General features: G+C 66.9%; 396 protein-coding genes, 3 tRNA genes, 2 pseudogenes and 2 riboswitches (2 of these 403 running past the window's edge). Of the genes and pseudogenes, 193 read left to right on the plus strand and 208 right to left on the minus strand.

Annotation, left to right across the window (positions count from 1 at the left end):
* A protein-coding gene (locus ACZK29_RS15530; protein ID WP_111204149.1) for a TonB-dependent receptor crosses the window boundary here: on the plus strand, positions 1-1,015 show its 3' end. It extends 2,045 nt beyond the left edge of the window; only the last 1,015 of its 3,060 coding nucleotides appear in the window; its start codon lies off the left edge, out of view; the stop codon is at positions 1,013-1,015.
* Between the two features lie 72 nt (positions 1,016-1,087).
* On the opposite strand, the gene apbC is transcribed toward ACZK29_RS15530, so the two are convergent.
* Complete coding sequence (gene apbC / locus ACZK29_RS15535; RefSeq protein ID WP_111204148.1) at positions 1,088-1,942, minus strand: iron-sulfur cluster carrier protein ApbC; 855 nt, start codon at positions 1,940-1,942, stop codon at positions 1,088-1,090.
* A gap of 212 nt (positions 1,943-2,154) precedes the next feature.
* On the opposite strand from apbC, the gene ACZK29_RS15540 reads away from it, so the two are divergent.
* The 9 genes from ACZK29_RS15540 to ACZK29_RS15580 all read left to right on the plus strand — a co-directional run bounded on the left by ACZK29_RS15540 (position 2,155) and on the right by ACZK29_RS15580 (position 13,290).
* Complete coding sequence (locus ACZK29_RS15540) at positions 2,155-4,962, plus strand: TonB-dependent receptor plug domain-containing protein (RefSeq protein ID WP_049433599.1); 2,808 nt, start codon at positions 2,155-2,157, stop codon at positions 4,960-4,962.
* Between the two features lie 236 nt (positions 4,963-5,198).
* Positions 5,199-6,404: a tyrosine-type recombinase/integrase gene (locus ACZK29_RS15545; protein ID WP_104656818.1), complete on the plus strand. Its 1,206-nt coding sequence runs from the start codon at positions 5,199-5,201 to the stop codon at positions 6,402-6,404.
* Positions 6,401-7,543, plus strand: a complete 1,143-nt coding sequence (locus tag ACZK29_RS15550) for a PDDEXK nuclease domain-containing protein (RefSeq protein ID WP_104656817.1) — start codon at positions 6,401-6,403, stop codon at positions 7,541-7,543. The genes ACZK29_RS15545 and ACZK29_RS15550 overlap by 4 nt, the downstream gene beginning before the upstream one ends.
* A 325-nt stretch (positions 7,544-7,868) precedes the next feature.
* The gene (radC, locus tag ACZK29_RS15555; RefSeq protein WP_104656816.1) at positions 7,869-8,378 is read left to right on the plus strand and encodes a RadC family protein; all 510 of its coding nucleotides are present in this window, start codon (positions 7,869-7,871) and stop codon (positions 8,376-8,378) included.
* A 282-nt stretch (positions 8,379-8,660) separates the two neighbouring features.
* Positions 8,661-9,011, plus strand: a complete 351-nt coding sequence (locus tag ACZK29_RS15560) for a DUF2958 domain-containing protein (protein WP_104656815.1) — start codon at positions 8,661-8,663, stop codon at positions 9,009-9,011.
* A gap of 65 nt (positions 9,012-9,076) precedes the next feature.
* Positions 9,077-9,355, plus strand: coding sequence for a hypothetical protein (locus ACZK29_RS15565; RefSeq protein ID WP_104656814.1), 279 nt, complete (start codon positions 9,077-9,079; stop codon positions 9,353-9,355).
* 703 nt (positions 9,356-10,058) lie between these two features.
* Positions 10,059-10,886, plus strand: coding sequence for a DUF932 domain-containing protein (locus ACZK29_RS15570; protein WP_478446219.1), 828 nt, complete (start codon positions 10,059-10,061; stop codon positions 10,884-10,886).
* Positions 10,887-10,951: 65 nt separating this feature from the next.
* Positions 10,952-13,018, plus strand: a complete 2,067-nt coding sequence (locus ACZK29_RS15575; RefSeq protein ID WP_104656811.1) for a ParB/RepB/Spo0J family partition protein — start codon at positions 10,952-10,954, stop codon at positions 13,016-13,018.
* Between the two features lie 62 nt (positions 13,019-13,080).
* The gene (locus ACZK29_RS15580) at positions 13,081-13,290 is read left to right on the plus strand and encodes a hypothetical protein (RefSeq protein ID WP_104656810.1); all 210 of its coding nucleotides are present in this window, start codon (positions 13,081-13,083) and stop codon (positions 13,288-13,290) included.
* 201 nt (positions 13,291-13,491) lie between these two features.
* Here ACZK29_RS15580 and ACZK29_RS15585 read toward each other — a convergent pair whose 3' ends face one another.
* Together ACZK29_RS15585 and ACZK29_RS15590 are read right to left on the minus strand one after the other, a co-directional pair.
* The gene (locus tag ACZK29_RS15585; protein WP_104656809.1) at positions 13,492-13,917 is read right to left on the minus strand and encodes a nuclear transport factor 2 family protein; all 426 of its coding nucleotides are present in this window, start codon (positions 13,915-13,917) and stop codon (positions 13,492-13,494) included.
* 35 nt (positions 13,918-13,952) lie between these two features.
* Complete coding sequence (locus tag ACZK29_RS15590; RefSeq protein WP_104656808.1) at positions 13,953-14,795, minus strand: NmrA family NAD(P)-binding protein; 843 nt, start codon at positions 14,793-14,795, stop codon at positions 13,953-13,955.
* Positions 14,796-14,897: 102 nt separating this feature from the next.
* On the opposite strand from ACZK29_RS15590, the gene ACZK29_RS15595 reads away from it, so the two are divergent.
* Positions 14,898-15,821, plus strand: coding sequence for an AraC family transcriptional regulator (locus tag ACZK29_RS15595; RefSeq protein ID WP_104656807.1), 924 nt, complete (start codon positions 14,898-14,900; stop codon positions 15,819-15,821).
* A gap of 708 nt (positions 15,822-16,529) precedes the next feature.
* A complete protein-coding gene (locus ACZK29_RS15600) occupies positions 16,530-16,844 on the plus strand; it encodes a DUF736 domain-containing protein (RefSeq protein WP_104656806.1) in 315 nt (104 codons plus the stop codon).
* Positions 16,845-16,886: 42 nt separating this feature from the next.
* Here ACZK29_RS15600 and ACZK29_RS15605 read toward each other — a convergent pair whose 3' ends face one another.
* Positions 16,887-17,177: a helix-turn-helix domain-containing protein gene (locus ACZK29_RS15605; RefSeq protein ID WP_104656915.1), complete on the minus strand. Its 291-nt coding sequence runs from the start codon at positions 17,175-17,177 to the stop codon at positions 16,887-16,889.
* A 304-nt stretch (positions 17,178-17,481) separates the two neighbouring features.
* Here ACZK29_RS15605 and ACZK29_RS15610 point away from each other — a divergent pair, with 304 nt between their 5' ends.
* From ACZK29_RS15610 to ACZK29_RS15650, 9 genes are all read left to right on the plus strand, one after another.
* A complete protein-coding gene (locus ACZK29_RS15610) occupies positions 17,482-17,787 on the plus strand; it encodes a DUF2958 domain-containing protein (RefSeq protein WP_478446220.1) in 306 nt (101 codons plus the stop codon).
* 333 nt (positions 17,788-18,120) lie between these two features.
* Positions 18,121-18,903: a DUF2285 domain-containing protein gene (locus tag ACZK29_RS15615; protein ID WP_104656804.1), complete on the plus strand. Its 783-nt coding sequence runs from the start codon at positions 18,121-18,123 to the stop codon at positions 18,901-18,903.
* Positions 18,904-18,986: 83 nt separating this feature from the next.
* On the plus strand, positions 18,987-19,277 hold the full coding sequence (locus ACZK29_RS15620; RefSeq protein WP_104656914.1) for a helix-turn-helix transcriptional regulator: 291 nt from the start codon (positions 18,987-18,989) through the stop codon (positions 19,275-19,277).
* A gap of 14 nt (positions 19,278-19,291) precedes the next feature.
* Positions 19,292-20,161, plus strand: coding sequence for a replication initiator protein A (locus ACZK29_RS15625; protein ID WP_425602037.1), 870 nt, complete (start codon positions 19,292-19,294; stop codon positions 20,159-20,161).
* A gap of 253 nt (positions 20,162-20,414) precedes the next feature.
* Positions 20,415-21,053: a ParA family partition ATPase gene (gene parA / locus ACZK29_RS15630; RefSeq protein WP_478446221.1), complete on the plus strand. Its 639-nt coding sequence runs from the start codon at positions 20,415-20,417 to the stop codon at positions 21,051-21,053.
* A complete protein-coding gene (locus ACZK29_RS15635) occupies positions 21,050-21,325 on the plus strand; it encodes a chromosome partitioning protein ParB (RefSeq protein WP_104656801.1) in 276 nt (91 codons plus the stop codon). The genes parA and ACZK29_RS15635 overlap by 4 nt, the downstream gene beginning before the upstream one ends.
* On the plus strand, positions 21,322-21,867 hold the full coding sequence (locus ACZK29_RS15640; protein WP_104656800.1) for a DUF2840 domain-containing protein: 546 nt from the start codon (positions 21,322-21,324) through the stop codon (positions 21,865-21,867). The genes ACZK29_RS15635 and ACZK29_RS15640 overlap by 4 nt, the downstream gene beginning before the upstream one ends.
* A complete protein-coding gene (locus tag ACZK29_RS15645; RefSeq protein WP_104656799.1) occupies positions 21,864-22,475 on the plus strand; it encodes a S26 family signal peptidase in 612 nt (203 codons plus the stop codon). The genes ACZK29_RS15640 and ACZK29_RS15645 overlap by 4 nt, the downstream gene beginning before the upstream one ends.
* Positions 22,476-22,911: 436 nt before the next feature.
* Positions 22,912-24,891 carry a relaxase/mobilization nuclease domain-containing protein gene (locus ACZK29_RS15650; RefSeq protein ID WP_104656797.1) on the plus strand — a complete coding sequence of 660 codons (1,980 nt, stop codon included), beginning with the start codon at positions 22,912-22,914 and terminating at the stop codon, positions 24,889-24,891.
* A 138-nt stretch (positions 24,892-25,029) separates the two neighbouring features.
* On the opposite strand, the gene ACZK29_RS15655 is transcribed toward ACZK29_RS15650, so the two are convergent.
* Complete coding sequence (locus ACZK29_RS15655) at positions 25,030-25,899, minus strand: MBL fold metallo-hydrolase (protein ID WP_104656796.1); 870 nt, start codon at positions 25,897-25,899, stop codon at positions 25,030-25,032.
* An 82-nt stretch (positions 25,900-25,981) separates the two neighbouring features.
* Between ACZK29_RS15655 and ACZK29_RS15660 the strand changes: the two genes are divergently transcribed.
* From ACZK29_RS15660 to ACZK29_RS15680, 5 genes are all read left to right on the plus strand, one after another.
* Positions 25,982-26,293, plus strand: a complete 312-nt coding sequence (locus tag ACZK29_RS15660; protein ID WP_104656795.1) for an ArsR/SmtB family transcription factor — start codon at positions 25,982-25,984, stop codon at positions 26,291-26,293.
* 22 nt (positions 26,294-26,315) lie between these two features.
* Entirely contained in the window at positions 26,316-26,843 is a 528-nt protein-coding gene (locus ACZK29_RS15665) for a rhodanese family protein (protein ID WP_104656794.1), read from the plus strand.
* Positions 26,844-26,906: 63 nt separating this feature from the next.
* On the plus strand, positions 26,907-27,104 hold the full coding sequence (locus ACZK29_RS15670; RefSeq protein WP_104656793.1) for a YgaP family membrane protein: 198 nt from the start codon (positions 26,907-26,909) through the stop codon (positions 27,102-27,104).
* Between the two features lie 210 nt (positions 27,105-27,314).
* Positions 27,315-27,980, plus strand: coding sequence for a response regulator transcription factor (locus ACZK29_RS15675; protein ID WP_104656792.1), 666 nt, complete (start codon positions 27,315-27,317; stop codon positions 27,978-27,980).
* Positions 27,981-27,997: 17 nt separating this feature from the next.
* Complete coding sequence (locus ACZK29_RS15680; RefSeq protein WP_104656912.1) at positions 27,998-29,395, plus strand: sensor histidine kinase; 1,398 nt, start codon at positions 27,998-28,000, stop codon at positions 29,393-29,395.
* 2 nt (positions 29,396-29,397) lie between these two features.
* On the opposite strand, the gene ACZK29_RS15685 is transcribed toward ACZK29_RS15680, so the two are convergent.
* Together ACZK29_RS15685 and ACZK29_RS15690 are read right to left on the minus strand one after the other, a co-directional pair.
* Positions 29,398-30,093, minus strand: coding sequence for a VIT1/CCC1 transporter family protein (locus tag ACZK29_RS15685; RefSeq protein ID WP_104656791.1), 696 nt, complete (start codon positions 30,091-30,093; stop codon positions 29,398-29,400).
* Positions 30,094-30,118: 25 nt separating this feature from the next.
* Positions 30,119-30,616 carry a cytochrome b gene (locus ACZK29_RS15690; protein WP_478446222.1) on the minus strand — a complete coding sequence of 166 codons (498 nt, stop codon included), beginning with the start codon at positions 30,614-30,616 and terminating at the stop codon, positions 30,119-30,121.
* Between the two features lie 280 nt (positions 30,617-30,896).
* Between ACZK29_RS15690 and ACZK29_RS15695 the strand changes: the two genes are divergently transcribed.
* From ACZK29_RS15695 to ACZK29_RS15820, 26 genes and pseudogenes are all read left to right on the plus strand, one after another.
* Positions 30,897-32,108 (plus strand): efflux RND transporter periplasmic adaptor subunit, encoded by a 1,212-nt coding sequence (locus tag ACZK29_RS15695; protein WP_197622091.1) that lies wholly within the window; start codon positions 30,897-30,899, stop codon positions 32,106-32,108.
* 11 nt (positions 32,109-32,119) lie between these two features.
* Positions 32,120-35,233, plus strand: a complete 3,114-nt coding sequence (locus ACZK29_RS15700; RefSeq protein WP_104656788.1) for an efflux RND transporter permease subunit — start codon at positions 32,120-32,122, stop codon at positions 35,231-35,233.
* A complete protein-coding gene (locus tag ACZK29_RS15705) occupies positions 35,230-35,550 on the plus strand; it encodes a DUF3240 family protein (protein ID WP_104656787.1) in 321 nt (106 codons plus the stop codon). Before ACZK29_RS15700 ends, ACZK29_RS15705 begins: the two co-directional genes overlap by 4 nt.
* A 26-nt stretch (positions 35,551-35,576) precedes the next feature.
* Positions 35,577-36,833 (plus strand): TolC family protein, encoded by a 1,257-nt coding sequence (locus tag ACZK29_RS15710; RefSeq protein ID WP_478446223.1) that lies wholly within the window; start codon positions 35,577-35,579, stop codon positions 36,831-36,833.
* Between the two features lie 140 nt (positions 36,834-36,973).
* Positions 36,974-37,027: pseudogene (locus ACZK29_RS15715) on the plus strand (hypothetical protein); the annotation flags it as partial.
* Positions 37,028-37,130: 103 nt separating this feature from the next.
* Positions 37,131-38,045, plus strand: coding sequence for a LysR family transcriptional regulator (locus ACZK29_RS15720; protein WP_104656785.1), 915 nt, complete (start codon positions 37,131-37,133; stop codon positions 38,043-38,045).
* A gap of 25 nt (positions 38,046-38,070) precedes the next feature.
* Entirely contained in the window at positions 38,071-38,298 is a 228-nt protein-coding gene (locus ACZK29_RS15725) for an EexN family lipoprotein (RefSeq protein WP_104656784.1), read from the plus strand.
* A 216-nt stretch (positions 38,299-38,514) separates the two neighbouring features.
* Positions 38,515-40,527: a conjugal transfer protein TraG gene (locus tag ACZK29_RS15730; RefSeq protein WP_104656783.1), complete on the plus strand. Its 2,013-nt coding sequence runs from the start codon at positions 38,515-38,517 to the stop codon at positions 40,525-40,527.
* Positions 40,524-40,988, plus strand: a complete 465-nt coding sequence (locus ACZK29_RS15735) for a ribbon-helix-helix protein, CopG family (RefSeq protein WP_041104112.1) — start codon at positions 40,524-40,526, stop codon at positions 40,986-40,988. Before ACZK29_RS15730 ends, ACZK29_RS15735 begins: the two co-directional genes overlap by 4 nt.
* A gap of 47 nt (positions 40,989-41,035) precedes the next feature.
* The gene (gene trbB / locus ACZK29_RS15740) at positions 41,036-42,034 is read left to right on the plus strand and encodes a P-type conjugative transfer ATPase TrbB (protein ID WP_425602039.1); all 999 of its coding nucleotides are present in this window, start codon (positions 41,036-41,038) and stop codon (positions 42,032-42,034) included.
* Complete coding sequence (locus ACZK29_RS15745; protein ID WP_041104116.1) at positions 42,031-42,417, plus strand: TrbC/VirB2 family type IV secretion system protein; 387 nt, start codon at positions 42,031-42,033, stop codon at positions 42,415-42,417. Before trbB ends, ACZK29_RS15745 begins: the two co-directional genes overlap by 4 nt.
* Positions 42,414-42,686 (plus strand): VirB3 family type IV secretion system protein, encoded by a 273-nt coding sequence (locus ACZK29_RS15750; RefSeq protein WP_104656782.1) that lies wholly within the window; start codon positions 42,414-42,416, stop codon positions 42,684-42,686. Before ACZK29_RS15745 ends, ACZK29_RS15750 begins: the two co-directional genes overlap by 4 nt.
* Positions 42,687-42,700: 14 nt before the next feature.
* A complete protein-coding gene (gene trbE / locus ACZK29_RS15755; RefSeq protein ID WP_104656781.1) occupies positions 42,701-45,160 on the plus strand; it encodes a conjugal transfer protein TrbE in 2,460 nt (819 codons plus the stop codon).
* Entirely contained in the window at positions 45,157-45,912 is a 756-nt protein-coding gene (trbJ, locus tag ACZK29_RS15760) for a P-type conjugative transfer protein TrbJ (protein WP_059400476.1), read from the plus strand. Before trbE ends, trbJ begins: the two co-directional genes overlap by 4 nt.
* A gap of 11 nt (positions 45,913-45,923) precedes the next feature.
* Positions 45,924-46,238 carry a hypothetical protein gene (locus tag ACZK29_RS15765; protein WP_104656780.1) on the plus strand — a complete coding sequence of 105 codons (315 nt, stop codon included), beginning with the start codon at positions 45,924-45,926 and terminating at the stop codon, positions 46,236-46,238.
* On the plus strand, positions 46,235-47,587 hold the full coding sequence (trbL, locus tag ACZK29_RS15770) for a P-type conjugative transfer protein TrbL (RefSeq protein WP_104656779.1): 1,353 nt from the start codon (positions 46,235-46,237) through the stop codon (positions 47,585-47,587). The genes ACZK29_RS15765 and trbL overlap by 4 nt, the downstream gene beginning before the upstream one ends.
* A gap of 18 nt (positions 47,588-47,605) precedes the next feature.
* Entirely contained in the window at positions 47,606-48,310 is a 705-nt protein-coding gene (trbF, locus tag ACZK29_RS15775) for a conjugal transfer protein TrbF (protein WP_104656778.1), read from the plus strand.
* A complete protein-coding gene (trbG, locus tag ACZK29_RS15780; RefSeq protein ID WP_104656777.1) occupies positions 48,307-49,311 on the plus strand; it encodes a P-type conjugative transfer protein TrbG in 1,005 nt (334 codons plus the stop codon). The genes trbF and trbG overlap by 4 nt, the downstream gene beginning before the upstream one ends.
* A 2-nt stretch (positions 49,312-49,313) precedes the next feature.
* Positions 49,314-50,585, plus strand: a complete 1,272-nt coding sequence (locus ACZK29_RS15785; RefSeq protein WP_104656776.1) for a TraB/TrbI/VirB10 family type IV secretion system protein — start codon at positions 49,314-49,316, stop codon at positions 50,583-50,585.
* On the plus strand, positions 50,582-50,827 hold the full coding sequence (locus tag ACZK29_RS15790) for a DUF2274 domain-containing protein (RefSeq protein WP_104656775.1): 246 nt from the start codon (positions 50,582-50,584) through the stop codon (positions 50,825-50,827). Before ACZK29_RS15785 ends, ACZK29_RS15790 begins: the two co-directional genes overlap by 4 nt.
* A 594-nt stretch (positions 50,828-51,421) precedes the next feature.
* A complete protein-coding gene (locus ACZK29_RS15795) occupies positions 51,422-54,244 on the plus strand; it encodes a TonB-dependent receptor domain-containing protein (RefSeq protein WP_005410502.1) in 2,823 nt (940 codons plus the stop codon).
* 864 nt (positions 54,245-55,108) lie between these two features.
* The gene (locus tag ACZK29_RS15800; RefSeq protein WP_111204147.1) at positions 55,109-58,099 is read left to right on the plus strand and encodes a TonB-dependent receptor domain-containing protein; all 2,991 of its coding nucleotides are present in this window, start codon (positions 55,109-55,111) and stop codon (positions 58,097-58,099) included.
* Positions 58,100-58,288: 189 nt separating this feature from the next.
* Positions 58,289-60,391: a M13 family metallopeptidase gene (locus tag ACZK29_RS15805; protein ID WP_478446224.1), complete on the plus strand. Its 2,103-nt coding sequence runs from the start codon at positions 58,289-58,291 to the stop codon at positions 60,389-60,391.
* A 222-nt stretch (positions 60,392-60,613) separates the two neighbouring features.
* On the plus strand, positions 60,614-62,623 hold the full coding sequence (locus ACZK29_RS15810) for a M13 family metallopeptidase (protein ID WP_478446225.1): 2,010 nt from the start codon (positions 60,614-60,616) through the stop codon (positions 62,621-62,623).
* A gap of 127 nt (positions 62,624-62,750) precedes the next feature.
* Positions 62,751-63,245 (plus strand): VOC family protein, encoded by a 495-nt coding sequence (locus ACZK29_RS15815; RefSeq protein ID WP_111204145.1) that lies wholly within the window; start codon positions 62,751-62,753, stop codon positions 63,243-63,245.
* A gap of 73 nt (positions 63,246-63,318) precedes the next feature.
* Positions 63,319-64,902: a phytoene desaturase family protein gene (locus ACZK29_RS15820; RefSeq protein ID WP_478446226.1), complete on the plus strand. Its 1,584-nt coding sequence runs from the start codon at positions 63,319-63,321 to the stop codon at positions 64,900-64,902.
* Positions 64,903-65,046: 144 nt separating this feature from the next.
* Here ACZK29_RS15820 and ACZK29_RS15825 read toward each other — a convergent pair whose 3' ends face one another.
* From ACZK29_RS15825 to ACZK29_RS15855, 7 genes are all read right to left on the minus strand, one after another.
* Positions 65,047-65,721 (minus strand): rhomboid family intramembrane serine protease, encoded by a 675-nt coding sequence (locus ACZK29_RS15825; protein WP_459047175.1) that lies wholly within the window; start codon positions 65,719-65,721, stop codon positions 65,047-65,049.
* A gap of 93 nt (positions 65,722-65,814) precedes the next feature.
* On the minus strand, positions 65,815-66,153 hold the full coding sequence (locus ACZK29_RS15830) for an MGMT family protein (protein WP_224329410.1): 339 nt from the start codon (positions 66,151-66,153) through the stop codon (positions 65,815-65,817).
* Positions 66,150-67,070, minus strand: coding sequence for a DMT family transporter (locus tag ACZK29_RS15835; protein WP_029550870.1), 921 nt, complete (start codon positions 67,068-67,070; stop codon positions 66,150-66,152). The genes ACZK29_RS15830 and ACZK29_RS15835 overlap by 4 nt, the downstream gene beginning before the upstream one ends.
* Positions 67,071-67,229: 159 nt before the next feature.
* Positions 67,230-68,588, minus strand: a complete 1,359-nt coding sequence (gorA, locus tag ACZK29_RS15840) for a glutathione-disulfide reductase (protein WP_478446227.1) — start codon at positions 68,586-68,588, stop codon at positions 67,230-67,232.
* Positions 68,585-69,835: an NAD(P)/FAD-dependent oxidoreductase gene (locus ACZK29_RS15845; protein WP_478446228.1), complete on the minus strand. Its 1,251-nt coding sequence runs from the start codon at positions 69,833-69,835 to the stop codon at positions 68,585-68,587. Before ACZK29_RS15845 ends, gorA begins: the two co-directional genes overlap by 4 nt.
* Positions 69,836-69,838: 3 nt before the next feature.
* A complete protein-coding gene (locus tag ACZK29_RS15850; RefSeq protein WP_111204140.1) occupies positions 69,839-71,083 on the minus strand; it encodes a DUF418 domain-containing protein in 1,245 nt (414 codons plus the stop codon).
* A 99-nt stretch (positions 71,084-71,182) separates the two neighbouring features.
* Positions 71,183-71,665 (minus strand): FKBP-type peptidyl-prolyl cis-trans isomerase, encoded by a 483-nt coding sequence (locus tag ACZK29_RS15855; protein WP_099554997.1) that lies wholly within the window; start codon positions 71,663-71,665, stop codon positions 71,183-71,185.
* Between the two features lie 111 nt (positions 71,666-71,776).
* Between ACZK29_RS15855 and ACZK29_RS15860 the strand changes: the two genes are divergently transcribed.
* A complete protein-coding gene (locus ACZK29_RS15860) occupies positions 71,777-72,316 on the plus strand; it encodes a C40 family peptidase (RefSeq protein ID WP_478446229.1) in 540 nt (179 codons plus the stop codon).
* A 131-nt stretch (positions 72,317-72,447) separates the two neighbouring features.
* Entirely contained in the window at positions 72,448-73,221 is a 774-nt protein-coding gene (locus tag ACZK29_RS15865) for a C40 family peptidase (protein WP_106551133.1), read from the plus strand.
* 253 nt (positions 73,222-73,474) lie between these two features.
* Here the strand turns inward: ACZK29_RS15865 and ACZK29_RS15870 are convergent, their stop codons facing one another.
* On the minus strand, positions 73,475-74,809 hold the full coding sequence (locus tag ACZK29_RS15870; protein ID WP_459047178.1) for a dicarboxylate/amino acid:cation symporter: 1,335 nt from the start codon (positions 74,807-74,809) through the stop codon (positions 73,475-73,477).
* Between the two features lie 153 nt (positions 74,810-74,962).
* On the opposite strand from ACZK29_RS15870, the gene ACZK29_RS15875 reads away from it, so the two are divergent.
* Together ACZK29_RS15875 and ACZK29_RS15880 are read left to right on the plus strand one after the other, a co-directional pair.
* Positions 74,963-76,669 (plus strand): alkaline phosphatase, encoded by a 1,707-nt coding sequence (locus ACZK29_RS15875; RefSeq protein ID WP_111204138.1) that lies wholly within the window; start codon positions 74,963-74,965, stop codon positions 76,667-76,669.
* On the plus strand, positions 76,666-77,214 hold the full coding sequence (locus tag ACZK29_RS15880) for a WG repeat-containing protein (protein ID WP_111113553.1): 549 nt from the start codon (positions 76,666-76,668) through the stop codon (positions 77,212-77,214). The genes ACZK29_RS15875 and ACZK29_RS15880 overlap by 4 nt, the downstream gene beginning before the upstream one ends.
* A gap of 209 nt (positions 77,215-77,423) precedes the next feature.
* Here the strand turns inward: ACZK29_RS15880 and ACZK29_RS15885 are convergent, their stop codons facing one another.
* On the minus strand, positions 77,424-78,284 hold the full coding sequence (locus tag ACZK29_RS15885; protein WP_111202687.1) for an IS3 family transposase: 861 nt from the start codon (positions 78,282-78,284) through the stop codon (positions 77,424-77,426).
* Entirely contained in the window at positions 78,281-78,574 is a 294-nt protein-coding gene (locus ACZK29_RS15890; RefSeq protein ID WP_006388655.1) for a transposase, read from the minus strand. Before ACZK29_RS15890 ends, ACZK29_RS15885 begins: the two co-directional genes overlap by 4 nt.
* 437 nt (positions 78,575-79,011) lie before the next feature.
* Between ACZK29_RS15890 and tilS the strand changes: the two genes are divergently transcribed.
* Genes tilS through ACZK29_RS15905 form a run of 3 tightly spaced genes read left to right on the plus strand, consistent with a single transcriptional unit; the run spans position 79,012 to position 81,463 of the window.
* Positions 79,012-80,298, plus strand: a complete 1,287-nt coding sequence (tilS, locus tag ACZK29_RS15895) for a tRNA lysidine(34) synthetase TilS (protein WP_478446230.1) — start codon at positions 79,012-79,014, stop codon at positions 80,296-80,298.
* Positions 80,299-80,334: 36 nt separating this feature from the next.
* Complete coding sequence (locus ACZK29_RS15900; RefSeq protein WP_111204442.1) at positions 80,335-80,595, plus strand: exodeoxyribonuclease VII small subunit; 261 nt, start codon at positions 80,335-80,337, stop codon at positions 80,593-80,595.
* Positions 80,585-81,463 carry a polyprenyl synthetase family protein gene (locus ACZK29_RS15905; protein WP_111112148.1) on the plus strand — a complete coding sequence of 293 codons (879 nt, stop codon included), beginning with the start codon at positions 80,585-80,587 and terminating at the stop codon, positions 81,461-81,463. Before ACZK29_RS15900 ends, ACZK29_RS15905 begins: the two co-directional genes overlap by 11 nt.
* 81 nt (positions 81,464-81,544) lie before the next feature.
* Here the strand turns inward: ACZK29_RS15905 and ACZK29_RS15910 are convergent, their stop codons facing one another.
* Entirely contained in the window at positions 81,545-81,919 is a 375-nt protein-coding gene (locus ACZK29_RS15910; RefSeq protein ID WP_106550602.1) for a DUF4870 domain-containing protein, read from the minus strand.
* A gap of 87 nt (positions 81,920-82,006) precedes the next feature.
* Complete coding sequence (pmbA, locus tag ACZK29_RS15915; protein ID WP_478446231.1) at positions 82,007-83,374, minus strand: metalloprotease PmbA; 1,368 nt, start codon at positions 83,372-83,374, stop codon at positions 82,007-82,009.
* A gap of 68 nt (positions 83,375-83,442) precedes the next feature.
* Between pmbA and yjgA the strand changes: the two genes are divergently transcribed.
* Positions 83,443-84,030, plus strand: coding sequence for a ribosome biogenesis factor YjgA (gene yjgA / locus ACZK29_RS15920; protein ID WP_106550600.1), 588 nt, complete (start codon positions 83,443-83,445; stop codon positions 84,028-84,030).
* Between the two features lie 41 nt (positions 84,031-84,071).
* Here the strand turns inward: yjgA and tldD are convergent, their stop codons facing one another.
* Genes tldD through ACZK29_RS15940 form a run of 4 tightly spaced genes read right to left on the minus strand, consistent with a single transcriptional unit; the run spans position 84,072 to position 91,550 of the window.
* Positions 84,072-85,517, minus strand: a complete 1,446-nt coding sequence (gene tldD, locus ACZK29_RS15925) for a metalloprotease TldD (RefSeq protein WP_106550599.1) — start codon at positions 85,515-85,517, stop codon at positions 84,072-84,074.
* Positions 85,518-85,576: 59 nt separating this feature from the next.
* Positions 85,577-89,431: a YhdP family protein gene (locus tag ACZK29_RS15930; RefSeq protein ID WP_478446232.1), complete on the minus strand. Its 3,855-nt coding sequence runs from the start codon at positions 89,429-89,431 to the stop codon at positions 85,577-85,579.
* A 30-nt stretch (positions 89,432-89,461) separates the two neighbouring features.
* Positions 89,462-90,949, minus strand: coding sequence for a ribonuclease G (gene rng / locus ACZK29_RS15935; RefSeq protein ID WP_478446233.1), 1,488 nt, complete (start codon positions 90,947-90,949; stop codon positions 89,462-89,464).
* A complete protein-coding gene (locus tag ACZK29_RS15940; RefSeq protein ID WP_111204446.1) occupies positions 90,942-91,550 on the minus strand; it encodes a Maf family nucleotide pyrophosphatase in 609 nt (202 codons plus the stop codon). The genes rng and ACZK29_RS15940 overlap by 8 nt, the downstream gene beginning before the upstream one ends.
* A 130-nt stretch (positions 91,551-91,680) precedes the next feature.
* Between ACZK29_RS15940 and ACZK29_RS15945 the strand changes: the two genes are divergently transcribed.
* From ACZK29_RS15945 to ACZK29_RS15960, 4 genes are all read left to right on the plus strand, one after another.
* Complete coding sequence (locus tag ACZK29_RS15945; RefSeq protein WP_106550596.1) at positions 91,681-92,418, plus strand: SIMPL domain-containing protein; 738 nt, start codon at positions 91,681-91,683, stop codon at positions 92,416-92,418.
* 216 nt (positions 92,419-92,634) lie between these two features.
* A complete protein-coding gene (locus ACZK29_RS15950; RefSeq protein WP_459047182.1) occupies positions 92,635-93,285 on the plus strand; it encodes an energy transducer TonB in 651 nt (216 codons plus the stop codon).
* Positions 93,286-93,482: 197 nt separating this feature from the next.
* Positions 93,483-96,296 carry a TonB-dependent receptor gene (locus ACZK29_RS15955; RefSeq protein WP_106550594.1) on the plus strand — a complete coding sequence of 938 codons (2,814 nt, stop codon included), beginning with the start codon at positions 93,483-93,485 and terminating at the stop codon, positions 96,294-96,296.
* Between the two features lie 129 nt (positions 96,297-96,425).
* The gene (locus ACZK29_RS15960) at positions 96,426-97,847 is read left to right on the plus strand and encodes a basic amino acid/polyamine antiporter (RefSeq protein ID WP_111204461.1); all 1,422 of its coding nucleotides are present in this window, start codon (positions 96,426-96,428) and stop codon (positions 97,845-97,847) included.
* 49 nt (positions 97,848-97,896) lie between these two features.
* Here the strand turns inward: ACZK29_RS15960 and ACZK29_RS15965 are convergent, their stop codons facing one another.
* From ACZK29_RS15965 to ACZK29_RS16005, 9 genes are all read right to left on the minus strand, one after another.
* Positions 97,897-98,850 (minus strand): alpha/beta hydrolase, encoded by a 954-nt coding sequence (locus tag ACZK29_RS15965; RefSeq protein ID WP_428999923.1) that lies wholly within the window; start codon positions 98,848-98,850, stop codon positions 97,897-97,899.
* Positions 98,851-98,999: 149 nt separating this feature from the next.
* Positions 99,000-99,076: transfer RNA gene (locus ACZK29_RS15970), tRNA-Asn, on the minus strand.
* A 22-nt stretch (positions 99,077-99,098) separates the two neighbouring features.
* Positions 99,099-99,569, minus strand: a complete 471-nt coding sequence (gene rlmH, locus ACZK29_RS15975) for a 23S rRNA (pseudouridine(1915)-N(3))-methyltransferase RlmH (protein WP_005418108.1) — start codon at positions 99,567-99,569, stop codon at positions 99,099-99,101.
* A 64-nt stretch (positions 99,570-99,633) separates the two neighbouring features.
* On the minus strand, positions 99,634-100,044 hold the full coding sequence (gene rsfS, locus ACZK29_RS15980; RefSeq protein WP_005410536.1) for a ribosome silencing factor: 411 nt from the start codon (positions 100,042-100,044) through the stop codon (positions 99,634-99,636).
* A gap of 58 nt (positions 100,045-100,102) precedes the next feature.
* Positions 100,103-100,771: a nicotinate-nucleotide adenylyltransferase gene (nadD, locus tag ACZK29_RS15985; RefSeq protein ID WP_478446234.1), complete on the minus strand. Its 669-nt coding sequence runs from the start codon at positions 100,769-100,771 to the stop codon at positions 100,103-100,105.
* The gene (gene holA / locus ACZK29_RS15990) at positions 100,772-101,809 is read right to left on the minus strand and encodes a DNA polymerase III subunit delta (RefSeq protein ID WP_111204449.1); all 1,038 of its coding nucleotides are present in this window, start codon (positions 101,807-101,809) and stop codon (positions 100,772-100,774) included. It abuts the gene before it with no gap.
* A 9-nt stretch (positions 101,810-101,818) separates the two neighbouring features.
* On the minus strand, positions 101,819-102,403 hold the full coding sequence (locus ACZK29_RS15995) for an LPS-assembly lipoprotein LptE (protein ID WP_111204450.1): 585 nt from the start codon (positions 102,401-102,403) through the stop codon (positions 101,819-101,821).
* Between the two features lie 136 nt (positions 102,404-102,539).
* Complete coding sequence (leuS, locus tag ACZK29_RS16000) at positions 102,540-105,182, minus strand: leucine--tRNA ligase (protein ID WP_478446235.1); 2,643 nt, start codon at positions 105,180-105,182, stop codon at positions 102,540-102,542.
* A 105-nt stretch (positions 105,183-105,287) separates the two neighbouring features.
* Complete coding sequence (locus ACZK29_RS16005; protein ID WP_111204451.1) at positions 105,288-105,890, minus strand: DUF998 domain-containing protein; 603 nt, start codon at positions 105,888-105,890, stop codon at positions 105,288-105,290.
* Positions 105,891-106,014: 124 nt separating this feature from the next.
* Between ACZK29_RS16005 and trxA the strand changes: the two genes are divergently transcribed.
* The 5 genes from trxA (at position 106,015) to ACZK29_RS16030 (ending at position 111,592) form a co-directional block, all read left to right on the plus strand.
* Entirely contained in the window at positions 106,015-106,872 is an 858-nt protein-coding gene (gene trxA / locus ACZK29_RS16010) for a thioredoxin (RefSeq protein ID WP_106550588.1), read from the plus strand.
* 153 nt (positions 106,873-107,025) lie between these two features.
* Positions 107,026-108,681, plus strand: coding sequence for a FecR family protein (locus ACZK29_RS16015; protein WP_459047183.1), 1,656 nt, complete (start codon positions 107,026-107,028; stop codon positions 108,679-108,681).
* On the plus strand, positions 108,678-110,303 hold the full coding sequence (locus tag ACZK29_RS16020; protein ID WP_111204453.1) for a CHASE2 domain-containing protein: 1,626 nt from the start codon (positions 108,678-108,680) through the stop codon (positions 110,301-110,303). The genes ACZK29_RS16015 and ACZK29_RS16020 overlap by 4 nt, the downstream gene beginning before the upstream one ends.
* A 72-nt stretch (positions 110,304-110,375) precedes the next feature.
* On the plus strand, positions 110,376-110,828 hold the full coding sequence (locus tag ACZK29_RS16025; protein WP_111204454.1) for a DUF4442 domain-containing protein: 453 nt from the start codon (positions 110,376-110,378) through the stop codon (positions 110,826-110,828).
* 47 nt (positions 110,829-110,875) lie between these two features.
* The gene (locus tag ACZK29_RS16030; RefSeq protein WP_111112137.1) at positions 110,876-111,592 is read left to right on the plus strand and encodes a hypothetical protein; all 717 of its coding nucleotides are present in this window, start codon (positions 110,876-110,878) and stop codon (positions 111,590-111,592) included.
* An 8-nt stretch (positions 111,593-111,600) separates the two neighbouring features.
* Here ACZK29_RS16030 and ACZK29_RS16035 read toward each other — a convergent pair whose 3' ends face one another.
* Positions 111,601-112,917, minus strand: a complete 1,317-nt coding sequence (locus ACZK29_RS16035) for a hypothetical protein (protein ID WP_459047184.1) — start codon at positions 112,915-112,917, stop codon at positions 111,601-111,603.
* Positions 112,918-112,993: 76 nt separating this feature from the next.
* On the opposite strand from ACZK29_RS16035, the gene ACZK29_RS16040 reads away from it, so the two are divergent.
* The 9 genes from ACZK29_RS16040 to rnfB all read left to right on the plus strand — a co-directional run bounded on the left by ACZK29_RS16040 (position 112,994) and on the right by rnfB (position 122,124).
* The gene (locus ACZK29_RS16040) at positions 112,994-113,677 is read left to right on the plus strand and encodes a DUF502 domain-containing protein (RefSeq protein WP_111204456.1); all 684 of its coding nucleotides are present in this window, start codon (positions 112,994-112,996) and stop codon (positions 113,675-113,677) included.
* Positions 113,674-114,459, plus strand: a complete 786-nt coding sequence (locus ACZK29_RS16045) for a queuosine precursor transporter (protein ID WP_111204457.1) — start codon at positions 113,674-113,676, stop codon at positions 114,457-114,459. The genes ACZK29_RS16040 and ACZK29_RS16045 overlap by 4 nt, the downstream gene beginning before the upstream one ends.
* A 95-nt stretch (positions 114,460-114,554) precedes the next feature.
* Complete coding sequence (locus ACZK29_RS16050; RefSeq protein WP_111204458.1) at positions 114,555-116,495, plus strand: DUF885 domain-containing protein; 1,941 nt, start codon at positions 114,555-114,557, stop codon at positions 116,493-116,495.
* Between the two features lie 16 nt (positions 116,496-116,511).
* On the plus strand, positions 116,512-117,582 hold the full coding sequence (locus ACZK29_RS16055; protein ID WP_111204459.1) for a serine hydrolase domain-containing protein: 1,071 nt from the start codon (positions 116,512-116,514) through the stop codon (positions 117,580-117,582).
* Positions 117,579-117,983, plus strand: coding sequence for an SMU1112c/YaeR family gloxylase I-like metalloprotein (gene gloA2 / locus ACZK29_RS16060; RefSeq protein ID WP_111204460.1), 405 nt, complete (start codon positions 117,579-117,581; stop codon positions 117,981-117,983). Before ACZK29_RS16055 ends, gloA2 begins: the two co-directional genes overlap by 4 nt.
* A 408-nt stretch (positions 117,984-118,391) precedes the next feature.
* Positions 118,392-118,835 (plus strand): DUF2147 domain-containing protein, encoded by a 444-nt coding sequence (locus tag ACZK29_RS16065; RefSeq protein WP_049426799.1) that lies wholly within the window; start codon positions 118,392-118,394, stop codon positions 118,833-118,835.
* Positions 118,836-118,937: 102 nt separating this feature from the next.
* Positions 118,938-121,019 carry a methionine--tRNA ligase gene (gene metG, locus ACZK29_RS16070; protein WP_111202550.1) on the plus strand — a complete coding sequence of 694 codons (2,082 nt, stop codon included), beginning with the start codon at positions 118,938-118,940 and terminating at the stop codon, positions 121,017-121,019.
* A 76-nt stretch (positions 121,020-121,095) separates the two neighbouring features.
* Entirely contained in the window at positions 121,096-121,686 is a 591-nt protein-coding gene (locus ACZK29_RS16075; protein WP_049426797.1) for an HAD family hydrolase, read from the plus strand.
* Positions 121,687-121,710: 24 nt separating this feature from the next.
* The gene (gene rnfB / locus ACZK29_RS16080) at positions 121,711-122,124 is read left to right on the plus strand and encodes an Rnf electron transport complex subunit RnfB (RefSeq protein WP_053091925.1); all 414 of its coding nucleotides are present in this window, start codon (positions 121,711-121,713) and stop codon (positions 122,122-122,124) included.
* 149 nt (positions 122,125-122,273) lie between these two features.
* Here rnfB and ACZK29_RS16085 read toward each other — a convergent pair whose 3' ends face one another.
* Positions 122,274-122,621: a RidA family protein gene (locus tag ACZK29_RS16085; protein ID WP_049426796.1), complete on the minus strand. Its 348-nt coding sequence runs from the start codon at positions 122,619-122,621 to the stop codon at positions 122,274-122,276.
* Positions 122,622-122,813: 192 nt separating this feature from the next.
* Between ACZK29_RS16085 and mprF the strand changes: the two genes are divergently transcribed.
* Positions 122,814-125,378, plus strand: a complete 2,565-nt coding sequence (gene mprF, locus ACZK29_RS16090) for a bifunctional lysylphosphatidylglycerol flippase/synthetase MprF (protein ID WP_478446236.1) — start codon at positions 122,814-122,816, stop codon at positions 125,376-125,378.
* A gap of 82 nt (positions 125,379-125,460) precedes the next feature.
* Here the strand turns inward: mprF and ACZK29_RS16095 are convergent, their stop codons facing one another.
* The 4 genes from ACZK29_RS16095 to ACZK29_RS16110 all read right to left on the minus strand — a co-directional run bounded on the left by ACZK29_RS16095 (position 125,461) and on the right by ACZK29_RS16110 (position 128,325).
* On the minus strand, positions 125,461-126,807 hold the full coding sequence (locus tag ACZK29_RS16095) for a virulence factor family protein (RefSeq protein ID WP_204301856.1): 1,347 nt from the start codon (positions 126,805-126,807) through the stop codon (positions 125,461-125,463).
* Between the two features lie 78 nt (positions 126,808-126,885).
* Complete coding sequence (locus tag ACZK29_RS16100) at positions 126,886-127,503, minus strand: DUF998 domain-containing protein (RefSeq protein ID WP_111202547.1); 618 nt, start codon at positions 127,501-127,503, stop codon at positions 126,886-126,888.
* On the minus strand, positions 127,500-127,673 hold the full coding sequence (locus tag ACZK29_RS16105) for an oxidoreductase-like domain-containing protein (RefSeq protein WP_049402330.1): 174 nt from the start codon (positions 127,671-127,673) through the stop codon (positions 127,500-127,502). The genes ACZK29_RS16100 and ACZK29_RS16105 overlap by 4 nt, the downstream gene beginning before the upstream one ends.
* 49 nt (positions 127,674-127,722) lie before the next feature.
* Positions 127,723-128,325, minus strand: coding sequence for an HD domain-containing protein (locus tag ACZK29_RS16110; protein WP_099552096.1), 603 nt, complete (start codon positions 128,323-128,325; stop codon positions 127,723-127,725).
* A gap of 240 nt (positions 128,326-128,565) precedes the next feature.
* Here ACZK29_RS16110 and ACZK29_RS16115 point away from each other — a divergent pair, with 240 nt between their 5' ends.
* Positions 128,566-129,717, plus strand: a complete 1,152-nt coding sequence (locus tag ACZK29_RS16115; protein WP_111202546.1) for a transglutaminase-like domain-containing protein — start codon at positions 128,566-128,568, stop codon at positions 129,715-129,717.
* A 6-nt stretch (positions 129,718-129,723) separates the two neighbouring features.
* On the opposite strand, the gene ACZK29_RS16120 is transcribed toward ACZK29_RS16115, so the two are convergent.
* A complete protein-coding gene (locus ACZK29_RS16120; RefSeq protein ID WP_005414225.1) occupies positions 129,724-130,059 on the minus strand; it encodes a zinc ribbon domain-containing protein YjdM in 336 nt (111 codons plus the stop codon).
* Between the two features lie 182 nt (positions 130,060-130,241).
* Between ACZK29_RS16120 and ACZK29_RS16125 the strand changes: the two genes are divergently transcribed.
* The 3 genes from ACZK29_RS16125 to ACZK29_RS16135 all read left to right on the plus strand — a co-directional run bounded on the left by ACZK29_RS16125 (position 130,242) and on the right by ACZK29_RS16135 (position 132,318).
* Entirely contained in the window at positions 130,242-131,603 is a 1,362-nt protein-coding gene (locus ACZK29_RS16125) for an Hsp70 family protein (protein ID WP_111202545.1), read from the plus strand.
* Positions 131,604-131,872: 269 nt separating this feature from the next.
* Positions 131,873-132,124: a YkgJ family cysteine cluster protein gene (locus ACZK29_RS16130; protein WP_239504056.1), complete on the plus strand. Its 252-nt coding sequence runs from the start codon at positions 131,873-131,875 to the stop codon at positions 132,122-132,124.
* A gap of 11 nt (positions 132,125-132,135) precedes the next feature.
* Complete coding sequence (locus ACZK29_RS16135; protein ID WP_005410566.1) at positions 132,136-132,318, plus strand: hypothetical protein; 183 nt, start codon at positions 132,136-132,138, stop codon at positions 132,316-132,318.
* Positions 132,319-132,367: 49 nt separating this feature from the next.
* Here the strand turns inward: ACZK29_RS16135 and ACZK29_RS16140 are convergent, their stop codons facing one another.
* The 3 genes from ACZK29_RS16140 to ACZK29_RS16150 are packed head-to-tail and all read right to left on the minus strand — an operon-like array spanning position 132,368 to position 134,368.
* Positions 132,368-133,249: a DUF4097 family beta strand repeat-containing protein gene (locus ACZK29_RS16140; RefSeq protein ID WP_005414223.1), complete on the minus strand. Its 882-nt coding sequence runs from the start codon at positions 133,247-133,249 to the stop codon at positions 132,368-132,370.
* A gap of 10 nt (positions 133,250-133,259) precedes the next feature.
* Entirely contained in the window at positions 133,260-133,793 is a 534-nt protein-coding gene (locus tag ACZK29_RS16145) for a hypothetical protein (protein WP_049426786.1), read from the minus strand.
* Positions 133,790-134,368 (minus strand): RNA polymerase sigma factor, encoded by a 579-nt coding sequence (locus ACZK29_RS16150; protein WP_012511790.1) that lies wholly within the window; start codon positions 134,366-134,368, stop codon positions 133,790-133,792. Before ACZK29_RS16150 ends, ACZK29_RS16145 begins: the two co-directional genes overlap by 4 nt.
* 126 nt (positions 134,369-134,494) lie before the next feature.
* On the opposite strand from ACZK29_RS16150, the gene ACZK29_RS16155 reads away from it, so the two are divergent.
* Both ACZK29_RS16155 and ACZK29_RS16160 read left to right on the plus strand, forming a co-directional pair.
* On the plus strand, positions 134,495-134,674 hold the full coding sequence (locus ACZK29_RS16155) for a hypothetical protein (RefSeq protein ID WP_111202543.1): 180 nt from the start codon (positions 134,495-134,497) through the stop codon (positions 134,672-134,674).
* Between the two features lie 36 nt (positions 134,675-134,710).
* Positions 134,711-135,304: a mechanosensitive ion channel family protein gene (locus ACZK29_RS16160; RefSeq protein WP_111202542.1), complete on the plus strand. Its 594-nt coding sequence runs from the start codon at positions 134,711-134,713 to the stop codon at positions 135,302-135,304.
* Positions 135,305-135,823: 519 nt separating this feature from the next.
* Here ACZK29_RS16160 and ACZK29_RS16165 read toward each other — a convergent pair.
* Both ACZK29_RS16165 and ACZK29_RS16170 read right to left on the minus strand, forming a co-directional pair.
* Positions 135,824-136,090: a DksA/TraR family C4-type zinc finger protein gene (locus ACZK29_RS16165; protein ID WP_111205268.1), complete on the minus strand. Its 267-nt coding sequence runs from the start codon at positions 136,088-136,090 to the stop codon at positions 135,824-135,826.
* Positions 136,091-136,259: 169 nt separating this feature from the next.
* Positions 136,260-136,817 (minus strand): DUF2058 domain-containing protein, encoded by a 558-nt coding sequence (locus tag ACZK29_RS16170; protein ID WP_111205255.1) that lies wholly within the window; start codon positions 136,815-136,817, stop codon positions 136,260-136,262.
* A 62-nt stretch (positions 136,818-136,879) separates the two neighbouring features.
* On the opposite strand from ACZK29_RS16170, the gene ACZK29_RS16175 reads away from it, so the two are divergent.
* The 3 genes from ACZK29_RS16175 (at position 136,880) to ACZK29_RS16185 (ending at position 139,790) form a co-directional block, all read left to right on the plus strand.
* Entirely contained in the window at positions 136,880-137,380 is a 501-nt protein-coding gene (locus ACZK29_RS16175; RefSeq protein WP_014038064.1) for a M48 metallopeptidase family protein, read from the plus strand.
* A gap of 47 nt (positions 137,381-137,427) precedes the next feature.
* On the plus strand, positions 137,428-138,126 hold the full coding sequence (locus ACZK29_RS16180; protein ID WP_111205256.1) for an RNA pseudouridine synthase: 699 nt from the start codon (positions 137,428-137,430) through the stop codon (positions 138,124-138,126).
* A gap of 98 nt (positions 138,127-138,224) precedes the next feature.
* Positions 138,225-139,790 carry a phospholipase D family protein gene (locus tag ACZK29_RS16185; RefSeq protein WP_478446237.1) on the plus strand — a complete coding sequence of 522 codons (1,566 nt, stop codon included), beginning with the start codon at positions 138,225-138,227 and terminating at the stop codon, positions 139,788-139,790.
* A gap of 8 nt (positions 139,791-139,798) precedes the next feature.
* Here the strand turns inward: ACZK29_RS16185 and ACZK29_RS16190 are convergent, their stop codons facing one another.
* Complete coding sequence (locus ACZK29_RS16190) at positions 139,799-140,875, minus strand: HDOD domain-containing protein (RefSeq protein ID WP_111205258.1); 1,077 nt, start codon at positions 140,873-140,875, stop codon at positions 139,799-139,801.
* A gap of 278 nt (positions 140,876-141,153) precedes the next feature.
* Between ACZK29_RS16190 and ACZK29_RS16195 the strand changes: the two genes are divergently transcribed.
* Entirely contained in the window at positions 141,154-142,251 is a 1,098-nt protein-coding gene (locus ACZK29_RS16195; protein ID WP_005410578.1) for a Glu/Leu/Phe/Val dehydrogenase dimerization domain-containing protein, read from the plus strand.
* Between the two features lie 45 nt (positions 142,252-142,296).
* Here ACZK29_RS16195 and ACZK29_RS16200 read toward each other — a convergent pair whose 3' ends face one another.
* Positions 142,297-145,143, minus strand: a complete 2,847-nt coding sequence (locus tag ACZK29_RS16200; protein ID WP_478446238.1) for a S8 family serine peptidase — start codon at positions 145,141-145,143, stop codon at positions 142,297-142,299.
* Positions 145,144-145,326: 183 nt separating this feature from the next.
* Here ACZK29_RS16200 and ACZK29_RS16205 point away from each other — a divergent pair, with 183 nt between their 5' ends.
* From ACZK29_RS16205 to ACZK29_RS16215, 3 genes are all read left to right on the plus strand, one after another.
* Positions 145,327-146,502: a thiolase family protein gene (locus tag ACZK29_RS16205; protein ID WP_111205260.1), complete on the plus strand. Its 1,176-nt coding sequence runs from the start codon at positions 145,327-145,329 to the stop codon at positions 146,500-146,502.
* A 124-nt stretch (positions 146,503-146,626) separates the two neighbouring features.
* A complete protein-coding gene (locus ACZK29_RS16210; protein WP_005410581.1) occupies positions 146,627-146,968 on the plus strand; it encodes a hypothetical protein in 342 nt (113 codons plus the stop codon).
* A 157-nt stretch (positions 146,969-147,125) separates the two neighbouring features.
* Complete coding sequence (locus tag ACZK29_RS16215) at positions 147,126-147,536, plus strand: hypothetical protein (RefSeq protein WP_006461120.1); 411 nt, start codon at positions 147,126-147,128, stop codon at positions 147,534-147,536.
* A 311-nt stretch (positions 147,537-147,847) separates the two neighbouring features.
* Here ACZK29_RS16215 and ACZK29_RS16220 read toward each other — a convergent pair whose 3' ends face one another.
* Positions 147,848-149,485: an acyl-CoA dehydrogenase family protein gene (locus tag ACZK29_RS16220; RefSeq protein WP_111205261.1), complete on the minus strand. Its 1,638-nt coding sequence runs from the start codon at positions 149,483-149,485 to the stop codon at positions 147,848-147,850.
* A 113-nt stretch (positions 149,486-149,598) separates the two neighbouring features.
* On the opposite strand from ACZK29_RS16220, the gene ACZK29_RS16225 reads away from it, so the two are divergent.
* Genes ACZK29_RS16225 through pdeM form a run of 4 tightly spaced genes read left to right on the plus strand, consistent with a single transcriptional unit; the run spans position 149,599 to position 155,288 of the window.
* On the plus strand, positions 149,599-150,597 hold the full coding sequence (locus ACZK29_RS16225) for a ligase-associated DNA damage response exonuclease (protein ID WP_478446239.1): 999 nt from the start codon (positions 149,599-149,601) through the stop codon (positions 150,595-150,597).
* Entirely contained in the window at positions 150,594-152,201 is a 1,608-nt protein-coding gene (locus ACZK29_RS16230; protein ID WP_111205263.1) for an ATP-dependent DNA ligase, read from the plus strand. The genes ACZK29_RS16225 and ACZK29_RS16230 overlap by 4 nt, the downstream gene beginning before the upstream one ends.
* On the plus strand, positions 152,198-154,657 hold the full coding sequence (locus ACZK29_RS16235; RefSeq protein ID WP_111205264.1) for a ligase-associated DNA damage response DEXH box helicase: 2,460 nt from the start codon (positions 152,198-152,200) through the stop codon (positions 154,655-154,657). Before ACZK29_RS16230 ends, ACZK29_RS16235 begins: the two co-directional genes overlap by 4 nt.
* Positions 154,647-155,288 (plus strand): ligase-associated DNA damage response endonuclease PdeM, encoded by a 642-nt coding sequence (pdeM, locus tag ACZK29_RS16240; RefSeq protein ID WP_111205265.1) that lies wholly within the window; start codon positions 154,647-154,649, stop codon positions 155,286-155,288. Before ACZK29_RS16235 ends, pdeM begins: the two co-directional genes overlap by 11 nt.
* Before the next feature lies 1 nt (position 155,289).
* Here pdeM and ACZK29_RS16245 read toward each other — a convergent pair whose 3' ends face one another.
* From ACZK29_RS16245 to rlmD, 9 genes are all read right to left on the minus strand, one after another.
* Complete coding sequence (locus ACZK29_RS16245; protein WP_111205269.1) at positions 155,290-155,559, minus strand: hypothetical protein; 270 nt, start codon at positions 155,557-155,559, stop codon at positions 155,290-155,292.
* 180 nt (positions 155,560-155,739) lie between these two features.
* Entirely contained in the window at positions 155,740-157,008 is a 1,269-nt protein-coding gene (locus ACZK29_RS16250; protein WP_459048352.1) for an FAD-dependent oxidoreductase, read from the minus strand.
* A 102-nt stretch (positions 157,009-157,110) separates the two neighbouring features.
* The gene (locus ACZK29_RS16255; protein ID WP_005410590.1) at positions 157,111-157,317 is read right to left on the minus strand and encodes a cold-shock protein; all 207 of its coding nucleotides are present in this window, start codon (positions 157,315-157,317) and stop codon (positions 157,111-157,113) included.
* Between the two features lie 88 nt (positions 157,318-157,405).
* Entirely contained in the window at positions 157,406-158,152 is a 747-nt protein-coding gene (locus ACZK29_RS16260) for an S-methyl-5'-thioinosine phosphorylase (RefSeq protein WP_006461208.1), read from the minus strand.
* Between the two features lie 82 nt (positions 158,153-158,234).
* Positions 158,235-158,789: a hypoxanthine-guanine phosphoribosyltransferase gene (locus tag ACZK29_RS16265; protein ID WP_005410592.1), complete on the minus strand. Its 555-nt coding sequence runs from the start codon at positions 158,787-158,789 to the stop codon at positions 158,235-158,237.
* Positions 158,789-159,796: a beta-N-acetylhexosaminidase gene (gene nagZ, locus ACZK29_RS16270; RefSeq protein WP_111205267.1), complete on the minus strand. Its 1,008-nt coding sequence runs from the start codon at positions 159,794-159,796 to the stop codon at positions 158,789-158,791. Before nagZ ends, ACZK29_RS16265 begins: the two co-directional genes overlap by 1 nt.
* 131 nt (positions 159,797-159,927) lie before the next feature.
* A complete protein-coding gene (locus ACZK29_RS16275) occupies positions 159,928-160,623 on the minus strand; it encodes a DsbA family oxidoreductase (RefSeq protein ID WP_164147329.1) in 696 nt (231 codons plus the stop codon).
* 113 nt (positions 160,624-160,736) lie between these two features.
* Complete coding sequence (locus ACZK29_RS16280; RefSeq protein ID WP_478447095.1) at positions 160,737-161,222, minus strand: CYTH domain-containing protein; 486 nt, start codon at positions 161,220-161,222, stop codon at positions 160,737-160,739.
* 33 nt (positions 161,223-161,255) lie between these two features.
* Positions 161,256-162,590: a 23S rRNA (uracil(1939)-C(5))-methyltransferase RlmD gene (rlmD, locus tag ACZK29_RS16285; RefSeq protein WP_164147330.1), complete on the minus strand. Its 1,335-nt coding sequence runs from the start codon at positions 162,588-162,590 to the stop codon at positions 161,256-161,258.
* A gap of 127 nt (positions 162,591-162,717) precedes the next feature.
* On the opposite strand from rlmD, the gene ACZK29_RS16290 reads away from it, so the two are divergent.
* Entirely contained in the window at positions 162,718-163,446 is a 729-nt protein-coding gene (locus tag ACZK29_RS16290; RefSeq protein WP_164147331.1) for a response regulator, read from the plus strand.
* Positions 163,447-164,040: 594 nt separating this feature from the next.
* Here ACZK29_RS16290 and recO read toward each other — a convergent pair.
* The 9 genes from recO to rpoE all read right to left on the minus strand — a co-directional run bounded on the left by recO (position 164,041) and on the right by rpoE (position 172,709).
* Positions 164,041-164,760 (minus strand): DNA repair protein RecO, encoded by a 720-nt coding sequence (gene recO / locus ACZK29_RS16295; protein ID WP_111205293.1) that lies wholly within the window; start codon positions 164,758-164,760, stop codon positions 164,041-164,043.
* A gap of 18 nt (positions 164,761-164,778) precedes the next feature.
* Positions 164,779-165,675: a GTPase Era gene (era, locus tag ACZK29_RS16300; protein ID WP_478446240.1), complete on the minus strand. Its 897-nt coding sequence runs from the start codon at positions 165,673-165,675 to the stop codon at positions 164,779-164,781.
* The gene (gene rnc, locus ACZK29_RS16305; RefSeq protein WP_111205294.1) at positions 165,672-166,352 is read right to left on the minus strand and encodes a ribonuclease III; all 681 of its coding nucleotides are present in this window, start codon (positions 166,350-166,352) and stop codon (positions 165,672-165,674) included. The genes era and rnc overlap by 4 nt, the downstream gene beginning before the upstream one ends.
* Positions 166,342-166,725: a DUF4845 domain-containing protein gene (locus ACZK29_RS16310; protein WP_005410601.1), complete on the minus strand. Its 384-nt coding sequence runs from the start codon at positions 166,723-166,725 to the stop codon at positions 166,342-166,344. Before ACZK29_RS16310 ends, rnc begins: the two co-directional genes overlap by 11 nt.
* Positions 166,726-166,777: 52 nt before the next feature.
* The gene (lepB, locus tag ACZK29_RS16315; RefSeq protein ID WP_014038087.1) at positions 166,778-167,572 is read right to left on the minus strand and encodes a signal peptidase I; all 795 of its coding nucleotides are present in this window, start codon (positions 167,570-167,572) and stop codon (positions 166,778-166,780) included.
* Positions 167,573-167,626: 54 nt separating this feature from the next.
* The gene (gene lepA, locus ACZK29_RS16320) at positions 167,627-169,420 is read right to left on the minus strand and encodes a translation elongation factor 4 (protein WP_164145992.1); all 1,794 of its coding nucleotides are present in this window, start codon (positions 169,418-169,420) and stop codon (positions 167,627-167,629) included.
* 180 nt (positions 169,421-169,600) lie between these two features.
* Entirely contained in the window at positions 169,601-171,136 is a 1,536-nt protein-coding gene (locus ACZK29_RS16325; RefSeq protein ID WP_478446241.1) for a DegQ family serine endoprotease, read from the minus strand.
* Positions 171,137-171,210: 74 nt separating this feature from the next.
* Positions 171,211-172,092: a sigma-E factor negative regulatory protein gene (locus ACZK29_RS16330; RefSeq protein ID WP_111111342.1), complete on the minus strand. Its 882-nt coding sequence runs from the start codon at positions 172,090-172,092 to the stop codon at positions 171,211-171,213.
* Positions 172,089-172,709 (minus strand): RNA polymerase sigma factor RpoE, encoded by a 621-nt coding sequence (rpoE, locus tag ACZK29_RS16335; protein ID WP_005414197.1) that lies wholly within the window; start codon positions 172,707-172,709, stop codon positions 172,089-172,091. Before rpoE ends, ACZK29_RS16330 begins: the two co-directional genes overlap by 4 nt.
* A gap of 235 nt (positions 172,710-172,944) precedes the next feature.
* Between rpoE and ACZK29_RS16340 the strand changes: the two genes are divergently transcribed.
* From ACZK29_RS16340 to ACZK29_RS16355, 4 genes are all read left to right on the plus strand, one after another.
* Complete coding sequence (locus tag ACZK29_RS16340; RefSeq protein WP_478446242.1) at positions 172,945-175,008, plus strand: 3-hydroxyacyl-CoA dehydrogenase NAD-binding domain-containing protein; 2,064 nt, start codon at positions 172,945-172,947, stop codon at positions 175,006-175,008.
* 637 nt (positions 175,009-175,645) lie between these two features.
* A complete protein-coding gene (locus tag ACZK29_RS16345; protein WP_478446243.1) occupies positions 175,646-176,509 on the plus strand; it encodes a pirin family protein in 864 nt (287 codons plus the stop codon).
* A gap of 120 nt (positions 176,510-176,629) precedes the next feature.
* The gene (aqpZ, locus tag ACZK29_RS16350; protein WP_106551167.1) at positions 176,630-177,349 is read left to right on the plus strand and encodes an aquaporin Z; all 720 of its coding nucleotides are present in this window, start codon (positions 176,630-176,632) and stop codon (positions 177,347-177,349) included.
* Positions 177,350-177,546: 197 nt separating this feature from the next.
* Positions 177,547-178,005 carry a hypothetical protein gene (locus ACZK29_RS16355; protein ID WP_111205297.1) on the plus strand — a complete coding sequence of 153 codons (459 nt, stop codon included), beginning with the start codon at positions 177,547-177,549 and terminating at the stop codon, positions 178,003-178,005.
* Positions 178,006-178,124: 119 nt separating this feature from the next.
* Here ACZK29_RS16355 and ACZK29_RS16360 read toward each other — a convergent pair whose 3' ends face one another.
* Complete coding sequence (locus tag ACZK29_RS16360; RefSeq protein WP_111205298.1) at positions 178,125-178,976, minus strand: pirin family protein; 852 nt, start codon at positions 178,974-178,976, stop codon at positions 178,125-178,127.
* Between the two features lie 215 nt (positions 178,977-179,191).
* Between ACZK29_RS16360 and ACZK29_RS16365 the strand changes: the two genes are divergently transcribed.
* Positions 179,192-181,273, plus strand: a complete 2,082-nt coding sequence (locus ACZK29_RS16365) for a carbon starvation CstA family protein (protein ID WP_049427667.1) — start codon at positions 179,192-179,194, stop codon at positions 181,271-181,273.
* Positions 181,273-181,497 (plus strand): YbdD/YjiX family protein, encoded by a 225-nt coding sequence (locus ACZK29_RS16370; RefSeq protein WP_005410613.1) that lies wholly within the window; start codon positions 181,273-181,275, stop codon positions 181,495-181,497. Before ACZK29_RS16365 ends, ACZK29_RS16370 begins: the two co-directional genes overlap by 1 nt.
* 426 nt (positions 181,498-181,923) lie before the next feature.
* Here ACZK29_RS16370 and ACZK29_RS16375 read toward each other — a convergent pair whose 3' ends face one another.
* On the minus strand, positions 181,924-183,174 hold the full coding sequence (locus ACZK29_RS16375) for a DUF819 family protein (RefSeq protein ID WP_111205300.1): 1,251 nt from the start codon (positions 183,172-183,174) through the stop codon (positions 181,924-181,926).
* A gap of 127 nt (positions 183,175-183,301) precedes the next feature.
* On the opposite strand from ACZK29_RS16375, the gene ACZK29_RS16380 reads away from it, so the two are divergent.
* Entirely contained in the window at positions 183,302-183,691 is a 390-nt protein-coding gene (locus ACZK29_RS16380; RefSeq protein WP_478446244.1) for a VOC family protein, read from the plus strand.
* A 124-nt stretch (positions 183,692-183,815) separates the two neighbouring features.
* Here ACZK29_RS16380 and ACZK29_RS16385 read toward each other — a convergent pair whose 3' ends face one another.
* Entirely contained in the window at positions 183,816-185,102 is a 1,287-nt protein-coding gene (locus ACZK29_RS16385; protein ID WP_111205302.1) for a sensor histidine kinase, read from the minus strand.
* Positions 185,089-185,802, minus strand: a complete 714-nt coding sequence (locus ACZK29_RS16390; protein ID WP_111205303.1) for a response regulator transcription factor — start codon at positions 185,800-185,802, stop codon at positions 185,089-185,091. The genes ACZK29_RS16385 and ACZK29_RS16390 overlap by 14 nt, the downstream gene beginning before the upstream one ends.
* Before the next feature lie 131 nt (positions 185,803-185,933).
* On the opposite strand from ACZK29_RS16390, the gene ACZK29_RS16395 reads away from it, so the two are divergent.
* The 4 genes from ACZK29_RS16395 (at position 185,934) to ACZK29_RS16410 (ending at position 192,800) form a co-directional block, all read left to right on the plus strand.
* Positions 185,934-187,637: an ArnT family glycosyltransferase gene (locus ACZK29_RS16395; protein WP_478446245.1), complete on the plus strand. Its 1,704-nt coding sequence runs from the start codon at positions 185,934-185,936 to the stop codon at positions 187,635-187,637.
* Between the two features lie 111 nt (positions 187,638-187,748).
* A complete protein-coding gene (locus tag ACZK29_RS16400) occupies positions 187,749-188,501 on the plus strand; it encodes a phosphatase PAP2 family protein (RefSeq protein ID WP_049429975.1) in 753 nt (250 codons plus the stop codon).
* On the plus strand, positions 188,498-190,147 hold the full coding sequence (locus ACZK29_RS16405; protein WP_478446246.1) for a phosphoethanolamine transferase: 1,650 nt from the start codon (positions 188,498-188,500) through the stop codon (positions 190,145-190,147). Before ACZK29_RS16400 ends, ACZK29_RS16405 begins: the two co-directional genes overlap by 4 nt.
* 688 nt (positions 190,148-190,835) lie before the next feature.
* Positions 190,836-192,800 (plus strand): M2 family metallopeptidase, encoded by a 1,965-nt coding sequence (locus ACZK29_RS16410; protein ID WP_478446247.1) that lies wholly within the window; start codon positions 190,836-190,838, stop codon positions 192,798-192,800.
* A gap of 119 nt (positions 192,801-192,919) precedes the next feature.
* Here ACZK29_RS16410 and ACZK29_RS16415 read toward each other — a convergent pair whose 3' ends face one another.
* From ACZK29_RS16415 to ACZK29_RS16425, 3 genes are all read right to left on the minus strand, one after another.
* On the minus strand, positions 192,920-193,312 hold the full coding sequence (locus ACZK29_RS16415; protein ID WP_478446248.1) for a hypothetical protein: 393 nt from the start codon (positions 193,310-193,312) through the stop codon (positions 192,920-192,922).
* 69 nt (positions 193,313-193,381) lie between these two features.
* Complete coding sequence (locus tag ACZK29_RS16420; RefSeq protein WP_478446249.1) at positions 193,382-194,278, minus strand: siderophore-interacting protein; 897 nt, start codon at positions 194,276-194,278, stop codon at positions 193,382-193,384.
* A gap of 141 nt (positions 194,279-194,419) precedes the next feature.
* Complete coding sequence (locus ACZK29_RS16425; RefSeq protein ID WP_106550324.1) at positions 194,420-195,646, minus strand: multidrug effflux MFS transporter; 1,227 nt, start codon at positions 195,644-195,646, stop codon at positions 194,420-194,422.
* 300 nt (positions 195,647-195,946) lie between these two features.
* A riboswitch (glycine riboswitch) is annotated at positions 195,947-196,049 on the plus strand.
* A gap of 62 nt (positions 196,050-196,111) precedes the next feature.
* Here ACZK29_RS16425 and gcvP point away from each other — a divergent pair.
* Positions 196,112-198,979, plus strand: a complete 2,868-nt coding sequence (gene gcvP / locus ACZK29_RS16430; RefSeq protein ID WP_049429962.1) for an aminomethyl-transferring glycine dehydrogenase — start codon at positions 196,112-196,114, stop codon at positions 198,977-198,979.
* Positions 198,980-199,071: 92 nt separating this feature from the next.
* Here the strand turns inward: gcvP and ACZK29_RS16435 are convergent, their stop codons facing one another.
* The 3 genes from ACZK29_RS16435 to ACZK29_RS16445 form a co-directional block, all read right to left on the minus strand.
* The gene (locus ACZK29_RS16435) at positions 199,072-199,482 is read right to left on the minus strand and encodes a VOC family protein (RefSeq protein WP_478446250.1); all 411 of its coding nucleotides are present in this window, start codon (positions 199,480-199,482) and stop codon (positions 199,072-199,074) included.
* 103 nt (positions 199,483-199,585) lie between these two features.
* Entirely contained in the window at positions 199,586-200,953 is a 1,368-nt protein-coding gene (locus ACZK29_RS16440) for an amino acid permease (protein WP_005410628.1), read from the minus strand.
* 82 nt (positions 200,954-201,035) lie between these two features.
* The gene (locus ACZK29_RS16445; protein WP_049429965.1) at positions 201,036-201,758 is read right to left on the minus strand and encodes a helix-turn-helix transcriptional regulator; all 723 of its coding nucleotides are present in this window, start codon (positions 201,756-201,758) and stop codon (positions 201,036-201,038) included.
* A gap of 107 nt (positions 201,759-201,865) precedes the next feature.
* On the opposite strand from ACZK29_RS16445, the pseudogene ACZK29_RS16450 reads away from it, so the two are divergent.
* Positions 201,866-202,280, plus strand: a pseudogene (locus ACZK29_RS16450) (hypothetical protein).
* Positions 202,281-202,289: 9 nt separating this feature from the next.
* Here the strand turns inward: ACZK29_RS16450 and ACZK29_RS16455 are convergent.
* Positions 202,290-203,030, minus strand: coding sequence for an alpha/beta fold hydrolase (locus tag ACZK29_RS16455; protein ID WP_478446251.1), 741 nt, complete (start codon positions 203,028-203,030; stop codon positions 202,290-202,292).
* Between the two features lie 86 nt (positions 203,031-203,116).
* Between ACZK29_RS16455 and ACZK29_RS16460 the strand changes: the two genes are divergently transcribed.
* Entirely contained in the window at positions 203,117-203,719 is a 603-nt protein-coding gene (locus ACZK29_RS16460) for a hypothetical protein (RefSeq protein ID WP_478446252.1), read from the plus strand.
* Positions 203,720-203,733: 14 nt separating this feature from the next.
* Positions 203,734-204,024: a hypothetical protein gene (locus tag ACZK29_RS16465; RefSeq protein WP_088026789.1), complete on the plus strand. Its 291-nt coding sequence runs from the start codon at positions 203,734-203,736 to the stop codon at positions 204,022-204,024.
* A gap of 89 nt (positions 204,025-204,113) precedes the next feature.
* On the opposite strand, the gene ACZK29_RS16470 is transcribed toward ACZK29_RS16465, so the two are convergent.
* Entirely contained in the window at positions 204,114-206,240 is a 2,127-nt protein-coding gene (locus tag ACZK29_RS16470) for a methyl-accepting chemotaxis protein (RefSeq protein ID WP_478446253.1), read from the minus strand.
* Between the two features lie 235 nt (positions 206,241-206,475).
* On the opposite strand from ACZK29_RS16470, the gene ACZK29_RS16475 reads away from it, so the two are divergent.
* Both ACZK29_RS16475 and ACZK29_RS16480 read left to right on the plus strand, forming a co-directional pair.
* Positions 206,476-207,435, plus strand: coding sequence for a L,D-transpeptidase family protein (locus tag ACZK29_RS16475; protein ID WP_478446254.1), 960 nt, complete (start codon positions 206,476-206,478; stop codon positions 207,433-207,435).
* Between the two features lie 4 nt (positions 207,436-207,439).
* Positions 207,440-208,096, plus strand: coding sequence for a M23 family metallopeptidase (locus ACZK29_RS16480; protein WP_111203328.1), 657 nt, complete (start codon positions 207,440-207,442; stop codon positions 208,094-208,096).
* On the opposite strand, the gene ACZK29_RS16485 is transcribed toward ACZK29_RS16480, so the two are convergent.
* From ACZK29_RS16485 to hflK, 5 genes are all read right to left on the minus strand, one after another.
* Positions 208,026-208,688, minus strand: a complete 663-nt coding sequence (locus tag ACZK29_RS16485) for a hypothetical protein (RefSeq protein ID WP_478446255.1) — start codon at positions 208,686-208,688, stop codon at positions 208,026-208,028. The two genes, ACZK29_RS16480 and ACZK29_RS16485, sit on opposite strands and share 71 nt — an antisense overlap.
* A gap of 163 nt (positions 208,689-208,851) precedes the next feature.
* Positions 208,852-210,144: an adenylosuccinate synthase gene (locus tag ACZK29_RS16490; protein ID WP_142806544.1), complete on the minus strand. Its 1,293-nt coding sequence runs from the start codon at positions 210,142-210,144 to the stop codon at positions 208,852-208,854.
* Positions 210,145-210,542: 398 nt separating this feature from the next.
* On the minus strand, positions 210,543-210,728 hold the full coding sequence (locus tag ACZK29_RS16495; RefSeq protein WP_005410640.1) for a DUF2065 domain-containing protein: 186 nt from the start codon (positions 210,726-210,728) through the stop codon (positions 210,543-210,545).
* A 69-nt stretch (positions 210,729-210,797) separates the two neighbouring features.
* A complete protein-coding gene (gene hflC, locus ACZK29_RS16500) occupies positions 210,798-211,661 on the minus strand; it encodes a protease modulator HflC (RefSeq protein ID WP_010482785.1) in 864 nt (287 codons plus the stop codon).
* Complete coding sequence (hflK, locus tag ACZK29_RS16505) at positions 211,658-212,791, minus strand: FtsH protease activity modulator HflK (protein WP_005418335.1); 1,134 nt, start codon at positions 212,789-212,791, stop codon at positions 211,658-211,660. The genes hflC and hflK overlap by 4 nt, the downstream gene beginning before the upstream one ends.
* Before the next feature lie 153 nt (positions 212,792-212,944).
* On the opposite strand from hflK, the gene ACZK29_RS16510 reads away from it, so the two are divergent.
* Entirely contained in the window at positions 212,945-213,940 is a 996-nt protein-coding gene (locus ACZK29_RS16510) for a YhdH/YhfP family quinone oxidoreductase (RefSeq protein ID WP_111204796.1), read from the plus strand.
* An 88-nt stretch (positions 213,941-214,028) separates the two neighbouring features.
* A complete protein-coding gene (gene pilH, locus ACZK29_RS16515) occupies positions 214,029-214,400 on the plus strand; it encodes a twitching motility response regulator PilH (protein WP_005410644.1) in 372 nt (123 codons plus the stop codon).
* Between the two features lie 88 nt (positions 214,401-214,488).
* Here the strand turns inward: pilH and ACZK29_RS16520 are convergent, their stop codons facing one another.
* Positions 214,489-215,382, minus strand: coding sequence for a DnaJ C-terminal domain-containing protein (locus ACZK29_RS16520; protein ID WP_111204795.1), 894 nt, complete (start codon positions 215,380-215,382; stop codon positions 214,489-214,491).
* A 261-nt stretch (positions 215,383-215,643) separates the two neighbouring features.
* On the opposite strand from ACZK29_RS16520, the gene ACZK29_RS16525 reads away from it, so the two are divergent.
* Both ACZK29_RS16525 and ACZK29_RS16530 read left to right on the plus strand, forming a co-directional pair.
* On the plus strand, positions 215,644-216,126 hold the full coding sequence (locus tag ACZK29_RS16525; protein ID WP_062607928.1) for a peroxiredoxin: 483 nt from the start codon (positions 215,644-215,646) through the stop codon (positions 216,124-216,126).
* 29 nt (positions 216,127-216,155) lie between these two features.
* On the plus strand, positions 216,156-216,731 hold the full coding sequence (locus ACZK29_RS16530; RefSeq protein WP_062607931.1) for a ferritin-like domain-containing protein: 576 nt from the start codon (positions 216,156-216,158) through the stop codon (positions 216,729-216,731).
* A gap of 160 nt (positions 216,732-216,891) precedes the next feature.
* On the opposite strand, the gene pbpC is transcribed toward ACZK29_RS16530, so the two are convergent.
* The 9 genes from pbpC to prpB form a co-directional block, all read right to left on the minus strand.
* Positions 216,892-219,273: a penicillin-binding protein 1C gene (gene pbpC / locus ACZK29_RS16535; protein WP_459048333.1), complete on the minus strand. Its 2,382-nt coding sequence runs from the start codon at positions 219,271-219,273 to the stop codon at positions 216,892-216,894.
* A 49-nt stretch (positions 219,274-219,322) separates the two neighbouring features.
* Complete coding sequence (locus ACZK29_RS16540; RefSeq protein ID WP_478446256.1) at positions 219,323-224,230, minus strand: alpha-2-macroglobulin family protein; 4,908 nt, start codon at positions 224,228-224,230, stop codon at positions 219,323-219,325.
* Between the two features lie 131 nt (positions 224,231-224,361).
* Entirely contained in the window at positions 224,362-225,822 is a 1,461-nt protein-coding gene (locus tag ACZK29_RS16545) for a bifunctional 2-methylcitrate dehydratase/aconitate hydratase (RefSeq protein WP_478446257.1), read from the minus strand.
* A 71-nt stretch (positions 225,823-225,893) separates the two neighbouring features.
* Positions 225,894-227,072: a 2-methylaconitate cis-trans isomerase PrpF gene (gene prpF, locus ACZK29_RS16550; RefSeq protein ID WP_478446258.1), complete on the minus strand. Its 1,179-nt coding sequence runs from the start codon at positions 227,070-227,072 to the stop codon at positions 225,894-225,896.
* A 3-nt stretch (positions 227,073-227,075) separates the two neighbouring features.
* The gene (locus ACZK29_RS16555; RefSeq protein ID WP_111202729.1) at positions 227,076-227,438 is read right to left on the minus strand and encodes a type II toxin-antitoxin system RelE/ParE family toxin; all 363 of its coding nucleotides are present in this window, start codon (positions 227,436-227,438) and stop codon (positions 227,076-227,078) included.
* Positions 227,435-227,677 (minus strand): type II toxin-antitoxin system ParD family antitoxin, encoded by a 243-nt coding sequence (locus tag ACZK29_RS16560; RefSeq protein WP_111111174.1) that lies wholly within the window; start codon positions 227,675-227,677, stop codon positions 227,435-227,437. Before ACZK29_RS16560 ends, ACZK29_RS16555 begins: the two co-directional genes overlap by 4 nt.
* 100 nt (positions 227,678-227,777) lie before the next feature.
* Positions 227,778-230,396, minus strand: coding sequence for a Fe/S-dependent 2-methylisocitrate dehydratase AcnD (acnD, locus tag ACZK29_RS16565; protein ID WP_111204790.1), 2,619 nt, complete (start codon positions 230,394-230,396; stop codon positions 227,778-227,780).
* A 97-nt stretch (positions 230,397-230,493) separates the two neighbouring features.
* Entirely contained in the window at positions 230,494-231,651 is a 1,158-nt protein-coding gene (gene prpC, locus ACZK29_RS16570) for a bifunctional 2-methylcitrate synthase/citrate synthase (RefSeq protein ID WP_014038133.1), read from the minus strand.
* 36 nt (positions 231,652-231,687) lie between these two features.
* A complete protein-coding gene (prpB, locus tag ACZK29_RS16575) occupies positions 231,688-232,581 on the minus strand; it encodes a methylisocitrate lyase (RefSeq protein ID WP_111204789.1) in 894 nt (297 codons plus the stop codon).
* A 154-nt stretch (positions 232,582-232,735) separates the two neighbouring features.
* Here prpB and prpR point away from each other — a divergent pair, with 154 nt between their 5' ends.
* Positions 232,736-234,319: a propionate catabolism operon regulatory protein PrpR gene (gene prpR, locus ACZK29_RS16580; protein ID WP_478446259.1), complete on the plus strand. Its 1,584-nt coding sequence runs from the start codon at positions 232,736-232,738 to the stop codon at positions 234,317-234,319.
* Between the two features lie 99 nt (positions 234,320-234,418).
* Here the strand turns inward: prpR and ACZK29_RS16585 are convergent, their stop codons facing one another.
* Genes ACZK29_RS16585 through pdxH form a run of 3 tightly spaced genes read right to left on the minus strand, consistent with a single transcriptional unit; the run spans position 234,419 to position 235,820 of the window.
* Positions 234,419-234,766, minus strand: coding sequence for a YqfO family protein (locus ACZK29_RS16585; RefSeq protein WP_111204787.1), 348 nt, complete (start codon positions 234,764-234,766; stop codon positions 234,419-234,421).
* Positions 234,763-235,224: an aminoglycoside N-acetyltransferase AAC(6')-Iz gene (gene aac(6')-Iz, locus ACZK29_RS16590; RefSeq protein WP_459048328.1), complete on the minus strand. Its 462-nt coding sequence runs from the start codon at positions 235,222-235,224 to the stop codon at positions 234,763-234,765. The genes ACZK29_RS16585 and aac(6')-Iz overlap by 4 nt, the downstream gene beginning before the upstream one ends.
* On the minus strand, positions 235,221-235,820 hold the full coding sequence (pdxH, locus tag ACZK29_RS16595; RefSeq protein ID WP_459048327.1) for a pyridoxamine 5'-phosphate oxidase: 600 nt from the start codon (positions 235,818-235,820) through the stop codon (positions 235,221-235,223). Before pdxH ends, aac(6')-Iz begins: the two co-directional genes overlap by 4 nt.
* Before the next feature lie 40 nt (positions 235,821-235,860).
* Here pdxH and ACZK29_RS16600 point away from each other — a divergent pair, with 40 nt between their 5' ends.
* Positions 235,861-236,688: a kinase gene (locus ACZK29_RS16600; RefSeq protein WP_111204784.1), complete on the plus strand. Its 828-nt coding sequence runs from the start codon at positions 235,861-235,863 to the stop codon at positions 236,686-236,688.
* A gap of 6 nt (positions 236,689-236,694) precedes the next feature.
* Here the strand turns inward: ACZK29_RS16600 and ACZK29_RS16605 are convergent, their stop codons facing one another.
* Positions 236,695-236,898, minus strand: a complete 204-nt coding sequence (locus ACZK29_RS16605) for a dodecin family protein (protein WP_005410663.1) — start codon at positions 236,896-236,898, stop codon at positions 236,695-236,697.
* Between the two features lie 97 nt (positions 236,899-236,995).
* On the opposite strand from ACZK29_RS16605, the gene ACZK29_RS16610 reads away from it, so the two are divergent.
* The 5 genes from ACZK29_RS16610 (at position 236,996) to mdtD (ending at position 241,619) form a co-directional block, all read left to right on the plus strand.
* The gene (locus ACZK29_RS16610; RefSeq protein ID WP_111204783.1) at positions 236,996-237,538 is read left to right on the plus strand and encodes a shikimate kinase; all 543 of its coding nucleotides are present in this window, start codon (positions 236,996-236,998) and stop codon (positions 237,536-237,538) included.
* Positions 237,535-238,647, plus strand: a complete 1,113-nt coding sequence (gene aroB / locus ACZK29_RS16615) for a 3-dehydroquinate synthase (protein WP_111204782.1) — start codon at positions 237,535-237,537, stop codon at positions 238,645-238,647. The genes ACZK29_RS16610 and aroB overlap by 4 nt, the downstream gene beginning before the upstream one ends.
* 121 nt (positions 238,648-238,768) lie before the next feature.
* Positions 238,769-239,008 (plus strand): WGR domain-containing protein, encoded by a 240-nt coding sequence (locus ACZK29_RS16620; RefSeq protein ID WP_032127800.1) that lies wholly within the window; start codon positions 238,769-238,771, stop codon positions 239,006-239,008.
* Between the two features lie 26 nt (positions 239,009-239,034).
* A complete protein-coding gene (gene hemE / locus ACZK29_RS16625) occupies positions 239,035-240,117 on the plus strand; it encodes a uroporphyrinogen decarboxylase (protein ID WP_012481016.1) in 1,083 nt (360 codons plus the stop codon).
* Between the two features lie 92 nt (positions 240,118-240,209).
* Positions 240,210-241,619: a multidrug transporter subunit MdtD gene (mdtD, locus tag ACZK29_RS16630; protein WP_010482759.1), complete on the plus strand. Its 1,410-nt coding sequence runs from the start codon at positions 240,210-240,212 to the stop codon at positions 241,617-241,619.
* 515 nt (positions 241,620-242,134) lie between these two features.
* Here the strand turns inward: mdtD and ACZK29_RS16635 are convergent.
* Both ACZK29_RS16635 and ACZK29_RS16640 read right to left on the minus strand, forming a co-directional pair.
* Complete coding sequence (locus tag ACZK29_RS16635) at positions 242,135-245,662, minus strand: hybrid sensor histidine kinase/response regulator (RefSeq protein WP_478446260.1); 3,528 nt, start codon at positions 245,660-245,662, stop codon at positions 242,135-242,137.
* A 95-nt stretch (positions 245,663-245,757) separates the two neighbouring features.
* On the minus strand, positions 245,758-249,303 hold the full coding sequence (locus ACZK29_RS16640; protein WP_478446261.1) for a hybrid sensor histidine kinase/response regulator: 3,546 nt from the start codon (positions 249,301-249,303) through the stop codon (positions 245,758-245,760).
* Between the two features lie 163 nt (positions 249,304-249,466).
* Here ACZK29_RS16640 and ACZK29_RS16645 point away from each other — a divergent pair, with 163 nt between their 5' ends.
* The 3 genes from ACZK29_RS16645 to ACZK29_RS16655 are packed head-to-tail and all read left to right on the plus strand — an operon-like array spanning position 249,467 to position 251,258.
* Positions 249,467-250,099 carry a YceI family protein gene (locus tag ACZK29_RS16645; RefSeq protein WP_459048326.1) on the plus strand — a complete coding sequence of 211 codons (633 nt, stop codon included), beginning with the start codon at positions 249,467-249,469 and terminating at the stop codon, positions 250,097-250,099.
* A 10-nt stretch (positions 250,100-250,109) separates the two neighbouring features.
* Positions 250,110-250,682 carry a cytochrome b gene (locus ACZK29_RS16650; protein WP_005410672.1) on the plus strand — a complete coding sequence of 191 codons (573 nt, stop codon included), beginning with the start codon at positions 250,110-250,112 and terminating at the stop codon, positions 250,680-250,682.
* 3 nt (positions 250,683-250,685) lie between these two features.
* A complete protein-coding gene (locus ACZK29_RS16655) occupies positions 250,686-251,258 on the plus strand; it encodes a YceI family protein (RefSeq protein WP_019336389.1) in 573 nt (190 codons plus the stop codon).
* 118 nt (positions 251,259-251,376) lie between these two features.
* On the opposite strand, the gene ACZK29_RS16660 is transcribed toward ACZK29_RS16655, so the two are convergent.
* On the minus strand, positions 251,377-251,607 hold the full coding sequence (locus ACZK29_RS16660; protein WP_024956919.1) for a glutaredoxin family protein: 231 nt from the start codon (positions 251,605-251,607) through the stop codon (positions 251,377-251,379).
* Positions 251,608-251,707: 100 nt separating this feature from the next.
* Here ACZK29_RS16660 and ACZK29_RS16665 point away from each other — a divergent pair, with 100 nt between their 5' ends.
* Positions 251,708-253,090: an L-serine ammonia-lyase gene (locus ACZK29_RS16665; protein WP_024956918.1), complete on the plus strand. Its 1,383-nt coding sequence runs from the start codon at positions 251,708-251,710 to the stop codon at positions 253,088-253,090.
* Between the two features lie 206 nt (positions 253,091-253,296).
* On the plus strand, positions 253,297-254,292 hold the full coding sequence (locus ACZK29_RS16670; protein ID WP_478446262.1) for an alpha/beta fold hydrolase: 996 nt from the start codon (positions 253,297-253,299) through the stop codon (positions 254,290-254,292).
* 109 nt (positions 254,293-254,401) lie between these two features.
* Here ACZK29_RS16670 and ACZK29_RS16675 read toward each other — a convergent pair whose 3' ends face one another.
* From ACZK29_RS16675 to metX, 3 genes are read right to left on the minus strand one after another with little or no spacing between them, the layout of a single operon-like run.
* On the minus strand, positions 254,402-255,469 hold the full coding sequence (locus ACZK29_RS16675) for a homoserine dehydrogenase family protein (RefSeq protein WP_459048324.1): 1,068 nt from the start codon (positions 255,467-255,469) through the stop codon (positions 254,402-254,404).
* Positions 255,466-256,701: an O-succinylhomoserine (thiol)-lyase gene (locus tag ACZK29_RS16680; protein WP_478446263.1), complete on the minus strand. Its 1,236-nt coding sequence runs from the start codon at positions 256,699-256,701 to the stop codon at positions 255,466-255,468. Before ACZK29_RS16680 ends, ACZK29_RS16675 begins: the two co-directional genes overlap by 4 nt.
* Entirely contained in the window at positions 256,698-257,729 is a 1,032-nt protein-coding gene (metX, locus tag ACZK29_RS16685; protein WP_459048322.1) for a homoserine O-succinyltransferase MetX, read from the minus strand. The genes ACZK29_RS16680 and metX overlap by 4 nt, the downstream gene beginning before the upstream one ends.
* 77 nt (positions 257,730-257,806) lie before the next feature.
* Positions 257,807-257,925: riboswitch (SAM riboswitch) on the minus strand.
* A 148-nt stretch (positions 257,926-258,073) separates the two neighbouring features.
* Between metX and ACZK29_RS16690 the strand changes: the two genes are divergently transcribed.
* The 4 genes from ACZK29_RS16690 (at position 258,074) to ACZK29_RS16705 (ending at position 263,608) form a co-directional block, all read left to right on the plus strand.
* On the plus strand, positions 258,074-258,970 hold the full coding sequence (locus tag ACZK29_RS16690) for a M23 family metallopeptidase (RefSeq protein ID WP_459048321.1): 897 nt from the start codon (positions 258,074-258,076) through the stop codon (positions 258,968-258,970).
* Positions 258,971-259,036: 66 nt separating this feature from the next.
* Entirely contained in the window at positions 259,037-260,641 is a 1,605-nt protein-coding gene (locus ACZK29_RS16695) for a peptide chain release factor 3 (protein WP_459048320.1), read from the plus strand.
* Positions 260,642-260,916: 275 nt separating this feature from the next.
* A complete protein-coding gene (gene trhA / locus ACZK29_RS16700) occupies positions 260,917-261,555 on the plus strand; it encodes a PAQR family membrane homeostasis protein TrhA (RefSeq protein WP_010482744.1) in 639 nt (212 codons plus the stop codon).
* Positions 261,556-261,649: 94 nt separating this feature from the next.
* Complete coding sequence (locus ACZK29_RS16705) at positions 261,650-263,608, plus strand: AsmA family protein (protein ID WP_239504038.1); 1,959 nt, start codon at positions 261,650-261,652, stop codon at positions 263,606-263,608.
* 491 nt (positions 263,609-264,099) lie between these two features.
* Here the strand turns inward: ACZK29_RS16705 and ACZK29_RS16710 are convergent, their stop codons facing one another.
* Genes ACZK29_RS16710 through mtgA form a run of 3 tightly spaced genes read right to left on the minus strand, consistent with a single transcriptional unit; the run spans position 264,100 to position 266,306 of the window.
* Positions 264,100-264,531, minus strand: coding sequence for a CBS domain-containing protein (locus ACZK29_RS16710; protein WP_012511858.1), 432 nt, complete (start codon positions 264,529-264,531; stop codon positions 264,100-264,102).
* Positions 264,491-265,510, minus strand: coding sequence for a glycosyltransferase family 2 protein (locus ACZK29_RS16715; protein WP_099555279.1), 1,020 nt, complete (start codon positions 265,508-265,510; stop codon positions 264,491-264,493). Before ACZK29_RS16715 ends, ACZK29_RS16710 begins: the two co-directional genes overlap by 41 nt.
* A gap of 46 nt (positions 265,511-265,556) precedes the next feature.
* Positions 265,557-266,306 carry a monofunctional biosynthetic peptidoglycan transglycosylase gene (mtgA, locus tag ACZK29_RS16720; RefSeq protein WP_106551269.1) on the minus strand — a complete coding sequence of 250 codons (750 nt, stop codon included), beginning with the start codon at positions 266,304-266,306 and terminating at the stop codon, positions 265,557-265,559.
* Positions 266,307-266,383: 77 nt separating this feature from the next.
* Between mtgA and hslO the strand changes: the two genes are divergently transcribed.
* The gene (gene hslO, locus ACZK29_RS16725) at positions 266,384-267,277 is read left to right on the plus strand and encodes an Hsp33 family molecular chaperone HslO (RefSeq protein WP_099555274.1); all 894 of its coding nucleotides are present in this window, start codon (positions 266,384-266,386) and stop codon (positions 267,275-267,277) included.
* 150 nt (positions 267,278-267,427) lie between these two features.
* On the plus strand, positions 267,428-268,240 hold the full coding sequence (locus ACZK29_RS16730; RefSeq protein ID WP_024956328.1) for an XOO1806 family protein: 813 nt from the start codon (positions 267,428-267,430) through the stop codon (positions 268,238-268,240).
* A gap of 186 nt (positions 268,241-268,426) precedes the next feature.
* On the opposite strand, the gene ACZK29_RS16735 is transcribed toward ACZK29_RS16730, so the two are convergent.
* Complete coding sequence (locus ACZK29_RS16735) at positions 268,427-271,384, minus strand: TonB-dependent receptor domain-containing protein (RefSeq protein WP_111204769.1); 2,958 nt, start codon at positions 271,382-271,384, stop codon at positions 268,427-268,429.
* A gap of 231 nt (positions 271,385-271,615) precedes the next feature.
* A complete protein-coding gene (locus ACZK29_RS16740) occupies positions 271,616-272,215 on the minus strand; it encodes a TetR/AcrR family transcriptional regulator (protein WP_005410690.1) in 600 nt (199 codons plus the stop codon).
* 141 nt (positions 272,216-272,356) lie between these two features.
* On the opposite strand from ACZK29_RS16740, the gene ACZK29_RS16745 reads away from it, so the two are divergent.
* From ACZK29_RS16745 to ACZK29_RS16755, 3 genes are all read left to right on the plus strand, one after another.
* The gene (locus ACZK29_RS16745) at positions 272,357-273,274 is read left to right on the plus strand and encodes an alpha/beta fold hydrolase (RefSeq protein WP_111204768.1); all 918 of its coding nucleotides are present in this window, start codon (positions 272,357-272,359) and stop codon (positions 273,272-273,274) included.
* Complete coding sequence (locus tag ACZK29_RS16750) at positions 273,271-275,748, plus strand: acyl-CoA dehydrogenase (protein WP_478446264.1); 2,478 nt, start codon at positions 273,271-273,273, stop codon at positions 275,746-275,748. The genes ACZK29_RS16745 and ACZK29_RS16750 overlap by 4 nt, the downstream gene beginning before the upstream one ends.
* Positions 275,749-275,824: 76 nt before the next feature.
* Positions 275,825-276,292: a hotdog fold domain-containing protein gene (locus tag ACZK29_RS16755; protein WP_111204766.1), complete on the plus strand. Its 468-nt coding sequence runs from the start codon at positions 275,825-275,827 to the stop codon at positions 276,290-276,292.
* A gap of 504 nt (positions 276,293-276,796) precedes the next feature.
* Here ACZK29_RS16755 and ACZK29_RS16760 read toward each other — a convergent pair.
* Both ACZK29_RS16760 and ACZK29_RS16765 read right to left on the minus strand, forming a co-directional pair.
* Positions 276,797-277,147 (minus strand): DUF1304 domain-containing protein, encoded by a 351-nt coding sequence (locus ACZK29_RS16760; RefSeq protein ID WP_478446265.1) that lies wholly within the window; start codon positions 277,145-277,147, stop codon positions 276,797-276,799.
* A 76-nt stretch (positions 277,148-277,223) separates the two neighbouring features.
* On the minus strand, positions 277,224-278,552 hold the full coding sequence (locus ACZK29_RS16765; RefSeq protein ID WP_478446266.1) for an NTP/NDP exchange transporter: 1,329 nt from the start codon (positions 278,550-278,552) through the stop codon (positions 277,224-277,226).
* A gap of 286 nt (positions 278,553-278,838) precedes the next feature.
* On the opposite strand from ACZK29_RS16765, the gene ACZK29_RS16770 reads away from it, so the two are divergent.
* Positions 278,839-280,239 (plus strand): serine hydrolase domain-containing protein, encoded by a 1,401-nt coding sequence (locus ACZK29_RS16770; RefSeq protein WP_111110837.1) that lies wholly within the window; start codon positions 278,839-278,841, stop codon positions 280,237-280,239.
* 165 nt (positions 280,240-280,404) lie between these two features.
* Here the strand turns inward: ACZK29_RS16770 and ACZK29_RS16775 are convergent, their stop codons facing one another.
* Positions 280,405-281,163, minus strand: coding sequence for an SDR family NAD(P)-dependent oxidoreductase (locus tag ACZK29_RS16775; protein ID WP_478446267.1), 759 nt, complete (start codon positions 281,161-281,163; stop codon positions 280,405-280,407).
* A 114-nt stretch (positions 281,164-281,277) separates the two neighbouring features.
* Between ACZK29_RS16775 and ACZK29_RS16780 the strand changes: the two genes are divergently transcribed.
* On the plus strand, positions 281,278-282,171 hold the full coding sequence (locus ACZK29_RS16780; RefSeq protein WP_459048393.1) for a LysR substrate-binding domain-containing protein: 894 nt from the start codon (positions 281,278-281,280) through the stop codon (positions 282,169-282,171).
* Between the two features lie 120 nt (positions 282,172-282,291).
* On the opposite strand, the gene ACZK29_RS16785 is transcribed toward ACZK29_RS16780, so the two are convergent.
* The 8 genes from ACZK29_RS16785 to ACZK29_RS16820 all read right to left on the minus strand — a co-directional run bounded on the left by ACZK29_RS16785 (position 282,292) and on the right by ACZK29_RS16820 (position 288,816).
* Positions 282,292-282,972 carry a histone gene (locus tag ACZK29_RS16785; protein WP_478446268.1) on the minus strand — a complete coding sequence of 227 codons (681 nt, stop codon included), beginning with the start codon at positions 282,970-282,972 and terminating at the stop codon, positions 282,292-282,294.
* Positions 282,973-283,584: 612 nt separating this feature from the next.
* Entirely contained in the window at positions 283,585-283,980 is a 396-nt protein-coding gene (gcvH, locus tag ACZK29_RS16790) for a glycine cleavage system protein GcvH (protein ID WP_005410701.1), read from the minus strand.
* A 93-nt stretch (positions 283,981-284,073) separates the two neighbouring features.
* Positions 284,074-285,186, minus strand: coding sequence for a glycine cleavage system aminomethyltransferase GcvT (gene gcvT, locus ACZK29_RS16795; RefSeq protein WP_106551335.1), 1,113 nt, complete (start codon positions 285,184-285,186; stop codon positions 284,074-284,076).
* A 583-nt stretch (positions 285,187-285,769) separates the two neighbouring features.
* Complete coding sequence (locus ACZK29_RS16800) at positions 285,770-286,603, minus strand: IS3 family transposase (protein WP_459048440.1); 834 nt, start codon at positions 286,601-286,603, stop codon at positions 285,770-285,772.
* Positions 286,600-286,893: a transposase gene (locus ACZK29_RS16805; RefSeq protein WP_019338990.1), complete on the minus strand. Its 294-nt coding sequence runs from the start codon at positions 286,891-286,893 to the stop codon at positions 286,600-286,602. The genes ACZK29_RS16800 and ACZK29_RS16805 overlap by 4 nt, the downstream gene beginning before the upstream one ends.
* A 157-nt stretch (positions 286,894-287,050) precedes the next feature.
* Positions 287,051-287,485, minus strand: coding sequence for an NfeD family protein (locus ACZK29_RS16810; RefSeq protein ID WP_043399171.1), 435 nt, complete (start codon positions 287,483-287,485; stop codon positions 287,051-287,053).
* 1 nt (position 287,486) lies between these two features.
* A complete protein-coding gene (locus tag ACZK29_RS16815; protein ID WP_106551036.1) occupies positions 287,487-288,446 on the minus strand; it encodes an SPFH domain-containing protein in 960 nt (319 codons plus the stop codon).
* Positions 288,447-288,513: 67 nt separating this feature from the next.
* Positions 288,514-288,816 (minus strand): Mpo1-like protein, encoded by a 303-nt coding sequence (locus ACZK29_RS16820; protein WP_478446269.1) that lies wholly within the window; start codon positions 288,814-288,816, stop codon positions 288,514-288,516.
* A 173-nt stretch (positions 288,817-288,989) separates the two neighbouring features.
* On the opposite strand from ACZK29_RS16820, the gene ACZK29_RS16825 reads away from it, so the two are divergent.
* Positions 288,990-289,934, plus strand: a complete 945-nt coding sequence (locus ACZK29_RS16825) for an IS481-like element ISStma3 family transposase (protein ID WP_478446270.1) — start codon at positions 288,990-288,992, stop codon at positions 289,932-289,934.
* 48 nt (positions 289,935-289,982) lie between these two features.
* Here the strand turns inward: ACZK29_RS16825 and ACZK29_RS16830 are convergent, their stop codons facing one another.
* From ACZK29_RS16830 to nudE, 4 genes are read right to left on the minus strand one after another with little or no spacing between them, the layout of a single operon-like run.
* Positions 289,983-290,312, minus strand: coding sequence for a YnfA family protein (locus ACZK29_RS16830; RefSeq protein WP_010482716.1), 330 nt, complete (start codon positions 290,310-290,312; stop codon positions 289,983-289,985).
* Entirely contained in the window at positions 290,309-291,148 is an 840-nt protein-coding gene (gene mazG, locus ACZK29_RS16835; RefSeq protein WP_111203653.1) for a nucleoside triphosphate pyrophosphohydrolase, read from the minus strand. The genes ACZK29_RS16830 and mazG overlap by 4 nt, the downstream gene beginning before the upstream one ends.
* A gap of 13 nt (positions 291,149-291,161) precedes the next feature.
* Positions 291,162-291,965: a 3'(2'),5'-bisphosphate nucleotidase CysQ gene (gene cysQ / locus ACZK29_RS16840; protein ID WP_099552045.1), complete on the minus strand. Its 804-nt coding sequence runs from the start codon at positions 291,963-291,965 to the stop codon at positions 291,162-291,164.
* Positions 291,962-292,525: an ADP compounds hydrolase NudE gene (gene nudE, locus ACZK29_RS16845; RefSeq protein WP_111203652.1), complete on the minus strand. Its 564-nt coding sequence runs from the start codon at positions 292,523-292,525 to the stop codon at positions 291,962-291,964. Before nudE ends, cysQ begins: the two co-directional genes overlap by 4 nt.
* A 77-nt stretch (positions 292,526-292,602) precedes the next feature.
* On the opposite strand from nudE, the gene bioA reads away from it, so the two are divergent.
* Positions 292,603-293,994, plus strand: coding sequence for an adenosylmethionine--8-amino-7-oxononanoate transaminase (bioA, locus tag ACZK29_RS16850; protein WP_459048394.1), 1,392 nt, complete (start codon positions 292,603-292,605; stop codon positions 293,992-293,994).
* On the plus strand, positions 293,985-294,722 hold the full coding sequence (locus ACZK29_RS16855; RefSeq protein ID WP_111113208.1) for a 16S rRNA (uracil(1498)-N(3))-methyltransferase: 738 nt from the start codon (positions 293,985-293,987) through the stop codon (positions 294,720-294,722). Before bioA ends, ACZK29_RS16855 begins: the two co-directional genes overlap by 10 nt.
* An 88-nt stretch (positions 294,723-294,810) precedes the next feature.
* On the opposite strand, the gene ACZK29_RS16860 is transcribed toward ACZK29_RS16855, so the two are convergent.
* From ACZK29_RS16860 to pilG, 7 genes are all read right to left on the minus strand, one after another.
* Complete coding sequence (locus ACZK29_RS16860) at positions 294,811-295,275, minus strand: chemotaxis protein CheW (protein ID WP_005410712.1); 465 nt, start codon at positions 295,273-295,275, stop codon at positions 294,811-294,813.
* Positions 295,272-296,606, minus strand: a complete 1,335-nt coding sequence (locus ACZK29_RS16865; protein WP_111203649.1) for a chemotaxis protein CheB — start codon at positions 296,604-296,606, stop codon at positions 295,272-295,274. The genes ACZK29_RS16860 and ACZK29_RS16865 overlap by 4 nt, the downstream gene beginning before the upstream one ends.
* A complete protein-coding gene (locus ACZK29_RS16870) occupies positions 296,593-303,189 on the minus strand; it encodes an Hpt domain-containing protein (RefSeq protein WP_111203648.1) in 6,597 nt (2,198 codons plus the stop codon). Before ACZK29_RS16870 ends, ACZK29_RS16865 begins: the two co-directional genes overlap by 14 nt.
* A gap of 100 nt (positions 303,190-303,289) precedes the next feature.
* On the minus strand, positions 303,290-305,326 hold the full coding sequence (locus ACZK29_RS16875) for a methyl-accepting chemotaxis protein (protein WP_111203647.1): 2,037 nt from the start codon (positions 305,324-305,326) through the stop codon (positions 303,290-303,292).
* Positions 305,327-305,367: 41 nt separating this feature from the next.
* A complete protein-coding gene (locus ACZK29_RS16880; protein ID WP_005410716.1) occupies positions 305,368-305,898 on the minus strand; it encodes a chemotaxis protein CheW in 531 nt (176 codons plus the stop codon).
* Positions 305,898-306,260, minus strand: a complete 363-nt coding sequence (locus ACZK29_RS16885) for a response regulator (protein ID WP_478446271.1) — start codon at positions 306,258-306,260, stop codon at positions 305,898-305,900. Before ACZK29_RS16885 ends, ACZK29_RS16880 begins: the two co-directional genes overlap by 1 nt.
* A gap of 18 nt (positions 306,261-306,278) precedes the next feature.
* The gene (gene pilG / locus ACZK29_RS16890) at positions 306,279-306,680 is read right to left on the minus strand and encodes a twitching motility response regulator PilG (RefSeq protein ID WP_005418455.1); all 402 of its coding nucleotides are present in this window, start codon (positions 306,678-306,680) and stop codon (positions 306,279-306,281) included.
* A gap of 240 nt (positions 306,681-306,920) precedes the next feature.
* Between pilG and gshB the strand changes: the two genes are divergently transcribed.
* Entirely contained in the window at positions 306,921-307,868 is a 948-nt protein-coding gene (gene gshB / locus ACZK29_RS16895) for a glutathione synthase (RefSeq protein ID WP_111113212.1), read from the plus strand.
* Complete coding sequence (locus ACZK29_RS16900; protein ID WP_111203644.1) at positions 307,868-308,752, plus strand: energy transducer TonB; 885 nt, start codon at positions 307,868-307,870, stop codon at positions 308,750-308,752. Before gshB ends, ACZK29_RS16900 begins: the two co-directional genes overlap by 1 nt.
* A gap of 497 nt (positions 308,753-309,249) precedes the next feature.
* Here the strand turns inward: ACZK29_RS16900 and tsaB are convergent, their stop codons facing one another.
* The 10 genes from tsaB to ACZK29_RS16950 form a co-directional block, all read right to left on the minus strand.
* Positions 309,250-309,963, minus strand: a complete 714-nt coding sequence (gene tsaB / locus ACZK29_RS16905; RefSeq protein WP_019336376.1) for a tRNA (adenosine(37)-N6)-threonylcarbamoyltransferase complex dimerization subunit type 1 TsaB — start codon at positions 309,961-309,963, stop codon at positions 309,250-309,252.
* Between the two features lie 9 nt (positions 309,964-309,972).
* On the minus strand, positions 309,973-312,021 hold the full coding sequence (locus ACZK29_RS16910; protein WP_478446272.1) for an ATP-dependent DNA helicase: 2,049 nt from the start codon (positions 312,019-312,021) through the stop codon (positions 309,973-309,975).
* A gap of 464 nt (positions 312,022-312,485) precedes the next feature.
* Positions 312,486-313,346, minus strand: coding sequence for an IS3 family transposase (locus tag ACZK29_RS16915; protein WP_111202687.1), 861 nt, complete (start codon positions 313,344-313,346; stop codon positions 312,486-312,488).
* Entirely contained in the window at positions 313,343-313,636 is a 294-nt protein-coding gene (locus ACZK29_RS16920; protein WP_006388655.1) for a transposase, read from the minus strand. Before ACZK29_RS16920 ends, ACZK29_RS16915 begins: the two co-directional genes overlap by 4 nt.
* Positions 313,637-313,842: 206 nt before the next feature.
* A complete protein-coding gene (locus ACZK29_RS16925) occupies positions 313,843-314,379 on the minus strand; it encodes a hypothetical protein (RefSeq protein WP_111205253.1) in 537 nt (178 codons plus the stop codon).
* A complete protein-coding gene (gene mrcB, locus ACZK29_RS16930; RefSeq protein WP_111205254.1) occupies positions 314,376-316,814 on the minus strand; it encodes a penicillin-binding protein 1B in 2,439 nt (812 codons plus the stop codon). Before mrcB ends, ACZK29_RS16925 begins: the two co-directional genes overlap by 4 nt.
* An 84-nt stretch (positions 316,815-316,898) precedes the next feature.
* On the minus strand, positions 316,899-317,951 hold the full coding sequence (locus ACZK29_RS16935) for a glycosyltransferase family 2 protein (protein ID WP_478446273.1): 1,053 nt from the start codon (positions 317,949-317,951) through the stop codon (positions 316,899-316,901).
* A gap of 75 nt (positions 317,952-318,026) precedes the next feature.
* Entirely contained in the window at positions 318,027-318,917 is an 891-nt protein-coding gene (locus tag ACZK29_RS16940; RefSeq protein WP_478446274.1) for an NAD-dependent epimerase/dehydratase family protein, read from the minus strand.
* Positions 318,918-318,977: 60 nt separating this feature from the next.
* Entirely contained in the window at positions 318,978-320,549 is a 1,572-nt protein-coding gene (locus tag ACZK29_RS16945; protein WP_478446275.1) for a tetratricopeptide repeat protein, read from the minus strand.
* 30 nt (positions 320,550-320,579) lie between these two features.
* A complete protein-coding gene (locus ACZK29_RS16950) occupies positions 320,580-322,736 on the minus strand; it encodes a bifunctional (p)ppGpp synthetase/guanosine-3',5'-bis(diphosphate) 3'-pyrophosphohydrolase (RefSeq protein WP_111202613.1) in 2,157 nt (718 codons plus the stop codon).
* Between the two features lie 130 nt (positions 322,737-322,866).
* Here ACZK29_RS16950 and ACZK29_RS16955 point away from each other — a divergent pair, with 130 nt between their 5' ends.
* Positions 322,867-323,403: a hypothetical protein gene (locus ACZK29_RS16955; RefSeq protein WP_111202612.1), complete on the plus strand. Its 537-nt coding sequence runs from the start codon at positions 322,867-322,869 to the stop codon at positions 323,401-323,403.
* A gap of 54 nt (positions 323,404-323,457) precedes the next feature.
* On the opposite strand, the gene hrpA is transcribed toward ACZK29_RS16955, so the two are convergent.
* Positions 323,458-327,540, minus strand: coding sequence for an ATP-dependent RNA helicase HrpA (hrpA, locus tag ACZK29_RS16960; RefSeq protein WP_111202611.1), 4,083 nt, complete (start codon positions 327,538-327,540; stop codon positions 323,458-323,460).
* Between the two features lie 86 nt (positions 327,541-327,626).
* On the opposite strand from hrpA, the gene ACZK29_RS16965 reads away from it, so the two are divergent.
* The 6 genes from ACZK29_RS16965 to ACZK29_RS16990 all read left to right on the plus strand — a co-directional run bounded on the left by ACZK29_RS16965 (position 327,627) and on the right by ACZK29_RS16990 (position 334,638).
* Positions 327,627-328,175, plus strand: coding sequence for a Dps family protein (locus tag ACZK29_RS16965; RefSeq protein WP_005410730.1), 549 nt, complete (start codon positions 327,627-327,629; stop codon positions 328,173-328,175).
* Positions 328,176-328,720: 545 nt separating this feature from the next.
* Complete coding sequence (recQ, locus tag ACZK29_RS16970; RefSeq protein WP_111204464.1) at positions 328,721-330,526, plus strand: DNA helicase RecQ; 1,806 nt, start codon at positions 328,721-328,723, stop codon at positions 330,524-330,526.
* A gap of 204 nt (positions 330,527-330,730) precedes the next feature.
* Positions 330,731-331,114: a CopL family metal-binding regulatory protein gene (locus ACZK29_RS16975; protein ID WP_111112257.1), complete on the plus strand. Its 384-nt coding sequence runs from the start codon at positions 330,731-330,733 to the stop codon at positions 331,112-331,114.
* A gap of 75 nt (positions 331,115-331,189) precedes the next feature.
* Positions 331,190-332,998 carry a copper resistance system multicopper oxidase gene (locus ACZK29_RS16980; RefSeq protein WP_459048222.1) on the plus strand — a complete coding sequence of 603 codons (1,809 nt, stop codon included), beginning with the start codon at positions 331,190-331,192 and terminating at the stop codon, positions 332,996-332,998.
* Positions 332,995-334,044, plus strand: a complete 1,050-nt coding sequence (locus ACZK29_RS16985) for a copper resistance protein B (protein ID WP_164146938.1) — start codon at positions 332,995-332,997, stop codon at positions 334,042-334,044. The genes ACZK29_RS16980 and ACZK29_RS16985 overlap by 4 nt, the downstream gene beginning before the upstream one ends.
* Positions 334,045-334,125: 81 nt before the next feature.
* The gene (locus ACZK29_RS16990; protein WP_111204467.1) at positions 334,126-334,638 is read left to right on the plus strand and encodes a GNAT family N-acetyltransferase; all 513 of its coding nucleotides are present in this window, start codon (positions 334,126-334,128) and stop codon (positions 334,636-334,638) included.
* 68 nt (positions 334,639-334,706) lie between these two features.
* Here ACZK29_RS16990 and ACZK29_RS16995 read toward each other — a convergent pair whose 3' ends face one another.
* Positions 334,707-335,027, minus strand: coding sequence for a TFIIB-type zinc ribbon-containing protein (locus tag ACZK29_RS16995; RefSeq protein ID WP_106551061.1), 321 nt, complete (start codon positions 335,025-335,027; stop codon positions 334,707-334,709).
* A 149-nt stretch (positions 335,028-335,176) separates the two neighbouring features.
* On the opposite strand from ACZK29_RS16995, the gene ACZK29_RS17000 reads away from it, so the two are divergent.
* Positions 335,177-335,944 (plus strand): CPBP family glutamic-type intramembrane protease, encoded by a 768-nt coding sequence (locus ACZK29_RS17000; RefSeq protein WP_459048221.1) that lies wholly within the window; start codon positions 335,177-335,179, stop codon positions 335,942-335,944.
* A 92-nt stretch (positions 335,945-336,036) separates the two neighbouring features.
* Positions 336,037-336,459, plus strand: a complete 423-nt coding sequence (locus tag ACZK29_RS17005) for a response regulator (RefSeq protein WP_111204469.1) — start codon at positions 336,037-336,039, stop codon at positions 336,457-336,459.
* A 76-nt stretch (positions 336,460-336,535) separates the two neighbouring features.
* On the opposite strand, the gene ACZK29_RS17010 is transcribed toward ACZK29_RS17005, so the two are convergent.
* The gene (locus ACZK29_RS17010) at positions 336,536-337,474 is read right to left on the minus strand and encodes an alpha/beta hydrolase (RefSeq protein ID WP_478446276.1); all 939 of its coding nucleotides are present in this window, start codon (positions 337,472-337,474) and stop codon (positions 336,536-336,538) included.
* An 82-nt stretch (positions 337,475-337,556) separates the two neighbouring features.
* Entirely contained in the window at positions 337,557-338,399 is an 843-nt protein-coding gene (locus tag ACZK29_RS17015) for an alpha/beta hydrolase (RefSeq protein WP_111204471.1), read from the minus strand.
* 231 nt (positions 338,400-338,630) lie between these two features.
* On the opposite strand from ACZK29_RS17015, the gene ACZK29_RS17020 reads away from it, so the two are divergent.
* Positions 338,631-338,969 (plus strand): hypothetical protein, encoded by a 339-nt coding sequence (locus ACZK29_RS17020; protein ID WP_106551056.1) that lies wholly within the window; start codon positions 338,631-338,633, stop codon positions 338,967-338,969.
* Between the two features lie 77 nt (positions 338,970-339,046).
* On the opposite strand, the gene ACZK29_RS17025 is transcribed toward ACZK29_RS17020, so the two are convergent.
* A tRNA-Lys gene (locus ACZK29_RS17025) sits at positions 339,047-339,122 on the minus strand.
* Between the two features lie 168 nt (positions 339,123-339,290).
* Between ACZK29_RS17025 and ACZK29_RS17030 the strand changes: the two genes are divergently transcribed.
* The gene (locus tag ACZK29_RS17030; RefSeq protein WP_111204472.1) at positions 339,291-340,247 is read left to right on the plus strand and encodes a DUF2268 domain-containing putative Zn-dependent protease; all 957 of its coding nucleotides are present in this window, start codon (positions 339,291-339,293) and stop codon (positions 340,245-340,247) included.
* Between the two features lie 106 nt (positions 340,248-340,353).
* On the opposite strand, the gene queC is transcribed toward ACZK29_RS17030, so the two are convergent.
* The 18 genes from queC to aspS form a co-directional block, all read right to left on the minus strand.
* The gene (gene queC / locus ACZK29_RS17035) at positions 340,354-341,019 is read right to left on the minus strand and encodes a 7-cyano-7-deazaguanine synthase QueC (RefSeq protein ID WP_043400548.1); all 666 of its coding nucleotides are present in this window, start codon (positions 341,017-341,019) and stop codon (positions 340,354-340,356) included.
* A 78-nt stretch (positions 341,020-341,097) separates the two neighbouring features.
* Entirely contained in the window at positions 341,098-341,799 is a 702-nt protein-coding gene (gene queE, locus ACZK29_RS17040; protein ID WP_478453097.1) for a 7-carboxy-7-deazaguanine synthase QueE, read from the minus strand.
* A gap of 245 nt (positions 341,800-342,044) precedes the next feature.
* Entirely contained in the window at positions 342,045-342,863 is an 819-nt protein-coding gene (gene ybgF / locus ACZK29_RS17045; protein ID WP_478446278.1) for a tol-pal system protein YbgF, read from the minus strand.
* A gap of 3 nt (positions 342,864-342,866) precedes the next feature.
* The gene (pal, locus tag ACZK29_RS17050; RefSeq protein ID WP_005410748.1) at positions 342,867-343,385 is read right to left on the minus strand and encodes a peptidoglycan-associated lipoprotein Pal; all 519 of its coding nucleotides are present in this window, start codon (positions 343,383-343,385) and stop codon (positions 342,867-342,869) included.
* A gap of 64 nt (positions 343,386-343,449) precedes the next feature.
* On the minus strand, positions 343,450-344,769 hold the full coding sequence (gene tolB, locus ACZK29_RS17055) for a Tol-Pal system beta propeller repeat protein TolB (protein WP_032128528.1): 1,320 nt from the start codon (positions 344,767-344,769) through the stop codon (positions 343,450-343,452).
* Positions 344,770-345,054: 285 nt separating this feature from the next.
* Positions 345,055-346,110 (minus strand): cell envelope integrity protein TolA, encoded by a 1,056-nt coding sequence (gene tolA / locus ACZK29_RS17060; RefSeq protein ID WP_049428717.1) that lies wholly within the window; start codon positions 346,108-346,110, stop codon positions 345,055-345,057.
* Complete coding sequence (gene tolR / locus ACZK29_RS17065) at positions 346,100-346,528, minus strand: protein TolR (RefSeq protein WP_005410751.1); 429 nt, start codon at positions 346,526-346,528, stop codon at positions 346,100-346,102. Before tolR ends, tolA begins: the two co-directional genes overlap by 11 nt.
* 24 nt (positions 346,529-346,552) lie before the next feature.
* Positions 346,553-347,332, minus strand: coding sequence for a protein TolQ (tolQ, locus tag ACZK29_RS17070; protein ID WP_005410752.1), 780 nt, complete (start codon positions 347,330-347,332; stop codon positions 346,553-346,555).
* A gap of 10 nt (positions 347,333-347,342) precedes the next feature.
* Entirely contained in the window at positions 347,343-347,774 is a 432-nt protein-coding gene (ybgC, locus tag ACZK29_RS17075; protein ID WP_106551053.1) for a tol-pal system-associated acyl-CoA thioesterase, read from the minus strand.
* Positions 347,764-348,804 carry a Holliday junction branch migration DNA helicase RuvB gene (ruvB, locus tag ACZK29_RS17080; RefSeq protein WP_005410754.1) on the minus strand — a complete coding sequence of 347 codons (1,041 nt, stop codon included), beginning with the start codon at positions 348,802-348,804 and terminating at the stop codon, positions 347,764-347,766. Before ruvB ends, ybgC begins: the two co-directional genes overlap by 11 nt.
* Positions 348,805-349,278: 474 nt before the next feature.
* Positions 349,279-351,129: a potassium transporter Kup gene (locus ACZK29_RS17085; protein WP_180848865.1), complete on the minus strand. Its 1,851-nt coding sequence runs from the start codon at positions 351,127-351,129 to the stop codon at positions 349,279-349,281.
* A 118-nt stretch (positions 351,130-351,247) separates the two neighbouring features.
* Positions 351,248-351,841 carry a Holliday junction branch migration protein RuvA gene (gene ruvA / locus ACZK29_RS17090; protein ID WP_005410756.1) on the minus strand — a complete coding sequence of 198 codons (594 nt, stop codon included), beginning with the start codon at positions 351,839-351,841 and terminating at the stop codon, positions 351,248-351,250.
* Between the two features lie 13 nt (positions 351,842-351,854).
* Positions 351,855-352,376, minus strand: a complete 522-nt coding sequence (gene ruvC / locus ACZK29_RS17095; protein WP_459048218.1) for a crossover junction endodeoxyribonuclease RuvC — start codon at positions 352,374-352,376, stop codon at positions 351,855-351,857.
* Between the two features lie 105 nt (positions 352,377-352,481).
* Complete coding sequence (locus ACZK29_RS17100; protein WP_099484109.1) at positions 352,482-353,213, minus strand: YebC/PmpR family DNA-binding transcriptional regulator; 732 nt, start codon at positions 353,211-353,213, stop codon at positions 352,482-352,484.
* Positions 353,214-353,389: 176 nt separating this feature from the next.
* Entirely contained in the window at positions 353,390-354,022 is a 633-nt protein-coding gene (locus tag ACZK29_RS17105) for an esterase/lipase family protein (protein WP_478446279.1), read from the minus strand.
* Between the two features lie 75 nt (positions 354,023-354,097).
* Complete coding sequence (locus tag ACZK29_RS17110) at positions 354,098-354,619, minus strand: N-acetyltransferase family protein (RefSeq protein ID WP_478446280.1); 522 nt, start codon at positions 354,617-354,619, stop codon at positions 354,098-354,100.
* Between the two features lie 31 nt (positions 354,620-354,650).
* Positions 354,651-354,968: a DNA primase gene (locus tag ACZK29_RS17115; protein ID WP_099552810.1), complete on the minus strand. Its 318-nt coding sequence runs from the start codon at positions 354,966-354,968 to the stop codon at positions 354,651-354,653.
* 16 nt (positions 354,969-354,984) lie between these two features.
* The gene (aspS, locus tag ACZK29_RS17120; protein ID WP_478446281.1) at positions 354,985-356,736 is read right to left on the minus strand and encodes an aspartate--tRNA ligase; all 1,752 of its coding nucleotides are present in this window, start codon (positions 356,734-356,736) and stop codon (positions 354,985-354,987) included.
* A gap of 158 nt (positions 356,737-356,894) precedes the next feature.
* On the opposite strand from aspS, the gene ACZK29_RS17125 reads away from it, so the two are divergent.
* Complete coding sequence (locus tag ACZK29_RS17125; RefSeq protein WP_111205155.1) at positions 356,895-357,638, plus strand: DUF3011 domain-containing protein; 744 nt, start codon at positions 356,895-356,897, stop codon at positions 357,636-357,638.
* Positions 357,639-357,687: 49 nt separating this feature from the next.
* Here ACZK29_RS17125 and ACZK29_RS17130 read toward each other — a convergent pair whose 3' ends face one another.
* The 3 genes from ACZK29_RS17130 to blaL2 form a co-directional block, all read right to left on the minus strand.
* Positions 357,688-358,329: a hypothetical protein gene (locus ACZK29_RS17130; protein ID WP_478446282.1), complete on the minus strand. Its 642-nt coding sequence runs from the start codon at positions 358,327-358,329 to the stop codon at positions 357,688-357,690.
* A 53-nt stretch (positions 358,330-358,382) separates the two neighbouring features.
* Positions 358,383-359,597, minus strand: a complete 1,215-nt coding sequence (locus ACZK29_RS17135; protein WP_478446283.1) for a cation:proton antiporter — start codon at positions 359,595-359,597, stop codon at positions 358,383-358,385.
* Between the two features lie 85 nt (positions 359,598-359,682).
* Positions 359,683-360,594: a L2 family extended-spectrum class A beta-lactamase gene (blaL2, locus tag ACZK29_RS17140; RefSeq protein ID WP_478446284.1), complete on the minus strand. Its 912-nt coding sequence runs from the start codon at positions 360,592-360,594 to the stop codon at positions 359,683-359,685.
* A gap of 175 nt (positions 360,595-360,769) precedes the next feature.
* Between blaL2 and ampR the strand changes: the two genes are divergently transcribed.
* Positions 360,770-361,636, plus strand: a complete 867-nt coding sequence (gene ampR, locus ACZK29_RS17145; protein ID WP_459048212.1) for a LysR family transcriptional regulator AmpR — start codon at positions 360,770-360,772, stop codon at positions 361,634-361,636.
* A 78-nt stretch (positions 361,637-361,714) separates the two neighbouring features.
* Here the strand turns inward: ampR and ACZK29_RS17150 are convergent, their stop codons facing one another.
* Positions 361,715-363,580: an ABC-F family ATP-binding cassette domain-containing protein gene (locus ACZK29_RS17150; protein ID WP_478446285.1), complete on the minus strand. Its 1,866-nt coding sequence runs from the start codon at positions 363,578-363,580 to the stop codon at positions 361,715-361,717.
* A gap of 335 nt (positions 363,581-363,915) precedes the next feature.
* Here ACZK29_RS17150 and ACZK29_RS17155 point away from each other — a divergent pair, with 335 nt between their 5' ends.
* Both ACZK29_RS17155 and ybaL read left to right on the plus strand, forming a co-directional pair.
* Entirely contained in the window at positions 363,916-366,303 is a 2,388-nt protein-coding gene (locus ACZK29_RS17155) for a TonB-dependent receptor plug domain-containing protein (protein ID WP_111205151.1), read from the plus strand.
* Between the two features lie 237 nt (positions 366,304-366,540).
* Positions 366,541-368,238, plus strand: coding sequence for a YbaL family putative K(+) efflux transporter (ybaL, locus tag ACZK29_RS17160; protein ID WP_478446286.1), 1,698 nt, complete (start codon positions 366,541-366,543; stop codon positions 368,236-368,238).
* A 381-nt stretch (positions 368,239-368,619) separates the two neighbouring features.
* Here the strand turns inward: ybaL and ACZK29_RS17165 are convergent, their stop codons facing one another.
* On the minus strand, positions 368,620-369,906 hold the full coding sequence (locus tag ACZK29_RS17165) for an O-acetylhomoserine aminocarboxypropyltransferase/cysteine synthase family protein (RefSeq protein WP_164147566.1): 1,287 nt from the start codon (positions 369,904-369,906) through the stop codon (positions 368,620-368,622).
* A 182-nt stretch (positions 369,907-370,088) separates the two neighbouring features.
* Here ACZK29_RS17165 and ACZK29_RS17170 point away from each other — a divergent pair, with 182 nt between their 5' ends.
* The 3 genes from ACZK29_RS17170 (at position 370,089) to ACZK29_RS17180 (ending at position 373,053) form a co-directional block, all read left to right on the plus strand.
* The gene (locus tag ACZK29_RS17170; protein ID WP_111204374.1) at positions 370,089-370,826 is read left to right on the plus strand and encodes a winged helix-turn-helix domain-containing protein; all 738 of its coding nucleotides are present in this window, start codon (positions 370,089-370,091) and stop codon (positions 370,824-370,826) included.
* Complete coding sequence (locus ACZK29_RS17175; RefSeq protein ID WP_478446287.1) at positions 370,823-372,112, plus strand: ATP-binding protein; 1,290 nt, start codon at positions 370,823-370,825, stop codon at positions 372,110-372,112. The genes ACZK29_RS17170 and ACZK29_RS17175 overlap by 4 nt, the downstream gene beginning before the upstream one ends.
* A 140-nt stretch (positions 372,113-372,252) precedes the next feature.
* The gene (locus tag ACZK29_RS17180) at positions 372,253-373,053 is read left to right on the plus strand and encodes a MipA/OmpV family protein (RefSeq protein WP_459048208.1); all 801 of its coding nucleotides are present in this window, start codon (positions 372,253-372,255) and stop codon (positions 373,051-373,053) included.
* A 71-nt stretch (positions 373,054-373,124) separates the two neighbouring features.
* Here the strand turns inward: ACZK29_RS17180 and clpB are convergent, their stop codons facing one another.
* Both clpB and ACZK29_RS17190 read right to left on the minus strand, forming a co-directional pair.
* Positions 373,125-375,710 carry an ATP-dependent chaperone ClpB gene (gene clpB, locus ACZK29_RS17185; RefSeq protein ID WP_164147572.1) on the minus strand — a complete coding sequence of 862 codons (2,586 nt, stop codon included), beginning with the start codon at positions 375,708-375,710 and terminating at the stop codon, positions 373,125-373,127.
* A gap of 181 nt (positions 375,711-375,891) precedes the next feature.
* The gene (locus ACZK29_RS17190; protein WP_164147574.1) at positions 375,892-376,713 is read right to left on the minus strand and encodes a DUF3014 domain-containing protein; all 822 of its coding nucleotides are present in this window, start codon (positions 376,711-376,713) and stop codon (positions 375,892-375,894) included.
* A gap of 170 nt (positions 376,714-376,883) precedes the next feature.
* Between ACZK29_RS17190 and ACZK29_RS17195 the strand changes: the two genes are divergently transcribed.
* Positions 376,884-377,594: a glutathione S-transferase gene (locus ACZK29_RS17195; protein WP_459048206.1), complete on the plus strand. Its 711-nt coding sequence runs from the start codon at positions 376,884-376,886 to the stop codon at positions 377,592-377,594.
* Positions 377,595-377,673: 79 nt separating this feature from the next.
* On the opposite strand, the gene ACZK29_RS17200 is transcribed toward ACZK29_RS17195, so the two are convergent.
* The 4 genes from ACZK29_RS17200 to ACZK29_RS17215 all read right to left on the minus strand — a co-directional run bounded on the left by ACZK29_RS17200 (position 377,674) and on the right by ACZK29_RS17215 (position 383,162).
* A complete protein-coding gene (locus ACZK29_RS17200) occupies positions 377,674-379,278 on the minus strand; it encodes a SulP family inorganic anion transporter (RefSeq protein ID WP_164147578.1) in 1,605 nt (534 codons plus the stop codon).
* A 679-nt stretch (positions 379,279-379,957) separates the two neighbouring features.
* Complete coding sequence (locus ACZK29_RS17205; protein WP_478446288.1) at positions 379,958-381,676, minus strand: thiamine pyrophosphate-dependent enzyme; 1,719 nt, start codon at positions 381,674-381,676, stop codon at positions 379,958-379,960.
* Positions 381,677-381,785: 109 nt separating this feature from the next.
* Complete coding sequence (locus ACZK29_RS17210) at positions 381,786-382,643, minus strand: SH3 domain-containing protein (RefSeq protein WP_478446289.1); 858 nt, start codon at positions 382,641-382,643, stop codon at positions 381,786-381,788.
* Between the two features lie 36 nt (positions 382,644-382,679).
* Positions 382,680-383,162, minus strand: coding sequence for a DUF3574 domain-containing protein (locus ACZK29_RS17215; protein ID WP_111204588.1), 483 nt, complete (start codon positions 383,160-383,162; stop codon positions 382,680-382,682).
* Between the two features lie 213 nt (positions 383,163-383,375).
* Here ACZK29_RS17215 and ACZK29_RS17220 point away from each other — a divergent pair, with 213 nt between their 5' ends.
* The 4 genes from ACZK29_RS17220 (at position 383,376) to otsA (ending at position 389,872) form a co-directional block, all read left to right on the plus strand.
* Positions 383,376-385,811, plus strand: a complete 2,436-nt coding sequence (locus tag ACZK29_RS17220) for a TonB-dependent receptor plug domain-containing protein (RefSeq protein WP_111204587.1) — start codon at positions 383,376-383,378, stop codon at positions 385,809-385,811.
* A 120-nt stretch (positions 385,812-385,931) separates the two neighbouring features.
* A complete protein-coding gene (gene otsB / locus ACZK29_RS17225; RefSeq protein WP_111204586.1) occupies positions 385,932-386,690 on the plus strand; it encodes a trehalose-phosphatase in 759 nt (252 codons plus the stop codon).
* Between the two features lie 39 nt (positions 386,691-386,729).
* Positions 386,730-388,511, plus strand: coding sequence for a glycoside hydrolase family 15 protein (locus tag ACZK29_RS17230; RefSeq protein WP_164146911.1), 1,782 nt, complete (start codon positions 386,730-386,732; stop codon positions 388,509-388,511).
* Positions 388,508-389,872, plus strand: coding sequence for an alpha,alpha-trehalose-phosphate synthase (UDP-forming) (gene otsA / locus ACZK29_RS17235; protein WP_106549578.1), 1,365 nt, complete (start codon positions 388,508-388,510; stop codon positions 389,870-389,872). Before ACZK29_RS17230 ends, otsA begins: the two co-directional genes overlap by 4 nt.
* A 94-nt stretch (positions 389,873-389,966) precedes the next feature.
* Here the strand turns inward: otsA and ACZK29_RS17240 are convergent, their stop codons facing one another.
* Genes ACZK29_RS17240 through rluD form a run of 4 tightly spaced genes read right to left on the minus strand, consistent with a single transcriptional unit; the run spans position 389,967 to position 392,665 of the window.
* Positions 389,967-390,404: a thiol-disulfide oxidoreductase DCC family protein gene (locus ACZK29_RS17240; RefSeq protein WP_111204585.1), complete on the minus strand. Its 438-nt coding sequence runs from the start codon at positions 390,402-390,404 to the stop codon at positions 389,967-389,969.
* On the minus strand, positions 390,379-390,885 hold the full coding sequence (locus ACZK29_RS17245; protein WP_111204584.1) for a DUF4166 domain-containing protein: 507 nt from the start codon (positions 390,883-390,885) through the stop codon (positions 390,379-390,381). Before ACZK29_RS17245 ends, ACZK29_RS17240 begins: the two co-directional genes overlap by 26 nt.
* Before the next feature lie 20 nt (positions 390,886-390,905).
* Positions 390,906-391,676, minus strand: coding sequence for a peptidoglycan editing factor PgeF (gene pgeF / locus ACZK29_RS17250; RefSeq protein ID WP_111204583.1), 771 nt, complete (start codon positions 391,674-391,676; stop codon positions 390,906-390,908).
* Positions 391,676-392,665 (minus strand): 23S rRNA pseudouridine(1911/1915/1917) synthase RluD, encoded by a 990-nt coding sequence (gene rluD / locus ACZK29_RS17255; protein ID WP_080398596.1) that lies wholly within the window; start codon positions 392,663-392,665, stop codon positions 391,676-391,678. The genes pgeF and rluD overlap by 1 nt, the downstream gene beginning before the upstream one ends.
* Before the next feature lie 113 nt (positions 392,666-392,778).
* Between rluD and ACZK29_RS17260 the strand changes: the two genes are divergently transcribed.
* On the plus strand, positions 392,779-393,666 hold the full coding sequence (locus ACZK29_RS17260) for an outer membrane protein assembly factor BamD (RefSeq protein ID WP_024956778.1): 888 nt from the start codon (positions 392,779-392,781) through the stop codon (positions 393,664-393,666).
* Positions 393,667-393,855: 189 nt separating this feature from the next.
* Positions 393,856-395,058, plus strand: a complete 1,203-nt coding sequence (locus ACZK29_RS17265; protein WP_111204582.1) for an alpha/beta hydrolase family protein — start codon at positions 393,856-393,858, stop codon at positions 395,056-395,058.
* Positions 395,059-395,195: 137 nt separating this feature from the next.
* Here the strand turns inward: ACZK29_RS17265 and ACZK29_RS17270 are convergent, their stop codons facing one another.
* Positions 395,196-396,830 (minus strand): NAD+ synthase, encoded by a 1,635-nt coding sequence (locus tag ACZK29_RS17270; RefSeq protein ID WP_111204581.1) that lies wholly within the window; start codon positions 396,828-396,830, stop codon positions 395,196-395,198.
* 355 nt (positions 396,831-397,185) lie between these two features.
* Here ACZK29_RS17270 and ACZK29_RS17275 point away from each other — a divergent pair, with 355 nt between their 5' ends.
* The 6 genes from ACZK29_RS17275 to ACZK29_RS17300 all read left to right on the plus strand — a co-directional run bounded on the left by ACZK29_RS17275 (position 397,186) and on the right by ACZK29_RS17300 (position 402,509).
* Entirely contained in the window at positions 397,186-397,362 is a 177-nt protein-coding gene (locus ACZK29_RS17275; protein WP_164146912.1) for a hypothetical protein, read from the plus strand.
* Between the two features lie 58 nt (positions 397,363-397,420).
* A complete protein-coding gene (locus ACZK29_RS17280; RefSeq protein WP_111204580.1) occupies positions 397,421-398,095 on the plus strand; it encodes a hypothetical protein in 675 nt (224 codons plus the stop codon).
* Positions 398,089-399,102 carry a lysophospholipid acyltransferase family protein gene (locus tag ACZK29_RS17285; RefSeq protein ID WP_111204579.1) on the plus strand — a complete coding sequence of 338 codons (1,014 nt, stop codon included), beginning with the start codon at positions 398,089-398,091 and terminating at the stop codon, positions 399,100-399,102. The genes ACZK29_RS17280 and ACZK29_RS17285 overlap by 7 nt, the downstream gene beginning before the upstream one ends.
* Positions 399,096-400,112, plus strand: a complete 1,017-nt coding sequence (locus tag ACZK29_RS17290) for a TraB/GumN family protein (protein WP_478446290.1) — start codon at positions 399,096-399,098, stop codon at positions 400,110-400,112. The genes ACZK29_RS17285 and ACZK29_RS17290 overlap by 7 nt, the downstream gene beginning before the upstream one ends.
* A gap of 318 nt (positions 400,113-400,430) precedes the next feature.
* On the plus strand, positions 400,431-400,700 hold the full coding sequence (locus tag ACZK29_RS17295) for a hypothetical protein (RefSeq protein WP_049447475.1): 270 nt from the start codon (positions 400,431-400,433) through the stop codon (positions 400,698-400,700).
* A 51-nt stretch (positions 400,701-400,751) separates the two neighbouring features.
* The gene (locus tag ACZK29_RS17300) at positions 400,752-402,509 is read left to right on the plus strand and encodes an ABC transporter ATP-binding protein (protein ID WP_164146913.1); all 1,758 of its coding nucleotides are present in this window, start codon (positions 400,752-400,754) and stop codon (positions 402,507-402,509) included.
* A gap of 117 nt (positions 402,510-402,626) precedes the next feature.
* On the opposite strand, the gene sucD is transcribed toward ACZK29_RS17300, so the two are convergent.
* Positions 402,627-403,502, minus strand: coding sequence for a succinate--CoA ligase subunit alpha (gene sucD / locus ACZK29_RS17305; RefSeq protein ID WP_005410793.1), 876 nt, complete (start codon positions 403,500-403,502; stop codon positions 402,627-402,629).
* Positions 403,503-403,523: 21 nt separating this feature from the next.
* Positions 403,524-404,693, minus strand: coding sequence for an ADP-forming succinate--CoA ligase subunit beta (gene sucC, locus ACZK29_RS17310; protein WP_004154430.1), 1,170 nt, complete (start codon positions 404,691-404,693; stop codon positions 403,524-403,526).
* Between the two features lie 357 nt (positions 404,694-405,050).
* Between sucC and ACZK29_RS17315 the strand changes: the two genes are divergently transcribed.
* Together ACZK29_RS17315 and ACZK29_RS17320 are read left to right on the plus strand one after the other, a co-directional pair.
* Entirely contained in the window at positions 405,051-406,664 is a 1,614-nt protein-coding gene (locus tag ACZK29_RS17315; protein WP_049427898.1) for a sensor histidine kinase, read from the plus strand.
* Positions 406,665-406,724: 60 nt separating this feature from the next.
* On the plus strand, positions 406,725-408,098 hold the full coding sequence (locus ACZK29_RS17320) for a sigma-54-dependent transcriptional regulator (protein WP_111204576.1): 1,374 nt from the start codon (positions 406,725-406,727) through the stop codon (positions 408,096-408,098).
* Positions 408,099-408,226: 128 nt separating this feature from the next.
* Here the strand turns inward: ACZK29_RS17320 and pilB are convergent, their stop codons facing one another.
* The 3 genes from pilB to ACZK29_RS17335 all read right to left on the minus strand — a co-directional run bounded on the left by pilB (position 408,227) and on the right by ACZK29_RS17335 (position 411,181).
* Positions 408,227-409,960, minus strand: coding sequence for a type IV-A pilus assembly ATPase PilB (gene pilB / locus ACZK29_RS17325; RefSeq protein ID WP_111204575.1), 1,734 nt, complete (start codon positions 409,958-409,960; stop codon positions 408,227-408,229).
* Positions 409,961-410,182: 222 nt separating this feature from the next.
* Positions 410,183-410,590: a pilin gene (locus ACZK29_RS17330; protein ID WP_443028528.1), complete on the minus strand. Its 408-nt coding sequence runs from the start codon at positions 410,588-410,590 to the stop codon at positions 410,183-410,185.
* Between the two features lie 156 nt (positions 410,591-410,746).
* Entirely contained in the window at positions 410,747-411,181 is a 435-nt protein-coding gene (locus ACZK29_RS17335) for a pilin (protein WP_059035220.1), read from the minus strand.
* A 352-nt stretch (positions 411,182-411,533) separates the two neighbouring features.
* Between ACZK29_RS17335 and ACZK29_RS17340 the strand changes: the two genes are divergently transcribed.
* The 3 genes from ACZK29_RS17340 to coaE are packed head-to-tail and all read left to right on the plus strand — an operon-like array spanning position 411,534 to position 414,287.
* A complete protein-coding gene (locus ACZK29_RS17340; RefSeq protein ID WP_059035222.1) occupies positions 411,534-412,793 on the plus strand; it encodes a type II secretion system F family protein in 1,260 nt (419 codons plus the stop codon).
* Positions 412,794-412,800: 7 nt separating this feature from the next.
* Complete coding sequence (locus ACZK29_RS17345; RefSeq protein ID WP_478446291.1) at positions 412,801-413,664, plus strand: prepilin peptidase; 864 nt, start codon at positions 412,801-412,803, stop codon at positions 413,662-413,664.
* Positions 413,665-413,675: 11 nt separating this feature from the next.
* Entirely contained in the window at positions 413,676-414,287 is a 612-nt protein-coding gene (coaE, locus tag ACZK29_RS17350) for a dephospho-CoA kinase (protein ID WP_111204572.1), read from the plus strand.
* A gap of 201 nt (positions 414,288-414,488) precedes the next feature.
* Here coaE and ACZK29_RS17355 read toward each other — a convergent pair whose 3' ends face one another.
* The 5 genes from ACZK29_RS17355 to rimK all read right to left on the minus strand — a co-directional run bounded on the left by ACZK29_RS17355 (position 414,489) and on the right by rimK (position 418,665).
* Positions 414,489-415,856, minus strand: coding sequence for a sensor histidine kinase (locus ACZK29_RS17355; protein WP_111110857.1), 1,368 nt, complete (start codon positions 415,854-415,856; stop codon positions 414,489-414,491).
* On the minus strand, positions 415,819-416,496 hold the full coding sequence (locus ACZK29_RS17360) for a response regulator transcription factor (RefSeq protein ID WP_005410804.1): 678 nt from the start codon (positions 416,494-416,496) through the stop codon (positions 415,819-415,821). Before ACZK29_RS17360 ends, ACZK29_RS17355 begins: the two co-directional genes overlap by 38 nt.
* An 8-nt stretch (positions 416,497-416,504) precedes the next feature.
* Complete coding sequence (locus ACZK29_RS17365) at positions 416,505-416,975, minus strand: hypothetical protein (protein ID WP_005410805.1); 471 nt, start codon at positions 416,973-416,975, stop codon at positions 416,505-416,507.
* Between the two features lie 88 nt (positions 416,976-417,063).
* A complete protein-coding gene (locus tag ACZK29_RS17370) occupies positions 417,064-417,540 on the minus strand; it encodes a hypothetical protein (RefSeq protein ID WP_106549564.1) in 477 nt (158 codons plus the stop codon).
* A gap of 246 nt (positions 417,541-417,786) precedes the next feature.
* On the minus strand, positions 417,787-418,665 hold the full coding sequence (gene rimK / locus ACZK29_RS17375) for a 30S ribosomal protein S6--L-glutamate ligase (RefSeq protein ID WP_005410807.1): 879 nt from the start codon (positions 418,663-418,665) through the stop codon (positions 417,787-417,789).
* 54 nt (positions 418,666-418,719) lie between these two features.
* Between rimK and ACZK29_RS17380 the strand changes: the two genes are divergently transcribed.
* Positions 418,720-419,043, plus strand: a complete 324-nt coding sequence (locus ACZK29_RS17380; protein WP_258392076.1) for an acyl-CoA thioesterase — start codon at positions 418,720-418,722, stop codon at positions 419,041-419,043.
* Here ACZK29_RS17380 and ACZK29_RS17385 read toward each other — a convergent pair whose 3' ends face one another.
* From ACZK29_RS17385 to ACZK29_RS17400, 4 genes are all read right to left on the minus strand, one after another.
* Positions 419,044-420,198: a hypothetical protein gene (locus ACZK29_RS17385; RefSeq protein ID WP_478447096.1), complete on the minus strand. Its 1,155-nt coding sequence runs from the start codon at positions 420,196-420,198 to the stop codon at positions 419,044-419,046.
* A 74-nt stretch (positions 420,199-420,272) separates the two neighbouring features.
* The gene (locus ACZK29_RS17390; protein WP_106549560.1) at positions 420,273-420,677 is read right to left on the minus strand and encodes a DUF805 domain-containing protein; all 405 of its coding nucleotides are present in this window, start codon (positions 420,675-420,677) and stop codon (positions 420,273-420,275) included.
* Between the two features lie 305 nt (positions 420,678-420,982).
* Positions 420,983-421,056 (minus strand) — tRNA-Gly (locus ACZK29_RS17395).
* A 114-nt stretch (positions 421,057-421,170) separates the two neighbouring features.
* A complete protein-coding gene (locus tag ACZK29_RS17400; RefSeq protein WP_111204570.1) occupies positions 421,171-423,024 on the minus strand; it encodes an autotransporter outer membrane beta-barrel domain-containing protein in 1,854 nt (617 codons plus the stop codon).
* A gap of 207 nt (positions 423,025-423,231) precedes the next feature.
* On the opposite strand from ACZK29_RS17400, the gene thiS reads away from it, so the two are divergent.
* From thiS to ACZK29_RS17420, 4 genes are all read left to right on the plus strand, one after another.
* Positions 423,232-423,432 (plus strand): sulfur carrier protein ThiS, encoded by a 201-nt coding sequence (gene thiS, locus ACZK29_RS17405; RefSeq protein ID WP_111204569.1) that lies wholly within the window; start codon positions 423,232-423,234, stop codon positions 423,430-423,432.
* A gap of 129 nt (positions 423,433-423,561) precedes the next feature.
* Positions 423,562-424,356 (plus strand): thiazole synthase, encoded by a 795-nt coding sequence (locus ACZK29_RS17410; protein WP_100443395.1) that lies wholly within the window; start codon positions 423,562-423,564, stop codon positions 424,354-424,356.
* Positions 424,356-425,090 carry a tRNA (guanosine(46)-N7)-methyltransferase TrmB gene (trmB, locus tag ACZK29_RS17415; RefSeq protein WP_099485282.1) on the plus strand — a complete coding sequence of 245 codons (735 nt, stop codon included), beginning with the start codon at positions 424,356-424,358 and terminating at the stop codon, positions 425,088-425,090. The genes ACZK29_RS17410 and trmB overlap by 1 nt, the downstream gene beginning before the upstream one ends.
* Positions 425,091-425,117: 27 nt before the next feature.
* The gene (locus tag ACZK29_RS17420) at positions 425,118-426,965 is read left to right on the plus strand and encodes an SLC13 family permease (RefSeq protein WP_111204568.1); all 1,848 of its coding nucleotides are present in this window, start codon (positions 425,118-425,120) and stop codon (positions 426,963-426,965) included.
* A 366-nt stretch (positions 426,966-427,331) separates the two neighbouring features.
* Here the strand turns inward: ACZK29_RS17420 and ACZK29_RS17425 are convergent, their stop codons facing one another.
* The gene (locus tag ACZK29_RS17425; protein WP_262094677.1) at positions 427,332-427,667 is read right to left on the minus strand and encodes a Rieske (2Fe-2S) protein; all 336 of its coding nucleotides are present in this window, start codon (positions 427,665-427,667) and stop codon (positions 427,332-427,334) included.
* A 178-nt stretch (positions 427,668-427,845) separates the two neighbouring features.
* Here ACZK29_RS17425 and ACZK29_RS17430 point away from each other — a divergent pair, with 178 nt between their 5' ends.
* From ACZK29_RS17430 to ACZK29_RS17445, 4 genes are all read left to right on the plus strand, one after another.
* Positions 427,846-428,127 (plus strand): hypothetical protein, encoded by a 282-nt coding sequence (locus ACZK29_RS17430; RefSeq protein WP_049466016.1) that lies wholly within the window; start codon positions 427,846-427,848, stop codon positions 428,125-428,127.
* A gap of 75 nt (positions 428,128-428,202) precedes the next feature.
* Complete coding sequence (locus ACZK29_RS17435) at positions 428,203-428,919, plus strand: fumarylacetoacetate hydrolase family protein (RefSeq protein WP_111204566.1); 717 nt, start codon at positions 428,203-428,205, stop codon at positions 428,917-428,919.
* Between the two features lie 55 nt (positions 428,920-428,974).
* On the plus strand, positions 428,975-429,379 hold the full coding sequence (gene mscL / locus ACZK29_RS17440; protein WP_111204565.1) for a large-conductance mechanosensitive channel protein MscL: 405 nt from the start codon (positions 428,975-428,977) through the stop codon (positions 429,377-429,379).
* A gap of 241 nt (positions 429,380-429,620) precedes the next feature.
* On the plus strand, positions 429,621-431,042 hold the full coding sequence (locus ACZK29_RS17445; protein WP_111204564.1) for a M28 family peptidase: 1,422 nt from the start codon (positions 429,621-429,623) through the stop codon (positions 431,040-431,042).
* A gap of 581 nt (positions 431,043-431,623) precedes the next feature.
* Here ACZK29_RS17445 and ACZK29_RS17450 read toward each other — a convergent pair.
* The 8 genes from ACZK29_RS17450 to ACZK29_RS17485 all read right to left on the minus strand — a co-directional run bounded on the left by ACZK29_RS17450 (position 431,624) and on the right by ACZK29_RS17485 (position 443,457).
* A complete protein-coding gene (locus tag ACZK29_RS17450) occupies positions 431,624-432,457 on the minus strand; it encodes a TrmH family RNA methyltransferase (protein ID WP_111204757.1) in 834 nt (277 codons plus the stop codon).
* Positions 432,450-433,967 carry an alanine/glycine:cation symporter family protein gene (locus tag ACZK29_RS17455; RefSeq protein WP_111204756.1) on the minus strand — a complete coding sequence of 506 codons (1,518 nt, stop codon included), beginning with the start codon at positions 433,965-433,967 and terminating at the stop codon, positions 432,450-432,452. The genes ACZK29_RS17450 and ACZK29_RS17455 overlap by 8 nt, the downstream gene beginning before the upstream one ends.
* Positions 433,968-434,217: 250 nt before the next feature.
* Positions 434,218-434,757, minus strand: a complete 540-nt coding sequence (locus ACZK29_RS17460; protein ID WP_111204755.1) for a GNAT family N-acetyltransferase — start codon at positions 434,755-434,757, stop codon at positions 434,218-434,220.
* A complete protein-coding gene (locus ACZK29_RS17465) occupies positions 434,750-437,875 on the minus strand; it encodes an efflux RND transporter permease subunit (RefSeq protein ID WP_459048190.1) in 3,126 nt (1,041 codons plus the stop codon). The genes ACZK29_RS17460 and ACZK29_RS17465 overlap by 8 nt, the downstream gene beginning before the upstream one ends.
* On the minus strand, positions 437,872-438,978 hold the full coding sequence (locus ACZK29_RS17470; RefSeq protein WP_478446292.1) for an efflux RND transporter periplasmic adaptor subunit: 1,107 nt from the start codon (positions 438,976-438,978) through the stop codon (positions 437,872-437,874). The genes ACZK29_RS17465 and ACZK29_RS17470 overlap by 4 nt, the downstream gene beginning before the upstream one ends.
* A gap of 313 nt (positions 438,979-439,291) precedes the next feature.
* On the minus strand, positions 439,292-441,355 hold the full coding sequence (locus ACZK29_RS17475; protein ID WP_478446293.1) for a TonB-dependent copper receptor: 2,064 nt from the start codon (positions 441,353-441,355) through the stop codon (positions 439,292-439,294).
* Between the two features lie 71 nt (positions 441,356-441,426).
* Entirely contained in the window at positions 441,427-441,858 is a 432-nt protein-coding gene (locus ACZK29_RS17480) for a DUF2946 domain-containing protein (protein WP_111204751.1), read from the minus strand.
* A gap of 615 nt (positions 441,859-442,473) precedes the next feature.
* On the minus strand, positions 442,474-443,457 hold the full coding sequence (locus ACZK29_RS17485; RefSeq protein WP_478446294.1) for a LysR family transcriptional regulator: 984 nt from the start codon (positions 443,455-443,457) through the stop codon (positions 442,474-442,476).
* 207 nt (positions 443,458-443,664) lie between these two features.
* Between ACZK29_RS17485 and cysK the strand changes: the two genes are divergently transcribed.
* Both cysK and ACZK29_RS17495 read left to right on the plus strand, forming a co-directional pair.
* On the plus strand, positions 443,665-444,624 hold the full coding sequence (gene cysK, locus ACZK29_RS17490) for a cysteine synthase A (protein ID WP_478446295.1): 960 nt from the start codon (positions 443,665-443,667) through the stop codon (positions 444,622-444,624).
* A gap of 237 nt (positions 444,625-444,861) precedes the next feature.
* A complete protein-coding gene (locus ACZK29_RS17495; protein WP_106551327.1) occupies positions 444,862-445,461 on the plus strand; it encodes an O-acetyl-ADP-ribose deacetylase in 600 nt (199 codons plus the stop codon).
* 93 nt (positions 445,462-445,554) lie between these two features.
* Here the strand turns inward: ACZK29_RS17495 and ACZK29_RS17500 are convergent, their stop codons facing one another.
* The 7 genes from ACZK29_RS17500 to ACZK29_RS17530 form a co-directional block, all read right to left on the minus strand.
* Positions 445,555-446,700, minus strand: coding sequence for an ABC transporter substrate-binding protein (locus ACZK29_RS17500; RefSeq protein ID WP_106551326.1), 1,146 nt, complete (start codon positions 446,698-446,700; stop codon positions 445,555-445,557).
* Positions 446,701-446,829: 129 nt separating this feature from the next.
* Positions 446,830-447,834, minus strand: coding sequence for a class I fructose-bisphosphate aldolase (locus tag ACZK29_RS17505; protein WP_478446296.1), 1,005 nt, complete (start codon positions 447,832-447,834; stop codon positions 446,830-446,832).
* A gap of 162 nt (positions 447,835-447,996) precedes the next feature.
* Positions 447,997-449,463 (minus strand): pyruvate kinase, encoded by a 1,467-nt coding sequence (gene pyk, locus ACZK29_RS17510; protein ID WP_049427416.1) that lies wholly within the window; start codon positions 449,461-449,463, stop codon positions 447,997-447,999.
* A gap of 174 nt (positions 449,464-449,637) precedes the next feature.
* A complete protein-coding gene (locus ACZK29_RS17515; RefSeq protein WP_111202516.1) occupies positions 449,638-450,291 on the minus strand; it encodes an HAD hydrolase-like protein in 654 nt (217 codons plus the stop codon).
* Entirely contained in the window at positions 450,288-451,463 is a 1,176-nt protein-coding gene (locus ACZK29_RS17520; RefSeq protein ID WP_111202517.1) for a phosphoglycerate kinase, read from the minus strand. The genes ACZK29_RS17515 and ACZK29_RS17520 overlap by 4 nt, the downstream gene beginning before the upstream one ends.
* Before the next feature lie 660 nt (positions 451,464-452,123).
* Positions 452,124-453,500: a DUF3999 domain-containing protein gene (locus tag ACZK29_RS17525; RefSeq protein WP_106550213.1), complete on the minus strand. Its 1,377-nt coding sequence runs from the start codon at positions 453,498-453,500 to the stop codon at positions 452,124-452,126.
* A protein-coding gene (locus ACZK29_RS17530; protein WP_478446297.1) for a DUF2339 domain-containing protein crosses the window boundary here: on the minus strand, positions 453,497-455,793 show its 3' portion. The gene runs 382 nt beyond the window's last position; 2,297 of the gene's 2,679 nt are visible here — the last part of the coding sequence; the start codon falls outside the window, past its right edge — the gene reads right to left on this strand; it ends in the stop codon at positions 453,497-453,499. Before ACZK29_RS17530 ends, ACZK29_RS17525 begins: the two co-directional genes overlap by 4 nt.

Raw genomic sequence — 455,793 nt, forward strand, 5'->3', positions numbered from 1 at the left:
CGCGTCCAAGGGCCTGAAGCCTTACACCCAGGACGAATTGATCATCGGTTACCAGCAGCAGGTCAGCTCGTCGATCGATTTCTTCAACGACTGGACCGTTGGCATCAAGGCGACCTATCGCCGCGCCAACAAGGTGATCGACGACACCTGCGACTCGCGCTCGCTGTACAACGCCGCAGCTGCCGCAGGCTATGACCTGTCCAACTGGTCCGACCCGTGGACCGTGCCGGAAGGCCTGCCCGGCTGCTGGATCTACAACCCGGGTAGCGACCTGAAGGTCACCCTTGATGTGGATGGCAACGGCACAGCGGAAGAGATCACTGTTCCGGGCGCCAGCCTCGGCCCGAAGGCCAAGCGTACGTACAAGGCCGTCACCCTCAGCGCCGACAAGCAGACCGAACGTTGGTATGCCAGCTTCTCTTACACCTGGTCCAAGCTGGAAGGCAACTATGAAGGCCTGGTCAAGAGCACCAACGGCCAGGATGACACCGGCACCACGTCGGACTTCGACTTCGCCGAGATCATGTATGGCTCGGACGGCTACCTGTTCAACGACCATCGCCACAGCATCAAGCTGTTTGGTGGTTACAAGTTCACCGACGAGTGGTCGGTCGGCGTGAACATCCTGGCGCAGTCCGGTGCACCGAAGAGCTGCCTCGGCGGCGGCTACGGCAGCTTCGGCACCGAGTACGGCTACTCCGGCGTATTCCACAGCTGCGAGCTCAATGGCCGGGTTCCGGCAGACGACATCGCCAAGGTCGGCAGCGCCGGCCGCACGCCATGGCAGTTCACCGTCAGCCCGAACATCACCTATACGCCGAACTGGTTGGAAGGCCTGAGCCTGCAGGTGTCCGTGCTCAACGCCTTCAACAACATCAAGCCGGTGCAGGTGTACGAAACCAAGTACGGTCGCCCCAGCTCCGCTCCGACCATTCGCAACTACTACAACTACAACACGCCCAAGTACTTCAACGATCCGCGTGCCGTCCGCTTCCAGGTCCAGTACGACTGGTAAGCCGTTCCCTCTCCAGGAACGCCTCGGATTGCCGCCGGCCTCGCGCCGGCGGCTTTTTCTTTGCGGCCGTGGTCAGAGCAGCGACGACAGGATCGGGATCGACGCCCGCGGGCGCTTGCCCACTTCCTCGATCAGGCGCTGCGCGGCATGCCGGTAGGCCTGCGCCGGCACCGAATCGGGCTGCGCCACGGTGATCGGGGTACCGCTATCACCCTGCTCGCGGATGCCGATCTGCAGCGGCAACGAACCCAGCAGCGGTACGCCGTACTGGGCCGCCATGCGCTCACCGCCGCCTTCACCGAACAGGTGCTCGACATGCCCGCAGTTGCTGCAGGTATGCACCGCCATGTTCTCGACGATGCCCAGTACCGGCACCTCGACCTTCTCGAACATCTTCAGCGCCTTCTTCGCATCCAACGTGGCGATGTCCTGCGGCGTGGTGACGATCACTGCACCGGCCAGCGGAATCTTCTGGGTCAGGGTCAGCTGGATGTCGCCGGTGCCCGGCGGCAGGTCGATCAGCAGAAAATCCAGGTCATCCCACAGGGTGTCGTTGAACAGCTGGGTCATTGCCGAGGTGGCCATCGGACCGCGCCAGATCATCGGCGTGTCCTCTTCGATCAGGTAGCCGATCGACATCGTGTCCACGCCGAACGCGCGCAGGGGCTCGATGCTCTTGTTGTCGGGGCTTTCCGGCCGCCCGGACAAGCCCAGCATGGCGGGCACGCTGGGGCCGTAGATGTCCGCGTCCAGCACGCCAACACGTGCGCCCAGCTGCTGCAGCGCCACGGCCAGATTGACCGAGGTGGTCGACTTGCCCACGCCGCCCTTGCCGGAGCCGACCGCGATGACATTGCGGATGCGGGCATGTGGCGTCAGTCCCTTCTGGACCTGGCTGGCATGGGGGCGGCGGGGGGAACTGTTCACAACGGGCACCAGCTGTATCAGGGGGAATAACCCAACATCATACAAGCTGGACGTAGCCTGACTGAAATTCAGGATTGCTACAGATTCGTGCACAGATTGTTAAGTTCATGTTACGTTCCTGAAGCACTGTTTTGGGCTGCGAAGCTGGCTCCCAGCGCGCACGATGGCGCATGCGCAGTGCCGTTTTTGTTTTTGCTCTCTATTGGAACTACATGAAATACGTAAGCAACACCGCACGTCGCAACACGCTCGCCGTCGCCCTGATTTCCGCCCTGATGGCCGCCGCCCCGGCAATGGCCCAGGACAAGGCGACCAACCTGGACAAGATCACCGTCACCGGTTCGCTGATCCCGCAGACCCAGGTTGAAACCCAGACCCCGGTGATGTCCATCACCGCCGAAGACATCCAGACCCGCGGCTTCAGCAGCGTTGCTGAAGTGCTGCAGCAGTCGTCGCTGACCACCGGCGGCCTGCAGGGCGGCCAGACCTCGGGTTCGTTCACCCAGGGCGCTGAAGCAGCCGGCATGTTCGGCCTGAACCCGGGTTACACCAAGTACCTGATCAACGGCCGCCCGATGCTCTCGTATCCGGCGCTGTACAACGGTAGCGACACCTTCAACAACATCAGCGGCATTCCGATCGACATCGTCGAGCGCATCGAAGTGCTGCCGGGTGGCCAGTCCTCGCTGTACGGCTCGGACGCGATCGCCGGTGTGGTCAACATCATCCTGAAGGAGCGCATGGACGGCGGTACGATGACCGTCCGTGGCGGCACCTACACCGAAGGCGGCGGCAGCAACATCCGCTTCAGCGCAGCCAAGGGCTTCAACGCGTTCGACGACCGCTTCCACGCGCTGGTCAACGTGCAGATCGAGAACGGCAGCCCGATCTGGGGCTACCAGCGTGACATCACCAAGCAGAACAACCCGGTCGGCTACACCGCGCAGGTGCCGTCGAACGACTTCGCCGTCATCACCAATGCAGACAACAAGCTGCTGATGATGGACCCGAGCCGCTGCGCCAACGTGGCAGGCCTGTACGACGGCACCACCGTCGTCGGCAAGCGCGCGTCGGGCGAGTCCTGCGGTTCGGTGTACAGCGCCGGCTACAAGACCCTGAAGAACGGCAAGAACAGCGGCCAGTTCTACTCGTCGATGACCTTCGACGTGAACGACAACTTCCAGCTGTTCGCCGACGTGCTGTACAGCAAGGAAAAGACCGAGTTCACCTCCGGCTCCAGTGCCCTGTGGTGGGGCACGAAGTCGGTCATGGGCGGCTTCTACGACCAGGGCGCCGGCAAGGTCGTGAACCTGCAGCGCGCCTTCGCGCCGGAGGAGATCGGCGCCGGCGACTACAACAACATCCTGAACTCCGATGAGAGCCGCGCCTACCAGGTCACCCTGGGCGGCAAGGGCATGGTTGGCGACTGGGATTACAGCGCCAGCTTCACCCGTGGCGAGTACCGCCTGGACCAGAACCGCTTCGTGCGCTGGAAGGACAAGATCGAGGACTTCTTCGGCCAGACCGTGCTGGGCCCGCGCCTGGGCACCTACACCGACCCGAAGGACCCGACCGCCACGTTCGGCATCTACAACCCGAACTACGCTGCCTTCTACTCGCCGATCACCCCGGACCAGTTCGCCAGCTTCACCGGCTACGGCACCCACCGCAGCAAGACCTGGCAGAACCTGGGTCGCGTGCAGGTGACCAACGGCTCGCTGTTCAGCCTGCCGGGCGGTGACGCCGGCCTGGCCGTCGTGCTGGAAGGTGGCAGCGAAGGTTGGGACTACTCGCCGGACCAGGCCTTCGTCGACGGCAACGTGTGGGGCACCACCGCCGTCGCCGGCGCCGGCCACCGCAGCAACTACGCGGTCACCAGCGAACTGCGCATGCCGCTGCTGGAGAAGCTGACCGTCAGCGCCTCGGGCCGTTATGACGCGTTCAAGATCGCCGACAAGACCGTCGACAAGGCTACTTACAGCATCGGTCTGGAATTCCGTCCGATCGAGAGCCTGCTGCTGCGCGGCAAGTACGGCACCGCCTTCCGTGCACCGACCCTGTCCGATGCCTTCCAGGGCATGAGCGGCTCGTACTCGTCCGGCCAGAACGACTACTACCGCTGCAGCCAGCTGGGCTACGGCCTGCGTGACGAGGCCTGCTCGTTCTACAAGAACACCTCGGTGTACAGCGAAAAGTCCGGCAATCCGGACCTGAAGCCGATCACCGCCGACGTGTGGAGCGCAGGCGTGGTGTGGGCCCCGGTGAGCAACTTCTCGCTGTCGGCCGACTACTACAACTGGAAGATCAAGAACGAGGTCAAGACCCTGAGCACCGACCAGCTGCTGCTGGCCGAGTACCAGTGCCACAACGGCCTGCCGAACAACACCTCGGCCAGCTGCCAGAACGTCACCGACTGGGTGTCGCGCGATGCCGGCGGCAACCTGACCCGCGTGTACACGCCGAAGCTCAACGTCGCCAGCCAGAACCTGGAAGCGGTGACCGTGGCGGCCAAGTACCAGCAGGATATCGGCCGCTTCGGCTCGCTGATGTTCTCCGGCAACTACACCAACATGCTGAAGCGTGAAGTGCAGCCGATGCCGGGCGCCGCCAAGCTCGACCTGCTGAGCGATCCGTACAACATGTGGTACTACGACAACTTCGCCAAGGTCCGTGGCGATCTGTCGGTGGCCTGGAACATCGCCAAGTTCACCACCACCGTGTACGCCAACTACGTCGGCAGCACTCCGAACTACCTGGCCTACACCGGCCGCAGCTACGGCTACGTCCACTCGTCCGGCGCCAAGGCCGGCAAGTGGGGTTCGTACACCACGTACAACCTGAGCATGAACTACCAGGCACAGGACGATCTGGTCCTGTCGCTGATGGTCAACAACGTGTTCAACAAGCTGCCGGAAGGCCAGCGCTACAACTACCCGGGCAACGAATCGACCCCGTTCAATGACGGCTTCTACAGCGTCTACGGCCGCCAGATCTCGGCCCAGGTCAAGTACAACTTCTGATCCCGTCGTTTTCCGGACTTCGTGTCTGGACCAGGCCCCGCTTCGGCGGGGCCTTTTTTTGTTTCACGATGACTCCAGCCCGACATTTCGCTGGACTGCGCTGTAGCTCGATACAGCAGGTTTATCAATAACTTACGCGCGTCCATCATATGCCGGTGCTTTCCGAAACCTGACCCGGTTTCCCCTCGCGCCGCTCCTATCTGGCTCCTGGAATCGGGTCGTTCCAAGGAGTCATCATGGCAAAGATCAAGCTCACCAAGACCGCCGTAGAGACGGCGCAACCCCAGGCCACGGCCATCGAACTGCGGGATACCGTGGTGCCCGGCTTCCTCTGCAAGATCACCCCGGCGGGCCGTCGGGTGTTCATGCTTCAGTACCGCACGAACGCCGGGGAACGCCGCAAGCCCGCCTTGGGGTTGTTCGGGGAACTGACGGTTGAACAGGCCCGCGTCATGGCGCAGGACTGGCTGGCCGAGGTTCGCCGGGGCGGCGACCCCGGCGGCGCCAAGGCCGAGGCGCGCAAAGCGCCCACGATGGCCGAGTTGTGCACGAAGTTCATGGAGGACTACTCCAAGAAGCGCAACAAGCCCAGCACGCAGGAAGGCTATCAGGGCGTCATCGACCGCTGCATCATCCCGCTGCTGGGCCGCAAGAAGGTGCAGGACGTGAAACGGCCCGATATTGCGGGCCTGATGGAGAAGCTGGCCTACAAGCCGACCGAGGCGAACAAGGCTTTCGGCGTGCTGCGCAAGATGTTCAACCTGGCCGAAGTGTGGGGCTTCCGCCCGGACGGCACGAATCCGTGCCGCCATGTTCCGATGTACCCGCCTGGCAAGGAAACCCGGCTCATCGTGGACGATGAACTGGTGCGCGTCTTCCGCCAGTTGGAGAAGCTGGAAGCGGAGGAACTGGAGAACTACGTCATCCCACTGGCGATACGCCTCCAATTCGAGTTCGCTGCGCGTCGCTCCGAAATCTGCCCACTCGAATGGACTTGGCTGGACTTCGAGAACCGCCGCGTGGTCTGGCCCGACAGCAAGACCGGCGGCATGTCCAAGCCCATGAGCGCGGAAGCCTATCGGCTGCTTTCGACGGCGCCGCGCCGTGAAGGTTGCCCCTACGTCCTGCCGTCGCCCAACGACCCGGACAAGCACCTGACCTTCGGCGAGCACTATGGCGGCTGGTGCCGGGTGCTCAAGGCCGCTGGCGTGCCGCACGTTGGCACGCACGGCATCCGCCACCGCTCGGCGACGGACATTGCCAATTCTGGTGTCCCGATCAAGGTCGGTATGGAGCTGACCCAGCACAAGACCGTCGCGCAGTTCATGCACTACGTCCACACCGAGGACAAGCCGGTGCGCGATGCGGCCGAGCTGGTGGCCAGCCGGCGCCAGGCCATCACGGGGGCGCGGCAGAGTCAGCCACAGGAGGCAACGGCATGAGCAGCAAGCAATCGTCCGCAGTGGCGGCCAAGGCTGCCGCCTTGCCTGCCGGCTACGCCGGCATCCACGGCGGCATCGTGGAACTGCTCGACGCTGCACGCCGCGCCACGGCGCGCAGCGTCAACGCGCTGATGACCGCCAGCTATTGGGAAATCGGCCGCCGCATCGTGGAGGCCGAGCAGCAGGGCAAACGCCGCGCGGGGTACGGCGAGCAGTTGATCGAGCGGCTGTCGGCAGACCTGACCACGCAGTTCGGGCGCGGGTTCAGCCGCCCGAACTTGCAGCAGATGCGGTCATTCTTCCTGACTTGGCCAATTCGCCAGACAGTGTCTAGCGAATCTTCCCTAGCGCTGTCGCAGGGGCGCCCTGGGCGGCTGGACGAACTGGCTCAGGTCTTCCCCTTGCCGTGGTCGGCCTATGTGCGGCTGCTGATGGTCAAGGACGACCATGCGCGCCAGTTCTACGAAGCCGAAGCCCTGCGCGGCGGCTGGAGCGTGCGCCAGCTTGACCGGCAGATCGGCAGCCAGTTCTACGAGCGCACGGCGCTGTCGAAGAACAAGGCGGCGATGCTGGTCAAGGGCGCCGTGCCGAAGCCGGCCGATGCCGTGACGGTCGATGATGCGATCAAAGACCCGCTCGTGCTGGAGTTCCTTGACCTCAAGGACGAGTATTCCGAATCCGACCTCGAACAAGCCTTGATTCGGCGGCTGGAGGATTTCCTGCTGGAGCTGGGCGATGGCTTCACCTTCGTCGGGCGGCAGCGTCGCTTGCGCATCGACCAGACGTGGTATCGCGTCGATCTGCTGTTTTTCCATCGGCGCTTGCGTTGCCTGGTCATCATCGACTTGAAGCTCGGCGCGTTGACGCATGCCGACGTGGGCCAGATGCACTTGTATTGCAACTATGCGAAGGAACACTGGACGTTCCCCGAGGAAAACCCGCCCGTGGGCTTGATTCTCTGCGCCGACAAGGGGTACGCCTTGGCGCGGTACGCGCTGGAAGGCTTGCCCAACAAGGTGATGGCGGCGAATTACAAGATGGTGCTGCCGGATGCCGAAGTGCTGCAACAGGAACTGGAGAACACGCGTCGGCTGATCGAATCTCGCGTGACCGCGCTTCCCAGGAAGCGCAAGCGATAACCGGGCGTCCCGGCGTGCCGCCGTCGGGCTCGCGGGCTGCGCCCCGCGCTTCGTGCCGAATCGCGGCCATCCGGCTTTGATCCCTGACGCCTCCGGCCCTCTCGGGCCTGCGCGCTGCGCTTGCCCAAAGGCGGGTGTGTGCAGTGGGCGGGGTGTGGGCGGTCTTGCTGTTCCCTTCACCGTATCACGGCGTTCTCGCCGTCAAGGGCGGCGCGCGCGAATGCGCGCTTGCGTCCTGGCGGCCGTCTGCGACCCCTGACTGCTTGCGCTGCGCCGTGCTCCCGACGGTTCCGGGCAATTCCGCCCGAGCAACCGGAGCACGATCATGTCGCAACTGTCCTTTTCCTCGTTCGATGTCTCGCTGATGGTGCGTGATGCGCAGGGCCGCTACCTGCTGGCGACGACTGACCAGATTCTGGAGGCCGCGCGCCAGGCCATCGAGCACAAGATGCAGCGCGGTGAAGCGTTCAGTTCGCCGGCGGCGGTCAAGGAGTATCTGTGCGCCAAGCTGGCCGGCTACGAGCACGAAGTCTTTGCAGTGCTGTTCCTCGACACGCAGCATCGCTTGATCGAATACGTCGAGATGTTCCGCGGCACGATCGACAGTGCATCGGTGCATCCGCGCGAGGTGGTCAAGGAGGCACTGCGGCTCAATGCGGCGGCGGTCATCGTTTCGCACAACCACCCGAGCGGCAACCCCAAGCCGAGCGCGGCCGACAAGGCGCTGACCTCACAGCTTCAGCAAGCGCTGACGCTGGTAGACGTTCGCACGCTGGATCACATCATCGTGGCTGGCTGCGCCACCACGTCTTTCGCTGAATGTGGCCTGCTCTGACCGAGGGGGCTTCGGCCCCCTTTTTGCTGCGTCCGGCAGCGCAGCTACGGCCCATGCGGGCCTGCGCGTGCTTCGCACTTGCCGGAAGCCGGGGTGCGTGGAAGTGCGAGGGTGGCGGTCTTGCTGTTCCCCCCCATCGTGCCACGGCGTGCTCGCCGTCAATGACTGCGCGTGCGGGCACGCTTGCGGCCTGGCGGCCGTCTTCGATCTTTGACTGCTTGCGCTGCGCCGTGCCCCGGAAGGGTCGGGCAATTCCGCCCGGCAACCTTTCAGGAGTTCACCATGAACCACGCATTCATCACCGACGAGCAGCGCATCGTGCTGCTGGCCAACGGCCGCGAATCCTTGGAGAACCCGGACTTCGATCCGGCGCCCGTGGTCAAGCTGTTCACGCCGGATGCCGGCGCGACTTGGCTGTTGACCGAGATTGATCCCGATGACCACGACCACGCTTTCGGTCTTTGCGACCTGGGGTTGGGTGAGCCGGAAATCGGCTGGGTCAGCCTGGGCGAGTTGGCGACGGTGCGCGGTGGGCTGGGCCTGCCGATCGAACGCGACCTGTCGTTCCGCGCCGAGAAGCGGCTGAGTGCCTATGCGCGTGATGCGCGGCTGGCCGGGCGTGTCGTTGTCTGACGTGGCCTGTGGAGCGTCGCAAGGCGCTCCTTGCGTTTTTTCAACCACCGAAGGAAATCCATGCCATGAGCAGCCATCACGACTACATCATCGAAATCACGGCGCAGCACGATGCGCTCAAACCGTTCGCGCCGGAGAACGGCCAGCCCTTGCGCTTCAAGGTCGGCGACGCGGTGATCTACACCAAAGAGTACGGCGCACAGTTCCGGTGTCGCGTCACCGGGCTCTATCAGCCCACCGGGCTTTCGGGTCTGTACGCGCGCGGTGCGCGCTATCTGCTGGACTCGTCGGCACCGTGGATGCCGGTGTCGGAATCCAGTCTGCGCCTTGACGACTCGGCGTGATGCCTTCGCGCCCCTGCGGGGCGCTACGCGCTTCGCTTGCCTCCAGGGGAAAGCCCTGCGGGCTATCCCCGCCGCGCAGGCTTGGCGCCCCTGAACACCGCCGACCCGGCTGCGCCGGATCGGCCAGACCACATTCGCAGCAGATCCACGATGCCTTGCGTGTGCAAGTTCTGATCTTGCTGTTTCTTTGGCATTGAAGGCTGGGCGTCCCCGGCCTCCTGGGAGATGGCCGGTCGCGCTGTCGTGCTGCGCATCGAACCCCCTGCGGGGTTTCGCCCCTGTCGGGCTTCCATCGTTCCCTCGCTCCGCTCGGCTGACGCCTTCGGCCCGGCTTCCAGCTTCGGGCCTGCGCGCTTCGCTTGCCGTGCGGTCGGCGTGTTGAGGGGCCGTTGCCTTGTCCAGCCGTCTCCCCTGACTTCATCACCTTGTCCGCGACTGTAGCCCGCGCCCGTGCGCCGTCAAGGCGCGCAGGGCCGTGTCCTCGCTGCGCTGCGGGCCGCACCAACCCTGCGCTTGTTTCCTTGACGGCACCCGTTCGCGCGCTCCTGACCGTCGCGGGCGATGAACTCAGGAAAGACGGTGGCAACAGGGCCAACCGGGTTCCTCGTGCCGACCGCACCGAACAGCCGAAAGGCTGGGCTCCGAATCTAGGAATCCGGTGTGCGGTGTGAACAGCAAACCTCTTTTTGTCAGGAGAAAGACCATGCAACTCGCATCCCGTTTCGCTTCCCGTTCCCCTTCGCTGCGCAGCGATTACCCGCTGTCCGATGACCAGATTCGCAGCGTGGCCTCGTCCATCTTCGCGGACGCCCCGCACGAGAGCCGTTCCGAACGGTACAGCTACATCCCGACCGCTGCCGTCCTGACCGAGCTTCGCAAAGAAGGCTTCCAGCCCTTCATGGTGACGCAGACCCGCGTGCGCGATGAAGGCAAGCGCGAGCACACGAAACACATGCTGCGCCTGCGCCACGCCAGCCAGATCAACGGCGCGGAGGCTAACGAAATCGTGCTGCTGAACTCGCACGACGGCACGAGCAGCTATCAGATGCTGGCCGGAATGTTCCGCTTCGTGTGCAGCAATGGCCTTGTGTGTGGTGACACCGTGGCCGATGTGCGCGTGCCCCACAAGGGCGACGTGGCCGGTTCCGTCATCGAAGGCGCTTTCGAGGTGTTGAGCGGCTTCGAGCGCGTGAAGGAATCGCGCGACCTGATGCGCAGCATCACTTTGGACGATGGCGAATCCGAAGTGTTCGCCCGGGCTGCGCTGGCGTTGAAGTACGACGACCCGGACAAGCCCGCGCCCATCACCGAATCGCAAATCCTGATGCCGCGCCGGTTCGACGACCGCCGCCCCGACCTGTGGAGCGTGTTTAACCGCACGCAGGAGAACTTGACCAAGGGCGGACTGCATGGCCGCAGCAGCAATGGACGCCGCCAGAGCACCCGGCCCGTGCAGGGCATTGATTCCGACATTCGCCTGAACCGCGCCCTGTGGCTGCTGGCCGATGGCATGCGCTCCCTCAAGGCTTGACCGCTCCCCCGCCGGAGGGGCGGTTTCCCCTCCATTCCCTTGTTTCACTCGATTGGAGATACACCATGAACGCCATCACCCAAACCGAAGCCCGCGCCGTCAATACCGCCGCAGTTATCCCGCTGGAAGCTGCCGACCCGACCAAGAACCTGATTTTGGTTCCACTGTCGCGGCTGGTGCTGCGCCCCACGGGCCGCAACGTGCGCAAGACCGTTCCGCGCATGTCTGTACCGGAGCTGGCAGCATCTATCCAGCGCGTGGGCCTGTTGCAAAACCTGATCGTGATTCCCGCCGCCGATGGCGAGCATTACGAAGTGGTGGCCGGTGGCCGTCGCCTTGCCGCGTTGAAGCTGTTGGCGAAGAAACACCGCATCGCCAAGGATTGGGACGTGCCTTGCTTGCAAGTGGCCGATGGCACCGCACGCACAGCCAGTCTCACCGAGAACGTGCAGCGCGAAGCCATGCATCCCGCAGACCAGTTTGAAGCCTTTGCGGCGCTGGTGGCCGAAGGTCGCCCCATCGAAGACATTGCGGCGGATTTCTCCGTCACGCCGCTGGTGGTGCAGCGCCGTTTGAAGTTGGCGAACGTCTCCCCGCGCCTGATGGCGGACTATCGCGCCGATGCTGTGAGCCTTGACCAGTTGATGGCCCTTGCCATCACCGACGACCACGCCGCGCAGGAAGCCGCGTTCTACGATGCGCCGCAGTGGCAGCGCCATCCCTCGCACTTGCGCGAGCGCCTGACCGAGCGGGAAATCGACGCCTACCGGCATCCGCTGGTGCGCTTCGTCGGACTGGACAGCTACGAAGCCGAAGGCGGCGGCATCCGCCGCGACCTGTTCGCGGAGGGCGATGCGGGCGTGTACCTCAACGACGCCGCGCTGCTGGAACGGCTGGCGCAAGACAAGCTGGCAGGCATTGCCGCCACTGTCCGCGCCGAGGGTTGGGCGTGGGTGGATGCCACGCCGGGCGTGACCCATGCCGACCTGCACGTCTTCCAGCGTGCGCCGAGGGAACGGCGCGAGCCAAACAAGCGCGAAGCGCAGCGCATCGAAAAGCTCCAAGAGAAAATGCGGGCCATCGGTGAAGCCGTGGACGCCGCGATGGACGCCGACGACGAGGAAAAGGCCGATGCCTTGCAGGAGGAAGGCGAAACCCTGGGCGAGCAGTTGCAGGCGCTGGAAGATGGCTTGCAGGACTATGGCGCGAACGTGAAGGCCGCAGCCGGTGCCATCGTCAGCATCGACCGCAACGGCGAGGCGGTCATTCATCGCGGTCTGATGCGCGAGGCCGAGGCCAAGGCGCTGCGCACACTGGAACGGCTGCGCCAAGGGTTCACCGGCGAGGATGCCGAGAACGACGACGAAGGCGAGGACGACGAGCAACCCAAGAGCGCCGCCATGTCCGACCGGCTGGCGCAGCGGTTGAGCGCCCACCGCACCGCCGCGCTGCAAATCGAAGTCGCACGGCATCCGCAAGCCGCGCTGGCCGCCGTGGTGCATGGCATGGTGCAGACCGTCTTGCAGGAAAGCCGCTACAGCCTCAACCGTGATTCCTTACTGCTGGGCGTGAGCCTGAAAGTGCAAGATCGGCTGGAAGGCATGGCCCCGGACTGGCCGGAGTCGTCCGCCGCCGTGGCGCTGCGCGAACTGCAACAGGTGGCGGGCGAAGCCTTGCCGGAGGACAGCGCCGAACTGTTCGCCGCGCTGCTGGCGAAGCCGCAAGACGAACTGGTGTGGCTGCTGGCCGTGTGCGTGGCATCCACGGTGGACGTGGTGACACCCCGCGCTACGCCGCACCAGCCCGGCGCGGAACTGGCGCGGGCCGTAGGCCTCGACATGGCCGCATGGTGGAAACCGACCGCAGAAGGCTATTTCAAGCACGTTTCCAAGGCTGTGATTCTGGATGCCGTGGGCGCGTTTGCACCGGAATCCGTCACCCGGCTGGCGAAGCTCAAGAAGGCCGACATTGCCGGCGAGGCCGAGCGGTTGGCCGATGGCACGGGCTGGATGCCCGCCATCTTCAAGGCCGCAGGCCCGCAGGATGCCGCGCAGAAGGAAAGCCCGGAGCAGGACGCCCCGGACGATGCAGAAGAAATGGCGGATGAACCCGCCGAGGCGCTGGCTGCTTGACCCGCGCCGAAGGCAAGCGCTCCGGCCTCGACCGGGGCGCTTCGCCGCAAGGAGAAGCCCCCATGACCCGCACCATCACCAGCCGCCCGCGCATGGCGGCGATCGACGCCCCCGGCACGGTGCGCGCCCGCCGCTGGCACGGCGATGGCGACGTGCGCGGCTACCGTCCGCCCTCGGGCTGGACGGCCCGCGCAGACCTCACCGACATTCATCCCATCACGGGCCGCGCCTTGGCGCGCGCCGTGTGGTGGATCATCGAGACGAAGGAATAACCGTCGTCAACACCGCGCCCAGGCCGTTCCGCCCTGGGCGCGGTGAACTTCAAAAATCCGGGCGCGGCAGTGGCCGCGCCCGGTGTTCAAGGCCAACAGCCGAATCAGAACGCCGCTGCCTTCGCTCTCGCTAAGGCGGCGTCGTAGGCATCGCGCAGCCGCGATGCCTTTGGTTTGGTAAACAAACGATCTGCGCTCGGCCTAGGTCGCGCCTGGCGTCAGTGCCTTCCAGGCCGCATGGGAGTCCATGTAGTCCCTCCAGTGCGCGATCTTCCGGTTCTCGATCTTGATGATCGAGCAGAACCTGTTGTTGTATTTCGTGCCCGTTGCGAGGATGGTTCCATGCACCTCGTATTCGATGACGCAGCCGTCGCCGGTCTTGTGGGCGATCAAGTTGTCGGCCGATTGCAGCGCGATGTTTTCCACGTAGCCCCGGAATGCTGCCATCAGGTCAGTCCGCCCTTGGATGATGCGCGGCCAGCCGAGGTCGTAGAGCACTTCGTAGATGGTGTCATCGGTGACGATGTCGAAGAAGTGCTCACCATCGACAAGGTCGCCCAAGGCGCTCCGCACCAGATCGAAGTAAGGCTTGGCGGGTTGGAAGACTGAATATTTCTGATTTGGCATTTCTGTGCTCCCTAGCTCAATTCGTGGGGCAGGCTTCATTGGCGCCATGCGACGGCAGTCGCTGCGGCGAAGTCCGTAAAGTGGGTGGGTGCCTTGCCAGTGGCGGCCAGCACATCGTTATTCGGCCGGGAGCCTCGGCCGCTGGCGATCGTCTCGGTCAGGATGCGAAGCACCTCGCCATATTCGGCAGGCACGCCGGCCTGGATCATTGCGTTGACCCAGGCGCTGCGATCCACGTCCCGGTACGCAATCTTGCGGCCGGTGACGTTCGAGATATGCGCTGCGGCTTCCTCGAAAGTCAGCGCCTCGGGGCCGGTGGGTGCATAAGCGCGGCCAGCGTGCCGTGCGGGGTCGCTCAGCGTTGCTGCCGCGACGGATGCGATGTCCTCTGCACTGACAAAGGCTTCGGCCCCCGTGCCGCAGGGCACCACGATTTCATCGTTCACGGGTTTGACGAAGGTTTCGCTGAAGTTCTGCATGAACCAGGCGGGACGCACGATGGAATGGGACAGCGAGGCACGCGAAGCCAGATCCAGCTCCACAGCGCGCAGCGCGACTTCGGCAGGCGCGTGCTCCATGCCGTAGGCGCTGAGATAGGTGACATGGCCCACACCAGCGCGCTCCGCCTCGTCGAGAAATCGGGCCACGATGTCGGCGAAGTCCACGCGCATCACGGGCGACACGAGATAGATGCCCGAGACCTTGTTCAGAGCACCGGCGAAGGTTGATGGGTCGCTCCAGTCGAATCGGACGTCCGCGCCGCTACGCGCTGCGGTGCGGACGGGAATGCCCTGGGCGCTGAGCTTCTGGGCGACGCGGGAGCCGGTCTTGCCGGTGGCGCCGAGCACCAGGGTGAGGTGGTCGCTAAGGTTATTCATGTCGGGGTTTCCGGTAGGTGGGTCGATGAAGTGAATTTAGGCGCATCGAATGAGAGCATCAATAATCTATGCACTCAATAATTTGCGTGATACGCTCACAACATGGACATATTGCAAGAGCATCTGGTGCGCGCCCGCGCTGCTGGCGGCGTGTTCGCGCGATCCATCGCCGTCGCACCTTGGGGGCTTCGGCTACCGGGCACGATCCAGTTGGCCGTTCACGCGGTGATTCAGGGTCATGCGTGGCTGTGGCTCGATGGCGGGGGTGAGCCTGTCGAACTCAGGCCGGGAGACCTGGCACTGGTTCGCGGTGGGCCTGACCACTTCATCGCCCACGAACCAGGGGCGCATTGCGTCTTGCCGGAGGATTTCCAGGTTGCGCACGCCTCTGACGAGGCCGAACGCGATCCGCGAGCGTCGGCATTCCTTTGCGGGGCTTATCGCTTTGCCGGGGACATCGGTGTAGGGCTGGTCAATGCGCTTCCGCCGGTGTTCCTGATTCCCTCGCGTATGGACAACCCCATCCAAGCGGTGGTCGCTCTGCTGTCGAGAGAGCTGTCCCAGTCGGAGCCGGGTCGTCAGACGGTGTTGGATCGACTGCTGGATGTTCTCGTCGTGTTGGGGCTTCGGACAGGGCTGACATCAAGCCCGAATGCACCCGCATGGGTTCGAGGTGCGTCGGATGCACGTCTGTCGAAAGCATTGCAGGCTATGCACGGGGACACCGGCAAGCCGTGGACGGTGGAAGAACTGGCGAGGATGAGCCATATGTCCCGTGCCACGTTTGCGCGCGTGTTCCAGGAGGTGCTGGGCGATACGCCGATGCGGTATCTCACCGACTGGCGGATGACCGTGGCACGTGATCTCTTGCGGACGCAGGACGTTCCGCTGACGGAAGTGGCGGAACGGGTCGGGTACTCGTCTCTGTACGCTTTTGCGACGGCGTTCCGCCGACATCATGGACAGCCCCCAGGACGGTGGCGCCAGAGTGGGCAGGATTTGCCCGAAGCCACGCTGACTCACTAGCGGGGGCGTGTCGGCGCGCAGCGCCGCCGGGCTTTCGGGCTGTGCCCCGTGCCGACTTCGCCGTCACGGCCATTCGGCTTCAATCCGCTCACGCCTTCGCGCCTGCGGCGCTGCGCGCTGCGCTTGCTTCCAGGGGAAAGCCCTGCGGGCTTTCCCCCGCCGCAATGGACGGGGCTGGCGAACACGTTGGAGCTTGCTGCGGCAGGTTGTGCGAATGCGTGCCGTCCTCAACGCTGGTGGTTCTCGCCCATCACGTCACGAAGGACGGTTCACGGGCATCTCGCCCGGCATCGCTATGGAGCTTCCACGCCACGCCTCAAGACCGGCGCCGCAAGGTGCGGCAGGGGCTTTCTCGCCTGTCGTCGGGTGGTTGACCTGGCCCGCGTCAGTGGGCGAGCCGGTGCAGCCTTCATGCGGGGATGCCGAGCCAGCCCTGTCTCCTTTCGATGCGGTTCGGCCCAAGGCGTCCTTGTGTTGTTGTGAACCCTGGCGGTGGCGCGGCTGCGCCTCGGGCTTCATGGCTGCAACCGTCCGGCGAAAACAATTTCCCCTGCGCTGCGCGCATTCCTCGCGGGCCAAATTCTTTTCGCCTCCCGGCCCTCCACTGCGTTGCGGCCGCAAGCGGTGCAGCCAGCCCGTCCCCCGCCGGCCGGATCACAACAAGGACGCGATGGGCGCGAACCTTGTTCCACCAAAAGGAGATCCATCATGGCCAACATCGGCAGCTTCACCGCAGACAAAGACGGCTTCACCGGCACGCTTCGCACCCTGACGCTCAACGTCAAGGTCAAGCTGGTGCCCAACGACAAGGGCGACAACGAGAAGGCCCCGGACTTCCGCCTGCAGGCGGCCGGCCACGACATCGGCGCGGCGTGGAAGAAGACAAGCGAGGCCGGGCGGGAGTACATCTCCGTGACCCTCGACGATCCTTCGTTCCCGGCCACGGTCTACGCCCGCCTGATCGAAGGCGAGAGCGGCACGCACGACCTGATCTGGTCGCGCAGCAAGCCCCAGGCGGCCTGACGGCCGCCGACGCCCCGCCCGCTGCGGCGGGGCGCAGTCCCGCTACGACCGAGCCGCCTCAAGCTGGCCTTCGGTCTCGCTCATCAGCACTGCCGTGCTGCATTCGAGTGCGTTGGCGATCTTGAAGATGATCGCCAGCGTGGGCATGTGCTCGCCGCGCTCGACCTTGCCCATGTGGGAGCGCTCGATGCCGGCGAGGTGCGCCAGCGACTCCTGCGCGATGCCGCGCTCCGTCCGCAACGCGCGCACCGCCGCGCCGAAGGCTTGCGCCAATTCGGCGTCGTAGGTGGTGGCGCCGGCCGGTCGGCCGCGCTGGATGGGTCGCTTCTGCATGGACAGAAGCGTCAAGTCGCAGCACAATTAAAACCACGTTATCTTTAACTCATTCATGCCTTTGGCTCTTATTCGTTCTTTTACGGAAATCCGCTTTTGCGGATTCCGACAAAACCGGAGAACCGCCATCGTGTCTTTCCAGATTTCTACAATTGCGCTTCTGCGCTTTCGTGTTTCCACGGCTTGGATGGAATACGCATCCACGCTTGCGAGGGGAACCACAAAGCCACGATTCCACGCTGGAACAGGAGCACCCCGATGAACGCTCCCCTGGTCACCGAGGAGCAGCGCGCCAGCGCTGCTGGTGAACGGGCGGCTTGCCGCCGCCGACGAGCCCAACGACCCGTTGCCGGTCGTGCGGCTGTTCACTCCCGACGCGCACGCCACCTGGCTGCTGACCTCGCTCGATCCCGTCGATGGCGACACGGCCTACGGCCTGATCGACCTGGGAATCAGCATGCCCGAGCTGGGCCGCGTGAAGCTGTCCGACCTCGCTTCCATCGTCGGCCCGAACAAACAGCCCGTGATGCGGGATTTGTATTTCCAGGCGATGCGCCCGCTGTCGGAATATCTACGACTGGCCCAGGAAAACGGTTCAATCGTCGATTGAATCGCCCGCGTCTCAGTTCAGCCGAGCGAACGCATTAAGACTATTCCGGCCTTGTTTCAGACCTGCTTAGTCTGAATCTGCACTCATGCACCGAAACAGTGCTCGCGTGCGTAAAACAGCCACGATCTTTTGCGGGCGTTACGGCACGGTATTTCGTGCCGCATGACATTTTGGAGTCGGGCGGCCGTCGCATTCGGACGAATTTCGCAACACGCCGGAGCCCATCGGTCTTGACACCAGCAGTTACAGCTTAACCGGATTTCTACGTTGATTTGATGCTCCCGCATGTCTGACGCCGTGGCGACGTTCCTGCTATCCGACAGGAGCTTCGTCATGGTCAGCCCTCACCATTTCGCGCACTGGTATCCCACCGCCGCCTATCTCTACGTTCTCTGGCTCGATGCGTTCGCATTGGCCTGGGAGTACCTGCGCCGTCATCCTGACTACCGGCTCGACTGGCTACACCGTCATCGCCGGTCGCACGCGGCACAGCACGCGGCGCATCGCTGGGGCTTGCGCCTGCTGGAAGACCCGGCCCTGGATGCGCGCGACGCGCATCCGGCCTGGCTCCCCGGCCATGCCGGCGTGATCCAGCTCTATCCCGATGCCGATCCACCGCCCGACGCTGCTGCATTCGACTTCTGGCACATCCCAGGCCACAAGCAACTGCTCCATGACGGCAAGCGGCTGGCGCTGATCGCGCACAGCCCCGGCCATTGCCAGCGCTACGCGCTGGCGCCCGGCCTGGAAGACGGCATGGCGGTGGCCTATGCCCATCGCGGCGGCGCTGCCGCGCATGGCCGCGGCCATGCGCTCGGTGCGGCCCAGGCTCAGGCCAATACCAAGCCCAGGCCGTCGCCTGCTGCGCTGCTGGAGCTGCACACCCTGCAGGCGCTCGACGCGACCCTGGCGGGCGCGTCCTTGCGCGAGGTCGCCGAAGGACTGTTCGGGGCCGATGCAGTGACTGCTGACTGGCATGCCGATGGCGACTTGCGAGCCCGCGTGCGCCGCCTAGTGCGGCGCGGCGATGCGTTGATGCGCGGCGGCTATCGCCGCCTAGCACAACTGCCGTCGCCTGAGAAGGGACGTTTTGAAGGGGACGCAAAACGTCCCTGAGCAGGACAGCTTCGTTTTCTGAGACTGCCTCCATCCGGTTGCGCTGTGTGGCCGGAGCCCTGCAACCGATGGAGGTTCACACCATGCGTCCTGCTCCCTTGCGGCCTGCCGCCGCACCCGCAACCACCTCGACCGCTGCCGCGCAACCGCAGCGTTATCTCACCAACGACGAGGCCGCCGACTACCTGCGGCTGTCGCCGCGCACGCTGGAAAAGCAGCGCGTGCTCGGCGGTGGCCCGCGTTTTCGTAAGTTCGGCCGGCGTGTCATGTACGCCGTGGCCGACCTCGATGCCTGGGCCGCCGACCGCAGCTTCGAGACGACTTCCGACCCCGAATACGCCGAGCAGCACTCGGCGGACAGCCGTGCGCGCTGATCGCTGGCGCGCGGGTGGCCTTCGCCATGTCCAGCCCTGCGCTGCCGTCCCGGCAGCGGCCCGTGCCGGAGCGCGAACAGCTCGACCTGTTCCGCGCCCTGCCGGGCGACATGGCGCCGCGCGACAGCCAGGACTTGATGGCCTTTCCGTTCTTCTCGCTGGCGAAGTCGCGGCGCACAGCGCCGATCGACTTCCGCGCCGGCAGCATCACGATCCGCGTGGAGGGCACGCAGGAGCATGGCATCGCCACGATCTGGGATGCGGACGTGCTCATTTGGGCCGCCTCGCAGATCGTGGAAGCACGCGATGCAGGCTTGCGCCCGTCGCGGCTGATGCAGGCCACGCCCTACGAGATCCTGCGCTTCATCGGACGCGGTACGTCGCTGCGCGACTACCAGCGCCTCAAGGCGGCCTTGGATCGCCTGCAATCCACGACGGTGGCCACGTCCATCCGCGAAACGACCGGCCGACGGCTGCATCGGTTTTCGTGGATCAACGAGTGGAAGGAGTTGGCCGATGCCAAAGGCACGCCCTTGGGGCTGGAGCTGATCCTGCCGGACTGGTTCTATGCGGGCGTCATGGACGCCGCCCTGGTGCTGACCATCGACCCGGCGTATTTCCGGCTCACCGGGGGCATCGAGCGCTGGCTGTACCGGCTGGTGCGCAAGCACGGCGGACGGCAGCCTGGTGGATGGCAATTCGACTTCCGGCACCTGCACCGCAAGTCCGGCAGTGCCACGCGCTTCTCGGACTTCGCCTACGACCTGCGCGCGCTGGTCGGGCGGCAGTCGCTACCCGGCTACGTCCTGAGCATCGAGCGGATGCCGGACAACGGCACCGAGCTGCTGACCTTCCGGCCCGTGCCGTTCGCGGCACGGGGATAAACGGTGCGAAGCCTGTGGACGGGCTCGTGCTATTAGGAGTACGGGGTATCGTGCTATCGGGAGTACGACTCTCGTGCTATCAGGAGTACGGATCGGCCGCAAAGCCAATAACGGCGCGGGTTTTCGGCCCCTCTAACTTCCCTAACTTAAATCAACTAACTGATAGTAGAAGCGCCGCGCCACGGTGGACAACCACCGCGCGGCCAGAAAAGCAGCAGCAACAGCCGGGCTTTCCAACGTGGAGGGCCAGGCCATGATCGTTGCGCTGCTCAACCAGAAAGGCGGCGTGGGCAAGACCACGCTCGCCACCCACATCGCCGGCGAGCTGGCAATGCGCGGGCAGTCGGTCATCCTGCTGGATGCCGACCCGCAAGGCTCCGCGCTGGACTGGACGCAGCGCCGCAGCCAGCAAGGCTTGCCACGGCTGTTCAGCGCCGTGGGCCTTGCACGCGAAACGCTGCATCAGGAAGCGCCAGAACTCGCCAGGCGGGCCGATCACGTCGTCATCGACGGGCCGCCGCGCATCGCCGCATTGGCGCGCTCCGCGCTGCTGGCGGCCGAGCGTGTGCTGATTCCCGTGCAGCCCAGCCCCTACGACCTGTGGGCTTCTGCCGAGATGGTGACACTGATCCGCGAGGCGCACGTGTTCCGGCCTGCGCTGCGCGCGGCCTTCGTCATCAACCGGCGCGTGAGCACCACCGTGATCGGACGCGAAGCACGCGGCGCGCTGGCCGAGCAGCCGCTTCCTGCGCTGCGCGCGGAAGTGCATCAGTGCATCGTGTTCGCCGACAGCGTGGCCGCTGGCCGGCTTACCCGCGAAACGGCGCCCGACAGCGCCGCCGCGCGCGAAATCACCGCGCTGGTCGATGAACTGCTGCGGTGGCCGTCATGAGCAGTCCCGCTGGCAAGCGCACGGGCAAGCGCATCGGCATCGGCGCGCGTCCACCCGCGAATCCGCACGCCGAGGCATGGATTCGCCAGGGCGATGCCGATGCGCTGGGCAAGGGCGACCTTTACACGGCACGCCTGACCCTCGACATCACACCCGCCATGCGGGCGCGCATCAAGGTATCGGCCTTCACGCAGGGCGTGACCGTGGCTGATCTTCTGCGCGGCCTGTTGGAGAGGGAGTTCCCAGAACACCGCAGGGAGAACACACCATGACCGCATCCGCTTTGCCTGCCGCTGGTGCGGCCACGGCTGCACCGTCCTCGTCCATCCCAGCACACGCGGCGCGGCCTACCTCAACACCACTGACGCGCGTTTCGCTGGCCTTCCTGGAGCACCGTTTCAAGCTCTATCTGCGCTTTGGCGAACCGGCGCGCACGCAGCGGCTCGACCGCTGGCGCAGTCTCGCCGTGTTCATGCCCAGCGCCGTGTTCTGCCGCATTCGCTGGCAGGCCAACGACTACGGCACCGTCCGCTGGCAGCTCATGGTGATGCAGGCTTGCACGCCGCTGGACGCTGCGCAGCGCATCCCCGGCGTGCAGCCGGGCGCGCGCTTACTGTTGCACGCCGAAGGTGAGCAAACGGTGCGCGCCGTGCTGGAGTGCATCGACGCCATCGAGGCGCTGGGCATCGCGCCTGCTGGCGCTTCGCCCGCGTACTGGCGCACGCTGGGCAACCGGCTCGCTGCGCGCTTGCCGCTGCCTGACTACAGCGCCGAGCGGCACGCCGCCTGGCTGACCGGGAGGGCGCTGCCATGACGCTCCCATCCGCCGTTGCCGGTGCAACCGGCATCCCGCCGCGTCCTCGCTCGCGCCTGCGCGCTCGCTTCGTGCTGACGGGCCTGTCCGCCTGCGGCCTCGCTGCGCTGGCCTGGGCGTCCTTCGTGCATCCGCTGCCGCGCCTGACCTACAACCCGTCCGACAGCGTGGCGGTTGGCTGGTATCGCGTCGATCCGCTCGACCATCGCGCCAGCTCGTCGCCACGTCTGCTACCGCCGTCATTGCACGTGGGCAGCATCGTGCTAGTGCCGCTGCCTGCCGAGGCTGCCGCGCTCGCTGCGCAGCGCGGCTACCTGCCGACGCGCATCCCGCTGCTCAAGCGCGTGGGCGCGGTCGCACCGCAGGAGGTGTGCATCACAGGAGGCAGCGTTCGCATCGACGGCGTGCCTTCGGCCGCCGTGCTGCCTGCCGATCGCTGGGGCCGGCCGCTGCCATCCTGGCTGCAGTGCCGCCGCCTTCGGCCTGGCGAGCTGTTTCTGCTCAGCGTCACCAATCCAGCGTCGTTCGACAGCCGGTATTTCGGGCCGGTCAGCGCAGCCGCCGTGATCGGCGTTGCGCGCCCGGTCTGGCTGGAGAAGCGCCCATGATGGCCGCCGACTCGCTGCGCATCATCGTGCTATCGGGCGTGTCGTTCCGGCTGCTGTTGCCATGTCGTCACGCATGCAGTGCGGGCGCATCCGCGCCGCACTTCGCGCTGCCTCCGGCGCAGCCGTCCAACGTGCAGGCGTCTTGCCTTGAACACGGCTGGCCTTCGGCCCTCGCCGTGTTCGCCGGTGCGCTGGCTGCTGGTGCAGCCTTGCCACCGGGCCGCAATTGCCGGGAGCGGATGCGGGAGGCAAATGCGGAAGGCAAGACAAAAGGACGCGGCACCGGGCCGCGTCGAAAGCCAGTCTGCACGTGGGGGTGGCGCGGCACGCGGCGGCTTCGCCGCCGTGCCGCTGGGGGCGCGAGGCCCGCGCCGATGCGGCCATGTCCGCGTGCTTCGCACGACCGGACACGCTGGAGCATTCAGGGAGAGAAGCCATGAGCAACCGGCGCGATGACGATTTCCGCATCCGTCCCAGTGCCACGAAGAACCGGGGCCAGGGCTTCATCGCCAAGGTGCTCAAGCAGGCCGGCAAGGCCAGCAGCGGCAAGTCCTCGGTGCGTCGCCCTGCAACGGCTGGCGGCGGTAAGACCACCGGCCAGCGGCCCGGCTCGCGCCTGGGGCGCGGGCATACGGCGGCGCGCTTCGCGGGCGCGAAGCTCACGCCCATGTCGCGGCGCGTAACCATCAAGACCTTGCTGGTCAACCAGCAGCGGGCCAGCCCGCAGTCGCTCGCCAAGCACCTGCGGTACGTCGAGCGTGACGGCGTGGGCCGCGACGGCGAGCCCGGCCGAGCCTATGGGCCGCAGACCGACGCCGCCGACCTCGACGCCTTCAAGGAACGCTGCGCCGATGACCGGCACCACTTCCGCTTCATCGTCTCGCCCGAGGATGGCGCCGAGCTGGAAGACCTGCGCACCTACACGCGGCACCTCATGGGTCGCATGGAAGCCGACCTGGGCACGCGGCTGGAATGGGTGGCGGTCGATCACTGGAACACCGACAACCCGCACACCCACCTGATCGTGCGCGGGCGCGACGACACGGGCAAAGACCTCATCATCGCGGGCGACTACATCGCCGATGGCTTCCGGCATCGCGCTGCCGAGCTGGCGACCGAATGGCTGGGGCCGCGCACCGAGCTGGAGATCCAGCAGACCTTGCAGCGCGAGGTGGAGCAGGAACGCTGGACAAGCCTGGATCGCACTCTGAAGCGCGAGCTTGGCGACGACGGCCAAGTGCAGATTGAACGCTTCAACGAACCGCGGCTGCAACGCCAGCGCCTGCTGCTGATCGGCCGCCTGCAGCGTTTACAGCGCCTGGGCCTGGTCGATGAAGTGCAGCCCGGCACCTGGGCCGTCCATGCCGATGCGGAGAAGACCTTGCGCGCCCTGGGCGAGCGCGGCGACATCATCCGTACCATGCAGCGGGCCATGAGCGGCCAGCCGCGCGAGCTGGCTGTTTTCGAGCCGGGCGATGATGGCCGCACTGTCGTCGGGCGTGTCGCCGCCAAGGGACTGTCCGACGAGCTGCACGACCGGGGCTATCTGGTCATCGATGGCGTGGACGGCAAGGCCCACTACGTCGCACTGAATGCCCGCGACGAGCTGGCGAACTATCCGGCCGGCGCCGTGGTGGAGGTGAAGGGATCGGCCGACGTGCGCGCCGCCGACAGGAACGTCGCCGCCTTGGCGAGCGGTGGCCTGTACCGCACCGACCATCACCTTGCCATCGCCCAGGGCCAGGCCGTGCCTGGCCGCGATCCGCAAGAGGTGGTGGCAACCCACGTTCGCCGGCTGGAAGCCCTGCGCCGCGCCGGCATCGTGGAACGAGTGGCCGAGGGTCTATGGAAGGTGCCAGACGACCTGCCCGAACGTGGTCGCCAGTACGACGCGCAGCGTTTGGGCGGCGTCGCTGTGGAGCTGAAATCGCACTTGCCCATCGAGCGGCAGGCCCGCGTGATCGGGGCCACCTGGCTCGACCAGCAACTGATCGGCGGCGGCTCGGGCCTGGGCGACCTGGGCTTTGGCAGCGAGGCCAAGCAGGCGATGCAGCAGCGCGCCGACTTCCTGACCGAACAGGGACTGGCCGAGCGGCGCGGGCAGCGTGTGATCCTCGCCCGGAATCTGCTGGGCACGCTGCGCAACCGGGAGGTGGCGCAGGCTGCCAAGGACATTGCTGCCGACACCGGCCTGGAGCATCGCCCGGCGGCGGACGGCCAGCGCGTGGCGGGCATCTATCGCCGCAGCGTCATGCTTGCCAGTGGCCGCTACGCAATGCTGGATGACGGCATGGGATTCAGCCTGGTGCCATGGAGGCCGGTGATCGAGCAGCGGCTGGGGCAGCAGCTTGCGGCGACGGTGCGCGGTAGCGGGGTGTCATGGGAAATCGGGCGGCAGCGGGGGCCAGCAATCTAGTGTTGTGAGTTAGGGACGCTCTTCACGAATCAAACTTCAGTGCCTACATGCCTTGGGCTCTCGACAAGCCAAGGGCCACATGGACGCAAGGTGACGGCAGGCCTTGGAGCAACCCAGCGTGGGGATGGCCTGCGATGTTCATACAGGCAGGCGCATCGGGATTTTGAGATAGCGCATCCCGTTGGATTCGGCTTCGGGCCACCGGCCCGCGCGGATGTTGACCTGAATTGAAGGCAGCAGCAGCGCGGGCGCTGCCAGCGTCGCGTCACGGCATTGGCGCATGGCCACGAACTCATTCACGCTCACACCGTCGTGAACGTGCACGTTACGTGCGCGCTCCTCGGCGACCGTGCTTTCCCAGGCGTAGCTGTCGCGCCCGGGTGCCTTGTAATCGTGGCACATGAACAGACGGGTCTCGGGGGGCAGTGCGAGCAGTTTCTGGATGGATTGGTACAGGGTGCGGGCACTTCCGCCCGGGAAATCGGCGCGCGCAGTGCCGTAGTCCGGCATGAACAAGGTGTCGCCCACGAACACGGCATCGCCCACGCGGTAGGACAGACAGGCAGGCGTGTGGCCTGGGGTGTGCAGCACGTCCACCGTCAAATCGCCGATGCTCAAGGTCTCGCCATCGCGTAGCAGGCGATCGAACTCTCCTCCGTCGCCGGACACGTCGTCCAAGTTGAACACTGGCCGGAAGATGGCTTGCACGTCGCGGATGTGCTCCCCGATGGCCACCCGTGCGCCTGTGCGCGCCTTGAGGTACGGGGCCGCGCTCAGATGATCCGCATGGGCATGGGTCTCCAGGATCCACGCCACCTCCAGCGCCTGGCCCGCTGCCGCGGCCAGCACTTGGTCAGCCGATGTGGTGGACACCTTGCCGCTGCGGTGGTCATAGTCGAGCACCGGGTCGATCACGGCGGCTTGCCGCGTCGCGGGGTCGGACACCAGATAGGTCACGGTGTTCGTGGCTTCGTCGAAAAACGCCTGGATCTGCGCAGCGGATTGCATGGGAAGTGTCCTGCCTTGGAGGGGATGCCTTGACTTTATATTAGAAAATGCTAAATTAGTAAACATTGAAATAAACGTTGCCATGAAGCTCAACAAGAAGGATCGATCTTTCATGCAGGACGGCGCGGCCAACGCCGCGGCCATGCTGCGTGCGGTCGGCAATGAACATCGCTTGCTCATCCTGTGCCTGCTGATCGAGCACGGGGAGATGACCGTCGGCGCCCTGCTTGAGGACGTGGCATTGAGCCAGTCCGCCTTGTCCCAGCACCTGGCCAGGATGCGCGAGGACGGCCTGGTGGCCTATAGGCGCGAGTCGCAGACCCTGCACTACCGGATTGAAAACCCGGACGTGGCCAAGCTCATCGCCACGCTCAAGACCCTTTTCTGCCCTTGATCCATCAACGGAGGCCATCCCCATGCCCCTGAAACCCATCTCGCCCCAAGACGCCCGCGAACTCCTGAGCCGGGGCGCCGTCCTGGTGGACATCCGCGCGGCGGACGAACATGCCCGCGAGCGCATCGCGCAGGCGCGCCATGTGCCCATGGATCGCCTGCAAGCCGGCAGCCTGCCGCTGGCCGGCGCTTCGGCTGTCATCTTCCATTGCCGTTCGGGCCACCGGACGCAGGTCAATGCGTCGGCGCTGAAGGCATGCGCCGCCTGCGACGCCTACGCCCTCGAAGGCGGGCTGGACGCCTGGAAAAAGGCGGGGCTGCCCATCGTGGCCGATGTATCGCAGCCGCTGGAACTGCAGCGGCAGGTACAGATTGCCGCAGGGTCTTTGATTGTGCTGGGTGCGGTACTCGGCGTCACGGTATCGCCTTGGTTCCATGCGCTCTCGGGCTTCGTGGGGGCGGGGCTCGTTTTCGCTGGCGCCTCGGGGTTTTGTGGGCTGGCGCGTGTGCTGACGCGCATGCCCTGGAACCGCAACGCGCTGGCCGGATGAGCGAAGTCGCCAACGCCCAGCGCTGCCCAAGTTCACTTTTGTTGGATTAATTCAGGAGAAACCATGAAACTCAATGTCGGCGGTATCGACCGCATTCTTCGCATCGTCGTCGGGCTCGTGCTCATCGCACTGGCCGCCACAGGCGCAGTGGGCTGGTGGGGCTGGCTGGGCATTATTCCGCTCCTGACGGGGGTGGTGCGCTTTTGCCCGCTGTATTCGCTGGTCGGGCTCAATACCTGTCCACTGAAGACCGGCAAATAGGCGTCGGGTCACAGTCAGGGCAGCAATTTTCTGCAACGGTGGACAGAATAGTGTTGTGAGCGCGTCCCGCAGCAGGGGCTTTCGATAGGTTGGTGAAGTCTCTTTAGGCAGAGATTCCCCTGACTACTTGAGTCAAAAGCTTGGCCAAAGGTTGGCGCGCCAGAATGTTCTATTTTTCTGATCCAGGGTTACTTTGATCCTGAGAAATAGATGCGCATCTTGATCGTTGAAGACTCCGAAACGCTGTCTGAGGCCTTGAATCGCAGTCTCAAGACCGAGGGCTACGCTTGCGATATTGCAGCGGACGGCCAGGCTGCGCTGCAATTTCTCCAAAGCTACCGCTACGACGCGATCATTCTGGATTTGATGCTGCCTCGTGTGGACGGCTTCGGAGTATTGCGGGCGTTGGGCGGCGATGCCGGAACGGCCCCTGTGCTGGTGCTTTCGGCGCGGGAACAACTCGATGACCGGGTGCGCGCGCTGGATGCGGGCGCGGATGACTACCTGACCAAGCCCTTTGAACTGGCGGAACTGCTGGCCCGGCTGCGCGCCCTGGTACGGCGCCCGGCGCAGCGCGATACGCCCGTTTTGCGCCATGGCGAACTGACCGTCGATCCGCGCTCGCGCACGGCGCGCTGGCGCGGCGATGACCTGAAGCTCACGCCCAAGGAATACGGATGCCTGGAGTTGTTGCTGCGCCGGCAGGGCGCGGTGCTGTCACGCGCACAAATTTTTGAGCACCTGTACGACAGCAGCAGCGATGCATCGGACAAAGTGGTGGAGGTCATCGTCAGTACCTTGCGCACCAAGCTTGCACAGTGCGGCCTGGATGAGTTGATCGTGACCCGGCGGGGTTTTGGGTACGTGCTGGCGTGAGCCGTGAGGACATGCGCATGAAGCCGTTTCTCGCTCCATCCAAAGATACGGCCTGGTCACTGCATCGGCGTCTGGCTGTGGGCCTGGTCTTGTGCATAGGCGGCACCTTCGCCGCCGTATTCCCGGTGTTGGATCGCCTGATCGACCGGGCGATCTACCAGCAAATGGATCTCACGCTTTCGCAGCGTGCCGCTGCCGTCGGGCGCGTACTGCAAGAACCTGATCCGCAGCAGCTCGAACGCCTGATGCCCGAATACGAGCCGGGCGGGCACACCGAGTTCTTCACCGTCTTCAACGAAGACAACGGCCAGGCCGTGTTGCGCTCGCCCAGCAGCGCGGGTGCCACACTTCCAGTGGGACTGGCGGCGCAAGGCACGCCGCGCTATTACGACGTGACGCTGCCCGACGGTCACGCAGGCCGTGCGCTCGCCACCCATGTGGCATTGCATGGCAGCCAGAACCGGCTATTGGTGGTGGCAACGGAGCGCGAGGGGTGGGATCAGACCGAGCGGCGCGTCCACTTTGCGTTGCTCATCGGCATCGCTTTGGCAACCTTGCTGGCAACCGGATCGGCGCTGCTCCTGGTACAGCGCGTCATCGTGGTGTTGCGCCGCACGGGTGCCGCGGCGGCGCGCCTGAATGCAGACCAGCCCATGCAACCGCTGGGCGGCGACTTGCCGCGTGAACTCAAGCCCTTTGCCGATGCCTTCAACCTGGGCCTGCACCACCTGTACACCGCCATCGAACGTGAGCGCCAATTCTCGCGCGACGTGGCGCACGAACTGCGCACCCCTCTGGCGGAAATCCGCACCAGCGCCGAAAGCGCACTGATCGCGGGCGACCCCACCCAGGCCCAGCACAGCCTGGGCGCCGCTGTGAGCGCTACCGCACGCATGCAACGCAGCGTGGACACCTTGCTGCTGCTGGCCCGGCTCGAATCCGGACAACACACACAGGCGCCCGATCCGCTCGATATGGCAGGGTTGGTGCGCGAACTGCTGGCCGCGTTGGCGGGAATACAGGCGCGCCGCGGGCTGACCATGCAGACCGATCTGCCGCCATCGGCCTGGGTGCAGGGCGATCTGGGCGTGATCGAACGAATCCTCTCCAACTTGCTGCGCAACGCCATGGAGTACGCACCCGATGGCGATGCGATCACCTGCCGCCTGGAGCGAGGCGATGCGGGCTGGCTTCTTTCCATCGGCAATGCCGCGCCCGATCTTCATGAAGACGACCTCGAACACCTCGGCCACCGCTTCTGGCGCAAGCAATCCGAAGGCGGCACCGCACACCATGCAGGGCTGGGATTGGCCCTAGCGTTCGCCCTGGCGCGAGCCATCGATCTGCCGCTGCGCTTCAGCCTGCAGGATGGCAGGTTGACCGCATGGCTGGGCCCCTGGGCCGCGCTGGTGTAAACCTACGGCGCCGCGCCAAAAATCGCGCCGACACCCGCCGTCATGGCCATGGCCAAGGTGCCCCACAGCGTTACCCGGGACGCGCTTTTGACTACGGAAGCGCCGCCTATCCTCGCGGCCAAGACGCCCAGCAGCGCCAGAAAGAATATGGCGGTGACGACCGTCCATGAGAGCAAGGATGGCCTCGGTGCCAGCATCACGACACCGAGTGGCAGAACCGCGCCGACGGCAAAGCTGGCGGCGGAGGCGAGCGCTGCCTGCAGTGGCTTGGCGCTGAGCGCTTCCGAGATACCCAGCTCATCGCGGGCATGTGCCCCCAGCGCATCGTGGGCCATCAATTGCGATGCGACGGTACTGGCCAGGGAGGGCTCGATCCCACGCCGGGTGTAAATGGCCGTCAGTTCCCGATGTTCGGCCTCGGGGTCTTCCGTCAGCTCACGATGTTCCCGCGCCAGGTCGGCCTTCTCCGTGTCTGCCTGAGAAAAGACCGACACGTATTCTCCGGCCGCCATGGACATGGCGCCGGCGACCAGCCCGGCCACCGCGGTTGTCATGATGCTGGCGTGACTGGCCTGCGCCGCTGCGACGCCTACCACCAGGCTAGCAGTGGAAATGATCCCATCGTTGGCGCCCAGGACGGCGGCGCGCAGCCAGCCGATGTGTTCCGTGCGGTGGCGTTCGCGGTGCATGAACTTCATGGGAATCCTCTGTTTCTCGGGTTTCTTATTGGGAGCCGTGCCCCGGCAGCATGCGCACAAACGTGTTGTCGTGGATGACGTAGTGGTGCAGCAGCGCCGCCGCCGCATGCAATCCAATCAACGCATAGCCCGCCGTGGCCAGTGTTTCGTGCAGATCCTTCAAGGGATGCGCAAGCGCTTCGTTCGTGCCCGTCAGCAGGGGCAGCGCAAAGCCGAACAGGTTGACCGGCTTGCCTGCCGTGCTCAATGCCAGCCAACCCAGCAGCGGCGCGGCAATCATCAGTGCATACAGCGCGACGTGCATGAGCCGCGCCAGCAAGGCCGGCCACCGGGGCATGGGCGGCTCGATGGGCGGCGCGGCGCCTGCCACCCAGCGCACGCACAGCCTCACCACCACCAACGCCAGGACGGACAGGCCCAGCACGAAATGGAGGGATTTCATATTCGCGCGCAATTCGCTGCCCTTGGGCGCGAAGCCGCGCAGTTCCATGCAGGCATAAACCGCAGCGAGAAGCACCAGCATCAGCCAGTGCAAGGCTATGACAGAAGTGCCATAGCGGTTTCTAGAGTTCTTGAGTATCAATTCACTTTCTCCGACACATTGATTCGATCGACACACGCGAAGCAATGCTGAGGACGCCGCACCTTGTGTGCGTATTGCACGTGTTCTCGCGTCACTCTGGCAGCTCAAGCTTTGGGCAAGCTTTGAGCGAATAAATAAATTTCAATCAAAGCTTGCCCAAAGCTTGGGCTGCAAGCATGTGGCGGTTTATCACCGCAGCAGATCGAACCGCATGCTTGGTATGTCCCCCAATACAGCGCCGCCCGAAGGCGCGCCGCAGAAAAAACATCAGCGCTTCGCCATCCCTGGTGTTGCCGCCGCCATGGTCTTGGCAGTTGCTGCGGGTGCGGGCTGGTGGATGCTTTCACGCCCCGCAAAGGAGTCAGCGGCGGAAACGCCCGCCACGGCCCCCGCCGCTGACGGACACATCACATTGGGCGTGGCGCAACAGCGCGCGCTCGGGGTGGCAACGGCGGCGGCGGACACCGCCACGCAATTGCCGGTGCCTGGCCTGCCCGCGCAAGCCGCAGCGCCGCTGGCCGCCAGCGCGCAGGTCAGCGCGCCCTACGCGGGCGTGGTCACGCGCATCCTGGTCGATGAAGGGGCTCTTGTCCGGCAAGGCCAGCCCCTGGCGCGCATCCAGAGCCGTGACGTGCTGGCCGCGCAGGGCGAACTGGCCCGCGCGCGCAGCGAGGCCACGGCGGCGGCGCTGCAAGCCAAGCGCGATGCGGCCTTGCTGACCGAGGGCATCATCCCCGCCGCTCGCAACGAGCAGTCGCAGGCGCGCGCGCAGGCCACGCAAAGCACGCTGCACCAGGCCACGGGCGCGCTGGCGCAATTGCGTCCTGTGACGGGCGGGCAGGCGGGCGAATACGAGCTGCTGGCGCCGATGGCGGGCCAGGTCGTGCGGCGGCACCTGATGCCGGGGCAGTCGGTGGCTGCGCTTGAAGCCGCCTTCGTGGTGGCCGAGGCGGGCCGCATGGACGTGAACTTCACCGCGCCGCTGCGCCTGCGCAGCGACATCAAGCCCGGCCTGCCCGTGGGCCTGCCCGATGGCAAGGTGGCCAAGGTGGTGGCGGTGGGCGCGGATGCCGACCCCGCCAGCCAGAGCCTGCGCGTGCGCGCCGGCATCGAAGGGCAGACGGCGCTCGCTGTGGGTCAGCAATTCAGCGTGAGCCTGCTGCTGCCCGCGCCTGCGGGCGCATTGGCCGTGCCGCCGTCGGCCTTGCTGCCCGCCGGGCAGAGGCATGTTCTGTATGTGGCGAGCTATGCGGCGGGCGGAGAGAAGGGGGCGATCCGCGTCCGCGCCGTAGCCGTGCAGTTGCTGGGCGGGGACGAAGCCGTCAGCGTAGTGGTGCCCGATTCCAAGGGCGGCCCTGCCTTGCTGATGAGCGGTGAGCAGGTCGTCACGCACGGCACGGCGCTGCTCAAGTCCATGCTGCCGCTGCAGTGAGGGGGCCGGGCATGCTCTCTCGTCTCATCGAGTTTTCCTTGCGCCAGCGGCTGCTGGTGCTGCTGGCCGTGCTTGCCCTCGCGGGCGCGGGCGTGGCCTCGTTCCTGCAACTGCCGATCGACGCCTACCCGGACATCTCGCCCACGCAGGTCAAGCTGATCCTGAAAGTGCCGGGCATGACGCCCGAAGAGGTCGAATCGCGTGTCATCGCACCGCTGGAGATGGAGCTGCTGGGCGTGCCGCGCGGCGTGATGCTGCGCTCCACGGCCAAGTACGCCATCGCCGACATCACGCTGGACTTTGCCGAGGGCAGCGACATCTACTGGGCGCGCCAGCAGGTGGCCGAGCGCTACGCTGCCGTCGCGGGCAGCCTGCCCGAGGGCGTGAGTGGCGGGCTGGCGCCGATCTCCACGCCGCTGTCGGACGTGTTCATGTTCACCATCGAGGGCGGCCCGCTGTCCTTGAGCGAGCGGCGCACCCTGTTGGACTGGACGCTGCGCCCCGCCTTGCGCACGCTGCCCGGCGTGGCCGACATCAACGTGCTGGGCGGCCAGGCCGCCAGCTTTGCTGTGGTGCCAGACCGCGCACGCCTGTCCGCCGCCGGGATGAGCTTCGCCGACGTGGTGACGGCCGTCAGCCGCAACAACCGCAACGACGGCGCAGGCCGCCTGGACGCGGGAGAGAACGCGCTGATCGTGCGCTCGGAAGGCGCGATCCGCAGCGCGGAGGATCTGTCGCGCGTCGTGCTGCGCGCCGCCACGGCCAGCGCGCCTGCCGTGCGCGTGGGCGATGTGGCCGCCGTGCGCATGGAGGGGCTGACCCGCTACGGCGCCGTCAGCCGTGACGGCCAGGGCGAGGCGGTAGAGGGCATCGTCGTGGCGCTGCGCGGCGCTGATGCCTCGACGCTGGTGAAGGCAATCCGCGCGCGCCTGGATGAACTCGCGCCCAGCCTGCCGCCGGGCGTGAAGGTGGTGCCCTTCTACGACCGCAGCACGCTCATCCAGCGCGCGGTGGGCACGGTGGAAAGCGCGCTGATCGAAGCGACGGTGCTGGTCGTCGTGCTGCTGCTGCTTTTCCTGGGCGAGATGCGCGCGGCGCTGGTGGTCGCGCTGATGGTGCCGCTGGCCGCACTGGGCACCTTCCTGCTGATGCGCATCGCGGGCATGAGCGCCAACCTGATGAGCCTGGGCGGGCTGGCCATCGCCATCGGCATGCTGGTCGATGCCGCCGTGGTGGTGGTGGAAAACGCCGTCAGCCGCCTCGATCCGCACGCTCATGGGGAAGGCGGCGCGCAACTGCCGCGCCTGCACCGCGTGTTCGCCGCCGCGCGCGAGGTGGCCCTGCCCGTGGCCTCGGGCATCCTCATCATCTGCCTGACCTTCGTGCCGCTGCTGACCTTGCAGGGGCTGGAAGGCAAGCTGTTCGCGCCCGTGGCGCTGACCATCGTGTTCGCGCTGGGCGTCTCACTGCTGCTGTCGCTCACGCTGGTGCCGGTGCTGTCGTCGCTACTGCTCAAGGCGCATGCGCACCGCGAGCCCTGGGTGATGCGCGGCGCGCTGCGCCTGTACCGCCCGGTGCTGGATGCCGCGCTGGCCCACCCGCTGCGGGCCACAGCCGTGGCGCTGGCGGCCCTGGTGCTGGGCGTGGTGGCCTACCTGGGCACCGGCAAGGCCTTCATGCCGACGATGGACGAGGGCGACATCCTGCTGCAGTTGCAGAAGCCGCCCTCCATCGGGCTGAACCGCTCGCGCGACATCGACCTGGCCGTGCAGAAAGCCATCCTGGCCAAAGTGCCCGAAGTGCAGCACAGCATCGCCCGCGTCGGCTCGGACGAACTGGGGCTTGATCCCATGGGCCTGAACGAAACCGATATGTTCATGCAACTCGGCGACCGCAAGACATGGCGCATGGACAAGGAAGCGCTGGGCGAAGAAATCCGCAAGGTGATGGCGGCCTTCCCCGGCCTGGACTTCGGCTTCACCCAGCCCATCGAGATGCGCGTCTCCGAAATGCTCACCGGCAGCCGTGGCGACGTGGCCATCAAGCTCTTCGGCCCCGACCTGAACACCCTGGGCGAACTGGCCGTGCGCGTTGCGGCCAGCGTCGAGAAAGTGCCCGGCGCGCGCGACGTGCTGACGCAGGCCAGCGACCACGTCGAGTACCTGCAGGTGAAGGTGGATGCACAAGCTGCGGGCCGTGCAGGCCTGGCGGTAACGGCCGTGCAGGACGAGTTGCGCGCGCAGCTCGAAGGCGTGCCAGCGGGCATGGTCATCGAAGCCAACCGGCGCACGCCCATCGTCGTGCGCGGCGATGCGCAACTGCGCGGCTCGGCCGAGCGCTTCAAGGACTTGCGGCTGGCCCGCAGCGGCTCAGCCGGCTCCGGCGACGCTGGCGACATTCCCCTTACATCACTGGCCGCCATCACCACCACCCAAGGCCCGGTGCTGGTGCGGCGCGAGAGCGGCTCGCGCTTCGCGTTGATCCAGTCCATGGTGAGCGGGCGCGATCTGGTGGGCTTTGTGGAGGAAGCCCGCGCCGCCGTGGCGCGCGACGTCCCCCTGCCCGCAGGCTACCGGCTGGAATGGGGCGGCCAGTTCGAGAACCAGCAGCGCGCGGCTGCCCGCCTGGGGCTGGTGGTGCCGGTGTCGCTGGCGATGATCTTCTTCGTGTTGTTCATGACCTTCGGCTCCGTGCGTCAGGCGGTGCTGATCCTGGGCAACGTGCCCTTCGCCCTGGTCGGCGGCATGGCCGCGCTGTGGGTGTCGGGGCAGTACCTGTCGGTGCCCGCATCGGTGGGCTTCATCGCCCTGCTGGGCATCGCCGTGCTCAACGGGCTGGTGCTGGTCACGCACTTCAACCATCTGCACGCGCTGGGCCTGCCCATGGAGCAGGTGGTGCGAGAAGGCTCGCTGCGCCGCCTGCGCCCGGTGCTGATGACCGCTTCCATCACCGCCTTCGGCCTGGTGCCCCTGTTGCTGTCCACCGGGCCGGGCTCGGAGATCCAGCGCCCGCTGGCCATCGTGGTGATCGGCGGGCTGGTCAGCTCCACCGCGCTCACGTTGGTGCTGCTGCCGGTGCTGTACCGGCGCTTTGGGCAATTGACAACAAAAGGAGCCGCCGCATGAGTGCGCCGCACAGCACCGAATGGGTGCGCCTGAACCTGGTGTTCCCCCCTGCGCTGGAAGACGCCGTGACGGACGCCCTGATGGCTGATCCGACGCTGCCCGGCTTCACGCTGCTGCACGCCGAGGGGCACAGCAGCGACTTCGCACACGCCTCCATCCGCGAGCAGGTGCGTGGCCGCGTTGACCGGCGCGTGCTGTGGGTCGTGATCGAGCGCGAGCGCGTGGATGGCCTGCTGGCCGCGCTGCGCCAGCGGATTGCATCCAGCGACGTGCGCTGGTGGATGGAGCCTGTCATGGCAATGGGGCGGCTGGTATGAAGTTTCTCTCCCCTTGCGCGGCAGCGGTGCTGGCCTGCATCCCCTGGTGGGCGCTGGCGCAGGAACCAGCGCCCCAATGGCTCCCCCCGCCCGATCAAGTTCACGCCACCCTGCAGGCGCAACCCACCGTGCGCGCGGCGGCCGAGCGCTTGCAGGCCGCAGCGGCTACCCAGCGCGCCCTGGAGGTGGGCAGCCACGAATTCCAGGCCAATTCGGGTCTCCAGCGCCGCAACGTGACCACCGAGCAGCGCCGCTACAACGAATGGGAATTGGGCATCAGCCGCACGATCCGCCTACCGGGAAAGGCCCGGCTGGATCGAGAAATCGGCAGCAGCACCCGCAGCGTGGCTGAGCTGCGCCTGGAAGATGCCGAACACCAAGTCGCCCGCCGCCTGCTCGATGCCTGGATGGGCTGGTTGCGCAGCAGCGCCGTGGCCGAAGAGACGGCGGCGCAGGATCAACTGCTTTCCCGCGAACGCGACGCCCTGGCCCGCCGCGTGACCCTCGGTGATGCGGCACGGCGCGAGATGGACGTGCTGGACGCCGAGCGCGCCACCCAGGCCGCGCAGGCCCTGATGGCGCGCGACGCCGCACTGGCGGCGCGACAAACCCTGGCCCTGGGGTTCCCCGAGATCACCGTGCCCCCCGCCTTGCCAGCGCTGCCCGAGCCGCAGGAGCTGCCTGACGGCCCGCAGGCCTGGCAGGCGCGCATCGTCCGGGAAAGCGCCGAGATCGCGATTGCCAACGGCGAAACCACGCGCCTGTTCAAGGTGGCCGAACGCACGCGCGCCGAGCGCACGCCCGACCCGACCGTGGGCGTGCGCGTCCTGTCTGATCGCGGCGGCACCGAGCGCGTCGTGGGCGTGGTGCTCTCCATTCCCTTCGGCACGGACTACCGCAGCGCCCGAGCCGCCACGGAGAGCGCCAACGCCGCAGCCGCCGAAGCCGAGGCAGCCGATGTGCGGCGCGCCATCGAGCAAGGCGCGTGGCTGGCCGTCCAAGCCGCGCAAAGCAAGCGCGCGCAATGGCAATCGCACCAGCAGGCGCTGGCTGCACAGGTCGCCGCCAACACCCGCACGCGCCGGGCCTGGGAACTGGGCGAGGCCCCGCTCGGCGAATACCTGCTGTCCCTGCGCAGCCTACGGCAGGCCCGCCTGGCGGAAACACAGGCGCGGGTGGATGCGCTGCAAGCGGCGATGCTGGTGCGCATCGATGCGCATGCGATGTGGCACTCGGAGGGTGAAGGCCATGGTGAAAACAGTGCTCACGCGGTTTCGCCATGACGGAGGGCGCGTCGGCTCAATCACCGAAAGTCGCATCCCGAAATTCCGGGGCCAGCAGAGATCATTCAGGTGAGATGAGAGCACCGTCTGCAGCACACATCATGCTTAAACCACATTGATGGTGAGCCAAGGAGGAAGGAATGGAGCTAAGACTGCGCAGCTTTCTTGCCGTGGCCGAAGAGCTTCATTTCGCGCGTGCAGCCGAGAGACTTCATGTGGAGCAACCTGCGTGTTGCGAGCGAAGACCGCTATATCGGTCGAGTCGGCGGGAGGTGCCATCGCCCAAGGAGATAGCTGATGGAGCTTCGTCATTTACGCTGTTTTCAGGCCGTGGCCGAAGAACTCCACTTCGCCCGTGCTGCCGAGCGGTTGCATATCGACCAGTCGCCGCTGTCCCGCACCATCAAGGAACTGGAGGAGGAACTCGGCGCGCGTCTGTTCGTTCGCACCACGCGCAGCACGCAACTGACCCGCGCGGGACGACTGTTCCTGGAGCACGTCTCGCGTGTCTTCGCAACGCTGGATCAAGCCCGCGATAGCGTCAAGGCCGCAGCCAACGGGTTTCATGGTCAATTGCGCATTGCCTTGTCAGATGGCATCACGCCGTCGCGCTTGCCAGCGCTGTTGGCGCGCAGTCGTGAGGAGAATCCAGAGGTGGAAATCCGGCTGTTCGAGGTGTCGCTGGATCAACAAATTAAGGGACTTCATAGCGACCTGTATGACGCTGGCTTCTCGATGGCTGAAGATGCAGGCGATGGCATCGTGGTCAGTCCCGCGTGGGATGACGAGTTGATGGTGGCGGTGCCGGCCCGCCATCCCGTGCTCGCCTTCAAACAAGTTCCGTTGAAAGAAGTGTTGCGCTACCCGCTGGCGTTGGGCGATCCGGCAGTCTGCGAAGGCCACGCGCGGCAGGTCGATCGTTTCCTGCGCAAGCTCGATCAGGAGCCGCTGATCGCGCAGCGCGTGGCAACCTTCGACGTGATGATGACTTTGGTTTCTGCTGGCTTGGCCTTGGGTCTGGCGGGCGAGGCGCATATCGCTTCCAGTCGCGAGCCAGGTGTCGTGGCCCGCCGCCTGGCTGGCAAGCCCCCCATGCTCACGACCTATCTGCTACGCCGCGATGCAGAGCCATCCGAGATGTTGGCTCGGTTCATCGAACGTGTGGCCTTCATTGATTCGGCAGACGGCATCGACACTGCCGACGACGCCTAAGCCATCCGATGAAAGGACTGGAATCATGAACAGAATGATGCTGCTGATACTCGCCGCCGCACTGACCGCATGTGGCCCGTCTCAACCTTCGGAAACCGTGGATTTCCTCGTGGCTCATCCCGAGCGCATCAAGGAGATTCAACGGCAATGCAAGGAAGATCGCACAAAGGTTGGCGATGAACTTTGCCGCCGTGCCGCCGAAGCCGCCAATCGGCGTTTCTTCGGTGATCGACCTGAACAGAAGTCCAAATAACTTCATCGCAGTCGTCTCGCTGCGACGAAATTCGCACTGTTACCCCATCACGCCGCAACGCGCTCGCGTCTGCGGCGTTTTTATTGTCTTCGCTCCTGCAAGAAATCAGGCTTTTTCGGCCTAAATCACCGCCATAACGGCCTTTGACCGGCCTGTACGCACGCCTTGATCCTCAGTGCTGCGGCACCTCCGTGTGCCGTGATTGGAGGCGAGGTTATGCAAGGGACGAACGTGCTGTTCGGTCAGATTGCCGTCGTATTCGGCATCGTGATCGCCGGCGTGTGGACAGCCACACAATGGACAGCCGCCGCCCTGGGCTACCAGCTACGCCTTGGCTCGCCCTGGTTCGACTTCTTCGGCACGCCGGTCTATCACCCCTGGCGGCTGTTCGAGTGGTGGTTCTTCTTCGACGCCTACGCGCCGCGCGTCTTTGACATCGGCGGCGCCATCGCGGGCGGTAGCGGCCTGGTGGCCGTGCTGGTGGCCATCGGCATGTCGATCTGGCGCTCGCGGCAATCGCGCCTGGTCACGACCTACGGCTCGGCGCGCTGGGCGAACGCGGACGACATTCGCAAGGCAGGGCTCACGCAACCTGCCGGTGTGTTCCTCGGCCAACACGAACGCCAGTACCTTCGGCATGAAGGCCCGGAACACGTCCTGACCTTCGCGCCCACCCGCTCGGGCAAAGGTGTCGGTCTGGTGGTGCCGACCTTGTTGAGCTGGCCTGCGTCAGCCGTCATCCACGACATCAAGGGCGAGAACTGGAGCATCACCGCGGGCTGGCGATCGCGCTTCTCGCATTGCCTGCTGTTCAACCCCACCGATGCGAAGTCGGCGGCCTACAACCCGCTGCTGGAGGTGCGGCGCGGCGCGCATGAAGTACGCGACGTGCAGAACATCGCGGACATCCTGGTCGATCCCGAGGGTGCGCTGGAGCGCCGCAATCACTGGGAGAAGACTTCGCACGCGCTGCTGGTCGGCGCCATCTTGCATGTGCTTTATGCCGGCGAGGACAAGACGCTACGCGGCGTCGCTAACTTCCTTTCCGATCCGGCTTGCCCATTCGAGCTGACGCTGCACCGGATGATGACCACGCCGCATCTCGGCGATGGCCCGCATCCCGTGGTGGCATCCGCCGCTCGCGAAGTCCTCAACAAGAGCGACAACGAGCGGTCGGGCGTGCTGTCCACCGCCATGTCGTTCCTGGGCCTCTACCGCGACCCTACGGTGGCCGAAGTCACGTCGCGTTGCGACTGGCGCATTGCCGACTTGATCGCGGCCGAGCATCCGGTGTCGCTGTACCTCGTGGTACCGCCTTCAGATATTTCGCGGACGAAGCCGCTCATTCGCCTGATCCTCAACCAGATCGGCCGGCGACTCACCGAATCGCTCGACGGCTCTGACGGCATCGCACGCCGCCACAAGCTGCTGCTGATGCTCGACGAGTTCCCGGCGCTCGGGCGGCTCGACTTCTTCGAGACGGCACTGGCCTTCATGGCGGGCTATGGCATTCGCAGCTTTCTCATCGCGCAGTCGCTCAATCAGATCGACAAGGCGTATGGGCAGAACCATTCGATTCTGGACAACTGCCATGTCCGCGTGACGTTCGCCACCAACGACGAACGCACGGCCAAGCGGATCTCCGAAACGCTGGGCACCGCAACCGAACTGCGCGCCCAGCGCAACTACGCGGGCCACCGGCTCGCGCCGTGGCTGGGGCATCTGATGGTGTCGCGCCAGGAAACCGCGCGCCCGCTGCTGACGCCGGGCGAAGTGATGCAGCTTCCGCCTGACGAAGCCGTGGTGATGGTGTCCAGCGTGGCGCCGATCAAGGCCAAAAAGCTGCGCTACTACGCGGACAGCAATTTCAAGCGGCGTGTGCTGCCGCCGCCCGTGCTTGCGGCCGAGCGCTATGCCGACGTGCCGCCATCGCGGGCCGACGACTGGAGCGGGCTGGCGATTCCCGCCGTGCCCGCCGCACCGGCCACTGCACCGGCTGATGGCCTGGAGCACTTGAGTTCGGCCGACGACGGCGGCGGCCCGCGCCGTCAGCCCGAACTCTCCGAAACCGTCGCCTACGACCCCGAACTGGCCGCGTCCGCAGCCGACCTCGGGTTGCTCGATGACGACGACGACCTGCCGCTTCCCCTTCCTCGCCAGCTTGATCCGGCCATGCAGCGCATGGCCCGGCTGGCTTCCCTCGACCCCAACGACGGAATCGAGTTATGAGCCACTACCGCCTCAACCTGTTCATCCAGCCGGAGCACGCCAAGCGTCTGGACGAGCTGGCCGCCAAGAAAGGCGTATCGAAATCCAGCATCGTCGCAGCGGCGCTCGCATCGTGGCTGTCGCCCGATGCTGCCGACCAGCGCGAGGCAGCGATTGCCAAGCGGCTTGATCGCCTGTCGCGCCATGCTGAGCGGCTGGAGCGCGACCAGAACATCCAGATCGAAACGCTGGCGCTGTTCATCCGCTACTTCCTCACGGTCAGCACTCCAGTTCCCGAGGCGCACCAAGACGCGGCGCGTGCCCAGGGCAAGGCGCGCTTCGAGCAGTTCGTGGAGCAGTTGGGCCGCCACCTGCTGCGCGGGCGCAGCCTGGTGCGTGACGTGGTGGAGGAACTGCACCCCGACCCGATGCGGATGGATGACGCGGCGGCAGTTGCCGAAGCGCAGGAGCGTGCCTCATGAGCGCCGTTCCCTCGTCCTTCGCCACCTCGCTCGACCGCCGCATCCAGATGCTCCGCACGGCGATGGGGCCGCTGATCGCCGCCGCGCTCGAAGACCCGGACGTGGTGGAAGTCATGCTCAATCCTGATCGCACCCTTTGGGTGGATCGGCTTTCATCGGGCCGCGCGCCGATGGGCGTTGAACTGTCCGAAGCGGACGGCGAACGGATCATTCGCCTTGTCGCCGCCCACGTTGGCGCAGAAGTCCATCGCGGCCAGCCGTTGCTGTCCGCCGAGCTGCCCGAAACCGGCGAGCGCTTCGAGGGCATCTTGCCGCCGGCAGCGCCGGGGCCGGCCTTCGCGCTGCGCAAGCGCGCCATCGGAGTGATCCCGCTGGAGCGGTACGTCATCGACGGGATGATGACCAGCGCGCAGGCGGGCTTTCTCGTTCGCGCCGTGCGCGAGCGGCAGAACGTGTTGATCGCCGGGGCTACCAGCAGCGGCAAGACCACGCTCGCCAATGCGCTGCTGGCCGAAATCGCCGCGACGGGCGACCGCGTGCTGGTGCTCGAAGACACGGTGGAGCTGCAATGCGCGGCCCGCGACCACGTTCCGCTGCGCACGCGGGCGGGCGTGGTGTCGATGACCGAGCTGGTGCGCTCGTCCATGCGCCTGCGCCCGGATCGCGTCGTCGTTGGCGAAGTGCGCGGCGCCGAGGCGCTGGATCTCATCAAGGTGTGGGGCACCGGCCATCCGGGCGGCATCGCCACGATCCACGCCGGCTCCGCGCTGGGCGCGCTGCTGCGCCTTGAGCAACTGATTCTCGAAGTGGCGGTGAACCCGCCCCGTGCGCTGATCGCGGAAGCGGTCAACGTGGTCATCCACATCGCCGGGCGCGGACGCAAGCGCCGCATCGAGAGCATCGCCCGCGTCGTCGGTTTCGACGGCGTGGGTTACCGACTGGCGGATGCGATGGAAACACCGTTTCCCGAGCTGCCGCCACTTCCCGATGCCGCACCCGCTGCGGCGACTTCCCCATCCCTCGACCTTTCTGGAGAACTGCCATGACGCACGTTGATGCTTTCCGTATTTCTGTAAATCCGCTTTCCCGCCGCTCCAGTCCCGCGCGGCTGGATGGCCTGGCTCGCCCGGCCATGCAGGGCTTGATGCTCGCGGCGCTGATGCTGCTGCTTGCGGGCACGGCCCAGGCCGCCGGTTCTTCGATGCCCTGGGAAGGCCCGCTGCAATCCATCCTCGAATCCATCCAGGGGCCAGTGGCGCGCATCGTCGCGGTCATCATCATCATCGCCACGGGCCTGGCGCTGGCCTTCGGCGATACGTCTGGCGGATTCCGCAAGCTGATCCAGATCGTGTTTGGCCTGTCCATCGCGTTCGCGGCTTCGAGCTTCTTCCTGTCGTTCTTCAGCTTCTCGGGCGGGGCCGTCGTATGAGTGCCCCGGACACCTGCGCGGCCGGGTTCGAGGTGCCGCTGCATCGCTCGCTCACCGAGCCGATCCTGCTGGGCGGCGCACCGCGCACCGTGGCGATCGCCAACGGTACGTTGGCCGCCGCTGTCGGGCTGGGCCTGCAACTGTGGATTCCCGGTGTCGTGCTCTGGATCGTCGGCCATTCGCTGGCGATGTGGGGCGCGCGCGTCGATCCGCAGTTCATGGCCGTGTTCGCGCGGCACATCAAACACCGCCCGCTGCTGGACGTGTAGAGGAGGACGCCGCGATGCTGAACCTCGCCGAATACCGCCAGCGCCCGGCCTTGCTTGCCGACTGGCTGCCCTGGGCCGGACTGGCGGCGCCGGGTGTCGTCTTGAACAAGGACGGCAGCTTCCAGCGCACGGCGCGCTTTCGTGGCCCCGACCTCGATAGCGCGACGCAGGGCGAGCTGATCGCCACATCGGCGCGCTTGAACAACGCGCTGCGCCGCCTGGGTTCGGGCTGGGCGCTGTTCATCGAAGCCGAGCGCCGGTCTGCCGCCGACTACCCGCACTCCGATTTCCCCGAACCGCTGTCCTGGCTGGTCGATGAAGAACGCCGCGCCGCTTTCGAGGATTCGGGCAACCACTTCGAGAGCGGCTATCACCTGACGCTGGCCTACCTGCCGTCCGAGGAATCCCGTGCCCGCGCCGCGGGCCTGCTGTATGAAAACCGTCCGACCGAAGGCGTGGATTGGCGCGAACGGCTGCACGCCTTCGTCGCTGAAACGGATCGCATCTTCGATCTGCTCGATGGCGTGATGCCGGAAATCGCATGGCTTGATGACAGCCAGACGTTGACCTACCTGCATTCGACCGTCTCGACGCGCCGCTACCGCGTCGGCGTTCCCGAAGTGCCGTTCCACATCGACGCGCTGCTGACCGATTCCGCATTGGTCGGCGGCCTGGCGCCCATGCTGGGCGACCAGCACCTGCGCGTGGTGTCGGTACGGGGCTTCCCGACCTCGACCTGGCCGGGGATTCTGGACGACCTCAACCGCCTGGGATTTGCGTATCGCTGGTCAACCCGATTCTTGTGCCTCGACAAATCCGAGGCGGAACGGGAGTTGGGGCGCCTGCGCCGCCAATGGTTCGCCAAGCGCAAGAACGTCATCGCGCTGTTGCGCGAAACGATCTTCCAGCAGGAAAGCCCGCTGGTCGATACGGACGCCAACAACAAGGCCGCCGACGCCGATGCTGCCTTGCAGGAGCTGGGCAGCGATCAAGTCGCCTTCGGCTACCTGACGGCGACCGTCACCGTCATGGACGCGGACGCCGCCGTGGCCGACGAGAAGCTGCGCATGGTGGAGCGCGTCATCCAGGGCCGGGGCTTCGTCACCATCCCCGAAGCGCTCAACGCCGTGGATGCGTGGCTTTCGTCCATTCCGGGCAACGCATACGCCAATGTCCGCCAGCCCATCGTCTCGACGCTGAACCTGGCGCACATGATGCCGGTGTCGGCGGTATGGGCCGGCCAGGAGCGCAATGCGCATCTCGATGGGCCGCCGCTGATCGTCACGCGCACAGACGGCGCCACGCCGTTCCGGCTGGTGACGCACATCGGCGACGTGGGCAACACGCTGGTGGTTGGCCCCATCGGCATGGGCAAGTCGGTGCTGCTGGCGACGATGGCGATGCAGTTCCGCCGCTATCGCGGCTCGCGCATCTTCGCCTTCGATATGGGGCGCTCGATCCGTGCGGCCATCCTGGGCATGGGCGGCGAGCACTACGACCTGGGCGCGGATGACGAGATCGCCTTCCAGCCGCTGGCCCGCATCGACCGCGAGGGCTACCGCACCTGGGCCAGCGAATGGGTCGAAGGCCGCCTACTGCACGAAGGCGCGGCCGTCGGCCCGGACGAGAAGGCGGCCATCTGGTCTGCGCTGGGGAGCCTGGCCAGCGCGCCGGTGGAGCAGCGCACGCTCACGGGCCTGACGGCCTTGCTGCAATCGAACACCTTGCGCCAGGCACTCGCGCCCTATGTCCTGGGCGGTGCGCACGGCAGGCTGCTGGATGCCGACCACGACCGCCTCGGCACGGCCGACGTGCAGGCGTTCGAGATGGAGGAGCTGATGCACAGCAAGGCCGCTGTGCTCGCGGTGCTGCGCTATCTGTTCGCGCGCTTCGAGGAGCGGTTGGATGGTGCGCCCACGCTGCTGATCCTCGATGAAGCGTGGTTGTTCCTCGATGACCCGGTGTTTGCGGCGCGCATCCGCCAGTGGCTCAAGACGCTGCGCAAGAAGAACGTCAGCGTCATCTTCGCCACGCAGTCGCTCGCGGACGTGAAGGACTCGGCCATCGCTCCGGCCATCATCGAAAGCTGCGCGAGTCGGATTTTCTTGCCGAACCCACAAGCGACCGAACCGCAGATTCGCACGATCTACGAGGGCTTCGGCCTCAACAGCCGACAGATCGAGATCGTCGCCACCGCGCAACCCAAGCGCGACTACTACTACCAATCCCGCCTCGGCAACCGCGTGTTCGACCTCGACCTGGGGCCGACGACGCTGGCCTTCGCGGGCGCTTCCACGCCGCAAGACCAGCGCGACATAGACCGCGTGCTGCTGGACGCCGGCGTGCCCGGCTTCGCGGGCGCTTGGCTGCGCCATCGCGGCCTCGATTGGGCGGCTGACCTGCTGCCCTCGTTCCCCGGCCTCGCGCCGGGTTCCCTCCGTACCGCTGACCACCCCCAGGAGAACCAACCATGAAATTGCATACCCCCAAGCTCGCCGCGTTGACCGCCGCCTGCGTGCTCGCCTTCGGCATCGCACAGCCTGCGCACGCGCTGTTCGGCGTCGGCGACATCGTGCTCGACCCGACCAATCTGGTGCAAAACACGCTCACGGCGGTTCGCACACTGGAGCAGATAAATAACCAGATCCGCCAGCTCCAGAACGAAGCGCAAATGCTCATCAACCAGGCGCGCAATCTGGCCAGCCTGCCGTCCAGCGTGGTCGGCCAGTTGCGCGCGAACCTGGCGACCACCCAGCGACTGATCGCGCAGGCCAAGGGCTTGGCCTACGACGTGACGAGCATCGACCGCGAGTTCGCGCGTCTGTATCCCGAGAAGTACGCCGCCACGGTGAGCGGCAATCAGATGTACCTCGATGCGCAAGAGCGTTGGAAGAACACGCTCAATGGCCTGCAAACCACGATGCAGATGCAGGCCCAGGCGTCGCAGAACCTGAGCGACGACGAAAGCGTGCTGGCCGACCTGGTGGGCAAGAGCCAATCGGCCGAGGGTGCGCTGCAAGCGATGCAGGCCATGAACCAGTTGCTGGCCTTGCAGGCCAAGCAGTCGATCCAGACGCAGCGCCTGCAGATCACGCAAGACCGCGCGGCCTCGCTGGAGCTGGCACGGCAGGCCGCGGCCACGGAACGCGGGCGCGAGGTGACGCGCCGCTTCCTGGGCGAAGGCACGCCGTACACGCCGCAGCCCGTCAATTTCTACAACCGCTGACGGAGGCTGCCATGCAACGCACGCCCGTCGTGTTCGCCTTCGCCGTTCATGCGCTGGTGCTGGCCGGCTGTGACCGGCCGCAGCAGTTGCCGGTGAATGCGCTCGCCGCCGACCCGGCCCGGCTGCACGCGCTGCGCGCGCAGTGCCGCACGGGCGCGCACGACGGCGCGTTTTGCGCGCAGGTGGCTCAAGCCGACCTGCGGCGCTTTCTCTCCGGCCAGGCCGGGCCGGGCGAGTACCAGACGCTCGCCGACCTGCCACCGATTCCGCCCAGCTTCGATGAACCCACCGATGCCGATGCGCCTGGGCAGGAGGACTCGCCATGAACGACGTAACGATCATCGACCGTTTCCTCGACACCTTCTCGCGCTACATCGACTCGGGCTTTGGCCTGTTGCACGGCGAAGTGGCGTTTCTGACCGCCACGCTGATCGTCATCGACATGACGCTCGCCGGGCTGTTCTGGGCGATGGGCCATGCCGCCGGCCAGGGCGAGGACGTGATTGCCAAGCTGATCCGCAAGGTGCTGTACGTCGGCGCCTTCGCCTACATCATCGGCAACTTCAACTGGCTGGCCGGCATCGTGTTCCGCTCATTCGCCGGGCTGGGCCTGACGGCCAGCGGCTCGACGTTGAGCATGGAGAACTTCCTGCAACCGGGCCGGCTGGCGAAAGTCGGCATCGACGCCGGGGCGCCGATCCTGAAACAGATCGGCGACATGGCGGGCTTTCCCGAAGTGTTCGTGAACATCACGCCCATCGTCGTGATGTTCCTCGCGTGGCTGATCGTCCTGCTGTGCTTCTTCGTGCTGGCGATCCAGCTTTTCATCACGCTGATCGAGTTCAAGCTGACCACGCTCGCGGGCTTCGTGCTGGTGCCGTTCGCGCTGTGGAACAAGACGGCGTTCCTCGCCGAGAAGGTACTGGGCAACGTGGTGTCGTCAGGCATCAAGGTGCTGGTGCTCGCGGTCATCGTGGGCATCGGTTCCGGGCTGTTCGCCGAGTTTCAGGTGCAGCCGGCCGAGCCATCCATCGACCACTCCGTGGTCGTGATGCTGGCCTCGCTGACGCTGTTGGCCTTGGGCATCTTCGGGCCGGGCATTGCGACCGGGCTGGTGTCCGGCGGGCCGCAGCTCGGCGCGGGTGCGATGGCCGGTGCCGCGCTGGGCGCGGCCGGTGCTGCTGTTGCCGTGGGCGCTGCGGCCACGGGCGTCGGCGGCGCAGTAGCCGCCGGGGCGCGCATGGCGCCCGCAGCCGCCAAGTTGGCGGGCAGCGGAGCGCGGGCCGCCACCGGAGCCGCCAGCAGCGCCCGGTCAGCGTTTCAGGCGGGTTCTGCATCCGCCGGCGGCGGCCTCAAGGGCGCTGCCGCTGGCGTGGGCAATGTCGCCAAGACCGGCGCGCAGGCAGCCGGGCAGAAGGTGGCCGAGGGCGCACGCTCGATGAAGGAGCGTGTCGCCGCTGCCTTCCGGCCCGACGACGCCGGATCGGCGTCGGGGGCCGGTGCCGCGCAGGCGGCGAACGAGCCGACCCCATCCACTGCGCAACCCGCCTGGGCCAAGCGCCTGCATCGCAGGCAGCAGCTCACCCATGCCGCGACGACCGCCGCCCACACGCTGCGCGGGGGCGACGGCGGCAGCTCCAGCCAGGGGCCAAGCCTTCGTGATTCCGATTCCTGATCCACAAGGAGAACTCCCATGCGATTCAAAAGACCGCAGGTGCGCTATGCCGATACACCGCAGCCTGCCACCCCGTACCAAACCGCCGCCCAGGTCTGGGACGAGCGCATCGGCTCGGCGCGCGTGCAGGCGAAGAACTGGCGCTTCATGGCCTTTGGCTGTCTCACGCTGGCCGTGCTGATGGCTGGTGGCCTGGTTTGGCGTTCGGCGCAGTCCATCGTGACGCCCTACGTCATCGAGGTGGACAACGCGGGCCAGGTGCGTGCTGTCGGCGAAGCCGCCACGCCGTACCGGCCCAGCGATGCGCAGATCGCGTACCACCTGGGCCGCTTCATCGGCCTGGTGCGCTCGCTGTCCATCGACCCGATCGTGGTGCGCCAGAACTGGCTCGATGCCTATGACTACACCACCGACAAGGGCGCCGTGGTGCTCAACGAGTACGCCCGCGTGAACGATCCGTTCGCGCGCATCGGCAAGGAGTCGGTGACGGTGCAGATCACCAGCGTGACCCGCGCCAGCGACACGTCTTTCAACGTGCGCTGGACGGAGACGCGCTTTGTGAACGGCGCGCTGGATCGCACCGAACGCTGGAACGCCGTGGTTTCCATCGTGCAGCAGACGCCGCGCACCGAGCAGCGGGTGCGCAAGAACCCCTTGGGCATCTACGTCAACGGGCTGTCGTGGAGCCGCGAACTGGAAGGAAACGAAGGAACCAAGCCATGAATACACATTTCCGTAAATCCGCCTTGCCGGTGATCCTGCTGGCATCCACCGTCCTGTTTGCAGGCTGCGCTTCGCAGGGCAAGCCGCCGCCGTCCATTTCGCTCGATGAGCCGGTGCAGGCCCAGCCGCTGCCGGAGCCGCCTGCGCCTGTGGAAGTAGTGGCCGTGCCGCGGGTGCTGCCGATGCCGGCGCAGATGAAACCTGTGCCGGATGCCAAGCCCACGCCGGAACCCGCCGATGAAACCTTGCGCGTGACCCGCGCCAACGCCGAGGCGCGTATCGCGCCCACGCGCGAGGGCTACGTCAACGCGATCCAGGTGTGGCCCTTCACAGACGGCGCGCTGTACCAGGTCTATGCGGCCGTGGGCCGCGTGACGGTGATCGCGCTCCAGCCCGGTGAGGAACTGGTGACGGTGGCCGCCGGCGATACCGTGCGCTGGATCGTGGGCGACACATCGAGCGGCAGCGGTGATGCGCTGCGCGTCAACGTGATGGTCAAGCCCATCCGCTCGGGCTTGAAGACCAATCTCGTCATCACCACCAGCCGCAGGACGTACCTGCTGGAGCTGACCTCGACCGAGAAGACGTGGATGGCTTCAGTGTCCTGGGAGTACCCGAAGGACAAGATGCTGGCCTTGCAGCGCCAGTCGCAGGCGGCCAGCGCCGCCGCACCGGTCGATGCCGGCCTGTCGCTGGAGAAGATCCGTTTCCGCTACGCCGTCAGCGGTAGCAATCCGCCGTGGAAGCCGCTGCGCGCCTTCGATGATGGCGAGAAGGTCTACATCCAGTTCCCACCAGGCATCGCCCAGGGCGAGCTGCCGCCGCTGTTCGTGATCGGCGCGCAGGGCGACGGACAACTGGTGAACTACCGCTTCCGCGCGCCGTACTACATCGTTGATCGCCTGTTCGGTGCGGCCGAACTGCGCCTGGGCGGGGACAAGGGCGATGTGGTGCGGATAGAGCGCACAGATGGCGTTTCCGGTGGCACGCGGAGGAACTGACCATGAGCCAGGACGACACTCCTGACCTTGCCGCGCCACAGGCGGGCAAGGTCGCGCCCGAGGCGGTGGCGCTGCGCGCCCAGCCGCGCCCGGTCACGCGCCTGAACCGGCGCACGCTGGCCATCCTCGTCGGCGGCCTGTCGGTCGCCGTGCTCGGAGCCACGATCTGGTCATTGCAGCCGCATCGGCGCGGCGCGGGCGAGCAGACCGAGCTTTACAACGTGGATCGTGTCTCGAAGTCCGAAGGGCTGGACGGCCTGCCGGCCGACTACTCGAAGCTGCCGCCGAAGGTGCCCGAGCTGGGGCCGCCGCTGCCGGGCGATCTCGGCCCGGCCATCGTGAAGTCGCAGCAGCCGGTGACGCCGACGTATGCACCACCGGGCCACGACCCGGAGGATGCGCGGCGCAAGGAGGCCGATGCGGCGGCGGGTTCGTCGGTGTTCTTCCGCTCGGGCAACCAAGGCAAGGCCACCGCGCCGGTCACGGCGCAAGCCGCTGCGGCTGCGCCCGGCAGTGCCTTGGCGGGTTTCGACCCGCTGGCCGCTGGCCCGGCTTCGACGGCGGCCCAGCCATCCGACCCGACCGCCGTGCAGAACCGGCAAGACCAGAAAGAGGCGTTCCTGAAAGGCGGCTCTACGGAAACCCGCAATTCCGGCAATCTGCAAATGCCGTCCTCGCCGTATCAGGTCATGGCGGGAACAGTGATCGCCGGGGCGCTGGTGACGGGCATCAAGTCGGACTTGCCGGGCGACGTGATCGCCACGGTGACGGAGCCGGTCTATGACACGGCCACAGGCAAGTTCCTGCTGATCCCGCAGGGATCGCGCATCCTGGGCAAGTACAACAGCCAGGTCAGCTATGGGCAGAGCCGCGTACAAGTGGTGTGGAACCGCGTCATCCTGCCGGACACGTCATCGCTGAAGCTCGACAACCTGGCGGGCACCGACCCTGCCGGCTACGCCGGCCTGGAGGATGGCGTCGATTGGCATTGGGATCGCGTCTTTGCCGGTGCGGCGCTGACGACGCTGCTGGGCGTGGGCGCCGAGCTGGCCGCGCCGGAGAACCGGCAGAACGGCAATCGCATCGTGATCGCTGGGCGCGATAGCGCACAGGACAGCATCAATCAGGTCGGACAGGAGATGACCCGGCGCAACATGAACATCCAGCCGACGCTGACCGAACGGCCGGGCCTGCCGGTTCGCATCATCGTCAACCGCGATCTGGTGTTGCGGCCGTACCAGCCGATGTTCTTCCAGCGGGGAGCAATGCAATGAGCACGACCAAGAAGCTGCGGCTCGGCCCGCTGCCCAAGACCGAGAATGTGAAGCTGACCTTCGCTTGCCCGGCCAGCCTGAAAGCCGATCTCGACCGCTACGCCGCGTTGCACGCGCAGGCGTATGGCGAGGCGGTCGATGCAACGACGTTGATTCCGCACATGCTGGAGGCGTTCATGGCGGGGGATCGGGGATTCAGGAAGGGCACGGCGACACGGAGCGCGCCAACGAAGCCAACATGATGGCGTTGCGTACCAATGGCATCCGTCGAACGCGCAGCCCCAGGCTGCGCGTTCTTCGTTCTGGATGTTGCGAAGCCTCTTGGGCTATCATGGAGTAACAAGCCCGCCGTCTCCCGGCAACTCAGCACGATCAAGTGCGATCCGGCTTTCTCTTCCGACGCTCTTATGTGGCACCTAGCCCACCAAGCCGCAATCCTTCAAAGCGGCCCCGAAAAGAGCTAACCTGCTGTCTCATATACGGTTTCAAGTCCTACGTGCTTTGCACGACAAACTTGACACCGGCACTTTTTTGTTGCGCTCTGCATTCACGCGAATATGCGCCTGAATGTATCGATTGTTAATCCAGGCGCTATTTATCAGATATTCATTTTTTGACGTGGCGGACTCTGCAGAAAACGCACGAAACGCCCCTGTCGAGCGGGTGTGACGATCATCCGTGTGCGCTGTTACTGATCGTTACAGAGATGCGCAACGAAAGTTAAGCGTGTGTTACGTTGAGGCCACGCCGCCAAACCGCATAGGCAGGGCAGCTGAACAGAATCGAAATCCCAGGAAAGGGATACACGCGTCATCACGATCACACGGAGTAATCGCATGTCTCGTCGTCGCTTCGCATTCTCGCACCACCCGCTCACCCACGCCGTCGCCTGCGGCTTGTTGCTGGCCGGCAGCAGCGCCACCGTACTCGCCCAGGACAGCAGCAAGGCCGCCACCAACCTGGACCGGGTCACGGTCACCGGCTCGCTGATCCCGCAGACGCAGATTGAAAACCAGACGCCGGTGCTGACCATCAGCGCCGAGGCGATTCAGGCGCGCGGTTTCTCCAGCGTTGCCGAAGTGCTGCAGCAGTCCTCGTTGACCACTGGCGGCCTGCAAGGCGGCCAGACCTCGGCATCCTTCACCCAGGGTGCTGAAGCGGCTGGCATGTTCGGCTTGAACCCTGGCTACACCAAGTACCTGATCAACGGCCGCCCGATGCTTTCGTATCCGGCGCTGTACAACGGCAGCGACGCGTTCAACAACATCAGCGGCATCCCTATCGACATCGTCGACCGCATCGAGGTGCTGCCGGGCGGCCAGTCATCCCTGTACGGTTCGGACGCGATCGCCGGCGTGGTCAACATCATCCTCAAGGAACGCATGGACGGCGGCACCCTGAACGTGCGCGGCGGCGCATATTCCGATGGCGGTGGCGCCAGCTTCCGCGTGAGCGGCGCCAATGGCTTCAACAGCAAGGACGATCGCTTCCGCGCCCTGGTCAATGTGCAGTATGAAAAGACCAACCCGATCTGGGGCTACCAGCGCGACATCACCAAGCAGAACAATCCGCATGGCTACACGCGCCAGCTGCCCTCGAACGACTTCCTGGTCTTCGACGCGGATACCAATGATTTCCTGATGATGGATCCGAACAACTGCGCCGGCGTTTCCGGCCAGTTCGGCGGCACCACCATCCTCGGTACGCGCCGCGCTGGACAATCCTGCGGCTCCGCGTTCGGCGCAGGTTACAAGACGATCAAGAACAGCAAGGAAAGCAGCCAGTTCTATTCGTCGCTGACCTACGATGTGAATGACAACCTGCAGCTGTTCGGCGATGTCCTCTACAGCTACGAAACCGTCAAGTACAACACCGGTGCCGGCTACAACTACTGGGGCACGGATATCAGCATGGGTCCGTTCTTCGATCAGTCCAGCGGTCGCTATCTGGGGCTGCAACGCGTGTTCGCACCCGAAGACATCGGCGGCATTGGCTACCGCGACATCATGAATACCGACCGCAGCAAGTCCTATCAGGTCACGCTGGGTGCACGCGGCGCGATCGGCAGCAACTGGGACTACGAGGCCAGCGTCACCCGCGGCGAGTACAAGCTCAACGAGCGTGGCTATGCACGCTGGAACGACCCGATCAACAACTGGTTCGCCGACAACGTGCTGGGACCGGTGCTGGGCCAGACCGACGACGGCTACAACATCTACAACCCGAACTGGGGCGCCTTCTATTCCCAGCTGCCGCAAGGGGCCTTCCAGAGCTTCACCGGCTTCACCACCAGCCGCAGCCGCACCTGGCAGACCCAGACCCGCGCGCAGATCACCAACAGCTCGCTGTTCAAGCTGCCCGGTGGCGACGCTGGCTTCGCCGCCGTGGTTGAAGGCGGCAGCGAAGGGTGGAACTACACGCCGGACGTGCGCCTGACCGACGGCACGGTGTTCGGTACCACCTCGGTGGCGGGCAACGGCCATCGCAGCAACTACGCTGTCACCAGCGAACTGCGTCTGCCGTTGCATGACATGCTGACGGTCACCGCTTCCGGCCGCTACGACAACTTCAAGATCGCCGGCCATACCGTAGACAAGCCCACCTACAGCATCGGCCTCGAGTTCCGCCCCTTCGAAAGCCTGCTGGTCCGCGGCAAGTACGGCACCGCGTTCCGCGCCCCGTCCCTTCCCGATGCCTTCCAGGGCAAGAGCGGCTACTACGCCAATGGATCCAAGGATTACTACCGCTGTGGCCAGCTCGGGTTCGATCCGTCCAACACGGTCGACTGTCGCTACGGCAGCGTGTCGGTCTTCGGCACCCAGTCGGGCAATCCGGAGTTGAAGCCGATTACCGCCGACGTGTGGAACGCGGGCCTGGTGTGGGCGCCGATCAACAACCTGTCGGTGTCCCTGGACTACTACAACTGGAAGATCAAGAACGAGGTCAACACCCTCAGCTCCGACCAGTTGCTGCTGGCCGAGTACTACTGCCGCAACGGCCTGACCAACACCGCCGGCGCCACCTGCGAGGAAGTGGCCAACTGGGTCACCCGTGATGCCACCGGCGCGCTGGAGGAGATCTACACGCCGAAGCTGAACGTGGCGCGGCAGAACCTCGAGGCGGTCACCGCCAGCTTCAAGTACGTGCAGGACATCGGTCGCTTCGGTTCGCTGCAGTTCTCCAGCAACTACACCAACATGCTCAAGCGTGAACTGCAGCCGCAGCTCAACGACCCATTCCTGGATCTGCTGGGCAACCCGTACGCAATGTGGGTGTACGACTCCTACGCCAAGGTCCGGGCTGACGGCTCGATCGGCTGGGCGATCGACAAGTTCACCACCACGCTGTACTTCAATTACATCGGCCGCACGCCGAACTACCTGTCCTACCTGGGCCGCGGCTATGACTATGTCGATCCGACGTCCGGCTACAAGGCTGGCAAGTGGGGCTCTTACACGACGTACAACCTGAGCGTGAACTACCGCGCGATGGACAACCTGACGTTCTCGCTGATGGTCAACAACCTGTTCAACAAGGTGCCGGACAACCAGCAGCACTCCTATGCCGGCAACATCGACGTGCCGTACAACAACTCCCTGTACAACGCCTACGGGCGTGCGATCTACGTGCAGGCGCAGTACGACTTCGGCAGGAAGTAAGCCCCTCCTCCCTGTTGGACACCCCGCCCAGGCGGGGCGTTCCTGCAGAACACCAGGACCCCGCTTCGGCGGGGTCTTTTTTGCCCGCTTCCGGCCAGAACGCTGAATAGATTTTCAAACTTTACTTTCTTGCAATAACCCCCTGAAAAGTCACGGAATGAAACCTTGCCGACCTGGCTCGACACCCAAGGCCGTTGGATCTGAAAGGAATGGGGCATCGGCAATCTCGTTGATCCGCAGTCAGGCGGCACTGTCGGCAACATGAGGCACGCTCTGAGCCCAGCGGAAGTTGGCGACATTGGTGCGCAGCACAACTACGTTCAAAAGCCGTTCGAACGGCCTACCGATCTCCCGTCTGAGCATTGATCGCCTGATGAATCCAATGCCCCGCAAACGGGTTGCTTCGCCGCCTCATGCAATCTTGAGGTGATGCCCCAAGGCGACCTGGCCGGGCCGGCTGCGGGCGATGGGATGCCCCACCTTGCAGGACGGTCGCCACGCCCTGACCCGCCAGCCTGCTGCAGCTGAACGCACCCTACAGGCACGTCGGGCACAGAGACCCTCAGGTTCCCCGCGCATGTCTCCCCGCGCAAAGGCAACCGCCACTTTGCGCAAAGTTGACCTTAACAGCCTATTCAGCATCCATTGGAAGATCTCGACGCCGCGATTACAACTGATACCAAGTCGCTGAATTTGTTGCACTTTTATGTAGCCAACTGATGCGGAATGTGACAGCACTCCCCGCACATGGTCAATTTTCGTTAAGACCATGTTAGGTTCGCGTCAAGTCAGGACGACATCTGAACATCAACATAACAACTGCACGGAAGCGAAAGAATTCTGTCCACTAGGGGGATCCACTCGATGACGTACAACCGCACTCCCGGCCGCCACCCGCTGACCAACGCCCTGCTGGTCGGTCTGATGATGGCCGCTGCCGGCCCGGCCCTGGCCCAGGAAGCCAGCTCAGGTTCCAACCCGATCGACCTCGATCGCGTCAGCGTGACCGGCTCGCGCATTGCGCGTACCGGCTTCGTGACCCCCTCCCCGGTTACGGCCATCACCGCCGAGGAAATCCGTGCCACCGGTGCGAACAATATCGGCGACCTGATGACCCGCCTGCCGGCGCTGACCCCAACCTATACCCTGGGCAACTCGACCCGCTTCATCGGCACCGCCGGTGTGGGTCTGATGGACCTGCGTGGCATGGGCACCTCCCGCACCCTGGTACTGGTCAATGGCCGCCGTCACGTCGGCGCAACCTCCGGCTCCTCCGCCGTGGACGTCAACACCATTCCGGTGGAATGGATCGAGCGCGTGGAAGTGATCACCGGTGGTGCATCGGCGGTGTACGGCGCCGACGCCGTGGCTGGCGTGGTCAACTTCATCATGAAGAAGTCCTTCGACGGGGCTGAAGTACGCGGTCAGACGGGCATGGCCAGCGAAGGCGGATTCAACCGTTCCTTCATCAGTGCCTCGGCCGGCACCGACTTCGCCGGTGGCCGCGGCAACGCCGCTGTCGCCCTTGAATACAGCAAGCAGGACCGCTTCGTCCGCACCGACCGCGCCATCGGCAACGAGTTCCTGGTGTCGGTGCGCAACCCGAACTACGACAGCAGCAAGCCGTCCAGCGAAAGCAACCCGGAAACCGTGCTGGCAGGCCCGGGCGGCAACCACTCGATCTCCTTCGGCGGTACCTTCAACATTGGTACCTTCAACCCGAACAATCCGGCTACCTGGGGCAACCGCTATCAGTTCAACCCGGATGGCACCTTCCGCAAGCAGCGCTACGACGGCACCGTGGTCAGCGCAACCAGTTGCGTGAACTGTGATTTCGCCGACCTGAACTCGGTTGCCGACCTGCAGCCGAAGTTCGACCGCAAGAGCATCAACACGGTCGTCAACTTCGACCTGACCGACAACCACCGCCTGTACTTCGAGGGCAAGTACACCGAAACGGTGTCCGACTTCCTGGCACAGCCGTCGTTCGACCAGACCCTGCGCATCCAGCGCGATAACGCCTACGTGTCGCCGGAACTGCGCGCACTGATGACCAGCGCCGGCCTGAGCCAGCTGACCCTGAGCCGCTTCAACGTCGACGCCGGCCAGCGTGGTGAGCACGTGGAGCGCAACACCCAGCGCTTCGTGCTGGGTATGGAAGGCAACCTGACCGAGAACTGGACCTACGACGTTTACGGCAATTGGGGCCAGAGCGAAGTCAAGCGCTGGAACCTCAACAACCGCATCAACGAGCGTTGGCAGGCCGGCCTGGATACCGTGGTCAACCCGGCCAATGGCGAGATCGTCTGCCGCACCACGCTGAACCCGAACGCGACCAATCCCAACAACGGCAACCGCGTGTACTCGCAGTTCGCCCGCGAAGGCTGCGTGCCGTTCTCGGTGTTCGGCAACGGAGCTGTGACCCAGGCCGCGCGTGACTGGATGAACGTCAATTCGTTCAACTACTCGCGCCTGCAGCAGTCGGTGTTCAGCGCGTCGCTGGCCAACGGCTCGCTCTTCAGCCTGCCGGCCGGTGATGTCGGCGTGGCCGGTGGTGTGGAATACCGCCGCGAAAAGAGCCGCGAAATCACCGATCCGCTGGCCGCGCAGGGCCTGACCTTCCTCAACGCCATTCCCAACCGCATGGGCAAGTACGACGTGCGCGAGGCCTTCGTTGAAACCACCGTGCCGCTGCTGGCCGACATCCCGGGCATCTACAACCTGACCCTGGACGCCGCAGGCCGCTGGTCGGACTACAGCAGCATCGGCAAGACCACCACCTGGAAGGTGGGCCTGGACTGGACCATCATCCCGTCGCTGCGTGCCCGCGGCACCCTGTCGCAGGCGGTGCGCGCACCGAGCATCGGTGAGCTGTACAACCCTCAGAGCGAAAACTTCGCTACGGTCAACGACCCCTGCAACTACCTGGCCACCAACCCGAACCGCCCGAACACCGCGGCGGACCCGGCACTGCGCCAGGCCAACTGCTCGGCGCTGGGCGTGCCGGTCGGCTGGGTCGACACCTACACTGCCACCCGCCCGGGCGTCAGCGGCGGCAATCCGGACCTGAAGCCGGAACGCGCACGCAGCTTCACCTATGGCCTGGTCTGGCAGCCTGATTTCCTGCAGGGCTTCGGCATGTCCGTCGACTACTGGTGGATCAGTCTGAAGGACGCCATTGGTGCGGTGACCGCGCAGACCAATGCAACCCGTTGCGTGGATTCGCCGGGGGGGATCAACAACAGCTTCTGCGGCTTCATCGAACGCGCACCGGTGGGCGGCAAGACCGATGCTGGCGGCCGCACCTTCCCGGAATACTCGATCAGCCGCTGGGTTGCGCTGAACGAAAACCTGGCCCGCTCGCGTCGCGTCGGCGTCGATCTGGAAATGGACTACCGCTTCAAGCTGGCCGAGGGTGACACCGTCATCCGCCTAGTGGGCACCCGTCTGCTGCAGTCGCGCGAGTGGGCCTTCCAGGCCTTCCCGAACGAGTACGACGAGAACGTCACCTGGGTGACCGATCCGCGCTGGCGTGGCCAGTTGCAGACCAAGTACTCGCTGGGCCAGTGGCGCGCGTCGTGGGACATGACCTACGTCGGCCCGAACCTGCGTGTGCAGCCGAAGAGCTACCAGGCCAACCCGGGACAGACCAGTCCGATCCGCAACGGCTCGTACACGTACCACAACTTCCAGTTCGGCTACCGCTTCCCGGGTGACAAGATCGACGTCTACCTGGGCATCGACAACGCCTTCGACAAGGACCCGCCGGTGAACTACTTCGGCTCCGATGTCGGTTCAGCGATGTACGACAACATCGGCCGTTACATGTATATGGGCGCCACCTACAAGTTCTGATCCATCCAGAACCGCAACACCCGACAGGCCCGGCTTTTGCCGGGTCTGTCTTTTTCCGGCCGCGGCCCTGCCCCCTTGCGCCCGGCCATGACCTTCGACACCCTTGCAGGGCAGGCCGGCGGCGTATCGTTCGGCCCACGGCCGTCCCTGCGGCCCTTCCCTGACTCACTCGGCCTGGAGGCCATCAAAGTGACCCGTACTCCCAAGATCGTGCTGCTGACCCTGGCCGTTTCGGCCGCGCTGGTTGGCTGCGGCAAGAACGAAACCCCGGCCAAGGACGCCACCGCCTCCACGCCGGCTGTCGCCGAAGCCACCCAGTACACCCTGGACGAGAGCAAGCTGCCGGCCTATAACGCCTTCCAGCCCAGCGACCTCGATACCAGCAAGGACGCCTGTGGCGCCTTCGGCGACTACGTCAACAGCAAGTGGCTGGCCGCCAATGAAATCCCGGGCGACCGCACCAGCTGGGGCGCGTTCACCATCCTCGACGAGCGTTCGGTGGCCGTGCAGCACCAGCTGGCCGAGCAGGTGGCACAGGTGAAGACCCCGAACCACATCGAGAAGATCGTCGGCGACCTGTGGGCCACCGGCATGGACGAGGCCAAGATCAACGCCCAGGGCATCGAACCGCTGAAGGCCGACCTGACCGCGATCGATGGCCTGCAGGACAAGGCGGCCATCGCCAACTACCTGCGCACCAGCGCCGCCAAGGGCGACAACGTCCTGTTCGGCTTCGGCGCCGAAGCCGACTTCAAGAACTCGGCCGTCAACATGGCCTACGCCAGCCAGGGCGGCCTGGGCCTGCCGGACAGCACCTACTACACCGATGCCAAGAACGCCGACAAGCTGAAGGCCTACCAGGCGCACGTCGCCAAGGTGCTGGAGCTGTCCGGCGTCGCCGCTGCCGACGCTGCCAAGCAGGCCGAGGACGTGGTCAAGTTCGAGACCCGCCTGGCCAAGGCTTCCAAGTCGCGCGTCGAACTGTCGCGCAACGTCGAGCTGTACTACAACCCGGTCACCGTGGCCGACGCGGACAAGCTGACCCCGAACTTCAGCTGGACCGAGTTCTTCAAGTCGCAGGGCGTGGCCGCACCGGAGAAGTTCTCGCTGGCCATGCCGGCCTTCCATGAGGAAGTGAGCAAGGCGCTGGGCGACACCGATCCGTCGGTGTGGCGTGCCTACCTGCGCTTCCACACCGTGGACAGCGCCTCGCCTTACCTGGCCGATGCCTTCGTGCAGGAGAACTACGAGTTCTACGGCAAGACCCTCAACGGGCAGAAGGAACAGAAGCCGCGCTGGAAGCGCGTTCTGGGCACCATCGAGAACGACGCCGGTGAAGCCTTCGGCCAGCTGTACGTGAAGGTGGCCTTCTCGCCGGAAGCCAAGGCGAAGATGGAAGAGCTGGTGAAGAACCTGGCTGCCTCGCTGAAGGACCGCATCCAGGGCCTGAGCTGGATGAGCGATGAAACCAAGGCCAAGGCCATCGCCAAGTGGGAAACCTTCACCCCGAAGATCGGCTACCCGGACAAGTGGCGTGACTGGTCGGGCCTGCAGACCCAGCGCGACAGCTTCCTGGGCAACGTGCGCGCGGCCAACGAGTTCAACTACAAGTTCAACCTGTCCAAGATCGGCAAGCCGGTGGACAAGACCGAGTGGGGCATGACCCCGCAGACGGTCAACGCCTACTACAACCCGCTGCGGAACGAGATCGTCTTCCCGGCCGCCATCCTGCAGCCGCCGTTCTTCGACCCGAAGGCCGACGACGCACTGAACTACGGCGGCATCGGCGCGGTGATCGGCCACGAAATGACCCACGGTTACGACGACCAGGGCGCACGTTTCGGGCCGACCGGCAACATGGAAGACTGGTGGACCGCCGCTGACAAGAAGAACTTCGAAGGCCTGACCGGCAAGCTGGTCAAGCAGTTCGACCAGTACAAGGTCGACGGCCAGGCGGTGAACGGCCACCTGACCCTGGGTGAGAACATCGCCGACCTGGGCGGCCTGGCTACCGCCTACGATGCCCTGCAGAAGGCCAGCGCCGGCAAGGAAGACCCGAAGGTGGACGGCTTCACCCGCGACCAGCGCTTCTTCTTCAACTGGGCCACCGTGTGGCGCACGAAGTACACCCCGGAGAACGCCAAGGTCCGCCTGGCGACCGACCCGCACGCCCCGGCGCAGTTCCGCGCCATGGGTGCGCCGTCGAACCTGCCGACCTTCGCGGCCGCGTTCCAGTGCAAGGCCGGTTCGCCGATGGCCCGCAGCGGCGACCAGCAGGTGGTGATCTGGTAAGCCACAGCTGACGCCGCGGCACACCTGCAGAGGCCCGGGAATTCCCGGGCCTTTGTTTTTCCGGGGTGCTTTTCATCCACCCATGGCGTGGATCCACTGATCTCGGCGCTCCCCGGTAGCGGCCGACCCTGGCCGGCGAAAGCAGCGTGATGCGTGCATGCCGCGTCGATGCCCGGCTTGCTATAGTGCGCGCGCCCTCAATCCATCACGGATTCGTTCCACATGCCCAATTTCCGTCCGCTTGCCATCGCCCTGGGCATCAGCCTGGCGACCTTGGTCCCGACCCACGATGCGTTCGCCGCCGCCAAGAAGAAGGCTGCCCGAGCCCCGGCTGTCAGTGCCCAGTGCAGCGACTTCTATGACGCCACCAACGCAGGCTGGCTGAAGGCCAATCCGGTGCCGCAGACCGGCGCCACCACCGCGCTGGGCCAGCTGGTCGATCGCAGCCGCCAGCAGCAGCGTGAACTGCTCGACGCCGCGATGAAATCGCCGCAGGGCAACGTACAGAAACTGCTGGGCGACTTCTGGGCCAGTGGCCTGGACGAAGCCGCCGTGGAAGCGGACGGTTCCAACCCGATCGCCCCGCTGCTGACCCGCATCAACGCCATCAAGAAGGCCAAGGATGTGCCGGCCTCGATCGCCGCGCTGCACCAGGTCGGCATCCCGGTGGCCTTCAACTTCGGCCCGGACGTGGACCTGAAGGCGCTGGATCGCCACATCGGTTACTTCATGCAGGGTGGCATGGGCCTGCCGGACCCGGCGTTCTATACCCGCACCGACGCCGACACCGTCGCGCTGATGGGCCGCTACCGCAATTACGTCAAGCAGATCCTGGCACTGACCGGCACTCCGGCCGCCAAGCTGGATGCCGAGTCGCAATCGGTGATCGCGCTGGAAACCGAACTGGCGCGCAACGCGCAGTCGCTGGCCGGCATCAACAACCCGTTCAACAACTACGCACCGATCTCCACCAAGGAGCTCAACAGCCGCTACCGCAACCTGCAGCTGGATGCGTTCCTGAAGGCCCAGGGCGTGGACGACGACCTGGTCTCGCTGGCCGACCCGGGCCTGTTCAAGCAGCTCGACGGCATGGTCACCAAGCTCAAGCCGGACCAGTGGAAGGCCTACCTGCGCTGGCGCGTGGGCGACTCGATGGCGCCGTATCTGTCCAAGGCCTACCGCGACGCCGAGTTTGAATTCCGTGGCCGCGTGCTGCGTGGCGAAACGCTGCCGCCGCAGCGTTGGGAAGATGTGCTGGAGGCGATCAACGTGGCCGCCGGCCCGATGCTCGGCCGCGAATACGCCGCCCGTTACCTGTCGGCAGAAGATCGTCGCCAGGCCGCATGGATCGTCGACAAGGTGCGCGAAGTGCAGATCGAGGCGGTCAAGAACAGCAGCTGGATGAGTGCCGAAGCCAAGACCGAAGCGCAGGCCAAGCTGGCCGCGCTGAAGATCGAGATCGGCACCCCGCTGCGCGACCTCGACTACAGCGTGCAGCCGATGGGCCGTGGTTCCTTCGGCGGCAACATGCTGATTGCTTCGACCTGGCGCCATCGCGAGGAAATGAAGCGAATCGGCAAGGGCAACGCTGACCGTCGCTGGGACGTGCTGCCGCAGCAGCCGTCGCTGGCCTATGACCTGGCGCAGAACCGCCTGATCGTCACCGCTGCAATCCTGCAGGGTCCGGTGTTCAACGCCAAGGCCGACGCCGCCGACAAGTTTGGCAGCTTCGGTGGCCTGGTCGGCCATGAGCTGACCCGCGCGATCGATGCCAAGGGCGCGCTGGTCGACGCCAAGGGCGAACTGCGCAGCTGGTGGACCCCGGCAGACAAGACCGCCTGGACCCTGCTCGGCAATCGCGTGGCCGCGCAGTACAGCGCCTACGACTTCCCGGGCGTGAAGGGTGCCAAGGTCAACGGCACGCTCACCCAGGAAGAGAACCTGGCCGACATCGCCGGCCTGGAACTGGCCTGGGCCGCGTACACCGCGCAGGAGCCGAAAGCCAAGCAGGCACAGCAGCAGGGCTTCTTCCGCGCGTGGTCGGCGCTGTGGGCGCAGCAGCTGTCGCCGAACGAGGCCGTGCGTCGCCTGACCGCCGACATCCGTGCACCGGGCCTGTGGCGCAGCAACGGCACGCTGGCCAACCTGCCGGCATTCGGTGCCACCTTCAGCTGCAAGGCCGGCCAGCCGATGCAGCGCAGCGAAGCCGAGCAGATCAAGGTCTGGCGCTGAGCTAGCTGCTGCAACTGGTAATGCAGAGGGCGCCTTCGGGCGCCCTTCTTTTTTGCGGGTGCAGCACGATCCCGGGTTAACACCGGCCGTGCTATCGCTGCGGCTTCGTCCAACGTGGAGCCCCGACATGGCACACAAGAACACCATCTGTGTCTGGTACGACAACGGCGCGCTCGAGGCCGCCACCTTCTATGCCAGCCTCCTGCCCGACAGCGCGGTGACCGCCGTGCATCACGCACCGGGCGACTACCCCGACGGCAAGGAAGGCAACGTACTGACCGTCGAATTCACTGTCTGCGGCATCCCCTGCGTCGGTCTCAATGGTGGGCCTGCGTTCAAGCACAGCGAAGCGTTTTCCTTCCAGATCCAGACCGAAGACCAGGCTGAGACCGACCGTCTGTGGAACGCCATCGTCGGCAACGGTGGCCAGGAGAGCCAATGCGGCTGGTGCAAGGATCGCTGGGGCATCTCCTGGCAGATCAGCCCGCGCATGCTCATCGAAGCGGTGACCAGCAAGGACAAGGCACTGGCCAAGCGCGCCTTCAACGCGATGATGCCGATGAAGAAGATCGACATCGCGACCATCGAAGCGGCAATCAAAAAAGGGGGCGGAGGGGATTAGGTCGTTTCTCCCTCCTGCGCTCAGATGTAGATTGCGACTTGATCCCCTCCGTCCCCTTCTTCCAGAGGTGCTGATGTCCTGGGATGCGATCATCATCGGTGGTGGCCACAATGGCCTGGTCTGCGCGGCCTATATGGCGAAGACCGGGAAGAAAGTGCTGGTCCTTGAACGGCGCGGCGTGCTCGGCGGAGCGGCGGTCACCGAGGAGTTCCATCCCGGCTTCCGCAACTCGGTGGCGTCTTACACAGTATCGCTGTTGCAACCGAAGGTGATCGACGACCTGCAACTGCATGCGCATGGGCTGCGCATTGTCGCGCGCCCGGTCAACAACTTCCTGCCATTGCCCGACGACCGCTACCTGTTGTCGGCACCTGGCCGCACCCAGGCCGAAGTCGCGAAATTCTCCGAACGCGATGCGCAGGCGCTGCCAGCCTATGAAGCGCGCCTGGAGATCTTCGCCGATGTGCTGCGCGCGTGGGCTCTGCGCGCGCCACCGGACCTGGGTGCCGCAGGCGGTTGGCGCGCCCTGCCCGCCCTGTGGCAGATGGGCCGTCTCGGTCGTGAACTGGCGCCGCTGGATGCTTCGCTGCGCCAGGAACTGCTGGACCTGTTCACGCTTTCGGCAGCGGAGTACCTGGACCGCTGGTTCGAGAGCGAACCCATCAAGACGCTGTTCGGCTTCGACGGCATCGTCGGCAACTACGCCAGTCCGTACACTCCGGGCAGCGCTTACGTACTGCTGCACCACGTGTTCGGCCAGTGCAATGGCGTGAAGGGTGCCTGGGGCCATGCGATTGGCGGCATGGGCGCGATCAGCCAGGCCATCGCCACTGCGGCGCGCGAGGCCGGTGCGGAACTGCGCGTGGAGGCCGGTGTGCAGCGCGTGCTCATTGAACAGGGCCGCGCGGTGGGTGTGGAACTGGCCAACGGCGAGATCCTGCGCGCACGCGCGGTGGTCGCCAACGTCAATCCGAAACTGCTGTACGAACAATTGCTGGAACGGGCACAGGTACCCAACGCAACACGCGAACGCATGACGAACTGGCGCTGCGGTTCGGGCACGTTCCGGATGAACGTGGCGCTGTCGCGGCTGCCGGATTTCAGCGCCCTGCCCGGCCCCGGCGATCACCTCAGCGCCGGCATCATCATGGCACCCAGCCTGGACTACATGGACCGCGCGTGGCTGGACGCGCGCCGCGACGGCTGGTCACGCGAGCCGATCGTGGAAATGCTGATTCCCAGTACGCTGGACGATTCACTGGCGCCGCCCGGTCAGCATGTGGCCAGCCTGTTCTGCCAGCACGTGGCACCGGTACTCCCCGACGGGCGTCGCTGGGATGATCACCGTTCAACAGTGGCCGATCTGATGATCGCCACCGTTGAACGGTATGCGCCGGGTTTCGCCGACAGCGTGCTGGGCCGCCAGGTGCTGTCCCCGCTGGATCTGGAGCGGATCTTCGGCCTGATCGGTGGCGACATCTTCCACGGCGCACTGAGCGCCAACCAGTTGTTCTCGGCACGGCCGATGGTGGGCCAGGCCGGCTATCGCGGTGCCCTGCCCGGGTTGTACCTGTGTGGTTCGGGTACCCATCCCGGTGGTGGCGTCACTGGTGCACCAGGGCACAACGCCGCGCGGGTGGTGTTACAGGATCTGTAGATCCACGCCATGCGTGGATGCGCGCGTGTCCGTCGCATGCATGACCTGCCGTTGGTGGGTGCCAACCTTGGTTGGCACGAACCGACAGGGATGATTGCCAACCTAGGTTTGCTCCTACCCGCGTGAAGCGAGGCGCATCGCGCCTCACTTCACGCTGCGCAGATGGTTCGGGCGCTTCGGTGGGCCCGGCGGTCGGCGCCTGTTGAACGGCGATTGCCCGCGCCAGTAGCGGATCAGCAACCAGCCGAACAGCATGCCCCCCAGATGCGCAAAGTGGGCCACGCCCGGCTGCCAGCCGGTCATGCCCAGCACCAGCTCACCCACGCCGAACAGGATCACGAAGGTCCGCGCCTTCATCGGGATCGGCGGGAACAGCAGCATCACCCGCTGGTTCGGGAACAGCATGCCGTAGGCCAGCAACAGGCCGAACACGCCACCGGAAGCGCCCAGCACCGTGGCCGGATTCTCCAGCAACGTACCCACCAGCAGCTGGCAGACACCGGCACCGGCCACGCACACCAGGTAGTACAGCAGGAAGCGTTTCTCGCCCCAGGTCTGCTCCAGCGGCGCACCGAACATGAAGACCGCCAGCATGTTGAAGAACAGATGCCCGAAGCTGCCATGCAGGAAGCCATAGGTCAGCAGCTGCCACGGCTGGAAGTTGACGCCCGGCGAGAACGCATCGAAGCCCTGCTGCAGCGGTTGCAGCATGAACGGCTCGAAGGTCTGCATGCCAAGCAGGAAAGGCTGCTGCAGCAGGAACAGGATCGCGTTGGCGATCAGCAGGGCCTTGGTGACGGTTGGCAGTCGCGGGAACATGGGAGCACCGGCATGGAACGGCCTCCATCATAGCCGCAGCTCCGTGTCTTGTTGGCGACCCGCAGGCGTGGCCTGTTCAGTCGCCAGCGGTGCTCAGCCCGGGCCCCACACGGCCGCATCCAGCGCCGCGGCTGGATCGGTGGCCGGCATCCGCACCCGGCCGTTCTCCACCACCACGCCCTCGGCGCGCAGCCGCTGTGACTGCTCGCGCCAGCCGGCCGACCCTTCTTCCATGGCAATTCGCCCATCCGAACGCAGCACGCGATGCCAGGGCAGGTCGGGATCGTCGTTCTGGCCGAGGATGCGTGCGGTCAAGCGCGCACGCCCCGGCAGGCCGGCACGCATCGCCACCTGGCCATAGCCCATCACCTGCCCCGCCGGGATCGCGCGGATCACCGCCAGGATGCGCGCACGCGCCTGCTCCGGCGTCAGCGCCGCAGGCGGGTCACCAGCAGTACGCCGATCAGCACCAGCACGGTGCCGGCGATCTGCGCCGGCCCCATCGGTTCGTCGAGCAGCCATAGGCTCATCACGATGGTGGAAACAGGGCCCAGCATACCGACCTGCGCGGCCAGCGACGAACCCACGCGCTGCACCGCCAGCATGATCGCCAGTACCGGCAGCACCGTGCACACGGTGGCATTGACCAGCGACAGCCACTGCACCGGTGCCGGCGCCTGCCACAGCAGCGGCAGCGGATGGGTCACCGCGAAGTGCAGCAGCACCAGCACGCTGGCCACGCAGCTGGCGTAGGCGGTCAGCCGCACCGCGCCGATGCGCGCCACCACCTGCCCGCTGCCGAACAGGTAGAGCGCGTAACTGAGCGCACTGCCCAGTACCAGCAGGCTGCCGACGATGATCTGCCCACCCTCGCGCTGCAGGTCATGGCCGAAGGCCAGCAGCACGCCCAGATAGCTCAGCACCAGCGCGCCGATCTGCCAGCGGCCCGGCCGCTGGCGCGCCAGCAGCACGTTGATCAGCAGCACCAGGGTCGGGTTCAAGTAGAGAATCAGGCGCTCCAGGGTCACGCTGATGTACTGCAGGCCCTGGAAGTCGAGCAGACTGGACAGGTAGTAGCCGGTGAAGCCCAGCCACAACACGCGGGCGCGGTCGGCCCAGGACAGCGGCTCGGCCCGGCGCGCGGCCCACAGTGCCATCAGTACGAACAGCGGCAGCGCCATCAGCATGCGCAAGGCGAGCAGCGTGGTGGCATCCACGCCGTGACGCAGGCCGAGCTTGACGATGATGGCCTTGCCGGAGGCGGCGATGGCGCCGATCGCGGCCAGGCCGATGCCTCCCAGCGCGATGCGTGGGGAAGCGGTGGCGATGCGGGAAGCGGGGCTGGACATCAGGACGACGGCGGGCCGCGCGGGGCGGCCCGGAAAGGCGTGGGGGCCGTCATTGTCGCATGGCGGCGCCCGCTGACCTGTAGAGCCGAGCCCGCGCTCGGCTTCGCCAACCCTGGGCGAAAAGCAGCCGAGCATGGCTCGGCTCTACAACGGCCCGGCTCAGCGCATCAGCACGACTTCCTCGGCCGAGGTCGGGTGGATCGCCACGGTGTCGTCGAACTGGGCCTTGGTCGCGCCCATCTTCACCGCCACCGCGAAGCCCTGCAGGATCTCGTCGGCCGCTTCGCCCAGCAGGTGGATGCCCACCACCCGTTCTTCCGGACCGGCACAGACCATCTTGAACAGGCTGCGCTGGGTACCGTTGGCCAGCGCCTGCAGCATCGGGCGGAAACGGCTGTGGTAGACGCTCACCTGGTCGAACCGCGCGCGCGCCTCTTCTTCGCTCATGCCCACCGCACCCAGCGGTGGGTGCGAGAACACCACGCTGGCCACGTTCTCGTAATCCATCTTCGACCGCGGGCGTCCACCGAACAGGCGGTCCATCAGCCGCCGCGAAGCGGCCACCGCCACCGGCGTCAGGCCGACCTTGCCAGCGATGTCACCCACCGCATGCACGCTAGGCACGCTCGTGGTCTGCCATTCGTCCACCTCCACCTGCTGATGCTCGCCGATGACGATGCCGAGCGCTTCCAGGCCGAGGTCACGGCTGTTGCCGCGCCGGCCGGTGGCAAAGAACACCGCGTCGAACACGCTGTCGAGCGGGCCATCATGGCCGAATGCACGCACGCGTTCGCCATCGCGCTGAAGTTCGCGCAGGCGGTAGTCGAAATGGATGCGCACGCCCTGCTGTTTCAGGTTCTCGGCCAGCTGGTCGGTCAGCTCGTAATCGAAGCGTTCCAGCAAGCGCCTTCCGCGCACCAGCAGGCTCACCCTGCTGCCCAGCGCCTGCAGCAGGCCGGCCAGCTCCACCGCGATGTAACCGCCACCGATGATTGCCACCTCGGCCGGTGCCGCGCGCAGATCGAAGAAATCATCGGAGACCAGGCCCAGCTCGGCACCCGGAATATCCGGCCGCAGCGGGTGCGCACCGGTGGCGATCAGGATGTGTTCGGCGCTGTAACGCACGCCATCGCTGCAGGCGACGGTATGCGCATCGAGCAGATGGCCGCGCGCCGGAATGCGCACCACGCCGGTTTCATCCAGGCGCTTGTGGTAGCTGGTGTGGATGTTGCTGATGTAGGCCTGGCGATGGATCACCAGTTCCTTCCACGACAGCGACGGGCGTGCCTCGACATCGAAGCCCATCGCATTGGCCAGGCCGATGCGCTCGTGCAGGTCGGCCGCCAGCCACATCGCCTTCTTCGGCACGCAGCCGACATTGACGCAGGTCCCGCCCAGTTCACCAGGCTCCAGCAGCGCCACGCGCTTGCCGTGCTGCGCGGCGCGGATCGCACCGGCCAGGCCGGCGGAGCCGCCGCCAAGGACGATCAGGTCGTAATCATAGGGTGCAGTGCTCATCGGAATCGCTCGGGTCGGTAAGGGGCAGGATCGATCGCCGGCGTGCGGCCGCAGACGAGATCGGCGATCAGCTGGCCGGTGCCGGCGCTCATGCTGATGCCGAGCATGCCATGCCCCGCTGCAAGCCAGACGTGAGGATGCGCGGGCGCGCGGCCGATCAACGGCACGTCGTCCACGCTCATGGGGCGCCACCCGCACCACTGCTCCTGCAGCTGCGCACCACGTGGCGCGCGCAGGTAGTGGTCGGCGGCCTGCTGCAAGGCCTGCAGGCGAGCCGTGCGCAGCTGCGGATCGGCACCGGCGAATTCCATGGTGCCGCCCAGGCGCAGCGCTTCGCGCCAGGCGATCACGAACACGGAATGGTCTTTCAGCACCACCGGACGCTGTGGCACCTGCGCCGGTCGCGACCAGGTCAGCGAGTAGCCTTTGCCGGGCTGGATCGGCACGCGCAGATCCAGTTGCCGTGCCCAGTCGCGCGACCACGGGCCGGTGGCCAGCACCAGCTCACGTGCCCGCAGGGCCTGCCCACCGACCTGCACGCGTACCCCCTGTGCATCGTCGCTGAAGTCCTGCACGTCCTTCTGCTCGTCGATCACCACGCCCTGCGCGCGCAGTACACGTGCCAGCTCCGCGGTGTAGCGGTCCGGCCGCAGCTGCGCATCACCGGGAAAGTGGATCGCGCCGGCCAGACGGTCGTGGAAGGCCGGATTGGTACGTGCGTAGCCGGCCCCGTCGATGCAGGCCGTGGCGATACCCTGCCTGTTCAGTGCTTCGCACTCGGCCGCGTAGTGGTCGAAGTTGCGCGCATCGCCGAATACATAGTCCAGCCCGCGCGTATCGAACTCGCACTCCAGTGCATGCGCCCGCACCCAATCGGCCAGGCGCAGCCGCGAGTCGTTCAGCAATGCACCCCGTGCCCGCGTGGATTGCAGCCAGTCACGCGCGTTGCAGCGCGCACCGAACTGCAGCAACCAGCGCCACAGCACCGGATCCAGGCGGGTGCGCACATACAGCGGCGCACGCGGATCGAGCATCCATCGCAATGCGCGCAGTGGTACGCCAGGCGCAGCCAGTGGAGGTGCATGGCTGGGAGTGACGGTGCCGCAGTTGCCGTGCGAGGTTGCCGCACCAATGCGGCCACGATCGATCACACGCACCTGCCGCCCCTGCGCACGCAGTGCGAGCGCGGCGGCCAGACCGATGACACCGGCGCCCACCACGATCACATCCTCGCGCGCGCCCAGCATCGATCAGCCCTGCCCGGCTCCGCGCCGCATCGGCGGCCACTGCCGGTAGGTCATCGCGCGCCACAGCCATTCCATCGGCCCAAAGCGGAAGTGGCGCAGCCAGGCGTGCGAGATGCCCACCTGCACGGTGAACAGCAGCAGCGCGAACAGCAGCTGCACGCTGCGTGGCATCATTTCGAACGCGCCCAGGCCGTAGTGGTAGAACAACCAGGTGCACAGCAGGGACTGGCCGAGGTAATGGGTCAACGCCATGCGCCCGACCGGCGCCAGCCAGCCCAGCCGCGCGCGCCAGTGCACGATCCAGGCCAGGTAGCCCAGGCACATCGGCAGGCCGCCGATCGTCACCAGCGCCATCGCCGCCGTCACCGGCAGATCGTAGGCGCCCGGCGCCAGATACGGTTTCCAGGCAACACCCAGCAGCGTGACCAGCAGGCCGAGGGGCAGCGCCACCCAACGCAACACCGCGTACAGCCGCGGGAAGCGCTCCGGTGTGGCCAGCGCGCCGCTGCCGGCAAACCAGCTGCCGATCAGGAACATGCCGAGCACCTCCGGACCGGTGATCAGCAGTGCCCCCATCGATGCGCCGAACTCATTCAACCGCTGCACGGTGGCCTGCATCCAGCTGCCGTGCCCGTACACCTGGCGCTGCAGATCGATGCTCTGCTGCGCCTCGGTGAGCATTTCCCGCACCTCGTCAGCCGAGGCCATCGACACCATCGCGCCGACCAGCAGCATCATCGCCACGCCGCCGAGGTAGACCGCCGCGCCCATCCACGGCAGCCAGCTGCGCGGCGCCTCCCGGCAGGCCAGCAGCGGCAGCGAGATCAGCGCGTAAAGCACCAGGATGTCGCCCGACCAGACCAGCACTGCATGGCACAGGCCGATCAGCAGCAGACCGGCGCTGCGACGCAGGTAGAACGGAGTGAAATCACGCCCAGCCAGCTCGGCGCGTTGCGCCATCACCGCAAAGCCGGCGCCGAACAACAGCGAGAACAGGGTGAAGAACTTGCCCTGCACGAACACATAGACAAAGGCATCGGCCCAGTAGTCAATGCCATGCCAATGCACGTCGATGGCAGTGAACGCCAGGTCCAGCGGCCCGCTGAAGGCCTCGATGTTCATCAGCAGGATGCCCAGCAGCGCGGCACCACGCAGCACGTCCAGCACGGCGATGCGTTCGCCGGAGGCCATCGGCTGCAGGGAAGGAGAGGCGGCGTTCACGGGGCATCCGTCGGGCAGGTCCGTCATTATGCCGCTGGCCCGCACGCCGTGGATGGGCGCGCCGTGTTCCAGAAACGCAACGGCCCGCCGAGGCGGGCCGCTGCTGACATCACGATCGCGCTGCGATCAGTGGTGGTGACCACCGTCGCCGTGGACGTGGCCGTGATCGATCTCTTCCTGGCCGGCTTCACGCACATCGACGATCTCCACGTCGAAGTGCAGGTCCTTGCCAGCCATCGGGTGGTTGAGGTCAACGTCGACGACGCTCATGCCGACCTTCTGCACGGTCACCGCACGCGGGCCGAAGTTGGTCTGCAGCACGACCTGCTGGCCCGGGGCCAGCTTGGTGTTGCCGAAGTGCTTCTTCGGCACGCGCTGGGACAGGCCCTCACGGCGCTCGCCGTAGGCGTCGGCAGCATTGACATCGACGCTGAAGGTCGCGCCGGCTTCCTTGTCCATCATGGCGTTTTCCAGGCCCGGGATGATGTTGCCGTGGCCGATCAGGATCGCCAGCGGCTCGCCGCGGTCCTTGGACGATTCGATCGGCTCCTGGCCGACTTCGGAAACGGTGTAGTGGAAGCGGACAACGCGGTCTTTTTCGATCTTCATGCGCAACTCTGTCTGGATCTGCCGGAGGCAGGCGGGTTGGGGCGGGTTGTCGCCCGGCGGGGACGCCGCCATCATGACGGCCAATCCAAGGTGGCGCATTATCCGGAGATCATGCACATCACGCCAGTTTCGTCCGGCCTGCGCCGGCTTCTCGCCCCGACCCTGCTGCTGGCCCTGCCCCTGCTGATGACCGCCTGCGGCGCTGGCAAGGCCACCCGCCCTGCACCTCCCCCGCCAACGGCGAACTGGCCGAAGACCGTGCCGGACAACCCGGAGGCGGCCAACTCGGTGCTGATGCGCGCCATCAGCCTGGTCGGCACCCCCTACCGCTATGGCGGCAATACCCCGGATTCGGGCTTCGACTGCAGCGGCCTGGTTGCCTATGTCTACCGCGAGATGCTGGACCTGAAGCTGCCACGTACTTCGCGCGATCTGGCGGCGGTACAGGGCCCGAAGATCGATCCGCAGCGCCTGGCCACCGGCGATCTGGTGTTCTTCGGCAGCCGCGGCAGCGTCACCCACGTCGGCATCTATGTAGGTGAAGGGCGTTTCGTGCACGCGCCGAGTACCGGTGGCACCGTGCGGCTGGACTCGCTCAGCGGTCCCTACTGGAAGGACCACTACACAGGTGCGAAACGTGTCCTTCGCTAAGATGAACAGGCTATATGTTCAAAACTGTGACGCCCATCACCTTAAAACTAACGAATTACTAACGGAATTTTTAACTTATCCGCGCTTTTACAGGGCATGATGCCCCATCGTTTTTTTCCTGTGACCGACGCGTGACGACTGACGACCTGAAAAGCGAAGGCCAGACTTCCGTATCTTCACGCAGTGCCCGCCCGTTGTTGCTTGGCCTGGCGCTGTGTCTGACCAGCCTCCCGGTCTGGTCGCAGACTGCTCCGAACCGTTCCGATGCAACCCCGGCCCCGGTGGCCGAGAGCACCGCCCGACCGGCCGCCAAGGCCGAGGCTGCCGCTCCGCAGCGCAGCCGCGTCGACGCCGCCGCCAGCGCTACCCTGGCCGCCCTGCTGCCGCACCTGGCCGCCAACGACACCATTCCGCTGATGGACCGCTCGGCCGTGGTGGCCGGTGACCTCAGCCGCCTCCTCGCCAACTACGACACCAGCAGCGCTGCCAATGGCAGCGTTGTCGGCACCGCGGCCGACAACGGCAAGGTGCAGTCGCTGCTGCGCCGCGCGATGACCCTGCTGGGTACCCCGTACCGTTGGGGTGGCAGCAACCCGGACAGCGGTTTCGACTGCAGCGGCCTGGTCGGCTACGTGTTCCGCTCGGCCCTGGGTATCGAGCTGCCGCGCGTCTCGCGTGAAATGGCACACGACGACAACGCCGAACTGATCAACGATCGCACTGCGCTGGCGGCGGGTGACCTGGTCTTCTTCGGCCGCAAGGGCCGCGTCGACCATGTCGGTATCTATGTCGGCGATGGCCGCTTCCTGCACGCACCGAGCTCGGGCAAGGACGTCCGCGTGGACACCCTGCTCAGTGGCTACTGGGGCAACAAGTTCATGCAGGCCCGCCGGGTCGACCTCTGACCCGCTGGCGCCACCGCGCTGCCTGATGCAAGAAGCCGCTGCCCTGCAGCGGCTTTTTTTTGTTTGCGCGCCCTGGTGGGTGCCGCCCTTGGTCGGCACCGCGTCGCCTGCCCTGGTGGGTGCCGACCTTGGTCGGCACCGCCCATCCACGCATGGCGTGGATCTACCCGGAACCGCCTTGGCCAGCACCGATTCAACCATTCCCAAACAAAAAGCCCGCCGGTCAGGCGGGCTTTTCACTAACCACGCAACCTCAGCGCTGCGGTGGTGTCGGGTCGGGATCATCCACGCCCACGTTGCTGGACGGGTTGTCATACACCGCCTGATCGAGCAGCCCGGTCTCCTTGGCCACGATCACCGGCACCAGCATCTGGCCCGTCACGTTCGTCATCGTGCGCATCATGTCCAGGATGCGGTCGATGGCATACAGGTAGCCGATGGTCTCCAGCGGCAGATTGGCCGCGCTCAGCACCACCGTGGCCATGATCACTGCGGTACCCGGCACGCCGGCGGTACCGAAGCTGCCCAGCACCGAAGCGATCAGCACTACCACGTACTGTTCCGGGGTCAGCGGCACACCGCTGTACTGCGCGATGAACACCGCGCACAGCGCCGGATAGATCGCACCGCAGCCGTCCATCTTGATGCTGGCGCCCAGCGGCACCGCGAACGAACCGTAGTCCTTGTTAACGCCCAGGTTGTGGGTGATCGAACGCAGCGCCACCGGCATCGCGGCGAAGCTGGACGAGCTGACGAAGGCCACCTGCATGCCAGGCGCCGCACCGCGGAAGAATTTCAGCGGGTTCAGGCCATGCGCCAGCAGCAGCGCACTGTAGACCACCACGATGTGCAGGGCGCAGGCCACATACAGGGCCAGCACGAAATGACCCAGCGGCAGCAGCTTCTCGAACCCGTAGCTGCCGACCAGGCCGGCGATCAGGCCGAAGGTACCGATCGGGGTGACTTCCAGCACGAAGCGGGTCACCTGGATCATGATGTCGCTCATCTGGCCGACCAGCTTGCGCGCCTCGGTCACCTTCTCGCCCAGCTTGACGATGGCGAAGCCGACCAGGCCAGCGAAGAAGATCACCGGCAGGATCGAACCACGACCGGCCGCCAGCACGGTCTCACCGGCTGCGTTGACCTTGGTGCCGATGCCGGACAGCGCGTAGAAGACATTGGCCGGCACCACATCCAGCAGCACCTGCACCACGCTGGGCACTTCACGCGGTACGTAGTTGCTGGCCATCGTCAGCTGCAGGCCACCGGCGCCGGGCTGCAGCACGGTGCCCACGCCCAGGCCGACGCACACCGCCAATGCAGCGGTGATCACGAACCACAGGAAGGTACGGCCACTGAGCGCGGCGACCGACTTCTGGCCATGCAGCGACGAGATCGCGTTGATGACCGCGAAGAACACCAGCGGCACGGCGATCATCTTGATCAGGGTGACGTACAGCTCGCCGAGCGGGCCGAACCACGTTTCCGCGGCCGGGCCGAGCGCCCAGCCGGCCAGAGCGCCGAGCACGAAGCCACCGACCACGCGCTGCCAGAATGGAATCCGCAGCCAGGCAGAGACCAGCTTCATAGGCAATCCAGAGGGAAGGAAGGGATGCTGGCACGATAGCCCAACAACGGCTGGGGAACGACCGCCCGGCGGGCAAATCAGTGTGTCATCGGCGTGCCTTGCGAGGGCGGGCATAATGAACGTCCCGTTACAGTTTGTGAGATCCCAGCGTCCATGCGCCGTTCCGTCTCCCTGTTGGCCGCCTGCGCCACCACCCTGCTGCTGGGCGCCTGCGCCAGCACCGCACCCGCGTCCGCTCCGGCCGGCCTGAAGGTCGCCGTCGATCCCGTCGCCCACCCGGCCGGCGAGACACCGCAGTGGTGGTACCGCAGCGGCGCCGCCCAGGCCGCCGCCAACGGCGCGATGTCCGGCAAGGCCAAGAACGTCATCCTGTTCCTCGGCGACGGCATGAGCCTGACCACCGTGGCCGCCTCGCGCATCTACGAAGGCCAGCAGAAGGGTGGCTCGGGCGAGGAGAACCTGCTGTCCTGGGAGCGCTTCCCGGCCACGGCGTTCAGCAAGACCTACAACACCGATTCGCAGACCCCGGATTCGGCCGGCACCATGACCGCCATCACCACCGGCGTGAAGACCCACATGGGCGCGATCGGCGTCAGCGCCGGCAGCCGCACCGACTGCGCCGACAGCCTGTCCAAGGGCCTGCTGACCTGGCTGCAGCTGGCCGACAGCGCCGGCCTGGCCACCGGCGTGGTGTCGACCGCGCGCCTGACCCATGCCACCCCGGCCGCCACCTATGCGCACTCACCCGAGCGCAACTGGGAAAACGACACCGACCTGACTGAAGCCGCCAAGGCCGCAGGCTGCAAGGACATCGCCCAGCAGCTGCTGTCGACCTCGCGCTATGGGCGCGGCCCGCTGGTCGCCCTCGGCGGCGGTCGCGGTGAATTCACCACCGTGGAAGAGCGCGATCCGGAATACGACGACAAGGTCGGCCAGCGCCTGGACGGCCGCAGCCTGGTGCAGGAATGGCAGCAGGCGCACCCGCAGGGTGCCTACGTGTGGAACAGCAAGCAGCTGGCCGCCGCCGCCAACGCGCCGGCCATCCTTGGCCTGTTCGAGCCGGACCACATGCGCTACGAATACGAGCGCCCGCAGGATCCGGGCGGTGAGCCGAGCCTGGCCGAAATGACCGCAGCAGCGATCAAGAACCTTTCAAAGCACCAGGAAGGCTACGTGCTGATGATCGAAGGCGCGCGCATCGACCACGCCAACCACAGCGGCAATGCCTACCGTGCACTCACCGAGACCGTGGCCCTGTCCGACGCGGTGCGCGTGGCCAACGAACTGACCTCGGCCGATGACACGCTGATCATCGTTACCGCCGACCACTCGCACACGCTGAACTTCGTCGGCTACCCGGCACGCGGCAACCCGATCCTGGGCAAGGTGAAGGACAAGGGCGGCGAAGACGGCGCCGGCAAGCTGGACTACGCGCTGGACGGCACCGGCCAGCCGTACACCACGCTGAGCTACGCCAATGGCCCGGGCCATACCGGCAGCAGCAACCAGCAGCCAGCCGGCCCGAAGCGTTACCCGCACAACCCGAGCAGCTTTGAAGCGGCCAACGGCCGTCCGAACCTGCGCGAGGTCGACACCGAGCACCCCGACTACATGCAGGAGGCACTGGTGCCGATGAAGTCCGAATCGCACGGCGGTGAGGATGTGGGCATCTGGGCACGCGGCCCGGGCAGCAAGGCGATCCGCGGCACGCTGGAACAGAACGCGATCTACCACATGATCGTGCAGGCCACCCCGGCCCTGCGCGAGCGCCTGTGCCAGGCCGGCACCTGCGACGACAAGGGCGTGCCGGTGCAGCTGCCGGCACCGACGGCCTTCGAGCGCAAGGCCGAGGCCAAGTGATCGTGAGGCAGGCCCGCCGCCCTGCCCCTGCCAGCGGCCGCTTCGCGCGGTCGCTGGCCCTGCTCGGCGTGCTGGCCAGTTCCAGCGCGCTGGCGCAGGCACCGGCGTGCAAGCTGCTGACCGACGAACACGGGTTATGGCCGCTGCCCAACTGCGAAGTGGTCGACCACCGGCCGAAGATCCAGCCGGACACGCTGAAAGACCTGAACTTTGATGACCACGGCCTGGCCGTGGTGTATGCCGACCAGGGTTTCCACTACGTCGACCGCAAGGGCCGCAGCCTGCCGGTGCTGACCTGGGACAACGGCCCGGAGACACCGGAGGAAGGCCTGCTGCGCGGGCGCGTCGGCAATCGCGTGGGCTACTTCGATCTGACATTCCGCCAGGTGGTGCCGGGCACCTTCGATTTCGCCTGGCCGTTCCGCGATGGCGTGGCCGAGGTCTGCAACGGCTGTCGTCGCGGCACGCCGGATGGCGATGGCCACACGCCGATGGAAGGCGGAGAGCGGTTCCGCATTGACCGCTCGGGCCGTCGGGTGAAGTAGGGTTTTCGGCAGGGCTGCGCCCTGCACCTGCAGACGCAACGGCAACGGCAACGGCAACGGCCGAAGCAACAGCAACAGCATGCATTCCGTGGGATGGCGGGGCACTGTGGGTTTGCGGGGACGCCGTAAACCCATCCATGGGGGCTTGGTCGCCGCATCCATGCGGCTCACTGATCTGGCCCCCTGAAAACGGACGCCATGAAGCCGTTTCAGGCGGCAGCCCGGCGCTGCCGGGCGTAGTTGTTAGGCGAGCGGTAGCCCAGCGCCGAGTGTAGCCGGGCTGGATTGTAGAAGCCGTGGATGTAAGCAGCGATGGACTGGCTGGCTTGTTCCCTACTGGCGTAAGGCTCGGCAGCCTCTTCTGTCTTGAGCGTCGCAAAGAAGCTCTCGGCCACCGCGTTGTCCCAGCAATTGCCAGGCCGGCTCATGCTTTGGACCACGTCATGGGACTGCAGCAGCTGGCGAAACTGGTTCCCCCAGTACTGCCCACCACGATCTGAATGGAAGATCAGGCCGGGTCGTTGTGGATGCAGAGCCCAAGCATTGGCAAATGCTTTCGCCACCAGCTCTTCAGTCAGGCGCTTGGAAACGCTGTAGCCCAGCACCTGCCGGGTCTGGACGCTGATGACCACGGCCAGATGCAGCCATCCCTGGCGGGTGGGGACATACGTGATATCCCCAACCCACGCCGTCGGTCCGGTTCCGGGGGCAAATTGCCGATCCAGCAGGTTGGGGGCGAGCTGAGATGAGCCGCCGGAGGACTTGGGTCGGAATCGGCCTTTGGTCTTGCCCTGGATTCGCTCCTCGGCCATTAACCGTGCCACGCGCTTGTGGCCGACTGGGTGATTCCTGGCTCGTAAGGCCCTGACCAGCCGACGTCGCCCATAACTGCGCTTGCTGGTCACATGAATGGCCCGAAGCTCGGTACGGAGGGCCGAATCGACATCGCACGTTTGGGCACACTGCCGGCGCAGGTAATCATGGAATCCAGAGACAGAAACCCTAAGAACCCGACACAACAACCTGGTCGGGTAGTGAGTCCTTTGACTGGCGACGAAGGCGTACCTCACTTGGACTCTCTGGCAAAGAACGCCGCCGCTTTTTTTAGGATTTCCCGCTCCATCTTCAGATTGGCGTTCTCGGCCCGAAGGCGGCTGATCTCGCTTTCCAGGTCGGTGGCCGGCCTGCGAGCCTCAGAGGTCAACGACCGGCCAGCACGGACCGCGTCAAGCCAATTTGCCAGCGTCTTGACCGACATCTCCAGCTGACGGGCTGCTGCGGCAGGCCCGAGCGACTCGGCCAACTCCACGGCTTGGTGCTTGAACTCATCGGTGTAGCTACGACGGGTGATACGGGACATAAGGGACCTCCAGGTGCGATCAAAGTATCGCTTCTTGGCGTCCGCTGACGGGGGGCCAGATCACACACCCCGCAAACCCACAGTGCCCCGCCTTCGACAGTTGGCTGGTGGCCAGTAGATCCACGCCATGCGTGGATGAAATCTGTCAGATATCGAATTGAATCCGGGGTCAGATCCGTTTTCCTGCGGAAAACGGATCTGACCCCAGGAGCAATTCCGACAGTTCGCAGGAAACTGTCGAAGGCGGGGTGGGTCCGGTTGCGGGAGTGTCCGCGGCATGGATGCCGCGGCCAAGCCCCCAAGGATGGGTTTACGGCGTCTCCCGCAACCGGACCCACCCCGCCATCCCTCAGCAGACCAGCTGTTGCTGTTGCTCTGGCTCGTAGCGGGTGCAGGGCGCAGCCCTGCCAAGTAAACCCCACCCTATACTTGCCGCCGTGACTGCCTTCCCTGCCCTTGTTCCGCTGGATGCCCCCCTGCTGGTGGGCTACAGCGGCGGTGTCGACTCCACCGTGCTGCTGCACTGGCTGTGGCGCTGCGCCCAGGCCTCCGGCACTCCACTGCGTGCGATGCACGTACACCACGGTCTGCAGCCAGCCGCCGACGACTGGGTACGGCATTGCCAGCAGCAGTGCGCGGCCCTCGGTATCGAGCTGGCCGTGCATCACGTACAGGTCGACGACACCACAGGCCTGGGCCTTGAAGGCGCGGCTCGCCAGGCACGACGTTCCGCCTTCGCGGCTGAACTGCGCGAAGGTGAAACGCTGGCACTGGCGCAGCACCAGGACGACCAGGCCGAGACCTTCCTGATGCGCGCGCTGCGCGGTTCGGGCGTCGACGGCCTTGCAGCGATGTCCGCGCACAGCCGCCTTGGCGAACATCGCCTGTGGCGACCGCTGCTGTCGACGCCGCGCACCGCGCTGCTCGACTACGCCCGGCAGCACGCGCTGCAATGGATCGAAGACCCCAGCAACGCCGAAGACCACGCCGATCGCAACTTCCTGCGCCTGCAGGTGTTGCCGTTGCTGCGCCAGCGCTGGCCGCACGCGGCTGCGGCATTGGCCGGCAGCGCGACGCATTGCCGGCAGACCCGCGAATTGCTGGACGAGGAAGACGCCGAGCTGATCGCGCACCTGGAAGTGGCACCGCGCGTGCTGTCGCTGCAGTTGCTGCGTCAGGTATCACCGGGGCGCGCGGCACGCGTGCTGCGCGCCTGGGTGATCGGCCACGGCGCAGCACCGTTGCCGGCCACGGTGTTGCAGCAGGCGCTGGAGGAGCTGTTGCCGGCCGACATCGACCGCCAGGCGCGTGTGCGCTGGCAGGATCACGCGATCCAGCAATGGCGTGACCACGCCTACCTGCTGCCGGCCCGGCTGCCTTCGCTGCCCCTCGGCTGGCAAGCCGCCTGGGATGGCCGTGCACCGCTGCCATTGCCCGATGGTGGTCAGCTGAGCCTGCTTGGCGCCAGCGCTTTCGAGCAGCCACTGCAGGTCCGCACACGCGTGGGCGGTGAGCGCATCCTGCTGCCCGGTCGCCAGCATTCGCACGCGCTGAAGGACTGCCTGCAGCGTGAGCGCCTTGCCCCATGGCGGCGCGCGCAGCTGCCGTTGATCTTCGATGGCCCGCAGTTGCTGGCCGCGGCCGACGTGGTCATCGCCGCGCCCTTGCAGGCCTGGTTGCAGGCGAACGAGGCGCAGCTGCGGTGGCGTCCCGGCGGCTGGTGAATTGACCCCCGCGCGCGGCCCGTCCACACTTGCCGCATGGCCAAGAAGTCCCCCGAAAACGCCTCCCCGGTCGCCCGGTTCGAGCAGTCGCTCGAATCGCTGGAGCAGCTGGTGGAGCAGATGGAAACCGGCGAGCTGAGCCTGGAAGCTTCGCTCAGTGCTTACGAGCGTGGTGTCGGTCTGTACCGCCAGTGCCAGCAGGCGCTGGAGCAGGCCGAACTGCGCGTGCGCCTGCTCAGCGATCCGGCGCAGCCGGAAGCCTCCGAGCCTTTCGATCCGCCCAGCCATGACGGCTGAGGTTCTGTTCGCGCGTTGGCGCGACCGTATCGAAAGCCAGCTCGATGCCGCCCTGCCCTCGCCTGCCGAGGCGCCGCAGCGTCTGCACCAGGCCATGCGCTATTCGGTGCTCGGTGGCGGCAAGCGCATGCGGCCGCTGCTGGTGTACGCCAGTGGTCACCTGTTCGGCGCGCAACTGGAACACCTGGACGCCGCTGCGATGGCCGTCGAGCTGATCCACGCCTATTCGCTGGTGCATGACGACCTGCCGGCGATGGACGACGATGCCCTGCGTCGCGGCAAGCCGACCACCCACATCGCCTTCGACGAAGCCACCGCCATCCTTGCCGGTGATGCGCTGCAGACCCGTGCTTTCGGCCTGCTGGCCGATGCTCCGCTGCCAGCCACCTTGCGCGTGGCCTGCCTGCAGACCCTGGCCCATGCCTCGGGTGCTTCAGGCATGTGCGGCGGCCAGGCGCTGGACATCGATGCCACCGGCCAGCAGCAGACGCTGGCAGCACTGACCCGCATGCATGCCCTGAAGACCGGTGCATTGATCCGGGCGGCGGTACGCATGGGCGCGCTGTGCGGCCAGGCCCACGAACCGCAGCTGGCCCAGCTGGACAGCTTCGCCGATGCGCTCGGCCTGGCCTTCCAGGTGCGCGATGACATCCTCGATGTCGAAGCCAGTTCCGAACAGCTGGGCAAGACCGCCGGCAAGGACCAGGCACAGGACAAGAGCACCTTCCCCGCCCTGCTCGGCATGGACGGTGCGAAGGCGCAGCTGCAGGAACTGGCGGCACGCATGCAGGCCCTGCTGGCCGGGTATGGCGACGAGGCCGATGCGCTGCGCGCCCTGGCAACGCTGGCGGTGGAACGCGATCACTGATCGCTGCACGCGGGCCGGCATTTCCCGCACACGAAAACGCCCGGCAATGCCGGGCGTTTTCAGTTCCGCGTGCGGACGATCTTACTTGATCAGGCGCAGCGCGAACGGGTAGCGGTAGGCTTCGCCGTTGTTGGCCTTGACCGCAGCGATGATGCTGAACACCAGGCTGATGATGCCGACGATCGGCGCCAGGATGCCGCCGATGATCACGATCATCAGGATCATGCTGATGACCATGGCGATGGTCACGGTGATCTGGAAGTTCAGGGCTTCCTTGGCCTGGTCGGTCACGAAGGCCTTGCCCGCGTCATCCTTGTTGATCAGCCAGATGATCAGCGCGCCGATGAAGCCGGTGAAGATGCCCAGCAGGTGCGCGGCCAGGGCCATGGTGCGCTGGTCGGCCGGGACGTCGGTGGTGGCCGGCGGCGGCGGCGGGACGTTATCGAATTCACTCACGACAAAACTCCTTTTCATTGGGTGGTCTTGACCAACCAGCACCCAGCTGATTGCGTCAGGCGGGCATAGCTTACGCCATCGACGGCATCAATCATTACCTGCGATGGTCATCCGCCCCAACAGGATCGAACCGGTCCGGATGTGCGACCGGGGATCGACGTCGCTGCCGACCGCCTCGATGCTGCTGAACATCTCGCGCAGGTTGCCGGCGATGGTGATGCCGTCCACCGGGTACTGGATCTCGCCGTTCTCGACCCGGAAGCCACCCGCGCCACGCGAATAGTCGCCGGTCACGCCGTTCACGCCCTGCCCCATCAGCTCGGTCACCAGCAGGCCGTCGCCCATCTGCCGCGCGATGTCCTGCAGGGAGCCGGCATTGGCCGCCAACTGCAGGTTGTGCACGCCGCCGGCGTTGGCGGTGGTCTGCAGGCCCAGCTTGCGTGCCGAGTAGCTGCCCAGCACATAGCGCTGCAGCACGCCATCGCGGACCAGCGCCGAGGCCCGGGTGGCGACGCCGTCGCCGTCGAAGGCTGCCGAGCGCAGGCCACGGCGCAGGTGCGGCAGCTCCTCGATCTGCATCCATTCCGGGAACAGGCGCTGGCCAACGCTGTCCAGCAGGAAGCTGGCCTGGCGGTACAGGGCACCGCCGGACACCGCCGACAGCAGGTGCCCGACCAGGCTGCGCGCCACTTCCGGGGCGAACAGCACCGGCATGCTGCCGGTGGCCAGCGATCGCGGCTGCAGGCGGGCGACAGTGCGCTCGGCGGCACGGCGACCGACCAGGCCGACGTCCTCCAGGTCCTCGCGAGCCAGCGCACTGGTGTACCAGCCGTCACGCTGCATGCCATCGCCCTGCCCGGCGATCAGCGCACAACCGACCGAGTGGTGGGTGCCGCGCTCACGGCCGATGAAGCCATGCGAATTGGCATAGACCGACAGGCTCTGCATGCTCGACACCGAGGCGCCATCGGAATTGCGGATCTGCGCATCGGCCTCACGGCCTGCGGCTTCGCAGGCCAGGGCCAGGTCCACCGCCTCGTCGGCCTGCAGCGCCCACGGGTGCCAGCCGTCCAGGTCCGGGAAGTGGGTGGCCATCAGGTCCGCCTCGGCCAGGCCGGCGGCCGGGTCGTCCTCGGTATGCCGGGCGATGGCGCAGGCCTGCTCGACCGTGGCCGCCAGGCTGGCCTCGTTCAGGTCGCCGGTGCTGGCACTGCCCTTGCGTTGGCCGAAGTACACGGTGACGGCGATGCCGCGGTCGCGGGTGGACTGCACGGTTTCGACCTCGCCGAGGCGGACATTGACCTCCAGGCCACGGTCTTCGCTGCAGCTGACTTCGGCCTGGCTGGCGCCCAGCGCGCGGGCACGGTCAAGCAGCTGCTGGGAGAGGTCGGCCAGCCGTTCCAGCCGGGCCGCGCTGTCGTCGCCGACAGCGGCTTCAGGGGCGATCACGTTCAATGCTTTATCCTGTACGGGTTGGGCCCGGCATCACGCCGGGCGACTTTTTTTGAAATCAGGTATGGACGATGCGCGGACGCGACGAAGAAACCGGTGAATTCCACGACAAGAGCCGCAGCCAGAACCGGCGCGACGCGCTCGACGTCCTGGCCCTGGGCGAAAAACTGGTGTCGCTGACACCGGCCCAGCTGGCGCGCCTGCCGATCCCGGAAGACCTGCTGCCGCACATCGCCGAGTGCAAGCGCATCACCGCCCACATCGCCCACAAGCGCCAGCTGGCGTTCCTGGCCAAGCACATGCGCCGCGAAGAAGACGCCACGCTGGATGCGATCCGCGATGCGCTGGATGCCAACAGCGAAACCGGCCGCCGCGAGGTGGCGATGATGCACCGCGTGGAAGACTGGCGCGAGCGCCTGCTGGCCGAAGGTGACAAGGCGCTGGCCGCCCTGCTGGACGACTACCCGCAGGCCGACCGCCAGCAGCTGCGCACGCTGGTGCGCAATGCGCAGGCCGAGAAGGCGAAGAACAAGCCGCCGCGTGCCTACCGCGAGATCTACCAGGTGCTGCGCGCACTGATGCTGCCGGCGGCGCTCGGCCTGAAGGCCAGCGCCGAAGACGCCGGCCACGTCGAGACCGACGAAGCCGACGAGGACTGAGTCCGCGCCGGCGCGGGCGGTGGCGCTGGCCATCGCCCGGCTCAGGCCTGGGTACCGCCGACGGTGATGCCCTCGATCAACAGCGACGGCTGGCCGACACCCACCGGCACACTCTGCCCGTCCTTGCCACAGATACCCACGCCCTCATCCAGGGCCAGGTCGTTGCCGACCATGCGTACCTTCTGCATGGTCTCCGGACCGTTGCCGATCAGGGTCGCGCCCTTCACCGGCGCGGTGATGCGGCCATCCTCGATCAGGTAGGCCTCGGTGGCCGAGAACACGTACTTGCCGCTGGTGATGTCGACCTGGCCACCGCCGAAGTTGACCGCATACAGGCCCTTCTTCACCGAACGGATCATTTCCTGCGGATCGTGCTGGCCGGCACGCATGTAGGTATTGGTCATGCGCGGCATGGTCAGGTGCGCGAACGATTCGCGACGCCCGTTGCCGGTCGGTGCCATGCCCATCAGGCGTGCATTGAGGCTGTCCTGCATGTAGCCGACCAGGATGCCGTCCTCGATCAGCGTGGTGCACTGGCTCGGGTGGCCTTCGTCGTCGATGTTGAGCGAACCGCGACGGCCGTCGAGCGTACCGTCGTCAACGATGGTCACCCCCGGGGCGGCAACGCGTTCGCCGATGCGGCCAGCGTAGACACTGGTGCCCTTGCGGTTGAAATCGCCTTCCAGGCCATGGCCGACCGCCTCGTGCAGCAGCACGCCGGGCCAGCCCGGGCCCAGCACCACCGGCATCACCCCGGCCGGTGCCGGCACGGCGTCCAGGTTCACCAGCGCCTGGCGCAGGGCCTCGCGGGCAAATGCCTCGGGGCGGCCATCAGCGAACAGTTCCTCATAGCCATAGCGGCCACCGCCACCGGCATAGCCGGACTCGCGGCGGCCGTTGTGTTCGACGATCACCTGCACGTTCAGGCGCACCAGCGGGCGCACGTCAGCGCCCAGCACGCCGTCGCTGCGGGCGATCAGCACCGTGTCGACGCCCCCGGACAGGCTGACCATCACCTGCTTCACGCGCGGGTCGGCGGCACGCAGGTAGCCGTCCAGGCGCTTGAGCACCTCGACCTTGGCCTCGTTGCCGACGCCATCGATGGGATCCAGCGCCGGATACAGCGCGCGTGCATTGCCTCGCAGCAGCGAGCGCCCGGCCTGCGCGCCACCTTCGCGCGAGATCGCACGCGCCGACTGCGCCGCGGCCAGCAGCGCGTCGGCATGGATGTCATCGGAATAGGCGAAACCGGTCTTCTCACCGGAAATCGCCCGCACGCCCACGCCTTGCTCGATGGAGTGGGCACCGTCCTTGACGATGCCATCCTCCACGCTCCAGCTCTCGCGGCGGGCATGCTGGAAATAAAGGTCTCCGAAGTCGACTCCGGGGCCGAGCAACTGTCCGAAGGTGCGCTCCAGGCCAGCGGTATCCAGGCCACCGGGGCGCAGCAGGCGGTCTTGGGCAAGCGTCAGGGCGATATCAGTCATGGTCTCGATCTGGGGGTGCGGGGGCGCTCAGGCAAGCCCCGTGAACAGGAGGTCCACGCTCAGCGTGAGCGTGGCAGGTCGGTAACGGTCGGCGGAACGGCCGGGGCCGGGCGCGGCACAGGCGCTGGCGGGGTCTTGTCGCGGCTGCGTTCGATCACTTCCACCTTCGGCTCCTTCCAGGGGCCGGTCACCTTGTAGGTGCGGGCGCCGATCTCGCCGAGCGGTTTGGACAATACCGCATTGGTGGCCGCGCCGAGCGCCGCGCCCACCGGGCCACCTGCCACCGCGCCGACCACGGTCAGCAGGTTGCCGGCGCGCGGGTTGACATCGATGGTCTGGTCGAACTGCTGGTTGCGCAGGTCGGCCTGGCCGCGGATGGTGATGTTCGCCGCCGGGCCTTCGATCAGTACTTTGTCGGTGCGGGCCATGCCCTGTCCGAACTGCACGCTGCCGTCGACCTGGTTGAACGCGAAGCCCTTGGAGAAGAAATCGCGGAAATCGAACATCAGGCGCCGCGGCAGCTGGGTCACGCTGAGCAGGCCCAGCACTCGGCCGGCACCGGGCTCCAGCTCCAGCAGCTGGCCGTTGCGTGCGTGCAGGTCAAGGCGGCCCTGCAGGTTGGCCAGCTGGAAGTCCGACGGCCCCCCGCTCCACGACGCCTGCAGCTGTGCCTGGCCGGAGCCGCCGCGCAGCTGCCCGCCGTAGTCGAGGTTCTGCATCAGGCCGCCCAGGTCCTCACTGCGCACCTGCGCGGTCAGTTCGGTGCGGGCACCACCGGTGCGGCCCAGCCAGCGACCGCTGATGTCGATCTCCTGGTCCGGCGCGCGGAAGCGCAGCTCGTCCACGTTCAATCCGTTGGCCAGTGGCCGCGTGCGCAGCACCGCCTGGCCGAGCACGACCTTGCCGAACTGCAGGTCGGCGATGTCCAGCGCGAACGGCGGCAACTTGGCCGGGTCCATGTCATTGGCACCCGCCTGCACCCGCGCTGGCGCGGCCGCACCCGGTGCCGGCGGCAGCGACTGCCAGTGCACGCGATCGAGTTGGCCACTGATGGTGCCTCCTTCGGCGTTGGGTACGGTCAGGCGACCGGCCAGCGAAGGTCCATCCAGGCGCACATCCAGCGCTTGCGGTCCCGGCTGCAGCTGCAGGCGGGTCTGCTCGAAGACGCCGCCGATCAGCATCAGCTTGCCGACCTGCACGTCCACGGCACGCAGCGGCATGCCGTCATCGTCGTTGCCACCGCGGGCCAGGCCGATCCACTCCAGCGCATCCAGGGTCGGGCTGCGGCCATTGACGGACAGTCCGCTCGGCGGCGGCTCGCGATCGGCATGGTCGCTGCCCAGGGTGACCTGCACACCGGTGCGGTTGTTGTGGCTGCGCGCGGCCAGGGCCAGACGCTGGCCAAAGGCCACATCGATGCGGCCAGCGCCCATCGGCAGCTGCGCGGCCACCGTGGTCGCCAGCGGCTCGGTGGCCGGCTTGTCCAGGGGCGCCGGCAGGTCCAGGCGGGTTCCCACCAGATCCGAACTCAGGCGCAGCTCGCTGGGCGGTGCGGGCGCTCCCGGTGCCACTTTGGGCAGGTTGACCGCAATGGTCCATGGAGAGGTACCGGCGATATAGGGCTTGAGCCACGCCATTTCCGGGGCGCGGTCAATCAGCACGCCGGCGTCGAGGTTGGCCGTCAGCTGCGACTCGAACGCCAGCCTGCTGTCGTGCACGTAGCCGCCGGCGCGCAGGCTCAAGCGGCCGTCCTGACCAAGGTGGCGCACCGCCAGTTCCTCGGCACCGAAGCCGCCATTGCTGTAGCGCGCCTGCCCATGCATGTTGTCGAAGGCCAGCTGGAAGCGCTTGTCCACCAGCTTCACACCGTTGAGGTCGACCGTGCCCTGCAGGTGACCGCCGCCTTCATCGTGGTGCAGCGGCTGCAGCAGGTCGAAGGTCACGTGCGCCGGGCCGCTGGCGACCAGGTTGTCCAGGGTATCGCCATAGTCCTTGTGCAGCGGGCTCTGCCGCAGCATCGCCAGCAGCTTGCCCGCATCGCTGGGCGCATCCGCGCGCACATACAGCGGCTGCTGGCCGAAGTCCGGAATGCCCGCTTCGAATGCCTGTACCGCCACGCCGGCCAGATCGCCGCGCCCGCGCATGTCGAAGCCGGGGCCGATGAAGGCGATATCGGCATCGACCTGGCGCATCAGCGGCCAATCGTGCTGGAAGCGGATCTCGCCGTTGGTGATGTGTCCGGTGGCCTCGAAGCGGCCATCATGGTTGTCGAACGGCCAGTCATCCAGGTCACCACTGACCAGGCCGACACCGTTGCGCACCTGCCCACCGGCCAGTGCCATGTCCAGCCAGTCGGTGGCGCCCTTGCTCATCTTGGAATGGATCCAGAACCGCTTGGCCGCGGTCATCGGCACATCGTCCAGCTTGGCCGCCAGCTGCAGCCACGGCCGCGTGCCGTCACCCTGGAACCAGACGCCGCCACGCACATCGGCCGCGTAATCGGTACCTTCCACCCGCATCGCCGCGGTGCCGATGCGCCAGCCACCGGCCTCGTCGCGCCAGCCCACCACCTGCCCGGCCAGATGCAGGTCGTGGCGCACGCCGAAGCCCGTCGGCCAATCGAACTGCAGTTGACGTTGCGGCTGCAGCTGCAGGCTGAAGCCATCGGCATCGCCCTCGAAGCGCCCCCCCAGGCCACGCAGGCCCGGCGAGTGACCCACGCTGGCGAAGCCCAGCGACTGCAGCTCACCCTGGACCCACAACGGGCCATCACGTTCGCCGGCCAGCTGCAGCTCACGCACATCCAGCTGCGGTTTGGACAGGAACAGCCAATGGCGCAGGCCGGGGTCGAGGCGATCACTCAGCGCCAGGGCGCGCAGCGCGGTACCGGCCTGTACCTCGCCGGAACCAACCCGCAACTGCTTGCCGACCTGCAGGTGCAGGCCATCGAGCTGTTGTTCACCGTCCGCCGACTTCAGGCGCAGGCGCGGCACCTGCAACGCCCAGCCATCGGCCTGGCGCTGCCAGCGCAGGCGGGCCTGCACGCGCTGCAGCTGCAGCTGCGGAGCAGCCACGTCGGGCATCGGCGCGCCATCGATGCGGACGTCACGCAGGTCCGAATCAGTGGTCAGGGCCACCGGCGCGAAATCGCGCAGCGTCAGCCACAGGTTCAGCTCGCCCTTGCCCTCGCGCAGGCGGATGCCCCCGGCCGCAAGCAGCGGCGACCAGGCGTGGAAATCAACGGGGTCTGCGCCAAGCCAGGCCTGGCCGTTGCCGCCTGCGCGGTCCACGTCCAGTACCGCGGTCAAAGGCAGCGCGTCGGCCTGTGCCCATGCCCGTACGCCGACCCGCAGGCGCTGGCCGTTGACGCGCAGGCGGAGGTCGATGCGCGGCAGCGTGGTGTCGATGCCCAGGCCCGGCGCATGCACGCCCAGGCGGCCACCGATCACCTGCAGTTCGCCCAGCCGGCGCAACGCGTCCAGCGGATCGCCGCCGGTGTTGGACTGCGGCAGGCCACGCACCGACCAGCGGCCGTCCTCGCCCTGCTGCAGGTCCAGCGCCAGGCCACGCAGGCGCAGTTCGGTCAACGAGCGGCCGGGCAGCAGCCCGCTGTACATCGACACCAGCACCTCGGCCTCGCCGATGGCCAGGCCCTGGCCGGCGCCGATGCGCAGGCCCTTCAGCTGCAGCAGCGGGCCGCGCCGGGTCCAGGCCGTCTGCAGCTGGTCGAAATGCACCGGCTGGCCGGCGCGTTCACTCAACCAGGCGGCAATCCTGTCGGGATGGCGCTCGGCCAGCGGCAGCAGCTGGCTGAGGGTGCCCACCAGCAGTGCCAGCCCGACCAGGCCCACCGCGCAGGCGGCAATGAAATGACGGCGGATCCTTCGCAGTCGCAGGCGCGGCGGCGCGCTCATCGGCCACCGCCGGCCTGCGGCCGGCGAGGATCAGAGCAGAACGACATCGAATTGCTCCTGCAGGTACTGCTCGTCCGCCTGGAAGCGGATGCTCTTGCCGAGGAATTCCTCCAGCTCGGCCACCGCCGAGGATTCCTCGTCGGTGATGCGCGCGACCACCTTGGTCGAGGCGATCACCAGCAGGCGCGCGGCATCGAACTGGCGCACGGCACGGGTGATCTCGCGGAAGATCTCGTAGGTCACCGTTTCGGTGGTCTTGATGCTGCCACGGCCGCTGCACTGCGGGCAGGTTTCCGACAGCTGGCGCTCCAGGCTTTCGACCGTGCGCTTGCGGGTCATTTCCACCAGGCCCAGCGGCGAGAAGTCGTACACCGTGGTCTTGGCATGGTCGCGGGCCAGCGCCTTTTCCAGCGTGCGCAGCACCTGGCGGCGATGCTCGGCATCATCCATGTCGATGAAGTCGATGATGATGATGCCGCCCAGGTTGCGCAGCCGCAGCTGCCGCGCCACCGCCTGTGCCGCTTCCAGGTTGGTGCGGAACACCGTCTCTTCCAGGTTGCGCTGGCCGAGGAACGAACCGGTGTTGACGTCGATGGTGGTCATCGCCTCGGTCTGGTCGATCACCAGGTAGCCACCGGATTTCAGCGGCACCTGCTTGTCCAGCGCACGGCCGATCTCGTCCTCCACCCCGAACATGTCGAAGATGGGGCGATCACCGGCGTACAGCTCCAGTTTCTCGGCCAGCACCGGCATGTACTTGGCAACAAAGGCCTGCAGCTGCGCGAAGGTTTCCTTCGAGTCCACCTTCACCTTGTCCACGTCCTTGCGGATCAGGTCGCGCACCGAACGCAGCGGCAGGCTCAGGTCCTCATAGATGTTGCTGCACGAAGCCGCCTCGCGGCCCCGTCGCTCGACCACGTTCCAGACCCGGGACAGGTAGGCGATGTCCTCGGCGATGGCTTCGGCCGGCTGGCCTTCGGCGTTGGTACGCACGATGTAGCCGTAGCCACCATGCTGGGCCGACAGCTCGGTCACCAGTGCCTTCAGCCGCACGCGCTCGGTTTCATCCTCGATGCGCGCGGACACGCCCACGACCTTGGATTGCGGCAGCAGCACCATGTAGCGCGACGGAATGCTGATCTGCGTGGTCAGGCGTGCACCCTTGGTGCCGATCGGGTCCTTCACCACCTGCACCACGATGTCCTGGCCGTCACGCAGCAGCTCGACGATGGGCACGCTGGCCGGCGGCGGCAGGGTCGTGTTCTCGGTGTCGGCACTGGCCACCGGCGCCGGGCGCACCACGTCGTTGGCGTGCAGGAACGCGGCGCGCTCCAGCCCCACTTCGACGAACGCGGCCTGCATGCCGGGCATGACCCGCTGCACCTTGCCCTTGTAGATGTTGCCGACCACGCCACGGCGCCAGCCGCGCTCGATGTGCAGTTCCTGCAGCATGCCGTTTTCGATCACCGCGACCCGGGTTTCGCGCGGGGTCACATTGACCAGGATTTCCTCAGACATCGGCAGCCTCCCTGGCGGCATCAGCAGTTGGGGCCGGCACGCCGCAGCGCGCCAGCAGACGATCGGTGTGCAGCAGCGGCAGTCCCATCACGCCGGAGTAGCTGCCGGAAAGATGTTCGATCCAGCGTTCGGCCCCGCCCTGGATGGCGTAGGCGCCGGCCTTGTCCAGCGGCTCACCGGTGGCCACGTAGGCGGCGATGTCAGCGTCGTCGATCGGCGCGAAGGTCACTTCGGAAATGACCAGTTCGCTGTCCAACCCGTCGGCGCCGATCACCACCACCGCAGTCATCACCTGGTGGGTGCGCCCGGCCAGGCGCGCCAGCATCGCGCGCGCATCGGCGGCGTCGGCCGGCTTGCCGAACACTTCACCGTCCAGCACCACCTCGGTGTCCGAACCGAGCACCTGCGCCTGCGGGTCTTCGGCCAGTACCCGGGCCAGCCCGGCGCGCGCCTTGTCGGCGGCGACCCGGCACACATACTGTTCGGCGCTTTCGGTCGCCGCGCGCTGCTCGACGACCTCCAGGTCCAAGGCCTGGAAGGGGCGTCCGAGTCGGGCCAGCAACTGGTTGCGTCGGGGGGAGCGGGAAGCAAGATAGAGCATCGGCACAGCATAACCTGAGCCCGTCACCTGAATCGTCGGCAACCCGTCGAGGAACGCACACAACCCCGAACGGGCTCACAGCGCGTTCATCGCTACGACACCACCCTCATCCGCACAACAAGGAGATCCCATGCGCCTGACCGCCACCCCGCTGCTGCTCGCCCTGTCCCTCGCCCTTGGAACCTCGATGACCGCCCATGCTGCCCCGTCGTCGCCGTCGATCGCCGCCGCGGCCGAAGGCACCCTGCTGAACATCTCGTCCAATGCCGAAGCCACCCGCGTGCCGGACGTGGCCACCCTGTCGGCAGGCGTGGTCACCCAGGCCGCCGATGGCAACAGCGCGATGCGCCAGAACGCCCAGCAGATGGACAAGGTGCTGGCCGCGATCAAGGCCGCCGGCATCGCCGAGCGCGACGTGCAGACCAGCGGTGTCAGCCTCAACCCGCAATACCGCTATGCGGACAACGAAGCGCCGAAGATCACTGGCTACCAGGCCAGCAACACGGTCAGCCTGAAGGTCCGCGACATCGCCAAGCTCGGGAAGGTGCTCGACGCGCTGGCCGCGCAGGGTGCCAACCAGATCAACGGCCCCAGCTTCGAGATCGACCAGCCGGAACCGGTCTATGACGAAGCCCGCCTCGCCGCGCTGAAGAAGGCCCAGGCCCGTGCCCAGACCTATGCCAAGTCGCTGGGCCTGCAGGTACGCCGCATCGTCAGCATTTCCGAGAACGCCGGCGGCGGCTACCGTCCGATGCCGATGATGCGGACCATGTCGGCCGGCGCAGCGATGGACAAGGCCACCCCGGTCGCACCGGGTGAATCGACCGTCTCGGTCAACCTGGACGTGGTGTTCGAACTGGGTCGCTGATCCCATCCCTTCCGTTAGACAGAGGCGGGTCCCGCAGGGGGCCCGCCTTTTTTGTGCGTTCCGCAGGCGCTGGCTGAAGGCCAGCCCAACGCGCATGCCCCTGCCTCTAGGCAGTGGCGGCCATGCCGCGCTACTGATGGACTGCCAGCCGCGTGCGGCAACCCCGCCACGGGCCCTGGTGCGTTGAGGACTTCGTCACTGGCATGGAGGTGGACCATGGTTCGTACGTATCCCGTTGCATCCCCGCACTTCGACCCTGCCCGCGTCGCCGCCTGGAGCGCGGCCATCGCCCTGCATCTGCTCGCGTTCCTGTTGCTGCTGATCCCGGCGACCTACCAGGCCGTGCAGGTCCCGCGTGACAAGACCACGGTCAGGCTGATCGAGAAGATCCCGCCAACGCCCCCCCCTCCTGTGCTGCAGGAACCGAAGGAAGTCGCCCGGGTCGTGCCGAAACCGCAGGCACAGCCGGCGACACCGCCACTGCCGGCCCCTACCGCGACCGTGGAGGAAACACAGGGCATCACGCTGCCGGCCGCTGAACAGGCCCCGCCGCAACTTGCGCCGAGCATCGACACCCACACACCGCTGGCCGGCGCCCAGCTGCAGTACCGCAGTGCCCCGCCGCCGGCCTATCCGGTCGCCGCACTGCGCAACCATGAGCAGGGCACGGTGCTGCTGCGGGTGGAGGTCGACAGCAGCGGTCAGCCGGTCGCGGTCAGCATCGAGCGCAGCAGTGGCTCGCGTCACCTGGACCAGGCCGCACGCCAGCAGGTGCTCAAGCGTTGGCGCTTTGAACCGGCCCAGCGTGACGGCGTGGCGGTACCGGCCATCGGCCTGGTGCCGGTGCAGTTCTCGTTGCCGGACTGACGATCCGGGGCCGGTCCGACCGCCTGTCGGACCGGCCTCCGGGGTTGAAATGCCAAACTCGGCAAAGTTCAACCTCAAGCGTTACGGATTAAGCAAAATTTCACGACTTCGTCACCCGTCGGAAACCTAGATTGGCCCGTCCCGGACACTCCGGAGACAGCCCTCAACGCTACGGTTTTCCAGTTAGGAGAGAAGCTGTGAAACACCTGATCCAACGGCCCGCCAGCCGCCGCCGCTGCACCCTGGCATCGTCCATCACCCACATCCTTACCGGCGGCACCCTGCTGCTGGTTGGCGCCGTGGCTTCCACCTCCGCCTTCGCGCAGGAAAAGGCCACCAACCTGGACCGCATCACGGTCACCGGTTCGAACATTCCGCGCACCAACACCGAAACACCGTCCCCGGTGCAGGTGGTGACCCGCCAGGAAATCGACCGCACCGGCAAGACCACGGTTGCCGAATACCTGCAGACCCTGACTGCTGATGGTTCCGGCTCCATTCCGAAGACCTTCGGCAACGGCTTCGCCGGCGGTGGTGCCGGTATTTCGCTGCGTGGCCTGGGCGCGGGCTCGACCCTGGTCCTGTTGAACGGCCGCCGCATGGCCACCTACGGCCTGGCCGATGACGGCCAGAAGGTCTTCACCGACCTGAGCACCATTCCGCTCGACGCGGTTGAACGCGTGGAAGTGCTGAAGGATGGCGCCTCGGCGATCTATGGCTCCGATGCCATCGCCGGCGTGGTCAACATCATCCTGCGCAGTGACTTCCAGGGCGCGATCCTGCGTGCTTCCTACGGCACCTCCGGCGACGGCGACGGCAACGCCAAGAAGGCCACCCTGACCGCCGGCACCGGCGATCTGGCCACTGACGGCTGGAATGCCTTCTTCAGCCTGGACGTCGGCAAGACCGACGCGATCAAGATCAGCGATCGCAAGAACCGCAAGTGGATCGGCACCGGCGACACGCGCCCGTGGGGCTACGGCAACAACGCTCAGTTCCTGGGCGGCGCCTTCCTCAGCGGCGGTACCCGCGGCGGCGTGGGTCCGAATGGTTCGGTGTACGACAGCACCGGCCATCTGGTCGCCCTGCCGGGCTGTGCCGGCCTGACCACCATTCCCGGCCAGAACGACGCGACCGCCCAGGCACAGGGCTGCCTGTGGGATCCGAACCAGCTGTACCGTGACCTGACCCCGGAAGAGAAGTACGTCAACGTGTTCGGTCGTGCCAGCTTCGCCTTCGGCGAAGGCGGCGAGATCTACACCGAGATCGGCTACTCGAAGAAGGACACCACCTTCAGCAACACGCCGTCCGGTGTTTCCGGTGGCTGGGGCTACCCCGGTGGCCCCATCAACGCCAACAGTGGCGATGGCGCCACCGTGCTGGGCCCGAACCATCCGGACAACCCGATCCCGGGCCAGGCCTCGCGCCTGCGCTACTCGGCCTGGGATGTCGGCCCGCGCGTGACCGACAACTCCAACGAGTTCACCCGCTTCCTGGTCGGCGTCAAGGGCAACTGGGGTGACTGGAGTTACGATACCGCCTACCTGCACTCCGGCACCGACCTGGTCAACAAGCGCACCGGCTTCCTCAACTACGACAACGTGCGTTGCGCCCTGGCCAATCCGAACTGTGCCGGTGGTGTGTGGCGCATCGGCGACAACGCCAACCTCAATTCGCAGGCGCTGTACGACTTCATTTCGCCGCGGATCAGTGCACGTGCCAAGTCGACCCTGGACATGTTCGACTTCACCGTGTCGCGCAGCCTGATGGACCTGAAGGGTGGCCCGCTGGGCCTGGCCATCGGTACCGAGTGGCGCAAGACCAGCAACAGCCTGACCCCGCAGACCTTCACCGACCAGGGCCAGATCATCGGCCTGGGCTATTCGGCCTACGACGGCACCCAGAACGTCTACGCCGGCTATGTGGAACTGTCCGCACCGGTGCTGGAACAGCTGGAACTGTCCGGCGCGCTGCGCTACGACAAGTACGAAAGCGGCGAAGGCAAGGCGACGCCGAAGCTGGGCATCAAGTGGACCCCGGCTGACTGGATCGCCCTGCGCGCCAGCTACGCCGAAGGCTTCCGCGCGCCCAACCCGGCCGAGAACGGCGATGGTGGCCTGGCTGCCTTCTCCAATGCTGCCGACCCGGTGCGCTGCCCGGGCGGCAACCCTGCACCAGGCGCGACCTCCGACGATTGCGGCGCCCTGCCGGTCGCGATCATCACCCGTCCGAACAAGGACCTGAAGCCGGAAGAGTCGAAGAGCTACTCGGTGGGCATCGTGCTGCAGCCGACCTCCACCACCTCGCTGACCGTGGATGCATGGCAGATCAAGCGCACCAACGAAATCGCCCAGGGCGATACGGGTGCGGCGATCGCGGCAGGCAATGTGCTGCGTGACAACAACCTGCTCAACGGCGTCCCGGGCACCGGCAGCATCCTGGCCGTCAACACGGCGTACATCAATGCCGCATCGACCCGCGTCCGCGGTATCGATACCGATATCCGCCAGACCTTCGATATCGGCCCGGGCCAGCTGGAAATGGACCTGCAGTGGAGCCATGTGCTCAAGTTCGAGCGCACCGATGCCGACGTCACCCGCGACTACGCCGGCACCCACGGCAACTGCGACGTGACCAACTGCATCGGCACGCCGAGGGACCGCATCAACTTCGGCACCACCTGGAAGCAGGGTCCGTGGAGCGTGAGCGGCGTTGCCAACTACATCTCCAAGATGGAGAACAAGGATTTCCGTGGTCCGGAGGGCTCGTACCAGTTCTCGTACGCCGACGGTACCGACGTCACCAAGATCTCCTCGTTCACCACCTTCGACCTGTCCGGCCGCTGGAACATCACCGAAGCCTTCGAGCTGAATGCCTCGGTGCAGAACGTGTTCGATCGCATCGCTCCGCTCGACCCGACCACCTACGGTGGCGTGAACTACAACCCGCTGCACTTCAGCGGCGCCATCGGCCGTTACTTCACCGTCGGCGCCAAGTACACCTTCAAGTAATACCGTTCAACGCACCACCTTCGAAGGCCCGGGCACCTGCCCGGGCCTTCGTCGTTGCGGCCCCTTGCGTGCATGTTCACGGGCACACCGCTACCGTGGGGCAGCGGCATCACCGCCGCAGGGGACATCATGGCCGCGACCTCACAACGCCTCGGGCTGCCCGCGTTGACCGCACTGGTGGTCGGCTCGATGGTCGGCGCCGGCATCTTTTCATTGCCGCAGAACGTGGCGCGCAGCGCCGGGCCGGCGGCGGCGCTGCTCGGCTGGGCGGTCAGTGGCGCCGGCATGCTGATGCTGGCCTTCGTGTTCCAGGCCCTGGCCAACCGCCGGCCGGACCTCGATACCGGCATCTACGCATACGCGCGCGAAGGCTTCGGCAACTACATCGGCTTCTCCGCTGCGTGGGGCTACTGGGTTGCCTCGGTGCTCGGCAACGCCAGCTTCTTCGTGCTGATCTTCAGTGGCCTCGGCCACTTCATGCCGGTCTTCGGTGAAGGCAATACCCCGGCCGCCGTGGCCGCTTCGTCGCTGCTTCTCTGGACCGTGCACCTGCTGGTGCTGCGCGGCCTGCGCACCGCCGCCATCGTCAACGGCCTGGTGACGGTGGCCAAGCTGCTGCCCATCACGCTGTTCCTGATCCTGGCCGCCGGTGCCTTCCGCATGGATGTGTTCCGCGCCGATTTCCTGGGCACGCCCGCACTCGGCGACCTCGGCCAGCAGCTGCGCGGCATGATGCTGGTGACCGTGTGGGTATTCATCGGCATCGAAGGCGCCAGCATCTACTCGCGGCGCGCGGCCCGTCGCGCCGATGTCGGCCGCGCCACGGTGATCGGCTTCCTCGGCGTCTGGCTGCTGCTGGTGCTGGTCAGCCTGCTGTCGATGGGCGTGCTGTCGCAGGCCGAACTGGCCGGATTGCCCAATCCGTCGATGGCTTACGTGCTGCGCGCCATCGTTGGCGAGTGGGGCGCGACGGTAATCATCATCGGCTCGATCATTTCGGTACTCGGCGCGCTCCTGGCCTGGGTGCTGCTGTGTGCCGAAGTACTGTACGCCGCTGCGGGCGACGGCACCATGCCGGCCTTCCTGGGCCGCGAGAACGCGCGCGGCGTGCCGGCCAACGCGCTCTGGCTCAGCAACGGGCTGATTCAGCTGTTCCTGCTGCTGGTGCTGGTCAACTCCGGCAGCTACACCGGCCTGGTGCTGCTGGCCGCGTCGATGAGCCTGGTGCCCTACTTCCTGTCGACCGCGTTCGGCGTGCAGCTGGCCTGGCGTGGCCAGGCCTATGCGGGTGAACCGGGTGTGCGCTGGCGCGATTTCGTCGTTGCCCTGCTGGCCAGTGCCTATGCATTGTGGCTGGTGTATGCCGGCGGCCTCGACAACCTGCTGCTGTCGGTCCTGCTCTATGTGCCCGGTGTGGTGGTGTTCGCACTGACCCGGCTCCAACGCGGTGAGCAGGTATTTACGCGTTGGGAATGGGTGCTGTTCGGTGCCATTCTGGTGGTAGCCATCGCTACGCTGGTCGCGTTCTCCAGAGGTGAGCTGGCACTGTAGAGCCGAGCCCACGCTCGGCTTGGCACAGGCAGCCAAGCATGGCTCCGCTCTACAGCTGGCGTTCCGGCAGCACGCCGATATCCTGCATCCAGCGCTCGGCCAGCCGCGGCCACGCCGTCACCGGTGCATCCTTCATGCGCAGCCCGAACGCGTGGCCACCGCGGGCGAACAGATGCATTTCGACGGGCACGCCTGCATCGATCAGCGCCTGGTAGTAGGCGAGTGATTCGCGCACATCATCGGTGCGATCATCGGTGGCCTGCGCAATGAACGTCGGCGGCACCGCGTCGTCCACGACGATGTCCCTGACCAGCGAGAGCCCCTTGCCATGCCCGGCCCACAGATGGCCGGAGTACATCACCATCGCGAAATCCGGACGGCTGGACTGCGAGTCGGCCGCGTCGACCGCCGTGTAGCTGCGACGTGCGTGCGTGCTCAATCCCGCCACCACGTGACCACCCGCCGAGAAACCGATCACCCCCACCCGCTTCGGGTCGATGTTCCAGCGCAGTGCGTGCGCGCGCAGCAGGCCCATTGCACGTTGCGCGTCCTGCAAGGCCATCGGCACCGTCGGGTTGTCGCGACAGTTGCAGTCGGGATCCCAGTTCGGGCCGGACGCCGGCACGCGGTATTTCAGCAGCGCGCAGGTGATGCCCTGCGCGTTCAGCCAATCGCAGATCTCGCTGCCTTCCAGGTCCATCGCCAGCACCCGGTAACCACCACCGGGCACCACCATCACCGCGGTGCCATTGGACGGTCCTTTCGGCGGAAACACGGTAAGTGTCGGCACGGCCACGTTCTGCAGCATCGTCCAGCGTTCTCCGCTGGCCTTGGAAACTGCTTCGCCAACCTGCTCGGGGCCTTTCAGTTTTGGCGGCGCCTTCACCGTGCCCTGCGGCCACAACGGCAGCTCGGTGGTGCCCTGCGGCGGATGCCAGGTTGGTGGTGCTGCGTTCGCTTCAGCGAACGGCAACATCGCAAGCAGCAGAGAACCCAGGGACAGGAGTGCGCGCACGATCAACTTCCGTGGTTGGAGCAGCAGATTGTAGAGCCGAGCCCATGCTCGGCTGCATCCTCGAAGCCGAGCATGGGCTCGGCTCTACAACACGGCAAAAAAAAGACCTGCATCTTGCGATGCAGGTCTCTTCAATGTGGCGCCCGAAGTTGGACTCGAACCAACGACCCCCTGATTAACAGTCAAGTGCTCTAACCGGCTGAGCTATTCGGGCAGACGACTAGTATAACCACTCTTCACGCGCGATGGTAGGGGTGATTCGCAATCATTGCGGCGGCCCGGTACAACTGCTCGGCCACCACCAGGCGCACCAGCATGTGGGGCAGCGTCAACGGTCCGATCGACCACTTCTCATCGGCCAGCGCGGAGACTTCCGGCGAATGCCCTTCCGGGCCGCCGATCAGGAAGGCAAGGTCCCTGCCCTGCCCGCGCCAATGCTCCAGGCGCTGTGCCAGCTGCTCGGAACTGAGCTGGCGGCCCGGCACATCCAGTGCGACCACATAGGCATTCTTCGGCAGTGCGGCGATCACGCGCTTGCCTTCGTCTTCAGTGGCGCGGCGCGGATCACGGCCCTTGCCACGCAGGCCGGGCTCGATTTCCACCAGCTCGAACGGCAGCCAGTGCGACAGCCGCTTCTGGTACTCGGCGAAACCCTGCGCCACCCAGCTGGGTGCGCGTTCACCGGTAGCAATCAGGCGGGCTTTCATCAACGGTCCTCCAAAACGTCGACGGCGCCATCGGCGCCGTCGAAGGGATGCATCAACGTGCGGCTCAGGCCACTTCGTCGTCGCTGGACGGCGGCTGGTCGCCAACGGTCCACAGGCGCTCAAGTGCGTAGAACTCACGCACGCGCGGCAGCATCACATGCACGATCACGTCGCCCAGGTCGACCAGCACCCACTCGGCTTCGCGCTCGCCTTCAACACCCAGCGGCATCACGTCGAGATTCTTGGCGAAGCGCACGACTTCATCGGCGATCGACTTGACGTGGCGGGTCGAGGTGCCCGAAACGACGATCATGTAGTCGGCAACGCTGGACCGGCCGCGCACATCGATCTCGACCAGGTCCTTGGCCTTCAGGTCTTCGGTGGCTTGGCGGACGCTGGCCAGCAGTTCCGGCACGGACGGCGGCGGGCTGGGCAGATCGACCTTGATGGTCTGGGGCTGGGTCTGGTTGCTCAAAGTGGATCGACTCGATAAACGTGGGGGCGATTATACGGGCAAGCCGCGGTGGCGGCATTCACGGCGTAGGGGAGCGGTACAGGCCGTGCGCGGCCACATAGTCGGCCACGGCCGGCGGCAGCAACGCCCGCCAGGGGCCGCCGGCGGCGATCTGCGCACGCACGGCACTGGCCGATTCCTCGCGCAGTGGGTGATGCAGGCGCAGGATGCGCCCGGCCGGACTGGCGAACAGGGCCTGCTCGTTGTCGGCCCAGCGCCCTTCCAGCGCGCGGCCCAGTTCGCCATCCACCGAGGCCTGCAGGGGACTGCCCGGGCGCTCGGCCACCACGAAATGGGCCAACCCGAACAGCGCCCCCCATTCATGCCAGCGGGTCAGGCCGAGCAGGCTGTCGGCCCCGACCAGCCAGGCCAATGGCCGGCTGGGGCCCAGCTCGCCGCGCAGTTCGCGCAGGGTGTCGACGGTGTAGGACGGGCGGCCGGGAAAGCGTATGGCGCGATCCAGTTCACGATGGTCCAGCAGCAGGCCAGGCTCATCGCCGATGGCCAGCGAAAGCATGGTGAAGCGCTGGTCAGCGGTTGCACCCGGCACCGCGCGATGCGGCGGATCAGCCGCCGGCAGCATGCGTACAGCGACCTGCAGTTCATCACGGGCAGCACGTGCGATGGCGAGGTGCCCGAGGTGCACCGGATCGAAGGTGCCCCCGTAATAGATCCGCAGGCTCATCACTCAGGCCCGCGCCAGCAGGCGCACGGCACGCGGTTCGGCCACGGCTACCAGCAGGCGTTCCAGCGCCAGCCAGGCGTCACCGTCGGCGCGCCCCTTGGCGATACGGTCGACCAGTCCGGCCTCGGCCACGAAACGTTCCCAGCGCTTGCCCTCGGGGTGCCGCTGCAGCGCACGCTTGTAGGGCGCTTGCCGCGATTCCCAGATGCCGCGCGATTTCATTTCGGCGGCCAGATTGCCGCCGCGCGCCTGTACACGGGCCAGGCCGGCACCCGCCAACAGCTCGCGGATCACCATTGGCATCAGTGCGGCCACCGCCTCGCCTTCGCCACGCAGGCCCGCCAGCATGCGCAGCACCGCCGGCGGCTGGCCGGAGAACGTGGCTTCCAGCAGCCGGAAGACGTCATAGCGCGCGGCGTCGGCCACCAGCGATTCCATCCGTTCCACGTCCAGCGGCTGGCCGTCGGCCAGCAGCGCCAGCTTGTCGATTTCCTGCGCGGCGGCCAGCAGGTTGCCTTCCACCCGCTCGGCCAACCGCTGCACCGCGGCAGGGTCGGCACGCAGGCCCTTGCCACGCAGGCGGCGCTCGATCCAGTCCGGCAGTTCGTGCGGCTTGATCGCCCAGGCCACCGACAGCACACCGATGCGACTGACCGCCTCGGCCCACTTGCCCTGGTGGGCCTTGCTCCATTCGTTGGCGGTAATCATCAGCACCACGTCCGGCGCCGGGTTGGCGCAGAACTGGCTGATCACCTCGGCGCCATCCTTGCCCGGCTTGCCACTGGGCAGGCGTACCTCGACCAGGCGGCGGGCACTGAACAGGCTGGGCGCGTTGAAGCTGGCGTCGAGCTGGTTCCAGTCGAAGTCACGACCATCGGCGTCGAACACTTCCCGCTCGCCGATGCCGGCGGCGCGCGCGCGCGCGCGGATGGCGTCGGCCGCCTCCAGCACGCGCAGGGTTTCCGGGCCGGCAATCAGGTAGACCGGCGCCAGCGGGGTGTCAGCGCCCTGGCTGGCCAGCTGCTCCGGACGCAGTTCCATCGTCGCGACTCAGTGCTTGGCTGCGGGAACCGGCTCGGCCGGCTCCGCGCCTTCAACCGGCTTGGCCTTCGGCGCCGTCAGGCTGCCGCCCTTGTCGATCTCGGCACGCACCACGCTGTCGATGCGGCGGATGATCGACGCGGACATTTCCCGTCGCAGCTCATCGGCCAGGATTTCGCGTTCGGTGGTGGTACCGGTGGCGTCGGTCGGCGGCGACACGTAGTCGCGCGACAGTTCGATCACCTGCTGCGGCACCAGCTCGCTGCCATCCTCGCGACGGAAGATGAAGATCACCGCATAGCGCAGGCTGTACTCCTGCGCACGGCCCTGCGAGTCGATGGCGATCGGCAGGTCACCCCAGCGTTCGGACAGCACCTGAAGCTGGGTGCTGGGCCCCTTGCTGTCCTCGTCGGCCAGCCTGGCACCGGATGCCAGCAGGCTGCGATTGAGCAGCTTGACCAGTTCGCTGTAAGGCGCGGTGGAGACCACCTTCACCGGCGCCGTGTCGGTCGGCAGCATCAGCTTGTTGCGCAGATGGAAACCGCAGCCGGCAAGGCCGAGGACAAGAACGAGGGCAAGCAGGATTCGGGTCATGGAGACAGTCTGGCGGAGCCGGGCGATCACGGCAACACACAGCCTGCCCGAAGCCGCGTGAATGCAGGGCCATCAAGTGCATGGCCCCGCACCGGGAGGGTACCGGCCACCGCGGGGGTGGCCGGCCCAGGATGCATCAGGCAGCGACGATGTTCACGATCTTGCCCGGCACGATGATGATCTTGCGCACCGCCAGGCCTTCCATGAACTTGGCCGCATTCGGTTCGGCCAGGGCCAGTGCTTCGACCTGCTCGCGTGCAGCATCGGCGGCCACCTCGATGGTGCCACGCAGCTTGCCGTTGACCTGCACGGCCAGGGTCAGCGCGTCGCGCACCAGCGCACCGGCGTCGGCCTGCGGGAACGGCTGATCCTCCAGCAGCGTCTCGCCATGGCCCAGCACCTGCCACAGGGCGTGGCTGGCATGCGGGGTGATCGGGTTCAGCAGCAGCACGATGGCCTGCAGCGCTTCCTGCCGCACCGCACGCCCCTGCTCGCTGCTGTCCTCGAACTTGGCCAGCGCGTTCATCAGTTCCATCACCGCCGCGATGGCGGTGTTGAAGCTGTGGCGGCGGCCATAGTCGTCACCGACTTTGCCGATGGTCTCGTGGGTCTTGCGGCGCAGCGCCTTCTGGTTGGCGTCCAGCGCGGCCACGTCCAGTGCCGGGGCGGCACCGTCGGCGGCGTGCTTCTGCACCTGGGCCCACAGGCGGCGCAGGAAGCGGGCCATGCCGTCCACGCCGGCTTCGTTCCACTCCAGCGACTGTTCCGGCGGGGCTGCGAACATCGAGAACAGGCGCACGGTGTCGGCACCGTACTTGTCGACCATCGCCTGCGGGTCCACGCCGTTGTTCTTCGACTTGGACATCTTCTCGGTGCCACCGACCACCACCGGCTGGCCATCGGCGATCAGCGTGGCGCCCGTGATGCGGCCGCGCTCGTCGCGCTGCACTTCCACATCGGCCGGGTTGATCCAGTCCTTCGAGCCGTCCGGGTTCGGGCGGTAGTAGGTCTCGGCGATCACCATGCCCTGGCACAGCAGGTTGCGTGCTGGTTCGTTGCTGTCCACCATCCGCGCGTCGCGCAGCAGCTTGTGGTAGAAGCGGAAATACATCAGGTGCAGGATCGCGTGCTCGATGCCGCCGATGTACTGGTCGACCGGCAGCCAGTAGTTGCCGCGCTTGTCCACCGCATCACGGGCGCCCGGCGAGGTATAGCGGGCGTAGTACCAGCTCGACTCCATGAAGGTGTCGAAGGTGTCGGTCTCGCGCTCGGCCGCGCCGCCGCATTCCGGGCAGGTGGTCTTGCGCCATTCCGGATCGGTCTTGATCGGCGAACCGGTCCCCGAGAACGCCACGTCCTCCGGCAGCACTACCGGCAGCTGCTCTTCCGGCACCGGCACCGCACCGCACTTGTCGCAGTAGATCACCGGAATCGGGCAGCCCCAGTAGCGCTGGCGGCTCACGCCCCAGTCGCGCAGGCGATAGTTGACGCGGCGCTGGCCCTGGGCCTTGCGCTCGAAGCGTTCGGCCAGGGCTTCGAAGGCGCCCTGGAAATCCAGCCCATCGAATTCGGCCGAGTTGACCAGTTCGGTCTGGCGGCTCTTGTCGCTGTACCAGTCCTGCCAGCGGGCACCGTCCCAGGTGCGCTCGTCGTCGTTGCGCGGGTCCTTCAGGGCGATGACCTGCACGATCGGCAGGCCGTACTTGTTGGCCACTTCGTTGTCGCGCTGGTCATGGCCCGGAACAGCCATCACCGCACCGGTGCCGTAGCCCATCAGCACGAAATTGGCGACCCACACCGGCACCTTCTCGCCGGTGACCGGATGGATGGCACGCAGGCCGGTGTCCATGCCGCGCTTTTCCTGGGTCTCCAGCTCGGCCTCGGACACGCCGCCCTGCTTCATTTCCGACAGCAGCGCAGCCAGTTCCGGGTTGTTCTTCGCCGCGTGCAGCGCCAGCGGATGTTCGGCGGCGATCGACACGAAGGTCACGCCCATCACGGTATCCGGACGGGTGGTGAACACGCGCAGCGGATCCAGCACGCCGCCGTCGATGTCACGCACGTCGAACTGGATTTCCAGGCCCTCCGAGCGGCCGATCCAGTTGCGCTGCATGGTCTTGACCGAGTCCGGCCAGCCGTCCAGTTCATCCAAGCCGTCCAGCAGTTCCTGGGCGTAATCGGTGATGCGCAGGAACCACTGCGGGATCTCGCGCTTCTCGACCAGCGCACCGGAACGCCAACCACGGCCGTCGATGACCTGCTCGTTGGCCAGCACGGTCTGGTCGACCGGATCCCAGTTCACCACCGCGTTGCGGCGGTAGGCCAGGCCCTTGCGCATCAGGCGGGTGAACATGCGCTGCTCGTGGACATAGTAGTCCGGGCGGCAGGTGGCGAATTCGCGCGACCAGTCCACCGCATAGCCCATGGCCTTGAACTGGCCACGCATGTGCTCGATGTTCTTGTAGGTCCAGGCCGCCGGTGCGGTCTTGTTCTTGATTGCCGCGTTCTCCGCCGGCAGGCCGAACGCGTCCCAGCCCATCGGCTGCAGCACGTTGTGCCCAGTCATGCGCTTGTAGCGGCTGATCACGTCGCCGATCGTGTAATTGCGCACGTGGCCCATGTGCAGCGCACCGGACGGGTACGGAAGCATCGACAGGCAGTAGTACTTCGGCTTGTCCGAAGTCTCGTCCACTTCGAAGGCACGGGTGGCGTCCCAGTACTGCTGGGCGGCGGATTCAACCTGCTGCGGGTCGTAGGCGTTGGTTTCAGCGCTGGTCATGGAACACGCGGATGCGGCGGCAAAGCGGTACAGCGTACCGCAGTGCGGCATGGGGCTCCAATCCCGGCCGCCGGCCAGTGCCGCTGCCGGCACCCACGATCCGTCTCAGCGCGGTCGCGACGGCGGCAGCGCAACCACCAGCCACAGTGCCCAGCAGGCGAACGCCACGCGCTGTGCCAGTGGTGCCGGCACCAGGCCCTGCAGGGCGAAGGCGGCCAGGGCCGCGAGCGCCCCGCAGGCCACCAACAATCCCCCCTGGACACGTCCGTGCGCCTGGCGCACGTTGAAAATGCCCAGCAGCAGTGCGCCGGTGACGAACCCCAGTACCCAGATCATCCAGGCGCTGGCATGCAGCTGGCTGGCTGGCCCGTGCAGGTCGTCCACATCCAGCGGCAGCAGGCCCATCGCAGCGAATGCGAGCCCGGCCAGCAGCAGCATCTGGCTGCCGACCCGCGGTGCCCAGCCAGCCGTGGCAGGCAACCGCCGGCGCAGGCACTCGGCCACCACCCCCGCCAGCAGGCCCGGCAACACGAAGCCCAGCAGATTGAAGGCCAGCGCGTGCGGCACGCCGTGTGCGCCCAGCAGGGCCACCGGGTGGCGGGCCTGTGCATAGCCGTCCAGGCCGGCGCCGAAGCCCAGCACCGCCAGCACGAACAGCAGTGCGGCGGCGAGGCCGGACAGGCGCAACAGGGAAGGCAGGGAGGTCATGCGGGCTCCAGGAGCAACGGCGGCGGGAACGACGCATTGTCGGGGATTTGCCGCAGTCCGGGTTGAGACGGCCATCGATCGTCACCATAGAATCGGTCTCCAGATGCCAATCGATGCCTCCCCCATGACCGAGACGACCTACGTATTCGACGCCACCACTGCGACCTTCGAGGCCGAAGTCCTGCAGAAGTCGCTGCAGACGCCGGTGCTGGTCGACTTCTGGGCCACGTGGTGCGGCCCCTGCAAGACCCTGGGCCCGATGCTGGAAAAGCTGGCCGCCGAATACAACGGCGCCTTCGAGCTGGCCAAGGTCGATGTCGACAAGGAGCAGCAGATCGCCGCCGCCTTCCAGATCCGCTCGGTGCCGACCGTGTTCCTGGTCAAGGGCGGCCAGCTGGTGGACGGCTTCCCGGGTGCCATTCCGGAAGGCCAGCTGCGTGAATTCCTGGCCCAGCACGGCATCGTGCCGGCCGACATTGGTGACACTGCCGCCGAGGACGAAGCGCCGTTGGATCCGCAGGCACAGGTGGATGTACTGCGTGCGCAGATCGCCGCCGAGCCGGACAAGGACGAGCTGAAGCTCGACCTGGCCTTGGCCCTGCTGCAGATCGGCGGCGTGGACGAAGCCGGCACGCTGATCGACGGCCTGCCCGCCAATCTGGCCACCGACGACCGCGCCGTGCGCGCCCGCGCCCGCCTGTCCTTTGCCGCCGCGCTGAAGGACGCCCCGGCCGCCGAGGTGCTGGACGCGCGTATCGCCGCCGACGGCAAGGACCTCAAGGCCCGCCACCTGCGCGGCGTGCAGCTGCTGCTCGGCGGCCATGACGAAGCCGCGCTGGCGCAGTTCCTGGAAATGCTGCGGATCGACCGGAGTTTCGAGGAAGGCCTGCCGCGCAAGGCGCTGATCGACGCCTTCAATGTGATCTCCGACGAGGACCTGGTCGGCCAGTACCGCCGCAGGATGGCCTCCCTGCTCTTCTGAACGGGAGCCGGGTTCGTTCAGAATCCCTGCACTGGACGCAGGCAATAATGCGCGCGATGGCGGCCGTACGGCCGCCACGATCCGTTCGGGGGGATGAGGTCGGGGCCATGGGGTCTTGCAGCTGCACCCCCGCATTGCCGGGATTGCAAAACTGTGACCTTCGTCCGCTCGCTGTCGTCTGCCATGCGCTTCCAGGGCGCCCTGTTCTGTGCCCTCCTCCTGCTGCCGGCCATCGCCGCCGCGCAGGACTGGAACTACCGGGTCCGTCCCGGCGACACCCTGTGGGATCTGGGTGGCGTGTATCTGAAACCCTCGGTGCGCTGGCAACAGCTCCAGCAGCACAACCGCATCGACAACCCCTACCGGCTGCCGCCCGGCCAGCTGCTGCGCTTTCCCATCAGCTGGCTGCGCACCGAACCGGCGCCGGCGCGGGTGCTCTCGGTCCGCGGCAAGGTCGAACTGTCCGGCGGAGACGGCAGCGCCAGCCGCGCCATCCAGGCCGGCGAGCAGCTGCACATCGGTGACACCGTGCAGACCCAGGGCGAATCCAGCGTCACGCTGGAATTTGCCGATGCCTCGCGCCTGCAGCTGCGCGAGTACTCGCGCCTGCGCCTGGACCAGCTCAGCCGCTATGGCCACACCGGCATGGTCGACACCCGCCTGCGCCTGCAGCAGGGCCGCGCCAGCAATCGGGTGACGCCCGCGCGCGGCCCGGCATCGCGCTACATCATCGATGCGCCCACCGCCACCAGCAGCGTGCGCGGTACCGTCTTCCGGGTCAGTGCCGGCGACGGTCGTGATGTCGCGGCCACCGAGGTCCTGCAGGGCAAGGTGCAGGTCGGCAACACCCATGGCCAGCGCATGGTCCAGCCGGGACAGGCCACCCGCAGCGCCAGCGCCGACGCCGCGCCGGATGCGGTCTCCGCGCTGCTGCCGGCACCGCAGCTGCGCAGCGATGAACTGCGCCTGGCCCCGTTGCCGACGCTGCTGGCATGGACTCCGGTCACCGGCGCCGCCCATTACCGCGTTGAAGTGGTACAGGCCGCCACGCCGGAGATCCTGCTGTTCGCTGCCACCACCACCGATACCCGCCTGGCCATCGGCGATCTGCCGCCGGGCCAGCTGCGCATCCTGCTGCGCGCGGTCGATGCGCAGGGTGTGGAAGGCATCGACGCCAGCGCCGACTTCGAACTCAGCGAGCAGCCCCCACCGCCGCTGACCCTGGCCCCGCTGCATGGACAGACAATCAACAGCGACCGCCCGCGTTTCCGCTGGAGCCAGGCCCCCGGTGCGCGCAGCAGCGTGCTGCAGATCGCGGCCGATTCCACCTTCGTACAGCCACTGCAGGAACAGACCAGCACCGGTACCGATCTCCGTCTGGCGCAGCCATTGCCGCCGGGTCACTACTTCTGGCGGGTCGCCTCCCGCGATGCCAACGGCCACCAGGGGCGCTATGGCCAGGCCCTGCCGCTGCAGCTCAGCAACGAACCGGTCGATCCTGCGCTGCAACCGCCCGAGGCAGCGCATGGTGAACTGACCCTGCGCTGGCAGGCCGGCAGCGAAGGCCAGCGCTATCGTGTGCAGGTCGACCGCCGCGGCGACTTCAAGGCACCGCTGGTCGACGAAACCGTGGCCGAACCGCAGGTCAGCTTCAAGCGTCCGTGGCGCGGCACCCTGCACGTGCGCGTGCAGTACATCGACGATGACGGCCATGGCGGAGAGTTCTCGCCTGCGCAGCAGATCGCCCTGCCGTGCCGCCTCTGCTATGGCACCGGCGGTGGTGCCCTGCTGCTGTGGCTGCTGTTGTGAGGCGCTCGCCGCTGCCGTGGTCGAAGCGGATCCTGCTGGCCATGCTGGCCGGGATACTGACCATCGTCGCCAGCCAGGGCCAATGGCTGTGGCGGCAGGACGAGGCCACCTACGACGCGATGGTCGGCAGCTGGGACTATCGACCCGATCCGAGCGTGCTGATCGTGGCCATCGACGAAGGCAGCCTGCAACGCATCGGCCAATGGCCGTGGCCGCGCTCGGTCCACGCCCGGTTGCTGGATCGCCTGACCGATGCCGGTGCCGAACGGGTCGCGCTGGACCTGATGCTGTCCGAGCCGGACCGCCGCGACAGCCGCCAGGACGAGGCGCTGGCCGCGGCCATCCGTCGCAATGGCCGGGTGGTGCTGCCGGTGCTGGCCGCACCTGCAGCCGGTGATCGCATGGCCGAGGAAATGCTGCCGGTTCCGCAGATCGCGGCCAGTGCCGCCGCCATCGGCCACACCGATGTTGAGGTGGACAGTGACGGCGTCGCCCGCGGCATCTACCTGCATGCAGGCATCGGCAAGGCGCATTGGCCGGCGCTCGGGCTGGCCCTGACCGGCCTGCCCGCCGGCGCGGTGCACGGCCTGCCCGACCCTGATCCCGAGGTGGGTTCGCCCTACCAATGGCGGCGCAACGACTACGTGCGGGTGCGCTATGCCGGCCCCCCCGAGCAGTTGCCGCAGGTTTCCTACGCAGACGTACTCGATGGCCACGTGGACATGGCGATGCTGCATGGCCGCCGCATCATCGTCGGCATGACCGCCAGCGGCATCGCGCCGCGCCTGCTGACCCCGACCACCCGCGAATTCTGGATGAGCGGCAGTGAGTACCAGGCCAACATCGCCTCGATGCTGCTGCAGCACAAGCAGATCGAGGTGCTGCCCCGCGTATGGCAGCACACCATCAGTGCCGTGCTGGTGGCGCTGTGCGTGATCCTGCTCGGCCTGCGCCTGCCGTGGCTGGCGGCGTTGTGTTCGCTGCCGCTTGCCCCTCTGCTGAGCTGGCTGCTGTTGCGCACCAGCAACCTCTGGTGGGCGCCGGCCACCGCCCTGCTGGGCATCGTGCTGGTACTGCTGGCCTGGGCGATCTGGCGGATTTCGGCCTGGCACCGGCAGGCCAACCGCGACGCACTGACCGGCCTTGGCAATCGCCTGCGCTTCGAACAGGCATTGCAGCAGGAATGCGACGCCGCGCGACGCAACGGCAAGCCACTGAGCCTGGCGCTGATCGACGTCGACCACTTCAAGCGCCACAACGACCGCCATGGCCACCAGGTCGGCGACCGCGTGCTGCGGGACGTCGCCCGGTTGATCGGCGCGCATGCGCGGCGCCCGCGCGACATGGCCGCGCGTTACGGTGGCGATGAATTCGCGCTGGTATTGCCTGATACCCCGGCCGAGGGCGCGCGGCTTGTCATCCAGGACCTGATCGACTGCGTGCGTGCGTTGCCGGTACATGGTGATGGCAGCGACGACCGGGTGACGCTCACCGTCGGCGTGTTCACCCGGGTACCGGACGGCGAGCTGCAACCGCACCATTTCGTCGAAGGGGCCGACACAGCGCTGTACCAGGCCAAAGCGAATGGGCGCGACGGGTATGTGATCGACGGCGGCGCGTGACCAGCGCCCCAGGTGCAACATACGCATGCGAATGGTTAGACTGGGCACCTCGCCCAGCGCCCCCGGATCCGCATGAACGCCCGCCTGTTCCGCTTCGGCATCAACCTCTGGCCGCCCTTCCTGTTCACCGGCATCCACGTCACCCGCATCACCCCCGACTACCGGCAGATCGATGTCGAGCTGCGCCTTCGGCCATGGAACCGCAACTACGTTGGCACCCACTTCGGTGGCAGCCTGTTCGCGATGACCGATCCGTTCTGGATGCTCGGCCTGCTGCACATCCTCGGCCGCGATTACTACGTGTGGGACCGCGCAGGCGCCATCGACTTCCTCAAGCCCGGCCGTGGCACCGTACGCACATCATTCCGCATCGACGACGCGCTGCTGGGCGAACTTCGCGCCGAAGCCGCCAGCGGCGACAAGGTGTTGCGCTGGTTCAGCAATGACGTGGTGGATGAAAGCGGCGAGGTGGTCGCACAGGTCCGCAAGCAGGTGTACCTGCGCCTGAAGCCGCACGCGCGCTGATCCACCGCACAGGCGCTATCCTCTGGCCCCCTGCCATGGAGGCTCCGATGCGTCCCTACACCCTTGCAGCACTGCTGAGCACCCTGCCGTGCGCGGCCCATGCACTCGACCTGCCGCCGGTGCAGTACCCGACGCTGCCGGCCCAGGCTGCCACTGCCGCCGGCTTCGTACCCGAGGGCTGGACGCTGGAGTCCAGCATCGAAGGCGATCTCGACCGGGATGGCCGCGCGGACCTGGTGCTGGTGCTGCGCCAGCAGGATCCGCGCAATGTCATCGAGCACGATGGCTTCGGCCCATCCCCTTACGACAGCAACCCGCGCATTCTCGCCGTGGCGTGGTCACGCCCGGCCGGCTATGTGCTGGCAGTGCAGGACCACCAGCTGATTCCTCGCCCGGACAACCCGGTGATGAGCGACCCGCTTGAAGATGGCGGTGTCAGCATCCAGCGCGGCACGTTGAGGGTGGCGCTGTTTTCCTTCTCCAGCGCGGGAAGCTGGTCGATGGGTACCACCGCCTTCACCTTCCGCTGGCAGGACGATGCCTTCGCGCTGATCGGCTACGACCAGAACTCGGTGATGCGCAATTCAGGACAGGCCACCTCGGTGAGCGTGAATTTTTCCACGCGCAAGGTGAAGCATACCGAGGGCAGCATCGAGGACGACAAGGAAAGCGTGCGCTGGCAGCCACTGCGCGGCAGCCGCCGCTGGACGCTGCAGACCGTTGGTGATGGCTGGGCGTTCGATCCGCAGGCCGGCGACGACTGACCTGCGGCTCAGTCGCGGGCAGCGGACGTTGAGCCGGCGCCGGCCACCAACGGCACCGACAGCCACGGGCTTTCGTCGTTGCTGCGGGACGGCGAGCGGCGTGGCACCTGCAGATGGCGGCCATCCGCCGACACCTGCGGCGCCCGCACCGGCGAGGCGAACTGCGCCGGCAACCGCTGCAGGGCATCCACCGGATCCCCCGGCTGCTGCCGCAGCCAGCGCTGTGCGCCCAGCAGGCGCAGCATCGCCGCCGCGTCCTGGGGGCGCGACGAATAGGCCGGATAGACCGGGCCCGCAATGTCGGTCAACAGGCAACCCATGACGTTCGACAGGCAACCGAAGTCACGCTGCGGCGGCGCCGGTACCGGCAACGGACGGTCCGCCTCCAGCGCAGCGTTCGCCGCCGCGCCACAGGCCCAGCCGAGATTGCCGGCCGCACGGGCCAGGGTGCTGCTGCGGTCCAGCACCAGCACGCCGCCGAATTCCCGCGCCGAGGTCTCGATCGCCACCTGGTTCATCGCATACTCGCCCTGCATCGCACGGCACAGGCTCTGCTCGTCGGCCCGCATCGGCTGCATGGCCTGTTCGCATTCGGCCGGCAGCGGGTAATCGGCAGGCAGTTCGACCAGCATGTCGGCCAGCAGCTGCGCATTGGCCTGCACCAGGCTGGCGCCGATGATGCTGTCGACCAGATAGCTGCCACCGGGTACCAGCCGCCGGCCCAGCTGCACTCCCCGGCAGCTGCCGCGCAGGGCACCGTCGATGTCGCCCTGTACGAACGCCAGCGCGCGTGCGCTGGTGGCATCGACCACCAGCCCGTAGGTCGGCATCGGCACCAGGATGCCCTCCCGCTTCGGCTGGAACGGCGACACGAAGTGGTCCGCATCGGCCAGCGCATCCAACCGCGCATGCAACTGGTGATGGCCCGCATGGGCGTCGACGAAACGCTGCAGGTCGGCGCGTACCTGGGCCAGGCAATCGCGGGCCGCAGGCCCGCAACCGGCGGCCGCCCGTGATCGCAATCCTTCATGGCCGGCGGCCTGATGAGGGTGGGTAACACTGTTACCGTGCGGGTCGGCGTCCCAGCGCCGCACATCCTCCGCCAACGCCTGCTCGCGCTGGCCGGCATCCAGATCGTCAAAAGCCAGTGTCCACAACAGCGGATAACCATTGCGCCCGTTCGCCGGCAGCCGCGCCTCCAGCCGTTGCTGCGCCTGCAACCGCGATTCCGGCACCGGCCACATGCGTGAGGCACACCACACTACGATGGCCAGCACCAGCAGGCCCGCCAGGGTCCATCCCAGTCCGCGCAGAATCTTCAACACAGCTTCCCTTCCATGGCGCGTTGCCGCAGTCGATCCGCCAGCGTAATCGACCGCCAGTGACCGCTACAATGCGTGCATGTCGCTCGAAGCCCCCGCCCTGGTCCCCCGCCCCTCCCTGCAGCGCCTGTTCCTGACCGGCCTGCTGACCCTGCTGCCGATCTGGCTGACCTGGGTCGTGGTCAAGTTCGTGTTCGTGCTGCTGTCGGGCATCTCCAGCCCGTTGGTGGTGCCGCTTTCCGAGCAGATCGCGACAAGCTTCCCGCATTACCTCGGCTGGGTCCGTGCCGAGTGGATCCAGGACACCATCGCCCTGCTGGCCACCCTGCTGGTGATCCTGGCAGTGGGCGTGGCCAGCCGCCGCGTGCTCGGCCAGCGCCTGCTGCGCTGGGTCGGCGCGGTGATCAAGCGCATTCCACTGGCCAGCATCATCTACGACAGCGCCAAGAAGCTGCTGGACATGCTGCAGACCGAGCCGGGCAGCACCCAGCGCGTGGTGCTGATCGACTTCCCGCACCGCGACATGAAGTCGGTAGGGCTGGTCACCCGCGTGATCAAGGAACACGGCACCGACCGTGAACTGGCTGCGGTGTACGTACCAACTACGCCGAACCCGACCTCGGGCTATCTGGAAATCGTGCCGGTGGAGCTGTTGACGCCCACCGACTGGACCGTCGACCAGGCCATGAGCTTCATCATTTCCGGCGGCGCCGTCGCACCGTCCAGCGTTCCGTTCACGCGCGCCGGCGAACGCAGCGAATGACCACCGCGCCGATCGAGCGCCCGCTGCAGGACCGAGCGGTGCTGCTGTTCATCGTGCTGGCCGCGTTCTTCTGCGGCAATGCGGTGCTGGCCGAGCTGATCGGCGTGAAGATCTTCGCGCTGGAAGATACCCTCGGCATCGATCCGCTGAACTGGAACCTGTTCGGCCAGACCGGCTCGCTCAGTTTCACTGCCGGTACGCTGCTATGGCCGGTGGTGTTCATCATGACCGACACCATCAACGAGTTCTTCGGCAAGCGCGGCGTGCGCTTCATCTCGTGGCTGGCGGTGGTGCTGATCGGCTACGGTTTCCTGTTCGCTTTCGCCGCCATTTCGCTGGCGCCGGCCAGTTGGTGGGTCACCTCGATGGACGGCCACGGCGTGCCCGATTACCAAGCCGCATTCGCAGCCGTGTTCGGCCAGGGCATGTGGACCATTGCCGGTTCGCTGGTGGCATTCCTGCTGGGCCAGCTGATCGACGTGGCGGTGTTCCATCGCATCCGCCAGGCCACCGGCGAACGCCATGTGTGGCTGCGCGCGACCGGTTCCACCGCAGTCTCGCAGGTGGTGGACAGCTTCGTGGTGATCTGGATCGCCTTCGTGCTGGGCCCGCAGCACTGGCCAACCTCGCTGTTCCTTGCGGTCGCCAGCGTCAACTACGTGTACAAGATGGGCTTTGCGATCGCCCTGATTCCGTTGCTGTACCTGATGCGGCGTGCGATCACCCGTTACCTGGGCGCCGATCGCGCGGCGGCATTGCGTGCCGCGGCCGCGGCTGACTGAAGCCCCAGCGCCACCAAGCTGACTGCGCCTTCACGCTGGCCGTACGCGCGCGGATCGTGCAAGCTCCACGGTCTGTGTTCCACGGAAGCTTCTTGATGCCTTATTCCCCCCGCGTCCTGGCCGCTGCCATTGCCGCGTTGTTCCTGTTCAGTGCCGTGCCGCCGGCTGAAGCAGCGAAGAAGAAGGCCAGCCGCCCTGCCGCTGCGCAGACCCGCCAGGCCGCCAAGCCCAAGGCCAGGCCCGCCCGCGCCACCGCACCGGCCCGTGGCAGTTCGGCGCGCCGCGCTGCGCCGCGTCCGGTCGCACCGGCCCGTGCCGTGCCCAAGCAGGTACAGCTGGAGCGCCTGTACGACGAGTACTGGGATGCCTCGATGCGGTTGAACCCGCTGCAGGCCACGTTCCAGGGCGAACCGCGCTACAACGACCAGCTGCCCAACATCCTGTCCGCCACCTGGCGCCAGCAGTCGCACGACTTCACCACGCAGTGGCTGGGCAAGGTCGAAAAACTCGGCAGCGACGGCCTGCAGGGCCAGGACCTGCTCAGCTACGAGATCTTCGTACGTGACGCGCGCGCCTCGCTGGCTGCCGAGCGTTACCCAAGCTGGATGATGCCGATCAGCCAGTACTACAACATCGGCAGCATCATGGCGATCCTCGGCTCCGGCGCCGGCGCGCAGCCGTTCAACACCGTGCAGGACTACGACACCTGGTCGCGCCGCTCGCTCGGCATTCCCGAACTGTTCGACCAGGCCATCGACAACATGCGCCAGGGCATGAAGGCCGGCGTGGTGCAGCCGCGCGACCTGATGGAAAAGGTGCTGCCGCAGCTGGATGCGGTGATCAAGCCGACCGCTGAAGAGAGCATCTTCTGGTCGCCGATCCGCACCATGCCGAACACCATCGCGGCCGAAGACAAGGCGCGCATCAGCGCCGAATACAAGCGCATGATCGAGCTGCGCATCATGCCGGCCTACCGCGCCCTGCGCGGCTTCATCGCCACCGAGTACCTGCCGGCCACGCGCGCCAGCAGCGGCATGGGCGCGCTGCCCGACGGCCAGGCCTGGTATGCCAACCTGATCGTGCAGACCACCGCCAGCGACCAGACCGCCGCGCAGCTGCACGCGCTGGGCGAACAACGCGTACAGGAACTGCAGGCACAGATCGCCACGGTGATGAAGGACGCCAAGCTGCGCGGCACACCGACCAAGCTGCTGCGCAGCATGCGCAACGATCGCCAGTTCCAGTACAGCGATGCCAATGCGCTGATCAGCCGCTACCGCCAGGTGCAGCAGCAGGTCAACGCGCGCCTGCCACAGGTGCTCGATACGCTGCCGAAGTCCGCACTGGAAGTGCGTGCGGTGGAACCGGAACGTGCGCTGACCGCCGCCGCGGCCGCTTACCAGCCGTCGCCGGCCGGCCAGCCGGGCGTGCTGTACATCAACACCCGCGACCTGCCCAGCCGCAAGCGCTGGAGCGTGCCGGTGCAGTACCTGCATGAAGCGATTCCCGGCCATCACGTGCAACTGGGCCTGCAGCAGGAACTGGCCAAGCTGCCGCGCTTCCGTCGCCTCGGTGGCGATCTTGCGTTCGTCGAAGGCTGGGGCCTGTACGCCGAAACGCTGGGTGAAGACCTCGGCGTCTACACCGATCCCTACGACCGTATCGGCTACCTGTACTCACGCCTGCTGCGCGCCGCGCGCGTCGTCGCCGACACCGGCGTCAATGCACAGGGCTGGAGCAAGCAGCAGGCCGTGGCCTACCTGCAGAAGACGGTGGACATGAGCAGCGATGATGCCAACGCTGAAGTCGAGCGGATCATGGCCCAGCCCGGCCAGGCTCTGTCGAACGTCGCTGGCCTGACCACCATCGTTGCCCTGCGCGACAAGGCCAAGGCACGCCAGGGTGCAGCCTTCAATCTGCGCCGGTTTCATGCCGAACTGCTGAAGGACGGCTCAATGCCGCTGGACGTGCTGGACCGCAAGATGGAGCGCTGGATGGCGCAGCCGGCCAGCGCTACGTCCACGCCTTCACCCTGACCCTTCCGGAGCCGCCATGCGCCCTGCCGTCGTCCTGCTCGCCGTCGTGCTGGGCCTGCTGCCGCTGGCCACCTCCGCCGCACCGGTGCTGACCCCACCGGATGCGGGTATCGACGGCCTGATGCAGGCCTACGATGGCCAGGTGCCCGGCGCCGCAGTGCTGGTACTGCACGACGGGCAACCGGTGTTCCGTCGCGGCTATGGCCTGGCGGTGGTGGAAGACGGTACTGCCGTGACCGCCGCCAGCAACTTCCGGCTGGCCTCGGTCAGCAAGCAGTTCACCGCTGCGGCGGTGCTGCTGCTGGTGGAAGACGGCCGGCTTGGGCTGGACCAGCCGGCGCGGCGCTGGCTTCCGGAACTGCCGCAGGCCGCAGCGGCCATTACCCTGCGCCAGCTGCTGTCGCACACCAGCGGCCTGCTCGACTACGAAGACCTGATGGACCCGGCGGACACACGGCAGGTACACGATGCCGATGTACTGGACCTGCTGTCGCGCCAGGACCGCCTGAACTTCGCACCGGGCACGCAGTACCGCTACAGCAACAGCGGCTATGCACTGCTGGCACTGATCGTGGGCCGCGCATCCGGCCAGGATTTCGCCACCTTCCTGCAGCAGCGCATCTTCGCGCCGCTGGGCATGGCCCACACCGTGGCCCACCAGGACGGAGTCGACACGGTGGCTGCACGCGCCTATGGCTACAGCTGGATCGACGGCCGCTGGCAGCGCACCGACCAGAGCACCACCAGCGCCGTGCTCGGCGATGGCGGCATCTATTCCTCGCTGGACGATCTCGCCCGCTGGGACGCCGCGCTGTATGACGACCGCCTGCTGTCGAAGGCTTCGCGCCGCGCGATGTTCAGCCCGGCCACGACCACATCGGAACCGGACGTGCCGCATTACGGTTTCGGCTGGCGCCTGAACGGTCCGGTGCAATGGCACAGCGGCGAGAGCATCGGCTTCCGCAACGTGATCGTGCGCCACCCGGAAAAGCACCTGACCGTGATCGTGCTGACCAACCGCAACGACCCCGAACCCTATCCGCTGGCGCTGAAGATTGCCCAGCGCTGGCTGGACACCCTGCAATGACCGCTGCTTCCGACGCCCTGCTGGGCATCCACCACACCGCACTGATCTGCAGCGACTACGCACGTTCGAAAGACTTCTACGTGCGGATCCTCGGCCTGCGTGTACTGGCCGAGAACCACCGCGCCGCGCGCGACTCCTGGAAGCTGGACCTCGCGCTGCCCGATGGCAGCCAGCTGGAATTGTTCTCCTTCCCCGCGCCGCCGCCCCGGCCCAGCCGCCCCGAAGCCCAGGGCCTGCGCCACCTCGCGTTCCGGGTCGCTGCGCTGGAGCCGTTCATCGAACGCCTGGCCAGCCACGGCGTGGACTGCGAACCGATCCGCGTGGATGAATACACCGGCCGCCGTTTCACCTTCTTCGCCGATCCGGACGGCCTGCCGCTGGAGCTGTACGAAGTCGGTTGATGCCCCTCGGGGTCAGATCCCTTTTCCGTCGGAAAAGGGATCTGACCCCATCGCCGCCACCGGAAACGCCATCCACGCATGGCGTGGATCTACCGTGTCGACCAAGGTCAACACCTACCCACAGTCGCAGGAATCTGTCAGAAGTGGGGTGGTGTGGGTGGGCAGGACCGTTGGCGCCACGGATGGCGCCATCGAGCCCCCAGGGATGGGTTTACGGCGTGTCCTGCCCACCCACACCGCCCCGCCATCCCACGGATAGCCCGCTGTTGCTGTTGCTTCGGCTGTTGCCGTTGCCTCTGCGGGTGCCGGGTGCAACCCGGCCAACGCCCCCCTTCCCCATACCCCGCCGAATGGGTATACAGTCGACCCGTACAGGCATCGTGCCGGAATGAACCCTGGGAGGGGACCATGCGCAAGACCTTCAAGACCCTGCTGCTGGCATTGCCGCTGTGCCTGGCCGCGCTCTCGGCGCAGGCCGCCGATGGCGCCGCCGGCCGCTGGAAGACCATCGACGACAAGACCGGCAAGGTGAAGTCGATCGTCGAGATCACCCAGGCCGCCAACGGCACCCTGACCGGCAAGGTGGTCGACATCCTGCACTCGGACAAGGGCCCGAACCCGGTCTGTGACGGCTGTGAAGGCGCCAACAAGAACAAGCCGGTGAAGGGCATGACCATCCTCTGGAACCTGAAGGCCGACGGCGCCAACAAGTGGTCCGGCGGAACCATCCTCGATCCGGCCAATGGCAAGACCTACAAGTCGAAGATGGAATTGCAGCCCGGCGGCACCAGGCTTGACGTGTCCGGCTGCATCGCCTTCATCTGCCGCGCGCAGACCTGGCAGCGCGAATAAGCGCCCCGGCCCCCGCTTCATCCCCGTGACCCGGCCCCGGCCGGGTCACCTCGTTGCGGGCATGCGATACTCTGCGGTTCCCCTCGGCTTCACCCCGCGACCATGACCCGTACCGCGCTCGTCACCACCGCCCTGCCCTACGCCAACGGCCCGCTGCACCTGGGCCATCTGGTCGGCTATATCCAGGCCGACATCTGGGTGCGTGCGCGGCGAATGAGCGGCGGCAAGGCCTGGTTCGTCTGCGCCGACGACACCCACGGCACGCCGATCATGCTGGCTGCGGAAAAGGCCGGGGTCACCCCGGAAACCTTCATCGCCAACATCCAGGCCAGCCACGAACGTGACTTCGCCGCGTTCGGCGTCGCCTTCGACCATTACGACTCGACCAATTCGGCGGCCAACAAGGCGCTTACCGAGCAGTTCTACCTGAAGCTGGAAGCGGCCGGCCACATCAGCCGTCGTTCGGTGGCGCAGTTCTACGACCCGGCCAAGGGCATGTTCCTGCCCGACCGCTACGTCAAGGGCATCTGCCCGAACTGCGGCAGCCCCGACCAGTACGGCGACAACTGCGAAGTGTGCGGCGCCACCTATGCGCCGACCGACCTGAAGGAGCCGCGTTCGGTGATCTCCGGTGCCACGCCGGAAATGCGCGATTCGGAGCACTTCTTCTTCGAGGTGGGCCACTTCGACGCGTTCCTGCGCGAATGGCTGGCCGGCGACGTCGCCCTGCCGGGCGTGAAGGCCAAGCTCGGAGAATGGCTCAATGCCGAAGGTGGCCTGCGCGCGTGGGACATCTCGCGCGATGCGCCGTACTTCGGCTTCCAGATTCCCGGCCAGCCGGGCAAGTACTTCTATGTCTGGCTGGACGCGCCGATCGGCTACCTGTCCAGCTTCCAGACCCTGTGCGGCAGGCTCGGCGAGGACTTCGAAGCGCACCTGCGCGCCGGTACCAGCACCGAGCTGCACCACTTCATCGGCAAGGACATCGTCAACTTCCACGGCCTGTTCTGGCCGGCGGTGCTGCACGGCACCGGCCACCGCGCCCCGAGCCGCCTGCACGTCAACGGCTACCTGACCGTGGACGGTGCCAAGATGAGCAAGTCACGCGGCACCTTCGTGATGGCGCGCACCTTCCTCGACGCCGGGCTGGAACCGGAAGCGCTGCGTTACTACTACGCGGCCAAGTCCGGCGGTGGCGTCGACGATCTCGACCTGAACCTGGGTGACTTCATCGCCCGCGTCAACGCCGACCTGGTCGGCAAGTTCGTCAACCTGGCCAGCCGCTGCGCCGGCTTCATCAGCAAGCGCTTCGATGGCCAGCTGGCCGCGCAGCTGCCCGATGCGGCGCAGTACCAGCGCTTCGTCGACGGCCTGGCGCCGATCCGTGAAGCCTACGAGCGCAACGACCCGGCCGCGGCGATCCGCCTGACCATGACCCTGGCCGACGAAGCCAACCGCTACATCGACGACGTCAAGCCGTGGGTGATCGCCAAGCAGGAAGGCGCCGACGCGCAGCTGCAGGCCGTGTGCAGCCAGGGCCTGAACCTGTTCCGCGTGCTGGTCACCGCCCTGAAGCCGGTGCTGCCGGCCACCGCCGCACAGGCCGAGGCCTTCCTGGCCGCGCCGGTCAACGACTGGACCGAGCTGGCGCAGCCGCTGCTGGGCCACCGCATCACCGACTACACCCCGCTGTTCACCCGTATCGACCCGAAGAAGATTGACGCCATGATCGACGCCTCCAAGGACACCCTGCAGCCGGCCGCTGCCGCCGCCCCCGCCGCCAAGACCGAAGCGGTCAAGCCGGCCGCACCGGCACCGGCCAAGGAAGAAACCAACAGCGCCGACGCCCCGGCCTACATCGGCATCGACGATTTCGCCAAGCTCGACCTGCGCATCGGCAAGGTGCTGGTCTGCGAGTTCGTGGACGGTTCGGACAAGCTGCTGCGCTTCGAACTGGATGCCGGTGAACTGGGCAAGCGCCAGATCTTCTCCGGTATCCGCGCCAGCTACGGCGAGCCGGAGAAGCTGGTCGGCCGCAGCGTGGTGTTCATCGCCAACCTGGCCCCGCGCAAGATGCGCTTCGGCCTGAGCGAAGGCATGATCCTGTCGGCCGGTTTCGACGGTGGCGCGCTGGCGCTGCTGGACGCCGACAGCGGCGCACAGCCGGGCATGCCGGTCCGCTGATGCCTGCAGCGGGCGTGGTTGCGGCCACGCCCGCCGGCGGCACCGGCCACGGGGCAACGCGATGGGAGGCAACGGAATGGAACTGGCGCTGTTCGACTTCGACCACACCGTGACCACCTGCGATACCTACGGCCGTTTCCTGCGCCGCGTGGCCACCGCCGAACAACTGGCGCAGGCGTGGTGGAAGGTCGGCCCGTGGCTCCTCGCGTACAAGCTGAAGCTGATCTCGGCCGAACGCATCCGCGCGCGCGTCACCCGCCTGACCTTCAGCGACCGCCACAGTGACGACATCGCCACCCTGGCTGCCGGCTTCTCGCGCGAGTTCCTGCCCGACGTGGTGCGCCCGGAAATGCTGGAGCAGATCCGCTGGCACAAGGAACAGCAGCACACCGTGGTGATCGTGTCCGGCTCGCTGGACCTGTACCTGCGGCCGTGGTGCGAGCAGCTGGGCCTGCAGTTGATCTGCAACCGGCTGGAAAGCCAGGACGGCCGCCTGACCGGCCGCTATGCCGGTGGCGACTGCGGACCACGCAAGGTCGAGCACATCCGTCGCCAGTTCGATCTGTCGCGTTACGTGCGCATCCATGCCTACGGTGACAGTTCCGAAGACAAGCCGATGCTGGCGCTGGCCCACGAGCGCTGGTTCCGCGGCAAACCCCTGAAGTAACCCAACGCGCAGCCTTCGCCACGCATGAGCCTGATCCCGCCCCTGACCGAACGCCTCGACCGCCTGCTGCCGCAGACCCAATGCGGGCAATGCGGCTACGACGGTTGCCGCCCGTATGCGCAGGCGATGGCGCGTGGCGAGGCAGGCGTGGACCGCTGCCCACCGGGTGGCGATGCCGGTGCACGCGCGCTGGCCCAGGTGTTGGGCATACCGGCGATTCCGTTCGATCGCTCGCGCGGCGAGCACAAGGCGCCGCAGGTGGCGTTGATCGTGGAAGCCGACTGCATCGGTTGCACCAAGTGCATCCAGGCCTGCCCGGTGGACGCCATCGTCGGCGGCGCCAAGTACATGCACACGGTGATCGCCGATCTGTGCACCGGCTGCGAGCTGTGCATCCCGCCCTGCCCGGTGGACTGCATCGAGCTGGTGCCAGCGTAGCCACCGGACCAACCGGCGGAGCGGCGGGGTAGAGTCGACTGTTAGTCGACTGCTCTTCGTTCCGGCGGCGCAAAACCCCGCGCTGCGCGCGACAGTCGACCAACAGTCGACTCTACCCCCTCCTCCACTGCTGGGAGGTGACCCTGCCGTTACGGCACTGCCGCCGTCACTACGATCTCGACCTTCCACTCGGCGTGGGCCAGCTTGGCCTCGACCGTGGCGCGCGCCGGGGTCGCTCCTTCCACCACCCACTCATCCCATGCCTTGTTCATGCCGTCGAAGTCGGCCATGTCGGCCAGGAATACTTCGGCGCGCAGCACGTGCTGGCGATCACTGGCCACCAGCGCCAGCAGCTTGTCGATCTCGGCCAGCACCTGCCGGGTCTGCCCGGTGATGTCCTGGCTGGTATCTTCCGGAATCTGGCCGGAGAGGTAGGCGACCTTGTTGTACACGGTCATTTCGGACATGCGCGGTCCGACGTCGTAACGCTCCATCATGGGCGTGGCTCCTGCGGGTGATCAGGCCTGCATTGTCCTCCAATCCAGTCAACGATGGGTGCACGGGTCCCCCGCGCGACACCTCACTACCGGGCGCCGACACGCCCGCTGGTCAAATGGCGACGACAGGCGCACGATGCGCCACGGCTGCATTGACGCCGCCCTCGCCCTCCCTGACGCACGCTCGCGCCGATGACCGAAACCACCGCTCCCGCCACCGCTCCCTCCACCCCGGCATGGAAGCGGGTCCTCACCATCGTTGTCCCGCTGCTGATCCTTGCGCTGGCGCTGCACGGCCTGGCCAACGAGTTCGATGAGAACGGCTACCGCGCCATCCGCCATGCCTTCCACCAGCTCAGTGGCATGCAGATCGCGCTTACTGTCTTGCTGGGCCTGGCCAGCTATGCCTGCCTGATCGGTTTTGATGCCATCGGCCTGCGCCGCAGCGGTATCCACGTGCATCCGGCGCGCATCGGCATTACGGCGTTCCTGGCGCACACGCTCGGCCAGACCGTGGGCTTTGCCGCGCTCACCGGCGGTGCGGTGCGCCTGCGCGGCTACCGCACCGCCGGCCTGGACCTGGCGCAGATCGGCCAGGTCGTGCTGATGAGCACGCTCGGCTTCGTATTCGGCGCCTGGCTGCTGATCAGCGTGGCGCTGTGCATGGAACCGGCGGCCGCGGCACTTGCACTGCCACTGGACCCGGATGCGGTGCGCGTGGTCGGCATCGTCGCGCTGCTGGCCTATGCGGCCACCCTGCTGCTGGTCGGCCGCGATGGGCGTCAGTTCAGCGTGTTCGGCCATGCGCTGTGGCTGCCCGACCGCCGCACCATGATCGGCGTCACTGTGCTCAGCGTGATCGAACTGGTGCTGGCCAGCGCCGCGTTCTACGTACTGCTGCCGGACTCGACGCCGACCGGCCTGCCCGGCTTCGTTGGCCTGTACCTGGTCGCGGTGCTGGCCGGACTGGTTTCGACCGTGCCCGCCGGACTCGGCGTGTTCGAATGGAGCCTGCTGAAGCTGCTGCCACAGGTCGCACCGGCTGCGGTGCTGGCTGCGGCGTTGATCTACCGCGTCACTTACTACGTGCTGCCGCTGCTGTTGGCGACCCTGCTCGCGCTGGCGCCGGCGCTGCGGCAACCGCTGCAGGCCAGTGCCGGTGCAACCCGTGCCGGCTGGAACGCATTGCGGCCGTGGCTTCCGCAGATCATCGCGCTGGCAGTGTTCAGCATCGGTGCTGCACTGGTCATCGACGGCACGTTGCCCACGCCGCGCCGTCACCTGGTGAACGCCTCGCTGCCGATCCTGGAAACCTCACACCTGATCGGCAGCCTCAGTGGCGTCGCGCTGCTGCTGATCGGCCAGGGCCTGGCCCGGCGCAGCCACGCGGCGTGGATGCTGGCGATGGCCGTGTGCGTGGTCACCCCGCTGCCGCTGTGGCTGCGCGGTGGCCAACCGTTGATCGCCGTCTCGGCAGTGCTGGTGGCGATGGCGCTGTGGGCCGCACGCCGTGAGTTCTACCGCCAGGGTGCGCTGCTGGATGAAGCCTGGTCGTGGCCGTGGTTGCGCAACCTGGGCCTGGTGCTGGTGGCGGTGACCTGGCTGCTGTTCTTCACCTACAGCCATGTCGAATACCAGAATGAGCTGTGGTGGCAGTTCGCGGTGTCCGGCAACGCACCGCGCGCGTTGCGAGCTCTGCTGGTGGTGGCCATCGCGCTGGTGATGTTCGGCCTGGCGCGCCTGCTGCACAGCACCCGCAGCCCGCTGCCACCGGCCGACGAAGCCACGTTGCAGTCACTGGCCCCGGTCCTGGCCGGTGCCACCGACACCCAGGCCTGCCTGGTGCTGACCGCCGACAAGGCGGTGCTGCGCGATGACGCGAAGCAGGGCTTCGTGATGATGCAGCGCTACGGCGGATCGCTGATCGCGATGGGCGATCCGGTCGGCCCGCCCGAGGTCGCGCGCGCGCTGATCTGGCGCTTCCGCGAGGAAGCCGACCGCCTCGGCCTGCGCCCCGTGTTCTACCAGATCGGTGAGACCTACTGGCAGACCTATCTCGACCTTGGCCTGGGCCTTGTCAAGCTGGGCGAGGAAGCGATCGTGCCATTGCACGACTTCGGCCTGGAAGGCCGCGAACGCGCCGACCTCCGCCAGGCCTGGAACCGCGGCAAGCGCGGCGGCCTGTCGTTCCGCGTGGCACCGGTGGAAGAGGTTCCCAGCCTGCTTCCGCGCCTGCACGCGATCTCCAACGCGTGGCTGGAAGACAAGGCCGGCGACGAGAAGGGTTTCTCGCTGGGCAGCTACGATCCGGATTACCTGGCGCGCTTCCCGGTGGCACTGGTCGAAGCCGAGGGCCAGATCGTGGCATTCGCCAACCTGTGGCAGGCACCGGCCGGTGCCGAGCTGTCGGTGGACCTCATGCGCCACGTCAACGAGGCCCCGAAAGGCACGATGGACTTCCTGTTCATCGAGCTGTTCCTGTGGGGTCGCGCACAGGGCTATGCGCGTTTCTCGCTGGGCATGGCGCCGCTGTCCGGGCTGGCCCAGCATCGCCTGGCTGGGCGCTGGAACCGGCTGGCCGGCCTGCTGGCGCGGCATGGCGAACGCTTCTATGGATTCAGTGGCCTGCGCCGCTTCAAGTCGAAGTTCGACCCGCAGTGGCGGCCGCGCTATCTGGCAGCACCCGGCGGCATGCATCTGCCGGCCGCGCTGCTGGATGCCACGCGCTTGATCTCGCTGGACCCGCGGCGGAACTGACGCCCCGCTTGTCGCCGGGCATGGCCCGGCGCTACCGGCTCGCTCTGGTGGCTGCGAACCGTTGGTTCGCACGCCCTCCGCTTTACGCGCCGCCCTTGAGGATCACTTCGGCCAGGCGGTCGTAATCACCATTGAAGTGATGGTCGCCCGGCAGCTTCACCTTCTGCACGCCGTCGTTGGCCGGCAGGTCCGGGCACAGCGCGTCATCATCCTTGTCGCCATACACGCAGAGGGTCTTCGCCGCCGGAAGCTTCGCCACTTCCGGCGCGATCGGCAGGCCGTCGCCGCCCCCCCCCAGCCAGTTGCTGACATGGAATTCGAAGTCAGCCTTCTTGCCCACCGACAGCAGCACGATACGGTCCAGCGTCTCACGGGTGCCGGCATCAAGCTGGTTGATGGTGGCCGGCAGCACGTCGGCGCCCTGCGAGAAACCAATCAGCATCACCTTGTCGCGATGCCACTGCTGGCGGTAGTGATCGATGATCTTCTGCAGGTCAGTGGCGAAGCCCTTCGGCGTGCGCTCGCTCCAGAAGTAGCGCAGCGAGTCGATGCCGACCACGGCCACGCCATGCTCGTTGAGCGACGATGCCACGTCCTTGTCCAGGCCGGCCCAGCCGCCATCGCCGGAAACGAACACGGCCAGCGTGTCGCCATTACCGGCGGCGGGTATCTCCACCACGGGCAGGCCCTTCAGCGCGGCCGGAGGCGGTGCCAGGCTGACGCCTGTCTGCGCGCCCATCACCCGCGCCGCCGCCACCAGGCCCGGTGAAGCATCGCCGCGTGCGGTGCGCTTGAACTCGCGTGCCATCGCCACCTGCTGCACGAAGCGGCTGGCCTCGCCAACCCTGCAGCCATGGTCGCCGGCGGCGCTCAGCCACGGGAAATTCAACTCGGCAGGCTGCAGCTTGTTGTGCTTCACACCGTCGCCGCAGACCATGCGCTCGTGGCTGTGGTCCGGGCAGAAGCCGGTGGTCAGCAGGCCAGCGAACACCTGGGTGTCGGCCTGTGCGGCCAGCGTGTAGGCCATCTCGGCGCCTTCGCCATCACCACCGACCAGCGGCAGGTGGTAGCCGGGCAGATGCAGGGAGGCCTGCAACCAGCGCGAGAAGTTCTCGACGTCGCCGGAACCGAACGAACAGGTCGGATCACCCTCGCGCTTGAGCACGCCGCGCAGGTGCGCGATGTCCACGGCAGCGACCATCGCGCCATCGGCACGCAGGGCCTCGATCGGAAGGCGGCTGGTATCACTACCGGCGGTGGGTTCATGGAACCAGATCACCACCCGCTGCGGCGTGCCGGCCGGCATGTGCACCGGAATCTGCTCGAACCGCCCGTGGCTGAACTGCTGCACGTTGGCCGCCGCCATTGCCGGCAGCGCTGCCAGCGCCAGAACCACACCCATTGCCCTGCCCAGCCCTGCACGCTTCATATCGCATCCCCGATGGAATGCGCACACGATACGCCGCCGCCGCGTGCACGGCACGTACCGGCGCAGGCCGTTGGGGATTCAGTGGGCCGCGGTACGGCGGCTGCGCCGGTACAGCGCCAGGGCCAGGTACAACAGCCAGCCCACGATCACGACGATCACGGTCTTCTGGCCCAGCCCGCGCGGCGGGCCGGCGCGCCACAACACATGCAGCCACAGCAGTACGAACGCCAGCCAGGCCCAGCCCCAGAGCAGGCCGGCTGCGGATTGCCAGCCCGGTTCACGGCGCAGGTACCAGGCCTGCAGCAGCATGCCCACGCTGGCACACAGGAACGCGGTGTTGGCCGCCAACCCATGGATGAACGGTGCAAGCAGCGGAGTCGCTCCAGGCAGCCAGCTGTCACCGATGGCGACCGTCGCCAGCCCCAGTGCAGAGACAGTGAACAACAGCGGCGCCGCCGCACTGCGCCGCGGGCCGATGCTGCCGCGATACAGCGCCATGCCGAGAACCGCGATGGCCAACGCCAGCAGGCAGTATGCAGCGCGCAGCGCCAACCCCCACGGCCCGTGCAGGTAGAGGCTGAGCGTGGCCCGCACCCAGTCCAGATCGCTGCGTGCGAACTGAGTCCACAGCGCGGTGGCGACGAACAGCAGCAACGCCACCAGTGCCAGCACTGCCGCCGGGCGTGCACGGCTCATGGCGTTGCCTCCGGATGCCGTGCCTTCCATTCGGCCAGCGCCTTGCGATAGCGCTGCAGCTCATCGGCATACAGATCCAGCACGCACAGCGGACAGCCGCTGCCACAGCACTCGTTGGGACCGGGCTCTTCGGGGGGCAGCGGGCGGGGATCGGGATCAGGGACGGACACAGTCGGAAGCGACAATCGGTGGAAGCAGGCCCCAGTGTACCGGGCCGGCTCAGCGGGCCAGCTGCCGGCGCAGGTTTTCCCGCGCGGCCGCGTCCAGGCGCTGGTGGAAGAAGTCGCTGAGGAAGATGCGCGGCGCACGCAGCAGCCCCTGCAGGAAACGGCGACGCCCGGCGCGGTACAGGAAGCCCGGCACGACCCCCTTGTACTCTTCGGCCACGCCACGATCGTAAGCGGCGAACACCGGCTCGGGCGCGGCCAGGATCGCCATGTCGCAGTCCAGGAACAGCGCCGCCTCGGCATCAACGTCGTCCGGGCCCAGATCGCCATGACGGGCGGTCAGCAGGATCAACTGCTCGACCCGCGCGGCGTCGACGCCGGCCAGTTCCGGGGCCCGTGCGATCGCCTGCAGGGCCAGCGCCGCCGAACGCGCTTCGTTGTCCTTGCGCCCGGCCACATAGATCGCGTCGTGGTAGAGCACGGCCAGGTACACCTCGGCGGGCCCCTGCCAGCCCGGGCCGTCAGCCACGTCCTGGCAGTGCTGCAGCACCGCGCGTACGTGTCCGAAGTGGTGGTAGGCGCGGGGCGGCGTTGCGTAGCTGTCCTGCAGCGCCTGCCACTGCGCTGGAGCCAGCGTCAGCGGAGAGAAATCCATACCCGGATCATCTCGCCTGCGCTGCCCTGCGGCAAGCTGGTTGTTTTTTCACCACGCACTCACAACGCTTGCCCGGTGAGGCCTGGACGCGGTTGTCCACAGCTTTGTCGAGCGCTGGTCCACATCGGTTGTGGATGAAACGCCGTGCCGGCCACGCGCCGACCAACGGTCACTGCGGCGCGGCGCCGCCGGGTCTACACTCGCTGCAGGCGGGAGCGCCCGCCGCTGCCGGGAACTGTCATGTACCGCCCTGCCGCCCGCATCTTCGTCCTGGCCTTGGCCGCCTTGATGGCCGCGCCACTCTGCGCACAGGACCAGCCGCGCACCGATGCAATCCCGCCCATCGGAAGCATCACCCCGGTGGAGATTCCCTCGCCGGAACAGGTCTTCGCGATTCCTCCCGCAATGCGCGCGATGCTGCAGGCGCAGGTGATGGACCGCAGTTCATCGCGCGAGCAGCGGCTGCAGGCGCTGGTGGAAATGATCTTCGGCCGCCAGGGACTGGACCTGCAGTACGACGCGAACGCGACCTACACCGTGGGCGAAGTCTGGCAGCAGCGCCGCGCCAACTGCCTCGCCTTCACCCTGATGTTCGTGGCACTGGCGCGCGAGGCTGGCATCCAGGCCCGCGTGCAGGAAGTCGGCCAGGTGGTGTCCTGGTACCAGGACCAGGACGCCGGCGTGGTCTACAGCGTGGGCCACGTCAACGCGGGCGTGGAGATCGCGGGGCGTTACGCCACGGTCGACCTCGATCGCAACGTGCTCTACGACCGCCATGGCCCGCAGCCGGTCAGCCGCGCGCGTGCACTGGCCCACTTCTACAACAATCGTGGTGCCGAACGCATGGCAGATGGAGACCTCGTCGGCGCCCGCGCGTTCTTCAATGCCTCGGTCGTGCAGGATCGCGCGTTCCCCTCGGTCTGGAACAACCTGGGTGTGCTCGACAACCGTGAGGGCAACACCGATGCGGCGCGGCAGGCACTGGACCGCGCCCTGCGCCTGGACGGTCGCCAGGATGCGGCGCTGACCAATGCCAGCGCGCTGTATCGGCAGCTTGGGCTGGATGCGCAGGCCAAGGCCCTGGAGCGACGCTTGAAGTCGGTGCAGCGTGAGGACCCGTTTGCGCAGTACATGCTGGGCACGCAGGCCGAGCAGGCCGGAAAGCTGGCCGAAGCCATCCGCTATTACCGGCAGGCCGTGCGCCTGTATGACACCGCACACCAGTTCCACTTCGGGCTGGCGCGCGTGTATTTCCTGTCCGGGCAGCTTGAACGCGCCGACCGTGAACTGACCCGCGCGCAGCTTCTGGGCGGTGCACCGGAGCAGGCACGCTACCAGGCCAAGCTGGACAGCCTGGCCCGCTGGCGCGCGCAGCAGCAGGCCAGGCGCTGAGACCGATCAGGCCTTCTTGAGGAAGCAGGTCTTCAGGACCAGGCCCTTGATCTTGTCCGAGTTGCCTTCGATGTGCTCGGCATCATCTTCGACCAGGCGGATGTTGCGGATCACGGTGCCCTGCTTGAGCGGGATCGAGGAACCCTTCACCTTCAGGTCCTTGATCACGGTGACGGTGTCGCCGGCCTGCAGGGTATTGCCGTTGCTGTCACGCACGACCAGGGTCGAACCGGCGCTTTCCTCGGCGGTCCATTCGAAACCGCAATCGGCGCAGATCCACAGCGCGCCATCGGCATAGGTGTTTTCCAGGGTGCACTGCGGGCAGGCGGGAACAGACGACATCGGCAAGTACCTCAAAGTGAATCAACAGCGGCCATTGTAACCGCCCGGTCCGGGGCGCCAGTTCCCTGGCAGGCGCCCGGCCACCGCCATGACCGGAGCTGGAGCTGCCGCGACGCTGGAGCTTGCAGTCGGCCGCGAACTGCAGCAGAGTGCGCGGCCCCTGACCGCCCCCGGAACTCCCCATGCGCCTCGGCATCGACTTCGGTACCAGCAACTCCGCCGCCGCCATCGTGCATGAGGGGAAGCTGCTGCCGATCCGTTTCGGCGACGCCGAGCAGTTCCGCACCAGCGTGTACTTCCCTGGCGTGGTGCCCGATCCGGACGACTTCCAGCTCGATGACGGCCAGGAACACCAGCTGCAGCAGATGATCGACAGCGCTGCGCGCGCGGCCCGTGCCGCCGGCCAGGAACGCACGCCGCAGGCGCTGCGCCGCGAAGCCCTGCGCGCGCTGCGCCGGGAATGGATGGAAGCCCATGCCGGCAAGGAACGCAGCGCCAGCGACCTGCTGCAGAACGCGGTCTACGGCGACGACGCGCTGGAAGCCTATTTCGAGGAACACGAAGGCAACCTGGTGCAGAGCCCGAAGTCGATGCTGGGCTACAACCTGCACCCGCGCGCGAAGCAGACCATCACCGGCATCGCCGCGCACATCCTCGAGCACATCCGCCTGACCGCCAGTGCCCAGCTCGGTCAACCGCTGCGCTCGGCCCTGCTCGGCCGCCCAGTGCAGTTCCGTAGCTCGATCGGCGCAGCCGGCAACGACCAGGCGCTGGACATCCTGCGCGAGGCCGCCACCCAGGCCGGCTTCGACCAGATCGATTTCCTCGAGGAACCCGCCGCGGCGGCCATGCACTACCACGCCGAAAGCCGCGAGCGGCACCAGGCGGTGATCGTCGACATCGGCGGCGGCACCACCGACATCGCGCATGCCGAAGTCGGCGGCGACGATGCCCCGCGCATCCACCGTGCCTGGGGTATCGCCCGCGGCGGTACCGACATCGACCTGGCGCTGAGCCTGTCCAGCTACATGCCGCTGTTCGGCCGCGGCATCACCCGCGTGCCGGCCCACCACTATGTGGAAGCGGCCACCGTGCAGGACATGACCCGCCAGCGCGAGTTCCGCCTGCACAAGTACGACCATGTGGACGCACCGTGGGGCGACCGCCTGCAGGCGCTGCAGGACACCGGCAATACCGCCCGCCTGTACCGCGATGTCGAACGCGCCAAGATCGCCCTGAGCGCTGCCAGCGAGCACCGCAGCACGCTGGACTACATCGCCCGCGATCTGCATGCCGACAGCAGCGCCGACGGCCTGGCCGCCGCCGCCCATGGCTACCTTGAGCAGATCCGCGAACTGCTGGCCCAGGTCCGCAGCGACATCGGTGGCGACCCGGATGCGGTGTTCCTGACCGGCGGCATGTCCCGTGCCGGCTACCTGCGCCAGGCCGTGGCCGAAGCCTTCCCGGGCGCCCGCATGGTCCACGGCGAACCCTCGCTGGGCGTGGTCCAGGGCCTGGCGCTGGCGGCAGCCAGCCAGGATTAACAAAACGTTACGCGGTCTAAGTTACTCTTGGTCGGCTAGATCCCAGCTGCACCTTCCACCGGCCACGCCGGTGTGTCCACCGTGCAGCCCGGCCCGCCCTGCGGGCCTAGCGGCCATGCCTTCCTGGCTCGTTCATGGTCCGCGTATTACCGGAGCCGCCATCGAGACCCGCTTTGGGCACCCGCCAGGCCCCTGAGGCCTTACAACCTGACGCAACACCTGCACCCATCGACTGCCGCCGTTGTGACGCAGTCTGTTGCCGGCTGCCCGTGCTGCTGCAGCCCGGCGACCAGGTGCCCGGCCAGTTCCTCTCGCGCGACGCGCACGGCCGTGCCGTGATGGCGCGCAACGAGGAAGGCTGGTGCGCGGCGATCGATCCCTATCACCTGCGCTGCACGATCTATTCGCAGCGCCCGGCGATCTGCCGCCAGTTTTCGATGGGCGGCGATGACTGCCGCCGCGAGCGGCAGGACTACCTGCGCCAGGCCGATGCCTGGGCGCTTTCCTCCCCTTCCACCTGACAGGAGCAACCATGCCCCGCAAGGCAAAGACCCCCGCGAAGGCCAGCAACAGCATCCGCAGCGAACGCAAGGGCGCGGCCGCCAGCACCGTGGTCAGCAGCGATTCGATCGCTTCGGACCTGGCAGCGTTCCGCAAGGCCGGTGGCAAGATCGAAGTCCTCGGCACCACCTGGGCGCTGAAGAAAGCCAGCTGACCCAGCTCCGACCGCGGCGGCGCTGCCGCCGCGGCCTGCCGGACCGTGCTCAGCGGTCCAGCCGCACCCGCACACTGCCCGAATGCGACTGGATGCGGATGTCTCCATCACCGCCGCCCAGACGCGTATCGAGATGGCTGCCCGGCCCATAGCGCGGCCGTTCCACCTGACCGGCATCGCTGTTGATCGAGCCGCTGAAGCTGTTCACCGACAGCTGTGCCGACACCGTGCGCGGCAGGCTCAGCGTGACCGACGCACTGACCGATTCGACATTGATGCGGCCGCCGGGCGCCAATCCCGCTGCAGCCAGGTCGATGCTGCCCGAGACGGTCTCCACCGCCAGCCGCTGCACGCGCCCGGCGTCGACCTCGACCCGTCCGGACACCGTCTGCGCACCGATATCACCGGACACACCGCCGCCGGCCTCGATCCGGCCACTGACGGTGTTCACATCCAGCTTCGGCGTCTGCAGGCGTGCGCTGACGCTGCCACTGACCGTGTTGAGCTTGCTGTCGCCACTGCGGCCAGCAGCGCTCAGGCTGCCGCTGACCGTGTCGGCCTGCAGCCGTCGCACGTCGATCCCGCTGATGTCCTGGCTGGCGCTGACCGTGCTCAGCAACAGTTCCACCGAGCGCGGCACGTTCAGCACCAGCGTGGCCCCACCGTTGTTGCTGCGGCGCGGGTACTCGATCTCCCAGCGCACGCGGTTGGCGCTTTTCTCCTGGCGCAGCTGCAGGCCGTCGCTGAGCGTGCCGGTCAGCTGCACGTCATTGCGGTCCCAACCACGCACGGTCACCTTGCCGGCGACGTTGCTCAGCTCGATGCGACCGCCCGCGGCCAGGGTATGGCGTTCGTCGATGCGGGTATCGGCCAGCGCCACGGCTGGGGCCAGCAGCAGCGCGACACAGCAGGAAATCAGGGTTCGGGTCATGGGGGTCTCCTCAGGTCGTCAAGCCGGACTCGGCGGCATAGGCCGCCTGCCGGGTCAGTTCCAGCCGCAGCGTGTAGGTACGCTTGAGCTGGCCAAGCAGGTGCGGCGCACGCGGGTCCTGCGCCAGGGCGGCACGGATCTGCGCCGCGCTTTCATCCAGTTCATGCAGGGCCGGCTGCCATTCCGGCGCCCGTCCATCGGGCAGCGCGGCCACGGCCTGCTGGTACTGCTCGGTCATCGCCGCCGCCTGCAACTGCAGTGCTGAAGGTACCGGCACCTCTGGCTGCGCATGGCGCCACGGCGCCACGGCGTAGACCGCCAGGCTGGCCGCCAACACCGCACCCACCGGCAACCACCAACGCCGACGCGAACGGTTCGGCAGGGCCACCACGTTGTCGCCCGGCGCAGGTGCCGCCTGCGGCTCACGCGGCGGCAGCTGGGCCGAAAGGCGTGCCCAGCCATCGGTGGGTACGTCGCGCTCGCTTGGCAGCGCGCGCAGCCGTGCCAGTAGATCGTGGTCGGAATCGTGGTCGTGTGTATTCATGTCATGTCTCCCAGCCGTGCGCGCAACAGGCCGCGCGCACGATGCAACTGTGCCTTGGAACTGCCGACGGCCATCTGCAGCTGTTCGGCGATTTCCTGGTGTTTCCAGCCTTCGATGTCGTGCAGTACCAGTACCGCACGTGCCCGTGGCGGCAGTGTCGACAGCGCCCGTTCGAGGTCGCGTTCGGTGCCGGCACAGCGGTCGTGTACCGCCAGTTCCTGCAACCCCCCGTCCACTTCGTCGAGGCTGTCGTGGTCCTGCCCGGCAGCACGCCCGCGCAGTTCCATCAGCGCGGCGTTGACGCCCAACCGATGTAGCCAAGTGGACAAGCTGCTTTCGAACCGGAACCCCGGCAGCGCCTTCCACGCCTGCAGGAACGCTTCCTGCAGCGCATCCTCGGCACGTGCCTGCTGGCCGCCACACAACCGCCACAGGACAGCGAATACACGCGGCGCGTGACGCCGGTACAGCAGTTCATAGGCAGCGGTATCGCCCGCGGCCGCCGCCCGCACCAGAGCGGGTTCGTCGACGGCGTCGTTGGCGGCAGGCGGCGCGGGCATGGTGGTGTCGAGCATATCCCTTGGATGCCGCGACCCGGAAAAAGGTTTAGAGCTGATCGACGGCCGATGCCATGCAACCTTTTCGACGGCTGCCGCATCCATGGAAGGTCCTTCGCGAATCTGCCGTCCAGGAGTTCTGCCATGTCCAGCCCATCCTGCGCCGCCCTGCTGGTGATCGCCGCCTGCGTACTGCTGCAGGCATTGGGCCTGTCCTTGCAGCTGCGTCCAGACAACGGCCGCGCCTGCCTGCAGCAGCACCGCCAGGAGCTGGTCTGCCTGGCCTGGACCCCAGCGGTCGAATCCACTGCACGCGCCGGGTAACATCGAGGGCCGTTATTGCCACCTGTCGTCGCCGCCATGATGTTGTCGCTGAAGGATCACCTGCCGGCCTGGAGCCACCCGTGGCTGAACTACGCGAGCGTTGCCCTGCAGATCGCACTGGTGCTGCTGGTTGCCTGGCTGCTGCGGGTGCTCGCCCGCCGCCTGATCCGGCGCTTCGCCGAGCACTACACGCTGCCGCCGGAAATGGTGATGGGCGCGCGTCGGATCACCAGTTTCGTGGTCTATTTCAGCGCCCTGCTGTACATCCTCAGCCTGCTCGGCGCAAAGCCTTCAGTGCTGTGGACCGCGTTCACCGGCTTCGCGGCCGTGGGCGCAGTGGCCTTCTTCGCGGCCTGGAGCGTGCTCTCCAACATCTTCTGCACGCTGCTGATCTTCACCACACGCCCGTTCCGCCTGCATGACTACATCGAGGTGCTGGAGAACGGCGAGAAGCCCGGCCTGAAGGGGCGGGTGATCGACGTGAACCTGATCTACACCACGCTGCAGGAAACCGGCGACGGCCACGAGGGCACCGTGCTGCAGCTGCCGAACAACCTGTTCTTCCAGCGCACGGTGCGCCGCTGGCGTGATCCGGCGCAGGCCCCCGGCGGCATCCAGGGCGACGGCTGAGGGAGTTTTTCTTTGCAGGGCTTGCAGCCCTGCACCTGCTTGGAGCAACGGCAACGGCAAAAGCATGCTATCCGTGGGAGGGCGGGGTGGGTCCGGTTGCGGGAGACGCCGTGAACCCATCCCTGGGGGCTTGGCCGCGGCATCCATGCCGCGGACACTCCCGCAACCGGACCCACCCCGCCTTCGACAGATTTCCGCGAGCTGCCGGAACGGACGTATTGCCCTGGTGGGTGTCGACCTTGGTCGACACGGTAGATCCACGCCATGCGTGGATGACTCGTTCGATATCTGACGGATGTGTCGACCAAGGTCGACACCCACCAACAGCCGCCGGAATCTGTCAGAGGTGGGGCGGTATCGGAGTGCGGGGTGTCAGCCGCATGGATGCGGCTGCCAAGCCTACATGGACGTACTTGCGGCGTCCCCGCAATCCGATACCGCCCCGCCACCCCACGAAATGCCCGCTTTTGACGTTGACATTGCTTCGGCGGGTGCAGGGCGCAGCCCTGCCGAACCCCCTTACCTCAACTGGCTGTCCTTGCTGCCACGCCGGTTGTAGCCGGCATGCGCCTGCGCTTCGTCGTCATGCGCCTGCTGGCACGCCACGCACAGCCGTACCCCGGGCACGGCCCCGCGCCGCGCCAACGGGATCGGCGCGTCGCATTCCTCGCAGTGTTCCAGACCCGGGCCCTCGCGCAGCTGGCGCCGCGCACGGGCGATCGCATCGTCGACGGTGGCGTCGATCTGGTCCTGGACCGCGCCGTCTCCCGCCCAACCGGTGGCCATGGCCATCCTCCGCAGGTGTGTCGCCTGATATGGGGACGATACACCCGCGCCCAAAGGAGCAGACCTGGGTTGAGCCGAGCCATGCTCGGCGAGCCTTCAGCAAGCCGAGCAGGAAGTGGACGGATCCGACCAGGCCGATTGCGGCTTATCCCGTCCGTCCCCTTTTTGCTTACCAGACCAGGTCGTCCGGCACTTGGAACTGCGCGTAGTAGGCGTCGTCCTCGGCATTGCCGGTGGAGATCTCGGCGGTCGAGCCCGGCTGGCCGTGGTCGACGATGATCGCCTCCGGGGCGCGCTCACGCACCTTTTCGGCGGCGGCACGCGGCAACACGGCGTAACCGTCGCCGTGGGCAACGATGACCAGCACGCCGACCGACAGCGCCTTGCGCAGCTTGGGGTCGATCAGCAGGGTGCGGATCGCGGCGCCATCGCTGAAGCGGTACTCGTCGTCGCCCTTGTGGGGCACAGCGTGGGCGCTGATGATCTGCCTGGCCTGGGCTTTCTGTTCAGCCTGGCGGGCCTGCGCATTGCGCTCGGCGGCCAGCGCGCGGTCACGTTCGACCTTCTCGGCGCGGACGCGTTCGGCCTCGCGCTGGACCTCGGCCGAGGTCGATTCGGCCTTGCCCTGGCGGGCCTTGGCCTGCGCGCTCGCGGCAGCGCTGGCCTGGGACTTCTTGGCCAGGCCGGCCTTGAGCAATTGTTCCTGCAGCGCGTTGGGCTTTGCCATGGTCGATGCGTACCGCGTGTAATCTTGGATGCCCCATTCTACCGACGCCCCGCCGCCCCTGCATGGCAGTCCTGAAGTACCTCACCGGCTATCCCGAACCCCTGGTCGCCCAGGTCAGCGAACTGCTGGCGCAGGGCAAGCTCGGCCCCTGGCTGCAGCAGCGCTACCCCGACCCGCACGAGGTGCGCAGCGACCGCCAGCTGTACGACTACACCCAGGACCTGAAGGATCGCTACCTGCGCAAATCGGTGCCGCTCAACAAGGTCTGCTACGACAACACGCTGGAGGTGATCAAGCATGCGCTGGGTACCCACACCGCCATTTCCCGCGTGCACGGTGGCCGCCTCAAGGCCAGCCGTGAGATCCGCATCGCCACCGTGTTCCGCCAGGCCCCGGCGGCGTTCCTGCGCATGATCGTGGTGCACGAGCTGGCCCACCTGAAGGAAGCCGACCACAACAAGGCCTTCTACCAGCTGTGCCAGCACATGGAGCCGGATTACCTGCAACTGGAGTTCGATACCCGCCTGTACCTGACCGAGCTGGCCAACCGCGGCCAGCGCTGACCGGCCGCAGCAGCTACACTGCGCGCCCCCAGCCCGACCTGCCCGCCATGGAACCGATCCGTCTCGACAAACACCTGTCCGCCCTGCTCGGTATCCCGCGCGGCGAAGCGCGGCGCTACATCGAGGGCGGCTGGGTGACGGTCAATGGCGACGTGGTGGAACAGCCGCAGCGCCCGGTCGATGACAGCGCGGTGATCGTAGTGGCGGAGCAGGCCAGCGATGAAAAGGCCGAACGGGCCAGCATGCTGCTGCACAAGCCCGCCGGTGTCGCCGCCGAAACCCTGTGCGCGCTGGTCAGCAGTGACAGCCGCAGCGAACTCGATGCCAGCGACGTCCGCCCGCTGCAGCGGCATTTCCATGGCCTGCAGCTGGCCGCTGCACTTCCGGCCAGCGACAGCGGCCTGGTGGTGGTCAGCCAGGACCCCGCCACGCTGGCCCATCTGCAACGCAACCTGGGCCGGACCGAACAGGAATACCTGATCGAAGTGGCCGACGAGGGCCCAGAGCGCGGGCCTTGGTTGATGGCGCGTTTGCAGCAGGAGGCCGGCGGCGGCAAGGTCAGCTGGCAGAGCGAACAGCGGCTGCGGTTCGCCGGCAAGGGGCTCACCGCCAAGGGCCTGCGTGCAGCAGTAACGGCCGCCGGGCTGCAGGTGACCGCGGTGCGCCGGCTGCGCATTGGCCGCGTGGCGCTGGGGCCGCTGCCGCCGGGCCAGTGGCGCTACCTGGGCAGCGACGAGCGGTTCTAAGGCTCCGGGGGCGGATCCCTTGCCGCAGGCAAGGGCTCTGACCCCAGATTGATCCTGCAGATCTTCTGCCACGCACGGCGTGGATCTACCATCGGGGCATGAGCCTGTCCAAGCCCTTATGGCGACGCCTGCTGCGCATCGCTGCAATCATTCTCGCTGCGCTGTCGCTGCTGGTGCTGTCCGGCCTGCTGCTGGCCGACCATCTCACTCCGCAGGCACGGGGCACGCCCTCGCAGGTGCTGCCGCTGCAGCCGGCACAGACCCGCATCGACCGGGAGATCGAGCCGCTGCAGGACGCCCATCCCGGCAAGTCCGGCGTGGCCTTCCTCAGTGATGGCATGGATGCCTTCGCCGCACGCGCGATGATCACCGCGCAGGCAGGCCGCAGCCTGGACCTGCAGTACTACATCTGGCACGACGACCTGATCGGCCACCTGATGGCCAAGGCGTTGTACGACGCTGCAGAGCGCGGCGTGCGCGTGCGCATCCTGCTCGACGACATGAACGCCAAGGACAAGGATGCGTTGATGATGGCGCTCGATGCGCATCCCAACATCGAGCTGCGCCTGTACAACCCGTTCCGCAACCGCAGTGGCATCGCGCGCACGCTAGAGCTGGTGCAGCGCGCCTTCAGCGTGAACCACCGCATGCACAACAAGAGCTGGATCGCCGATGGCCGCATCGCGATCGTCGGCGGCCGCAACATCGGCGAGGAATACTTCAGCGCGCGCAACGACGTGAACTTCCAGGATCTGGACCTGGTGGTGGCCGGGCCGGCGGTGCAGCAGGCCAGCCGGATCTTCGACGACTACTGGAACAGCAGCGCGGCCGTCCCGATTTCTGCGCTGGCCTCGTATACCGATGCACAGTTGCAGCAACTGGTACGCCAGTCGGACCTGGATGCGATGCATGCCAAGGCACAGCCCTACCTGCAACGCGTGGCCGAATCACGCCGCCTGCAACGCCCCAGCCCGGATCCGCTGCACTGGAGCGCAAACGTGCGCATCGCCTCCGATCCGCCGATGAAGCACCGTGGCGATGATCGCCGCAGCTGGCTGGTCAGCACGCTCAGCGACGAACTGCACAGCACCCGCAGCAGTGCGCTGTTGATCTCCCCCTACTTCGTGCCTGGCCATGATGGCGTGCAGGCGCTGTCGACGCTGGCCGCGCGCGGTGCGCAGGTTGGCGGGGTCACCAACTCGCTGGCCGCCAACGACGTGGCCGCAGTACACGGCGGCTACATGGGCTACCGCGTTCCGCTGCTGAAGGCCGGCGTGCGGCTGTACGAACTGAAGGCACACGGCAGGCCCGATACCAGCCTGTTCGGCAGCAGTGGCGCCAGCCTGCATACCAAGGCGTTCGTGGTCGATGACCGGCGCGGCTTCGTCGGCTCGTTCAACCTCGACCCGCGCTCGGCCTATCTCAATACCGAGATGGGCGTGCTGTTCGACGACCCCGTACTGGGGGCGCAGCTGCGCAACGAATACCTGCGCCTGGCCAGCCCGGAACACAGCTGGTGGCTGGCGCTCGGTCACGACGATGACCTGCGCTGGCTGGAACGGCAGCCACCACCGCACTGGGTGGAACCCGAGCCCGGTGCCGGCCCCGGCAAGCGCTGGACCGCGCGGGTGATCAGCTGGCTGCCGGTGGAATCGCAGCTGTAACCCCACCCTCAGCGCACCGGACCGACCTCTTCCTGGCCGGCTTCATCCCGCGTCTCCACGCTGCGCCCATGCAGGCGCCGCCAGATCCAGCGCAGCGCGTGCGGCGGCGCCGACGGCAGTTGTTCGAGCAGGGCCAGCATGCGGCTCTGGCTGGCATGTCCATGCCGGCACAGCAGGCTGGCCGCCGCTGCGGCGCTGGCCAGACGCAGGCTGTCGGCGAGTGGGCCATCGGCCTCCGGCGCCAGTGCCTGGTGCACGGGCTCGGGCAGCTCCCAGGCTGCAGCCACGCGTTGTGCCAGCGGCAACGACCATTGCTGGAGCAGTTGCAGGGCCAGCGCCGGCTCCACGGCTTCGTCGCGCGCCTGCGCTTCCTGCAGCAACTGGCGCATCACCAGCGCTGATCCCAGCCCCTGCACCAGGCCCAGCCACTGCGCAGCGAAGGCATCACCGAAGGTGACCGTGCGCGCGTGATCGGCGGCCGCACGCGAGGCCAGCAGTGCGTGTTCCCAGATGATCGTGCTGAACTGCGGAAACATGCCGCACTGCACCTGCATCACCGGCTGCACCAGCACCGCGCTGATGATCTGGCGCACGCCCTCGGTACCGACCAGGGTCACCGCACGCTGCAGGCTTTCCACCGGCCGCTCATGCACCTTGTAGGCCGGGCTGTTGGCGATGCGCAGCAGATTGCCGGTCAGCACCGGGTCCTGCCCGATGATCGCCGCCATCACCCGTGCCGAGGCGGCATCGTCGTTGACGGTCTGGATCAGCTGCGGCAACAGTTGCGGGCGCCGCGGCAGGTGCCGGGCGGCCCAGTCACGGTCCTGCAGCGCGCGCGCCACCGCTTCGCCCAGTGCCGGATCCTGGACGGGGGCAGGCTCGCCGGCCAGCCGTGGGTACAGGGCCAGTGCGTGCAGGCCGCGCTGCAGGTGCGCGGCGATCTCTCCAGCCTGCAGGGCCTCGCCCTGCAGGCTGGCCGCGGCAGCAGCGACGGCCTGTCGCGACACGGCCGCCAGGCGCAGCGGAGCCGCCCCGGTCGACCGCGCCAGCCAGGCGCGCAGCGATCGCCACCAGGCCGGCGTCATCGCCGCCCGCCCTGTCGTTGTGGTGCCCTTGCCGTCACTGACCGCCCTGCCTCTTCACGCGAATCCGGCCACCCGCCGTCGTCGCAGCATCGGCCGCACTTTCATCTTCTTTAACCGGAAGGGCGCCGATGTCGACGGCAGCGACCGGGGGAATGGACTAGAATGGCGCCGCGCGACCCGTCCCCCTGCACTGACGACGTCGCTTTTTTTGTTTTGGGACCCTACCGTTCACTGGCCGTTCGCTGCAGTTCGCCGCTGTTCGCGCCATCGGAGACGCCATGCTATTCGAAACCCTCGCCACCACCGGCCACGAACAAGTGGTGTTCTGCCACAACCACGATGCCGGCCTGAAGGCGATCATCGCCATCCACAACACCACCCTGGGCCCGGCCCTGGGCGGCGTGCGCATGCGCCCTTACGCCAGCACCGACGAGGCGCTGGCCGATGTGCTGCGGCTGAGCCGGACGATGACCTACAAGAATGCGCTGGCCGGGCTCAACGTGGGCGGCGGCAAGGCGGTGATCATCGGCGACCCGAAGACGGACAAGACCGAGGTACTGTTCCGCGCCTTCGGCCGCTACGTCGATTCGCTGGGCGGCCGCTACATCACCGCCGAGGACGTTGGCACCGACGTCAACGACATGGAGAACATCTACCTGGAGAGCCAGTTCGTGACCGGCGTGCACCAGGTCCATGGTGGCTCCGGCGATCCGGCGCCGTTCACGGCCTACGGCGCACTGCAGGCACTGATGGCGTCGATGCGCTTCAAGTTCGGCCATGAGGAAGTGGGCAAGACCAGCATCGCGGTGCAGGGCCTGGGCCACATCGGCATGGAACTGGTGAAACTGCTGCGTGACCGCGGTGCCAAACTGTATGTCACCGACCTGGACAGTGCGCTGGTTGATCGTGCAGTCAGCGATTTCGGCGCCGAGGCGGTCAAGCCGGACGAGATCCACGAGGTGAACGCCGATGTGTTCGCACCCTGTGCACTGGAAGGTGCGATCAACGCCGACACCCTGCCGCGGATCAAGGCCAAGATCATCTGTGGCACCGCCAACAACCAGCTGTCGAGCCTGGAGATCGGCGACGAACTGCATGCGCGCGGCATCCTCTACGCCCCGGACTACGCGGTCAACGCAGGCGGCGTGATGAACGTGTCGCTGGAAATCGACGGCTACAACCGCGAACGCGCGATGCGCCTGATCCGCAGCATCTACCACAACCTCACCCGCATCTTCGAACTGTCGCAGCGCGAGAACATCGCGCCGCAGCGTGCGGCCGACCGCATTGCGGAAAGCCGCATCCTGTCGATCGGCAAGCTAAAGATGCCGCTGGGCCGCAGCACGCCGCGCCTGGGCAACCTGCGCGGCGGCTGAGGCTGCAGACGTCGCGCTGGGAGTCTTCCCGGCGCGACCGATTGCTCAGAACCCGGTGCTGTAGCGCAACGCAGCCTGCCGCGCGCCCTCGCCACCGATACGCTGGTCGAAGCCCAGGCTCAAGCGGCCATTGCGGCCCCACCACGATTCCAGCGCCAGGCCGATCAGCGCACTGCCACGCGGCGCATTCCAGCCTGCCAGCGGCGCCCATGCATCCACGCCGACAAAACTGGCCTGCCAAGCGGCGTCACCGCCGTCCAGCCGCTGCTGCCACTCGGCGTGTCCACGCAGGGTCCAACGCCCCCATCCACGCTCGCCGCGGATGCCGGCCAGCATCTGGCTGCGCTGCGCGCGGGTGGCATCACCACGCAGGCCGAAGCCGAAACCGCCCAGCTCATTGAACGCATCGGTATCGACACGCGTGGTGCTGGCACCGAGGTAGGGCGTCAACGAAGCGCCTGCGCGGCCCAGGCGATATCCGCCTTCCACGCTGGCGCTGCTGAAACGCCCGCCGTAACGCGCCGAGACACCATAGGCGCCCGCACCCAGCAGCAGCTGGCGATCCAGCGCGCGGGTGAACTGGCCACTGCCGAACTGGGCCAGCGCATAGCCACGCCCCAGGTTCCAGCCAGCGTACAACTGTGCCTGCGCCTGGCGATCACGCCCGCGATCGCCGCCGAAACTGCTGCCACCATTGCTGCGGGTCTCACCGAAGGCGACGCCCATCAGGCCGTTGCCGCCCAGCGGCAGATCCTGGCCGGCCATCCAGCCCCGGCTGTCGGCGGCGTTGCCGGCGAAGCTGCCCTGCCCCGCCTCACCCAGCGCGCTCTGCCAGCTCCCGCGCAGGCGCGGGGTGGCCTGTACACGATCGAAGCGCTCGGCAATCGCACGCCGCGACATGTCGATGCTGTCGAAGGTGGCAGCCTCGGCGCGGGCATGCGCCTGGCCGGACAAGCTCTGCAGGCTGTCGGCCAGGCCCTGCTGGCCGCCTCCGGCCCACTGCAGCGCACCGGCTGCCGTACCGAAGGGCGATCCCTGCAGGCCGGTGTTGCCGTCGAGCACTGCGAATGCGCCTTCCAGGCGCTGCGCTGCGGCCTGTGCGGAGGCGCTCAGGCCACTGGCTGCGCCGGTGACGCTGACCTGGTTCACGTTCAACCAGGCGTTGTTGCTGTCGTAGCCATACGTGGGTGCCACCAGAGTCAGCCCCTGCAGGCCGGTGGAAGTGGCTTGGGTACTGAAGGTGCCGTTCAGGCCACCCGCGGCGTGGATGAGGTCCTGGCGCGTTCCGTTCTGCGGCACATAGCCGGAGACGAAGCCGTGCACACGCACGCCGCCATTGATCGTTGCGTTGCCGGTGACCTGAAGTGCGTTGGCACCGAGCGCGATCATCAGCTGCGCGCCGGGCTGCTGGGTGTAGTTGCCCTCGATGGTGCCGGTGGTATTGCCGGTGGTGAGGAACACGCTGCCGCCGTTGACCACATTGCCGATCACCCGGGGCGTGCCACCGTTGAACTGCAGACCGGTGGAATCCGGGTCGGGCTGGGCGAGGATCGTCACATTTGAACGGATCACGCCACCGTTCTGCAGCGTCAGGATGCCGCGCTCGATGCGGGTGGCGCCGGAATAGCTGTTGTTGCCGGCCAGTACCAGCTTGCCTCCGCCCTGCTTGACCAGGCCACCGCTGCCGGTGATGTCGTTGCTCCACATCGAGTTGGTCGAGCCGGCATCAACGTTGGCAACCACATCGCCCCAGTCGAAGCGACCGGGACCGTTGATCGCGCGACCGATGTCGAGCAGGCCATAGCCGAACACCGGATCCACGCCGGGCGCACCGATGTCCTTGGCAGTGCCCAGCAGGGTCTGCCTCACCAGATCGTTGTTGAAGTAGGGGAAGCGCTGCCAGACCAGCGCCGCCGCACCGGAGACCAGCGGCGCGGCGAACGAGGTGCCGTAGTTCCAGTAGTAGCTGCCACCGTTGGCATCCGGGTAGACCGCGCTGCCCGGCGCTGCCAGGCAGTAGCGGGCCGCCTGGCCGCAGGCATTCGAATAGCTGGCCAGCGCGCCCGGCGTAAACGGGTCCACCGCCGTGGCCACCAGCCAGCCGCGCTCCAGATCGGCCGCCGGAAGCGTGCCTGCCACGCCCTTCTGGCTGGGCAGCGCGGCCAGGCTGCTCGGCTCGCTGCGGCCGTCATTGCCGGCGGCGAACACCACCAGGCCACCGTGGTTGATCACGAACGGCCGGTATTCGGCGGCTACCTGCGCGGTGGTCGGCAGATCGGTCCAGTACAGGCCGCCCCACGAGTTGTTCATCACCTTCACGTTGTAGCTGATCAGGTCCTGGTGGACCTGGGCCACGCCCAGCGGCCCACTGAAGGCATTGCCCTGGCCACTGCCGTCGTCGGTCGGCGGCTTGTCGGAAATGATTCTTGCCGAGACGATCTGGGCGCCTGGCGCGATACCGCCCGGCCAGGTCCCCACTGCTGCGCCGGCGGCGAGGCTGGCCACGGCGGTGCCATGCCCGACCACGTCATCAACCGCCAGGTTGTTCCTGGCGGGATCGATGTAATTGAAGTTGGCCAGCACGCGACCATTCAAGGCCACCGCGTTGCGCTGCACGCCCGAATCGACGATGCCGATGCGCACGCCCTGCCCGGTCAGGCCGGCGGCCTGTGCGGCACGCGCGTTGGTGACTGAAAGATGCGCGTCAAAGGCCGGCTCCTGCGGCTTGGCCGGCGGTGGTGTCGGCGGCGGCGGCGTGGTTGGAGGTGTCGGCGTGGTCGGGGGCGGGTCGACGCGCACGTTGCTGCCGCCTCCGCCGCCTCCACCACAGGCTGTCAGCGCCATCGCCAGCGCGGTTGCCAGCACAGACCTCACCATCATCGTTCGCTCCATCGATTCCTTCCCGTGAACGTTGGCCTGCCTTCATCCCGGCAGGCGTTCGGCGCCGCACAGCGGCAGCCCTCCCCGACCCTCTATACTTGGGCCGACCCCCACGCAGTCTGCCGGGAAACCGGGGCGCATCCAACGGCCTCCGGTCTCCTTTCCGAACTTTGCTTACGCATCAACGAGATTGCCATGTCCAACATCGTCATCGCCGCCGCCAAGCGCACCGCCATCGGCTCCTTCCTCGGCCAGTTCAACGGCGTGCCGACCCCGACCCTCGGCGCGGCCGCCATCACCGCCGCCCTGGAACAATCGGGTGTCCCGGCCAGCGACGTTTCTGAAGTCCTGATGGGCTGCGTGCTGCCGGCCAACCTCGGCCAGGCGCCCGCCCGCCAGGCCGCGATCGCCGCCGGCATTCCGCTGTCGGCCGGTGCCACCACGCTGAACAAGGTGTGCGGCTCGGGCATGAAGACCATCATGCTCGGCCATGACCTGATCAAGGCCGGCTCGGCCAGCATCGTGGTCGCCGGCGGCATGGAATCGATGTCCAACGCCCCGCACATGCTGCCGAACTCCCGTACCGGCAACCGTTTCGGCAACTTCCAGGCGGTCGACCACATGGCCCACGATGGCCTGGTCAACGCCTACGACGGCAAGGCAATGGGCGAATTCGCCGAGTGCGCGGTGGACAAGTACCAGTTCAGCCGCGAAGAGCAGGACGCCTATGCGATCGAGTCGGTCAAGCGTGCGCAGGCTGCCCAGGCCAATGGCGCGTTTGCCGATGAAATCGTCGCGGTGAAGGTCGCCACCCGCAAGGGTGAGGTCGAGGTCGCTACCGACGAGCAGCCAGGGCGCTCCGACATCGCCAAGATCCCGACCCTGCGTCCGGCCTTCAAGAAGGATGGCAGCGTGACCGCCGCCAGTTCCTCCAGCATCTCCGACGGCGCCGCCGCGGTGGTGCTGCTGACCGAAGAGGACGCTGCCGCGCGAGGCATCACCCCGCTGGCCCGCATCGTCGGCCACGCCACCCACTCGCAGGAACCGGAGTGGTTCACCACCGCCCCGATCGGCGCGCTGCACAAGCTGCTGGACAAGACCGGCTGGTCGCTGGACCAGGTCGATCTGTTCGAAATCAACGAAGCCTTCGCTGTGGTGGCGATGGCCCCGATGCGCGAACTGGGCATCCCTCACGACAAGCTCAACGTGAATGGCGGCGCCTGCGCACTGGGTCATCCCATCGGTGCCTCCGGCGCACGTCTTGTGGTGACCTTGGTCAACGCTCTGCGCACGCGTGGTGGCAAGCGCGGCATTGCCACCCTCTGCATCGGCGGCGGCGAAGCAACGGCAATCGCCATCGAATTGATTTAAAAAGATTTAACGATGATTTCGCAAAAATGAATGCGGGATCGCTTGACACCCAATCTTGGCTTGTCATCATGTTGTCGGCGCGCAGCATGCGCGTTGCCTAATTCTAACGACGAGGATTTACACAATGAGCATCAACAAGCTGCTGGTCGCGATGTCCCTGGCTCTGGCCCTGGCCGCCTGCTCGAAGCAGGAAGCTGCCCAGGACGCCGCTGCTTCGGCCAACGAAGCCGCCACCGAAGCCCAGGCTGCTGCCGACCAGGCCGCCGCTGCTGGCGCCCAGACCGCCGACGCTGCCCAGCAGGCCGCTGACACCGCCGCCACCGCTGCTGACGCTGCCACCGACGCCGCTGCCCAGACCGCCGGTGCTGCCACCGACGCTGCTGCCGGCGCTGCTGCTGACGCTGCCAAGGCTGCTGAAGGCACCGCTGAGAAGGCCAAGGACGCTGCTGAAGAAGCCAAGAAGTAATAACTTCTTTCTTCACGCTGTTCTGGAAAAGCCGCTGGTTCGCCAGCGGCTTTTTCTTTGCGTGGATGCCGGCGATCAAGCCCCTGCATCGCGACCCGGTCTTCACAACGGCATGAATAGGCTGGCGTCCCCATCCATTGCAGTGCCGGAGACCGCCATGAAGATTCGTCCGATCACCACCACCCTGCTGGCCGCCTCCCTGCTGCTGGCCCTGGCCGCCTGCAAGGGCCCCGAAGCCGAACAGGCCAAGCAGGACGCGCAGCAGGCGGCCGACAGCGCCGGCGCTGCCGCCCGCGACGCCGTCGACAAGGCTGCTGCCGCCACCCGCGAAGCCGCCGACAAGACCGCCGCTGCTTCCGAACAGGCCGCCGCCGATACCCAGCAGGCGCTGGACAAGGCCGCAGACGCCACTGCCAACGCCGCCGACAAGGCCAAGGACGCCGCAACCGACGCCGCTGCGCACGCCAGCGACGCCACCGCCAACGCCGCGCAGAAGGTCGCCGACAAGGCCCGCGATGTGGCCAATGACGCGAAGGCAAATGCCGCCAAGGAAGAAGCCAAGCACTGAGGCCTCCGCGTTCGCCGGGTATGACCCGGCGCTACCAGGCAGCCGGGCATCGGCCCGGCGTTACAGGAAAAGCCGCGGCACTGCCGCGGCTTTTCGCTTTTCGCTCTCCGCCTTCTCTGTTGATTCCGTGATGGACGCGCACGGAATGTGCCCAAGGCGGCGCGGGTAGGCTGCGCAGGGGCGTAAGCGCCATGGATGGCGCGCCCGAGCCTACAAGGACGTATTCACGGCGCCCCCTGCGCGGCGCCTACCCGCGCGGCCCCCCATCGGCATCAGCGCCCACCACGAGGGGCTCCGCCGTTGGCCGTCCCCTACGGCATCGCGCGCGCCAGCATCACCGACAGATCCAATCCCGCCGGCAGCGTCCCGAATGCCAGCCCGTGCTCCCCGTCCAATCGGCTGCGCACGAACGCCTCCGCCATTGGACTGCGCGCACGCAGCAGCAGCGCCGCCTGCAGCAGCAGCGCAGTGCGCTCGCAGAACAGTCGCGCCTGCGATTCCTCAGGCGCTGGCGCCGCTGCCCAACGCTGCAATGCAGCTGCGTAACGCGCATCGAGATCGGCCACCGCGGCCAGCTCGCTGCGCAATGCCGCCATTGCTTCCGGCTCGCGTGACAGCGCGCGCAGGACGTCCAGGCACTGGATGTTGCCGCTGCCTTCCCAGATCGAATTCAACGGCGCCTGGCGGTACAGCCTCGGCAGCATCGACTCCTCAACGTAACCCGCACCGCCCAGGCATTCCTGCGCTTCGTTGACGAAGCACGGCGCGCGCTTGCACAACCAGTACTTGCCCAGTGCAGTCCCCAGCCGCGCCAACGCGGCTTCGCTGGCATCCTCGCCAGCGCGATCCACCGCCCGCGCGATGCGCATCGCCAACACGGTTGCCGCTTCCGACTCCAGCGCCAGGTCGGCCAGCACATTGGCCATCAACGCGTGCTCCACCAACAACTTGCCGAAGGTGCGCCGATGGCGTGCATGATGCAGCGCCTGCGCCAGCGCCATGCGCATCTCCGCGGCCGCACCCAGCATGCAGTCCAGGCGGGTCATCATCACCATGCCGATGATGGTCGCCACGCCACGCCCTTCTTCACCCACACGCCATGCCTGCGCGCCACAGAACTCGACCTCGCTGGACGCATTGGCCCAGTCGCCGAGCTTGTCCTTCAGCCGCATCAGCCGGAACGCATTGCGGTCACCGTCGGCCAAGCGGCGCGGCATCAGCAGGCAGGTCAGTCCGCCCGGCGCCTGCGCCAGCACCAGGAAGCCATCGCACATCGGTGCGGAGAAGAACCACTTGTGGCCGACCAGGCGGTAGCGTTCGCCATCGATCGGCTCGGCGCGCGTGCTGTTCGCGCGTACATCCGAACCGCCCTGCTTCTCGGTCATGCCCATGCCCAGCGTGATGCCGGCTTTGTCCGCCACAGGCACATCACGCGGGTCATAGACCGGCGCGGCGGCCTTGCGCGCCCATTCGGACAGGTGCGGCTGTGACTGCAGCACCGCCACCGCCGCATGGGTCATGGTCAAGGGGCAACTGGTGCCGGCTTCGGCCTGGTGGTGCAGATAACTCAGTGCCGCACGCGCCACATGCGCGCCGGGCTGCGGCTCATGCCAGGACAAACCCGCCACGCCATGCTGCTTCGCTGCGGCCATCAGCTGGTGGTACGCAGGGTGGAACTCGACCGTATCAATGCGATGGCCCTGCGCATCGTGCGTGCGCAGGCGCGGGCGATCACGGTTGGCGTCAAAGCCGAGCCGGTACAACTCGTCGCCGGCCAGTGCCCCATATGCGGCCAGCCGCGGCGCGAAACTGCCTGCCCCCTCGCGCTTCACCGCTTCCATCAACCCTGCATCATCGGTCCACAACTGGCGACCGGCGAAGGGCGGTGGCTGGTTCAGCACCACATGGGTTTCGAAGGGGGCGTTGCTGCTGAAGCCGGGTCCGCTCATCCGTTCCTTCCTGGCGGCAAGGGGTCTGCGCTCCGATTGTGCAGCATCCTCCGCCAAGCCCGTGTTCAGGCCGGTTCTCACCGCCTGCACGAGGCGCAGGCCACAGTGACCGCATGGCAGGCAATGACGATCTGGTGGTGCTGCGTCCGGAGGGGCTGTACTGCGCCGCCGGGGATTTCCACATCGACCCCTGGCGCCCGGTACCGCGTGCGGTCATCACCCATGGCCACGGTGACCACGCGCGTCCAGGCATGGGCGAATACCACTGCAGCGAAGGAAGCCTGCCGATCCTGCGCTGGCGGCTGGGCGATGTGCCGGTGCAGGTGCATGCGGAAGGCGTGCCGTTCCGCCTGGGCCGGGTGCAGGTATCGCTGCATCCTGCCGGCCATGTGCTCGGCTCGTCGCAGGTGCGCATCGACGATGGCGAACAGGTCTGGGTGGCCTCCGGCGACTACAAGCGCCAACCCGACCCGACCTGCACGCCTTTCGAAGTGGTGCCTTGCGATACGTTCATTACCGAAGCGACGTTCGCGCTGCCGATCTATCGTTGGCCGGACACCCCGGCGGTCGCCGCAGAGATCGTGGCGTGGCGCCGCGAATGCGAACAACGTGGCGAAGCGGCGATCCTGCTGTGCTATGCACTCGGCAAGGCGCAGCGGGTGCTGGCCGAGTTGTTGCCCCTGGACGACCGCCCGGCGTGGCTGCACGGCGCCATCGCCAATGGCGTGTCGGTCTACCGACAGGCCAGCATCCCGATGCTGGAGACGCTCACCGTCGCCGAGCAGGGGCGCCAACCCGATGCCGCAGGCCAGTTGATCCTGGCTCCGCCTTCGGCCGCAGGCACGCCGTGGATGCGCCGCTTCGGGCCGCATCAACTGGGGTTCGCCTCGGGGTGGATGCAGCTGCGCGGCAACCGGCGGCGGCGCAACGTCGACCGTGGCTTCGTCATTTCCGATCACGCTGATTGGCCCGCGCTGCTGCAGACCATCGAACAGACCGGCGCGCAGCGGGTCATCGCCACCCATGGCAATACCGATGCATTGATTCCTTTCCTGCGCGAGCGCGGCGTGGCGGCTGAAGCCTTTCGCACCGACTTCGGGAGCGAGGAATGAAGGCCTTCGCCGCGCTCTACCAGCGCCTGGACCGCAGCACCGCAACGCTGGACAAGCGCGCCGCACTGGTCGACTACTTCCGCCACGCAGCGGCGCAGGATGCGGCGTGGGCGCTGTACCTGCTCAGCGGCGGCAAGGTCGGCGGCGCACGCCGCAAGATCGCCGCCAGTGGCGAGCTGCGCAACTGGATCGCCGAAGAATCCGGCCTGCCCGCCTGGCTGGTGGAAGACAGCTACGCCCAGGTCGGCGATCTGGCCGAAACACTGACCCTGCTGTTGGATGATCCATTGCATCCCGCCGCCGAACGACCGTTGTCGGACTGGATCGAACAGCATCTGCTGACGGTGGCCAACCAGCCGGAGACTGAGCGGCGCGCAGCGGTGGTTGCCGGATGGCGGCAGCTGCGTAGCGGCGAGCGCCTGGTGTTCAACAAGCTGCTCACCGGCGCGCTGCGCGTGGGTGTTTCGCAAAGACTGGTGCAGCAGGCGCTGGCCGAATGGTCCGGCCTGGACATCGCGCGCATCGCCCAGCGCATGCTCGGCGAGTGGGTGCCCTCGCCCGGGTTGCTGGGGCAGCTGCTGTCGCCGGACGAGCTGCCATCGGACCGGCAGCAGCCCTACCCGTTCTTCCTGGCCTCACCGCTGGAGGGCGGACCGGGCGAGCGGCTGGGTCCGATCGAAGACTGGCTGCTGGAGTGGAAATGGGATGGAATCCGCCTGCAGCTGCTGCGCCGACGCGGTGAAGTGGCGCTGTGGTCACGTGGCGAGGAACGGCTGGATGGCCGCTTCCCGGAAATTGAACAGGCCGCGATGGCGCTGCCCGACGGCTGCGTGCTGGACGGAGAACTGCTGGCCTGGGATGGGAGCGACGACCTGCCGCGCGCCTTCACCGCATTGCAGACCCGCATCCAGCGTCGCAAGCCCGGCGCAGCGACCTTGCGCAACACCCCGGTGCGCGTGCTCGCCTACGACCTGCTTGAACGCGACGGCGAGGATCTGCGCGGGCTGCCGCTGCAGCAACGGCGTGCACAGTTGGCCGAGGTCATCGGTGACCTGCGCGATACGCGCATCCAGCTGTCGCCCGACGTACCCGCTGGAGACTGGCTGCAGGCCGCCGCATTGCGGGAGGCCGCCCGCGAGCGGGGCGTGGAAGGGTTGATGCTGAAACGCCGGGCGTCCCCCTACCAGTCTGGGCGACGCCGCGGCGACTGGTGGAAATGGAAGGTCGCCCCCCTGACCATCGATGCCGTCCTGCTGTACGCGCAGGCCGGCCATGGACGGCGCAGCACGCTGTACACCGATTACACTTTCGGCGTCTGGGACGGCGATACGCTGGTGCCGGTGGCCAAGGCCTATTCGGGCCTGGATGACAAGGAAATCCTGGCCCTCGATCGCTGGATCCGCGCCAACACCCGCGAACGGTTTGGCCCGGTGCGCAGCGTGCGTGCTGAACAGGTGTTCGAATTGGGCTTCGAGGCGGTCAACCGCAGCAGCCGGCACAAATCCGGCATCGCCGTGCGCTTTCCGCGCATCCTGCGCTGGCGCCACGACAAGCCCGCCACTGAAGCCGACCAGCTGTCCACGTTGCAGGCGCTGGCGCGATGAACCGCCGCCAGGCGTTGCGCAGGTTGGAAGACTGGTTCACTGCGCGTGGCTGGCACTCGCTGCCGTTCCAGCGCGCCATGTGGCGGCACTATCTGGCGGGCGACTCCGGGCTGCTGCACACCCCTACCGGCAGCGGCAAAACGCTGGCCATGTTCGGCGGCCCGCTGCTGCAGGCGTTGCTCGATCCGCCGCCGGCACCGCGCCGGGCCAGTGCGGTGCGGCCGCTGCAGGTGCTGTGGGTGACGCCGCTGCGGGCATTGGCCAGTGATACCGCACGTGCGCTGCAGACAGTGATCGACGGGCTGGGGTTGACCTGGCGGGTCGGCCTGCGCAGCGGCGATGCGAGCAACCGCGAGCGCCGGCAGGCCCGCGAAGGCCGCGTCGACGTACTGGTGACCACGCCGGAATCGCTGGCACTGCTGCTGAGCTATCCCGACACACTGCCACGCATGCGCCAGCTGCGCTGCGTGGTGGTGGACGAATGGCATGAACTGCTGGGCAACAAGCGCGGCGTCCTGCTGCAGCTGAACCTGGCGGTGCTGCGCGACGCCGCCCCTTCCCTGCAGCTGTGGGGACTGTCGGCCACGCTGGGCAACCTGCCGCAGGCGCGCGACGTGCTGTTGCCTGGCCAACCGGACGCACCGATCGTGCAGGGCGTTCGCCCGCGCGCGATCAGCGTGCGCAGCCTGCTGCCGGAACCCGGCGAACGCTTCCCGTGGGCCGGCCACCTCGGCCTGGCGCAGCTGCCACGCGTACTGGACGCACTGATGGCCGCACGCAGCAGCCTGCTGTTCACCAACACCCGCGCGCAGGCCGAGCTGTGGCACCAGGCGCTGGCGGCGGTATGGCCGGAAGACGCGGACACGCTGGCACTGCATCATGGCTCGCTGGACCCGGCGCTGCGCCAGCAGGTGGAAGACGGCCTGCGCGCAGGCGCGTTGCGCTGCGTGGTGGCGACCTCCAGCCTCGACCTCGGGGTGGATTTCCCGGAGGTTGAACAGGTGCTGCAGCTGGGCAGCCCCAAGGGCGTGGCGCGGCTGCGCCAGCGCGCCGGGCGTGCACGCCACCGTCCCAGCGCCCGCGGCGCCATCCTGTGCATCCCCAGCCATGCGCTGGAACTGGCCGAGTACGCCGCCGTGCGCCGTGCACTGGCCGAAGGCGTGGTCGAAGCACGCAGGCCGCCAACGCTGTCGCTGGATGTGCTGGCCCAACATGCGGTCAGCCGCGCACTCGCTGGCGGCTTCGACAGTGATGCGCTGCTGGCGCAGGTGCGCCGCACCCATGCCTTCGCCACGCTGGGCGATGAACAATGGCGGGCCGTACTGGACTTCATCGTGCAAGGGGGGCAGGCGCTGGCGCAGTATCCGGACTTCCACAAGGTCATGCGCGATGCCGATGGCAGCTACCGCATGCATGATCGCCGCCAGGCGCTGCGGCACCGCCTGTCGATCGGCACCATCAGCAGCGATGGCAGCGTGCGCGTGCAGTTCCTGCGCGGTGGCGGGCTTGGTGCAGTGGAAGAGCAGTTCGCCAGCCGCTTGCGCCGCGGTGATCGCTTCCAGTTCGCCGGGCGCCTGCTGGAACTGGTGCAACTGCGCGACATGACCGCCTTCGTGCGGCTGGCACGGGGGCGCGGTGATGGTGCTGTGCCGCGCTGGCAAGGCGGCCAGCTGCCGCTGTCGATGCCGCTCGGCCGGGAACTGGAAGCGGTCCTGGCCGGTTCCGATGACAGCGCCGAATCACGCTGGCTGGCGCCGCTGCTGGCATTGCAGGCGCAGTTGTCGGCGCGCCCCGGTGCGGATCACCTGCTGGTGGAAGATGTGAGGCGCCGCGAGGGCCAGTTCCTGTTCGTCTATCCCTTTGCCGGCCGTCATGTGCATGAAGCACTGGCCGCGCTGTTGGCGCTGCGCTGCACCCGCCAGCAACGCAACAGCATTGGCTATGCGGTGAACGATCACGGCCTGGTGCTGGCGCCGGCGCAGCCGATCGATCTGGATGAGGTGCAATGGCGTGCGTTGTTCGGCAATGACCGGTTGCTGGACGATCTGCGCGCGGCAGTTAACCTGGGCGAGCTGGCGCGACGACAGTTCCGGGGCATCGCACGTGTCGCAGGCCTGCTGGTGCCCAGCCTTCCTGGTGGCATGCCACGGTCACTGCGCCAGCTGCAGGCGTCCGCGGGCCTGCTGTACGACGTGCTGCGCGAACACGATCCGGACCACCTGCTGCTGGCGCTGGCGGAACGAGAAGTGCTGTACGACAGCCTCGACCTGCCGGGCCTGCAGCATGTACTGGAGCGGATCGGCACGCAGCGGTTGTCGGTGCAGCGCCCTTCATCTCTCACGCCACTGGGCTTTCCACTGTGGGCCGAACGCCTGCGTGGTCAGTTCAGCAACGAAGACTGGCGTACACGCGTACAACGCGCAGCGCAGCAGCTGGAGCGCCGCCATGGCCGGTGAACTGCCGCTGCGGCTTGCCGGAGAGCCTGTGGTTCTGGTTGGCACGCGCGCGCTGTACTGGCCCGCGCGGCAGGCACTGCTGATCGCAGACCTGCACCTGGGCAAGGCCGATGTGTTCCGCCGTGCCGGCATCGCGCTGCCCAGCGGCGGCACCGGCGAAGACCTGCAACGCCTGCAGCGGCTTCTGGACCTGCATGCCTGCCGCGAACTGTGGATCCTTGGCGACATCCTGCACGGGCCGGCGCATCGAGCCGCGTGGTACCAGCAATGGCAGGGATGGCGCGAACGGAATGCCGCGCTGGACGTGCATGTTGTTCGCGGCAATCACGACCGGCAGCTACCGCATGCGCAGCTGCAGGTTCAGATCCACGATGATGTACGGCTGTCGCCGTTTGTGCTTCGGCATGAGCCGATGCCCGATGCGGCGTTGCATGTGATCGCCGGACATCTGCACCCGCAGGTCGCCTTGAAGCCACTGCGACGGCGCTTCCCCGCGTTCTGGTTGCGTGACCGGATGACGGTCCTGCCGGCCTTTTCCGCATTCACTGCCGGCATCGTGCCTGCCCCCGCCCGCGGCGAACAGATGATCGCCTGCGTGGAGAGCGGCCTGGTGGAACTGCCGGTCGCCTGACTCAGGCCGGGCGAATGCCCAGCTGCGGCATCAACTGGAAATCAGGCGCGGCGTCCTCGCGCCGCCGCGGCAAGGCCTGGATTGCCGCCAGCATCTCCTGCGCGCAGGTGCGGATGCGTGCGTGGTGTTCCGGTGACGCATGGCTGATCAGGCTGCCGACATGGAACTCGAATACATCCTCCAGTACGTCGGGCTGGTCCTCGTGCAGCATCTGCAGCAGTCCGCGCAGCTTGCAGATTTCCGATTCCAGCTCCTCGACCGCGAACAACATGGCATCCTCCTCTTCAACATCAGGCGGCACGTCCGGGCCGCAACAGGCCGCAACGGCAGCGTAGCCCGGGCCACGCGCGATGTTGATCACGGAAAGGAAAACGGGCGACGCGCAGTCGCGTGCAATCTACTTCTCGCACATCCGCGGTGAGGCAACCGTTAATTCACGTGATGGCTCGCTTCACGCGCTGGCCGTGACCACGTTGCTGCGAGGCATGTCCATCGTCGTGGCCAGTGCGTCGATGAAGGCAGGATCCAGCGCGAGCGAACCGAACCAGCCCTGCTGTGTGCCACTGAGCACGCGCAGCATGTGGCCACGGCCTCCGGGCAGGCGCCCCATCGGGCCCAGCAGCACATCGCGCGCCTTCGCCCAGGCATCGCGGTCGGACTGGAACAGCGGCGTCAGCCAACGGCTCCAGCGCTGGTAGACCGCCACGTGCGCCCTGCGTTGCGCCTGGTAGGCCTGCAACGCTTCGGGACCACCGCCATGCGTGCGAACGGCATCGCGCAATGCCAATGCATCGAGCAGCGCCATGTTCACCCCCTGCCCCAGCTGCGGGCTCATCGCGTGCGCGGCATCACCTGCCAGCACCATGCGACCCTGGTGCCAGCGCGTCATCACTGCATCGCGATAGACCGCGCGCGCCAGCTGGCCGGCATCGCGCAAGTGGGCGAAGCGCGCACTGGCCTGCGGCCACAGCGCATGCAGTTCGTCCAGCCAGGGCGTCATGCCATCGGCCTGCCAGCGCTCGAAATCGGCGCGTGGCAGGCTCCAGAAGAAGCTCAGGCGCGGCGTGACATCGTCGGGGCGCGTACCGACCGGCAGCAGGCCGATCATCTTGCGCGCGGCCACGTAGCGCTGCCTCAGCTCCTGCACGTGCGGCCAGTCTTCGGCCGGCAACAGGCACCACAGCGCTCCCCACGGGTACACGCGGTCCAGCCCGGCACCGCCGGCGATCGTGCCGCGCAGCGCAGAGGCCGCGCCATCGGCGGCCACCACCAGGTCGAACGGGCCATGCATGCGCCCATCGCTGTCGCGCAGGCGTCCGTGCCCGGCATCCACCTCGGTGATGGTGGTACCGGCATGCAGCTGGCCAAGGCCGCCACGGGCATCATCCAGCAGCGAGAACAACGCCCCACGCTGCATGCCCAGTCCGTGCAGGCGCGCATCCAGGCCGTCGTAGCGCATGTCCATCACCGCGCGCTCGCATGGCGTGTCGCCATACAGGCGGTGCACCGGCGCCGCATGCGCGCGCACCGCATCCAGCAGGCCCATCTGCCACAGCACCTGCAGGCCGCTGGGCTGCAGCAGGAAACCTGCACCCACCGGCCCCGGCGTGGGCACGCGTTCGAAGATCTCCACCTCGTGGCCGTCACGGGTGAGCAGGATGGACACTGCCTGTCCAGCGGTGCCGTAGCCGATCACGGCGATACGCAGTCGTTCCGTCATGGCCGCATTGTGCCCGAGGCGGGTGGATCGCGGACGGCTCGCGAGCACGCTGCGCAAAAAAAACCCCGCCGAAGCGGGGTTTTCAACGCACTGTCGAGTGGATCACTCGGCCGGCGTGATGTTCGAAGCCTGGGCACCCTTCGGGCCCTGGGTCACGTCATAGGTGACACGCTGGCCTTCCTGCAGGCTGCGGAAGCCCTTGGAGTTGATGGCGGAGAAGTGCGCGAACACGTCGGCGCTGCCATCCTCCGGCGAGATGAAGCCAAATCCCTTGGCGTCGTTGAACCACTTGACGGTACCGTTCGGCATGGTGATGCGAGACCTTATGCAATGAATGGGTGGTGTACGCTGAACCCGCGCACAAGCTGAGTATGCAAAGCTTGCTCGGGGAAGACAATCACCCCCGCGCCAATTCGCCCACCAGTTCCGGAAGTCCGTTGCTGGCTGCCTGTACGTTGGCCAGCACTTCGGCCATCGTAATCTCCTCGCCATCACCACAGCCGGCAGCCCAGTTGGCGATGATCGCCAGGCAGGCGTAATCCAGCCCCAGCTCCCGTGCCAGCGCGGCTTCGGGCATGCCGGTCATGCCTACCAGATCACAACCGTCGCGGCGCATGCGGGCGATCTCGGCGATGGTTTCCAGGCGTGGGCCCTGCGTCGCGCCATAGCAGCCACCGTCATGGACCGTGACACCGGTCACTTTGGCCGCCGCCAGGATCTTGCTGCGCAGCATCGGCGTGTACGGGTGGCCGAAATCGACGTGGACCACGTCGGTGCCTTCTTCTTCACAGATGGTGCTGATGCGGCCCCAGGTGTAGTCGATGATCTGGTCCGGGCAGGCCAGCACGCGCGGACCGAAATCCTCGGTGATGCCGCCGACCGTGTTCAACGCCAGCACGCGCTGCGCGCCCAGCTGCTGCAGCGCGGCCAGGTTGGCGCGGTAGTTGATCTTGTGCGGCGGCAGCGAGTGGCCTTCACCATGGCGCGCCAGGAACGCGACGCGATGGCCGAGCAGCGTGCCCACGCGCACCGGACCGGACGGGCGGCCAAAGCGGGTGTCGACCTCGTGGGTCTGCACGTCGTCAAGCTTGGCCAGGTTGTAGACACCGGTACCGCCGATCACGGCCAGGGCGATCTGTTGCATTCGAAGCACTCCATGAAAAGACGAACGCCGGCACCCGAGGATGCCGGCGATGGAAGAAGACGCGCCGGGGGCGACCGCGCCGTTATTCCTTCATTGCGTAGATGGCCGGCACGCAGCGCAGGGTCTCGTTGACGTCCATGCCGAAGCCGAACACGTAGCGGTCCGGCAGCTCGATGCCGGCGTAATCGGCAGTCACGTCCGGCAATGCGCGGTCATGCTTCTTCACGGTCATCGCAGCGATGCGCACGTCGGTCGCACCCTGCTCCAGGCACCAGGTACGCACGCCCTGCAGGGTGTAGCCCTCGTCCAGGATATCGTCGACCAGCAGCACGCGGCGGCCGAACAGCGAGGTGGCCGGCTTGTGCTTCCAGACCAGGTCGCCGCCGGTGGTTTCGCCACGGTAGCGGGTGGCGTGCAGGTAATCGAACTGCACGTCCTGCCCGCGCGCACCCAGTTCCAGCGCCAGCTGGCCGGCGAACGGCAGCGCGCCGTGCATGATCGACAGGAACAGCGGCACCTCGCCCTTGTAGTCGCGCGCGATGGCGTCGGCGATACCAGCAATGGCCTTGTCGATGGTGGGGCGGTCGACCAGCAGGTCAGCCTGGGCCAGGGCCTGGGAAATGGTGAGGTTGGGCATCAGACGGTTCTTCCAAGGGTTTCAAGCAGACGGGTTTGGGTATCACCATGGCGGGCATCGGCCAGCAGGCCATCCCAGCCAAGCGCGCCGCGGCCGATCAGGCCCAGCAGCGCAGCGGTATTGAGGGAGCGCCCCTGCACCGCGTGCAGGGCTTCATCGACCAGCTCCGGGTGGCAGACCAGCACCACGTCGCAGCCGGCGTCCAGATGGGCGTGCACGCGCGCCGGTACGCCGCCGGCACTGTGCGAGGCGGCCATGCCGATGTCGTCGGAGAACACCACGCCACGGAAACCGAGCTCGCCGCGCAGGATGTCCTGGATCCAACGCGGCGAGTAACCGGCGGGTTCCGGCGCCACCTGCGGGTAGATCACGTGCGCCATCATCACCGCGTCGGCACCGGCGGCGATGCCGGCCTGGAATGGCACCAGGTCCTGCGCGCGCAGCTCGTCCAGCGCGCGCGGGTCGATCGCGGTATCCACGTGGGTGTCTTCCAGAACGGTACCGTGGCCGGGGAAATGCTTGAGCGTGGCGGCCATGCCGACCGAATGCATGCCGCGCACGTAGGCGGCGGTGAACGCGGCCACCACCTGCGGGTCTTCACTGAAGGCGCGGTTGCCGATGGCACGGTTGCCACGGCCAAGGTCGACCACCGGCGCGAAGCTCAGGTCCACGCCGCTGGCCCGTACCTCGCTGGCCATCAGCCAGGCGTGCCGTTCGGCCAATGCCAAGGCCTGCTGCGGGTCGGTGGCATACAGCGCACCAATGTCCTGCAGTGGCGGCAGATCGCTGTAACCCTCGCGGAAACGCTGTACGCGGCCGCCTTCCTGGTCCACGCAGATCAGCTGCGGGCGCGGCGCGGCGGCGCGGATGGCCGCGCTCAGATCGGTCACCTGCTGGCGCGAGGCGAAGTTGCGCTTGAACAGCACGACCCCGGCCACGGCATCGTGCTGCAACCAGTCACGTTCCAGGGCAGTCAGTTCGGTGCCGGCAACGCCGATCAGCAGCATGGTCGATCTCCACAACGCGCGCCCGCATGGCGCAGTGCCGCATTGTCGCAGAACCGGCCGACAGGCGCAGTGGTCAAGGCAGATGGGACGTGTGGGGTCAGAGCCCCGCAGGGGCTCTGACCCCGCGCTGTTCAGACCTTGCAGCCGTCCGGGCCGCAGGCCTCGTCGCCATCGGCCGGGGGCTCTGGCGCGCCCTGCTCGGCGGCGATCTGGCGCAGTGCGTTGGCGAAGGCCTCGGGCGGCTGCGCCCCGGAAATGGCCCACTTCCCATCGATGACGAAGGTCGGCACCGAAGAAATGCCCAGCGCATGGGCCTGGGCCAGCTTGGCGTCGACTTCGGCCAGGCCGCGATCAGAGGCCAGCATCTGCGCGATCTCACCCGCATCGAGGCCGCCAGCGACGCCGGCCTTGATCAACACCTGCGTGTCGGCCAGGTTCTGGCCCTGCTCGAAGTGGGCGCGGAACAGCGCCTCGCCCACCGCGTCCTGCACGTCGTGCTGCCCGGCCAGCCACAGCACCCGGTGCGCCGGCAGCGTAGTCACCCGCACCTGGCCCTGGCTGAAGTCCATTGGCAGCCCTTCGGCACGCGCGGTGGTCTGGGTCTGGCTGAGGATCTGCTCGGTACGTTCGGCGCCGCCGAACTTGCGCACGTAGGCCTCGCGCAGCGGTACCGGTGTGGCGTCCGCGTCGGGATCCAGCTGGAACGGCTGCCAATGGATGTCGAGCTCAGGCGCGTCGGCGCCCAGCAACTGCACGCCCTGCTGGAAACGATGCTTGCCGATCCAGCACCAGGGACAGACCACGTCGGAGTAGATGTCGATTCTCATCCTCCCGACATGGGGCCCAGCCTCGCCGAAAAAAGGGGACGGAGGGGATTAAGTCGCTTTCCGCACAGGCGGGGTAAAGACGACTTAATCCCCTCCGCCCCCTTTTCAGGGGTTCACCACTGTGAATAGGGGTGGCTGGCGAGCGCGACGTTGTAGTAGCGGGCGTCGTCGGTCACTTCGGCGCCAACCCAGTCTGGCAGGTCGATGACCTGGTCAGCGCTGTCCAGCTCGACCTCGGCCACCACCAGGCCGGCGTTGTCGCCGAGGAACTCATCCACTTCCCAGGTGAGCCCGGCGTGTTCGACCAGATGACGGCGCTTGTCGATCAGGCCGCCAACACAGAGCGCCAGCAGCGCGCGCCCATCGTCCACCGGGATCGGGTAGTCGAACTCCTGTCGGGTGTGGCCGATGGTGCGCGACTTCAGGTTGAGCGCGGCGTGGTCGCCTTCGATGCGGACCCGCACCGACGCGTTCTGGGTGCCGCGGTCGAGCGAACCCATATCGTTGATGTAACCCTGCGCCATCGGGATCACCCGATGCGCGGCGGCACGCCAGCCGTCACTGCTGACGAGGAATTTGCGTTCGATTTCGATGCCCATCGCGCCATTATGCGCGATGGGCATGACAGCCGATCAGCGCTTTTCGAACACCGCGATGCTTTCCACATGTGCGGTGTGCGGGAACATGTCCATGGCGCCCGCGCTGACCAGGGTGAAGCCCTGCTCGTTGACCAGATAGCCGGCATCGCGTGCCAGCGAGCCCGGGTGGCAGCTGACATAGACGATGCGCTTGAACTGCTTCAGCGGCAGCTGCTGCAGCACCTCGATCGCGCCCGAGCGCGGCGGGTCCAGCAGCAGCTTGTCGAAGCCCTGGCGCATCCACGGGGTGCTGCGCTGGTCCTGGGTCAGGTCGGCGCTGAAGAACTGCGCGTTGGCCAGGCCATTGCGCTCGGCATTCTCACGGGCGCGCGCGACCAGGCCGGCATCGCCTTCCACGCCGACCACTTCGCGCACGCGGCGCGCCAGCGGCAGGGTGAAGTTGCCCAGGCCGCAGAACAGGTCCAGCACGCGCTCGTCCTCACCTGGCTCCAGCAGGTCGAGGGCGTGGGCGATCATCTTCTCGTTGAGCTTGGCGTTGACCTGGATGAAGTCCAGTGGGCGGAACGCCAGTTCCACATCCCAGGGTGCCAGCCGGAACGACAGCGGCACGCCCTGGCCGTCCAGCGGCTGCACGGTGTCCACGCCGCCGGACTGCAGGTAGATCACGAAACCATGCTGCTGGCCAAAGGCGGCCCAGGCGGCGCGGTCGGCATCGCTGAGCGGCTGCAGGTGGCGCACGGTCAGCACCACCGCCTGGTCACCGGCGATGAACTCGATCTGCGGAATGTCGCGCTTGCCATCGAGCGATTCGATGAAGGTCGACAAGGCCTCGACCTTGGTACCGATCTCCGGGATCACGGTCAGGCACTGACTGAGATCGGCAACGAAGCGCGGATCCTGTTCACGGAAGCCGACCAGCGTCTTGTCCTTCTTCTCGACCCGGCGCACCGAGAACCGGCCCTTGCGGCGGTAGCCCCAGCTCTCGCCGACCAGCGGTGCCAGCACGGTGCCCGGCTTCACGTGGCCGATGCGCTCCAGGTTGTCCATCAGCACGCGCTGCTTGGCGACAATCTGCTGGTCTTCGTCCAGATGCTGCAGCACGCAGCCGGCGCAGGTACCGAAATGCGGGCACTTCGGGGTCACGCGCTGGGGCGAGGCCTGCAGTACTTCCACCGTGCGTGCCTCGTCGAAATGTCGGCTGCGGGCGGTCTGTTCGGCCATCACCACCTCGCCCGGCAGGGCGCCGCTGATGAAGGTGACCTTGCCACCCTCGCCTTCACGGCGGGCGACGCCGCGACCATCATGGCTGAGGTCGAGGATCTCGGTCTGGAACGGGGTACGGTCGATGCGGGAGCGGGATCGGGCCACGTGGCAACAGGCTGCGGGCAAAAATGGGGGCACATTGTCGCAGATCCTGACTGGCAGGGTCCGGACCCGCTTGCGCCCGCCGCCGCCGTGCTTGATGATTGCAACAGCTGACATGGAGGCAGCCCTGATGCAGATGACCCCGCGGGCCAGCCGGCCCCGCTTCCTGCTTGTCGAGGACGACATCATCAGCCGCGGTTTTTTCAAAGCGGCGTTGGAAACGTTACCGGCGGACGTGGACACCGCAGATTCATTGGCCAGTGCGCTGGCCAGCGCCGAGCCCGGCGCGCATGACCTGTGGCTGATCGACGTCAACCTGCCGGACGGCAACGGCGCGCAGCTGCTGCGTGAACTGCGCCGTTCGCACCCTGATACCCCGGCATTGGCGCATACCGCCGATGGCGACACCTCCATCCATGCCCGCCTGCGTGAAGCTGGCTTCAGCGACACGCTGGTCAAGCCGCTGGGCCGCGACCAGTTGCTGAAAGCGGTGCGCCGCGCGCTGGTGAACAGCCCGGCGGGGATCTTTGTTGCCCCGCCCCCGGCAGCGGTCGAGCTGCAGGTGCAGGACTGGGACGAGACGGCGGCACTGGCCGCGCTCAATGGCCAGCGCAACCACCTGATCGCCCTGCGCGAGCTGTTCCTGGCCGAGTTGCCGGGCGTGCGCGACGCGGTCGAGCAGGCCGTGGACCAGCACGACGAGCGCCAGCTGCGCAGCCAGTTGCATCGACTGCAGGCGAGCTGTGGGTTTGTCGGCGCGGCTCGGTTGGGACGGGCGGTGCGGCAGCTGCATCATGCGCCCGAGTCCGGGCAGGCCCAGGCGGGGTTCCGCGACGCTGTGGCGGCCCTGCTGCATTGAGGGTTGGTCGGCAGGGCTGCGCCCTGCACCTGCAGAGGCTTCAAGCCAAGGCAACAGCAAAAGCAAAAGCTGGCATTCCGTGGGTTGGCGGGGCGGTATCGGAGTGCGGGGACGCCGTAAACCCGTCCATGGGGGCTTGGCAGCCGCATCCATGCGGCTGACACCCCGCACTCCGACACCGCCCCGCCTTCGACAGGTTCACTCGGCTGTTGGTAGGTGTCGACCTTGGTCGACACATCTGTCAGATATCGAAATTCAAACTGGGGTCGGATCCGTTTTCCTTCGGAAAACGGATCCGACCCCATGCCATTCCAACAGCTCACGGAAAACTGTCGAAGGCGGGGTGGGTCCGGTTGCGGGAGTGTCCGCGGCATGGATGCCGCGGCCAAGCCCCCAAGGGTGAGGGCGCTTTGCTTGCGAAGCACTGCTTCGCAAGCGCCCGAACGCACAGCCGCCAGCGGCTGGGCCGGACCGCGGAGCGGGGTTTACGGCGTCTCCCGCAACCGGGCCCACCCCGCCCACCCACGGATAACCAGCTTTTGCTTTTGACGTTGATTCGGCAGGTGCAGGGCTGCAAGCCCTGCCGAACACCCCCTACCGCCGGGGAGCCAGCTGCTCCAGCAGTTCCCAGGACTTCAGGCCGCGTGGCCCGAGGTGATGGGCCAGCACCCGCCGCATCGGCAGGCGCAGGCTGGCCAGGTCGGCCGCATCGGGTTCTTCGTCGGCGGCCAACGCCAGCAGCGCCGAGCCGGTCGCGGCTGCCCGTCGTTCCCCGCCGCGCTCGCTCAGCAGGCGCTGCGCGCCTTCCTGCGGATCCAGTTCGTAACGTGCCGCCGGGTCGATCGGCTGGCCGTCGCTGGCACTGTCCAGTTCGAAGCCCAGGCCCAGTGCGGTCAGCAGTTCGCGCTCGAAACGACGCAGCGTCCAGGCCAGGCCGGCACCGACCGCCAGCCGCGCGCGCGCTTCGCCATAGGCCAGATACAACTCAGGCAACGGGTCCTGGCGAGGTGCCAGGCGCAGGGTCAGTTCACTCAGGTAGAAGCCGGCCAGCATCGCCTGGCCGACCAGCCGCGGTGCGGCGTCCAGCGCTTCGGCGCCGCGCAGCTGGGCCAGTTCACCGCGCTGCTGGGCACTGAAGCGGATCCACTGCAATGGCTGCAGGGCGGCGCGCAGCACCTGGCCCTTGGCGGTGGACACGCCACGCGCGAGCAGGCCGATGCGGCCATGCTGCGCGCTCAACACCTCGACCAGCAGGCTGCTCTCGCGGTAGGCCCGTGCATGCAGCACGAAGCCGGTGTCGTCCTCGATCATCATCGAAGCGACCGCAACGGCTTACTCGTAACCGAAGGCCTTCAGCGCGGCCTCGTCATCGGACCAGCCTTCACGCACGCGCACCCAGGTCTCAAGAAACACCTTGGCCCCGAACAGGCGCTCCATCTGCAGGCGGGACTTGGCGCCGATCTCCTTGAGGCGGGCGCCGCCCTTGCCGATCACGATGGCCTTCTGGCCTTCGCGCTCGACCCAGATCACCGCACCGATGCGCAGCAGGTTGCCGTCCTCGGTGAAGCGTTCGATCTCGACGGTGGTGGCGTACGGCAGCTCTTCGCCAAGCTGGCGCATCAGCTGCTCACGTACCAGTTCGCCGGCCAGGAAACGCTGGCTGCGGTCGGTGATCTCGTCCTCGCCGAACATTGGCGGCGCTTCCGGAAGCAGCTTCAGGACGTCGCGCACCAACGCCTCCAGGCCGTTGCGTTTCTGCGCCGAGATCGGATGCACGGCAGCGAAATCACGACCTTCGGCCACCTGCTGCAGGAACGGCAGCAGCGCGCCCTTTTCCTTCAGACGGTCGATCTTGTTGACCACCAGCACCACCGGAATGCCGGCATCGCGCAGCACATTGAAGGCCAGGCTGTCTTCTTCATCCCAGCGACCGGCCTCGATCACCAGCAGGCCGGCATCGACACCCTCCAGCGAGCCGCGCGCGGCACGGTTCATCACCCGGTTCATCGCCCGCTTCTGCACCTTGTGCAGGCCGGGGGTGTCGACCAGCACCAGCTGGCCTTCCGGATAGGTGGCGATGCCCAGCAGGCGATGGCGCGTGGTCTGCGGGCGGTTGGAAACGATGCTGACCTTGGCGCCGACCAGGGCATTGGTCAAGGTCGACTTGCCCACGTTCGGGCGGCCGATGACGGCCACGCTGCCGCAATGATGGGGAGTTTGTTCGCTCACTTGGAATCCAGTTGTTCTAGGGCGGCCGCAGCCGCCTGTTGTTCGGCAAGCCGCCGCGAGGCGCCTTCGCCCTCGGTGCTGGCGGCCGGGTCGGCTACGATGCAGCGTACCCGGAAGTGCTTGGCGTGGTCGTCACCGGATTCTGACACCAGTTCATACTGCGGCAACGCCTTCTGTCGGGCCTGCAGCCATTCCTGCAGGCGGGTCTTGGGGTCCTTCTCGGGGCGGCCGGAGGCCGGCAGCGCCTCGATCGAAGCGCTGAACCAAGGCAGTACCACCGCCCGGCAGGCCTCGAAGCCGGCATCCAGGTAGATCGCAGCCACCACGGCTTCCACCGCGTCGGCCAGGATCGAGTCGCGGCGATGACCGCCGGACTTCATTTCGCCCGGGCCCAGGGTCAGCCGCTCGCCCAGCTGCAGGGTGCGCGCGATCACCGCCAGCGCGCCCTCACGCACCAGCTCGGCACGGGCACGGGTCATCGCCCCTTCGTCGGCCTTGGGCCAGCGTCGGTACAGCGCCTCGGCCGCCATCATGTTGACGATGCTGTCACCGAGGAACTCCAGACGCTCGTTGTGCGGCGCACCGGCACTGCGATGCGTCAGCGCCTGCTTGAGCAGGGCCGGATCGCTGAAGGCATGACCAATCAGGTCGCCACGTTGGATGAATTTACTGGGCACCGCTTCGTGTCAGGTCCTGGGAAGAATCGAATTTGCCAACCACATCGAGGTTGCCGATCAGCTGGCGGCGCACTTCGTAGTTGACCTTGAGGGTCCAGCCATTGTCGCGACGATCGAACTTCACGTTGGCCGGCTTCACATTGTCCGAGTAGTTGATGTACAGGCGCTTGAAGAACAGGTCCTGGATCCGCGACGGCTCCATGCTGCCCACACCCGGCTCGTTGGCCAGGCTCTTCATCGCCGAGCGCACGGCGTAGTACTCCTGGTACATCGGGAACAGCTTCATGCCGATGTAGAGAAAGAATCCAACCACGATCAGGACCGTCAGGAACGAGGTCAGGGTCATGCCGCGCTGCGTGTTCATCGTCTTCATTGCGTTCTCCCCAGATACGCGTTGGATGTGAAAATACTCGGTTGATGCCCGATCAGTTGATGCTCGAGCCGATCCGCGACGGCTCGAAGCCATCCTTGCAGAACCAGCCCTGGCAGTTCAGCCAGATCAGGAAGGCCTTGCCGCGCAGGTTCTCCTCCGGCAGCAGGCCCCAGAAACGGCCATCGTCGCTGTTGTCACGGTTGTCGCCCATCACCAGGTACTTGCCGGCCGGCACGGTCCACTGGCCCTGGCCACGCGGATAGTCGGTCTCCAGCACGGTGTGGGTGCGGCCCGGCAGGTGCTCGACAAGCAGGTTGGCGCCCTCGCCCTGGCCCTTGTGGCCGGCGTAGATGCCCTTGTTGTCGTACTTCAGCGGCTCGCCATTGAGGATCACCCCGTCGCCTTCGAAGACCACGGTGTCACCCGGCACGCCGATCACGCGCTTGATGAAGTTCTCGCCCTTGGCCGGGTCGTTGTCGCTGTGGCCGGGGAAGTGGAACACCACCACGTCGCCACGCGAGGGCTCGCCGAACGGCACGATCTTGGTGTTGCTGATCGGCAGGCGCAGGCCGTAGGAGAACTTGTTGACCAGAATGAAATCGCCGATCAGCAGGTTCGGCATCATCGAGCTGGACGGGATCTTGTACGGTTCGGCAATGAAGCTGCGCACGATCAGCACGATCGCCAGCACCGGGAAGAACGCACGCGAGTAATCCACCAGCACCGGCTCGGAATCGAGCAGGCCGGCGCGCTGGGCGCGACGCTTGGCGAGGTACAGCTTGTCCGCAAGCAGGATCAGGCCCGAGGCCAGGGTCAGCACGACCAGGAGGATCTCAAACAGTTTCATTCAGGGTCCTTTGCAACGTCACCGGACGACCGGCCCCGCAGGGCCGGTGCGGGATTACTTGTTGTCCATCTGCAGCACGGCCAGGAACGCTTCCTGCGGGATCTCCACACGACCGACCTGCTTCATGCGCTTCTTGCCTTCCTTCTGCTTTTCCAGAAGCTTCTTCTTGCGCGAAACGTCGCCACCATAGCACTTGGCCAGCACGTTCTTGCGCATGGCCTTGACCGTGGTACGGGCGATGATCTGCGAGCCGACCGCAGCCTGGATGGCGACGTCGAACATCTGGCGCGGGATCAGGTCCTTCATCTTCTCGCACAGCTCGCGGCCGCGGCGGTCGGCATGGCTGCGGTGCACGATCAGCGACAGCGCGTCGACCTTGTCACCGTTGATCAGCACATCCACGCGAACGAACGGACCGGCGTCGAAGCGCACGAAGTGGTAGTCCAGCGAGGCATAGCCACGGCTGACCGACTTCAGCTTGTCGAAGAAGTCCAGCACCACCTCGGCCATCGGCAGCTCATAGCTGATCTGCACCTGGCTGCCCAGGTAGTTGATGCCGATCTGGCTGCCGCGCTTTTCTTCGCACAGCTTGATGATGTTGCCGATGTACTCCTCGGGGGTGAGCACGTTGGCACGGATGATCGGCTCGCGGATCTCCTCGACCTGGTTCACCGGCGGCAGCTTGGCCGGGTTGTCCATGTTGATGATCGAGCCGTCGGTCTTCAGGACCTCATACACCACCGTCGGCGCGGTGCTGATCAGGTCCAGGTTGTATTCGCGCTCCAGGCGCTCCTGCACGATCTCCATGTGCAGCATGCCCAGGAAGCCGCAGCGGAAGCCGAAGCCCATCGCCTCGGAGCTTTCCGGCTCGAAACGCAGCGCGGCATCGTTCAGGCGCAGCTTGTCCAGCGCTTCGCGCAGGTCCGGGTAATCCTCGGCATCGACCGGGAACAGGCCGGCGAACACACGCGGCTGCATTTCCTGGAAACCGGGAAGCGGCTTCGGTGCCGGGTCGCCGGCCAGGGTCAGGGTGTCGCCGACCGGCGCACCGTGCACGTCCTTGATGCTGGCGGTGACCCAGCCCACTTCACCGGCACGCAGCGCCGGCAGCACTTTCCGCTTCGGCGTGAACACGCCGACGTTGTCGACCTGGTGATTGCGGCCGGTGGACATCACCTGCAGCTTGTCACCGGCCTTGATCTCGCCCTGCATCACGCGCACCAGCGAGACCACGCCCAGGTAGTTGTCGAACCAGGAGTCGATGATCAGCGCCTGCAGCTTCTCGGTGTCGCGCGGTGCCGGCGGCGGGATGCGATGCACGATCGCCTCCAGCACGTCCTGCACGTTCAGGCCGGTCTTGGCGCTGACCGGCACGGCGTCGGAGGCGTCGATGCCGATCACGGCCTCGATCTCGGCCTTGGCACGCTCGATGTCGGCGGTCGGCAGGTCGATCTTGTTGATCACCGGTACCACTTCCAGGCCCTGCTCCACCGCGGTGTAGCAGTTGGCCACCGACTGCGCTTCCACGCCCTGGGCAGCATCGACCACCAGCAGCGCGCCTTCGCAGGCGGCCAGCGAGCGGCTGACTTCATAGGAGAAGTCGACGTGGCCGGGGGTGTCGATGAAGTTCAGGTGGTAGGTCTGCCCGTCCTTGGCCAGGTACGGCAGCGACACCGACTGCGCCTTGATCGTGATGCCACGCTCGCGCTCGATCGGGTTGGAGTCGAGCACCTGCGCTTCCATCTCGCGGGCCTGCAGGCCACCACAAAGCTGGATGATGCGGTCGGCCAGCGTGGACTTGCCGTGGTCGACATGGGCGATGATGGAGAAGTTGCGGATGTTCCGCATCGAATCAGAAGACATAGGTGGCGGCGGCGCGCGGCGTCGTCAGGGTAACGGTCGATTATCGCATGCCCGGCGCCCCGCCGCGAAAGCGGTCTCATCGGGGGCCGCCCGGAACGGCCGAAGCCCCGCCAGGGCGGGGCTTCGGGGGACGGACAAGGGCCGCAGGGGCGGCCCGGGCAGGCCTTACTGGCCGGCCTTCACCGCCACGAAGGCGCTGTTGCCGTTGCCGGTGCGCACCAGCAGCATCACCACGTCGTCCTTCTTGTAGCTGGACAGCGCCCGGTTCAGGCTCTCCACGCTGCCGACCGGGGTGCGGCCGACCTGCAGGATCACCATGCCAGGAGACAGGCCGGCATCACGCGCCGCCTGGCCCTTGACCCCGGTGATGCGCACGCCTTCGTTGCCATCCAGGCCGAACTGCTTGCGCTGCGGCGCGGTCAGATCGCTCACGTCCAGGCCCAGCAGGGCGTTGGCGCCGGCCTGCGGTGCCGCATCGGGCTTGGCGGCAGCCGCCGCACGGGCATTGCCCTGACCGTCTTCGCTCAGCGCCGTGAGCGTGGCACTGAGATCGCGCGGCTTGCCATCGCGGATCACACCCAGGGTGACCCGGCTGCCCGGCGCCATCGCACCGATCAGCGGCGGCAGGTCGGACCAGCTGTTGACCGGGCTGCCGTTGACCGAACGCACCACGTCGCCGATCTGCACACCGGCCTTCTCCGCGGCACTGCCAGCGACGATCTGATTGACCAGCGCGCCACGGCTGTCGGGCAGGCCCAAGCCCTGCGCCTTCAGCGCATCGATCGGCTCGACCACCGCACCCAGCTGGCCACGGGTGACCTTGCCGCTCTTCTTGATCTGCTCGACCGCGCTCATCGCCAGGTCGATCGGGATCGCGAAGCTGATGCCCATGTAGCCGCCGGAGGCGGAGAAGATCTGCGAATTGATGCCGACCACTTCGCCACGGGTGTTCAGCAACGGACCACCGGAATTGCCCTGGTTGATCGCCACGTCGGTCTGGATGAACGGCACGTAGCGCTGGTCGGCGCCACCGGTGCTGCGGCCCAGTGCACTGACGATACCGGCGGTGACCGAGTGGTCGAGACCGAATGGCGAGCCGATCGCGACAACCCATTGGCCCGGCTTCAGCGTGTTGGAATCGCCCACGCGCACGGTCGGCAGGTTCTTGCCATCGATCTTCAGCAGCGCCACGTCGTACTGCTGGTCGCTGCCCACCACCTTGGCGTTGAACTCACGGCTGTCGCCCAGCTTGACCTTCACGTCGCTGGCATCGGCCACCACATGGTAGTTGGTCAGCACATAGCCGTCGGGCGAGATGATGAAACCCGACCCCATGCCGCGGCCCTTGATGCTGGGGCCACCGTCCTGCCCACCCGGTCCCTGCCCCGGCATCGGGAAGTCCGGGCCGAAGAAGCGGCGGAAGAACTCCGGCATGTCGTCGTCACCGCCCATCGGGCCCCGCGAAGCCTGGCGGTTGTTGCGGACGATGGTGGTGTCGACGTTGACCACACCCGGCCCGACCTGTTCGACAAGGTTGGTGAAATCGGGCAGGCCGCTGACCAGCGGCTGTGCCGGCGCCCTCGGCGCGGCGGCCGGAGCAGCCCGGGTCGGAGCGGCCGGAGCCGGGGCCTGCGCGCAGGCCATCAGCGGCAGGGTCAGGGCCAGCAGGCCAATGGCCTGCGTGCGGAGTCGGGGAGTCATCGGACGGCAACCTCCGGATCGGATGGAAAGAGGAATACGGGCCCCGCCGGCGGCGGGGCGTGAAAGCGCCCGGCTCAGTCGCGCGGGCGCGGCGGCACCGGCAGGTCGTCCTGCAGGCGCGGCTCGAACGGGTAGAACGCGGCGCCACCGGTATGGGCCGGGAAGCTGGCATTGAGCGCGCCGCCAGCGGCAGGCGCCAGGCTGGAACGCGGCCACGGCCGGGCCTGCAGCCCACCAACCTCACCAAACGGCATGTTGCGGCCGGTATTGGCCGGTACGGTCGGGGTCAGCGGCGCCTGCGCAGAAGCCACCGCGCGCTGCGGCACGTCCTCACGCTGGGCGACACGCGCGGCCTGCTGGCTGCGGGTGGCACTGGCGCGGCGGCTGTCCTGGCGGCGACCGGCAGCGGCCATCGCCAGGGCGGGAGCCGCCGCCACGGCCATCGCGGCAGTGTCTGCAGAGGCCTCGGTCACCGGGGCAGGATTGGTCGGCGCGGCCGGCAGCTCTGCCTGGCTGGCGATCACCTGCGGTGCCAACGGCTCGCCCGGGGTGGCTTCCTTCAGCTTCTCACCGCCCATGAACAGCGCGACCGCCGCCACCGAAGCGGCCAGTGCGGCACCACCGCCCCAGGCCCGCCAGCCACTGCGACGCACCTGACGGCGTGGCTCGGCCTGCGGCGCAGGCTCGGCGGCGATGGCGGCAGCCACGGCGGCACTGAACCCGGCCGGCGCCAGTGCCGACGCCTGCCCGCGCATCACATCGCCCAGCAGCTGCCAGCGTTCCTGGCAGCCGGCCAGTTCGGGGTCATGCTCCATCCGGCGCAGCAGGAAGCGCGCTTCATCGGCACCCAGCTCGCCATCGACCAGGGCCGACAGCTGCTCGCGATGGCGCTGGTCCAGGCGCTGCCCGGCGGGCGATTGATGGTTCTGCGATTCGTTGAACGGATTACTGGTCATACGCGGCTCTTCTCACGGGTGGCGCTGCCGATGTCCAACAGCGGCCGGAGTTCGGTGTCGATCGCCTCGCGCGCCCGGAAGATCCGTGAACGCACGGTGCCGATCGGGCACCCCATTTTCTGCGCGATTTCCTCGTAGCTCAGGCCTTCCACCTCGCGCAGGGTGATCGCCGACCGGAGCTCTTCCGGCAGCGCGTTGACGGCCTTCATCACCGTCTGTTCCAGCTCCTGGCGCATCAACTCGCGTTCGGGCGTGTCGGTGTCGCGCAGGCGCGTACCACTGTCGAACTGTTCGGCATCGCCGATGTCGATGTCATCGGTCGGTGGCCGTCGATTGTGTGAAGCCAGGTAGTTTTTGGCGGTATTCACGGCGATTCGATGCAACCAGGTTGAGAACTGGGCATCGCCACGGAAACTTCCGATCGCGCGGTAGGCACGGATGAAAGTGTCCTGGGCGACGTCCTGACATTCGCTCCAGTCGGCGATGTAGCGACCGACAAGGGCCACCACGCGATGCTGGTACTTGCGCACCAGGACATCGAACGCGGCGCTCTCGCCGTGCTGCACGCGCCGGACCAGTTCCAGATCCAGCTCCTGTGGTGTATCAACCTCGGCCATGAGGGGCCGCACTCCTGTCAGCCCAACCGACGTCGGGCAATGAGACTGCCAATCCCGGGAAAAGTTCAGTCGCCGATCACCCGGCGCCGCACCAGCTTTTAACCACCGTTCCGTTAGCGTCCCGGTCCACGGCCATGGATCCGGGGTCGCCACTCCCCTGCTATTGGGATTTGACGCGGGGGAAACAACCTCTGGATCATAGCCGCTTCTCCATACACAACCGGATGGAACGTCCATGCTCTCAGGCTTCGATGGTCTCCGCTTCAGCCACTGGCACCCCGAGATCCGCGACGACGGCGTGGTGGTCCTCTCCCTGGATCGTCAGGACAGCAGCGTCAACGCGATGTCGCAGGACGTGCTGCTGGAACTGGGGGACCTGCTGGAACGCATCGCGCTGGACCCGCCCAAGGGCGTGGTGATCCAGTCGTTGAAGAAGGCGGGGTTCATTGCCGGCGCGGACCTGAAGGAGTTCCAGGAGTTCGACCGCCACGGCACCGTCAACGATGCCATCCGCCGCGGCCAGGCCACCTACCAGAAGCTGGCCGAGCTGCCCTGCCCGACCGTGGCGGCCATCCACGGCCACTGCCTGGGCGGTGGTACCGAGCTCGCACTGGCCTGCCGCTATCGCGTGGCCTCCAATGACAGCAGCACCCGCATCGGCCTGCCGGAAACCCAGCTCGGCATCTTCCCCGGCTGGGGCGGCAGCGCGCGCCTGCCGCAGCTGGTGGGTGCTCCGGCGGCGATGGACATGATGCTGACCGGCCGCACCCTGTCGGCCTCGGCCGCGCGTGGCATCGGCCTGGTCGACAAGGTGGTGGCACCGGCGGTGGTGCTCGATACCGCCGTGGCGCTGGCCCTGTCCGGCACCACCCGCCCGTTCAAGCAGCGCGCCACGGCGTGGGCAACCAACACCTGGCTGGCCCGCACCCTGCTGGCCCCGCAGATGGTCAAGCAGGTCGCGCGCAAGGCGAAGAAGGACCAGTACCCGGCGCCCTACGCGCTGATCAGCACCTGGCAGCGCAGCGGCGGCAAGCCGATCCAGGCACGCCTGGATGCCGAACGCCGTGCGGTGGTGAAACTGGCCAGCACGCCGACCGCGCGCAACCTGATCCGCATTTTCTTCCTGACCGAGCGCCTGAAGGGCCTGGGTGGCGGCGACTCCGGCATCCGCCACGTACACGTGGTCGGCGCCGGCGTGATGGGCGGCGACATCGCCGCGTGGGCCGCGTACAAGGGCTTCGACGTAACCCTGCAGGACCGCGAGCAGCGCTTCATCGACCCGGCCATGGAACGCGCGCAGGCGCTGTTCGCCAAGAAAGTGCGCGACGAGAGCAAGCGCCCGGCGGTGGCCGCACGCCTGCGTGCCGACCTGGAAGGCAACGGCGTGGCCGAGGCCGACCTGGTGATCGAAGCGATCATCGAGGACCCGGACGCCAAGCGTGCGCTGTACCAGACGCTGGGGCCGAAGATGAAGCACGACGCGCTGCTGACCACCAACACCTCGTCGATTCCGCTGGCGGAACTGCGCGACCACATCCAGCGCCCGGCGCAGTTCGCCGGCCTGCACTACTTCAACCCGGTGGCGCAGATGCCGCTGGTGGAGATCATCCATCACGATGGCATGGCGCCGGAAACCGAGCGCCGCCTGGCCGCGTTCTGCAAGGCGCTGGGCAAGTTCCCGGTGCCGGTGGCAGGCAGCCCGGGCTTCCTGGTCAACCGCGTGCTGTTCCCGTACATGCTGGAAGCGGCCACCGCGTATGCCGAAGGCATTCCGGGCCCGGTGATCGACAAGGCGGCGGTGAAGTTCGGCATGCCGATGGGCCCGATCGAACTGATCGATACCGTGGGCCTGGACGTGGCCGCCGGCGTCGGCCGCGAGCTGGCGCCGTTCCTCGGCCTGCAGATTCCGGCCGCGCTGCAGACGGTGGAACCGGACAAGCGCGGCAAGAAGGATGGCCAGGGCATCTACACCTGGGAGAACGGCAAGCCGAAGAAGCCGGACGTGGCCAGCGATTATCAGGCCCCGGCCGATCTGGAGGACCGCCTGATCCTGCCGCTGTTGAACGAAGCGGTGGCGTGCCTGCACGAAGGCGTGGTGGCCGATGCGGACCTGCTGGATGCGGGCGTGATCTTCGGCACCGGTTTCGCCCCGTTCCGTGGCGGCCCGATCCAGCACATCCGTGCGGTGGGTGCCGATGCGATCGTCGAGCGGCTGAAGGCGCTGCAGCAGCGTCACGGCGACCGCTTCGCCCCGCGCCCGGGCTGGGACAACCCCGCCCTGCGCGAACCGGTGGTGTGAGTTGATCGGCCGGGCCTGCGGCCCGGCACCCGCGTTTCAAACCAAAGCCAAAGCCAGAGCCGGAGCAACAGCCGGCTCTGGCTTTTCTGTTTGGTGGGCGGGGCGGTGTGAGCAGGCAGGACACGCCGTAAACCCATCCATGGGGGCTCGATGGCGCCATCCATGGCGCCAACGGTCCTGCCTGCCCACACCGCCCCACCCCTGACAGATTTCCGGTGACGGTGAGTGAACTGCGATGACTGGTAGGTGTCGACCTTGGTCGGCACGGATCATTACGAACTGGTGGGTGTCGATCTTGGTCGACACCAGGAGCGAAGCGACCGGCGTTTGATTTTGATTTTCTTTTTTCTTCTACGTGGCTGGACAGCACACGGAAACTGTCAGAGGTCGGGCGGGTGGGTTGCGCAGGACCGTTGGCGCCATGGATGGCGCCATCGAGCCCCCATGGATGGGTTTACGGCGTGTCCTGCGTAACCCACCCCGCCCGGCCAAGCGCAGCTTTTGCTTTACACGACCAAGCAACCAGCCACGAGGGGCTGCGCCGTTGGCTGGAACAACCTGTTACCCATACGGGGCATGTGCCCGTCACACCTGCATGCGATGCTGGCGCTCTGATCCCTGCAGTGAGAACGCCCGCATGACCACCATCATCGCCCCGCGCGCGCACGACATCGGCGGCCTCGAAGTCCGTCGCGCCGTCCCCACCCTGCAGGCCCGAAGCATCGGCTCGTTCGTGTTCGTCGACCAGATGGGCCCGGCACTCATGCACCCCGGCACCGCCATTGACGTGCGCCCGCATCCGCATATCGGCCTGGCCACCGTGACCTACCTGTGGTCGGGTGCGATCGGCCATCGCGACACGCTCGGCTCGGACCAGGTGATCCGTCCCGGTGACGTCAACTGGATGACCGCCGGCCGCGGCATCGCCCATTCCGAGCGCACGCCGCAACCGGACCGCGACCATGACAACCCGATCCACGGCATGCAGACCTGGGTCGCGCTGCCGAAGTCGCACGAGGAAATCGAACCGGCGTTCTACCACCACGCGGCGGCCACCCTGCCCGAGCAGCGCCGCAACGGTGCCTGGCTGCGCGTGATCGCCGGCCGCGCCTATGGCGAGGAATCGCCGGTGAAGGTGTTCGCCGACACCCTCAACGTGGCGATCGATCTCGACCCGGATGCGGAGATCGACATCGACGACGGCCATCGCGAACGCGCGTTGTACGTCCTCGAGGGCGAGGCGCAGCTGGATGGCGTGGACATCCCCGCGCAGCACCTGGTGATCCCGGAAGCCGGCGCACGTGGCCGCCTGCGCGCGAAGACCCCGGTGAAGGCGATGCTGTTCGGTGGCGAACCGCTGGATGGCCCACGTCACCTGTGGTGGAACTTCGTGTCCAGCTCGAAGGAGCGCATCGAGCAGGCCAAGCACGATTGGGAAGCCGGCCGCTTCGGCACCATTCCGGGCGACGACAAGGAATTCATCCCGCTGCCGCAGTACTGAACATCGCGTGTTGCACACATCCGAAGGTGTATCCCTGCACCCGGCGTTGACGCTACAGTCACCCGCTGATCACTGAAATGTGACATAAATCACACTTTCACCGTCAAAGGAGTGCAACACATGAGCATGGGTAAACGCTTGTCCGCCGAATTCCTCGGCACGTTCTGGCTGGTTCTGGGGGGTTGCGGCAGTGCGGTGCTGGCGGCCAAGTTCGGCGGTGACGGCAATCCGCTGGGTATCGGGTTCCTCGGCGTCGCCCTGGCCTTTGGCCTGACCGTGGTGACCGGCGCCTATGCGTTCGGCCATATCTCCGGTGCGCACTTCAATCCGGCGGTCAGCGTCGGCCTGTGGGCCGGCGGCCGCTTCCCGACCAGGGACCTCGTGCCGTACATCATCGCCCAGGTGGCTGGCGGCCTGCTGGCCGGCTTCATCCTGCTGCAGATCGCGTCGGGGGCCAGCGGCTTCGCCATCGATGGCAGCCAGGCCGGTGCGTTCGCCAGCAATGGTTATGGTGCGCTGTCGCCTGGCGGTTACAGCGTGGCAGCGGCCTTCCTGTGCGAAGTGGTGCTGACCGCCGTGTTCCTGATCGTGATCATGGGCTCCACCCACGGCAAGGCGCCGGCGGGCTTCGCACCGCTGGCGATCGGCCTGTCGCTGACCCTGATCCACCTGATCAGCATCCCGGTCACCAATACCTCGGTGAACCCGGCCCGCTCCACCGCCGTGGCCTTCTTCGCCGGCAGCGGCGCGGTCAGCCAGCTGTGGCTGTTCTGGGTCGCCCCGCTGCTGGGCGGTGCGATCGGCGGCATCATCTACAAGTGGATCGGCAACGACCGCTGAGACCTGTGCGCGACCATTGCGGCCGACCATCGGCCGCAATGGTTACGCTTGTAACCGCAATTTGTGCGAGCGCTCACGTTCCGTTAAGGTTGAGTTGACCGTCCGTGCACATGCCGGCCGGGGGGGCATCCGGGGATGGGATGCCAAGGCCGCCGGTCCATACGGCGGAGCCAACGACACACCACCTTGGGGGATGCATGAAGTTCGCGCCTGTAGTGTTGTCGAGCCTGCTGTTCGCTGCGGCCCAGTCCGCCGCGCAGGCTCCCACCGAATGTCCTTCATTGCCGGCCAACAGCGGCCTGCAGTGGCAACAGCAGGCACAGGCCGATTTCCTGGTCTGCCGCGCCAGCACCAGCGATGGCCGCGAGGTACTGAGCCTGATGCTCAGTGCGCGCGATCCCAACCTTCCATTGAACCGCTCGCTGCGCCACGAAAAGGGCAGCTTCGGCGGTGAATCGCTGTACTGGTACCAGCCCGATCTGGGAGGCCAGCAGCCGCCTGGTTATGCCGAGCGCCGCATCAGTGTGGTCAAGCTCGACAAAGGGCGTTACGCGCAGATTTCGCTGTATCCGGACAGCGCGCAGGAACTGGGCGCGCTGCAGCAGCTGGCGCAGGGCATGAGCCTGACCCCGTCGGCCGTGGCTGCCGGGAACTGACGATGGCGGGGATGACTGCCTGGCAGCATCCCCGCAGGATCCGACGCGCGGGACGTCCGCCGGGCATGGCCCGGCGGCGTTACCGGTTTCCTTCACCGGGCATGGCCCGGCGCAATCCGTCAGAACTTGCCTTCCTGGAAATCGACGAAGGCCTGCATCAGTTCCTGCCGCGTGTTCATCACGAACGGGCCATGGCGCATCACCGGTTCGCGCAACGGACGACCGGCCACCAGGATCAGCCGCGCACCCTCGCTGCCGGCCGACAGATGCAGCTGCTCGCCACCACCCAGCACCGCCAGTTCCTGACGGGCGACATCGCGCGCCGCGTCCTGCTCACCCACGGTCACGCCACCTTCGAACACGTATGCAAAGGCGTTGTGCCCTTCCGGCAACGCATAGGTCCAGGCGCGATCCGGGGCCAGCGTGATGTCCAGGTACAGCGGCTCGGTGGCCGGCTGCACGATCGGGCCCTGCGTGCCATCCACGTTGCCGGCAATCACCTTCACGTCCACGCCCGCTTCCGGGTGCACCACCGGAATCCGCTCAGGAGCGAATTCCTGGTACTTCGGATCCGTCATCTTCTCCTTCGCCGGCAGGTTCACCCACAGCTGGAAGCCGCGCATCTGCCCGCTTTCCTGCTCGGGCATTTCCGAATGCACCAGGCCACGGCCTGCGGTCATCCACTGCACGCTGCCCGGGGTCAGCAGGCCCTCGTTGCCGTGGTTGTCGCGATGCCGCATGCGCCCGTCGAGCATGTAGGTGACGGTCTCGAAACCACGATGCGGATGCTCCGGGAAGCCGGCGATGTAGTCCTCGGCACGGTCCGTGCCGAATTCATCGAGCAGCAGGAACGGATCCAGGTCCGGCAGCGTGGGGCCGCCGATGACGCGGGTCAGGCGCACGCCGGCACCGTCGGAGGTGGGCATGCCACGGATGGTCCGCAGCACGCGGGCCGGTTCGGGAAAGCTCATGGCGACTCCTGTTGGATGGATGCCACTGAAGATGGACGCCACACGGCTGCGCGCCAATGGACAGCGCCGCAACCGATTGTTCCATCCCTGATGTTCGCTGCACGTCAGCGCAACAAGCGTACGACCAAAGTACTACCGCCGATTCGTCCTGTGCCAATTGACCCTGCCGAGGGCACGCGGGACTCTTTGACTGTCTTTCCGGGAGAGAGCACCTCATGAAAGGGTTTTCCAAAATAGGCTGGGCGGCCCTCGCCCTGCTCGGCGCCTTCTGTCTGGGCACCGTGGCCCTGCGCCGCGGCGAACACATCAATGCGCTGTGGATCGTCGTCGCCGCAGTTTCGCTGTACCTGGTCGCCTACCGCTTCTACAGCCTGTTCATCGCCAACAAGGTGATGCAGCTGGATCCGACCCGGGCCACCCCGGCGGTGATCAACAACGATGGCCTGGACTACGTGCCGACCAACAAGCACGTGCTGTTCGGCCACCATTTCGCCGCCATTGCCGGTGCCGGCCCGCTGGTCGGCCCGGTGCTGGCCGCGCAGATGGGCTACCTGCCCGGCCTGCTGTGGCTGGTGGTGGGCGTGGTGCTGGCCGGCGCGGTGCAGGACTTCATGGTCCTGTTCCTGTCCAGCCGCCGCAACGGTCGTTCGCTGGGTGATCTGGTGCGCGAGGAAATGGGCCAGGTGCCTGGAACGATCGCGTTGTTCGGCGCGTTCCTGATCATGATCATCATCCTGGCAGTGCTGGCGATGGTGGTGGTCAAGGCACTGGCCGAAAGCCCGTGGGGCATGTTCACGGTGATCGCGACGATGCCCATCGCGATCCTGATGGGCGTGTACATGCGCTACATCCGCCCCGGCAAGATCGGCGAGATCTCGGTGGTCGGCCTGATCCTGCTGCTGGCCGCGATCTGGTACGGCGGCAAGGTCGCCGCCGATCCGGTGTGGGGCCCTGCGTTCACCTTCACCGGCACCCAGATCACCTGGATGCTGATCGGCTACGGCTTCGTCGCCTCGGTGCTGCCGGTGTGGCTGCTGCTGGCACCGCGCGACTACCTGTCGACCTTCCTCAAGATCGGCACCATCATCGCGCTGGCCATCGGCATCCTGGTGGTGATGCCGGAACTGAAGATGCCGGCGCTGACCCAGTTCGCCGCCAGCGGTGATGGTCCGGTGTGGAAGGGCGGCATGTTCCCGTTCCTGTTCATCACCATCGCCTGCGGTGCGGTGTCCGGCTTCCACGCGCTGATCTCCTCGGGCACCACGCCGAAGCTGCTGGCCAATGAAGCACACATGCGCTACATCGGCTACGGCGGCATGCTGATGGAATCGTTCGTGGCGGTGATGGCACTGGTCGCGGCCTCGATCATCGATCCGGGCATCTACTTCGCGATGAACAGTCCGGCGGCAGTGATCGGTGCCGATGCCGCATCGGCAGCGCACTACATCACCAACACCTGGGGCTTCACCATCACCCCCGAACAGCTGACCGCGACCGCGGCGGCGATTGGTGAACCGACCATCCTGCATCGCGCAGGCGGCGCGCCGACACTGGCGGTGGGCATCGCGCAGATCCTGCACGAAGCGATTCCCAGTGGCAGCGACGCGATGATGGCGTTCTGGTACCACTTCGCGATCCTGTTCGAAGCACTGTTCATCCTCACTGCAGTCGACGCTGGCACCCGTGCCGGTCGCTTCATGCTGCAGGACCTGCTGGGCAACTTCGTGCCGGCGCTGAAGAAGACCGAATCGTGGACCGCCAACATCATCGGTACCGCCGGCTGCGTGGCGCTGTGGGGCTACCTGCTCTACACCGGCGTGGTCGATCCGTTCGGTGGCATCCAGACGCTGTGGCCGCTGTTCGGCATCTCCAACCAGATGCTGGCGGGTATCGCGCTGATGCTGGGCACCGTGGTGCTGTTCAAGATGAAGCGTGACCGCTATGCGTGGGTGACGGCGGTGCCAGCGATCTGGCTGCTGATCTGCACCACCTACGCCGGCTTCATCAAGATCTTCGACAGCAACCCGGCACAGGGCTTCCTGGCCCAGGCACACAAGTTCCAGGCCGCCCTGGCCAGCGACACCATCACCGCACCGGCCAAGTCGGTGGCGCAGATGAAGCAGATCGTGGTCAACGCCTATGTCAACACCGGCCTGACCGCGCTGTTCCTGCTGGTGGTGGGTGCAGTGCTGGTGTATTCGATCAAGACCATCCTGGCGGCACGCCGCAACCCACAGCGCAGCGACCGCGAGACCCCTTACGTGGCGCTGAAGCCACATGAAATGGTGGACCTGTGATGAGCACGCAACTGGTTCCCGCCGGCCAGTACCAGGCGCACCGCCGCATCTGGCGGCGCCTGGTGCAGACCGCACGGCTGTGCTGTGGCATTCCTGATTACGACAACTACGTCCGGCACATGCTGGAAAAGCATCCGGACCAGGAACCGATGGACTACAAGACGTTCTTCCGTGAACGCCAGGAAGCGCGCTACGGCGGACGCAACGGTGGTCGCTGCTGTTGAGGTTCTGTGTGGGTGCCGGGCTTGCAGCCCGGCGCCCGCAGGGGCAACTGCAACTGCAACTGCCAAAGCGTCGGCTCTGGTTCTCCATGAATTTGGCGGAGTGGTGTCGGATGGCGGGGACGCCGTAAACCCGTCCTTGGGGGCTTGGCCGCGGCATCCATGCCGCGGACACCCCGCCATCCGACACCACCCCACCTTCGACAGATTTCCGGTGACGGCAAGAAGGATCAGGAGTCAGATCCGTTTCCTCTGGGAAACGGATCTGACCCTTCTCTGTTCATGTATTCCCATGAAGTGCATCCACGCATGGCGTGGATCTATCCGGTGGCAGGCAAAAAGAAAGCCGAGCGTGGGCTCGGCTCTACACGGAGAAAGCGTGTTCGCGGCAATTGCCGTGAACACGCAACATGATCGTCAGCTCAGGACTCAGGCCCCCGCCATCCACTTCAGGATCAGGCCGGTGACATAGGCCAGTCCGGTGCCGGTTGCATAACCGACCGTGCCCAACAGCACGCCCACCGGGGCCAGCGTCGGATGGAACGCCGCCGCCACCACGGGGGCCGAAGCGGCCGCACCGATGTTGCCCTGCGAACCGATCGCGAAGAAGAACAACGGCGCGCGCAGCAGCTTGGCCACCACCCACAGCACCAGCACGTGGGTGGCCATCCAGATCGCGCCGAGCAGGAACAGCCACGGCCGGTCCAGCAGCGACAGCAGGTTCATCTGCATGCCGATGCAGGCGATCAGGAAGTACAGGAACACCGTACCCAGCCGCGAAGCGCCTGCGGCTTCCAGCCGGCGCGCACGGGTGAAGCTCAGGCCCAGGCCCATCGCGGTGGACAGCAGGATCACCCACACGAACTGGCTGTCCAGGCTGAACTGGCTGGCCCAGCTGACATTGGCCTTGAACCAGCCCGCCAGCGGCGCGGCGATGGCATGGGCCAGGCCGACGCCGCCCAGTGCCACGCCGACGATCACCATCAGGTCGGTCATGCTGGGAATACGCGCGTTCTGCGCCTCGTAGGCACTGATGCGCGCCTTCATCTCGTCGATGGCACGGGTGTCAGCACCGTTGCGGGTGTCGATCTGCTGTGCGCGGTTGGCCAGGAACAACAGGATGGCCATCCACAGGCTGGCGCAGGCCACGTCGACCACGGCGAACTGGCCGAAGGTGGTGGCATCGGTGCCGAACACTTCGCGCATGGCGACCATGTTGGCGCCGCCACCGATCCAGCTGCCGGCCAGCGCCGCCATGCCGGCCCAGGTATCACCGGCCACGGTTTCCGGGTGGATCAGCTTCATCAGCTGGAACGAAACGATGGCGCCGAGCATGATGCCGGCGGTACCGGCGCAGAACACGATCAGCAGTTTGGGGCCGAGCTTGGCAATGCCTTTGAGGTCGATCGACAGGGTCAGCAGGACCAGCGCGGCCGGCAGGAGCACGTCGCGTGCAACCGGGTTGTACAGCGAGGTGTTGTGGCCGTCGATGACACCGGCGGTGTTGTAGATGGCGGGGATGAAGTAGCACAGCAGCAGTGCCGGCACCCAGGCGAAGATTTTCTTCAGCAACGGGGTCGGACCACTGGCGGCCCAGAAGATCAGGGCCAGGGTGGCGGCAATCAGGCCCAGTCCAACGATGTCGTTGCTGATCAGGGCAGTAGCGGGTTCGGTCGGCATGGGATCCTCTGTCGATCGAAAGAGCGGGAAAAAAAAGCGCCGCATAAAGCGGCGCATCCGCAGATTAACATTGTCTTCACGCCGGGTCATGCTGCAGTGCCGGCTGCCCTTTCCCGGAGCCTCTCCCATGCAGCTCGGCGCCTTCTCCGTCAGCCTCTCGGTCAGGGACCTGTCGGCCTCCCGCACCTTCTACGAAGCACTGGGCTTCTCGGTGACCGGCGGCGAGCCGGCGCAGAACTGGCTGGTGATGCGCAACAACGGCATTGTCATCGGCCTGTTCCAGGGCATGTTCGAAGGCAACCTGCTCACCTTCAACCCGGGCTGGGACCAGCACAAGGAGGAGCTGCCCCACTTCCAGGACGTGCGCGAGCTGCAGGCGGAGCTGGATGCGAAGGGCATCGAACTGGCAGTGCGCACCGACCCTGATGGGCAGGGCACCGGCTATCTGCAGCTGGCCGATCCGGATGGCAATGTGATCCTGATCGACCAGCACGTGGCGCGGACGAACAGGCGGTGATGCGGACGGCATGCCAACCGAGGTTGGCATCTACCGGATTGCGGCCAGCCTGGGCTGGGTAGGCGTCAACCTGGGTCGACGGACCGCATGCCAACCAGGGTTGGCATCCTGAAGGACGGCCGGTTCAGGCCGGACGTGAGGCGCTGAAATCGAGCGTGGCACGCGTTCCGCGCGGGTCACAGGGATGCAGCTGCAGGGTCCAGCCCAGGTGTTCACACAGCCGCGCGATCAGATCCAGGCCGATGCCGCCGCCACGGTCGGCGCGCTCGCCACGGGCCATCCGCGCATGGATCGCCGCGATCTCCTCCGGGCTCATGCCATGCCCTGGGTCCTGCAGGGTCAACACCGCCGACGAGCTCAGGCGCAACTCGATGTGACCACGCCCACTGTTCTCGATGGCATTGCGCAGCAGGTTGCCGATCGCAGCCTGCACCACCGCCAACGGCGCGACGATATCCACCGGCGCTGCCTGGATGCCGATGCTCAGGTCCTTGTCGCCGAGCAGATGACGATGGTCGTCAACGATTTCCGGCAACAGCTGGTCCAGCGCGATGCGCTCGGCGCGCGCGGCCAGACGCGCCGGATCACGGGCCAGCACCAGCAACAGTTCGATCAGCTGCTCCACGCTCTGCGCGGTGCGCAGTACGCGCTGCATCTGCTGGCGCGCGCGCTCGGGCAGGCCCGGCTGTTCCAGTGCCAGCTCTGCAGCACCGGTCATCACCGCGATCGGCGTACGCAGTTCATGGCTGGCGGTGCTGATGAAGACCCGTTCGCGTTCGACGAACTGCTCGTTGCGGTCCAGGTAGTCGTTCAATGCATCGGCAATGGTATGCAGCTCGGAGCTGCCGCGCGGGTCGACCTCGATGCGCTGGCCCTGAACGCCCGGCCGCAGCGCGGCGATGTGCTGCGCCAGCAGGCTCAACGGACGCACCATGCGCTCCATGCCGAACGACGCCATCAGCACGGTGACGAAGATCATGATCACCCCGGCCAGCATCACCCAGCGCGTGGCGAACTGTTCCAGGTCATGGAAGTCGGAGATGTCCAGAACCAGCGCGACCCGGCCCATCGACTCGGTTTCGCGCACCATCACCGCCGTCTCACGCCCCTTGACCATCACGCCGTCATGCAGCCCCGGATGCAATGTGCGCAGGCCCTCGGGCAGGTTGACCGCATCGAACCGGTACAGGCTGAGCGTGTCCGAATCCTGCCAGCGGTAATGCGGCTCGTGCTCGACGTGCTCGACGATGCTGTCCAGTTCGGAATTGAGCAGTGCGCGCCAGGCGGCATGCTCGGCATGTTCATGCACATAGTTGCCGACGCTGAACACCGCGATCGACAGCAGCGCCAGATAGCCCAGCAACCACCACACCACGCGCCGGTACAGCGGCCCCGGCTTACGCGCCTTCATCGCCATCCTTGCTCGCATCGCTGGCGGTGGTCACCGCCAGCCGGTAGCCCACCCGCGGCAGGGTATGGATCAGTTTCTCGGCGAACGGACCATCGACGCTGCGGCGCAGTTCGTAGACATGCGAACGCAGCAGATCGCCATCCGGCGGTTCGTCGCCCCACAGGGCGAATTCCAGCTGCTGGCGGGTGACCGCGCCCGGGCTGGCGCGCATCAACACCTCCAGCAGCTTGCGGCAGGCCGGGTACAGGTGCAGCACCTGGTTGCCGCGCTGGGCTTCCAGGGTGGCCAGATCAAGCACCAGGTCGCCCACCTGCAGGCGCTTGCGCGGGTTGCGTCCCTGCGCGCGCAGCAGCAGCGCTTCCAGCCGCACCTCCAGTTCCGGCAGCGCGAACGGCTTGGTCAGGTAGTCGTCGGCGCCGGCACGGAAGCCGGCAATCTTGTCCGGCAGCTCGTCACGCGCGGTCAGCATGATCACCGGCACTTCCGATGCATGCTCGGTGCGCAGCCGGCGCAGCACCTCCGGGCCCTCCATGCGCGGCAGCATCCAGTCCAGGATGACCGCGTCATATGGATGGCTTCCGGCCAGGTGCAGTCCGGTGATGCCATCCGGCGCCACGTCGAGCACGTGCCCGCGCGACTCGAAATAGTCGAACAGGTTGGCCACCAGCTGGCGGTTGTCCTCGATCACCAACAGACGCATGCACGAAACATCCACGGAAGTTCGTACCATGGTAGCGCCGCACATGTCGGAATGCGGTCGCCCCGGCGCCGCTCTGACGCTTTTCCCACCCCTGCCACCTCAGAATGGCCGTTTTGCTCCCGGAGCCTGCCGTGCCCGTAGCCCTGCCCCGCCGTTGGCGCCTGCCCCTGTTGTGGCTGCTGATCATTGCTGCGCTGGCAGCGGGGATCGGCCTTCGGCAACCGCAGCCGCCGGACGAGCCACGCTTCGTGCTGGCGGCGAGGACCATGGTCGAGAGCGGGCAATGGCTGCTGCCGCACCGCGGCGTGGAGCTGTATGCGGAGAAGCCGCCGGTCTTCATGTGGCTGCAGGCGGCCGCCTACGAGATCGTCGGCAGCTGGCAGTGGTCGTTCCTGCTGCCGTCGTTGCTGGGCGCCCTGCTCAGCCTGTGGCTGGTGTCGGACCTGGCACGGCGGCTGTGGTCGCCACGGCATTCCATCTACGCCCTGGCGGCGCTGTTCTGCACCCTGCAGTTCGGGCTGATGGCCAAGCGCGCGCAGATCGACATGGTGCTGGTGGGCATGACCACCGTGGCCCTGTGGGGCCTGATGCGCCACCTGTGCGAACGCCGCAATCTGCCCGCCCTGTGGCTGGCCGGCTTTGCCGCCGGCGTGGGTACCGTGACCAAGGGCGTGGGCTTCCTGCCGCTGCTGATGGTGCTGCCCTGGCTTGGCTGGTGGCTGTACCAGCGTCGCCGGGGGTACACGGTGGAAGGCCCGCATCCGGCCACCCTGCTGTGGCTGATCCCCGCCTTCCTGCTGGGTGTCGGTGTGTGGCTGGCGCCGCTGGGCTGGGCCCTGCTGCACACGCCCACGGCCGAACTGCAGGCCTACGCGCATGAGCTGTTGTTCAAGCAGACCGGTACCCGTTACGCCAATGCCTGGCACCACCGGCAGCCCGCCTGGTACTACCTGCAGGTGATCCTGACCCTGTGGCTGCCGGGCAGCCTGCTGCTGCCGATGCTGTTCAAGCCCTGGTGGCGCCGTATCCGCCGAGGCGACCGCCGCCAGTGGCTGCTGCTGGGCTGGGCCGTGCTGGTGCTGGTGTTCTTCAGCGCCAGCCCAGGCAAGCGTGAGGTGTACCTGCTGCCGATGCTGCCGGCCATGGCGCTGGCCGTGGCACCGCTGCTGCCCGGCCTGTTGCGCCGCCTGTGCGTGCGCCGCTATCTGTTCGGCTACAGCGTGGTGCTGATGCTGGCCACCGGCACGCTGGGCGTGATGCTGATGACCGAACACCCGTGGGCGGTGGCCCAGCTGGAACGCCGGGCGATGCCCGACACCCTGCTGCCCGTGCTGGGGGATGGCCTGCTCACCTTTGCCATTGCCCTGGCCACGCTGATCGTGTGGCTGCGGGTACGCCGCGCGGCGACGCTGGTGCTGCTGACCCACGGCATGCTGTGGATGCTCTACGGCCTGGTGCTGATCCCCGCGCTGGACCCCTACGCCTCGGCGTCGGCGCTGATGCGCCGGGTCGGCGCGCGGATCGGACCAGACGCCGAACTGGCGCTGGTGGCCTGGCGCGAACAGAACCTGCTGCAGGCCGACCGCCCGGTACGCGAGTTCGGCTTCAAGCGCCCCTGGGCCGAGCAATGGCACGACGCCGGCCCGTGGCTGGCCGAGGCACCGGACAAGCGCTGGCTGCTGGTGCTGGACGACGCGATGAGCCCCTGCGTGGATCCGGCCAAGGTGATCGACATCGGTGTTGCCAACAGGAACCGTTGGCAACTGCTTCCCGGTACCGCGTGGAACCCGGACTGCCACGCCGAGCGGACAGGATCGACCGCCGAAGAAGACTGAACGTTGACACGTGCAGGACGAACATTAACCCGGCACGAACGAGCGTCCGACCCTTCTCCGACATCCAGGTGACGAGCATGACCGCGGATTCCCGAACCGCCCCTTCCCAGCATGCCCGTCCGTCCCCTTGATTCGGTAGCGCCGCTTGCGACATCGCCACTGGCGTCTCGATTTGCCGTAATTCACCTCTGGCTGCCTGTCGCAATCGGTCTGCCCTTGTTTACGCTGCTGATGGGCTTCGGCGGCGATCAATGGGTGGCCGATCATCTGTTCCGCCTTGAAGGCGGCCACTGGGCGTTGCAGGACGCCTGGATCACCCGCAGCGTCGTGCACAAGGCCGGCAAATGGCTGAGCACGGCAGCGGCGCTGGTCGTGATCCTGCTGTGCTTCCACCACTGGCGCAAAGGACGTGATCGCACCCTGCAATGGGCGCTGCTTTATGTCGTGATTGCCATGGCGCTGGGCACCGGCGTGATCTCCCTGCTGAAGTCGCTGGTACCGATGGAATGCCCGTGGGACCTGCTCCGCTACGGCGGCCACCAGCCTTTCATCGGGCTTTTCACGGCGCGCCCCGCAGGCATGGCCGCGCAGGCCTGCTTCCCGGCGGGGCATGCCAGCGCAGGCTACGCGTGGCTCTGCCTGTACTTCTTCGCGCTGCTGTGGCGCCCGTCCTGGCGCTGGGCCGGGCTGTGGATCGGCCTCGGCACCGGCCTGGTGTTCGGCATCAGCCAGCAGCTGCGGGGCGCCCATTTCCTTTCGCATGACGTTGCCACTGCGTTGATATGTTGGCTGCTTTCGCTGGGCCTGTATGTTCTGATCCGCCGTCAGCTGGACCGTCCCAACCGCCAGGAGGCAAACGCATGAGTGCATCGGTCCAACGCCCCGCCCGCCTCCCCGCCCTTGCGGGTCTTCGCCACTGGCGGCCGCAGCTTTCCACCGAAGCACTGATCGCGCTGACCAGCCTGTTCTTCGCGGTGGCCGGCAACGGCCTGTTCTGGCACAGCGCAATGGCCAGCCATCCGGGCAGCCTGCGCTACGGGCTTTCGCTGCTGCTGTTGCTGCTGGGTGCACACGGCGTACTGCTGGGCATCCTGGTCTGGCGCTGGAATGCCAAGGTGGTGATCAGCCTGTTGCTGCTGGTGACCGCATTCGCTGCGCACTACATGAGCCGCTACCACATCTACCTGGATGCGGACATGCTGCGCAACGTACTGGCGACCGACCCCAAGGAAAGCCGCGAGTTGATGACCGTGTCGCTGCTGTGGCCGGTGCTGTTGCTGGCAGTGCTGCCGATGGTGGTGCTGTGGCGTGTGCAGCTGCGCCGGCGCAGCTGGGGCCGCAGCCTGCTCTGGCGCGTCGGCTTCCTGGTGGTGGCGGCAGTGACCGCCGTGGGCGGTGCGTTGATCTCGTTCCAGGATGTCTCGGCACTGATGCGCAACCAGCGCGAAGTGCGTTACCTCGCTACGCCTGCAAATGTGCTGCTGGGCCTGCCGCGTGCATTGCGTGGCGACAACCCGGTGCAGCGCGCGCCGAAGCTGCCGATCGGCACCGACGCCAAGGCCACGCCGCGCGCTGCAGCCAGCAAGCCTCGCCTGCTGGTGATCGTCATGGGCGAGACCGTGCGTGCGCAGAACTGGGGCCTCAACGGTGGCCGCAACACCACCCCGGAACTGGCCCAGGCACCGGTGATCAACTTCCCCGACATGCACTCCTGCGGCACCAGCACCGAAGTGTCGCTGCCGTGCCTGTTCTCGCCGTGGGGACGCCACGACTACGACGAGAAGAAGATCCGCGCGCACCAGTCGCTGCTGCACGTACTGAACCGTGCCGGCATCGCACCGCTGTGGCGTGACAACCAGTCCGGCTGCAAGGGCGTGTGCGAAGGCCTGGAGTTCCAGTCGCTGTCCGATGCGACCACCCCGGGGCTGTGTGCCGACGGCCGCTGCATGGATGAGATCCTGCTGCAGAACCTGGCTACCCAGGTACGTGCAAAGCCCGGCGACCGGGTGGTGGTGCTGCACCAGCTGGGCAACCACGGCCCGGCGTACTTCGAGCGCTACCCAGCCGCCTTCGCCCGCTTCAAGCCAACCTGCGACACCCGTGACATCGGTCGTTGCTCGCGCGAAGAGATCACCAACAGCTACGACAACGCGGTGCTGTACACCGATCATTTCCTGAGCAAGACCATCGGCACGCTGCAGGGCATGCAGGATTACGACACGGCGATGATCTACCTGTCCGACCACGGCGAATCGCTGGGCGAGAAGGGCCTGTTCCTGCATGGCGTACCGTATGCGATTGCCCCGGCCGAGCAGACCCGCGTGCCGATGACGATGTGGTTCTCGCCGGGCTTCGCCAGCAGCCGTGGGTTGGACCTGCAGTGCGTGCGCAAGCGTTCGGCGGCGTATACCGACCATGACAACCTGTTCCCGTCGGTGCTGGGCCTGATGCAAGTGAAGACGGCGCTGTACGAGCGCGATCGCGACGTGTTCGCCAACTGCGAAGGTTGAGGGTTGTTCGGCAGGGCTTGCAGCCCTGCACCCGCAGAGGCAACGTCAACCGCAACGGCTGAAGCAACAGCAGAAGCGGGTTTCCTGACGGTTGGCGGGGTGGGTCCGGTGGCGGGAGACGCCGTAAACCCGTCCATGGGGGCTTGGCCGCGGCATCCATGCCGCGGACACTCCCGCCACCGGACCCACCCCGCCTTCGACAGTTTTCCGCGATCTGTCGGAATGGCGTTCTGCTCTGGTGGGTGTCGACCTTGGTCGACACAGTAGAGCCACGCCATGCGTGGATGATTCATTCGATACCTGACAGATGTGTCGACCAAGGTCGACACCCACCAACAGCCGCCGCGATCTGTCAGAGGTGGGGCGGTGTCGGAGTGCGGGGTGTCAGCCGCATGGGCCCGAGGCATGCCTCGGGCGGGTTGGACAGGACGCCCAACCCCGGTCTTGCCGTGTGCGCAGGAAAGCGCACACGAGCAAGCGGCTGCCAAGCCTACAAGGACGTACTTGCGGCGTCCCCGCACTCCGACACCGCCCCGCCAAACCACGGATAGTCCGCTGTTGCTTCGGCCTTTGCCCTTGATTGAACGCCTCTGCGGGTGCCGGGCGCCGCCCGGCCGACTTCCGCCACTTGCGGTGGCAGCCACTGCCCACTAGCCTTCGGCCGTCGTTCACCACCCAAGGATCGCCCGTGAAGCACCGTCATCTCCTGCTGGTTTCGGCTGTCGCCGCCGCCACGCTGGCCCTGGTCGCCTGCAAGAAGGAACCCACCCCAGGCACCGATACCGCCAGCAGCAGCGCTCCGGCCGGCGAAACCGCCGACCAGTTCGTGGCCCGCATCAATGCCGAATTCAAGGCCGCCTACCCGGAGATGACCTCGGCGCAGTGGCTGTCCTCCACCTACATCAACAGTGATTCCGAACGCATCGCGGCCAAGGCCAATGAGCGCTCGCTGACCCAGCTCAACAGCTGGATCGAGCAGGCCGCCAAGTTCGATGGCAAGCCGATGAGCGAGGACAGCAAGCGCGCGATCCATCTGCTGAAGCTGATGTCCTCGATGCCGGCGCCGCGCGATCCGGCCAAGCTGGCCGAACTGACCCAGATCGCCACCCGCATGGAAGGCAGCTACGGTGCCGGCAAGTACTGCACCGATGCCAATGATCCGAACTCCTGCCGCCAGCTCGGCGAGCTGGAGCAGGTGCTGGCACGCAGCCGCGACTACGACAAGCAGCTCGATGCCTGGCAGGGCTGGCACAGCACCACCAAGAGCATGCGTGGCGACTACCAGAAGTTCGTCGGTTTGGTGAACGAAGGCGCCAAGGGCATGGGCTTCACCGATGCCGGCCAGATGTGGCGCAGCGGCTACGACATGCCGCCGGAGCAGATCGGTCCGGAAACCGACCGCCTGTGGGAACAGGTCAAGCCGATGTACGAGCAGCTGCACTGCTACGCACGCGGCAAGCTGGACAAGACCTACGGCAAGGACAAGGCGGAAGTGGGCAACGGTCTGATCGCCGCGCACCTGCTGGGCAACATGTGGCAGCAGGACTGGTCGAACCTGTGGGACCAGCTGGAACCGTATCCGGGCGCAGGCAGCCTGGACATCACCGCGGCGCTGGAAAAGCAGTACCAGACCAACCTGAGCGCCGCGCTGGCCAAGGCTGGCAAGGATGCCAACGTGGCCGCGCAGTACAAGGCGCAGCGCGAGGCCGAACTGCGTACCGCCAAGCAGATGACCGAGCGCGCGCAGGACTTCTACGTGTCGCTGGGCATGCCGTCGCTGCCGCAGTCGTACTGGGAGAAGACCCAGTTCATCAAGCCCGATGACCGCGACGTGGTCTGCCACGCCAGCGCCTGGGACATGAACATGGAAGGCGACGTGCGCACCAAGATGTGCATCAAGCCGAACGAAGAAAACTTCACCACCATCTACCACGAGCTGGGCCACATCTATTACGACCTGGCCTACAACCCGCTGCCGCCGCTGTTCCAGGGAGGTGCCAACGATGGCTTCCACGAAGCGATCGGCGACACCATCGTACTGGCGATGACGCCCAAGTACCTCAGCTCGATCGGCCTGGTCGACGCGCCGACCGAGAGCCGCGAGGCGGTCATCAACAACCAGATGCGCATGGCACTGTCCGGTGTGTCGTTCCTGCCGTTCGGCCTGATGATCGACCGTTGGCGCTGGGGTGTGTTCGACGGTTCCATCACCGCCGACAACTACAACAAGGCGTGGTGGGACCTGAAGGCCAAGTACCAGGGTGTGGCCCCGGCCAGCACCCGTGGCGAGGAGTTCTTCGACCCGGGCGCGAAGTACCACGTGCCGGGCAACACCCCCTACACCCGCTACTTCCTGGCGCGCATCCTGCAGTTCCAGTTCTACAAGGGCCTGTGCGACGCGTCGGGCTACAAGGGCCCGCTGCATGAGTGCACCTTCTACGGCAACAAGGAAGCCGGCCAGAAGTACTGGGCAATGCTGAGCAAGGGTGCCAGCCAGCCGTGGCAGGCCACGTTGAAGGAGCTGACCGGTACCGACAAGCTCGATGCCGGCCCGATGATCGAGTACTTCACGCCGGTCAACGAGTGGCTGAAGCAGCAGAACGAAGGCCAGATGTGCGGCTGGCAGGCCAACGCGGCCCCGGCGGCGAAATGAAAGAAGGGGCGGGTCCGCAAGGTTCCGCCCCTTTCCGGTAGTGCCGGCCGCTGGCCGGCAACTGCACGGTGGAAATCCGTCTGGTAGCCGGCCAGCGGCCGGCTCTACCGCAACAGCGATCAGCTGTTCTTCTTCGCCGCCATCGCCGCGGCCAGCTCGGCCTTGAATTCGTCGAAGGTCTGGCCCTTCTCCCTGGCTTCGGCCTGTGCGGCATCGCGCAGTGCGTCGGAGTACACCAGGCGCACCGGCGTGCCATTGCGTTCGTGCAGCTCACCGGCCTGCATGATCAGCGCCAGCACCTGCGCAGCGCTCTCGCTGTGGCCGGCAATTCGGCCATCCATGCCCAGCACCCATTCGCCGTCGCGGCGCACGACACCGGCCAGCAGGGTGCGCTGTGCATCGCGCAGTTCCGCATGCGGCTCCACCGGCGAAGCCTGGGCAGCGGCCTTGTTGGCGGCCTGCTTTTCCTGGCGACGGCGCTGGTCGCGGCGGGTCTTGGAGCTGGTGGACATGGTGCGGTACCGCTGCGATAGGGGGGCGCAAGGATAGCGCACCCCGCCCGCAGCACCGCTTCACGCCCCTCAGTCCAGCACTTTGCCGTGCCGCCAGTAGCCCATGAAGGTGATCGCGCGGCGGTCCAGCCCGCAATCACGGACCAGGTGGCGACGGATCGCCATCACCGCCCCCGCCTCGCCTGCCACCCAGGCATACAGCGGCCCGGCGACGCTGGCATCGGCCTGCTCCCAGAGGATCTGCGCGTCGACATCGATCTCCTCCAGTTCGTCACCGACAGACACCGCCGAGACCGCTGCCAGCCGCGTCTGGACCGCCTGCAGCAGCGGCTGGCCGTGGGCCGCCTGACCACGCGGCAACCAGACCAGCTCGGCCGTGGACGGCGCCTTCAGCGGCACCGCGTCGCCGGCCTGCGCCACTTCCAGCAGCGCCAGCGTGCGTGGCGGATCGGCCAGCGCGGCCAGTTCCTCGAGGATGCCAGCCACTGCCGGCAGCGCGGTTTCATCCGCCACCAGCAGCACCTGGCCGACACCCGCCGGCGGTTTCCATTCCCAGCCTTCGCTGCTGTCGGCACAGTCGGCATCGGGGGCCAGCAGCACTACGCGGTCGCCCGGCCGCGCGTGGATGGCCCAGCGCGAGGCCGGTCCCGTCTCGCCATGCAGCACGAAATCAACGTCGACCTCGCCCTGCTCGGGACGCAGCTGGCGGATGGTGTAGGTGCGCATCGGCGGGCGCTGATCGTCCGGCAGCGCCCGGTAGCGCGGATACCAATCCTCGCCGCTGGGCACCTGCGGCACGTCCTGGCCGGGCAGGGGGAAGAACACCTTGATGCGCTGATCCGGGCCTTCGGTCTTCATCCGCGCCACGTCGGCACCGGTGAACACCATGCGGTCCAGGGAAGGGGAAAGAACGCGGCGCTCCTTCAGCGCCACCTCGAACAGGCGGTAGGTCTGCTGCGCAGCCATGGGGGAACCTCACGTAACGACATCGGATCGGCTGGCTGTCGTGCATCCACGCACCGGCTGGCTGGAGTGCCCAGCCTAGTCCGGTCGTTCCTCGCCGCAAGCGTTGCGGGCATCGCGGCCTGCCCTACCCCTGCGCGCTGCTCAATGGCCCGTGCAGGCTGCCTGCGCCGCGCGTTCACGCTGGTGTTCCCAGTACCAGAACACGAAGCCGGCAGCGAAGAACGCGGCCTGGCCCAGCGCCAGGTGCAGCGGGCTGGCACTGAGCAGCGGCGACACCACGCCGGCCACCACCGTGCTGATCATCAGCTGCACGAAGGCCTGCAGCGACGACGCCAGGCCACGCTGGTGCGGGTACATGTCCAGCACCGCCAGGGCCAGGATCGGGAAGATCAGCGACATGCCCATGCCGCCCAGGAAGATCGGCAGCACTGCCCACGGCAGCACGAACTGCGGCGACAGCGCCACGTAGCCGACATTCAGCAGCGCCGACAGCGCGCACAGGCTGAAACCGATGGCGACCTGGCGGGTGGGCGTGGTGTGCCCGGCCATGCGCCCGGACAGGAACGAGCCGGTGGTCATGCCGCCGATGGTGGGAATGAACAACCAGGCGAAACCGCCCTCGCCCAGGTGCAGGTGCTGCATCACGAACACCGGCGCCGAGGAGATGTACAGGAAGATGCCGCCGAAACCGATGCTGCCGGCCAGCGCCAGGCGCAGGAAGCGCGGGTTGAAGCCGATGCGCACGTAGTCACGCAGCAGCACGCGCGGCGACAGCGGCACCCGCGCCTCGACCGGATGGGTTTCCGGCAGGAAGCGCGCGGTGGCCGCCAACAGCACCAGCCCGAACACCACCAGGAACCAGAAGATCAGCGGCCAACCTGCGCCACTGAGCAGGATCCAGCCACCGATGATCGGTGCGATGGCCGGGGCGATGCCGAACAGCATCGACACCTGGCTCATCAGCCGCTGGGCATCGTGGCCGTGGTACAGGTCGCGGATCACCGCGCGGCCGACGATCATGCCGACACCCGCCGACAGGCCCTGCAGCGCGCGGAACGCCAGCAGCGTGGTCAGGTCGGTGGACAGCGCACAACCGACCGAGGCGCCGACGAACACCACCAGGCCACCGAGGATCACCCGCTTGCGGCCCCAGGCGTCGGACAGCGGGCCGTGTGCCAGGCTCATCAGGCCGTAGAACAGCAGGTACACGCTGATGGTCTGCTGCACCGCCACCTCGTCCACCGCCAGGCGCTGGGCCAGCTGCGGGAATGCCGGGAAGATGGTGTCGATCGAGAACGGGCCGAACATGGCCAGGCCGGCAAGCAGCAGGGCCATGCGGCGGGTGGAGGGGGCAACAGCGGCGGTCATGGAGGAAGCGTCCGGCAGGGCCATGCGGGGCACGCACGGCGGGCGCCGGTCCCGCAGCAACGGGGACGGCGCCAGATGAATTCGGGTATCCGCCCATCATAGGTGGGGATTGCGCTTGATGCCATGCAGCACTGCACAAAACGCACGGCCGGGCCATCGGCCATTCAGGCGCGGCGGCCATGCCCGGAGGCGGCCGGCGGGCCCGCAACGGGCTATAATCGGCGGGCAACACGGTGGGAGAAGCGGAACACCGCTGCCGAAGGCGCAACGCCCGTAATCGCTCAGGCCCGATACCACCCGTAACACAACTCTGGAGAGACCGGTTCGATCCGGCGCCGAAGGGGCACGAAGTTGCGGTTTTCCGCGCTTCCAAACTCTCAGGCAAAAGGACAGAGGGGCGCCCCGCAGACCGCCAGCCGGCGGCTTGTGCCCGTGCGTGTGCCCTTTCCTGACGGATCCTTCGCCATGTCCCAGAACACCCCTTCCCTGCGTGAGCTCGAGCACCACAACGCGTTCGTCGAGCGCCACATCGGCCCCAACGACGCCGAGATCGCGCAGATGCTCGACGTCGTCGGCCACGCGTCGCTGGATGCGATGACCGATGCCATCGTGCCGGCCAAGATCAAGTCGCCGGCGCCGCTGGCGCTGCCGGAGTCGATGACCGAAGTGCAGGCACTGGCGAAGATCCGTGCGATCGCCGACAAGAACACCGTGCTGCGCAGCTTCATCGGCCAGGGCTACTACGGCACCCACACGCCGAACGTGATCCTGCGCAACATCCTGGAAAACCCTGCCTGGTATACCGCCTACACCCCGTACCAGGCGGAAATCTCGCAGGGCCGCATGGAAGCGCTGATCAACTTCCAGACCCTGTGCGCCGACCTGACCGGCATGGAAATCGCCAACGCCTCGCTGCTGGACGAAGCCACCGCCGCTGCTGAAGCGATGACCCTGGCCAAGCGTTCGGCCAAGTCCAAGTCGGACACCTTCTTCGTGCACGACGCCGTGCATCCGCAGACGCTGGAACTGCTGCGTACCCGCGCCGAGCCCATGGGCATCGTGCTGCGCGTCGGCACCCCGGCCGAAGCGCTGGAAGCGGAAGCCTTCGGCCTGCTGCTGCAGTATCCGGATACCTTCGGCCAGGTGGGCGACTACAAGGCGCTGGTCGATGCCGTGCACGCACGCGGCGGCCTGGTGGCCGTGGCCACCGACCTGCTGGCCCTGACCCTGCTGGCCGCCCCGGGCGAATGGGGCGCGGACATCGTGGTCGGCAACAGCCAGCGTTTCGGCGTGCCGTTCGGCTTCGGTGGCCCGCACGCCGCCTTCATGGCCTGCCGTGACGCCTACAAGCGCTCGATGCCGGGCCGCCTGATCGGTGTTTCGGTCGATGCCCAGGGCAACCCGGCCTACCGCCTGACCCTGCAGACCCGCGAGCAGCACATCCGCCGCGAGAAGGCGACTTCCAACATCTGTACCGCGCAGGTGCTGCTGGCGGTGATGGCCTCGATGTACGCCGTTTACCACGGCCCGGAAGGCCTGACCCGCATTGCCCGCCGCACCCATCGCCTGGCCTCGATCCTGGCCGCAGCGCTGCGCAATGCCGGCGTGCAGGTCGGTGGCGATTTCTTCGACACCCTGCATGTCACCGGCGTGCATGCCGATGAGATCCATGCCAAGGCCCGCGCCGCCGGCTACAACCTGCGCGCGATCGACAGCGACTCGGTCGGCATCAGCCTGGACGAAACCACCACCCGCGCCGACATCGTTGCCGTGGCGGCCGTGTTCGGTGCCTCGCTGGACGTCGACGCGCTGGATGCCAGCACCGCCGACGCGCTGCCGGCCGGCCTGCTGCGCCAGTCCGCGTTCCTGACCCACCCGGTGTTCAACACCCACCACAGCGAGCACGAGCTGCTGCGCTACCTGCGTTCGCTGGCCGACAAGGACCTGGCGATGGATCGCACGATGATCCCGCTGGGTTCGTGCACCATGAAGCTCAACGCCACCGCCGAGATGATTCCGGTGACCTGGCCGGAGTTCTCGCAGATCCACCCGCTGGTGCCGGCCGACCAGGCGCTGGGCTACAAGGAACTGATCGACACGCTGGAAGCGATGCTGGTCGAATGCACCGGCTACGACGCAGTCAGCCTGCAACCGAATTCCGGCGCGCAGGGTGAGTACGCCGGCCTGCTGGCGATCCGCGCCTACCACCGCTCGCGCGGCGAGGGCCACCGCGACATCTGCCTGATCCCGGATTCGGCACATGGCACCAACCCGGCTTCGGCGCAGATGTGCGGCATGAAGGTCGTGGTGACCAAGACCGACGCCAACGGCAACGTTGACGTCGAGGACATCCGCCTCAACGCCGAGAAGTACAGCGACCGCCTGGCCGCGATCATGATGACCTACCCGTCCACGCACGGCGTGTTCGAGGAAGAGGTGGTCGAGATCTGCGAGATCATCCACAAGCACGGCGGCCAGGTGTACACCGACGGCGCCAACATGAACGCCCTGGTGGGCGTGGCCAAGCCGGGCAAGTGGGGTTCGGACGTTTCACACCTGAACCTGCACAAGACCTTCTGCATCCCGCACGGCGGTGGTGGCCCGGGCGTCGGCCCGTGCGCGGTCAAGGAGCACCTGGCCCCGTTCCTGCCGGGCAAGCTGGGTGACAACGGTCCGGTCGGCATGGTCAGCGCCGCCAGCTTCGGCAGTGCCTCGATCCTGCCGATCAGCTGGATGTACATCGCGATGATGGGCCGTGAAGGCCTGCGCAAGGCCACACAGGTCGCGCAGCTCAACGCCAACTACATCGCCAAGCGCCTGGCCCCGCACTTCAAGACCCTGTACACCGGCCGCAACGGCCTGGTGGCGCATGAGTGCATCCTGGACGTGCGCCCGCTGGAGAAGACCAGCGGCATCGGCGCCGAGGACGTGGCCAAGCGCCTGATCGACTTCGGCTTCCATGCCCCGACCCTGAGCTTCCCGGTGGCTGGCACGCTGATGGTCGAACCGACCGAGAGCGAGTCGCTGCACGAGCTGGACCGCTTCATCAACGCGATGATCCAGATCCGCGAGGAAATCACCGCGATCGAAGACGGCCGCCTGGACCGCGAGGACAACCCGCTGAAGAACGCGCCGCACACCGCGACCGCGGTGACCGCCAGCGAGTGGACCCACGCCTACCCGCGCGAACTGGCCGCCTTCCCGCTGGCCAGCCTGAAGCAGAGCAAGTACTGGCCGCCGGTGGCCCGCGTCGACAACGTGTATGGCGACAAGAACGTGATGTGCGCCTGCATCCCGGTCGATGCCTACAAGGATGATGAAGTCGAGGCTTGATTCCTCGCTGCATCGGTAAAGAGAACGGCCCGCGCAAGCGGGCCGTTTTCATGAGGGTGTGTGGACCAAGGTCCACACCCACAAGCATCCGATCACGGGTCCGGCATCTGCCCCAGGCTCAACTGCCACGACACGCCGAAGCGGTCCTGCACCCAGCCATAGCGGTTGCTGAATTCATAGTCACCCACCGGCATCAACCAGTGCCCACCCTCGCCCAGCACGCGCGCGGCGCGCTCGAACTGCTCGGCACCGGAACACTCGACGAACAGCGAGATCGATGGGCTGAAGGTGAAGTCGTGAACATCGAGGCTGTCAAAGCACAGGTAGTGGGTGCCACCCAGCAGGAAGATGGCCTGGCGGACCTGCCCAGGCACGCCGGCACCGGCGCCCTCCGGGTGGCGCTGCAGGGCCAGCATGCGGAAATCGGCAAAGGCTTCGGCGTACAGGGCCAGCGCGGCCTCGGCCTGGCCGGTGAACATCAGGAAGGGACGGCTGCGCAGCATGCGGTACTCCTGGTCGACGGGCCGCTGGCGGCCCACACGATCAGGATGGCACGGCGGATGTGCAGCCCCCGTGGTAGTGCCGGCCGCTGGCCGGCAGCTTCAGTCAGGCCTCGCGCATGCGCCGGGCGATGGCGCTGCCTGCGGCGATGGTGGCGGTCAGCGCCACCATCGACAGGAACTGCAGGCGGGTGTGCGACTCGCTCAGCAGCAGGCCGAAGATCAGTGCCAGGATCGCCAGCGCGCAGCAGGTCAGCCACGGGAAACCAGCCATGCGGAACGGCAGGCGGGTGCCCAGGCGATCCGCGCGGCGGCGCAGCACCAGTTGCGAAACCAGCGACAGCGTCCACACCAGCAGGCAGGTGGAACCGACGATGTTCAGCAGTACCGGCAGCACCCGGTCCGGGAACAGCAATTCCATCACCGTAGCCGCGAAACCGAACAGCACGCTGGCCAGCACGGCGATGACCGGCACCTGGCGCGGATCGGTCCAGCCCAACACCGCCGGCGCTTCACGACGCTGCGCCAGCGAATACATCATGCGCGAGGCGCCGTAGAGATTGGCATTGAGCGCCGACAGCAGCGCGATCACCGCAATCAGCGTGATGGCGGTGCCCGCACCCGGGATACGGGCGATATCCAGCACCGCAGCGAACGGCGATTTCAGCGCCTCGCTGGTCCAGGGCACCACGGCAATGATCACGCTCAGCGAGCCGATGTAGAACACCAGGATGCGCCAGGCCACGGTGCGGATGGCACGGGCAATGCTGCGTTCCGGGTCTTCGGTCTCGGCAGCAGCGACGGCTACGATCTCGGTACCACCGAAGGCGAACACCACCACCAGCAGCGCAGCACCGATGCCGGCCAGGCCCTTCGGTGCGAAGCCGCCATGTTCGGTGAAGTTGCTCAGGCCCGGCGAGGTCACCTGCGGCAGCCAGCCCATCAGCAGCGCCACGCCGATGGCGATGAAGGCCAGGATCGCCGCGACCTTGAGGATGGCGAACCAGAATTCGAACTCGCCGAAGTTCTTCACCCCGAGCAGGTTGATCGCAGTGAAGAACAGCATGAAGGCCAGCGCCGCCATCGGTACAGGTACCGCCGGCCAGACAGTGGCCAGCAGACCGGCCGCCCCCACCGCTTCGGCAGCGATCACGATCACCAGCTGCACCCACCACAGCCAGCCCACGGTGGCACCGGCGGTGGCGCCCATGGCATCGGCGGCATAGACCGAGAACGCGCCACTGGTTGGTTTGGCCGCCGCCATTTCACCCAGTGCGTTCATCACGATGATCACCAGCGCGCCAGCGACCAGATACGACACCAGCACCGCCGGACCGGCCGCCTGCACGCCCACGCCCGAGCCGAGGAACAGGCCGGCGCCGATGGCGCTGCCCAGGCCCATCATGATCAGCTGGCGGGGCTTGAGCGAATGTCCGAGGCGGGACGGCGAAGCGGTCGGAATCGAGTTGGGCATCGGCGGGGCTGGCGGCGGGCTACAGGGGCGACACCTTACCCTGTCCCATGCCCGCGGGGATAGGCACAGCGCAGCAGGCCGCTCAGGCCAGTGCGGGCTCGCCGACGTTGCCGCCGATACGGGCACGGTAGGCGCGCGGCGAGAAACCGGTTTCAGCCTTGAACTTGCGGGTGAAGGCGCTCTGGTCGCTGAAACCACAGGCCTGGCCGATGCTGGCGATGCTCTCGTCACCGTGCAGCAGGTGCATGGCCATCTGGATCCGCAGCCGGGTCAGCACCTGCTGCGGGGTCATCTGGAACACCTTGCGGAAGCTGCGCTCCAGCTTGGACAGCGAAAAGCCGGTGATGTCCAGCAGGGTCTGCATGCGCACGTTCTCGGCGTAGTGCGCGTTGAGGTGGGCCAGTGCCAGCCGCAGCTGTTCGTACTGGGTACCCAGGCTGTCCTTCTGGCCAAGGTCGCGGGAAATGCCGATCAGCCCCTCGATGGCCCCATCGACCACCAGCGGGCGCTTGCAGGTCAGGCACCAGCCTGGTTCGCGGTTGGCGAACAGGTGCAGCTCCATCAGGTTCTCGATGACCTCACCGGACAGCACGCGGGCGTCCTGATCGACGTAGTCCGCGCTGAGGCCGGTCGGGTAGATTTCGGCCGCGGTGCGCCCGATCACGTCCTTGCGCGCGCGCAGGCCCAGCCGCCGCAGCATGGTCTGGTTGACGTGGGTGTAACGCCCCTGAAGATCCTTGATGAAGAACAGCACATCCGGGATGGCGTCGAACAGGGCTTCGATGTCGGCGGGCTCGACTCGCATGCGGCAAGCATAGCCGAGGCCCCTTGCCGGTGCGATCACCCTTGCGGGACTTGCGCTTAACGCCGCCAGGGCCACCGTGGAGGCCAGTCCCCACTGGAGAACCGGCCATGCCCCGCGGTGACAAGTCCGCCTATACCGAAAAGCAGAAGCGCCAGGCCGAGCACATCGAAGAGAGCGAGCGCGAGCGTGGCGCCAGCGAAAGCACCGCCGAACGCATCGCCTGGGCCACCGTGAACAAGCAGGACGGTGGTGGCAAGCGCAGTGGTAGTGGGCGCAAGGTGGCGAAGGAGGCATCGGCGAAAAAGGCCACCCGCAAGGCTGCTGCGAAGAAGACAACGGCGAAGAAGGCACCGGCCCGCAAGACAGCCACGAAGAAGGCAACAAAGAAGACGGTGGCCAAGAAGGCCAGCACTCGCCTCGCGTAGTGCTGCTGCGAAGAAGGCGGCGAAGACCCGTGCGGCGAAGAAGACCGTGCGCAAAGTGGCGGCGAAGAAAGCGGCACGTACCCGCGCGCGCGGCTGAGAGCATCGTTCAGGGCGGCAGCATCCTCATCCACGCGGCAACTTCGGCAGCAGCTGCGTCCGCACGTGCCTGCAGCAGCAGATGTGGTCCCTCCAACGACACATGCCGGGCATTGGGCAGCAACGCCTGCAGCTCGGCCACGCTGGGCGACCACAGCAGGCGGTCCTGTAGGGCATGCAGACACAACGTTGGCACTTCGATTCCCGGCAGCAATGCGCGTACGTCGACCCGCAGGGTCGCTGCGGCGCGTTGCCGCAACGTGGTCGCCGGAATCTGAGCCAACGCATCGCACAGCAACGACGTGTGCTCACGGGTGCGCCACCGCCCCAGCAGCAGGCGCGCCAGCAACGCCACGGGAGGTAGGGGCCAGGCCGGCGTCAGCAGGGCTGCGCTGGCTGCCGGCAATGGCACCGGCCGACGCGCAAAGGTCGCGGCAAGCACCAGTCCGCGTAGCCCGGCGGGCTGTCGCGCGACAAGTTCAATCGCCAACGGGCCCGAGAAGGACTCGGCAAGCAGAATGAAGGGATGGCCGGGCAGCTGCGACCACAGCCGTTGGGCTAGCGTGGCGTGATCCTGCCCTCCCTGCGCAGGCAACGTGATCGCCTGCGTCGTCAGCCCATGAGCCTGGAGTGCTGACAGAAACGGGGTCGACAGCCTGCCGGAGCCATCCAGGCCGGGCAGCATCAGCACGTGCTGCGGCGTGGGCGATGCTGAATCACGGCCCGGCTTTTCCTCGCTCCCGATTCCCATGTCACCTCCATTGCTGGCAAGCATCGCCCACATCGGCAGGCAACGAAAACTCTACTCCTGTTGTCCTGCTGCTTTGCCGGTCAAGGTTGAGCAATACTGCCCGCTCTGCCGCCGGATGCGGCTACCAAGGAGAGCGGTTGATGCGATGGACCTACGCGCTGGCCATGATGGCCATGATGGCCATGATGCTGCCACTGAACAGCTCCGCCAGCGATGGTTGGATAAATGGGGACGGCAAAGCGATGCCGGATACCGATGCAATGAAATCCAGCGGTGGCTTTGCGGCGTCGCTGCTGGTCACCTCCGATGCCGACTGGCAGGCCAAGTGGGATACCCCACCAGAGATCACTCCAGGTTTTACCGAGGCCAAAGAAGTCCACCTGGGCGGTGAATTGTTCCTGCTGACATTCCTGTCCAACCCCCAACTGGACGAGAACCGCGTACCCAAGGTGCACTGCGATCTGCGCATGCTGCGCCCGGACGGCAGTACCAGCATCGACGAACGCGAAGTTCCCTGTTTCACCGCTGCCCTGCCCGGCCCGCCAACCCTGTTGTACATGACCAACCTGCACCTGAAGTTCGTGGCCGAGGCCAGTGATCCGAAAGGCACGTGGACTGCGCAGGTGGTGGTCAAGGATCTGCTGCGGAATGTGAGCCTGCCTCTGCAGGCTCGCTTCGACGTCCGTTGAACGGAGGCGTGCGGATGAAGATGCGGCGATTACTGAGCTGGACCGGTCTTGCGCTTTGCGTGGTCTACCTGCTGTTGACCGCATGGCTGGTTCACGGCGCACAGTCGGATGCGGACCCGAAGGGGGCCTATATCCTGATGTCGCTCCCCATCACCCTGCAGTCTGCTGCACTCGATGCCATCGGCGCAGGCAGCCTGCTGTACGGCAAACCCTGGTCGACCGCGTATGCAGTGCTGGTTCCGCCAACACTGCTGTTGCTGTATGCAGCCGGCTGGCTGATCGAACGCTCCGCGCGCGGCCGCTAGCCGGCGGCACCGATCGTTTGCGTGCATGCGATCCCCTGCATGCGGGGCATCGCATGCAGGGCGTCATCCAACATCCAGTTGCAGGTTGCTTACGCCGCCCGCGCGGGCATGATGGTCATGCGCGCGCCCTGCTCCAGCTGGAACACCGACACCGACGTGGTCAGTGCATGCGCCTGTTGTTCCAGCGCGCGGCTGGCCGCGGTCGCTTCTTCCACCAGTGCGGCGTTCTGCTGGGTCACCTGGTCCATCTGCACCACCACCTGGTTGACCTGCTCGATACCGGCCGCCTGTTCCTTGCTGGCCGCGGCGATGTCGCTCATCAGCTGGGTGGTACGCGAGCTGGCCTGGGCCACGCGTGCGATCGCGGCTTCGGATTCAACAGTCACCGCCAGGCCACTCTTCACCTTGGCAGCGGCGTCTTCGATCAGCTCCTTGATCTCCTTGGCGGCGACACCGGCACGCTGCGCGAGCGTGCGCACTTCGCTGGCGACCACGGCGAAACCACGGCCCTGCTCGCCCGCACGGGCCGCTTCCACCGCAGCATTCAGCGCCAGGATGTTGGTCTGGAACGCGATGCCGTCGATCACCGTGGAGATCTCCGAGATGCGTGCCGATGACTGATCGATCTCGCCCATCACCGATGCCATCTGTGCCATTGCCTGCTCGGTCTCGCGAACCGCGGCACCGGCGGCATGCGCTTCGCTGTCGGCCTGACGGGCCAGCTCGGCATTCTGGCGCACGGTGGAGGTCAGCTCCTCCATCGATGCTGCGGCCTCTTCCAGGTTGGCGGCCTGCTGCTCGGTGCGGCGCGACAGATCGTTGTTGCCAGCGGCCAGTTCCTGCGCTGCGTTGTTGATGCTGTCGGCGGCCACCTGGATGCCCCGCACGATGCCGGTCAGCTGCGCGGTGGTGGTGTTGGCGTCGTCACGCATGCGGGCGAACACACCGTCGTACTCGCCGTCCATGCGTGCGGTCAGGTCGCCGTGCGAGATCGCGCGCAGCACATCGGAGACATCGGCGATGCTGGACTGCGAACTGGCCATCATGCCGTTGAGGTGCTCGACCATCGCCTTGAACTGGTACTGGAACGCAGCAGCATCGCCACGCATGCTGAAGTCACCGGCGCGCGCGGCGCGGGCCAGTTCATCAATCTGCGCGTTGATCGCCATCAGGCTCTGCTTCACCGCCGCCAGGGTGCGGGTCAGCGTGCCCTTCTCGCCCGGGTAGTCGGGCAGGTCACGACTGAGGTCACCGATGGCGTAGCGCTGCATCACCTCGGCCATCAGCAGTTCCACCTGTACGTGCGATTCGACCAGGCTGTTGGTGGCCTGCACCATGCGGCCGAAGTCACCGGGGAATGCGCTGGCATCCATGCGATAGCGGATCGCGCCGGCCTCGTGCTGTTCGGCCATCTGCAGCTGCGCACCGATCGCCGCCTGCACGCTCTGCCGCACGCTGGCCATCGCCTCGCCAAGCTGGGTCAGCTCATCACGGCCACCCAGACGGAACTCCTGGTCCAGCTGGCCCTTGGACAGCCGTTCGGCCAGGTTCACCGCGCGGGCCAGCGGGCCGGTCAGGCTGCGGCCGATCATCACCGAGGCACCGATGCCGACCAGCAATGCCACACCGCCCAGCACCAGCAGCTGCAGCAGGCTGCGCTCGCCCAGCCTGATCGCCTCGGCGGCTGCATCGCGGCTTTCCTTCTCTTCGAAGTCCACGCCGTCGGACAGGGCCTTGTTCCAGCCATTGGCCGCTTCCTGCACCGGGCCCAGGGTCAGCGCCACGGCGCCCGGGTAGTCGCCCTGCTCCATCAGTTCGCTGGTCTGCTTGTTGAGCGGGCGCGCGATGGCGCGCTTGGCCGCGATGGTTTCCGCGATGGCCTTGCCCTCCGCATCACCCGGCAGTGCCTGGTAGGCGGTCCAGCTGGCCTCATAGCGCTTGACCAGGTCGGCAATGCGCTTCTCGTCGCTGCCGCGGTCTTCGCCCTGGCGGATCAGCATTTCGCGGCGCACCACCATCATCTGGTTGTTGGCATCGAGCATCTGCGACAACAGGCGCACCTTGGCCACGCTGACGTCGACCACCTGCTGCATCGCGCGCTTCTGCACGACACTGGCGGTGGCGCCGGTGGCCACCACGGCGGCAACCAGCAACAGCAGCAGGCCAAAGCCCAGCCCAAGACGCCAGGCAACCCTGACATTCCTCAAGTAGTTCATCGGTACATCCAAAACGGGGGGATGCGCCCCTATCGGCCGCGCCACCGGCATTCTTGATCAGCAACATGCACGGGCGTCGGTAGCCGTTCACCTTGGTGATGCCACGCACGGCGCTTCTGCGACAAGGGCCCGGGCCACGCCAGGGCTGCCCTGCTCATGCCGGCATCAAGTTGCTTTCACGGGGGCTGCGCAGCCTCTCCGGGCAGGGTGGAGCTGCCATCTGCCGGAGGCCTCCATGCCCGTACACCGCCCCGCCCTGCTCGCCCTGTCCTTGCTGATGTCCCCCGCCTTCGCGCAGCCCCCTGCGCCCGCCAACCTGCCCGCCCCCATTGCCGAAACGTCTGGACCGGACACCGCACCACGCTCCGCCCTGCACGCCCAGGTGCTTCTGGATCGCGCCAATTTCTCCCCGGGCGAGATCGACGGTGAAGTCGGCAGCAATCAGCGCCGGGCCGTGGCCGGCTTCCAGGCGGCCCACGGCCTGGCAGTGAGCGGAGAGCTGGACGACAGCACCTGGAAGGCCCTGCAGGCCGACACGGTCGTGCCACTGGCCAGCCACACGCTGACCGCCGAGGATGTGGCCGGGCCGTTCGTCGCCGTTCCGAAGACGCCCGCCGCGCAGGCAAAGCTGAAGGCGCTCGGCTACAGCAGCGTCGAGGAATCACTGGGCGAGCGTTTCCATACTTCGCCAGCATTGCTGAAGGCGCTCAACCCCGGCGTCGATCTGGCAAAGGCCGGCAATCGCATCCAGGTGCCCAACATCGCGCCCGTGGCGTTGCCGAAGGCGGCGAAGATCGTGGTCGACAAGTCCGCTTCAACCCTGCAGTTGCTGGATGCGCAGGGCAAGGTGATGGCGCAGGTGCCAGTGTCGTCCGGCAGCCAGCATGATCCGTTGCCGATCGGCGAATGGAAGATTCTCGGCGTCTATCGCGACCCGCCGTTCCATTACAACCCCAAGCTGTTCTGGGATGCGCGCAAGGGCGACAAGAAGGCCACGCTGCCGCCCGGTCCGAACAACCCGGTCGGCCGGGTCTGGATCGACCTGTCCAAACCCCACTATGGCCTGCACGGAACGCCGGTACCCGGCCATGTAGGCAAGACCGAATCGCATGGCTGCGTACGCATGACCAACTGGGATGCACTGCGCGTGGCCGATGCCGTGGATACCTCCGTCCCCGTGGTGATGCAGGAGTGAGCCGATGCGTCTTTCGCAGCTGATCGTGCTGGGCGTGCTGCTGGGTGTGGGAATGGGCTGGTGGCTGCGCCGCGATGCCGCTGAAACTACGGCAGTGTCCACGCCTGCAACGCCGCTCACCGTGTTGGCAACGCCGACGGCGGAAGCGGCTACACCACGCGCGTCGCTGCCGGTCAGCGTCGACGCAGCACCGGACGGCCTTCTGCTGCCGGTGCAGGGCGTACTGCCCTCGCAGTTGCGCGATACCTTCACCGATGCCCGCAGCGAAGGACGCGTACACGATGCGATCGACATCATGGCCGATGCCGGGACGCCGGTGCTGGCGGTGGCCGACGGCACGGTGGAAAAGCTGTTCGACAGCGAGCGCGGAGGGCTGACGATCTACCAGTTCGAGCCCAGCGGGCGCTGGTGCTACTACTACGCGCACCTGCAGCGCTATGCCGATGGCCTGGCCGAAAAGCAGGTGATCAAGCGCGGCGAGGTGATCGGCTACGTGGGCAGCACTGGCAATGCCAGCGCCGAGGCCCCGCACCTGCATTTCGAGGTGCACGTGCTGGGCCCGGAGAAGCAGTGGTGGAAGGGTGAGTCGATCAATCCCTATCCCCTGCTGAAGTCGACGGTGCTGATGCCCGGTGCTGCCAGCGCCGCAACGCCAGAGTAAAGACAGCCAGCGCGCCCCCCGCAATCAGCAGGAACAGTGCCGCCACTTTCCAGAAGAAGAACGGCCACAACCAGACATAATCCAGGTCAGTCAGCTTCAACAGGTCCAGTGGCGGCTGCAGCTCGACGGTGGCCGCGCGATTGGCCAGCGCCGGGTCCACCTCCAGCACGGTTACCCGCAGCCATGAGCGTCCGCGTGGCAATGCATCGCCGCGGCCATAACCAAAGTAGGACGCCATGAGGCCACTGGAATCAACCGATGCCAGCCTGCGGTTGATGCCCTGCCCGGCCACGCCCGAACGCTCTCCCGCGCGGAAGTCCCCATGATCGGTGGGAGTATCGATACGCAGCAGCACTTCAGGGTCAGCCTCAGTACCATCTGCGGCATACCGCAGGCGCAGCCGCAGTTGGTCATCGATGAAGCGGTAGACCGTCACCTCGGCCGTCGCTCCCGGGCTCAGCAGCAGCGGCAGGGTCTGGGTGCGCGAGGCCAGATGGTAGGCGATGGCGCCGAGCGCCAGAACCGCGCAGGCGATGCCCCACAGGCTCCACAACACCCATAGGGTGATCCGAACCACGGTCTCGCCTTTCACGCTGACATCCTGGTCATCGCTTCGCTTCCTCGCCGGCCTTGCTGACACAGTAACGAAAAAGCCCCGCTTTCGCGGGGCTTCTTCTTGCAGCGACGCCGGGCAGCGCCCGGCGCTACCGGGTGGTCGCTTCGCCGGGCATGGCCCGGCGCTACCGGTCACGCACTCAGGCGAAGGGGTCCTGCAGGACCATGGTGTGGTCGCGGTCCGGGCCGGTGGAGACGATGCTGATCGGGCAACCGGCCAGCTCTTCGAGCGAACGCAGGTAGGCACGTGCGGCCGGCGGCAGGTCGTCCCAGTGGGTGATGCCGTGGGTGTTCTCGCTCCAGCCCGGGAACTCCAGGTACACCGGGGTGCACTCTTCCCAGCCCTGCGCGTCCAGCGGCGCGTACTCGGTGCGCTTGCCGTTGTATTCGTAGGCGATGCAGACCTTCAGCTTTTCCATGCCGTCCAGCACGTCCAGCTTGGTGATGCACAGGCCGCTGATGCCGTTGATGGCCACGGCGCGCTTCAGTGCGACGATGTCCATCCAGCCGCAGCGACGCGGGCGACCGGTCGAAGCACCGTACTCGGCGCCGCGGTCACGGATGCCCTGGCCGACTTCGTCGTCCAGTTCGGTCGGGAACGGGCCGCCGCCGACGCGGGTGGCGTAGGCCTTGGCGATGCCCAGCACGTAGTCGATCGAATCGGCGCCGACGCCGGAACCGGCCAGCGCGCCACCGACCGTGGTGTTGGAGCTGGTGACGTACGGGTAGGTGCCGTGGTCGATGTCCAGCAGCGCACCCTGCGCGCCTTCGAACAGCACGCGCTTACCCTGCTTGCGCAGGTCGTGCAGGATGCCGGCCACGTCGGACTTCATCGGCTGCACGTACTCGCCGAAGGCCAGCGCTTCGTCGAAGGTCTTCTGGAAATCGACCGCATCGGTGTTCAGGTACTTGGTCAACACGAAGTTGTGGTAATCCAGCGCAGTGCGCAGGAGTTCTTCCAGCTGCTTCGGGTAGTGCAGGTCGGCGATGCGGATGCCGCGGCGCGCCACCTTGTCTTCGTAGGCCGGGCCGATGCCACGGCCGGTGGTACCGATCGCCTTGCCGCCGGCAGCGCGCTCGCGCGCCTGGTCCAGGGCGATGTGGTACGGCATGATCAGCGGCGCGGCCGGCGAGATCTTCAGGCGCGAACGCACTTCCACGCCGGAGGCTTCCAGCTCGGCGATTTCCTTCTGCAGTGCGGCCGGCGAGATCACCACGCCGTTGCCGATCAGGCACAGCGCATCGTCACGCAGGATGCCCGACGGGATCAGGTGCAGGACGGTCTTCTTGCCGTTGATGACCAGGGTGTGGCCGGCGTTGTGGCCGCCCTGGAAGCGCACGACGGCGCCGATTTCCTCAGTGAGCAGATCGACGATCTTGCCCTTGCCTTCATCGCCCCACTGGGCACCCAACACTACGACAGACTGACCCATGACGGGCTCCTCGATTTGTTGCGGCCATCGGGGCCGCGGACGGGTAAACCGTGGCGGGGCTGGCCAGCACCTGGAGGGCGGCTCCAAACGGGGAGCGCCGGCGATGGAAGGCCCAGACACGGAAAAAGCCGAACGGGGAGGCCCGTCCGGCTTTTGTGCATTATCCGGGTTTCCGGGGTCGGGTGCCACCTTTCCGACGGACGGCTTCACCGGCCGGTCAGCCGCCCCGCCCGATGGTGCCGGCCGCTCAGGCCCCGCCCGGTAGTGCCGGCCGCTGGCCGGCAACGCCAACCAAGGTTGGTATCTACCAGAGCCGGGCCATGCATGTGAACGCAGGCGGTAGTGCCGGCCGCTGGCCGGCAATCCCGGGTTGCCGGCCAGCGGCCGGCACTACCCTTTCAGTGCCGCGCCCACCACAGCAGGCTCAGGCCGGCCAGCAGCACCAGCCCGCCGAAGCTGCGCAGGGCCGGGCTGGGCAGGTCCAGCAGGCGCTCGGCCATGCGCTTCCAGGCGAACGGCGCGACGAACAGGAACAGGCCTTCCAGCACCGCCACCAGGCAGACGGCGGCGAACAGATCTTTCATGGGGGGGACTCCGGAAAAAACACGGGGCCCGGCATTCAGCCGGGCCCCGTGGGGTAATGCCCTGCGACCTCAGCGGTCGTTCTTCAGGTACTGCAGGAACGGGTCGTTCTTGTCCAGCACGATCACGCCGTTGCCGTCGGTCATGGAGCCACGGTAGGCCTCCAGGCTGCGGTAGAACGCGTAGAACGACGGATCGGCAGAGCCGGCCTTGCCGTAGATGCGGGCGGCATCGGCATCGCCTTCACCGCGCAGGCGCTGGGCATCACGCTCGGCTTCTGCAATCAGCACGGTGCTGTCACGGTCGGCCTGGGCGCGGATGGTCAGCGACTGCTCCTCGCCCTCCGCACGCAGCTTCGCCGCTTCCTGCTTGCGCTGGGCGCGCATGCGCTCGTACACATCGTTGATCACCTGGCTGTCGGTCGGCAGGTCCACCTGCTTGATGCGCAGGTCGATCATCTGCATGCCCAGGCCGGCCACGGCTTCGTTGATCCCCTTCAGCTGCTCGGCGATCAGCTCGCTGCGATCGCCGGAAACCAGCTGCTGCAGGGTGCGCGAGTTGATCTGGTTGCGCAGCGAGTCGGTGATGATCGGTGCCAGGCGGGCATTGGCGATGCGCGGATCGCCGCCGGTGGCACGGAAGTAGTCACCCACGTTGGAGATGTAGCCGATGGCGAAGAAGTCGACGCTGACGTCCTTCTGCTCGGCGGTGAAGTAGCGCGCCGGCGCGGTGTCGAGCACCTGGAAGCGGCGGTCGAAGACCTTCACCGTTTCCACTACCGGCACCTTGAAGTGCAGGCCCGGCTTGATGTCCGAACGCACCACCTTGCCCAGGTTCAGCACCATGGCGGTCTGGTCCTCACGGACCACGTACACCGAGCCGAGCAGGCCCAGCACCACCGCCACGATCACGGCGATCCAGATAGGACTCTTCATCGGCTGCCCTCCTCACGGCCGCTCGGTCGCCCGGTCGGGCGGCCCACCGGCCGGCCCGGATCACGGGAAGCTTCCACCGCTGCACCCGGCAGCGACGGCATCACCACATCCGGATTTGCCACTGCGGCCGGAGCCGAGGTGGTGGGACGGGTATCGCCGGTCATCGGCACGTAGATCAGCTGGCGGCCATCGCCACCGATCACCTTGCGGTTCTCGCTCAGCACCTGCTGCACGGTCTCCAGCCACAGGCGCTTGCGGGTCACTTCCGGGGCGTCCTTGTACTGGGCCTGCAACAGGCTGAAGCGCTGCGCGTCACCCTCGGCCTTGGACACCACCGCCTGCTTGTAGCCTTCGGCGGTGGTACGGGCGCGCGAGGCCTGGCCTCGGGCTTCCGGCACGACCTTGGCGGCGTAGGCCTGGGCTTCGTTGATCAGGCGTTCCTTGACCTGCTGGGCACCGTTGACTTCGTCGAAGGCCGGCTTCACTTCTTCCGGCGGACGGGCGTCCTGCAGGGTCAGGCCGGTCACGGTGAGGCCGGTCTTGAACGCCTTCAGCAGCGCCTGCAGGCGCTCCTCGGCGGCCACGGCCAGCGGACCACGGTTGTTCAGCACGGCGTTGAGGTCGGCGCGGCCAACTTCCTCGCGCACGGCGCTCTGCGCCGACTGCTCAAGCACCTGGTTGGCATCAACGGTGCCGAACAGGTACTGCTGCGGGTCGTCGATGCGGTACTGGACGTTCAGCGAGACGTTGACGATGTTCTCGTCGCGGGTCAGCACCGGCACCTGGATCGAGAAGGTCTTGATCTCGGTGGCGTTGACCTTGGTGACAGACTCAATCGGCCACGGCAGCTTGAAGTTCGGGCCGGGCTGCAGGATGCGCGAGAACTGGCCGAAGCGCAGCACCACGCCACGCTGCTGTTCACCGATCAGCTGGAAGCTGGAGAACAGCACCAGCAGCACCACGGCCGCCACCACCCAACGCACGATGCCGCCGTCGAACAGGTCCTTCAGCGGCCCGGGCAATCCGCCCCAGCCACCACCATTGCCACCGCCGCGTGACCCGAACGGCCCGCGTCGATTGTCCTCGGGGCCTTGTCCGCCCTTGTTGCCGCCGGGTGTATTCCAGGCCATGCACGCTCCATCAAGATTTGGGCTGCGGCGCGGGCCCTTCCCGCACCGCCAGCCGTGAAACCATCACCGATCATACAAGATGGGGCGGATCGGCAGGATCGAAAGGGGGGCAACGGGGTAAGGTGGCGTTTTCCTCGAAGTCAGGCAACGCCGATGGCCCCCACCACCCCGTTCACCGCCTTCCGCATCGAAAACGACGACGCCGGCTACCGCAGCGGCCTGGCCCGGCTGGGTGTCGACGACCTCAACCCCGGCCAGGTGCTGATCCGCGCCCACTGGTCCTCGGTCAACTACAAGGACGCGCTGGCCGGCACCGGCAAGGGGAAGATCCTGCGCCGCTTCCCGCTGGTCGGCGGCATCGACGTGGCCGGTACCGTGGTCGCCAGCTCCGACCCGGACTGGCGTGAAGGCGATGCGGTGCTGGCCACCGGCTGCGGCCTCAGCGAGACCCGTGATGGCGGCTACAGCCAGTACGTGCGGCTGGAATCGCGCGCGGTGATCGCCCAGCCGGCCGGGCTGACCCCGCGCGAGGCGATGGTGCTGGGCACCGCCGGCTTCACTGCGGCGCTGGCCCTGCTGCGCATGCAGGACAACCGGCAGACCCCGGAACTCGGCCCGCTGGCAGTCACCGGTGCCAGCGGCGGCGTCGGTGCGCTGGCGCTGGCGATCTTCAGCCGTGCCGGCTACAGCGTGCACGCGGTCAGCGGCAAGCCGGACCAGGCCGATTTCCTGCGCGGCATCGGCGCCACCGAGGTACTGCCGCGCGACGCGCTGGCCGAGACCGGCCCGCTGCAGTCGGCGCGCTTCGGCGGTGGCCTCGACAATGCCGGAGGCGACATGCTGGCCAGCCTGCTGGCGCAGACCGTGCCCTACGGCAGCGTGGTCAGTGCCGGTCTGGCCGCCAGCCCGACGCTGGACATGACCGTGATGCCGTTCATCCTGCGCGGTGTCTCGCTGCTGGGGGTGTCCTCGGCCAATGCGCCGCGCGGGCTGCGCGAAGAGGTGTGGTCGCGACTGGGCAGTGACTGGAAACCGCAGCACCTGGACCGCATCTGTACTGCCGAAGTCGGCCTGGATGGCCTGCCCGCCGTGTTCGAGCGGATGCTGGCCGGCGGCTCGCTGGGCCGCACCGTGGTGCGGATCGACTGAACGTCGCAGGCAGGCGACGGACGGCAGGCGCTCCCCTCCCGCCGGTAATGTGCCCGCACTACACTGCGGGCATTACATGGGGAACAACATGGCACGCATTCTGATCGTCGACGACTCACCGTCGCAGCTGTTGGGGATACAGCGCATCGTCGAGAAGCTCGGGCACCAGATCCTGACCGCCACCGATGGCGCCGCCGGGGTCGAAACCGCCAAGGCCGAGCTGCCCGACCTGGTCCTGATGGACGTTGTGATGCCCAACCTCAACGGCTTCCAGGCCACCCGCACGCTGGCCCGCGACGAGGCGACCCGCCACATCCCGGTGATTCTGGTGACCACCAAGGACCAGGACACCGACCGTATGTGGGGCATGCGCCAGGGCGCCAAGGCCTACATCACCAAGCCGTTCTCGGAAGACGAGCTGTCCGAGGTGCTGGAGCGCGTGTTCGCGGGCCAGGGCTGAGACGCGCGCGGTAGTGCCGGCCGCTGGCCGGCAACCACGCATCACCGTCCAGGGCAATGAAGTTGCCGGCCAGCGGCCGGCACTACCTTCAAATGGTCTCGCCAAACGCCTTGGCCAGGTTCCGGTAGGCCTTCTTCTGCGCCTCGTCGGTTGCGGCCGGGGCCACGATCTCGATCTCGACGATCTGGTCGCCATCCGGATTGCCCGGCAGGCCACGGCCACGCAGGCGCAGCTTGCGCCCGGCATCGGAATCGGCCGGGATCTTCAGATCCACCGCACCGCCCAGAGTCGGCACGCTGATGCTGGTCCCCAACGCGGCCTGCCACGGCGTCACCGGCAGCGTATAGAGGATGTTGCGGCCATCGACCTCGAACTGGGGATGGGCGGCGTACTCCACTTCCAGCAGCAGGTTGCCGCCATGATTGCCCTGCCCGGCCAGCCGTATCACCTGGCCCGGACGGATGCCTTTGGGCACGCGCACGTCCAGCTGCTTGCCGTTGACGGTGATGCGCAGGCTGTCACCGTTATAGGCCGCCTCCAGCGGTACCGACAGCTTGGCGCGGGTATCGCGATTGGGCGCATGGCCCTGGCTGCTGAAGCCCGGCCCAGGACCAGCGCCGCCACCGCCACGCTGGCGCGCGAACAGGCTTTCGAAGAAGTCGCTGAAGCCGCCGTTGGGGCCGCCGCCGCCGAACACTTCCTCGAAATTGAAGCCCCCGGCGCCGCCGTAGTTCGGCGGCACGTTGAACTCCTCGCCCGGGCGATAGCCCTGCGCGCGCAGCTGGTCGTAGGCCGCGCGCTTCTCCGGGTCACGCAGCGCCTCATAGGCCTCGTTGACCGCCTTGAACTTGTCTTCGGCCCCGGCCTCCTTGCTGACGTCCGGGTGATACTTGCGTGCCAGCCGGCGGTAGGCGGTCTTGATCTCCGCCTCGCCCGCGCTCGGTTCCACCCCCAGGGTGGCGTAGTAATCCTTGAATTCCATCCAGCTACCTCGATTCGCTTCGGCCGCGCCGGTGGCGCCGCCCCGGGTTCATTCTACGCGCCGGCGATGCTACGCCGCCCCTCGTGCGGCCCCGGTGAGGCCGACTGATCCTGCGCAATGCGGCTGCCATCCCCGTGCGCCACGCTGTGGCTGGAAGCCCCTGCCACAAAGCCTGAAGATGGGGCCTGCACACCGGGTTTCCAATGTCTTGACGCCCCTGTCCCATCCGGCCCACTAGCCTGCCCCAGCAAGGAGTTCCCCATGACCATCCACGTTGGCGACCGTATTCCCGAAGTGACCCTCAAGCGCATCCGCGAGGGCATCGAAACGCTCGATACGCATTCGCTGTTCGACGCGCGCAAGGTGGTCCTGTTCGCCGTGCCCGGTGCGTTCACCCCGACCTGTTCGGCCCGTCACCTGCCCGGCTACGTCGAGAAGTTCGAGGCCTTCCGCCAGCGCGGCATCGACGTCTACTGCGTGGCGGTCAACGATCCGTTCGTGATGAAGGCCTGGGCCGCCGACCAGCACGTGCCCGACGGCCTGCTGATGCTGTCCGACGGCAATGCAGAACTGACCCGCGCGCTCGGCCTGGAGCTCGACGCCAGCGCCTCGGGGATGGGCATCCGCTCGCGCCGCTTCGCACTGTACGTGGTCGATGGCGTGGTGCGCGCGGCGTGGGTCGAACAGCCCGGCCAGTTCGAAGTGTCTTCGGCCGAGTACGTGCTGGAGCACCTGCCCACCTGATTCTCCACCGCAAGAGGAAACGGCCAGCCATGTCCAGCAAGCCAGCCAAAGCCAGCAAGCCCGCCGCGAGGATTCCCGGCATCAGCGACCGCAAGACCCTGCGTGATCGCGCCCGGCGCAACATCGAGGACGGCGCGATCACCGACAGCTACAGCGCCGACCGCAAGGTGGTGATCAAGCTGCTCAACGACGCCTTGGCCACCGAGTACGTCTGCGTGCTGCGCTACTACCGGCACTATTTCATGGCCAAGGGCATGCTGGCCGATGCGGTGAAAGCCGAGTTCCTTGAGCATGCACAGCAGGAACAGGCGCACGCCGGCAAGCTGGCCGAGCGCATCGTCCAGCTCGGCGGCGAACCCGATTTCAATCCCGATACGCTGACCGCGCGCTCGCATGCCGAGTACAAGGAAGGCAGCGACCTGCGCGACATGGTGCGCGAGAACCTGGTGGCCGAGCGCATCGCCATCGACAGCTATCGCGAGATGATCAACTTCATCGGCGACCGCGATACCACCACCAAGCGCATCCTTGAGGAAATCCTGGCGCAGGAAGAGGAGCATGCCGATGAATTCGCCGACCTGCTGGATGGGTGGATCGGGGAATAGTGAAACCGGTAGCGCCACGGGCTCGCGGCCATTTACGGTGTTGTAGAGCCGAGCCCATGCTCGGCTTACCGCTGAATGCACGTCGCAGGAGCAGCCGAGCATGGGCTCGGCTCTACAACAGCGTGGCAAACATACGGGAAGTGCCAACCAAGGTTGGCACCTACCGCAGCACGTTGAACCGCACCTGCGTCCAGGCGCCGTCGGCCGCCAATGCGGTCAATGTGTGCGTACCGGGGTCGGCGAACTCGCGCTGCATCAGCTGCGCCCCACGGGTCTGCGCGATCCAGCGGCCATCCAGCAGCCAGTCCACCGCCTGCTCGCTGCCCAGCGCGCGCAGCTGCAGGCGCACGCCATGCTCCGCATTGGGCGCACGCGCCAGTGCGGCGCCATCGTTGAGCCCGTCGATGTGCAGCGCGACGCTGGCCTCACGGCCATCATCACGGCAGTCCGGCGACAGCGCCGGCAGCTGCGAGGCCTCGCGCGTGGCCTTGGACAGCCACGGCGACAGCAACGCGGGCCAGCGCGCGATCTCGCGCGCGACTTCTTCGTGCGGCAATCGGCAATCGGCCGACACGCGCAGCCCGGTACGCGCGTCGGCAAGGTAGCGCTGCCGACCCGGCTGCCAGCGCCGCGCCTCGCGCTCGGGGAAGGTTGGTGGCGCAGCCCCCTCCAGCAGATAGGCCGGCATCCGTCGCTGGCAAAGCGCAGCAGACAGACCCTCGGCACGCTCACCGGTCGGCCAGCAGACGTCTTCCTGGCTGACGCTGGCCGGCATCGGCGCGGCCGCCGAGTCACCGCGCTGGCGTGGCAGGCTGTCCACCACCTCGAACATCAACGGCAACGCGGTGACCGCACCGTACTGCCCCGGCAGCGGCGTACCATCCGGGCGCCCCACCCACACACCTACCGTGTAGTGGCGGGTGCTGCCGATCGCCCACGCGTCGCGGTAGCCGTAACTGGTGCCGGTCTTCCAGGCCACGCGCGGGCGGCCACCGACATCGAAGGTGCCGATGCTGTACCCCGGGCGTGGATTCGATTCCAGCATCTCGCGCACGATCCAGCTGGCGCCCGGCGACGCCAGGCGCCGCTCGATCATCGGCTCTTCATCGGTGTAGCGCACGCGCCCGGCGATGCCATTGCGGTTGAGCGCGGCGAACGCCCCGACCAGGTCTTCCAGCCGTGCACCGGTGCCGCCCAGGATCAGTGACAGGTTGGGCGTACTGCCCGGCGGGAAGCGCAGCTGGATGCCGGCGTGCGACAGCCGCGCGGCGAAGCGCGCCGCACCGACCCGCTGCAGCAGGTCCACCGAAGGTACGTTGAGCGACAGCCGCAATGCGCTGGAAGCGCCGATCGGCCCATTGAAGGCCATGTCGAAGTTGCCGGGGCGGTAGCTGCCGAAACTCTGCGGCGCATCGACCAGCAGGCTTTCCGAATGGATCAGCCCATCATCCAGCGCCATTGCGTAGAGGAACGGCTTGAGCGTGGAGCCCGGCGAACGCCAGGCCTGCACCATGTCCACGTGGCCAAGCCGCTGGCGGTCGCCAAAGGACAACGTACCGACATAGGCACGCGCCTGCAGGGTCTGGTTGTCGACCACCAGCAGCGCGGCCGAGGTGCGTTCGGGAAGCGTCGAGAAATAGCTGGCCACGCGCTCTTCCAGGGTGCGCTGCAGGCTGATGTCGATGCTGCTCTGGATGCGTGCCTGGCCCGGATGCGCCGAGTGCAGGCGCTGCGCCAGCAACGCAGCATGCAGCGGCGGCCGCAGCGAGCGCGCCACCACGTTCTCGATGCGTGCGTCTTCCACCTCTTCCGGTGTCCATGCACCCAGTTCGGCCATGCGTGACAGCACCTTGTCGCGTGCCTTCTGTGCCGCTTCCGGATGGCGGTCCGGGCGCAGCCGGCTCGGCGCCTGCGGCAGCACCGCCAGCAGCGCGGCCTCGGCATGCGACAGCTGTGCCGCCGGCTTGCCCAGATAGGCCCAGCTGGCTGCTTCCACGCCTTCGATGGTGCCGCCGTACGGCGCGCGCTCCAGATACAGGGCCAGGATCTGCCGCTTGCTCAGGTGCACTTCCAGCTGCACCGCACGCAGCATCTGCTTGAGCTTGCCCCAGGGGGTGCGCGTGTGCGGATCAAGGATGCGGGCGACCTGCATGGTCAGGGTCGAGCCACCGGAAACAATACGGCCGCCACGCAGCAGTTGGCCGCTGGCACGCAGGATCGCCAGCGGGTTGATGCCCGGGTGCCTCCAGAACCAGCGGTCCTCGTAGGTCAGCAGCGCCTGCAGGTACAGCGGCGAGACGCTGTCTATCGAGGCCGGATAGCGCCACACGCCCTCGGCATCAGCGAACGCACGCAGCGGTGTGCCGTCCGCCGACACCACCAGGGTGCTGGTATCGCGCTGCTTCGGCAGCGGCGGCGGGAAGGCGACGTCCAGCACCAGCAGCAGCATCAGCGTGGCTGCGGTGCCCCAGCGCAGCCACGGCCACAGCGGCCGCAGCCGGCGGCGCAGGGCCGCCAGCCGAGTCTTCTTTGCGTCCTTCATTGCGTAGTGCCCGAAGGACGGGCCGCGCCGTCGCGGCCCATCCGTGGAATCACGGCTGCACCACCGTGATCGTGGTCGGGTTGCTGCGGCCAACGCCACGCAGCTGCGGCCGGTACATGTCCTCCACCAGCGGCGGCGGCACCGAGTAGGTACCCGGAGTCACCGCGCGCACCAGGTAGAACACGTTGGCCTTGCTGCCACGCGAGAGCTTCAGCGCAGCCACGTAGCGGTCGTCGCGGAACTCTTCGTGCTTGGTATCGGCCGCTTCACCGCGGTCACTGATGGTGATGCCATCGACCACCACATCGGCCCACTGCTTGGCGTCGCCCAGGTTGAAGTTCTCGATCTCCAGGCCGGCCGGCAACAGGTCGGTCAGCAGTGCATCGGGCATGGTGGTATCGGCAGTGACAGTGACGCGCACGATCAGGGCTTCACCTTCCTTCAGCGGGCGCGGCGACCACGGCTTGCCATCGGTGCCGTAGTAGCTGCGCTCGACACCCAGCACGCTGTTGTCCGGCGCCGGTGCGCTGCGCGGGATGCCGGCCACGTCGATGCTGGCGAACATCGGCGGCTGGCCCTGCGGGGTGAAGCGCACGCCGCTGGCAAGTTCGCTGGCACTGAAGTTGCGGCCGAACAGCTTGCGTTCGCCGATCGCTTCGGTCGTGCCACCGATCACCAGTTCGCCCGCCACCAGTGCCTTCTGGTTGGCGGCGAGTGCCTTGCCAAGGCGGGCAATGGCTACCTGTTCCTGCGTGCTCAACCACATCCAGCCGGCACTGCGGCGCGCATCCAGGCCACGGCCCAGATCGACAGCACGTGCGTCCCAGGCCGGCTTGGCCAGCTTGTTCTCGTGCGTCAGCGCGATCATCAGTGCGTCATCGCGGATCGCGCTGCCGTAGTCGCCGAAGTACGACGGACGTTCGCTGCTTGACTTGGCGAAGGCCGCCGCCAGTGCCGCCTGGCCACGCTTGGCATCGCCCTGCAGCGACAGCGCCACGCCCAGGTGGACCAGCGACAGGCCGCCGACTGCCTTGCCGCGCTCGTTGTCGTACAGCGCGCGCAGGGTACCCAGCGGTGCGCGGTTGACCCGGGCCAGCACATAGCCCGAATACGCCTTGTTGGAGAACGTCAGCTTCTCGCGGTCATCCTGGCCGTAGAACTGGTTGCCACCGGACAGCAGGTCCTCGCTGAGGCGGTTGAGCGCCTTCTGCAGCACATTGTCGGGCACCGCGAAGCCGGCGTCCTTTGCATCGAGCAGGAACTCGGTGACATACGGCGTCAGCCACGGGTTCACGTAGCCATCGTCACCCCACATCGAGAAGTTGCCATTGGCCACCTGCATGGATGCCAGGCGACCGAACGCGCCTTCCATGCGTTCACGGCGGGCCTTGGCGTCCAGGCCATCGGCGCCGAGCATCGACGACGTCGCCTGGTCCAGGATCAGCGCGGCATAGCCCTTGCTGGTGGTCTGCTCGGCACACCCGTAGGGGTAGTTCAGCGCGCCCTGCAGTGCGCTGGCGAACGGAATCGGCGGCAGCGGGCTGACCAGCAACCGCGCGTTCACCGACTCGGACATCAGGCCCTCGGTCAGGCTGTTGTCGAGGCTGACCGCAGCCAGTGGATCCAGCGTGCGCACCTGCGAACGCAGCACCTGCGGCCATGCCGCACGCACCGGCAGGTCGTAGCGGCGGTCAGCCTTGAAGCCGTTGCCGTCCACGCGCACCCGCACCTTGGCCACGCTGTGGCCTTCGCGTGCAGACAACGGGAAGCTCAACGTGGTCTTGGCATCGGCATTCAACTGCACGCTGCGGCTACCCTCGCCCAGGTTCAGCGGGCCCTCGGTTTCCACCCGCACATTGAACGCACCCGGCTTGCCGGTGAAGTTCTGCACGTCCAGGGTGACGGTGCTGCGGTCGCCCGGGGCAAGCACGCGCGGCATGCTGGCTTCGGCCAGGATCGGCGCGCGCACCACGGTTTCCACATCACGCTTGCCGTACTGGTCATCGCTGTAGACCAGCGCCGATACCCGCAGCGTGCCGTTGAAGTCCGGCACCTTCAGGCGGATGCGGGCGATGCCCTTGGCGTCGAGCTGCACCGGTCCGGAGAACAGGTCCACGGTCTGCACGCGTGCGGTCGGTCGCTTGGCCTGCGGAAGTGCCTGCAGCGCCATGTCGCCACCGAACTTCAGCTTGCCGGCGCCGCCGTCGAAGCTCTCGATCACCCGGCTGTAGATATCGTAGGCATCGATGCCGAGGCGACGCTGGGCGAAGAAGTGCGCGCTGGCGTCCGGCACCGGGAAGCGGGTGATGTTGAGGATGCCCACGTCCACCGCCGAGACGGTGACATGCGCGGTTTTGCCGGCCAGCTGCGGTGCGCTGACCGTCACCGGCAGGTCCTGCTCCGGGCGCATCTGCTTGGGCGCGGCCAGGCCGACCGCCACGGTGCGGCCCTTGCGGTCCATCGGCACATGCACCACGCCCACGGCACGGGCCGGGGTGATCTTGCTCGGCGCACTGCCGCCACGGAACACCAGCGCAGTGATATAGACGTCGTGGCGTTCCCAGTCGGCGGTGACCGGAATCTTGAAGGTCGAACCCGGCTTGGCGTCGATGTCCTGCACGTACAGCATGCGGTCGGTCTCGACCATCAGGATGCCCTTGCCGGCGTGCGGCGGGGTCACCGTCACCTCGAGCGTGTCGCCTGCCTTGTAGCCGGTCTTGTCCAGGCCCAGCTTGATCTTGTCAGGACGTGCGTCCAGGCCACGGTTGTCATCACCCCAGCTCCAACCGGCACGGAACGGGTAACGGCTGGTCAGGCCGGTGGACGGATCGAACACGTCCACCCGGTACTCACCCCACTCCACCGGGAAATCAAAGGCGACCGCGCTGCTGCCGGCATCGACGGTGCGGGTTTCCTTGTTCTCGAAACGGCGGGTGAAGTCGTAGTCCCAGCGGTTGTCGTTGAAGGTCCAGTGGTAATCGCGCAGTTCGCGCACCAGGGTGATCTTCAGGCCCTTGGCCGGCTGCGGCGTACCGGCAGCATCCACGCGCATCAATTCGAAGCGCGCGTTGCCGTTGGAATCGGCGCCGTCCTCAGGGTTGAACAGCGGGCGCACGCCCACCAGCGCATTGGCCGGCCACATCACCCGCTTGAGGGTGCGGGTGACCGTACGGCCACCGGTTTCGTACAGGCTGCCGGACAGCACCACGGCGATCGGCGCCTTGGCCTTGGCCGCCTCTTCCGGCAGGGCCACGTCCTCGCGCAGCTGGCCGTTGGCCGGCAGCGTGGTATCGATCACATCCTTGGCTTCGCGCGGCAGCTGCAGTGTCGGGTCGCCGAAGAAGTAGCCCGGCAGGCCTTCCACCGGCCGCTGCTCGGCCGCCACCGCCATGCGCGCGGTGAAGCGGTTACCGTCGGCCGGTGCACCGTACAGGTAGGCACCATTGGCCTGCAGGCGCAGGTCCTCGCCCGGCTTCAGCGTCTTCTGCGCACTGTCCAGGTCCAGCTTCATGCGCTCGGGCAGGAACTCCTCGATGCGCAGGGTCATGCCCTGGATCGCTTCCTTGCTGGCCGGGTCGGTACGGAACTCGACCTGCCAGCGCCCGGTCGGCGCCTCGGCGGGGATGAGCTGCTCGAAGTTGATGTAGCCCTGGTCACCCGGCTGCAGGCGCGTCTCGCGGAAGGTCTTGCCGTCGGGCTGCTTCAGGCGCAGGAACACCGGCTGTGCCTTGACCGGCTTGCCATCGTTGTCGCGCAGCAGCGCGGACAGGCGCACGGTCTCGCCCGGGCGGTACAGGTCGCGGCCCGACCAGGCGAAGACATCGAACCAGGCATTGTCACGACCGGCCACGGCGAATTCGCTCAGGTCCAGCGCCGGCTGGTTGAACGGCAGGAAGCTGGTGTCCCTGCCACTACTGGCGACCAGCACGTGGGTGGCATCCAGGGTGTAGTTCAGCAGCGCATTGCCGTTGCCGTCGGTGCTGCCCTTCAGCACCACCTCGCCCTTGGCATCGAGCACGCGCAGGTCGATGCCCTTCAGCGGCGCACCGTCCTTCAGGCCGGCGGTGTGCACGAACAGCTTGTCCTTGTAGGCACGGGTATGCAGGCCGATGTCACTGACCGAGAAGAACGCGGTATCGAACTCGCCTTCGTAGTCACCGGTGCGCTTGAGCAGGGCGAAGTACAGGCCCGGCTCCTGCAGCTCCTTGATGTCCTGGGTCGGCAGGTAGGTCAGCACCCGCTCGTTCTTCTTGCCGCCAAGGATGAAGCGGTTGACGTAGACCGGCTCGGCCAGCTTGTTGATCGGGCTGCGCTCGTAGTCGCTGCTCAGTTCCCAGCTGCCGCGGCGGCCGCCGCGCTGATACTGGCTGAAGAAGGTTGGCAGGTCCTTCTCGCGCACGCGCAGGAACTCGACGTCGACTTCCGGCACGTTCACCGAGACCACCGGCAGGCCGCGGCTGTCCTTGGCCGGCAGCACGCTGCCCTGCGAAGCGAAACCGACCACCGGCTTCAGCTCGCCGCTGAACACCTTCTGCTTCAGTTCCTTGCCCAGCCGGCTGCCATCAGCGGCCAGCAGGTCTGGCGAGACCACCAGGCTGAATTCCTTGCCCGCCTCGACGAACGGGTAGCGCAGGGTCAGGCCGTCATCGGACAGCGTCCAGCTGCTGTCGTCGGTGCCGACCTTCTCCTCGAAGCGCACCAGCTTGTCGAAGTCCTGCGTACCGACCAGCGGGCGCGAGAACTCCAGCGCCAGCGACAGGCCGTCATTCTTCTGGTCCGGGTAGGCACGCAGCAGGGTGAACTCCTTCACCTGCTCGGCCTTGGTGGTGATGGCTTCACCGCTGGCCTTGGGCAGCTGCCCGCTGTCGTTGCGGCAGCCGGCCAGGCCCAGCAACAGGCCTCCTGCCAGTACCGCCGCCGCCCATCCCCACCGCTTCCGCCGTGCCGGACCGCTCATGTCGTCACTCCTTGATCGAGGTGGCCATTATAGGCAGGCCACGTCAAGGTGTTGACGCGGATTCGGCAGGAATGCATCGGAACGGTAGCGCCGGGCCATGCCCGGCGGGCCGGTCCCCACCTAAGCGCGCCCTACCCCGGCAGGTACAGGTCCACGTAGTCGGTCACCGGCATCGCTGCCAGCGCCACCGGGTCCAGCGATACGGCAAGGATGCGCTGCTGCTGGGCGGTCGGGAAACGGTGGGCCAGGTGCCGGCGGAATTTGTCCATCAGCAGGGGAATACCTTCCTCGCGGCGTCGGGCGTGGCCGAGCGGATACTCCACCAGCACCTCCGGCAGTTCCATGCCATCGCTGAAGCGCACGCTCAGGCCGTTGGCGATGCTGCGCTTGTCCGGGTCCAGGTAATCGGCGCTGAGCTGCGGATCCTCATGGCAGGCCATCTTCGCCCTCAGGGCATCGATGCGCGGATCGGCGGCGACGTCGTCCTCGTAGTCCTCGGCCACCAGCCGCCCATGCAGCAGCGCGATGGCGACCATGTACTGCACGCAGTGGTCACGGTCGGCCGGATTATGCAGCGGCCCCTGCTTGTCGATGATGCGGATGCAGGCTTCCTGGGTACGGATGGCGATGTGCGCGATGTCCTCGACCCGCCGCCCCATCGCGCGCAGTTGCTGGTGCAGTGCAATCGCCGCCTCCACGGCAGTCTGGCCATGGAATTCGGCCGGGTAACTGATCTTGAACAGCACGTTCTCCATCACATAGCTGCCCAGCGGCCGCCCCAGCGTCAACGCCTGGCCGTGCATGGATACAGCCTCGAAACCCCATGTCGGTGCACTCAATACGCTGGGATAGCCCATCTCGCCGCTGGCCGCCATCAGCGCCAGGCGCACGCCGCGGCTGGTCGCATCACCGGCCGCCCAGCTCTTGCGCGAGCCGGTGTTGGGCGCGTGCCGGTAGGTGCGCAGTGCCTGGCCGTCGACCCAGGCCAGTGACAGCGCATTGAGCATGCGCTCGCTGTCCAGGCCAAGCAGCTGCGCGACCACCGCGGTGGTGGCGACCTTGACCAGCACTACATGGTCCAGCCCGACCCGGTTGAAGGAATTCTGCAGGGCCAGCACGCCCTGGATCTCGTGCGCTTTGATCATCGCCAGCAACACATCGTGCACGGTCGGCGGCGGCCGGCGCAGGGCCTGCGCATTGCGCCCCAGCCAATCGCAGACGGCCAGGATTCCGCCCAGGTTGTCCGACGGATGTCCCCACTCGGCGGCCAGCCAGGTGTCGTTGAAATCCAGCCAGCGCACCATTGCGCCGAGGTTGAAGGCGGCCTGCACCGGGTCCAGCACGTAGTGCGTGCCCGGTACGCGCGCGCCGTTGACCACGCTGATGCCCGGCACCAGCGGACCAAGCAGCTTGCTGCAGGCCGGGAAGGACAGCGCTTCCAGCCCGCAACCGAGCGTGTCGAGCAGGCAATGGTGTGCGGTCTGGAACGCCAGCGGTGAGTCGATGCGGGCGTCGCGTACGTAATCGACGATGTCCACCAGCAGCGCATCCCACGCTGCACGCTCGTTGGATGGGGTGTGGTTGTCGGACATCGTCGATCTCCTCGTTGCGGTGCACGGTTGCCCGTGCACCATGCCAACCAAGGTTGGCATCTACCAGAGCACTATTCGGCCGGCACCCGCACCTTGCCTTCCATCAGCACGCGGGCGCTGCGGCTCATGATGGCCTTGGTCACCGCCCACTGGCCGTCAACGAGCCCGGCCTGCGCGCCCACGCGCAGCGTGCCGGAGGGATGGCCGAAGGTCACCGCTTCACGTTCGCCACCACCGGCCGCACGATTGACCAGCGTGCCCGGAATCGCCGCTGCGGTACCGATCGCCACGGCGGCGGTCCCCATCATCGCGTGGTGCAGCTTGCCCATCGACAGCGCACGCGCATGCAGGTCGATCGCCGAGGCCGGAATGGCCTTGCCGCTGGACGACACGTAGTCCTGTGCCGGTGCCACGAAGGCGACCTTCGGTGTGTGCTGGCGGGTTGCCGCGTCTTCCAGCGTGTTGATCAGGCCCATGCGCAGCGCGCCGTAGGCACGAATGGTCTCGAACTTCTGCAGTGCCGCCTTGTCTTCGTTGATCGCCGGCTGCAGCTCGGTACCGGTGTAGCCGAGGTCGGCGGCGTTGAGGAAAATGGTCGGAATGCCGGCGGTGATCATCGTCACCTTGAAGCTGCCCACGCCCGGCACATCCAGGGTATCGACAAGGTTGCCGGTCGGGAACATCGCGCCGGCGTCGCCATCGTCGGATGGGTCGATGAATTCCAGTTGGATTTCGGCCGCCGGGAAGGTCACGCCGTCCAGCTCGAAATCGCCGATCTCCTGCACTTCGCCATCGCGCATCGGCACGTGGGCGATGATGGTCTTGCCGATGTTGGCCTGCCAGATGCGCACGGTGCACAGGCCATCGCGCGGCACGCGGGCGGGATCGATCAGCCCGTTGGCGATCGCGAACGGGCCGACCGCGGTACTGAGGTTGCCGCAGTTGCCGCTCCAGTCGACGAAGGCGGTGTCGATCGAGACCTGGCCGTACAGGTAGTCCACGTCGTGGCCCGGCACCGAAGAAGTGGAGATGATCACGCACTTGCTGGTGCTGGAGGTGGCACCGCCCATGCCATCGGTCTGCTTGCCATACGGATCGGGCGAGCCGATCACGCGCATCAGCAGTGCATCGCGTGCGGCACCTGGCACCTGCGCGGCTTCGGGCAGGTCCTGCAGGCGGAAGAACACGCCCTTGCTGGTGCCGCCGCGCATGTAGGTGGCGGGAATACGGAGTTGCGGGAGGAAGGTCATGGATCAGTATCCTGGATGCGACGAACCAATATCGGGGTTGAGCTCCTCGTCTTCGAACAATGCTTCCATGCCCCGCGAAGCATTCCAGAGGCGCACGATGGAAACGTGCACAGGTAGCTCCACGTAGTAGACCAGGTAGCCGTCGAAGCGACGAACCGGATGAAAACGCAACGGCGCTGGCAGCGAGGGCAACAGACCCGCATGCAGTGTGGAACCAGCACCCGGGTGGGCCTCGATCAGCTTGACGACGGATTCCACCGCATCGATGAAGCCGATTTCCAGCACTTCTCCGCCCTGATCTGCATACCAGGCTGCTGCCTGGTCAAGATCTCGAACCGCTGCAGGAGACCAGTGCGAAGGTTTCACTTACGGTTCCGAGCACGCTCACGGAGCTTGTCAAAGTGATCCTGCGCCAGAGGCGCCGAAGGACCAGAAGACAGCCCCTCGGCAATCAGCTGCTTGAGCAGTGCTTCGGCCTTGCTGCGCTGGCGCTGGCGGATCAGGTCGCGCACATAGTCCGACGTGCTGGAGTAGCCGCCCTCGCGCACTTCTTCGTCCACGAACTGCTTGAGCGGATCAGTCAGCGAAATATTCATGGTGGCCATGAAACTCTCCTTTGGCAGTTTTTGCCAAGCCAGTGTGCGCCGCGCCTGTGTGTCGGACAAGCCCGCCCCCAACCGTAGGGGGCAGGCATTCAGACCACCATCACGCCACCTTGGCGCCTTCCAGGAAGTCCTGGGCGAAGCGCTGCAGCACGCCACCGGCTTCGTAGATCGCCACTTCCTCGTCGCTGTCCAGGCGGCAGGTGACCGGCACGATCACGTCCTGGCCGTCGCGGCGATGGATGACCAGGGTCAGGTCGGCGCGCGGAGTGCGCTCGCCGATCACGTCGAAGGTCTCGGTACCGTCGATGCCCAGGGTCAGGCGGGTGGTGCCCGGCTTGAACTCCAGCGGCAGCACACCCATGCCGATCAGGTTGGTACGGTGAATCCGCTCGAAGCCCTCGGCCACGATCGCTTCCACACCGGCCAGGCGCACGCCCTTGGCGGCCCAGTCACGCGAGCTGCCCTGGCCGTAGTCGGCGCCAGCGATGATGATCAACGGCTGCTTGCGGTCCATGTAGGTCTCGATCGCTTCCCACATGCGCATCACCTTGCCTTCCGGCTCCACGCGCGCCAGCGAACCCTGCTTCACGCTGCCATCGTCGTTGCGCACCATCTCGTTGAACAGCTTCGGGTTGGCGAAGGTGGCGCGCTGAGCGGTCAGGTGGTCGCCGCGATGCGTGGCGTAGGAATTGAAATCCTCTTCCGGCAGGCCCATCTTCGCCAGGTACTCACCGGCGGCGCTCGAGGCCAGGATCGCGTTGGACGGCGACAGGTGGTCGGTGGTGATGTTGTCCGGCAGCACCGCCAGCGCGCGCATGCCTGCCAGCGCGCGCTCACCGGCCAGTGCACCCTCCCAGTACGGCGGACGGCGGATGTAGGTGCTCTGCGGGCGCCAGTCGTACAGCGGGCTGACCGCCGCGCCATGCTCCACGCGCACGTTGAACATCGGGTTGTAGACCTTGCGGAACTGCTCAGGCTTCACCGAAGCCTTGACCACGGCGTCGATCTCGGCGTCGCTCGGCCAGATGTCCTTCAGGCGCACCTCGTTGCCATCGGCGTCAACGCCCAGCACGTCCTTTTCGATATCGAAGCGGACGGTACCGGCGATGGCGTAGGCGATCACCAGCGGTGGCGAGGCCAGGAAGGCCTGCTTCGCATACGGATGGATGCGGCCATCGAAGTTGCGGTTACCCGACAGCACGGCGGTCGAATACAGATCACGGTCGATGATTTCCTGCTGGATCGCCGGATCCAGCGCGCCGCTCATGCCATTGCAGGTGGTGCAGGCGAAGGCGACGATGCCGAAGCCCAGCTTTTCCAGGTCCGGCAGCAGGCCGGCCTCTTCCAGGTACAGCTGCACCGCCTTCGAACCGGGCGCCAGCGACGACTTCACCCATGGCTTGCGCACCAGACCACGTTCATTGGCCTTGCGCGCCAGCAGTGCGGCCGCGATCACGTTGCGCGGGTTGGAGGTGTTGGTGCAGCTGGTGATGGCGGCGATGATCACTGCACCATCGGGCATCAGGCCCTGCGCCTGCTCGGCCTTGCCCGCTTCCAGCTTGGCTTCGTCGGCAATGCCACGCTCGGCCAGCTCGGACACCGGCAGGCGGCGGTGCGGATTGCTCGGCCCAGCCATGTTGCGCACCACGCTGGACAGGTCGAAGCGCAGCACGCGTTCGTACTGCGCGGTGGCCAGATCGTCAGCCCACAGCCCAGTGGTGCGCGCGTAGTTCTCCACCAGCGCCACCTGCGGTTCCTCGCGGCCGGTCAGGCGCAGGTAGTCGATGGTCTGCTGATCGATGTAGAACATGGCGGCGGTGGCGCCATATTCCGGGCACATGTTGGAGATGGTGGCGCGGTCACCGATGGTCAGTGCCGCGGCACCCTCGCCGAAGAATTCGAGCCAGGCACCGACCACACGCTCCTTGCGCAGGAACTCGGTCAAGGCCAGCACCACGTCGGTGGCGGTAATGCCCGGCTGCGGGCGGCCGCTCAGTTCGACGCCGACAGTGTCGGGCAGGCGCATCCATGACGCGCGACCGAGCATCACGTTCTCGGCTTCCAGACCGCCAACACCAATGGCGATCACGCCCAGCGCATCCACGTGCGGGGTGTGGCTGTCGGTGCCGACGCAGGTATCCGGGAACGCCACGCCGTCCTGCACGTAGACCACCGGCGACATCTTCTCCAGATTGATCTGGTGCATGATGCCGTTGCCCGGCGGAATCACGTCCACGTTCTCGAACGCCAGCTTGGTCCAGTCGATGAAGTGGAAACGGTCTTCGTTGCGGCGGTCTTCGATGGCGCGGTTCTTCTCGAACGCCTGCGGATCGAAACCGCCGCACTCCACCGCCAGCGAGTGATCGACGATCAGCTGCACCGGCACCACCGGATTGACCTTGGCCGGGTCGCCGCCCTTGTCGGCGATCGCATCGCGCAGGCCGGCCAGATCCACCAGCGCGGTTTGGCCGAGGATGTCGTGGCAGACCACGCGCGCCGGGAACCACGGGAAATCGAGGTCGCGACGGCGCTCGATCAGCTGCTTCAGCGAGTCGCCGAGCGTGGCCGGATCGCAGCGGCGCACCAGGTTCTCGGCCAGCACGCGCGAGGTGTACGGCAGGGTGGCATAGGCGCCGGGCTGGATCGCATCGACAGCGGCGCGCGCGTCGAAATAATCCAGCGTGCTGCCGGGGAGGTTCTTGCGGTAATCGGTATTCATGGGCTGGCGGAGTGCTTGAGGCGGGCCGGGTGCCGGCGGTGCGGCGGCGAAAGCATCCGGCCGGCACGCGGCCGGCCGGATGGGTACAGCAGGTGGATCAGACGCGCTTGTCGATGGCGACGAAGTCGCGGTCTTCCGGACCGATGTAGTTGGCGCTCGGGCGGATGATCTTGCCGTCGATGCGCTGCTCGACGATGTGCGCGCTCCAGCCGGCGGTGCGGGCGATCACGAACAGCGGAGTGAACATTGCGGTCGGCACGCCCATCATGTGGTAGCTGACGGCGCTGAACCAGTCCAGGTTCGGGAACATCTTCTTGATGTCCCACATCACCGACTCCAGACGCTCGGCGATGTCGTACATCTTCATGCTCGACTGCTCTTCGGACAGCTCGCGGGCCACGTCCTTGATCACCTTGTTGCGCGGATCGGAGACGGTATAGACCGGGTGGCCGAAACCGATCACCACTTCCTTGCGCTCAACGCGGGCCTTGATGTCTTCCTCGGCCTCATCGGGGTTGTCGTAGCGCTTCTGCACTTCGAACGCCACTTCGTTGGCGCCACCGTGCTTCGGGCCACGCAGCGCGCCGATGCCACCGCAGATCGCGCTGTACATGTCGCTGCCGGTACCGGCGATGACGCGGCAGGTGAAGGTCGAGGCGTTGAACTCGTGTTCGGCGTACAGGATCAGCGAGGTGTGCATCGCCTTCACCCACGACTCCTGCGGCTTCTCGCCATGCAGCAGGTGCAGGAAGTGGCCGCCGATCGAGTCATCGTCGGTTTCCACGTCGATGGCGCGGCCGTTGTGGCTCCAGTGGTACCAGTACAGCAGCATGGAACCGAGGCAGGCCATCAGCTTGTCGGCGATGTCACGCGCGCCCGGATGGTTGTGGTCGTCCTTCTCCGGCGCCACGCAACCGAGCACGGACACGCCGGTGCGCATCACGTCCATCGGGTGTGCCGACGGCGGCAGTTCTTCCAGCGCGGCCTTCACCGCGGCCGGGATGCCACGCAGCGACTTCAGCTTGGCTTTGTACGAAACCAGCTCGGCGCGGGTCGGCAGCTTGCCATGCACCAGCAGGTAGGCGATTTCCTCGAATTCGCTGGTGTTGGCCAGGTCCAGGATGTCGTAGCCACGGTAGTGCAGGTCGTTGCCACTGCGGCCCACGCTGCACAGCGCGGTGTTGCCGGCAGCGGTGCCGGACAGGGCGACGGACTTCTTCGGCTTGAAGGTCGGGGTTGCGGTCGTATCGTTCATGTTTCCCTCCGAAAACTTGATGGTGCAGGGTACTGCTTATTTCTTGGCGGCGAACAGTGCATCGAGCTGCTGCTCGAATGCGTGGTAGCCGATGCGGTCGTAGAGTTCTTCGCGGGTCTGCATGGTCTCCACCACGTTGCGCTGGTGGCCATCGCGGCGCACCGCCTGGTAGACGTTCTCGGCCGCCTTGTTGGCCGCACGGAACGCCGACAGCGGGAACAGCTGGATGGCGACGCCGGCCGAAGCCAGTTCATCGCGGCTGAACAACGGGGTCGCACCGAACTCGGTGATGTTGGCCAGCACCGGCACCTTCACCGCCTCGACGAAGCGGCGGTAGGTGTCCAGGTCGTAGGCGGCCTCGGCAAAGATGCCGTCGGCACCGGCCTCGACGCAGGCGATGGCGCGCTCGATGGCCTTGTCCACGCCGTCCACCTGGATGGCGTCGGTGCGCGCGATCAGGAAGAACTCCGGATCGGTCTTGGCATCGGCAGCCGCCTTCACGCGGTCGACCATTTCACCCTGCGAGACGATCTCCTTGCCCGGGCGGTGACCGCAGCGCTTGGCGCCGACCTGGTCTTCGATGTGGCAGGCGGCCGCGCCGGCCTTGATCAGCGACTTCACGGTGCGCGCGATGTTGAACGCGCTCGGGCCGAAGCCGGTATCGATGTCGACCATCAGCGGCAGGTCGCAGACATCGGTGATGCGGCGCACGTCCACCAGCACGTCTTCCAGGGTATTGATGCCCAGGTCCGGCAGGCCCAGCGAGCCTGCGGCCACACCGCCACCGGACAGGTAGATGGCACGGAAACCGGCGCGCTTGGCCAGCAGGGCGTGGTTGGCGTTGATCGCGCCGATCACCTGCAGCGGCGATTCGGCAGCCAGCGCCTCACGGAAGCGGGCACCGGCAGAGAAAGCAGTGGAAGCGGTCATGCGGCAATCCAGGTTGGAGAACGTGTGTGTAGGCGCAAACACCATGCCAACCTGCAAGCGCTTGATTTCACGGGGATGACTGACCCGCATCAGTGAAACATATGAAACACTGAAACAGATGTATCATGAAACATCCTTCCCGGTCCGAGCCACCATGTATCTGCCCCGCTCGCCCCTGCGCCCCACCGAGGCCGACCCCGGCCGCCCAGTGATCTGGACGGTCAGCGTCTCGCGGCTGACCGGCCTGCTGGGCGACGTCATTCCCGAGTTCGACCGCCGCGCTCGCATCGAGCAGATCAATCTCGGCTTCGAAGAAGCCGTCGAGGTGATCGGCCAGCGCCTGCGCCGTGAGCATTGCGACGTGGTGATCGCCGGTGGCTCCAATGCCGCTTGGCTGCGCAGCCGGCTGGAGCTGCCGCTGGTGCCGATCCAGGCCAACGGCTTCGATCTGATGGAGGCGCTGGCGCGTGCACGCCGCATCGCCAGCCGCATCGGCCTGGTCACCCATGCCAGCGACGTGCCGGTGTTCAGCAACTTCCAGCAGAGTTTCGGCCTGGACATCGAACACCGCCGATTCGTCACCCGCGAAGACGCGCGCGATTGCATTGCAGACCTGCGCGCCAATGGCATCGAGGTGATTGTCGGCACCGGCATGGCCATCGACCACGCCGAACAGGCCGGCCTGCCCGGCGTTCTGTTGTACTCGGCCGACTCGGTGCGCCAAGCCTTCGAACATGCGCTGGAGCTGACCCAGACCCTTGCCCGCTCCGCTGGCAACCGCGCCGCGCCGCGCCGGCGCCCTGCAGCGCGCACAGACGCACATGAACTGCTCGGCGACAGCGAGGCCATGGCGCAGGTGCGCGCACAGATCGCGCTGTACGCCCCGCATGACAGCACCGTACTGGTCACCGGCGAAACCGGCACTGGCAAGGAACTGGTCGCGCGCCAGCTGCACGCGGCCAGCGGCCGCCGTGGCCGCTTCGTGGCACTGAACTGTGGCGCAATCAGCGAATCGCTGCTGGAAGCCGAGCTGTTCGGCTACAGCGATGGCGCTTTTACCGGCGCCCGTCGTGGCGGCCGCGTCGGCTTGGTTGAAGCCGCAGACGGCGGCACCCTGTTCCTGGATGAAATCGGCGAGCTGCCGCTGCCGTTGCAGACCCGCCTGCTGCGGGTACTGGAAGAACGCGAAGTGCTGCGCGTGGGTGCCACCGAACCGACGCCGGTGGACCTGCGCGTGGTCGCCGCCACCCTGCAATCGCTGGAGCAGCGCGCAGCGACCGGCAGCTTCCGGCGCGACCTGTATTACCGGCTGGCGGCACTGCGCATCGCCCTGCCCTCGTTGCGCGCGCGACGCGGTGACATTCCGCTGTTGGCACGGCATTTCTTCCGCCAGCTGCGTGGCGTCGATGCGCCGCTGGATGAAGAAGCACTGGCCGTGCTGACCGCCGCCGAATGGCCGGGCAACGTGCGCGAGCTGCGAAATCTGGTGGATCGCCTGCGCATCCACTGGCAGCCGGGTGAAGGGCTGATCAATGCCGCGCGACTGCTGAAGTTGGCGCCGGAACTGGTGAACGGAGGCATCACGGCGCTACCCGTGGAAAGCAACGGCAAGCGCCCGCCGCGCGGGCAATTGGAGAGCCTGCTGCAGGAACACCGCAATGACCGGGAAGGCATGGCGCAGGCGCTGGGCGTGTCACGCACTACACTGTGGCGCTGGCTGCGCGCGGAGGGATTGTAACCACTCGTTGTGCGGTGGATTCGAAGCGATGCCTGGCAGGTGCGAAGCTTGATTCGCACCGCTCTTCCGTCGCGCATCTCATCCACGCATGGCGTGGATCTACCTGGCCAGCAGCAACTCGATTTCCTCCACCTGGACGACCGGCACCCGCCACGGATGATGCGGCACGATACCCTGCTCGAAGATACGCTGCAGACGCTGCGGATCGCGCGGCAGGCAGAACTCCAGGCGCACACTGTCGACCACTTCGGTGCGACCCGCCTCACCCTGCACGGGCGACGCACCCGCGCGTGGGCGGAACTGCTCGAACCCCGGCGCCGACCACCACATACCGTGCTCATAGTCGCCGGCCGCCAGCGCGTCCACCGCCAGGATGCCCTGCTTCACTGCGTCCAGTGCTGCCGACGGCACGAACACCACCACGCGGTACAGCGCCACGCGATTCACGCCGATGGCTCCAGCGGCATGCGGAAATAGACCACCCATTCGGTCTCTTCGAAGCCGCAGGCCCGATGCGCGGCATGAGCCTGCACGTCTTCCACGCGACTGTCCGAAGCCAGTTCGCGGCAGCCCGCATCGCGCGTCCACGCCTGCACAGCCGCCAGCAGGGTGCGGCCGACGCCGCGACCTTGCCACTGCGGCTGCACGTACCAGCCCTCCAGGAAGCCCACCGGCGAGGAATCGGTACCGTTCACGTAGTCATGGCGCAGGCGCACTTCGGCGAAGCCGATCGCCTGGCCGCCCGCTGCACAAGCCAGGAAAACCGCACCTTCGTCCTCGGCCAGCGCCGTGACCAGTGTCTCCAGTGGATCATCGGCATCGGGCCACAGGCCCAGACGCAGCTGCGCCCACGCGGCCGCGTCGGCCGGCGTGGCCTGGCGGATCGTGGGCGCGCTATCGATCACGGGTACAACAGGCGCTTGCTCCAGCGCCCTTCGACACTGGCTTCATAGCACCAGCGCTCGTGCAGGCGGAACTGCGCGCCGTACCAGAACTCGATGCGGTCGGGCACCACACGCAAGCCACTCCAGCCGTCCGGACGCGGCACCTCCTTGCCCTCGAATCGTGCCTCGACCTCCGCCACGCGCGCATCGAACTCCTCACGCGTCGCCAGCGTCTTCGACTGCTGCGAGGCCCATGCGCCGATCTGGCTCATGCGCGGACGGCTGGCGAAATAGGCATCGGCTTCGGCATCGGCGACCTGCTCGACACGGCCTTCGATGCGCACCTGGATGCCGGCCTCGCGCAGGCTGCGCCACAGGAACAGCAGCGCTGCCTGCGGATTGGCCTGCAGCTCCCGGCCCTTGTGGCTGTCCAGATGGGTGTAGAACACGAAGCCGCGCTCATCGAACGCCTTCAGCAGCACGGTGCGTGCCGAGGGACGGCCCTGCGTATCGGCGGTGGCCACGGTCATCGCATTCGGCTCGACCTCGCGGCTCTGCTTGGCCTCTTCGAACAGGCCGGCAAACGTGGACAGGGCTTCGGCGTACAGGTCGCTCATGATTGCGTTCTTCTCACACGGATTGGGCTATTGTGGCTGCATGGCCGCTGCTGCGTATATGCCCCAGGTGAAAGGATTCCCCGAAACATTGGCCGAACAGGTGCTGGACGATGCACTGGGCAGCGATGCAGCGGTTCCAGTATTGGCGATCAGCGGCCTGCAGGGGAGCGGCAAATCGACGCTGGCCGCGCAGGTGGTGGCGCGCGCCCAGTCGCGCGGCCTGAACGCCGCCACGCTGTCGATCGATGACGTCTACCTGACCCGCGCACAGCGCCAGCGGCTGGCCCGCCAGGTGCACCCGCTGCTGATCACCCGCGGCCCGCCGGGCACCCACGACCTGCCGCTGGCCCACGCAGTGCTGAACGCCGTGGCCGCACGCCAGCCGTTCGCGATGCCGCGCTTCGACAAGCTGGCCGATGAACGCCTGCCCGAAGCGCAATGGCCGCAGCTGCAACGACCGCTGGACCTGCTGGTCTTCGAAGGCTGGTTCCTGGGCACGCCCGCACAGGATGACGACGCGTTGGACAGCCCGCTGAACGCGCTGGAACGCGAAGCCGACGCCGATGGCCGCTGGCGGCGCTGGTGCAACCACGCCCTGGCCCGCGACTACCCGGCGCTGTGGCAGCGCTGTGATCGCCTGTGGTTCCTGCAGCCACCGGACTTTTCGGTGGTACCGCGCTGGCGCTGGCAGCAGGAGCAGAACCTTCAGGCCGCGCAACCAGGCCGGCACGGCATGAGCCGGCCGCAGCTTGAGCGCTTCGTGCAGTACTACGAGCGGGTCAGCCGGCAGGCGCTGCGTGCCCTGCCCTCGCTCGCCGACCACACGGTGGTGCTGGACGGCCAACGGCAGGTGCAGGACGTGCGCTGAGCACGCCTACTCCACCAGGAAGGTCACCCGCAGGTTGACCCGCCATTCAGTGATCTCGCCGCTGCCATTGGTCACCACCTTGGTCTCGTTCACCCAGGCGCCCTGGATGCCCTTGACCGTCTCGGAGACCTTTTTCAACCCGCTGCGTACGGCGTCCTCCACGCTTTTCGGCGAGGAGGCGGTGATTTCGATGACCTTGGCGACCGTCATGACCTGTACTCTGGCTGATGCGGGAGGCCCGCAGGAATGTCCAGCCTGACGTGAAGAACGTAAAGGCCGGGACACGGAGGTGTTAGCATCACAGGGCATGAATCCTGCTCCGAACCTGATCCTGATCGGCCCGATGGGCGCCGGCAAAACCTGCATCGGCCGCCGCCTGGCCGAGCGCTTCACGCTGGACTTCGTCGATGTCGACCAGGCCATCGTCGATGCCGCCGGCGCCAGCATCCCGACCATTTTCGAGCACTCCGGCGAAGCCGGCTTCCGCAGCCATGAACGCGAGGCGCTTGCCCGCGTGCTGGAGGGCCGCGGCCAACTGGTCTCTACCGGCGGTGGCGCCGTACTCGATCCGGACAACCGCGCGCTGATCGCACGACGCGGCTTCGTGGTCTACCTGCGGGTCGGCGTGGCGGCGCAGCTGGAACGCTTGGCCCGCGACAAGGGCCGGCCGTTGCTGCAGCGCCCGGACCGCGAGCAGGTGCTGCATGATCTGGCCGCGCACCGCGACCCGCTGTACCGCGAACTGGCCGACCTCACCCTTGATACCGACCCGTACACCGCTGCCGACGCGACCGCCCACCTGGTGGTGAAGCTGGCCACGCAATGGCAGCGCCAGGACCTGACTGCATGACTTCCCCCGCCCTGCTGCAGGTCGCCGTTGGCGGCGACCGCCCCTACACCATCACCATCGGCGCCGGTGCCCAGGCTGACGGCGCCGCGCTGGCCTCGCATGTGCGCGGCCGCCATGTGCTGCTGCTCAGCGACAGCGAAGTGGCCCCGCACTATCTGGATGCCGTGAAGCAGACCCTGCTGGCTGCACGCCCCGACCTGATCATCGGCGAGCACGTGCTCGCCGCCGGTGAGGCCTCCAAGACGCTGGCCGAATTCGGCCGCGCGATCGAATCGCTTGCGGCGCTCGGCGCCACCCGCGACGCCTGCGTGTTCGCCCTCGGCGGCGGCGTGGTTGGTGATCTGGCGGGCTTCGCCGCGGCGTGCTGGATGCGCGGCGTGGACTGCGTGCAGCTGCCAACCACCCTGTTGGCAATGGTCGATTCGTCGGTGGGTGGCAAGACGGCGGTCGACATTCCTGCCGGCAAGAACCTGGTCGGCGCCTTCCATCCGCCGCGTGCGGTCATTGCCGATACCCGCGTGCTGGCCACCCTGCCGCCCCGCGAGCTGCGCGCCGGCCTGGCCGAAGTGGTGAAGTACGGCGCACTGGGTGATGCCGTGTTCTTCGAATGGCTGCAGCAGCATGCCGATGCGCTGGTCGCCGGCGAAGACAACGTGCTTTCCGAAGCCATCGCACGCAGCTGCCGGCACAAGGCCGCGATCGTCGAACGCGATCCGTTCGAGAAGGGCGAGCGTGCCCTGCTCAACCTGGGCCACACCTTCGGCCATGCCATCGAAACCGAACAGGGCTACTCGGCCCCGGGCCGCGATGCGCTGAACCATGGCGAGGCGGTGGCGGTGGGCATGGTACTGGCTGCCAAGCTGTCCACCGACCTGGGCCTGGCCGACGATGCCGACCGCGCGCGCCTGCAGTCGCTTCTGGAACGCCTTGGCCTGCCGGTGGCGATCCCGGCCGGGCTGGACCCGCAGGCCCTGCTCGGCCGCATGCGGCTGGACAAGAAGAACGTGGCCGGCCGCCTGCGCCTGGTGCTGTGGCGGGGCATGGGCCGCGCCGAAGTGGTGCCGGACGTGGATGAGACGGCGGTGCTGAAGGTACTGGGCGCGGGCTGACCCTTCGGTGTTCGCCGGGCATGGCCCGGCGCTGGCGGGGACGTTTCATGAGGTTGCCGGCCAGCGGCCGACACTACCGCGTTGCGGCCGGGGTCACCCTGGCCCCGCTACAATCGACGCCATGCACGTCTACCTGCAACATCCCGACGCCGGTGCGCAGGCACCGCGCTTCCTGCGCCTGAGCCTGCAACCGGACCTGTTCGGCGGCTGGGAGCTGCTGCGCGAGAGCGGCCGTGTCGGCAGCCGGTCGCAGCTGCGGCGCGAGCTGTTCCTGCAGGCCGACGAAGCCCGCCATGCTTTCGAGAAGGCCCGCGATGCCGAACTGCATCGCGGCTTCCAGATCCTTTCGCACGGCGACTGACGCCGCTGCCAACTTTCGTCCAAGGAATGCCCATCGTGACCAGCCCTCTCCGCAACGATCGCCTGCTGCGCGCCCTGCGCCGCGAACCGGTGGACTGCACCCCCGTCTGGCTGATGCGCCAGGCCGGCCGCTACCTGCCGGAGTACCGCGCAACCCGGGCCAAGGCCGGCAGCTTCCTGGCCATGGCCAAGAACCCGGAGATCGCCTGCGAGGTCACGCTGCAGCCGCTGCGCCGCTTCCCGCTGGACGCCGCCATCCTGTTCTCGGACATCCTCACCATTCCCGATGCGATGGGCCTGGAGCTCTACTTCGTCGAAGGCGAAGGCCCGAAGTTCCGCCATCCGGTGCGTGACGAGGCGGCCATCGCCCGGCTGGCGGTTCCGGACATGGAACAGGACCTGGGCTATGTGATGGACGCAGTGCGCCTGATCCGTCGCGAGCTGGACGGCCAGGTACCGTTGATCGGTTTCTCCGGCAGCCCCTGGACACTGGCCTGCTACATGGTGGAAGGCGGCGGCAGCAAGGATTTCGCCCGTATCAAGGCGATGGCGCTGAACCACCCACAGGCCCTGCACCGCCTGCTGGAGGTCACCACCGACGCGGTGATCGCCTATCTGGGCGCGCAACGCGCGGCCGGCGCGCAGGCACTGCAGGTGTTCGATACCTGGGGCGGCGTGCTGTCACCGGCCATGTACCGCGAGTTCTCGCTGCGCTACCTGCAGCGCATCGCCGAAGGCCTGGAGCGTGGCGAAGGCAGCGAGCGCACGCCGCTGATCCTGTTCGGCAAGGGTACCGGCCTGCACCTGGAAGCACTGTCGCAGACCGGCGCCGATGCGCTGGGCCTGGACTGGACACTGGACCTGGACGAGGCCATGCGCCGCACCGGTGGCCGCGTCGCCCTGCAGGGCAACCTCGACCCGACCACGCTGTACGCCTCGCCGGATGCGATCGCCGCCGCTGCCGCGCGCGTGCTCGACACCTATGCCGCGGGCAATGGTGGTTCGCGCGAGGGCCATGTATTCAACCTCGGCCACGGCATGTCGCCGGACATGGACCCTGCCCACGTGCAGGTGCTGGTCGACGCGGTGCACGCGCACAGCCAACGCTGAGCATTCGGCATACGGTTGCGGCGCGATGTTGATCGCGCCGTGACCCGCAGTGCGCGATCATGGCAGCCCCCACGCTGCACCGGCCGCACCCCATGTCCACATCGCCATCGACCTACAACCGCCAGCGCCCCCTGCTGTGGCTGGTGTCCTTGGCGATCTTCATGCAGATGCTGGACTCGACCATCGTCAACACGGCGTTGCCGGCGATGGCGGCCAGCCTGGGCGAAAGCCCCCTGCAGATGCAGTCGGTGGTGTTCAGCTACGCGCTGGCAGTGGCCACCTTCATTCCTGCCTCCGGCTGGATCGCCGACCGCTACGGCACCCGCCGCACCTTCCTGGTGGCGATCATCCTGTTCACCCTCGGCTCGCTGGCCTGCGCACTGGCCCAGCACCTGCACCAGCTGGTCGGCGCACGCGTGCTGCAGGGCATTGGCGGCGCGATGCTGCTGCCGGTCGGGCGGCTGGCGGTGATGCGGTCGGTCCCGCGCGAGGATTTCCTGCGCGCGATGAGCTTCATCGCCATCCCGGCCCTGGTCGGCCCGCTGATCGGTCCCACGCTGGGCGGCTGGCTGGTCGAGATCGCCTCGTGGCACTGGGTGTTCCTGATCAACCTGCCGATCGGCGTGATCGGATTCATCGCCGCGATGAAGATCATGCCCGACCACTACGCCAGCCATCGCACCCGTTTCGACCTGCGCGGCTACATCATGCTGGCCTTCGCGATGGTGGTGCTGTCACTGGCGCTGGACGGCATCTCCGGGCTGGGCACGCCACATGCGCTGGTGATGCTGATGACCGTTGCAGGCCTGGCGGCACTGGTGGGCTACTGGCTGCATGCGGCCAATTCGACGGCGCCGTTGTTCTCGCTGGCGCTGTTCCGCGTGCCCAGCTACCGCATCGGCATTCTCGGCAATCTGTTCTCGCGCATCGGCAGCAGCGCCATGCCGATGCTGATCCCGTTGCTGCTGCAGGTCGGCCTGGGCCTGGGCCCGATGAACGCCGGCCTGATGATGGTGCCGGTGGCCGCCGCTGGCATGGTCTCCAAGAAACTGGCAGTGAAGCTGGTGGAGCGCTACGGCTACCGTCGCGTGCTGATGGTCAACACCGTACTGGTAGGCCTGGCCATGGCCAGCTTCATCCTGATGACACCCGGCCAGCACCTGGCCTGGCGCCTGCTGCAGCTGGCGTTCTTCGGCGCGGTCAATTCGCTGCAGTTCACCGTGATGAACACCGTGACCCTGCGTGATCTGGACCGCGAATTCGCCAGTTCCGGCAACAGCCTGCTGTCGATGGTGATGATGCTCGCGGCCGGCTTCGGTGCTGCTGCGGCCGGCAGCCTGCTGGCCGCGTTCGGCAATCACCTGGACAGCAACAGCGCGACCGCCGCGCTGCATGCCACGTTCCTGTGCGTGGGCGCGATCACCCTGACCTCGACGATGATCTTCTGGCAGCTGCCCGATACCAAGCCGGAGCCACGGCAGGTCGAGCACGTCGCGGAGTGAGGGTGGTTCGGCAGGGCCTGCGGCCCTGCACCAGCAGAGGCTTCAAGCCAAGGCAACAGCAACGGCAAAAGCTGGCGTCCTGCGGGATGGCGGGGTGGATCCGTTTGCGGGAGACGCCGTAAACCCATCCCTGGGGGCTTGGCCGCGGCATCCATGCCGCGGACACTCCCGCAACCGGACCCACCCCGCCTTCGACAGAATTCTGCGATCTGCAGTAGATCCACGCCATGCGTGGATGCTTTTCGATCTCAATTCGACATATTCGATCTCGATGGAGATTCATCCACGCATGGCGTGGATCTACCCGATCGCGAAAATCTGTCAGAGGTGGGGCGGTGTGGGCTTGCAGGACCGTTGGCGCCATGGATGGCGCCATCGAGCCCCCATGGACGGGTTTACGGCGTGTCCTGCAAGCCCACACCGCCCCACCACCCACGGAATGCCTGCTTTTGCCGTTGCTGTTGCCTTGGCTTGAAGCCTCTGCTGGTGCAGGGCTGCAAGCCCTGCAATAAGCCCTACCGTCCCATGACCCTGGCGATCGCTTCCACCAGCAGCTCACCGGTCACCGGCTTGCGCAGGAAGCCGCCGATGCCGGCCGCCTCCACCTGCTGCTGCAGGTCCGGATGGGTCCGCGCCGTCACCGCCAGCAGCGGCAGCATGTAGCCCTGGTTGCGCAGGTGCTGGGCCAGCTCGAAGCCGCTCAGGCCCGGCAGGTCCAGATCCAGCAGACCGACATCGAAATCACCGGCACTGATCTCGCGTAGTGCTGCCAGCGCATGGCCCGCGTGCACCACTTCATGGCCGCGCGCACTCAACAGCCCGCGCACCACATCAGCCACGGTTGCATCATCCTCCACCAGCAGCACGCGCAATGGCGGCATGTTGGCCGCATCCTCGCGGTGCGCTTCGCCCTCGGCCTCTGCGCTGGCATCGACCACCAGCGGCAACGGCAGGGTCACGCCAAAACACGTGCCGCGACCGAGCTGGCTCTCCACCTGGATACGCCCCTGCATCGCCTGCGCCAGTTCGCGGCAGATGGCCAGGCCGAGGCCACTGCCACCGTACTGCGCAGCGGTGCGGGCACCGTCGGCCTGCTCGAAACGGCGGAACAGGCGCTGCTGCTGTTCCTGGCTGATGCCCGGCCCGGTGTCGCGCACTTCGAAATGCAATGCGCGCAGCTCGCCATCGCTGCGCGCATGCAGGGTGATGGTGCCGCGGCTGGTGAACTTGACCGCGTTGGAGAGCAGGTTGAGCAGGATCTGCCTTACCCGCATCGCATCACCGGTCGCCTGCAGGCCCGGCGGCAGCTGGTTGTCGAGAGTGAAACGCAGGCCCTTCTGTGCTGCCAGCGGTCCCATCAACGCGGCCAGGTCCTGCAACAGGCAGCTCAGCGCGAACGGCTTGGACTGCAGTTCCAGCCGTCCGGACTCGATCCGCGCCAGGTCCAAGGCATCGTTGACCAGGTGAAGCAGGTGTTCGCCGGCATGCCGGATCGACTGGGTGTAGCCACGCTGCTGCGGGTCCAGCGGCGAAGCCAGCAGCAGTTCACTCATGCCGAGCACACCGGTCATCGGCGTGCGGATTTCGTGGCCGAGATTGGCCAGGAAGCGGGTCTTGGCCGCCGAGGCCTGCTCGGCCAGTTCCTGTTTGTGCAGTGCCAGCTGATAGGCGTGGCGCCGCTGCAGGCGGCGGCGGTACAACCAGGCAAACCAACTGGTCAGCAGAAGCGCGATCGAGGCCAGCACCAGCAGCCCGGACAGGCTGCGCCACCACGGTGGCTGTACGCGGAATTCCAGGCTCTGCACCCGCGACCAGACATGGTCTGCCGAGCGCGCCTGAACTTCCAGGCGGTAGCTGCCCGGCGGCAGGCGCGAGAACAGGCGCTCACCGGCCGGCCCCACTTCCACCCAGTCGGGGTCGTAGCCGGCCAGGCGGTAGCGGTAGCTGTTGGAGGCCGAATCGGCGAACGACAACAGTCGCGCGACGATGCGCAGGTCACGGTCCCCATCGGCAATCTGCAACGGCGTGTCGTGGGTCAGGTCGAGTACCTGCTCGTTGCGGCGGACTTCAACCCGCTCGATCACCAACGGCGCGCGCCGCACCGACGGCCGCACCTGTTCGGGGTCGAACACCACCACGCCGGCCGGGGTACCGGCTACCAGATGGCCATCGCCGGACATCGTCAACGTGTGCTCGCGGAACTCCTGGCTGGGCAGGCCGTCGTGCACGCCGTACAGGCGCACGCTCTGCCCGTCGGCGCCAACCCGCACCAGGCCGCGCGCACTGGTGGCCCAGGCCACGCCCTGTGCGTCGACCACCAGCCCGGAAGCGGAAATCGCCGGGTAACCCTGCTCCGCGCCGACCACCGCCTGCCGTTCAAGCCGCCCCTGGCTCCAGCGGTAGCGCGACAGGCGGCCATCCTCCGACAACCAGACCTGGCCATCGTGGCCCACGTGCAGCGCATGGATTGCCGTCGCCGGCGCACCCGGCACCGGCTGGAAGCGCTCGCTTTCCGGCAGCCACTGCAGCAGGCCACGGCTGCTGGCCAGCCAGATGTGGTCCTGCGGTCCGCATTCCACGTCGAGGTTGAGCTGGCCCTGCTGCAGGCCGCGCTGGCCGTTGTCCAGCTGGCGGCGCAGGCGACCGTCGAGGTCACGCTGCTGCAAGCCTGCAGGCAACATCAACCAGAGACTGTCACCGTCGCAGGTCATCATCGACTCGATGACCCCTTCCATGGTTGCATCGGCCCCGGCATCACGGCCCCAGCGACGCAGGTCACGCCGCTTCGGGTCGTAGCGCAGCAACGCATCGGTCGAGCCGATCCAGACCTGGCCACGGCGATCCTCGCGAACCGAGGACAGCCAGTACATGCCGTTGACCCAGGTGCGGTGCTGCTCGATCTTTCCGGTCTTGGGATCGAACCGGTCCAGCGCGCCGTGGCTGCCAACCGTCCAGATGCCGCCATTGCCGGAAGGGCTGGTGCCCAGCACGAAGGCATTGCGCAGCGAACCGGCGTCATCCTCCAATCGCGACAACACCGAGAACTGCCACCAGCGCGGCAGCAGGTGCCACAGGCCGGCATTGGTACTGGCCAACCAGATGCCGCCTTCGCGGTCCTCGTAGGCGCCAGTCCAGTTCGGTCGCACCGGCCCGCGCGCAACAGCGCTGTACAGCGGAACCGTCTGGTACTGCCCATCCACGGCCCGACCCAGCCCGGTACGGGTATCCAGCCAATGCCCGCCCTGTTCATCACGCAGCATCATGCCGAGCACCTGCTCGCCCGGCGGTAGTTTCCATGGCGGCGATTCAAAACGCCCGTCGGGGCGACGCACCGTGGCGCCGGCCATCGTACTGATCCACAGGCTGCCATCGGGTTCGCTGGTCAACCCATTGATCAGCAGGCTGGGAATGACATCCGTGCCGACCCGCTCGAAGTCGGTACCGGTCCAGCGCGCCACGCCATGCTTGGTGCCGACCCACAGGCTGCCATCGGCCAGCGTCGCCAGATACGGCACCGAGGCAGCGGGCAGGCTGCGTGGATTGTTGGCCTCGGGCAGGAAACGCTGCAGGCGATCCTGGCTGTCCAACCGGTACAGCCCACCTTCGTGGGTCCCGAACCAGATCGCACCGTCGGGGGTGGTCGCCAGGCTCCAGACCGTGTTGGTCCCCATCAACGGCTGGCTGCTGCGGTCGTAGAAATGCAGCTGGCGGCGGTCGGCCGACATCCGTACCAGGCCCGCGTTCTCGGTCCCGATCCAGAGCTGGTTGCGCGCATCGACCAGGACCGTCCAGACGCGGTTGTCGCGCAGGCCATCCTCCGAACGCCAGATCCGGTAGTTGCGCCCGTCGTAACGGGCCAGGCCGTCGTTGGTGGCGATCCACAGGTAGCCGTAGCGGTCTTCGGCCATGCGGTTGACGGTATTGGACGGGAGGCCGTCGAACACCGTCACCTGGCGCGGGCTCGGTGGCACCGGCTGCGCGGCAGCGGGTGACAGGCCGCACAGGAGGATCAGCAGCAGCATCGCCGCCCGCAGATACGCCACCGATTGCCTCCTCACGCTGCCCTGATGATTCCCGCGCCGCGGGCGTCGGCATGGTAAACCGAAAGTCGCGCCGTTCACGCCCGGCGCCGACGTTTTCAAGTTGTGGTCTGTCGTTTGGCGCGAGCCTGGATGATCGCTGCCACCAGCATGTCGCCGGTGACCGGCTTGCGCAGGAAACCATCGAAACCGGCAGCGAGCACCTGCGATTCGGCATAGGCATCGGAGCGGGCGGTCACCGCCACCAGTGGCAGCTCGTAGCCCAGGGTGCGCAGCTGGCGGGCGATCGCAGTGCCGTCCAGCGCCGGCAGGTCGAGATCGAGCAGGCCAACATCGAAGCCGTCGGTGGCGATCTCCGACAAAGCCCCCAGGCCGTGCAGCACATGCACCACGTCATGGCCGCGGCTGCGCAGCAGGCCGGCGATGACCTCGGCCACGGTGGCATCGTCCTCCACCAGCAGGATGCGCAGTGGCGGCAGCACCGGCTGCGCAGGCGCTTCGCCCGCGGCGGCGGCGGCCTGCCGGGTCCAGGGCAGCGGCAACCGCACCCGGAAGCGCGCGCCCTTGCCTGGCTGGCTGTCCACTTCGATGCGCCCGCCCATGGCCACGGCCAGCTCCTGGCAGATCGCCAGGCCCAGCCCGCTGCCGCCATAGCGCGAGGCCGTGCGCGGGCCCTCCGCCTGCTCGAATCGGTGGAACAGCCGCTCCTGCTGCTCGACATTGATACCCGGACCACTGTCGTGCACCTCGAAACAGAGACCGCCGCCGTTCCTTTCCAGGTGCACGGCCAGGCCGACATGCCCGCGCTCGGTGAACTTGATCGCATTGCCCAGCAGGTTGAGCAGGATCTGCCGCACGCGCATCTCGTCGCCACTGACGCTGATCGGGCCGGGCGGATCGTCGCCACGCTGGAAATCCAGCTTGCGCTGTTTCGCCATGGGCTGCATCAGCGCCTGCACCTGGTCGAGCAGGCCGGCCAGGTCGAACGGGCGCAGATCCAGCTCCAGCCGGCCCGCCTCGATGCGCGCGAGGTCCAACGCATCGTTGACCAACCGCAGCAGATGGCTACCGGCCTGCTGGATGGAGCCGGCATAGCTGCGCTGCACCGGGTCCAGCGGTGTGGCCAGCAGCAGCTCGCTCATGCCCAGCACGCCGGTCATCGGCGTGCGCACTTCATGCCCCAGCGTGGCCAGGAACCGGCTCTTGGCCTGCGAGGCCTGTTCGGCCAGCTCCTGCTTGTGCACGGTCAGCTGCCATTGCTGGCGACGGCGCAGGCGCGCACGGATCGACCAGACCAGGATGAGCAGCAGCAGCGAACCGATCAGGATGTAGCCGAAGATCGCCATGCCGCTGCGCCACCACGGTGGCAGCACCTTCACCTGCAGCTGCTGCGAAGGCGTCCATGCACCATTGGCGGTGGCCGCCTGCACTTCGATGACGTAACTGCCGGTGGGCAGTCGCGACAGCGTGCGCTGGCCGTCGCCGCCCTGCTCCACCCAGTTCTGGTCATACCCGCGTACCCGGAAGCGGTAGCGGTTGCCCTGTGGATTGGCATACGACAGCAGCCGCGCATCGATCTGCAGATCGCGATCATCTGGTCCCAGCAGCAGGGTGCCGGTGTTCGGCAGCGGCTGCCAGCCGCGTGCATCGTCGCGGCGCACGCGCACCTCGGCAATCACCAGCGACGACCCGGGCAGCGCCACGTCGTCGGCATTCACGTCGAAAGCGACCAGGCCAGTCTGGGCCACGGCCAGCACGCGGCCATCGGCATTCACCGCCGGCGGCCGGCTGGTGAATTCGGCATCGGACAGGCCATCGCGTTCATTGAACAACTGCAGGCGCCGGGCTTTCGGGTCCCAGCGCAGCAGGCCGCGCGGCGTGGTCGCCCACACCCGGCCATTGTCGGCCAATGCCAGGCCGCCCATGCTGACCGGCGGCACACCGGCACTTCCATCAATGCGCTGGATCAGGCGCAGGCTCATGCCATCCCACTGGTAGCGCTCCAGCGCGCCCTGGCGGGCCAGCCACAGCTGCTGCGGATCCACCCACACCAGGTCGTAGATCAGCCCGCGTGAGACCCCCGGCACCGCTTCGAAGCGACCGGCCTGCTCACGCCAGATGCCCATGTCGCCCATTACCCATGCCTTGCCATGGGCATCGAAGCGGATCTGCTCGATGGGTGAATCGGCCGCCTTGCGGAAATCGTCGAGTGGATAGCTGCGCAGCACCCGGCCATCCGAGCTGCGCTGCTGCAGGCCCAGGTTCATCACCGAAAGCCAGACCGTGCCATCGGGCGCCTGCCGCATCAGGTCGATGCGCTGGCGCAGGTCGGCACCTCCATCGATATGCCAATCGTGCAGCGCGCGGGTGGCCGGGTCATACACGCTGATGCGGCCGGCACGCCCCAGCCACAGGCGCCCGTCCGGCCGCGGCAGTACCGACCACACCGCTCCGCTGCCAATCTCGCGGTCGCTGGCCAGCAGGCGCAGCGTGCCGTGCGCATCCAGCTGATACACGCCATGTGCCGAACCCACGTAGTAGTTCTGGCCGTCACTCGCCGCGCCCAGCAGGTACTGGCTGTCCAGCGGCTTGCCATCGAGCTGGTTCCAGATCGAGAAGCGGCGCCAGTCCGGCGGCAGGTAGGCCAGCCCCTGGGTCAGCAGGGCCACCCACAGTCCGCCCTCGTGGTCCTGCAGCAGATCGAGCACACCGCTCTGTGCAGTGAGGAAACCACTGCCGCGGTCGCCATCGAGCCGCCACAGCGCACTTGCGTCGCCGCGCAGCAGGCCGTCGGACGTGCCCGCCCAGTAGCCGCCCTGGCGATCGGCCAGCACCAGTGCCGAGCGCAGGCGGGCGCTGTCGCTCCAGCGCGGACGACTGACCCGGTCCTGCGCATCGATGCGGTACAGGCCGTCGTTCTGGCTGCCGAGCCAGATCGAACCGTCCGGATCACGGCTCATCCTCAGCACGCTCAGCGCGCCCAGTTCGCGCGATGCCACCGGCTCGAAGCCAACGCCGTTCCAGCGCGCGACCCCGGCCTCGGTGCCGATCCACAGGCGTCCCCGGGCATCGACCAGGCTGCTGTAGATGGTGTTGCTGGGCAGGCCGTCGGCACGGGCCGGGTCGTGCTTGAAGAAACGCAGGCTGCCGTCCTCGCCGAAACGGCAGATCCCCTGGCTGCTGGTGCCGATCCACAACGCATCCCCGGCGTAGGCCAGCGTCCAGAACTGGCTCATGCAGGGGCCATTGACCGCATCGAAGGTCCTGAAGCGCTCGCGGTCGGCATCCAGGCGGGCCACGCCCTTGCCATTGATGCCCACCCATACCCGGTCCAGCGGATCGACCAGCAGGGTCTCGATCTCGTTGCCGGGCAGCGACCCAGGCTGTTCCGGATCGTGCTCCCAGACCCGCAGCGAGCTGCCGTCGTAACGCACCAGACCGCCATCGGTTGCCGCCCAGATATGGCCCTGGCGGTCCTCGGCCAGCGCCAGCACCATGCGCGACGGCATGCCTTCGGCGGCACCGAAGCGCCGCAGGCGCGGTGTTTCTGCCATGTCCAGGGCCGCAGCCGCCGTGGCGGACGCCAACAGCAGCAGCCCCGTTCCCGCGATGCCCAGGCACCACAGGCGCCAGCCGCTCGTCATCCTGAACCCCCTGTCCTGGTCCGATTGTCACACAGGCCGGGTCCATGGCTGCAACAGCCTGTTGCCGGGGCAGGACCACCACGAACTGTTGCAGCCATGCACGCATCGTTGGCAGGGGGCTGTGCGTATGATCACAGCATCCCCCTTCCGGAGCCCGCCATCGATGCGTCCCTGCCTGGCCCTGCTGCCGATGCTGCTCGCCACCGCCCCCGCCTGGGCGGATGCAGACACCTACCGCCTCGATCCGGTGCACACGCGGGTGCTGTTCACCATCGACCACGCCGGCTATTCGCAGGCCATGGGTACGGTGTCCGGCAGCGAGGGCCGCCTGCAGTTCGATCCCGACAACTGGCGCGAGGCCACGCTGGACGTCGAAGTGCCCGTGTCGCGATTGGACCTTGGTGATGCCAAATGGAACCAGGCCACGCTGGCCCGCAGCCTTCTGGATGGCGAGCGTTTCCCGAAGGCGCACTTCGTCTCCACCCGGGTCGAACCGATCGATGCCAAGCGCGCCCACGTGATCGGCACGCTGACCCTGCGCGGGGTCAGCCAGGAAATCACGCTGGATGTGACCCTCAACGCCATCAAGCGCTACCCGCTCCCCCCGTTCCGACGCACCGCCGGCTTCTCCGCCAGCACCACGCTGAGCCGGCGTGCGTTCGGCATCACCGCCTGGCCGGGCGTCATCGGTGATGCAGTACAGCTGAGGATCGAGGCGGAAGCCACCCTCGACCGCAGTGACGCCCCGGGAACTCCCGCTCCCGTTCCACACTCCGACCCCAAGACGGCCCGCTAGAGGACCCTTCATGACCGCCAAGAACACCCCCGCCGCCTGGGGGAGTGTCAGCCAGATCCTGCATTGGTTGATCGCACTGCTGATCCTCGCCCTGGGCGTGGTCGGCCTGACCATGGGTGAACTTCCCAAGACCCCGAAGTACTTCTGGGTCTACACCGCGCACAAGTCGATCGGCATCACCGTGCTGGCGCTGGTGCTGTTCCGTCTCGGCTGGCGCCTGTATGCCGGCGCGCCCAAGCCGGTGCCGGGCGTGCCCAGCTGGCAGGAACGCATTGCCAGTGCCACCCACGTGCTGCTGTATGTGCTGATGTTCGCGATCCCGCTGTCGGGCTGGCTGTACGACTCGGCCAGCGGCCTGCGCCCGTTCCGCTGGTTCGGCCTGGTCGACGTGCCCAAGCTGAGCGGCCCCGACCCGCAGGTGGTCGCGGTATCGCATGCCATCCACGAATACGGCTTCTGGCTGTTGATCGCGGTGGTGCTGGCCCATGCCGGCGCTGCCTTCTACCACCACCTGTTCCAGCGCGATGCGACCTTGTCCCGCATGTTGCCGCGCGGCTGGCTTGCCTCCCCTCAGAAGGACTGACCGATGAACCTGAAACTGACCACTCCGGCCGCCGTGGCCGCCGCCCTGGCCGGCATGCTGGCCACCGCCCCGGTGCTCGCCGCCGACTACGCGCAGGCCCCCGGTGCCGGCTCGATCCTGGTGTTCGCGACCAAGTACGACGGCGAAGTGTTCACCGGCAGCTTCCCGGGCTTTGCCACCAAGCTCAGCTTCGACCCGGCCAACCCGGCCGCCGGTTCGCTGGACGTGGTGATCCCGCTGGCCGGCGCCAAGAGCGGCAACAGCGACCGCGACTCGACCCTGCAGACCGCCGACTTCTTCAACGTCGGCAAGTTCGCCACCGCACGCTACACCGCCAAGGGCTTCCGAGCGGTGGGCAACGACCAGTTCGCCGCCGATGGCACCCTGGAACTGCGCGGCGTCAGCAAGCCGGTCACCCTCACCTTCACCTGGAAGCCGGGCACCCAGCCGGTGCTGACCGGCAAGGCCACGGTCAAGCGCCTGGACTTCGGCGTCGGCAGCGGTGACTGGGCCGACACCAAGACCATCCCGGACGAAACCGCGATCAGCACGATCGTGAAGTTCGACGCGAAATAAAGCGACTCCGGTAGTGCCGGCCGCTGGCCGGCATCAACGGGCATCGCAACGCATCTGGTAGTGCCGGCCGCTGGCCGGCATCACCGGGTATGGCGGGGTTGCCGGCCAGCGGCCGGCTCTACCGATCGACGGCCAGCCAGGCCTGAACCGTGGCCGCATCGAACGGCCAGTCCAGCTCACGACCGCCAGTCTCGTCACGCAGCACCGGTACCCGCGCGCCGTAGCGCGCTTCCAGCGCCGGCTGGTCGTCCAGGAACACCGATTCGAACTCGGGTGCCCGCGCCTTGGCCAACTCGGCCAGGGCCATGTCACACAGATGGCAGTCGTCGCGCTGGAACAGGGTCAACACCGGTTTTGCTCCCTCTACCGAAATGCTGCGCCGCAGCCATGGAAGTGCGGCATGAACCGCTAGAATAGCGGTCTCCTCCGGTACCCGCAGTACGGCAACCATGGCTGTCAGCACGTTCGACGTTTTCAAGATCGGCATTGGCCCGAGCTCCTCGCACACCGTCGGGCCGATGAAGGCCGCCGAGCGATTCATCCACCGCTGGCTGCTCGACCCGGGTCGCCTGCACGAAGTCGCGCGCATCCGCGCCGATGTCTATGGCTCGCTGGCGCTGACCGGCCGTGGCCATGGCACCGACAAGGCGATCCTGCTGGGCCTGGAAGGCCAGCGGCCGAATTTGATCGACCCGGACATCATCCCGGCCACGCTGGAGCGCATCCGCAGCAGCAAGCGCATCCAGCTGATGGGCCAGCACGAGATCGCCTTCGACGAAAAGCGCGACCTCGGCATGAACAAGCGCCAGAAGCTGCCGTACCACACCAACGGCATGCGTTTCACCGCGTACAACGCCGAGGATGAAGTGATCGCCACCCGCGATTACTACTCTGTCGGTGGCGGCTTCGTGGTCAACCAGGACGACGCGGCCGATGACCGCATCGTGCCCGACGAAACCCCGCTGCCCTACCCGTTCAAGAGCGGCGACGAGCTGCTGGCGCAGACCGCGCGCAGCGGCCTGAGCATTGCCCAGCTGATGTTCGAGAACGAGAAGTGCTGGCGCAGCGAAGACGAGATCCGCGCCAACCTGCGCGAGATCTGGAGCGCGATGCAGTCGTGCGTGGCGCGCGGCATCCGCGAGGAAGGCGTGCTGCCGGGGGGTCTGAAGGTGGGCCGTCGTGCGCCGGCGCTGTACCGCGAGCTGTCTTCGAAGCCGGAAGCGGCGATGCGCGATCCGCTGACCACGCTGGACTGGGTCAACCTGTACGCGCTGGCGGTGAACGAGGAAAACGCCGCCGGTGGCCGCGTGGTCACCGCGCCGACCAACGGTGCGGCCGGCGTGCTGCCGGCGGTGCTGCACTACTTCGACCGCTTCTGCCCGGGCGCCAACGAGCAGCGCGTATTCGACTTCCTGCTGACCTCGGCAGCGATCGGCATCCTGTACAAGGAGAACGCCTCGATCTCTGGTGCCGAAGTGGGCTGCCAGGGCGAAGTGGGCGTGGCCTGCTCGATGGCGGCCGGTGGCCTGGTCGCCGCCCTGGGCGGCAACCCCAGCCAGATCGAGAATGCCGCAGAAATCGGCATGGAACACAACCTCGGCCTGACCTGCGACCCGATCGGTGGCCTGGTGCAGATTCCGTGCATCGAACGCAATGCGATGGGTGCGGTGAAGGCGATCAACGCCTCGCGCATGGCCATGCGTGGCGACGGCAAGCACAAGGTGTCGCTGGACAAGGTGATCAAGACCATGCGCGATACCGGCCGTGACATGCAGGACAAGTACAAGGAAACCAGCCGTGGTGGGCTGGCGGTGAACGTCATCGAGTGCTGAATTGTAGAGCCGAGCCCATGCTCGGCTGATGGGGCAGTGGGTAGAGTCGACTGTTGGTCGACTATCGCGCGCAGCGCGGGATTTTCGCGGTCTGAACGAAGAGCAGTCGACTAACAGTCGACTCTACCCGGTCGACTCTACCCGGTCGGACGACACCGTCACTGCGTTCCGGTTAGGCTCGGGGCTCCCCTACCCAGGACCGTCCCATGCGCGTGATCGCTGCCGCCCTGCTTGCCTGCCTTCCGCTGTCCGCCCTCGCCGCGCCCACCTATGGGCCACGCCTGGAAGGCTTCGACTACGGCTATCCGGTAAAGACCTTCGCGCTGGAATCGCAGCGGCAGCCGCTGGAGATGGCCTACCTGGACATCGCGCCGAAGAAGGCGCCCATCGGCGTGGTAGTGCTGCTGCACGGCAAGAACTTCTGTGCCGCCACCTGGAAAGAATCGATCAAGCCGCTGGTTGCCGCCGGCTACCGGGTGATCGCCCCGGACCAGCTGGGTTTCTGCAAATCCAGCAAGCCCGAGCGCTACCAGTACACCTTCGCGCAGCTGGCCGCCAACACCCACGCCCTGCTGCAACAGCTGCAACTGGGTGATGTACCGGCACACCTGGTCGGCCACTCCATGGGCGGCATGCTGGCGGTGCGCTACGCGCTGATGTACCCGCAGGACCTGCGCAGCCTGTCGCTGGTCAACCCGATCGGACTGGAAGACTGGAAGGCGCTCGGCGTGCCTTGGCGCAGCGTGGATGCGTGGTACGCCGGCGAAATGAACATCAGCTATGACAGCATCCGCCGCTACCAGCTGGAGGTGTACTACGACGGCAGATGGAAACCGGCCTACGAGCCGTGGGCACGCATGCAGTCGGGCATGTACGAAGGGCCCGGCAAGCAGGCCGTTGCCTGGAGCCAGGCATTGGCGTCGGACATGGTGTTCAACCAGCCGGTGGTCTACGAACTGAAGAACCTGCAGGTACCCACCACGTTGTTCATCGGCCAGAAGGACCGCACCGCGATCGGCCGCGACCTGGCGCCGCCGCAGGTGAAGGCGACGCTGGGTAACTACCCGGTGCTGGGCAAGGCTGCGGCCGCAGCGATTCCCGGCGCAACGCTGGTCGAGTTCGCCGAACTGGGGCATTCGCCACAGGTGCAGGACCCGAAGCAGTTCAACAGCGCGTTGTTGAAGTCCTTGAAGTCACGCTGACCGGCAGGCGTGCCCCTGTAGGGCCGAGCCCACGCTCGGCTCATACGGCAGGATGGGGATTCGGTCAGTAGCAGCCGAGCATGGGCTCGGCTCTACAAGAACCGTGCGATCAACCCACGATCCTCAGCACGTCATCCAGCAACGCAGCGGCAGTGACTTCCGCGCCCGCACCCGGCCCCTGGATCAACAGCGGCTGGCGTTGGTAGCGATCACTGTGGATGGCCACGCGGTTGTCGGTGCCTGCACCCTGCGCCAGCGGGTGATCCGCAGGCAGCTCACGCAGGCCCACCTGCGCGCCCTCGCCATCAACACGGCCAACGAAACGCAGCACGCGGCCGTTGTCGCGCGCCTGCTGCCAGCGCGCCTGCAACGGCGCGTCCAGCTGTTCCAGCGCGCCCACCGCTTCCTCCAGCGGCAACGCCGCCAGCGCCGCTGGCACCAGCGAATCCACCTGCACCTGCGCAGCATCCAGCCCCAGCCCGCTGCTGCGGGCGAGGATCAGCAGCTTGCGCCGCACGTCTTCGCCGGACAGGTCCAGGCGCGGATCGGGCTCGGTGTAGCCGGCCGCCAACGCCTCGCGCACCGCCGCCGAGAACGGCGACTGGCCGTCGTAACGATGGAACAGCCACGCCAGCGAACCGGACAGCACACCTTCAATGGCATGGATGTGATCGCCACCGGCCACCAGCGCACGCAGGCTGCTCAACAGCGGCAGGCCCGCGCCCACCGTCGCGCTGTCGCCATAGCGCGCGCCACTGTCGGCGCAGGTTTCGGCAATCGCCTGCGCGCGGGCCAGCTGCGCACCACGCCCCAGCTTGTTGGCGGTCACCACATGCACGCCGCGCGCCAGCCACTGCACGTGGCGCGCGGCCACGTCTTCGCTGGCGGTGGCGTCGACCACCACGTCGCCACGCTCCAGCCCCTCGGCGCTCGCCCACGGCGGCGAACTCTGCCCATCGCGCGGCGCACGCCGTGCCAGCTCCAGCGGCAACGCCAGGTCACGATCGATTTCCAGCGCAGTGCGTGAATTGGCCAGCCACTGCACGCTGGGCAGTTCCAGCCCACGCGCCCGCAAAGCCTGGTAACGCTGTACGAAGGCCGAGCCGACCGTGCCGGTGCCGAGCAGCGCCAGGCGTCCCACGCCGAGCGCAGGAATTTCAGCGGCGAGCGCGCTCATGCATCCACCACTTGTTTGCGGCGCGCAGCCGCATCAATCACCGCTTCGGCGCGCTGCAGCGCGGCGCCGAGATCGGCCAGCAGGTCACGCTCGGACTCGATGCCCACCGACAGGCGCAGCAGGCCTTCGCTGATGCCTGCGGCGGCACGCGCTTCGGCGGTCATCGCCGCATGGGTCATGGTGGCCGGATGCGCGACCAGGCTTTCAACACCGCCCAGCGATTCGGCCAGGGTGAAACAGCGCAGGCCATCGACAAAGGCACGCACCGCGGCATACGGATCATCACCTTCGCAGTCGGCCAGTTCGAAGGACAGCATCGCGCCGAAACCACTCTGCTGGCGGGCGGCGATGGAGTGGCCAGGGTGATCGGCCAGGCCCGGATAATAGACGCGGCCGACCGCCGGATGCTGGTCCAGCAGCGCCACGATCGAAGTGGTGTTCTCTTGGTGCACGCGCAGGCGCGCATCCAGCGTGCGCAGGCCGCGCAGAGTCAGGAATGCATCGAACGGCGAACCCGTCAGGCCCAGCGCGTTGCCCCACCACACCAGCTGCTCGTGCAGTTCCGGATCGCGCGCAACCACCGCGCCGCCCACCACATCGCTGTGGCCATTGATGTACTTGGTGGTGGAGTGCAGTACCAGATCCGCACCGAACGACAGCGGTTGCTGCAGGGCCGGCGACAGGAAGGTGTTGTCGACCACAACCAGGGCACCTGCCTTGTGCGCGGCATCGATGACGAAGCGCAGGTCGGTGATGCGCAGCAGCGGATTGGACGGGGTTTCCACCAGCACCAGCTTCGGCTGGGTGGCCAGCGCCTGCGCCAGCGCGCGCGGATCGGTCAGGTCGGCGGTGACCAGTTCGAAGTGCCCCTTCTTTGCCAGCGCATTGAACAGGCGCCAGCTGCCACCGTATGCATCGTGCGGCACCACCAGGGTGTCACCGGGCTGCAGCAGTGCGTTCAGCACCAGGTTGATCGCGCCCATGCCGGTGGCGGTGATCACGCCGCCGGCGCCGCCTTCCAGCTCGGCCAGCGCTTCCCCCAGCAGGTCGCGGGTCGGGTTGCCACTGCGCGTGTAGTCGTACTGGCGCTTGTTGCCGAAGCCTTCAAAGCTGAAGTTCGACGACAGCACGATCGGCGGCGTGACCGCGCCATGCGCGGTGTCGCGATCGATGCCGGCACGGACGGCGGCAGTGGTGCGGCTACAGGACGGCTCGTTGGCGTGCAGGCTCATGCGGACTCTCCAGAGGTGCGGAAGGCGGTGGCGAGGATCGCGTCGATGCGATCGGTTTCTTTGAGGAAGGCATCGTGGCCGTAGGGCGAGCGCAGCACGCGCAGGCTGCCGCGCGGCCCCAGCCCCTCGACCAGGCCGACCAGGTCGGCCAGCGGTACCAGGCGGTCACCTTCCACGGCCACCACCACGGTCGGCGGCAAGATCGCGGCGGGGTCGACGCGGTGCAGGTCGATCGATTCGGACAGGCGCAGGTAGGCGGTCACCGGTGTGCGCGCGACGTACTGCGCGCCGGCTGCATCGAGATAGTCTTCGGCGGCCACGCGCACGCGGCCGTTGATCACTTCCGGCGCGGCGTCGAAGCGCTCGCCGAACTCTTCCGGGGTGCGGTAGCTGAGCATGGCGAACTGCCGGGCCAGCGCCAGGCCGTGATCTTCACCGCACTGCAGCTGGCCCAGTGCGACGGCGCGGCGCTGCAAGGCACGCCAGGCGGCGGCATACGGGTGCGGGCGATGCGCACCGCTGGCCAGCACCAGCTGGCGCACGCGAGCACGATGACGGATCGCGAACTGTTGGCCGACCAGCGCGCCATACGAATAGCCGACGAAGGCCTTCAGCGTGCGGACACCCAGATGATCCAGCAGCAGAGCCAACGCATCGGCCTGGTCGGCGGTATCGATCGGCACGTCCAGCGCACCATCGGCCCCGATGAAGTCGAACGCCAGCACGCGCAGCTGCTGCGGATCCAGCGTGCGACCACTGCCGACCAGCTCTTCGGCCCAGCCCTTCTCGCTGAACTGCGGGTTGGAGGCCACATGGCGATGCGCGGAAATGCCGCCGGCCAGCACCACCACCGGCGCGTTGGCCGGGCCGACCCACTCGTAGCGCAGGCGCACCGGGCTGGGGCCGGCATGACGCATCGACAGCACCGCAGCGAACTCGCCGCGCTCGGCATGCACGCGGTCTTCGACCGGCACGCTGACGGGGACAAAGGGTTCGGGGCGAACGGCGGTACTGGCAGCGAAGCTCATGGCGGGATCCGGTTGGGGAATCGGCCATCGAGCCTTCGCGGGGCTCGCGTTCGAGATGCACGTGCGGTGCATGGTTCGAACCATCTTTCGGTGGACGCCACGGTCCCCGCAGGATTTGGCACCTACGCAGACGCTTTCGCATCCGCGGGCTGCCCCGGCTTCAAAGGGCCTGTCCCTCTGCCGGTCTCGATGGTGACGCCACGATGCCAGCCCTTCCGGGCACTGTCAATCCCTTCATACGGATAAAGCGATGAATATTTTCATCCTCAGTATGCGAGAGGCGTCGCGGTCGCTCCGTTCAGGATCGGGTACAGTCCCGGCGGTCCATTTTTCTGAATCCGCTGATGCCACGCCCGCCCTTGACCTGCCTGCTCCTGCCGCTGCTGGCCAGTGCCTCCGCCGGCGCCAGCGACTGGCGCCAGGGCTGGGGGATGCTGCCGAAGGCGCCCACCACCGCCAGCGCCGACGCGAGGACAGGGGCCGCGAAGGAGGCCCTTCCGATGGCCCAGCTGCGCCTGCAGCCGATCGGCGAACAGTGGCAGGCCCGCATCGACAACACGCTGGCCGGCCCGTTGCAGATCGAACTGCGCGCGGCCCCCGGGCGCCCGGTCGACGGCCTGCCGGTGCAGTCACTGATACAAGGCGACAGCAGCCTGGTGGTCGGCCACCTCCCCGCGCCGGTCAACGGCCGGATGCTGGACCTGCGCCTGCAATCGGTGCCGGGCAACCCCGCTGCACAGGCCGAGGACGTGGCCTACCGCCTGCCCTTCGATGATGCGCGCCCGCGCGTGGACCAGGCGCCGCAGGGCCGGTTCAGCCACGACGACGAAGAGAACCGCGATGCGGTCGACTTCGCGCTGCCTGAAGGCACGTTGGTGCTGGCCGCACGCGAGGGCACGGTGATGCAGATCCAGGATGGCTTCCGTGGCAACGGCCAGGATCGCGAACGCGATGGCGGCCGCGCCAACTTCATCCGCGTGCTGCACAGCGACGGCAGCATGGCCCTGTACGGCCACCTGCAGGCGGGCGGCATGCGCGTGCGCCGTGGCCAGGCGGTGGGAGCCGGGCAACCCCTCGGCCTGTCCGGCAACAGTGGCTACAGCAGCGCCCCACATCTGCACTTCGTGGTACAGGTCAACCGCGGCATGGGCCTGCGCTCGGTGCCGGCGCGCATCTTCACCGAGCAGGGCCAGCTGCAGTTCGCCCGCCAGGGCGAGGCCGACGGTGGCACCGGGCGCTGACCGGCCCCGGCCGGTATAATCGGGCGCTTATCTCTTTGAAAAGCGCCCCGGGCGGGCGCCACTGCCATGTCCGAAGTCGCCAACGAAGCGTCGCGTCGCCGCACCTTCGCCATCATCTCCCACCCTGACGCCGGCAAGACCACGCTGACCGAAAAGCTGCTGCTGTTCGGAGGCGCGATCCAGATGGCCGGTTCGGTCAAGGGCCGCAAGGCTGCCCGCCACGCCACCTCCGACTGGATGGCGCTGGAAAAGGAGCGCGGCATCTCCGTCACCTCCTCGGTGATGCAGTTCCCGTACGAAGGCAAGATCGTCAACCTGCTCGACACCCCCGGCCACGCCGACTTCGGCGAGGACACCTACCGCGTGCTGACCGCGGTGGACTCGGCGCTGATGGTGATCGACGTGGCCAAGGGCGTGGAAGAGCGCACCATCAAGCTGATGGAAGTCTGCCGCCTGCGCGACACCCCGATCATGACCTTCATCAACAAGCTCGACCGCGAGGGCAAGGACCCGATCGAGCTGCTGGATGAAGTGGAAACCGTGCTGGGCATCCAGTGCGCCCCGGTCACCTGGCCGATCGGCATGGGCCAGCGCCTGAAGGGCGTGGTGCACCTGCTCACGGGCGAAGTGCACCTGTACGAACCGGGCCGCAACTTCACCCGCCAGGACTCGACCATCTTCCCGTCCATCGATGCACCCGGCCTGGCCGATAAGATCGGCGAACAGATGCTGGCCGACCTGCGCGACGAGCTGGAACTGGTGCAGGGCGCCAGCCACCCGTTCGACCTGGAGGCCTACCGCGCCGGCAAGCAGACCCCGGTGTTCTTCGGCTCGGGCGTGAACAACTTCGGCGTGCAGCCGCTGCTGGACTTCTTCGTCGAGCATGCGCCGTCGCCGCAGGCACGCTCCACCACCGGCCGCGAGATCGCCCCGGAAGAGAACAAGCTGACCGGCTTCGTGTTCAAGATCCAGGCCAACATGGACCCGCAGCACCGTGACCGCGTGGCGTTCATGCGCGTCTGCTCGGGCCGTTTCAGCGCCGGCATGAAGACCTTCCACGTGCGTACCGGCAAGGAAATGAAGCTGGCCAACGCCCTGACCTTCATGGCCAGCGATCGTGAAATCGCCGCCGAAGCGTGGCCGGGCGATGTGATCGGCATCCACAACCACGGCACCATTTCCATCGGCGATACCTTCACCGAAGGCGAAGCGGTCACCTTCACCGGTATTCCGAACTTCGCCCCGGAACTGTTCCGCCGCGCGCGCCTGCGCGATCCGCTCAAGCTCAAGCAGCTGCAGAAGGGCCTGGCGCAGCTGTCCGAAGAGGGCGCGACCCAGTTCTTCCGCCCGCTGACCAGCAACGACCTGATCCTCGGTGCCGTCGGCGTGCTGCAGTTCGACGTGGCGGCCTATCGCCTGAAGGACGAGTACGGCGTGGAAGCCACCTTCGAGCCGGTCAGCGTGACCACCGCGCGTTGGGTCCACTGCAGCAACGAGAAGAAGCTGGAGGAGTTCCGCGAGAAGAATGCGCTGAACCTGGCACTGGATGCGGCCGGCCACCTGGTCTACCTGGCACCGACCCGGGTCAACCTGCAGCTGGCGCAGGAACGCTCGCCGGACGTGCGTTTCTCGGCCACCCGCGAAGCGGCGCATACCGTTTCGGCAGGCTGATGCGACGGGGTTGGATCCCTTTCCAGCAGGAAAGGGCTCTGACCCCAGTGCTACCGGCATTTATCCACGCATGGCTGGATCTACTGATCGCCCGTTCGGAGCCGTGGGGTCGGATGCCTTTCCGCAGGAAAGGGCTCTGACCCCAGCAGCAATCGCCGGTTCATCCATGCAACCCAGGGATTCATCGACCATACGGTGACCGGCGTGCACGCGCCGCCCAACGCGGCGATGATAGGGGGGTGCGGGTCCCCCTCCCCGCGAACGATGCCTACGCCATGTCCACGACTTCCGTTGCTTCGATCCGCGAAGAAATCGCCAGCGCCCTGACCCACGGCCTCGGTGCCGTGCTCGCCCTGGGCGCCGGTGCGGTACTGATCACCCTGGCCGCCATCTACAGCGATGGCTGGCAGCTGGCCGGCGCGATCGTATTCGGCATTGCGCTTCTGCTGCTGTACACCGCCTCCACTCTGTACCACGCCATCCAGCACCCGGTCGCCAAGGGCCGCCTGAAGGTGTTCGACCACTGCGCGATCTACGTATTGATCGCCGGCACCTATACCCCGTTCACCCTGATCGGCCTGCGTGGCCCGTGGGGTTGGGGCCTGTTCGCCGCGATCTGGACCCTGGCCCTGGCCGGGGTGGTGTTCAAGCTGTTCTACACTGGCCGCTTCAAGGCGCTTTCCACCGGCATCTACATCGCCATGGGCTGGCTGGTGATCGTTGCGATCAAGCCGATGCTGGCCTCGATCGACGGCTGGACCCTGGGCTGGCTGCTGGCCGGCGGCCTGTCGTACACGCTGGGCACCTACTTCTATCACCGCGAATCGATCCCCTATTCGCACGCGATCTGGCACCTGTTCGTGATCGGCGGCAGCGTCTGCCACTTCGTCGCGGTGACCATGCAGGTGCTGTAACACGGACCAGCGCGCCGCATGTGCACATGATGCACATGGACGCTTCGCGCCCCGTCCACGATGAGGGGGCAACCATGGCGGCGTGAATGCTGCCATGTCCCCTGCCGCGCCTCGTAGGTCGCGCTGGCCGCGCCCCCCAGGCCCGCGTGGTCGGCGCTGGCTGGCCGTACTGATTTTCCTGCTGGCCGCGCTGCTGGTGCTGATCGCGCTGTGGGACTGGAACTGGTTCAAGGGGCCGGTCGAGCGCGCGGTGCAGGCACGCACCGGTCGCGTACTGCACATCGGCCAGCTGGATGTCGACCTCGGCCGCACCAGCACGATCCGCGCCGATGCGATCACCTTCGCCAACGCCGGTTGGGCAAAGCAGCCGAACATGGCCACGGCCGACCGCATCGAAATCGACGTGCGCGTGTGGCCCTTGCTGCGCGGCAGCGTACAGCTGCCGGAAGTGCGACTGACCCGGCCCGACGTGCTGCTGGAAACTGCCCCGCGCAAGGGCGAGCCGGGCAACTGGAATTTCCTGGGTGACAGCAACGGCGGAGCAAGCCCCCAGCTCAAGCGCCTGCGCATCGACGACGGCCGGCTGCAGTTCCTCGACGCACTGGGCCGCACCGACATCCGCGTGGGCGTGCGCAGTGGCCAACCGAAACAGGCCGATGCCTCGCCGCCGCTTCTGGTGCAGGGCAAGGGCCACTGGCAGGGCAACCCGTTCACCCTGCAGGGCGGAACCGAATCACCGCTGGAGCTGACCGACAGCGACCATCCGTTCCGCATCCACCTCGACGGTCGCGCCGGCGCTACCCACGCGGTGGCCAGTGGCACGCTGACCAATCCGTTCCAGCTGCGGGTGTTCGACCTGCAGTTCGCGCTCAGTGGCCAGGATCTGGCCGATCTCTACCCGCTGCTCGGCATCGCCATCCCGCCCTCACCGCCCTATGCATTGGACGGACGGCTGAAGCGCGACCACAACGTCTGGCGCTACGACAGCTTCACCGGCAAGGTCGGCGACAGCGACCTCGGTGGCAACCTGCAGTTCGAGGTGGGACGCGACCGTCCACGGCTGACCGCAACACTGGAATCCAAGCGCCTGGACTTCGATGACCTGGCCGGCTTCGTCGGAGCGCCACCGAAGACCGGCGGCGGCGAAACCGCGAATGCCGAACAAAAGGTGCAGGCCGCCCGTGTCGCCGCCAGCAGCCGGGTATTGCCCGACACGCCCTACAACCTGGGCAAGCTGCGTGCGATGGATGCCGACGTGCGCTGGAAGGCCCACCGCATCAATGCGCCTTCGTTGCCGCTGGACGACATGGACGCGCATCTGCTGCTGGATGACGGCGTGCTGCGGCTGGACCCGCTGAACTTCGGCGTGGCTGGTGGCGATATCCGCAGCACGATCCACATGGATGCACGCCGGCCGCAGATCCGCACCGCATTGAAGGCCAGCGTGCGCGGCGTGCAGCTGGGCCAGCTGTTCCCGGACGCGAAGCTGGCCGAGCAGGCCAAGGGCGGCATCGGCGGCGAAGTGGACCTGAGCGGACGCGGCAACTCCGTCGCCGCGATGCTGGGCAGCAGCAGCGGCAAGGTCGGCCTGGCGATGGGGCGTGGCCACGTCGGCAACCTGGTGATGGAACTGGCTGGGCTGGACATCACCGAATCACTGAAGTTCCTGGTGACCGGCGACAAGCAGATTCCCCTGCGCTGCGCCTTCGCCGACTTCGGCGTGCGCGACGGCCTGATGACCAGCCAGGCACTGGCGGTGGATACCACCGATACGATCCTCATCGGCGAAGGCACGGTCAGCCTGCGCGACGAGACCCTGGACCTGCTGCTGAAGCCGCGCCCGAAGGACAAGAGCATCCTGGTGCTGCGCTCGCCGTTGCATATCAGCGGCACCTTCAAGGATCCGTCGTTCCGGCCGGATTTCAAGGCACTGGGCATTCGAGGCGCGGTGGCATTGGCGCTGGGCAGCATTGCCCCGCCCGCGGCGCTGCTGGCGACGATCGAACTGGGGCCGGGGAAGGACGCCGACTGCGGCGGGCAGTATGCGAAGTAGGTTTACAGCGTTGTTCGCGGCGCCTCTTTTTCCCGCGCGTAGAGCCGGAGCAAGGCGACAGGCAGGACACGCCGTAAATACGTCCCTGTAGGCTCGGTCGGCGCATCCATGCGCCTCACGGTCCTGCCTGCCGCCTTGCTCCGGCTCCCGACAGTTTCCTGCGCGCGCGGAACGAGAGCGGAAATTCAAAGTCAATGAAAAAGCAAAGTCAAAAGCTGCTGCCAACCAAGGTTGGCAGCTACCAAAGGCGAGGCACCGCGCATGTAAACACCGCGCTCGCAGAAATGTATCCAGAGGCGGAGGGTGCGGCTGGGCAGGACCGTTGGCGCCATGGATGGCGCCACCGAGCCCCCATGGATGGGTTTACGGCGTGTCCTGCCCAGCCGCACCCTCCGCCTCCCAACGTATCAGGAAGGCGCTGCTTTGGCTTTGGCTTTGGCTTTGAGCTTCGAAAAGCGGGCCGGCGGGCCGCAGGCCCGCCAGCGAAAAACTCACCCCGCAACGATGTACTGCTGCAGCTGATCCAGCTCGCGCCGCTGCGCATCGATCACCGATTTCACCAGGTCACCGATCGAGATCACCCCCAGCACCTGCGCGCCCTCCACCACCGGCAGGTGGCGGATGCGGTAGTCGGTCACCAGCTGCAGGCAATGCTCCACCTGCTCGCCTGGCGACACCGTCACCACCTGCGCCGTCATGATCTCCGCTACCGCCGTATCACGCGAGGAACGATCACGCAGCACGATCTTGCGCGCGTAATCACGCTCGGACAGGATGCCGACCAGCCTCGGGCCGTCCATCACCAGCACCGCACCGATGCCCTTTTCCGCCATCAACCGGATCGCATCGATCACCGCCGCATCCGGCGCGACCGCATGTACTTCAGGAGACTTGCCGTCCAACAGTTGCCGTACCGTGGTCATCCGCCTGCCCTCCGAGGGTGGGTTGCAGGGCCGAGTCTGCCACGGACGATGCTAGCCACGCGTCAACCAGGTACAACGGCCGCTGCTTGGACTCTTCGTACAGCCGCCCCAGGTACTCGCCGATCAGGCCCAGCGCGATCAGCTGCACCCCGCCCAGGAACAGGATCACCGCCATCATCGTCGGCCAGCCCGCCACACGGTCGCCGTACAGCGCGGCCTTGACGATCACCCACAGGCCGAACACGAAGGCCACCGCCGCGGTTGCCAGCCCCAGGTAGGTCGCCGCACGCAGCGGCACGGTCGAGAACCCGGTAATGCCTTCCAGGGCGAAGTTCCACAGCCGCCACAGGCTGAACTTGCTGGTGCCGGCCACGCGTGCGTGGCGGTGATAGGGCACCGCCACGCGCTTGAAGCCCACCCAGCTGAAAAGCCCCTTCATGAAACGATGGCGCTCACGCATCTCGCGCAGCGCACTCAGCGCGCGCGGAGACAGCAGGCGGAAATCCCCGGTGTCGGCCGGGATCGGCGTACGCGAAAGGCGCCCCATCACGCGGTAGAAGATCGCCGCCGTGGCACGCTTGATCCAGGCCTCGCCATCGCGCGCCAGGCGCGTGCCATAGACGTTGTCATGGCCCTCGCGCCAGCGCGCGATGAACTGCGGCACCAGTTCAGGCGGATCCTGGCCATCGGCGTCGAGGATCATCGCCGCACCTTCGCGTACCAGGTCCAGGCCAGCGGTCAATGCCGCTTCCTTGCCGAAATTGCGCGACAGCTTCAGTGCGGAGACCCGCGCGTCGGCCTGGGCCAGGCGGGCGATCACCTCCCAGGTCCCGTCATGGCTGCCGTCGTCCACGTACAGGATGTGGCCGTCGATGTCGGGCAGCGCATCGAGCACCGCGCACAACCGCGGATGCAGCAACGGCAGTGCCAGGGCCTCGTTGTAGGCGGCGATGACGAAAGTGAGCCGTTCGCGGGTCATGCCCGGATTGTACGTTGCCGCCGCCCACAGATCAGGCGGCGCGCGCTCACTCGTCCGACAGGTACGCGGCCCCACCCAGCTGCCGTGCCTGGCGCTGGATCCAGGCGGCGCGCCGCTGCACGTATGGCCCGGGCTTTGCGGCGTTGTAGCGCCGTGGCGCCGGCAGTACCGCGGCCAGCCGCGCGCTCTCGGCCGGACTCAGCCGCGCCGCATCCTTGCCCCAGAACGTCTGCGCTGCCGCCTGCGCGCCATAGACACCATCGCCGAACTCGGCGATGTTGGCGTACATCTCCAGGATGCGCTCCTTTGGCCACAGCGCTTCGATCAGCACCGTGTACCAGACCTCCAGGCCCTTGCGCACCCAGCTGCGCCCCTGCCACAGGAACAGGTTCTTGGCCACCTGCTGGCTGATCGTGCTGGCACCGCGCAGGCGCCCGCCCTTGGCATTGTGGTCGCGCGCCTTCTCGATCGCCTGCAGGTCGAAGCCGTTGTGGTCGGGGAAGCGCTGGTCCTCGGCCGCCACCAGCGAGATCGGCAGGCTCGGCGCCATCTGGTCAAGGTCGCGCCACTGGTAATGCAGGCGATAGGACCAGTCCGCCTCGCCCAGCGCCTCTGCGTAGCGCCACAGCATCACGGTGGATACGGGCGGGTCGATGAACCGCAGCACCAGGACCTGCAGGCAGCTGAAAGCAGCCAGCAGCACCGGCAGCCACAGCAGCCGTTTCCAGCGCCAGCGCCTGCGGCGCGGGCCTTCTGCGACGGCTTCCACCTTGTGCTGCTCTCCCCCTGCCCCCATTACTGGTGCATCCTTCTTCTATCTGGTTGTCGGCGCATTATCCGGCAACCGCCCCCGTTTACGCGCGATGTGACCCGATGACCGCCAACCCCGATTCCCTGATCCGCTTCCTGCTCCCCGACGCTGGCGTCCGTGGCGTCCACGTGCGCCTGCAGGCCACCTGGCAGGAAATCCTGTCCCACGCCGAGTACCCGGATACCGCTGCCGAGCTGCTGGGCGAGGCCTGCGTGGCTTCGGCGCTGTTCACCGGCCACACCAAGATCGACGGACGCCTGTCGATCCAGCTGCGCAGCAGCACCGCCCTGCGCACCCTGTTCGCCGAGTGCACCGCCGCCGGTACCCTGCGCGGCATCGCCCAGCTCAGTGAAGGCGCCGACGCGCCGCGCGACCTGTCCAGCCTTGGCGATGACGCCCTGCTCGCGATCACCATCGAGAACCCGGGCCTGGACCCGCGTGAACCACAGCGCTACCAGAGCCTGGTCGGACTGACCGCACCGGAGCTGGACGAAGCCTTCGAGGACTACTTCCGCCAGTCCGAGCAGCTGCCGACCCGCCTGCTGCTGGCCGCCGACCGCAATGGCGCCGCCGGCCTGCTGCTGCAGAAGCTGCCGGGCGACGAGGGCGACGAGGACGGCTGGGCGCGCGCCAGCGCCCTGTTCGAGACCCTGGGCAAGGCCGAACTGCTGGCCACCCCGGCCGAGCAGCTGCTGCACCGCCTGTTCCACGAGGAGAAGCCGGCGCTGATGGGCGAAAAGCCGCTGTCTTTCGCCTGTTCGTGCTCGCGTGAGCGGGTCGCGTCGATGCTGCAGTCGCTGGGTGAGGACGAGGCCCGTGCCGCCGCTGCAGACACCGGCGCCGTCGAGGTCCGTTGCGAATTCTGCGGGCGGGAGTATCACTTTCCGTTGACGGAGTTCGGCATACTGTTCCACGGTGCCGAGGGGACCGTGCCGGCACCTGAACGGCTTCAGTAAAACAGCTTGTCTTGCATCTGGGGGGATCAAGGCTTGTTAAGAATTCATAAACACCCTACGATCAAGTTCCCGTATCTGCGGGAACTTCCGTTGTCCTTTCCTGTCTGAACTGGTTCGATGCGTACCTTCCTGCGTCTACCGCTGGCCATGATGATTGCCCTTGGCGCGATCACGGGCGTGCATGCGCAGAGCAAGGACACCCGCACCGTGCTGCCGGTATGGAACAAGGGCAGCGGCAAGGTCGAGGCCCTGCTGTACCTGGAGCCGACCGGTGAACAGGCGGCCGGGGCGCGCTGGCATTTCGGCCGCAACTCGCTGGATGCGGCCTTTGGCCTGTCCTCCGGCGATTCGCTGGGCCTGCTCTGCAGCAGCAGCGGGACCAGCATGAGCGGTCTGGCCAGTCACTGCATGCTGGCCAGCCTCGGCGACGAGGACGACCTCAACAGCCGGCGCTTCACCGGCACCGCCGCATTGAACCGTGGCAGCAGCCGCCTCGGCATCACCGCCGGAACCGGCCGTGAAACCCTGCCGGCATGGCTGGCAGGCCCGAACAAGACCCCTTCGCTGCGCGCCGAGCAGAATGACCTGACCGTGTTCGCGCAGAAGAACATCGGCCGCGAAGGCTTCGTTTCCATCGCCGGCACCTACGCCAAGGCCCGCCTGGTACCGCTGGCCGACGCTTCGCCGGCCATCGCCGACCGCTGGGACAGCAAGAGCCTGAGCATCGGCGCCGGCTACGGCAATTTCACCGGCAGCATCATCGGCCGCGTCATCGACGTGCCGGGCAAGCCTGGCAAGTGGGAAGGCCTGGGCATCGGCCTGACCTGGCGCACGCCGTGGTCCGGCCAGCTCACGGTAGGCGCCGAGAACGTGATCAGCCGCGGCAAGAATCCGTTCTCGCCACGCAACGAAAGCAACGACGACGGCACCGTGCCGTACGTGCGCTACGAGCAGGACCTCTAAAGGCCCTGGTCTCGTCGCAGCGGCAACGCTGCCGAACCCCCTCCTTTTCCATGGCGCCACCGCTACCAGCATAGCGCTGCGCGCAGCTTCCGCTCGTGCGCCAGACATGCATCGCCTTCGCGCCCATGAAAAAAGCCACGCCCCTTTCGGGGCGTGGCCATGTCACACGTACGGACTACGCCGCGATCAGAAGCGCTGGGTGTACTTCATGTACAGGAAGCGACCGATGTCGAAGCCACCATAGTAGGAAACGTTCGCGCTCGGCTGGCTGTACATGGTCGGACCCACGCGGCCGAACACGTTGTTGGCACCCACGGCCACGGTCGCATTCCACGGTGCGTTCCAGCGCAGCTGGACATCGTTGAACACGGTCGCGCCACGCTGGTTGGTCGCGCTGCCCACCGCCACGCCCTGGTTGTTCGGCGAGGCGTAGTTCGGCAGGTTGCACTCTTCCGGGAACGTGGTGGCGCTCAGGCACGATTCCTTCATGCCCGAGAAGTAACGGACGGTCCAGCTGGCGCCGAAGTCACCCATTTCCCAACCCAGGTTCAGGTTCGAACGCACGCGGAAGGCGCCGCCCGCCCAGCCCACGCCGGTGCGGGGATTCGGGTGGGTGACCGGGTTCTTGGTGGTGACCAGGTCATCACGCGAGGTGTAGGTGCTGGTCCACTGCGCGCTGAAGTTGCCGAAACGATCGGTCGGCAGGCGGTAGCTGACATCCAGGTCGAAGCCTTCCACCTCGCGGTAGCCGGCGTTGATGCCGGTGCGCTTGAGGTTGTTGACGATGCCGGTCACCGGATCACGCGTGAACGCCGAGCAGCGTGCCGCGATGTCGTTGACGTAGCAGTCGTTGAGGATCAGGTTGGCCGTGTCCGAGATGATGGTGTTCTCGACGCGGATTTCCCACCAGTCCAGCGACATGTTGAAGTTCTGGATGAAACCGGGGCTCCAGACGAAGCCCAGGGTCTTGGACGTCGAGGTTTCCGGGGTCAGCTGGTCGTTGGAGCCGGAGACGAAGGCCAGCGGGGTCTGCGACGATGCAGCGGTGGTCGGGGTGAAGCCCTGCTGCTGCTGGCGGAAGGTGGCCGCACTTACGCCGGCCGGCAGTGCAGCGGCGCAACGGGCACGCACCGCAGCGTTGGTGCGCGCTGCACCGTAGACCGAATCGCACGGATCGGTGAAGAAGTCGAACGACTGCGAACCGCCGCTGTACAGGTCGGCGATGGTCGGGGCACGGAAGCCCTCCGCCCAGGTACCGCGGATGAGCAGCGAGTCGATCGGCTTCCACTTGAAGCCGAACTTGCTGTTCAGCGTGGTGCCGAAGGTGTCGTAGTCCGAATGACGGGTGGCCGCGTTGAGGCTCAGCTCGCGGGCGCCCGGCAGGTCGGCCAGGATCGGCACGTTGAACTCGGCATAGACTTCGTCAACCTTGTAGCCACCACCGGTCGGGAAGTTGGCCAGGCCGGAGGTGTTGCCCGACTGCACCAGCGCGTCCGGGCTGAAGCTGCCCGTTTCCTTGCGGTGTTCGATACCCACGGCGAAGCCCAGGTCGCCGGCAGGCAGGGTGAACAGGCTGCCGGCCAGGTTGGCGGTGACGACCTTGGTGGTGGTCTCGGCGGTGGAGTGCGCGGACGGGAACAGCAGGTTCTGCAGGGCGGTATTGCCGGTCAATGCGCCGTTGGCACCATTGCTCTGGATGCCGGCATGCAGGAACGGGTTGTACGGCACGCACTGGTTCAGCCCGATCGGGTTGGCCACGGTACCGCACTGCGCCACGCCGCTGCTGTTGATGAACGACGGACCCACGGCCGCACGCAGCGCGGTCAGGTTGAGGTCGCCGGTGCTGGTCTGGACCAGCTTGTTGTTGTTGTACAGGTAGCCGACATCCCAGTCGAACAGGCGGTCGGAGAACTCGAAGCTGCCTTCCAGGCCGCCGCTGAAGCGGAAGGTGGTCAGCTCGGCGCGGGTGTTGCGCGGCACTTCCGAAGTACGACGCCACCAGTTGGCGATGTCAGCACCCAGCGGATTGAACACACTGCTGGCCGAAATCGGCGAACCGAAGGCCAGTGCGCCGTACGGATAGCCGGCGATCTGGCGGTTCGAATCGCGGAAGCTGTACAGCATGTTGGTGCGCAGGCGCACGTTGTCGGTCAGGTCGTAGATGCCATCGACGAACACCGCACGGCGCTCCTGCGGGGTACGCAGGTCGGTCTGCAGGTTGGTGTTGGTCTTGTCCTTGGTGGAGAAGCTGTTGACGTTCTGCGCGACGTAGTCGGCCTTGTTGCTCGCGTTGCCGCCCTCACGCAGGATCACGCGCACTTCGCGGTTCGGGTTGGATGCACTGGCGGCCGGATAGGTGACGCCCGGCAGGCCATCGGCCGGACGGCTGACGAAACCGCCGAACTCGCCGACGGTGGTCCAGCCGAAGTCCGGGTGGTTGGAGCTGCGCGGGAACGCACCGTACGGACGATCCGCCGCCCGCACCTTGTCTTCCTTGGCGTACTCGGCACCGATGGTCAGCGAACCGCGCTCACCCTTCACGCCCATGGTGAAGTCCATGGTGCGGGTGGCACCGTCGCCTTCACTGTACTGGCCGTAGTAGACGCTGCCGGTGGCGCCTTCGAAGTTGGTACGGGTGATGATGTTGATGACGCCGGCGATGGCATCGGAACCGTAGATCGACGAAGCGCCGTCCTTCAGCACTTCGATGCGCTCGATGGCCGAGACCGGCACGGTCGAGATGTCCTGCAGGCCACCGGTGGTGATGCCCAGGCGCTTGCCGTTGAGCAGCACCAGGGTGCGGGTGGCGCCCAGGTCACGCAGGCTGATGTAGGTGCCGCCGACGGCTTCGCCCGAGGACAGCGGCTGGGCACGGCTGATCGGCGGCGTACCCACGGCGCTGATGTTCTGCAGGATGTCAGCGACCGACGAGAAGCCCTGCTTCTCGATGTCGGCGCGGCTGAGGGTCAGGACCGGCTGGGCAGTTTCGACGTCGACGGTACGGATGCGCGAACCGGTGACTTCAATGCGGTCCAGGTTGGTGGCGGTCTGGGCAGACGCCACACCGGTGCCGGCAACGGATGCGGCGCTGGCGGCCAGCGCAACGCACACTGCATCGCGCAGCTTGTTGCTGTTCAACTTCATGGGCTCTCTCTCCATGGATCTTGGGTTGTGTGCTGAGTCCAACCGACGTACCCCAAAAGGGAGGCACAAAAAACGGCTGGTGACCCGATAGTAGCCACACTTGATCTGGAATTAAAGAGTCGTTAAGAAAACGCCCAAATCGCGTGAAACCAGTCTCACTACGACATACGTTGGCGCATTGAGGTCGCCCTGCAAGGCGCATTCGGCACTTGCAGGGCGCCATTTTCCCATTCAGCTGGGAATGAGCGTCTCGATCAGATGCTCGACATAGGCCTCGAAATCCTCGCGGGCCTGCTTGGGTTGCTGCAGCTGCAGCGAAAGCTGCAGGAAGCCGACGTAGGCTGCATAGGCCAGGCGTGCGCGGTGCCGTGCATCGGTGGAGCTGAGCCCGGCCTGGCGGAACGAAGCAACCAGGTAGTCGAGCCGGCGCTGCGACACGCGGTCGATCACCGGGCGCACCATCGGGTGGTCCAGCGCCTTCAGCAGTTCGCTGTAGATGATGTGCGGCTGCACTTCGTGCGCCACCATCTGGAACAACTGGCGCAGGCGCACGCGCGGATCCGGCACATCCTCCAGGCTGCCGAACACCTGTTCCTGTTCGAACAGTTCCCAGCGTTCCAGCGCGGCCTGCAGCAGCGCATCACGCGACGGGAAGTGCCAGTAGAAACTGCCCTTGGTCACACCCAGGCGCCGCGCCAACGGTTCCACCGCGACGGCACCCACACCTTGTTCAGCAATCAAATCGAGAGCTGCCTGGGCCCAGTCTTCGGCACTCAGGCGGCTGTTGCGGCCGGCGCGCGGTTCGCCGGCGGAAGCGTCAGGTTGATTCATGGGCTGATTTAACCATACGCCGGGGTTCGTTGCAGTACGCGGTTGCGGCCGAAACCGTCGCGGCGCCCGCCAGGGCACCTGCCGCAGCGCACCATACCGTGCAGTATTGACTTCCCTCGCAAGCGATCCATACTAGCAAGTATGGTTACGTTCCCTACTCCCGCTGCGTTCCATGATCTTCGCCTGGAGGCCGCCCATGGCGCGCGCCTGGCTGCGACTGCCAGCGACCATGGCCGCCGTGGCCGGGTGTTGTTCGCGCATGGCTTCGGCCAGACCCGGCATGCCTGGAACGCCACCGCGCGGGCCCTGTCTGCGGCGGGACTGCAGACATTGGCCTACGACGCTCGTGGCCACGGCGATTCGGATTGGAATGCCGCCGAACTGCCCTATCACGGCGAACAGTTCGCTGATGACCTCATCGTGCTGGCCGGGGAACAACCACGCCCGCCAGTGCTGGTCGCAGCTTCGATGGGCGGCCTGTTCGGCCTGCTGGCCGAATCGCGCTGGCCGGGCCTGTTCTCGGCGATGGTGCTGGTGGACATCACCCCGCGCTGGGATACCGCCGGTGTTGAACGCATCCTGGCCTTCATGACCGCCCATCCCGATGGCTTCGCCTCGCTCACCCAGGCCGCCGATGTGATCTCGGCCTACATGCCGCACCGTCCGCGCAAATCCGAGCAGTCGCTGCGCGCACTGCTGCGCGAGGACGGCCACGGCCGCTGGCGCTGGCACTGGGACCCGCGCCTGGTAGCCGAACTGGCGCGCGACAGCGAGCAGCACCAGGATGCGCTGGCCGAGGCCGCACGCCAGGTGAAGTGCCCGCTGCTGCTGGTCAGCGGCGGCCGCAGCGACCTGGTCACGCCACAGACCGTGGCCGAATTCCTGGCGTTGGCGCCGCACGCGCGCCATGTACAGCTGCCGCAGGCCACGCACATGGTCGCCGGCGATGACAACGACGCCTTTACCGCTACTGTGTTGGACTATCTGGACGTGTTGCCCGCAGCGGATGCTGCGGCTTCGTCCGCCACAAACGAGCACGTCACCGGAGCACGCTCATGAGCATCGTTCTTCCCTTCCTCGCCCTGCTGCTGGCAGGCGCGTTCGTCGCCTACCACCGCATGCGGCTGGTTACCTGGACGCTGATCAGCGTGGCCCTGCTGGTCGCCTGCTGGTTCATCCCCTACGTCAACCAGACCGCCACGATCGTGGCGGCCGCCGTGTTGGCCGTCATCGCCGTGCCGCTGCTGCTGCCGTTCATCCGCAAGCCGCTGCTGACCGGCCCGATGATGAAGGTGTTCCGCAAGGTGCTGCCGCCGCTGTCGCAGACCGAACGCATCGCGCTGGAAACCGGCTCGGTCGGCTTCGAGGGTGAGCTGTTCACCGGTGATCCGGACTGGAACATCCTGCTCAACTACCCGAAGCCACAGCTGACCGCCGAAGAACAGGCCTTCCTCGATGGCCCGGTCGAAGAGCTGTGCACGATGGTCAACGACTGGGAAATCACCCACGTCCACGCCGACCTGCCGCCGGAGCTGTGGGCCTTCATCAAGAAGAACAAGTTCTTCGGCATGATCATTCCGAAGGAATATGGCGGCCTGGGCTTCTCCGCGCTGGCCCACCACAAGGTGATCCAGAAGCTGGCCTCGGTGTCCTCGGTGGTCAGCTCCACCGTCGGCGTGCCGAACTCGCTGGGCCCGGGTGAACTGCTGGTGCACTACGGCACCCAGGAACAGAAGGACCAGTACCTGCCGCGCCTGGCCGATGGCCGCGAAGTGCCCTGCTTCGGCCTGACCGGTCCGTTCGCCGGTTCCGACGCCACCTCGATTCCGGACTACGGCATCGTCTGCAAGGGCGAGTGGAACGGCGAGAAGGTGCTCGGCGTCAAGCTGACCTTCGACAAGCGCTACATCACCCTGGCCCCGGTTGCTTCGCTGATCGGCCTGGCCTTCCGCATGTACGACCCGGACGGCCTGATCGGCGATACCCGCGACATCGGCATCACCCTGGGCCTGCTGCCGCGTGACACCGCCGGCGTTGAGATCGGCCGTCGCCACTTCCCGCTGAACTCGACGTTCCAGAACGGCCCGATCCGCGGCAAGGACGTGTTCATTCCGCTGACCCAGCTGATCGGTGGCGCTGCCATGGCCGGCAAGGGCTGGAACATGCTCAACGAGTGCCTGGCCGTGGGCCGCTCGATCACCCTGCCCTCCACCGCCAGCGGCGGTGCCAAGGCAGGTGCCGCCGTCACCGGCGCCTATGCACGCATCCGCAAGCAGTTCGGCCTGTCGGTCGGCCGCTTCGAGGGCGTGGAAGAAGCGCTGGCCCGCATCGGCGGCAAGGCGTACAAGATCAGTGCGCTGTCGCAGGCCACTGCGGCCGCCGTGGACCGTGGCGACGTGCCGTCGGTGCCGTCAGCGATCGCCAAGTACCACTGCACCAACATGAGCCGTGAAGTGATCTCGGACATGATGGACGTGATCGGCGGCAAGGGCATCATTCTGGGGCCGCGCAACTTCGCCGGCCGCAGCTGGCAGGCCGCGCCGATCGCGATCACCGTGGAAGGCGCCAACATCATGACCCGCAGCCTGCTGATCTTCGGCCAGGGTGCGATCCTCTGCCACCCGTGGGTGCTGAAGGAAATGAAGGCCGCGCAGGATCCGGACACCCGTGCCGGCCTGCAGGAGTTCGACCGCAGCCTGTTCGGCCACATCCGCTTCGGCCTCTCCAATGCCGTGCGTTCGTTCTGGTTCGGCCTGACCGGCGCGCGCTTCGGTGCCGCCCCGGGCGATGCCTATACCCGCCGCTACTTCCGCAAACTGGACCGTTACTCGGCCAACCTGGCGCTGATGGCCGACATCTCGATGATGACCCTCGGCGGCAAGCTGAAGTTCAAGGAATCGCTGTCCGGCCGCCTGGGCGACGTGCTGAGCCATGTCTACATGACCAGCGCCATGCTCAAGCGCTACCACGACGAAGGCGCACCGCAGGCCGACCAGCCGCTGCTGGCCTGGGCCTTCCATGACAGTGTGCACAAGATCGAGGAATCGCTGTCGGCCGCCCTGCGCAACTTCCCGATCCGTCCGATCGGCTGGCTGATGTGGGCACTGATCTTCCCGCTCGGCCGTCGTGCCGAGGCCCCGGGTGATCGCCTGAGCCGCCGTGTTGCCGCCCTGCTGATGGCGCCGAACGAAGCGCGCGACCGCCTCGCCAGCGGCGTGTTCCTGACCCCGTGCGAGAACAACCCGGGTGGCCGCATCAACAGCTACCTGAGCAAGGCGATCATGGCCGAGCCGGTGGAGCGCAAGTTCCTGAAGGCACTGAAGAGCAAGGGCATCGAGGCGCTGGACTTCAAGGCGCAGCTGGACGAAGCCGTGGCCGAGGGCGTGATCACCCAGGACGAGCGCAGCCTGCTGGAAGAACTGCGCACGCTGACCCTGGACACGATCACCGTGGACGACTTCGACACCCACGAACTGCGCGCGGCCAGCTACTACGACCGCCAGCACAAGGACCCGCATTCGCAGGCGGCCTGATCGCCCGCGACACGCGTTGCCTTCGACGGCGGGCCTCGGCCCGCCGTCGCTCTATCCGACGACCGGAACACCGACCATGTCCACGCCCCTGCTCTCGCTCTACCACCGGCTGCAACGCTGGCCTGCCGGCACCTGGCTGTTCTCGCGCGCGGTCTGCTTCAAGGCGCCCTACTTCGCCAGCATCGCCCCGCGCATCACGCGCCTGGAGCACGGCCGCTGCGAAGGCACACTGGCCGACCGCCGCAGGGTGCGCAACCACATCGGCACGGTGCACGCGATCGCGATGTGCAACCTGGCGGAACTGACCGCCGGACTGATGGTCGACGCGTCGCTGCCGAAGGGCATGCGCTGGATTCCGAAGGGCATGCAGGTGCAGTACCTGGCCAAGGCGCGCGGCACGCTGCAGGCGGTGGCGCTGCCGGCACAGCCGATTGTCGTCGCGGCCGAGGGCTATGCGCTGCCGGTGACGGTGAGCGTGCGCGACCGCGCGGGGACGGAAGTGTTCAGCGCGGTCATCGACATGTGGATGTCGCCGGCGAAGTAAGTTCCCGCGAACGGCGCAGCCCCTCGTGGGTGGGTCGCGAAATGCGGTTTATCGGCTGGGCCGGAGGGGTGGGGCCGGGCGGGGACGCCGCAAGTACGTCCGTGTAGGCTTAGCCGCGCCATCCATGGCGCGGATACCCCGCCCGGCCCCACCCCTCCGACCTCTGACAGATCTCTGTGGCGTCCACCCACGGAAGAGAAAAAGAAGAGCAAGAGCAAAAGCAAAAGCGGCCCTTCGGCCGCTTTTTTCATGCGCGCAGAACCCACGAGCGCAGCGACCCGCTGTTGCCCTTGATCTTCTTTTTCCTTCTCCGTGGGCTGGCCGCACACGGAACCTGTCAGGGGCCGGGCGGGTTGGGTTCGCGGGGGTGTCCGCGGCATGGATGCCGCGGCCAAGCCTACAGGGACGTACTTGCGGCGTCCCCCGCGAACCCAACCCGCCCGGCCAACCCCATGACAAGCATTCCGCGACCAACCCACGAGGGGCTGCGCCGTTGGCTGGAAACTACGCCACCGCGCGAAGAACCAACGCCAGGATCGCAGGCACCGCCTGGATCATGAAAATGCGGCGGCTCACGCTGTAGGCGCCATAGCACCCGGCCACCACCACGCAGGCCAGCGAGAACGTCACCAGCACCGGCTGCCCGATCACCAGCCCCACCACGATGCCTGCCGCCAGGAAGCCGTTGTACAGGCCCTGGTTGGCCGCCAGCACGCGCGTGGTCTCCGCTTTCTCCGGCGTGTTGCGGAACGTCTTCAAGCCCAGCGGGCGGGTCCACAGGAACATCTCCAGTGCCAGGAAATAGACGTGCAGAAGGGCGACCAGCAGCGTCAGGGCGAGTGCGATCCAGTACATGGGCGGTTCCTTGGACAGGTAAGGAGAATGGGGTCAGATTCCTTTACTCCTGGGAAAGGAATCTGACCCCGGAACATCAGCGGTCGCGCGGCAGCTTCTTTTCTTCGCGCAGCACGCCAAACGCGGCGGCGGTCATGCACGCGGCCACCAGCATGCCGCCGATGAACACCACATGCGAGCCGAACAATGACAGGCCCTTGTGCACCCAGGCAAAGCTCAGATCCGCACCGCGGTAGACCACGGTGTCGATGGCTGCGCCGGCCTTGTAGCGCCACTGGCGGTCCACGCGGGTGTAGATGGTTTCGCGGGCCGGCTTGGCCAGTGCGAACTCGCTTGCGCGGGTCATCACCTGCACCACCGCCACCAGCAGGGGCATCGGCGAAGCGGCCAGCACCGAGAAGCCGATCAGGATCGCGAAGCCGGGAATCAGCAGCGCCAGTGCGATCCCGTGGCGGGACAACAGCCAGCGGGTCAGGCCCAGCTGCATCAACAACGCCAGCGCATTCACTGCCAGGTCGATTCGCGAGAAGAACGCGGTGCTCGCTGCCGGGTCGGTGAACGCCGCACGCACGATGGCAGCCTGCTGGTTGTAGAGCAGCGTTCCCACGCCCACGCCGAACACCACCATGATCGCCAGCCAACGCAGCAGGGGTTCGCGAACGATCAGCTTGAGGCCATCGAGCACACTGCCGCCCATCGGTTTTTCGCCCGACACCAACTGCTGTTCCTGCTCACGAAGCACCGCCCAGTGCCGCAGCCTCCAGATGCTCAACAGGCAGATGGCAAGGAAACCGGCCGACACCAGCATCAGGTTGGCGATGCCCACACGCTGTACCAGCGCACTGGTGATGATCGGGCCGAGGAAGGCACCGATGGTGCCTGCCGCGCCAATGTATCCGTAGAAGGCCCGGGCCTGCGCATTGGAGAACACGTCGGCCATGAAGCTCCAGAACACCGCCACCGCGAACAGGTTGAAGACGGTGATCCAGAAGAAGAAGGCCATGCCACGGCCCGGCACGCCGCTGTCGAACATCATGTAGAAGCCAAGTAGGGTCACGATGAAGAAGCCATACACCGCCGGCAGGAACACCCGACGCGGGAAGCGGCTGACCAGCCAGCCGTAGACCGGCTGCAGCACCAGCATGATCACGAACACGCAGGAGAACAGGAACTGCAGCACGAAGTCTTTCAGCGCGATGCCGTGACTCTCGAACCAGGCAATCAGCACGGGCGGGAACACTGTTTCCAGGTCCGCGGAAGCCGCCATCGCCTCGCGCACCGGGCGCAGCACGTAGTAGCCGCTGAGCAGGCAGAAGAAGTACAGGAACGACCACCACAGCGCCGGTGACTCGCGCAGCGCCGCCGTCAGGCCCTGCAGCGGCCCTTTCCCCCGTACCGCACTCACGCGGTGTCCCTCGCCTGAAGACGGCGGTTGGACAGCGGCATGGCAGGCTCCGGGGGCGGGGAAGCGCGTACGTTATCCAATGCACTGCAACATCGCCAGCAGGTGACCGTTTGAAGGCTGCAACGCAGTGTCATGACCGGGCCCGGATGACACGTTCCGATACACGCTTCGGGGGCGTCAAAATTCCAACTTTTTCAACGAGATGCGCATTCATCTTCGCTTTGTTTGTGCACAGAGGAAAAGCGGCGCTAGAATCGCCATCAGCAGTCGCGCACGGGTCCAACCGATGAAAAAGAACAGCCTGCGTCGTCCGATCCGTTCGGCGGCCACCGGTTTGCTGGGCATGTTGATGCCTGTTGCCTTGTCCACCACCGCGCAGACCCCGCCACCGTTGCCACCGATGCCGGCCAACATCGAGTCCGCTGCGGCCTCCGCCGTCGCCCACACCCAACCGGCGGCCTACCGCACCGGCCTGGTCCCGCAGGTGCAGGCGCCCGCCGCAGGCTTCAACGTCGCCAACATCGAATCGATGGCGCAGCAGCTCACCTATGGCGAGCGCGTGCCAGGCATGGCCGTGGCCATCGTGCAGGGCGGCCGCATCCTCAGCGCGCGCGGCTATGGCGTCACTGACGTCAACAATCCGCTGCCGGTCGATGCGCACACCGTGTTCCGCCTGGCATCACTGTCCAAGGCGTTCGCCGGCACCATGGCCGGCCTGCTGGTCAACGACGGCACGCTGCGCTGGGACAGCAAGGTCACCGATTACGTGCCGGGCTTCCGTCTCAACTCGCCCGAAGCCACCGACCGCCTGACGGTGGCCGACGTGCTCAGCCATCGCGTCGGCCTGCCGTACAACGCCTACGACCGCGACATCGAAGGCAACGCCGAGTACTACTCGCTGACCCAGAAGCTGGCCAACACCAGCCTGAAGTGCCTGCCGGGCGACTGCTACGCCTACCAGAACGTGGCCTTCAGCCTGATCGGCGACGTTGTCTACGCCGCTTCCGGCAGCTTCTACGAACAGTCGGTCGAGCGCCGCATCTTCAAGCCGCTGGGCATGAACGATGCCAGCCTCGGCCTAGCCGGGATCCAGGCCAGCTCGCGCTGGGCGCGTCCCCACGTGCGCAGCCGCAATGGCTGGGTGTCGCTGACGCCGAAGCCGACCTACTACCGCGTCGCCCCGGCTGCCGGCGTCAATGCCAGCGCCAGCGACATGGCGCAGTGGCTGCTCGCCCACACCGGACACCGCCCTGACGTGCTGCCGGCGCCGCTGCTGGCCACCCTGCACTCCAGCCTGATCAACACCCCCGGTGAGATGCGTTCGGGCTGGCGCCGCGAGCGCCTGCATTCGGCCGGCTACGCACTGGGCTGGCGCACCTTCGACTATGCCGGCCACGACGTGGTGTTCCATGCCGGCGCCGTGCAGGGCTACCGCGGCCTGGTGGCATTGGTGCCGGAACGCGATCTCGGCATCGCCATCATGTGGAATGGCGAAAGCGGCCTGCCCAGCGGCCTGCTGCCGACCGTGCTCGATTCCGCACTCGGCCTGCCGGCACAGCGCTGGCTGGATGTGGACACCGACTTCGGCAGCGACAACCTGATGGCCGAAGGCGCAAGCCCGGCGCAGCAGGACAAGCGCAAGGGCAAGGGTGCCTCGAGCAACCGCGCGGTGGCGTCACCACGCTGATCTGGCGGGCTCGACGGTAAGCATGAAGGGCGGCCCATGGGTCGCCCTTTTCGTTTTTCCTGTAGAGCCGAGCCACGCTCGGCTGATTCAAGCAGTCGAGCATGGCTCGACTCTACCGATGCGAAAAGCAGCCGAGCATGGGCTCGGCTCTACAGCTCCGCAGCGCTAGTGCGCGAAGTAGTGCATGCCGCCGTCCACTGGAATCACCGCGCCGGTGATGTAGCCGGCCAGCGGCGAAGCCAGGAAGGCCACCAGCGGCGCCACCTCCTCCGGCTCGCCGAAGCGCCCGATCGGAATGTTGCGCGCAATGAATTCGTGTCGGCTTTCTTCGGTGGGATGCAGGCGGTCGAGGATCTGCGGGCTGTTGATCCGTCCCGGCGCGATTGCATTCACCGTGATGCCCTGCCCGGCCACTTCGGACGACAGGCCCTTGCTCCACAGATGCAGCGCCGCCTTCGCCGCCGTGGCCGCGTTCACCGCGCGCGGCTCCATCGAACCGCTGAAGTTGATCACCCGCCCCCATCCCTGCGCCTGCATCGCCGGCAGCAGTGCCTGGGTCAGCCGTCGTGCGGCAGAGAAGTTCAGGGCCAATGCCTCCTCCCAGATCGTATCGGCTGCATCAACGGTCGTTGGCCGCGAGCCGCCAGCTGCATTGACCAGGATGTCCACCCGCTGCAACGCCGCCAGTGCGGCGTCGGCGATGCGGCGCACGTCCCCAGCGTCGGTGACATCGCCCAGCAGGATGACCGGCGCGGGTGCGCCCGCCGCTTCGATCTCCGCCGCCAGCGCCTGCAGCGGTGCCTGCCGTCGTGACGAGATGGCGACACGCACGCCCTGCGCGGCCAGTTGCCTGGCGACAGCGGCACCGATGCCACTGCCCGCCCCGGTGACCAGCGCGGTGCGTCCCTCAAGGTTCAAATCCATGGTGTTCTCCTGTCAGCGCGGCCGGTGGATCCGGCCCGTGCGGTGCATGCTGTTTGATCACCCCTGATTGATAAACTCCGCACAGGTTTCAGCATTCAACACCCGGAGTGTCAGATGAACCTGCTGGAAAGCATGCAGGTCTACGTGCTGATCGTGGACAAGGGTAGCCTCAGCGCTGCGGCGGCAGCACTGGACATCTCCGCAACGATGGCCGGCAAGCACCTGCGTGCATTGGAGGCGCGGCTCGGCATGCAGTTGCTCAGTCGTACCACCCGGCGCCAGCACATGACGCCGTTCGGCGAGGACTACTACGCCCGCTGCAGGGAGATCCTGCGGCTGGTGGAGGAAACCGATGCGCAGGCCCAGCACCAGCACCTGGCACCGGCAGGCACGCTGCGCATCAGCGCGCCGGTGATCTTCGGCACGCATGCACTGCTGCCGGCGTTGGCCGATTACATGGCGTACTACCCCGACGTGCGTGTCGACGCGGTGCTGACCGACCGCGTCGTCAATCTCCCCGAAGAAGGTTTCGAAGCCGCCCTGCGAATCGGTACGCTGGCTGACAGCAGCGCGCTGGTCGCCCGTGCGCTGACACCCTATCGATTGATGATGTGCGCCTCGCCCGGATACCTCGCCCGGCACGGTACGCCTTCCGACCTGCAGGCACTTTCCCGGCACCAATGCCTGTCCTTCGAACCCAGCGCACTGGCGCAGTGGCTGCAGGCCGATGTTGGCAGGCTCGACCATGTGCCCACAGGTCGCCTGCAGATCAACAACGGCGAAGCGCTGCGTACGGCGGCGCTGCATGGGCTGGGCATCGTGCTGCAATCGGCACTGCTGCTGGCTGCCGACGTCGAAGCCGGGCGCCTGGTGCAGCTGTTCCCGGAGCATGGCCAGACCGGCCGGCCGATGCACGTGGTCTATGCCCACGACCGCTACCACTCGACCCGCCTGCGCAGCTTCATCGATTTCCTGATGGAGCGCTTTCCACCGGCGCCGCACCGCTAGCGTCAACTATCGGAAAGGCAGTCGAGCATGGCTCGACGCTGCAAATGGCCCCATAAAAAAACCCCCTCCCCGCTGGGCAGCCAGGGAAGGGGGTTTCAGGATGCGGCTATCGGGAAGTACTTAGATCAGCGGCGCCGGGGTTGCCGGCAGAGCGACCGGAGCGGCCTTCTTCTTGCGGGCGGCCGGCTTGCGCTTGGCAACCTTCTTCGCTGCCTTCTTCGGGGCAGCATTCTTGGTGGCCTTCTTCGCGGTCTTCTTTACTGCCTTCTTGGCAGTCTTCTTGACGGCCTTCTTGGCAGTCGCCTTCTTCGCGACCTTCTTGGCAGGCTTGCGGGCCGTTGCCTTCTTGGCAGTCTTCTTGGTGGCCTTCTTGGCTACCTTCTTGACGGCCTTCTTCGCGGTCTTCTTGACGGCCTTCTTGGCAGTGGACTTCTTGGCTACCTTCTTTGCCGCCTTCTTCACTGCCTTCTTCGCAGTGGTCTTCTTGGCGACCTTCTTCGCAGCCTTCTTCACTGCCTTCTTGGCGGTCGCCTTCTTCGCGACCTTCTTCACTGCCTTCTTGGCAGCGGCCTTCTTCGCGACCTTCTTCACCGCTTTCTTGGCGGCGGGCTTCTTCTTCGCAGCTTTCTTGGTTGCCATGGGATGGCTCCTCGTCAGTGATAGGGAGTTGAAACGCCCAGGTGGATCAAACCCGCGGATGCTGCGTGCGGGGACCGCCGGCGCGTCAGGCGCGCCGTTACGGATACGGCAATGCCCGCCTCGATCGGCGGAGCGGGCATCGGAACGGGAGGTGCCTTGCATTTCTCCGGGGGAAGCGGGGCCATGTCCACCGTCATCAGGGTCGCGGTGGTCTTGAAGGGGCTGCTTCGCATCGGACGATTGATTCTGCGCACTCGGTTGGGCAGGCAAGGTCTGCTGAGGCGAAACCTAATCACGGTTTTTTTTACTGTCAACAACCCCCGCGAAAAATTTTCACATCCGCGCCATCCACGGTGTTGCCTGCACGGTCGCCACGCTCCGCCTTCGACGACCACCAAAGCGCCACGCACGCACGTTACCTGCAACGACAACGACGCAAGCGTTGAACAAAAAGCACTTGAAATAAGCACTCCGCGCAGATGCATGCATGTTGGCGGCCACTGCATGCTCGCATCGCCAGCAGCGGTCGCCGCCCCCACCAACGCCAGCACAACGGCACCGCAACGGGGGGCGAAAAGTTTTCACATCCGGACGCGTCGGTGCGGGGTGGAAACGCGGATTTGCGCAAAACTGCGCACGCCCCTCGGTACCGTTCGCGGGTCTGCTGATGCCGCGTCGAGGGCGCGCAGCAAACCCTGCGTCATGAGCCGACGTACTCGCCAAAACAAAAACGGCCACCCGAAGGTGGCCGTTGCAGAACCCGGAAACGACGACTCAGTGGTCGTCGTTCTCCAGGGCTTCGGCGTACGCGTCCGGGTCCAGCAGCTCGTTGACCTCTTCAGCGTTGGTCAGTTCGACCACGAACATCCAGCCTTCGCCGTAGGCATCTTCGTTGATGGTTTCCGGCTTGTCGGACAGGGCCGAGTTGACCTCGACGACCTTGCCGCTGATCGGGCTGTAGACGTCCGAGGCGGCCTTCACCGACTCGACTACGGCGATCTGTTCGCCGGCCTTGGCGTCGGCGCCGACTTCCGGCAGTTCGACGTAGACCAGGTCACCCAGCAGGCCCTGGGCGTGGTCGGAAATACCGACGGTGACGCGGCCATTGCCTTCGACACGGGCCCACTCATGGGACTTGAGGAACTTGAGGTCGCCGGGGATCTCGCTCATGGGACTGCTCCAGAGATATGCAGGGGTGGAAAAAACGGGGCTAGTGTAACCAACCGGCCGCCACTGCTGTCAGTGACGACCGGCATGTTCGGATCAGGCGTCGGCGAGCACGCCGGGCTGGGCCTGGCCTTCGCGCACGAACGGGAACTTGACCACGCGCACCGGCACCTGCCGGCCGCGGATGTCGACGGTGACTTCGCCGAGTTCACCGGCCGGTACACGGGCGAAGGCGATGCCCTTGGCCAGGGTCGGCGAGAAGGTGCCGGACAGGATCTCGCCCTGGCCACCCGCGGTGGTCACCGCCTGGCCGTGGCGCAGCACGCCCTTCTCGTCCATCACCAGGCCGATCATCTGGCGTGCGGTGCCGGCAGCCTTCTGCGCTTCCAGCACGTCGCGGCCGATGAAGTCGCGGCCTTCGTCCAGCGACACCGTCCAGGCCAGCGCCGCTTCATACGGGCTGATCTCTTCGTCCATGTCCTGGCCGTACAGGTTCATGCCGGCTTCCAGGCGCAGGGTGTCGCGCGCGCCGAGGCCGGCCGGCTTCACGCCCGCCGCCAGCAGACGGTTCCAGAACGCGACCACGGCATCCTGCGGCAGCAGGATTTCGAAGCCGTCTTCGCCGGTGTAACCGGTGCGGGCGACGAACAGCTCGACGCCGTCGTCGGACTGCACCTGCAGGGCGGCGAAGCGGCCCAGCTTGGTCAGCGCCTCGCGCTCGGATTCGCGGGCCAGGCCGATCACGATCCCGCGCGCCTGCGGGCCCTGCACGGCCAGGATGGCCAGGTCCGGGCGCTGCTCGACGCTGACGCCGAACGGCGCGGCCTGCTCGCGCAGCCAGGCCAGGTCCTTTTCGCGGGTGGAGGCGTTGACCACCATGCGGAAGAAATCGTCGCCCAGGTAGTAGACGATCAGGTCGTCGATGACGCCGCCGCGCGGATTCAGCATGCACGAGTACAGCGCCTTGCCCGGCACCTTCAGCTTGTCGACCGAGTTGGCCAGCAGGCGGCGCAGGAACGGCTTGACCTGGTCACCGCGCAGGTCGACCACGGTCATGTGGCTGACGTCGAACACACCCGACTCGCGACGCACCAGGTGGTGCTCGTCCAGCTGCGAGCCGTAGTGGATGGGCATGTCCCAACCCCCGAAATCGACCATCTTGGCGCCAAGGGCGCGGTGGGTATCGTTGAGCAGCGTCTTCTGGGTCATGACCGGGTCCGGCAGCAGAGGAAACAAGAATCCCCATTATCCCAGATCGGTCGCCCGCAGGTCGCGCCGCAGCGCAGTGGGGGATGTTGGCCGGCCTGCGGCCGGCGGGCGCTTTCTACAAGCCAGAGCGCAAAGCGCAAAGCCGAAGCGTGTCGGCTCTGGGTTCTTTCGGCTTGGTCGGAGCGGCGTGGGCACGCGGGGGACGCCGTAAACCCATCCCTGGGGGCTTGGCCGCGGCATCCATGCCGCGGACACCCCCGCGCGCCCACGCTGCCCCTCCCTTCCGGAGTTCCCGGTGACGGGACGGAAGGCAAGAGCGGTTGTGGATATCGCTACATATAAGGAGAGGGGTGGGATTTCTTTTCCTGCGGAAAAGAAATCCCACCCCGGCCATGACCCGCGAGCGCAGCGACCGGCTTTTGCTTCTCGCTTTTATTTCTTTTCCGTGGGCTGGACGCGCACGGAAACCGTCAGAGGTCGGGCGGGTTGGGTTCGCGGGACCGTTGGCGCCATGGATGGCGCCATCGAGCCCCCATGGATGGGTTGTGGTGGTCCAGTATTTTTGGACACTCCCAAAGGGAGTTCAGGCCACCTGCTCTTCACAAAGCGCAGGTGGCACAAGGCCGTTGGCACTGTGTAGCCGACGGTGGTTGTACCAGTCCACGAACTGCTCGATGTCTGCTGCCGCCTCCTGTCGAGTAGGGTATTTGGAGTAAAGCCATTCCCCTTTGAGGGTGGCGAAAACCCGTTCCACCACCGCGTTGTCCCAGCAGTTGCCCTTCCGGCTCATGCTCTGGGTGATGCCGTTGTCACGCAGGATTTCGGCCATGGCATGGCTGGTGTACTGCCGACCTTGATCCGAGTGGAAAAGTAGTCGCCCGTTGGGACGACGCTGTTTCAGCGCCCCGCGCAGGGCTCTGACGGCCAGCCAGGCATCCCCTTCGTGAGAGTGGGCCCAGCCCACGATCCGGCGGGCAAACAGATCCACCACGATGGCCAGATAGAGCCAGCCTTGCTGGGTCGGGATGTAGGTGATATCCCCTGCCCAGACCTGGTTGGGGGCCGCCGGGTTGAATTGGCGTTCCAACACGTTGGGCGCCGTCAGTGCCTGCGGCCCAAGGCTGTGGTACTTGTGCCGCCGGTGCTGTCGCGCCCTGACACCGGCTCGGCGCATCAGCGTCCGGGCGCGGTAGCGCCCCATGGGTAGGCCGCGGTTGGTCAGCTCCCTGGCCATCTTGCGAGAGCCACAGCTCCCCCGATGGGACTGATGAATGCGACGAACCAGATCAACCTGGGCCAGCAGCGCCCGGTCAATCCGGGGCTCCCGGTGCAGCCAGGCGTAGTAGCTGCTACGGGGATAGTCCATCAACTGACACACCAACCGGATCGGAGCGACCTTCCCCAATTCCTGGATCACCTGTTCCGGTGATCGCTGTCCCGAATGAAGAAGGCGATGGATTTTTTTAGCAGGTCGCGCTCCTCCTTGAGCCTGCGATTCTGGGCCTCCAGCTCGGCGATTCTGACTTGGGCATCCACGGGCGGTGCCTCGGCCTGAGGGTCATGCTTCCGACGCCATTGCTCGATCCAGCGCCTCAGCGCCGTCGGGCCGACATCCATCAGCTGGCAGACGTCCCTGACTGTCTGCCCCTCCACAACGACAAGGCGAACCGCCTCATCCCTCATGCCCTGAGTGATCTGTTTTGCCATGGGTCTACCTCGATGCTCGAAATTGATCCTATCGAGTGTCCAAGTTGATTAGACCACCACAGGTTTACGGCGTGTCCCGCGAACCCAACCCGCCCGGCCTAACGAGCTGCTGCTTTCAGCGACCAACCCACGAGGGGCTGCGCCGTTGGCTGAAACCCTAGGCCACCGCTTCGACCACCAGCGTGCTGCCCTGCACCGCCACCACCCGCACCAGGCTGCCGGCCTGCAGTTCCGGCCCACTGACCTGCCAGTACGCATCATCGATGCTGACCCGGCCCTGCCCGCCGATGATGCCCTGCTGCAATGGCACCACCCGTCCGACCAGCTGCTCGGCGCGGCGGTTGAGCAACGGTGCATCGCTGGGTCGCGCCCTTGCCTTGCCCCAGCGCCGGTAGCACTGGATCGAGACCACGCTCAGCACGACGAAGGCAACGACCTGCCACAGCAATGGAATGCCGCTGAACACGGCCACCAGCACGAACACGGCGGCCGCGCCGATGCCGATCCACAGCATGAACGCGCCCGGCGCCAGTGCCTCGGCGGCGAACAGCAGCAATGCCAACGCGCCCCAGCCCACGACTTCCCAGCGCATGTCAGCCTCCAATCGGCGGCGGCCGCTTGCCCGCAGCCTTGGTGTTCTGGTCGCCCAGTGCCTGCTTGGCCAGTTCGGCCACGCCGGCGATCGAACCGATCACGCCGCTGGCCTCCATCGGCATCAGCACCAGCTTCTGGTTCGGCGAGCTGGCCAGCTCCTTGAACGCTTCCACGTACTTCTGGGCAACAAAGTAGTTGATCGCCTGCACGTCGCCTTCGGCAATCGCCGCCGACACCACCTTGGTCGCCATCGCTTCGGCTTCGGCCAGGCGCTCACGCGCCTCGGCGTCGCGGAACGCGGCTTCGCGCCGGCCTTCGGCCTCGAGCACGGTGGCCTGCTTCTCGCCATCGGCACGCAGGATCTCCGACTGCCGCGAGCCTTCGGCTTCCAGAATCTGCGCGCGCTTCTCGCGCTCGGCCTTCATCTGCCGCGCCATCGCATCCAGCAGGTCGCGCGGTGGCTGGATGTCGCGGATCTCGATGCGGTTGACCTTCACGCCCCACGGGTTGGTGGCATGGTCGACCACGCTCAGCAGCTGGGCGTTGATCACCTCGCGCTGGCTGAGCGATTCATCCAGGTCCATCGAACCGATCACGGTACGGATGTTGGTCTGCACCAGGGCGATCATCGCCACTTCCAGATTGGCTACCTCATAGGCCGCCTTGGCCGCGTCCAGCACCTGGAAGAACACCACGCCGTCCACGCGTACGGCAGCGTTGTCCTTGGTGATCACTTCCTGGCTGGGCACGTCCAGCACCTGCTCCATCATGTTCACCTTGCGCCCGACCCCGTACACGATCGGGATCAGGAAGTGCAGGCCGGGGGTCATGGTGTGCGTGTAGCGCCCGAAGCGCTCGACGGTCCATTCGTATCCCTGCGGCACCATCCGCACCGCCTTGAACAGGATCACCACGGCCACGAAGGCCAGTACCACGGTAAAGAACATGGTCGGGAACATGGCGCTTTCCTTATCTATGGCGTCCAGGCCCCAGCATAGCGCGTGAGGGCGGCCTACACAGCGGCCGCTACCAGGGCACGCGCCGGCGCAGGATGTCGGTGAACATCACCCAGTCGCCCATGAACGAGTACAGCGGATGCTGGAATGTCGCCGGACGGTTCTTCTCGAAAAAGAAATGACCGACCCAGGCGAAGCCGTAACCACAGAACAGTGCGGCAAGCACCAGGATGGCTTGCCCGCGCAGGATCGCCGCCGCAACCAGCAGCAGCACCCCGCAGCTGCCGATGAAGTGCAGGCGGCGCGACGCCGGGTGGCGGTGCTCGCTGAGGTAGAACGGATAGAACTCGCGGAAGCTGGCGAAGCGGGACATGCGCGTGCTCCGGGGACCAGGGGCGCCCCCATCATGCACCTTCCGGGAAGAGATCGCTGCCCTTGTAGAGCCGAGCCATGCTCGGCTAGCTGTGATCTCTCTGTACGTTGTTCATCCGGGACATCTTTGGAAAATGGTGGTTACCACACCGTTCCAGCCCCCAAAGAGCCCGGATGAACAATCATAAAAATGCCCGTTTGACGACGTTTAGTCGAGCGCTTCTGGTCCACCGTATCCTCCACGAGGGCTTACGCCCGGAAGAAGCAGCTCAAGCGTGTGGCGTAAGTGTGCGTACGGCCTACAAGTGGCTGGCCCGATTCCGCCAGTTCGGGGCACCGGGGCTGGAAAACCGCAGCTCACGGCCTCACCAGACGCCGCATGCCACACCTGCTCCGGTAGTCGAGCAGATCAAGGAGCATCGCCGTAAGCGGCAGACCTACCTGACCATCTCCAAGGCGCTGGGGGTCGGCCACAGTACGATTTCAAGGCTGATGCGCGCCCACGGCCTCAATCGGCTGTGTCGGCTTGATCCGCCCAAGGAGGTCATCCGATACGAATACGATCAGCCCGGAGGGCTGCTGCACCTGGACATCAAGAAGCTGGGCAACTTCCAGCGGCCAGGGCACAGAACCGATGCCAAACGCCGGGGAAATACCGCTGGCGGTGGCTGGGGCTACGTCCACGTGGCCATTGACGATCACTCCCGGGTCGCCTTCAGCAGCGTCCACCCCAACGAACAGGGCGAAACCGCCTGCCAGGCGTTGCTGGGCGCTCTGGAGTACTACGCCAGCCTGGGAATCACCTTCAAGCGGATCCTGACCGACAACGGTGCCTGCTATCGCTCCACCGCCTTTGCCACGCTGCTCAAATCCCTTGGGATCAAGCACATCAGAACCAAGCCCTACACGCCGCGGACCAATGGCAAAGCCGAGCGCTTCATCCAGACCAGCCTGCGCGAGTGGGCTTACGCCTGCGAGTACGCATCCTCGGACCAGCGCAATTCCGTGTTGAGCCAATGGCTGCACCACTACAACTGGCACCGTCCCCATATGGCGATCGGCGGCCAGCCACCTATCTCCAGAGTGCCGCTGAACAACGTAGTGGGTTTACACAGCTAGCGCATGCCAGCGCGGCCGGAAGGAAGAGCAGCCGGGCATGGCTCGGCTCTACACTGATGAGGTGCGCGGCCCGAACATGATCACCGCCATGCCGGCCAGGCACAGGGCGGCGCCGAACAGGTCCCAGCGGCTGGGACGGATGCCATCGACCAGCCACAGCCAGAACAGCGCGGTGCCGATGTAGACGCCACCGTAGGCCGCATAGACCCGGCCGCTGGCGGTCGGGTGCAGGGTCAGCAGCCAGGCGAACAGCGCCAGGCTGGCGGCCGCCGGCAGCAGCAGCCAGATGCTGCCGCCCTTGCGCAGCCACAGCCACGGCAGGTAGCAGCCGACGATCTCGGCCAGCGCGGTCAGCAGGAACAGGCCGAGTGTCTTCACGCTTTCTCCGCTGCCTTGGCGTGCTGCCACAGCGCTTCCTGCGCATCCAGGTCCATCGCGGCCAACGCCTCACCCTGCGCGTCGGCCTGCGCTTCCATCGCACGGAAGCGACGTTCGAACTTGTGGTTGGCCCCGCGCAGCGCGGCACCCAGGTCGATATCGGCGTGACGGGCGAGGTTGGCGCAGACGAACAGCAGGTCACCCAGCTCTTCCTGCAGGCGCGCCTTGTTGCCGGCGATGTCGCCGCGCTCGAACTCTTCGCGCAGTTCCTGCAGTTCCTCGGCCGCCTTGTCCAGCACCGGCAGCGGGCCTGGCCAGTCGAAGCCGACCTTGGCCGCCCGCGACTGCAGCTTCACTGCCCGCTGCCATTCCGGCAGCCCGCGCGAGATGCCGGCCAGCGCGGAGGTGTCCTGCTCGCCCTTGGCGGCGCGCTCGGCGCGCTTGATCGCCTCCCAGTTACGCATCACCCCGTCGGCATCATCGACGCTGACCTCGGCGAACACGTGCGGGTGGCGGCGCTGCATCTTGTTGCTGATCGCGCGGGCCACGTCTGCGAAGGCGAAGCTGCCCTGCTCTTCGGCCATGCGCGCATGGAACACCACCTGCAGCAGCAGATCGCCCAGTTCATCGCAAAGATCATCGAGATCGCCGCGATCGATCGCATCGGCCACCTCGTAGGCTTCCTCGATGGTGTATGGTGCGATGGTTGCGAAGTTCTGCTCCAGGTCCCAAGGGCAGCCGCCCTGCGGGTCGCGCAGGCGCGCCATGATCGCCAGCAGGCGCTCCAGCTCATGGGTGGCGGCGCTGCCGGTGGTGGGGGTGTCGTGCGCGCTCATGCGGCCTCCAGGGTCAGTCGGACAACCAGTCGCGCCATGGCAGGCTGGTATCACCAAGGGCAATGAAATCGCCGTTCAACAGGGTTTCGCGGCGGTTGTAACGGAACGGCTTGCCGGTCGCGGCCGACAGCACGGCGCCGCCGGCGGCATGCAGCACGCACTGGCCGGCAGCGGTATCCCATTCGGAGGTCGGGCCCAGCCGCGGGTAGACATCCAGGCCGCCTTCGGCGATCCGGCAGAATTTCAGCGACGAGCCCTGCGCGATGGTCTCGATGCGGCCCATGCGCGCCAGCAGCGCCTCGGTTTCCGGCGAACGGTGCGAGCGGCTGGCGGCGACGCGCAGCGGGGCGGTGGCCGGCGTGCGGGTGCGCAGCACGGTGTCGTGCAGGCCCTGCCGGCGATAGGCCAGCTCGCCACGCATGGCATGCCAGACGATACCGGTGACCGGGGCCAGCACCACGCCGAAGGCAGGTGCGCCCTGGTAGATCAGGGCAATGTTGACGCTGAACTCGCCATTGCGCTTGACGAACTCGCGGGTGCCGTCGAGCGGATCAACCAGCCAGTACGCGCCCCAGTGGCGCCGCTGCTCCCACCCCACCTGCGCCGATTCCTCGGACAGGATCGGCAGGTCCGGAGTCAGCTGCTGCAGGCCCTGCTCGATCACGAGGTTGGCGGCCAGGTCGGCGGCGGTAACCGGGCTGTTGTCATCCTTGATCTGCACCTCGAACCCATCGGCATACACCTGCATGATGGCTTGTCCGGCTTCCTGGGCGATGGCGATGGCGGTCTCGCGCAGGTCCGTGGTCAGTTTGATCATCGCGTTCCCTGCAGCCACTGGCGCGCGATGAACAGCGCCGCCAGCGAGCGTCCCTCGGAGAAGTCCTCGCGCAGCATCAGCTGGTCCAGTTCGGCCAGCTTCCACGGCACCACTTCCAGTTCTTCCGGCTCGTCACCGGCCAGCTTTTCCGGATACAGGTCACGTGCCACCACCAGCCACGACTGGTGGCTCATATAGGTCGGGGCAAGGGTCATTGCGCGCAGCACGTCGACCCGGCGCGCACCGTAACCGGCTTCTTCCTTCAGCTCGCGGTCGGCGGCCTGCTCGGGGGTTTCGCCGCCGTCGATCCGGCCCTTGACCAGGCCCAGTTCGTAGCGGTGCATGCCGGCGGCGTATTCACGTACCAGCAGCACGGTCTCGTCATCCAGCATCGGCACCACCACCACCGCGCCGTGGCCACGGCTGACCAGGCGCTCGAAGCGGCGGCGTTCGCCGTTGGAGAACTCCAGGTCCAGGTGCTGGCGCTGGAAGGGGCCGTTCTCCTCATCGGTGATCCGATGGATGATCGGCAAGCGACGGCCGGCACGGTCATCGTTCATGCGGAATCTCCGCGGCGGCCGGCGCCAGCGCCGGGGCCGATAGAATGTGCAGGCAGCAACATGTTCATGAGCCCGAAATGCTAGCAGACCCAACCCCCTCCCCGCTGGCCCAGCACTGGCGGCAACGCGACCTGCAGGTGCTGTGGCACCCGTGCACGCAGATGCGTGAGCACCCGCACACCCTGCCGCTGGTGCCGATCGCCCGTGGTGAAGGTGCATGGCTGATCGACCACGACGGCAACCGCTATCTGGACGCCGTCAGCAGCTGGTGGACCAATCTGTTCGGCCATGCCGAGCCGCGCATCGGCGGCGCCATCGCGGCGCAGGCCGGGCAGCTGGAACAGGTGATGCTGGCGGGCTTCGGCCACGAGCCGGCGATCACCCTGGCCGAGCGCCTGCTTGCGCTGGCGCCACGCCAGCCCGGCCGCGAGCCGTTGGCCAAGGTGTTCTACGCCGACAACGGCTCGGCCGGCGTGGAAGTCGCGCTGAAGATGGCATTCCAGTATTTCCAGAACCGCGGCGAGCCACGGCGCACGCGTTTCATCGCGCTGGAGAACGGCTACCACGGCGAGACCCTTGGCGCGCTGGCGATGGCGGACATCCCGTTGTACCGCCGCGTCTACGCACCGCTGCTGGCCGAAGGCCTGTTCGCGCCCTCGCCCGATGCCTACCTGGCCGAGCCGGGCCAGAGTGCGGCTGATCGTGCGCGCCAGGCCGCCGATGGCCTGGCCACCCTGTTCGACCAGCATCCCGGCGAAATCTGCGCGGTGATCCTGGAGCCGCGCCTGCAGTGCGCCGGCGGCATGCGCATGCATGACCCGGTCTACCTGCAGCGTGTGCGCGAGCTGTGTGATGCGCACGGCGCATTCATGATCGCCGACGAGATCGCCACCGGCTTCGGCCGCACCGGCACCCTGTTCGCCTGCGAGCAGGCCGGCGTGATGCCAGACCTGATGTGCCTGTCCAAGGGACTGACCGGCGGCTTCCTGCCGCTGGCCGCGGTGCTGGCCACGCAGACGCTGTACGACGCCTTCCTTGATGACTCGCGCGAGCGCGCCTTCCTGCATTCGCACAGCTACACCGGCAACCCGCTGGCCTGTGCGGCTGCGCTGGCGACGCTGGACATCTTCCGCGACGACGATGTGATCGCCCGCAACCGTGGCATCGCCTCGGTGATGGGCACGCTGGCTGCGCCATTCAGCGACCATCCGCACGTGGCCGACGTCCGCCAGGCCGGCATGGTGGTGGCCTTCGAGCTGTCGCATGATGGCAACAAGCGCACCCCGTTCGACCCGGCGCTGCGACTGGGACTGCACGCCTACAAGGCCGCGCTGAAGCGTGGCGTGGTGCTGCGTCCGTTGGGCGACGTGCTGTACTGGATGCCACCCTACTGCGTGGATGACGAACAACTGGAGCTGCTGGCACATACCACGCTGGCGGCGATTGACGAGGCGATTGCATGCGCGTGACCCGCTGCCCCATCGACCTGGCGCTGCACAGCGGCCAGACCGTGACCCTGCCGGAAGAGACGGCCAACCATCTGGTGCGGGTGATGCGCCTGCGCGAGGGTGATACCTGCGTGCTGTTCAACGGCGATGGCCACGACTACAGCGCCACGCTGACCGCGGCCGGCAAGCGCGAGGTGCAGGTGCGCATCGATGCGGTGCAGGCGGTGGACAACGAATCGCCGCTGGCGATCACTCTGCTGCAGGGCATTGCCCGAGGCGAGAAGATGGACCTGATCCTGCAGAAGGCCACCGAGTTGGGCGTGAGCGCCATCGTTCCGGTGAATGCCGAGCGCACTGAGGTGAAGCTGGATGCCGCGCGCGCGGAGAAGCGCGTGGCGCACTGGAACAACGTGGTGACCTCGGCCTGCGGCCAGTCCGGGCGCGCGCGTATTCCGCAGGTGGGCTCGCCGTTGTCACTGGCGCAGGCTGCGGCAACGCTGCCGGCCGATACGCTGCGGCTGACGCTGGACCCGCTGGGTGCCCATCGCCTGTCGACGCTGGACGCGGCGCCGGCGGGCGGCATCGTGATCGCGATCGGCCCGGAAGGCGGGTGGTCGCCGCGCGACCGCGATCAACTGGCGGCGGCCGGCTTCCAGGGGCTGCAGCTGGGCCCGCGCATCCTGCGCACGGAGACGGCCGGCCTGGCCGCGATCGCGGCATTGCAGGCGCGGTTGGGCGATCTTGGGTAAGGCTGGTTCGTGGTAGTGCCGGCCGCTGGCCGGCATCCACGGGATCATGAGGTTGCCGGCCAGCGGCCGGCACTACCGGTCTGGTGGATCAGGCCGCCAGTGAATCCAGCGCGGCTTCCAGCGCGTCCAGGTTTGGCAGCAATGCGCTCTGCTCACCCAGCAACACGCGCATGTGCACAATCTGCGGCAGGGTTTCCTCGGAAGCATCGGCCAGCAGGCCATCGCGCGGCACCGAGATCAACTGCGGGAAATTCTGCGTCAGCAGCGCGTAGTACGGGCGCTGCGCGTTGCCGCTCAGGGCCTTCAGCACCACCACCTTGTTGTGGCCACCCACCGCTTCCTCGCCCAGCCCGGAAAGCCGCGCGAACGACACCAGCGGCACCTGCCAGCCGTGCCAGCCGATCTCGCCGACCAGCCAGCGCGGTGCATCGGAGACCGGCTGTACCGGCACCCGCGACATCATTTCGGCCACGGTGGCATTGGGCAGCAGCACGCGCTCGTTGCCGGCCTGGATCAGGACGCCGCGGATTTCGTCATTGCTGGCATAGCTCATGGTGCGTCTCCGTTGTCGTCCTGCTCGCCCCAGCGCGCGGCAATCGCCTGCGCCAGGTCCTGCGGTTCGCCGGCCACCATGCCGGCAGCCACCACGGCGGTCGCCGCGGCGGGGTCGTAGCAGCCCTCGCCCACCTGGCCGGCTACCCAGGCACCGGCTGCGGCAAGGTCCAGCGCCGGCCCGACATGGGCCAGGTCGGCGCCGCTGAGCAGCACCAGCGCAGTGTGCTCCGCCGGCAGCGCGGCCAGCGAGATACCCTGTGCATCGCTGAGGAAATGCAGGCCGTCGGCGGTCACGCTTACGCCGATGTCATCGGCCAGCACGTGCACTTCACCGGGAACGGCCCGCTGGCCGGCTTCGGCCAGCTGCACCGGCAACGGCGACACGCGTGCCATCTGCTTGACCAGGTTGCCGTAGCGGCCGCCATCCAGGCGCATGTGCACCAGCACCGGTACGCTCAGCGACGACGGCAACGCACCGAGCAGGCGGCGCAGCGCATCCGGGCCACCAATGCCGGCCAGCACCAGCAGCGAACCGGCACGTGCGCCCGCAGGCGCCGCAGCGTCCAGGTCCACCAGGCTGAGGTGATTGGTATCGAAGGATGGCAGCGGCGCTTCCACCGCGGCGCTGTGGCCGGTGGCCGCGGGTACGTCTGCCACGTCCTCGACCAGCGACCACGCGGTGTGGTCGAAGGAAACCGGCGGCGTAACCGGTGCGGCCGGCGTGGCGACCGGCTGCATCGGCGCTGCCTCCAGCGGCGCCGGCACGACCGGCTGCAGCGCGGCCAGTGCCTGCTCCAGTGCGATCGGTTCGTGCAGGTGCGCCGGTGGCGCATACAGGCTGTCCGCCGGCACTTCGTCCGCCCAGCTCAATGCCTGGTCCAGATGCGGCTGAAGCGCTTCTTCCCGTGGTGCCGGCGGCGGTGCCGGGTGACCCGGTTCCAGCTGCAGGGCGGGTTCGTCTTCCGCACCCGGCGGCAGCACCTGCTGGTGACCGTGCAGCTTGGCGGCCAGGTGGCGGCCCCAGCGCTGTGCCTCCCAACCATCACGGCGCGCCGCGAGTTCGGCCTCGTCGAAGACCAGGGTCAGGCCCGGTGCGGACAGCACCGCTTCAAGCCGTTCCAGAGCATCCTCGATGGCCGCCTCCAGCGCGATCACCACGAACTGTGGACGCGCGTCCTGCAGGAGCTGCGGCTCCAGGCCGTTCGGGTCGTCTTCCAGCACCAGCTGCACATCGGCGTGCGACAACGCCTCGCGCAGGCGCTCGCGCGCCGCGCCAGGGCGGGCCAGCAGGGCGACGGCCGGAGCCGCCTGGGCTTCACTCACGGACACGGGCGATCCCCAGCAGGTCGTACACGTTACGCATCAGGTCCAGCTCCTGGTACGGCTTGCCCAGGTAGCGCTGCACGCCGATTTCGAAGGCGCGCTGGCGGTGCTTGTCGCCGCTGCGCGAGGTGATCATCACGATCGGCACGTCCTTGTAGCGCGGGTCGGCGCGCATCGCAGTGGCGAGCTCGTAGCCATCCATGCGCGGCATCTCGATGTCCAGCAGCATCAGGTCGGGCACGCGTTCTTCCAGGCGCTCCAGTGCTTCCACGCCGTCGCGGGCGACACTGACCTCGAAGTTGTGGCGTTCGAGAATGCGCCCGGTGACCTTGCGCATGGTCAGCGAGTCGTCCACCACCATCACCAGCGGCACCTGGCGCTCCTGGCGCGGGGCGTTGGCCAGCACCGGCAGCGTCGGGTTGGCGAGGAAGCGGCGCACCAGCGGCGCCACGTCCAGGATCACCACCACGCGGCCATCGCCGGTGATGGTGGCGCCGTAGATGCCCGGCACCGAAGCGATCTGCAGGCCGACCGGCTTGACCACGATTTCGCGGTTGCCCAGCACCTGGTCGATCGCCACGGCGGCACGCAGGTCACCGGCACGGACCAGCAGCAGCGGCACCTGGTCCTGGCCGTCGGCACGCGCCGGAGCCTGCCCGACCAGGCTGCCGAGGTCGTACAGCGGATAGTCCTCGCCGCTGTAGCGATAGCTGCTGTCGGCCGCTTCGAAACGCTCGCGCGACAGGCGGCCGATGCCACTGACCGAGGCGACCGGCACCGCAAAGGTGGTTTCGCCGATCTGCACGAACACCGCCTGGGTGACGGCCAGCGTCTGCGGCAGGCGCAGGGTGAAGCGCACGCCCTGGCCACGCACCGACTGGATGTCCACCGAACCACCCAGCTGGCGCACTTCGTTGCGCACCACGTCCATGCCCACGCCGCGTCCTGCCAGCTGGCTGACCTGATCGGCGGTGGTGAAACCGGAGGCGAAGATCAGGTTGTCCAGTTCCTGCTCGTTCGGCTGCGCATCGGCGGCCAGCAGTCCACGGTCGATGGCGCGGCGTCGGATCGCTTCGCGGTCCAGGCCGGCGCCGTCGTCGGCCACTTCCAGCACGATTTCCGAACCTTCGCGGTGCAGGCGGATGGCGATCTCGCCCTCCTCCGGCTTGCCGGCGGCGCGGCGCTGTTCCGGCGCTTCCAGGCCATGGGCCACGGAGTTGCGCAGCATGTGTTCCAGCGGCGCGACCATGCGGTCGAGGACGTTGCGGTCCAGTTCGCCGTGAGTGCCTTCCAGGGTCAGGTGGACCTGCTTGCCGGTATCCATGCCGGACTGGCGGACCACGCGGCGCAGGCGCGGCACCAGGCCGTCGAACGGCACCATGCGCGCGCGCATCAGGCCATCCTGCAGCTCGGAGCTGACGCGCGACTGCTGCTGCAGCAGCGAATCGTACTGGCGCGACAGATCGTCCAGCACGCCCTGCAGGCCGCCAAGGTCGGCGGCGGACTCGTTCAGCGCACGGCTGAGCTGCTGCAGGGTGGAGAAGCGGTCCAGTTCCAGCGGATCGAACTTCTGGTCGGCCTGGTCCTGTTCGCGCTGGTAGCGGGCGACGATCTGCGCCTCGGTTTCCAGATCGAGGCGGCGCAGCTGGTCGCGGAGACGCGCATTGGTGCGCTCCAGTTCGCCCATGGCGCCACGGAAGGCGCCGAGCTGCTGCTCCAGGCGCGAACGGTAGATCGCCACTTCACCGGCGTGGTTGACCAGTCGGTCGAGCAGGTCGGCGCGCACGCGCACCTGTTCCTGCTGCGGACGGGCGGACGGGTCTTCGTCGGCCACGCCTTCGGCCGGCAGCGGTGCCGACAGCGGGGCATCGGCCGGCGTCGTCAGCGGGCCCGCAGCCTGTGCCGGCACAGCCTCGGCCTCGCTGGCCGCACGCGCGGCCGCAGCGGTCGCCGCGATATCGGTGGTGGTGCGGACCTCGAAGGCCTCCACCAGATCCTGTGCAGGCTCCACCACGCGGTGGGCACCGGTCCGCGTGAGCAGCTGGTGCAGGCGGTCGAAGCCACGCTCCAGCAGCTGCACGTCGCGGCGTTCGATCTCGGTGCGGCCTGCCGCCACGGCTTCCAGCAGGGATTCGATGCTGTGGCCAAGGTCGCCGATGGCATTGATGCCGGCCATGCGTGCGCCACCCTTCAGGGTGTGCAGGTCACGCTGCAGGCCGGCCAGTACCTCCCGATCCTGCGGCGCATCGCGCAGTTCGCTGATCAGGCCATCGCAGTGGTCAAGCAGATCCTTGCCTTCCTCGACGAAGATGTCGACCAGCTCGCGGTCGTACACACTGAAGTCGAGCGCATCGGCGCCATCCGCGGAGTCTTCCGGAGTGGAAGCTTCATCGTGGAGCGGGGCACGCTCCACAGCATCGGCCCCGGCAGGTTCGGCATCGGCATCGGCCGTGCCCTGCCCCGGTGCATCTTCCAGTTCGAAGAACCGCACCGGCTCGGCGGAGGCCTGCAGTGCTTCGGCAGCGCTCACCTCGTTCACCGTCGCCGGGGACGGCTGATCGGCGCTCTCTCCTTCGCCGACCGCCGCCTCCCCGCCGACGTCCGCATCCTCGGCAAAGGCTTCCGCCTCGCCCGGCGCGAGTTCGCTGGCCTGGAGGCCGAGCACGGGCCATTGCCCGTCGTCGTCCAGGGTCTGCTCTTCGTCGATCACGTGCAGGCCGGCCTCGAGCGCGGCTGCCAGCGTGACCGGTTCTGCAAAACCCGGCGCAGCCATTTCATCCTGCAGGCTCGACAGCTCGCTGTCGAGTGGCAGTGCAGCAGCGTCGTCGTCGAGGCTGGCGTCGGCATCACCCAGCGCAGCAGACATCGACGTATTCAGGTCGATTGCGTCAACCTCCGCGGACACCGGCATCTCATCGGCGTCGCGGTCATCCACCGGCAGCGCGCGGGCATCGAGGTAGGGCGACAGGTCGTCCGCGGCGGTCAGATCGGCCTCCGCGACCGGCGTCGCTGTGGCGTCCACGTCGGTCGTCGCACCAACCGGCTCGCTGTCGACGGGCTGGATCGATTCAATCGATCCGATGTCCTCGGCGATGGCTTCGCCTTCACCCGGTACCGATGGCCATCCGGCATCGAAGTATCGCGACAGATCATCGCTGCCGGTCAATTCGCCGACATCGAGGCCTGTGTCGATCGCGCCCGCGGTCCCGGCGGCCTGCACATCGGCGGCAAGCGGTTCCAGCTCGGGCCCGGCAGGTTCGATCCCGGGCGCAGCAGCTTCGAACGCAGGACCAGTCTCCCCGGCCTCCAGCGCCAGATCCTCGTCGTCGGCCTCCAGCCCGACCATCGGCCAGCGCGCTTCCGGCAGTTCACCGGCCAGCGCCTGCAGGCGCTGCACCAGCGCTTCCTGCGGAGTGATGCGCGGCTGTTCGGCCTGCAGCGCTTCCATGGTCGCGGTGATCGCCTGCGCGGTCGCGTCCAGCGCAGCCACGCCCTCGTCGCCCGGCACCACGTCCGCGGCCAGCGCGCGCTTGATGTAGGACTCGGCACCGCCGGTAACGGCAGTGATTTCCGGCACTTCGGTCATCGCGAAGGCGCCGTTCATGGTGTGCACCGCGCGCAGCAGCGCATCGCTGACCGGCTGCGGTGCCTGCTGCGCCGAGCGCAGCCAGTCCTGCAGGGTCGCCTGGTGGACTTCCACTTCGGCTTCCAGGATCTCGCGCAGCACGCTGTCGATGTTGGCCGGCGTGCCCAGTGCTTCGGGCGCCGGGTCCGCATCGGCTTCAGCCTGCACCGACGCCATTGCTTCGGCTTCGAGGATGCGGCTGATCTCGTCCTCGCCATCGGCTTCGACCACCGGTGCGGCGGGAGCCGCCGCGACCGGCAGCGGTACGTAATAGGTTTCCTCACCCGCGCCGACGCGATCGGCAATGGCCTGCATCGCCTGCAGGTCCACGCTGATCCGCTGGCCATGGCGCAGTGCGGCGTTCAGCTGCGGCAGCGCGGCATGCGCGTTGTCGACCATGGCCAGCACGGCTGGCGTCGCCGGGCGGCTGCCGTCGAGCACGCGGTTGAGCATGCCCTCGATCTTCCACGCGAACTCACCCAGGGTGCGTGCACCGACCAGTCGGCCACTGCCCTTGAGCGTGTGGAAGATGCGGCGGATAGGACGCAGACGGTCCATGTTGTCCGGCTGCATGCGCCAAGCCGGCAGCAACGTACCGAGGTTGGCCAGTTCGTCGTCGAACTCTTCCAGGAACACCTCGCGGATGTCCTCGTCGATGTTCTCGGCATCGTCGTCGAAACCCGCCTCGAAGCCTGCTTCTGCACCTTCCGCGTCGCCCACGGCGACCGGCGCTTCCGCGTCGGCCGGCGTCGGGGTCGCCTGCGGATTGAAGTCCGCGGCGGCAGCGCTCAGCTCGGCAAAGAACTGCGCGTCGGCTTCGCTGAAATCAATCGGCGCGATGGTGTCGATGTCGATCACCGACACCGCCGCTGCCGGCGCATCGGCAAGCGGCGCGGGCGCTTCCACCGGCACATCCACAGGGGTGATGTCCGGTTCTGCAGCAACAGCGTTCTCTTCCACCACGGCAGGGGCGGTGGCATCGACGCTCTCCAGCGACGGATGCAGCCCGGCAGCGTCCTCCAGCGACACTGTCTCCATCGCATGCAGCGACAGCACGTCGTCGGCATTGTCCAGCGCATCTGCATCGAAACGGAACACGACGTCGTCGCTTGCAGAAACCGCGTCATGCTCGGCGGCCACCGGGTCGAACACCGGTGCGGCGTGCGTGTCGGTCGCGATGGACAGCGTTGCGTCGGTGGCGTCCTCGACGTCCAGGCCAGCCGTCGCACCGGACTGCACCGGCAGCGTCGCCTCCGACAGCGTCCACTGCGTGGCGGCCCCCTGCCCTGCATCGACCTGTTCGAAACTGACGGGATCGAAGCTGGCAAATGTCGGACTGCGCTCATCGTCCGCTGGAGCGAGCGGATCGGCCTCCGGATGGAACGGTGCCAGATCCCATTGCGGGACCTCGGGCGCCGGTGCACTGGAAGCGGCAAAGACCAGCGGTGCATCCGCCTCGTCATGCAGCGACAGCGGCGCGGAGGCGACGGATCCCAGCCCACCGAACATCAGGCTGTTGTCCACCGCCGCCGGCGAAGGCGTGGCCGGTGGTGGATCGAAGGTGAAGTCCGGCAGCGGTACTGTTACCTCACCGGGCGCCGGCGCGGCCGACTGTACCGGAATCTCGATGTGCTCCGGCTGCAGTGCCGTGGCCGGCAGCGAAACCGGCTCGCGCTCGATGGGCTGCGGCGCAAACGGTGCCGGCTCGGCCGCATCGCGCTCCGGCAGCGGCCAGTAGCGCAGCGCCTCAAGGCTGCTGCGGGTAATGTCGAGGATGTCCTCGCGGCCCGGACGACGGTCGCGCAGGGCTTCCAGGTAGTACTCCAGGCTGGCCATGGCATCGGCCAGGGTGTCCAGCTGGCGGCCGCTCGGCACGCGCTGGCGACCAATCAGCTCGGCCTCGATGTACTGCTGTACACCGCGCAGGTAGTCGGCAGCGGTACCCAGGTCGAGCATGCGCAGCGCACCGGAGACATCGCCCAGCAGGCGCGGCACGTCCTGCAGCTCGGCATGGTGCCAGCCGGTTTCGATGAACGCGACGAAATGCTCGCGGGCGGCGGCGAAGTTGGCGATGGCCTCATGGGCCAGCACCTCTACCGTGCGCCGGTTCTCCACTGCGCTCGGATCGTCCTCGCCACTGCCGCCGGCGCCCAGATGAGCGACCTGGTCATCCAGCGAGGCATCCACGTAGAGCAACGCACCGGCGATATCAAGCAGCAGGTTTTCGTCGATCTGCTGGCGGCCTTCGACCACGCCACGCAGTGCATCACGCTGCTGCACGACCACGCCGCGGGCCACGCCCAGGCCCATCATGCCCAGCGTATCGGCCACCGCGCCCAGTTCATTGGCCTGGGTCTGCAGCTGTTCCGGCGCACCACCGGTACGCAGGTGCAGGTCCAGTGCGTCCTTGATGCGCAGCAGCTCTTCCTTCACCGCGCTGCCAACGGTGTCGAGCAGTTCGCGGTTGCGCCCGCTCAGGCTGCCACGCGCATGGTCCAGCTCGGCTTCGGTGGCGGTGACGCTGTCCGGCGCGAACGCCAGCAGCACGCTGTCATGCACGCCGTCCTCGCCACGTGCGGCGCGGATCTCGTTGAGCAACGGCATCAACACGATCGGAATGTCGCGATGACCGTTCTGCAGGCGCTCCAGGTAGTCGGGCAGCAGCACGCTGCCGCGCATCAGGGTTGCGCAGGCTTCATCTCGGTCGGCCACGCCACCGGCACCGATGGCATGGGCCAGTTGTTCCAGCTCCTCGGCCACCATGGCCGGGGCGTACAGCTCGACCATGCGCAGGGTGCCCTGCACCTGGTGCAGGTAGCCGGCGCAGATGCGCATGCGGCTGGCATCGCTCGGGTCTTCCGCGTAGTACTCGACCTCGTTGCGCACCTGGCGCAGGGTCTCGTCCAGCTCGGGCTTGACCCAGCCCAGCGCTGCGTGGCTCATCGCATCGCGCAGACTGCTCATGGACGCGCTCCGTTCGCCGCCGCGCGGAGGCCGCGCAAGTTCTGGCGTGGGGAATGGAAATGCTTCATCGACTGGTTCCTTGCTCGCCGCCCTGCCCGCGTCACGCCGGCAGCTTGAAGTCGGCGACCGAACGACGCAGGTCCGCCGCCAGCTGCGCGAGGTGGCCGATCGATTCGGCGGTCTGCCCGGCACCCTGCGAGGTCTGGCCGGTGATCTGCCGGATCACGCCCATGGTGCGGGTGATGTCCGAGGCCGCGGCCGACTGCTGCTGGGCGGCGATGGAGATGTTCTTGATGAGGGTGTTCAGTGCATTGGACACGCGCTCGATTTCGGTCAGCGCGGTGCCGGCGTCCTCGGCCAGGCGTGCACCGGACACCACTTCGGCGGTGGTCTGTTCCATCGAGGTGACCGCTTCGTTGGTATCGGCCTGAATGGCCTGCACCAGGTTTTCGATGCGTCGGGTCGCGCCCGAGGTGCGTTCTGCCAGGCGCTGCACTTCGTCGGCCACGACCGCGAAACCGCGGCCGGCTTCACCGGCCGAAGCAGCCTGCACTGCCGCGTTCAACGCCAGGATGTTGGTCTGCTCGGAAATGTCGTTGATCAGTTCCACGATCGAGCCGATTTCCTGCGACGACTCGCCCAGGCGCTTGATGCGCTTGGAGGTTTCCTGGATCTGGTCGCGGATCTGGTCCATGCCCTGGATGGTCTCGCGCACCACGCCTGCACCCTCGGCGGCGATCACCACCGAGCGCTGTGCCACGTCGGCCGATTCGGCCGAGTTGCGCGACACCTGCTCGATGCTCGCCGCGATTTCGCCGATGCGGTCCGACGCCGAGGTGATCTGGTTGGCCTGGTGGCCCGCCGCCTCTGCCAGCTGCATGGCGGTGGCCTGGGTTTCCTGGGTGGACAGCGCGACCTTGGCCGAGGTGTCGTTGATGGTGGTCACCAGGTGGCGCAGCTCGTCGACCGCGTAATTGATTGCGTCCGCGATCGCGCCCGTCATGTCCTCGGTCACCGAGGCCTTCACCGTCAGGTCACCCTCACCGAGCGAGGAAATTTCGTCCAGCAGCCGCATGATCGCCTGCTGGTTGCGGCTGTTGAATTCCACCTGGGTCTGGTAACGCAGTTCCTGCTCGCGCGAGCGGCTGCGCACGTTGGTGGAGACGAAACCGATGATCGCGATCAGCGACAGCGCACCGGACACCACGCCGATCCAGAAGTTCGGGAACAGGCGGGTATCGGACACCGAACCGAACGAGGAGAACGCCTCGAACAGCTTGCGGCTGTCGTCCAGCATGTGCGCCGAACCCTGGCCCAGCGCGGTGGCCGCCGACTGCGCGGCGAACAGCTGGCGCGAGCTGGCCAGGATCGCGTCGGCGTCCTGCTTCATCGCTTCCCACTTCTGCTGCGACTGCTCCAGCGCGGCGACGGCGGCGGCACCGCGCACGGCGGTGATGCCCAGTTCTTCGTTGCCGTTGCGCAGGCCATCGAGCACCTGCGAGAACACGGTGATGTCACGTGCCAGCGCGTCGCCGGAGGTCGCCGCGGCGCTGCCACCGGCACGCATTTCGGTCACGCGGCGAGCCATCGAACCGGCCACCACCACCTGCTGCAGTGCGCTGTACACCTGCGACGACGGCGCACCCGAGGCCGACATCGCACGCACCAGCTCGTTCAGCTGGGCCTGCAGGCCCGGCACCGCGCCGGTGAAGTTGTTGGCGTTGCCGGCCAGGGCCAGCACCGCCGGCTCGCTGGCCACCAGCTGCCCGGCCTGCTTGCCCAGCGGCGCCCAGGTTTCACCCAGCGTGGTGATCGCGCCGGATACGCCCGGCTCCTTGCCATAGCGTCCCTGCAGGGTCGACACGTTCTGTTCGATCGCATTGCGGGTCGCCTTGAAGGCGGTGAACGCCTGCGCGTTGCCGCCGACGGCATCACGGCCCTGGTTGGCCAGCTGCTGCGACAGCACCTGCAGGTCGGCGGCCTTGGAGCCGGCGTCGGCCAGGCGGCTGCCCTGCCAGGTGGCGACGCCGGTGTTGACGCCGAACAGGATCATCGATGCCAGCAGCAGGAACAGCCAGAGGTTGCTGCCGCCCAGCCGCAGCTTGCCGGATTTGGTGGCGTCCGAAGCAGTACTCATCGTTCAACCTCGATCTTCAATGCAGGGGGCGGTGCCCGGCCTCAGGCCGCGGCTTGCCGGAATTCAGGGGTGCGCGACAGCAGCGAGAGCGAGAACACGCCCCAGTCATGGCCGTCGGCGTGGAAGGCGCGATCGACGAAATGGCCGTAGCGCCCTTCGGCCAGCGTGCCGGCCGCGATCTGCTGGTCCAGTTCAAAGCTGCGCTGGCCGAACAGTTCATCGATGGTCAGCGCGACGTCGCCACCGGCCTGGCGCATGATCAGCACGCGCTGGCCTTCCTGCTGCACGGTACGCGTGCCTTCGAGGAAGTACTTCAGGTCGACCACCGGGAACAGGTTGCCGCGCAGGTTGCCCACGCCCAGCAGCCACGGCTGAGCGCACGGCACCGGGGTGACCGGCGGCATCGGCACGATCTCCACCACTTCGCGGAAATCGGACACCAGCCGGCGCTGGCCGACGCGGTACCCCACGCCACGCCAGAGGTCCTGCGCGAACTGCCGCTCGGGCAGCTGCACCGCGTGGGCCAGGCTGCGCCGTTCATAGGCTTCGAGAATGTCGAAGGGCGAGCGCATCAGGCCACCAGCTCGTTGATCCGCGCGATCAGTTCATCCTCGCGCGGCGGCTTGACGATGTAATCGGCCGCGCCCTGGCGCAGGCCCCAGGCCTTGTCGGTTTCCATCGCCTTGGTGCTGACGATGATCACCGGGATGTGCTTGATCGCTGCGTCACGGGCCATCGCCCGGGTCGCCTGGAAGCCGCTCATGCCGGGCAGGACCACATCCATCAGCACCAGCTGCGGCACCTGGTCGCGCACCAGCTTCAGTCCATCCTCGGCGTTGTCCGCTTCCAGCACCTCGTGGCCGGCACGGCGCAGCCACTGGGTGAACACCGCGCGGTCGGTCGGTGAATCCTCGATCAGAACGATACGAGCCATTGTGCCTTTCCCCCCTGGTCAGGCGTTGACGTATGTGCGGATGGCACCCAGCAGTTCTTCACGCGTGAAAGGCTTCGTCAGGTATTGCTCCGAGCCGACGATGCGTCCCCGCGCCTTGTCGAACAGGCCATCCTTGGACGAGAGCATGATGACCGGGGTCGCCTTGAACAGCTGGTTGCCCTTGATCAGCGCACAGGTCTGGTACCCGTCCAGGCGCGGCATCATGATGTCGACGAAGATGATCTGCGGTTGCTGGTCTGCGATCTTCGCAAGCGCTTCGAAGCCGTCGGTGGCGGTGACCACCTCGCAGCCTTCGCGCTTGAGCAGCGTTTCCGCAGTCCTGCGGATGGTCTTCGAATCATCGATGACCATCACCCGGAGTCCTGCGAGTTCCCCGCCCGCAGTCGTGTTTTCAGTCATTGCCTATCCCCAAGCGCACGGCCCGATCTCTGGCGGGGGCCGCTACGAAAGCGTATCTATATCGCACTTTCCGCGCCCGCTTCAAGGCCGCCCCACGGCGTGGGGCATGGCAGCCTCCTGAACGTGACGGGTTTCGCAATGACTGCGCGAGCGCCGGGCGGACGCAGCGTTGCAGTACGGCGGGGAGGCGCGCGACCGGCGTTGCCGCTACCATCAACGCCTTGCCTGACAGGTGCGCCCATGCCGTTGAACGTCATCGTGGTGATGGACCCCATCGCCCACATCAAGATCGCCAAGGACACCACCTTCGCCATGCTGCTGGAAGCCCAGCGCCGCGGCCATGCCCTGCACTACGTGCGTCCGGGTGGCCTGGCCCTGGAGGGCGGCGTGGCGGTGGCCCAGACCGCGCCATTGCAGGTGCGCGACGACCCGGCCGGCTGGTATGAGCTGGGCGCATTCAGCCGCACCGAATTCGGCCCCGGCCAGATCGTGCTGATGCGCAAGGACCCGCCGGTCGACGCCGAGTACATCTATGACACCCAGGTGCTGGACGTGGCCGCAGCTGCCGGCGCCTGCGTGGTCAACAACCCGCAGGGCCTGCGCGACTACAACGAGAAGCTGGCCGCCCTGCTGTTCCCGCAATGCTGCCCGCCGACCCTGGTCAGCCGCGATGCCAAGGCGTTGAAGGCCTTCGCACTGGAGCATGGCCAGGCCGTGCTGAAGCCGCTGGATGGCATGGGCGGCCGCTCGATCTTCCGCAGCGGCCAGGGCGATCCGAACCTGAACGTGATTCTGGAAACGCTGACCGACGGTGGCCGCAGGATGGCGCTGGCGCAGAAATTCATCCCGGACATCACCGCCGGCGACAAGCGCATCCTGCTGGTCGATGGCGAGCCCGTCGACTACTGCCTGGCGCGCATCCCGCAGGGTGATGAATTCCGCGGCAACCTGGCCGCCGGTGGCCGCGGCGAAGGCCGGCCGCTGAGCGAACGCGACCGCTGGATCGCCGCCCAGGTCGGCCCGGAGATGAAGCGCCGTGGGATGCGCTTCGTCGGCCTGGACGTGATCGGCGATTACCTGACCGAGGTCAACGTGACCAGCCCGACCTGCGTGCGCGAACTGGACGCCCAGTACGGCCTGAACATTGCCGGCACCCTGTTCGACGCACTCGAGGCCGGCCTGCGCTGATGCCTGCCGCACCTGCCGTACTGCCCCCGCCGCCGCGCGAAGCGCAACGGCTGGGGGCGACCATCGCGCTGTCGGTGCTGGTCCACGCCCTGCTGATCCTGGGCGTGGGCTTCGCCGTGAAGGGCGATGCGCCACTGGTGCCGACGCTGGAAGTGATCTTCAGCCAGACCCGCACCGCGCTGACCCCGAAACAGGCCGACTTCCTGGCTGCAGCCAACCAGGAAGGTGGTGGCGAGCACGACCGCGCGCAGCGTCCGCGCGACAACCAGGCCGGCATCGTGCCGCAGGCCCAGTCCGGAATCAGCCCGGTTCCACAGCAGCAGCAATCGGCCGCGCCGGTTCCGCCGCCACAGGCGCGGGTGGTCAGCAGCCGCAATGGCGAAGAGGTGGTGGCGCAGGCACAGTCCCGCCCCACGCCGGATCAGCCCGAACCGGATGCGCCCTTGAGCGCACGCGAGCAGCGCGACGTGGAGATGGCGCGGCTGGCTGCCGAAGTGCACCTGCGCTCGGCGCAGTACGCCAAGCGCCCGAACCGCAAGTTCGTGTCGGCCAGCACGCGCGAATATGCCTATGCCAATTACCTGCGCGCCTGGGTCGACCGTGCGGAGAAGGTAGGCAACCTGAACTACCCGGATGAGGCCAGGCAGCGCCGTCTCGGCGGCCAGGTGGTGATCAGCGTGGGCGTGCGCCGCGATGGCAGCGTGGAGAGCAGCCGGATCCTGCGTTCGAGCGGGACGCCGTTGCTGGATGAAGCGGCGCTGCGGGTGGTGAAGCTGGCGCAGCCGTTCCCGCCGTTGCCTAAGACCGAGGACGAGATCGATATCCTGCAGGTCACCCGCACGTGGGTATTCCTGCCGGGCGGCACCCTGCACGACGACCGGTAGGGGTTTGTTGCCCGGGCCTGCGGCCCGGGACCCGCTGCGAAGCCAGAGCAACGGCAACAGCCAAAGCAGCGGCAGGAATTCCGGGCTTGGCGGGGCGGTGTGGGCTGGCAGGACACGCCGTGAACCCATCCATGGGGGCTCGATGGCGCCATCCATGGCGCCAACGGTCCTGCCAGCCCACACCACCCCACCTCTGACAGATCGCGGCGCACCATTGCTTTGGTAGGTGTCGACCTTGGTCGACACACATCCACGCCACGCGTGGACGCGAGCGAAGCGATCCGCTTTTGACTTTGATTTTCTTTTTTTGATTTTCCGTGGCGGACGCACACGGAAACTGTCAGAGGCCGAGCGGGTGGGCTGCGCAGGGGCGTGAGCCGCATGGATGCGGCGACCGAGCTTACAGGGAAGTACTTGCAGCGCCCCCTGCGCAGCCCACCCGCCCGGCCAAGCGCGGCTTTTGATTTACGCGATCAACCAACCCCGCCACGAGGGGCTCAGCCGTTGGCCTTCGCCTTCGCCTCGCGCGCAGCCTGCTGCTCGACCAGGGTCAGTGCCACGTTGTCACGCAGGTACGCCGGCTCGACCTTCTCCGGCGCAATCGCCTCGCCACGCGCGAACGCCGGCACCGCCAGTGCCAGCACATCCGATGCCCGCGGCAGTGCTGTCGCATCGAATCCGCGAAGGCCACTGCCCAACTGCGCCACCAGCGCGCCATCGGCCGCGCCGAAGCCGGTGCCGACGCCATAGGCCGACAGCCCGTCCGGCAGCGCCACTGCTGCCGGTGCACATACACGCTCGCCATCGCGCGCGAGCGGCAGGCCGTCAACACGCTCGAAGCGCGCAACGTACAACTCTCCCATCCGTGCATCGATCGCCGACAGGATCTGCGTTTCTTCGGCCGGCGCCCGCAGCGCCAGCACCTGCAGCGTCGAGACCGGCAGCAATGGCCGATCCAGTGCCAGCGCAATGCCTTGGGCAATGGCAATCGCCAGGCGCACGCCGGTGAACGCACCCGGGCCGCGGCTGAGCGCGATACCGTCCAGCTGGCGGCGGCTGATGCCGGCTTCGGCCAGCAACGCCTCCGCCCACGGCAGGCTCAGTTCGGCATGCCGGCGCGGGGCGATCTCGAAACGTTCCAGTACCTGCCCATCGACATGCAGGGCAACGGAACAGGCTTCGGTGGCGGTTTCAAAGGCGAGCAGTTTCATCGGATCGGGTCAGAACAGGGGGAACGTGGCACCGGGCGCCGGCTCGGGACCGGTCGCAACGGCGGCCGGGGCAGCCGCATCATCGGCCACGGGCGCCCATTGTGGCGTAAAGAAGGCCTGCACATCGGCCAGACTGCGGGTACGGCGGAATGGCGGCAGTGAATCGAGGAAGACCCGGCCATAGCCCCGGTTGAGCAGGCGCGGGTCGCACAATACCAACACACCACGGTCGCTCTCACTGCGGATCAGGCGACCGACGCCCTGTTTCAGCGCGATCACCGCCTGCGGCAGCTGCTCATCGCGGAACGGATTGCCGCCCTGGCTGCGGATCGCCTCCAGCCGTGCCTCGTACACCGGATCGTCCGGCGCCGCGAACGGCAGCTTGTCGATCATCACCACGCTCAGCGCCTCACCGACCACGTCCACGCCTTCACGGAAACTGGCCGAGCCCAGCAGCACGCCATTGCCCGATTCGCGGAAGCGCTGCAGCAGGGTCGCGCGCGGCGCCTCGCCCTGCACGAACAGCGGCCACGGCCCGTCGCGCAGCGCCTCGGCTGCCTCGCGCAGCGCACGGTGCGAGGCGAACAGCAGGAACGCCCTGCCCTGCGAAGCCTGCAGCACCGGCCGCAGGGTCTGGATCAGCGCGGTTCCGAAACCACGTGCGGCCGGATCGGGCAGGCCTTCGGGCAGGTAGCACAACGCCTGCTCGGGCCAATTGAAGGGGCTTGGCTGGACCAGCGTGTGCGGATCGTCCAGGCCCAGGCGCGTGGCGATGTGATCGAATCCGCCGCCGACGGTCAGCGTCGCCGAGGTGAAGATCCATGCGGCGCGACTGCGTTCGCGATGCTCGCGCAACGGGCCGGACACATCCATCGGCGTGCGCTGGCAGCGGAAACCACGCGGCGTTAGCTCGTACCAGAGCACGTCGGCGGCGCTGGCGGTCTCCGCCGGATCGGTATCGAAATCGAGGCTGGGTTCGTCATCGCCCAGCCAGCGGCCGAGCCGCGAAACCGCTTCGCGCGCCCGCGCATGGCAGGCATCGAGGCCGGCAGCCGCTTCGCGCAGCGGCTGCAGCGCCTGTTCCAGCGTCACCAGGCCAGCCATCACCGTGTCGAAGCCATCACGCACCTGCGGCATCGCCAGTGCACGCCATTGCGTGCCACGCGCTGGCAGCCCTTCCATCGCCGAGCGCAGCGCCAACAGCGCCTGCTGCAACTGGTCGACCGGTTCCTGCAGCGCCGACTGCGCGCCTCCCACGCCACGCGCTTCGGCCAGGCAGTCGCGGCCCAGTTCCTGCCACGGGCGCATGCCGAAACCTTCGCCGAAGAACTGCGCGGCCAACTCGGGCAGCTGATGCGCTTCGTCGATGACGAAGGCCTGTGCCCCCGGCAACAACTCGCCAAAGCCATCCTGCTTCAATGCCAGGTCGGCCAGCAGCAGGTGATGGTTGACCACCACCACGTCGGCGGCCTGAGCGCGTTGCCTCGCACGCACCACGAAGCAGTCGTCCCAGAACGGGCAATCGGTGCCCAGGCAGTTGTCAACGGTGGATGTGACCATCGGCAGCAGCGGCGAATCATCAGCCAGGCCGTCCAGTTCGGCGATGTCACCGAACTCCGAACGACCGGACCAGGCCAGGATGCGCTGGAACTGCGCGGCCTGTTCGGGGCTGGAAAAACGCGGTTCGCCGCGCGCCTGTTGCAGGCGATAGCGGCAGAGGTAGTTCGCACGCCCCTTCAGCAGCGCGCTGCGCAGGCCGACACCGAGCGCCTGCCGCACACGCGGCAGGTCACGGTGGTAGAGCTGGTCCTGCAGCGCACGGGTGCCGGTGGAGATGATGGTGCGCAGCCCGGACAGCAGCACCGGCACCAGATAGGCGAAGGTCTTGCCGGTACCGGTACCGGCCTCGGCCAGCAACAGATCGCGCTGCTGCATCGCGTCGGCGATGGCTTCGGTCAGGCGCAGTTGGGCCGGGCGCGGGACGAAGGCGTCCAGATGCGAGGCGAGCGCGCCGCCGTCGCTGAGGGCTTCGCGGCTGGCATGGACAAGGTCGGACATCAGAGGGAAAGGATACCCGGCCGGGCGCTGCCCGGCACCCGTTTCAAGCCAGGGCACCAGCAAAAGCAACGGCAACAGCTTGGTTCATGGCTCTGGGTTTCTACATGCTGGGCGGGTCGGGAGGGGCAGGCAGGACACGCCGTAAACCCATCCCTGGGGGCTCGATGGCGCCATCCATGGCGCCAACGGTCCTGCCTGCCCCTCCCGACCCGCCTTCGACAGTTTCCCGGTGACGGACGGACGTGCTCCGTAGCGTCGAGCCTGCTCGACTGGCAATTCAGAAGCTGTGGCAGGAACGGGAAAAGAAGATGGATTACTGCGAGAGCGCGCAGCGAGCGACCCGCTTTTGATTTTCTTTTTCTTTTCCGTGGCTGGCCGCACACGGAAATTGTCAGAGGTCGGGCGGGGTGGGTTCGCGGGGGTGTCTGATCTGGCCCCCTGAAAACGGACGCCATGAAGCCGTTTCAGGCGGCAGCCCGGCGCTGCCGGGCGTAGTTGTTAGGCGAGCGGTAGCCCAGCGCCGAGTGTAGCCGGGCTGGATTGTAGAAGCCGTGGATGTAAGCAGCGATGGACTGGCTGGCTTGTTCCCTACTGGCGTAAGGCTCGGCAGCCTCTTCTGTCTTGAGCGTCGCAAAGAAGCTCTCGGCCACCGCGTTGTCCCAGCAATTGCCAGGCCGGCTCATGCTTTGGACCACGTCATGGGACTGCAGCAGCTGGCGAAACTGGTTCCCCCAGTACTGCCCACCACGATCTGAATGGAAGATCAGGCCGGGTCGTTGTGGATGCAGAGCCCAAGCATTGGCAAATGCTTTCGCCACCAGCTCTTCAGTCAGGCGCTTGGAAACGCTGTAGCCCAGCACCTGCCGGGTCTGGACGCTGATGACCACGGCCAGATGCAGCCATCCCTGGCGGGTGGGGACATACGTGATATCCCCAACCCACGCCGTCGGTCCGGTTCCGGGGGCAAATTGCCGATCCAGCAGGTTGGGGGCGAGCTGAGATGAGCCGCCGGAGGACTTGGGTCGGAATCGGCCTTTGGTCTTGCCCTGGATTCGCTCCTCGGCCATTAACCGTGCCACGCGCTTGTGGCCGACTGGGTGATTCCTGGCTCGTAAGGCCCTGACCAGCCGACGTCGCCCATAACTGCGCTTGCTGGTCACATGAATGGCCCGAAGCTCGGTACGGAGGGCCGAATCGACATCGCACGTTTGGGCACACTGCCGGCGCAGGTAATCATGGAATCCAGAGACAGAAACCCTAAGAACCCGACACAACAACCTGGTCGGGTAGTGAGTCCTTTGACTGGCGACGAAGGCGTACCTCACTTGGACTCTCTGGCAAAGAACGCCGCCGCTTTTTTTAGGATTTCCCGCTCCATCTTCAGATTGGCGTTCTCGGCCCGAAGGCGGCTGATCTCGCTTTCCAGGTCGGTGGCCGGCCTGCGAGCCTCAGAGGTCAACGACCGGCCAGCACGGACCGCGTCAAGCCAATTTGCCAGCGTCTTGACCGACATCTCCAGCTGACGGGCTGCTGCGGCAGGCCCGAGCGACTCGGCCAACTCCACGGCTTGGTGCTTGAACTCATCGGTGTAGCTACGACGGGTGATACGGGACATAAGGGACCTCCAGGTGCGATCAAAGTATCGCTTCTTGGCGTCCGCTGACGGGGGGCCAGATCAGTCCGCGGCATGGATGCCGCGGCCAAGCCCCCATGGATGGGTTCACGGCGTCCCCCGCGAACCCACCCCGCCCGGCCAAGCGCGGCTTTTGCTTCACGCGGCCAAACAGCCAGCCACGAGGGGCTGCGCCGTTGGCAGGAAACCTAGTACCGCTTGATCCCCGGCACGGTGCAGCCTTCAATCTGCGCATGCGCCGACACCGCATTCTCCTTCTCGCCCCGCGCCAGGCGCGACTGCTCGATCGTCGCCCAGTGCCGGCGGCACAGCGGCCCCGTCTTCGAGCCCAGGTCGACCGCCTTGCGTGCAAACGTCTCCGCCTGCGCCCACTGCCCCTGCAGCAGCGCCAGCTCGGCACGCTCCTGCAGCACCGCCGGATCACCAGCCACAATCTCCAGTGCATGGTCCAGGCTGCTGGCGGCACCGGCCAGATCGTTGGCCTGGCGTTGCGCCTGCGCGGTCACCCGCAGGTCTTCCACCTGCGAATCACGCAGCGGCTGCACCGACAGCTCCTTGTCGTCCGGGCCAGCGGCGGCGTCCACTGCCGCCAGGCGCTGCGCCGGCGTCGTGGTATCGACCGGCTTGACCACCGGCGGCGCACTGGTCACGCAGGCGGCCAGGGCCAGGCTGAGGCCGGTCAAGGCCAGGGGCTGCAGCAGGGATCGCATGTTCATCGGCATCATCGGCTCGGAGGAGGAGTGGCAGCGGCAGGCGCCGCGGCAGGTTCGGCAGGGGTGTCAGGCTTGCGGTCCAGGCCGAACCAGCTGCGCCAGCCACCACCCTCGCCTTCAGCCTCGCCCTGCCCGTCCGGTGACACCGCCGGTGCGCAGGGCGCATAGGCCGGCGCATAGCCGACCACGAACGGGAAGCGACGCGCTCCCGGGCAGCCCTCGTCGGTGGTGTTGAGGCCGGTGGCGGCCACCGACTGCCAATCCAGGCCCTTGTTGCTGACCCGCAGCGGCGCACTGGGAAGGCGCTGGAAGATGCCCGACCAGACCCGCATCGCACCGGTGGCGCCATACAGTCCGGCCTGCTCGTTCTGGTCGTTGCCGATCCAGATCACCGCCAGGTGATCGCCGGTGTAACCGGCATACCAGCTGTCGCGACCATCGTTGGTGGTACCGGTCTTGCCGGCGGGCTGCAGGCGGCTGAGGCCATCGGCGTTGAGGCGCTGCGCGGTACCGCTGGCAACCACCTGCTGCAGGCCCACGCTGATCAGGTTGGCGGCAATCGAGTCGCCCTCCTGCGCCGGTGCCGGGGTCTTGTCGTAACGCTTGAGCAGCTTGCCCTGTGGATCGAGCACGCCACGCACCGCGTGCAGCGGCTGGATCTCGCCGCCGGACGCCAGGAACTGGTACAGCTGCGCCATCGCGTAGGGGCTCTGGTCGGTCGAGCCGAGGATCACTGCAGGGTTGGCCTCAGCCTTGATGCCCGCCAGCACATGGATCAGCTGGGTCACGCGCTCGGGACCGACCTGCATGCCCACGCGCACCGTGGCCTGGTTGTAGGAATGGGCCAACGCATCGATCAGGCGCACCGTACCGTGGCTGCGGTTGTCCGCGTTGCCGGGGTTCCAGTTGCGGCCGCGGCCGAGCTGCACGGTCACCGGTGAATCATCGACCCAGCTGGCCAGCGAGTAACGATCCGGCTGCGCCAGCGCCAGCAGGTAGACGAACGGCTTCAGCAGCGAGCCGACGGGGCGCTGTGCCTCGATCGCGCGGTTGAAGCCCACCTCGGACACTTCACGGCTGCCGATCACCGCCAGCACGTCACCGTTGTGCACGTCGGTCAGCACCATGCCGGCCTGCAGTTCGGGACGGCGCTTGCTTTCCAGCGACTTGATGGTGCGGGTCACCGCGCCTTCGGCATAGGCCTGCGCAGACGGCGACATGCCGGTCATCACGCTCAGGCCGGCGCCCTGCAGCGCCGATTCCGGATAGTCATGACCGAGCTGGCGGCGAACCAGGTCCACATAGGCCGGGAAGCGGTTGGCCGCCACCAGGCCCGGCGTCTTGGGCACGCCCAGCGGTGCCTTCAGCGCGCGCTGGTACTCGGCATCGTCGATCAGCGTCGCCTCGTGCAGCTTGCCCAGCACGAAATTGCGGCGATCCAGCGCGCGTTCCGGATTGCGCCGCGGGTCGTAGAAGGACGGCCCCTTCACCAGGCCGATCAGCAGCGCGATCTGCTCGGTTTCCAGCGACTGCAGGTCACGGCCGAACCAGAACTCGGCGCCGGAAGACATGCCGTGGATGGCCTGGCTGCCACGCTGGCCCAGGTACACCTGGTTGAGATAGGCCTCGAAGATGGTGCGCTTGTCGTAGCGCGCTTCCATGATCAGCGCGTACAGCACTTCGTTGAATTTGCGGGTGACGGTCTGTTCCTTGCCAATACCCAGCAGGCCGCTGCGGGCCAGCTGCTGGGTCAGCGTGGAAGCACCCTGGCGGCTCTGGCCACCGGAGCGGATCGTCACCCATACCGCGCGCGCAATGCCGGACAGATCGATGCCGTGGTGGCGGTTGAAGTCCTTGTCCTCCACCGCCTGCAGACCGGTCACCAGCAGGTCCGGCGCCTCGTCCATGCGGATCAGGCGGCGTTCTTCCTGCTTCTGCCCGTACAGGGTGGCAATACGTGCCGGGTCCAGGCGCGCAGCCTTCAGCGCCTTGCGGTTGTCGGCGTCACGCAGCGAGGCGACCGCACCGTCGGCCAGCGACAGTTCCAGCCGGCGCGGTGCGACGCGGCCATCCACATCGTTGTAGCCACGGCTGGAAATGACGAAGCGCCCGCCGTTCACCGCATAGGTGGCCGGCTCCTTGCCCTGCCCGTCATCGCGGTAGGCGGATGCGGCGAGCTCGGTCTTCAGGGTCGCCGCGTCCATCGCCTTGCCAGGCGTGAGCACCAGCGGGCGTGCATACACGCGGGTCGGAATCTGCCAACGAAGTTCGCCGAAGCGCTGGGTCACCTGTTGGTTCAGGTACAGCGTATAAGGGATCAGGAAGCCCAATCCCAACGCGACCGCAGCCATGCTCCAGGTGATCAGGCGACGCCGCCACAGCGGGCTGTCGTCCTGCTGGTCGTCGTCGAAATCGTCGATGTCGTCGGAATCGTAGCGTCGGGGCACGGGGATGCAGGCAGGTAGGGTCTGGCGAGTCTAACGCAGGCGCCGCGGTGGCTGGCAGGCGATGGCCCGCGGTTTCACTGCAGTTCAAGCAGCGCGCGGCGCCCGCCACCCGGCCCAGGCGCCCGCAAGCGCCGCCCAGCCCCCTTTCCAGCCGCCCCCCGCCAGGCAGACGTTGGCCAGCCGTGCGATCAACCGCGGCGCATCATGGGCGATCCAGCCTGCCGGCACGTCCGCGCGGCGATACAGCTGCAGTCGCGACCAGGCCATGCGCCAGGCGAGCGCGTGAAGTCCCTGGAAGCGCTCCGGCGCCACCACCACGCCGCGCTGCCCCAGCAGATCGGCCAGGGCAAGCAGGCGTCCGGCCGTGCGCTGGCGCGCCTGCGAATCGAACAGATCGAGATGGCGCAGGCGTTGCAGGAAACCGCGGCGACTGGCCCCGATCTGGTTGTTGCCATGCTGCCGGTAGTCGATGGTCGGTTCGGCCAGCATGTCCAATCCTCCACGCAGCGATGCGTGGACCGCCAGCCATTCGTCGTGGCTCCAGCCCGGCGGGACCGGCAGCGATCCGGCCAGCAGCCCACGGCGCAGCGCACAGGTGGCACCGGTGATGAAGTTGCGCAGCAGGATCGCATCGATCGCAAGGCCCGAGCGTTCCAGCTCGACCTCGGCCGGATGGACCACCAGTACCTCCAGCAGCCGCTGGCCCAGCGGCGCGCCCTGCGCGTCCACCAGCCGTGCGTCGCTGTGCAGCAGCAACAGGCCCTGGTCGGCGTGGAAGCGCTCCACGTAGCTGCGGACACGCCCCGGATGCCAGACATCATCCTGGTCGCACAGGAACAGGATGTCGGCCTGGCAACGCATCAGTGCGTCGGCGAAATTGCGTACATAGCCGACATTGCGCGCGTGCTGGACGATCTCGACACGGATGCCCAGCGCCTGTGCGCGCGGCACGAAGGCCTGCAGCAGCGGCAGCGTCTGGTCGCTGGAACCGTCATCGCCGATCATGACTTCGTTCACCGGAAGATCCTGCTCGAGGATGCTGTCCAGCTGCGCCTGCAGGTAGCGCGCACCGTTGTAGGTGCACAGCGCGACGCCAATGCGCTCGGCAGGGGCCGATCGGGATGGCGCGTCAGGCATCGAACGTACTCGCGGAAACAAGGGCCGGGGGATGGTAGCAGAGCCCCCCCCCTGGCGGATGGATACGGCGACTGGCTAGCCGTTGCCGGGATACGCAGCGATCCGCTGCAGGGCCTGGTCCGCGCTCATCGGTCGCCACGTGTCCGCGTCAGGCTGGAACGGCCGCGGATGTACGCCCAGCAGCGCCTGCAGCGGGCCGTTGTCCGCAATCAGATCCTGCTGCAGGCGTGACACCGGACCACGCGCTCGCGGCAGCACTACAGCGAGGCCTCGCAGTGCACCGCCCGGCAGCGGCAGCGCCAATGTTGGCTGTGCCAGGCTGGCGTGCACGCGGCGGAACATCGCGTGGTACGGCAGGCGCTCGCCGCCGCCGATTTCCAGCACCCGCGCCGACGCTGCGCCGGTGGCGATGCAGGCCACCACGGCGCGGGCGATATCGTCGGCATGCACCGGTTGGCGCAGGCCTCCCACCAGCGGTATCGGAAACAGGCGCAGACGCAGCGCACGCTGCACGATCGGGGTGATGCTGCGGTCGATGCCGGCCCCGTAGATCAGGGTTGGCCGCAGGATCGTCCACGCCATGCCAAGACGCTCGGCCTGCGCGATCAGGCCCGCTTCGCCCCGCTGCAGCATCGCCACAACGTCCTGCTCGTCGGCCTGCTCGGAATCCTGCTTGCTCAGCACGCTCATCGAACTGGTGGCGATGACCTGCCGCGCCGGGGCCGCCGTCTGCCGTGACAACCACTGCGCCAATGCTTCAAGGGGGCCGAAGCTGGCAATGGCCTGCCAGTCCGGAGACGGCACGCTGTCCAGCGCAGCCGCCAGGTCCCCGCACAGCCACTGCACGCCGTCCTGTGCCGGTTGCGGCCGCCGGCTCACTGCCTGTACCCGCCCATGCACCTGCAGCAGGCGCGGCAGCAAGAACCGGCCGATCTGGCTGGTGGCTCCGGAAACAAGGACGGTCATCTGCACTCCGTGGGGATGCTGCGGGGCTGGCTACTATAGCGGCCCCTCCGGCAGCGGGGCTCAGGGCGACGACACTCCGATGTCGCGCAGGCGCTGCCGCAGCTGCTGGTACTCGCTGCTGGAAGTGCCAACGCCAAGTTCGCCCGCCTGCTGGAGCGCACGTTCGGCAAAGGCGACGTCACCGTTGCCCAACCGTTCGCTGCCAATCGCAAGCCAACGCTGCGCGAGGCGCTGGCGGGCCGCCGGCAGGCCGCCAGCGGTGGGAGCCAGCGTCTGCCAGGCCTGCAGGCAGGCACCTGCAGCCTGCACCCGGTTCTGCCGCAGGTTGTCGTCGAAACAACGGCGACTGGCAGGCAGCAGGCGCGCGGCAGCGGCCTTCACCCGCGCATCGCGCGGTGCCAGCGCCTGTGCTTCGCGCAGGGCATCGAATGCGCTGTGCCCCGGCGGGCTGATCCATTGCCCTGCGCGCTCGGCGCGTTCGATCCGGCGCAGGTGATCGCGCAGCTCGCGTTCACGCTGCGCGTTGCTCACCGCCGGCTGCTGCAGTGCCTCCCGGGCCTGCCGCGCACGCTGCAGGCGCTGCGCCAGTTGCTGTCGTGCCGCCTGCGAAGCGCCCAGTGCTTCCGCCAGCGCGGCATCACGCTGCGCCGCCTCGAACTGGAAATCGTCGGCCTGGACCTGGCTTCGCGCCAGCACCGCCTGCAGCACCTGCTCACGGCCGCGCTGGGCAGTGGGATCATCCGGCGCCACCGCCAGCACAGCCAGGAACCCCTTTGCGGCACTTTCCAGCTGCTGTCGCTTCAGCGCGCGCTGTGCCTGCCGCAAGCGCTCGTCGACCGCCCGCGCCAGTGCCTCCTGGCTGGCGGGCAGATCGGCGTGGCCTGCGTCGAACAGGCGCGCGCGCTGCAACGTCGCAGCGGCTTCAGCCAGTTCCCCGCGTCCGGCCAGCGTGCGCGCGTGCTGCAGCAGATCGCTCAGTGCGTCCTCGCGACCCTCCAGTGCAGGCAGGTTGTCCGGCTGCAGTGCCAGGATGCGCTGGAACAGCGGCAACGCACTGCTGTCGCCATCGTCCAGCCGGCCGGCTGCGAACGCGTTGCGGGCCTGGGCCAGCAACGCGCCGATACCGGCGCTGGCACTACGCCGCGCCTGCAGTTGCCGGGCCACGGCGTCGGCGTCGCCCTGCGGCACCTGCAGCTCGCGGGCCAGCGCCAGTGACTGCGCGCTGCCCTCAAGATCGTCGCTCTGCAGCTTGTCGCGGGCCTGCTGCAGGGCCGCCGCTGCGGTTCGTGCAAGGCCCTGGCGGGCCTGCGGCCGATCACCATCCAGTGCCAGCACCGCCTGGTAGCGCTCGCGCGCACCACTGCCGTCAGCCGCACTCAGCCGGCCGGCGGCGAGCGCACGATCACCTTCGACCAGCAGCTGTTCGATCTGCGGCTCGTCCCAGAACCAGTCGGCCAGCGGCTTGCGCAGCAGCACCAGCAGCACGAACACCGCCAGCGCCGCGACCAGCGCCCAGCGCCAGACCCGCCGCGCATGGCGTGCCTGCAGCCACCACCAGCGGCCCTCGCGGCGGACGCGATCCAGCGCAGGATGTTCAGCGCCATGCGGGCGATGCGGGGGCTCGCGTTCCATGCGTGCAGGGTAGCCGGGGCAGCGTGAAGCTCAGCCGAGGCGACGCGCCTCGCTCACGCCCGGCAGCGCGTCCAGCTTGCCCAGCAGGTTCGACAACTGGTCGTAATCGCTGACCTTCAGCCGCAGGCGCAGATGGGCACGGCCACTGTTGCGCACGTTGTCGCTGTGGATGTCCAGCACGTAGGCGTCTTCCTGGGCGATCAGGTTGGTGATGTCCTTCAGCAGCCAGCGGCGGTCGACCGCATCGACCACCACGTCCACTTCGTAGCCGCCCCCGGCCTGGCCCCATTCCACCGGCAGGATGCGCTGCGGGCTGGTGGCCGCCAGCCGGGCCAGCGCGGCACAGTCTGCCCGGTGCACGGTGACACCGCGGCTACGGGTGAGGTAGCCGACGATCGGTTCGCCGGCCACCGGCTGGCAGCAGCGCGCCAGCTGCACCAGCAGGTTGCCCACGCCCTGCACCGTGAACTTGGACTTGCCCAGGTTCTCGCGGCGGGCGGTCGGGCGCGGAAGCGTCGGCGCAGGGGCCGGCTGGCTGGCCGCGCGCTCTGCTTCCAGCAGGGTTCGGCTGACCTGGTTGGGGCCGGTGTCGCCCAGCGCCACCTGGATGTAGAGGTCATCAACGCTGTCGGCGTGGAACTTCTTCGCCGCCGCCGCCAGATCCGAATGCTGCAGCCCCAGGCGCTTCAGCTCGCGCTCGAGCAGTTCGCGCCCGGCCTGCACGTTGCGCGCGCGGTCCAGCTTGTGGAACCAGCTGCGCACCTTTTCCCGCGAGCGGTTGCTGGCCAGGAAGCCCAGCGCCGGCATCAGCCAATCGCGGCGGGGGTCGGCTTCCTTGCCGGTGAGGATCTCGACGCGATCGCCGCTGCGCAGGCGGTAGGTCAGCGGCACGATGCGGCCATTGACCTTGGCGCCACGGCAGCGGTGGCCCACCATCGTGTGCACCTGGTAGGCGAAATCGAGCGGCGTGGCCCCCTGTGGCAGGTCCAGCACCTCGTCCTTCGGGCTGAGTGCATAGACCCGGTCCTCGGTCAGCTCGGCGTCGAGTGCCCCGGCCAGCTCATTGCCCTGCCCGTCCTGTGCCTGCTCCAGCAGCTGGCGCATCCAGGTGATCTTGCGATCGAACGACTTTTCCGCGCCCTTGCCGCCTTCCTTGTACTTCCAGTGCGCGGCCACGCCCAGCTCGGCCTGCGAATGCATCTCGTGGGTGCGGATCTGCACTTCGATCGTGCGCCCTTCCGGGCCGACCACGGCGGTGTGCAGCGAACGGTAGTCGTTGGCCTTCGGGCGTGCGATGTAATCGTCGAACTCGCTCGGCACCGGCGCCCACAGCGCATGCACCACGCCCAGCGCGGCGTAGCAGGCGGCGACGTCGTCGACCATCACCCGCACCGCGCGGATGTCGTACAGCTGGTCGAACGCCAGCCGCTTCTTCTGCATCTTCCGCCAGATGCTGTAGATGTGCTTCGGGCGGCCACTCACTTCGGCATGGATGCCCTGTGCGGCCAGCTCGCGCGACAGCTGCTTCTTCACGTTCTGCACGTAACGCTCGCGCGCCACGCGGGTTTCGTCCACTTCACGCGCGATGCGGCGGTAGGTTTCCGGCTCCAGGTGGCGGAACGCCAGATCCTCCAGCTCCCACTTCAGCTGCCAGATGCCCAACCGGTTAGCCAGCGGCGCATGGATGTCGCGGGTCAGCTGGGCCAGCGCCCGGCGCTGTTCGTCGTCCAGCTTGTCGGCAGCGCGCATCCTCGCCAGCTGCCGGGCCAGCAGGATCGGCACCACGCGCAGATCGCGGATGATCGCCAGCAGCAGGCGGCGCAGGCCCTCGCTGTTGCGCCCGGCCTCCCGGCCAGCATGCAGCGCCCAGACCGGATCGGCGGCGTCCTGGCCGTCGAGCAGGCCGATCACCGCCGCCTTGTGGTTGCCCAGCGGCAGCTGGTCCAGGCTGGCACGCAGGCCGGGCAGATCGAACAACAGCGCGGCGACCACCGCGCCTTCGTCCGCCGAGAGCATCGACAGCGCATCGAGGGTATCGCCCAGCACCGACCAGCTGGCGCGCATCTGGTGGTCGCAGTCCGGTGCTTCCCAGTGCTCGCGCAGGGCCTGGCGCAGCGGAGCGGGCAGCACCGCTGCCGAGGGACGGTTCAACAAGGCATCCAGGCCGGGGACAGAAGCGCGGTTCACAGCATCGAGCAGGCAAGACAGAGGTTCCTACACTAGCGCCGGCGCCGTTCAGGGACAATCACCGCGGCCACCATCACCCGGCATGAAGACATGCCGCTACACTCGCGGGCAAACCCAGGAGAGTTCCGCCATGCCCTCGACCACCCCGCGCTTCCGCCCACGGCTGCTGGCCTGCGCCGCACTGCTGCTGTCCCTGTCGGCGCCTGCGCTGGCCCAGCGCATGGTGGACGGTGACCTGCAGCAGCAGATGTCGCCGGCCGAGTTCAAGGCGGCCGGCCTGGACAAGCTGAGCGCGCAGGAACTGGCCACGCTCAACCGCTGGCTGCAGGGCAAGGTCGAAGCGGCGACGACCCAGGCGGTAGCGGCGGTGCGCGAAGAAGCCCGCGAACAGGGCCGCCAGGAAGTGATCGTGAAGAACCGCGGGTTCTTCGATTTCGGCAGCAGCGAGCCGATTACCGGCGTACTGCAGGGCGAGTTCCGTGGCTTCGGCAAGGGCCGCGTCTACGTGCTGGACAACGGCCAGGAATGGGAGCAGACCGACAGCACCAGCGTGGTCGGCGTGCGCAAGCAATCGCCCAAGGTCAGCATCAAGCCCGGCGTGATGGGCGTGTGGTACATGAAGGTGGAAGGCGTGAACAGCCAGCCCAAGGTGCGCCGCTCCAAGTAACGCCGCGGCTTTACCTGTAGAGCCGAGCCCATGCTCGGCTCCACATGAAGGGAGTTACGCCTGGCGCAATGCGGTCACCCGCTGCGCCAGCTTCTTCGCCGAAATGCCGGTGCGCGCGCCCAACTCCTGCGCAAACAGCGACACCCGCAGCTCTTCCAGATCCCAGCGCAGCGCCTGCCATTGCGGGCGATCGCGCAGGCCCTGCTGCTCGCCCACCTCCAGCGCTTCCAGGAATGGGTGCAGCTCCAGCATGCGCGCCTGATCACGCGGCGGATCACGCTTGGCACGCTCGGTGCGCAGGATCATCGCCTTCAGGTAGCGCGGATACTGCGCCAGCGCGTCGGCCGGCGTATCGCGCAGGAAGCCAGGATGGATCAAGCCGGCCAGCTGCGCCTCCATGTCGTCCAGGTTGCCGCGCGCCCAGCCCATCAACGGCGCCTCCAGCATCGGCTTCAGTTCCGCCACCAGCGCCAGGATGGACTCGGCCAGTTTAAGCCGCGACATCGCCTCGCCGAACAGGGCCTTGGCAGCATGCTCGCGGCGTTGCTCGAAGGCGGCCGCATCGCGGATGTCTTCCAGGCCTTCGGCCAGCACCGCGTTCATCGCCGCATCCACCAGGTCTCCGCGCAGGCGTTCCTGTGATTCGATCGCGGCATACAGCAGGCCGGTCTTGGCACCCACCGGCAGCTGCTTGCGCGCCTGCTTGACCTTCTCGGCCAGGGCGATCTCCAGCAGCCGGCGCACGCCCAGCGGGTGGGCCTCCTGTGCCTGCTGCCGATCGGCAAAGATGCGCAGCGCCACGCTGTCGCCCTCGTCCAGCAGCGCCGGATAGGCCGGAACGCCGGCTTCACCGGGCACCTGCAGCGGGATCGGCGTGGCCGGGAACGTGCGCAGGCCGTCAGCCGCCATCTCGCGCCCGGCACGCGCCGCGAAGGCATCACCGGCACGGCTGCCAAACTTCGCGCGCAGCGCGTCCAGATCACGCGAGGTGGCCAGCACTTTGCCCTGTTCGTCGCGCAGGCGCAGGTTCATGTGCAGGTGCGGTTCGATCGAACCCGGCTCGAAATCGAGCGCGGTCACCGTGGCGCCGGTCGCGCGTGACAGGAAACGCGCCAGCTCGCCGGTGATGGCATCGGCGCCGGGCTGCGGGAACGCCTCGAAGAACGCGCGTCCGAAATCCGGGGCCGGCACATAGTTGCGGCGCATTGCCTTGGGCAGGCTGCGGATCAACGCCGAGGCCTTGTCGGCCACGAAGCCCGGCGCCAGCCAGCCCAGCTGCACCGGGTCCAGTGCATTGAGCAGGTGCAGCGGCACGTCCAGGGTCACGCCGTCATCGTCGGCACCCGGCTCGAAGCGGTAGTGCAGCGGCAACCGCGCCTGGCCCAGCGCCAGGTACTTCGGGTAGCGCTCCTGCTCGCTGCCCTCGCCGGGCAGCAGGTCCGCCAGCGACCAGTGCAGGGTCTTGCGCTGTTGCGGCGCCAGTCCCTTCCACCAGGTATCCAGGCCCGCGGCCGAATGGATCTGCGGCGGCACGCGGTCCAGGTACCAGCGTGCCTGCCAGTCCTCGTCGGCAACGATTCCAGCGCGGCGCAGCTTCGCTTCTTCCTCACGCGCGACCTCCAGCACCTTCTGGTTGTCGGCCACGAAGCTGGCGCGGGTGTTGATCTCGCCGGTCACCAGCGCCTGGCGCACGAAGATGTCGTGCGCTTCAACGGGTTCGATGCGGCCGTAGTGCACCGGCTTCTTCGGCGCCAGCACCAGGCCGAACAGGCTGATCTGCTCGGACGCCAGCACCTGTCCCTGCGCGCGCGACCAGTGCGGATCGAAGTGCTTGCGCAGCAGCAGGTGCGGCAGTTCGGCGATCACCCAGTCCGGCTCGATCGCGGCCAGGGTCATGCCCCACACCTTCTGCGTATCCAGCAGATTGGCCACCAGCAGCCACGGCGGCGGGCGCTTGGACAGCGCCGACCCCGGGAATGGCAGGAAGCGACGCTGGCGTGGTGCCTGGAAATCGCCCTTCTCGGTGCGGTGCCCGATCTGCGTCGGCAGGCCAGCGACCAACGCCCGGTGCAGGGTCTGGTAGGCGGCAGCGCGTACACGTTCGCTGAAGCCGCCGCCGGCGGGCGCCTGTTCCTTCTGTGCGCGCACCGCTACCGGCGCGGGTGCAACCTCCGCTTTGCCTTCGCGGGCCAGGCGTGCAGCGCGGTGCAACTGGCCGCGGGTGGCCTTTACTGCGGCTGCGTCATCACGCGCCGGGGCCGGCGCACTGCTGCCGGCCAGCAATGGTGCCATCGACGCATCGACAGCCTCTTCCTTCCAGCCCAGTTCCTCGCACAACAGACGCAGCTGGCGATGCAGTTCGCGCCACTCGCGCATGCGCAGGAAGCCGAGGAAGTGGCGACCACACCAGTCGCGCAGCTTGGACTGGGTCAGGTCTTCGTGGGCCTGCCGATAGGCATCCCACAGGCGCAGCACGCCGACGAACTCGGAACGGCCATCGGCGAACTGCGCATGCGCGCTGTCGGCTGCACCGCGTGCTTCGGGCGGACGCTCGCGCGGGTCCTGGATGCCCAGGAACGAGGCGATCACCAGCATCGGCCGCAGGCAGCCAGCGGCCTGCGCGGCCACCAGCATGCGCGCCAGCTTCACGTCCACCGGCAGGCGGGCCATCTGCTTGCCGATGGTGGTCATGCGCCGCTCGGCATCGATCGCGCCCAGCTCGGTCAGCTGCTGCCAGCCATCGGCCACGGCGCGTTCGTCCGGCGCTTCCAGGAACGGGAACTCTTCGATGCGGCCCAGGCCCAGCTGCAGCATGCGCAGGATCACCCCGGCCAGGCTGGAGCGGCGGATTTCCGGATCGGTGAACTCCGGCCGCGCCTGGAAATCGGCCTCGGCGTACAGGCGGTAGCAGATGCCCTCGGCGATACGGCCACAGCGACCCTTGCGCTGGTTGGCGCTGGCCTGCGAAATCGGCTCGATGTGCAGGCGGTCCAGCTTGTTGCGCGGGCTGTAGCGCTTGACGCGGGCGAAGCCCGGATCGACCACGTAGCGGATGCGCGGCACCGTCAGCGAGGTTTCGGCCACGTTGGTGGCCAGCACGATGCGCCGGTTCGGACCCGGGTTGAACACCCGGTCCTGGTCCTGGTTGGACAGGCGCGCGTATAGCGGCAGTACTTCGGTGTTGCGGTACTTGCGCCGTTCCAGCGACTGGTGCGCATCGCGGATCTCGCGTTCGCCCGGCAGGAAGATCAGCACGTCACCACGTGAATCCAGGCGGGTGATCTCGTCGATGGCCGACACGATGGCATCGAAGACCGTGCGCTCGCCCTGGTCTTCGCCTTCGCCTTCCAGCGCGCGGTAGCGCACTTCCACCGGGTAGGTACGGCCTTCGACGCTGATCACCGGCGCATTGTCGAAATGCTGGGCGAAGCGCTCGGTGTCGATGGTGGCCGAGGTCACGATCAGCTTCAGGTCCGGGCGCTTGCGCAGCAGCTGCTTCAGGTAGCCCAGCAGGAAGTCGATGTTGAGGCTACGTTCGTGCGCCTCGTCGACGATGATCGTGTCGTAGTTCGACAGCCAGCGGTCGCTGGCAATCTCCGCCAGCAGGATGCCGTCGGTCATGAACTTGATGCGGCTGTCTTCGCTGACCTTGTCATTGAAGCGCACCTGGTAGCCGACCAGCTGGCCCAGTTCGCTCTGCAGTTCCTGCGCCACGCGGCTGGCCACCGCGCGTGCGGCAATCCGTCGCGGCTGGGTGCAGCCGATCATGCCGGCCTGGCCGCGACCGGCGGCCAGGCACAGTTTCGGCAGCTGGGTGGTCTTGCCCGAGCCGGTTTCACCGGCGATCACCACCACCTGATGACCGCGGATCAGCTCGATGATCGCGTCGGCTTCACGCGCAATCGGCAGCTGCGGGTCCAGAGTAATGGACGGCTGCTGTTGCGCCCGCACCTGCCGGCGCTGCACCGACGCCTGCAAGGCCTGCTCGAAGGTGGCGGCCAGCGCCGCATCCTGTGGCTTGGCCTGGCACCGCGAGAGCATCCCCAGCAAACGGCCCCGGTCGCGGCTCATGGCGCCGTCGATGGCGGCGCGCTGTTGGCGCAGGCGGGGCGATGGATTTTTATCGATAGAGTTCATCAATCGGTTCGTTCAAAACTTTGAAAGCGACCAGTCATCACGACCGGTTTATTGTGAAGGCCAACGATTCCACAAGGAGGAACCCCATGGCGAAGACCAAGAGCACGACCAAGGCCAAGACCGGCAAGCAGAAGCTTGCGGCGGCGGCACCGTCGGCACCGAACATCGATATCGGGATCACCCAGGGCGACCGCAAGAAGATCGCCGACGGTCTGTCGCGCTTCCAGGCTGATGCGTTCACGCTCTACCTGAAGACGCACAACTTCCACTGGAATGTGACCGGGTCGATGTTCAACTCGCTGCACACCATGTTCGAGACGCAGTACACCGAGCAGTGGGCGGCACTGGACGACGTGGCCGAGCGCATCCGCGCGCTGGGCTTCAATGCCCCGGGCTCCTACCGGGAATTCGCTGCGCTGACCTCGATCGCCGAGGAACCGGGCCTGACCGACAGTGCGGACTGGCGTGAAATGGTACGCCAGTTGGTGGTCGCCAACGAAGCGGTCTGCCGTACGGCACGTGAAGTGCTGGAGGTGGCGGCCAAGGGTGACGACGCCCCGACCGAGGATCTGATGACCCAGCGCCTGCAGACGCACGAGAAGTACGCCTGGATGCTGCGTTCCCTGCTGCAGTAAGAGTTGGGGCTGGTTCGGCAGGGCTGCGCCCTGCACCCGCAGAAGCAAGTGCAACGGCAACAGCCGGAGCAAAAGCTGGTTTCCTGTGGGTTGGCGGGGTGGGTCCGGTGGCAGGGGACGCCGTAAACCCGTCCTTGGGGGCTTGGCCGCGGCATCCATGCCGCGGACACCCCTGCCACCGGACCCACCCCGCCTTCGACAGATTTCCGCGATCTGCCAGGGCATTACTTGGGGTCAGATCCGTTTTCCGCAGGAAAACGGATCTGACCCCATTTCGTTTGTCGATATCTGACAGATTTCATCCACGCATGGCGTGGATCTACGAGCCGCCGGCCAACTGTCGAAGGCGGGGCGGTGTCGGAGTGCGGGGTGTCAGCCGCATGGATGCGGCTGCCAAGCCCCCAAGGATGGGTTCACGGCGTCCCCGCAATCCGACACCGCCCCGCCAAACCACGGATAGCCCGCTTTTGACGTTGACGTTGCCGTTGATTCGGCGGGTGCAGGGCGCAGCCCTGCCGACTCCCCCGCCGGGGTAAACTAGCCGGATGGCTTCCCGTCCCGCGCACGACCTGCTCCAACGCGTCTTTGGTTACGACGATTTCCGTGGTCCGCAGCAGGACATCGTGGAGCATGTGGCTGCCGGTCACGATGCCCTGGTGCTGATGCCCACCGGCGGCGGCAAGTCGCTGTGCTACCAGGTGCCGGCCCTGCTGCGTGACGGTTGTGGCATCGTCATCTCGCCACTGATCGCCCTGATGCAGGACCAGGTCGAAGCCCTGCGCCAGCTCGGCGTGCGTGCCGAGTACCTGAACTCCACCCTGGATGCCGAGACGGCCGGCCGCGTCGAGCGCGAGCTGCTGGCCGGCGAGCTGGACATGCTCTATGTCGCCCCCGAGCGACTGCTGACCGGCCGCTTCCTGTCACTGCTGTCGCGCAGCCACATCGCCCTGTTCGCCATCGACGAAGCGCACTGCGTATCGCAGTGGGGCCACGACTTCCGCCCGGAATACCGGCAGCTGACCGTGCTGCACGAGCGCTGGCCGCAGATTCCGCGGATCGCGCTGACCGCCACCGCCGACCCGCCGACCCAGCGCGAGATCGCCGAGCGTCTCGACCTGCAGGAAGCGCGCCACTTCGTCAGCTCCTTCGACCGCCCCAACATCCGCTACACCGTGGTGCAGAAGGACAACGCCCGCAAGCAGCTGACCGACTTCCTGCGCGGCCACCGTGGCGAGGCCGGCATCGTCTACTGCATGTCGCGGCGAAAGGTCGAGGAGACCGCCGAGTTCCTGTGCGGCCAGGGTTTCAATGCCCTGCCCTACCATGCCGGCCTGCCGCCGGAAGTGCGCGCGAACAACCAGCGCCGCTTCCTGCGCGAGGACGGCATCGTGATGTGCGCCACCATCGCCTTCGGCATGGGCATCGACAAGCCGGACGTGCGCTTTGTCGCACATACCGACCTGCCCAAGTCGATGGAAGGCTACTACCAGGAAACCGGCCGCGCCGGCCGTGATGGCGAAGCCGCTGAAGCATGGCTGTGCTACGGCCTGGGCGACGTGGTGCTGCTCAAGCAGATGATCGAGCAGTCCGAGGCCGGCGAAGAACGCAAGCAGCTGGAGCGGGGCAAGCTCGACCACCTGCTGGGCTACTGCGAATCCATGCAGTGCCGCCGCCAGGTGCTGCTGGCCGGTTTCGGCGAGACCTATCCCCAGCCCTGCGGCAACTGCGACAACTGCCTGACGCCGCCAGCCTCGTGGGACGCGACCATTCCAGCGCAGAAGGCGCTGAGCTGTGTCTACCGCAGCGGCCAGCGCTTCGGCGTCGGCCACCTGATCGACGTCCTGCGTGGCAGCGAGAACGAGAAGGTGAAGCAGCAGGGCCACGACAAGCTCAGTACCTATGCGATCGGCCGCGACCTGGATGCACGCACTTGGCGCAGCGTGTTCCGCCAACTGGTCGCCGCCAGCCTGCTGGAAGTGGACAGCGAGGGCCACGGTGGCCTGCGCCTGACCGATGCCAGCCGTGACGTGTTGACCGGCCGTCGCCAGATCAGCATGCGACGCGATCCGGCCAGCAGCACAAGTGGCCGCGAGCGCAGTGCGCAGCGCACCGGCCTGTCGGTGCTGCCGCAGGATCTGGCCCTGTTCAACGCCCTGCGCGGCCTGCGTGCCGAACTGGCGCGCGAACAGAATGTGCCGGCCTTCGTGATCTTCCACGACAGCACCCTGCGCAACATCGCCGAGCAACGCCCGACCAGCCTGGACGAACTGGCACGAGTCGGCGGCATCGGCGGTACCAAGCTGAGCCGCTACGGCCCGCGCCTGGTCGAAATCGTGCGCGAAGAGGGCTGACGGTATCGCGTTGCCGCGCTGCGCGGCCGCCGGGCATGGTCCCAACGGCGCGCGGGCGCCCCTGTAGAGCCGAGCCCACGCTCGGCTGCCTCTGCGCAAAAAGCAGCCGAGCGTGGGCTCGGCTCTACGCTGGTGCGGGTCCAACCTTGAACCGGCCATTCAGCCGGAAGTGCATCCACGGCCGCTTGCGGCTAGATTAGCGCCATGTCCCTCGCCTCGACCCTTCTCCGTGTCGTGCTCATGCTCAGCCTGTTGCTCAACGGGCTGAACGCGGCCATGGCCAGCGGTCATGAGGAAATGGGGCGGATGGCCCATGCCATGGCCGCCACGGTTGGAGGCGGCGATGCCGACTGCCACCACCACGCCGCCATGCAGGCCGACGAGACCCCGCAGGCCAAGGCCCCCGCCCACGACGCCCACTGCCAGATCAAGGACTGCGTGCGCAGCTGCGCCCAGCACCCGTTGCTGGTGGTGCAGCCGCTGCCGTACCTGGCCGCTCCCGGCCTGTCGCTGGCACCGCAGCCGATGCCGGCCAATGGCCGCCCGGCGCCGCCGCTGCCGCCGATCTCACGCCCTCCCATCGGCTGATTCCCCACGAACCGTGCGCCCTGCGCACCGGAGCCGGCGGCCTGCCGGCGTCTTTCCGTGTCTGGAGTCTCCACCATGAATACCCGCAATCCCCCCGGTCCGGGCGCCGTGCCCATGCCGTCGCGACGCCTGTTCGTACAGGGTCTTGCCGCCGGTGGCGTGGTCGCCGGCATCGCTGCCGTCGGCGTGCCGCAGCGCGCGCTTGCCGCGGCCACTGCCACCCCACGCCTGGCCGGTGCCCCAGCCGTGCTCAGCGATACCCGCATCGAACTGGCCATCGGCGAATCGCTGGCCAATTTCACCGGCCGTACCCGCCCGGCGATCACCGTCAACGGCTCGCTGCCCGCGCCGATCCTGCGCTGGCGCGAAGGCCAGACGGTGGATCTGTTCGTACGCAACACGCTGGAACGCCACCCGACCTCGATCCACTGGCACGGCATCCTGCTGCCAGCCAACATGGACGGCGTGCCCGGGCTGAGCTTCAACGGCATCGGCCCCGGCGAGACCTACCACTACCACTTCGACCTCAAGCAGTCGGGCACCTACTGGTACCACAGCCACTCGATGTTCCAGGAGCAGGCCGGCCTGTACGGTGCACTGATCATCGACCCGGCCGAACCGGCGCCGTACCACCACGACCGCGAGCACGTGATCATGCTGTCGGACTGGACCGACATGGACCCGGGCGCGTTGTTCCGGCGCATGAAGAAGCTCGCCGAGCACGACAACTACTACAAGCGCACTCTGCCCGACTTCCTGCGTGACGTGAAGCGCGACGGCTGGTCGGCGGCGCTGTCGGACCGTGGCATGTGGGGCCGGATGCGAATGACGCCGACCGATATCTCCGACATCAACGCCCACACCTACACCTATCTGATGAACGGCACCGCCCCGGCCGGCAACTGGACCGGGCTGTTCCGCAGCGGCGAGAAGGTGCTGCTGCGCTTCATCAACGGCGCCTCGATGACCTACTTCGATGTGCGCATCCCGGGCCTGAAGATGACCGTGGTAGCCGCCGATGGCCAGTACATCCATCCGGTCAGCATCGACGAGTTCCGCATCGCCCCGGCCGAAACCTACGACGTTCTGGTCGAACCCAGCGGCCAGGACGCGTTCACCATCTTCTGCCAGGACATGGGCCGCACCGGCTTTGCCGCCGGCACGCTGGCGGTACGCCACGGCCTGCAGGCACCGATCCCTGCGCGCGATCCGCGCCCGTTGCTGACCATGAGCGACATGGGGCATGACATGGGTGCAGGCGGTCATGGCGGCCACGACATGGCCGCGATGAAGGGCATGGAAGGCGGCTGCGGCGCCAGCATGGGCCATGGCGCGCACGGCGGCAGTACCGCCAGCAAGGCACCGAAGCATCCGGCCAGCGAACGCAACAACCCGCTGGTGGACATGCAGAGTTCGGCCTCCGAACCGAAGCTGGACGACCCCGGCATCGGCCTGCGCGACAACGGCCGCCAGGTGCTGACCTACGGCGCGATGCGCAGCCTGTTCGAAGACCCGGATGGCCGCGAGCCCAGTCGTGAGGTCGAGCTGCACCTGACCGGCCACATGGAGAAATTCTCCTGGTCGTTCGACGGCATCCCATTCGCCAGCGCCGAGCCGCTGCGGCTGAACTACGGCGAGCGCATGCGTATCGTGCTGGTCAACGACACCATGATGCAGCACCCGATCCACCTGCACGGCGTGTGGAGCGATCTGGAAAACGCGCAAGGTGAGTTCCAGGTCCGCAAGCACACCATCGACATGCCGCCTGGCACCCGCCGCAGCTATCGCGTGCGCGCCGATGCACTCGGCCGCTGGGCCTACCACTGCCATCTGCTGTACCACATGGAAGCGGGCATGATGCGCGAAGTGAGGATCGAAGAATGAGCCGCTCACTCCTTTCCCCCAGCTTGCTGGCCCTGGGCCTGGCCGCCGCATTGCCGGTGTTCGCGCAGTCGCACGCGGGCCATGACATGGGCGCGGTGAACGTACCTGCGAAGGCCACGAAGACCGCGAAGACCCCGGCCGAACCGGTCGATCATTCAACGATGGATCATTCGAAGATGGACATGGACGCGGCAGATCACGCCGGCATGGACCACTCAACGATGGACCACTCGAAGATGGACCATGGCGCGATGCAGCCGGCGACGATGGACCATTCCAAGATGGATCACTCCAGCATGGATCACGCGGCGATGGGTCACGGCACGCCCGCACCGACCGAACCGCGCGAACCGATCCCGGTGCCGACCGACGCCGACCGCGCTGCCGCCTTCCCACCGATCGCGCATGGCGCGATGGAACACGCGCCGGAGATCAACAGCCTGCTGCTGATCGACCGCCTCGAACACTGGGACGGCAAGAGCAGCAACGGCCAGGCCTGGGAAGCCACCGGCTGGATCGGCGGCAACATCAACCGCCTCTGGCTGCGCACAGACGGTGAACGCAGCCGTGGCCGCACCGAGTCGTCATCGTTGGAGGCCCTGTACGGCCGTAGCGTGTCGCCGTGGTGGGACGTGCTGGTCGGTGTACGCCAGGACTTCCGGCCAGCCGACTCGCGCACGTGGGCGGCCATTGGCATCCAGGGCCTGGCGCCGTACAAGTTCGAAAGTTCGGCCACGCTGTACATGGGCTCCGGTGGCCAGGTTCTGGCCACGGCCGAAGTCGAGTACGACGTGCTGCTGACCAACCGCCTGATCCTGCAGCCGCTGCTGGAAGCCACCGTCGCGGCCAAGGATGAACCGGAGTACGGCATCGGTCGCGGCCTGAACAAGGTCGAAGCCGGGCTGCGCCTGCGCTATGAGTTCAGCCGCCGCTTCGCGCCGTACATCGGCATCAGCCACGAACGCAGTTTCGGCGATACCGCCGACTATGCCGGTGACCACGCACGCGACACGCGTTGGGTGGCCGGCGTCCGCATGTGGTTCTGATCAGCGGATTGTGAGCAACCGCCAGCCCCGGCAGCTGCCGGGGCCGGCTACACTGCGCCACGTTCCAATGCAGGCCCCGCCATGTCGCTGCAGATCCGCCGCGCCACCCTCGCCGACGTCGACGCACTGTCGGCCATTGCCATCACCACCTACAACGAAACCTGGGGCGACTCGTACCCGGCGCAGGAGCTGCAGGATTTCCTGCAGGCGCACTACAGCAGCGAACCGCAGCGCACCGAGCTGTCCGATCCGCGCAGTGCGATCTGGCTGCTGATGGACGGCGACAACGTGGTCGGCTACCTGGCCGCCGGTGCAAACACCCTGCCGCATGCCGAGGCCCGCGAAGGCGACATCGAACTGAAGCGCTTCTACATCCTGGCCGACTACCAGAGCGGCGGCCACGGCGCGCGCCTGATGGATGCGTTCATGGAGTGGCTGGACCAGCCGCAGCGCCGCACCCTGTGGGTGGGCGTATGGGAAGAGAACTTCGGCGCACAGCGCTTCTACGCGCGCTACGGCTGCAGCAAGGTGGGCGAGTACGAGTTCATCGTCGGCGACACCCACGACCGCGAGTTCATCCTGCGCCGGCCGTGAGCATGCGGCCCCTGTAGAGTCGAGCAACAGCCAGTCGAGCATGGCTCGACTCTACAAAAGCGAAGCGCCTAGAAATCGAACAGTTCCGACAGGAAGCTGTCCTTCTTCTTTTTCTTGTAACCGTGGCTGTACTGCTGGCCACGGTTGTCCTCGTAGCGCTGGCCAAGGTGGCGAGTATCGCGGTGCATCACCGGCGGCGGCGCAGCGGCCGGCTGCGACTGCACCGGGGCGGGCGGCGGTACTGCAGCACCGGCGCCTGCGCGCTCGATGATCTTGTCCAGCTCGCCACGATCCAGCCACACGCCGCGGCAGCTTGGGCAATAGTCGATCTCGATGCCATGGCGCTCGGCCATCTGCAGGGTCTGGGTCTTGCACACGGGGCACAGCATCGGTATGGCTCCTCTCGGTCTGGCTTCGACTGTACCTGCACCGCGATGACTGTGCGGCAACGCATGACCGATGGCACAGGGACTTCCGGCGCGCGCCTCGGCCGCCGCTGCGCCCGCACACTGCGCCCAGGCCCGCAAGGAGTGCGTACATGACCGTCCTGTCCCGCTTGCCCAGTCCACTACGACTGTTGCTGGTGCTGCTCGGCGTCGGCGTTGGCCTGAACCTGCGCGACATCGCGGCGGCCATCGGCGCTCCAATTCCCGCCCTGCCCATGCCCTATGGCGGCAGCCTGCTCGACAACGCACTGGCCGTGCTGCTGGCCCTGCTGCTGGCCGCACAGCTGCGCCCGCGTGGGGTAGGCCTGATGGCCAGCCTGGGGCTGCGCGGCAACGGCTGGCGCGGCCCGATGTGGGTGCTGCTGGCCAGCCTGCCGTGCTGGCTGGGCCTGGCGCTGCTCGGCACGCCGAACACCGCGCTGACCGCGTTGGACGCCACGATGCTGGCAGTGCTGTTCCCACTGGCCGAAGAAGTGCTGTTCCGCGGCCTCGGCTTCGTGCTGCTGGTGAAGCTCATTCGCGGCCCGTGGGCCCTGCTCGCGCTGCCGCAGGCGCTGCTGTTCGGCTGGGTGCACTGGCTGGGTTTCGGCGGCTTCGACGGCGGCGGCACCGCTCTGTTCGTCGGCGCGGTGATCGCACTGGGCGGTTTCATCTTCGCCTGGCTCGATCATCTGGATGGCGACAACCTGTGGTGCGGCCTGGTGCTGCACGTGTCGATGAACCTGGCGTGGAACGTGTTCAGCCTCGATGACACCGTCGCGCTCGGCTGGCAGGCCACCAGCCTGCGAATCGGCACTGCCCTGCTGGCGGTCGCGGTGCTGACCTGGCACGTGCGGTTCCGGCGCCAGAGAGGCCTGTAACGCCCGCTTAGCTTGCCGTGCACGTCGGGATCACTACCAGCTTGCGCATACTTGCGCGCCATTTCACCGTTGCTGTCCGGAGTTGTCGCGTCATGTTGCTGTCCAAGCGCCACGTTGAACCCCGCGTCCTGCTGATCGAGGACGCCGAGGAAACCCGCGAACTGAGCCGGCTGGCGCTGGAAAGCCAGGCCTGCCACGTGGTGGGCGTGAGCTCTGCCGAAGCGGCACTGGGACTGCTGGCCGCCGGCGAGCGTTTCGACCTGCTGTTCACCGACGTCAATCTGGGCCCGATCAGCGGTATTGAAGCTGCCAACCAGGTGCGCGGGCTATATCCGCAACTGCCGATCCTGGTGACCTCGGGCATGGACCAGCACCAGGTGCTGCCGCAGTTGCGCGATGGCATCCATTTCCTGCCCAAGCCCTACAACATGAGCGAGCTGCTGGACGCCATCCGGCTGTGCTTCCGGCACGCCGATGTGGGCGTGTTGACCGGACCGGATGCACAGGCGGCGTGAGGCGCTCATCCACGCATGGCGTGGATCTACCGGGTTTTTGCAGTAGATCCGCGCCATGCGTGGACGGCGCCCGTCATCAACCGCTGCTGTAAGGCCCGGTGCCCGGAAACACCTTCAGCAGCGCGCGGGTGATCATGTCCGGGTAGACGGTGAAGTGGTCCTCGTCATCGATCACCATGTTCTCCACCTTCAATGATCGCCCGCTGCTGCGCAGCTGCTCGGCGAACTCGGCGTTGTGGCGCAGCATGTCGTTGCGGGTGAAATAGCGCGGTTCGGGCTTGACCGTTTCAAAGCTGCCCACCGACAGCACCACCGTGGTCGGCTGCGCCGGCGCCTTTGCTCCGGCCTGCATGCGCGGCACCCGATGGCCGTCAAACCACAGCGACGGACTGGACAGGATGTAGGTGCGGAACATGTCCGGGCGCGTGGTCAGCACATAGGCGCCGAACAGACCACCATAGGAATGACCCGCATAGGCGCGCCGCGCCGGATCAGTGCGGTAGCGCGCATCGATCATCGGCAGCACCTGCTCAGCGAGGAAATCGCGGTAGTGCGCCGCGCCGCCGTAGCTGACGTCATCGCTGTAGTCACGCGGATCGGTACGTGCCGGGTCGCTGGGCGTGTAGTCGCGCGAGCGGCTCTGCTTGGACGTCAGGCCCTCCTGCGGCGGCAGCCCGACCAGGAGGAAATCCTCCAGGTTGACGCCCTTCTGCCCCACCATGTTGCGCACGCTGCGCACCAGCGGGAAGCTGTACAGCGCATCCGTCACGTACAGCACCGGGTAGTGCTTTTCCGGATGTGCGGCGTAGTCGGCCGGCAACGCCACCCAGACCGGATAATCGCGGCCGACCGGGTCGTGCACGCGCAGCGCTTCGGTATCCGGCAGTACCACGCCCGGCGCAGCGGCGGCCGGGCTCTCCTTCGCTTCACTCTGCGCTGCCGGCGGCGCCACCGACATCGCACAGCCACTCACGGCCAGGCAGGCCGCCACACTCCATCCACGCACTCGCTGCATCCACACTCTCCCGTTGCGGGCGGCGCACCGGATGGCGCCACTGCCGCATCCTTGCATGGTGCGCAACCCGCTGCCAGTGCGGTCAGGGCGAGGCCGGCGGCGGCGCCGGGAACAGCGTGCGCAGCGCCTGAAATGCGGCCGGATGATAGATCGTGGCGTGGGTTTCTTCCGGCAGAGGAAGGTACTTCACCAGCGGGGATGGCAATGCCTGCTCCAGCAGCTTTGCCAGCTGCGCAGCAGAGGCTGCAAGCTCGGGCTGCCCACTGCTGGCCAGGAACACGCGCGGCTGCGCACGCGCCAATGCCGGCAGCTGCTTGGCCGCAGCACCCAGCATCGTGCCGCGGTTCCACCACAGGCTGGGGTCCAGCGCGATGTAGCTGTTGAACAGCGTCGGCTCCTGCAGCAGCGTTTCGACCACGAACAGGCCAGCCAGCGACTCGCCGATCAGCGCGCGCTCGTCGGTGGTCGGGTAGCGCTGGCGCACCTGCGGCATCAGTTCATCGCGCAGGAAGGTGCGGTAGGCCGCCGAGCCACCAATGCGTGGCGCGATCTTCTGGTCCTGCGGATCGCTGCTGGGGCCGGTCATGTCGCGGCGGCGCTCGGTGTTCTCGATGCCGACCAGCAGGAACGGGCGCATGCTGCCGTTGCCGCTCAGCACCTGCACCAGCCCGGCCACGTGCAGGAAGTCCTCGCCGATGCCGCCGTCGGGCATGTAGAGCACCGGCAGCGGCGTTTTCGGGTCCAGGCCCCACGGCTGCGGGCGGTAGACGTTGATGCGGCGGGTCTCGCCCAGCGCCTTCGACTCGATGGTGAAGGTCTCGCCGATGACCAGTGGCGAGGCGGCAGCGGGCGATGCGGTTTCGGCGGCCATCAGCGGCGCGGCGGAGACGACGGACAACAGCAGCGAAAGCACGATCAGACGCATGGGGCGGTCCATTCCGGGAAAGTGCCGAGCATAGCGTCAGGGCCTCGAGCCAGGTGGGTCGCACTGCAAGACGATGGATTCACGCGAAGGCACGTCCCTGCCAAATGCTCGTTTCTGGTCCATGCCTGCTCGAACCATGACGCGCAGCCGAGCGACGACGGACCGGGACGGCGCTATGCTCGAAGCTGGCAACCCCAGCCGCCCCAGCCGACCATCTACAAGGAGGTTTCGATGTTGAGTGCATTGATTGCTGTTGCCCTTGCTGCAGGCTCACCGCAACCCACTGGGAGCCAATCCACATCTGCATCGTATGCCGACTGCCTGCTGGGACATATCCAGCCGGGGTTGTCCGATCACGCGGTGCAGCTGGTGCAGCAGGCCTGTGCCTCGAAGTATCCGGAGAGCTTCGCCGCGTCGATGGAACTGGAGCGCAGGATGAGTGCACAGCGCCTGGCCGCCTTCGAGGCGGAACGCGTCGCGATCGAGCGCTCTGCGAATGCCGCAGCAACAGCTGCACAGGAGGCAGCTGACGCAGCAGCCGCAACGACAAAGGGAGCGCGGACGAAGTAGGAGCCCGGCACCGGGAGCAACAAAAAAGGCACCGCCTGGCGGTGCCTTTCTGAATGACCTGGGTCATTGGATGCAATTGGTGGGCCGTGAAGGATTCGAACCTTCGACCAAAAGATTAAAAGTCTTCTGCTCTACCGACTGAGCTAACGGCCCATTGCACTGCCCCAGCCTTTCGGCGGGGTGGGCATTCTACCCTACTTTGGCTGATCGCGTGAAACCCTGGTGTGTGGAGGTTGCCGGCCAGCGGCCGGCACTACCAGTGGGCTTAAACCTTTCGGGCCACTGGAGCATCCCATCTGTGATCCTTTCCTGGAGCCATGGATGCGTCTGATCTTCAGCCTGCTTGCCGCCCTGCTGCTGCCCTGCACCGCCCTGGCCGCCCCATCCCAGGTCGTCACCGACGACATCGCCCGCTTCTGGGCCACCTACGATGCGGTGCGCGCCGAACCCGACGCCAAGCGCCAGGTGGCGCTGGTCCAGCAGCGCTACATCGATCCGGGCAGCCCTGGACTGCATGCGCTGATGCAGGTGCGCAACTACACCGCCGGTGAATACGCCGAGGCCATGAACGCGTGGCCGCGCTTCTGGACCTCGGTGCGACCGCTCACCGCCAACGCGCAGCAGGCCAGCGCGACCTTGGAACGGGACCTGACCGAGTTCCGGAAGCTTTACCCCGCCCTGCGCCCGGCCACCATCACCTATGCCGTGGGCGTGCTGCGCACCGGTGGCACCACGCTGGGTGACAAGGTGCTGATCGGCGCGGAGATGGCGCTGGGCGATGAACGCGTGGACGTGAGCGAGCTGCCGGAGCCGATGCGCAGCCGCCTGCGGATCTTCTACGACAGCCGCCCGGGCGCGAACAACGCGCAGAACAACCTGCACGAGTACGTGCATACCCAGCAGCGCGAGACCACTGGCAGCCTGGCGCAGTACGTGGTGCGCGAGGGTGTGGCCGAGTACGTGGCAGAGCGGTTGAGTGGGCGTCGGCCGGCACTGCCCTTCTATGACTACGGCACGAGCCACGAGGCGGAGATCCGCACTCGCTTCATCGCTGAGATGGACGGCGATGACCTGGACAACTGGCTGTACAACAACGGCCGAAATCCGTTCGGGGTGAGTGATGTGGGGTATTACGCCGGGTATCGCATCGCGCAGGAGTACATGCGCCAGCAGGCCGATGAGAAGGCGGGGATCGCGCGGATGATCGAGCTGGATTACACCGATCCGATCGCGGTGCGGGCGTTTATCGAGGCGTCGGGGTGGTTGCAGCAGCGATAGCGCCGGGCCGTGCCCGGCGCACAGTGCCAACCAAGGTTGGCACCCACCATCTGGGAATTCACACCCATCAGGGAAGCCGGCCAGCGGCCGGCACTACCAGAGGCGGTCAGGCGTACAACGTCGGGTCCGGCACGCCGGCTTCGGTGAAGCCCTGGGCCCGCAAGCGGCAGGCATCGCAGTGGCCACAGGCGGCGCCGTTGGCGTCGGCGTTGTAGCAGGACACGGTCAGGCCGAAGTCCACGCCCAGGCGCACGCCTTCGCTGACGATCTGGCCCTTGCTGAGGAACTGCAGCGGGGCATGCACCTTGATGCCCGCGCCTTCCACGCCCGACTTGGTGGCCAGGTTGGCCAGCGCCTGGAACGCGGCCACGAACTCCGGGCGGCAGTCCGGGTAGCCGGAGTAGTCCACGGCGTTGACGCCGCAGAAGATGTCATTGGCACCGAGCACTTCGGCCCAGCCCAGGGCCAGCGACAGCATGATGGTGTTGCGCGCCGGCACGTAGGTGACCGGGATGCCGGCACCGCCGGCCTCGGGCACGTCGATGTCGTCGGTCAGTGCCGAGCCACCGATGCTGCGCAGGTCCACGTCCACGGTCTTGTGCGCGACCACGCCCTGGGCCTTGGCCACGCGGGCGGCGGCGTCCAGTTCGGAGGTGTGGCGCTGGCCATAGCGCACACTCAGGGCATGCACGGCAAAGCCCTGTTCCTGGGCCATGGCGATGACGGCGGCTGAATCCATGCCGCCGGAGAGAAGCACGACTGCCTTCTTCATGGGTAAAACATCCGGTTGGGAGGGGAAAGCCAGCACGCTGTCCCGCGCCGGAGTTACATCAGGGAACGTTGCCTGGGCTCATCGGCCCGGCTCGTCGTTCCACAGGATTTTATGCAACTGCATCTGGAAGCGCACCGGCAGCCGGTCTTCGACGATCCAGTCGGCCAGCTGGCGCGCGGTGATCTCGCCCTTGCTGGGCGAGAAGAACACGGTGCAGCGCTTGACCAGATCGTGCTCGGCCAGCAAGGCCTTGGCCCAGTCGTAGTCTTCGCGGCTGCAGATGACGAACTTGATCTGGTCGCGGGCGGTCAGCAGCGGCAGGTTTTCCCAGCGGTTGCGCGCCACTTCGGCCGACCCCGGGGTCTTGATGTCGACCACGCGCGATACACGTGGGTCCACCGCGCTGACGTCCAGCGCGCCGGAGGTTTCCAGCGAGACGTCCATGCCGGCGTCGCACAGCTTCTGCAGCAGCACCAGGCAGCGCTTCTGCGCCAACGGCTCGCCGCCGGTCACGCAGACGTGGCGCACGCCCTGGGCCAGCACCTCGGCCACGATGTCGTCGATGTCCCACCAGGTGCCGCCGTGGAAGGCGTAGGCGGTGTCGCAGTACTGGCAGCGCAGCGGGCAGCCGGTCAGGCGCACGAACACGGTCGGCCAGCCGGCGGTATCGGCTTCGCCCTGCAGCGAGGTGAAGATCTCGGTGATCTTCAGGCGCCGCAGCGGCGACTGCACGATGTCGCTGGGGGTGGCGACGGCGTTGGACGGGGTAACGGCGGTCATGGCGGGCACTTCTTGGTGGGACACGTGGCGGGTGGGCTACCGTGGCCGGTAACGAAAGCAGCCGTGCATGGCTCGGCTCTACAACAGCAACCGGGCAGGCATGGCCCAGCCGGTGACGCGAACCGCCGGGCATGGCCCGGCGCTACCGGATCCGGGCGGGTTTGCCGATCCGGAAACGAAAGCAGCCGAGCGTGGGCTCGGCTCTACAGGGCATCTATTGTACGCCCGGTCAGCGGATCAGCGGATCAGCGGATCTGCTTGCCGAGGCGGATGGACTGCAGCCGGTCCTGGGCGGTGCGCGCGGCGTCCGAGCCCGGGTACTGCGCCACGACGGTCTCCAGCGTCTGCTGGGCCTGGTCGACCTTGCCCTCGCCATACTGCGAGAGGCCAACCTTGAGCAGGCCGCCAGCGGCCTTGTCGTGGGTCGGATAGCGCGCGAGCAGTTCACGGAACTGGGTCTCGGCCATCGGGAAATTGCGGGTGGCGTAGTAGCTCTCGCCCAGCCAGTACAGCGCGTTCGGCGCGTAGACGCCGTTCGGGTACAGCTGCAGGAAGCTCAGGAACAGCTGTGCCGAATCATCGTACTTGCCGGCCTTCAGCGAATCGAAGGCGACGTTGTAGGAGGTGCGCTCGTCGCCGGTAGCGGCAAGGCTGCCGGCATCACCATGGACGGAAGGCGGCCGCTCGGAAGTGGCCGCCGCTGCGGATTTTGCCGGAGCCGGTGCGGCCTTCGGCGCGCTCGCCGGAACAGGCGGCAGGGCCGGGGCGGCATTGCCCCCTTCCAACCGGTTCAGGCGGCTGTCCAGATCCAGGTACTGGTCCTGGGCGGACTGCTTGAGCTGGGCGTTGTCGTGCTGCAACTGCTCGATCGAGGCCTGCAGGCTGGTGACCTGCTGACGCAGCTGGTTGATCTGGTTCAACAGGTCCTGGTTGGCACTGTTGTTGTACATCTGCTGCTCGAGCGCGCCGACACGGTCAGCCAGGCTCTGTCGCTGTGCATGCGCCGGTGCGGCAGCCACGAGGGCTGCCGCAACGACCAGCATCAGTTTGATGCCAATGCGCATGGATTACTGCGCGGTGTAGACGATTTCGACGCGACGGTTCTGCGACCAGCAGGACTCGTTCGACTCGGTGCAGACCGGACGCTCTTCACCGTAGGACACGACGGTCAGCTGCGAAGCCGAGCCACCGTTGGCCTGCAGGGCCGAGTTGACGCCGTTGCCACGACGCTCGCCCAGGGCCTGGTTGTACGCGCGCGAACCGCGCTCGTCGGTGTGACCCTGCAGGGTGATGCGCGAGGACGGACGGTCACGCAGGTACTTGGCGTGGCAAGCCATGATGGCCTGGAATTCCGGCTTCACGTCTTCCTTGTCCAGGTCGAAGTAGACAACGCGCTGGCGCAGGCAAGCGTCGGTGTCCAGGTCGCCCGGGCCGTACAGGCCCGAGGTCGACGGACCGGTCGGGGTGGTGGTCGAGGTGCCGGTGTCGACCGGGGCTGCCGGCTCTTCCTTCACCTTCTTCGAGCAACCGGCCAGGACGGCCACAGACAGCAGGGAAACAAGCAGAACGCGGGTGGACTTGTTCATGGCGATACCTTTGTGGCTCCTAGGCCGATGAGGGGTTCAAGACAACGAAAATATTAACACTCTTTTAGCGCTGGGTACGGTATGGGGACCATGCCGGTTCGCGCACATCACCATCGGCCAGGACCAGGCGCTGGCGGACCCGCGCATCGGCCGAGACGGCATACAACACACCACGGCCACCTTCGCGGGCGGCGTACAACACCATGCTTGCGTTGGGCGCAAAGCTCGGCGATTCATCCAGCGAACCCGGGGACAGCGTGCTCCAGCGCGGCGAACCCAGCGAGCTGTCCATCATCGCGATCTTGTAGCTGTTGCCCGAGCCCTGGGCGACGGCGATCTTCTTGCCGTCGTAGGACACCGAGGGCTTGGCATTGTAGTTGCCCTGGAAGGTCACGCGCTCGGCGCTGCCGCCGCCCGCACCGACCTTGTAGACCTGCGGACGGCCGCCGCGGTCGGAGGTGAAGTACACCGCGCTGCCGTCCGGGGCCCAGGTCGGCTCGGTATCGATGGCGAAGTGGTTGGTCAGCTGGGTCAGCTGCTTGCTGCCCAGGTCCATCACGTAGATTTCCGGATTGCCCGAACGCGACAGGGTCAGGGCCAGCTTGCGACCGTCCGGCGAGAACGCCGGGGCGCTGTTGATGCCGCGGAAGCTGGTGACCAGCTCACGCGCGCCGGTGCCGATGTTCTGGATGTAGATGGCCGAATTGCCACGCTCGAAGCTGACGTAGGCCAGCTTGCTGCCATCCGGGCTCCACGACGGCGACAGCAGCGGCTCGGCCGAACGCACGATGGTCTGCGGGTTGTAGCCATCGGAATCGGCCACCATCAGCGCATAGCGCATGGCGTCGCCCTTGCCGCTGGCGGTCACGTAGGCAATACGGGTCCAGAAGGCGCCGCGGACACCGGTGATCTTCTCGTAGATGGCGTCGGCCATCTGGTGGGCGACGTCGCGCATGGCATTGCCACGGGCGGTCATCGCCAGGCCCAGCAGGCGCTCGCCCTTGGGCACATCGAACAGTTCGTACTCGACGCGGTAGGCGCCGGCACCGGCGTCGAGCACGCGGCCGACCACGATGTAGTTCTGCTTCAACGCGCGCCAGGTGGCGAACTGGATGTCGCCGCCGCGCACCGGCTTTTCGACGATCTGCGCTTCGGGCAGCGTGCGGAACTGGCCGGAGCGCTCGAGGTCGGCGCGGACCACGCCGGCGACGTCGGTCTGCGGTGCAGCCGCCGAGCCCTGGTAGGGCATCGGCACGATGGTGATCGGCAGCGCGGAGGCATTGCCGCCGATGATGTCGATATCCAGCCCCTTCTGCTGCGCGACGGCAGCAAAGGGCAGCAACAGGGCCGCAAACACGGCAAGCCAGCGAGGCATCTTTTTCATGGAGCGCTCAATAGGGGGGAAACCGGAACGAGGGATAACAAAGCGGAAGTGAACCGCTTCGCAATCATGAACCAAGGGTACGTGAATTCCGGGTCAGTTCCAGCCCGTCCTCTCACGCACCGTTAACGTCGTGGCTAACATCGCGCCCGCCTGCCCCGTCACGCCGCCCTGCGGGGCGGAGTTCGACAGCAGTCCACAGACTGCCCGACCGGAACCGGGCCGACCAGGGGCAGGCGCGACAACCGTGGGCACGAGCGGCCACGCTGGCCACCCTGCCCGGCCGCCTCAGCGATCCTGGGCGGTGAAAGTGAAGTTGAGCGTGCGCGCGAACACCGATTCAAAGCCGCGATACGGCAGCGGCTGCGCATTGAGCACGGCGGCTTCGATCGAACGCTTGCCGGCCTCGTCGTACGGGCAGTTCGGGCTGACCTTGGCCTGCATCACCGTGCCACCCGGAATCTGGGTAATGGTGATCTGGCAGCGCTGGCCCAGCGGCACCGTATCCGGGCGCACCCACTGCGACAGCACCTTGGCCTGGATCGCGGCTGCGTACTTGGCCGAAAGATCGTCGCTGTTGCCACCACCACCGGCCGCCGGCTGGGACGCACCGCTGGCACCGGCGGCGGCACTGCCGGCAGCGTTGCGCGCGGCGGCCACCTGGCGCAGCTTCTGCTCGGCCAGCTTGGCTTCCTTCTCGGCCTGCTCGCGGCGTGCACGGATCTCGGCGATCTTCTTCTGCTTCTCGGCCTCGGCCTTGTCAGCGGCCACGCGCTCCTGCTCGGCCTGCTTCTTCTTCTCGTCCGCTTCCTGCTGCTTGGCCAGGCGCAGCTTCTGCTCCGCTTCTTCCTGGCGCTTGCGTTCGGTCAGGTCGATCTGCTCCTGGCGGCGCTTGGCTTCCTGCTCCTGCTTGGCCTTCTCCTGCGAGATGGCCAGCGCGCTCACCGCTTCCTGGTCCTTGGTGTCCGGCTGCGCGACGCGCTCCTGCGCCTGTTGCTGCTGCGGCGTGGGGGCGTCCTGCGGGCGCGGCTCGGGGATCGGCTGCGGCGGCGGAATGGTGTCTTCCGGCACCGGGACCGGCTCGGCCACCGGCGGCGGCAGGTCCTCCAGCTTTTCCGACTGGCGCAGGGCCTGGCGCGCGGCGGAGGCCTCGGACGCAGACAGCGCCAGGCTGGCCTCGACCGACGGATCACCGGCGGCGGCGTCGGTGTTGCGCTCGGGCGACCAGAACCAGGCCACGATGAAGACCAGCGCGACCAGCAGGTGCACCAGCAACGCCAGCGCCAGGGGCAGGCCCCAGCCGGGTTCGCGCTGCTGTGGAGGTGGCAGGGCGTCAGCGTGCATCGGTGGCCAGGCCTACCTTGTCTACCTTGGCGCGCTTGATCACATCCATCGCGGCGATGACCTTTTCATAGGCCACGGCACGGTCGGCGGCGACGATCACGCGCACGCCCTTGTCCTGGGCGGCGATGCCGGCCAGGCGGCCTTCCAGTTCCTCGGCCGATACGGCGGTCGGTTCCTTGGCATCGGGCAGCTTCAGGCTGAGCTGGCCGTCCTGGCGCACCGAGACGATCACCGGGTCCTGCTTGCTTTCCAGCGCCTTGGCGTTGGATTGCGGCAGGTCGACGTCGAAGCTCAGCGTGAGCAGCGGCGCGGTGACCATGAAGATGATCAGCAGCACCAGCATGACGTCGATGTAGGGAACGACGTTGATTTCCGATTTCAGCTTGCGGCGCTTGCGGCGACCGATGGCAGCGGACATGGCTTGGACTCCCGGGTCAGGCGCTTACTCGTCGCCAGCGCTCTGGCGCTGCAGGATGGAGCTGAACTCTTCGGCAAAGGTCTCGAACCGCACCGACATGCGCTCAACGCGGGTGGTGAAGCGGTTGTAGGCCCACACTGCCGGGATGGCCACGAACAGGCCGATGGCGGTGGCGAACAGCGCTTCGGAGATGCCCGGGGCGACGGCGGCGATGCCGGCCTGCGCACCGCTGCTGATCATGTCGTGCATGGTCACCATGATGCCGAACACGGTGCCGACCAGGCCCACGTACGGCGCGGTCGAACCGATGTTGGCCAGCAGTTCCAGGTTGCGCTCGAGCTGGTCCACTTCGCGGGTATAGGTGGTGCGCATCGCGCGCTGCGCGCCTTCCAGCTGTGCGCGGCCATCCAGGCGGCGCTTGTCACGCAGGCGGGTGTATTCGCGGAACCCTGCTTCGAAGATGGCTTCCAGGCCGGTCACGCTGCGGCTGCGGTCGGTGGCCGCGCTGTACAGCTTGCCCAGGTCCGCGCCGGACCAGAAGCGGTTCTCGAACTCGTCGGCTTCACGGGTGGCCTGCTTGAACACGCGGGCCTTGCGGAAAATGATCACCCAGCTGACGAACGAGCCGACCAGCAGCAGCAGCACGATGATCTTCACCGGCAGGCTGGCCTTGGCCATCAGCTCGAGGTAGTTGATGCCGCCGCCGGTGGTGGCCTGGGCAAGGGTCTGGGTCGCGGCGTTGCTGACATCGGCCGGCAGTGCCTCGGTGACCGTGGCCTGCAGGGCCAGGAGCGTTGCGATCATCCGTTGTTCCTCAAAGTTCGGATTCGGGGTGGAGGTGGGGTTGCAGCATGGCAAGGACGGCGTCGTCCATGCCACGCGGGCGGAAACTGGCCGCTTCCAGTGCGGCGATGCGGACCTGGGCCGACAGCAGCAGTTCGCCATCGCGCAGGATCTGCTGCTCGAAGACCATGCTGGCCTTCTTCAGCTGGACCAGGCGGGCGCTCACCTGCAGGGTGTCATCCAGCCGTGCCGGCCTGATGAAATCCATCTGCATCGAGCGCACCGCGAAGATCATGCCGTGCTCGATGCGCATGCGCTCCTGGCCGTAGCCCAGCGCGCGCATCCATTCGGTCCGGGCGCGTTCCATGAAGGCCACGTACCGGGCGTGGTAGACCACGCCGCCGGCATCGGTATCTTCCCAGTAAATGCGTGTCGGCCAACTGAATCGCGGCTCAACCGACATCGGGAACCTCGGCGAACAGGTCCTGCGGCGGGTTCTTGGGTTTCAGGCCCATGTGCCGGTAGGCCTTGTGGGTGGCCATGCGGCCACGCGCAGTGCGCACCAGGAAGCCCTGCTGGATCAGGTAGGGCTCGACCACGTCTTCCAGCGTGCCGCGCTCTTCGGACAGCGCCGCGGCCAGCGATTCGATGCCGACCGGGCCACCGTCGAAGTAGTCCACCATCGTTTTCAGCAGGCGCCGGTCAAGCTCGTCGAAGCCTTCCGGGTCGACCTTGAGCATCTTCATCGCGGCCTGGGCCACCGGCTCGTCGATGTGGCCACCTGCCTTGACCTGCGCGTAGTCGCGCACGCGTCGCAGCAGGCGGTTGGCGATACGCGGGGTACCCCGCGCGCGGCGCGCGATCTCCCCTGCCCCATCGGCGGTGCAGTCGATGCCGAGGATGCTGGCGGAGCGGCGCACGATACGGGTCAGCTCCTCGACGCTGTAGAATTCCAAGCGCTGGACGATGCCGAAGCGGTCGCGCAGCGGCGCGGTCAGCAGGCCGGCGCGGGTGGTGGCGCCGATCAGGGTGAACGGCGGCAGGTCGATCTTGATCGAGCGCGCCGCGGGGCCCTCGCCGATCATGATGTCGATCTGGAAGTCTTCCATCGCCGGGTACAGCACTTCTTCCACCACCGGCGACAGGCGATGGATCTCGTCGATGAACAGCACGTCGTGCGGCTGCAGGTTGGTCAGCAGCGCGGCCAGGTCGCCGGCCTTCTCGATCACCGGGCCGGAGGTCACGCGCAGGGCCACGCCCAGTTCGTTGGCGATGACGTGGCTGAGGGTGGTCTTGCCCAGGCCCGGCGGCCCGAAGATCAGTACGTGGTCGAGCGCGTCGCCACGCCCCTTGGCCGCCTGGATGTAGATTTCCATCTGCTCGCGCACCGGCACCTGGCCGAGGTAGTCGGCAAGGCGCTTGGGGCGGATGCTGGCGTCGGCGGCGTCATCCTCGCGGGTGGCGCCGGCGCCGATGATGCGGTCGTCGGTCATGTGCTGATTATGCGGCAAAAGTACGGGTTTCGGCCGGGCTGCGCCCGGCACCCGCAGAGGCCGAAGCAACGGCAACAGCCGAAGCAAGAGCAGAAGCAGGGTTGCTGAGGGATGGCGGGGTGGGTCCGGTTGCGGGGGACGCCGTGAACCCTTCCTTGGGGGCTTGGCCGCTTCCATGCCGCGGACACCCCCGCAACCGCCCCCCCCCCGCCTTCGACAGATTCCCGCGATCTGTCGGGACGGCGTTCTGCGCTGCTGTTGGTGGGTGTCGACCTTGGTCGACACGGTAGATCCACGCCATGCGTGGATGGAACGGTGCAGCCGAGCAATGCCCAGCTGCTGGCGCGGAACACTTCGGGAAGCCCAGCCCCCTTGTTGCTCAAGGGGGCGCGCCGATAGGCGGGGGGATAAGGTGGAATGCGCGCGGGGCCCACGGTTTGCGCAGCAAATCGTGGGACGTAGCGCAGGTGGAGATTAAATCTCCACCTGCGCGCCCAGCTCTACCAGCCGGTTACCCGGAATGCGGAAGAAGCCGGTCGCGGGCGCGGCATTCCTGTGCATCAGCGCGAACAGCTTGTCGCGCCAGATCGGCATGCCGCGGTTGGCGGTGGCCACGATGGTCTCGCGGCTGGCGAAGAAGGTGGTGTCCATCGGGTCGAAATAGATGCCGCCGTGGTCGCACGAGCGCATCAGCGCCAGCGGCACGTCCGGGGTCTCCATGAAGCCGAAGCGCACGTAGACCCGGTAGAACTCGTCGCCCACCGATTCGATCTTCAGCCGCTGTCCCTCCGGCGCGTATGGCACCGGCAGCGTTACCACGTGCAGGAACACGTTGCGCTCGTGCAGCACCTTGTTGTGCTTCAGGTTGTGCATCAGCGCGTGCGGGGCCACGGTCGGGTCGGCGGTGAGGAACACGGCGGTGCCCGGCACGCGCACCGGCGGTGCCAGCATCAGGCCTGGCAGGAAGGTATCCAGGCGGATGCCGTCCTTGCGGATCTCATCGCGCAGCAGTTCGCGGCCACGGCGCCAGGTGCGCATCATGGTGAACAGGAAGATGCCCAGCACCACCGGGAACCAGGCACCCTGCAGCAGCTTGGCGCCGTTGGCGATGACGAAGCCGAGGTCGATGATGAAGAACACCACGCACAGCGGCAGCAGCCAGGCGCGCGCCTTCGGCCACAGCGAGCGGGCGACCAGGGCCAGCAGCAGGGTATCGATCAGCATGGTGGCCGACACCGAGATGCCGTAGGCCACGGCCAGGTTGGACGAGCTGCGGAAGGCCAGCACCAGGCCGATCACCATCACCGCGATGCCCCAGTTGATGCCCGGGATGTAGATCTGGCCGATGGTGTCGTGCGAGGTGTGCTTGATGCGCATGCGCGGGATGTAGCCCAGCTGCATGGCCTGGCGCGAGACCGAGAACGCGCCGGTGATGACCGACTGCGAGGCGATCACCGCCGCCATCGTGGCCAGGATGATCATCGGGTACAGCGCCCACGACGGCACGGCCTCGAAGAACGGGTTCTTCAGCGCCTCGGGATGGTTGAGCACCAGCGCGCCCTGCCCCAGGTAATTCAGCACCAGGCACGGCAGCACGAAGAAGTACCAGGCGTGGCGGATCGGCTTGGCGCCGAAATGGCCCATGTCGGCGTACAGCGCTTCGCCGCCGGTCACCGCCAGTACCACCGCGCCGAGGATGAAGATGCCGTGCCAGCTGTGCTCCATGAAGAAGCGGATCGCCCACCACGGGTTGAAGGCTTTCAGCACTTCCGGCGCGTCGACGATGTTGTAGATGCCGATCGCCGCCAGCGAAATGAACCAGACCGAGGTGATCGGGCCGAACGCCTTGCCGATCTTCTCGGTGCCGAAGCGCTGCGCGGCGAACACCATCAACAGGACCACCACCGTGATCGGCACGATGAAGGCATGCAGGCCGGGGGCCGCCACCTCCAGGCCTTCGACCGCGCCCAGTACCGAGATCGCTGGGGTGATCACGCCGTCGCCGAAGAACAGCGAGGCGCCGAAGATGCCCAGGATGCCCACCACATAGGCCGAGCGCGACCCGTTGCGCAGGGTGCGCTGGGTCAGTGCCATCAGCGCCATGATGCCGCCCTCGCCGTCATTGTCGGCGCGCATGATGATGGTCACGTACTTCAGCGTGACCACGATGTTCAGCGCCCAGAACGCCAGCGACAGCACGCCCAGCACCGTGTCGTGGTCGCTGTTGAGCCCGTAGTGCGGCGAGAACGCCTCCTTCAGGGTGTACAGCGGGCTGGTACCGATATCGCCGAAGACCACGCCGATCGCACCGATGATCAGCGCCATGCCTCCGGCTGGAGGAGCGTGACCGTGGCCGCCGGGGGCAGCTGCGTGCGGGGTTTGACTGCTGGACATGGGACTCCTGGCGAAGCTCAGGCGGTTCGTTGAAGGAAAGGAAGGCGGATCAGCGCAGCGCCGACTGCAGCGCCTTGCGGATCACGGTGGCCACTTCGTCGCCTTCATTGAAGGCATCCCGGGCCATGCGGGCGGCTTCAGCCGGCTTGTAGCCCAGCTGCTGCAGCGCCACGGTGGCATCGGACAGCGGGTCGGCCGGGGCCGGGCCACTGCCGGTGGGCAGCGCGCCGCCGGCACCGAACTGGGCGGCGCGGTCACGCAGCTCCAGCACCATGCGCTCGGCGGTCTTCTTGCCGATGCCCGGAATGCGGGTCAGCGCGGTGATGTCACCGGCCTGGACCATGCGCGCGAACTCCTCGACGGTGACGCCGGACAGCACGGCCAGCGCGATCTTCGCGCCGATGCCGCTGACCTTCTGCACGTCGCGGAACAGGCGCCGCTCGCCCTCGCGCAGGAAGCCGTACAGCGAGACGCTGTCTTCCTTCTGCGAGTAATGGGTGTACAGGGTGACCTCGCGGCCGAGCTCGGGCAGGTCATAGAAGGTGCTCATCGGCGCCTCCAGCTCGTAGCCCACTCCGTTCACGTCCACTACCAGCCACGGCGGTGCCTTGTAGGCGACGATGCCGCGCAGTCGACCGATCATTGCGTGCAGCTCCTCATTTGCGGCCCCACGCCTGGCGGGCACTGAGCCCCAGGCGGTTGGCCGTCGCCCTTACGTGGGCATGGGTGATCGCCACCGCCAACGCGTCGGCCGCGTCGGCCTGCAGCTTGGTTTTCAGGTTGAGCATGAGCCCGACCATGTGTTGAACCTGTTGCTTTTCGGCGCCACCGCGGCCGACCACCGCCAGCTTGATCTCGCTGGCCGCATACTCGTGCACCGGCAGGTCGCGCAGCACCACGGCCGAGATCGCCGCGCCACGGGCCTGGCCCAGCTTCAGTGCCGAATCGGGGTTGCGGGCCATGAACACGCGTTCGATGGCCACTTCCTGTGGCTCGTATTCGCGGCACAGGTCGGCCAGGCCCAGCACCAGCAGCTTCATGCGCTGCGGGAAGTCGTCGGCGCCCAGCAGCACCAGCGGCTGGTGATGCACGTGGGTGACGCGGCCGGTGGCATCGACATCAATGATGCCGACCCCGGTCCGCTGCGAACCGGGGTCGATGCCGAGGATGCGGGTCATGCTGCACTCCTGGCGGGGCGGAACGGGATGCGCTGGCAGGCGTATGGGCTCATGACTGTCCGCGTTGACCGTTCAACGGCCCGCGCCCAGGCCGTCGAAGACGGCTCAGGCGTAGGCGTCGGCGCCGAGTTCGGCGTTGGAGTACACGTCCTGCACGTCGTCCAGGTCTTCCAGCATGTCCAGCAGCTTCTTGACCTGCAGGGCGACGTCGCCTTCGACCTTGATGTCGTTGTCGGCGCGGAAGGTGATCTCGGCGTGGTCGGCGACATGGCCCGCAGCGGTCATGGCATCCTTGACCGCGTTGAACGCGTCAGGGCTGGTGACCACATCGATCGAGCCATCGTCCGGATAGACCACGATGTCATCGGCGCCGGCCTCGATGGCCGCCTCGGTGATGGCTTCCTCGTCGGCGCCCGGGGCGAAGCTGAGCACGCCCAGGCGCTTGAACATGAAGGCCACCGAGCCTTCGGTGCCCATGTTGCCGCCGCACTTGCTGAACGCATGGCGGACATCGGCCACGGTGCGCACGCGGTTGTCGGTCAGGCAGTCGACGATCACGGCCACGCCACCCGGGGCGTAGCCCTCGTAGCGGATTTCCTCGTAATCGACGCCTTCCAGTTCACCGGTGGCCTTCTTGATGGCGCGTTCGATCACGTCCTTGGACATGTTCACGGACAGGCCCTTGTCCATCGCCACGCGCAGGCGCGGGTTGTTGTTGGGGTCGCCTCCACCGCCGCGCGCGGCAACGCCGATCTCGCGGATGATCTTGGTGAAAATCTTGCCGCGCTTCGCGTCGGACGCGTTCTTGCGGGCTTCGATGGAGGGGCCTCTACCCATGGGTGCTACCGTCTGGCTGCTTCAGGATCAAGGCGCGGATTCTACCTGATCGGGGGCGGCAACCGTGTCTAGGCCCGTATTGTTGTAGAGCCGAGCCAATGCTCGGCTCAATGGGCCCGACGGAATGCAGCCGAGCATGGGCTCGGCTCTACAGGGCGGCCCCGCCCCCCCTTCCCCTATGCCGCCGCCGCGTCGCGGCTGTGGTCGAACTGGCCGTGGCGCAGGAAATGCGCGGTCTGCCGGGCGGCATCGGGCGACACCACCAGGCCACTGTGGCTGGTACGCACCACGCAGTGGTCGGCCAGGCCCGGCAGCCGGGTCTCGGCCAGGGCCACGGTGCCATCGGAGGCGTCGTCCATCGCGCCCAGCAGGCTGCCCAGACCGTGCGGTACCGAACCGGCGATCAGGCCGACCTCGGCCTTGCCCTGCCAGTCCGGCAGGCCATCCAGCAGCAGCTCGCTGCTGCGGCCCAGCGCCAGGCCCCAGCCATGATCGGACAACGAGCGCGCGGTGCCACTGCCGCGCAGCGGCGAGCCCAGGCAGACCACGCGCTGCACCGGCAGCTGCGGATTGCGCCGCAGCGCTTCCAGCGCCAGCAGTCCGCCCAGGCTGTGGCCGACCAGCGACAGTGGGCCGGCATCGGCCAGCCGCTCCAGCAGCTGCGGCACGGCCACGTCCGGGCCACCGAACACCGAGGAATAACCAAACGCGTGCACCTGGAAGCCGCGCGCGCGCAGGCGCCAAGCCAGCGGCCCGACCCAGGCGCGGGCATTCCAGATGCCATGCAGCAGCAATACGGAGGGAGTCATGCAAACAGCCTGGCAGTCAGCGGGGCAGGAACGTACGGTGATTGAACACGCGCGCGCAGCAAGCGGCGGTGAACATCAGGCCGCGCGCGGCGCGCGGCGCAGGATGAATTCGAGATCGTTCGTGTCGCCCACCGGGAACAGGTATTCGCCGGCCTTCTCGAAACCGTAGCGGGCGTAGAAGCGCTGTGCGCCGAAGTTTTCCGACCACACGCCCAGCCACAGGGTGCGCGGGCCTTCGTGTTCCAGCCAGGCCAGTGCGGTTTCCAGCAGGCGGCTGCCCCGGCCACAGCTCTGCTGGGTCTTGATCAGGTACAGGCGCTTGAGCTCGCCGTCACCGGGCTTCACGTCCGGGTGCGGCAGGCCACAGGGGCCGGCGGCGGCATGGCCGACCGCCTCCCCGTCCAGCTCCAGCAGCCACACCGCGTAATCCGGGTGGGCCAGGATCACGCGCTGGCGCTCGACCGTATAGGCCTCCTCAAGGAAGGCCTGGAGGTCCTGCGGCGGATACAGATGGCCGAAGGTTTCGGTGAACGTGCGGGCCGCCAGCGCCGACAGGGTCGGCGCGTCGTCCACAGTGGCGCGGCGGATCGAATACATGCAGGAAGTTGACGTCAGCGCGGAGGGGCGGTCAAGCCTTTTCCGACGATTCCGCTTCTTCGTCTTCCTCGTCCTCTTCCTCGTATTCCTCTTCGTCCTCTTCTTCCTCGCCTTCCTCGTCCTCGTCGTACTCTTCCTCTTCGTCGTCTTCGTAATCCTCGACGCCGAAGTCTTCACCGTCCCAGCGGCCTTCGCCGTCGGCGACGAAGGTCAGGGCCATCGCCGCCGGGTTGGTACCGACGCGGACCAGCCAACCACCGAAGACGCGTGCACGCTCGGTGACCAGATTGGCCTCGGCGCCTTCATTGCCCAGCTTTTCCCACTCCAGCGAAAACGCGAACTCGGTCATTGCCTGGATCTCCTGATCAGTTGGTCTTGGGGCGAACCTGGATATGCACTTCGGCCAGCTGCGCGTCGATGATCGGCGACGGCGCGTCGGTCATCAGATCCTGTGCACCGGTGGTCTTCGGGAACGGGATCACGTCGCGGATCGACTCGGTGCCGGCCATCAGCGCGGCGATGCGGTCGATGCCGAAGGCGATGCCACCGTGCGGCGGCGCGCCGTAGTTCAGCGCGTCGAGCAGGAAGCCGAACTTGGCACGGGCCTCCTCGGCACCGATGCCGAGCAGCTCGAACACCGCGCTCTGCATGTCCGGACGGTGGATACGGATCGAACCACCGCCGATCTCATTGCCGTTGAGCACCATGTCGTAGCCGCGCGAAACGGCGGTACGGGCGTTGGCGCGCAGGTCGGCGATGTCGTCCACGGCCGGCGCGGTGAAGGGGTGATGCAGGGCGACGTAGCGTTGCTCTTCCTCGTCCCATTCGAACATCGGGAAGTCGGTGACCCACAGCGGGGCCCAGCCGTCGGCGACCAGGCCGAAATCCTTGCCGGCCTTCAGGCGCAGGGCGCCCATGAAGTCGGACACCTTGTTGTAGCCACCGGCGCCGAAGAACACGATGTCGCCGTTGCCGGCGCCGACGTGGGCGACCAGCGCGGCGAAGGACGCTTCGCTGAAGAACTTCTGGATCGGCGAGCTGATTTCGCCGTTGTCGGCGATCTTGATGTAGGCCAGGCCCTTGGCGCCGTACTTGGCGGCATGCGTGGCGTATTCGTCGATCTGCTTGCGCGACAGCGACGCACCGCCCGGGATGCGCAGCGCAGCGACGCGGCCCTCGGCATCATTGGCCGGGCCGGTGAACACCGGGAACTCGCTGTCCTTGACCAGTTCAGCCACGTCCACCAGTTCCAGCGCGATGCGCAGGTCCGGCTTGTCCGAGCCGTAGCGGCGCATGGCTTCAGCCCAGGTCATGCGCGGGAAGCTGGCATCCAGCTGCACGTCCACCACTTCCTTGAAGATGGCGCGGATCATGTCCTCGACGAAGTCCTGCACGTCGCGCTCGCGCACGAAGGCGAATTCCATGTCCAGCTGGGTGAACTCCAGCTGGCGGTCGGCACGCAGGGCCTCGTCGCGGAAGCAGCGCGCGATCTGGTAGTAGCGGTCGAAGCCGGCCACCATCAGGATCTGCTTGAACAGCTGCGGGCTCTGCGGCAGGGCGTAGAACTCGCCCGGATGCATGCGCGCCGGCACCAGGAAGTCGCGCGCGCCTTCCGGGGTGGCCTTGGTCAGGATCGGGGTTTCGATGTCCTGGAAGCCCTTCTCGTCCAGGTGGCGGCGCAGGGCCTGCACCAGCTTGATGCGGGTGCGCTGCATGCGCTGCATTTCCGGGCGGCGCAGGTCCAGGTAGCGGTACTTCAGGCGGGTTTCCTCGCCCGGGTTCTCGTGGGCGTGGAACGGCAGCGGCGCGGCCTTGTTCAGCACGGTGATGGCGGTGGCGATCACTTCCACCTTGCCGGTGCGCATCTTGTCGTTCACCGCGTGGCGGGCGCGCACGACGCCTTCCACCTGCAGCACGTCCTCGTAGCCCAGCGACGCGGCCACGGCGAACACTTCGGCATTGTCGACCTCCACCGTCACCTGCACGATGCCTTCATGATCGCGGAGATCGATGAAGCAGACGCCGCCCTGGTTACGGGCCACGTCGGTCCAGCCGGCGAGGGTGACAGTCTGGCCAATCAGGGTCTCGTCGACCAGGCCGCAGAAGTGGGTACGCATGGGGGGAAGCTCCGCTGGAGAACGCCGGCACCGGATGGGGGCCGGAAAGCCTCGTATTCTGCGGCCGAGGCCCCGGCTGGGGCAAATCCGGCCAGTCACACCGGCTTGATCGTCCCCCTCCCTATAGTCGGGCACCTGCCACCGTATGGGATGCCGCCATGAAACCGCTGTCCCTGGCCAGCCTGGCCGTGACCCTCAGCCTGGGTGCCCTGGGCACCCTCACCCTGCCCGCCCCATCCGCCTCTGCGCAGAACGGGGTGATCCGCTGCGAAAGCCAGAGCAACCGCGAACGGGTCTGCAACACCGGCTGGCGCGGCGCGCAGCTGGTCCGCCAGTTGTCTGGCAGCCCCTGCGAGGAAGGGCGCTCCTGGGGCAGCCGCAATGGCAGCATCTGGGTCACCAATGGTTGCCGCGCCGAGTTCGTCGAGGCCCGTGGTGGCTGGGGCGGCGGCAATGGCGGTGGCTGGGGAGGCAACAACGGTCGGCCCGGCGAGACCATCCGCTGCGAAAGCCAGAACAACCGCGAGCGCAGCTGCCCGGTCGGCTGGCGCAATGCCCGCCTGGTCCGCCAGTTGTCCGGCAGCCCTTGCGACGAGGGCCGTACCTGGGGTGTGCGCAACGGCGCGGTATGGGTCAGCAATGGCTGCCGCGCCGAATTCGCCGAGGCCCGCGGCTGGGGCGGTGGCGGTGGCGGCTGGGGCGGTGGCAACAGCAACTATTCCGTCACCTGCAGCAGCAACAACAACCGCTCGCAGACCTGCGACTGGGATGAGCGCCAGGGCCGGCCGGTGCTGCTGCAGCAGCTGTCGGGCAGCGCCTGCCAGGAAGGCCGCAGCTGGGGTTACTCGCGTGGCCAGGTGTGGGTGAGCAACGGCTGCCGGGCGCGCTTCGGCACGCGGTGAGTGCAGGGTCGGGGTCAGAGCCCTCCGCAGGAGGGATCCGACCCCGGGATCACGGTGCGGGTGCTGTGTCGTCGCCCCACGGTGGCGGCGGCAGATCGACCGGCTTGCTCAGGTCGAACTGCACGCGGAACCGGCGGCCCTCCGGGCGCGTCAACTCGTAGACGAACGTCTGGTCCGGATCGATCTCCATCGCCCAGGTGTTGTGCGTGGAAGCCAGCATGTCGGCACGGCGGAACATCGCCACCGAATCGGCATCGGCCGGGAACTGCTGACGTTCGGCAGTTCCCGGCGGCGTGCTGTCGCCACCGTACAGGGTGATCGCGTCGGGGCTGCCGTCTTCGTGGCGATGGTCGTGTTTCAGGCGCAGCCCGTTCGGCGTGCGGGTCAGCACCCAGGTCCGCGAGTGGTCATCACCGACATGGAACGGAATGCGCAGCTCATGCGCCGGATCGGCGCAACCGCGCACATGCATCACCAGGCGCTGCCCGGCGAACGGATCCTTGCCGGTCGGTGCAGGCGTGTCCTCCACCACCTTGCCGGCGTAGGCCTGGCCGCAATGTGCGGCGATGGCGGCCATGAACGCATCGGCCGGTGCGGTCGCCAGGTCATGGGCGACCGTATCGGAGCGCTGCGTGCACGCAGCGAGGCTGAGCAGGAGGGCGGCGGTAGTGGCAACGGCAATCGGTCTCATGCCCCAACCCTAACGGCCATGGCCGATGGGCGCAAACCGCGCGCCAGGTCCGCTCAGCGCTCGGCAGACGGTGCTGTCGGCAGCGCTTCGGTCGCCGCCACCGGCGCGGCCTCGCCCTCGCCGGCTGGCTCCTGCTCCACCGGATCGACATCGAACGGGGTGCGGAACACCAGCGACGGCAGCAGCGTGGTCAACGCGGCATACAGCAGCAGCGCGCCGAACAGCACCGCCGGAATCTGGAAGCGCTCGCGCATGATCGCCGCCAGCACCAGGGTGAAGATCAGCGTCGGTGCCAGCGCCAGCGAGACCCGCAGGCTGCTGCGGAAGCTCTCGCCGAACATCACCCGGCGCTGCAGCCAGACCACGCCGATGCGCAGCGGCAGCACTACCAGGGTGATCACGATGCCCAGCCCCAGCGCCTCGAAGGTGAGCGCTTCACTGGGCACCTTGGTACCAGCGTTGAAGAAGTAGAACGGCACGAAGAACGAGGCGAACAGGCGCAGCGCGTGCAGGTTCTCGTGCGAGGCCAGCAGCGGCATGCGCTGGTGCAGCAGGCGCGCGACCAACCCGGCGATGAACGCACCGACCAGGTAATACACTCCCAGCAGGTAGGTGATGTAGGCCGCCACCATGCCCACCATCACCAACAGCGAGAATTCCGAGCCGGGCGCGTGCGGCGCCACCCAGCGTCCCAGCGCGATGAACAGCAGCGGCAGGCCGACCATCATCGCCAGCAGGGCCAGGCTGGACAGCGCCATGTGGCCCGGGTCACCGGCCTGCAGCACGATGAACAACGCCGCCAGCGCCAGCAGCTCGCCGGCAATGGCCTTGCTGGTCACCCAGAACCGCTCGTCCTCGCTCAGGCCCAGCCGCGACAGCGAATCCATGATGAAACCGGTGGAGGGCGTCAGCAGCGCCAGCGCCAACAGGCCCGCAGCCTGCCACGGCAGCCCCGCATAGCGCCAGGCCAGCCAGCCCACGCCGAACAACGTCGCACTGCGGATCACCAGGTGCGCCAACAGCGGCCACATGCCACGACGCAGCGCCTGCAGGTCCACTTCCAGGCCCGCGAACAGGAACAGCGAGGAAATACCCAGCGTGGCCAGCAGGCCGATCACCGCATCGTGGGCCTGGTCGCCCAGCCAGAGCATGCCGATGATGCCGAACAGCAGGCAGGTCAGTGGTGCGGGCAGGCTGAAGCGCTGCAGCGCGCGCGGGATCACCAGCAGCGCGAAGATCAGCAGCAGGTAGATCAACTCATGGCTCATCGGGGTCTTCCGTGGGGTTCGAACGCGCGCAGGATGCGCGCGCCGAACCGATCCGGCAAGCCACGATTGAATGACCCCGGTTACCTCATCCAATCAGTCGATCGGCGATCCGGCCCACCTGGGCCAGCACCAGGGCACGCTGCTCGTTGCTGATCGCGCCGGCCTGCAGATAGGCGGTCAGCACCCACGGCGCGCCGCCCGCGCGCGGCCACAACACGGCGATGTCGTTGCGCGCGTCCTCGCCATTGCTGCCGGTCTTGTCGCCCACCCGCCAGCGCTTGCCCAGGCCCGCACGCAGGCAGGCATCACCGGTTTCATTGTCGATCAACCAGTCGGCCAGCTGCTGGCGCGATGCCGGTTGCAGCACTTTCCCCAGCACCACACGCTGCAGCGAAGCAGCCATCGCCGCCGGCGTGGTGGTGTCGCGCGGGTCGCCTTCGGCGAAGCTGTTCATTTCCGGCTCCAGCCGGTCGCTGCGGCTGACCGCATCGCCGCTGGCGCGCAGGAACGCGGTGACCGCCGGCGGGCCGCCGACCACACCGAACAACAGGTTGGCAGCGGTGTTGTCGCTGGTGATGATGGTGGCCCGGCACAGATCGCGCACGGTCATGTCCTTGCCGGCATGGCGGCGGGTCACCGGTGCGTGCGAGAGCAGGTCGGCCTCGCGCACCGGCACGCGCCGGTCGAGCAGCGCAGGGGCGCGCTCGGCCTGGCTGAGCACGGTGGCGGCCAGCATGCTCTTGAAGGTGCTGCACATCGGGAAACGCTCGTCCTGGCGATGGCCGACGCGGCGGCCACTGGTGGTATCGAGCAGGGTCACGCCCAAGCGTCCTGCGCAGGCCTTCTCCAGCGCGGCGAAATCGCTGGTGGCGGTGATGGCGGTATCGGTCGGGGCCGCGGTGGAGGTCGCGCCCGCCGCACGTGCCAGCAACGGCAGGGCGAGCGAGGAAGCAACAGCGGCACCACTGAACTGCAGGAATCGGCGACGGGCGAGCATGCGGGGTTCTCCTGGGGACCGTTCGATTATTGGCGCCACCCTCCGGGCACGACCAGCGCAAAAAATCATCGCCAGGCATTAGATTAATTCATGCTTGTCGCATTCAACACCGTAATTGACGGCACTTACAGATAACGGGTTACGATCAGCCATCACTCCAGCTCACGACTGCGCAATGCTGCACCCCACCCTGCCGCTGAACGCGCTGCGTGCCTTCGAAGCCGCCGCCCGCCACCAGAACTTCACACGGGCCGCACTGGAGCTGTGCGTCAGCCAGGCGGCGCTGAGCCATCAGATCCGTGGCCTGGAAGATCGTCTCGGCATCCGCCTGTTCCATCGCCTGCCGCGCGGTGTCGCCCTCACCGATGAGGGTGCGGCGCTGTATCCGGTGCTCAACGAATCGTTCGAGCGCATCTCGGCCAGCATCGCGCGTTACACGGGCGGACCTGCGCGTGAGGTGCTGACCCTGGGCGTGGTCGGCACCTTCGCCACTGGCTGGCTGCTGCCACGACTGGCTTTGTTCGAGAGCGCGCATCCGGACATCGAGCTGCGCCTGCAGACCCACAACAACCGCATCGACCTGGCCGGCGAAGGGCTGGACCTGGCGATCCGCTTTGGTGATGGCGACTGGCAGGGCCAGGCATGCACGGCGATCCTCGATGCGCCGTTTGCGCCGCTGTGCGCGCCGGCGCTGGCACGGCGCCTGAAGCAACCGCGTGATCTGGGCACGCTGCCGCTGCTGCGCTCCTACCGCAGCGACGAGTGGCCGCGCTGGTTGCAGGCGGCGGGGGTCAGTGGCGTGGAAGCGCGCGGGCCGGTGTTCGATTCCTCGTTGACGGTCGCGATGGCGGCCGCCGGTGGCGCCGGTGTGGCGCTGCTGCCGTTGTGCATGTTCGAGCAGGAACTGGCCGAAGGCCGTTTGCTGCAACCGTTCAGCACCACGCTGGATCTCGGGCGTTACTGGCTGACGAGGCTGCGCTCGCGCGCCGAGCGCGAGCCGGCAAAGCGCTTTCGCGAGTGGCTGCAGGCGCAGGGCGCGTAGGTAGTGCCGGCCACTGGCCGGCAATCCCTTGATCGTTGTGGGCGCATCGCGCTGCCGGCCAGCGGCCGGCACTACCGGTCAGGACTCCAGCAGCTCCATCCAGGCCGCTTCGGCCTTTTCCAGCTGCGCGGCAGCGGTTTCGCGGTCACGGCCAATCACGGCCATGCGCGTGGCATCGGCGTAGTTGGCCGGGTCGGCCAGCTGCCGGTCCAGTTCGGCCAGTGCACCTTCCAGCTCAGCCACCTTGGCTTCGGCCGCGGCCAGCTTGTGCGGGTTCACCGGCTTCTTCTGCACCACCTGCACCACCGGGGCGGTCTTGACCACCACCGGCTCTTCCACCTGTTCCATGCGCGCCTTGGTGCCCTGCGCCTGCGGGCGGGTACGCAGCCACGCGGCGTAGGCATCCAGGTCGCCATCGAACGGCTCGACCACGCCATCGGCCACGCGCCAGTAGGTATCGCAGACCAGGCCGATCAGATGGCGGTCGTGCGAGACCATCACGATCGCGCCTTCGAAGGTGGCCAATGCTTCGGCCAGCGCTTCGCGCATTTCCAGGTCAAGGTGGTTGGTCGGTTCGTCCAGCAGCAGCACGTTCGGCTGCTGCCAGGCGATCAGCGCCAGCGCCAGGCGTGCGCGCTCGCCACCGGAGAAGCCATCGACCGGCTCGAACGCGCGGTCACCCGGGAAGTTCCACTTGCCGAGGAAATCGCGGAACGACTGGTTCGGTGCGTCCGGGGCGATCTCGCGGAAATGCTCCATCGGCGACTGGCCTTCGTGCAGCGACTCCACCGTGTGCTGGGCGAAGTAGCCAATCTTCAGGTCCGGGTGCGCCATGCGCTCGCCGACGATCGGTGCCAGCTCGCCCACCAGGGTCTTCACCAGGGTGGTCTTGCCGGCACCGTTCGGGCCGAGCAGGCCAATGCGCTGGCCCGCTTCCAGACCGAAGCCGACGTTGTGCAGGATCACTGCGTCCTTGCCGTAGCCGGCCTCGACATGGTTCAGGCGGATCAGCGAGAACGGCAGCTTGGCCGGCGGCGCGAACTCGATACGGAACTCGCGCTCGGCGCGCACTGCTTCGGTGCCGGCCAGCTTGGCCAGGCGCTTCATGCGGCTCTGCGCCTGCGCGGCCTTGCTGGCCTGCGCCTTGAAGCGGTCGATGAAGCTCTGCAGGTGGGCGCGCTCGGCCTGTTCCTTCTCGTGCGCGATCTGCTGCTGGCGCAGCTGTTCGGCGCGCTGGCGCTCGAAATCGGTGTAGCCGCCCGGGTAGAGCTTGGCGCCGCCACCGTGCAGGTGCAGGGTGTGGGTGGCCACGTTGTCGAGGAACTCGCGATCATGCGAGATCAGCAGCAGGGTGCCCGGGTACTTCAGCAGCCACTGTTCCAGCCAGTACACCGCGTCCAGGTCGAGGTGGTTGGTCGGTTCGTCCAGCAGCAGCAGGTCGCTGGGCATCATCAGCGCGCGCGCCAGGTTCAGGCGCACGCGCCAGCCGCCGGAGAACGAGGACACCGCGCGATGATGGGTCTCGGCCGGGAAACCGAGGCCGTGCAGCAGCTTGCCGGCGCGCGCTTCGGCATCGTAGGCATTGAGCTCGGCCATCTTCGTGTGCGCCTCGGCCACCGCTTCCCAGTCTTCGCGGGCGGTCGCCTCGGCCTCGGCGGCCAGCACCGCGGCCACTTCGATGTCACCGCCCAGCACGAAGCTCAGCGCCGGGTCCGGCAGCGACGGGGTTTCCTGCGCCACGCTGGCGATACGGACCTTGCCGGGCAGGTCGACGTCCCCCTTGTCGGCCTCCAGCTCGCCCTTCACCGCCGCGAACAGGCTGGACTTGCCAGCACCGTTGCGGCCTACCACACCCACCCGGTAACCGGCGTGCAGGGTCAGGTCGACATTGGACAACAGCAGCCGCTCGCCGCGGCGCAAGGCGAAATTACGAAGGGAGATCATCGGGGGAGGGGTCCATATAACCGGATGGAATGTGCTGGTAAGCACTGTTCCTGCGACGCAATTCTAGCGTTAACGAATACTTGACGTGTCCCGGGATGCGCAGTGGCCGACGTTCCTCTCTCCCACGTCCTCGCCGCGCGCGTCCCGGGCTCCCTTCCCGCCATCGCTGATCCGGGCTAAATGGTTGCTGCTGCAACGTTTTTTCTGACGCCCGGCATTTGACAGGCACTGAATATCCCGTTAATTGCTGTATTGCGCACCGCAACAACCGCCGTCCGCCTCACCCCCGTGATGTCGATTCCGGTGCCGCCCCTGCCAACCGGAGCCCCATCCCGATGACCCGCAAGACCAGCCTGATCGCCGCCGCCGTCGCTGTCGCACTCGGTGGCTCTCCGTTCGTCGCCGCAGCCCAGCAGGCCGGCACCGCCGCCAACACCCTGGACACAGTGATCGTCACCGGCACCCGCGTGGCCGACCGCACGGTGGCCGAATCGCAATCGCCGATCGACATCATTACCCCCGAAGCACTGCAGTCCACCGGCACCAGCGAACTGGCCACGGCGCTGTCGCGCGCGCTGCCCTCGCTGAACTTCCCGCGCCCGGCCCTGACCGACGGCACCAGCGGCGTGCGCCCGGCGCAGCTGCGCGGCCTGTCGCCGGACCAGGTGCTGGTGCTGGTCAACGGCAAGCGTCGCCACACCTCGGCGATGATCAACGTCAACGGCAGCATCGGCCGTGGCTCGTCGGCGGTGGACATCAACGCGATCCCGATCGCTGCCATCGAGCGCGTGGAAGTGCTGCGCGACGGCGCGTCGGCACAGTACGGCTCGGATGCCATCGCCGGCGTCATCAACATCGTGCTCAAAGGCAGCGGTCGTGGCGGCAGCCTGGCGGTGGACTACGGCCAGTACTCGGCGGGTGACGGCAACAAGTACCAGCTGTCGGGCGATACCGGCGTCGAGTTCGGCAACGGCCGTGGCCGTGTGCACGTGGCCGGCCAGATCAGCCAGCAGGACGAGAGCAACCGCGCCGGCCCGTACCGCGGCACCACGCCGAATACCGGCAACTTCCCGAGCATCGGCCAGAAGACCTTCATCGTCGGCGACCCGCGCGTGGATGCCACCGCCGCCTCGGCCAACGCCAGCTTCGACTTCAGCGACCACGTGACCGGCTACGCCAGCGCGCTGCTCAGCAACCGCGACATCACCTCGTTCGCGTTCTACCGCTCGCGCAACCACAGCGGGCAGAGCGCGCTGCTGGCGCAGACCTACCCGGATGGCTACGTGCCGGAGATCAACCAGTATTCCAAGGACCGTTCGCTGGTGGCCGGGGTCAAGGGCAACACCGACAACGGCTGGACCTGGGACCTGAGCCTGAACCATGGCGAGAACACCCTCGATTTCCACACCCGCAACAGCATCAACTACAGCCTCGGTGCGACCAGCCCGCGCTCGTTCTACGACGGCACGCTGAAGTACCAGCAGGACATCTTCAACGCCGACCTGACCAAGTCGCTGGACTGGGGCCTGGCCTACCCGGTCACGCTGTCCTTCGGCGGTGAGTACCGCAAGGAGAAGTGGGACCAGAACCCGGGCGAACTGAACTCGTACACCGGGAGCGGTGCGCAGGGCTTCGCGGGCTTCACCCCGACCAATGAAGTGCATGCCGACCGCCACAACTACGCGGTCTATGCAGGCCTGGAAGCGGACCTGACCGAGAAGTTCTCGGCGGGCATCACCGGCCGCTACGAGGACTACTCGGACTTCGGCGACCGCTTCTCCGGCAAGCTGTCGGCGCGCTACGCGTTCACCGACAAGGTCGCGCTGCGCGCTACCGCGTCCAGTGGCTTCCGCGCACCGTCGCTGGCGCAGCAGGGTTACCAGGCCGTCACCAGCCAGTTCCTCAATGGCGTGTTCGTTGAACGCGGCACCTTCCCGACCACCAGCCCGGCCGCGCAGGCGCTGGGCGCCTCGCCGCTGAAGGCCGAGACCTCCACCTCCTACAGCCTGGGCCTGGTGCTGCAGCCGGTGGACCGCCTGTACATCACCGTCGATGCCTACCAGATCGACATCGATGACCGCATCGCGCTGTCGTCCAGCATCACCACCAACGCCGCCACCAGCGCGCTGCTGGGCACCCTCGGCCTGCCGCAGGTGACCGCGTTCTCGTACTTCACCAACGGCCTGGATACGCGCACCCGCGGCGTCGACTTCGTGTCCAGCTACACGGTGCCGTTCAGTGCCAGCAGCCTGGAACTGACCGCCGCCTACAGCTACAACGACACCGAAGTGCGCCGCGTCAGTGGCACCCCGGCGGTGTTTGGCACGCTGGGCCTGACCCAGTCGCTGATCGGCCGTGATGAGATCGGCCGCATCGAGGACAGCTACCCGCGCGACAAGGCGATCCTGAGCGGCACCTGGCGTTCGGACCACTGGGAACTGGGCCTGGCGGCGACCCGCTACGGCAAGTTCACCGTGCGCAACTCGGCCACCGCGCTGCGCGACCAGACCTACGGCGATGCCTGGGTCGTGGATGCCTCGGCCAGCTACAAGCCGAGCAGCAACTGGACCCTGACCGTGGGCGCCGACAACCTGCTGGACAAGTACCCGGACCGCACCGAAGACCTGCAGAACTCCACCTTCGGCATGCTGCCGTACAGCAACTACTCGCCGTTCGGCTTCAACGGCGCGTATGTGTATGGGCGCATCAAGTACACCTGGTAAGAGGTAACGGGCATGCCGGGCCCTGCCCGGCGCCGCTCTGGTAGTGCCGGCCGCTGGCCGGCATCCCCTCGCCGCATCTGGAGGAGAGCCCCTTCCTGTTGAAGGGGTGCGCCGAAGGCGGGGGTAGAGGAGAAATGCGTGGGCAAACCCACCGGCCACTGCACGTGGCAAGTGGGTTTGCCGTATCTGGCCGCATCGGTGAAAATCGGGGCATCCCCCCGATTTCTGCGAGAGCCGATGCACCATGACACCGACCTGATCAACATCGTTGCCGTTGGCCTGGGGCTCGCCTTCATCTTCGGCGCGCTGGCCAACAAGCTCCGCTTGTCCCCTCTGGTCGGTTACCTGGTTGCTGGCATCTGCGTAGGCCCGTTCACCCCCGGCTTCGTCGCCGACCAGGCGCTGGCCAACCAGCTGGCCGAACTGGGCGTGATGCTGCTGATGTTCGGTGTCGGCCTGCACTTCTCGCTGAAGGACCTGATGGCGGTCAAGGCCATCGCCATTCCCGGTGCCATCGGCCAGATCGCAGTGGCCACCCTGCTCGGCTGGGGCGTGGCCTCGCTGATGGGCTGGCCGGCCATCCATGGCGTCATCTTCGGTTTCTCGCTGGCCACCGCCAGTACCGTGGTGCTGCTGCGGGCGATGGAGGAGCGGCGCCTGCTGGAGACCATGCGCGGCAAGATCGCGGTCGGCTGGCTGATCGTGGAAGACCTGGCCTGTGTGCTGGCACTGGTGATGATGCCGGTGATGGCCGGTGTGTTCGGCCCCGACGCGGCCAAGGAATCGCATTCGCTGGGCAGCGTGTTGGCCGACATCGGCTGGACCTTCGTGCAGCTGGGCCTGTTCGTGGCGGTGATGCTGGTGGTCGGACGCCGGGTCATTCCGTGCATCCTGGAACGCATCGCCGGTACCGGCTCGCGCGAGCTGTTCACCCTGTCGGTGCTGGCGATCGCGCTGGGCGTGGCATTCGGCTCGGCCATGTTGTTCGGCGTCTCGTTCGCGCTGGGCGCGTTCTTCGCCGGCATGCTGCTCAACGAATCGGAGCTGAGCCACAAGGCCGCGACCGATTCGCTGCCGCTGCGCGATGCGTTCGCGGTGCTGTTCTTCGTCTCGGTCGGCATGCTGTTCGACCCCAACATCCTCGTCCAGCACCCGTGGCAGGTGCTGGCCACGGTGCTGATCATCATGTTCGGCAAATCGGCCGCGGCGTTCTTCATCGTGCGTGCGTTCGGCCATCCGACCAGCACCGCGCTGACCATCTCGGCCAGCCTGGCGCAGATCGGCGAGTTCGCCTTCATCATCGCCGGCCTCGGCGTCGCCCTGCAGATCCTGCCGAAGGAAGGCCAGTCGCTGGTACTGGCCGGTGCGCTGGTGTCGATCATGCTCAATCCACTGGTGTTCGGCCTGCTCGACCGTTGGCAGGCCAAGCAGGAACAGCAGCCGCAGCCGGCGGAGCCGGAAGAGGCCACCGGTCCCTCGCGCGATCTGCGTGACCACGCCATCGTGATCGGCTATGGCCGGGTCGGCAGCGAACTGGCGCAGGTGCTGCGCGATCGCGGCGTGCCGGTGCTGGTGATCGATGACAACAAGGAACACGTCGAACAGGCGCACGCCAAGGGCCTGGCGGCGATCCGCGGCAGTGCCGCCGCCGACCGGGTGCTGGCCGAGGCTCATCCGGAGCGCGCCAAGATCGCGGTGCTGGCGATTCCGCAGCCGCTGGAAGCCGGTGAGGCGCTGGCAAAGCTGCGGGCGATCAACCCGGACCTGACCCTGCTGGCACGTGCGCACAGCGATGCCGAGGTGAAGCACCTGCTGGAACACGGTGCCGATGGCACGGTGATGGCCGAGCGCGAGCTGGCCTATTCGCTGGCGGAGATGATCATGTCGACGCCGCCGTACCGGAATCTGGGGCAGCACAGCATTCCGGTGGTGTGAGGGGTGTGCGTGTGCAGGGCTTGCAGCCCTGCACCTGCTTGGAACAACGGCAACGGCAACGGCAAAAGCATGCTATCCGTGGGATGGCGGGGTGGGTCCGGTTGCGGGAGACGCCGTGAACCCATCCCTGGGGGCTTGGCCGCGGCATCCATGCCGCGGACACTCCCGCAACCGGACCCACCCCGCCTTCGACAGTTCGCCGCTGCTGTGGGTGGGTGTCGACCTTGGTCGACACGCCGGCACAAAAAAATCCCCGGTCGACCCGCATCGACCGGGGATCTGGATCGCCACGTTGCCACGCCTTGGAGAGGCAGTTCCACGGTAGCGCATCGCGCGGCCGGTGGTGATCGCCTGTGGCGATATGCACCAAGCGCGCAGCTATCAGGCGCCGGCCAGGGCCTGCTCCAGGTCCGCGCGCAGGTCGCCGATGTGCTCGATGCCGATCGACAGACGCACGGTGTCTTCGCTGACCCCGGCCTTGGCCAGTTCAGCTGCATCCAGCTGGCGATGGGTGGTGGACGCTGGATGGGTCGCCAGCGATTTGGCGTCGCCCAGGTTCACCAGCCGGGTGAACAGCTTCAACGCATCAAGGAAGCGCGCGCCGGCTTCACGGCCGCCGGGCAGGCCGAAGGTCAGTACGCCCGAGCCGTGTCCCCCCAGGTAGCGCTGCGCGGCGGCGTGCTCCGGGTCGTCGGCCAACCCGGCGTAGCGGACCCAGGCCACCTTGGCGTGCGCCTTCAGGAACTGCGCGACGGCCAGCGCGTTGGCATTGATGCGCTCCATGCGCAGCGCCAGGGTCTCGATGCCCTGCAGGATCAGGAAAGCATTGAACGGCGACAGCGCCGCACCGGTGTTGCGCAGCGGCACCACGCGCGCGCGGCCGATATAGGCCGCCGGCCCCAGCGCTTCGGTGTAGACCACGCCGTGGTAGCTGGGGTCGGGCTGGTTGAGGCGGGCGAAACGCTTCGGCTGCGCGGCCCAGTCGAAGCGACCGGAGTCGATGATGGCGCCGCCGAGGCTGTTGCCGTGGCCGCCCAGGTACTTGGTCAGCGAGTGCACGACGATGTCGGCACCGTGCTCGAACGGGCGCAGCAGGAAGGGCGTGGCCACGGTGTTGTCGACGATCAGCGGTACGCCGGCCGCGTGAGCGACTTCGGCGATGGCGGCGATGTCTGTGACATTGCCGCGCGGGTTGCCGATCGATTCGACGAACACCGCCTTGGTGCGCTCGTCGATCAGCGCGGCGAACCCGGCCGGATCGGCGGGGTCGGCGAAGCGCGCCTGGATGCCGTACTGCGGCAGCGTATGCGCCAGCAGGTTGAGGCTGCCGCCATACAGCGCGCTGGAGGCGACGATGTTGTCGCCGGCCTCGGCAATGGTCTGGATGGCATAGGTGATCGCGGCCTGCCCCGAGGCCAGCGCCAGTGCGCCGATGCCACCTTCCAGCGCGGCCAAGCGTTGCTCCAGCACGTCGGTGGTGGGATTCATGATGCGTGTGTAGATGTTGCCCGGCACCTTCAGGTCGAACAGGTCGGCGCCATGCTGGGTGTCATCGAAGGCATACGCCACCGTCTGGTAGATCGGCACCGCCACCGCGCGGGTGGTCGGGTCGGGACGGTAGCCGCCGTGCACGGCCAGGGTTTCCAGTTGCCACTGCGGGTCGCTCATTGCACCAGGCTCCATCCGGGGAAACCGCCACCATAGGCCAGCTGCAGCCTGGCACTGAGAGCCACTGGCGATGACGTGCGTACCGGCGGTTATCAGGTTGGCCGCGATTCAGGCAGCCGTCATGGACCGTTGCTAGGCTGCGCCGCCGGGCGCTCCTGCCCGGGCACGGAGGCCCCACGCGCATGCAGCCATCCCCTTGGACACCCACCGCCAACGGCACGCCGACACCGGTCCTGCTGGTGGAGGATGATCGTCGCCTGGCCGAACTGGTCAGCGACTACCTGAACGAGCATGGCTTTGCCGTGCAGCACGTCGCCCGTGGCGACCTGGCTGGCGCGGCCTGCCGCCAGCATGCGCCGGAACTGGTGGTGCTGGACCTGATGCTGCCCGGCCTCGGTGGCATCGACGTGTGCCGGCAGATCCGCAGCTTCTCCGACGTGCCGATCCTGATGCTGACCGCGTGCGAGGACGACATCGAGCAGGTACTGGGCCTGGAATCCGGCGCCGACGACTATGTGCACAAGCCGATCGAACCGCGCCTGCTGCTGGCGCGTCTGCGCGCGCTGCTGCGCCGCCGCAATGGCAGCAGCAACACTGGCACGCCCTGCCGGCTGATGCATGGTGAACTGCTGATCGACCGCATGCAGCGCGAGGTGCATCTGCATGGCCAGCCGGTAGACATGGGCACCACCGAATTCGAGATCCTGTGGCTGCTGGCCAGCCAGCCGGGGCAGATCCTGTCGCGCGACCAGATCCTGCAGGCGGTGCGCGGCATCGGCTTCGACGGCCTGGACCGTAGTGTCGATGTCAGCATCGGCAAGCTGCGCCGCAAGCTGGGCGATGACGCGCGCGAACCGCGGCGGATCAAGACCGTGTGGGGCCGCGGCTACCAGTTCAACCCGTCGGCCTGGACCGCATGAAGCGGCTGTTCCTGTGGCTGTGGTTCGTCACTGGTGCCTGCTTCCTGGTGTCGGTGTTTTTCCTCAACCACATCCTGGACGGCATCTACACGCCTGTGCAGGATCGCGTGTTCGTCGAGCAGGTGCGCGGGCAGGTGTACGCCCTGCGCAGTGGCCTGGCCGGCCTGGACGCCGGCCAGCAGCATGAGCGCCTGCAGCAGTGGCAGCCACACTACGGCATCGCGCTGACCCTGCTCGACAGTGCTCCCGCGCTCGCCCCCCAGGAACAGGCAGCCGTGAAGGCTGATGGCTTCATCGTGCGCGATCAATACCAGCAGGTCCTGCTGCCCATCGAAGGCATCGGAGGCCGCTGGCTGCACCTGCGCCTGCCTGGCGCGGTGCAGATGACGACGTACATGACAATCGCGGCATACCTCAGCATCCTGCTGCTGGTCGGCGCCAGCCTGTACGCCTGGGTGCGCCTGCTCTGGCGCGATCTTGAAGCGCTGCGCCTGCACGCCGACCGCATCGGTGCCGGTGATCTGCAAGCGCGCGCACAGGTCTCGCCGCGCTCGCAGATCCGGGTCATCGTCGAACATTCCAACCGCATGGCGGCGCGCGTAGCCGAACTGGTGCAGCGCCAACGCGACCTGACCCATGCGATCTCGCACGAACTGCGCACGCCGATCGCGCGCGTGGCCTTCGGCCTGGACCTGATGCAGGACAGTGATGATCGCGAACGCCGCGAACGGCTGGCACAGGGCCTGCACGGCGATCTGGCCGAACTCAACCGGCTGGTCAGCGAACTGCTGGCCTATGAGCGCCTGGAGCATCCCAGCGAAGGCGAGCCGATGCAGCGCATCGAAGCCGACGACTGGCTGCAGGCCTGTCTGGCCGATGCACGCCGTGATGCCGAACGCGGCGGCGTGGTCCTGCGCGTGCAGCCCAGTGCGTTGCCACGGGTGGATGCCGAGCCGCGCCTGCTGCAGCTGGCACTGAGCAATCTGGTGGGCAATGCGCTGCGCCACACGCATTCGCAGGTGGAAGTCTCGCTGGTCGGCGTCGGCGGCCGGGCCTGCCTGCGTGTGGATGACGACGGCCCTGGCATCGCCGAAGCCGATCGCGAGAAGGTGATGCGTCCATTCACCCGCCTGGACGACAGCCGCAGCCGCGACACCGGCGGTTTCGGCCTGGGCCTGGCCATTGTCAGCCGCATCGCCGCCCGCCACGGTGGCGAGCTGCGCATCAGCCGCGCCACGCTGGGCGGCGCGCGCCTGGAAATGCACTGGCCGCTGGCTGCCAGCTGAACGCCCAAGGGCACCCTTACAGTTGATTACAACTCCCGCACAACTGCGGACGGATCGGTCGCCGGCCTATCGCCACGCTAACGACCCTGCAGCACTCGCCGGATGCGCGCGCTGCCTTCCTCCCATTGTCGAGAGTTTCCATGTCCCAGCTTCGCCGTTCCCCCGCCCTGCTCTGCCTGGCCCTGTTGCCGCTGTTCGCCGCACCGATCGCCCACGCCAAGGATGACCACTGGACCTTCGAGGTCGCTGCCGGCGGTGGCGTGGCACCTCGCTACAGTGGCAGCGAGGAGTATCGTGCGACGCCGTCGTTGTCCTTTGATGTCACCTCGCCGGGTGGATGGTTTCTGGGCACCAGTGGCATTGGCTGGGGCACCTCCATTGGCGAGCACACCCGCGTGCGTGCCTACGTCGGCGCCAGCGGCATCCGCAAGGAAAAGGACTCCCTGCTTGGCGGTTCGGACTTCCTGCGCGGCATGGGCGATATCGATACCCGTCCCCTGGTCGGCATCTCGGCTGGTTATACGCTGGGCGAAGCCGTGCTGAGCGGCTCCTGGCAGTTCACCCGCAAGGATGAGGACAAGGCCGAGAACGGCCTGGCCACCCAGCAGGTGCACCTGAACCTGACCATGCCGCTGTTCGACCTGGCCGGTGGCGTGGTCAGCGGCAGTGTTTCCACCGACTACGGCAACCGCGGTTACATGCAGACCTGGTACGGCGTCAGCCCGGAACAGGCGGCGCGTACCGGCTTTGCCCAGCACAAGCCGAAGGCCGGCCTGGTCAGCGCCGGTGTCGGCCTCAAGTGGAGCCACCGCGTGGGCCGCAACGGCAACTGGTACATCTCGGCCGAAGGCACGCGCCTGCTTGGCGATGCGGCCGACAGCCCGATCGTGCAGAAGCCCAACCAGTTCGGCTTGATGAGCGGGTACACGCACCGCTTCTGAGAAGTCGCCGGGCATGGCCCGGCGCTACCGGAGAAAACGGGGCGCTGCGATCAGGCAGCGCCCCGCATGATTCACGCCTTGGCGAACACCAGGTGACCGCCGTCGTTGCCGACTTCGATGGTGTCGCCGTTGACGAAGGCCCCGGACAGGATCTTCTGCGCCAGCGGGTTTTCCAGCTGCGCCTGGATCGCACGCTTCAACGGACGCGCGCCATACACCGGATCGAAGCCAACGTTGCCGAGCAGATCGAATGCTGCGTCGGACACCATCAGCTTCAAGCCACGCTCGGCCAGGCGCTTCTCCAGCCCACGCATCTGGATCCGCGCGATCTGCTTGATCTGCTGCTTGTCCAGCGGGTGGAACACCACGATGTCGTCCAGGCGGTTGATGAATTCCGGGCGGAAGTGCGCCTGCACCACGCCCATCACCGCCGCCTTCATCTGCGTGTAGGCCTCCGGGCTGTCGTCGGCACTCATGTCCTGGATCTGGTGCGAGCCCAGGTTCGAGGTCATCACGATGACGGTGTTGCGGAAGTCCACGGTGCGGCCCTGGCCATCGGTCAGGCGGCCATCGTCCAGCACCTGCAGCAGGATGTTGAACACATCCGGGTGCGCCTTCTCCACTTCGTCCAGCAGGATCAGCGAATACGGACGACGACGCACAGCCTCGGTCAGGTAGCCGCCTTCCTCGTAGCCGACATAGCCCGGAGGCGCACCGATCAGGCGTGCGACGCTGTGCTTCTCCATGAACTCGCTCATGTCGATGCGGATCATCGCGTCGGCACTGTCGAACAGGAATTCGGCCAGCGACTTGCACAGCTCGGTCTTGCCCACGCCGGTCGGGCCGAGGAACAGGAACGAGCCGGCCGGACGGTTCGGATCGGACAGTCCGGCACGCGAGCGGCGCACCGCATCGGAGACGACCTTGATCGCTTCCTCCTGGCCGACCACGCGGTTGTGCAGCACCTCTTCCATGCGCAGAAGCTTGTCGCGCTCGCCTTCGAGCATCTTGTTGACCGGAATACCGGTCCAGCGCGAAACGACTTCGGCAATCTCCTCGTCGGTCACGCGGTCCTGCACCAGCTTGAAGTCCTTGTGCTCGGCTTCCTGGGCGGCGGCCAGCTGCTTTTCCAGCTGCGGCAACAGGCCGTACTGGATCTCGCTCATCCTGGCGAAATCCTGGCGGCGCTGCGCGGCCTCCAGTTCCAGCCTGGCCTGCTCGACCTGCTCCTTGATCTTCGTCGCACCCTGCAGCGCGGCCTTCTCCGACTTCCAGATTTCATTGAGATCGGAGAACTCGCGCTCCAGCGCCTCGATGTCGTTCTCCAGGTCGGCCAGGCGTTGCCGCGAGGCTTCGTCCTTTTCCTTCTTCAGCATCTCGCGCTGGATCTTCAGCTGGATCACCCGGCGCTCCAGGCGGTCCAGCTCTTCCGGCTTGGAGTCGATCTCCATGCGCAGGCGCGAAGCGGCTTCGTCCATCAGGTCGATGGCCTTGTCCGGCAGCTGGCGGTCGGTGATGTAGCGGTTGGACAGCGTCGCGGCGGCGACGATGGCCGGGTCGGTGATCTCCACGCCATGGTGCAGCGCGTACTTCTCCTTCAGGCCGCGCAGGATCGCGATGGTGTCCTCCACCGACGGCTCGCCCACGAACACCTTCTGGAAGCGGCGCTCCAGCGCGGCATCCTTCTCGATGTACTTGCGGTACTCGTCCAGCGTGGTCGCGCCGATGCAATGCAGCTCACCGCGTGCCAGCGCCGGCTTCAGCATGTTGCCGGCATCCATCGCGCCATCGGCCTTGCCAGCGCCGACCATGGTGTGCAGTTCGTCGATGAACAGGATGATCTGGCCTTCGTTCTTGGCCAGGTCGTTGAGCACGCCCTTCAGGCGTTCCTCGAACTCACCGCGGAATTTGGCACCGGCGATCAGCGCGCCCATGTCCAGCGACAGCACGCGCTTGCCGCGCAGGCCCTCAGGCACTTCGTCGTTGATGATGCGCTGGGCCAAGCCCTCGACGATGGCAGTCTTGCCCACGCCGGGTTCGCCGATCAGCACCGGGTTGTTCTTGGTCCGGCGCTGCAGCACCTGGATGGTGCGACGGATCTCTTCGTCGCGGCCGATCACCGGGTCGAGCTTGCCGCTCTCGGCGCGCGCGGTCAGGTCGATGGTGTACTTCTCCAGCGCCTGCCGCTGTTCCTCGGCATTCTCCGACTGCACGTTCTCGCCGCCACGCAACTTGTCGATGGCCGCCTGCAGGCGGGTCTTGTCGGCACCGGCGGCGCGCAGCGCCATGCCCAGCGTGCCGCCATCGTCCAGCGCGGCCAGCACGAACCACTCGCTGGCGATGAAGGCATCCCCATGCTGCTGGGCCAGCTTGTCGGTCTGGTTCAGCAGGCGCCCCAGGTCATTGCCCATCGAGACATTGCCGGCCTGGCCGGACACCTTCGGCAGCGCGTCCAGCGCCTCGGTCAGGCGCTCGCGCAGCACCGGCACGTTCACCCCGGCCTGGGCCAGCAACGGGCGCGTGCTGCCGCCCTGCTGGTCCAGCAGCGCGCTGAACAGGTGAACCGGTTCGATGATGCTGTTGTCGCGGCCCACGGCCAGCGACTGTGCGTCTGCCAGCGCCTGCTGGAAACGCGAGGTGAGCTTGTCCATCCGCATTGCGAATCCTCATCGGTCATCAGGGCCGGCCCGCGCCGGCGATGCTGGAAAGATGCGGTTGCCCCACCCGGTTTCAAGGGTGGCTGCGACTGCACCCCGAGGCCAGTCAGCCTGCGGCCAGCATGCCGGAGCGGGTGTGGTCGGCGCGTTGATCCGGATCAGTCATGCGCGGTGGACGAGTTCAGCGGGTGATCGCGGTGCGGATCGCGCGCAGCTGCTGCTTGACCGCCCGCGCCTGGGCTGCATCCATCCGCAGCAGCGCCTTCTGCCCGATCGAGCGCGACTGCAGGGTGGGATCGACAAAGCGGTAGCGGCCGCGTTCATCGCGCTGCACCACTGGGGGCTGGGCCAGTTCCGGGGTGTCCAGCAGGTGGTCGATCACCGCGACCAGGCGGTCGTTGAAGTAGCCCTCAGGCCGGCCCAGGTCCACATAGGCCTGCTGGATCAGCGGATAGAAGCGCTTGTAAGCGGTAGCCGTGGCCGCCGGGTCCAGCGCAGTGAACGCCTGCACGTAGGGCGCATAACGCGCCGCGTTGCTGGCGGCGATGCGTTCGCCACCCTCACCGGGCTCGACCTGCAGGTTGCCCGGCAGCGGCCGCGCGGCCAGCGCAGTCGGCGGCACGCTGGGCTTGTCCAGGTTGTCGACCTGGGTGACCAAGCGCTGGATCAGGTGATCGCGCAGCAGCAGGGTCAATGGCCCCTCGCCCTGGAACAGCTGGCTCAATGCACCCCAGGCGGCCGTATCGCTGTCAGCCAGCCTCGGCAGCGCCGGATCGGCTGCGGCCTCGGTATCCAGCGGATGCTTGATCGCGGGCGGTGCTGGCGCGGGTTCTGCGGCCGCCTGCGGTTGTGGCGGCGCGCTGGTACTGGCGGGGGTTGATTGCACCGGCACCGAAACACCGTCTGCCAGGCTCTTCAGCTGATCGCGGAACAGCCAACCGCCCGCGCCACCGATCACCACCACACCCAGCACCCACGGCCAAACCGCCTTTCCACTCTGCATGATGCAGCACCTCGTTTCACACGCATGTAGAAGGTGTGACCCCGCCGATTCCAACGGGTTCCCCACCTGTTCCGCTGCCGTTCGGGTTCGGGCCTGCAGCAAAACCGCGCTCACGTCTGCTTTGCACGCTCCGCGCGAGGCTGTAGGTCTTGTCCTGTGGAGGCACTGCCATGCAGTACGCGCTGTATTACTGGACCGGCATCCAGGGCCGTGGCGAGTTCGTGCGGCTGGCACTGGAAGATGCCGGCGCCGACTACATCGACATGGCGCGGGTGCACGGCGATGCAGTGATGCAGCCGTTCCTCGACGGTGGCAGCGAAGGTGCGCAGCCCTTCGCACCCCCATTCCTGAAGGCCGGCCGCCAGGTCATCGCGCAGGTCGCGGCCATCCTGGATTTCCTCGGCCCGACGCTGGACCTGGTGCCACAGGCGGCCTCGCGGCGGATGCAGGCGCTGCAACTGCAGCTCACCATCGCTGATCTGGTGGCCGAGGTGCACGACACCCACCACCCCATCGCGGCCTCGAAGTATTACGAAGAACAGAAGACCGAAGCCAAGGCGCGCGCTGCGTCCCTGCGCGGCGAGCGGCTGCCGAAGTACCTCGGCTACTTCGAGCAGGTGCTGGCGGCCAATAGCGGCCGCCATGCACTGCGCGAGCATTCGTATGTGGATCTGTCGCTGTTCCAGCTGCTGAGCGGGCTGGATTACATGTTCCCGCGCCGCATGCAGGCACTCGGCCCCACCCTGCCCCTGCTGCGTGCACTGCAGGAGCGGGTGGCCAAGCGACCGAACATCGCCGCCTACCTGGCCTCGGAACGGCGGCTGGCGTTCAACACCAACGGCATCTTCCGGCATTACCCGGAACTGGATGGAGAGCGGTAGTGCCGGCCGCTGGCCGGCAACCACACGATGCGTCTGCAGCCCACCGCGTTGCCGGCCAGCGGCCGGCACTACCGTGGGGTCAGCTGCTTTCACCCAGCGACTGCACCGGCTGCTTCTGCAGCGACAACAACCCCAGCAGCAACGCCAGTGCCACGTAGGCACCAGCGAACTGCCAGCTGATGATGCGCGCCAGGCCGTCCAGGTCCCACGGCAGGTAGATGCCGCCGCGCGGGTCCACCGAGTGGATCAGGCCGAACAGGGTCAGCAGCGCCGCCACCAGCAGGAAGCCACAGGCGCGACGCAGGCGGCCGTCGACCATCGCCGCCACCGCCGAGATCCACAGCATCGAGGTGATGATGAAGCCATTGCCGAGGGTGAAGATCACCGCCAGCTCCGGCAGGCCATGCCCGTCGAGCTTGGTCAGCAACTGCGGCAGTTGGTCCGGTGCAATCCAGCCGGGTGCCTTGATCGCCAGCAGGTAGGCCACCGACGGCAGGAAGCCGAACACCATCGCGCCGGTATGGTGACGCGGCGTGGCCTGGAACGCCTGCGTGGTGATGTCGATGGCCACGTACACGATGATCGGTGCCAGCACTGCCAACGGCAGCCATTGCACCAGCCCGGAGATGATGCCGAGCATGCCCCCGATGCCGACGAACAGGCCGGTCAGCAGCGTATAGCCGCTGCGCGCGCCCATGTGCTTGTACGCCGGCTGGCCGATGTACGGCGTGGTCTGCGCAACGCCGCCGCAGACACCGGCCACCAGCGTCGCCACCGCTTCCACCAGCAGGATGTCGCGGGTGCGGTAGTCATCGCCGGCCGCACGTGCGCTCTCTGACACGTTGATGCCACCGACCACCATCAGCAGGCCGAACGGCAGCAGCAGCGGCAGGTAGGTCATCGCCGTGGGCAGGCCCTCAAGGAAGCCCAGCGTCGGCAGCGGCAGCACCACCTGCGGCGGCACCCACTCCGGCACGTGGAAGCCCGGCGCGCCCAACCCGGCCAGGCCGAGGCCGTAATACAGCACGGTGCCGAACACGAAGGCCAGCAGCACACCCGGGCCACGCACCGGCAGCCTGCCCTTGGCGATCAATACATACAGCAGCAGGCCCAGCGTGGTGAAGCCGACCAGCGGCGAGCGCAGCGTTTCCAGCAGCGGCAGCAGGCCCATCAGCACCAGCGCGATGCCGGCAATGGAGCCCAGCAGCGCGGCACGCGGCAGCGCGCGGGTGACCGCTTCGCCGAAGAACGACAGCACGAACTTGAGCACGCCCATGATGACCAGCGCGGCCATGCCCAGTTGCCACGTGGCGATTCCCGCCGCATGCGGGTCCAGGCCCTGCTGCTTGAAGGCGATGAAGGCCGGGCCGAGCACCAGCAGCGCCATGCCGATGCTGGTCGGTGCATCCAGGCCGAGCGGCATGGCGGTGACATCATCGCGGCCGGTACGCGCGGCCAGCCGGCGTGCCATCAGGGTGTACAGCAGGTTGCCGACCAGCACGCCGAAGGCGGTGCCGGGGAACATGCGGCCGAACACTACATCGGCGGGGAACTGGAAGATCCCGACCAGCGCCATGGCGATGAAGCCGAGAATGGAGAGGTTGTCGACGACCAGGCCGAAGAAACCGTTGAAGTCACCGGCGACGAACCAGCGACGTGGTGCGGCGGAAGCGGGAGCGGACATGGAAGGGGTGGTGGGGGTGGGGACCGCCGATGGTAGGCCCAGCGGGGCCGGCGCGCCAATTCCGTCGTGGAAAGATGGGTTCCAGCCAACGGCGGGGCCCCTCGTGGCTGGGCGCAAATCGCAAATTCCTGGGCTGGCCCGGGCGGGTGGGCGTCGCGGGGGACGCCGTGAACCCATCCTTGGGGGCTTGGCCGCGGCATCCATGCCGCGGACACCCCCGCGACGCCCACCCGCCCGGCCCCTGACAGTTTCCTGCGTGTGCCAGCCACGGAAGAGAATCAAAAGATCAAAAGCAAAAGCAGGCTCTCGTTGTAGCGCCGAGACCATGCTCGGCTGCCATACGCGAAGCCTCTGAGCCGAGCATGGCTCGGCTCTACAGAAGATCATTCCGATCATTCTTTCGTTCATCCACGCATGGCGTGGATCTACCGTGTCGACCAAGGTCGACACCCATCAGGCACCGGCCATGCCATTCCGACAGATCGCAGGAATCTGTCGAAGGCGGGGTGGGTCCGGTTGCGGGGGTGTCCGCGGCATGGATGCCGCGGCCAAGCCCCCAGGGACGGGTTTACGGCGTCCCCCGCAACCGGACCCACCCCGCCATCCCTCAGGAAACCCGCTTCTGCTCTGGCTCTGGCTCGTAGCGGGTGCAGGGCGCAGCCCTGCATCGACCATCCCCTCACTTCTTCAGGAAGTTGTCCACCAGCAGATGCTTCACGTCGTCGAATCGGCCGTTCAATACCGCCTTGGCGGCATACAGCGCCGTCCCGGCCACCTGCTTGGCCTCGATCTGCGGCGGCATCACCAGCTCGGCGCGGCTGGTGTGTACGTCCAGCAACGCCGGGCCGCGCTGCGCCAGGAAATCCTGTACAGCCTCTTCCAGATCCTCGCTGCGCGTCACCGTGCGGCCGTGGAAGCCGATCACTTCGGCAAGGCGGCCAAAATCCGGGTTCTTCAGGTCGGTGTAGTTGTCCAGCAGCCCTTCCACCTTCTGCTCCAGCTCGACGAAGTTCAGCGAACCGTTGTTGAACACCACCACCTTGATCGGCAGATTTTCCTGCACTGCGGTCAGCAGATCGCCCAGCAGCATCGCCAGGCCTCCGTCGCCGGACAGCGAGATCACTTGGCGGCCCGGGAACGCCTTCTGCAGGCCCAGTGCCTGCGGCATCGCATTGGCCATCGTGCCGTGCAGCAGGCTGGTCAGCGTGCGGCGGCGGCCGTTGACGCGGATATGCCGCAGCACCCAGACCATCGGCGAGCCGCCGTCGGCGGTGAACAGTGCATCGTCGGTCGCATACTTGGACAGCAATGCGGTCAGGTGCTGCGGATGGATAAGCTCACCCTCACCCGGCTGTTCTTCCTGTTCGCGCTTCTTCAGCGCCTTGTCGCGACGTTCGACGCACTCATCGAGGAACGCGCTGTCGTCGCGCGGCGGCAGCATCGGCAGCAGCGCATCCAGCGTCGGTGCGATATCGCCGACCACGCCGAGGTTCACCGGGTGGCGGCGGCCGAGGTGGCTGCCATCGCGATCGACCTGGATGATTGTGGCCTTGTCCGGGTAGAACTGGCCCCAGGCGAAGTCGGCGCCGAGCAGCAGCAGCGTGTCGCACTCCATCAGCGTGTGGAAGCCAGATTCGATGCCGAAGATGCCGGTCATGCCCATGTTGTACGGGTTGTCCGGCTCGACGAAATCCTTGGCGCGCGAGGTGTGCGCGACCGGCGCCTGCAGACGCCGGGCCAGTTCCAGCAGCTGCGCGTGCGCACCCTGGCAGCCGGCACCGGCATAGACGCCGATGCGCTTGCCCTGCCCAAGCAGCTCGGCGATGCGCTGCAGTTCGGCGTCGGAAGGGCGCAGCACCGGCTGGGTGTAGTGCACCGAGAACGGCACATCGTGCTTCACCTCGGCCTGGCTGATGTCGGCCGGCAGGATCACCACCGCCACGCCGCGGCGGCTGATCGCGGCCTGGCAGGCCAGTGTGACCACGCGGCGTGCCTGTTCGGCGCTGTGCACCTGCTCGCAGAACACCGAACAACTGGCGTACACCGCCTTGAAGTCCACTTCCTGCGGGAATTCCATGCCCAGTTCGCTGGTCACCACCTGGCTGGCGATCAGCACCATCGGCGCGCGGTTGCGGTTGCTCTCGAACACACCGTTGATGAAGTGCAGGCTGCCGGGCCCGCAGGAGCCGGCGCAGGCGGTCAGTTCGCCGCTCACCAGCGAATCGGCGCCGGCAGCGAACGCTGCCACTTCTTCATGCCGCACGTGCACCCAGGCGATCTCACTGCCATGCATCGCATCGGTCACATGGTTGAGCGTATCGCCCACGATGCCGTAGCAACGGCGGACACCGGCCTGCTGCAGGGCGTCCACCACGATTTCGGCCACGCGCTTGCTCATCGGATACATCCTCGAACGGGGGAACGTCCGAGGCTAGACCCGGTGAAGTGATGCCCCCGTGGGCAAGTTGCGCATCGCCTCGATGTGCAAACTGCGGGTAGACATCTCGTCAATCATTGACGTTGATCCAACCCTCCACCACGCCCTGCTTCGGGTTGCGGTAGCGCAGCCTCACCCAGCCGTCCTGTTCATCCAGCATTTCCACGCGATCGCCCTGCACCAGGTAGCGCTTGGTGCTCGATGCACCGGGGCGATCGAACAGGAACACGCGTGCTGGCACCACGGTAGCCTGCTGGCCACGCAGCGGCCCGTCGGGCCGTGCGCCCAGGCCATCGGCGATGGCCGTCTCCAACACGCGGCCATCGGCATCGTAGGTGCGCCAGACCGCCAGCGGGCCCTGCTCGTCGGTCTGTTCCCACTGCAGCGTGGCGCTCACCGTATCGCCCAGCATCAGCACATTCTCGCTGCGGTAAAGGTAGAGCTTCGCGCCTGCAAACCGGTACTGGTCGGTGTAGCACATCGGGCCGCTGCGACAACTGCTGGTGAGGGTGTGGGTGGCAATGTCCACGCTCAGCCCCATCAGGTCACCGCAACTATCCTTGCCGTGGGTGTCGGCCTGCAGCGCGCGGAAACCTGCACTGGCCGGATCGAAGCGGTACACCGCCACCGCTTCGTTGACCATGCCCACCGATGCACGCGCGACCAGCTCCGGGTAGCCATCGAAATCGACGTCCTCCAGACCCCACTGCGAATTGCCGTCGGCATCCGCCGCGCCCGCCAGCACCTGGCGCTTGCCTGACGGCGACAGCTGTACCGCGATGCTGCCATCCTGCTGGGGATCGGCGTGCGCCTGCACGTGAGCGGCCACCTGGAACCGCAGCGTTTCGCCGTCGTCGCTACTTGCCTGCGCCGACGGTGCCAGCACTCCCGCCAGCACCAGGCCCAGCACGCATTCCCTGCAATTCATCATTGCTCCCTGCGGCACCGCGGCGGCACCTTCAACTCAGAACGATACCTCGACCGGCTGCCGCGACCACAGCACCGATTGATGCTTGGTCTGCTGCTTCCACGCCAGGCGGATCGCTTCGATGTCGGCGCGGCGCTGCTGGGTGTCCTCGTGCAGCACCACCAACACCTTGGTGCGCAGGCGGTTGGGCGAGGCATCACCGCGGAACAGCCATTGGCCATAGGCATCGAACACGGTCAGGCCATCCGGGAAGCGCGGGGTCACTTCCTTGTCCAGGAAGGTGCGCCACTGCGCCTCGCTGATGGTATCGGCCTGCGGGCGGTTGCCGGCGCCCTGCTCCTCGCCCACGCCGAAGTACAGCTCGCTGCGCACCCAGCCGTGGCCGTCGGACGGGCGTGCGGCATCGCCCTTCAGTTCGGCGGTGGTGGCCGTGGCATAGGCGCTGGGCGCCTGCGAGGACAGGCTGGCACAGCCGCTGGTGGCCAGCAGCACGGCAAAGACGAGGCCAAGGTGTTTCATCGGTACAGCTCCGGGGAAGGGGGACAGGGCGAGCCGGCAGCGTACAGCGCCACCGGCCCGGCGTGATGATGCCCACAGGGCATCAGCTCATGCCGGACCGGCAGGGGCTTGCATCGGCACCGGCCATCACGCGAAGATAATATATCGCTTCATCCGGATGGATGTAAGTGAAACTATCTCCCCTTCCCCGCCGTCGTTGTTGCTGGAGCCCCCATGTCCGCCCACCTGCCCGCGTCGCCGCTCGGCCTCGCCATCGCCCTCGCGCTTTCCTCCGCCGCCGTCCCGGCCCTGGCCCAGGACGCCACCAGCCTGGACACGGTGATCGTCACCGGCACCCGCGCCGCCGACCGCACCGTGCTTGAATCCACCTCGCCGGTGGACGTGCTCACCGCCGAGGACATCCGCAAGGCCGGCGTGGTCAACGGTGAACTGGGCAGCGCGCTGCAGGCACTGCTGCCGTCGTTCAACTTCCCGCGCCAGTCCAACTCCGGCGGTGCCGACCATGTGCGCGCCGCGCAGCTGCGTGGCCTGTCGCCGGACCAGGTGCTGGTGCTGGTCAATGGCAAGCGCCGCCACCACACCGCGCTGGTCAACACCGACAGCAAGATCGGCAAGGGCACCACCCCGGTCGACTTCAACTCGATTCCGGTCAGTGCAATCAAGCGCATCGAAGTGCTGCGCGATGGCGCCGGTGCGCTGTACGGCTCTGACGCGGTCGCCGGCGTCATCAACGTGATCCTCGACAACGGCGGCGACGGTGGCGAGATCGAAGCCAGCTACGGTGCCAACCACACCGACCTCAAGCCGATCGGCCGCACCCTCACCGACGGCCAGACCGGCAACATCAGTGCCAAGGTCGGCACCTCGCTGGGCGAGGACGGTGGCTTCCTGCGCGTCGGCCTGGAATACAAGCACCGCAACGGCACCAACCGCGCCGGCTTCGACCAGATTCCGCCGTGGGACCAGACTCCAGGCAACCTGGCGCTGCAGGGCAAGCGCAACTACGTGCTGGGCGATGGCAAGAGCAAGGACATCAACCTGTGGCTGAACACCGAGATCCCGGTCGGCCAGACCTCGACGTTCTACGCGTTCGGCACCTTCAACCAGCGTGACACCGAAGGCGCGAACTACTTCCGCTACCCCGACGGCGATGCCAACTGGAAGCAGGTCTATCCGAACGGTTACCGGCCGATCTCCGAAGGCGAGAACCGAGACGTGCAGGCCGTGGCCGGCGTGCGCGGCCAGTGGGGCGAGTGGAGCTACGACGGCAGCCTGGATTATGGCCAGAACGACTTCACCTACCGCCTGCGCGATTCGCTCAATGCCTCGCTCGGCCCGACCAGCCCGACCCGCTTCAAGACCGCCGATTACGAGTACGCACAGACCGTGGGCAACCTCGACCTGAGCCGCGTGTTCACCCAGAGCGAGAGCATCAGCCACACCCTGGGCCTGGGTGTGGAAGCGCGCCACGAGCGCTACCAGACCCGCCCAGGTGACCCGGCCAGCTACGCGGCCGGCCCGTTCACCGATCGCCCGACCGGTTCGCAGGCCGGTGGCGGCCTGACCCCGCAGGATGCAGCCACCCTGTCGCGCGATGTGGCCAGCGCCTATGCCAGCCTGTCCAGCCAGTTCGGCGAGAAGTTCTCCACCGATCTGGCCGCGCGCTACGAGCACAACGATGACTTCGGCGGCGAACTGACCGGCAAGCTCGGCCTGCGCTATGAATTCACCCCGGCGTTCGCACTGCGCGGTGCCATCTCCAACAATTTCCGTGCGCCGTCGCTGGCACAGATCGGTTACGAATCCACCTCCACCGGCTACAACGCTGGCGGCCAGCTGGTGCAGGGCCGCCTGCTGTCGGTCAACAATCCGATCGCGCGTGGCCTCGGCGCACGTGACCTGAAGCCGGAGAAGTCGCTGAACACCTCGCTCGGTTTCACCAGCCGCATCGGCGAGCATTTCGACCTGTCGCTGGACTTCTTCCAGATCGACATCGACGACCGCATCGCGCTGTCGGAGAGCATCACCGGTGATGCGCTCACCGATTACGTGGCGGCGAACTACGGCGTCAGCGGCCTGCAGAGCGCCAGCTTCTTCGTCAACGCCGCCGATACCCGCACCCGTGGCGCCGAGCTGGTGAGCAACTGGCGCCAGTCGCTGGGCGATGGCCAGCTGCTGCTGACCGGCACCTACGCCTACACCAAGACCACGCTGAAGAACGTGCTGGCCACGCCGGCACAGCTGCGCGCGCTGAACCCGGACTACGTGCTGTTCGGCATCGAAGAGACCAACACGCTTACCGATGCCACGCCGCGCACGCGCGGCAGTTTCTCGGCCGCATGGAGCAACGACCGCTGGTCGCTGAGTACCCGCGTGAACCGCTATGGCAGCGCCACCCGCGTGTTCAACTTCGGTGACGGCTACATTCCGCGCCAGACCTACCAGGCCGAATGGCAGCTGGATGCGGAGGTCGAGTACCGCATCACTCCGCGCTGGAGCGTGGCCATCGGTGGCCAGAACCTGACCGACAACTACCCGGATCGATCCAACAGCGATATTCACTACTTCGGCAACCTGCCGTATGACGTGCTGTCGCCGATCGGCAGCAACGGCGCGTACTACTACGGCCGCGTCCGCTATACGTTCTGATTCGCAGAATAGACCCGGTAGAGCCGGCGGCGTAGAGTCGCCGGGTCCAGGGCCGGCAGGTCAGTGAACTGTCGCCCTGCCTCGACCTGCCCTACACGCCCACGCTGGCAAGGTGAGGGCATGGCTGAACCGCTCCCCCTGCGTCCGCCACCGCCCTTGCTGGACGACGCCTGTGCGTTGTTCCTCGATGTCGATGGCACCCTGATCGAATTCGCTGCACGCCCGGATGCCGTGCAGCTGCTGCCGGATGTGCGCGAAGCCATCGGCCGCATCAGCGACCGCCTGGAAGGTGCCGTGGCACTGGTCAGTGGTCGCCCGCTTGAACAGCTGGATCAACTGTTCGCTCCCCTGCAACTGCCTGCCGCCGGCCTGCACGGCCATGAACTGCGTGGCCAGGATGGTCGTGTGCTGCGTGACGAACACGATGACGACACCGCCGAGTGGCTGCACGCACTGCACCAGCAGGCGATGCGCTTCGCCCACGGCCATCCCGGCGTGCTGGTGGAAGACAAGGGCGTCGGCCTGGCCCTGCACTGGCGCGGCGCGCCGCATGCCGCCAGCGATGTCCGCGCCTTCGCCGACCGCCACGTGCGTGGCCGTGCCAGCTACCGCCTGCAACCTGGCGACCATGTGGTCGAGTTCGTGCCTGTCGGCACCGACAAGGGCCGTGCCGTGCGCCGGATGATGCAGTACCTGCCCTTCCGCGGCCGCCTGCCGGTATTCCTCGGTGACGACCTCACCGATGAATTCGGCTTCGACGCCGCCAACGTCCAGCATGGCTGGAGCGTACTGGTGGGCGAGCGCGAACCCAGTGCGGCAGTGTTCGCGCTGCCCGACATACGCAGCGTGCACGCCTGGCTGCGTGAGAATGCCTATTGACCCGGCCACCCCACGGCCGCAACCGAGATGTACCGCGTGATGACCCAACCCGATCTTGATCTGGGCGTGGTCGGCAACGGCAGCTTCGGCGCCCTGGTCGACAAACGTGCCCGCGTTGTCTGGAGCTGCCTGCCCACCTTCGACGGCGACCCCACCTTCTGCGCCCTGCTCGGCCCCAACCAGCAGACCGGTGGCGACTTCGCCATCGAGCTGGAGGACTTTGCCGACAGCGAGCAGGAGTACCTCACCAACACCGCGATCCTGCGCACCGTGCTGCGTGACACGCAGGGCGGCGCACTGGAAATCCTCGATTTCGCCCCGCGCTGGCGCCAGAACGACCGTTTCTACCGTCCGGTCAGCCTGATCCGCCAAGTCCGCCCACTGGCCGGCAGCCCACGTATCACCGTGCGTGCGCGCCCACTGGCCGACTGGGGCGCGCGTGTGCCCGAGTCCACCTGGGGCAGCAACCACGTGCGCTGGATCCTGCCCGAGCACGTGCTGCGGCTGACCACCGACGTGCCGGTACGGTTCGTGCGCGATGGCCTGCCGTTCGTGCTCAACCATCCCATCCACCTGATCCTCGGCGTGGACGAATCGCTCAACCGCTCCATCAGCGGCTATGTGCAGGAAGCCTTCCAGCGCACCCGCGATTACTGGCGTGAGTGGGTGCGCTACCTGTCCATTCCGCTGGAATGGCAGGACGCGGTCATCCGCAGTGCGATCACGTTGAAGCTGTGCCAGTACGAGGACAGCGGCGCGATCATCGCGGCAATGACCACCTCCATTCCGGAAGCGCCCGGCAGTGTGCGCAACTGGGACTACCGCTACTGCTGGCTGCGCGATGCCGCCTTCGTCGTGCGTGCGCTGAACCGGCTTGGCGCCACCCGTACGATGGAGCAGTTCCTCGGCTACATCTTCAACCTGGCCACCACCGATGGCACGCTGCAGCCGCTGTATGGCATCGGCTTCGAGGCCAAGCTGGACGAGAACGAAGTCCCCAGCCTGTCCGGCTATCGCGGGATGGGCCCGGTGCGTCGCGGCAACCTGGCCTGGGTGCAGCGCCAGCACGATGTCTACGGCAGCGTGGTGCTGGCCTCCACGCAGCTGTTCTTCGACCGTCGCCTGCAGGACCCGGGGGATGCGCACACCTTTGCCCGCCTGGAACCCTTGGGCGAACAGGCATTCGCCCTGCACGACGTACCCGATGCCGGTCTGTGGGAGTTCCGCGGGCGTACCGAGGTGCACACCTACACCAGTGCGATGTGCTGGGCGGCCTGCGACCGCCTGTGCAAGATCGCCGTACGCCTGAAGCGCGACGACCGTGCGCACTATTGGCGCGAGCGCGCCGACACCATCCACGCACGCATCATGGCCGAATCCTGGAGCGAGGAGCTGGGCCACTTCACCGATACCTTCGGTGGCCATCGGCTGGATGCCTCGCTGCTGCTGTTGGCCGACATCGGCTTCATCGACGCGATGGACGCGCGCTTCATCGCCACCGTGGAGGCCATCGGCCGAGACCTCAAGCATGGCAATTCGCTGTACCGCTATGTCGCACCGGATGACTTCGGCGAGCCTGAAACCAGCTTCACCATCTGCACTTTCTGGTACATCGATGCCCTGGCGGCGATCGGGCGCATGGACGAAGCACGCGGGATGTTCGAGCTGCTGCTGAAGCAGCGCAACCATCTGGGCCTGCTGTCGGAGGATCTGGCCTTCGACAGCGGCGAGGCCTGGGGCAATTTCCCGCAGACCTATTCGCACGTCGGCCTGATCACCGCCGCAATGCGCCTGTCGCGGTCCTGGCAGGAGGCATCGTGAGTCGTCTGGTCGTGGTTTCAAACCGTGTGGCCGTGCCCGGCGAGAACCGTGCCGGTGGCCTGGCGGTGGGCCTGCTGGCTGCCCTGAAGGAACGCGGCGGCATGTGGTTCGGCTGGAGTGGCAAGAGCGTGCGCGATGGCAGCGGCACGCTGCACACGCAGAAAGACGGCGACATCGAGTTCGTCACGCTGGATCTGAGCAAGCGCGAGGTGGATGGCTACTACAACGGCTTCGCCAACCGCACCTTGTGGCCGTTGCTGCACTTCCGCCTGGATCTGGTCGACTACGACCGCGGCACCCGCGAGACCTACCACAAGGTCAACGCGCTGTTCGCCGACAAGCTCGCGCCGCTGCTGCGCGAGGACGACATCGTCTGGATCCACGACTACCACCTGATCCCGCTGGGTGCGCTGCTGCGCGAGCGTGGCATCGGCTGCCGCATCGGCTTCTTCCTGCACATCCCGATGCCCTCGGCCGACCTGCTGCAGGCCATGCCCGACCACCTGCGGCTGTTCTCCGCGCTGTATGCCTACGATCTGGTCGGCTTCCAGACCCAGCGCGACGCCGATCGCTTCCAGACCTACCTGCGCCTGTTCGGTGGCGGCCGCGTACTCGACAATGGCGAACTGGAAGCGCCAGGTGGACGCCGCTTCCGCGCGGCCGCGTTCCCGATCGGTATCGACACCGAGCTGATCGCGCGACAGGCCGGTACCGCCGCGACCAAGGCCGCGGTGAAGAATCTGCGCGCCAGCCTGCGCGACCGCCAACTGGCCATCGGCGTGGATCGCCTGGACTATTCCAAGGGCCTGCCCGAGCGCTTCCTTGGCTTCGAGCGCTATCTGGAGCGCCATCCCGACCAGCGGGGTTCGCTGACGTACCTGCAGATCGCTCCGGTCTCGCGCGGTGATGTCACCGAGTACCGTCAACTGCGCAGCCAGCTGGAACAGATCGCCGGCCACATCAACGGTGGCCACGCCGAACCGGACTGGACACCGCTGCGCTACGTCAACCAGAACTTCACCCACGCCACGCTTACCGGCTTCTACCGGGCGGCGGCAGTGGGACTGGTGACCCCGCTGCGTGATGGCATGAACCTGGTGGCCAAGGAATACGTGGCCTCGCAGGACCCGGACGATCCCGGCGTACTGGTGTTGTCGCTGCTGGCCGGGGCCGCCGACGAGCTGAAGCAGGCGCTGCTGGTGAACCCGCACGATCTGGACGGCGTGGCCGATGCCATCGCCACGGCCGCGACGATGTCGCTGAGCAGGCGCAAGGAGCGCTGGCACGCGATGATGGAGCACCTGCGCACCTACGACATCAACCACTGGCGCCGCAGCTACCTGGACGCGCTGGAAGGTTGAAGCACGCGTTCCTGTAGAGCCGAGCCATGCTCAGCTGCTATTGGCAGGAGAAAAAGCAACTCGAGCATGGCTCGACTCTACAGAAGACAGGCGATCAATCCAGGAACCGCGCGGCCTGCTCCGGGGCAGGCAGATGGCAGGCATCATGCCGACCGAACCAGCGGTAGCGGTTGCGTGCCAGCGCGCGGTACGCCGCATCACGCCAGCCGCGCGGCACCATCCGCAGCACGCCGCTCAGGCGCCAGGCGCCGCCCAGCCCGGCCAGCACGCGCAGGATCGCATCGGTATCGGTCCAGGCGCCCTGTGCGTCCAGCAGCAGGAACGATGCCGGGTCCTGCGGATCCAAGCCATGCGAACGCAGCAGCGCACTGCCCCGCTCGCCCTGCATCGCTGCAAAACGATAGCGTCCCGTGCGGTCGAAACGCAGCAGGAAGCGCACCCAGCCGTTGCAGAGCGCGCAGACACCATCGAACACGATCACCGCGCGGCCGGTCTCGGTGGCAACCTCACTGCGGTTCGAGCCAGCCTTCATAGCGGATCAGGGCTCCGGCCCAGGGCAAGGTCACATCGACCAGGAAAGTGTAGCGCTGGCCGTGCCACGCTTCACGGCAGCGCACGCCACCGAACCAGCGTGTTGGCAGCGGCAGCAGGCCCAATGCCCAGACCCGCCGCACCGTCCAGTCGATGCCGCCATCGCGGGCCTGCAGGCCGAACGCGAAACGCACTGCACCCAGCTGCTCGTGCAGATGCCCTTCGTGCTCCCACAACCGGGACACCATCGGCCAGCGTCCGAAGCGTCGCGCCCATTGCTCGCCCTGCCCGTGCGCGCTGAACGCTACCTCGGTCGGCAGCGCATCGCCGTTGTTCGGCAACCGTGCCACTGCGGCCAGCAACGGCACCAGCCAGTGCCGTCCCCGCACGATCCGCGCCTGCCCTGCATAACGGCAGGGCAGCGGCGCGGCATGCAGCGCCTGCACAGGCGCGGCCAGGGTGGCGAAGGCCGGCCCCAGCACCCGTGCGAACAGGGGCGTGCTCAGGGAGCGATCCAGGCCAGCGTCGCCATGCGTCCGGTACGACGATCGCGCCGGTGCGAGTACAGGTCCGGATCGGCCATGGTCGAGACCGTGCCGCCGTATACCTGCGCCGGGTCCATGCCCGCGGCCTGCAGGCGCTGCCGCGCCAGCGCGAACAGGTCCACTTTCCAGTGGCCTGCGCGGGTGGCCACGAACGCCGCCTCAGCGGCCGGATCATGCCCGACGAAAGCGTGGTAGACCTCTTCGCCGATCTCGTAATCGGCCGGTCCGGCAGCCGGTCCCAGCCATGCGCGCAACTGCCCGGGAGGCGTCTGCATGGCGGCCACGGTGGCCTCCAGCATGCCGTCGGCCAGGCCACGCCAGCCTGCGTGGGCCGCGCCCACCTCACTGCCATCGGCAGCGGCGAACACCACCGGCAGGCAGTCGGCGGTCAGGATCGCCAGCACCACGCCCGACACCGAGGTCACCGCGGCATCGGCCACCGGCTCGGCGGCACCCGGTACCGGCGGCGCGCTGAAGCGCAGCACGGTGCTGCTGTGCACCTGGCGCAGCCAGTGCGGGGCCGACGGCAGCGCCAACCCCTGCTGCAGCAGCTGGCGGTTGTGCTCCACGTTGGCGGGGGTATCACCATCGGCCGCGTGCCGGTTGCCCAGGTTGAACTGCGCGAACGGCGCCGGCGAGATGCCCGCGCCATGCCGGCGCGTGGTCAGCGCATGGACGCCCGCAGGCGCCACCCAATCGGCCCACAGCAACGGCAGCGCGGCGTCCATTACCAGCGGTCCCGCTCGCGCGCGGCGAAGGCTTCGCTGTCTTCGCGCAGCACCTTCATCAGGTGCAGCATGTCGTCCGGCACCGGCGCGGTGTTGCGCACCAGCTCACCAGTGATCGGGTGCGTGAACTCCAGGGTCTCGGCGTGCAGGGCCTGGCGCTTGAAGCCACGCAGCGCGGCCACCAGCTCATCGCTGGCCCCCTTGGGCAGCTTCAGCGCACCGCCGTACAGCGGGTCACCGATGATCGGATGGCGCACATGCGCCATGTGCACGCGGATCTGGTGGGTACGGCCGGTTTCCAGGCGGCACTCCAGCGCGGTGTGCGCACGGAAGCGCTCGCGCAGGCGGTAGTGGGTGATCGCTTCCTTGCCGTCCTCGCGCACCGCCATCTTCAGGCGGTCGCGCGGGTGGCGGTCGATCGGGGCATCGGCGGTACCGCCGGCCACCAGCGCACCCATCACGATGGCCAGGTACTGGCGGTGCACGTCGCGTGCGGCCAGCTGCTCGACCAGCGCGGTCTGCGCTTCCAGGGTCTTGGCCACCACCATCACGCCACTGGTGTCCTTGTCCAGGCGGTGCACGATGCCCGCGCGCGGCAGCACCGCCACCGACGGGTCGCGGAACAGCAGGGCGTTGACCAGGGTGCCGCTGTGGTTGCCCGCGCCCGGGTGCACCACCAGGCCGACCGGCTTGTTGATCACCAGCAGGTGCTCGTCCTCGAACAGCACGTCCAGCGGGATGTCCTCCGGCTGGGCGTCGGTCTGGGTTTCCAGCACCACGTTGAGGGTCACCACCTCGCCACCGCGCAGCGGATCGCGCGGGCGCACCTGGGCGCCGTCCAGCAGGACCTCCCCGGCCTTGATCCACTCGGTCAGGCGCGAACGCGAGTATTCGGGGAACAGTTCGGCCACCACGGCGTCGAAACGGCGGCCGGCAGCGGTGTCGGGGACGATGGCCTGGCGGGCCGATTCAGAGGGTTGTTCAGACATGGCAGGGGGCATTCTTTGAAATTTTGGGGTCCCGGCGGCCGGTTTCAGTCGCTGGACAGGACACTAGGCTATCATCGACCCTTCGTATTCCAGCCGCGTCCCGCCTCGACCTCATGATCCGACGCTCCTCCATGCTCTCCGCGCCCGTCCGCCTCACCGCCCTGCTGCTGGTGCTGGTCATCGCCGCCACCGGCTGCCACCGTGGCGCCAAGAAGGGCGATCGCCCCGATGAAGGGACGCCGGTCGAACAGTTGTACGAGAAGAGCCACAAGCTGATGCAGGGTGGCAACTGGAGCGGGGCTGAAACCAGCTTCCGCCGCCTCGTGGCCCAGTATCCGTACGGCCCGTATACCGAACAGGCGATGATCGAAACCGCCTACGCGCAGTACAAGGCCGGCAAGCACGACGATGCGGTGTCCAGCATCGACCGCTTCATCCGTACCTACCCGACCCACCGCAACATCGCGTACCTGTACTACCTGCGCGGCCTGGCCAACTCCAACCGCAGTACGGTTTTCCTGCGCCGCGTATGGTCGCTGGACGCCAGCCGCCGCGACCTGTCCACGCCGCACCAGGCGTATTCGGACTTCAACATCGTGGTCGACCGCTACCCGAACAGCCGCTACGCCGCCGATGCGCGCCAGCGCATGCTGGAGCTGCGTGACGTGTTCGCCCAGCACGAGCTGGACAACGCCCTGTACTACATGCGCCGCGGCGCCTGGGTCTCGGCCGCCGGCCGCGCCAACTACCTGCTGGAAACCTATCCGCAGAGCGCGTTCCAGTACGACGCCGTCGCCGTCCTGGCCGATTCCTACACCCACCTGGGCAACAAGACCCTGGCCGACGACGCCCGCCGCGTCCTGCAGCTGAACCAGCCGGACCACCCGTGGCTGGAAGGCAAGTGGCCGAAGTACCCGTGGATGATCCGCAAGCTGAACCCGTTCGCCGGCGAGAAGTCCGCCAGCACCGGCCAGCGCAACGCGCGACTGGAAAAGAAGTAAAAGAAGGCCCCGAAAGGGGCCTTTTCTTTGTCGGCAGATCCACGCCATGCGTGGAGGGTTCGTGCGCCCATGGACCACGACACTAGGAATTCTACGAATCCCCGGCGGATGCGACGCCGGTCCCAATCGGCGTAGGTGAGGCCCTCCACACTGCGGCGCAACGGCCATCCCGGCCGTGAAGGAGCGCCCATGGCCCCACCACCCCGTCGTTTCCGCCCCCTCGCCTGCCTCCTCGCCACTGCCCTGCTGGCGCTGTCCTCGGGCCCCGTGGCGGCTGCCTCACCCGCACCGGGCGATCTGCTGTCTGCTGCACCCTATCGCGCGCCATGGGTGCCGTCCAAGGCCGCGCAGACCTACAAGCTGCACTACCGCACTCCGGATCATCGCGGCCAGCTGGCCGAAGGCACCGGCCTGCTGTACCTGCCCGCCGGCGCGGCGCCCATCGGGGGCTGGCCGGTGGTGTCGTGGGCGCATGGCACCCAGGGCATCGCCGATCGCTGCGCGCCCTCGGTATCGGGCCCCTACCAGCCCGAACGCGACGGGCGCTTCCTCGACCAGTTCCTGGCCCAGGGCTATGCCGTGGTCGCTGCCGACTACCAGGGGCTCGGCAGCCCCGGCGACCACGCCTACCTGCACGTCCGCACGGCCGCGCGCAACGCGATCGACCTGGTCAAGGCCAGCCGCCAGTACCTTGGCGGGTCAACGCTGTCACCGCGCTGGGTCTCGGTCGGCCACTCACAGGGTGGCGCCGCAGCCCTCACCGCCGGGCATCTGGCCGCTGCCTATGGCGGCCCTTCCCTGCACTACCGCGGCAGTTTCACCACCGGCACCCCCACCGCAGTCGAGCTGACCGCCGTGGTGATGAAGCCGGACAACCGCACCGCCAATCCGGGCGCACTCAATGCCTATCACGCCTATCTGCTTGATGGCCTGCTGCAGGTCGCGCCGCAGATCGACCGCGTCCTCAGCGACACCGGCCGCGCCCGCGTGGCAGTGGCACGCGAGCAGTGCCTGGGCGAACTGGCCGCCACGCTGGACGGCGCGGATACCGGCAGCATGTTCACTGCACCGCTGACCAGCGTGCCGGGCATCTGGGCAGTGCTGTACGACTATCTCGGCGTACCGCGCCGCGGCTTCAGCCAACCGCTGATGCTGGGCCACGGCAGCGAGGACCGCGACGTGCCCTATCTGACCACCCTGCTGTATGCCGCAGGCCTGGCGCTGCGCGGCGAGCCGGTCGCGTTCCGGCGCTACCCGGTGGACCATCGCGGCACGCTGGACGCGGCGGCGGCGGATGGCCTGGCGTTTGTGCGTGCACGGCTTGAGGACGGCCACTTCAACGACGCTGCGGAAACCGCCGACCTCGAACAGCTGCTCGACGACGCCCGGTAGATCCACGCCATGCATGGATGCGCGGGATACGGGTTGCCGGCCAGCGGCCGGCACTACCGGAGGCAGTCGATCCACGCGTGGATGCACGGCGCATCGGGTTGCCGGCCAGCCGCCGGCACTACCTGCCAACGGCTGCCTCAGCCTTTGTAGCCATTGCTGATCGGGTAACGACGCTCGCGACCGAAAGCGCGGCGCGACACCTTCGGGCCTGGCGCGGCCTGGTGCCGCTTCCACTCGCTGATGCGCACCAGGCGCAGCACGCGGTCGACCACGGCCGCGTCATAACCGGCGGCAACGATCTCCGTGCGCGACTGCTCCTGGTCGATGTAGCGGTACAGGATGCCGTCCAGCACGTCATAGGCCGGCAGCGAGTCCTGGTCCAGCTGGTTCTCGCGCAGTTCGGCCGACGGCGGGCGGCTGATCACCGCCGGCGGGATCACCGGCGCGCCGCCCACGGTATTGCGCCACTTGGACAGGCCGAACACCTCGGTCTTGTACAGGTCCTTCAACGGCGCATAGCCACCGCACATGTCGCCATAGATGGTGGCGTAGCCGACGGCGTACTCGCTCTTGTTGCCGGTGGTCAGCAGCAGGCCACCGAACTTGTTGGCCAGTGCCATCAGGATCACGCCACGGCTGCGCGACTGCAGGTTCTCCTCGGTCACGTCCGGCGCAGTACCTTCGAACATCGGCGCCAGCGATTCCATCAGGCCCTTGAACGCCGGCTCGATCGAGACCGCTTCCAGCTTCACGCCCAGTGCCTGGCACTGCTCGGCGGCCAGGTCGTTGGACATGCCGGCGGTGTAGCGCGACGGCAGGCGCACCGCGGTGACGTTCTCAGCGCCGAGCGCGTCGACCGCCAGCGCCAGTACCAGCGCCGAATCGATGCCACCGGACAGGCCCAGCCAGACCTTCTTGAAACCGTTCTTGCGGCAGTAGTCCTGGATGCCACGGGTCACCGCGCGCCAGGCCAGCGCGTCCATGCTCTCGTCGCCATCGTCCATCCACACGTGCGGCATGAAGCGGCGCGTTTGGCCGTCGTACTCCACCACCAGCCACTGGTCGACGAAGGCGGCGGCGGCGGGATGCACCGTGCCGTCACCATCGGCCACCACCGAGGCGCCATCAAACACCAGCGCATCCTGCCCACCAACCACATTGAGATAGGCAATCGCTGCCCCGCTCTCGCGGGTGCGGGCGGCCAGCACCGCATCGCGCTGGGCGTGCTTGCCGCGCTCGTACGGCGAGGCATTGGGTACCACCACCAGCTGCGCGCCGGCGCGCACGGTGTCGGCCAGCGGCTCGGCGAACCACAGGTCCTCGCAGATCAGCAAACCCACCGGAATGCCGTTGACCTCGAACACGCAGCTGCCACCGTCCGGATCAACATCGAAGTAGCGGCGTTCGTCGAACACGGCGTAATTGGGCAGCTCACGCTTGCGGTAGGTCTGCTCGACCAGGCCATCGCGCAGCACGCTGGCGGCGTTGTAGACCACCGCGCCAGCCGCCTGCGGCCAGCCGACCACCGCGGTGATGCCGCGGCAGGCAGCAGCGATACGGCCCATCGCCTGCTCGCATTCGAACAGGAAGCCGGGACGCAGCAGCAGGTCCTCCGGCGGATAACCGCTCACCGCCAGCTCGGGGAACATCACCAGCTCGGCGCCATACTCGTCGCGCGCCTGGCCGATCATCTCGATGATGCGCTCGGTGTTGCCGGCGACATCGCCGACCGGGAAATCGAACTGCGCCATCGCGATGCGGATCGAAGCCATGGGAATCCAGCCTGTGGTTGCAATTGCATCATTCTAGGCCTTTGGACACGGACCGGTCAGGCCCGATGCATGCGATCGGTCCGCCCCGGGTCGCGCAGACCTGGACCTCATTTCCCTGCCGGCCAGGCCCTGCCATCGCCTGCTCGAATGTCCGTACTGGGGGCTATTGATTTTCGCCTTCATCAGTAGCACTCTCCCATTCACGAAAAATTCATGGTGACCACCTTCGACGGCTCAGATCACCGCGCTAGCTGATTCAAAAAGGAATTTGGACGTTGTGTCCAGATTGGCCGGCTCACTCGGTCCGGCTATTGATAGCTGTATCCAATTGGAATGGAGAATCAGGATGAGTTCTATGGCATTGGATGTCGCAGGCTTTGAAGCTGGGATGCTGCAGAGGGCCGAAGACGCAACGTCGATTGGCACCGCATTTGAAGTGGTGAGGAATGGTGCGGTAGCACTGTTCTGCTCGGACTGTTGCGGCAGCAACGGCAATGACTGCGTGCCGGAAATCGAGCCGGGCATCAACTGACGCAGATCGAGGGCGAAGGCGGTTGCCTTCGCCCTCGTCATTATCGAGAGCACATTCCATGGATGGATTCAACGCACCGGAGGAGTTCGAGCGGAGCCTCCATGCCTATGCAGGCAGCAACCACGCTGGCACCAACGCTCTTGCGCTGGTCCTGCCATCCACGCGCGCAGTCTTGACCAGAAGCAGACAGCTCGCAGATGCGGGGCGCCTACGCGTTGTGTGCAACGAGAACAGCCTTGGGTTGAGCGCAAGCGGCATGGTGCGGCTGGCGCAGTCCGGCCAGCGACCAGCACTCGTCATTTTCTCGGACCAGCTTGTCTCAGCACACGAAGCAACCCTGCTGATTCGGACCTCGCGCGATGACATCTATGTTTCGCCGCTCGAAATGATCCTCAATCAACGCTACGGCTATGCACTGTCGTTCTGGGGCATACAGGGCTATTCCACGATCGAGGCCCATTCGGCCGACAGCGGCGCGATCCTGCACGGGATCATCGACCATCTTCACCAGTGCAGCAGCCTGGGGGATCAATGGTTGCTGCGCGAGCAACAGTCACTGCGCAGGCCGGCGATCAGGACATACAACGCGCGCAGAAAGATCAGGATGTTCCGCTCCGCACTGCTGGCACAGTACCAACCCGACAGTATCGATGCTGAACTCGACGCCTTGATGGAAGCGATCGATACGCTTGAAGGCGATGTCGTTGATCGACAGGAAATGCTCGCATGCTGATTCCGCAACTGCTGACTCAACTTGCCCGTCCCTTGCGCCGCCTTGATCGGCGGATTGCTTGGATCGAGTCGATCATCAAGACCCCTCTGACCGACGACGACGAGCACTACCTGCGTGTTGCCTGCGCCGAATCGGGAAACACGAGATTTGGCGAATACTACTACTGGTACCTGCAGAAGCTGTTCGTTGCCAATGTTCTGCGGCGTGGGAACCGGACCGAGTTCCTGTCCCTGCTCAGTCGCGCCGACCGAACGGACTACAGCGCATTCGATGAACTGGCACGCACGCCGCGCGGGCTTCTGATCGCAGTGCCGCACCATGCCCACTACATTCTGTCGATCATCATGCTGGCGGAGCGTTTACGGCACGAGCGGAAAACCTTCCTGTTCTATGGAAACCCGGAAACCCATCCAGGCAACGAAATCTTCGACAGGCTCAACGGTTGGTTCTGGAACGAGGACAACGGTGTTGGTTTCGTCCATGACACCCGCAAAGGCCTGGCAACAGCCATCCGTGAACTGAGGGCAGGCGCAGCCGTCTTCATCCTGCCGGACGTTTTCAAGGACGAGAACGCCACGTACCCCATCAGCTTCTGCAAGCGCTCGATGAGCATCATGCTCGGCACCGCCGCATTGTCCCGCAGAACCGATGCGCTGATCGTCCCGATGATCTCCACCCCCGTCACGTCGGGCCTGGGCTTCAGGAGCGTTTTCGCACCGACGTGCGCTGAGCCGGCACCTGCAGCACAGGGCCAGTCCGAACGCAGGCTGCTTGCAGACGATTACCGCGTCATGCGCGGGCTCTTCGCCTTCTACGAACACCACATGCAGCACCAGCTGATCTACTGGCAGAACGTGCGGCAACACATCGCCCAGAACGGCCCTCACCTGGAGGTGCCGAGGTCCGATGTGGCGCGCGTGGCCGGGCTGCTGGCCCGCGACCCCGACATGCTCGCCCCTACCGCAGTAATTGACCTGAGAAGAGACGCAACGGCACCCACATGCTGAAACAGAAATCACGTCTTGTGCTCCTCATTGCATTGGCGCTTCCCGCGGCGGGCATCAACTGTGCCGCCGCAGCAGATGCCACCGAGCCCCCATTGCGCACCCTTGATACCGTCGTGGTGTCCGGGGTGGCACCGGGTCCCGGACTCTGGAGAGTCTCGCGTGGCGAGCACACACTCTGGATCCTGGGCACGCTCAAGCCGGTGCCATCCTCGATCACATGGGATTCGGCAGCGGTGCGAGAGGTGATTGCCGAGGCTCAGGCCGTGCTGTGGGAGCCATCCTTCACCGTAGACGTCGACACCGGCTGGCTCGGCAAGCTGTCGCTTGGCTACAGCTACATGAAGGCACAGAACAATCCTGGCAATGCGCAACTCAAAGACATCCTGGCACCGGATGTATACGCGCGCTGGCAGAATCTGCGCGACAAGTACCTCGCTGGCCGCAGCAACCTCGAAGGCAAGCGCCCGCTTGCCGCGGCGGACGAGCTGATGTCGGCGGTGATGGCCCAGCGAGGCCTGAGCAGCAAGGGGGTGGTCGCTCCCGTCATCGTCGCCGAAGTGAAGGCGCGCGGCATCGGACTGCACACTCCTCGATATACGCTCAAGCTCTCGCGCCAGAACGCCGCGCAGATGCTCAAGGCAGTCAGGTCAACGTCGATCGACGACAGCGCCTGCCTGGTGGCAACCATGGATCTTGTCGAATCCGGCATGGATCGCCTGGTAACCAACGCAAATGCATGGTCTACGGGCGAGACCGCCCGGATCGACGTATCCCTGACCTCGAAACGGGATGAACTATGCACGGACTCGCTCAGCAGCGCGCCCGCAGCCCGTGCTTTTGGCATGCCCGACATCCGCACGGTCGTAAGGGAGGAATGGCTTGCGGCCGCAGACAAGGCACTGCAGGCCAACACGACGACGCTCGCGGTGCTTCCCATCGCCGACCTGTCCGGCAACGACGGATACATCGATGCGCTGCGCCAGCGCGGATACGAGGTCGAGTCTCCTTGAACACGCTCCCGCAGTGACCGACCGATGTCGCCTCGAGTGGAACGACTATCGGCGCTTTTCCTGGCATCGGCAGCGCAACTCGCCTTGCTGATCCTGCTGTGCCAGGTCGCCGGCAGGTCACCTGTGAGCGTGGGGGATGATGAAACGAGGGTATCGCTCGTGTTCATCGAGCGCCCTCCCGCGCGGGCGCCTGTTCCCGCTGCTATGCCCCGGGCATCGGGAGGGCCCGGCAGGACTGCTGGCCCGGCGCTGCCAGTTGCATCTGCGGCGCCCCGCAGGCCCACGCTGGACGTGGTCGATGAAGCACCTGGACCTGCGATGGCTGTTGCCCCCGCACCGCTCGACCTTGCCATTCGTCCAGATGATATCTCGTTCAAGCGCCCCTCCCTGACAAGACCGACCCAGGCCGCTTTTCCGGCGCGCGAGCCCACATTGCAGGTGAGCGTCGAAGACAACTCATGGATGGGAAGGTATGCACGCATGGGGCGGAGGATGGCGTGCGCAGAACTGCGGCAGGCGCTTGCATCAAACCCCGGCAGTGCCGAGGCCATCATCAGGACGATGGAGCAGCGCAAGTGCATGAACTAGCCATCGCCATGGTGCTTCCTCCAGTAACTGGAACTGACAGGAGCGCCGGGTGTGAATAAATCCCTCGAGAAGGCCATGCCGGTGGCACGCACGCTCCGGCTGCTGGCGAGTCTTTCGCGCAACCACCTGCCACTCCTGGCGGGTGCATTGACCAGCATCGTGGTTGCAACCACGTTCGCCCTCGCCGTTCCCATCGCCGCACGGGGCAACCGCGGCCTGGACCTGAACAGCCTGGAGAAGATCGACAACATCTTCCTGACACTTGCCTTGATCTCAGTGGCGATTGGCGTGGCCACGGCAATGCGGGTCTACTTCATCAATCGCCTCGCTGACGAAGTAACCAATGACCTGCGGGGGCAGCTGTTCTCACGATTGCTCGTCCAGCCGCTGGAATTCCATCAGCAGCAGCCTTCAACGGAACTGCTTTCACGATTGACCTCGGATATCGAGCACCTGCGGATAGCCATCGGGGTCAGCTTCTCAGTGGCAATACGCAGCGGAATCATGCTGGCCGGTGCGGTCACCATGTTGTTCATTACCGACCCTGGTCTGGCGCTGCTGACGATCGCCGCCATCCCGTTTGCATCGGTTCCCATCGCCGTGGGCTCCAAGCACCTGCGGGCCAGCGCGCGCGACTACAATGATCTGCTTGCGCAATCGCGCGTCGTTGCGGCGGAAGCGCTGGGCCATATCAGGGCGGTGAAAGATTTCGCCCGCGAACCCTTCGAGACAGAGCGCCATGCGGCGACGCTCGATGCCAGCGTCAGCGGAGCTCGTCGGCGCACGACCTGGCAGTCTTTACTGACGGCATTGTCATTGATCGTGATGCTGCTGGGCATCACCGCTGTGCTATGGACAGGCACCCACAAGGTCATGGACCGGACGCTCTCGGCGGGCCAGCTGGGACAGTTCGCCATGTATGCCGTGATGTGCGGCATGGCCGCCGCCGCGCTTCTGGACACATGGGGCGCGCTGCAGCGCTCCGCCGGAGCGACTGATCGCATCACCGCATTTGGTGACCTGCCACACCATGAGGCGCAGGAAACCAGGCGGGTGCAGGCTTTGCAGGGATGCATCCGATTCGAGAATGTCGATTTCTGGTATGCCGCTGCGCCCGACAGGCCCGTCCTGCGACGCTTGAACCTGGACATTGCGAAGGGGGAAAAGGTCGCCATCGTGGGCGCATCCGGCGCGGGCAAGAGTACGCTGCTGTCGCTGCTTCTGCGCCTGCATCCCGTGCGGGCGGGCGCCATCTTCATCGACGGCCACGATATCTCCACGTTCCAGCCGGCAAGCATCCGCAACGCCATCGGCACGATCTCGCAGGCGCCGGCGATTTTCGGCCGATCCGTGCTTGAGAACATCCGATACGGCAAGCTCGACGCTACCGACGAGGATGTCAGGAACGCAGCAGTGTCTTCAGGCGCAGATGCCTTCATCAATGAATTGCCCGCTGGCTACGATGAGCCCTTGGGCGAACGCGGGGCCCGATTGTCAGGCGGCCAGCAGCAACGGGTAGCCATTGCGCGCGCGCTGTTGAAGCGGGCCGATATCCTGCTGCTCGACGAGCCGACATCGGCGCTCGATTCACACGCCGAACAGGCGGTACATGACCATGTTTTCAGAACGGGCACGGGGCCGACCACACTCATCGTCGCACACCGGTTGCAGACCATTCTTGCCGCCGATCGAATCGTACTCATCGATGAAGGTGCGGTCGCCGCCACCGGGTCGCACGAAGAACTGCTGATCCGCAGCGCTCGATACCGCGACCTGATCAGGCCGCAGATGCAGGCCATGGTCGAATAATGGCCACCGTAGCGGGCCACCCGCAGAACAGGAAAGGCCGCCCGGAGGCGGCCTTTCTGTTTCAAGCAGCCGGCCAGCGGCCGGCTCTACAGCATCGTCTGCCGGAGGCAGTCGATCTTATTTCACCAGCTTGGCGATGGCAGCGCCCAGGTCGCCCGGCGAGCGGACGGTGACAACACCGGCAGCTTCCATGGCGGCGAACTTGCCTTCGGCAGTGCCCTTGCCGCCCGAGGCGATCGCACCGGCGTGGCCCATGCGCTTGCCGGCCGGAGCCGACGCACCGGCGATGAAACCGACGACCGGCTTCTTCACGTGGTTCTTGATGTACTCGGCGCCGGCTTCTTCGGCGTCGCCGCCGATTTCGCCAACCATGATGATGCCTTCGGTCTGCGGGTCTTCGTTGAACAGCTTCAGGCAGTCGACGAAGTTCAGGCCGTTGATCGGGTCACCACCGATGCCGATGCAGGTGGACTGGCCCAGGCCGACTTCGGTGGTCTGCTTGACCGCTTCATAGGTCAGGGTGCCCGAACGCGACACGATGCCGATCTTGCCCGGCTGGTGGATGTGGCCCGGCATGATGCCGATCTTGCACTCACCCGGAGTGATGACGCCCGGGCAGTTCGGCCCGATCAGCACGGTGTCCGGATGCGAGCGGGTCAGCACGTTCTTGACGCGCAGCATGTCCAGCACCGGGATGCCTTCGGTGATGCAGACGATGACCTTGATGCCGGCAGCAGCGGCTTCCAGGATCGCGTCAGCCGCGTACGGCGGCGGCACGTAGATGACCGAGGCATTGGCGCCGGTGCTCTGCACGGCGTCGGCAACAGTGTTGAAGACCGGCAGGTCGATATGGGTGGTGCCACCCTTGCCCGGGGTCACGCCGCCGACAACCTGGGTGCCGTACTCAATCATCTGAGTGGCGTGGAAGGTGCCCTGCTGGCCGGTGAAGCCCTGCACGATCACCTTGGTGTTCTTGTTGATCAAAACAGACATTGGAATTCCTTGGTGTCGGTATCAGGCGGCGTTCTTGACAGCTTCAACGATCTTCTTGGCGCCATCGTTGATGTTGTCAGCCGGGATGATGGCCATGCCGCTGTCACGCAGCAGCTGCTTGCCTTCTTCCACGTTGGTGCCTTCCAGGCGCACCACGACCGGAACCTTGACGCCCACTTCCTTCACGGCGGCGATGATGCCTTCGGCAATCATGTCGCAGCGGACGATGCCGCCGAAGATGTTGACGAAGATGCCTTCGACCTTGTCCGAGGACAGGATCAGCTTGAAGGCTTCGATGACGCGCTGCTTGTTGGCACCGCCGCCCACGTCCAGGAAGTTCGCCGGCTCGCCGCCGTTGAGCTTGATGACGTCCATGGTAGCCATGGCCAGGCCGGCGCCGTTGACCATGCAGCCGATGTTGCCGTCCATGGTGACGTAGTTGATGTCCAGCTCCGAAGCGATCACTTCGGTCGGATCTTCCTGGGTCTTGTCGCGCATGGCGACCAGGGCCTTCTGGCGGAACGCGGCGTTGTCGTCGCTGTCGAACTTGCCGTCCAGCGCGTACAGGTTGCCGTCGTCCAGGATGGCCAGCGGGTTGATTTCAACCAGGGCCAGGTCCTTTTCGTTGAACAGGCGGTACAGGTTCACCATGATGCTGGCGAACTGGCCGGCCTGCTTGGCGGTCAGGCCCAGCTTGAAGCCGAAATCACGGCCGTGGTAACCCTGCACGCCTTCGACGAAGTCGACGTTCAGCGAGTGGATCAGCTCCGGGGTTTCAGCAGCGACCTGCTCGATCTCCACGCCGCCTTCCGAAGAGGCGATGTAGGTGATGGTCTTGGTGCCACGGTCGACCAGCACCGACAGGTACAGTTCCTTGACGATCTCGCCGGCGGTGGTCACCAGCACCAGGTTGACCGGCAGTTCAACGCCTGCGGTCTGGTAGGTGGCCATCTTGGTGCCGAGCATCTTGGCCGCAGCGGCCTTCACGTCGTCGGTGGTCTTGCAGAACTTGACGCCGCCAGCCTTGCCGCGGCCGCCAGCGTGGATCTGCGCCTTGACCATCCAGGGGCCCTGGCCCAGGGAGTTGGCAGCGGCAACCGCTTCGTCCGGGGTCGCAGCGACCTTGCCGGCCGGGACCGGGATGCCGTACTCGGCAAGCAGTTGTTTTGACTGGTATTCGTGGAAATTCATGCGTCACCGTGGGAATAGGAACGACCGCACGCAATTCCTCAGGGCCCCGGCGGGGCGCCGGCATGGACCGCGGCGGGCCCACTATTGTGGCCGAGCCGGCGCCGGGGCGCAAAGAAGTCTGTACAAAACGCCGGACGCGGGCAGATTTCCACCGTCATTCAGGCAGTTGCGCCCGGGCCGGGGCTGGCCACCGGTATCCGCACCGGGCCAAATGCGCGATCCGGGCCACTTCGGCGGCGCCCGGCCGGGGGCCCTATACTGCCCTTCGCAAACGCGACGTGCCGGCCCGGCTTCAGGGGGCGCCGGCCAGGCCCGCCGCAGAGTCCAGACCCAGGCAGCCAGAAGGGGAGTTCCGGCGTGTCACCCAGTGCTTCATTGATCGACCGCATCGAATCGATTCCGCGGCGTGAACTGTATTTCTTCGCGCTGTACCGGGTGCTGATCGCTACGGTCATCGCCGCCCTGCTCTACAGCCCGTTGTCGGCCATGGTCGGCGAAGCCCATCACCCGCGGCTGGCCGACGTCGTTGCGGTCATCTACCTGGCCCTGTCGCTGCTGGCCCTGGCACTCGGCCGCAACGAACGCTGGCTGCGTCCGATCGTGGTCAGCGGCGTGCTGGTGGATATCGTGGCCGCCACCCTGCTGTCGCACGCCCTGCCCGGCGCCAGTGCCGGCATCTCGATGTCGCTGCTGTTCAACATCGCCGCCGCCGCCACCCTGCTGCCGCTCAGCCTTGGACTGGGCCTGGCGCTGGCCGCCAGCCTGGCCACCGGCGTCGAGTACACCTGGAAGCTGCTGGAAGGCGGCGACCCTACCCGCACCCTGGCCGAACTGGCGATGTTCGCCACCAGCTACCTGGCACTGGCCTTCATCAGCTACCAGGTGGGCAACCGCGCCCGCCGCAACCAGCAACTGGCCAACCAGCGCGGCGACGAAGTGGCCAACCTGTTCCAGATCAACGAGCTGATCATCCGCCGCATGCGCACCGGCGTGCTGGTGGTGGACGCCGACAACCGCATCACCCTGGCCAACGAAGCCGCCTCGATGCTGCTGGGCGACAACGACGGCAACGGCGAAAGCGGACGCCTGGACCTGGCCAGTGCCGCACCGGAACTGGCGCGCCGGCTGCAGCGCTGGCGCAATGGCTGGGCACAGGACGAACTGCCGCTGCAGCTCAACCCCGACCAGCCGGAAGTGCAGCCGCGCTTCGCCCGCCTGCTGGCCGGCAGCGACCTTGCGCTGGTGTTCCTGGATGATTCCAGCGTGGTCTCGCGCCGCGCCGAATCGCTCACTCTGTCGGCGATGGGCCGCTTCTCGGCCAGCCTGGCCCACGAGATCCGCAATCCGCTGGCGGCGATCAACTATGCCGTGCAGCTGCTGGAAGAAGGCACCGGTTTCAACGAAAGCGACCGCCGCCTGCTGCAGATCATCCGCCAGCAATGCCAGCGTACCAACGGCATCGTCGAGAGCGTGCTGGGGTTGGCACGGCGCGAACGCGCCACGCCCGAGAACGTGGACCTGGTCGCCTTCGTGCGCCGCTTCGTGCTGGAGTACAAGCAGGGCCAGACCCTGGAGACCGACAGCATCGAACCGATCATCAGCGACACATCGGTGATGGCCCAGGTCGACACCAAGCATCTCTACCAGGTGCTGACCGTGCTGGTGCACAACGCACTGAAGTACGGCCGCATCGGCCAGCAGCCGGCACGGGTGCGGCTGCGCGTGGCCCAGCACGAACGCAGCGCGGTGATCGACGTGATGGACCGTGGCCCGGGTATCCCCGAGAGCGTGGCCGCGCAGCTGTTCCGGCCCTTCTTCACCACGTCCGAGCATGGCACGGGGCTGGGCCTGTACATCGCGCGCGAGCTGTGCAGGGCCAACCAGGCCCGCCTGGACTACATCGCGGTGCCGGCCGGTGGCTCCTGCTTCCGTCTGGTGCTGCCCGGTCCACATACGCTGCTGCCCAGCTGATTCCCATTCTGTGCGTCAAACATTTGTCGCTTCCAGCCCCCTCGTTTATCTTTCACGCCCATGAATGAAACCCGCAGCGCCCTCGTCGTCGACGACGAACGCGACATCCGCGAACTGCTGGTGCTGACCCTCGGCCGCATGGGGCTGCGCATCAGTACCGCCGCCAACCTGGCCGAGGCACGTGAGCTGCTGGCCAGCAATCCGTACGACCTGTGCATCACCGACATGCGCCTGCCGGATGGCAACGGCATCGAGCTGGTCAGCGAGATCGCCCAGCACTACCCGCGCACGCCGGTCGCGATGATCACCGCGTTCGGCAGCATGGATCTGGCCGTGGAGGCGCTGAAGGCCGGCGCGTTCGATTTCGTCAGCAAGCCGGTGGACATCGCGGTGCTGCGCGGACTGGTCAAGCACGCGCTGGAACTCAACAACGCCGAGCGCCCGGCACCGGGCCCCAATGCCGAACAGGGCGGGCGCCTGCTTGGCCACTCACAGGCCATGGATGTACTGCGCACCACCATCGGCAAGGTCGCGCGCAGCCAGGCACCGGTCTACATCCTCGGCGAGTCGGGCGTCGGCAAGGAGCTGGTCGCACGCACCATCCATGCCCAGGGCGCGCGCGCGGCCGGCCCGTTCGTGCCGGTCAACTGCGGCGCCATTCCCGGCGAGCTGATGGAGAGCGAATTCTTCGGCCACCGCAAGGGCAGCTTCAGCGGCGCGCACGCCGACAAGCCCGGCCTGTTCCAGGCGGCGCACGGCGGCACCCTGTTCCTGGACGAAGTGGCTGAACTGCCACTGCAGATGCAGGTGAAGCTGCTGCGCGCGATCCAGGAAAAGTCGGTGCGCGCGGTGGGGGCGGCCAACGAGGAGCCGGTGGATGTCCGCATCCTCTCGGCCACGCACAAGGATCTGGCCGAGCTGGTCGAGGACGGACGCTTCCGCCACGACCTGTACTACCGCATCAACGTGATCGAACTGAAGGTGCCGCCGCTGCGCGAGCGCCGCCAGGACCTGCCCGAACTGGCCGCCGCCGTGCTGGCCCGCCTGGCCCGCAGCCACGGCCGTGCCACCCCGCTGCTGGCGCCCTCGGCGCTGGAAGCGCTGGCGCAGTATGCGTTCCCGGGCAATGTGCGCGAGCTGGAGAACATCCTGGAACGTGCGCTGGCCCTGGCCGAGGAAGACTGCATCGGCGCCGACGACCTGCGCCTGCCGCAGCACGCGCCGCGTACGCCGGGCAGTGCCGCGCCCGCCGAAGCCGTGGCCGACCTGCAGCCCGGCAGCGCCGCCCTGCCCTCCTACATCGAGCAGCTCGAGCGCAGCGCCATCCAGCGTGCGCTGGAAGAGAACCGCTGGAACAAGACCCGTACCGCCGCGCAGCTGGGTATCACCTTCCGTGCGCTGCGCTACAAGCTGAAGAAGCTGGGGATGGAGTAAGGACGGGGTCGAATCCCTTTCCCAAGGAAAGGGCTCTGACCCGGCGCGTACCACCGACCTGGTAGTGCCGGCCGCTGGCCGGCAACCTCATGCATCGCGTCATCCACGCATGGCGTGGATCTACCGCATCAATCCTTGGTGACGCGGTTGATCTCGGCCAGGCTGGTGATGCCCGCCGCGGCCTTCTTCAACGCCGACTGGCGCAGGTCATTCACCCCGATCTGCTGCGCCGCCTCGGCAATCTGCAGCGCATTGCCACCGGCCAGCACGATGGTGGCGATCTCATCGGTCATCGGCATGACCTGGTAGACGCCGGTCCGGCCCTTGTAGCCTTCGGTGCATTCATCGCAGCCCACGGCCTCGTACAGCTCGATGCCCGCATCCAGCTGCGCCTGGGTGAAGCCTTCGGCCAGCAGTGCATGTTCGGGCAGGCTGGACCGGCGCTTGCAGTTGCCGCACAGGCGGCGTGCCAGGCGCTGGGCGATCACCAGCGTCACCGAGCTGGTGATGTTGTACGGCGCGATGCCCATGTTCATCAGGCGCGCGATGGTCTGCGGCGCATCGTTGGTATGCAGCGTGGACAGCACCATGTGGCCGGTCTGCGCGGCCTTGATCGCGATCTCCGCCGTTTCCAGGTCGCGGATTTCGCCGACCATGATGATGTCCGGGTCCTGTCGCAGGAACGAGCGCAGCGCCGCGGCGAAGGTCATGCCGCGCTTGTTGTTCTGCTGCACCTGGTTGACGCCGGGCAGGCGGATTTCCACCGGGTCTTCGGCGGTGGAGATGTTGCGCGTCTCGTCGTTGAGGATGCCCAGCGCGGTATATAGCGACACCGTCTTGCCCGAACCGGTCGGACCGGTCACCAGCACCATGCCGTACGGCTTGTGGATGGCATCCAGGAACAGCTTCTGCTGGTCCGGCTCGTAACCCAGCTTGTCGATGCCCAGCTTGGCCGCGCTGCCATCGAGGATACGCAGCACCACCTTCTCGCCGAACAGGGTCGGCAGCGTGCTGACGCGGAAGTCGATCTGCTTGGTCTTGGACAGATTGAGCTTGATGCGGCCGTCCTGCGGGACGCGCTTCTCGGCGATGTCCAGCTGTGCCATCACCTTCAGGCGCGCGGCGATGCGCTGGTTCAACTTCACCGGTGCGCGCGCGACCATCTTCAGCAGGCCGTCGATGCGCAGGCGCACGCGGTAATCGTCTTCGTAGGGCTCGAAGTGGATGTCCGAGGCGCCCTTGCGGATCGCATCGACCAGCACCTTGTTGACGAACTTCACCACCGGGGTGTCGTCACCCTTGGCGTCGATGCCGGAATCGCCGCCGGTGGCGCCGAGATCCTCGTCGCCTGCCGCCACGTCCAGGTTGCCCATGCCCTCGTCGTCGCCCCCCAGCGCGTCGCCGATCGCGTCGTGGCTGGCATGCCACTGCTCCAGCGTGCGACGGATCTGGTCCTCGTCGACCAGGATCGGCTCGACCACCAGGTTGGTGTGGAACTTGATCTCGTCCAGCGAGTGGGTCGGGTTGCTGGTGCCGACGAACAGCCTGCCACCTCGCTTGAACAGCGGCAGCACGTTGTGCTTGCGCAGCAGCTCCTCGCTGACCAGGCTCATCGCGTTCTGGCTGGCGTCGAAGGTGGACACGTCGAACAGCGGCATGCCGAACTCGACCGCGTTGGCGGCGGCCAGCTGCGAGGCATTGACCAGCTTGTTCTGCGCGAACCACGTCGGCAGTGGCTGGCGGGCGGCCGCGGCCTTGGCCATGGCGTCGCGGGCGGTGGCCTCGTCCAGGGCCCCGTCCTGCACCAAGCGACGGGCCAGGCCGGTGATGCCGACAAGATTGGCGGTGGTGACAGCGTTCATATGAATCCTTGGCTCATGGGGTCATGCCATGCCGTACGCCTTGCACGGACACCGCACGGGGCAGCAGAACCCGCCGCGACCCAATGGCCACCGGCATCGCCAATCCATGAGCAACACTGCCTTGCCCGGCACTCCCGGCCCGGCAGGCATGATCCTGACTCCCCCGGGGATGATAGCCCCGTCAAGGGGCAGCCAGCATCCCATTGAAGCGCTGAAGTGTGATCAGCAGCCGGTCGGCCTATAGCGCGCTTCGAACGCACTGCCATCGCAGCTCCAGATGCCCTCGGCCGAGCGGCGCAGGATCAGGTCCTTACCGTCCAGCGCGCTGTGGCCCTTCAAGGTGCAGCTGATGTGACCGACGCCGGATTCACTGAGTTCGGCTTCGACGTTGGAGCAGTGGGCGTTCTGGGCGACACCGATGTAGTTCGGTGTGACCAGGCTGGCCGAACGGCCCTCATTGACAAGAATTTCGACCTTGGTCTTGCCCGGGGTGATGTCGGCCAATGCCGCGGTCAGTTGGGTGCGTACGACGTAAGGCTGGAACGCCACCGTCGCAATCGCCGCCAGAATGGCGATGATGGCCACCACGATCATCAGCTCGATGAGCGTAAAGCCTTTTTGTGTGTGCATGACTCCCCCTGTTGGTTCCAGCAATCCCCATTGCTGCGTACTGACCGGGATTCGCACTCCAGTCAGCACAAGGCCCGCCGAAGCGGGCCTTGTGTTTTCTCTGTTGAGAGCCGTGGAAGCATCAGCGCTACCACGCGACTCAGCTGAGCATATTTATTACTTGGTGCAACCCTTCGGAATGAACTTGTCGTCCATCACGGTCACTACGCAGGAGAAACCACCCGGGGTGGTGATCGCGCCGGTTGCGTCGGTCACGGTATCGGTATAGGTCAACGCCAAGGTAGAACCGGCACCGATGCGGGTGCCCGGGTCACGGATGGTGCAGGTCATGCCATCGTCGTCAACGGCGATGGTCGAGCAGGAGCCGGTGTTGTTGGCCTGGAAGCCAGCGGCGGCCAAGGTCGGCGCACGGCCGGCGCTCTTTTCCATCTCGAACTGGGTCTTGTGCGAGGCGAGGTCAGCCAGCGCAGCGGTGACCTTCGACTTGGCGGTGTAGTCCTGGTAGGCCGGCAGTGCAATGGCAGCCAGGATGGCGATGATCGCGACGACGATCATCAGTTCGATAAGGGTGAAGCCCTTCTGGTTCTTCATTGGTACATCCCCAAGATAGTGGTGGTTGAGTTCAGTGCACGGGATCGGACCGGACAGCGCCGGTTGAGCGGGCCCCATGCCCTGCGGGTGGATCAACGCAGGTTGCGTGCCAACCCCGGCACGCCTCCCCCTGGATTTCCCCGCGCCCATGATGGCAGCAATTTCGCGGATGGGAACCCCCCGCTTCCGAATCTGCGATGGACGCGGCAATGTGACGCAGTACGTCACCTTTGGTCGGCACCCGGCACGGAATCGCACGCTGGGCCGCCTGCCAACTGCCCATCCGCCCTTGAACCCGCTACCATCGATGGCTAGTTACCCGCCTGGGGATGGCGGGTCTTGGGGAGCCAACATGTCTGTCAGTCGCAGTGCGATCAAGAAAGAGCCGGTGGCGCGCGCCACCATGGAGCTGCAGCCGTTTGTCTGGGAGGGGACCGACAAGCGGGGCGTGAAGATGAAGGGCGAGCAGCTGGCCAAGAACGCCAACCTGCTGCGCGCCGAGCTGCGCCGCCAGGGCATCAACCCGGGCCAGGTCAAGCCCAAGTCGAAGCCGCTGTTCGGTGCCGCCGGCAGCCCGGTCAAGCCCAAGGACATCGCCTTCTTCAGCCGGCAGATGGCCACGATGATGAAATCCGGCGTGCCGATCGTGTCGGCGCTGGACATCATCGCCAGCGGGCACAAGAACCCGCGGATGAAGAAGCTGGTCGACACCATCCGCACCGACATCGAGGGCGGTTCCTCGATGTACGAGGCGGTCAGCAAGCACCCGGTGCAGTTCGACGAGCTGTACCGCAACCTGGTGCGGGCCGGCGAAGGCGCCGGCGTGCTGGAAACCGTGCTGGACACGGTGGCCACCTACAAGGAGAACATCGAAGCGCTGAAGGGCAAGATCAAGAAAGCGCTGTTCTACCCGATCATGGTGGTGGTGGTGGCGATGGTGGTCAGCGGCATCATGCTGGTGTTCGTGGTGCCGCAGTTCGAGGACGTGTTCAAGAGCTTCGGTGCCGAGCTGCCCGCCTTCACCCAGCTGGTGGTGAACCTGTCACGGTTCATGGTGTCGTGGTGGTGGCTGATGCTGCTCATCGCGATCGGTGCCGCGGTCGGCGCGATCATGGCCTACAAGCGCTCGCCGAAGATGCAGCATGCGATGGACCGGTTCGTGCTGAAGGTGCCGGTGATCGGGCAGATCATGCACAACAGTGCCATCGCCCGCTTCTCGCGCACCACCGCGGTCACCTTCAAGGCGGGCGTGCCGCTGGTGGAGGCGTTGGGCATCGTGGCCGGCGCCACCGGCAACACCGTGTACGAAGAGGCGGTGCTGCGCATGCGCGACGACGTCTCGGTGGGTTACCCGGTGAACATGTCGATGAAGCAGACCAACCTGTTCCCGCACATGGTCATCCAGATGACCGGCATCGGCGAAGAGGCCGGCGCGCTGGATGCCATGCTGTTCAAGGTGGCCGAGTACTATGAGCAGGAGGTCAACAATTCGGTGGATGCCCTGAGCAGCCTGCTGGAACCGATGATCATGGTGTTCATTGGTACCATTGTGGGCGGCATGGTGATTGCCATGTACCTTCCCATCTTCAAACTCGGCGCCGTCGTCGGATAACACATACATGGCTTTTCTCGACCAGCATCCTGGCCTCGGCTACCCCGCCGCGGCCGCCTTCGGACTGCTGCTGGGCAGTTTCCTGAACGTCGTCATCCTGCGCCTGCCCAAGCGGCTGGAATGGCAGTGGAAGCGCGATGCGCGCGAAGTCCTGGAGGAACCGGACTTCTATGAACCGCCCCCGCCGGGGATCGTGGTCGAGCCGTCGCACTGCCCGCACTGCAAGCACAAGCTGAGCTGGTACGAGAACATCCCGCTGTTCAGCTGGATCATCCAGGGCGGCAAGTGCCGCCACTGCAAGGCGCCGATCTCGCTGCAGTACCCGCTGGTGGAGGCGATGACCTCGCTGCTGGTGGTGGCCTGCGTCTGGCAGTTCGGCTTCGGCTGGCAGGGTTTCGGCGCCATCGTGCTGACCTGCTTCCTGATCGCGCTGTCCGGCATCGACCTGCGGACCCAGCTGCTGCCCGACCAGCTCACCCTGCCACTGATGTGGCTGGGGCTGATAGGCAGCATCGACAACCTCTACATGCCGGCCAAGCCCGCCCTGGTGGGCGCGGCGGTGGGCTACCTGTCGCTGTGGACGGTCTGGTGGCTGTTCAAGCAGCTGACCGGCAAGGAAGGCATGGGCCACGGCGATTTCAAGCTGCTGGCGGCCTTGGGCGCCTGGTGCGGCCTGAAGGGCATCCTGCCGATCATCCTGCTGTCCTCGGTGCTGGGCGCCATCATCGGCTCGATCTGGCTGTACAGCCGGGGCCGTGACCGCGCCACGCCGATTCCGTTCGGACCGTATCTGGCCATCGCCGGCTGGCTGTACTTCATGTGGGGTGCGCCGCTGGTGGAGCAGTACCTGGTGATGAGCGGGCTGCGCTGAGGGGAGTCCCCATGAGCCGCTACGTGGTTGGCCTGACCGGCGGCATCGCCGCCGGCAAGAGCGAGGTGACCCGGCGCTTCGAGGCGCTGGGCATCGTGGTGGCCGACGCCGACCTGGCCGCCCGGGCCGTGGTCGCCGCCGGCAGCCCGGCCCTGGCCCGTATCGCCGAGCGCTTCGGCGCCGACATGCTGCTGGCCGATGGCAGCCTGGACCGGGGCCGCCTGCGCGCCCACGTCTTCGCCGATCCGGCCGAGCGGACGGCGCTGGAAGCCATCACCCACCCGGCCATCCGCCTGCTGATGCAACAGCAGTGCGAGCAGGCTGAAAGCCCTTATGCGATTGCCGCCATTCCGCTGCTGACCGAGGTCGGTGGGCGAAAGGCCTACCCCTGGCTGGACCGGGTGCTGCTGGTGGATGCTCCGGAAGCCGTGCAGCACGCCCGCCTGATGCAGCGCGATGGCATCGACGCCGCACTGGCTGACCGGATGATCGCCGCCCAGGCCAGCCGCGCGCAGCGATTGGCACTGGCCGATGACGTGGTGGTCAATGATGGACGGCCGGAGGACCTGCAGGCGCAGGTGGAACAGCTGCATGCGCGGTATCTGGGGTTGGCCGGGGAGTGAGCCCTGGTTGCCGGCCAGCGGCCGGCACTACCGGAGCTCATCCACGCATGGCGTGGATCTACCGGGACGCATCCACGCATGGCGTGGATCTACCGGGACGCATCCACGCGTGGCGTGGATCTACTGTAGAGCCGAGCCCATGCTCGGCTTCGGAAAGCCAGGGCAGCCGAGCGCAGGCTCGGCTCTACACGAGGCAGGCGCTTACAAGGGCTTCGGCGAGAACGTCAGGGTGGCAATCACGCCGCGCTCGCCACCGGGGCGCACGCTCACCTGCCAGCCGTACAGGTCGCACAGACGGCTGACGATCGACAGGCCGATGCCGCCACCCTGCGAATGGCCGGCGTGCGTGCCGCGGTAGCCACGCTGGAACAGCTTGGCCGCATCTTCCTCGCTCAGGCCTGGGCCGCTGTCGGTAACCGATACCGAATTGGTGCCCACGAAGACGCGCACTTCGCCGTCCTGTGAGTACTTCACCGCGTTGCCGATCAGGTTGCCCAGCGCCACCGACAGCGCCGCCTCGGGTGCATCGATCACCAGGTTGCGCTCGCCTTCCAGCAGCAGCTCCAGCGGCTTGCCGCCCAGCTGCGCGCGGTGCGCATCCAGCAGCTGCTCGGCCACGCGCGCCACGTTGCTGGTGCCCTGCCCGCGCTCGTTGCGCGACAGCAGCAGCAATGCGCCGATCAGGTCGCTGCACTGCTGTTCGGCACGCTGGATGCGCTGCAGGCGCTGCAGCACCTTCTCGTCGAGGCCGGGCCGGGTCAGCAGCAGCTCGGTGGCACCGCGGATCACCGCCAGCGGCGTGCGCAGTTCATGGCTGACGTCTGCATTGAACTCGCGGTCGCGCTGCACCACTTCGGTCAGCCGCGAGGAATAATCGTCCAGCGCCTGTGCCAGCTGCCCCACCTCGTCATCGGGGAAGCGCGGCGCCAACGGCTCGGGATCACTGGTACCGCCACGGTACGCGCGCAGCCGCGCGGCCAGGTCCGACACCGGCTTCATCACCTTCGATGCCGACCACCAGCCCAGCACCAGCGACAGCACGCTGAACACCAGCACCGACAACACCAGCGCGCGGTTGAGCTGCTTGCCACCGCGCACGCTGTCGGTCATGTCATAGGCGAGGAAGAACCAGGCGTCGGGCGTCTTCCGCACGGCCAGCTTGTAGGAATAGGGTTCGCCGTGTTCGTCGCCGCTGACGCTGTGGATGCCATCGGAGAAGCCCGCCCACTGCGCGCGCTCTTCGCGCACCCGGTCGAACTTGTCCTTGGAATAGGCATACGCACGGATCTGCAGCACCGGCGCGTCCGGGTTGTGGCCCGGGTGTTCGTAGTAGCGCCGCGCGTACTCGTCGATGTTGCGGTTCATCAGCTCTTCCACCAGCTGGTTTTCCACGCGCAGGCGGGCCCAGTTGGTGGCGAACGCGAACAGTGTTGTCAGGCAGAAGCCCAACAACACGAACGAGACGATGATGCGGCTGCGCAGGCGCCGCCTGTATGGCGTGCGCCGGCGCTCCCCCTTGGTTGCCACGGAATCAGGCTTCCGGGGTGGCGATGCGGTATCCGATGCCATGGCGGGTCTGGATCAGCGGCACTTCAAACGGCTTGTCGACCACCGCACGCAGGCCATGGATATGCACGCGCAGCGAATCCGAGTCGGGCAGTTCCTCGCCCCACACGCGGGTTTCCAGCTCCTGGCGGGTCACCACCGCCGGCGCCGCTTCCATCAGCGCCTGCAGGATCTTCAGCGCGGTCGGGTTGAGCTGCAGCAGCTTGCCCTGGCGGCGCACTTCCAGCGTGTCCAGGTTGTACTCCAGATCACCGGTTTCCAGCACGCGGGTCTGCACGCCCTTGCCGCGGCGCGACAGGGCGTTCAGACGCACTTCCACTTCCTGCAGCGCGAACGGCTTGATCAGGTAGTCATCGGCACCGGAATCGAAGCCGGCCAGCTTGTTGTCCAGCGAATCGCGGGCCGTCAGCATCAGCACCGGAGTCTGCTTGCGCGCCTCGTTGCGCAGCTTGCGGCAGACTTCGATGCCGTCCATGCCTGGCAGGTTGAGATCCAGCACGATCGCGTCGAACTCGTGCACCACGGCCAGATGCAGGCCGGTGACCCCGTCAGCCGCGAAGTCCACCGTATGCCCCCGGTCCTCCAGATAGTCGCCCAGGTTGGCCGCAATGTCGCTGTTGTCTTCGATTACCAGGATTCTCACTGTCACCTCTAATTGACTGTACTGCCGGCGCGCATGACCTGCCTCATGTCCTGCTGAGCCCGTTCCTTCTGCCGAGCGCGCTCGGCAACGGTCATGCACTGCGTCGTGGTCCGATTGGAACCGATGGGCTTTTCACGTTGGCATATTAGACGACTATCTTCACGCGCCTGTGTCAAAACCGTGTTCACGACCTGCTGATCGTTGAAGACCTGGGTTTGCACCGGTTCAGGCATGGAATCGCGTGCCGGATACTGCTCCACCGCCGCCCGCATGCGTGCCAGGGCGTCGTTGACGCGGGTGCGCTCATCCTGCTTGAGTTCCGAATAGGTTTCGCCGTCCTTGAGCTCCACCTCGATACGCGCGATCTGCTGCTGCAGCGGCTGACCGGGCACGAACACATCCTTGCCCCTGGATGCCGATGCGGTACTGACCAGGGCCAATCCTGACAACAGGACGGCCGACATCAAAGCCTGTTTCATGGCAAACAAATCCTTGTCTGTGGCGAATCCCGACTCTATTCGCACCGCCTTCACGCCAGCAAGTGCCAATGGTCGGGCCGCAGGGGCGCTAGCGCGAAGTTTCCGGATTCAAGTTGTTGAAGGTGCGCTGGTCATTCAACAGCGCCTTGCCCTTCTCCGCGATCCGGCGCCGTTCGGCCACCGTCAGGCAGCGGCTTTTGGGCATGTTGCTGCCGGTGGTGCGCGTGTACTGGCAGACCTGCCGGCTGTCATCGTGGGCGCGGGTCAGCAGCGTATTGATGCGCTCCTGGTCGTTGAAGACCTCACCCTGCACCTGCGGCGGCAGGTCCTGCAGGCTCTGGCGGTCACCCATCCGCGCGGTGATCCGGGCCAGTGCCTGGCGCACCTCGCTGCGGTCATCAGCGGAAATCTCGCTGTAATCGCCATCATCCAAGGCCTTTTCGACCTGGCGCACCTGCTCGGCCACCGGCGACTGCCGGTCCATCTGCACAACGGATTTCTCCGGCTTGGCCGCAGCAGATCCGGCCAGGCCCAGCAACAACGCGATCATCGTGATGCGGTACATCGCCAGCCTCCGATCCATCCAGGAACGATGGGGGCCACTCTACGGCCGTCACGCTGCCTCCACAAGGGACACCGGGCAGGCATAAAAAAGACCCAGGCGGTGCCCCCGCCTGGGTCTGAAGTTGTATCCCGATACCGATCCTGCTGAGAGGCAGAGCTGCGGTTCGCTGAAGCCTACGCGCGGGCCGATTAAAGGCTTGTTAAAGCCGGCCTCATCCGCCCATGAGAATTTCAAGCAACTGAAATTTCAAGGTTTTTTCAGCTTCTCGACGTGCTCGATGATGCGCGTGGCCACGTCCACCCCGCAGGCAGCCTCGATCCCTTCCAGCCCCGGCGTGGAGTTGACCTCCAGCACCAGCGGGCCGCGCGCGGAGCGGATCAGGTCCACCCCGCACACCGACAGGCCCAGCGCCTTGGCCGACCGCACCGCCACCTGCTGCTCGGCACGGCTTGCCTTGGCCGCCACCGCCGTACCCCCGGCATGCAGGTTGGAGCGGAAGTCACCTTCCGGCGCCTGACGCTGCATCGAAGCCACCACCTGGTCACCGACCACGAAGCAGCGCAGGTCGGCCCCCTTGGCTTCGCCGATGAACTCCTGCATCAGGAAATTGGCATACAACCCGCGCAGGGCCTCGACAATGCCGCGCGAGGCGCTGGCCTTCTCGGTCAGGATCACGCCCCGCCCCTGGGTACCTTCGTTGAGCTTCACCACATGCGGCGGCGGGCCCAGCATGGACAACAGGTCGACGGTGTCGTCGGGGTTGTCGCCGAACACGGTGACCGGCATGTCGATGCCCTTGGCCGCCAGCAGCTGGTGCGCACGCAGCTTGTCGCGCGAACGCAGGATCGCGTCGGACGGATTCGGAGTACGTGCGCCCATCAGTTCGAACTGGCGCAGTACTGCGGTTCCGTAGCGGGTGATCGAGGCACCGATGCGCGGGATGACCATGTCCACGCCGGTCATCGGCCGGCCCTTGTAGTGCATCGAGAAGCCATCGGCGGCGATGCGCATGTAGCAGCGCAGCGGGTCCAGGATGCGAACGGTGTGGCCGCGCGCGCGCGCCGCCTCGACCAGCCGGCGGGTGGAGTACAGGGAGCTGTTGCGGGACAGGATGGCGAGCTTCATCGCGGCAGGATCGGGCGGCAGGCGCGCAGCATAGCGCGGGCGTGTGGCGGGTGGATGATGCCGCGCGGCGTGCGCGACCTGGCGCTGATCCTGCGCCGCTACGAGATGGACTTCCTGCGGCAGATACAGGCGGGACACGAAGTGCGCATCGAGACCCGGATCGAGAGCATCGACCGCTCCTCGCTGTCGATCGTGCAGCAGGCGTTCCAGTTCGAACCCCTGGTGGCCAGCGGGCGTTGCGTGATGGTGCACTTCGACTACACGACCAACGCCTCGCGCGAGATCGATGCCGAGCAGCGCCAGGCGTTGTCGGTGCTGTTCACCGAGGAACATGCGCAGTCGTTGCGGGGAACGAGCGCGCGCGCCGCCGAGGCCTGATCAGCGCGAGGGAAGGCGCAGCCTGAAGCGCCCATCCCGGGCGCGCAGCGCCAACCCGGTTTCGCGCCATTCCACAGGCAGCTCCAAGGCTGCGTGGGGCGTGGGGTAACGATGGACGGCATCGGACTCCCAGCGTTCCTCATAGGCTTCGCACTGGAGTGTGCCGTCGTCGTCAACGTCGATCACATTGATCCAGGCCACGCTCCGGTCCTTGCCGAAGCCCCCCATCGCATGACGGGCAAAGGCCTGCCAACGCCCCTGCCAGCAGGCGAGCCATACGCCCTCGATGGGTCGCAGGTTTTCATCAAGCACACTGCCGGCCACCACCACGCAGCGTCCCGACGGGCTCGCGATCACCGTCTCCAGATCACAGGCGTGGCGACCACTGAAGGCCTCGTCAAGGTAGAGGGAATACGGGCAGATGCACGCGAACAGCGCCGGATGCGCGGTCACGCGCAGATCCTCGGGAAGCAGCGGGACCGCGCGCAGCACCCGGGCATCAGGCAGGACGTGCCTCAGCTCCTGCGGCACTCCGGCGGCCAGCGCCGGATGTCCGTGCTCCAGCCATAGGCCTCGGCAGGGATGCAGCTGGGTCACGCCGCCGGGCTGGCTGCGCAGCCATGACTCCGCCCCGGCGTCCCCATCGGACTGCTGGCGCTCGATCAGCTGCTGCCGGAACAGGCCGGGAGCAACCGCAAGCACGTGCACCGCCTTGCGGCGCTCGTCGTAGACGAACACTGCTTCGCATCGATCAACGTACCCGCTGGCCAGGCGCAGCGCGCCTCCCGGCAGGTCCAGCCATTCACCGCTGGCATCACGACTGCCTCCAGTGGATACGCCTTCGACGATGGCGCCATCGCGCAGCATCTGCGTGCTGTACGCCGGCCCGCCCATGCCCAGCTCGCCCCAATCCAACAGCACATCATGTGCGGGCGGCCGATCGGCAAAGGGCTTCATCGATCGCGAGCGCAGGCGTGAACCGCCCACCGCATCGCCGACCAGATCGATGCGCTGCAACGCGCCCCCCAGCGCAAGGCACACGACAAGGCCGACAAGCACGCCCCAAGGTGACCACCAGGCCACGCAGACGGCGACCCAGGCCAGGAACGGCAACCACTGGGTGTAGCGCCTGACGGCGCTTCGATCAACCGACATGCGGATGAGAGGGACGCAGTTGAGAACCGTCCACGACTTCAACGCCGATCTGATCGATTGCGCCCGGTGCGGGTTCAAGCATCCTGCACTCCAGGAACTGCACCGAATCGATTCTCTTCCTCGCTCCCGGGAAGCAGCATGACCGGAAAGAGCACGAACACCCCCAACGGAATGAACGCGATCACGGTGTACCAGCCTGACTCGTCGATATCGTGCAATCTCCGCACGGTCAGGGCCAGCATCGGAGGCAGGAAGACGATGACAGCGCAGACGGTCATGACCCATCCCAGCTTCCACAGGATCTCTGACGTTTCCCAATCGAACGACAGGTAGCCGACCAGCCAGTAACCGCGATCCATCACGCTGTAGCTCACCGCTATCACGAACCCGGCAAGCAGCGAATACGACCAGAACTCCCTCCGGTCGGATCGCCCGGAAAAATCAAAGCATCGCCTGATGGGCACAAGTGCAGCGATCATTCACGCTCCGGGCAACGGATGATGGGCGTCAACAGCTAACGATCTTTTAGCATTCCGAAGCCAAGCATCAACTGAACCCTGCAGCCTGACCAAGCCCGGAAGGCCACAGCGGCTGCGGCAGGGGAATTCCTGTCCTGCCGGCTCCGCGCCAGGGTGCATTCGGACACGGTCGATCCGGCCAAGGGATGTTTGCGAAGCGAGCGCCCAGCCCAAGCCTTCACCGGCCATCTCGACCGGGATCCATGCACGGAAAAGCGGGGTTCGGATATCGCGGAGCGTCTGCCAGATGCAGACCGCTGGAAACATGGAGCGGGCGATGGGAATCGAACCCACGTCAGTAGCTTGGGAAGCTACAGCTCTACCATTGAGCTACGCCCGCGTTGCGGTGGAAAGTCTATGCGCTGGGCACCGTGTTGCGCAATGGTGCCCAGCGCATCAGCCCGGGGTCAAAGCCCTCTCGTTGCCGAGAGGGCCGACCCGGCCTGGTTTCTGCTTAGAAGCTGCCGCTGAAGTTGGCGAACAGCGTTGCGTCCTGGGCACGTTTCTGTCCGGCCGAAGCGCTCAGGCCGAAGTTGCTCTGCAGCCCGAACAGTTCGGTGCGGGCACCCAGCACGACGGTCGCGTAGTCCTTGTCGAACTTCAGGCCCGGCACACGGTAGCTGCCCAGTTCCGGCAGGGTCTGCAGCCACGCGCTGCCCTGCTTGGTGTCTTCGAACTCATGGTCGTAGGTCAGCTGCGCGTACGGCTTGAGGGTGCCGCCATCGAAGCGGGCCTGCCAGCCGATGCGGCCAACGGTCGAATCAACGTTTTGGCGGTCGTAACCCAGCGCGGTGGCCAGGGTGCCGGCCGCAGCGCTTTCGGTGTAACCATCGATCTTCACCTTCTGCCAGATCACCGAAGCGATCGGACCGTGGCGGAAGCCGCCTTCGGTGCCGAACTCGTAACCGGCGTTCAGGGCGGCGGTCAGGTTGCTGCCGTCCGGCGAACCACCGTGCTCGCGGGTGGCCGGGCCCAGCTGGACCTTGCGGTTCACGTCGTACGACAGCCAGGTGTAGCTGACCTGGCCGTTCACCCAGATGCGATCGCCGTACCAGCCGGCGAACAGACCGGCGGTGGTGTCCTTCTGGGTGAAGTCGCCCCGGCTGTTGCCGAAGTCGGCGTTGAGGCGGCCGAAGCCGGCGAAGCCGCCGACCACCATGCCGTCGCGCGCCCAGTCGATGCCGAACAGGCCGGCCGGCGCCAGGCCGTCGTACAGATCCGCATGGTCGTAGCGCTGCAGGTCACCGCGCACGCCACCCCACCAGGACAGGCCGTCGGCCGGACGACCGCCCAGGTGCATGCTGACCTGATCGGCACGCGAACGACCGATGGTCTGTGCCGAGTGGCTCAGCACCTGCTGCAGGCGCGGGGCTTCCAGCACCGAGACCGCGTACTGGCCCAGCAGCTGGTGGCCCGCCGTGGTCGGATGCACGCCATCGGCGAACAGATAGGTGTTGGCCGCATCCGGGCTGACGTAGCTGGTCGGATTGCAGCCGATGATGCTTGCAGTGGCGTTGTTCGGATCGATCTTGCAGGCGGTGCTGGTGACGTTGGTGAAGCCGTACATCGACGGGTTGGCGGTTACCTCACGCAGGATGCTGAAGGTATCAAGCGGGATGAACTCGATGCCGGCCTGCTTCAGGCCACCGTACAGGGCCTTGTTGTAGCCGGCCGACAGTGCGGTGGCGGCGGCGGCATTGGGACCACGGAACTGCGGAGTGATGCCCACGTCCGGCAGGTTCGGAACCAGCACGTACTGGGCGCCGGCCTGCTTCAGTGCCCCCACCAGTGCGATCTGGTCCGTGACCGCCGCGCCGATGATGCCCTGCACCTGGGCCTGGGACGCGCCGCCTGCCGCCGCACGGGTGGCCGCGAACAGATCGTTGGCGCCTCCCCATACGGTATAGAGGGCGCTTGCGTCAGCCTTGCCGCCATTTGCGGCAAGGTAACGGGCAGCCTGCGACTTCAGCGACGGAATGGCACCCAGGCCACCCGCTTCATCGACCGATACGCGGGCGCCACCGACAGCATAGTTGTCACCCTTCTGGCCGTTGCCGTTGGCACCGCCGTTGAGGCCGTAGTAATTGGCAACCTGCTGCGACCACACCCAGCCCGGGTTGGTGGTGAACTGGCCGGTGACCGGCTGCACGCCCGGATCGAGCAACGGGCGGAAATAGCCGGCATCGGTGAGGCTGTCACCGAAGAACACGGCCTTGGAATACGGGGATTCGCCTGCCATGGCCGGAAGCGCGGCCAGCGCGATCGCGGCCGCCATCAGGGAGCGGATCGGGTGTTTGCTGAGCTGCATGTAAGGAACTCCTGTGGGGAAATCATTGGGGATCCGGCGGACGTACGCCGGCGCACGGTGAATGGTTTCACTGCGCTGCGTTTTGCTCACGCTGCGCCGCCGCATGGATTGTCGCCCGATCGCCGGGAAACCTGCTGTGCCGGAGCTGGCGCCCCGTTCAATTTGCAAGCGTTCCGATCCCGGCGGGCTATCGGCGACAATGCGCGGATGAACATCCAGCTCAATGGCGAACCCCGCACCCTGCCCGCTTCGGCGACCCTCCACGACCTGCTCGAGGCCGAGCAGTTGCTGCAGCGCCGGGTGGCCGTGGAGGTCAACGGCGAGATCGTCAGCCGCAGCCGCCACGGCGGACATGTACTGGCCGAGGGTGATGTGGTCGAGATCGTGCACGCGCTGGGCGGGGGCTGAGGTAAAGCCTCCGCGCTCGCCGGGCATGGCCCGGCGCTACCCTGCACCGGCCTCCCGGTAGCGCCGGGCCATGCCCGGCGGCGTCGAAGTAACGACCCCATCTTCAGGCGGATAGGCGATAATCGCGCCATGAACGTTCATGTCTCCCCCGATTCGCTGGTGATCGCCGGCAAGGCCTATGGCTCGCGGCTGCTGACCGGCACCGGCAAGTTCAAGGATCTGGAAGAAACCCGCCTGGCCACCGAGGCTGCAGGCGCCCAGATCGTCACCGTGGCGATCCGCCGCACCAACATCGGGCAGAACCCGGGCGAGCCCAACCTGCTCGACGTGCTGCCGCCGGAGCGCTACACCATCCTGCCCAACACCGCCGGCTGCTACACCGCCGAAGATGCCGTGCGCACCTGCCGCCTGGCCCGTGAGCTGCTGGACGGCCACAACCTGACCAAGCTGGAAGTGCTGGGCGACCAGAAGTCGCTGTACCCGGACGTGGTGCAGACGCTCAAGGCCGCCGAACAGCTGGTCAAGGACGGTTTCGAGGTGATGGTCTACACCTCCGATGACCCGATCCTGGCCAAGCGCCTGGAAGAGATCGGCTGCGCCGCGGTGATGCCGTTGGCCGCGCCGATCGGTTCGGGCCTGGGCATCCAGAACAAGTACAACCTGCTGCAGATCATCGAAGACGCCAAGGTGCCGATCATCGTCGACGCCGGCGTGGGCACCGCCTCCGACGCGGCGATCGCGATGGAGCTGGGCTGCGATGGCGTGCTGATGAACACCGCCATTGCCGGTGCACGCCACCCGGTGCTGATGGCCAGCGCCATGCGCAAGGCAGTCGAGGCCGGCCGCGAAGCCTTCCTGGCCGGGCGCATTCCGCGCAAGCGCTATGCCAGCGCGTCCTCGCCGGTGGATGGGTTGATCGGCTGATGACCAATCCTTTCGACAGCGCCGGTTCCAAGGCCCCGCCCAAGCCCTTCACGGTCAGCGAGGGCCGCCGCGAGGTGCGCAGCTTCGTGTTGCGCCAGGGCCGTTTCACTCCCGCCCAGCAGCGCGCGTTCGACGAACGCTGGCCGCGCTTCGGCATCGACTACAACGGCCAGCCGCGTGACCTGGACGCCACCTTCGGCCGCCCGGCGCGCAAGGTGCTGGAAATCGGCTTCGGCAACGGTGCCGCGCTGCGCTTCGCCGCCCAGCACGACCCGTCGCGCGATTACATCGGCATCGAGGTGCACGCCCCGGGCGTGGGCCGCCTGCTGAACGCGCTGGCCGAGGACAACGCCGACCACGTGCGCCTGTACCACCACGATGCCGTGGAGGTGCTGCAGAACGAGATCGCCGACGGCGCGCTGGATGAAGTGCGCATCTACTTCCCGGACCCGTGGCACAAGAAGCGCCACAACAAGCGCCGCCTGCTGCAGCCGGCGTTCGCCGACCTGCTGGTGCGCAAGCTGCGCCCGGGTGGCCGCCTGCACTGCGCGACCGACTGGGAAGACTACGCCGAGCAGATGTGGGACGTGCTCGATGCCACTGCCGGCCTGGTCAACCGTGCCGGCCCGCGTGGCAGCGTGCCGCGCCCGGACTGGCGCCCGCAGACCCACTTCGAGACCCGCGGCCAGAAGCTCGGCCACGGCGTCTGGGACCTGTTGTACGACCGCACCTGATCAACGCCTGAGGACGCCGCGCCCCACATGGATACCGCGCTGACGCTGACCAACGACATGAAGCTCGTGCTCGGGCTGGTCGGCTTCACGATGGCGATGTTCCTGTTCGAGCGCATCCGCGCCGATGTGGTCGCGCTGGTGGTACTGGTGGTGCTCGGTGTCACCGGCCTGATCGCGCCGGAGGAGATCTTCGGCGGCTTCTCCGGTAACGCGGTGATGAGCATCATCGCCACCACCATCCTCGGTGCGGGCCTGGACCGCACCGGGGCACTGAACCGGCTGGCCGCGTGGCTGCTGCGGCGCGGCCATGGCGTCGAGCAGCGGCTGCTGATGATGACCACGGCCATTGCCGGCCTGAACTCCTCTTTCATGCAGAACCCGTCGGTGATGGCGCTGTACCTGCCGGTCGCCTCGCGACTGGCAGCGCGCACGGGCCTGACCCTGCAGCGCCTGCTGCTGCCGATCTCGGCGGCGATCGTGATGGGCGGCGCGCTGACCATGGTCGGCAACTCGCCGCTGATCCTGCTGAACGACCTGCTGGCCTCGGCCAACAACAACCTGCCCTCGGGCCTGGCCACCATCGAGCCGCTGCGCATGTTCGCGCCGCTGCCCATCGGCGTGGCCCTGCTGATCGCCTCGCTGCTGTACTTCCGCTACTACGGCGACCGCAAGCTGGTCGAAGAGGAAAGCCTGGTCAACGACGGCGTCACGCCGGCACGCACCGAGAGCTACTTCGCCAAGACCTACGGCATCGAAGGCGATGTGTTCGAGCTGGTGGTCAGTGCCGAAAGCCCGCTGGTCGGCATGACCCTGGGCGAGGCCGAGAACCTGCACGATGCGCCGCTGCTGCTTGCCCTGAAGACCGGCAACGACACCCGCCTGGCACCGCCGGCGGAGATGCGCATCTGGGTCGGCAGCGTGCTCGGTGCGATGGGGCCGCGTGACCAGATCAACGACTTCGCACAGAACCAGTTCCTGCGCATGTCCTCGCGCCTGAAGCACCTGGGCGACCTGTTCAACCCCAGCCGCGCCGGCATTTCCGAGGCGGTGGTGCCGCCGACCTCGAACGTGATCGGCAAGAGCGCGGCCGATCTGCGCCTGCGCAAGGAGCGCGGCATCAGCCTGCTGGCGATCAACCGCGACAAGCAGGTGATCCGCGAGGACGTGCGCGATGTGCAGCTGCGCGCCGGCGACATGCTGGTCTTCCACAGCATCTGGACCGACCTGGCGCAGGCCGCGCGCAGCCGCGACTTCGTGGTGGTCACCGACTATCCCACCGGTGAGCAGCGCCCGCACAAGTTCAAGATCGCCATGACGATCTTCGCGCTGACCATCCTGATCGCGCTGACCAGCAAGCTGCCGGTGGCGCTGACGCTGATGACCGGCGTGGCCGGCATGCTGCTGACCGGCGTGCTGCGCATGGACGAGGCGTATGCCTCGATCAACTGGAAAACGGTGTTCATGATGGCCGGGCTGATTCCGCTCGGTTGGGCGATGGATTCCAGCGGCGCGGCGGCGTGGGTAGCCGGGCATACGATCGACAAGCTGCCTACCGGCATTCCACTGTGGGTGCTGGAGGTGGCGCTGGCGCTGTTGACCACGGCGTTTTCGCTGGTGATCAGCCATGTGGGCGCGACCATCGTGATGGTGCCCATTGCGGTGAACCTGGCGCTGGCGGCGGGTGGCAACCCGACCGCGTTCGCGCTGATCGTGGCGCTGTCGGCGTCCAACAACCTGATGACGGCCTCCAACCCGGTGATCTCGATGATCACCGGCCCGGCCAACTACACCCCGCGCGAGATGTGGCGGGTCGGCGGCCCGCTGTCGCTGATCTACACCTGCGTGGTGGTGCTGATGATCAACCTGATGTTCTGAGGGTTGGGGTTTGTTGGCAGGGCTGCGCCCTGCACCCGCAGAAGCCGAAGCAACAGCAACAGCGGGCATTCCGTGGGATGGCGGGGCACTGTGGGTTTGCGGGGACGCCGTAAACCCATCCATGGGGGCTTGGTCGCGGCATCCATGCCGCTCACACCCCGCAAACCCACAGTGCCCCGCCTTCGACGGTTTCACGAGGCTGGTGGTGGGTGCCGACCGTTGGTCGGCACGGATCTCGCTCTGGTAGCTGTCGACCCTGGTCGACACCGTAGATCCACGCCATGCGTGGATGAATCTCTGAATACCCATTGATGTGGATCCCCATTGATCCTGTGGGTGCGAACCTTGGTTCGCACACCGGTTACATCAGGCCAGGTAAACCTGCCCGTCGCGCACGTCCACCGGTACGGCGCGCAGGCGGTCGCCCTTGCACGGGCCGGCAATGCAGTCGCCGCTGTCCAACGTGAACGAGGCGCCATGCGCGGCGCACACCAGGTGGCCCTCGCGGCTCTTCAGGAACTGGCCCGGGGCCCAGTCCAGGCGGCGGCCGGCGTGCGGGCAGATGTTCAGGAACGCACGCACCTGCGCGCCGTCGCGGTACAGCACCAGCGACTCGGCATCGCCATCCACCACCGCTTCGACCTCGGCAAACGCGCCATCGGCAATGGCTTCAAGGGCGATCAGGGCAGCGGCGGTAGTCATGACGAAGGCTCGGACGGTAAACCGGAATTGTCGCATGCCTGCTCAGGTGACTGGCTGCGACATGAACACAAGTCATTGATCCGTAATAAGCACAGGCTATATTTAACGAGTTTTTCACTCAATGACAGTGGCGCGTCCCGATACTCTGGTTTCGCTGATCCCAGCCTATCGAGCCGCCATGTTCAATCGCGCATCCGCCTTCAACCAGTTCCGCACCCTGTTCGCGCCGCGCAAGCCGCGCCATCCGTTGGTGCGCGTTGCCGTGGGCCTGCTTGGCCTGGCGATCCTGGCCGCGATGGTTTTCATCGGCGTGTTCGTCGGTGCAGCGATGATCCTGGTCGGCCTGGCGTGGAAGCTGCTGGCCTCGCGCAAGCCGGGCACTGCGCGTCCGGTCGACCCGACCGTGGTCGAAGGCGAGTACCGCGTAGTGCGCAAGCCGGTGCTGCCGGCCTCGCGCTGATCTGCATCTTCCGCGCCCGCTGACGGCGGGCGCCATGCGTTCTAGACTGCGGGCACGCCCTTCCTGGATGCCCGCATGTCCAATGTCTCCGATGTGATCCCTGCCGTAGTCCTGCCGCGTGTACCGGTGGTGGGCGGCGGCAGTTTCCCCGTGCACCGCATCTACTGCGTCGGCCGCAACTTCGCCGACCATGCCCGCGAAATGGGCGCAGCGGTGCCGGCGGCCGATGACCGCGGCCGCCCGATGTTCTTCAGCAAGCCGGCCGATGCGATCGTAGTCGGCCATGACGATGCCATCCCCTACCCGCCGGCGACCGCCAACCTGCACCACGAAGTGGAACTGGTGGTGGCGATCGGCTGCGATGCGCCGGCCGGTGAGCTGGCCGTGGCCGATGCCGAAGCACTGGTCTACGGCTACGCCGTCGGCCTGGACCTGACCCGCCGCGACCTGCAGGCTGCGGCCAAGGACAAGGGGCACCCGTGGGATGCCGCCAAGGGCTTCGATGCCTCCGCGCCGATCAGCGAGATCGTCCACGCCGCAGAAGTTGGCGACCTCGCGGCGCTGAACCTGTCGCTGGAGGTCAACGGTGAAGTGCGCCAGCAGGCGCTGCTCGACCAGATGATCTGGAACGTGCCGGAGATCCTGCATGAGCTGTCCAAGCTGTGGCAGCTGCGCGCCGGCGACCTGGTGTTCATGGGTACCCCGTCCGGCGTGGCAGCACTGAAGCCGGGCGACCGCTTCAGCGCGCGCCTGGAAAACGTGGCCGAGCGCCACGGCGTGATCGCCGGCTGACATCACCTGCGCTACCCTGCGCGCTGTCCACTTCCCCCACCGGAGAAAAACAACAATGGGAATGCTCACCGAGTTCAAGGAATTCGCGATGCGCGGCAACGTCATCGACCTCGCCGTCGGCGTGGTGATCGGCGCAGCCTTCGGCAAGATCGTGACCGCGCTGGTCGAGAAGATCATCATGCCGCCGCTGGGTTACCTGATCGGCCGCGTGGACTTCTCCAGCCTGGCCTGGACGTTGTCGCCAGCTCACCTGGGCCCGGATGGCAAGGAAATTCCGGCCGTGGTGGTTGGCTATGGCGACTTCATCAACACCATCATCCAGTTCGTGATCGTGGCATTCGCCATCTTCATCGTGGTCAAGGCGATCAACCGCCTGTCGCGCAAGAAGGAGGCGGCACCGGCAGCGCCGGCCGAGGAAGTGGTGCTGCTGCGCGAGATCCGCGACAGCCTGAAGAAATAAGGGCACCGGGCGCCATCGGCGCCCCTCCCACCTGTAGAGCCGAGCCCACGCTCGGCTGATCTGCAAGGCAGCCGAGCATCGGCTCGGCTCTACAGAAAGCATGTGAAAGCCTCGCTCCGGCGGGGCTTTCGCTTTGCCGGACATGGCGGAAAACAGCGTTCGCGCCAGCCATGACCTCCCGCCCATGCGCGGGCCTGAACGACTGTTAAGCTCCAAGGCTTGGTCCCTTCCGGAGTTGCCCATGCGTCGCCGCGTCCTTGCCATCGCATCCTCCCTCGCCCTGCTGGCCGCCCCGGCCTTCGCGGCGCCGCACACCACCACCCTGCCCCCGGCGTCGCTGGCCACCGCCGCACAGCTGCGTGACCAGGCGCTGGCCGACGACACCGGCTGGAAGGTGGTCGAATCGCTGACCACCGAGATCGGTCCGCGCATTGCCGGCGGCGAAGCCGACGCCCGTGCCGTGGCCTGGGCCGAAGCCAAGTTCAAGGCACTGGGCTTCGACAAGGTGTGGAAGGAGCCGGTGACGTTCCCGAAGTGGGAGCGCCGCAGTGAACACGCCGCCGTGACCGGCAAGAACCCGCAGCCGCTGCAGATCACTGCACTGGGCGGCAGCCCGGGCGGCACGGTGGAAGCGGAGGTGGTGCGCTTCGCCGACCTGGCCGCCCTGCAGGCCGCGCCGGCCGGTTCGCTGAAGGGCAAGATCGCCTTCGTCGATTACCAGATGCTGCCGTTCCGCGATGGCCGCGACTACGGCCGTGGTGGCGCGATCCGCAGCAAGGGCCCGTCCGAGGCGATCCGCAAGGGCGCGGTGGGTTTCCTGATGCGCTCGGCCGGTACCGATTCACACCGCGTGCCACACACCGGCATCACCCGTTTTGATGATGGCCTGACCCCGGTGCCGTCGGCGGCGCTGTCGGTGCCCGATGCCGACCAGCTGGCGCGCCTGCTGGCCCGTGGCCGCACCACGGTGAAGGTGGCGCTGGACTGCGGCTGGGATGGTACGGCGACCTCATACAACGTGATCGGCGAGATCACCGGCCGCAGCCTGCCGAAGGAAGTGGTGGTGATCGGTGGCCACCTGGATTCTTGGGACCTGGGCACCGGCGCTGTCGATGACGGCGCGGGCGTGGGCATCACCATGGCCGCGGGTCACCTGATCGGCCTGCTGAAGCAGGCACCGAAGCGCACCATCCGCGTGATCGCCTTCGCCAACGAAGAACAGGGCCTGTACGGCGGCAAGGCCTACGCCGAAGCGCATGCAAAGGACGTGGCCCTGCACCAGCTGGCCGCCGAGAGCGATTTCGGTGCCGGCCGCATCTATGCCTTCAACACCGGTTCGCCGAATCCGGAAGGCTCGCGCGAGGCGACCCGGCAGATTGCCGAGGTGATGAAGCCGCTGGGCATCGAGTACCAGGCCGACAAGGGTGGCCCGGGCCCGGACGTCGGCCCGTTGGCCGCCAAGGGCGGCGCGTGGGCGTGGCTGGCGCAGGATGGTTCGGACTACTTCCACCTGCACCACACCGCCGACGACACGCTGGACAAGATCGACCCGAAGGCGCTGGCACAGAACGTGGCCGCCTATGCGGTATTCGCGTACCTGGCCGCGGAAGCCGATGGCAGTTTCGGCAGCGAAGCCAAGGCGACCACGCCGCCGAACGAGTGATGCGGTAGCGCCGGGCCATGCCCGGCGAGCGCGGCGACAGGAGCGGTGCGAACCAAGGTTCGCACCCACCACGGCAGATTCCGCATCGGTAGCGCCGGGCCATGCCCGGCGAGCGCGGCGGCAGGAGCGGTGCGAACCAGGGTTCGCACCCACCACGGCAGATCCCGCATCGGTAACGCCGATCCATGCCCGGCGAGCACAACGGCAGGAGCGGTGCGAACCAAGGTTCGCACCCACCACGGCAGATTCCGCATCGGCAGCGCCGGGCCATGCCCGGCGAGCGCGGCGACAGGAGCGGTGCGAACCAAGGTTCGCACCCACCACGGCAGATCCCGCATCGGTAACGCCGATCCATGCCCGGCGAGCACAGCGGCAGGAGCGGTGCGAACCAAGGTTCGCACCCACCACGGCAGATCCCGCATCGGCAGCGCCGGGCCATGCCCGGCGAGCGCAGCGGCAGCAGCGGTGCGAACCAGGGTTCGCACCCACCACGGCGGGTCCTGAATCAGGAACCCGGCAGGGTCAGAGCCCTCGCCTGCGGCGAGGGATCCGACCCCGATCATGCGACCCCGGATACGGGATCAGCCGCGTCGACTGGCCCATTGCGCCAGCAGCACGGCCGTGGCCGAGGCCACGTTCAGGCTCTCCACTGCGCCACTGCCGGGAATCGAGACCCGCATGTCGCATTCGCTGGCCAGGCCGCGGTCCATGCCCTCGCCTTCAGCGCCCATCACGTACACCAGCCGCTCCGGCAGCGACGCACGGAACACGTCGTCGCCACCCTCAACGAGGGTCGCCGCCAGCCCGAAGCCGGCCGCACGCAGCTGCGCCATCGCCTGAGCAGTCTCCGGCAGCTGCACCAGCGGCACCGACTCTGCGCCGCCTTCGGCCACGCGTGCAGCAGCACCGGACAGCGCCAGCGTGCTGCCGGCCGGCAACAGCAGCGCCTTGACGCCGAAGTGCGCGGCAGAGCGCAGGATCGCGCCGAAGTTGTGCGGGTTGCCGACGCCATCGAGCCACAAGGCCAGCACCGGGCCCTGCTCCAGATCGGCCAGCCACTGTGCCAGCGGCACCACCGGCGCACGCAGCACATCGGCCACCAGGCCTTCGTGATGCGTCGTGGCAGCCAGTTTGTTGAGGTCGCCTTCCTCGACGACGCGATAGCCCACGCGGTTGGCCACGCACCACTTCAGCACCGGCTGCATGCGCGGAATCAGCGCGTCCACCAGGTACAGCTTGCGCAGCGCCTGCGGGCGCTTGGCGAACAGCGCCTGCACGGCGTTCCAGCCATACAGGCGCAGCTCGTCGCTGCCGCGCCCCGGCGGCGGCGGGGTGCCGCCTTCGCGCGGAGGCAGCGGGGTGGCCCGCGGCGGTCGCGACGACGGACGGCGGGCATTCTTCCAGGGATCATTCACTACGGGACAACTCCAGCTTGCGTTGACGCCAGAAATCGGCGTTCTTGATGCCCAGGGCATCGGGGTCGAAGATCGGATCGAGGCCGAGCTTCTTCTGTCGTTCGTAATCACGCAGGGCGAGCATCGCCGGCTTCTGGATGATGAGGATGGCAATGATGTTCAGCCAGGCCATCAGGCCCACGCCGATGTCACCCAGCGCCCAGGCCAGGGTCGCGTTGTGGAACGCACCGAACACCACCATGCCGATGATGCCCAGGCGCAGCAGCAGCACGGTCAGCGGGCGCTTCTTGTTGTGGTTCACATAGCTGAGGTTGGTCTCGGCCATGTAGTAGTACGCCATGATGGTGGTGAAGGCGAAGAAGAAGATGGCGATCGAGACGAACGCCGAGCCCCAGCCCGGCAGCACCGCTTCCACGCCGGCCTGCGCGTAGCCCGCACCTTCCGGAATACCGGCCAGGCCCTGGAAGATCGGCGCGGCACCGGGCACCGGCGAGTACACGTTGTAGGTGCCGCTGGCCAGGATCAGGAACGCCGTAGCGGTGCACACCATCATGGTGTCGAAGTAGATGGCGAAGGCCTGCACGTAGCCCTGCTTGGCCGGATGCGAGACTTCCGAGGCGGCCGCTGCATGCGGGCCCGAACCCTGGCCGGCTTCGTTGGCGTAGATGCCGCGCTTGATGCCCCACTCCACCGCCAGGCCCATCATCGCGCCGAACGCGGCATGGGTGCCGAAGGCGCTCTTGAAGATGATGCCGAACATTTCCGGCACGCGGTCGTAGTTGATGATCATGATGATGATGGCCATCAGGATGAAGCCGGCGGCCATGAACGGCACCACCACTTCGGCGAAGTTGGCGATGCGCTTGACGCCACCGAAGATCACCACGCCCAGCAGCAGCGCGACCACGATGCCGATGCCCAGCTTCAGCGCCTGCACCGATTCCATGCCGAAGGCCTGGCCATCGAGCGGACCGCACAGCGCGGTGCCACGGCAGGCGTTGATGATGCTGTCGGCAATGGCGTTGGCCTGCACGCCCGGCATCAGGAAGCCGGCGGCGATGATCGTGGCGATGGCGAAGGCCAGCGCGTACCACTTCAGGCCCATGGCCTTTTCGATGTAATACGCCGGGCCACCGCGGTAGCGGCCTTCGGCGTCCTTGGTCTTGTAGATCTGCGCCAGGGTGCATTCCACGTACGAGGTGGATGCGCCGAGGAAGCCCATCACCCACATCCAGAAGATCGCACCGGGGCCGCCGAAGGCGATGGCGGTGGCCACGCCGGCGATGTTGCCGATGCCCATGCGGCCGGCCATCGACATGGCCAGGGCCTGGAACGAGGACACGCCGGCGTCGGATTTCTCACCCTTGACGGTGAGGCGGCACATCTCGACGAAACCACGGATCTGCATGAAGCGCGTGCGCAGGCTGAAGAACAGGCCGGCGGCCAGGCACATGAAGATCAGCGCCTTGCTCCAGATAATGCTGTTGATGAAATGTACGGTAGCTTCCACGCGCGCTCTCTCCAGTCGGCGGGTTGTAAGGACGTCCCGTCGGCTGGAGGGGACCGGTCGATTCTCCCTGATCGAAGGCCGCTGCGGTAGCGCCAGAAGGAACGGGGGAGGCAGGCGGCCTCGGGAGGGCCGGAACAGCGGCGGTAGAGTCGACTGTCAGTCGACTGCTCTCCGTCAAGCTGCAGAGAAACCCGCGCTGCGCGCGATAGTCGACTGACAGTCGACTCTACCCCTCCCCCTCCCCGGCTGCTCAGGGCAGTTGGGTGCGCACCCGGGCAAAGCGGCGCAGGTCGTGCAGCACCCCGCGCTTGTAGACCGCACAGCGATCCACGCCCTCTTCCTGGAAGCCGTTCTTTTCCAGTACCCGTGCCGAGCCGAGGTTGAAGTCGACCACCCCGGCCTGCAGCCTGAACAGGCGCAGTTCGTCCATCACCCACGGCGCGAACAGGCCGACCACGCGGGTCATCAGGCCCTGGCCCCAGTAGGCCTGGCCCAGCCAGTAGCCAAGTTCAGCCATATGACCGCGCTCGGCCATGCCCTGCTGGGCGCCGACGCTGCCACAGGCCTGGCCGTCGATCTCAATGGCCAGGTTCAGCGTGCCAGGGGCCAGTACGCGGCCCGCGAGGAAAGCCTCGCCATCCTCGCGCGTGTACGGGTACGGGAAGCGATCACGCAGGCCCCGCGACACCTCGGCGTCGTTGGCATGGCGCAGCAGGGATTCCAGATCATCCGCGCGCCAGGGGCGCAGTTGGAAGCCGTCGCCCCGCAGCAACGTTGTCGGATCAGGCATGGCCACCCACCGAGGGCGACTCGGCTTCCTGCTTCTCCAGCTCGCGCTTCACCGCTTCCGGCGAACGCGTGTACGGGGCCAGCCGCGCGTAGAACGCCGGCACCACGAACAGCGACAGGAACGTCGAGAGGGTCACGCCGAAGATGATCACGATGCCGATGGTGCCACGGCTGGCCGAGCCGGGGCCGCCGGCCACCACCAGCGGGATCGCGCCGACCACGGTGGCGATCGAGGTCATCAGGATCGGGCGCAGGCGCACCATCGCCGATTCGATGATCGCCTCGCGCACCGTGCGACCGTCATCGCGCAGCTGGTTGGCGAATTCGACGATGAGGATGCCGTTCTTGGCCGCCAGGCCAACCAGCATGACGATGCCGATCTGGCTGAAAAGATTCACCGTTCCCCCGCTCACCCACAGGCCGACCAGCGCGCCGAGCACGCCCAGCGGCACGGTCAGCATGATGGTGAGCGGGTGGATGAAGCTTTCGAACTGTGCGGCCAGTACCAGATACACCACCAGCAGGGCCATGGCGAAGGTCAGCAGCACTGCGCCACCGGCACTCTGGTACTCGCGCGATTCGCCCTTCCAGTTCACCTGCGCGTACTGCGGCAGCTCCTCACGGGCCACGCTCTGCGCCCAGGCGATGGCCTCGCCCAACGGATAGCCCGGCGCCAGGCCGGCGGTGATGGTGATCGAGCGCAGACGGTTGAAGCGGTTCAGCGTGCCCGCCTCGGCCACTTCACTGAGCGTGACCAGGTTGGACAGCGGCACCAGTTCGCCGGAGGTGGCACGCACGCGGATCGCGGCCAGGTCGGCCGGGCTGGCACGGCCATCGCGACCGGCCTGGACCAGCACGTCATACTCCTCGCCGTTGTCGACGAAGGTGGTGACGCGACGCGAACCCATCATGGTTTCCAGCGCCGAACCGATCGCGGTGACCGGCACGCCGAGATCCGCCGCACGCTGGCGGTCGATGTTCACCCGCATCTGCGGCCGGGTTTCCTTGTAGTCCGAATCCGGGCCGACCAGGCCGGGATTGTCGGCCATGCGCAGCAGGATGCGGTCGCGCCACTGGGCGATTTCCGCGTACTCCGGCCCGCCCAGCACGATCTGGAAGGGCTGCCCGCCACTGCGCACCAGGCCGCCACCGACCTGGGTACGCACGCGCACGCCGCGCATGGTATCGAGTTCCTTCTGCAGTGCGTTGGCCACATCCGGGGTGGCCTCGCTGCGCTGGCGCCACGGCTGCAGGAAGATGCTGACGCGGCCGGTGTGCATTTCCTCGCTGGCGCCCCAACCGCCGGGCACGCGCGGGTTGGCACGCACGATCGGCTTGTCCGGGCCGACGTGCGGGGCCAGCAGCGCTTCCACCTGCTGTACCTGCTGCACGGTGTAGTCGTAGCCGGCGCCTTCCGGGCCGTCGATCATGATCTGGAACGAACCGCGGTCTTCGGCCGGCGCCAGCTCCGACGGCAGCAGTTTCAGCAGGCCCCAGCTGGCGGCCAGCGCGGCCACCATCACCAGCAGGTAGATCCAGGTGCGGTCGACATGGTGGTCGAGGACACGGCCGTAGCCCGAAGCCAGGCGTTCCAGGTTGCGGTTGATGAAGCCATGCAGGCCACGCGGTGCCTGCCCGGTGTGCGGCTTGAGCAGCTTGGACGCCATCATCGGCGTCAGCGTCAGCGCCACGAACGCGGACAACGCCACCGCTGCCGCCAGCGCCACCGCCAGTTCGCGGAACAGGCGGCCGGTATTGCCTTCCAGGAAACCGACCGGCAGGAACACCGCCACCAGCACGGCGGTGGTGGCGATCACCGCGAAGGCAACCTGCGTGGTACCGCGCTTGGAGGCCACCAGTGGGGGCTCGCCCAGGTCGATACGGCGCTGCACGTTTTCCACCACCACGATCGCATCGTCCACCACCAGGCCGATGCACAGCACCAGGGCAAGCAGGGTCAGCAGGTTGATCGAGAAGTCGAACGCATACAGTGCGATGAACGCGGCCACCAGGCAGACCGGCACGGTCACCGCTGGAATCAATGCGGCACGGAAGCTGCCGAGGAACAGCCAGATCACCGCCAGCACCAGGATCATCGCCTCCACCAGCGTGGCATAGACGCGGTCCACGGCGGCTTCGATGAAGGTGGTGTTGTCGAACGCCACGAAGATCTGCGTGCCCTTGGGCAGCGACAGCGCCACACGCTCGGCTTCGGCACGCGCCGTGCGCGCCACGTCCAGCGAGTTGGCGGTGGAGGTCTTGACGATGCCCAGGCCGATGCCGGGCTCGCCGTTGCTGCGGTAGTACGCGCGACGCTCGGCCGAGGCCAGTTCGATCTTCGCCACGTCGCCCATGCGCACCACGTAGCCGTCGCGGCCCTTGCCCAGCGGGATGGTGGCGAAGTCTTCGGGCTTGATGTAGTTGCGCTCCACGCGCAGGGTGAAATCGCGGTCGGTCGACTCGATACGGCCGGCCGGCAGTTCCACGTTCTCGTTGCGCAGTGCAGTTTCCACATCGCCGGTGGTCAGCCCGCGCGCGGCCAGCTGGTCACGGTCCAGCCAGATGCGCATCGCATAGCGCTGGCGACCGCCAATGCGGACCTGGGCCACGCCATCCAGGCTGGAGAAGCGGTCGACCACATAACGGTCGGCGTAATCGCTCAGTTCCAGCGTGTCCATGGTCGAGGAGACCATGTTGAACCAGATGATCGGGTCGGCATCGCTTTCGACCTTGGCGATTTCCGGCGGGCGCGCTTCTTCCGGCATGCGGTCGGCGACACGGCTGACCGCATCGCGCACGTCGTTGGCCGCCGCTTCGATATCGCGGTTGGAAGTGAACTCGATGCTGACCTGCGAGCGGCCGTTGGTGCTGCGCGCGTTGATGGTATCGATGCCTTCGATGCCGGCCAGTGCATCTTCCAGCACCTGGGTGATGCGGCTTTCGATGACCGCCGCCGAGGCGCCGGTGTAGTCCACCGACACCGAGACGATCGGTGGATCGATGGCGGGCAGTTCACGCAGGGTCAGGCGGGTGAAGGACATCACGCCCAGCACCAGCAACAGCAGGCTCATCACCACGGCGAACACCGGCCGCTGGATGGAGATGTCGGACAGCTTCATCCGCCGTGGCCCTCGGCCGCGACCGGCGCCGGTGCATCAGCTGGCTTGGCACCGCTGGCCGGGGCTGCATCCTTGGCCGCGACCTTCAGGCCCGGGCGCAGCTTGCCGGTGCCATCGACAACGATGCGCTGGCCAGCGTCCAGGCCCTGCTTGATCTCGACCACGCCGGCGCGGCGCGCACCGGTCACCACGTCCACGCGCTCGACGCTGTCGTCGTTCCTGATGCGGTACACGAACGTGTCGCGGCCCACCTGCACCACGGCGATTTCCGGCACCACCAGCGCCGGGCGCTCGGGACGGAACAGGCGCACGTCCAGCAGCATGCCCGGGCGCAGCGCGTGGTCGCCGTTGGCGAAGTCGGCACGCACGGTCACCGCGCGGGTGGCCGGATCGATGCGCGCATCGATGGTGCTGACCACGCCTTCGAAGCTGCGGCCTGGCCACGCCACGCTGGTGGCGCTGACCTTGTCACCGACGCCCAGCGCGGCCAGTTCCACTTCCGGCACCTGGAAATCGATGTGCATGTGCTCGATGTCGTCGAGCGTGGCGATCACCGTGGTCGGGGTCACCAGCGAGCCAGGGCTGACCTGGCGGATGCCAAGCACGCCGGCGAACGGCGCGCGCACGCGACGGTCACCGATGTCCGACTGCATCTGCGCCACGCGCGCCTCGGCGGCATCGCGGATCGACTTCTGCGTATCCAGCGTGGCGCTGGAGACCAGCCGCTGCGTGGCCAGCTCGCGTTGGCGCTTGTACAGCTGGTCGGCCTCGTGGAAGGTGGCCTGCGCCTGCACCAGCGCCGCTTCCTGGGCCTGCCCGCGCAGGGTCACGATCGGGGCACCGGCGGCGATGTGCTGGCCGCTTTCGAAATGCACCTTCTCGACGATTTCGCTGACCTTGGCGGTGACGCTGATCGACTCGCGTGCCTTTGCGGTGCCCAGCGCCTGCAGGGTGTCGTTCCACTGCGTGGGCTGCACGAGCTGCGCGGTAACCGGCACTGCTTCGCCCTGCCGACGCACGGCGGCCTCCTGTTTGCCTGCGCACCCGGCCAGCACGGCCAGGCTGAGGCCAAGGGCCAGGGTCGAAGCGATACGAGCCAACATGAACGGTCCTGATTGATCCACGGCCGCCGAGTGTAGGCAAGGGCCCGCAAAAGCGGTATGTGCCAAGCGTTTACCGGCGTGGAACCGAAGCCGCGATAGCGCCTTGAACCCGTTCCGTGCAAGGCTGCCCCTGGCGATGTCGGCGTGTGTCGGGGTGTATCCAGCCGTGCAACGCAGGCGTTGCCATCGTAGAGTCGAAGCTGCCCGACGGAGGGCGTTGGGCAGGGGGCGGATCCTGGCGGGGATCCGGCCCCGTTTTTTTTGCCCGGCAGCAACGCCGGGCATGGCCCGGCGCTACCGTTCCGCACGCTGGTCAATACCGGTAGTTCACCTTCATCCACAGGCTGCGACCGGGCTCGTTGATGCGCACCGGATCGGCCGGGAAGCCGAAGTCGGCGCTGCCGGCCAGGTTCAGGTGCTCGCTGTACGCGCGGTCGAACAGGTTGTCGACCCCCGCGCTGAGCTGCAGCTGCGAACTGAAACGGTACGCCGCATTGAGCGCGAACGTGGCGAAACCGGCACTCGGCCCGAGGTCCTGGGCCACCACGTTGCCCTGCCCGTCTGCCACGCGGTGCTGGTGGGTCACCGCACGCAGCAGTGCCCCGGCGCTCCAGCGCTGGCCTTCCCAGTTCGCACTCAGGCGCGCTTCCAGCGGCGGCATCTGCGGCAGAGGACGCTGCTGGTCGCGGTTCTCGCCCCAGGCATAGGCCAGAGTGCCCCCCAGTTTCCACTGCTCGGCCACGCTTAGTTCCAGCCCCGCCTCGGCACCGGCGATGCGCGCAGCGATGTTGCTGGCCTGGCTCATGCCCATCATGCCGCTGCCGTGATAGGTGAACAGGATGTAGTCCTGAATCTGCCCGGCATACGCCGAAACCCACGCCTGCACGCGCGGTCCCTTGTACTGCAGGCCGACGTCGAGCTGGGTGGTGCGTTCGGGCTGCACGCCAGTGAACGCGCTCACTGCGCCGGCCGGGCCATGGTTGGGCGAGAACAGCTCCCAGTAGTCAGGCATGCGTTCACTGTGGCCGAGCCCGGCGTACCAGGTCAGGCCGTCGGCCAGGTCCTGCTCGTAGCGCAGGAAACCACTGCCCAGCCATTCCTTGCGACGCTGGCCTGCGGTCGGATTGGGCATGTTCCCCATCATGCCGCGGATCGACTGCCGCTCATCGCGCACGCTGGCGCGATCGATGCGCAGGCCACTGATCCAGCGCTGGCCGGTGCCGGCGCCCAGGGTCAGTTCGCTGAACACGCCATAGCGGCGGAAGTTGGCATCGGTCTCCCACGCCGCCTGCCGGTAGGTATCGCGGCCCATGCCCATGCGGCCGCGGTGGCGGCTGTCTTCGCCATCCACACCCGCCACCAGCTGCACGTCCTGCCAACGCCACTCGGAACTGACCCGGCCGCCCTGGGTACGACGGTCCACGTTCGAGGCCATCGGCATCGGCATCATGCTGTTGGGATTCGGCGTGCGCAGCGTGTAGTTGTCCATCACGTGGTCGGCTTCGTTGTAGTACACGTTGGCCTGCACCACGTCCCACGCGCCCGGCAGGTTGCGCTTCTCGAAGCGTGCCGCGTAACTGGTGCGCTCGAACGCGGCGCCGTCCATGCCGCGCCCTGCGTAGCGCGCGATCGCATCGCCGGCACCGGCGGAAATTTCCAGCAGCGTATCGGCATCCGGCGTCCAGCCGATCGCCACATCACCGTTCCACTTGCGCCACTTCGACGGCACCACCTCGCCGTGGCCATCCTTGTAGTCGTCGGCTTCGGAGCGGTTGCCGCTGGCACGCACGTAGCCGGTCGGGTTGCCCAGGGTCAGGTCCAGTACCTGGTCGTTGCGGTTGCGCGAACCGACCAGCGCACTGGCATCGGCACGCAGGCCCGGCTCCTCGAAGCGCGGCGTGTCGCGCTCGAAGCGCACGGTACCGGCCGACGCACCTGCGCCCCAGCGCACGCTCTGCGGGCCCTTGATGATGGTCAACCGGTCGAAGCTTTCCGGGGCGATGTAGGACAGCGGGTTATCCATGCGCGACGGGCAGGCACCGATCAGGTTGCCGTCGTTGCTGAGGATGTTCAGGCGCGAACCGAACATGCCGCGCAGCACCGGATCGCCATTGGTGCCGCCGTTGCGGATGGCGGAGAAGCCGGGAACGGTCTTCAGGTAATCGGCACCATCACTGGCCGGCACCGGCTGCCGCGGCAGGCGCGGATCGCTCACCCAGTGCAGCGGCGAGGACGGCGCGGCGGCGGTGACCACCATCGTGTCGAGGGTGCGCGCTTCTTCGGCAGGCGCAGCGTGGGCCAGTGACGCGGCCACGGCCAGGCCAAGGGCAACCGGCAGGCGCGCGCAGGCGCCCGCGGGGCGGGAAGTCATTTTCATCGGAACAGCTCCAGGGTACGCACACGCGCACGGCGCCCGGTCAGGCGTCGTGCGGCAGATTCATGGGGATATCAGCGGACGATGGAGACGCGTGGTGGCCCACGTGCGGCATGTGCTGGCCAGTGCAGCGCGGGCAGCGCCTGCTGCGACCACGGGAAGACCAGGCGCGGCCGCCACAGCAACGGCAACAGCAGCACCAGCACCGCCAGCCACGGCAGCAGGCGCATGGCCAGCACGCAGTACTCGCAGGCTTCGCCGTGCATGGCGTGGGGATCGGCGGGGCGGTTGGGCGCTGCCGGCGCAGCGCCATGCTGATCGTGCGTGGCCATGGCCATGTCGTGCATATCGTGGCCCATGGCGGCGTGGTTCATGCCCGCCATTGCGGTGTGGTCCATCGGCGGCGCCTGCAGCGCGCGGCTGACCAGCGGCGCAAGCACCATCAGCAGCGTCGCCAGGACGGCGAGCTGGAGCAGAAGACGCTGCGGGCGGGACAGGCGGGTCACCCCGCTAGTGTAGAGGCGGGTCCAGGGTTACCCGTGCGACGAACCGTCGCAGGAGGGGGTTTATCGGCAGGGCTGCGCCCTGCACCCGCTGCGAGCTGGAGCAACAGCAACAGCAACAGCCGAAGCAAAAGCGGGCTTCCTGTGGGTAGGCGGGGTGGGTCCGGTTGCGGGAGACGCCGTAAACCCATCCTTGGGGGCTTGGCCGCGGCATCCGTGCCGCGGACACTCCCGCAACCGGACCCACCCCGCCTTCGACAGATCTCTGCGATCTGCAGTAGATCCACGCCATGCGTGGATGAATCTCCATCGGAATCGAATATTTCGAACTGGAATCGAAAAGCATCCACGCATGGCGTGGATCTACCGTGTCGACCAAGGTCGACACCTACCAACAGCCGCCGGAATCTGTCAGAGGTGGGGCGGTGTGGGCAGGCAGGACCGTTGGCGCCATGGATGGCGCCATCGAGCCCCCAAGGATGGGTTTACGGCGTGTCCTGCCTGCCCACACCGCCCCACCATCCCACGGATAGCCCGCTGTTGCTGTTGAGGTTGAGGTTGCCGGCCAGCGGCCGGCACTACCGCGGGTGCAGGGCTGCAAGCCCTGCTCGACCAACCTCACACCGTGATGGTCTGGGTCAGTGACTCCCACGTCGGCGGCACCGGCCACGCGGCGGCCTGGTTGCCATCCAGCACTCTTCGCAGATCGCGCGGATCAATCTGCGGCGCCAGCACATGCACCAGTTCCAGCGCGTAATCACGCAGCACCCGGTCGCGCGGCAGCACCGCCCAGGCGATGCACTCGCTGATCGGATCCGGCGCCGGCCACGATCTCAGGTCTTCGTCGTTGGAACTGACCGCCATCTCGGCCAGCAGGCCTACGCCCAGACCCGTACGCACGTAGGTCTTGATCAGGTCGGCATCGAGCGCGGTCAGTGCCAGATCGGGCACCAGACCGTGAGCGGCGAAAGCGCGCTGCAACGACGAGTTCGGCCGGGTCGAGGATTCATAGCTGATCAGCGGCTGGCGGGCCAGCGCGGCCAGGTCCGGTGCACGACCGGCGCGATCCAGTGGATGGCCCTTGGGCACCACCACCAGCCGTCGCCAGCGGAACAGCGGCACCGCGATGCCATCGGTGGGTTCGGCACCGGCGGTACTGATGATCGCGATATCGGCATCGCCCTGGTTCAGGCGGTCCAGTGCGTCGGCCTCACCGGCCTGCTGCAGGTGCACGCTCACCTGCGGGTACGCCTGTTTGATCGCCGCCACCGCCGGCGGCAGTACAAAGCGCGCCTGGGTGTGGGTGGTGGTCAGGATCAGCTGGCCCTGGCTCTCGCGGCGCTGGTTGGCAGCGTAGGTGCGGATGTTGTTGGCCTCGGACAGCACCGCGCGGGCGCGGGCGATAACCTCGGTGCCGGCCGGGGTGACCGACTCCAGGCTGCGGCCCTTGCGCACGAACAACAGGAAGCCGAGCTCGTCCTCCAGCTGCTTGAGCTGCTTGGACAGGCCGGGCTGGGTGGCGTGTACGCGCGAGGCGGCCAGCGTGATGTTCAGCTCGGCGTCGGCGATGGCAACCAGGTAGCGCAGCTGGGTCAGCGTCATGGGAGGCGGGCGGCGTGGGGCGGAGGTCCACTCTAGGGTCAATTGCCGTCACCAGCTTATAACCAAAGGTTGTTTAAGAAAGGTATCTGGTCATTTCCGGGCGTCATATGCCGGCGCTACGGTCAGCCGGCAGCCGCTGGCCTGAACAGCCAGCCCTCCCCCTTCGCCCGCCGAAGCCCGGCGCGGCCCCGTTTCCGGAGCGCTTCCATGGCCCTGTACGACTCCATCCTCGATACCGTCGGCAACACCCCCATCGTCAAGCTGCAGCGCCTGGCGCCGCCGCAGGTCAGCCTCTACGCCAAGGTCGAGTCGTTCAACCCGGGTGGCTCGGTGAAAGACCGCCTGGCGCTGGCGATCATCCTCGACGCCGAAGCGCGCGGCGTGCTCAAGCCGGGCGACACCATTGTCGAAGCCACTTCAGGCAATACCGGCGTGGCGCTGGCCATGGTTGCCGCTGCGCGTGGCTACAAGTTCGTGGCGACCATGGTCGAGACCTTCTCGGTGGAACGCCGCAAGCTGATGCGCGCGTATGGCGCGAAGGTGATCCTGACCCCCGCCGCCGAACGCGGCAGCGGCATGGTGCGCAAGGCGCGCGAACTGGCCGAGCAGCACGGCTGGTTCCTGGCCAGCCAGTTCGCCAACCCGGCCAATCCGGCGTATCACCGCAACACCACCGCCGCCGAAATCCTGCGCGACTTCGCCGGCAAGCGGCTGGACTACTTCGTCAGCGGCTGGGGCACCGGCGGCACGCTCACCGGCGTGGGTGAAGTACTGAAGGTCGCGCGCCCGCAGACCCGCATCATCGCCACCGAGCCGGCCGGCGCCGCACTGCTGAAGGGCGATGACTGGAAGCCGCACAAGATCCAGGGCTGGACCCCGGACTTCGTGCCGGACGTGCTCAACCGCGATGTGGTGGATGAACTGGTCTCGGTGGACGACGACCGCGCCATCGCCACCGCGCGCCGGCTGGCGGCGGAGGAAGGCATCTTCGTCGGCATCTCCGCCGGCGCCACCGTGGCCAGTGCCCTGGACGTGGCTGCACGTGCCGAACCGGGTTCAGTGATTCTGGCCATGCTGCCGGACACCAGTGAACGCTACTTCTCCACGCCGCTGTTTGCCGATGTGAACGAAGGCTCCGACGACGAGTGGCTGGCCGGCCTGCCGTGATGCGATCCGCCGGGCATGGCCCGGCGCTACCGACGTGCGACTGCGGGTAGCGCCGGGCCGTGCCCGGCGTGCGCCCTGCTTCAGCCTGCGTGAAGGCGTCGCCCGCCATCGTGCGTGAAGGCCGTCGGATCGCAGCGCGTGAGACGGTCATGACGCAGTATCGATGCCCTGTCCCCTACCGTGGGAACAGCCGGCGCAGATGCTGCGCGGATCACCTCACAGGCAGGAGACGGACGCATGAAGATCGAAGTTTGGCAGGGCGACATCACGACCCTGGCGGTGGATGCGATCGTCAACGCGGCCAACGAAACACTGCTCGGTGGCGGCGGTGTCGACGGCGCGATCCATCGCGCAGCCGGCCCCGCATTGCTGGCCGAATGCGAGCAGCTGCCGGAGCTGCGCCCGGGCGTACGTTGCCCGACCGGCGAAGTGCGCGCCACCGGTGCCCATGCGCTGCCGGCACGCCACGTACTGCACACGGTCGGCCCGGTCTGGCACGACGGCCAGCGCGACGAACCGGCACTGCTGGCCAACTGCTACTGGAAATCGCTGCAGCTTGCCGAGTCGCTGGGCGTACAGTCGATCGCGTTCCCGGCCATCAGTTGCGGCGTGTACGGCTATCCGCTGTACCAGGCTGCACAGATCGCGGTGACGGAAACGCTGGCATGGCAGCGCAGCCACGCGCAACCGATGCGTATCGTGCTGGTCGCGTTCAACACGGCCACCGCCAAGGCCTACCAGCAGGCGCTGGCCGCCGCCGGCCAGACCACGGAAAGCGAGCCTCGCGGCGCGATGCTGCCGCCGCTCGGCGATGCAGGCCTTGCCGCCGCGCATTGAAACGCCACACAGCATGGAAAAGAAAAGGCCGGGCATTGCCCGGCCTTTTCCCGTTGCACCATTGATGTCATCCACGCATGGCGTGGATCACGCTCAACGGCTGGCAGCTTCCACCGCAGCAGCGTCATCGGCCACGGCGGCTGCGGCGTCGGCAGCAGCGCGGGCCGCAGAGGCGGCAGCACCGTCAGCGCTGGCACCATCCACCTGCACGCGCACTTCCACCATGCCTGCGCCATTGTTCAGGCTGGACACGTCGACGGTGTAATGGCCGGCCGGCAGGGTCTCCTCCAGGCGCGAGTTGGTACCGTTGCCACCGTCGTCGTCGGTCAGCTCGACATCGCCGCCGACCACGCGCAGCACGGTATCGACCTGGCTCGAGATCGCATCCAGGCGCACGTCGGCGGGACGATCCAGGGTCAGCAGGAAGCGGCGACGCCCTTCGTTGTCCAGCATGGTGTACACGCTGCCCGACTTCGGCAGGGCGGTACCATCGCGCTCGACCAGATTCCCCGGCAGTTCGATGCGGGTGGCAGACAGGGTGAACATGCCATTGACACCGCTGCCGAGGCCGCGCGCGGTCAGGGTGTACTTGCCCGGCTTCAGCGACAGGGTCAGCCGCGAGTTGGTGCTGTCGTTGCCATCGTCGTTTTCGGCTTCAACGCCCTGGCCCGACAGTTTCAGCACCGGATCGAAGACGTCCGACACCAGGCGGATTTCGTACAGGCCGGCCTTGTCCACCTGCAGGGTGTAGTCCTGCGAGTCACTGGCCAGCATGTCCACGATTTCGCCACTGCCCGCCAACGGCTTGCCGTCGTAGGGTTTCAGCTTCTCGGCGCGCAGGCGATACGGACCAAAGGCGGTCGGGCCATCAGCATTGACCGCCACCTGGTAGGTGCCGCCGCCATTGGCACGGAACGCCAGCGAGACGTCGCCTTCGCGTTCGTAACCGGTGTTGCTGGTGGAAACAAGGCTGCCGTTGTTGAACACGGCGATCGAGCCGCTGAGGGCACCGGTGAGCTTCAGGCCGACCAGATCCTTGTCTTCCAGCTTGATCTGGTAGAGCTGGTGATGGCTGCCGTCGTTGAAGTTGATGCCGCTGCGCGAGGTGATCTCGCCGGACACCGGCTTGTCGAAATCGAGCGACGCGGCCTTGCCTGCGTCACCACTGCTGCCGATGCGGTTGCAACCGCCGGCGACCAGGACCGCGGCAACGGTCAGTGTGAGTGCTGCCAAACGCATGTTGTTTCTCCTTGGCCTTCCATGTAGTTCCCGCGTGCCGGCCAGGCGCGCGGGGCCGGAAACGATACCCGCAAAAGCAAACGCCGGCGTGATGCCGGCGTTGCCCTGTTCATCCAGCGATGGGACGGATCAATCGTTCCACTTGCCCAGCGCGGCCAGGCCGTTGTCCTTGGCGCGCTCGTACACGGTCTTCTGGGCAGCGGCGTAGTTGCCCTTCATGTCCTTGGCCCACAGCTTCAGCGCGGCCTGCTGCATGGCGCGGCCGTAGGAGAAGCTCAGCGGCCACGGCAGGTTGCCCAGCTGGTTCATCGCGTTCAGGTGCTCGGTCGACTGTTCGTCGCTCTGGCCACCGGACAGGAACACCACGCCCGGCAGGATCGCCGGCACGGTGCTCTTCAGGCACATCACGGTCGACTCGGCCACTTCCTCGACGTCCGCCTGTTCATCGCAGTTCTTGCCGGAGATGACCATCGACGCCTTCAGGATGGTGCCTTCCAGCAGCACGTTCTGCTGGTACAGCGCGTCGAACAGCGAACGCAGGGTGGCTTCGGTGACTTCGTAGCAGGTCTCGATGTCGTGGTCGCCGTCCATGATCACTTCCGGCTCGACCATCGGCACCAGGCCGCATTCCTGGCACAGGGCGGCATAACGGGCCAGCGCGTGAGCGTTGGACTCGATGCAGGTGCCCGACGGAATGCTCTCGCCGATGTTGATGACCGCACGCCACTTGGCGAAGCGCGCGCCCAGCTTGTAGTACTCCTGCAGGCGCTCGCGCAGGCCGTCCAGGCCTTCGGTGACCAGCTCGCCCGGGCAGCCGGCCAGCGGGTGCGCACCCTTGTCCACCTTGATGCCCGGAATCATGCCGTGGTCGGCCATGTACTTGGCGAACGGCACGCCGTCCTTGGTCGACTGGCGGATGGTTTCGTCGTACAGGATGGCGCCGGAAATGTGCTCGTTGAGCTTCGGCGTGGTCAGCAGCAGCTCGCGGTAGGCACGACGGTTCTCTTCGGTGTTCTCGATACCGACGCCGGCGAAACGCTTGGCGATGGTAGCGGTGGATTCGTCGATCGCGATGATGCCCTTGCCCGGGGCGACCATGGCCTGGGCGGTTTCGGCCAGCTGTTCGATGCTCATGTATTTCCTGTGGCGGGTGCGGGAAAAACGTAAGTATAGCCCCGCTGCCCGTTGCCCCGGTGTCGAGGCCAGGATGGAAACGATTCCAAGTCTGCACAGGACAAAGAATGTCCTGCCGTTGGGGGGGGCAGAGCCCCTGCTGGGTCTGACCCCGGGCCTTTCCTACAGGTCGCCCAGGCCGATGGCGCGGCCGTCGTCGCCCACTTCCAGCAGGCGCAGGGTGTTGGTCGCGCCCAAGGTTTCCATGTGTTCACCGCTGGTGAACACGACGCGGTCACCGGCCTGCAGCAGTTCGGCTTCGACCAGCAGACGGATGCTGCCGCGCGCGGCTTCGCGCGGGGTCAGGCCACGGCTGTCGAAGTTGATCGGGTAGACATCGCGCATCAGCGCCATCTGCCGGCGTGCGCCGTCATGGCGGGTGACCGCGAACACCGGCGCCTTGGCACGGAAACGCGACAGGTAACGCGCAGTGCCACCGGATTCGGTCATCGCCACGATCGCGCGCACGCCCACGTGCTGGGACAGGAACATGGTGGCCATGGCAATGGCCTGGTCGGCGCGTTCCAGGTTGCGCGGCGAAGCGTTGAAGTCGGTCTCGGTCTGGAACTGGCGCTCGGCCCCCAGGCAGATGCGCGCCATTGCTTCGACGGCCTTGACCGGCCAGGCACCGGCAGCGGTCTCGGCCGACAGCATCACCGCATCGGTGCCGTCGATGACCGAGTTGGCCACGTCCAGCACTTCGGCACGGGTCGGGATCGGGCTTTCCACCATCGACTGCAGCATCTGCGTGGCGGTGATCACCACCTTGTTCTGCGCCAGCGAGGCCTTGATGATCTTCTTCTGCAGGCCCGGCAGTTCGGCATCGCCGATTTCCACGCCGAGGTCGCCACGGGCCACCATCACCACGTCGCTGGCCTCGACGATTTCTTCCAGGTTCTCGATGGCCTCGGTACGCTCGATCTTCGACACCAGCGCGGCGTCGCAACCATGCGAGCGGGCGATGTCGCGTGCGTCGTTCATGTCCTGCGCGTTGCGGCAGAACGACACGGCGATGAAGTCGACGCCGATCTTGGCGACGATACCGATCAGCTCCTTGTCACGCTCGGTCAGCGCGCCCAGCGACAGGCCGCCACCCTGCTTGTTCAGGCCCTTGCGGTCGGACAGCACGCCGTCGTTGAGCACGGTGTTGATGATGCGTTCGCCCTGCACCTCGACCACCTGCAGCTGCATCAGGCCGTCGTCGAGCAGCAGCACATCACCCGGGCCGACGTCCTGCGGCAGGCCGAGGTAGCTGACACCCACCTGGGTGGCATCACCCGGGCCGGCGTTGGTGCTGGCGATCAGGTCGAAGCGGTTGCCCGCCTTCAGTTGCACCTTGCCTTCGGCGAAGCGCTCGATGCGGATCTTCGGGCCCGGCAGGTCGGCCAGGATGCCCACTTCCACGCCCACGCGGGCGGCGGCGGCACGCACTTCGGCGGCACGCTTGGCCTGGCCGGAAGGATCACCATGGCTGAAGTTGAGGCGCACCACGTTGACGCCGGCGCGGAACAGATCCTCCAGCACGCCCGGCGGATCGGTGGCCGGACCGAGGGTGGCAAGGATCTTGGTGCGACGCTGACGCTCGAACATGGTGAATGGGCCTCTCCCGGTAAAGAACGGAAATTAGCACATCCTTCACGCCGCATGTATACGGTTACAGCCTTGTGCTGCCTGACTTCGCGGGTCATGCAACGGACATGGTCCGGACATACGGTGGCGCAGGGCATTCTGTAGAGCCGAGCCCATGCTCGGCTCTACAGGAGCCTAGGCCAACAGCGTCGTCAGCTGTGCCGGCTCGCGTGCCAGCTGGCCCGCACCGGCTTCAGTGAGTTCCGCTTCACCACCAAAGCCCCACAGCACGCCCACGCTTCGCAGACCGTGGTAGCGCGCGCCCTCGATATCCATGCGGCGGTCACCGATCATCCAGCACTGCACGGGCTGCACCTGCAGGCGGCGCAGCGCCTCGCCGACCAGTTCCGGCTTGTGGCTGCGCGAACCATCCAGGGTCGAACCGACGATCTCCTCGAACAATCCACCAAATGGCAGATGGGCGAGGATGCGCCGCGCGTGCGGCTCGTTCTTGGCAGTGACCACCGCCAGGCGATGGCCACGACCATGCAGCGTGCGCAGCGTGTCTTCAATCTGCGGGTATACCGTGTGCTCGCGCCAACCTTCAGCGTCGAAGCGCTCGCGGTAATAGCCCACCGCCTGCTCCACCCGCGCCGGTTCACCGAACAGCGGCGCGAAGGTGGTGCGCAGGGACGGACCGATCCAGCCCAGCAGCGTTTCCTGCGCCGGCACCGGATGGTCCATCTTCTGCAGCGCGTAGGCGATGCAGGCGGTGATGCCCACCTGCGAATCGATCAGCGTGCCGTCCAGGTCGAAGAACAGGACATCCTTGCCGTGGCCGGCACTCATGCGCCGCGCGCGTCGAGTGCCGCTACTGCGGGCAGGGTCTTGCCTTCCAGGAACTCCAGGAACGCGCCGCCACCGGTGGAGATGTAGCTGACGTCCTTGGCGATATCGAACTTGTCGACCGCCGCCAGGGTGTCGCCGCCGCCCGCGATGGAGAAGGCCGGCGAGCTGGCGATGGCGCGGGCCAGTGCTTCGGTACCCTTGCTGAAGGCTTCGAACTCGAACACACCGACCGGGCCGTTCCAGACCACGGTACCGGCCCTTTCGATGAGCTGTGCGTACTGCGCGGCGGTCTGCGGGCCGATGTCCAGGATCAGGTCGTCTTCGGCAACGGCGTCCACCGCCTTCACTTCAGCGACGGCATCGGGCAGGAACTGCTTGGCGGTGACCACGTCCACCGGCAACGGAATATCGGCGCCACGCGCCTTGGCATCGGCGACGATCTTCTTCGCGGTATCCAGCAGGTCCGGTTCGTACAGCGACTTGCCGACGTTGTAGCCGGCGGCGGCGATGAAGGTGTTGGCGATGCCGCCACCGACGATCAGCTGATCGACCTTGCCGACCAGGTTGGCCAGCAGTTCCAGCTTGGTGCTGACCTTGCTGCCGGCCACGATGGCCAGCAGCGGCTTGGCCGGTGCATCCAGCGCCTGTGCCAGTGCATCCAGCTCGGCCATCAGCAGCGGGCCACCGGCAGCCACCGGGGCGAAGCGGATGACGCCGTGTGTGGAGGCCTGGGCGCGATGCGCGGTACCGAACGCATCCATCACGAACACATCGCACAGCGCGGCGTACTTCTTCGACAGGGCTTCATCGTCCTTGCCCTCGCCGACGTTCATGCGGCAGTTCTCCAGCAGCACCAGCTGGCCCGGCTGCACGTCGACGCCGTCGATCCAATCGCGCACCAGCGGAACCTCACGGCCGAGCAGCTCGGACAGGCGCGCCGCCACCGGTGCCAGCGAGTCGGCTTCGGTCCACACGCCTTCCTTCGGGCGACCCAGGTGCGAGGTGACCATTACCGCCGCGCCCTGCTCCAGCGCGCGCTTGAGCGTCGGCAGCGAAGCCGTGATGCGCTGTTCGGAAGTGATGCGGCCATTCTCGATCGGCACGTTCAGATCCTGGCGGATCAGCACGCGCTTGCCGGAGAGGTCGAGGTCGGTCATGCGGACGATGGACATGGGCAACTCTTTGGCTCAGGGACGGGATGCCGGGATGCGGCAGACGGCCATTGTATCGAGTGCGGGTGGTGGGAGGGCCGATGCCTGCGGCAGGCAGAGGCGCAGGGCAAATGCAACAGCAACGGCAACAGCCAAAGCGCTGGCGCTTCGTGGTGCTGTTTGTGGGCCGGGGCGGTGTGGGCTGGCAGGGGACGCCGTGAATCCGTCCCTGGAGGCTTGGCAGCCGCATCCATGCGGCTGACACCCCTGCCAACCCACACCGCCCCGGCCTCGACAGGTTCATGAGGTGATGCGGATGGCAAAGGCGGAAGCAAGAGCGGTTTCTGGTGTCGGAGAAAAAAGTAGAGCCGAGCCCATGCTCGGCTGGGTCTACCGCGAACAGCGGCCGAGCGTGGGCTCGGCTCTACAAGGAGCGCGCAGCCAAGCTGCTTTGCCCTTGCTCTTCTTCTTTCTCTTCCGTGGGTGGACGCACCCAGAAATTGTCAGAGGCTGGGCGGGGTGGGTTCGCGGGGGTGTCAGCCGTATGGATGCGGCTGCCAAGCCTACAAGGACGTACTTGCGGCGTCCCCCGCGAACCCACCCCGCCCGGCCAAGCGCGGCTTTTGTTTTTGCGTTGCACGACCACCCCCACCCACGAGGGGCTGCGCCGTTCGCCGGAAACTACGCCGAAGGCGCAGGCTTCTGCCGAAGCAGGCTGACCGCCAGGCCACCCACCACCAGCACACCCAGTCCCAGCAGCGCCCACAGCAACCACGCCTTCCAGTCGTGCTGCGGCTTCAGCGCCGCGTCTCCCGCCAACGGCTCCGGGCTGCCTTCCAGGCGCGCCAGCGTCGGTTGCCATGACGGGTCATTGCGCTGGCGCAGCTCTTCGATCAGCACACCGATCGGCGCCTCCATCCTGCGCGCAGTGCTGCTGCCCACCGCCAGTGCATAGGGCGCCGCGCCCTGGCTGAGGAACACCAGTACTTCCGGCTGGTAGCCCAGGCGCAGTGACGGCGCAGTCGCCGATTCGGCAGGATTCGCAACCAGCTTCCAGTAGCGGTCGCGATGCACGCCCCCCAGCGGCTGTGCCGCCGATTGCTGACGCGGGCCCTGGGACCCCTGCTGCAGCTGGTAGGCAATCCACGGCGCACTGCGGCGCTGCCACTCCGCACTCTCCTCGTCGCGGCTGAACAACGTCCACTGCACCAGACTGTTGTCGGTGCTGGCCACGTCCGCCCGGGCGACCGGGAAACGGCCATCCATCTCGAAGATGTATTCACCCTTGCCCGTCGAGGTCGGCTCCAGCGACAGCCACTCCCATGGCAGTGTGGCCGGCGCCGGCGGCAGCTCGGCCAGTACGCTGCGCAGCGCCGGCAGGCGTGCATCGCCCTGCGCCAGCACGCGCAGGTAGCGCGCCTCGCCGTCCACCTGCAGGCGGCGCTGCAGCAGGCGCTTGCCAGCCCGCTGCAGGTCGACCAGCGGGATATCACGCCCGATCGGACGCCAGTGCTGCAGGTCGTCGCTGGCATCCAGCTGCACCTGTGCCTGCAGCGGCTGTCCGCTGTCGGCCCAATCCAGTACCAGCGCCGCCACCGGCTGCTGGCCGAGCACGCTGGCGTCGATCAGCCAGCCACCCTGCCCGCTCGCCGCCGCACCGCCACTCACGCGTGCCTCGACGCGACGCACGCGGCCATCGGTATCGCGCTCGGTCAGCAGCTGCAGATCGTTGCGCTGCGCTTCGGCCAGCGGCGGCAGTGCGAACCAGGGCAGTTCACGCTGCACCGGCGGCTGCGCCAGCGGCTGATCGGGCGCCAGCAAGGCGGACGGCAGCGATTGGCCTGCGGCATTGAACACCTGCAGATCGCTCAGGTCCGCGGTACCGGCGCGACGGTAGATCGCCGGCTCCAGCACGACGCGATAGGCACCGGACTGCGCGCTGGACAAGGTCAGCGGCCACTGTTCGGCGTACTGCGTACGGTAATCGGCGGCTTGTGCCGCGACGGCGGCCAGCAGGCCGAACATCGCCGGCAGCAGCGCCCTGCTCCACGTTTTCATTGCGTTTCCTCCACGGTCGGCGCCGCGCTGGGCGGTGCCGGTGCCAGATAACCCACGACGGTGCACAGCAGGCCGTAGGCGATGAACGATGCGATGCCCAGCAGGTTGCCAAGGTGCTGGCGATCGACAATGACCAGCTTGGCCAGCACCACGCCCATCAGCACGGCACCAACCATCCACAACACGCGCTGGCCGCGGCGCGAACCCCATACCCAGGCGATCACGCCGAGCACGCTCCACAGCACGGTCAGGCTGGTCTGCGCCAGGCTGAAGCGCATCATCGACGCGTTCCACGACAGGCCGCCCCACTGGTGCACGCCATGCAGCACCACGCTGGTCAATGCAACGAACGTTGCCAGTGACAGCAGCGGCATGCGGATACCGAGCAGTGCCTTCGGCGCCTGATCGCTGTACAGCCAGCGCGCGAGCAGCAACAGGCTCAGCCACTGTCCGATCTCGGCCGGGTTCAGCACCGGCAGCCACAGCAGCGGGGAAGCATCGCCCGGCAACAGCTGGCCCAGCAGCCAGCCGATCGACAGCAGGCCGAACAGCACGCACTGCAGCGGCGTGCGCACGCGGTCGAACGCTTCACCCAGCGGCCAGCGCAGCGTATTCCAGCGCCACAGCGACAGCGCCGCCATCAGCAGCCACGGCAGCGTGACCAGCAGCGTCGTCCAACCCTGCGCCAGACCTGCCTCGCCACCGCCCCACAGGGCCAGCAGCGAAAGCAGCGAGGGCCACAGCAGCCACCACAGGAACTGCGCGATGCGCGCCACGCTGTCACCGCCCAGGCGCAGGCACAGCAGTGTGCGCACACCGAGCACGGCAAATACCGCCCAGGCCAACGCGCCGTAGCCGGCGAACGGCTGGTGGTGCGCGTCGCTCTGCATCAACGCCAGCGGGAAGCCCAGCGCCAGCATCGCCAGCGCGGTCACGCCCAGCGCACGCGCTGGCTGGCGGCGCTGCGTTTCGGCCGCCAGCCATGCGGTGACCGCAGCCAGCACCAGCAGCGCGTCCACTTCGATACGGTACGGGAAGAAGCGGGTGATCTCGTGCACCAGGCCGCCCAGCCACCACAGCAGGCCCCACAGGTAGTAGACCAGTGCGACCTCATGGCGCGGCCGGCGCTGGTAGCTCCAGGCGGAGGCGAAACCTGCCAGTGCCAGCAGCAGCGCGCCGATGGCAGTCGGGTTGAGCAGGAAGCGGGCATCTTCAAGCCAATGATCGGCGCCGGCCACGAAGGCGAACGCGGCGCCCATCTGCAGCAACGCGCCAGACACCTGCGGCAGCCAGCGCTTCTGGCGCAGGCCCAACCACGCCAGGCCAGCGCCTTCCAGCGCGAACACGGCACCCGTGGCGCGTGCCGACAGCGCCAGCGGCACTGCCAGCGTGGCAAAGCCCACCGCCAGCACTGCGTGCGACTGCGCCAGCACGGTGTACGACGCACGCCGGATCAACGCCCACGCCAGCACCGCGTAGATCGCGGCCAGGCCCAGCGCACACAGGGCCAGGGTCATCGGCTGCTCGTGCAGCATGCCGGCCTGCAGCGAGAACGCGACCAGCGGCGTACCGAACACCAGGCTGCCATCGACCAGGTCGCGGCGGCCGGCCGGCTGCCGGCGTGCGTACAGCAGCGGGATCAGCAGGTAGAAGGCAAAGAACAGCAGCAGGAACGGCTCGGTACTGCTGAATTTGTCCGGGGCGTACTGCAGCACGCCCCAGAACGTACCGATGCCGAACGTGAAGGCGAAACCCAGCAGGTTCAGCGCGCGCCACGGGCGGAACCAGGCGATGGCGAAGATGCCAGCGTTGAGGACCGCGTAGTAGCTGAACAACCCCACGTGGTTGCCGCTGCCGGTGGACAGCCACAACGGCGCCATGAAGCCGGCCAGGATGCCCAGCACCGCCAGCGTTCGCGAGTTCTGTACCACCGCCAGCACGCACAGGCCTGCCACCAGCGCGATCGAGCTGACGAAGGCGAAGCCTGGCGGAATCAGGTCGAAGCGCTTGAACGCCGCGAAGATGGTCAGCAGCAGCACGCCGATGGCACCGCCCTGCAGCGCAAGTGCGAACATGCGCCTGCGTTCGCGCTGGTGCCAGCCGAAGGCCAGCAGCCCCAGCGCGCCCACGGTGACCCCGGCCAGGCGCAGTTCGATCGGCAGCACCAGCCAGCCCTGGTCGCTGACGTACTTCAGCAGCGCGGCGACACCGGCCAGCAGCACCAGCATGCCGATCTTGACCGGCACGTTGCCCTCGGTGAACCAGCGCTTGACCGCACCGATGCCGCGTTCGA

The sequence above is a fragment of the Stenotrophomonas sp. 89682_Sma genome (genome assembly GCF_056481405.1).

Bases quoted from the DNA above. Each gene is read 5' to 3' on its own strand.
- ACZK29_RS15945 (WP_106550596.1), top strand. From the start codon at position 91,681: ATGCGCCTGACCGCCACCCCGCTGCTGCTCGCCCTGTCCCTCGCCCTT.
- recQ (WP_111204464.1), top strand. From the start codon at position 328,721: ATGGCTTCCCGTCCCGCGCACGACCTGCTCCAACGCGTCTTTGGTTAC.
- aqpZ (WP_106551167.1), top strand. From the start codon at position 176,630: ATGAGCATGGGTAAACGCTTGTCCGCCGAATTCCTCGGCACGTTCTGG.
- ACZK29_RS17400 (WP_111204570.1), bottom strand. From the start codon at position 423,024: ATGCAGCTCAGCAAACACCCGATCCGCTCCCTGATGGCGGCCGCGATC.
- ACZK29_RS16640 (WP_478446261.1), bottom strand. From the start codon at position 249,303: ATGACGAGCGGCTGGCGCCTGTGGTGCCTGGGCATCGCGGGAACGGGG.
- ACZK29_RS17100 (WP_099484109.1), bottom strand. From the start codon at position 353,213: ATGGGTAGAGGCCCCTCCATCGAAGCCCGCAAGAACGCGTCCGACGCG.
- ACZK29_RS17430 (WP_049466016.1), top strand. From the start codon at position 427,846: ATGTTCAATCGCGCATCCGCCTTCAACCAGTTCCGCACCCTGTTCGCG.
- ACZK29_RS15660 (WP_104656795.1), top strand. From the start codon at position 25,982: ATGAAGCTCAACAAGAAGGATCGATCTTTCATGCAGGACGGCGCGGCC.
- ACZK29_RS17470 (WP_478446292.1), bottom strand. From the start codon at position 438,978: ATGTTGGCTCGTATCGCTTCGACCCTGGCCCTTGGCCTCAGCCTGGCC.
- prpF (WP_478446258.1), bottom strand. From the start codon at position 227,072: ATGACCTTCCTCCCGCAACTCCGTATTCCCGCCACCTACATGCGCGGC.
- ACZK29_RS16470 (WP_478446253.1), bottom strand. From the start codon at position 206,240: ATGAACTACTTGAGGAATGTCAGGGTTGCCTGGCGTCTTGGGCTGGGC.
- ACZK29_RS17010 (WP_478446276.1), bottom strand. From the start codon at position 337,474: ATGCAGCGAGTGCGTGGATGGAGTGTGGCGGCCTGCCTGGCCGTGAGT.
- hemE (WP_012481016.1), top strand. From the start codon at position 239,035: ATGCCCATCGTGACCAGCCCTCTCCGCAACGATCGCCTGCTGCGCGCC.
- ACZK29_RS17460 (WP_111204755.1), bottom strand. From the start codon at position 434,757: ATGCCTGATCCGACAACGTTGCTGCGGGGCGACGGCTTCCAACTGCGC.
- gshB (WP_111113212.1), top strand. From the start codon at position 306,921: ATGCCGTTGAACGTCATCGTGGTGATGGACCCCATCGCCCACATCAAG.
- prpR (WP_478446259.1), top strand. From the start codon at position 232,736: ATGTATCTGCCCCGCTCGCCCCTGCGCCCCACCGAGGCCGACCCCGGC.
- ACZK29_RS16310 (WP_005410601.1), bottom strand. From the start codon at position 166,725: ATGAAGACGATGAACACGCAGCGCGGCATGACCCTGACCTCGTTCCTG.
- ACZK29_RS16475 (WP_478446254.1), top strand. From the start codon at position 206,476: ATGCCCGTACACCGCCCCGCCCTGCTCGCCCTGTCCTTGCTGATGTCC.
- ybgF (WP_478446278.1), bottom strand. From the start codon at position 342,863: ATGCGCATTGGCATCAAACTGATGCTGGTCGTTGCGGCAGCCCTCGTG.
- ACZK29_RS16990 (WP_111204467.1), top strand. From the start codon at position 334,126: ATGTCGCTGCAGATCCGCCGCGCCACCCTCGCCGACGTCGACGCACTG.
- ACZK29_RS17380 (WP_258392076.1), top strand. From the start codon at position 418,720: ATGATGCCGCGCGGCGTGCGCGACCTGGCGCTGATCCTGCGCCGCTAC.
- ACZK29_RS16680 (WP_478446263.1), bottom strand. From the start codon at position 256,701: ATGAGCCTGCACGCCAACGAGCCGTCCTGTAGCCGCACCACTGCCGCC.
- ACZK29_RS16665 (WP_024956918.1), top strand. From the start codon at position 251,708: ATGGCTGTCAGCACGTTCGACGTTTTCAAGATCGGCATTGGCCCGAGC.
- tolB (WP_032128528.1), bottom strand. From the start codon at position 344,769: ATGAAAAAGATGCCTCGCTGGCTTGCCGTGTTTGCGGCCCTGTTGCTG.
- ACZK29_RS15550 (WP_104656817.1), top strand. From the start codon at position 6,401: ATGAGCAGCAAGCAATCGTCCGCAGTGGCGGCCAAGGCTGCCGCCTTG.
- ACZK29_RS15540 (WP_049433599.1), top strand. From the start codon at position 2,155: ATGAAATACGTAAGCAACACCGCACGTCGCAACACGCTCGCCGTCGCC.
- mscL (WP_111204565.1), top strand. From the start codon at position 428,975: ATGGGAATGCTCACCGAGTTCAAGGAATTCGCGATGCGCGGCAACGTC.
- tsaB (WP_019336376.1), bottom strand. From the start codon at position 309,963: ATGAAACTGCTCGCCTTTGAAACCGCCACCGAAGCCTGTTCCGTTGCC.
- ACZK29_RS16985 (WP_164146938.1), top strand. From the start codon at position 332,995: ATGAGCCGCTCACTCCTTTCCCCCAGCTTGCTGGCCCTGGGCCTGGCC.
- gcvT (WP_106551335.1), bottom strand. From the start codon at position 285,186: ATGACCCAGAAGACGCTGCTCAACGATACCCACCGCGCCCTTGGCGCC.
- mazG (WP_111203653.1), bottom strand. From the start codon at position 291,148: ATGAGCGCGCACGACACCCCCACCACCGGCAGCGCCGCCACCCATGAG.
- ACZK29_RS17500 (WP_106551326.1), bottom strand. From the start codon at position 446,700: ATGCGTTTGGCAGCACTCACACTGACCGTTGCCGCGGTCCTGGTCGCC.
- prpB (WP_111204789.1), bottom strand. From the start codon at position 232,581: ATGACCGCTTCCACTGCTTTCTCTGCCGGTGCCCGCTTCCGTGAGGCG.
- ACZK29_RS17340 (WP_059035222.1), top strand. From the start codon at position 411,534: ATGTCTGTCAGTCGCAGTGCGATCAAGAAAGAGCCGGTGGCGCGCGCC.
- aspS (WP_478446281.1), bottom strand. From the start codon at position 356,736: ATGCGTACCCACTTCTGCGGCCTGGTCGACGAGACCCTGATTGGCCAG.
- ACZK29_RS16045 (WP_111204457.1), top strand. From the start codon at position 113,674: ATGACCACCGCGCCGATCGAGCGCCCGCTGCAGGACCGAGCGGTGCTG.
- ACZK29_RS17320 (WP_111204576.1), top strand. From the start codon at position 406,725: ATGAATGAAACCCGCAGCGCCCTCGTCGTCGACGACGAACGCGACATC.
- ACZK29_RS16150 (WP_012511790.1), bottom strand. From the start codon at position 134,368: ATGCTCGACACCACCATGCCCGCGCCGCCTGCCGCCAACGACGCCGTC.
- ACZK29_RS16490 (WP_142806544.1), bottom strand. From the start codon at position 210,144: ATGGGTCAGTCTGTCGTAGTGTTGGGTGCCCAGTGGGGCGATGAAGGC.
- rluD (WP_080398596.1), bottom strand. From the start codon at position 392,665: ATGTCTGAACAACCCTCTGAATCGGCCCGCCAGGCCATCGTCCCCGAC.
- queC (WP_043400548.1), bottom strand. From the start codon at position 341,019: ATGAAGAAGGCAGTCGTGCTTCTCTCCGGCGGCATGGATTCAGCCGCC.
- ACZK29_RS15635 (WP_104656801.1), top strand. From the start codon at position 21,050: ATGAGCAGTCCCGCTGGCAAGCGCACGGGCAAGCGCATCGGCATCGGC.
- ACZK29_RS16025 (WP_111204454.1), top strand. From the start codon at position 110,376: ATGAACGCCCGCCTGTTCCGCTTCGGCATCAACCTCTGGCCGCCCTTC.
- ACZK29_RS16055 (WP_111204459.1), top strand. From the start codon at position 116,512: ATGCGCCCTGCCGTCGTCCTGCTCGCCGTCGTGCTGGGCCTGCTGCCG.
- ACZK29_RS17515 (WP_111202516.1), bottom strand. From the start codon at position 450,291: ATGAGTGCCGGCCACGGCAAGGATGTCCTGTTCTTCGACCTGGACGGC.
- ACZK29_RS15850 (WP_111204140.1), bottom strand. From the start codon at position 71,083: ATGACGGACCTGCCCGACGGATGCCCCGTGAACGCCGCCTCTCCTTCC.
- ACZK29_RS16260 (WP_006461208.1), bottom strand. From the start codon at position 158,152: ATGCAACAGATCGCCCTGGCCGTGATCGGCGGTACCGGTGTCTACAAC.
- ACZK29_RS16140 (WP_005414223.1), bottom strand. From the start codon at position 133,249: ATGACCCGAACCCTGATTTCCTGCTGTGTCGCGCTGCTGCTGGCCCCA.
- ACZK29_RS17130 (WP_478446282.1), bottom strand. From the start codon at position 358,329: ATGAGACCGATTGCCGTTGCCACTACCGCCGCCCTCCTGCTCAGCCTC.
- ACZK29_RS16110 (WP_099552096.1), bottom strand. From the start codon at position 128,325: ATGGATTTCTCTCCGCTGACGCTGGCTCCAGCGCAGTGGCAGGCGCTG.
- mdtD (WP_010482759.1), top strand. From the start codon at position 240,210: ATGTCCACATCGCCATCGACCTACAACCGCCAGCGCCCCCTGCTGTGG.
- ACZK29_RS17505 (WP_478446296.1), bottom strand. From the start codon at position 447,834: ATGAGCATCGAACAGCTGGCCGAAACCGCCCAGGCCATGGTCGCCCCG.
- ACZK29_RS15640 (WP_104656800.1), top strand. From the start codon at position 21,322: ATGACCGCATCCGCTTTGCCTGCCGCTGGTGCGGCCACGGCTGCACCG.
- ACZK29_RS17220 (WP_111204587.1), top strand. From the start codon at position 383,376: ATGTCCGCCCACCTGCCCGCGTCGCCGCTCGGCCTCGCCATCGCCCTC.
- ACZK29_RS16600 (WP_111204784.1), top strand. From the start codon at position 235,861: ATGGCCGCTGCTGCGTATATGCCCCAGGTGAAAGGATTCCCCGAAACA.
- ACZK29_RS15560 (WP_104656815.1), top strand. From the start codon at position 8,661: ATGAACCACGCATTCATCACCGACGAGCAGCGCATCGTGCTGCTGGCC.
- ACZK29_RS17155 (WP_111205151.1), top strand. From the start codon at position 363,916: ATGACCCGCAAGACCAGCCTGATCGCCGCCGCCGTCGCTGTCGCACTC.
- ybgC (WP_106551053.1), bottom strand. From the start codon at position 347,774: ATGTCGGTTGAGCCGCGATTCAGTTGGCCGACACGCATTTACTGGGAA.
- ACZK29_RS16875 (WP_111203647.1), bottom strand. From the start codon at position 305,326: ATGAGTACTGCTTCGGACGCCACCAAATCCGGCAAGCTGCGGCTGGGC.
- ACZK29_RS17165 (WP_164147566.1), bottom strand. From the start codon at position 369,906: ATGAGCGACCCGCAGTGGCAACTGGAAACCCTGGCCGTGCACGGCGGC.
- acnD (WP_111204790.1), bottom strand. From the start codon at position 230,396: ATGAATACCGATTACCGCAAGAACCTCCCCGGCAGCACGCTGGATTAT.
- ACZK29_RS16540 (WP_478446256.1), bottom strand. From the start codon at position 224,230: ATGAGCGGTCCGGCACGGCGGAAGCGGTGGGGATGGGCGGCGGCGGTA.
- ACZK29_RS16135 (WP_005410566.1), top strand. From the start codon at position 132,136: ATGCCCCGCAAGGCAAAGACCCCCGCGAAGGCCAGCAACAGCATCCGC.
- ACZK29_RS16190 (WP_111205258.1), bottom strand. From the start codon at position 140,875: ATGACGCCGGCCTGGTGGCGATCGCTGCGCGCCTGGCTGGCGCGGTCG.
- ACZK29_RS16480 (WP_111203328.1), top strand. From the start codon at position 207,440: ATGCGTCTTTCGCAGCTGATCGTGCTGGGCGTGCTGCTGGGTGTGGGA.
- ACZK29_RS17275 (WP_164146912.1), top strand. From the start codon at position 397,186: ATGGCATTGGATGTCGCAGGCTTTGAAGCTGGGATGCTGCAGAGGGCC.
- ACZK29_RS16265 (WP_005410592.1), bottom strand. From the start codon at position 158,789: ATGCCCAACCTCACCATTTCCCAGGCCCTGGCCCAGGCTGACCTGCTG.
- ACZK29_RS15605 (WP_104656915.1), bottom strand. From the start codon at position 17,177: ATGCAGAAGCGACCCATCCAGCGCGGCCGACCGGCCGGCGCCACCACC.
- prpC (WP_014038133.1), bottom strand. From the start codon at position 231,651: ATGAACGATACGACCGCAACCCCGACCTTCAAGCCGAAGAAGTCCGTC.
- ACZK29_RS15590 (WP_104656808.1), bottom strand. From the start codon at position 14,795: ATGAATAACCTTAGCGACCACCTCACCCTGGTGCTCGGCGCCACCGGC.
- ACZK29_RS16245 (WP_111205269.1), bottom strand. From the start codon at position 155,559: ATGTTGTTCGCGGTCGAGGAGCTGGAATCGGAAATCTGCAAGCTGCGC.
- rimK (WP_005410807.1), bottom strand. From the start codon at position 418,665: ATGAAGCTCGCCATCCTGTCCCGCAACAGCTCCCTGTACTCCACCCGC.
- hflC (WP_010482785.1), bottom strand. From the start codon at position 211,661: ATGAAGAGTCCTATCTGGATCGCCGTGATCGTGGCGGTGGTGCTGGGC.
- ACZK29_RS16810 (WP_043399171.1), bottom strand. From the start codon at position 287,485: ATGCGCTGGGAAGTCGTGGGCTGGGGCGCGTTGGCATTGCTGCTGTTC.
- ACZK29_RS16775 (WP_478446267.1), bottom strand. From the start codon at position 281,163: ATGGATTTGAACCTTGAGGGACGCACCGCGCTGGTCACCGGGGCGGGC.
- ACZK29_RS17105 (WP_478446279.1), bottom strand. From the start codon at position 354,022: ATGACTCCCTCCGTATTGCTGCTGCATGGCATCTGGAATGCCCGCGCC.
- ACZK29_RS16050 (WP_111204458.1), top strand. From the start codon at position 114,555: ATGCCTTATTCCCCCCGCGTCCTGGCCGCTGCCATTGCCGCGTTGTTC.
- ACZK29_RS16040 (WP_111204456.1), top strand. From the start codon at position 112,994: ATGTCGCTCGAAGCCCCCGCCCTGGTCCCCCGCCCCTCCCTGCAGCGC.
- ACZK29_RS16180 (WP_111205256.1), top strand. From the start codon at position 137,428: ATGGAACCGATCCGTCTCGACAAACACCTGTCCGCCCTGCTCGGTATC.
- pgeF (WP_111204583.1), bottom strand. From the start codon at position 391,676: ATGGACGCCGCGCTGCCGTTGCTGTGGGCCGATTGGGTGGCGCCTGCG.
- ACZK29_RS17280 (WP_111204580.1), top strand. From the start codon at position 397,421: ATGGATGGATTCAACGCACCGGAGGAGTTCGAGCGGAGCCTCCATGCC.
- ACZK29_RS17370 (WP_106549564.1), bottom strand. From the start codon at position 417,540: ATGTACCGCATCACGATGATCGCGTTGTTGCTGGGCCTGGCCGGATCT.
- ACZK29_RS17230 (WP_164146911.1), top strand. From the start codon at position 386,730: ATGACCCAACCCGATCTTGATCTGGGCGTGGTCGGCAACGGCAGCTTC.
- metG (WP_111202550.1), top strand. From the start codon at position 118,938: ATGACCCGTACCGCGCTCGTCACCACCGCCCTGCCCTACGCCAACGGC.
- ACZK29_RS16380 (WP_478446244.1), top strand. From the start codon at position 183,302: ATGCAGCTCGGCGCCTTCTCCGTCAGCCTCTCGGTCAGGGACCTGTCG.
- ACZK29_RS17205 (WP_478446288.1), bottom strand. From the start codon at position 381,676: ATGAGCAAGCGCGTGGCCGAAATCGTGGTGGACGCCCTGCAGCAGGCC.
- parA (WP_478446221.1), top strand. From the start codon at position 20,415: ATGATCGTTGCGCTGCTCAACCAGAAAGGCGGCGTGGGCAAGACCACG.
- hrpA (WP_111202611.1), bottom strand. From the start codon at position 327,540: ATGAACTCTATCGATAAAAATCCATCGCCCCGCCTGCGCCAACAGCGC.
- pdeM (WP_111205265.1), top strand. From the start codon at position 154,647: ATGGCCGGTGAACTGCCGCTGCGGCTTGCCGGAGAGCCTGTGGTTCTG.
- ACZK29_RS17240 (WP_111204585.1), bottom strand. From the start codon at position 390,404: ATGAAGGCTGGCTCGAACCGCAGTGAGGTTGCCACCGAGACCGGCCGC.
- ACZK29_RS15650 (WP_104656797.1), top strand. From the start codon at position 22,912: ATGAGCAACCGGCGCGATGACGATTTCCGCATCCGTCCCAGTGCCACG.
- ACZK29_RS15785 (WP_104656776.1), top strand. From the start codon at position 49,314: ATGAGCCAGGACGACACTCCTGACCTTGCCGCGCCACAGGCGGGCAAG.
- otsB (WP_111204586.1), top strand. From the start codon at position 385,932: ATGGCTGAACCGCTCCCCCTGCGTCCGCCACCGCCCTTGCTGGACGAC.
- ACZK29_RS16290 (WP_164147331.1), top strand. From the start codon at position 162,718: ATGCAGATGACCCCGCGGGCCAGCCGGCCCCGCTTCCTGCTTGTCGAG.
- ACZK29_RS16920 (WP_006388655.1), bottom strand. From the start codon at position 313,636: ATGTCCCGTATCACCCGTCGTAGCTACACCGATGAGTTCAAGCACCAA.
- ACZK29_RS15995 (WP_111204450.1), bottom strand. From the start codon at position 102,403: ATGACCCGAATCCTGCTTGCCCTCGTTCTTGTCCTCGGCCTTGCCGGC.
- ACZK29_RS16780 (WP_459048393.1), top strand. From the start codon at position 281,278: ATGAACCTGCTGGAAAGCATGCAGGTCTACGTGCTGATCGTGGACAAG.
- lepB (WP_014038087.1), bottom strand. From the start codon at position 167,572: ATGAAACTGTTTGAGATCCTCCTGGTCGTGCTGACCCTGGCCTCGGGC.
- ACZK29_RS16445 (WP_049429965.1), bottom strand. From the start codon at position 201,758: ATGCGAGTCGAGCCCGCCGACATCGAAGCCCTGTTCGACGCCATCCCG.
- ACZK29_RS16715 (WP_099555279.1), bottom strand. From the start codon at position 265,510: ATGACCCGCGAACGGCTCACTTTCGTCATCGCCGCCTACAACGAGGCC.
- rpoE (WP_005414197.1), bottom strand. From the start codon at position 172,709: ATGGCCGAGGTTGATACACCACAGGAGCTGGATCTGGAACTGGTCCGG.
- ACZK29_RS17435 (WP_111204566.1), top strand. From the start codon at position 428,203: ATGTCCAATGTCTCCGATGTGATCCCTGCCGTAGTCCTGCCGCGTGTA.
- pilG (WP_005418455.1), bottom strand. From the start codon at position 306,680: ATGACTGAAAACACGACTGCGGGCGGGGAACTCGCAGGACTCCGGGTG.
- ACZK29_RS16425 (WP_106550324.1), bottom strand. From the start codon at position 195,646: ATGACCGCCGCTGTTGCCCCCTCCACCCGCCGCATGGCCCTGCTGCTT.
- ACZK29_RS17330 (WP_443028528.1), bottom strand. From the start codon at position 410,590: ATGCACACACAAAAAGGCTTTACGCTCATCGAGCTGATGATCGTGGTG.
- ACZK29_RS17215 (WP_111204588.1), bottom strand. From the start codon at position 383,162: ATGAAACACCTTGGCCTCGTCTTTGCCGTGCTGCTGGCCACCAGCGGC.
- ACZK29_RS16195 (WP_005410578.1), top strand. From the start codon at position 141,154: ATGCTATTCGAAACCCTCGCCACCACCGGCCACGAACAAGTGGTGTTC.
- ACZK29_RS15810 (WP_478446225.1), top strand. From the start codon at position 60,614: ATGCCCAATTTCCGTCCGCTTGCCATCGCCCTGGGCATCAGCCTGGCG.
- ACZK29_RS15930 (WP_478446232.1), bottom strand. From the start codon at position 89,431: ATGAGCGCGCCGCCGCGCCTGCGACTGCGAAGGATCCGCCGTCATTTC.
- ACZK29_RS16275 (WP_164147329.1), bottom strand. From the start codon at position 160,623: ATGAGAATCGACATCTACTCCGACGTGGTCTGTCCCTGGTGCTGGATC.
- aroB (WP_111204782.1), top strand. From the start codon at position 237,535: ATGACTTCCCCCGCCCTGCTGCAGGTCGCCGTTGGCGGCGACCGCCCC.
- ACZK29_RS16415 (WP_478446248.1), bottom strand. From the start codon at position 193,312: ATGTCCACCAGCTCCAAGACCCGCCGCGACCAGCGCCGTCGCCAGGAA.
- ACZK29_RS16655 (WP_019336389.1), top strand. From the start codon at position 250,686: ATGAACCTGAAACTGACCACTCCGGCCGCCGTGGCCGCCGCCCTGGCC.
- ACZK29_RS17030 (WP_111204472.1), top strand. From the start codon at position 339,291: ATGCGTCTGATCTTCAGCCTGCTTGCCGCCCTGCTGCTGCCCTGCACC.
- ACZK29_RS16125 (WP_111202545.1), top strand. From the start codon at position 130,242: ATGCGCCTCGGCATCGACTTCGGTACCAGCAACTCCGCCGCCGCCATC.
- ACZK29_RS15765 (WP_104656780.1), top strand. From the start codon at position 45,924: ATGCAACGCACGCCCGTCGTGTTCGCCTTCGCCGTTCATGCGCTGGTG.
- ACZK29_RS17520 (WP_111202517.1), bottom strand. From the start codon at position 451,463: ATGTCCATCGTCCGCATGACCGACCTCGACCTCTCCGGCAAGCGCGTG.
- ACZK29_RS15675 (WP_104656792.1), top strand. From the start codon at position 27,315: ATGCGCATCTTGATCGTTGAAGACTCCGAAACGCTGTCTGAGGCCTTG.
- ACZK29_RS16910 (WP_478446272.1), bottom strand. From the start codon at position 312,021: ATGTCCGACCTTGTCCATGCCAGCCGCGAAGCCCTCAGCGACGGCGGC.
- ACZK29_RS15580 (WP_104656810.1), top strand. From the start codon at position 13,081: ATGACCCGCACCATCACCAGCCGCCCGCGCATGGCGGCGATCGACGCC.
- ACZK29_RS15795 (WP_005410502.1), top strand. From the start codon at position 51,422: ATGTCTCGTCGTCGCTTCGCATTCTCGCACCACCCGCTCACCCACGCC.
- ACZK29_RS15595 (WP_104656807.1), top strand. From the start codon at position 14,898: ATGGACATATTGCAAGAGCATCTGGTGCGCGCCCGCGCTGCTGGCGGC.
- ACZK29_RS15790 (WP_104656775.1), top strand. From the start codon at position 50,582: ATGAGCACGACCAAGAAGCTGCGGCTCGGCCCGCTGCCCAAGACCGAG.
- ACZK29_RS15750 (WP_104656782.1), top strand. From the start codon at position 42,414: ATGAGTGCCCCGGACACCTGCGCGGCCGGGTTCGAGGTGCCGCTGCAT.
- ACZK29_RS15735 (WP_041104112.1), top strand. From the start codon at position 40,524: ATGAGCCACTACCGCCTCAACCTGTTCATCCAGCCGGAGCACGCCAAG.
- ACZK29_RS17410 (WP_100443395.1), top strand. From the start codon at position 423,562: ATGAACGTTCATGTCTCCCCCGATTCGCTGGTGATCGCCGGCAAGGCC.
- ACZK29_RS17135 (WP_478446283.1), bottom strand. From the start codon at position 359,597: ATGAGCCATGAGTTGATCTACCTGCTGCTGATCTTCGCGCTGCTGGTG.
- ACZK29_RS16750 (WP_478446264.1), top strand. From the start codon at position 273,271: ATGAGCATCGTTCTTCCCTTCCTCGCCCTGCTGCTGGCAGGCGCGTTC.
- ACZK29_RS16530 (WP_062607931.1), top strand. From the start codon at position 216,156: ATGTCCAGCAAGCCAGCCAAAGCCAGCAAGCCCGCCGCGAGGATTCCC.
- ybaL (WP_478446286.1), top strand. From the start codon at position 366,541: ATGCACCATGACACCGACCTGATCAACATCGTTGCCGTTGGCCTGGGG.
- radC (WP_104656816.1), top strand. From the start codon at position 7,869: ATGTCGCAACTGTCCTTTTCCTCGTTCGATGTCTCGCTGATGGTGCGT.
- ACZK29_RS17270 (WP_111204581.1), bottom strand. From the start codon at position 396,830: ATGGCTTCGATCCGCATCGCGATGGCGCAGTTCGATTTCCCGGTCGGC.
- ACZK29_RS16745 (WP_111204768.1), top strand. From the start codon at position 272,357: ATGGTTACGTTCCCTACTCCCGCTGCGTTCCATGATCTTCGCCTGGAG.
- ACZK29_RS16670 (WP_478446262.1), top strand. From the start codon at position 253,297: ATGCGCGTGATCGCTGCCGCCCTGCTTGCCTGCCTTCCGCTGTCCGCC.
- ruvA (WP_005410756.1), bottom strand. From the start codon at position 351,841: ATGATCGGTCGACTGCGCGGCATCGTCGCCTACAAGGCACCGCCGTGG.
- ACZK29_RS16100 (WP_111202547.1), bottom strand. From the start codon at position 127,503: ATGAGCCGTGCACGCCCGGCGGCAGTGCTGGCACTGGTGGCGTTGCTG.
- ACZK29_RS16420 (WP_478446249.1), bottom strand. From the start codon at position 194,278: ATGGCTGCGCAGCAGACCTACCGCCTGTTCGAGGTGGCGCTGAAGGAG.
- ACZK29_RS16175 (WP_014038064.1), top strand. From the start codon at position 136,880: ATGGCAGTCCTGAAGTACCTCACCGGCTATCCCGAACCCCTGGTCGCC.
- trbF (WP_104656778.1), top strand. From the start codon at position 47,606: ATGCGATTCAAAAGACCGCAGGTGCGCTATGCCGATACACCGCAGCCT.
- ACZK29_RS15645 (WP_104656799.1), top strand. From the start codon at position 21,864: ATGACGCTCCCATCCGCCGTTGCCGGTGCAACCGGCATCCCGCCGCGT.
- ACZK29_RS15725 (WP_104656784.1), top strand. From the start codon at position 38,071: ATGAACAGAATGATGCTGCTGATACTCGCCGCCGCACTGACCGCATGT.
- ACZK29_RS16155 (WP_111202543.1), top strand. From the start codon at position 134,495: ATGTCCAGCCCATCCTGCGCCGCCCTGCTGGTGATCGCCGCCTGCGTA.
- ACZK29_RS16945 (WP_478446275.1), bottom strand. From the start codon at position 320,549: ATGGAACGCGAGCCCCCGCATCGCCCGCATGGCGCTGAACATCCTGCG.
- ACZK29_RS16860 (WP_005410712.1), bottom strand. From the start codon at position 295,275: ATGAGCTATGCCAGCAATGACGAAATCCGCGGCGTCCTGATCCAGGCC.
- ACZK29_RS16225 (WP_478446239.1), top strand. From the start codon at position 149,599: ATGGCAGGCAATGACGATCTGGTGGTGCTGCGTCCGGAGGGGCTGTAC.
- ACZK29_RS15655 (WP_104656796.1), bottom strand. From the start codon at position 25,899: ATGCAATCCGCTGCGCAGATCCAGGCGTTTTTCGACGAAGCCACGAAC.
- cysQ (WP_099552045.1), bottom strand. From the start codon at position 291,965: ATGATCAAACTGACCACGGACCTGCGCGAGACCGCCATCGCCATCGCC.
- sucC (WP_004154430.1), bottom strand. From the start codon at position 404,693: ATGAATTTCCACGAATACCAGTCAAAACAACTGCTTGCCGAGTACGGC.
- ACZK29_RS16690 (WP_459048321.1), top strand. From the start codon at position 258,074: ATGCCACGCCCGCCCTTGACCTGCCTGCTCCTGCCGCTGCTGGCCAGT.
- queE (WP_478453097.1), bottom strand. From the start codon at position 341,799: ATGACCGCCGTTACCCCGTCCAACGCCGTCGCCACCCCCAGCGACATC.
- ACZK29_RS15665 (WP_104656794.1), top strand. From the start codon at position 26,316: ATGCCCCTGAAACCCATCTCGCCCCAAGACGCCCGCGAACTCCTGAGC.
- ACZK29_RS16935 (WP_478446273.1), bottom strand. From the start codon at position 317,951: ATGCCTGACGCGCCATCCCGATCGGCCCCTGCCGAGCGCATTGGCGTC.
- ACZK29_RS16770 (WP_111110837.1), top strand. From the start codon at position 278,839: ATGAAAAAGAACAGCCTGCGTCGTCCGATCCGTTCGGCGGCCACCGGT.
- pyk (WP_049427416.1), bottom strand. From the start codon at position 449,463: ATGTTCGAGCGTCAGCGTCGCACCAAGATCCTTGCCACCCTCGGTCCG.
- ACZK29_RS16005 (WP_111204451.1), bottom strand. From the start codon at position 105,890: ATGACCTCCCTGCCTTCCCTGTTGCGCCTGTCCGGCCTCGCCGCCGCA.
- ACZK29_RS16345 (WP_478446243.1), top strand. From the start codon at position 175,646: ATGACCACCATCATCGCCCCGCGCGCGCACGACATCGGCGGCCTCGAA.
- ACZK29_RS16610 (WP_111204783.1), top strand. From the start codon at position 236,996: ATGAATCCTGCTCCGAACCTGATCCTGATCGGCCCGATGGGCGCCGGC.
- trxA (WP_106550588.1), top strand. From the start codon at position 106,015: ATGACCGAGACGACCTACGTATTCGACGCCACCACTGCGACCTTCGAG.
- ACZK29_RS17005 (WP_111204469.1), top strand. From the start codon at position 336,037: ATGTTGCTGTCCAAGCGCCACGTTGAACCCCGCGTCCTGCTGATCGAG.
- ACZK29_RS15620 (WP_104656914.1), top strand. From the start codon at position 18,987: ATGCGTCCTGCTCCCTTGCGGCCTGCCGCCGCACCCGCAACCACCTCG.
- ACZK29_RS17150 (WP_478446285.1), bottom strand. From the start codon at position 363,580: ATGATCTCCCTTCGTAATTTCGCCTTGCGCCGCGGCGAGCGGCTGCTG.
- ACZK29_RS16200 (WP_478446238.1), bottom strand. From the start codon at position 145,143: ATGGAGCGAACGATGATGGTGAGGTCTGTGCTGGCAACCGCGCTGGCG.
- ACZK29_RS16900 (WP_111203644.1), top strand. From the start codon at position 307,868: ATGCCTGCCGCACCTGCCGTACTGCCCCCGCCGCCGCGCGAAGCGCAA.
- ACZK29_RS16940 (WP_478446274.1), bottom strand. From the start codon at position 318,917: ATGACCGTCCTTGTTTCCGGAGCCACCAGCCAGATCGGCCGGTTCTTG.
- gcvP (WP_049429962.1), top strand. From the start codon at position 196,112: ATGTCCCAGAACACCCCTTCCCTGCGTGAGCTCGAGCACCACAACGCG.
- ACZK29_RS15855 (WP_099554997.1), bottom strand. From the start codon at position 71,665: ATGAAGATCGAAAAAGACCGCGTTGTCCGCTTCCACTACACCGTTTCC.
- ACZK29_RS15575 (WP_104656811.1), top strand. From the start codon at position 10,952: ATGAACGCCATCACCCAAACCGAAGCCCGCGCCGTCAATACCGCCGCA.
- ACZK29_RS16220 (WP_111205261.1), bottom strand. From the start codon at position 149,485: ATGAGCGGACCCGGCTTCAGCAGCAACGCCCCCTTCGAAACCCATGTG.
- ACZK29_RS15815 (WP_111204145.1), top strand. From the start codon at position 62,751: ATGGCACACAAGAACACCATCTGTGTCTGGTACGACAACGGCGCGCTC.
- ACZK29_RS16755 (WP_111204766.1), top strand. From the start codon at position 275,825: ATGTCCACGCCCCTGCTCTCGCTCTACCACCGGCTGCAACGCTGGCCT.
- ACZK29_RS16560 (WP_111111174.1), bottom strand. From the start codon at position 227,677: ATGGCCACCATGAATATTTCGCTGACTGATCCGCTCAAGCAGTTCGTG.
- ACZK29_RS16815 (WP_106551036.1), bottom strand. From the start codon at position 288,446: ATGTTCCCGACCATGTTCTTTACCGTGGTACTGGCCTTCGTGGCCGTG.
- ACZK29_RS15685 (WP_104656791.1), bottom strand. From the start codon at position 30,093: ATGAAGTTCATGCACCGCGAACGCCACCGCACGGAACACATCGGCTGG.
- ACZK29_RS16205 (WP_111205260.1), top strand. From the start codon at position 145,327: ATGTCCAACATCGTCATCGCCGCCGCCAAGCGCACCGCCATCGGCTCC.
- ACZK29_RS17445 (WP_111204564.1), top strand. From the start codon at position 429,621: ATGCGTCGCCGCGTCCTTGCCATCGCATCCTCCCTCGCCCTGCTGGCC.
- tolA (WP_049428717.1), bottom strand. From the start codon at position 346,110: ATGCACGCTGACGCCCTGCCACCTCCACAGCAGCGCGAACCCGGCTGG.
- ACZK29_RS17015 (WP_111204471.1), bottom strand. From the start codon at position 338,399: ATGCGTCTGATCGTGCTTTCGCTGCTGTTGTCCGTCGTCTCCGCCGCG.
- pilB (WP_111204575.1), bottom strand. From the start codon at position 409,960: ATGAACGCTGTCACCACCGCCAATCTTGTCGGCATCACCGGCCTGGCC.
- tolQ (WP_005410752.1), bottom strand. From the start codon at position 347,332: ATGATCGCAACGCTCCTGGCCCTGCAGGCCACGGTCACCGAGGCACTG.
- ACZK29_RS16215 (WP_006461120.1), top strand. From the start codon at position 147,126: ATGAAGATTCGTCCGATCACCACCACCCTGCTGGCCGCCTCCCTGCTG.
- ACZK29_RS17485 (WP_478446294.1), bottom strand. From the start codon at position 443,457: ATGACGCTGACCCAGCTGCGCTACCTGGTTGCCATCGCCGACGCCGAG.
- ACZK29_RS15890 (WP_006388655.1), bottom strand. From the start codon at position 78,574: ATGTCCCGTATCACCCGTCGTAGCTACACCGATGAGTTCAAGCACCAA.
- ACZK29_RS16405 (WP_478446246.1), top strand. From the start codon at position 188,498: ATGAGTGCATCGGTCCAACGCCCCGCCCGCCTCCCCGCCCTTGCGGGT.
- ACZK29_RS17020 (WP_106551056.1), top strand. From the start codon at position 338,631: ATGTTGAGTGCATTGATTGCTGTTGCCCTTGCTGCAGGCTCACCGCAA.
- ACZK29_RS17110 (WP_478446280.1), bottom strand. From the start codon at position 354,619: ATGTATTCGATCCGCCGCGCCACTGTGGACGACGCGCCGACCCTGTCG.
- ACZK29_RS16735 (WP_111204769.1), bottom strand. From the start codon at position 271,384: ATGAAGTTGAACAGCAACAAGCTGCGCGATGCAGTGTGCGTTGCGCTG.
- ACZK29_RS16495 (WP_005410640.1), bottom strand. From the start codon at position 210,728: ATGAAAGATCTGTTCGCCGCCGTCTGCCTGGTGGCGGTGCTGGAAGGC.
- ACZK29_RS16325 (WP_478446241.1), bottom strand. From the start codon at position 171,136: ATGACTCCCCGACTCCGCACGCAGGCCATTGGCCTGCTGGCCCTGACC.
- ACZK29_RS17285 (WP_111204579.1), top strand. From the start codon at position 398,089: ATGCTGATTCCGCAACTGCTGACTCAACTTGCCCGTCCCTTGCGCCGC.
- ACZK29_RS15745 (WP_041104116.1), top strand. From the start codon at position 42,031: ATGACGCACGTTGATGCTTTCCGTATTTCTGTAAATCCGCTTTCCCGC.
- ACZK29_RS16785 (WP_478446268.1), bottom strand. From the start codon at position 282,972: ATGCAAGGCACCTCCCGTTCCGATGCCCGCTCCGCCGATCGAGGCGGG.
- ACZK29_RS15860 (WP_478446229.1), top strand. From the start codon at position 71,777: ATGCACATCACGCCAGTTTCGTCCGGCCTGCGCCGGCTTCTCGCCCCG.
- ACZK29_RS16980 (WP_459048222.1), top strand. From the start codon at position 331,190: ATGAATACCCGCAATCCCCCCGGTCCGGGCGCCGTGCCCATGCCGTCG.
- ACZK29_RS15900 (WP_111204442.1), top strand. From the start codon at position 80,335: ATGGCCAAGAAGTCCCCCGAAAACGCCTCCCCGGTCGCCCGGTTCGAG.
- ACZK29_RS15695 (WP_197622091.1), top strand. From the start codon at position 30,897: ATGTCCCCCAATACAGCGCCGCCCGAAGGCGCGCCGCAGAAAAAACAT.
- ACZK29_RS16965 (WP_005410730.1), top strand. From the start codon at position 327,627: ATGGCGAAGACCAAGAGCACGACCAAGGCCAAGACCGGCAAGCAGAAG.
- rlmH (WP_005418108.1), bottom strand. From the start codon at position 99,569: ATGAAAGCCCGCCTGATTGCTACCGGTGAACGCGCACCCAGCTGGGTG.
- trbB (WP_425602039.1), top strand. From the start codon at position 41,036: ATGCTCCGCACGGCGATGGGGCCGCTGATCGCCGCCGCGCTCGAAGAC.
- ACZK29_RS15845 (WP_478446228.1), bottom strand. From the start codon at position 69,835: ATGCTGGGCGCGCGCGAGGATGTGATCGTGGTGGGCGCCGGTGTCATC.
- ACZK29_RS17125 (WP_111205155.1), top strand. From the start codon at position 356,895: ATGAAACCGCTGTCCCTGGCCAGCCTGGCCGTGACCCTCAGCCTGGGT.
- ACZK29_RS17390 (WP_106549560.1), bottom strand. From the start codon at position 420,677: ATGATCGCTGCACTTGTGCCCATCAGGCGATGCTTTGATTTTTCCGGG.
- pal (WP_005410748.1), bottom strand. From the start codon at position 343,385: ATGAACAAGTCCACCCGCGTTCTGCTTGTTTCCCTGCTGTCTGTGGCC.
- blaL2 (WP_478446284.1), bottom strand. From the start codon at position 360,594: ATGCTCGCCCGTCGCCGATTCCTGCAGTTCAGTGGTGCCGCTGTTGCT.
- ACZK29_RS16675 (WP_459048324.1), bottom strand. From the start codon at position 255,469: ATGAGCGCGCTCGCCGCTGAAATTCCTGCGCTCGGCGTGGGACGCCTG.
- ACZK29_RS16645 (WP_459048326.1), top strand. From the start codon at position 249,467: ATGCGTCCCTGCCTGGCCCTGCTGCCGATGCTGCTCGCCACCGCCCCC.
- ACZK29_RS16870 (WP_111203648.1), bottom strand. From the start codon at position 303,189: ATGAGCAGTCTGCGCGATGCGATGAGCCACGCAGCGCTGGGCTGGGTC.
- lepA (WP_164145992.1), bottom strand. From the start codon at position 169,420: ATGCGGAACATCCGCAACTTCTCCATCATCGCCCATGTCGACCACGGC.
- tldD (WP_106550599.1), bottom strand. From the start codon at position 85,517: ATGACTGATATCGCCCTGACGCTTGCCCAAGACCGCCTGCTGCGCCCC.
- ACZK29_RS15875 (WP_111204138.1), top strand. From the start codon at position 74,963: ATGCGCCGTTCCGTCTCCCTGTTGGCCGCCTGCGCCACCACCCTGCTG.
- ruvB (WP_005410754.1), bottom strand. From the start codon at position 348,804: ATGACCGACGACCGCATCATCGGCGCCGGCGCCACCCGCGAGGATGAC.
- trbJ (WP_059400476.1), top strand. From the start codon at position 45,157: ATGAAATTGCATACCCCCAAGCTCGCCGCGTTGACCGCCGCCTGCGTG.
- ACZK29_RS15705 (WP_104656787.1), top strand. From the start codon at position 35,230: ATGAGTGCGCCGCACAGCACCGAATGGGTGCGCCTGAACCTGGTGTTC.
- ACZK29_RS17115 (WP_099552810.1), bottom strand. From the start codon at position 354,968: ATGACCGAGTTCGCGTTTTCGCTGGAGTGGGAAAAGCTGGGCAATGAA.
- ACZK29_RS17465 (WP_459048190.1), bottom strand. From the start codon at position 437,875: ATGAAGCTGTCCGACATCTCCATCCAGCGGCCGGTGTTCGCCGTGGTG.
- ACZK29_RS16440 (WP_005410628.1), bottom strand. From the start codon at position 200,953: ATGCCCAACTCGATTCCGACCGCTTCGCCGTCCCGCCTCGGACATTCG.
- ACZK29_RS16120 (WP_005414225.1), bottom strand. From the start codon at position 130,059: ATGTCGTCTGTTCCCGCCTGCCCGCAGTGCACCCTGGAAAACACCTAT.
- ACZK29_RS15545 (WP_104656818.1), top strand. From the start codon at position 5,199: ATGGCAAAGATCAAGCTCACCAAGACCGCCGTAGAGACGGCGCAACCC.
- ACZK29_RS16885 (WP_478446271.1), bottom strand. From the start codon at position 306,260: ATGGCTCGTATCGTTCTGATCGAGGATTCACCGACCGACCGCGCGGTG.
- ACZK29_RS15690 (WP_478446222.1), bottom strand. From the start codon at position 30,616: ATGCTGGTGCTTCTCGCTGCGGTTTATGCCTGCATGGAACTGCGCGGC.
- coaE (WP_111204572.1), top strand. From the start codon at position 413,676: ATGAGCCGCTACGTGGTTGGCCTGACCGGCGGCATCGCCGCCGGCAAG.
- ACZK29_RS16095 (WP_204301856.1), bottom strand. From the start codon at position 126,807: ATGAAGCGTGCAGGGCTGGGCAGGGCAATGGGTGTGGTTCTGGCGCTG.
- ACZK29_RS15600 (WP_104656806.1), top strand. From the start codon at position 16,530: ATGGCCAACATCGGCAGCTTCACCGCAGACAAAGACGGCTTCACCGGC.
- ACZK29_RS17495 (WP_106551327.1), top strand. From the start codon at position 444,862: ATGAAGATCGAAGTTTGGCAGGGCGACATCACGACCCTGGCGGTGGAT.
- ACZK29_RS15670 (WP_104656793.1), top strand. From the start codon at position 26,907: ATGAAACTCAATGTCGGCGGTATCGACCGCATTCTTCGCATCGTCGTC.
- ACZK29_RS17475 (WP_478446293.1), bottom strand. From the start codon at position 441,355: ATGAAAATGACTTCCCGCCCCGCGGGCGCCTGCGCGCGCCTGCCGGTT.
- sucD (WP_005410793.1), bottom strand. From the start codon at position 403,502: ATGTCTGTTTTGATCAACAAGAACACCAAGGTGATCGTGCAGGGCTTC.
- ACZK29_RS16145 (WP_049426786.1), bottom strand. From the start codon at position 133,793: ATGAATACACACGACCACGATTCCGACCACGATCTACTGGCACGGCTG.
- ACZK29_RS16510 (WP_111204796.1), top strand. From the start codon at position 212,945: ATGGCCCCCACCACCCCGTTCACCGCCTTCCGCATCGAAAACGACGAC.
- hslO (WP_099555274.1), top strand. From the start codon at position 266,384: ATGACCGCCAACCCCGATTCCCTGATCCGCTTCCTGCTCCCCGACGCT.
- metX (WP_459048322.1), bottom strand. From the start codon at position 257,729: ATGAGCTTCGCTGCCAGTACCGCCGTTCGCCCCGAACCCTTTGTCCCC.
- ACZK29_RS16925 (WP_111205253.1), bottom strand. From the start codon at position 314,379: ATGATGCCGATGAACATGCGATCCCTGCTGCAGCCCCTGGCCTTGACC.
- ACZK29_RS16375 (WP_111205300.1), bottom strand. From the start codon at position 183,174: ATGCCGACCGAACCCGCTACTGCCCTGATCAGCAACGACATCGTTGGA.
- ACZK29_RS16975 (WP_111112257.1), top strand. From the start codon at position 330,731: ATGTCCCTCGCCTCGACCCTTCTCCGTGTCGTGCTCATGCTCAGCCTG.
- ACZK29_RS16455 (WP_478446251.1), bottom strand. From the start codon at position 203,030: ATGGGAATCGGGAGCGAGGAAAAGCCGGGCCGTGATTCAGCATCGCCC.
- pdxH (WP_459048327.1), bottom strand. From the start codon at position 235,820: ATGAGCGACCTGTACGCCGAAGCCCTGTCCACGTTTGCCGGCCTGTTC.
- ACZK29_RS16075 (WP_049426797.1), top strand. From the start codon at position 121,096: ATGGAACTGGCGCTGTTCGACTTCGACCACACCGTGACCACCTGCGAT.
- ACZK29_RS17355 (WP_111110857.1), bottom strand. From the start codon at position 415,856: ATGGCATCGGATACCGCATCGCCACCCCGGAAGCCTGATTCCGTGGCA.
- ACZK29_RS17290 (WP_478446290.1), top strand. From the start codon at position 399,096: ATGCTGAAACAGAAATCACGTCTTGTGCTCCTCATTGCATTGGCGCTT.
- ACZK29_RS16820 (WP_478446269.1), bottom strand. From the start codon at position 288,816: ATGTCCCGCTTCGCCAGCTTCCGCGAGTTCTATCCGTTCTACCTCAGC.
- nagZ (WP_111205267.1), bottom strand. From the start codon at position 159,796: ATGCTGCTGATCGGCGTTGCCGGCACCGAACTGACTGCCCTGGAACGT.
- ACZK29_RS15870 (WP_459047178.1), bottom strand. From the start codon at position 74,809: ATGAAGCTGGTCTCTGCCTGGCTGCGGATTCCATTCTGGCAGCGCGTG.
- ACZK29_RS17000 (WP_459048221.1), top strand. From the start codon at position 335,177: ATGACCGTCCTGTCCCGCTTGCCCAGTCCACTACGACTGTTGCTGGTG.
- ACZK29_RS17265 (WP_111204582.1), top strand. From the start codon at position 393,856: ATGGCCCCACCACCCCGTCGTTTCCGCCCCCTCGCCTGCCTCCTCGCC.
- ACZK29_RS15615 (WP_104656804.1), top strand. From the start codon at position 18,121: ATGGTCAGCCCTCACCATTTCGCGCACTGGTATCCCACCGCCGCCTAT.
- ACZK29_RS16760 (WP_478446265.1), bottom strand. From the start codon at position 277,147: ATGTACTGGATCGCACTCGCCCTGACGCTGCTGGTCGCCCTTCTGCAC.
- hflK (WP_005418335.1), bottom strand. From the start codon at position 212,791: ATGGCCTGGAATACACCCGGCGGCAACAAGGGCGGACAAGGCCCCGAG.
- mprF (WP_478446236.1), top strand. From the start codon at position 122,814: ATGACCGAAACCACCGCTCCCGCCACCGCTCCCTCCACCCCGGCATGG.
- bioA (WP_459048394.1), top strand. From the start codon at position 292,603: ATGCTAGCAGACCCAACCCCCTCCCCGCTGGCCCAGCACTGGCGGCAA.
- ACZK29_RS16435 (WP_478446250.1), bottom strand. From the start codon at position 199,482: ATGCTGCGCAGCCGTCCCTTCCTGATGTTCACCGGCCAGGCCGAGGCC.
- ACZK29_RS16545 (WP_478446257.1), bottom strand. From the start codon at position 225,822: ATGTCCGACAACCACACCCCATCCAACGAGCGTGCAGCGTGGGATGCG.
- cysK (WP_478446295.1), top strand. From the start codon at position 443,665: ATGGCCCTGTACGACTCCATCCTCGATACCGTCGGCAACACCCCCATC.
- ampR (WP_459048212.1), top strand. From the start codon at position 360,770: ATGCTGCACCCCACCCTGCCGCTGAACGCGCTGCGTGCCTTCGAAGCC.
- rnfB (WP_053091925.1), top strand. From the start codon at position 121,711: ATGAGCCTGATCCCGCCCCTGACCGAACGCCTCGACCGCCTGCTGCCG.
- ACZK29_RS16255 (WP_005410590.1), bottom strand. From the start codon at position 157,317: ATGCCGAACGGTACCGTCAAGTGGTTCAACGACGCCAAGGGATTTGGC.
- ACZK29_RS15565 (WP_104656814.1), top strand. From the start codon at position 9,077: ATGAGCAGCCATCACGACTACATCATCGAAATCACGGCGCAGCACGAT.
- thiS (WP_111204569.1), top strand. From the start codon at position 423,232: ATGAACATCCAGCTCAATGGCGAACCCCGCACCCTGCCCGCTTCGGCG.
- trbE (WP_104656781.1), top strand. From the start codon at position 42,701: ATGCTGAACCTCGCCGAATACCGCCAGCGCCCGGCCTTGCTTGCCGAC.
- trmB (WP_099485282.1), top strand. From the start codon at position 424,356: ATGACCAATCCTTTCGACAGCGCCGGTTCCAAGGCCCCGCCCAAGCCC.
- ACZK29_RS16230 (WP_111205263.1), top strand. From the start codon at position 150,594: ATGAAGGCCTTCGCCGCGCTCTACCAGCGCCTGGACCGCAGCACCGCA.
- ACZK29_RS15825 (WP_459047175.1), bottom strand. From the start codon at position 65,721: ATGTTCCCGCGACTGCCAACCGTCACCAAGGCCCTGCTGATCGCCAAC.
- ACZK29_RS17180 (WP_459048208.1), top strand. From the start codon at position 372,253: ATGTCCCAGCTTCGCCGTTCCCCCGCCCTGCTCTGCCTGGCCCTGTTG.
- ACZK29_RS17420 (WP_111204568.1), top strand. From the start codon at position 425,118: ATGGATACCGCGCTGACGCTGACCAACGACATGAAGCTCGTGCTCGGG.
- ACZK29_RS16160 (WP_111202542.1), top strand. From the start codon at position 134,711: ATGATGTTGTCGCTGAAGGATCACCTGCCGGCCTGGAGCCACCCGTGG.
- ACZK29_RS17295 (WP_049447475.1), top strand. From the start codon at position 400,431: ATGGCTGTTGCCCCCGCACCGCTCGACCTTGCCATTCGTCCAGATGAT.
- ACZK29_RS15585 (WP_104656809.1), bottom strand. From the start codon at position 13,917: ATGCCAAATCAGAAATATTCAGTCTTCCAACCCGCCAAGCCTTACTTC.
- ACZK29_RS16650 (WP_005410672.1), top strand. From the start codon at position 250,110: ATGACCGCCAAGAACACCCCCGCCGCCTGGGGGAGTGTCAGCCAGATC.
- clpB (WP_164147572.1), bottom strand. From the start codon at position 375,710: ATGCGGATGGACAAGCTCACCTCGCGTTTCCAGCAGGCGCTGGCAGAC.
- ACZK29_RS16085 (WP_049426796.1), bottom strand. From the start codon at position 122,621: ATGATGGAGCGTTACGACGTCGGACCGCGCATGTCCGAAATGACCGTG.
- ACZK29_RS15800 (WP_111204147.1), top strand. From the start codon at position 55,109: ATGACGTACAACCGCACTCCCGGCCGCCACCCGCTGACCAACGCCCTG.
- ACZK29_RS15720 (WP_104656785.1), top strand. From the start codon at position 37,131: ATGGAGCTTCGTCATTTACGCTGTTTTCAGGCCGTGGCCGAAGAACTC.
- ACZK29_RS16355 (WP_111205297.1), top strand. From the start codon at position 177,547: ATGAAGTTCGCGCCTGTAGTGTTGTCGAGCCTGCTGTTCGCTGCGGCC.
- gorA (WP_478446227.1), bottom strand. From the start codon at position 68,588: ATGAGCACTGCACCCTATGATTACGACCTGATCGTCCTTGGCGGCGGC.
- ACZK29_RS17190 (WP_164147574.1), bottom strand. From the start codon at position 376,713: ATGCAGAGTGGAAAGGCGGTTTGGCCGTGGGTGCTGGGTGTGGTGGTG.
- ACZK29_RS17085 (WP_180848865.1), bottom strand. From the start codon at position 351,129: ATGGCGCTGATCATCGGTGCGATCGGCGTGGTCTTCGGCGATATCGGT.
- ACZK29_RS16730 (WP_024956328.1), top strand. From the start codon at position 267,428: ATGATTGCCCTTGGCGCGATCACGGGCGTGCATGCGCAGAGCAAGGAC.
- ACZK29_RS16365 (WP_049427667.1), top strand. From the start codon at position 179,192: ATGAAAGGGTTTTCCAAAATAGGCTGGGCGGCCCTCGCCCTGCTCGGC.
- holA (WP_111204449.1), bottom strand. From the start codon at position 101,809: ATGGAACTGCGTCCGGAGCAGCTGGCCAGCCAGGGCGCTGACACCCCG.
- pbpC (WP_459048333.1), bottom strand. From the start codon at position 219,273: ATGAAGGACGCAAAGAAGACTCGGCTGGCGGCCCTGCGCCGCCGGCTG.
- ACZK29_RS17195 (WP_459048206.1), top strand. From the start codon at position 376,884: ATGCAGTACGCGCTGTATTACTGGACCGGCATCCAGGGCCGTGGCGAG.
- ACZK29_RS16525 (WP_062607928.1), top strand. From the start codon at position 215,644: ATGACCATCCACGTTGGCGACCGTATTCCCGAAGTGACCCTCAAGCGC.
- ACZK29_RS16955 (WP_111202612.1), top strand. From the start codon at position 322,867: ATGCCCTCGACCACCCCGCGCTTCCGCCCACGGCTGCTGGCCTGCGCC.
- leuS (WP_478446235.1), bottom strand. From the start codon at position 105,182: ATGACCAGCGCTGAAACCAACGCCTACGACCCGCAGCAGGTTGAATCC.
- ACZK29_RS16605 (WP_005410663.1), bottom strand. From the start codon at position 236,898: ATGACGGTCGCCAAGGTCATCGAAATCACCGCCTCCTCGCCGAAAAGC.
- ACZK29_RS17170 (WP_111204374.1), top strand. From the start codon at position 370,089: ATGCAGCCATCCCCTTGGACACCCACCGCCAACGGCACGCCGACACCG.
- ACZK29_RS16705 (WP_239504038.1), top strand. From the start codon at position 261,650: ATGTCCCCTGCCGCGCCTCGTAGGTCGCGCTGGCCGCGCCCCCCAGGC.
- ACZK29_RS17210 (WP_478446289.1), bottom strand. From the start codon at position 382,643: ATGAATTGCAGGGAATGCGTGCTGGGCCTGGTGCTGGCGGGAGTGCTG.
- ACZK29_RS17175 (WP_478446287.1), top strand. From the start codon at position 370,823: ATGAAGCGGCTGTTCCTGTGGCTGTGGTTCGTCACTGGTGCCTGCTTC.
- ACZK29_RS17385 (WP_478447096.1), bottom strand. From the start codon at position 420,198: ATGTCGGTTGATCGAAGCGCCGTCAGGCGCTACACCCAGTGGTTGCCG.
- rng (WP_478446233.1), bottom strand. From the start codon at position 90,949: ATGTCTGAGGAAATCCTGGTCAATGTGACCCCGCGCGAAACCCGGGTC.
- ACZK29_RS17345 (WP_478446291.1), top strand. From the start codon at position 412,801: ATGGCTTTTCTCGACCAGCATCCTGGCCTCGGCTACCCCGCCGCGGCC.
- ACZK29_RS16385 (WP_111205302.1), bottom strand. From the start codon at position 185,102: ATGAAGGCGCGTAAGCCGGGGCCGCTGTACCGGCGCGTGGTGTGGTGG.
- ACZK29_RS16360 (WP_111205298.1), bottom strand. From the start codon at position 178,976: ATGAGCTTTCCCGAACCGGCCCGCGTGCTGCGGACCATCCGTGGCATG.
- gcvH (WP_005410701.1), bottom strand. From the start codon at position 283,980: ATGAGCGAGATCCCCGGCGACCTCAAGTTCCTCAAGTCCCATGAGTGG.
- recO (WP_111205293.1), bottom strand. From the start codon at position 164,760: ATGATGATCGAGGACGACACCGGCTTCGTGCTGCATGCACGGGCCTAC.
- ACZK29_RS16465 (WP_088026789.1), top strand. From the start codon at position 203,734: ATGAAGATGCGGCGATTACTGAGCTGGACCGGTCTTGCGCTTTGCGTG.
- ACZK29_RS16390 (WP_111205303.1), bottom strand. From the start codon at position 185,802: ATGCGTCTGTTGGTGATCGAGGACAACCGCCAGCTGGTGGCCAACCTG.
- ACZK29_RS15905 (WP_111112148.1), top strand. From the start codon at position 80,585: ATGACGGCTGAGGTTCTGTTCGCGCGTTGGCGCGACCGTATCGAAAGC.
- ACZK29_RS16710 (WP_012511858.1), bottom strand. From the start codon at position 264,531: ATGACCACGGTACGGCAACTGTTGGACGGCAAGTCTCCTGAAGTACAT.
- ACZK29_RS16400 (WP_049429975.1), top strand. From the start codon at position 187,749: ATGCCCGTCCGTCCCCTTGATTCGGTAGCGCCGCTTGCGACATCGCCA.
- ACZK29_RS16370 (WP_005410613.1), top strand. From the start codon at position 181,273: ATGAGCACGCAACTGGTTCCCGCCGGCCAGTACCAGGCGCACCGCCGC.
- ACZK29_RS16170 (WP_111205255.1), bottom strand. From the start codon at position 136,817: ATGGCAAAGCCCAACGCGCTGCAGGAACAATTGCTCAAGGCCGGCCTG.
- ACZK29_RS17260 (WP_024956778.1), top strand. From the start codon at position 392,779: ATGATCCGACGCTCCTCCATGCTCTCCGCGCCCGTCCGCCTCACCGCC.
- ACZK29_RS16620 (WP_032127800.1), top strand. From the start codon at position 238,769: ATGCACGTCTACCTGCAACATCCCGACGCCGGTGCGCAGGCACCGCGC.
- ACZK29_RS15940 (WP_111204446.1), bottom strand. From the start codon at position 91,550: ATGCTCTATCTTGCTTCCCGCTCCCCCCGACGCAACCAGTTGCTGGCC.
- nudE (WP_111203652.1), bottom strand. From the start codon at position 292,525: ATGAACGATGACCGTGCCGGCCGTCGCTTGCCGATCATCCATCGGATC.
- ACZK29_RS16280 (WP_478447095.1), bottom strand. From the start codon at position 161,222: ATGGGCATCGAAATCGAACGCAAATTCCTCGTCAGCAGTGACGGCTGG.
- ACZK29_RS16330 (WP_111111342.1), bottom strand. From the start codon at position 172,092: ATGACCAGTAATCCGTTCAACGAATCGCAGAACCATCAATCGCCCGCC.
- ACZK29_RS16185 (WP_478446237.1), top strand. From the start codon at position 138,225: ATGAGCCTGTCCAAGCCCTTATGGCGACGCCTGCTGCGCATCGCTGCA.
- trbG (WP_104656777.1), top strand. From the start codon at position 48,307: ATGAATACACATTTCCGTAAATCCGCCTTGCCGGTGATCCTGCTGGCA.
- ACZK29_RS17525 (WP_106550213.1), bottom strand. From the start codon at position 453,500: ATGAAAACGTGGAGCAGGGCGCTGCTGCCGGCGATGTTCGGCCTGCTG.
- ACZK29_RS16340 (WP_478446242.1), top strand. From the start codon at position 172,945: ATGCTCTCAGGCTTCGATGGTCTCCGCTTCAGCCACTGGCACCCCGAG.
- ACZK29_RS17365 (WP_005410805.1), bottom strand. From the start codon at position 416,975: ATGAAACAGGCTTTGATGTCGGCCGTCCTGTTGTCAGGATTGGCCCTG.
- ruvC (WP_459048218.1), bottom strand. From the start codon at position 352,376: ATGACCCGCATCCTCGGCATCGACCCCGGTTCGCAGCGGACCGGGGTC.
- ACZK29_RS17335 (WP_059035220.1), bottom strand. From the start codon at position 411,181: ATGAAGAACCAGAAGGGCTTCACCCTTATCGAACTGATGATCGTCGTC.
- ACZK29_RS16250 (WP_459048352.1), bottom strand. From the start codon at position 157,008: ATGACGGAACGACTGCGTATCGCCGTGATCGGCTACGGCACCGCTGGA.
- ACZK29_RS16165 (WP_111205268.1), bottom strand. From the start codon at position 136,090: ATGGCCACCGGTTGGGCGGGAGACGGCGCGGTCCAGGACCAGATCGAC.
- ACZK29_RS16235 (WP_111205264.1), top strand. From the start codon at position 152,198: ATGAACCGCCGCCAGGCGTTGCGCAGGTTGGAAGACTGGTTCACTGCG.
- trhA (WP_010482744.1), top strand. From the start codon at position 260,917: ATGTCCACGACTTCCGTTGCTTCGATCCGCGAAGAAATCGCCAGCGCC.
- ACZK29_RS16825 (WP_478446270.1), top strand. From the start codon at position 288,990: ATGAACAATCATAAAAATGCCCGTTTGACGACGTTTAGTCGAGCGCTT.
- trbL (WP_104656779.1), top strand. From the start codon at position 46,235: ATGAACGACGTAACGATCATCGACCGTTTCCTCGACACCTTCTCGCGC.
- ACZK29_RS16030 (WP_111112137.1), top strand. From the start codon at position 110,876: ATGCGTCCCTACACCCTTGCAGCACTGCTGAGCACCCTGCCGTGCGCG.
- pilH (WP_005410644.1), top strand. From the start codon at position 214,029: ATGGCACGCATTCTGATCGTCGACGACTCACCGTCGCAGCTGTTGGGG.
- ACZK29_RS16210 (WP_005410581.1), top strand. From the start codon at position 146,627: ATGAGCATCAACAAGCTGCTGGTCGCGATGTCCCTGGCTCTGGCCCTG.
- ACZK29_RS15950 (WP_459047182.1), top strand. From the start codon at position 92,635: ATGGTTCGTACGTATCCCGTTGCATCCCCGCACTTCGACCCTGCCCGC.
- yjgA (WP_106550600.1), top strand. From the start codon at position 83,443: ATGCGCGGACGCGACGAAGAAACCGGTGAATTCCACGACAAGAGCCGC.
- ACZK29_RS16805 (WP_019338990.1), bottom strand. From the start codon at position 286,893: ATGGCAAAACAGATCACTCAGGGCATGAGGGATGAGGCGGTTCGCCTT.
- gloA2 (WP_111204460.1), top strand. From the start codon at position 117,579: ATGACCGCTGCTTCCGACGCCCTGCTGGGCATCCACCACACCGCACTG.
- ACZK29_RS16115 (WP_111202546.1), top strand. From the start codon at position 128,566: ATGTACCGCCCTGCCGCCCGCATCTTCGTCCTGGCCTTGGCCGCCTTG.
- ACZK29_RS16855 (WP_111113208.1), top strand. From the start codon at position 293,985: ATGCGCGTGACCCGCTGCCCCATCGACCTGGCGCTGCACAGCGGCCAG.
- ACZK29_RS16995 (WP_106551061.1), bottom strand. From the start codon at position 335,027: ATGCTGTGCCCCGTGTGCAAGACCCAGACCCTGCAGATGGCCGAGCGC.
- ACZK29_RS15730 (WP_104656783.1), top strand. From the start codon at position 38,515: ATGCAAGGGACGAACGTGCTGTTCGGTCAGATTGCCGTCGTATTCGGC.
- tolR (WP_005410751.1), bottom strand. From the start codon at position 346,528: ATGTCCGCTGCCATCGGTCGCCGCAAGCGCCGCAAGCTGAAATCGGAA.
- ACZK29_RS16695 (WP_459048320.1), top strand. From the start codon at position 259,037: ATGTCCGAAGTCGCCAACGAAGCGTCGCGTCGCCGCACCTTCGCCATC.
- ACZK29_RS16740 (WP_005410690.1), bottom strand. From the start codon at position 272,215: ATGAATCAACCTGACGCTTCCGCCGGCGAACCGCGCGCCGGCCGCAAC.
- ACZK29_RS15680 (WP_104656912.1), top strand. From the start codon at position 27,998: ATGAAGCCGTTTCTCGCTCCATCCAAAGATACGGCCTGGTCACTGCAT.
- ACZK29_RS15700 (WP_104656788.1), top strand. From the start codon at position 32,120: ATGCTCTCTCGTCTCATCGAGTTTTCCTTGCGCCAGCGGCTGCTGGTG.
- ACZK29_RS16880 (WP_005410716.1), bottom strand. From the start codon at position 305,898: ATGCGCTCGCCCTTCGACATTCTCGAAGCCTATGAACGGCGCAGCCTG.
- mtgA (WP_106551269.1), bottom strand. From the start codon at position 266,306: ATGGGGGCAGGGGGAGAGCAGCACAAGGTGGAAGCCGTCGCAGAAGGC.
- ACZK29_RS16065 (WP_049426799.1), top strand. From the start codon at position 118,392: ATGCGCAAGACCTTCAAGACCCTGCTGCTGGCATTGCCGCTGTGCCTG.
- ACZK29_RS17425 (WP_262094677.1), bottom strand. From the start codon at position 427,667: ATGACTACCGCCGCTGCCCTGATCGCCCTTGAAGCCATTGCCGATGGC.
- ACZK29_RS16520 (WP_111204795.1), bottom strand. From the start codon at position 215,382: ATGGAATTCAAGGATTACTACGCCACCCTGGGGGTGGAACCGAGCGCG.
- ACZK29_RS17200 (WP_164147578.1), bottom strand. From the start codon at position 379,278: ATGTCCGCTCCCGCTTCCGCCGCACCACGTCGCTGGTTCGTCGCCGGT.
- ACZK29_RS15570 (WP_478446219.1), top strand. From the start codon at position 10,059: ATGCAACTCGCATCCCGTTTCGCTTCCCGTTCCCCTTCGCTGCGCAGC.
- ACZK29_RS15960 (WP_111204461.1), top strand. From the start codon at position 96,426: ATGGCCGCGACCTCACAACGCCTCGGGCTGCCCGCGTTGACCGCACTG.
- ACZK29_RS15835 (WP_029550870.1), bottom strand. From the start codon at position 67,070: ATGTCCAGCCCCGCTTCCCGCATCGCCACCGCTTCCCCACGCATCGCG.
- ACZK29_RS15820 (WP_478446226.1), top strand. From the start codon at position 63,319: ATGTCCTGGGATGCGATCATCATCGGTGGTGGCCACAATGGCCTGGTC.